This window comes from Achromobacter sp. Marseille-Q4954 (genome assembly GCF_943737025.1).
Taxonomy (GTDB): Bacteria; Pseudomonadota; Gammaproteobacteria; order Burkholderiales; family Burkholderiaceae_B; genus Achromobacter; species Achromobacter bronchisepticus_A.
Map to the genome: position 1 here is coordinate 3,045,805 of NZ_CALSFQ010000001.1, position 459,560 is coordinate 3,505,364.

The following is a 459,560-nucleotide window of genomic DNA, read 5'->3' on the forward strand; positions in this document are numbered from 1 at the left end:
AGGATCAGCGGCTCGATCCAGCGGCGGCCGGGCAGGTCCGTGCGTATCATCAGGAAGGCCAGCATGCCGCCCAGCGGGATGGCGATGACGGCCAGGCCGAAGGCCAGGATGAAGCCGCTTTTCAGGGCCTTGTAGAAATCGGGATCCGCAAAGATGAAGCGGAACGCGTCCAGGCTGAAGACCTTGGACGGCGAGAAAAAGGGCGCGGACAGAAAGCTCTGGATGATGATGAACGACAGCGGCACATAAATGGCCAAAGCCGTGATCAGCACCACCACGCCGCGGGGCAGGGACTGCCATTTCGAGCGCAATGACTGCATGGGGAATCCTGTGTTCTTGAATGGCGCGGAGGTCGCGCGGCCGGGTCGGGGGCGACCGCCCCGGCGGCGGTCAGGAGGACGGCGGCGCGCCGCCGTCCTCTGCGCGCGAGGCGGCCCGGAACCGTGGCTCCGGGCTGCGCGGCATTACTTGCCTGCCGCGGCGCGCCAGTCCTTGATGAACTGCAGGCGCTTGTTCTGCTCCAGGTAGTCCAGCAGCGTTTCGTTGACCGGGATCGGCTTGAGCGAGGCGCCCAGCTTCTTGGTCATGCCGTCGACGTCGTTGTCGCCTTCGATGTCGTCGCGCACGGAGGCCAGGTCGGCCTGGTTCGCCAGGATGGTCTGGCCCTTCTGCGACAGCAGGTAGTCCATCCACAGCTTGGCGGCATTGCGGTTCTTGGCCTTCTTGCTGATGAAGGCCACGCGCGACAGAACCAGCGCGTAGTCGGTCGGGTAGGCCACGCCCAGCGACGGGTCGCTCTTGGCGCGCGTTTCGGCGTAGGAACCCAGGATGTTGTAGCCGATCAGGTTTTCGCCGGAGGACACGCGTTCCATCATGGTGCCGGTGGACGATTGCACGATCAGGCCGCCTGCGGCGATGCCCTTGAGCGTCTCGAAGTACTTGGGGTCGTTGACCTTGTCCTGCACCGCCAGCATGAAGCCCACGGCCGACTTCTCGATGTCGTAGGTGGTGACCTTGTTCTTGAACTTGTCCGGCTGGCTGGCGATCAGCTTGGCCAGGGCGCCGTGCGTGGTGGGCACCTCGGCGGCGGGGATCAGGCGCTTGTTGTAGATGAACACGGCCGGTTCATAGGTGGTGCCGTATGCCGAATCCTTCCACACCGCCCAGGCCGGCAGCTTGCCGACTTCCGGCGACTTGTATTGCAGGGCGTAGTCGCTGGCCAGCTTCAGGGCCGAGTCCATCGACGAGCTCCAGACGACGTCGCCGCTGGTGCCGCCAGCCGCCTGCTCGCTGATGTAGCGGTTGTAGAGCTCGGTGCTGTTCATGTCGTTGTATTCGACCTTGATGCCCGGGTACAGCGCTTCGAAGCCCTTGATGACGGGGCCGGCGGCCTTGGTGTCGGTGGTCGAATAGATGACGACCTTGCCTTCCTTCTTGGCGCCGTCCAGGATCTTCTGGTAGTCGGCCGGATAGCCGGCCGGCACTTGCTGCGCAAAGGCGCTGCCGGCGGCAAGGGCGAATGCAGCGGCGCAGGCGGCCGCCAGTTGGGACTTGGCAAGCATGGGTGTGTCTCCGATGAGTCTTGTGGTTGGAGCGGGATCCGTGTCCAGCTTGCGGGCATCTTAGGAGCCGGCGTCTGTCGTCGTCCTGTCATGGCGGCGGGACGCGACTAGGGGAAATCCCTGGGCGGGGTGGGCGCGGCGCGCCCAAAAACGTTACGGCCGCGCGGGCGTGTCCGTCACCAGCCGGATCCAGTTCTGCACGAAGCGCGAATGGCGGCGCTGGTCCAGGCCGACCAGCAGGGCCGGGCTCAGCACCACTGGCTGCACGATGCCCTGGGAGCGCGCCAGCACCGCTTCGGAGGTCCAGCGCCCGGGGGTGTCCTCCATGATGGAACCCAGCGCGGCATGGCTGGACGCCACCTGCTGGCCGGCCGGAGACAGCAGCCAGTCCACCAGCGCGCGACCCAGTTCCGGGCTGGGCGCGGTGCGCGCGATCAGCACCGAGCGCGCCAGCACCAGCACGTAGTCCTGCGGAAAGACCACGCCGATGGGCGCGCCCGCCGCCTGTCGCGACAGCGCGTAGGAGCCGAGGATGTTGTAGCCGATGTCGATCTGGTCGCTCTCGATGGCGTCCAGGATCTCGGCGCTGGTGGCCGACAGGCGCACGCCAGCCTGGCCCATGGCGTTGGCCAGCCCCCAGAAGTTCGACGACACCAGCTCGTCCTGTTCGGCCAGCAGATAGCCCACGCTGCTGGTCGCGATGTCATAGGTGCCGATGCGGCCGCGCAGCTTCGCGGCGTCGCGTTCCAGCAGGCGCAGCAGGTCCTGGCGCGAGCGCGGCACGGTGGCTTCGGTATAGCGCTTGGGGTTGTAGACGATGACGGCCGGCTCGAAGGTGAAACCGTAGACCTCGTGGCGCCAGATGGCCCAGGAGGGCAGCTTGGCGGCATAGGGCGAGGAATAGCTCATCGCATAGCCGTCGTTGGCCAGCCGGATCTGCAGGTCCGAGGCCGAACTCATCAGCACGTCCACATCCTTCAACTGCCCGGCGATGGCGGCTTCGTAGAGTTCGCGGCTGCCCATCTCGCGGTACACCACGGTGACGTCCGGCCGTTGCGACTGGAAGCCCTGGATCAGCGGCGCGACCACCGGCGTATCCGTGGGGCCGGCGATGGTCAGGACGCGGGACGTGGGCTGCGGCGCGGGGTAGCGGGTGACGATTGCCGCGATGTCGGCGGCGCGTACCTCGGCGGGGGCCGAGGCCAGCAGCAGGCCCGCCATGCACAACGCGCCCAGGCAGGCGGCTGCCGCGCGTCCCGGCGCGGAACGCGCCAGCGGCAGGATCACGCGCGCCGTCAGGCCGCCGCCCGGACGGTCTTGCAGCCAGAGCGAACCGCCGTGGGCGGCAGCCACCGAGCGCACGATGGACAGCCCCAGCCCCGACCCAGGCTGTGTTTCGCCGGCGCGGCCGCGGGTGAAACGCTGCTGCACGGCGTCTTTTTCGTCGTCGGCCACGCCCGGCCCGCGGTCCGACACGGTGAGCGCAACGCGAAAGCCCGCCACGGGCGTGGCCTGGATGTCCACGGGGCCGTCGGGCGCATAGCGCAGGGCGTTGTCCACCAGGTTGCGCAGCATCTCGCGCAAGGCGACGCGGTCGCCGGCGATGCGGGCGCGGCGGACCTCGGGCGCGATCTCGATGCGCAGTCGTTGCGTTTCCAGCGGACCGATGCGGCGGCGCGTTTCGTTGACGGTCTCGGCCACGCCCACCAGCGTGCGCGATCCCTTGCCCAGGCGGTGCGTGATGGTGGCGTCCATCAGCAGCTGGTTGATCAACTGGCTGGCATGGGTGGCGTTCAGATGGATGCGTTCGAGGCGCGCGTGCAGCCTTTGCTGATCGGTTTCCTCCAGGGCGACTTCGGCTTGAGCGCGCAGCGAGGCCAGCGGCGTACGGACCTGGTGGGCAGCGTCCGCCACCAGGGTGTTGAGCGTACCCATGACGCCGGACAGGCGCTGCATGAAGGCGTTCAGCGCTTCGACCAGCCGCCGCACTTCGCGCGGCACGGGCGTCACCAGCGGCGCCAGGTCGTCGGGCGCGCGGCTGCGCAACTCGCGCTCCACCACCGCCAGCGGCGCGAAGGCCCGCTGCACGCCGAACCACAGCAGGCCCAGCGCCACCAGGGACACCACCACCAGCGGCAGCGCGGTACGTCCCAGGATCTCGTCGGCCAGCGCTTCGCGCGACCCCAGCGTCTCGGCCACGCGCACCGTGACCCAGCCGGCATGTTGGCTGGCGGACACCAGCCGGCCCACGGTGGCGACGCGGACAGGTTCGTCGTGATAGCGCAGATAGGCGAACACCGGCGTGGCCGACTGCGCCAGCGGCATGCCGGGCGCCAGGTCGTCGTAGCCGGTGATCAGGCGGCCGTTCGAGGTGCGGGCTTCGTAGAACACCCGCTCGCCGCCGGACAGCATGGCCAGCGAGGACACCGGCGGTTCGACGGTGACGTTGTTGTCTTCGATCTGCACCGAGCCGGCAATGGTCAGCGCCGAGGCCGCCAGCAGCCGGTCGAAAGCCTGTTCCGCCGCGCGCTGCGCGTAGCCGCGCAGGAAGAACACCAGCCCGATCAGCGCGCAGGCCAGCAGCAGCACCCCCAGCGCCAAGACGCGGCGGCGGATGGAAAAGTTCTCAGGGTTCTTCATGGCTGCGGGCCTGATAGCCGACGCCGCGCACGGTGACGATATCGATCGAGGCGCCCGTCAGCTTCTTGCGCAGCCGCGATATCAGCAGCTCCAGCGCATTGAGGGTGCCGTCGTCCAGGTCGAAGAGCTGGTTCATCAGGCGTTCCTTGGCGACGGTCTGGCCCAGCTTGCCTAGCAGGATCTCCAGCAGCCGGAATTCACGCCGCCCCAGCTCCAGCGGCGCGCCGGCCACGCTGACATTGCGGTTGGCAAGGTCCAGGCTGAGATTGCCGTAGACGGTGACGCTGCTGGTCTGGCCAGCGGGACGGCGCATCAGTGCGCGCAGCCGGGCTTCGAGTTCGCGCAGATCGAAGGGCTTGACCAGATAGTCGTCGGCGCCCAGGTCCAGCATGTCGATCTTGTCTTCGATTTCGGCGCGCGCGGTCATGACCAGCACGGGGGCTTCCAGCCCGGCGGCGCGCAGTTCGCGGATGACGGTGAAACCATCTTTGCCGGGCAGATTGATGTCCAGCACCAGGGCATCCCAGGTCTCGTCCAGGCCCCAACGCAGCGCCGCCACGCCGTCGCGCACCCATTGCACGCTATGGCCGGCAAAACGCAGCTTGCTTTCCACGGCATCGCCGAGATCGAGATTGTCCTCGACCAGCAAAATGCGCATGTGTTGCCTCCGTGTCTTTTGTTGCTTTCGGGGGGAGTTTATAGGGCTGTGGAGGTTCTGTGGGTCTTGATGCGGGCGCGGGCTTGGTTCTTAAGACGCCTGTCGCGTCGGCGGCCTGCGCCCCGCAGGCCGCCGACGCGACAGGCTCTGCCGGATGAATCTTCACGGGCGCTGGGACGGCCGGCGTGCTTGGCGTTCTGGCCACGGGCGGTGGGAAGTTGGCGTGTCTTGCGGGGCCCGCCCCAGGCCGGCCGCGCGGGCGGCCTTTTGGGGCTTACGCGGTGTCTTGCGTGGCGTGATGACGCTGCGCGCTGTTGGGGAGTGCAACTGGTGGTTGGTGAATTTTGGTACGTAGGGCGCCGAAGCAGGTCGGTAGGCCAACAATCGTCATTTCAACCCCAGTGCCGGATGGGTGGCGCGCGTGACGGTCAGCATGCGCAAGCAGTTCGTCACCGCGCGCCACCCATCACCGCCCATCCCCCATGAGCTGGCGACCATTAGTCAACGGCTCACCGCATTCGCGCAAGCGAACACAATTGAAATTCAAGGAATCACGTATGCCATTCTCGGCCGCCCGCGCGGCCGAGAATGGCGGGCAATACAAGAGTCGTCCCAGACCACGGCTCTAGCAGCGCACCAAACCAAGATTCAAGTAGCCCGTCGGTGCGGGCGCCTGAGTGGCGGGCAACCTCGATGCGCCCGAGGGAATCTGAAGGGAAGGCCGCAGGCCTGGACGAAGATGACGAAGGGGAAGTCCGGAGCGAAGGCTCCGGACCGCAATCGTGGGCGCCCGCCACTCAGGCGTCCGCGCCGACGGGCGGCCTACGAAGCAGAGCGGCCCACGAAGCACAGGACCGGCACCCCGAAACCCTGCCAACGAGAAACCTCGGGCGCACTCAAAACCAGAAAGCTACAAAGCCCGCCTACTTCCCAGCGCTATCCGCCCACCCCTTCGACAACTCCACCGCCTGCCGCCACCGCTTCATCCGCGCCGCCCGTACAGACTCCGGCCAGGTCGGTTCGAACGTCCGCTCCGCCTGCCACTTCGACGCGAATTCATCCAGCCCCGACCAGAACCCGACCGCCAGCCCTGCCAACCCCGCAGCCCCCAGCGCCGTCGATTCCGACACGCGCGGACGGACCACCGGGACGCCCAGCAAATCTGCCTGCATCTGCATCAGCAGGTCGTTGCGGGCGGCGCCGCCGTCCACGCGCAGCTCGGTCAGCGCGATGCCGCTGTCGCCGTTCATGCAGGTCAGCAGTTCGGCGCTTTGCAGCGCGATGGATTCCAGCGTGGCGCGGGCGATGTGGGCGCGGGTGGTGCCGCGGGTCAGGCCCACCAGCGTGCCGCGCGCATAGGGATCCCAGTGCGGCGCGCCCAGGCCGGCGAAGGCCGGGACCATGAAGACGTCGTCGGTGTCGGCCACGCTGGCGGCCAGGGATTCGATTTCTTCCGAACGCTGGATGATGCCCAGGCCATCGCGCAGCCATTGCACCGCGGCGCCGGCCACGAACACGCCGCCTTCCAGCATGTAGGTCGGACGCCAGCCGCTGTTGCCGGCTTGCGGCAGGCCCCAGCCTACCGTGGACAGCAGATTGTTGTGGGATTGCACCGGTTTTTCGCCTACGTTCATCAGCATGAAGCAGCCGGTGCCGTAGGTGTTCTTGGCCATGCCAGGTGTAAAGCAGGCCTGGCCGAAGGTGGCCGCCTGCTGGTCGCCGGCGTTGCCGGCGATCGGGATGGAGCCGCCCAGCCACTCTGGCAGGGCGTCTCCCACCACCGCGCTGCTGGGCGCAATGTTGGGCAGCACGCTGCGCGGGATCTTCAGCAGCGCCAGGATCTCGTCGTTCCAGTCCTGCGTGTGCAGGTCGAACAGCATGGTGCGCGAGGCGTTGCTCGGGTCGGTGCTGTGCACCGCGCCGCCGGTCAGTTGCCAGATCAGCCAGGTGTCCACCGTGCCGAAGGCCAGTTCGCCGCGGTCGGCCATCTGGCGCGCGCCCGGCACGTGGTCCAGCAGCCAGGCGAGCTTGGTGCCGGAGAAATAGGCGTCCAGCACCAGGCCGGTGCGCGATTGCAGGAAAGCGGCGTGGCCGTCCTGGCGCAGCTGGTCGCATAGCGGCGCCGTGCGGCGGTCCTGCCAGACGATGGCGCGCGCCAGCGGGCGGCCGGTGGCGCGTTCCCAGATCAGGGTGGTTTCGCGCTGATTGGTGATGCCGATGGCGGCGATGTCGGCGGCGGTCGCGGCGGCATTGCGCAGGGCTTCGCGCGCCACGTCCAGCTGGCTGTGCCAGATCTCGCTGGCGTCGTGCTCGACCCAGCCCGGCCGCGGGTAGTGCTGGCGGAATTCGCGCTGGCCGACGCCGCGCACCACGCCCTCACGGTCGAACACGATTGCGCGGGAGCTGGTCGTGCCCTGGTCCAGGGCTAGGACAAATTCATTCGTCGTCACTTTGTTTAGCGCCGTTCAGGTGTGCCCCGGCCAGAGGGTCGAGGCGTCTAAAGGAGAAGGTCGAAGCCATGCACAGCAAGCCGACGACGATGAAGCCCGCGACGACATCGCGGATCGCCAGCGTTTCCGCGCCGCGCAAGGACATGCTGATGTTCAGCGTCACCGCGGCCACGCCCACGCCCAGGCTGATGCCCAGTTGCTGCGCCATCGCGGCGAAACTGCTGGCGCGGCTCATCTTGGACGGGGGGATGTCGGCATAGGTTAGCGTATTTACCCCGGTGAACTGTAGCGAACGGAAAAAGCCTCCGACCAGCAGGACCGCGATCATCAGCCACACCGGCGTGGCGGGCGTGAAGGCGCCGCAGACCACGATGAACGCACCCGCCAGCACGGCGTTCACGGTCAGGACCCGGCGAAAGCCGAAGTGCTTCACGATCGGGGTGGCCACGAACTTCATCAGCAGTGCGCCCGCGGCGCTGGCGAAAGTGATCAGGCCGGCCGCGAACGGCGTCAGGCCAAAGCCCACCTGCAGCAGCATGGCCAGCAGGAAGGGGGTGGCGCCCACGGCGAAGCGGCACAGATTGCCGCCCAGCGTGGAGATGGCGAAGGTGGGGATCCGCATCAGCGAGAGGTCGATGATGGGGTGCTCGGTGCGCTTGGCGTGCCAGCCGTAGAGCAGGCCGCAGACCGTGCCCACCGCGATCAGCCCCAGCAGCATGGACAGCGGCATGACGTCGCGGCCGATGGCCTCGAAACCGCTGACCAGAGCCGCCAGGCAGATTGAGCTGAGCAGGAAGCCCGGCCAGTCCAGGCGCGGGGCGGCTTCCTCGCGGATCTCCGCGACGTAGCGCAGCACCAGGAAAATTCCCAGGACGCCGATAGGGATATTGATCAGGAAGATCCAGTGCCAGGACATATAGGTGACCATGAAGCCGCCCAGCGGCGGTCCGATCACGGGGCCCAGCAGGGCCGGAATGGAAAGGAAGGACATGGCCTTCAGCAAGTCCTGCTTGGGCACGGTGCGCAGCAGGATGATGCGTCCCACTGGCACCATCATTGCGCCCGCCATCCCCTGGACGATGCGGGCCAGGACCAGTTGCGGCAGATCCTGGGACAGCGCACAGGCCACCGAGCTGAGCGTGAACAGGCCGATCGCCGCCACGAACACCCGCCGCGCGCCGTAGCGGTCGGCCGCCCAGCCGCTGACGGGCACGAATACCGCCACCGACAGCAGGTAGGAGGTGATGGCCACGTTCAGCCGCACCGGGGTCGACCCCAGGGCGTGGGCCATGGCTGGCAGGGCGGTGGCCACCACGGTGGCGTCCAGCATCTGCATGAACAGCGCACAGCCTACGATGAAGGGAATCATGCGCGCCGCGCGCGCGGCTTGCTCATTGGAAAGAGGAGCGGGACGGGCTGCTGCTGCGGTTTCTGCGGACATGGCGGGCGGGGGCGATGGGTGCCGCGAGATTGTAACGCCGGGGGGTGGGCCGCCGTGAAGTAAACTCCCTACATCCGAAACCCATTGAAATTGGTGCCATGGCGACCAACTACGAATCCGAGATCACCCTTTTCCTGAAGGACTACAAGAAATCGCATCCTGGCACCGAAGAGCGCCAGCGCGAGGGCCGCGCCCGCCTTTGGGACAAACCGCAGGACTCGGAGCTGCTGGAAGGCTTCCGCGCGGCCCGTGTGCCGCAAAAGCCGTACGTCTACCAGGCCGACTGAGCCCATTGCGGCAATCATGGCCCAAAACGCTTCCGTCCCGGGCGACGCCCTGGCCGCGCTAGTGGAACCGCCCGTCGACAGCACCCCTGACACGATCGACAGCGTGGCGTTCGCGCGCCTGTATGGCGAGCCGCTGTTCCAGATGCCCACGGACCTGTACATCCCGCCGGATGCGCTGGAAGTGTTCCTGGAAGCGTTTGAAGGGCCGCTGGACCTGCTGCTCTACCTGATCCGCAAACAGAACTTCAACGTGCTGGACATCCCCATGGCGGATGTCACGCGGCAGTATCTGTCGTATGTGGAGCAGATCCGCATCCACAATCTGGAGCTGGCCGCCGAGTACCTGCTGATGGCGGCGATGCTCATCGAGATCAAGTCGCGCATGCTGCTGCCGGTCAAGAAGACCGACACCGGCGAAGAGCCGGAAGATCCGCGCGCCGAACTCGTGCGCCGCCTGCTCGAATACGAGCAGATGAAGCTGGCCGCCCAGAAGCTGGACGCGATGCCGCAGCTGGGCCGCGACTTCGTCAGCAGCCAGGCGGTGGCCGACCTGAGCGTGGAGCGCATGCTGCCCGAGGTCAGCGTGGACGACCTGCGCGCGGCCTGGGCCGACATCATGAAGCGGGCCAAGCTTAACCAGCACCATCACATCACGCGCGAACAGCTGTCCGTGCGCGATCACATGACGCACATCCTGCGGCGCCTGAACGACGTGCGTTTCATGGAATTCGGCGACCTGTTCATGGAACGCGTGCGCGAAGGCGCGCCCGCGGCGGTGGTCGTCGTGCATTTCATCGCCATGCTGGAACTGGCGCGCGAGTCCTTGCTGGAAATTACGCAGGCCGAGCCCTATGCTCCCATCTATGTGCGCCTGGCCTACACCAGCGTGGCGGCGGTCGCGGCCTGATCCTGACCGGGCTGCCCCCAACCCCGGAGAAACTCCTTGAAAGTCGTACACACCATCCAGGAATTGCGCGATCACCTGCGCGGCCAGAATCGCGTGTCGTTCGTGCCCACCATGGGCAATCTGCACGAAGGCCACCTGTCCCTGATGAAGCTGGCGCGCCAGCATGGCGACCCGGTGGTGGCCAGCATCTTCGTGAACCGCCTGCAGTTCGGCCCCAACGAAGACTTCGACCAATATCCCCGCACGCTCGCCGCCGACATCGAGAAGCTCGAGCGCGAGCGCGACGTGTACGTGCTGTTCGCGCCGAACGAGCGCGAGATGTATCCCGAGCCGCAGAACTTCCGCGTCCAGCCTCCCGACGATCTGGGCGACATCCTGGAAGGCGAATTCCGCCCGGGCTTCTTCGAAGGCGTCAGCACCGTGGTGCTGAAGCTGTTTTCCTGCGTGCAGCCGCGGGTGGCGGTGTTTGGCAAGAAGGATTACCAGCAGCTGATGGTGGTGCGCAATATGTGCCGCCAGTTCCAGCTGCCCGTCGAAGTGCTGGCCCACGAGACCGTGCGCGCCGACGACGGCCTGGCCTTGTCCTCCCGCAACCGTTACCTCAGCGACGCCGATCGCGCCGAGGCGCCTGCGTTGTATGCCGCGCTGCGGCACGCCAACGAGCGCCTGGCCCAGGGCGAACGCGATGCCGCCGCGCTGGAGCGCGAAGCCGTCGAGACCCTGACCCGGCGCGGCTGGCAGGTTGACTACGTGGCCCTGCGCCGCCAGCGCGATCTCAAGCGTCCCGACGCTGCCGACCTGCAGGCCGGCGAACCGTTGGTGGCGCTGGCGGCGGCCAAGCTGGGCACGACCCGCCTGATCGACAATCTGGAGCTGGCCTACACGGCCTGACGCGGCAAGGCCCCAGGGGTGGCGTTCATGTCCACCCCTGAAAGAATTACCAGCTTACGTCGTGACGGGCGGCGGATCAGACTCGGCGCAATCCTACATTGCAAGCGAGCCGCCCCATGCAAGCTCCCCGTCCCGACCTGGAAGCCGTTCTTTCCTCTCTCACGCCGCGCGAACGGCAAATCGTCACCTACGTGGCCGCCGGCCGTCCCAACAAGGTCATCGCCATAGACCTGGGCATTTCGTTGCGCACCGTAGAAGCCCATCGTTCCCGCATTTTCACCAAGCTGCAAGTCCGCAATGCCATGCAGCTGGCCTGCCGGCTTTGCGAACACGGACGTTCCGGCGCCTCGCCCGTGCCTGGCGCGGCCGGACCGGACCGCGCGCATGCACTGATTCCGATGCCTCGGAAGCTCATCGACAGTCCAGGCTACACGCTGCATGAGCCGCCAGGGCCGGAGTATCACCGATGTCTGGCAAGTCCCGCGTCACTGCGTGCCGATTCCGGCGTAGATCCGGATCCCGATGCCGGGTAGCCCAAAAGCACCAGGCCCGGCGAACGAGATGTCCGTCGGGCCTGGGGGTAGAGGCTGCGTGGCGGCGTATTCAGCCGCCGCTGGTCTTCAAGGGCACTTGGGCGCTGCCGCCTTGGCCAGTTCGTCGATCGGGTCCAGATCCGGCTGGCGGGTCAGGTTGTAGTTCAGGTTGGGCGTCTGGCCATCGATGGAACGCACGCGCAGCACGTTGTTGGCTGCAACCACGAATTCCGCGCGGCCGTTGCCCTGGCTGTCCATCAGGATGACGCGCGGCGGGCGTTCTTCGGTGGCGTCCCAGCAGCCTTGCTCGGTGACCGGCGGGCCTTTCTTGGGATCGTTTTCCAGGTAGGCCACGCGGCCGCGCCAACGGCCATTGGGCGCCAGCGTCAGCGTCACGCGCTGCGCGGTGCACTGCATGGCGGGCGAGAAGCAAGGCAGGGTGCCCATGTAGGTTTGCGGTTGCGGCACCAGGCTATGCACGGCTGCGCTGGGCGCGGCCGGGTTGGCGGCGACGGGAGCGCTCGCGGCCGATGCCGTCGTTGCCGTGTGTTCGGTTTCCGCCGGAACGGCCTGGCCGTCTTCCGTGGTCTGGCCGCCTGCAGCCTGTGCGGCTTGATTCTGATTCTTGCGGGGAGCGTCCGGCTTGAGGGCGATCTGCACTTGCGACGGGGCGCGGATGATGCTGCGGTATCCCGCGCCCGACCCCTGGTACTGGGCGTCGGTCACGGTGCTTTCGGCGGGCGGGTCGTAATAGCCTTCGGTTTTCTGTTGGGCACAGCCGGCTGCGCCCAGCACGGTGCCTGCGAGCAGCAACCCCATGACGCTGAGTTTGCGGGAGCGGGTACCGATTTCTACGCGCGCGGTCATGGCAGCTTATCCGTGTGGTGAGTCTGTCTCCGATTTTACGCACTTATGCGAAGATTCGATACGTTCCCCTTAGCCGCACTTGGGCATCCTCAACACTTTATGCACTATTTACGACACGGCCGCCGCCAGCTTGCCCCGCGCACTGTCGCCAGCTCCTGGCGCGGCGCCGCTGCGGCCCGGTGCCGCGCGGTCGGATGACGGCGATGCGGCATGTCTTTGATCTGCCTTTGGGCGCCTTCATTGGCCTGGCGGCGCTGGCGGGTTTGTTCGTGGGCAACTGGCTGACGGTGCTGACCCACCGGCTGCCGCGCATGATGGAGCAGGAATGGCAGGCGCACTGCCAGGAAGCCTCGGGCAAGCCGCCGGCGGCGGGCCGCTATGGCTTGTGGTCGCCGGCCTCGCACTGTCCCGCCTGCGACACCGCCGTGACCGGCTGGCGGCGGCTGCCGCTCCTGGGTTGGCTGCTGCTGCGGGGCCGCTGCGGCGCTTGCGGCGCGGCCATAGGCTGGCGCTACCCGGCCATCGAACTGCTGACCTGCGCGCTGTTCGCCGCATGTGCCTGGCGTTTCGGCGCCACGCCGCTGGCGCTGTCCGCCATGGGCTTGTCGGCCATGCTGGTGGCGCTGGCCTGGATCGATTTCGAGTCCACGCTGTTGCCCGACGCATTGACCCAGCCGCTGCTCTGGGCCGGGCTGCTGGTCAATCTGTTCGACGCTTATGCCAGCCTGCAGATGGCGGTGGTGGGGGCGGTGGCGGGCTACGTCTTTCTGTGGGTTATCTTTCATGTGTTTCGCCTGCTGACGGGGCGCGAGGGCATGGGCTATGGTGACTTCAAGCTGCTCGCCGCGCTGGGCGCATGGTTCGGCGTGGAAGCCCTGCCGACGCTGCTGCTGAGCGCATCGTTGCTGGGCGTGCTGATCGGCGGCGCGCTGACCTTGAGCGGCCGCGCCAGCCGCGGGCAGCCGTTGCCCTTTGGTCCCTATCTGGCGCTGGCGGGCGTCGTGACGCTGTTGCTGGGCGGCGAGCAGGGCTTGGGGCAGTTTTTGCAATAGGGCGGTTCATGTCCTCCATGGGATGGGCGGTATGTTGAAGATAGGTCTGACGGGCGGCATCGGGTCGGGCAAGACCCGGGTGGCGGACATGCTCGCAGAGTGGGGCGCCACGCTGGTCGATACCGACGAGATCGCGCGCGAGCTGACCGCCGCGGGCGGTGCAGCCATGCCTGCCATAGAACGCGAATTCGGCCCGCGCGCATTGACGCCGGACGGGGCGCTGGACCGCGCGTGGATGCGGGACCAGGCGTTCTCGGATCCGCAGGTGCGCTTGCGGCTGGAGGCCGTGCTGCATCCCGCCATCGGGCAGGAGACCGAGCGTCAGGCTGCGGCTGCGACCGGCGCCTATCTGGTTTTCGTGGTGCCGCTGCTGGTGGAGTCGTTGCCGCGTTGGCGCGCGCGCCTGGACCGCATCTGCGTGGTGGACTGCGACCCGGAAACGCAGGTGGCGCGGGTGCGGCAGCGCAGCGGGCTGACGGAGCCAGCCATACGGCGTATCATGGCGGCACAGGCTGCGCGGGCAAGCCGTCTGGAAGTCGCCGACGACGTCATCGTCAATGACGCAGGCACTACGCCGGAACAACTGCGCGCGCAGGCGAAGACCCTGCATGACCGCTGGCTGGCGCTGGCGAGCACGACGGACCGGCAAGCTCCCCGCTAGGCCGGCACCCCTGAATAACATTGGCCCCGCCGGCCAAACACAGATGGGCCTGTAAAGAAGCGTGATCGTTTACGAATACCCCTTCAATGAGCGCATCCGCGCTTATCTGCGGCTGGAATACCTGTTCGACAGGTTGTTCTTCTTTGCCCGCGAGGGGGACTCGCGCCTGCACCAGGTTGCCGTCACCTCCCTGTTCGACCTGCTCGATGCCTGCGAGCGCACCGATGTGAAAGGCGCGGTCCTGCAAGACCTGGAACGCCAGCGCATGGCGCTGGTCGGGTTGCGCGATCATCCGGGCGTGGCGCAGGATGCGCTCGAAGCCATGCTGCGCGAAATGGAAAAGGTGACCACGGCGCTGGCCGCGCCCGGCAAGACCGGGCAGTCCCTGCGCGAAAACGAATGGCTGACCAGCCTGCGCGGGCGCCTTTCCGTGCCGGGCAGCGCCACCCAGGTCGACATGCCGTCGTACTTCGCCTGGCAGAACAAATCCGAAGCTGCCCGCTGCGCCGACCTGCAGGCCTGGGTGGCACCCTTCATTCCTTTGTATGACGGCCTGACCCTGGCCCTGCGCCTGCTGCGCGAATCCGGCCGCAAGTCGGACATCGTGGGCGAGCAGGGCGCCTACCAGCAGATGCTGGGCGGCAAGCAGTTCCAGCTGCTGCGGGTCTGGCTAGACCCCGCCCAGGGCGTATTCCCCGAGATCAGCGCCAATAAGTACATGATCTGGATACGTTTTTCCACCCAGGACGGCGAATTCAAGCCCCAGCAGGTCGCCCGCGACGTGCCCTTCCAGATGACACTGTGCAGTTCGTAGGACGGGTGAAGCGCGAGCGTTCTTAAGCTAGAACGCGGATGCCGAACGCGCGCAACCCATCCTGCGGTGCCGTATCTATTCCCGATTTGTCGGCAGGGCAGCCCCGGGGCCGCGGCCACCGTTTTCCCACGGTTCCGCCATGGCGACCCGGCCCATCGCCATGATTTCCACGACCCGTCCCCCTGTTTCGCCAGGCTTTGGTCCCCGCCTGCCTCCGTGCCAGATTCCTGTTGCGGCCAGTTTCAACTAGGGGTGGCGAGACTGGAAACCGGGACGGTCTAGTAGACAATACGGCTTTCTCCGCCTGTGCCGGAACTGTTCCATGCCTGATAGCCGTCCCGTATCTCCGCCCACCCGTTGGACCCGCCGCCGCCTGCTTGGGCTGGCGCTGGTATTGCTCGTTGTGGCGGGCATAGCCTGGCTGGCGCTGCGGCCCGCGGCCAAGCCAGGCGCCGCAGGCGGCCCGGGGGGGCGGCCCGGCGGCCGGCCGCCAGCGGGCGCCATGATGACCCCCGCGGTGCCGGTGCGCATCGCCACCGCCGCCAAGCAGGACATCGACATCTACCTGAAGTCGCTGGGCACGGTCACCGCCTACAACACCGTCACCGTGCGCAGCCGGGTCAGCGGCGAGCTGGTGGAAGTGGCTTTCCAGGAAGGCCAGCAAGTGAAGGCCGGCGATCTGCTGGCGCAGGTGGACCCGCGGGCCTTCCAGGTGGCGCTGGACCAGGCGCGCGGCACGCAGATGCAGAACCAGGCCCAGCTGGAGAACGCGCGGCGAGACCTGCAACGCTACCAGGCGCTGTTCAAGCAGGACTCGATTGCCAAGCAGCAGGTCGACACGCAGGCCGCGCTGGTGCGCCAGTACGAAGGCACGGTCAAGAGCGACCAGGCCAATGTGGACAACGCCCGCCTGCAGCTGGATTACGCGCGCATCACCGCGCCGATCAGTGGCCGCCTGGGTTTGCGCCAGGTGGACCGCGGCAATCTGGTGTCCAGTTCTGATGCCAACGGCCTGGTGGTGATTACCCAGACCCAGCCGATTTCCGTGGTGTTCACGCTGCCCGAGACCCAGTTGCCCGAAGTGCGCGCCGAGATCGCGGCGGGCAAGACGCTGGCCGTCGACGCCTATGACCGCGCCGACACCCGGCGCATCGCCACCGGCCAGCTGGAAACGCTGGACAACCAGATCGACGTGACTACCGGCACGCTGAAGATGAAGGCGCGCTTCGAGAATGCCGACGACGCGCTCTTCCCCAACCAGTTCGTCAACGTGCGCCTGCACGTGCTGACGCGCAAGGACGTGACCGCGATCCCCACCGCGGCCATCCAGCAGGGCTCGGCCGGCGCCTTCGTGTTCCTGGTGCAGGCGGACGATACCGTGCAGGTGCGCCAGCTGAAGCTGGGCGCGGTCAACAACGGCATGGTGGCCGTCAACGAAGGCCTGCAGCCCGGCGACCGGGTGGTGGTCGAAGGCACCGACCGCCTGCGCGCGGGCGCCAAGGTGGAAGTGGTCGGCGGCGCCGAGACCGTCCCGGGCTCCCCCAACAAGAACCTGGGCGCCGGCGCCCCGGCCGGCACCACGCCGCCGTCGAAGTAAGCCAGGAATTGCCGTGAGTCCGTCGCGCCTGTTCATTCTGCGTCCGGTGGCCACCACGCTGTCGATGGTGGCCATCCTGATCGCCGGTTTCATCGCCTACCGGCTGCTGCCCGTTTCGGCCCTGCCGGAAGTGGACTATCCGACGATCCAGGTGGTGACGCTGTACCCCGGCGCCAGCCCCGACGTGATGACCTCGCTGGTCACCTCGCCATTGGAACGGCAGTTCGGACAGATGCCGGGCCTGAACCAGATGTCGTCCACCAGCTCGGGCGGCGCCTCGGTCATCACCCTGCAGTTCAACCTGACCCTGCCGCTGGACGTGGCCGAGCAGCAGGTGCAGGCGGCGATCAACGCCGCCTCGAACCTGCTGCCCAGCGACCTGCCGGTGCCGCCGACCTATAACAAGGTGAATCCGGCGGACGCCGCAGTGCTGACGCTGGCGATCACTTCCCCCACCATGCCCCTGCCGCAAGTGCGCGATCTGGTGGATACGCGGGTGGCGCAGAAGCTGTCGCAGATCCCGGGCGTGGGCCTGGTCAGCGTGGCGGGCGGCCAGCGGCCGGCGGTGCGGGTGCAGGTCAATCCGCAGGCGCTGGCGGCCAACGGCCTGTCGATGTCGGACTTGCGCACGGCCATCGTCGGCGCCAACGTCAATCAGCCCAAGGGCAATCTGGACGGGCCGCAGCGCTCCACCACCATCAACGCCAACGATCAGCTCAAGACGCCCACCGACTACAACGACCTGATCATCGCGTACAAGAACAATGCGCCGCTGCGCTTGTCCGACGTGGCGCGCGCCGTCGAAGGCGCCGAGGACACGCGCCAGGCGGCCTGGGCCGGCGACAAGCCCGCCATCCTGCTCAATATCCAGCGCCAGCCGGGCGCCAACGTGATCGACGTGGTCAACCGGATCCAGGCGCTGCTGCCCCAGCTGCGCGCCGCCTTGCCGGCGACCCTGGACGTGAGCGTGGTGTCCGACCGCACCCAGACCATCCGCGACTCGGTGGCCGACGTGCAGTTCGAGATGATGCTGGCCGTGGCCCTGGTGGTCATGGTGACCTTCGTGTTCCTGCGCAGCCTGACCGCCACGCTGATCCCCAGCGTGGTCGTGCCGCTGTCGCTGGTGGGCACCTTCGGCATCATGTACCTGGCCGGTTTCTCCATCAACAACCTGACCCTGATGGCGCTGACCATCGCCACCGGCTTCGTGGTGGACGACGCCATCGTCATGATCGAGAACATCGCCCGCCACATCGAGGAAGGCGAAACGCCGCTGCAGGCTGCGCTCAAGGGCGCCTCGCAGATCGGCTTCACGCTGATCTCGCTGACCTTCTCGCTGATCGCGGTGCTGATTCCGCTGTTGTTCATGACCGAAGTGGTGGGGCGGCTGTTCCGCGAGTTCGCCATCACGCTGGCCGTGTCCATCCTGATATCGCTGGTGGTGTCGCTGACCCTGACGCCCATGATGTGCGCGCGCCTGTTGCGCGCCGAGTCGGAGCAGAAGCACGGCCGCTTCCATCAGGTCACCGGCGCCTTCATCGACCGCGTCATTGCCGGCTACGACCGCTGGTTGCAGGTCGTGCTGCGGCATCAGCCGCTGACGCTGCTGGTGGCGCTGGCGACCTTCGCGCTGACGGTGCTGCTGTATCTGGTGATTCCCAAGGGCTTCTTCCCGCAGCAGGACACCGGCCTGATCCAGGCCATCACGCAGGCGCCGCAGTCGATTTCCTTCCCGGCCATGGCCGAGCGCCAGCGCACGGCCGCGCGCCTGGTGCTGGAAGATCCCGACGTGCAGGCCGTATCGTCCTTCATCGGCGTGGACGGCAGCAACGCCACGCTCAGCGCCGGGCGCATGCAGATCGCGCTCAAGCCGCAAGCCGAGCGCAACGGCGACCTGCGCACGGTGATGGGGCGCCTGGAGCAGGCCCTGGCCAAGCAGGATGGCCTGACCGTCTACATGCAGCCGGTGCAGGACCTGACCATCGAGGACCGCGTAAGCCGCACGCAGTACCAGATGACGCTGTCCAATCCCGACCTGAAGGTGCTGAGCGAATGGACGCCCAAGCTGGTGAACCGCCTGCGCCAGGTGCCCGGGCTGAAGGATGTGACCGACGACCTGCAGGACGACGGCCTGCAGACCTGGGTCGAGATCGACCGCGACGCCGCGTCGCGGCTGGGCATCACGGCGGCGGTGATCGATGAGGCGCTCTACAACGCCTTCGGCCAGCGGCTGATTTCCACCATCTTCACGCAATCCAACCAGTACCGCGTGGTGCTGGAGGTCGAGCCGCAATTCCAGGTGACGCCTGCCTCGCTGGGCCAGATCCACGTACCTACCTCGACCGGCGCGCAGGTGCCGCTGTCGTCGGTGGCGCACATCAGCGAAGGCAAGACGATACTGGCCGTCAACAGGCTGGACCAGTTCCCCATGGTGACCGTGTCCTTCAACCTGGCGCCGGGGGCTTCCTTGTCCGGCGCGGTGGAGGACATCATCGCGGCCGAGGCCGACATCGGTTTGCCCACGGGCGTCGAGACGCGCTTCCAGGGCGCGGCGCTGGCGTTCCAGAATTCGCTGTCCAGCACCTTGTGGCTGATCCTGGCCGCCATCGTGACGATGTACATCGTGCTGGGCGTGCTGTACGAAAGCTATATCCACCCCATCACCATCCTGTCGACGCTGCCTTCGGCCGGCGTGGGGGCGCTGCTGGCCTTGCTGATCAGCGGCACCGAGCTGGACATGATCGGCATCATCGGCATCATTCTCTTGATCGGCATCGTCAAGAAGAACGCCATCATGATGATCGACTTCGCGCTGGACGCGGAGCGCAAGCGCGGCCTGAGCCCGCGCGCGGCCATACATGAGGCGGCGCTGCTGCGCTTCCGGCCCATCTTGATGACCACGCTGGCCGCCCTGTTCGGGGCGCTGCCGCTGATGCTGTCCACCGGCACGGGCGCCGAGCTGCGCCAGCCGCTGGGCCTGGTGATGGTGGGCGGGCTGCTGCTGTCGCAGGTGTTGACGCTGTTCACCACGCCGGTCATCTACCTGATGTTCGACCGCATGTCGCGCCGCTGGCGCGGCGTGGATCAGGCGCAGGCGGGGGACGCGTCATGATCCTGTCGGCACCCTTCATCGCCCGGCCGGTAGCGACCACGCTGCTGAGCCTGGCGGTCGTGCTGGCAGGCTTGCTGTCGTTCTTCCTTTTGCCCGTGGCGCCGTTGCCGCAAGTGGACATTCCCACCATTTCGGTGTCGGCCAGCCTGCCGGGCGCCAGTCCGGAAACCATGGCGTCCAGCGTGGCCACGCCGCTGGAGCGTTCGCTGGGCAGCATCGCCGGCGTGACCGAGATGACGTCCAGCAGCTCGCAGGGCTCGACCCGCATCACGCTGCAGTTCGATCTGTCGCGCGACATCAACGGCGCCGCCCGCGACGTGCAGGCCGCCATCAACGCGGCGCGCTCGCTCTTGCCGACCAGCCTGCGCAGCAATCCCACGTACCACAAGGCCAATCCCTCCGCGGCGCCCATCATGACCCTGGCGCTGACGTCCGACACGCTCAGCCAGGGCCAGCTTTACGACATCGCCTCGACCATCGTGGCGCAGAAACTGTCGCAGGTGGACGGCGTGGGCGAGGTGACGGTGGGCGGCAGTTCGCTGCCGGCGGTGCGCGTTACCGTGCTGCCGGGTGCGCTGGCCAACCGCGGCGTGTCGCTGGACCAGCTGCGCGCCACGCTGGCCAATGCCAACGCCAACCGCCCCAAGGGCGTATTGCAGAACGATCGCTATCACTGGCAGATCATGGTCAGCGACCAGCTCAGCCGCGCCGAGCAATACCGACCGCTGATCGTCGCCTGGAAGGACGGCGCGCCGGTGCGCGTCTCCGACGTGGCCCGCGTGGAAGACTCGGTCGAAGATCTGTACCAGACCGGTTTCTTCAACGAGCGCAAGGCCATCCTGATGATCGTGCGGCGCCAGGCGGACGCCAACATCATCGAAACCGTGGATGCGGTGCGCGCCCAGCTGCCCATCCTGCAGGCGTTGATGCCGGCGGACGTCAACATGACGGTGGCGCAGGATCGCACGCCCAGCATCCGGGCCTCGCTGCACGAGGCCGAGCTGACGCTGATCATTGCCGTGGGCCTGGTGGTGCTGGTGGTGTTGCTGTTCCTGCGGCGCTGGCGCGCGGCCATCATTCCCAGCGTGGCGGTGCCGGTGTCGCTGATCGGCACCTTTTGCATCATGTACCTCTGCGGCTTCACGCTGAATACCATTTCGCTGATGGCGCTGATCGTGGCGACCGGCTTCGTGGTGGACGACGCGATCGTGGTGCTGGAGAACATCATGCGCCATGTGGAGCGGGGCATGTCGCCCATGCGCGCGGCGCTGCGCGGTTCGCGCGAAGTGGGCTTCACGGTGCTGTCGATGAGCCTGTCGCTGGTGGCGGTGTTCATCCCCATCCTGCTGATGGGCGGCGTGGTCGGCAGGCTGTTCCGCGAGTTCGCGGTGACGCTGTCGGCCGCCATCATGGTGTCGCTGGTGGTGTCGCTGACCTTGACGCCGATGATGTGCGCGCGCCTGTTGCGACAGGAAGCTCCCGACGAGAAGCCGCCGGGCCGGCTGGCGCGCTGGTCGGAGCGCGGCTTTGAGTCCATGCTGGACGGCTACCGCCGCAGCCTGCGCTGGGCGCTGACGCACAGCCGCCTGATGATGCTGATCCTGGCGGTTGCCGTGGGCCTGAACGTCTATCTGTACACCGCGGTGCCCAAGGGCTTCTTCCCGCAGCAGGACACGGGCCAACTGCTGGGCTTTTTCCGGGTCGACCAGGGCACCTCGTTCCAGGCCACGCTGCCCAAGCTGGAGGCGCTGCGCAAGGTGGTGCTGGCCGATCCGGCGGTGCAGAGCATGACGGGTTACGCGGGCGGACGCGGCGGCAGCAACAGCAGCTTCATGCAGATCCAGTTAAAGCCCCTGGAAGAGCGCAAGGTCTCGGCGGACGTGGTCATCAACCGGCTGCGCGGCAAGCTGCAGAACATGCCGGGCGCGCGCATGTTCCTGGTGTCGCAGCAGGACATCCGCATCGGCGGGCGCGCCAGCCAGGGTTCGTACGACTACACGCTGATGTCGGGCGATCTGCAATTGCTGCGCACCTGGATGCCCAAGGTGCAGCAGGCCATGGCGCAGGTTCCCGAGATCACCGACGTGGACACCGACGTCGAGGACAAGGGCCGCCAGATCAACCTGGTGATTGACCGCGAGGCCGCGACCCGCCTGGGCGTAAGCATGTCCACCATTTCCACGGTGCTGAACAACTCCTTCAGCCAGCGCCAGGTGTCGGTGATGTACGGACCGTTGAACCAGTACCACGTGGTGCTGGGCGTGGACCCGAAGTTCGCGCAGGACATCGAATCGCTCAGGCAGGTAGAGGTCATCACCGCGGCCGGCGCGCGCGTGCCGCTGTCGGCTTTCACCCGCCTGGAAAACGCCAACGCGCCGCTCAGCGTGCAGCACCAGGGGCTGTTCGTGGCCGACACCATCTCGTTCAGCCTGGCGCCCGGCGTGTCATTGGGCCAGGCGACCAGCGCCATCGACGCGGCGGTGGCGCGCATCGGGCTGCCGTCAGACCAGATCCAGGCTGGCTTCCAGGGCACCGCCGCAGCCTTGCAGCAGACCTTGGCGCAGCAGCCCTGGCTGATCCTCGCGGCGCTGGTCACCATGTATATCGTGCTGGGCATCCTGTACGAGAGCTTCGTGCATCCGCTGACCATCCTGTCGACCTTGCCGTCCGCCGGTCTGGGCGCCCTGCTGGCGCTGCTGCTGGTGCGCTATGACTTCACGCTGATCGCGCTGATCGGGGTGTTCCTGCTGATCGGCATCGTCAAGAAGAACGCCATCATGATGGTGGACTTTGCCCTGGAAGCCGAGCGCACTCAGGGGATGAGCCCGCGCGATGCGATTTTCCAGGCGTGCCTGACGCGCTTTCGCCCCATCATGATGACGACCATGGCCGCCATTTTCGGCGCGCTGCCCCTGGTGCTGGCCACCGGCGCCGGGGTCGAGATGCGCCAGCCGCTGGGCATTACCATCGTCGGCGGCCTGGTCCTGAGCCAGATCCTCACGCTGTACACCACGCCCGTGGTCTATCTTTACCTGGACCGCTTCCGTCTCTGGGCCGCGCGCAAGCGCGCTTCCAGGAACGGGTCCTCCGCTCCCATAGAACCCACATGATGCGCAACGCCAAGTCTGTTCCGAACCTGTTCCTTCCCCGCAGCATCGCCGTGGCCGCGCTGTGCGCGCTGCTGGGCGCTTGCGCGGTCGGCCCCGATTACCAGCGCCCGGCGCTGGACGTGGGCACGGCCTACAAGGAAGGCCAGGACCAGGTCGACGGCTGGAAGCCCGCCCGGCCGCAGGACCAGGCCGAGCGCGGCGCATGGTGGCAGGTCTATGACGACGCGACCTTGAACGGCCTGGTGGAACGCCTGAACGCGTCCAACCAGACCGTGGCCCAGGCCGAGGCCAACTACCGGCAGGCGCTGGGCCTGGTGCGCGGCGCGCGCGCCGGCTTCTTCCCCACGGTAGGCGCGGGCGCGGGCATGACGCGCTCGGGCAGCGGCGGCGGGCAGAACGGCTCGACGTCGTCGTCCGGCAGCAACGTCTCGAACCAGTACTCGCTGACCGGCAACGTCAGTTGGGAAGTGGATCTGTGGGGACGGGTGCGGCGCAGCGTGGAATCCTCGGAAGCCAGCGCCGCGGCCAGCCTGGCCGACCTGGGCGCCACGCGCCTGAGCGCGCAGGCCGCGCTGGTGCAGGCCTATCTGCAATTGCGGGTGCTGGACGAACAGAAGCGCCTGCTGGACGCTACGGTGGCGGCTTATGAGAAATCCCTGCAACTGACGCAGAACCGCTACGCCGTGGGCGTGGCGGGGCAGGCCGACGTGGCCGTGGCGCGCACGCAGGTGGAAAGCACGCGCGCGCAGTCGATCGACCTCGATTGGCAGCGTGGCCAGCTCGAACATGCCATCGCCGTGCTGATGGGCCAGGCGCCGTCGCAATTCAGCCTGCCGCCCACGGTGTTCGCGCTGCAACTGCCGCAGATCCCCGTGGGCCTGCCGTCCGAACTGCTGGAACGCCGGCCCGACGTGGCCGCGGCCGAGCGCCGCGCAGCCGCCGCCAATGCGCAGATCGGCGTGGCGCAGGCCGCGTGGTTCCCCAGCCTGACGCTGTCGGCCGATGGCGGTTTCCGCAACGGCCAGTTCGCGGAACTGCTGACGGCGCCGGCGCGGTTCTGGTCGCTGGGACCGGCGCTGGCGCTGACGATATTCGATGGCGGCGCGCGCGAGGCGCAGGTGGAGCAGGCGCGTGCGTCCTATGACGCGCAAGCGGCCGCCTACCGCCAGACGGCGTTGACCGGACTGCGCGAGGTCGAGGACTATCTGATCCAGCTGCGCGTCATGGAGAACGAGCAGGTGGTGCAGCGCCGTGCGCTCGAAGCGGCGCGCGAATCGCTGCGCCTGACCCAGAACCAATATAAGGCGGGTCTGGTCGATTACCTGAGCGTGGCGGTGGTGGACGCCACCGCGCTCAACAGCGAACGCAATGCGCTGAGCCTGCTGGGCAACCGCTTCGCGGCCAGCGTCAATCTGATCGTGGCCCTGGGCGGTGGTTGGGAAGGGCTGCCTGCCGCGGGAGCGCAAGCGCGCGCGGACAATCAGGCGACGCCTGCGGCAGCGGCTCCCGCGCAGCCCTGAGGTCGGGCCGCGCGGATGCGTGATGGAGCGCCGGCGCGGTCAACGCCAGCGTTTCACGCGCGCGGCAGGAAGGCGATGAGCAGCCAGGCCGCCGCGGCGGGCACCGCGAACACCAGCAGCAAGATGGGCAGTTCCTCGCGCACCGTATAGCCGGCGCGCGTGACGCCGACCCACATGTTGACGATAGCCATCAGCAGCCATGCGGGCAGGAACAGTTTGGCCGCGGCGATCGAGCCGGCGGCGTCGCCGCCCCATTGCTTGCCGAACAGCGCGAACACGGCCAGCAGCAGCAGGCCTCCGACGATGGTCAACAGTACGTGCATGGCGTCCCTCCTATTTGGTGGTGTAGCCGCCGTTGATCAGCACCGTCTGGCCGGTGATCCACCAGCCGTCCGACACCAGGAAGCGGATGAAGGGGACGACGTCCTCGATGTCGGTAAGCCCGGTTTTCGAGAATGGCGACAAGGCGGCTGCGGTCTTGTGGTACGCCACCGCGTCGGCGCCTTCCGCCGGATAGAAGAACGGCGTGTCCATGGGGCCGGGGCCTACCGCCGTCACCGAAATGCCGCGCGCGCCGAACTCCTTGGAGGCGGCGCGGGTGTAGTGCTCCACCGGCGCCTTGGTGCCGGCGTAAGCCGCGTAGAAAGGCGTGAATGCGCCCAGCAGCGATGTGACCAGCGTGCAGATCTTGCCGTTGTCATTGACGTGGCGGCCGGCTTCCTTCAGGAAGAAGAAGGCGGACTTCGAGTTCACCGCGGCCATCTCGTCGTATTCCGCTTCCGTGATTTCGGTGAAGGGCTTCTTCAGCACTTTGCCGACGGTATTGATCGCAATGTCCGGCCGTCCCACCGCGGCCACCGCGTCGGCGAACAACTTTTCCATCGCGCCGGCCGAGCTCAGGTCGGCCTGCAAGGCAATGGCCTGCGCGCCCGCCGCCTTGACTGCGGCGACCGTCGCGTCCGCATCGGCCTTGGTGGCCGCGCTGTTGTAATGCACCGCCACCGCGCGCGCGCCTTGCTGCGCCAGATCGCGCGCGATCAGTCCGCCCAGGTTTTTCGCGCCGCCCGCGATGATGACGGTTTTGCCTTTGATTCCGTGGTCTGCCATGGTCCTCTCCGCTATCGGGCCGCCGGATGCGAGCCCTAGTGCAGACGATGATATATTCCACAAAATCCGCATAAAACTACTATTTCTGGCATCTCTATCCAGAAATTACGAACAGTGAGGCCCGCCCTCGCAGGAGCCAACCGCCCCATGGACCGCATAGACCTGTTCCGGGTTTACGCCCGTGTCGTCGAGTGCGCGAATTTCTCTCGTGCGGCGGATACGCTGGGCCTGCCGCGCTCCACGGTGTCCGCCGCCGTGCAGGAATTGGAGGGCCGGCTGGGCGCGCGGCTGCTGAACCGCACCACGCGGCAAGTGGCGCCCACGCAGGAGGGCGCGGCTTTCTATGAGCGCTGCCTGCGCCTGGTGGCCGACATGGAAGAGGCCGAAAACCTGTTTCGCCACAGTTCGGTGGGCCCCAGCGGCATGCTGCGCGTGGACGTGCCCGGACGCGTGGGCCGCCTGATCGTGGCGCCGGCGTTGCCGTCTTTCCTGGAAGCCTATCCGCAGATCGACGTCACGCTGGGCGTGACGGATCGTGCCGTAAACCTGATCGAAGAGGGGGTGGACTGCGTGCTGCGGGTCGGCGTGCTGCCGGACTCGGGCCTGGTGGCCAGGCCCATAGGCATGCTGCGCCTGATCAATGTCGCCAGCCCCGCCTATTTGTCGCGCCATGGCGTGCCGCGCACGCCGGACGATCTTGCGGCGGGGCATGCTTGCGTGAACTACGCCTCGCCGTCGACCGGCCGGCTGGCGCCCTGGGAATGGCTGGACGGCGGTGCGTCCCGGACCGCGCCGTTGCGCGGGCGGGTCACGGTCAACAGTGCCGAAGCCTATATCGCCAGCTGCGTCGCGGGACTGGGGCTGATCCAGATCCCCGCCTACGACGTGCAGCCGCAGATTGCCGCGGGGGAATTGGTCGAAGTCATGCCGGAGCATCGGCCCGCGCCCATGCCGATGACCTTGCTGTATCCGCAGCGGCGTCAGCCGTCGCGGCGGGTGCAGGTGTTCGCGGATTGGTTGGAGGCGCTGCTGCGGCCAGCCTGCAGCCTGGGCTGAGGGCATGAAAAAGGCCGGCCATGACGGGCCGGCCTTGCTGGCGCGAGAACTGCGGCGCGGGGTTTACAACTGGATCGCCGACAGGTCCGGACGCCGCAGGTGCCAGTCGGTGGCCGCCTGGAAGGCCATGCCGATGCGGCCCAGCGCGTCTTCGCCGTTGGGCTTGCCCAGCAGCTGCACGCCGATGGGCATGCCGTCAGCGGAAAAGCCCGCGGGCAGGGCCAGGCCGGAGGCGTTGACGTAGTTGCCGGGGCGGGTGAAGGCGGCCAGCGGCGTCGCGGCCTCGTCCACGTCTTCCAGCGGGCAGGCGGCAAACGGCAGGCAGGGCGCGAGGACCGCGTCGTAGTCGCGCATCCAGTCCTGCCAGGCCGCGCAGGCGCGCGCATGGGCCTGCAGCGCCAGCACGTAGTCGGCGGCGCTGGTCTGCTTGCCGCCCAGCACGCGGGCGCGCACATAGCGGCCCAGCGGCAGGCTGTCGTCCTCGATGTAATCGCGGTGCTGGGCATAGGCTTCAGCGGCGATGATCAGGCCGTTGCGCAACATCATGTCGTGGAAATCGAAGGGGAAGGGGGCTTCCACGCATTCCGCGCCCAGGTCGGCCAGCGCGCGCCGCGTGTCGTCCAGCGCAGCTTGCACCGCCGCGTCGATGGCGATGGGGTACTGCGCCTGCGGCATGACGGCGATGCGGGTGCCGGCCAGCGGCTTCGCGCCCGCGCGTGGATCGCGGTAGCGGTAGACGGGTATGCCCCGCGTCACGGGGTCGCGCGGGTCCGGACCGGACATGGCTGCGGTCAGCAGCAGCGAGTCGCGGGTGTCGCGGGTGAGCGGGCCGATGGAATCCAGCGTGTGCGACAACGCCACCGCGCCGTACAGGCTGATGAGGCCACGCGTGGTTTTCAGGCCGGTGATGCCGTTCAATGCAGCGGGAATCCGCACCGAGCCGCCGGTGTCCGAGCCCAGCGCGGCCGGCGCCAGGCCCGCAGCCACGGCCACGCCGGAACCGCTGGAGGAGCCGCCGGGAATGCGTGCGCGCGTCAGATCCCAGGGATTGCGCGGCGTGCCCATGACGGGGTTGGTGCCCCAGCCGCCAAAGGCGAACTCCACCATGTGGGTCTTGCCCAGCACCACCATGCCGGCGTCGATCAGGCGGGTCACGGCCGTGGCGGTGGTTGCGCTGCGGCGCTCGCGCCAGGCTTGCGAGCCGGCCGTGGTGATCTGGCCTTCGATGTCGCACAGATCCTTGACGGCCACGGGCAAGCCGTCCAGCGGACCGAGCAGGCCGTAGCCCGCGCGGCGGCGCGCGTCGGCGGCTTCGGCCAGGCGCAGCGCGCCCGCGTGGTCGACGCTGACGTAGGCGCCCAGCGCCGGATTGGCGCGGTCGATGCGGTCCAGGTAGTGCCGCGCCAGTTCTACCGAGCTGTAGCGGCCGTCGGCCAGGCCCTGCGCAAGTTCGCCGAGCGTGGCAAATGCAATGTCAGACATGTTTTCCTCGGGTGATGTCAGCGCGGCGCGCGGGTTGCCGCGCGCCGCCTTCCTGCCTGCGCGATCAGCGCTTGTTCCAGTCGGGGGCCGGGTATACCGGCTTTTGCGTGGCCACGTCGGCGGGCCAGACCGGGACCATGCCCTTGCCCGGCAGCAGCTGCACCACGGGGAAGGGCATCAAGAGCTGCTTGCCCGTTTCGTCGATGGCGTAGGGACCGGCCATGACGGTGAGCTTGCCGGACAGGTCCAGCGAGGCCTTCTTCAGCGCGGCGGCGTCGGTGCTGCCGGCTTGCTTGACGATCTCCTCGGTCAACGCGCCCGCGCCATAGGCCAGCGCGGTCTGGAAATCGGGCGGGAACTCGGCCTTGGGGAAGCGCTGGTCATAGGCGGCGGCGAACTGCTCGCGCGTCATGCCGGCGTTGACCTTCCAGTTGATCGCGGGGTGGTAGTTGGTGTGGCTGTAGATGTAGTTGGAATCCGCGCCGATGGCCTGGAATTGCGGGGTCGACGCATACACCATGAAGACATACGGGAAGTTGATGTCCAGCTGCTTCATCTGGCGCGTCATGCTGATCAGGTCGCCCTCGTACGAGGTCGGCACCAGCGCTTCGGCGCCGGCCGCGCGGGCCTTCTGCAGAATGGTGCTGAAGTCCTTCTGACCCTTGGGGTACTTCTCGAACAGCACGACCTGCATGCCATTCTTGGCGGCCTGTTCCTTGCCGCCTTCGGCCAGGCCCGCCGGGAACGGCTCGTCCGAATACAGTATGGCGACCTTCTTCACGCCCTGGTTGGCGGCCAGCTCCATGTTGGCGCGCAGCATCGCCGACACCGGCATCTGCGTGCCGGACACCATGTTCTTGAAGCCCTGCTTGTACAGGTCGTCGCTGGCGGCGGACCAGACCATCAGGTACTTGCCCAGGCGCTCGGTCACCGTGGCGGCCGCGGCGGTCAGCGTGGAGCCGAAGGGCGCGAACACCAGATCCACTTTTTCATCGACAATCAGGCGTTCGTAAACGCGGGTCACCATCTGCTTGTCGCTGCGGTCGTCCAGCTTGACCAGCTCGACGGGGTATTTCTTGCCTTTGACTTCGATGCCGCCGCGGCGGTTGACGTCGTCGACCCACAGTTCGACGCCGCGCACGCCCGATTGCGAGGCGAGCGCGAAACTGCCGGTCGACGATACCGTCATGCCGACGCGGATCTTGTCCGAGGTCTGGGCGGCGCCCAGGGCAGGGGTCAGGGCGGCGACGGCAAGGGCCAGCGCCGGTAAGCGGGACAGCCAGGGTCTAGCGTGCATGGGAGGTCTCCTATCGTTTTTGGTATGCGGCCCCGCGTTCCGTGGCGGACCATCGGACACAGGCCATATGTTGGGCAATGTTTGCTCAACATGCGAGATAGCGTATAACAAATAGGCATGGAGCGCACGCCTTGAATAAATTGAATTACCGACAGACCGAAATGCTGTGGGCCATCGTCATGGCCGGGTCCATCAGCGGCGCCGCCCGGCTGCTGAACATTTCCCAGCCGGCCGTCAGCCGGATGCTGGCGCATACGGAAAAAGCCATGGGTGTCACGCTCTTCGAGCGGGTCCGCGGCAAGCTCAGGCCGACCTCGCAAGTGCAGAGCCTGTTTGAGGAAATCGAGAAAACACAGCGCATGATGCAGCGCGTCAACGACCTGGCCGACGCGCTGGCGGAGCACGGCACCGGGGTGTTGCGGCTGGCGTCCATTCCCAGCCTGGCCCAGTTCCTGGTGCCGCGCGCCGTGGCGCGCTTCCAGCAGCGCCATCCCGAGCTGCTGTTGCGGCTGAACACGACGGCGCTGCCCACGCTGATCACCGACGTATTGCAGGGCGAGGCCGAGCTGGGGTTGGTGGTGATGCAGGCGGATCATCCCTTCCTGATGTCCCAGCCCCTGCACGTGGGAAAGATGGTGGCCGCCATACCCAAGGCGCATCCGCTGGCGGCTCGTGCCGAGGTAAGCCTGGCCGATCTGTCGCCGCATCCGCATATCGTGGTGGGCACGCGCATGCCCTTTGGCATGCTGGTGCTGGGCGCCTTCGAGCAGGCGGGCCTGCCGTGCCGCATGTGTGCCGACGTGCCCTGGAGTCAGCTGGCCTGCGCCCTGGTCAACGCCGGGGTGGGCATTGCCATCGTGGATGAATTCACCGTCATGCAAAACACCATGCCGGACGTGGTCATCGTGCCGCTGGCCGAGCGCATTCCCCTGAATATCTCGGCCGTCTATGCCAGCAATCGCGAGCCCTCGGTCATCGCGCTGGAGTTCATCAACGAGCTGCGCGAGGTGCTTGCCGAGGCCTTTCCGGTCGAAAATAAGGGTTAGTCCTTAACTTGCAGTTATGGTTTGAACTGTTCATAATCGCCTCCAAATAAAGCGGCCGTCCAACCCGGAAACGGCCCGGAGGAAGACATATGAGCAGCAGTCCCGTCCTGGCGGCGGGCGCCGCCTCGCATCGCGCGCAGGATCAGCGCGCAGTGCGGTTGCGCACCCGCATCGCCATCATCGTCTTTGCCGGCCTGGCCGCGGGCCTGGCTTTGATTCCGATGGCCACGTCGAACATCTCGTTCGCGTTCTACCTGATGTTGTGGATCACCATGGCCAGCGCCATGAACATCTGCGTCGGCTTCACCGGCTATCTGCCGTTCGGCTATGTGGTGTTCTATGGCGTGGGCTCGTACGCCACCGGCATCTGCTACAAGATCCTGGGCTGGCCCATCCTGCCGTCGCTGCTGGCGGCGGGCGGCGTGGGCGTGGCGATCGCGCTGCTGCTGGCGCCCACGCTGAGGTTGCGCGGGGTGTACTTCGGCATCGTGAGCCTGGCGCTGGCCACCATCGTCAAGCTGGTGATCTCCAACCTGCCGCAGTCCTTCACCGGCGGCAGCATGGGCATCATCCTGTCCAACGCCAACAATCCCACGCATAGCTATTACGCCATGCTGGCGGTGATGGGCGCGACCCTGGCCACCGTCACCTGGCTGTCGGTGTCCAGCCTGGGCCGCGCGCTCAAGGCCATCCGCGACGATGACGGCGCGGCCGCCTGCGTCGGCATCCACGTGCCCAACACCCGCCTCAAGGCCTGGCTGCTGGCCGCGCTGTTCCCGGCGCTGGCTGGCGGCATCGAGGCCTGGTACACGAACGTGGTGGATCCGGAGTACGCCTTCCACGTGCTGATCACCGCCAAGAGCATCATCTACGCGATGGCGGGCGGCTTCGGCACCATCCTCGGGCCGGTCGTCGGCACGCTGGCGCTCCTGGGCATCGACCACATGATCTGGCAGAAATTCCCGGTGGTTAACCTGCTGCTGCTGGGCCTGATCATCGTGCTGCTGATGCTGTTCCTGCCGCGCGGCATCGTCGGCAGCCTGATCAAACGCAAGCCGCAACTGCGCCGCTACATCGCCTGAGGAACCGCCATGACCGGACTGATTATCCAAGGGCTGATCAACGGCCTGATCCTGGGCGCCATCTATGGCCTGATCGGCGTGGGGCTGAACGTGATCTTCGGCGTGCTGCGCGTGGTCAACTTCGCGCACGGCGAGTTCCTGGTGCTGGGCGCGTACTTCGCCTTCTATCTGATGGAGTACGCCGGCATCAACCCGCTGGTGGCGCTGCCGCTGGCCTTCGCCGCATTCTTCCTGGCGGGCTATCTGCTCTATTTCGTACTGATTCCGCGGCTGTCCAAGGCGGACGATCCCGAGATCAGTTCGCTGCTGCTGATGTTCGGCGTGTCCATCATGCTGGGCGCCATCATGCTGCTGGTGTTCGACGCCGACGCGCGCTCGCTGCCCTATGAGATCGAACCCGTGTTCCTGAAGTTCGGACCGGTGCTGATCCCGACCGTGCGCCTCTTGGCGCTGGTGATTGCGCTGGCCATCATCGGCGCGCTGACGGTGTTCCTGTACCGCAGCCAACTGGGCAAGGCGCTGCGCGCCATCATCATGAACCGCGACGCGGTGCGCATCGTGGGGATCAACGCCGAACGCCTGTCGGCCGTGGCCTTCGGGCTGGGCATCGGCCTGGCCGCCGCCAGCGGCGTGCTGGTGGCGATGGTGTTCCCGGCGTTCTCGCCGTTCATGGGCAACGACTACACGCTGATCGGCTTCATCGTCATCGTCCTGGGCGGCCTGGGCCACCCGGTGGGCGCGCTGGTCGGCGCGCTGCTGTTCGGCGTCACGGAGCAGGTGTCGGTGGTGTTCTTCAATCCCTCCATCGCCACCATCTGCGGCTTCACGCTCATGGTCGCCACCATCTTCATCCGGCCCAGCGGACTCTTCGGCCGCCAGGCGTTGCGCTAACAGGAGCCGGACACATGTTGAAAGTCAGCAATCTCAAGAAGCGCTTCGGCGGGCTGGTGGCCTTGCAGGGCGTGGACCTGGACGTGCCGCGCGGCTCGATCCTGGGCGTCATCGGCATGAACGGGTCGGGCAAGACCACCATGCTCAACTGCATCAACGGCATCTACACGCCGGACGAGGGCCGCATCGAGCTCGACGGCCAGAACATCGCCGGCAAGCAGATCCACGAGGTCGCCCGGCTGGGCGTGGGCCGCACCTTCCAGGTGCCGCGCATCTTCCGCCAGCTGACCCTGCTGGACAATCTGGAAGTGGCGCAGCAGCAGACCGGCCGCAGCGCCGACGAGCGCTACGCCCAATCCGAGTACTGGCTGCACAAGGTGGAGCTGCATCGTCTGCGCCACAACTACGCCGAGGAGCTGTCCGGCGGGCAGCAGAAACTGGTGGAGCTGGCGCGCATCATGGTGGCACGGCCCAAGGTGGTGCTGCTGGACGAGCCCTTCGCGGGCGTCAACCCGGCGCTGGCGCAGCTGCTGATCTCGGTCATCCGCGAACTGCCGGGCGAGCACGACTGCTCGGTGGTGCTGGTGTCGCACGACCTGACCTCGATCTACCAGCTGTCTCATCACATCATCGTCATGAACGAAGGCGCCATCCTGAGCCAGGGCAACGCCGAGCAAGTGCGCGCCGACCCCCGTGTGGTCGAAGCCTATCTGGGAGCCTGACATGAGCACGTCGATACTCGCGCTGGAAGACGTGACCGTGGCCTACCACGGCGACATCACCATCCTGAACCACGTCAACATCCAGGCGCGCGCAGGCAAGGTGACGGGCGTCATCGGCCCCAACGGCGCCGGCAAGTCCACGGTGCTGAAGACCATGTTCGGTTTCCTGCCGCCGCGCACCGGCCGCATTACGCTGCGCGGCGCGGACATCAGCGCGCAACCCTCGCACGAGCGCGCCAGCAACGGCGTGGCTTTCGTGCCGCAGCACCGCAGCCTGTTCGGCGAACTGTCGGTGCACGACAACCTGCTGCTGGGCTGCTGGCCGTTCCGCAAGGACAAGGCGCGGGTGCGCCAGCGCATCGATTCCGTCTACGACCGCTTCCCGATCCTGGCGCAGAAGCGCGACGACCCCGTCTCCAGCATGAGCGGCGGACAGCAGCGCTTCGTGGAGTTCGGACGGGCCTTGTTGATCGAGCCGTCCGTCATCCTGCTGGACGAGCCCACCGCCATGCTGGCGCCCAAGATCTCCAAGGAGATCTACACGCTGATCCGCGGCTTTGCCGACGAGGGCATGACGGTGGTGCTGGTGGACCAGAACGTGCGCCGCTGCGCCGAGGTGTCCGACTACATGTACATCCTGGAGCTGGGCCGCAACAAGGCCGAGGGCGGGCGCGAAGCCTTCGATGACGGCGGCGGGCTGCGCGAGATGGTTGCGTCGTGGATGGATTACAAGATCGATTGACTTTGGGTCAAAGCGGCCGTCCCAGCCGCTTTTCGACCTGCCGCCTTTCCCATTGGGGACCGAACAGCCGGTACGGCGCGTAGACCCGGATGGCGCGCGCCGCCAGGGCCAGTCCCAGGCCCAGCATCACCCAGTATGACCACATGCGCTGGGGCGAGGTCAGCAGATTGATCGCGTACAGTGCCGCCGCGATCAGCGCGTAGCGCAGGCAGGCCACATAGAAGCCGCGCAAGGCGCGCACGTGGGCGAAGGCTTCCCGTTCCGCCTCCTCGGCGGCTGTCATTGTCGTATCCATTGCTGTTTCCTCCGTATTCAGGGTGGAAAAATCGACTTCGAAAACCGAGGCAATGGACTTGAGCGTCTCCACGCTCGCGGGTTGGCCCGCTTCGATGCGCTGGATGGTCCGCGCGCTCAGGCCGCTGGCCTGGGCCAGCTGCTGCTGGGACCATCCGCGCTTGAGGCGTAGCTTTTGAATCAGCATGGTTCGATTCCCATTGGTTCGGAATCACCAAGGTAGCCGATAGGGCGGCGCAGCGATACGACAGGGGCACGACACGGGCACGACAGCGGGGCGACGGGGCCCAGTTTCAGTGTTTCAGCGTCCAATCGTCCAGCTGCAATCCGGGCACGCGGGAAAATTCACGCGTGTTGTTGGTAACAAGTACCAGGCCGCGCGAGCGGGTGTGGCCGGCGATCATGGCGTCGTAGGGGCCGATAGGGGTTCCGGCGCGCGCCAGTTCCGCGCGAAGCTGACCCGAATCTGCTGCCGCGTCATGGTCATAGTCGAGCACTTCCAGGCGCTGCAGGAAACCGTCGACAACGGCGTGATTGCGCGAGGGGGCGGCGGACTTTTCCGCGCCATAGGCGAGCTCCATGGCGGTGATCGCGCTGATACATCGCTGGCCCTGCCGCCGGTTGAACGCCTGCTGCACTGCGTCTGGCTTGTTCTTGATGGCAAAGATGCAGGTGTTCGTGTCCAGCACGAACTTCAGCGGCATGAGCGGCCTCCTGCCCTGGCCACGGGTTGATCGCGGTCGTTGAGAAAGTCGGCCGTGACGGACTCGCCTGCGAACCAGGCGTCCCAGGACCTGTCGGCGGGCACCGGCGTTGGCCGTTGGTTGATGGCGACGACGTACCCCAGTGCCGGACTGCCTGGCCGGGCGGCGGTTTTGCGTCGGTCTGCTGGGCGGCTATGGGGTGTTTTATAGATGGATTCTGATTTCATGGCGCTCTCCTCGACTGATGTATGACGCCCGTTTTTTATAGCGCGCCACGTGTCTCCCGCCTATGACGGCTTACCGCAAATCGCTGCCAGCCTTGTTCGGCTTGGGCCGGCTTCCGTGCAGTTGCGAGCGGCGGTCAGGCTGCACAGATCCGGCGCGTGGCGCCGCCGCCACGCCCGCCAGGCTTTGCATTTTTTGACGGTCCGGCACCACCAGCCTTGCGCTAATCTGGCTGCGCCATCATCCCCAGGCGAGGCCCACGCCATGACCTTTCTTGCAAGCGCCAACCTGCTGCGCCGCCGCGACGGACACGAAGCCCGCGTCACCTACGTCGAGCTGTTCTTCGACCTGGTGTACGTATTCGCGGTCACCCAGATATCCCACAGCCTGCTGCATGATCTGACCTTGATGGGCGCGCTCCACTCCCTGGTGCTGTGGTTCGCCGTCTGGCTGGGCTGGCAATACACCTGCTGGGTCACCAACTGGTTCGATCCCGACGCCGTGCCCATGCGCGTCATGTTGTTCGCCGTGATGCTGGCGGGCCTGGTCTTTGGCGCCGCCCTGCCGGGCGCGTTCGGCGCCACCGGGCTGGTGTTCGCCGTCAGCTACGCGCTGATCCAGGTGGGGCGCACGCTGTTCATCGTGCTGCACCTGGGGCCTGCGCATCCGCTGGCGCCCAACTTCCGCCGCATGTTGGCCTGGCTGTGCGTGTCGGCGGTCCTGTGGATCGCCGGCGGACTCTCGCAGGACGGTGCGCGGCTGGCGCTGTGGGCGCTGGCGGTGGCCTGCGAGTATCTGTCGCCCATGATCGGCTTCCGCTTTCCCGGCCTGGGGCGTTCCGCGACCAGCGAATGGACGATCGAGGGCGGCCACCTGGCCGAGCGCTGCCAACTGTTCGTCATCGTGGCGCTGGGCGAAACCCTGCTCATCACCGGCGCCACGCTGGCTGGCCTGGAGCGCTGGGACGCACCCGCGCTGATCGCGTTGCTGGCGGCCTTCCTGGGCACGGCCGCCATGTGGTGGGTGTACTTCGACACCAGCAGCCGCGATGGCAGCGAAGCCATCGTGCATAGCGACGATCCGGGCCGCATCGGCGCCTGGTTCCATTATGTGCACGTCATCCTGATCGCCGGCGTGATCGTGTCCGCCGTGGCCAACGAGCTGGTCATATTGCATCCGGACGGGCGTATCGCCATGCCGGCGGCTGCCGCGCTGGTCGGCGGGCCGGCGCTATACCTGGCAGGCAACGGCATCTACAAGACAGTGGTCTACGGCCGTTTTCCGCTGTCGCACGTCGTGGGGCTGGTGCTGCTGGCGGTGCTGGCGCCCGTGGCTTTCGTGACCGACAACCTCATGGTGGGCGGTTTGACCACGTTGATCATGATTCTGGTGGCGGCGTGGGAAAGCGTGTCGCGGCGCAGGGCGCACGCTGGCGTTCCGCAAGGAGTCGCGGAGTAGCGTCAATCCTGTGAGGGCCGGAGGCTGCCCCAGCGGGAGCCGCTGGATGCTCCCGCGCCGCCGGCAGGTGGCGGCTTTCAGCAAAGCCGCCGCGGCTCAGATCAGGCCGCGTATCCCTGCAATGCCGTGCGCGCCATGGCGCAGCGCTTGCGATACGGTCTGGGTGGACTGGCCTCCCAGCGCGAACACCGGGATGCCGGCGTCGCGGTTGCCTGCCACGAAGCCTTCCCACCCGAGCGTCGGCGCGCCGGGATGGCTGGGCGTGTCCAGCACGGGGCCCAGCACCGCGAAATCGGCGCCAAGTTCGCGCGCATGGACGACCTGGGCGTTGTCGTGCGCGGATACGCCGACCAGCGCGCCCGCGGGGAGTTCGGGACGCGCCGTGAGCTTGGCCGCATCGGCCGCGCGCAGGTGCACGCCGTCGGCCTCGCGCCACCAGGCGGCGGGATGGACGCTGTTGACCAGCACCCGGGCGCCCGCGGCGCGGCAGCGCTTCTGCACCTGTTGCAGCACTTCATGCAACGACGGGGAGGCCGCGCCGTCCGGCCATTGCGGTTCGCGCAACTGCACCAGCTTGACGCCGCGCGCCAGCGCCGCTTCCAGCCGGCCCAGGAAGGCGGCCACGCCGGCCCGCGAACCCACGGAGCTGATACCGTAGGACGTGGGCAACTGCAGCCAGCGCAGCGGGGGCAGGGTGGCGGGCAACAGATCGCCCACCGACGCGGCCTGCGCGGGGTTGACCCATTCCAGGCGCTGGTTTTCCAGGCTGCGCGGTTCGCCTTCCCAGCCGGTGACGTGGCAGAACGCCAGGCGCACCGTGGTGTGGGGGTAGGCGTGCACGTAGGTGACCCAGGGGCGCGACTGCGTGACGCGGATGCCGATTTCTTCCTGCAGTTCGCGCGCCAGGGCTTCCAGCACGGTTTCGCCGGGTTCGAGCTTGCCGCCGGGCAGCTCCCACCAGCCCGCCCAGGGTTTGCCTTCGGGGCGCTGTCCCAGCAGCAGCATGCCGTCCGGACGCAGGATCAGGCCGGCGGCGACGTCGACGATCTTTTCAGACATGACGGGCCGCCCAGTCGCGCGCGAACTGGTACGCCACGCGGCCCGAACGCGAGCCGCGCTCGATGGTCCATTGCAGCGCCTCGGTGCGCGAGGGTTCGATCTGCGCTTCCGGGCAACCCAGTTCGCGCAGCCAGTGGTAGACGATGTCCAGGTAGTCGTCCTGCTTGAAGGGATAGAACGACAGCCACAGGCCGAAGCGCTCGGACAGCGAGATCTTTTCCTCGACGGTTTCGCCCGGGTGGATCTCGCCGTCGGGCTGATGCTTGGCCGCCAGGTTCTCGCTCATGTATTCCGGCATCAGGTGGCGCCGGTTGGACGTTGCATAGATCAGCACGTTGTCGCCCGAGGCCGAGACCGAGCCGTCCAGCACCGACTTCAGCGCCTTGTAGCCGGCCTCGCCTTCCTCGAACGACAGGTCGTCGCAGAACACAATAAAGCGTTCGGGACGGGAGGCGACCAGTTCGACGATGTCGGCCAGGTCGCCGAGGTCGGACTTGTCGACTTCGATCAGGCGCAGTCCGCGCTCGCCATAGGCGGCCAGCATGGCCTTGACCAGCGAGCTCTTGCCGGTGCCGCGGGCGCCGGTCATGAGCACGTTGTTGGCCGGTTTCTTTTCCAGGAACTGCAGCGTGTTGCGGTCGATGATGCCCTTCTGGCGCTCGATGTGCTGCAAGTCCGCCATGTCGATGCGCGCGACATGGCGTACGGCGTCCAGCCAGCCGCGCGCGCCGCGCTTGCGCCAGCGGTAGGCATGGGCGGTCCAGTCGATTTCGGGCGTTGCGGGCGGAAGCCAGGCTTCCAGCTGCGCCAGCACGCGCTCGGCGCGCTGGATAAGGGTGGAGAACTCGGTTGCGGTCACGTCTGAAGTCCCGGAAGTTTCGGATCAGGAGCGGTAGTCGGCGTTGATCGACACGTATTCGTGCGAGAAGTCGCAGGTGTAGACGGTGTCGCTGACCTGGCCGCGGCCCAGCGCGATGCGCACCTGGATCTCGGCCTGCTTCATCACGCGCTGGCCGTCGGCTTCCTGGTAGGCGGGGTTGCGGCCGCCGTCCTTGGCCACCAGCACGTCGTCCAGCCACAGGCGGATGTTGGACACGTCCAGGTCGTCGATGCCGGCGTAGCCCACCGCGGCCAGGATGCGGCCCAGGTTGGGGTCCGAGGCGAAGAAAGCGGTCTTGACCAGCGGCGAGTGGGCCACGGCGTACGCCACCTTCAGCGCTTCCTCGGTGGTGCCGGCCTCTTCGACGCGGATGGTCATGAACTTGGTGGCGCCTTCGGCGTCGCGCACGATCTTGGTGGCCAGTTCCAGCGCGGCGGCCGTCAGGGCTGCGCGCACGGCGGCGTAGGCCGGATCGGATTCGGCATTCACTTCGACGCCCGACTTGCCGGTGGCGGCGATGATGAAGGAGTCGTTGGTGGAGGTGTCGCCGTCGACCGTGATGCGGTTGAACGAGGCGTCGGCGATTTCGCCGGCCAGCTTGGACAGCAGCGGCTGGGCGATGCCGGCGTCAGTGGCCAGGAAGCTCAGCATGGTGGCCATGTTGGGCCGGATCATGCCGGCGCCCTTGCTGATGCCGGTGAAGGTGACGGTCTTGCCGTCGATCTGCACCTTGGCCGAAGAAATCTTCGGCAGGGTGTCGGTCGTCATGATGCCGTGGGCGGCGCTGAACCAGTGGTCGGCGCCCAGGTCGGCGATGGCGGCGGGCAGGCCGGCCACCAGGCGGTTCAGCGGCAGCGGCTCCAGGATGACGCCGGTGGAGAAGGGCAGGACTTCGGCCGCGGGCACGCCCAGCAGCTTGCCCAGCGCGGCGCAGGTGTCCTTGGCCTTCTGCAGGCCTTCTTCGCCGGTGCCGGCATTGGCGTTGCCCGTGTTGATGACCAGCGCGCTGATCGGGCCGCCGGCGGCCAGGTGGGCCTGGCAAACCTGCACCGGCGCGGCGCAGAAGCGGTTGCGCGTGAACACGCCGGCCACGCTGGTGCCCTGTGCGAAACGGAACACGGTCAGGTCGCGTCGGTTGGCTTTGCGGATGCCGGCCTCGGTAACGCCGATTTCAACGCCGGCAACAGGAAAAATTTCGGACTCGGAGGGGATCTGCAGATTAACGGCCATGACTTCGTCTCATGTATGAGCAGGACGGAATCGCCGCCAGGCGAGGCGGCGCGCGGGGGAAAGCTTCGTATTATCCCACCGGAATGGGACAGCGTCCGGTCAGGGGCCGATCCGCATGGCCGCGACGTCCAGCACGCCGGCCTCGCGGTTGCCCAGCACGCTGCGCACGGCGCCGTCCGGGGCCTGCAGCACCGACTTGCCCGCTGGCACGTCCTCGCCGCCCGCGCGGCGCGCCGAACGCCCGCGCGAGGGCGAGAACAGCATATCGCCGGGCTGGGCGCCCGGCAGGCGGGCGTTGGCGGCCAGCACCCGGGTGCCGGGCTGGTAGGTCATGTCGCCCAGTACGGTTTCGCGGGCCAGCAGGCCTTCGAAATCCAGCATGCGGCGCTGGCTGTCCAGCTGCATGTCCACCTTGAGCATGGGCATGCGGTCCACCTCCAGCGCCTCGCTGCCTTCGGTGCGCAGCAGCCAGCGCGGCGCACCGGCGGCGCTGCCGCCATTGACGACCTTGAGCCAGGCGCCGGGCGGCACGGGTTGCTGGTTCAGGGTATTGCCGATGGCCAGATGGCAGCTGGCAAAGCGAGGACGGCCGTCGTGCAGCACGAATTCAAGGCGGTGCCCATGCGCGCACAGCCAGCCGTCCTGCGCCTGGTCGCGGGCGATCTCCACCGACAGGGTCTCGGCCTGCTTGCTGCTGGCCGGGTAGCGGAACATGCGCGTGGCCGCGACCCCCTGGATGGAGGCGGGGTGGGTTTCGGGGAAGACGGCGAGATCGAACGATGCCAGATCGCCCGGCTTGGCCAGGCTGAGCACGGTTCCGGCCGGCATCTCCACGCCCGCCAGCTGGGTGGACTGGGCCAGCACGGTCTTGCGGTCGGCGTCGGCCTGGGCGCTTTGCCGGGCCGAGAACCACAGGCTGAACTGCTGATAGGGAAAGATGGTGCCGACGATGGCAAGCAAGGCCATCAGGACGGCGACGCCGCGCCGGTGGCCGCCAAGCCATTCCCGGGCGCTGGGGGTGGTGGCCAGCACGGCCAGCCAGGTCAACAGCGTAGCCAGGCAGGCCAGCGAAGCTGCCATCAGCACGTAGAAATTACCGCCAGGGAGAGAAACCGGAATCATGGCGGCAATTATGCGCCAATCCGCAGGCGGACATGGGCGCCTGCGGGCGTTCAGTTCTTGGCGGATTCGGAGCGGGTTGCCACCACTTGCAGCTTGAGTTCGCCCAGGGCCTGGAACAGCGCGTTGCGGGTGCTTTCGGGCAGGTCGCCGAACATGGACTTGACCCAGGATTCATGGGCGCGGGCCATGCGGGCGAAGCTCTTCTTGCCCAGCGGCGTGAGTTTGATGAGCGAGCTGCGGCGGTCGGATTCGACCTTGGTGCGCACCACCAGGCCTTCTTTTTCGAGCTGGTCGGTGATGCCGGTGATATTGCCGTTGGTGACCATCATGTGGCGCGACAGCTCGCCCATCTTCATGCCCTTGGGCGCGCGCTGCAATTGCGCCATCAGGTCAAAGCGCGGCAAGGTCGTGTCGAATTCATTGCGCAGGCGGCTGCGGATCTCGCTCTCGACGAGATTGGCGCAGGTCAGCATGCGCAGCCACAGGCGCAGCGCATGGTGATCGTCGGGCGCGGCGCGGGATTCCAGGTCGGGAGTATCGGTCATGGCTATGGAAATTACCGGGAATGAGGGGCGGGCGCCAGATGCTGTCGATCGAGGATCGTCAGGCGGGCCGCGGCGTGGCCGGCGGCGCGCTTCTTGAGTATCGGCGGGATGTCGGGTACTGTCGCGCGAACGTCGCGCCGGGTAGCCGGCACGGCGTGTTCATAGTTTGGGTGGAGGGTAACCATGGCGGTAGCTTATTAGTAAAAACCCTTTGGTAAAAACCCTAGACTTGTTTTGCCGAATACTTTAAACCTAAACTATGAAGCACGCCAGCCTTGGCTGTGCTGCACGAAGTTTTTCGAATCGCGATTTCAAAAAAGAACACCCTCTGCGCGGGCTCGCGCACGGAGCACACCACCATGCGTTTGATCACTTCCCTTCTGGCCGCCGCCGCCCTGGTGCCGGCACTGGCCGGCGCCGACACCATCAAGGTCGGCATCGCCAACGACATCTCCGGCCCGTTCTCCGCCTTGGGCGCCGAAGCCCGCGACGGTTTCAACCTGGCCATCAAGCAACTGGGCAGCAAGCTGGGCGGACAGCCCGCCGAATTCGTGCAGACCGACATGGGCGGCAACCCCGACCAGGCCCGCCAACTGGTGACGCGCTACATCCAGCGCGACAAGGTCGATTTCTTCACCGGCCCCATCGGCTCGAACGTGGCGCTGGCCGTGGGCCCCGCGCTGTTCGCGGCCAAGGTGCCGTACCTGTCGAACAACCCCGGCCCCAGCCAGTTCGCCGGCGCGCAATGCAATGCGTACTGGTTCGGCACGTCCTACCAGAACGACGCCTTCCACGAAGCGGCCGGCAAGGTCGCGGCGGATCGCGGCTTCAAGAAGATGTTCATCATGGCCCCGGACTATCCGGCCGGCAAGGATGCGCTCAACGGCTTCAAGCGCGGCTACAAGACCGCCCCGGGCGACGAGGTCTACACCAAGCTCGGCCAGATCGACTACGCCGCCGAATTGGCGCAGATCCGCGCCGCCAAACCGGACGCCGTCTATATCTTCCTGCCGGGCGGCATGGGCATCAACTTCGTCAAGCAGTTTGTCTCGACCGGCCTGTCGCAAAGCGTCAAGCTGATCGGCCCGGGCTTCTCGGCCGACGAGGACGTGATCCAGGCCGTGGGCGAACCCATGCTGGGCATGTACAACACGGCGCAGTGGGCGCATGACCTGGACGTGCCGCAGAACAAGGCCTTCGTCGACGCCTTCCGCAAGGAATACAACGGCCGCTACCCCTCGGTGTACGCCGCCCAGGCCTACGACGTGATCATGGCCATGGACGCCGCCGTCAAGCAGGCCGGCGGCAAGGCCTCCGACCGCGAAGCCATCGTGCGCGCGCTGGAAAAGGCCGACTACCCCTCGGTGCGCGGCAGCTTCACCTACGGCAAGAACCACTATCCCATCCAGTCCTACTATCTGCGCGTCGTCGACAAGGACGGCAGCGGCCGCATCACCAACAAGCTGGTGGGCAAGGTGTTCGACAAGTACCAGGACGTCTACGTCGGCGAGTGCAAGTTGTAGAGGGAAAGACCCACCCCCGAAGCGCTGCGCGCTTCCCCCTCAAGGGGGCATGCCTGCGGACCGGCGGAGCCGGATCCGCGGCATCTGGATCGGGTGGCACCGCAGCATGCGTCGTGCTTGGTGCGCGGACGCGATGCGCAATCAGATGGCTTTAATGATTAGGCCGCGAACCAGGCCATTGGCAATTCGCGGCAGGGGGAAGTGTTCATGACGTTTACGCTGATCGTCGAGCAATTGCTGAACGGTCTGCAGTTTGGGTTGATGTTGTTTCTGATCGCGGCCGGGCTGACCCTGGTGTTCGGCATCATGGACATCATGAATCTGGCTCACGGCTCGCTCTATATGGCCGGCGCCTATGTCGCCGCCGAAACCATGCAGCGCACAGGTTCATTCACCGCCGCCGTCCTGGTGGCGGCCGTCGCCACCGGCATCGTCGGCGTGGTGCTGGAACTTACGCTGATCCGCCGCCTGGCGCTGCGCGACCACCTGGCCCAGGTGTTGGGCACCTACGCCGTCATCCTCATCGCCAATGACCTGGTCAAGATGATCTGGGGGCCTGCCCCGGTCATGCTGAACATGCCGGCCGCGCTGTCCGGCCCGGTCCGGCTGCTGCCCGACCTGCTCTATCCCGCCTACCGCCTGATGATCATCGTGTTCGGCGTGGCCGCCGCCGCGGGCCTGTACTGGTTCGTGACGCGCACCCGCGCGGGCGTGCTGGTGCGGGCGGGGGCGTCCAACCGCCAGATGGCCACCCTGATGGGCGTGCGCGTGCCGCTGCTGTTCCTGGGCGTGTTCGTGTTGGGCGCGATGCTGGCCGCCGTGGCCGGCGCCTTGCTCGGCCCCATCACTTCGGTGCAGGTGGGCATGGGCGAGGAAATCCTGATCCTGGTGCTGGTGTGCATCGTGATCGGCGGCATCGGATCGATTCGCGGCGCCTTTGTCGGCGCGCTGCTGGTGGGCATGGTGGACACGGCGGGGCGGGCCTTCCTGCCCATGCTGCTGCGCCAGGTCTTTTCTCCGGCCGTGGCTTCCAGCGTCGGGCCGACGCTGGCCGCCATCGCCATTTACGTATTGATGGCGGCAGTGCTGGTGTTCCGGCCCTCCGGCTTGTTTCCGGCGCGGGGTTGAGCATGAAATCCATGATCTGGACCGTGGTCCTGCTGGCCGCGCTGGCGGTGTTCCCGCTGGTCGCGCCGGCGCTGGGCCTGGACTTCTATATTTCCTTCGTACGGCGCGTGCTGATCTATGCGCTGGCCGCGACCAGCCTGAATCTGATCCTGGGTTACGGCGGCATGGTGGCGCTGGGGCATGCCGCCTTCTTCGGCGCGGGCGCCTACGCGGTCGGCATCCTGGCCATGTCGGGCGTGACGTCCGCCCTGATCGTCTGGCCGGTGGCCATGCTGTTGGCGGCGGTGCTGGCCTGCATCACGGGGGCGATTTCGCTGCGCACCCGCGGCGTGTACTTCATCATGATCACGCTGGCCTTCGCGCAGATGCTGTTCTACATCTTCATCTCGCTGCGCCAGTACGGCGGCGAGGACGGGCTGAACCTGCCGGGCTATTCCAGCCTGCCGGGCCTGGACCTGGCCAATGACGTCAGCTTCTATTACCTGGTGCTGGCGCTGTTCGCGCTGATCATGTGGGTGTTCGGCCGCGTGGTGACCTCGCGCTTCGGCACCGCCCTGCAAGGCATACGCGAGAACGAATCGCGCATGGAATCCATGGGCTATCCGGTCTATCGCATCAAGCTGATGGCCTTCACGCTGAGCGGCGCGGTGGCGGGCCTGGCCGGCGCGCTGCTGGCCAACCACAACCTCTTCATCTCGCCCAGCCTGATGCACTGGACCCAGTCGGCCAACCTGCTGATCATGGTGCTGGTGGGCGGCATCGGCCTGCGCTATGGCGGCGTGGCCGGCGCCGTGGTCATGCTGACCCTGGAGGAAGTGCTGCGCCTGTGGACCGAATATTGGCATCTGCCCCTGGGCGTGCTGCTGTTGTGCGTGGTGTTCGGCGCGCCGCGCGGCCTGGTCGGGCTGTTCGGCCCCCTGTTCAGCGGCAGCGCCGCTGCCACCCAATCCGGCAAGGCGGGATCATGAACGCAGCTGTAACGCCAGCCCTGCAGGCCACGGGACTGGTGCGCCGCTTTGGCGCGCTGGTCGCCACCGACAATGTGTCGCTGTCCCTGAACCCGGGCGAGATCCACGCCTTGATCGGCCCCAATGGCGCGGGCAAGTCCACGCTGATCCATCTGCTGTCCGGCACGTTGACGGCGGACTCGGGCAAGCTGACGGTGGGCGGACGCGACGTCACCAGCATGAACGCCCACCAGCGCGTCGCGGCCGGGCTATCGCGGTCGTACCAGATCACCAACATCTTCAAACAATCCTCGGTGCTCGACAACCTGGTGCTGGCGGTGCAGGCGCACGCCGGCAGCAGCTTCCGCTTCTGGAAGCCGCGCGCCGCCGAATCGGCCCTGTACGAGCAGGCGCGCGAGCTGGCGCGGGAATGCGCCATCGACGCCAGCCTGCTGGAACGCCCGGCCGGCACCTTGCCGCACGGCGAACAGCGCAAGGTCGAATTCGCGCTGGCCCTGGCCGCACGGCCGGCCGTGCTGCTGCTGGACGAACCCATGGCGGGCATGGGGCCGGATGAAACCGTGCGCCTGACCGAACTGATCGAATCCATGCGCGGCCGCGCCGCCATGCTGCTGGTCGAACACGACATGCAGGCGGTGTTCCGCCTGGCCGACCGCCTGTCGGTGCTGGTCTACGGCCGCGTCATCGCGACCGGCACCCCTGACGAAATCCGCGCCAACCCGGAAGTGCGGCAAGCCTACCTGGGCGACGAGGAGACCGCGTGATGCTGACCATCGAATCCGCCAAGAGCGGCTATGGCGCCAGCCAGGTGCTGTTTGGCGTGGACCTGCAGATCGGCGCGGGCCAGGTCGTGACCTTGCTGGGCCGCAATGGCATGGGCAAGACCACGCTGCTGCGCACCTTGTTCGGCCAGTTGCCCCTGCGCGGCGGCAAGATCCAGTTCGCGGGCCAGGACATCAGCGGCTGGAGTCCGGACCGCATCGCGCGGGTCGGCATGGCCATCGTGCCGGAAGGGCGGCAGTGCTTCCCGAACCTGACGGTGCGCGAGCACCTGACGGCCTTCGTCGCTGCGCGCAATCCGGACATCGGCGAACCCTGGACGCCGGAGCGCGTCTTCGAACTCTTCCCCCGTCTGCACGAACGCGCCCGCAACATGGGCAACCAGCTCTCGGGCGGCGAACAGCAGATGCTGGCCATTGGCCGGGCGCTGGTCACCAATCCGCGGTTGCTGATCCTGGATGAGGCCACCGAAGGCCTGGCGCCCAAGATCCGCGAGGAAATCTGGAATTGCCTGGCGCGCCTGCGCCAGGCCGGCCAGACCATCCTGGTCATCGACAAATACGTCGAACGGCTGCTGAGCCTGGCCGACCGCCATGTGATCCTGGAACGCGGCAAGGTGGTGTGGACCGGAGACTCGCAGGCGCTGGACGCCGATCGCGGCCTTTGGGAACGCTATCTGGGCGTGTAGCAAGAAAGCTGCAATGTAAACAGGCAAATGCCGGCAGTCGTGACATAAAAAGCAATAAATCGACATTTACATTGCAACAGTGCAACTTAGGACGCCCGAGCGTCTTACAAGCGTTTGCTCCTGTTTCAATTGGAACCACTGTTCTCTACACTTGTCGCGCCGGACGTGCCTCGCGGGTACGCCAGCAACAGGCTCATGGCTGGACTAGCGGGGCAAGCGCGCGGCGAAACATCGTTACACAACGAAAGCCTACCCATGCGTCCCCTTCACGCACGTTACGTCTTATCAGGCAGTAAGGAAGACTTTGCATGGCGAAATGGGGTTTGCGCAGAAAATCGTTGATGGCGCTGTTGCTGGCGTGCCTGGTCGCCCTGGCGCCGGCGGCCCTGATCGGCTGGCAGGTGCTGGACGGGGTCAGGGAGCACTTCGGACGGGCTTTCTCCGACAACTTCACGCAATTGAACCGCCAGCGCATCCTGGCGCCGGTGTCCCGCGAACTGGCCCTGTCGCTGCGGCTGGCGGATAGCGAGGTCACGCGCCGCTGGCTGCGGCACGAAAGCGATCCGGCCGCGCGCGAGCTGTTCTTCCGCGAAGCCGACGGCTACCGCCGCGATCTGCTGGGACGCGCCTACTTCATCGCCAGCGCCGCCTCGGGCAATTATTACTTCAACGACGACCAGCCCCTGTCCGAGACACCGCGCTACACGCTGAGCAAAGGCGCTGCCGACGACGCCTGGTTCTACCTGACGCTGGCGTCGCCCGCCAAATACAACATCAACGTCAACCCGGACCTGAAGCTCAAGACCACCAAGGTCTGGATCAACGTCCAGGTGCGCGACGGCGACCGGGTCATCGGCCTGACCGGTTCCGGTCTGGACGTAGGCGGGTTCCTGCGTGATTTCGTCAACAGCGGCCAGCCCGGGGTCACGCCCATCATCGTCGACGAGGAAGGCGCGATCCAGGCGCACATGGATGCCTCGCTCATCGCCTACAACTCTGGCGCGGGCGGTGTTGCCCGCGGCACGGTATTCAACCTGCTGGACGGCGGCGAAGGCCGCGCCGAGCTGGCCGCGGCCATGAAGGCGGCGCGGACCGACCCGCAGTCGGTGCAATCCGCCTGGGTCAAGATGGACGGCATCCGCCAGCTGGTTTCGGTGGCCTACATGCCGGAACTGCACTGGCACGTGCTGACGGTGGTGGACCTGGGTGCGGCCCGGGTGCTGGACACGGATTGGCTCTGGCCCGCGGCGATCGGTCTGGTGGTGCTGTTCGCGGCCATGCTGCTGTGCTTCGGCTACGCCATCGAACGCCTGATGCTGCGCCCCTTGCGCCGCCTGCAGCAGTCGGCGCGGGCCATCGCCGACGGCAGCTACGACGTGCGCCTGCCTCCGGGCGGCCAGGACGAAATCGGCGATCTCAGCCGCGCCTTCGGCGTGATGGCGGACAAGGTGCGCCAGCACACCGCCGAACTCGAAACCAAGGTGCGCGAGCGCACCTCCGAACTCGAGGACGCCAATCGCGCCATGGCCGCCGCGCACAAGAAGATCGACGATTCCATCGATTACGCCAGCCTGATCCAGCGCGCCATCCTGCCGGACCGCCAGCTGACCCAGTCCCTGGGCGCGCACCATTTCGTGCTGTGGAAACCGCGCGACGTGGTGGGCGGCGACTTCTACGTATTCCGCTCCGACGGCGCCAACTGCCTGCTGGGCATCATGGACTGCGCCGGCCACGGCGTGCCCGGCGCGCTGATGACCATGCTGGCCCGCGCGGCCATCGACCTGGCAATCGCCGAGGCCGGCCCGGCCGACCCGGCGGCCATCCTGACCCGCACCGACAGCGCCATCCGCGCCATGCTTGCGGACGCGCAATTGCCCCGTGCGCTGGCCACGAATACCGATGCGGCCCTGGTTTATATTGACCGCCAGGCCGGTCGGCTGCGCTATGCGGGCGCCAAGATCAGCCTGTACACGAGCAACGGCGAGGAACTGCGCGAGGTGCCCGGCGGCAAGCGGGCGCTGGGAGACAAGCGCACCGAGATCTACGAAAACATCGAACTGCGGATGGAACCCGGCTGGACCTACTACCTGGTCACGGACGGGTTCCTGGACCAGGCGGGAGGCGAGCACGGCTTTGGCTTCGGCAATACGCGGTTTGCGGAAATGCTCAAGACGCACGCGCGCCGGCCGTTAACCGAACAGGCGGCCGCCTTTACCCAGGCGCTGGCAGAGTACCAAGGCGGTCGGCCGCAGCGTGATGACATCACCTTGCTGTCGTTCCGTTTCGAATAAACGTTATCAGGGCGGTTACCCCCATGAATGCCTCCGATCTTTACGCATTGGGCGAACGGTTCAACCAGAATCGCACTTTGTTGTGCTTCAACGGACCGACTTCCCGCAGCCTGATCGAGGAAATCGGCAATGCGCTCAAGAACTATCTGAACGCGGAGCACGCGCGGCCGGCCGAGGCCATGGACGTTTTCTCCGTCTACATCGAGATGATCCAGAACATCCGCCAGTACGCCGCGCTGCATGACGACCTGGACGCCTCGGCCACCGTGGTGATCGGTCGCCGCGATGAAAGCCGCTACGTGGTGTCCGCAGGCAATCTGGTCAAGGCGGAGGACGGCGAGGCGCTGGTCGCCCGTATCCAGGAATTGGCCGCGCTGGACAAGGCGGCGCTGAAGGCCGAGTACAAGGCGCAGCTGCACAAGCCGCGCGCCCAGGGCGTCGCCTCGGGCGCCGGTCTGGGGTTGATCGATATCGCCCGCCGCGCCGGGGCGCCGCTGGAAGCCAGCCTGACGCCCGCCACGGCGCCCGGACAGGCTTTCTTCAGCCTGAGCGTCGTGATCTGAAGGCGTGCCCGGCCAAGAATATATTTGGAGCAACTAATGAACGATTTGAACATTCCCGGGACCCAGTCCACGCCCGCCATCACCGCCGACACCGCAGCGGGCGTGCTGGCGATGCGCGGCGACTCCTATCCCGAGAATTCCTTCGAGCTGTTCGGTCCCGTCATCGAATGGGTCGAAGCCTATCTGCTGAGCAGCGCCGTACCCCTGAAGCTGGAACTGGAACTGCTTTACCTGAACACCAGCAGCATCAAGTCCGTCATGGACATCTTCGATCTGCTGGAGGCTGCCCACAACAAGGGCCGCGAGGTCAGCGTCACCTGGTTCTACGACATGCGCAATGAGCGCGTCGGCGAACTGGCCGAGGAATTCAAGGAAGACTGCACGTTTCCCTTTTCGGTTGTCGGCCGCCAATGAAATCCGACGCCGCCCAGCTGGACAAGCGCATCGCCGAATTGCTGGCGGACCCGGCCTATCAGGGCCATCCGTTGCATGAAGCGCTGGACGCGCTCTGGCGGCATACGGCCGAGCAGATGGCGCGCATCGAGCGCGTGACCCAACTGTCGGACGCCTACCAGAGCATGGCGCACGAGCGCGAGCTGGGCCTGTGCGACCGTTTCGACCGGCAATTGCGCCGCCTGACCCGCATCGCGCGCATCTCGGACCATTACCAGAACATGATGCGGGACCTGAACTCCGCATTGCAGGAAACCTCCAATCGCGATCCCCTGACCGGCCTTTTGAATCGGCGCGCCTTGATGGAAATGATCAAGCAGGAGGTCCTGCGCGTGTCCCGTGGCGGTTCGACTTTCGTCGTGGCGATGTTGGACGTGGATCACTTCAAGTCGGTCAACGACCGCTATGGCCATGAAACAGGCGACCGCGCGCTGGTGGAACTGGCCGGTGCGCTGGGCAACAACTTGCGTGAATACGATCTGTGCGGCCGCTGGGGCGGCGAGGAATTCCTGGTGCTGCTGCCCAGCACCCAGCCCGAGGACGCCCAGCGCGTCATGGACCGGCTGGTAGGCGCGGTGCGCGCCCTGGCGATCACGGTGGGGGATGGCGTGTTGAGATTGACGGTCAGCATAGGCATGGCATACCACCAGTTGGGAGAAACCTTCTCTGAAACGCTTAGCCGCGCGGACCAGGCCCTGTACCTGGCCAAGCAGGACGGACGCGACCGCGTCGAACTCGGGTTTCCGAAGCGCAGATGAAACCGGATCAGCTGTTATCCGGCATGGAGCCCCATATGCTTGATTCTTATCCAGGCGTTACCGACGAGCGCCCGCAAGGCGCCGCATGGCATCCGGGCACATACCTGGCGTCCATGGATAGGGCGCTGTTGCTGTTCGATTTCAACCCGGCCGGCTCCTTGTTGAACGCCAACGCGAATTTTCTCGCCTTGGTGGGCTACGCCCGCGAAGAGGCCCTGGCGCTGCGCCATGACATGCTGTGCGACAGCATGGACGAAGGCAAGGGCATCGTCGGCGGCGAGCAGGTCTGGGCCAGGCTGCTGGGCGGCAAGCACTTCACCGGCACCTGCCGCTACCGCAAGAAGGATGGCGGCTTTGTCTGGATCGAAGCCACCTACATGCCCATCGCCGGTGAAGCCGGCGAGGTCGTCCGCATATCCGTCATCTCCCGCAAGTCCATCGCGGACGCCGATCGCCAGGAAGAGATCCGCCTCCTGTTGCTGGGCATCAACGAAACCGGCAACGCCGTCGCGGTGTCGGGCAAGGACGGCCGCATCCTCTACGTGAACGACGGCTTCCAGCGCATGCTGGGCTTTGCCCGCGGCGACGCCGTGAACCAGGAGCTGGGCGAACTGCTGGCCGGCGGCCGGCCGGACGGCGGCACGCGCGAAGAGCTGGGCCGCCGCATCGCCTGCCGCGAGGGCTACCACAAGGACGTGCTGGTCTACGACCGCGCCGGCCGCCCGCTGTGGGTGTCGGTGATGGCCAACTCCGTGTTCGACGAACGCGGCGCGCTGGTCAATATCGTGGACGTGCTGACGGATATCACGCCCACCAAGGTGCACGAAGTCCTGCAGCGCCGCGTGCTGCAAGCCATGGTCAACGAGGCCTCGGTGGTCGAGGTCATGAACATGGTGTGCCGCGAGGTCGAACGCCTGGCGCCCGAAGTCGCGGCCAGCGTCCTGCGGGTGGATGACGCCGGGCTGCTGCGGCCGCTGGCCGCGCCCAGCCTGCCGCAAGCCTATACCGACGCCTTGGACGGCGTGGCCATCGGGCCGCAGGCGGGCGCTTGCGGCACCTCCGCCTTCCTGGGCCGGCCGGTGATCGTGCCGGACATCTCCACCGATCCGCTGTGGGACGATTATCGCCACCTGCCGCTGCCGGACGACGTGAAGGCCTGCTGGTCGTCGCCGATCAAGTCCAGCGACGGTCGGGTCATAGGCACCTTCGGTTTTTATTTCCGCGAGCGGCGTCTGCCCGATGATTTCCACCACCGGCTGGTGGACGTGTGCGTGTACCTGTGCGCGCTGGCGCTGGAGCGCGAGGAGGCTCGCGCCCGGATCCGCCAGTTGGCGTTCTACGACGAACTGACCGGTCTGCCGAATCGCAACCTGCTGCTGGCGCAGGCCGAGCAGGCCATCGCGCGCGCCGAACCCGAGCGCAAGCGTGTCGCCGTCCTGTTCCTGGACCTGGATCGCTTCAAGCAGGTCAACGACACGCTGGGCCATCCCATAGGCGACGCGTTGCTGCGCGACGTGGCGCAACGCTTGCGCCGCCTGGCGCGCGCGACCGACATCGTGGGCCGCCTGTCAGGCGATGAGTTCGTGATGCTGATGCCGGACTTCGAACACGGTCGCCTGACGACCGCGGCGGAGCATGTGCTGGTCGCCCTGGCTCAGCCATTCTCGGTGGGCGGCATCACGCTGAATCCTTCGGTCAGCATCGGCATCAGCGTGTTCCCGGAGAACGGGCGCGACATGGATACGCTGCTGCGCCATGCCGACATGGCGATGTACCAGGCCAAGACGGCGGGGCGCAACCGCATCTCTTTCTTCAGCGCCGAGATGAACCGGCAGGCGCAGGAGCGCCTGGCGCTGGAGGCGGCCTTGCGCGACGCGCTGGAGGCGAAGGCCTTGCGGTTGCATTATCAGCCGCAGGTGGGGCTGAAGAACGGCCAGCTATACGGCGTCGAGGCGCTGGCGCGCTGGCGTCATCCGACGCTGGGCGATATCTCGCCAGCGCGCTTTGTGCCGCTGGCCGAGGAATGCGGGTTGATCGGCGACCTGGGCGACTGGGCGGTGCACGAGGCTTGTTCGCAGCTGGCGGTCTGGCGGGCGAAGGGCCTGCGGGTGCCGTCGGTGTCGGTGAACCTGTCGGCGACGAATTTCCACAATCTGAATCTGCCGCGGTTGATCGAGGCGACGCTGGCCGAGTTTGGGCTGGCGGCGGCGGATCTGATGCTGGAGATCACAGAAGGCGTGGTGCTGGACGCGACGGCGGGTACGTTGCGGACGATTGCGGAGCTGCATCGCCTGGGCGTGCGGCTGTCGATGGACGATTTCGGGACTGGCTATTCCAGCCTGGGGCATTTGCGGCGACTGATCGTGGATGAACTGAAGCTGGATCGCAGTTTCGTGCAGGGGCTGGAGAGCGATGACGCGGCTAGGGCGTTGACCAGCGCGGTGATTCGTATCGGCGAGAGCCTGAGCCTGCCTGTGGTGGCTGAAGGCGTTGAGAATGAAGAGCAGCGGCGGTTCTTGATCGAACAGGGGTGTGCGGCGGGGCAGGGGTTTTTGTTTTCGCCGCCGTTGCCGGCTGCTGATCTTGAGGAGTGGTTGCGGGGGCGGCCGTAGGTTTTTTGGCTGCTGCTGCTGCTGCTGCTGCTGCTTCTGTGGCTTCCGTTGGTTCTTAAGACGCCAGCCGCGTCGGGGGCCGGCGGGGCGCGGGGCAACGATTGCGGTCCGGAGCGTTCGCTCCGGACTACCCCATCCTCATCCTCGTCACCGCCTGCGGCGGTTCCTTCGGATTCCGTCGGGCTTATCGACGCCCCGCGCCCCGCCGGCCCCCGACGCGACTGGCTCGGTCGGTTGAAATTTTACGGGCGCTGGGGCGGGTGGTTTGCTTGGCGTTCTTGGCGCCGGTGGCGGTTGGCGGAAGGTCTTGCGGGGCCCGCCCCAGATCGGCCGCGCGGGCGGCCGATCTGGGGCTTACGCTTGGTCTTGCGGTTGCGGTTGCGGTTGCGGTTGCGGTTGCGGTTGCGGTTGTGGCTGCGGCTGCGGCTGCGGTTGCGACTGCCGTGCGGGGGCTGCGAGCCTGGTGCCACGGGCCGTTATTGGTTGCCCGTGGCTTGCTTGCCTTCTACTTTGATGCCACCGTTTCCGGCGGCACCGGGTTCTCCCAGCCGCCGCCGATGGCGCGGATCAGGCCTACTGCGGAACGCGCTTGTTCCCCACTCAGTTGCACCGCGACGCGTTGCTGCAGCAGGACGCTGCGGTCGGCTTCGATGACGTCCAGGTAGCTGATGGAGCCTTCGCGGTACTGCGTGTGCGAGAGCTTGGCGGCGCGGGCGGCGGCGTCGACGGCGGCGTCTTGCGCCTTGGTCTGGTCGGCCAGGATGCGCAGGTTGGCCAGGTTGTCTTCCACTTCGCGGAACGCGTTCAGGATGGTCTGGCGGTAGACGGCCACGTCTTCCTCGTAGACGGCGCGGGCGCGGTCCAGGCCGGCCTGGCGGCGGCCGCCGTCGAAGATCGGCATGGACAGCGCGGCGCCGACCAGGGGGCCCAGCAGGAAGGTGCGGCTGGACCACTGGAACAGGTTGCCCAGGTCCGAGGATTCGTAGCCGAAGGCGCCGGTGATGTCCAGGCGCGGGAAGAAGGCGGACTTGGCCGCGCCGACGCGGGCGTTGGCGGCGGCCATGGCGCGTTCGGCTGCGGCGATGTCGGGGCGACGTTCCAGCAGGCTCGAGGGCAGGCCGGCGGGGATCGACAGCGCGACCTTCTGGATGGGCTGCTCGGGCATGGCGAAGTCCGACGGGGCGCGGCCCAGCAGTACGGCCAGGGCGTGTTCGGAGGCGGCGCGGCGGCGGTCGATGCCCAGGGCTTCGGATTGCGCGCTGGCCAGTTCGGCCTTGGCGCGGGCCAGGTCGAGTTCGCTGATGTCGCCGGCGTCGTAGCGGCGCTGGATCAGTTGCAGGGTGTCGGTGCGCAGCTTGACCGTCTGGCGGTAGAGCTGCGATTCGGCGTCCTGTTCGCGCACCAGGAAGTAGGTGGTGGCGACGTCGGCCTGCAGGGCCAGCAGCACGGAACGGTACAGGGCTTCGCTTTGCTGGGCATCGGCGCTGGCGGCGTCGTAGGTGGAGGCGACGCGGCCGAACAGGTCCGCTTCGTAGGACACGGCGCCTTGGGCGCGCCAGGTGGTCACGGGGCTGGTCGGGGTGCCGTCGGGCAAGCCCTGCGACACGGCCGAGGGGCGCTGGCGGTTGGGGCCGAAGGCGGCGTCCAGGTTGGGGAAGAAGCCGGCGCGGGCTTCGCGTTGCAGCGCGCGCGACTGGGTCAGGCGGGCGGCGGCGGCCTGCAGGTTCTGGTTGGCCTTCTGGGCTTCTTCCTGCAGCTGGTTCAGGCCTTCGTCGTCGAATACCTTCCACCAGGCGCCGCGCAGCGCGTCTTCGGACGGCTCGGCGGTTTTCCAGGTGCCGGCCTCGGAAGCGGGCAGGGCGGCTTCCTTGAAGGCCGCGGGCACCGCGGCCGAGGGGCGTTCGTAGGTGGGGCCCACCGCGCAGCCGGCCAGCACGAGCAGGACGGCAAGCAGGGCGGAACCGCGGGTCAGTCTTTTGATCATGATGACTATTCTCTTGTGGGCGCCTCCCGCCTGCGGGGCGGAAGGCGCTGTCTAGCTACTCTGGTGGTCCGGCTCAGGCGTGATGTTGCGGGGCCGGCGGCGCGTTCGGGTCCAGGTGCGGTACGCACACGGGAGCCTCGTGCGGTGCGGCGGAGTGCAGGGTCTTGCCGCCCAGCGTGCGCAGCAGCACGTAGAACACGGGGGTCAGGAACAGGCCGAACAGGGTCACGCCCAGCATGCCGAAGAACACGGCGATGCCCATGGCCTGGCGCATTTCAGAACCCGCGCCCGAAGACAGCACCAGCGGCACCACGCCCATGATGAACGCGATGGACGTCATCAGGATGGGGCGCAGACGCAGGCGGCTGGCCTCGATGGCGGCGTCCAGGGGACTGCGGCCGTTCATTTCCAGTTCGCGGGCGAATTCCACGATCAGGATCGCGTTCTTCGCCGACAGGCCCACCAGCACCATCAGGCCGATCTGCGTGAAGATGTTGTTGTCGTTGCCGGTCAGGTAGACGCCCGTCAGCGCGGCCAGGATGCTCATAGGCACGATGAGGATCACGGCCAGCGGCAGGGTCAGGCTTTCGTACAGCGCCGCCAGCACCAGGAACACCAGCAGCACGCTGATCGGGAACACCCACAGGCCGGCGTTGCCCGCCAGGATCTGCTGGTAGGTCAGGTCGGTCCATTCCATCTTCATGCCGCGCGGCAGGGTTTCGGCGGCGACGCGTTCGGCCGCGGCCTGGGCCTGGTCGGACGAGTAGCCGGGCGCCGGACCGCCGTTGATGTCGGCGGCGGTGTAGCCGTTGTAGCGCACCACCATTTCCGGGCCGAAGGTCTGGTTGACGGTGACGAGCGAGGACAGCGGCACCATTTCACCGGCGACGTTGCGGGTCTTCAGTTGCAGGATGTCGTCGGCGTGCGCGCGGAATTGCGCGTCGGCTTGCGCCCGCACCTGGAAGACGCGGCCGAAACGGTTGAAGTCGTTGACGTACATCGAGCCCAGGTAGATCTGCATGGTGTCGAAGACTTCCGTCACCGGCACGCCCAGCTGCTTGGCCTTGACGCGGTCCAGGTCCACGTCCAGCTGCGGCACGTTGATCTCGTAGCTGGAGAAGGCGGGGCCCAGTTCCGGCGTCTGGCGGGCCTTTTCCAGGAACGCTTGCTTGGCCTTGTCCAGCTCGGCGTAGCCTGCCGCGCTGCGGTCTTCGATCTGGAACTTGAAACCGCCCAGCGTGCCCAGGCCCATCACGGGCGGGGGCGGGAACACGGCGATGAACGAGTCCTGGATGGCCGCAAACTTCTGGTTGAGTGAGCCCGCGATGGCGTCGCCCGACAGCGCGGCGTTCTTGCGCTCTTCGAAGGGCTTGAGCATGACGAACACGATGCCGGCGCTGGAGCTGTTGGTGAAGCCGTTGATGGACAGGCCGGGGAACGCGATGGTGCTCTGCACGCCGGGTTCCTTCAGGGCGATGTCGCTCATGCGGCGGATCACCGAGTCGGTGCGGTCCAGCGAGGCGCCGTTGGGCAGCTGCGTGAAGGCGATCAGGTACTGCTTGTCCTGCGCGGGCACGAAGCCGCCGGGCACCAGGTAGGAGACGCCGACGGTGGCGGCCACCAGCACGGCGTACACGCCCATGGCGCCGGCCTTGCGGCGGATCACGCGGGTCACGCCCGTGCCATAGGACTCGGACGCGCGGCCGAACATGTTGTTGAACCAGTTGAAGAAGCGGCCGAAGACGCGGTTCATGCCACGGGTCAGCCAGTCGGGCTTGTCGTGGTGGCTCTTGAGCAGGATGGCCGACAGCGCGGGCGACAGGGTCAGCGAGTTGAAGGCCGAGATCACCGTCGAGATGGCGATGGTCATGGCGAACTGCTTGTAGAACTGGCCGGTCAGGCCCGTCATGAAGGCCAGCGGCACGAACACCGCGCACAGCGTCAGCGCAATGGCGATGATGGGGCCGCTGACTTCACGCATGGCGCGGTAGGTCGCGTCGCGCGGACTCAAACCCGCGGCGATGTTGCGCTCCACGTTTTCCACCACCACGATGGCGTCGTCCACCACGATGCCGATGGCCAGCACCATGCCGAACAGCGACAGCGCGTTGATGGAGTAGCCGAACATCAGCAGCAGGGCGAAGGTACCCACGATGGAAACGGGCACCGCCAGCAGCGGGATGATGGAGGCGCGCCAGGTCTGCAGGAACAGGATCACCACCAGCACCACCAGGGCGATCGCTTCCAGCAGCGTGGTCACCACGGCCTTGATGCTGGCGCGCACGAATTGAGTGGGGTCGTATTCGATGCGGTATTCCACGCCCGGCGGGAAGTCCTGCGACAGCTCGGCCATGGCGGCGCGCACCTGGCTGGACACGTCCAGCGCGTTGGCGCCCGGCGACTGCATGATGCCCATGCCCACCGCCTGCTTGTTGTCCAGCAGCGAACGCAAGCCGTATTCCTGCGCGTCCAGTTCTACGCGGGCCACGTCCGACAGCTGCGTCACGGCGCCGTCGGGCGAGGTCTTCAGGATGATGTCGCGGAATTCCTCTTCGGTCTGCAGGCGGCCGCGGGCATTCACGTTCAGCTGCAGCGGCACGTCGCCCAGCGTGGGGGAGGCGCCGATGACGCCGGCGGCGACCTGCACGTTCTGTTCGCGGATGGCAGCGACCACTTCGCTGGCGGTCATGCCGCGCTGGGCGACTTTCTGCGGGTCCAGCCAGACGCGCATGGAATAGTTGCCCGAGCCCCACACCGTCACTTCGCCCACGCCGGTGATGCGGGCGAGGCGGTCCTTGACGTTCAGGATCGCGTAGTTGCGCAGGTAGGTGATGTCATAGCGGTCATTGGGCGAAATCAGGTGCACCACCAGCGTCAGCGTGGGCGAGCTCTTGGCCGTGGTCACGCCCAGGCGCTGCACGTCCGGCGGCAGGCGCGGCAGCGCTTGCGACACCCGGTTCTGCACCAGTTGCTGAGCCTTGTCCGGGTCCACGCCGAGCTTGAAGTTGACCGTCAGGGTCAGGTTGCCGTCGCTGTTGGCCTGCGACTGCATGTACAGCATGTCCTCGACGCCGTTGATGGATTCCTCCAGCGGCGAAGCCACGGTTTCGGCGATGACCTTGGGGTTGGCGCCCGGATACTGCGCACGCACGACCACGGACGGCGGCACCACTTCCGGATACTCGGAGATGGGCAGCTGGAACATGGCCAGCAGGCCCGCCAGCAGCACCAGGACCGATAGCACGCCGGCGAAGATCGGCCGGTCGATGAAGAATTTCGAGATATTCATGGACGTTCTCGTTAGACGCGCCGGCTCAGTTCAGATTGGCCGAGGCGGTCTTGACCGGGTTGCGTTGGGCCGCAACCATGGGGACGACGGTGGGGGTCACGGCATCGCCGGGACGGATGCGCTGCAGGCCGTTGACAACGATGCGTTCGCCGGCGGCCAGGCCCGAATCGACCACGCGCAGGCCTTCCTGGTTGGCGCCCAGCTTGACCTGGCGATAGACGGCATGGTTCTTGTCGTCCAGCACCAGCACGTAGCGCTTGTCCTGGTCGGTGCCGATGGCCTTTTCGTCGATCAGCACGGCCTGGCGCGGTTCGCTGCCGCCCAGGCGGACACGGGCGTACAGGCCGGGCAGCAGCTGGCCGTCGGCGTTGTCGAACTCGGCGCGCACGCGGATCGTGCCGGAGGTGGTGTCCAGGCGGTTGTCCACGGACTGCACGACGCCGGTGCGCGAATAGCCTTCCTCGTTGGCCAGGCCCAGCTCCACCGGCACGGCGCCGGCGCGGCCGCCGCGCGCGGGGTTCACATAGCGCAGGAAGGTTTGTTCGTCCACGTCGAACGATGCGTACATCTTGGACACCGACACCAGCCGGGTCAGCGGCACCGACGCGGCGCCGGCCGCCACCACGTTGCCTACCGTGACCTCGGCGCGCGACACGCGGCCGTCCACGGGGGCTTCGATGCGGGTGTAGCCGAGGTTCAGCTTGGCATAGTCCAGCGCGGCCTGGGCGCCTTGCAGGTTGGCGGCGGCTTCGCGGGCGGCGTTCTGCTTTTCCTCGAAATCGCGGCGGGCGATGGCGTTGTCCGTCAGCAGGCGCTGGCCGCGGGCCAGTTCGCTGGCGGTGTACGAGGCGCGGGCCTTCGCGGCGGTCAGGGCGGCTGCGGCGCGGTCCACCTCGGCCGCGTAGGGGCGCGGGTCGATGGTGAAGAGCACGTCGCCCTTCTTGACGATGCTGCCGTCCTGGAAGTGCACGGCGGTCAGGGTGCCCGACACCAGGGGGCGGATGTCGACGCGGTCGATGGCTTCCAGGCGGCCGGAGTAGCGCTGCCAGTCCACGATGGTCTTGTTCAGCACCTCGGCCACTTCGACCGGGGGCGCCGAGGGGGCGGTCTGCGCCTGTGCGGCATTGGCGCCAGCGGGAGCGCGGAACAGGGCATAACCGCCGCCGGCGGCGATGATGGCGGCAAAGACGGCGAGCACAGCAATACGATTGCGCGAAACCATGGTGTTTCCTTGAGAGATGATGGGGCGAAAGCGCGCTTGCCTGGATGAGCCTGGGGGCGGGAGGCGGCTGCGGCGGCCTGGGGCAGGCCTGTCTTCAGGATCTGGCGGAAATGCTGCGGTGCAGCATGAAATGCTGCTGCGCATCCCAGGCAAAGGCGCCTGATCGGGGCGGGTCTTTGCTTTGCCGGAATCTGAGGATAGGCATGCCCTTTGATGGCGCCTGGCGGCAAGGGCACTTCAAGATGGTTTGCATTCTGAGCGGTTTAGGGGGTCGGATAAACCCTGATGTTTCGGCAACACTAGTCGTAAGGATCGACTAATCAGCATCGAAATCGGGTTATGCTCCGTCCACACCGACTATTTCCCCAAAGGACACCGTCGCCATGGACCGTTTTCAGGCTATGCAGGTGTTTGTGCGCGTCGTGGACGCCAATAGCTTCACCCGGGCGGCCGACAGCCTCTCGCTTCCGCGCACCACCGTCACCACCATCATCCAGAACCTCGAACGCCTGTTGGGCGTGCGCCTGCTCAACCGCACCACGCGCCGTATCGGCCTCACGCCTGACGGCGCCGGCTATTACCAGCACTGCGTGCGCATCCTGGCCGACGTCGAGGAAACCGAGGCCTGCTTCCAGGAAGCGGCCCTGCGCCTGAAGGGCAGGCTGCGCATCGATGCGCCCACCTGCATCGGGCGGCTGATCCTGATCCCTTCATTGTGTGATTTCCACGACAAATACCCCGACGTGGAGCTGGTGCTGGGCTTGGGCGACCGCCCGGTCGACATGGTGCAGGAGGCCGTGGATTGCGTGATCCGCGCCGGCGACCTCGAGGATTCCAGCCTGGTCGCGCGCCGCATCGGCACCCTGCAGAGCGTGACCTGCGCTTCGCCCACCTATGTGGCGCGCCATGGCCTGCCGCAGAGCATCGACGAACTGCGCGACCACCACGCCGTGCACTATTTCTCCAGCCGCACCGGACGCAATTGCGCCTGGGACTTCCGCGTCGACGGCAAGCACCAGGAAGTCGAAATGAAGGGCGTGGTGTCGGTGAACGAGTCCGGCGCCTACCTGGATTGCGGACTGAAGGGCTTCGGCCTGATCCAGACCCCGCGTTACATGGCGCTGCCGCATCTGCAATCGGGCGAGCTCATCGAAGTGCTGCCGCAATGGAAGCCCAGCGCCACCGCGATTTCGGTGCTGTATCCGCAAAGCCGCCAGCTGTCGCCCAAGGTGCGCGCCTTCACCGACTGGGCCGCCGAATTGTTCGCCAGCTGCCCGCTGCTGAGCGGCCGCGACGAGACCGACCCCGCCGCCGCCAGCTGCGGCGTGTACGCGCGCCAGACCGGCCAGGCGACCATCCAGACGTCCGCAGCCCCCAGGCCGGCGCTCGAGGAGTACCTGCCGCCGCGCCGCCGTACTGCGCGCGAAGAGGCCGCGGAATACGCTTTGTAAGCGTATGGGGTGGGGGGCGGATCCGCCCTCCGCCTGGAGAATCACGGGAAACCCCGTAGTAAATACAGACCTTGCGTCCCTCGAATTCCACGAAACGTCTGTATAGTCCGACAGTCAAAGCCTACAACGTCCTTACTGTCGATCCGCTCCATGCAGCCTGTACTACCCGCTTATCTGATCGCCCGTTGGCTTTTGTTGCTCGTGCTGTTGGCGGGGGTGTACTTCCTCAGCGGTTTCCTGGTCCCCGCGCTTGCCGCACTCATCATCGGCCTGGCCAGCTGGCCCTTGTACCAGCGCCTGCTCACCCGTTGCGGCGGTCGCAGCGCGCTGGCCGCCTCGCTGGCGCTGCTGGTGGTGATCGTCGTGCTGATCGTGCCGATGTCGTTCGCGCTGTCCTACGCCATCAAGGAAGCCAGCACTTTCTTCGCCTGGGCCATCGCCGCCAACCGCCATGGCGTGGCCGTGCCCAACTGGATCACCTCCATGCCCGTGGTGGGCGAGCGCCTGGGCCAGTACTGGGAATCCTATATTGGCCAGCCGCATGCGTTGGGCGCCCTGGTCGAGGCCGTCAGCGGCGAGCATCTGGGCAATATCTACCGCATGGTCCTGGCGGCCACGGGCAACGTGTTCCAGTTGCTGCTGACCGTGCTGTTCATGCTGATCACGCTGTTCTTCGTCTACAAGGACGGCATCCGCATGGTGGCCCAGCTGGACGTGCTGGGTGAACGCATCCTGCCGGCGCGCTGGCAGCGCTTTTCGCGCGTGGTGCCGGCCACCATCAATTCCACCGTCACCGGCATGGGCCTGATCGCCCTGGGCGAAGGCGTGGTGCTGGGCATCGCCTACTGGGTCGCGGGCGTGCCGTCGCCCGTGCTGCTGGGCGTGGTCACCGGCTTCATGGCGCTGATACCGGGCGGCGCGCCGCTGTCGTTCACCCTGGTGTCGCTGTACCTGGTGGGCTCGGGCCATCTGGTGGCGGGCATCGCGCTGATGGTCTGGGGCAGCGTGGAACTCTTCATCGTCGACAAGACCCTGCGCCCGCGCCTGGTGGGCGGACCGGTCAAGCTGCCTTTCCTGCCGACCTTCTTCGGGCTGGTGGGGGGCGTAAAGACGATGGGCATCGTCGGGCTGTTCGTCGGCCCCGTGCTGATGGCCCTGCTGGTGGCGGTGTGGCGCGAATGGGTGCACCATGAGGTACAGGAACGCGATGCCGCCCGCATCAATCCTCCCGCCCAACCCCCTGCTGCTTGAATGCCATGTTGTTGCCTGATGATCAGATAGCCGTCCTGCGCGAGCAGGGCTTCGTGGTGGCGCGCCAGTTCGCCAGCCCGGAACAGGTAGCGGCGCTGCGCGCCCTCGCCGAACGCCATTTGCGCGACCACGTCGCGCCCATCGAATACGAAGCCGACCTGCGCTATCCCGGCGCGCCCGAGTCGCGCGCCGCCGAGGGCGGGCTGACCGTGCGCCGCCTGCTCGGCGCCTACGGCCGCGATCCCTTGTTCGCGCAATGGGCCACCGATGCGCGCATCGGCCAGTGGCTGGGGCGCTACTTCGGCGAAACGCCGGTGCTGTCCACCGTGCACCACAACTGCGTGATGACCAAGCATCCCGCCTATGGCAGCCTGACGGGCTGGCACCAGGACATCCGCTACTGGTCGTTTTCCGACACGGACCTGGTGTCCACCTGGCTGGCGCTGGGCCCGGAAACCCGCGCCAACGGCGGCCTGTCCTTCATCCCGGGTTCGCACGCCGCCGCCTTCACGCCGGAACAGTTCGACCAGCAGAAGTTCTTCCGCGACGACGCGCCCCAGAATGCCGAATGGATCGCCCGCGCGGTGTGTCCGGAACTGCAGGCGGGCGACGTGGTGTTCTTCCATTGCCGCACCCTGCACGCCGCCCAGGGCAACGCCAGCGATCGCGTGAAGCTGTCGCTGGTGCACACCTACCATCCGCAGTCCTGTCACCCGCTGCCGGGCACGCGCTCGGCCAGCCAGCCTGGCGTGCCGCTGCTTACCAAGGCAGCCTGACGTAATTGGGCAGCGCCGCGTTCAGCGGCGCTGCCCTGCCTATCCTGGGCCGCAGCCGCGGCGCCATCTTCCCACCCGCCGTTGCGCCGGGTGCGGCCACTCATGAATTGATCCTTACCTAGGTCCGGACTCGCGCCTGGACGGTCAATGACCCTTTTTTCTTCCGCGTCTTGCTTCAGGCGGGACTGATCGCGGACGCCTTTCCCGGGGCTGGCGGGGCCGCATTTACAGAATGGGCCTAGTCCTATGCCTTGCGCGGATAGGAGCGGACTAGCCCGATGGGCGGCCAAAGCGGCGAAATCTACGATGCAGTTGTTGAGTACGCGAACTGAAAAAGGCCAGTCCCCAACGGCCCGGCATCCGGAGTGTACGCAGCAAGGAACTGCCCGAAACGGCGATTTCTCCTCACCTCAAAACCCCAACTCAAAAGACTCATCATGAAAAAGACCCTCCTGACCGCCGCCCTGGCCATTGCCGGCCTCGCCACCTTCGCCAGCGCCCACGCCGCTGACGGCACCATCGAATTCACCGGCAACATCACCGCCAACACCTGCTCCATCAACGGCGGCAACGGCGGCGAAAACTTCACCGTGGCGCTGCCCACCGTGTCGTCCAAGACGCTGGAAGTCGCGGGTTCCACCGCCGGCCGCACGCCGTTCAAGATCGCGCTGAGCGGTTGCACCTCGGATCAGCCGGTTTCGGTGCACTTCGAAGGCGGCCCCACCGTTTCGCAGGAAACGGGTCGCCTCATGGTTGACGCCGGCGGCGCCAGCCAGGTCGAACTGGGCCTGCTGAACAACTCGTTCGGCGAAATCAAGGCCGGCGCGGCCACCGGCCAGCAGAACTCGCAGGTTGTGAACCTGGCCAACGGCAAGGCTGACCTGGACTACTTCGTCGAATACCACTCGCTGGGCAACGCCACCGCTGGCGCAGCCAACTCGCGCGTGCAGTACTCGATCTCCTACCAGTAATGCGCCGGCTCGGCGGCCGCTTCCCGGGGCCGCCGAGACAGGTGTTTCCCTGCAAGCCGTCTCACCCCGCTCCCCGAGACGGCTTGGAAGGAAACCGACCATACACGCAGCATCCACCACCAAGGGCTACATCATGAAAAATCTACGCCGCACCCTGATGGCCACCGCAGCGCTCGCAGCGGGCTGTTTCGCACTCCAGGCGCAAGCCAGCGTCGTGATCGCCAGCACGCGCGTGATCTATCCCGCGCAAGAGCGCGAGGTCACCATCAAGCTGAGCAACGACGGCCGCACGCCCGCGCTGATCCAGTCCTGGCTGGATGACGGCAACATCACTGATTCTCCGGAAAAGCTGAAGGTTCCCTTCATGCTGACGCCCGCCATTTTTCGCGTGGACCCGGGCAAGGGACAGACGCTGCGCCTGATCCATACCAAGGAAGCGATGGCGCAGGACAAGGAAAGCCTGTACTGGCTCAACGTGCTGGAAGTCCCGCCCAAGGCCCAGGCCGGCGAGGACGCCAACCGCCTGCAGATCGCGTTCCGCACGCGCATCAAGGTGATGTACCGCCCGCAAGGCCTGCCGGGCCTGGCGGAAGAGGCGCCGGCGCAGTTGCGTTGGGAGGTCGCTCCCGCCGCGGCGGGCAAGGGCTACGCGCTGAAGGCCAGCAATCCCACGCCCTACGTCGTGAATCTGGGCAAGGTGAGCCTGCAGTCGGGCGGCCAGTCCTTCGACGCCGGCGCGGGCTACGTCAAGCCGGGCGAGTCCGCGCTCTTCCCCATCGCGGGGATGACGTCCGCGCCCGCCGCCGGCGCGCAGGTCAAGTTCAACAGCATCAATGACTGGGGCGCCAATGTCGAAGGTTCGCAGCCTTTGACGTCGGGGGCCGCGTCCGCCGCGCGCTAAGCCGGCGCGCCGCGCAAGCGCGCGGCGCCACCTTCCAGAAAACCTCTTTGTGACGGATGCCGGCAACGGCATCCCGGGGAGGGTTTTGCCCAGCGTTTTCACCGATACCACTCTTTCAACGCCCCCATCATGAAGCAAATCCTCTCAAAGCTCCTGCATACGCGAGACTGCGCCAGCCTGCGCTTGACGCCCCTGTGCGCGGCACTGCTGGTGGCCCTGGCCGCGCATGACCAGGAGGCGCGCGCCGCCGAGACCGCCGCACCCGGGAAGATGGTGGCCTCGGTGGAGTTCGAGGACGCCTTCCTGATGGGTGGTGCGGGCCAGCGTACCGATCTGTCGCGCTTTGCCAAGGGAAATGCGGCGGCGCCCGGCAACTATTCGGTGGACCTGTTCATCAACCAGGGCTATGTCGGCCGCGTGGAAGTGCCGTTCGCGCCGGTCGCCGGCGAGGCGGCGGCGCAGCCCGTGTTTGACCGCCAGCTGCTGCAACGCATCGGCGTCGACCTGGGCAAGCTGTCCGCCGAGGCCACCGACAAGCTGGCGCAAGGCGACAGCCTGCGTCTGGACGACATCGCCGCCGACGCGGGCAGTGATTTCGACTTCGGCGACCAACGCCTGGACCTGAGCATTCCCCAGGCCTCCATGAGCCGTCACGCCCGCGGCTATGTCAGTCCGGAACTGTGGGACTCGGGCGTGAATGCGGCCATGCTGGATTACGACTTCAATCTGTACAACTACCGCAACAACGCCTTTGGCGGCACGCAGCGGCAGGGCTATCTGGGCCTGCGCGCGGGCGCCAACCTGGGCGACTGGCGCCTGCGCCACAATGGCTCCTACTCTTTCGATTCCCAGGGCCGCCGCCAATATCAGAACCTCTCGACCTACGCGCAGCGCGAGATCGTGGCGCTGTCGTCCCAGCTGACCCTGGGCGAAGCCTACACCAGCGGCGAACTGTTCGACTCCACGCCCTTCAAGGGCGTGCGCCTGGCCAGCGACGACCGCATGCTGCCCGACTCGATGCGCGGCTACGCGCCGGTGGTGCGGGGCGTGGCCAATAGCAACGCGCGCGTCACCATCCGCCAGAACTCGGCCATCATCTACGAAACCACGGTGGCGCCTGGCGCCTTCGAAATTACCGACCTGTACGCCACCGGCTACGGCGGCGACCTGGACGTGTCGGTCCAGGAAGCCGATGGCAGCGTGCGCAAATTCTCCGTGCCCTACGCGGCCGTGCCGATGTCGCTGCGTCCCGGCGTGAGCCGCTACAGCGTGGTGGGCGGCGCCGTGCGCAACAAGCAGTTGTCGAAAAGCCCGCATTTCATGCAGGCCACCTACCAGCGAGGCCTGTCCAACCTGGTGACGGGCTATGCCGGCGCCACCGTGGCGCAGAACTACACCTCGGCACTGCTGGGCAGCACCCTCAATACGTCCTTCGGCGCCGTGGGCCTGGACGCGACCCAGTCGCGCCTGTCGAGGAATGGCGCCACGCATACCGGCACCAGCATGCGCGTCAGCTATGCCAAGAACCTGCCCGCCACGGGCACCAACGTCTCCATCGCGGCGTACCGCTATTCCACCGGCGGCTTCTACGGCCTGAACGAAGCCATGAATTCGCTATACGGCTACGGCCAGTACCGTTATTCCGGCAGCATGGTGCGCGAGCGCAACCGCGCCTCGCTCGTCATCAGCCAGCAACTGGGTGGAGAGCGCGGCAGCATCAACCTTACCGGCTCGGCCGTGGACCATTGGAACCGCGACGGCCGCGACGTGAACTACAGCATTGCCTATGCCAACACCTACAAGAGCATAGGCTACAACCTGACGGTTCAACGTCAGCGCGACAGCCGCCAGCAGATGGGCACCGCGGTCTATGCGACCCTCAGCATTCCGCTGGGAAAGACCAATCCTCTCAGCTTGTCGACCAATGCCGGACGCGATTCCGATGGCCGCGTGCGGATGCAAAGCACGCTGTCCGGCTCTACCGGCGAGGACAATCAGCTGTCCTACAGCCTTAGCGCCGACCATGCTTCCGGCGGCTCGGCCAGCAGCATGAATGGCGGCAGCGCCAGCCTGCTCTATCGCGCGCCGGTGGCGGAGTTCACGGGCAGTGCGGGCGTTGGCACGGGCTACTCGCAAAGCTCGGTGGGCATGCGCGGCGCGGTCGTCGTGCATCCGGGCGGCCTCACGTTGTCGCAGCCGCTATCGGAAACCTTCGGCATCGTCGAAGCGCCTGATGCGGAAGGCGCGCGCCTGCTCAACGCCTCCGGTATGCGAGTCAACAGCCGAGGCTACGCGGTGGTGCCGCACCTGACGCCGTATCGCATGAATGAGGTGGAGATCGATCCCAAGGGCCTGTCCACCGACGTGGAGCTGCAAGTTACCAGCCAGCAGGTGGCGCCGCGCGCGGGCGCGGTCGCGATGCTGCGGTACGCCACGGTCTCTGGCCGGTCAGCCATGCTGGTGGCCTTGCGGGCCGATGGCGAGCCGCTGCCGTTCGGCGCCAGTGTGCAGGACGAGCATGGCGTGGAAGTAGGCCTGGTCGGGCAGGCCAGCCGCGTCATGGCTCGCGGCTTGCAGGACAAGGGCCAGTTGACGGTCAAGTGGGGCGAGCAGTCCGGCAACACTTGCCGCATGGATTACGAATTGCCGGCTATGGAAAAAGGCTCGAGACCCGACAGCTATCGGCAGATCCAGACCCAATGCAATTAGCCATTCCTCTCTAATCGTCACCGACCGGAATCACAAGATGAATATTCTGCAAAAACTATTGTTGCTAAGCGCCACCCTGCTATCACTGACGTCTTGGTCAAATACCGCCGTTGCGGTCACCTGCAATAATCCCCATTGGCTGTCCGTTACTTTTCCGTCGGACATTAAGCTCAATATTACTGTGGCCGATGGGGACGTCCTGTGGTCAAAAAATCTAGCAGGCCGTTGAAAAACTCGGCTTCAACTGCCCCAACCCGTCCGGTTTGGCGCTTTTTCAAGCGCTTTGGCCTAACGGAGTCCACACAAGGCCTGACTTCAGGCCTTTTTGACAGGTTTCAGCACCACGTTCACGCCTTTCGGCGTTTTTTGGGCGTAACTCGCCCTATACATGCGATCCTCGCCACCAACCCGACAGGCTACCCAGTCGGATCAGGTTGTAGACCGAGAAACCCAGCAATAACTGAGCACTCAGCTTGGCGCGACCGATCAGCTTGGTCTTGCGCAGGCCGCCAACCGTCTTCAGCCAGCCAAAACCTTCTTCGATCCGCTTGCGGATCTTCTGGCTGGCGGCATACCCCGGATGCCGCGTGGTGCGCCCATCGATGGCGCTGCCCTTGCGCTTCTGCGCCACATGCGGTGTCACTTTCAGCTCGCGCGCCCTCTGCACGAAACGCTTCTGGTCGTAATTCTTGTCTGCACCTACCGTGCTGCCCGGCTTGGCCGTGCGCTCCAGCATCTCCAGCGCCGCCTCTACCTCGGCACGTCCATTGAACTCGGTGCATTCCACATCCACGATCAGACCGTTGCGGTGCTCCATCATCGTGTGGGCCATGTGCGCCAGACGACTGGCATCGCCATTGCTCTTGCGCGCCAGCCGGGCCTCGGGATCGCTGGTCGATTGGTGGGTCGCGTTGCTGCGCTTCTCGCCCTTGAAGTCGGCATCGGGGTTGCGCGTGCCATCCTCCGGTGGGTCGCCGCCATCCTTCTTGATAAAGGACTTGTGCGAGGCCCAGGCGTCGATCAGCGTGCCATCGACGCTGAAATGCTCGTTGCTGGCGTACTCGGACCATGCGGCCAGCGACTTGATGCGCTGGAAGAACAGCCGCGCTACATCCTGGTTGAACAAGCGGTCACGGTTCTGGCTGAAGGTCGAGTGATCCCACATGCGCTCGTCCATCGACAAGCCGACGAACCAGCGAAACAGCAGGTTGAAATCAATCTGCTCGACCAACTGCCGCTCGGAGCGAATGGTGTAAATCACCTGCAGCAACGAGGCGCGCAGCAGCCGCTCCGGCGCAATCGAGGCCCGTCCCAGGGTGGAGTACAGCCCGTCGAAGTCCCGATCCATCGAAGCCAGAACGGTATCGACCAGGCCTCGCAGGGGACGCAGCGGGTGATCGTTCGGGATGCGCTGCTCCAGCGTCGTATAACTGAACAGCTCGTTTTGTTTGAGGTCGAGTCCACGCATCGGCTTGGGCTGGCTTCGGCAGAAGAGGATGGCCGCCATTTTGCCAGAGCCACGCGGGCTCTGGCTTTTTTCAACGGCCTGCTAGATGTTCGCAATGTCCCTGTTTCATGCCAAGGCAAAATACGTGGCACGATGCGTCTCGTTGGTATTGGCAGTGAGGTCCTGCCCGGTGTCTATCCTACGGGAGTTGGAGGAGTAGGCTACCGCATCACAACACAGGTTTCTAATCACGCGTGCCTTTCGGGTGTATGGCCGTTGACCTGCGAGGGCGACTTCGAGCCGTTCCCTGCTGCACAAACCGCCACTATTGAACTGGTCAAGACGGGAACAATTCGCGCAGGAACGCTCAACAACTTTAATATCGGCAAATGGATACTAAACAACGAGACGATTAAGCCCATCGCAATGTTCACCGTGTACGCTTCCACCACCCTAAAACCCCAAGAGCCGCCGACCTGTTCATTCGCGTCTACGGGGCCGATTCAGGCGTCATTGGGAAACGTTTCAGCACAGAGTTTCAAGGGCGTGGGCTCTACGTCGCCCGAGCGGCCATTCAGCATTGATCTGACTTGCAAGCCGGGAGACGGGAAGTCGTCAATCGATGCGTACGTCACGCTGACGGACGCCACGAACACTGGCAACTACTCCAATGTGCTGACGTTGTCGCCGGATTCTCAGGCCACGGGCGTCGGGATCGAAGTCTTGAGCGGCACGACCGTGCTGGGGTATGGCCCGGATTCGAAAGCCGCCGGCAACATCAACCAGTGGCTGGCCGGCACCGTGTCTGCGGGCTCTACCTCGTATTCCATTCCGCTGAAGGCGCGCTACGTGCAGACCGGGCCCGTCGTGACGGTCGGATCCGCCAACGCCCGCGCCACCTTCACGATGAGCTATCAGTAGCGGCCTGGCCTGCTTGCGCGCGGCGGCCCAGCCGCCACAGCAGCGCCGCCGCGGCCAGGATCGCCGCGACATTGAATTGCATTGCGCTGGCGAACGCTTGCGCATGGCGTTCGGCGGCGCTTGCGCCGGCGTAGGCTTCCAACGTTGCGCTGAACAGCATGCCCGCCGCCGACACGCCCAGCGCCGCGCCCACCTGCTGCAAGGTCGACACCACGCCCGCCGCCATGCCGGCCTGGCGGTCCTCGACGAAGCCCAGTGCCAGGTTCACCAGCGGCGTATTGACTGCGCCCTGGGCCGCGCCCAGCCATACCAGCGCGGGTAGCAGCGACCACGGCGCGAGGCTGGCGCCGGCCGCGCCCACTTGCAGCATCAAGGCCGCGGTGGCGCCGCCGTACAGCAGCGCAGCCAGCGCGATGGCGCGCGTGCCGAAGCGCGCCACCAGCCGCGGCGCGGCCATCGACCCGGCGATGAAGCCCACGCTGGCTGGCGCGAAGATCAGGCCGGCCGTCAGCGCGTCCAGCCCGAAGCCCGTTTGCATCAGCAGCGCGTAGCAAAGGAACATGGCGCTGGCGGTGGAGAACACCAGCAGCACCAGCAGGCAGCCCGCCGCGAAGCGCGGCTGCGTCAGCAATGCCATGTCGACCAGGGGCGCGCCGCCGCGGGCCGCGATGCGGCGCTGCATGCGCGCGAACAATGCCAGCGCGACGACCGCAGCCGCGCCGCAAGCCACGGTCCACGCAGGCCAGTGCCGCGAGGGGCCTTCGATCAGCGCCAGCAACAGCAAGGTCAGCCCGGTTCCCGCCAGCGCCGCGCCGGGCCAGTCCATGCGCGCGCCCGAAGGCTCGCGCGATTCCGGGATATGGCGGGCCAGGCGCCACGCCAGCAGGCCCAGGGGCAGGTTGAGCAGGAAGATGCTGCGCCATGCCAGGCCGAACAGGTCGGCGTGCACGATCCCGCCGCCCAGCACTTGCCCCGCGATGGCCGCCAGCCCCAACGTCATGCCCAGCAGGCCAAACGCCCGCTGCCGTTCGCGGCCCTGGTAGCTGACGCGGATCAGCGCATAGACCTGCGGAAACAGCATGGCCGCCGCAGCGCCTTGCAGCACGCGCGCGGCGATCAATGTGTCCGCGGTGGGCGCGACGCCGCATAGCGCCGAGGCCAACGCGAATGCCGCCATGCCCAGCATGAACAGGCGCCGCCGGCCGTGGCGGTCGCCCAGCCGGCTGCCCGCGATCAGCAGCACGCCATAGGCCAGTTCGTAGGCGGCGATGATGAAGCTGATCTGCGCGAAGCTGGCGGACAGAGTGGACTGCATGCTGGGGATGGCGACGTTGACCACGAACAGGTCGAAGATCGTGATGAAGCCGCCCGACAGCAGCACGGCCAGGCCCAGGCGGCCCAGGATGGGCTGTTGCCGCGCGGCGTGCAAACCAGGGCAGGGGAGTGTGGAGGAAGACATGGAAAGCGCCATCGGAATCTGAATGGACGCTATTCTGGAGAGGCTTTTAGCCTTATACAATTTAGCTGCTTATGCTATTACTGGGTGCAATAGACTCATGACCGCAACCGTAGCCCCGAAACGCCTGGAGCGCACCCGCGCCGATCTGTCCGAGTTCCTGCGGCTGCGCCGCGAACGGCTCAGTCCCGCCGAACTGGGGCTGCCCGCGGGCGGCCGCCGGCGCACGCCGGGCTTGCGCCGCGAGGAAGTCGCCGCGTTGGCCGGCGTGGGCCTGGCCTGGTACACCTGGTTCGAACAGGGCCGCAACATCAGCGTGTCGGCGGGCTTCCTGGAAAACCTGGCGCGCGTGCTGAAGCTGGACGCGGCCGAACGCCGCCACCTCTACCTGCTGGCGCATCAGCGCCCGCCGTCGGAACCGGGCCGCACCTGGTGCACGGTGCCCGCGCAGGTACGCCGCCTGATGGATGACCTGCCCGCGCGCCCCGCCTACGTGCTCAATCTGCGTTGGGATGTGGTGGTGTGGAACGCGGCCGCGGACCGCGTGTTCAATTTTTCCGCGCAGGCGCCGGGGCGCAGGAATCTGCTGTGGATGTTGTTCGCGGATCCGGCGATGCGCGAACTGTTCGTGGACTGGCCGGCGCAAGCGCCCGCCATGCTGTCCACGTTCCGGCGGGATTTCGCCAGCGCCGGCCAGGCGCCGGACGTCGGGGAGCTGGTGGACGAACTGGAGCGCGTGTCGCCCGACTTCAAGACCTGGTGGCGCGAACACGATGTGCACGGCTCCTGCATGGGGCTGCGCAGCCTGAGCCTGCCGGCCCTGGGCGCGCTGGCGTTCGAGCATTCCACCTTGTCGGTGGACGAAAGCCGGCACTTGCGGCTGGTGGTCTACGCGCCCGCGCCGGATGAACCGAAGGCGGCGGATTTCGAACGCTGGCTGCGAGCCGCGGCGACGCGGCGTGCCAAGGCCGCGCGTGGCACCAGCGAATAGGCGCGCCGTGGGTCTACGGCGCGGCCGCGCGCGGCTCCTATAGTCGGGTCTTCGCCGCATTCCTGCGTCCTGGCGGACGCATACTCCGCCCATGTCCACCGCCACGCTTTCCCGCCGTCATGCCTTGCTGCTGTTGGGCGTGGTGGTGCTGGCCTGGGGCTTTACCTGGATCGTCAACAAACTGCTGTTGCAGCACATGACGCCCATCTGGGCGGCGGCCGCGCGCAGCATCGCTGGCACGGCCGCATTGCTGGCGCTGGGACTCGCGCTGCGCCGCGTGGCGCGGCCGGTCAAGGCCGACCTTCCCGTAATCTTCAGCGTTGGGCTGCTGCATATGGGCGCCTTTGCCGCGCTGGTCAGCCTGGGCATGCTGTACGTGCCGGCGGGCCGCTCGGCCGTGCTGGCCTACACCACGCCGCTGTGGGTGATCCCTGGAGCCTGGCTCTTTCTGGGTGAATCCGTGGGCCGCGCGCGGCAAGCCGGATTGGCGCTGGGCCTCTTGGGCCTGGCCGTCATCTTCAATCCGCTGACCTTCGACTGGACCAATCGCGATGCCTTGCTGGGCAATGGCCTGATCCTGCTGGCGGCGCTGTGCTGGGCGGCCAACATCGTCTACGTGCGCGCGCACCGCTGGGTCACGCCGCCGTTCGAACTCGCGCTATGGCAAGCCCTGTTGGCTTCGGTTGTGCTGTCGGCCGTGGCCTATGCCGCCGAAGGCCCGCCGCAAGTGGCGTGGAACGCGGACCTGGCGTGGCTGCTGGGCTATGCCGGCGTGTTCGGGATCGCGGTGGCGCATTGGGCTGCCGTGAATGTAAATCGTGCATTGCCCGCAGGCGTGACTGCCATCGGACTGTTGGGCGTGCCCGTGTTCGGTCTGCTATGCGCGGCCGTGTTCCTGGATGAGCCGGTCAGCGCCTCGCTGCTGGCGGGCATGGCGCTCATTGTGGGAGGGATCGCGGCTGGGGTGATCGAACGTCGCGCTTGACGGCTGGACTATCGCAGGTATATCGTAAGATATATGTCTTAAGATATAACTCGTACGATAGACACCGGAGGTAAACCATGCGTGATGCCCAATTCCTTACCGCATTCGTGCGCCGAGCCCGCCAGAAGCCGCAGGGCCGCCACGGTCATTCCCATTCCCATCATCCTCATGCGCACCACCGCCATCACGGCGAGGGCCATGGCCACCATCAGCGCCATGCCGGCGCGGGCGGCGACTGGTTCTCCGGTCCGGCCGACGAGCGCGGCGAAGGCGGCGGCTTCGGCGGCGGTTTCGGCGATGACGGCCGCGGCTGGACCCGCAGCCGCAAAGTCAGCGCCGACGACCTGCAGCTGATGCTGCTGGGCCTGTTGGAAAAGAACCCCAGCCACGGCTACGAGCTGATCAAGGCGCTGGGCGCGCTCAGCAACGGCTTCTACACGCCCAGCCCCGGCATGGTGTATCCCGCGCTGACCTATCTGGAAGAGCTGGGTTACGCCACCGTCGAGCAAGAGGGCGCGAAGAAGCGCTATCACCTGGCGGAGCCGGGCCGCGCGCATCTGGACGGCAACCGCGAACGCCTGGCGCTGATGTTCAACAAGCTCAAGCACGTGGCGCGCAAGATGGACTGGATGCGCCAGGCCTGGAGCGGCCAGCCGCGCAACGTCGGCCCCGAAGGCGAAGACACCGCCACCGGCTGGCTGCCCGAATTCGTGGCCGCGCGCCAGGCGCTCAAGCGCGCGCTGCTGGACCGCACCGACGCCTCGCCCGCGGAGCAGCGGCGCATCGCGGCCATCCTGGCCCGCGCCACTGAGGACATCAATGGCCAGGCCTGTTCCTGAAGACCTTATTCCTGGAGTATCCATGACCCGCAACGACCTGAATGTCGAACGCGTCCGCCACAACCTGAAGATGCGCACGCTGACCGTGGCCAGCGTCGAACGCGTCGCCGGCCTGATGGCCCGCGTCACCTTCACCGGCGACGAGCTGCAGGACTTCGTGTCCGCCTCGTTCGACGACCACGTGAAGCTGTTCTTTCCCGCCGATCCGTCCTTGCCGCCGGCGCTGCCGGCCGTGACTCCGGACGGCATCAAGTTCCCCGAAGGCGCGCCCAAGCCCGCCGCCCGTGACTACACGCCGCGCTTTTTCGACGCGGCGCGCAAGGAACTCGTCATCGATTTCGTGCTGCACGGCGACGGCCCCGCGTCCACCTGGGCTGAACAGGCCGAACCCGGCCAGCAACTGGGCATAGGCGGGCCGCGCGGCTCCTTCGTCGTGCCGACGGGCTTCGACTGGCATGTGCTGATCGGCGATGAAACCGCCTTGCCCGCCATCGCCCGCCGCCTGGAAGAGCTGCCGGCCAGCGCGCAGGCGCTGGTGCTGATCGAAGTGCCGGATGCCTCCAATGAAATCCCGCTGGCCACCGCGGCGCAGGCTTCGGTGCGCTGGCTGCATCGCAACGGCACCGCGCCGGGCTACAGCACCCTGTTGCTGGAAGCCGCGCGCGAGCTGACGCTGCCGCCGGGTGAGGGCTATGCCTGGGTGGCCGCGGAATCGGCCGCGGCCAAGGCGGTGCGGGAAATCATGGTGGCGCAGCACGGCGTCGACAAGAGCCGCATCCGCGCCGCCAGCTACTGGAAACGCGGCGCCGTGGCCGTGCACGAATCGCACGAAGGCTGAATCGATGCGTAGGCTGGCAAGGGGATAAAGACCTTCAGCCGCCAGCCAACGCCAGCAGATTGCGCACGCGCCCGCCCGCGCCTTGCTCGCGCACCGCCAGGCCCAGCACCGCGCGCGGCCAGTCCAGCGCGAAGGGGCGATACACCACGCCGTCGGGACGCAGATGGCGCAGCGATTCCGGCACGATGGCCACGCCCATGCCCGCCGCCACCAGGTTCACCGCTGACGACAGTTGCGGCGCGCGCTGGCCGATCTGCGGATTCAGCCCATGCTGGCGGCAGGCCGCCATGATGTCGGCGCTGAGTCCATAGCCGGATTTGCGCGAATACAGGATGAAGCGTTCCTGCTCCAGATCGGCGGGCGCCAGCCGCTTGCGCCGCGCCAATGCATGGCCCAGCGGCAGCGCCACCACCAGCGGTTCCTGCGCCAGTTGCGTGAACGCCAGGCCGCCGTCCAGCGCGAAGGGCGGCCGCACGAAGGCCGCGTCGATCGCGCCGCTGCGCAGCTGCGCCACCAGCGTTTCGCTATCGCCCTGCGACAGCGTCATTTCCACGTCCGGATAGCGCTGCCGGTACTGCCGTATCAGTTCCGTCACCACGCCGCTGAAGGACGCGGACTCCGTGAATCCCAATGTCAGTTCGCCGACTTCGCCGCGCGCGGCCCGCTGCGCCGTACGCACGGCGGCCTCGGCGCGTTGCAGGATATCCTGCGCGCAGACCAGGAAGGCGCGTCCGGCATCGTTCAGCGCGACGCCGCGGCCGGTGCGATCGAACAGCGGCGTGCCGACTTCCTGCTCCAGCTGGCGGATCTGCTGCGACAGCGGCGGCTGCGCCATGCCCAGCTGTTCCGCGGCGCGAGTGAAGTGCTGGGCCTCGGCGGTGGCGACGAAGTAACGCAGATGGCGCAGTTCCATATCTGTACTCTTAAAGTATTGATTATCAATTTTCCATATATTGGACATTCTATTGCGACGCGCCGATCATGCATACATCGACGACACCCGCAAAGGAATCCGTATGCATGCCCCCATCAAACCCAGCACCCTGTTGCGCCAGCACCTGGCCCGCGACATCGTCGTGGCGCCCGGCGCTTATGACGGCATGTCCGCGCGTCTGGTGGCCGCTGCGGGTTTTTCCGCTGTCTACGCCAGCGGCGGCGCCATCGCCCGCGCGGCCGGCTATCCGGACATCGGCCTGCTCAGCTTTACCGAGGTCATGGACCGCGTGGAAAAGATCGTGGACGCCAGCGGCCTGCCGGTGGTGGCTGATGCCGATACCGGCTTCGGCGGCTCGGCCAACGTGGAGCGCACGGTGCGCATCATGGAACGCGCCGGTGTGGCGGCCTTCCATATCGAAGACCAGTCCTTTCCCAAGCGCTGCGGCCACCTGGACGACAAGAGCCTGGTTCCCGCCGAGGAAATGTGCCGCAAGGTGCACATCGCGCGGCAGACCCTGAGCGACCCCGATGCGCTGGTGATCGCCCGCACCGACGCCATCGCCGTCGAAGGCTTCGAGGCCGCGCTGTCGCGCGCCGAACGCTACCTGAAGGCGGGCGCGGACATGATCTTCGTGGAAGCGCCCGAGACGCTGGAGCAGATCCGCGCCATCGCCGAACGCCTGCCGGGTCTTAAGCTCATCAACATGTTCTACGGCGGCAAGACGCCGCTCACGCCGCTGGCCGACCTGGCGGCCATGGGCTACCGCCTGGCGATCATTCCGTCGGACCTGCAGCGCGCCGCCATCCACGCCATGCAGGCCACGCTGGCGGCGATCAAGCAGACGGGCGACAGCAGCGCGCTGGCCGATCAGCTCACCAGCTTCAAGGAGCGGGAAGAGATCGTGCAGACGCGCCGCTACCTGGCGCTGGACGCGCAGTAGGCGCGCGGCGCTAGCGGGTGCAGCGGCTGGGCAGGCTCAGCGGCCACAGCCGCTGGTTGTGCGAACCATACAGCGTGCGCATGCCGCATACCATTTCCACCCGCGCCACCTGCTTGCCGGAGGCGTCGATGATCATCGACTCTTCCACCGTGGACACCACCGCGCGGCCGTTGCTGAACGGCGCGACCGCCCGGTAATCCGCGGCGATCGCCAGCTTGCCCTGCGCGTCCACGTAACCGTAGCCGCTATCGATGCCGACCGGCGCCAGGCCCTCGCGCAGCGGGCCCAGCGCGTCGAACGCGGGACCGGCCAGGGCGCCCTTGCCGTCCAGCGCGCGCATGCCGCGGTTGGACACGCGTGTTACCGCGCGGCCTTCGGAATAGGCTGACGCAAGGCCCTCGACGGAGAGCCGCTTCTTGCCGTCCAGGCCGGTGTAGTCGGTCATCTCCCGGTTGCCCGCGTAGTAATGCCGCAGCAGCATGTCGGAGCCCTGCGGCCAGCGCCATTCGCCGGCGGGCAGCGCGGTCACGGTCTTGCCCTGGTCGTCGATCAGGCGCGGACCGTCTTCGCCCGTCAGCAGGGCGCGGGCGGGCTCGCCGCGGAAGGTGCCGGCAGTGGCGGACAGCGGTGCGATCTGCCATTGGCCCTGACTGTCCAGATAGCCCTGGCGCGGCTGGCGGCGCAGCACCGTCCAGTCGCCCATGCGCACGTAGTCCGCGTCCTCCATGTCGACCGCTTCCGAGCCGTCAGGCGCAATGGTCCAGCGGTGCTTGTCGTCGCTGGCCGCAATGGCGCCGTCGCTGTCCACGCCGACCGACAGCTTGGGGCGGAAGGCGGTCAGCGCGCGGCCTTCGGCGTTGAAGACGGCGGCGGGACGTTCGTACTCTTCCTGCTGCGGGCCGGCCTGGCGCAGCTTCCAGATCTTGGCGGCGATGCGTTCGGCGCTGTGATGGCTGGGCGGCACGATCCACTTGCCTTGCAGGTCGATGACCCCGACGCGGTCCTGGCCCAGCGAGGCGACCGCCTGGCCGTCCAGGAAAAGGCCGATGTCCTGGAACGCGGGCGCGGCGATTTCCTTGCCGGCGACGAAGTCGTACAGGCCCCAGGGCGAGCCCTCGGCCGCCGTCTTGAGGAAGCGGACCACGCCGGGGGCGACGATCTGCGCTTCGAAGAAATCGCGGGGCAGGTCGTAGGTCTTGCCGTTGCGGTCCAGCATGCGGCTCACGCCATCGGCGTAGGCCGGCGCATAGCCATGGCGGAACGGCCCGATGTGCTGCTGCGCGGGCAGATCCATGGGCTTGCCCATGGCATCGAGCAGCAGCAGGCCCGCGGCGGTCTGGGCGGCGTAGCGCAACTGCTCCGCCTTGAGTCCTGCGGCTTCCGCATCCGCCTGCGTGTCGTAATCCTCGTCGGATCCGTCCAGCGGGATGATGCTGCGCCAGGCCGGGTCGGAGGCAATGCCGCCGTCGGCCAGCAGCAGGCCGGCGCCGTCCTCGGTGCATTGGCAGTGGTCCTGGGCCAGCAGGCCCAGCGCGCTGCCGGGTATGTCCAGCGGCAGCTTCTTGAGCGAGCGGCTCTTGGCGGCTTCCACGGTTTCGGGCTTGAGCAGCAGGCGGCCTTCATCGTTCAGCACGTTGAGCAGTTCGCCTTCCTGCTTGAACAGCCACAGCTTGCCCTGGCTGACCACCATCCTGCCGGTGTCCTTGAGCCAGGCGGGAGCCGTTTCGCCGTGCAGCCAGTTGCCCGTCGGCGTCAACAGGCCGACCGGTACGCGTTCCTCGTTCGAGAACAGCACGTAGCCGTTCTGGTCCTCGGCCACGAACAGGCCCGCGCCCAGCGTCAGCGGCTCCGCGCGCCCCGGAACCAGCGCCACCTGCTTGCCGCCCGAGGGGTAGACGATGGCATCGCCGTGGCGCTGTGATTCCTGCGCCTCGGCGGACTTGAGCGTGACGACGGGCTTGCCGCCGCTGTCCAGCACCACATAGGAACCGCGGCCGAGCTCGGCGCTCCAGAATGCCTTGGTCACGGGCGTCAGGCTGCGATAGCCCTGGTCGGCGCCCACGGGCTTGCCGTCGCGGTCCAGCAGCAGCGCATCGCCGCCGCCATAGGCGACGGCCATCGAGCCGTCTTCGCCCGGCACCGAGATGTCCTGATAGTTGGGCTCGAGCACCCACTTCCAGTCCCGGTCCACCAGGCCGTACCGGCCTTCCTTGTTGATGGCGATGTACAGGCCGTTGCCATAGGACTTGAAGATGCTGACATCGGCGTCGCTGTAGCGGCGTTCGCCGGTGCTGGAGCGGTATTCCGGCTTGTACTCCACCGTCGCCAGCGCCGGCACGCCCGCGCCCACGTGCAAGGACTGCACCCCTTCGTCCATCGGTTCGCCCACCGGCTGGCCCTTGCGGTCGATCAAGAGATAGCGGCCGTCCAGCACGGCCACGGTCAGGCCGATCTCGGCATAGTCCTGCACGGCGTCGTAGCGCGGCGGCACCGCCATCCGGCCTTTGGTGTCGATGAAGCCCCACTTGCCTTTCCATTTCACCGCGGCCAGGCCGTGACGGAAATCGCCCACCGCCTCGAAGATGGGCGAAATCGCCAGCCGGCCGTTCTGGTCCAGGAAGCCCCAGGCATGGCGGCGCAGCGAATGATCGCGCGGCACGCGGTCGATGTTCACCAGCGCGGACGGCAGCAGCACTGCGGCGCGCTGGTCCGCCAGCGTGCGGATGCAGCCGTTGGCGTAGGGGCTGATATCGTCGTCGGCCGCGACGCTATACGGCTTCTCATCGATGCAGTACGAGTATTGCGCATGCGCCGACAGGGACGCGCCCAGCGCGGCCAGGGCGCAGGCAAGGCGGGTGGTGCGTATCGCGCGTGACTTCATGGTTGTTTCGCTTTGGCGTTGTCGGGGGCGAGTTCGAACTTGTCGGCCACGGGGCAATCCATTTTCTGCTGCGGCCAGGTAATCCTGCCCTGGTCGTCCAGGATGGTTACCGTGTCGCATACCTCGGTGAACGTGGCGATGGGCACGCCCTTGGTGTCGATGTACTGCGTGTTCCGGCCCTGATGGTTGCTGCGGACCAGCGCGCGTTCCTCGCTGAAGTTGCCGGCCCAGGTAAAGACGGGCGGAATCGCATAGCGTCCCGTCAGGTCGATATAGCCATATAGCGTGCCGGAATACTGCAGGCGGCGCGCCACCGCCAGGCCGTTGTTCAGCGGGCCCAGCGTGTCGAAGTGCGGTCCCACGATGCGCTTGCCGCTGGCATCGATGAAGCCATGCCTGCCATTGCCCGAGCGGCTGCGATAGGGCGCCACGCCTTCGTTGGCGCTGCGGTCTTCCACGCTGTAGGTGCCGTCGATGCGCGTGATCTCGCGGCCTTGCAGGTCCGTCATGATGCTGACGGAATTTTCCGAGTCGTGGAACACGATGCGCTGCATGGTTGCCAGCGGCGAGCCGTCGCCCAGCTTGCCCAGCACGGTCTTGCCGTCCTGGTCGATCACGCGGTAGCTGGAGCCGGTGTAGGCGCGCGCCAGTCCCTCGGGCTGCGCGAAGAAGGGATTGAACTCGCCATAGATGGCCGGGACCTTCATGTTGCCGCGCGCGTCGATGGCGCCCTCGCGGTCGTCATGTTCGATGTAGAGCCAGTGCTGGTACAGCTCCGTGCGCTTGGCCCGGCCGTCGGAGACGCGCGTGGCGCCGCCCTGTGCGTCGAACACCATGGTTCCTCCGCTCGCCAGCGCGCCCAGGTAGCGTCCGTCCTTCAGGCGCTCCGGCTTGCCGGTCACGGGCTCGCTGGACTTGCCGGTACGCAGGTTCACCAAGCGGTAGGTGGCATCGAAAGAGCTGCGGGCGCGCTGTCCGGAAACGTTGTCCTCGACCAGCATGAGGCCGTTGCCCAGATACTCGAGCTTGTACGAGCTCTCCTGCGTGGCGGGCACGACCCATTTTCCTTCGCGGTTCATGACGCCCCAGCGATCCTGCTGCTGGACCTTGGCCCAGTCGTCTTCGAACTTCTCCATGCTTTCGTACACGGGCTTGACGGCGGGCGCGCCCTTGGCGACGTTCCAGATGCCCCAGCGGTTCTCGCGGTTTTCGTCCGGCGCGCGGTACTGGATCAGTTCGCCGTCGAAGTACCTGGCGCCGTCCAGCACCTCGGCCGGGACCGCGACGGCCTTGCCGCGGGCGTCGATCAGCTGGTCGCCGTCGCTGCGGCTGCGTCCCGAGGCCGCCTGCGCGTAGCCGCCGCGGAACGGATGGATGACGCTGTAGCGGGGCGGCACCGACCAGTTGCCGTCGGCATCGATAGCGCCATATTTGCCGTTGGCGGCGCGCACGGGCAAGGGCATGGACACGTCGTAGCTGGACATGTCCTCCCAGTCCGGGTTGGTCACGATCTTGCCCTTGGCCGTCAGGATGCCGAGAGGCTGCGTATAGTCCAGCGGCCGCAACAGGGCCAGCGGCAGGCTGTCCGCGCTGGCCCGGCCGTGGGCGGACTCGCGGGCGGAAAAAGGCCTGATGTCGTAATCCTGCAGGCGAGCGAGGGTGTCTGCGTCCAGCAGCGGCTTGCCTTCGCGCGTATAGATCTGCAGCAGGCCGCCGCCGGTGTCGGGAGCGGCATCCGCGCTCGTCGCTTGCATGGTGGCTGCGGAGGCGTCCACTGCAGCGGCTGCTACGTCCATTGCGGCAGGCGTGGCGACGTCGACGGCCACGGTCTCGGCTTCCGAGGCGGCGGCTGCTGCGGCGACCGCTTCCTGCGCGGCAACTGCGGCGTCGGCCGAGGCCTCCACCGCCTCGCCGGGGCCATCATCAGCGACCGCGGCGGCGCCGGCTGCTGCGGCATCGGCTGCCGCGGCAGCATCGACCGCCATATCCACGGCGCGCGGAGGCAGGGATGCCGTCACCCAGGCCTGCCCGTTGCTCAGCTGCACGCGGCCATTGCGCGCGTCTATCTTGCGGAAGTTGCCGGCGGGGTCGATCAGCAGCACGGCGTCGTCATCGATCATGACGCGCCAGCCCTCGCGTTCATCCAGGCCGATGTAATTGCCCTTGAATGCATGCTGGACGCCGAGCTTGCCGTTCAACAGCAGCGCTTTGCCCGCGCCTTTCTGCTTGACCAGCCACAGCCCCGGCCCCGCCAGCTGCACGTGCTCGTAGCGCTGCTTGTGGATGGTCTTGCCGCGCGGATCGACGAACGTCCAGCCCGCGTCGCGGCTCACCGCCAGCACGTCGCCGTCGCGCAGCGCGGGTTCGCGGGCGCGCAACACGTCCGGTGCGATCGCCCAGCGGGCCTGCTCGTCCAGCAGGCCCCACCAGCCGCTGTAGCGCGAATCGCGCAACTGGGCAGGCAGGTAGCCGCCGCTGGGCGCAGCCAGCGCCATGACGCCGGCGGGCAGCGCCGTCGCCTTGCCGGTTGCAGTGTTGAACAGGCGTGGCGGCATGGGCATCTCCATCGATGCCAGCTTCTGCCCCCGTTGGAAGCCCCAGGAACGCGTGCCCAGCTCGAAGGTCTTGACGATGTTGCCCTTGCGGTCGATCAGCACGTCGTGCCCGTCTTCCTCGGCCAGCGCAGTGCCCTCGGCGTTAAAGCCCGTCGCCTCGGAAAAACGCGGCTTGATCGCCCATTGCCCTTGCGTATCGATATAGCCCCATAGCCCATCCTGGTTCACGGCGGCCAGGCCGTTCTGAAAGGACTTGGCCTCGCGGAAGGACGGCGCGATGGCCATGCGGCCTCGCTTGTCGAGATAGCCCCAGCGTCCGGCGTCGTCATCGGCCGACCCGGTCAGCACCGCGGCCAGGCCTTCATGGAAGGCCTGCTGGCATTCCAGGTTGGCGCCGTTGTATTCGTTGTAGCCAGGGGCGCACTGGTCGATCCAATTGGACCTGGCTTGCGCCGCGCCGGGGACGGCGGGCAGGGCGGCCAGCGCCACGGCCAGCGCCAGCGGTTTGAGGGCGAGCGGGGTCTTCATCGTGCAGCGGCGCGGGCTGCAACCGCGCAAGCGTAAAGGCCGGGCTGGGCGTGCCACATGGTCGTATGCCTGCCAAGAATGATGGGAAAGGCAGCACTGTAACCAGCGTCAGCCTGCAATTGCACGGCAAATGTAACTGTAGAAAACAAACCGTTAACAACACCGCTGCCGCTGCCCGGAAAGCGCGGGTTTCAGGACTGCGATGGCATTCCCGCCATGCATGCAGCGGACAAAAAATAATCGGTTGATGCGTGCGCCCGGCGGCCCTGTAATGGACGCCGGTGCCTGCTTGCACGCAGGCGACGTTCCACTGCCGAGGTCCGCCATGCCCGTCCTGCGCAAGTCTTCACTGGATGCTTCTCAGCTGTTGCTGCTGGTCCTGGCTGGCGGCGTCATCATGGGCCTGGCGCTGGGCGTGCGCCACGTGCAGGGCCTGTTCCTGCTGCCCGTCACGATGGACCGGGGCTGGAGCCGCGAGACCTTCGCCATGGCGCTGGCGGTGCAGAACCTGACCTGGGGCGTGGCCCAGCCCTTTACCGGCATGATTGCCGACCGCTACGGTTCGGCCAAGGTGATCGCGGGCGGGCTGGTGTTCTATGCGCTGGGGCTGGTGGGCATGGCGCATGCCGCTACGCCCGCAGGGTTTCTGTGGACTGCAGGAGTATGCATAGGCATCGCGCTGTCCGGCACCGCGTTCGCCGCGATCTATGGCGCGCTCAGCCGGCTGGTGGCGCCCGAACGCCGCAGCTGGGCGCTGGGCGTGGCGGGCGCCGTGGGCGGCCTGGGCCAGTTCACCATGGTGCCGGCCGCGCAATGGCTGATCAGCGGCTGGGGCTGGGTCGCGGCCTTGCTGTCGTTCGCGCTGGCGCTGGCCGTGCTGCTGCCCTTGGCTTGGCCGTTGCGGGAGTCTCCCGGCCGGGAGCAGGGCGCGTCCGCGGGCGAGGCGGGGCTGTCCATGTCCGCAGCCATACGCGAAGCCTTTGCCCAACCTGGCTTCTGGTTGCTGAACCTGGGTTTCCTGGCCTGCGGCTTCCAGCTGGCCTTCATCGGCACGCACCTGCCCGCCTACTTGATGGACAAGGGCCTGCGCGCGTCCGACGCGGTGGCGGCGCTGGCCATCATCGCGCTGACCAACGTCATGGGCACTTATGTCTGCGGCGTCCTGGGCGGACGCCACCGCCGCAAGTATCTGCTGGCCGGCATCTACCTGCTGCGCACGGCCGCCATCGCACTGTTCGTGCTGCTGCCGCTGTCGTCATGGACCGTATACGTGTTTGCGGCGGTCATGGGCTTTGTCTGGCTGGGCACGGTGCCGCTGACCAATGGCCTGATCTCGCAGGTGTTTGGCGTGCGCTACATCACGACCCTGTTCGGCTTCGTGTTCTTCGGCCACCAGCTCGGCTCCTTCCTGGGCGTGTGGCTGGGCGGCGTGGTGTTCGAGGCCACCGGGTCCTATGACCTGATCTGGCTGGGTGCGATGGCGCTGGGCGTGTTGTCGGCGGCGCTGCACTGGCCGATAGACGACCGCGAGATTTCCCGCGTGCGCGCCGCAGGCGCGGCCGGATAGCGGGCAGCCTACGACGGGCGGCCTACAGCGGCCGGTGCTGCGTGCCCGCGCCCATGGTGATGTGCAGCATGCGACAGGGACCGGCCACCTTGAGCGTGTGCCAGATTCCCTTGGGGATCACATAGGCGTCGCCCGCCTGCATCCGCACGGCTTGCTCGCCCGTCGGCCATTCCAGCCGCAATTCCGCGGCGCCTTCGATCAGGCGCACGACCTCGTCGGCCTGCGGGTGCATTTCCCATTGCGGCCAGTCTCTCTCGAAGGCGTACTCGGACACCAGCCAGCCGAGGCCGAACCGTTCCAGTTCCTTTTCGGGTTGCGACCAGAAGGCGTTTCCGCCTTCGACGGCGGAGCAAGTGCCCGAGGCGTCCAGCAGGAGATAGTGCGACGACAGATTGGTAGTCATGTTGCGCTTCCTGGGGTGAGGGAGGTCGGGCCAGTGTAAAGCGATATCATGTGCATCTTCATCGGCTATAACAGGAGAGGGCGATGCGCCAGGGATTCGACGGGGTCAGGCCCGCGTCCGAGTCTTCCATCGAGATCGGCTTCTTCTATGAAGGCCGGCATTGCGTCGAACGCATCCGCGTCAAGCCCACCGCTGCCAACCTCAAGCGCGCCGCCGACCGGCGGGCCGCCATACTCGAGGCCATCGCGCGCGGCGAATTCGACTACGACGCCGAGTTTCCCAAGCGCGGCGGCGCGACCAAGCCATCACAGGGTTCCGCATGACGAGCGAAAAACAGCTGGACATCAACGATCTGACACCGGACGCCTTCAAGGCCTACGGCTGGATGTTGGGCAAGCCCATGCCGGACGGCAACGGCGTACCCCTGTTCTCCAACCAGGACACCGACTTCTGGCAGGAGCACCAGTTCAATACCGGCGCCGGCGGCGACGCCGAGCTGCTGTGGGTCAACTACCGCAGCCAGTCCTTTGAAATCTCCAGCCTGGAAAAGCATCTGCTGACGCAGCAGGCCATCGTGCCGCTGACGGGCGAGATCATCCAGGTTGTGGCGCGCAGCGCGGCTGACGGCAGTCCGGACCTGGCCACGCTGGCGGCATTCCGCGTGCCACAGGGGCAGGGCGTCTGCATGCGTCCGGGCTGCTGGCACGCCACGCGCGTCACGGACGAGGAAGTCACCTGCCTGATGCTGACCCGCCGGTCCACCACCGTGGACCTGATCCAGCACCTGACCACGGATGCTTCCGCCAGCGAAAGCGCCATCGTGGCGATTCCGGTCCAACGGCTCGAAGCCCAGGCTCAGGCCGCCTAAACGCTGATCTTCGCCGCGAGTCGCGGCGTATTCCCGCTTACCGGCAGGCAGGCGGGATGGCAGACTGCCGCCTCCGGTCATAGCAACCCAAGAATTCCCCCATGAGTGAAGTGTCGATCGAGGCGCTGAGACGAAATCTCGCAGCCAAGATAAAGCAGGCCACCCAAACCCCCAGTCCGCCGCCCACCCGCTGGCAGCGCCTGCGCCAGCGCTTCCTGACGCGCGATCCCAAGGCCCGCGGCCTGCGCGTCCTGACCGCGGTCACGCTGCTGTATCTCTACATCGAATTCAGCTTCAGCGCCTGGCTGCTGGACGTGATGTCCGAAAACGCCAGCAACCGCGTGGACACGGCCGAGGCATGGGGACGCCTGATTTCCGGCTTTGCAGTGGCCCTGCTGTTCTGGCCCGTCATCTTCGCGCGCACCCGCCGATGGCGGGTCACAGTGCCGTTGTTGATCGTCGTGTCGCTGGCCATCATCACCGCGGTGTATCAGGGGGAGCGCAAGCTGATCGACGCCCTGGTGGACAGTTCCACCGCCGAAAGCCGTGCCGCCGCCGTCACCGGCGCCTTGCTGCGCCAAGGGCTGGCGACCGGCACCGTCAGCGCCAGCATGCTCGATGGGCTTTGGGCCGACGAGAACGCGCAGTCGGTGGCCGGCAAGGCTTTCGTGGGCGTAGTGTCCTACATGGCCGCGCAATCCGACGCGGCGCGCCGGCAGACCATGGCGATCGCGCCCGAGGTGGTGCGCGCCGTGATCGAACAGAACGTGGGCGGGCGGGACGCGGAGTACCAGCGTTTCGTCGATAGCCAGGAAGATATCCGCGGCCGCCACAAATACTTCTACGAACGCGGCATCCAGAACCACCAGAAAGAACTGGCGCAAATTCCGGCGCGCGCCGAGCGCGATTGGGAACGCTACCTGGACCGGCTGGACGCCAAGAACCGCAAGTGGGGTCGCGCCCGCCTGCGCGACCGCAGCGGCGAGCTGGTGCCCGGCTTCGTGGCGCCGCGCGTGCGGGACGAAGTGCGCAAGATGGGACTGGACGTGCCAGACTCCTGGCGCACCGGCGATAAGGCCTACTTCGTGCGCCTGGCGCAGCAGAAGTACCGCAAGCAGATGAACGAGGCGCTGCAACGCGAGCTGGAAGGCATGCCGCCCAACCTGGGGCTGGAGGCGTTTGCCGCGCATCCGGTCGTGCAGAAGAAATGGCGCGCGGGGTTGGGCTATCCGGACAAGGTGGCGCGCCTGACGCTGGCCGTGATCTCGGCGGATGAATTCAACAAGCGCTACTACCAGCCGGTGCTGGCCGGTCGCACCATGGACCGCCTGCAGGACTACCGCAGCCAGGCCCGCGACTACGGCGCCGGAGGCAAGCGCGAGGCCGAAGGCAGGAAGGCCTATGAAGCCATGATCGCACCCGTGTTCGCCCTGACGCTGTCGCTGCTGGGCGCGCTGGTCCACATCGGCAAGACCGGCCTGCTGCTCGCGCAGCTTGCGAGCGGCTGGCGCTTCAGGAGTCCGCTGCTCAAGGCGGGGGCGCTGCTGGCCGCGGTGCTGCTGGTCTGCCTGCTGGCGCGCGTGGCCATCAGCACGCCGCTGACCTCGCATCCCACCTATCAGGCTTGGACGCAGGCCGGCGGCGGGCAACCCGTGCTGACGGCGGTGCTGGACACCATGATCAAGATGCAGTCCTTGGCCTACCCTGTGTTCGACGTGGCCAGACAGGGGCTGGAGTTCGTGGCGGGCAAGGCGTCCCGCTAGGCAGGGCGGGCCGTGCCCGTCGTCAGTCCGCCTCGCTGTATTCGTAGCCCAGGCGGGCGAACAGCGGCCACTTGTTGCGGTAGTTGGCTGTCCAGCACATGCCGTAGTAGGCCTCGAATGGTTCGTCCACCGTGCGGACCTGGATCCGCACGGCGGCCTCGGCGTCCGCGGGGCTGAAAGCCTGGCCCGGTTTCGGATACAGATCGCCCTCCCATATCGGCCTGCCGCAATGGGCGCAAAAGTTGGTCCATTGCCCCTGGTTGTCGGGGTTTTGGCGGTAGCCGGGAGACAGCGCCTGCATGGTCTGCGTCACGGTGGGCGACAGTAGCCAGGTCTGGGAAATCAGCGCGGGGTCGGCAATATCCAGCCATTGCGGCGGGCTGAACAGCCATGTGCTGAATGCAGCGGGGCTCAGCCCGGGGCTGTCGGCATCGGCTTCATCCAGCTCGATGTCGGCTTCGGTGCATTGGTGGCCGGGCGGCACGGCCAGGGCGTGCACCGGCGTTTCTTCGCCGCATCGCGTGCACGTATGCGCCGCCTGCAGCACGAAGTAAGAGGACGCGCGTATGTTCATCTGCGGGTATTCCGCGGCCGTATCTAGCGTATGCATGGGCTGGTGCTGTTCCTGTTCGGGCTCGCCGTTTCTTCTACATCGCCGGGAAATATGCCAGAATTCCCCGGAATTTACGCTTTGAATGCGATGCCGGCCGCATGGGCGTCGCCAACCTCACGCAGTGTTGTGTTGGAGCACCGGATGCGCGATAGCCAGAGTAGCACTGGATTTTCCACCAAGGGCCGCAGCGTCGGTCCGGCGCTGATGTTGGCGCGCCTGGCCGTTGCGGCCGCGCTGGCGGGCGGACTGGCGGGATGCGTATTCAACTCCCACGATGCGAGCGGCTCGCAATCGGTCGGCATCGACGGCGTCACGGCGCAGCAGGCGCGCGGCATCGCCCGCGAGGCCTATCTCTACGGCACGCCCATGGTTGCAAGCTACCAGACCATGCATGCTTTCAGCATCGACAAGAACAACCCTCAGTACAAAGGTCCGTTCAATACCGTCAACAACGTCGCGCGGGTTTTCACGCCTGAAGATACCGCCTTCGTCACGCCCAACGCCGATACACCGTATACCTTCGCGGTCCTGGACCTGCGGACCGAGCCCGTGGTCATCACCGTGCCCGCCATGGAGCCGCGCCGCTACTTCGTGCTGCAGCTGATGGACCTGTACACCTACAACTTCGCCTACATCGGCAGCCGCAGCACGGGCAATGGCGGCGGCCGGTTCCTGGTTGCCGGCCCGCGCTGGAAGGGCAAGGCGCCGGCCGGCATAACCAAGGTGATCAGGTCGGAGACCGACCTGGTCAATCTGGTCGGGCGCACGCAACTCTTTAACGCGGGCGACCTGCCCAACGTCAAGCGCATCCAGTCGCGCTACAAGATCCAGACGCTGTCCGCCTACCGCAAGCAGCGCGCGCCCGAGCCGGCGCCGGCGGTGGACTGGATAGCGCCCGAGCCTTCGGCGCAGATGCGCAGTTCGCTGGAGTTCTACAACCAGCTTGCCTTCCTGCTGCAGTTCGCGCCGGCCCATCCTTCGGAACAATCGTTGCGCGAACGTTTTTCCAGCATCGGCCTGGAACCCGGTCAGGAGTTCGACTTCAGCAGCATGAATCCCGCATTGCGCCGCGCCTTGCGGGAAGGCATGCACGACGGCCAGAACGACATCGACAAGAACCGCGAGGCCCTGAACGGCAAGACCGACCGGTTGTTCGGCGACCGCAACACACTGAAGAACGATTACCTCGCGCGCGCCACCGGCACGCAGGTCGGCATCGGCGGCAACAGCCGCGAGGAAGCGCTCTATCCCGTGCTGGAGAACGACAGCACAGGCCAGCCGCTGGACGGCCGCAACCAATACACCTTGCGCTTCGCCCCGCGCAGCCTGCCGCCCGTCAATGCATTCTGGTCCATGACCATGTATCGCCTGCCCGAACAGTTGTTGGCGTCCAATCCGCTCAAGCGTTACCTGATCAATTCGTCCATGCTGCCGTCGCTCAAGCGCGACCGCGATGGCGGCATCACGATCTACATCCAGCCGGAGTCGCCAGGCAAGGGCAAGGAGTCCAACTGGCTGCCCGCGCCGGCCGGGCCCTTCATGGTCACGTTGCGGTACTACTGGCCCAAGCCCGCGCTGCTGGAAGGCAAATGGACTTCGCCGCAGATTGAACGGGTCCGGCAGGCGCCGCAGGCCAGGCCCGCGCTGTCCCCGCTCCAGGTTCGACACTAGCGGCGGTCTGGGCTACAAGAAGGCCTCGCGCAGGCCGGCCATCGACGCCCGGCCGGGCGCAGTCGGGCAACCGACCACCCAGGGAGGCTCGCGCCGCATGAAGCGCAATTTCAATATTCACGACCTGCGCATTTTCTACGCGGTGGTCATGACCGGATCGACCCGGCAGGCTGCGCAGTCCATGCACCTGACGCAGCCGGCGGTCAGTCACGCGATATCCCGCCTGGAAGGCGCGACCGGCGTGCAGCTGTTCGACCGGTCCCACAAGACCTTGCGCCCCACCGAGGCCGGCCAGTACCTCTACAGCGAGGCCAAGTTCGTGCTGGATGAACTGGTCCGCATCGACGAGGCCCTGCACAGCATTGAACAATTCGGCGGGCGCGGCCTGCGCATCGCGTCTTCGCCCGCGCTGGCGCTGGGTTACGCGCCCGACGCGGTGCGGCGCTACCTGGACGCCAACGGCACCCGGCCTTTTTCCATAGATATCGAATCATCCGTGCAGGCCATCAGCGCGGTCGAAACCATGCGCGCGGACTTCGGCCTGGGCGCGGTGGAACGCGACAGCGCCCGCCTGGCCTTCACGCCGTTCCTGCGAGCCGACGTCATGGCCATCGCGCATCGCGATCATCCCTTGGCGGCGCGCGACACCATCGCGGCGGCGGATATTCCGCCAGACACCTACGTGAAACCCTTGTGGTCCGACTATGTAGTGGCCCAGGGCGACATCGCGGATACGCTGTTGCTGAGCTCCGGCATGCGGGCGCACATGTCTCTGCTGCCGGGCACGGTGCGGGCGGTCCGGGGCATCAGCCTGGTCAATGCGCTGTCCGCCTGGGACATCGTGATGGCGTATCCCGATCTGGTGGCCCGGCCTCTGGCGTCGCGGCAGTGGTTCGATTTCTACCTCATCACCCGCAAGGAAGAGCGCGGCCAGGACCTGGCCGCGCGGCTGCTGGACGCCCTGCGCGCCACGGCGCAGGACCGCCGCCAGGGCGTCTATGCCCATACGGTCCAGTTGCTGGAGTAGGCCACGGCCTTACTCGGCCGGCGGCTGCCAGGGCAGCGATTGCAGGTCGCCGTCTATGCTGATCGCCTGCCCGCTGATCATCGTCCCGAAGGGGCTGGCCAGGAACAAGGCCATGTTGGCGATGTCGGCGGCCCGCACGAACTGCCGCAGGCTGACGCCAGCCAACTCCAGCCGGGTCTCTTCTTCCACGGTCAGGCCCATGTTCCTGGCGCGCGCCTCGATCACGCGGTCGATCCGTGGCCCGGCCACCAAACCCGGCAGCAACGCGTTGACGCGGATGCCATAGCCGCCGAGCTCGACCGCGAGCGAGCGCGTCAAGCCCACCACGCCCCACTTGGTCGCGGCGTAGGGCGTGCGCATGGGGATGCCCATGCGGCCAGCCACCGAACTGATGTTGATGATGCTGCCGCCGCCCGACGCGCGCAGCGCCGGCAGCGCATGGCGCACCGTGTGGAACTGCGATGCCAGATTGATGTCCAGCGTTGCATCCAGCTCCTGTGGCTGGATGTCCGCGATGCCCGCCGTGGGGCCGGCGATGCCCGCGTTGTTGACCAGCACGTCCAGGCCGCCCAGCTGCGCCAGCGCTTCCTGCATGTAGCGATCGATCTCTTCGCGCCGGCTCACGTCGGCGCGCGAGCAAGGGTGAGGGCTGGCCGCCAGCGCCTGCTCATCCACATCGCAGATGTGTACGCTGGCGCCGCGGTCCGCGAATGCGCCGGCGATTGCCGCGCCGATGCCAGCGGCGCCCGCGGTCACGATGACGCGCTTGCCCGATAGGTCCACGGGCAACGCGGAGATGTCCCCGGGAACAGCGTTCTTCACAGTCATGCCAGATCCTTGTCGTTACGCCTCAGGGCTTCATCAAACGGCAGGTCGATTCCGCCGGCGAGGTATAGACCTGGTCGCCCGGCACCCGGGCCACCAGCTTGTAGTAATCCCAGGGCGCCTTCGACTCCGCCGGGCTCTTTACCTGCATCAGGAACATGTCGTGCACCATCAGGCCATCGGCGCGGATCTTGCCGTCCTTCACGAAGAAGTCGTTGACCGGATTCGCCTTCAGCCATTTCATGATGGTGTCGCCATCGGTGCTTTTGGTGGCTTCCACCGCCTTCAGATAGGTGGTGGCGGCGGAATAGTCGCCGGCCTGCAGCATCGACGGCTTTTTCTTCATGGTGGTTTCGAAGCGCGCGGCCCACTTGCGCGAGGCATCATCCTGGTCCCAGTACCAGGCCGTGGTCAGGTACATGTTCTGCGCGGCTTGCAGCCCCAGCGCGTGCACGTCCGTGATCAATACCAGCAGGCCCGCGATCTTCATCTTCGGCGTCAGGCCGAATTCATTGGCGGCCTTGACGGCGTTGCTGGTGTCGCTGGCCGAGTTCGCCAGCCCCAGTACCGATGCGCCGGATGCTTGCGCCTGCAGGATGAAGGAAGAGAAATCCGCCGCGTTCAGCGGATGCCGGACCCGCCCCTTGACGTTGCCGCCGTCGGCCTGCACCACCGCTGATGCATCGCGCTCCAGCGCGTGTCCGAAGGCATGGTCCACCGTCAGGAAGTACCAGTCCTTGTTGCCTTCCTTCATCATCGCCCGGGCCGTGCCGCGCGCCAGCGAAACCGTGTCGTACACATAGTGCACGGTGTAGGGCGTGCATTGCGAATTCGTCAGCTCGGAGGCGCCCGCGCTCACCACGAAGAACGGCGTCTTCTTTTCTTCGGCCACTTTCGCCATCGCCAGCGCCGCCGCCGAATTGGCGCCCGCAATCAGCATGTTCACGCCTTTCTGGTCCAGCCATTCACGCGCCCGGGACGAGGCGATGTCGGCCCGGTTCTGGTGATCTGCCACCAGCACCTCGACCTTCTTCCCGGCAACCACGCCGCCCAGGTCCGCCACCGCCATCTTGATCGCCTCGGCGCCGCCCGGGCCGTCGGCGTCCGCCGACAGGCCGGACATGTCGGTGATGAAGCCGATGCGGATCACGCCGTCGTCGGCTTGCGCCATGCCGGCAGTCCCCAACAGCGCCGCGAGCGCGGCTGCGCACAATGTCTTTTTCATGTCTGGTCTCCCCACTGAATGGATCTGGTTCAGAACGCGACGTTGTCGCGGCCCTTCAATTGCAGCGTTTCGCGCGCCTCGTCGGGCGTGGCAATCTGTAGTGAAAGGTCTTCCAGGATGCGGCGGATCCGCCGCACCTGGTCCGCGTTCGAGCGCGCCAGTTCTCCCGGCCCGTCCCACAGCGAATCCTCCAGGCCCACGCGCACGTTGCCGCCCAGGGTCGCTGCCATCGTCGCCAGCGGCGTCTGCTTGCGGCCGGCGGCCAGCACCGACCAGATGTAGTCGTCGCCGAACAGCCGGTCCGCGGTGCGCTTCATCATCATCACGTCTTCGGGATGCGTGCCGATGCCGCCGCGTATGCCGAACACGGACTGGATCAGGAATGGAGGCTTGAGCAGCTTGCGGTCGACGAAGTGCGCGGCGGTATACAGGTGCCCGATGTCGTAGCACTCGATCTCGAAGCGCGTGCCGTTGTCGCCGCACGAGGTCAGGATGCGCTCGATGTCCTTGAAGGTGTTCTTGAAGATCAGGTCATTGCTGCCTTCGAGATAGGGACGTTCCCAGGCGTGCTTGAACTCCTTGAAGCGCTCCAGCAGTTCGTACATGCCGAAGTTCATCGACCCCATGTTCAGCGAGGCGACCTCGGGCTTGAATTGCAGCGCCGGCGCCATGCGGTCGGCCAGCGGCAACACGGGCGAGCCGCCCGTGGTGATGTTGATCACCACGTCCGAAGCGTTCTTGATGCGGGGCAGGAACTGCGCATACAGCGCGGGATCCTGGGTCGGCTGCCCGGTATCGGGCTGGCGCGCGTGCAGATGCACGATGGCGGCGCCAGCCTGGGCGGCATCCAGCGCGGATTGCGCGATCTCGTCGGGCGTGACGGGCAGATGGGGCGACATCGACGGCGTGTGGACCGATCCGGTAATGGCGCAGGTGATGATGACCTTGTTCCTGGACTTTTTCATGGGCCTCGGGCTGCGCGCTTGCGCATGCGTTCTTGATGGTTTTCATGGCCCCGGCTGTCTCCTCCGGGTGTGGGCCATTCTGTCCCACGCTCGCCGCCCATGTCACCTGAACAGAAATAATCAATTGATAGGATTTCCGGTGCTGCGGTGCAGCGACGCCCGACGCGAACGCTGCGCGTGAGCCCTGACAGGACTACAATTTACCTATGCCGGAACGCCCGTTCCGACAGCTATCCGATCACGCAGAAGTCGCCTCCCATGCTTGATATCCAGACCCTCCGCCCGCTGCGGGCCATGCAGCCCGGGTGCGGCCAGATCCGCCTGATGCAGGTGCCGGCATGAGCTACGTCCTGGCGGTGGATCTGGGTGGCACGCGCTTTCGCGCCGCGTTGGTGGACGATCGCGGCGGCATCGCGCATTCGTGTTTCATCGAAAGTCCGGCGCGTGCCAGTCCTGCCGCCCATCCGGGCTGGGACGAGATCGACGCCGATGACTGGTGGCGCGGGCTGCAAGCCCTGGCCGATGCGCTGGCGGCGCAGGCGGACGCCGCTTTCAATGCGGTGGAGGCCATTGCGATCTGCGGCGTCACGCGCACGCAGGTCTTCATCGATGCGCATGGCGCCGCCATCCGGCCGGCGATCACCTGGCGCGATACGCGCGCGGCGGCGGATGTGGAAGCATGGCTCGCGTCTGTGCCGTCGTCGCATCCCGAACATGGACAGATCAACGCCTTCCATCCGTGGGCGCGCGTGGCCTGGCTGTTGCACGCCGAACCCGAACACGCGGCGCGAGTGCGGCTGGTGCTGGAACCCAAGGATTACCTGAATTTCCGCCTGACCGGACGCGCCGTGAGCGACACCGTGTCGATGGCGCGGCTGGCGGCAGCGGCGACGGCCGGGCCCGACTGCGCCGACCTGTTGACGGCGACGGGAGCCGATCCGGCCTGGGTGCCGCGCCTGCTCGACCCGCTGGAGGTCGTCGGCGTCGTGCAGGCGGGCCTGCCGGGCGCGTTGGCGCGTCTGTCGGGACGTCCTGTCGTGGCTTGCGCCAACGACACCTGGGCGGCCGTGGCTGGCCTGGGCGCATTGCGCCCGGGTTACGCCTACAACATCTCCGGCACCACCGAAGTTTTTGGCGCCGTGGGCGCGGAGCCGGTGCAGGCCCAAGGCCTGATGACGGTGGACTGGGGCGGCGGGCATCACCAGATTGGCGGACCAGGCCAGAATGGCGCGGATACGGTGGCGTGGCTCTTGCCGCTGCTGGGCCGCCTGGGCGACGAAGGCATGGCCGGGGTGGGCGAGGCCATGGACGCCTTGCTCGACGCGCCGCGCGATCCGCAGCCGGCGCTGTTTCTTCCCTATCTGCAAGGCGAACGGGTGCCGTATTGGGATCCGCACCTGCGCGGCGCCTTCCTGGGCTTGAACCGCCGCCACGGCCCCGGCGACTTGGCCTGGGCGGTGCTGGAAGGGGTGGCCTTCCTCAACCGCATCGTGCTGGAGCGCGCCGAAAGCGCGCTGGGCAGTCCCGTGGAAGAAATCCGCTTTGGCGGCGGCGCGGCGTCCAATGCCCAATGGTGCCAGGTCAAGGCCGACATCTGCGAACGTCCGCTGGTGGTAGGCCAGGCCGAGCAGCCCGGCGTGCTGGGCGCGGCGGTCGCCGCCTGGACCGGTCTGGGCCGCTACGGCAGCTTCGCGTCCGCCCAGGACGCGCTGGTGCGCGTGGCGCAACGCTACGAGCCCCAGGCCGAGCGGGCGCATGCCTATCGCCGCATGTACCGCCAGTTCCGCGCCGCGGAAGCCGCGCTGGCGCCCGTGTCGCGCGCGCTGGCCGGCATCGACATGGGCTGATGGCCCAGGTATAAACTACCTCGCCATCAGCGGGGCGCAGCGACGCGCCCACATAACAAGCAAAACGCAGCAAGGGTTGAGTCGATGCGCGGCATCCTGGAAAAGTACGGCACGGCAATCGCGGGATTGGTCCTGGTGGTTTTCTTCGCATTGGCGGCCCCGAATTTCGCGGCACCCAATAATCTCTTGAACATCGCCAAGGAAACCAGCTTCCTGGCCATCATCGCCATCGGCTTTACGCTGGCGCTGGTCACGGCCGAACTGGACCTGTCCGTGGCCGACGTCGCCAGCCTCGCGGCGGTCGTCACGGGCGCCCTGGTTCATACCGGTCAGCCGGTGCTTCTGGCGATAGGCGCGGGCCTGGGCGTAGGCCTTTTGTGCGGCCTCGTGAACGGCATCGCCGTCACGCGGCTGCGCGTGCCCTCACTGATCGCGACGCTGGGCATGGCGGCCATGGCGCGCGGCTTCGCCTTCATGTTGACCGATGGCGTGTCCTATGTCGGCCGCTGGCCCGCCGTCTTCACGGACCTCGCGCGCGGCAAGCCCTTCGGCGTTCCCGCCCTGGTGCTGTGGATGCTGGGCGCCGTGCTGCTTGCCTACTTTTTGGTGAAATGGACCCGCACCGGCGCCCGCATGACCGCCACCGGCGAGGCCGGCGAATCCGCGCGGCTGGCGGGCATCAACATCCGCGCCATGAAGAGCATAGGCCTGGCGCTGTCCGGCCTGTGCGCGGGGCTGGCGGCCGTGCTGCTCACATCCAGCCTGTCTTCGGCCGCGCCCAACATGGCCGGCGACTACTTCCTGTACGCCATCGCCGCGGTGCTGCTGGGCATGACCATGTTCAACCCCGGCCACGCCAACATACCTGGCACGCTGGTGGCCGCGCTGATCCTCAAGGTGCTGGGCAACGGCCTGGTCCTCATGGGCGCGCCGTATTACGTGCAGGACATCGTTCTGGGCTTCATCATCATCGCGTCCGTCGCGGTGTCATCGGCCGTGCTGAAGAAAGCGGCCTTCAAATTCTGATCGGAAGGGGAAGAGAACCATGCGTAAATCCTTGATGCGCAATCTGCTGTTGGCCGCGTTTTCGGTGCAGGCCCTGGCCATGGGCGCGGCCGCGCACGCCTTCGATGTGGGTATCGTCGCGTTCCAGATGTCTTCGGAAACCCACGCGCGCGTCGCCAACGCCGCTGCCGAAGCCGCCCGCTCCAAGGGCTGGACCGTGACCCAGCTGAATGCCGAAGGGTCGCTGCCCAAGCTGGCCGAACAGCTCGACACCCTGGTCAACAAAAAGGTCGACGCCATCGTCATCGCCATGGGAAAGCCCGTTGAAACCGATGCGCAGCTGCAGGCCGCCAAAGAGAAGGGCATACCCGTCGTCGGCGTGATGTCCGGCGCCAGCCCCCACATGCTGTTCGACGTCGAGGTCAACGAATACGCCACTGGCGCCCAGTCCGTGCTCTACATGCTGGGCAAGATGGGCTACCAGGGCAATATCCTGTCCGCCCGCTTCGACGGCAACTCCGGCACCCGCATCCGCGGCAAGATGCTGGACGCCGTCCTGACCGAGAACACCGCGGTCAAGGACCTGGCCAAGTTCAGCATGGCCCGCACCCAGAGCTGGCGCGACGATGTGCGCAACGGCATGCAGGCGCTGCTGCTGCGCCATCAGGGCCAGTTCAAGGGCATCTGGGCCTCGTTCGACGGCCAGGCCTATGTTATCGACGATCTGCTGCAGGCCCAGGGCATGAAGAAGGGCGACATCACGCTGGTGTCCGTCGACGGCAGCCCGGAAACCTATCGCCGCATCGCCGATCCCAACAGCCTCGTCACCGCCACCATGATGATTCCCTTCGAGCAGATGGGCACCAAGGCCATCTACGCCATCGACCGCATCGTCGTGAAGAAGGAACCCAGGGAAACCATCGCCGCCGGCCCCTACCTGTTCATGGACTCCGTCCTGGTCGACGCCAGCAACGTCCAGAAATTCCTGCAACCCGCCAAGTAAGAGCCAGCAGCCATGACCGCCGCGTTGTCGCTACGCCAGATCAAGAAGTCGTATGGCGCCGTCGAAGCCCTGAAGGGCGTGGACCTGGACGTGCCCCAGGGCAAAGTCATGGCCATCTGCGGCGACAACGGCGCGGGCAAGTCCACGCTGATCCGCATCATCTCCGGCGCGCAGGAACCCAGCGGCGGCGCGATGAGCTTGAACGGCCAGCAGGTCATGTTCGGCTCGCCCCACGACGCCCTGGTGCAAGGCATCGCCACCATCTACCAGGACCTGGCGCTGGCGCCGCGGCTGTCGATCTGGGAAAACATCTTCATGGGCGCCGAACTGGTGCGGCGCGTGGGTCCGTTCAGCGTCCTGGACAAGCGCCGCATGGCGCAGGATGCGCGCGGCTACCTGCAGCGCCTGTCCGTGCCCATCGACGACATGGACCGGCCCGTGGAACGCATGTCCGGCGGCCAGCGCCAGGCCGTCGCCATCGCCCGCGCCCTGCGCTGGGACGCCCGCGTCGTCATCATGGACGAACCCACCGCCGCGCTGGGCGTCAAGGAGACCGCGCTGGTGCTGAACCTGGTGCGCAAGCTGCGCGAGGAAGGGCGCACCGTGATCCTCATCAGCCACAACATGGCCGACGTGGTGGCGTTGGCGGACAGGGTTGCGATCCTGAAGAGCGGGACCAAGGTCATCGAGCGCGACGTGGCCGGGCTGGACGCGGATGCGCTGGCGCACATGGTGATGACGGGCAAGGAATAGATTCCTGGCGCGCTCTTTCGAGCAGACAAAAAAAGGCCGCCGCCAGATTCTTCTGGCGGCGGCCTTCTCGCGTGCAGCAGCGGGACTTAGTCCTTGCGGCTGGTCACTTCAACCAGGTGGTAGCCGAACTGGGTCTTCACGGGACCCTGGACCACGCCGACCGGGGCGCTGAACACCACGGTGTCGAATTCCTTGACCATCTGGCCCGGACCGAACGTACCCAGGTTGCCGCCATCGCGCGAGGACGGGCAGCTGGAGTTTTCCTTGGCCAGCTGAGCGAAGTCGCCGCCGTTCTCGATGGCGGTCTTCAGTTCGTTGGCCTTGGCTTCGGTGGAGACGAGGATGTGGCGGGCGGAGGCTTGTGCCATTTGGGGCTCCTTGCGGACTTGAATTGGGGAGGGGGAGAGTAACGCATTCAGCGGACGGGCGCTGGATAGGCTAGGGTAACTCGCGGATGATGAACCGCTGACGACTGTTGTGTATCCCTTCAATACAAGACGCCCGGCCGCCTGAGCGCAGGGAACTTTGTCACATATCGATCGGCCACTTTGGCCTATGAATATGCTTATACGGCAGCTTGCTCTGATCCAACGTCGCCGACCCCGGCGCATCCGCAAACACCACAGCCCGCGCCACCTTGGCGAACGACGCCTGGAAGTGCTGCGCCGACTTCACCACGATCAGCGCCTTCTCCTCCAGCCGGCAGCCCAGCTGCGTGAAAACATCGATATCCATGGCTTGCGCCCGTACCGTGATCAGCACGATCTCGATGCCATCTGCCTCGACCAGGGCGGAATTCCCTACGACTGCCGGCGATCCGGACAATCCCGTCATGACCATGTCCGGCACCAGCGCCTTGACCGTGCACATCAGGTCCAGCGGGTCCCCGGACAGGGGGCTGATCTTGCCCCCGATGCGCAAGGGCAAGCGCGCGCCTACGCCGGCGCTGAAAGCGATGCGGACGGCGATGGGGTCCCACATGGGGCCGATAGCCACATTGCGCACACCTCTTTCCAGCAGACGCCGCAGCAGGAGTGTGGAGTCACCCGCGCCGCCGCCGCCGGGATTGTCGGCCGCATCGGCGATGACGACCGGCGTTGCGCCGTATGCCAAAGCCTGGTCGATGGCTTCGTCCGGTTTGGGGTAGACGGGCGTCAATGCTTCGCGCATGCCTATCAGCTCGTCAGCCAGGCGCCGCGCCAGTTGCTGGGCGGCTCGGGCATTGCCATCGGCATAGACCAGCAGCTTGGTCCCCATGTCTGGCACATCGCCCCAGGCGAAGCTGTGCACCAAGGAAATGGAGAGTATGCCGTCGCGGCCTTCCAGCGCGCTGATGCGGTCGATGTAGCTGCGCGCCGGTTCCTGTGGCGTGCGGATGGTGACGACCATATCGCAGTCGACCACGGCGGCCACAGGAGCAATGCGCCGATCGACGAGCGCCGCGCAGAAGTCCACCAATTCCAACGCGCGTTCGCGGATGTCGGTGTGGGGATATTCCTTGTAGGCGACCAGCATGTCGGCGTTGGCGACCATGGCGTCCGACAGGTGGCAGTGCGGATCCAGCTCCGCGCCCACCACGACCTCGGGGCCGACGATTTCGCGTATGCGCGCCAGCAGATCGCCTTCGCAGTCTTCGTAGCCGTCGGCCACCATGGCGCCGTGCAGGCCCAGCACCACCATGTCGACGGGCAGCGCTTGCCGCAGGTCGCGCAGCAGTTCATCGCGCAGCGTTTCGTAAGCGTGGCGGGTGGTGATGCCGCCGGGCTGGGCGCCGGCGGCCATGCCTTCGATCACGGTCCAGCCGTGTTGCGCGCCGCGCTGGCGCGCTGCCCACAGGGGTCCGCTGAAGATGGTCATCTCGGCGGGATGGGTGCCGGCGGGGTAGTAGCCCCGGTCGGCGAAGTCATCCAGCGAGGTGGGCAGCGGAGCGAACGTATTGGTTTCCGTGGACAGCGAACCGGTGAAAACGCGCATGGTACGAGTGCTTAGTCCGCGGTGGCGCCGGAGGCCTTGACCACGTCGGCGTACTTGGCGATTTCGGAAGCGACGTGCTGGCGCAGTTCTTCGGTCGTACCGCCGCCGGGCGTGGCGACCATGCCGGCGAGCTTTTCCTGGATTTCCTTCTCTGCCAGGATCGCGTTGACTTCCTTGTTCAGCTTTTCCACGATGCCCGCGGGCGTGCCGGTGGGCGCGAACAGCGCGTACCAGGACGTCATCTCGTAGCCCTTGACGGTGGCGTCGATGGTGGGGATCTCGGGCGCGAAGGGCTGCACGGTAGCGCTGGTGACGCCCAGTGCGCGCAGCTTGCCGCCCTGGATGAGCTGCATGACGGAAGGCGCGGTGTCGAACATCACCTGGATGCGGCCGGCCATCAGGTCGGTGAGGGCAGGCGCGCTGCCCTTGTACTGCACGTGCTCCATCTGCACGCCGGTCATCATCTTGAACAGTTCCGCCGACAGGCGCGTGGACGAGCCCGCGCCGGACGAGGCGAAGAAGATGTTCTTGGGGTTGGCCTTGGCGTAGTCGATGAACTCCTGCACCGTCTTGGCCGGCACGGTGTTGTTCACCACCATGATGTTGGGGAAGCGCGTCAGCAGCGCCACCGGCGCGAAGTCCTTCTGGAAGTCGAAGGACAGTTCCTTGTACAGAGACACGTTGATGGTGCTGGCGTTCGAGCCCAGCAGGATGGTGTAGCCGTCGTTGGGCGAGCGCGCCACGGTGGCGGCGGCGATGTTGCTGGCGGCGCCGGGACGGTTTTCGACCACGAAGGTCTGGCCCAGCTTGTCCGACAGGCGGCCGGCGATCAGCCGCGCGACGGCGTCGGACGAGCCGCCCGGCGCGTAGCCGACCACGAGCTTGACGGGCTTGCTCGGGTAGGCGGCCTCCGGGGAAGCGACCGCGGCTTGCTGACTGAATACGCTCAGGGTTGCGGCAGCGAGGATCGAAGCGAAGAGTTTCATGCTTTAAGGCTCGAAATGGGCGTTACCTCGCATTGCCGCCGCTGCTGGCTTCCAGCTTGCGGCTCGCAACCGAGCGGATTTGAAAGTACGCGCATTATTCGCAATCGCCGCCCTGTAAATCAATGTAAGCTGAGGGGAAGTTTGTTGCTAAAAAGGCAACGATTTGAAGAAATCATAGAAATGGGGACAAGTATGGACGGAGGTTTGAGCGCGCGGCGCCTGCAGTACTTCTTCGAGGCGGTCACCACCGGATCGGTGCGCGGGGCGGCGGAACGCCTGGGCGTGGAGCCTTCCATCGTCAGTCGCCAGATCCAGCTGCTGGAGACGGAATTGGGCGTGGCGCTGCTGGAGCGCAAGGGCCGCGGTATCGTGCCCACCGACATGGCCGCGATTGTGATGGATCACTGCCGCGACCGGCAGGCCAGCGAGCAGGCCTTGCGCGCCCGGCTGGACGAGGTCAACGGGTTGCAACGCGGCGACATCCAGATCGTTACCAGCGAGGGCTTCGTCGATATCCTGATGAGCGGCGTGGTGGATGCGTTCTGCCGGCAGCATCCTGGCGTGCGGGTTTCGTTGAAAGTGGCCGGCGCTTCCGACGCGGTGCGCGCTGTGGTGCACGACGACGCGCATATAGGCGTGGTGTTCGGCGCGCCGGCGGACCCCGGCATACGCGTGGTGCACACGCGCAACCATCCGCTGTGCGTGATCGCGTGGCCGGATCATCCGCTGGCCCGGCAGCGCAAGCGGCCGACGCTGAAGGACGTGGCGCGCTATCCGATCGCGCTGATGGGGCCGGGCTTCGGTTTGCGCCAGCTGATCGAGATGGCTGAGCTGTCCGAGAACATCGTGCTGTCGCCCAACTTCATCGCCAACTCGGTGGTGACGCTCAAGCGCTATGTGGAAAGCCGTCTGGGGCTGACCTTCACGTCGGCGAACTCGGTGGTGAAAGAGGTCGCGCGAGGCGAGCTGGTGGCGCTGCGCACCACCAATCCCATCTTCGAAGCGGCGCAGACGCGCTTGATCGTGCGGGCCAATCGGCCGCTGACCAGCGCCGCAAGAGGCATGCTGGAAAAAATCCAGGCATCGCCGCTGTTCCACGGCGCGAAGCCGTAGCGGGCGATGCCTGGCGCCGTCCTGCCGTGCCTTTAGCGCACGGGCCAGCCGTACATCAGGCCGCCGTCGCGGTAAGACGCGTTCAGGCCGCGCGGCAGCTTCAGCGGGCTGCTGGGGCCCAGGTTCTTCTCAAAGCTCTCGCCGTAGTTGCCGATGTTCTTGATGATGTTGTAGGCCCACTTGTCGTCCACGCCCAGGTTCTTGCCCATGCCCGGCGTCACGCCCAAAAGGCGCTGCACGTTGGGATTGGTGCTCTTGAGCATTTCGTCGACGTTCTTGGACGTGATGCCGTATTCCTCGGCTTCCAGCATGGCGAACAGGGTCCAGCGCACGACGTTGAACCATTGCTCGTCGCCCTGGCGGACCATCGGACCCAGCGGCTCCTTGGAGAAGTTCTCCGGCAGGATGTCGTACTTTTCCGGGTTTTCGAGGTTGCTGCGCGCCGCGGCCAGCTGCGACTTGTCGCCGGTGAAGGCGTCGCAACGGCCCACCGCGAAGGCGCGGATGATCTCGTCCAGGCGCTCGACGACCACGGGCTTGAAGACGATGTTCTGCGAGCGGAACCAGTCGGCCAGGTTGAGTTCGGTGGTGGTGCCGGGCTGCACGCAGACCGTGGCGCCGTCCAGCTCCTTGGCGCTCTTCACGTTCAGGGACTTGTTCACCATGATGCCCTGGCTGTCGTAGTAGTTCACGCCCACACCGATCAGGCCCAGCGTGGTGTCGCGGGTCAACGAGAGCGTGGTATTGCGGGGCAGCACGTCGACTTCACCGGATTGCAGGGCGGTGAAGCGCTGCAGCGCGCTGACGGCCATGATCTTGGCCTTGGAAGCGTCGCCGAACATGGTGATGGCCAGCGCGCGGCACAGGTCCACGTCCAGGCCGATCCAGCCGCCCTTGCTGTCGTTCACCGAGAAGCCGGCGACGCCGGTGGACACGCCGCATTGGACGAAACCCTTGTTCTTGACCGCCTCGAAAGTCGCGCCGGCGTGGGCGGTCAAGGACGAAATGAGTAAGGCGGTGCCTGCCGCGGCCAGTTTGAGTGCTTTCATGGGTGTCTCCGCGCCATCCGGCGCATTTGTAGCGATCAGCCGAAGGCTGAGGTGCGGCGAATGGTAGCCAGCGGCATAAGGGGGGAGAATCAGGGAATTCCCGTTAAATCCGTCCGGCGGAATTTTCTACAGGCCTGTCCATGAACAAGAACGAAGAACCCTCCGAGCGCGGCTCCGCCGCATGGCGCGGGTACAGCTGGGCCAAGGCGCGCCTATTGGGCGTGTGGCGCGAACTGATCCGGGTCAACGCCAGCGACCGGCCCTGGGAAATGCCCCTGGCCGCGGCCCTGTCCTCAGGGCTGCCCTTGTTGGTGGGCGCCTATTTCGGACGCATGGATTACGGCCTGATGTCCAGCCTGGGCGGCATGGTGTTCCTGAGCCTGCCCAATTCTTCGCTGCAGCACCGCATGATGATGCTGCTGGCGGCGTCCTTCGGCATGGTGGCCTGCTATGCCGTGGGCGCGCTGACGCAGTTCTGGCCCGCGGTCATGCTGGTGGCGCTGACCTTCATTGCCATGGTGGTGAACATGGTCTGCCGCTGCTACCGGCTGGGCCCGCCGGGCAGCCTGTTCTACATCATGGCGACCGCGATCGCGGCCTACACGCCGGGGCGCGTGGAAGAAATTCCCACACGCGTCGGCATGGTGGCCCTGGGTAGCCTGGTCGCGTGCCTGGTGGCGTTTGTGTATTCCCTGCACATGACGCGGGTCGCGCCGCCGCCGCCCGAAACCGCGCTGCCCAGGCCCACGTTCGATTTCGTGGTCTACGACTCCGTGATCATCGGCCTTTTCGTGGGCGTGTCGCTGCTGGTGGCCGAGCTGCTGCAATTGCCGCGCCCGTACTGGGTGCCCGTCAGCTGCCTGGCCATTATCCAGGGCGCGACCTTGATGGCCGCCTGGAACCGTCAGCTGCATCGCATCCTGGGTACCGCCGTGGGCTTGTGCGTGGCATGGGCCTTGTTGAGCCTGCCGCTGAACGTGTGGACGCTGAGCCTGGTGATGATGGCGCTGTCGTTCGGCATCGAAACGCTGGTGGTGCGCCACTACGCCAGCGCCGTGGTGTTGATCACGCCCCTGACGATCTTCCTGGCCGAGGCGCCGCACCTGGGCCAGGGCTATCCCGCGGCCGTCATCGAGGCGCGCTTCCTGGATACGGTGGTCGGCGCATTCATCGGCGCCGTGGGCGCGGTGCTGCTGCACAACCAGCGCATCCGGCCGCGCCTGTCGCGCTGGATGCGGGCGGTGCTGCCCAAGCGGGTGAATTGAAGCGGGCTTTCAGGGGGGCTGCTTCTTGACCAGCACCACCAACGCGATGCCGAGCAGGATCAGTACCGACGCCGTTACCAGGATGCCGGTCACAGGCTCATCCAGGAACAGGGTGCCGCCAAATGCCGTCAACACCGGCACGCTGAGCTGCACGGTGGCGGCGTGAGTCACTTTCAGGCCTTTGAGCGCCGCGTACCAGAAGACATAGCCCAGGCCTGAGGTCACCGCACCGGAAGCCACGGCATATGCCACGCCCGCGGCATCGTAGCTCACGCGTGAGCTCAGCCCATGCAGCAGGAATAGCAGCAACGCGACAGGCGCGGCGCGGATGAAGTTGCCCGCCGTCGCCGACGCCGCGTCCTTGGCGCCGCGGCCCAGCAACGAATAGGCGCCCCACGCGATGCCGGCCACTATCATCAGCAAGGCGTGGAACAACGGCGGCGCGCTGACGCTGGGCAGCATCAGGATCACCAGACCGGCCACCGCCAGTCCTATGCCCAGCCCCTGCGTGGCGCTCAGCCTCTCGCCGATGAAGAATCCATACAGGATCATGCTGATCTGGATCGACGCGAACAGCAGCAAGGCGCCCGTGCCAGCCGAGATCTGGGTGTACGCATAGGCGAAGGCCACGGCATAGGCCAGCAGCGCCGACGCACCACGCCAATTGCCTTCCAGCTGTTTCGCCGGTTTGCGAAGGCGCAACACCAGCCACAGCACCAATGCGCCGGAAGCGATGCGGATGGCCACGAAGGTGGCGGGATCGATGGCGGTGTGCTTGAGCGCAAGGCGGCACAGCAGCGAGTTGCCGGCGAAGGCGAGCATGGAGAGCAGGGTAAGCGCGTACAGGCGGGGTGTCATGGCGCGTTGTTTCCCTAGGGCAGCGCTTCGCGAATCCAGATGGAACGACAACCAGATCGTAGCGCGGAGTTTCCACTGCCGGGGGGAGGGGGATGCGCGTGCGGTTCGTCTCAGCGGGTACGTACTTTGGCCGAAGCCTTTGGACTGAAGGCGAGGGCTGCATGCTTCCAAAGCGCGTCCACCGCCGCGGATTTCCGGCTGGCCGCGGAGCGCACCAGGCCGAACTCCCTGCGCGCCGCCGGCGTCAGCGGCAAGGCCCGGAGCTGGCGCATGTCCGAGGGCAGGGTGGACTCGGGAACCACCGCGGCCCCCATGCCCTCGCGCACCAACGCGCAGGCGCTGGCCCAATCGCGGACCGTAACGCGGATGTCGTTGAGCTCCAGCCCGGCCTTGCGCGCAAGGCTCAGGCCATTCACGGCACAGCCGCCGGTCGCCAGAATGAACGGCTCATCGGCCAAGTCGGCCAGCGCAATACCCCGCGACGACGCGCGGCGGCTGAATGGGTGTGCGCCGGGCAGCAGCGCCATCCAGCGGTCGCGGCCCAGGATCAGGGCTTGCCTTGGTGCTGTGGGGTTCATCACCACGCCCAGATCGATGGCGCCGCGCGACAGCCAATCCTCGACCTCTTCATCCGTACCTTCCAAGGCCACCACCTCGATGCCGGGGTGGCGCTGCCGGAAGCTATGCAGCAGGGAGGGCAGCAGCGTCGAGATGACCGAGGGAAAGCTGCCCAGGCGGATGCGGCCCTGGCTCAGTCCCTGGCTGTCGTCGGCAAGCGCGCGGATGGACTCCAGGTGAGACAGCATCGCGCGGGCGTGATCGATGACCTGTTCGCCCAGGGCGGTTACCGCCACTTCCTTGCGCGAACGGGTGAAAACCTGGAGCCCCAGCGACGCTTCCAGTTGCGCAATGGCCTGGCTGGCGCCCGACTGGGTAATGCCCACGCGCTCGGCGGCGCGCGAGATGTTGGCCGTGTCGGCCGTCGCGACGAGCAGGCGCCAATGCCCCAGGTTCAACATATTAAGTAGCTGAGCTAATGATAAGAGAATGGAGCATTAATTTTACCTGTGTGTAGCGGCGCGAGAGACTGCTCCCCTGTTGTTCCCTGGAGATGTCATGAAGCTCTACTACGCCCCGCATACCTGCTCGCTGTCGCCGCATATCGTCTTGCGCGAACTGGAGCTGCCATTCGAACTGGTCAAGGTAAACAACCAGACCAAGCAGACCGCGGACGGCCGCGATTTCCGCACCATCAATCCCAAAGGCTATGTCGCCGCGCTGGAACTGGACCAGGGCGACGTGCTGACGGAAGGACCGGCCATCGTTCAGTACCTTGCCGACCTGCGGCCCGCCATGCAGCTAGCGCCGCTCAACGGCACGCGCGAGCGTACACGCCTGCAGGAATGGCTCAATTTCGTGAGCAGCGAGATCCACGCGGGCTCGGCGCCCTTGTTCCAGACTGCCTTGCCCGAAGCCGCCAAGGCGCATTTCCGCGAACGGCTCTTCAAGCGCTTCGACTACCTGGACGGCATCCTGGCCGAAAGCACCTACTTGATGGGCGAGCAGTTCAGCGTGGCCGATGCCTATCTGTTTACCGTGCTGGGGTGGTGCAGGTTCTTCGCGATCGACCTGGGTCGCTGGCCATCCCTGGCGGCATACGCCGCGCGCATCGGAGAGCGCCCCGCGGTGCAGGCCGCGCTGCGCGCGGAGGCGCAGGGCTGAACGTCATACGGTCACGGCAACGGATGCCTCACGCTTGCTGGCGCGTGGCCGCCAGCACGATTTCGCGCACGCACACGCCTTCCGGCTGTGCATAGGCGTAGTGGATGGCGTTGGCCACGTCCTCGGCGGCCAGCACCTTGCCGCCCATCTCGGCCTTCCAGGCTTCGTAGCCCGTCTTGATGTCCGCGTCGGTGGTATGGCCCAGCAGCTCGGTTTCCACGGCGCCCGGCGCGATGGTGGTCACGCGCACGTTGTGCGCCGACAGTTCCTCGCGCAGGTTTTCCGAGAGGCCGTGCACGGCGAACTTGGTGCCCACGTAAGCCACGTGATTGGGGAAGGTCTTGCGCCCGGCGACTGAACTGATGTTGATGATGCTGCCGCGCTTGCGCTGCACCATGCCCGCCGCGATCGCATGCACGCCGTTCAGCACGCCTTTGACGTTCACGTCCAGCATCCGGTCCCATTGATCCGGGTCCTGGCGCGTAATGTCGCCCAACAGCATGACGCCCGCATTGTTGATGAGCGCATCGGCCGGACCGAAGCGCGCCTCGCCTTCCTGCACAGCGGCGGCCAGCGCGGCGCGGTCGGTCACGTCCACGGATAGCGCCAGGGTGTCGGGCAGGTTCAGCGCCTGCATTTTTTCCAGCCGGCGCGCCAGCAGCAGCAGCGGGTGGCCGTGGGCCGAGAACAGGCGGGCGGTGGCCAGGCCTATGCCGGAACTGGCGCCCGTGATGATGACGAGGGGCTTTTTCAAGGTAGACATGGCGGACTCCTGATATCGGTTTTATGTATGCTTGAGTGTCGGGAATCATTCTATTCCCAGGGGTTTTCCCTGAGAAATGGTTTATTCCTTTGGAAGAAATCGGAAAAACTTATGGATAGCCGTCAGCTCAAGGCCTTTGTCGCCGTCTTCGAAGAGCGCAACATCACGGCCGCTGCCCGCCGTTTGCACCTGAGCCAGCCCGCGCTGTCCGGCACGATCAAGAGCCTGGAGGACTTGCTGGGCACGCAATTGTTCGCGCGCCAGGCGCGCGGCGTGGCCGTGACGGAGGACGCCCGCATCTTGTATCCGCAGGCGCGCCGCATCCTGTCGCAAACGGACTCGATGACGCATCAGTTCCGCCAGGGTTCGTCTGCGTCGCGCATCGAAATCGGCGTGGAGGCGGACATTGCGGGACAGGACATTGCCGCCTTCATGCGCGCGGCGCGGGAGGCCGTGCCGACGCTTTTCGTGAGCCTGCTTGAGGGGTGTCAGGGCGATGCCCGGCTGGCGACCGAGGACGAGCGCTGCGAGGACGAGCTGTTCCTGCCGCTATCCGTCGATCCTTACGTGCTGGCCAGACCGGCAGGCAGCGGCGCCGAAGCCGCATTGCCCTGGATCGTGTGCCCGGATCATCCGACGCATCAGCGTCTGCTTCCCTACTATGGCGCCGGGGCAAACACGCCGGCCGCCCACGCAGGATCGCTGCGCCTGGCATTGGCATTGACGGCGGCTGGCGCAGGCATATGCGTGGCGCCGGAGTCCCTTGCTCGCAGTCAGGCCGGCGTGAAGACCAGGCCGCTGGAAGGGCTGGAGATGTCGCGGCGCATCGGGCTTTGCTATGCGGTGCAAGCGCTGGACAAATCCGCCGTGGCAACCCTGGTGGAGCGGTTTCGGGATCATGCGTTTCAGACCACGCACGCAACATAAAAAAGGCCGGCCAACGCAACCGAGCGTCGCGGAAAGCAGGGCGCAAGACTGCAACTTCACTCGTTAAGTTGTAGTCTTGCGCCTTTTCGCCAATAAACGTGGCCGCGCAGCGGCCGATAAGAGAGGAGATAACTATGACGATGCTATCCGGCGCCAAGCTGGGCAGGGCGGTATTGGGGATGACGCTGGCTGCCGTGGCGTTTGCCGCATCGGTTTCCAATGCGCACGCGGACGACTACCCTTCACAGCCGATCAAGCTGATCGTGCCCTTTGCCGCCGGAGGCGGCAATGACGGGATCGCGCGTCTTCTGGGGCAGCTGCTGTCCGATGGCCTGAAGCAGCCCGTGGTGGTGGAGAACCGCCCAGGCGCGGGCGGCAAGCTGGGCGTGGAGCAGGGCCTGAAGGCAGCGCCCGATGGCTACACCCTGACCTTGATTTCCAATAGCTATTCCGTCAACCCCAGCCTGTACAAGCTGCCGTTCGATCCGGTGGAAGACATGACGCCGATCGGCATGATCGCGCGTGCCCCCTTCTTCGTGTCGGTCAATCCCGGCGTGCCGGCGGACAGCCTGGGCGATCTGGTGGCCCTGGCCAAGAAGAAGCCGGGCGGATTGACCTATGCCTCGTCCGGCACGGGCGGCATATCGCATCTGGCGATGGAGGCCTTCTTGAAGACGGCCGGTATCACCATGGTCCACATCCCCTACAAGGGGTCCGCGCCGGCTCTGACGGACACGGTATCAGGCCAGGTCAACGTAATGCTGACCACGGCGGGTTCGACGCTGCCTTACCGCGAGGACAAGCGCCTGAAGGTGCTGGCCGTGACCTTGCCGCAGCGCGTGTCCTCGGCGCCCGACATCCCGACGGTGCGCGAGGCGGGCGTGCCGTATGACGTGACGGTGTGGTACGGCATCATCGCGCCCAAGGGCGTGCCGCCGCAGGTGCAGGCCAAGCTCAACGCCGCGATCAATGCCGCGGTTGTCATGCCCGAGATGGCTGATCGTCTGAAGGCTACCGGGGAAGAAGCCGCGCCGGGTAGCCCGCAGGATTTTCGCGATCAGATCGTGAAGGAGATTTCCTTGTGGGGCGATGTGGTGCGCGAGGCGGGCGTGACCGTGAATTGACCGTCTCGCGGGAAACTAGGCACAGAGACGCAATCGTTCGTCAGCAAGTGCGAGAGAGGTCAGAGGCGCCTAGACGTCGTTGAATTGAGGATGTGGTGCTCTGCATTGAAGGTGCCATACATCAAGTTCATGCGAGATTTGGACGACCTCTCGATACCGAGAGCAACTGGCACGTCTTTGCATCCTCAAACCGAGCGAAAATGGGCAGGCGCGCTCTGGACTGGTCGTGGGCCACCTGGGCGGAATATTGAGGCCCAGAGTGCGCAGGTTGCGGACCTAAGAACGAAATGCAAGAGGAATTGTTATGACCAAAAAGACCACCAAAGAGAATCCTTTCCTTCTCACCATTGAACGCATTGTCACGCTTCATCCCAAAATGAGCGAAACGGAAAAGCAGGCGCTTGCCGAATGGGAAAGGACCAACCTCGGGGATGGCGTTACAGGTACAACAGACTGGCCCGGATGGCGCGAAGTAATAGCGCGACTGTCGCACTGAACGACGCGCGCATTCGGGCTCCCGGCTGAACGATGCCAAGCACAATCTCTCTTAATTTCTAGCATGATCAAAAATGCCGCAGAACTACTTGAATCCTTCGTTTTAGCCGAGAGAACGAAGGTTAAGTTGATCGACATGCCGCACATGCCCACGCTCGGGAGCGCTTACGAGGCGATAGCTAATGCGGGCATCGAAAAAGAATTTGTCCTGCCGCCCGAACTGGATCTACGTGTAGTCTCTGGTTTCATTGATGGAATCCCTAATCAGATAGACGGCATGCTCGTTTGTGGTGACGGTCAGCAGTACGGATTGACTGACCAATACATCTATCCTATCGAGCAGGTTCTATGTGTCCTGGAAGTGAAGAAGACCCTTGGGAAAGCCGACTTGACGGACGGAATTGCTCATTTAGCGGCAGTCCAAAGGCTCTTCCTTAAAAAGTTCATCGCTCGGCTTGACGCTGATGAAGACTTCGACTTCGCCGCCGCGAGGTCTTCTTATGAGAAAGTGACCGGTCGAGCGGCGCCACGCTCCGCTAAGGAGCTAGATGCACTCCCCCATTCCGATCGGCTGTTCTTCGTGACACTCTCGCGCCAACTCTTTGCCCCAGTGACCGTGCTGCTCGGCTTTGACGGGTACGCCACTGAGCGCGGCCTAAGAGAAGCAATTTTGGACGTGGTTGAATCGCACGCCGGAAGGGGTAGCAACGCTACGCCAGAACTTTTGCCTTCCTTGATCACGGCAGGTCAGTTCAGCGTCGTGAAATGTACTGGACGTCCATATCTCGTTTTTCGGTCGAATGGGGAGTGGGTGCTGCTGGCGTCAGCAACCCGCAATGTCGCCAGGACCTTGCTTGAATTCCTGTGGACAAAGATCTCGCATTTTTGCGACGTCCGCATGCCTTTCGGGGCCGACCTCGACCAGGAGAACCTCCGAGAGTTGCTCGTCGCACGGGGCACTATCAAGGATGATTTGCCCGCGTTTGAAGTGAGGGGACAGTCATACTCAACCAAGCAACTGAAACGTCCTGCTATCACGGCTTGGGCACCTTCGAAGCTCAGCGCCGCCGCGGTCACCGTGGCAGAGATGCTCGGCGCGCATGGCGGCGAACTCGAGCTAGATGACTCCTTTGCTCAATACATCGGCAAGAAGCACTCCTCCGGACTTGACGGGCCTGTCGCAGAACTCATCGGGACCAGTGGCTTTAGCAAACGGGGCAGTGTCCTTCAGCTAGTGTCTGGCCATGCTCTGATTGCATCGTTCCCCGACGGAACTGGCTACGTTGACTTCACAGGTGAGCGTTTGAGGATTTGGTGTGAAGAGCACGGTCTCGATCCCTACTACATGACCATTCTCTAGTCGTCGAACGGACTGCCTTCCCCAAGAAACTGCGTAAAGGTGTTGTGGCCGCGGATGGGAATTTTTGTTTGCGGATAAAAGGTGTCAGACTACGATTTCACTACCTTACCTTGTAGCCGGGAACCATTTTTTTGGAGTAGCGCGGCAAGGACACTAGGTGTCGATTTTTTCCGGTATCTGGCTTCTGTCGGACTGGATAGTCAAAGCCCCAAGAAATAACCGGCAGATGTTTACGATTGAAGCTGCGCACATAACTCCAATATTCAGCAGAAGAGCCATCGGCGAGTCCTGAATTCCATCTTGGAACCTGCTTTTCCTGTCTATCGCGGGCAAACCCTTCAATAGCGAGCAGACAATATCGTGAGCACGTCATTCAGCGAGTCCACCGATTCAGTTGAATTCGTCGCCGTCGCGTGCCTGTCCAAGTGGTACCCATGCATGCCAAATTTCCGAGGCCCGAGCATATCGGCTTCAATGGTGTCGCCGATCATGAGTATCTCTTCGGGCTGGCACGCAATACCATCGCAGAGGTATTGGTAGATCTCAGGCTGTGGCTTCACGGCGCCGGCTTCGTATGACCAGGCGCAAAAGTCCGGTTGGATGGGTAGCAAGTCCAATACCGGAGGTCCGTATGGCGCAGCGAGGTTGGAGCAAAGCGCTATTTTGATTTCTTGGTCTTTCAAGGCGGCCAGAGTCGGGGCTGCATCAGCGAATAGCGTGATGGATTGGATTTCCTCATGTAGTTCGGCTTCCAGAGAGCGCAAGTTCTCTTCGCTGACCATACCGCCGAACAAGCGAGCTGTCTGTCTCAGGTCCATCGCATTGCTCATCGCCCGGATGCCGTCGTCGCTCTGGCGCCGGCGGCCCGCCTCATGCAGCAGGCGGACCAGCTTGCGGAACGGGCGGGTGGGCCGTTCTATGCGGACCAATGTTCCAAAAACGTCGAATGCTACGGCCTTGATTGCCATCGAACCTCCAGCTTGTCAGAGTAGGCTTGCACCGCGCGGTCGGGGGACGGAACCAACCTTGTTGCGAGGAAATTCTATCGGCCGCAATTTGGTCCAAGTCCCGATATTGTCCGCTAGCTTGGGGTGTATACGTTGCACGCATTCGAGAGCGCCCGTTGCGCGCGGAGCGTCGAAATGAATATGTGCGAAGCGCCGCGTGCGGCAATCTGCCATGAAAAAAGCCGTTGACGGTAAACGTCAACGGCTTTTTGAATTCTGGTGCCCGGGGCCGGAATCGAACCGGCACGCCTTGCGGCGGGGGATTTTGAGTCCCCTGCGTCTACCAATTTCACCACCCGGGCTAGGAGGTCGCGGACACGTCCAGATGACGGTCGCGGGAGAAGCGAAGACGGCGATTATATGCGGTCTGGGAAAAATTGTCAGGCGGCCCTGAAACCAACCCTCTGACAGGGGCCGGTCCCCGCGCGTAGGCACGGGCAGGGACCGGCTTCCCAGGAACCCGCAGCCTTACTTCTTCTCAGGCAGGAACCAGTTCATCACCAGCGCGCAGATGCCGCCAGTAGCCACGCCCGACTCCAGCACGCTCTTCACGGCATGGGGCAGGTGCGACAGGATTTCCGGCACTTGCGACACGCCCAGGCCCAGCGCCAGGGACACGGCGATGATCAGCAGGGCGCGGCGGTCCAGGTGGATGCCGGCCAGGATGTTGATGCCGGACGCGGCGACCGCGCCGAACATGACCATGGCGGCGCCGCCCAGGACGGGCTCGGGCACGGCCTGCAGGATGCCGGCCACGGCCGGGAACAGGCCCAGCAGGATCAGCATGCCGGCGATCCACACGCCGACGTGGCGGCTGGCGATGCCGGTCAGCTGGATCACGCCGTTGTTCTGCGCGAAGACCGAGCTGGGGAAGGTGTTGAAGACGCCGGCCAGGAGCGAATTCGCGCCGTTGACCAGGACGCCGCCCTTGATGCGTTGCATCCACAGCGGACCTTCGACGGGCTGCTTGGAGACCTTGCTGGTGGCGGTGACGTCGCCGATGGCTTCCAGGGACGTGACCAGGTAGATGATCAGCATGGGCACGAACAGCGCCCACGAGAAGCCCAGGCCGAAGTGCAGCGGCGTGGGGATCTGGAACAGGGCGGCTTCGCGGGCGCCGGTGAAGTCCAGGCGGCCCATGTAGGCGGCGGCGATGTAGCCGACGGCCAGCGCCAGCACCAGGGCGGTGCTGCGCACCCACACGACTGGCACGCGGTTCAGCAGGATGATGGTGCCCAGGACCAGGCCCGACAGGGTCAGGTTCTCGGCGCTGGCGAAGGTGCCGTTGCCCATGGCGCTATAGCCGCCGCCCATGCTGATGAGGCCGACCTTGATCAGGGTCAGGCCGATGAGCAGCACGACGATGCCGGTGACCAGCGGGGTGATCAGGCGCTTGACGAAGGGCAGGATGCGGCTGATGCCCATTTCGACGAAGGAGCCCGCGATGACGACGCCGAAGATCGCGGCCATGACGGCTTCGACCGGGGTGCCTTGCTTGACCATGACCGAGCCGCCCGCGATCAGCGGGCCGACGAAGTTGAAGCTGGTGCCCTGCACGATCAGCAGGCCGGCGCCCAGGGGGCCGAAACGCTTGCACTGGACGTAGGTGGCAATGCCGGAGATGACCAGCGACATGGACACGATCAGGGTGGTGTCGCGGGAGCTCACGCCCAGGGCCTGGCAGATCAGCAGGCCGGGGGTGACGATGGGAACCAGGATGGCCAGCAGGTGCTGCAGGGCGGCGACGAAGGCCACGGGAGGCGCGGGGCGGTCGTCGGGGCCGTAGACCAGGTCAGGGCTGGGGTCGGCGTCGGATGAGCCGTGGGGGCGGGTTGGGTCAGGGAGGCGGGTTGCATGGCGGATGGGCCGGCCAGGGATGGGTAGGGGGGAAAGTGCGGGATTTTAGCGGGGAAGGCCTCGCGCCGTCCGGGGACGGACCGGGAGCGGGCGCAGATGCGCCGCAGACCCGGGCCGGGATTGCGGCCGCTGGTTAGAATCCCTGGTCGCCAATCAACGGCAGGTCAGCCCCGCCACTCCATGCAAAAACGCGCCAAATGGGCCGTGATCTCGCTGGTCCTGATCATCGCCGCGCTGCCGATGTTCCTGTTGTTCTGGTTGATGGACGGCGACGACTTCGCGGCCGTCGACCGTGGACAGTCCTACGGCAACAGCATCTATAAGAACTATCAGGGCGGCGTTTACGCCGCCGTCCCCAGCAACGGCTACTACCGCATGGACGACGCCGATCCAGCCAGTTTCACGGCCTTCGATACCGGGGCTTTCGACGGCAGGCAGGCGGCCAGGGACCAGCGCCACGTGTATTGCGGCAACCAGGTCTTGCCGGACATGAAGCCCGCGTCCGCGCGCTACCTGGGCAACAGCTATTTCAGCGATGGCGCGGTCACGGTTTTCTGTTCGATGCACAGCGTGCGCAACGAAAAGCTGGGCATGCTGGACGAGTTCTGGCAGAAGATCCAGTACCAGGCGGACGCCGGCCCCAAGCCGCAGACCTACCTGTATCCGTTCGTCGTCCTGCCGGCCAGCGCCCGGCCCTACCGGCCGCTGCTGGACCGCGAGCTGGCCACCGACGATGTGCGCGTGTACTACCGGGGCCGCGAAATGCCGCAGGCGGCGCCGGCCTCGTTGCGCCGCTTGCCCGCGGGCAGGGATGGCGATGTCCGTTCCAGCGACGATTTTTTCGCCGACGGCCGCCGCGTCTATTTCCACGAGCAGTTGCTGCCGCTGTCGGATGATCCCGCGCTGTATACCTTCATGGTGGGCGACCTGTACCGCCAGCCCTATCTACAAGATCCGCGCGACGGCATGGTGTACGTGGGCGCGCAGCCCTTCGACGCGGCGCATGCGCCGTATCGCCTGCTGAACGAGCACGGCCGGCATGTGTACCAGGCGCTGTTCCGCAGCAAGAACGGCATCTTTTTCTACAACACGCAGACGCGGCAGGTGGAACGGGCGGGGGACGACCCCTTCGCTTCGGGATCCTTCACCGAGCTGTCGCCATACGTGTACACGGACGGCAAACAGACGTTGTTCCTGCAGGCGCAGGAAGTTTGGGCTCGCAACTCGCGGGGCGGGGGCGGCGGGCTGGTGTCCCGTTCCACGCTGGTCAATCAGCTGACGGATGCGCCGGCTGGGGAATGGATCAAGCGCGGCGTGGTTTATCACAACTTCGGCACGGTCTGGCAGAAGGGCGAGAAACTCTATTACCTCGACGAGCTCGGACCCTCGCAGCTGATTTTCCATTCGATCTATCAGATCATGGACCGCGACGCGGCGGATTTCCTGCTGCGCTCGCAAGAAACTCGGCAGATCACGGCTGCCGACATCCGCAAGCTGGTCCGGGCCGGCAAGCTGGCGGTGCCGCAGTATGAAACCGTGCTGGAAGCCAAGACACGTTATCGGAAGGTGTTCTCCATTTTCTGAGGCGCCGCCGCCACTCCCCAAAATGGGAGGTTGGGGCCGGCCGGGGTTTTCCTGCCCGCCCTTGAAAATTAGCCATTGGCCCCCACATCAGTAGGGTTTCCCGGCGGCCGCGCGGGCCAGAAGTCCCGGCAGCCAATAACCGTCCCTAATTTTTTACCTAGCCACGTAGAACTATGAGCCAAACCGCCACGCCTTCCACGTCCGAAACCCTGGGGTTCCAGGCAGAGGTGAAGCAGCTGCTGCACCTGATGATCCATTCGCTGTACAGCAACAAGGAAATCTTCCTGCGCGAGCTGGTGTCGAACGCATCGGACGCCTGCGACAAGCTGCGCTTCGAGGCCATCGACCGGCCCGAGCTGCTGGAAGGCAATGGCGAACTGGCCATCACGGTCAGCTACGACAAGGCTGCCCGCACCATCACCATCTCCGACAACGGCATCGGCCTGTCGCGCGAAGAAGCGGTGGCCAACCTGGGTACGATCGCGCGCTCCGGCACGCGGGAATTCTTCTCGCAGCTGACCGGCGACAAGCAGAAGGACGCGCAGCTGATCGGCCAGTTCGGCGTGGGCTTCTATTCCTCGTTCATCGTGGCCGACAAGGTCACGGTGGTCAGCCGCCGCGCCGGCGCCACGGACGCGATCCAGTGGGAATCCGACGGCCAGGGCGAATTCACCATCGCCGCGGCCGAGAAGGCCACGCGCGGCACGGACGTCACGCTGCACCTGCGCGCCGACGAAGACGAATTGCTCAACGGCTGGAAGCTGCGCGAAATCCTGCGCCGCTACTCGGACCACATCTCCCTGCCCATCCGCATGGCCAAGGAAGAGTGGGACCAGGAAAAGGGCGAGCAGATCAAGACCGAAGAACTGGAAACGGTGAACCAGGCCAATGCGCTGTGGGCCCGCAGCAAGTCGGACGTGACTGAAGACCAGTACCGCGAGTTCTACAAGACGGTGTCGCACGACTACGACGACCCGCTGGCCTGGACCCACAACCGCGTCGAAGGCCGCAGCGAATACACGCAGCTGCTGTACGTGCCCAAGCACGCGCCCATGGACCTGTGGGACCGCGACGGCCGCCGCGGCGTGAAGCTGTACGTCAAGCGCGTCTTCATCATGGACGACGCCGATCAGCTGCTGCCTTCGTACCTGCGCTTTGTGCGCGGCGTGATCGATTCGGCCGACCTGCCGCTGAACGTGTCGCGTGAGATCCTGCAGGAAAGCCGCGACGTGCGCGCCATCCGCGAGGGTTCGGCCAAGCGCATCCTGTCGCTGCTGGAAGACATGGCGGAGAACAAGCCGGAAGACTACGCCACGTTCTGGTCCGAGTTCGGCCAGGTGCTGAAGGAAGGCGCGGGCGAAGACCACGCCAACCTGGAGCGCATCGCCAAGCTGATGCGCTTTGCCTCGACCCACACGGGCGACCAGGCCCAGACCGTGTCGTTCGCCGACTACGTGTCGCGCATGAAGGAAGGCCAGGACAAGATCTACTACGTCACGGCGGATACCTTCGCCGCGGCCAGCAACAGCCCGCATCTGGAAATCTTCCGCAAGAAGGGCATCGAAGTCCTGCTGCTGTCGGATCGCGTGGACGAATGGATGTTGTCCTATCTGCGTGAATTCGACGGCAAGTCGCTGGTGTCGGTGGCCAAGGGCGGCCTGGACCTGGCCGAGCTGGCCGACGAGGAAGAAAAGAAGCACCAGGCCGAAGTGGCCGAGGACTTCAAGCCGCTGGTCGAGCGCCTGCAGAAGACGCTGGAAGACCAGGTCAAGGAAGTGCGCGTGACGCTACGCCTGGTGGACTCGCCGGCTTGCGTGGTGGTGGGCCAGAACGAACTCAGCCCGCATCTGCTGCGCATGCTCAAGGCCGCCGGCCAGGAAGCGCCCAACGTCAAGCCGGTGCTGGAAATCAACCCCGAGCACCCGCTGCTGGCCCGCATCCGCGCCGCCGAAGACGGCGAGTTCGACCAGTGGGCGCGTTTGCTGCTGGATCAGGCGCTGCTGGCCGAAGGCGCGCAGATCGCCGACCCGGCCGCGTTCGTGAAGCGCTTGAATGCGTTGCTGCTGAAGTAAGCAGCGCATCCGTTTGAAGAAGGAAAGGCGCCTCTGGCGCCTTTTTTTCGTTTGGGAGACGTTTCACAAGCAGTGGTTAAAAAATTACCGATCGGTAATTTTGTACAAAAAACCAGCTTAGGTTGAAAAATTATTCCCGTTCGGTAATTTTTGGCGGTAGAAAAATGTGCTGCGGCAGATTTTTCCCGCTCGGTAATTTTTTTCCTACGCCAATCAAATTTTTATCCTAAAATTACCGATCGGTAATTTTGGAGGCGCCCATGCCCTCGCAAGATATTCCTGCCGAGCTCGCAGGCGGGGCCGGCGTAACGATCCGCACATCGACCGAACTGGGTGAATTGGTGAAGGCCGTGCGGCGCTCGCAGGGCTTGCTGCAAGCGGACTTGGCTGGCCTGTCTGGCACCGGCAACCGCTATGTGGTGGATCTGGAGCGCGGCAAGCCCACGCTGCAATTGCAGAAGGTGCTGGACATGCTGGATCTGCTGGGCCTGGAAGTGCAGGTAGCGCCCAAGCGCCCGAGGCTGCCATGACAGTCGCAGACGCGCTGGACATCTATCACGCGGACCGCAAGGTCGGCCGCTTGTTCGACGAGCGGCCGTTGCGCTTCGTGTACGAAGATGCCTGGCTGAATTGGTCTGGCGCGCATGCCATTTCGCCGTCGGTGCCTCTGCGCAGCGGCGATCATGCGGGCGATGCCGTGCATGCTTTTTTTGAAAACCTGTTGCCCGAAGGGCATGTACGCAAGTTTCTGCAGGTCAGCCGCCATGCCACCACGGTCTTCGGTCTGCTGCGCAGCGTGGGCGGGGATACCGCCAGCGGGTTGACGATACTGCCGCAAGGGGAGCGGCCCGCGCCGGCGCGCCACCGGGTTGCTACATGGCAGGACGTGACAAAGCGCCTGCAGGACGTGGCCGTGCCCGCGCTGGCGGCGGAGAACGCCGAGGGCGCCCGCATTTCCCTGGCCGGAGCGCAGGACAAGCTTCTATTGACGGTGATGCCCGATGGTTCGCCAGCAATACCCGAGGGGGCTGCACCGTCCACGCATATTCTGAAGCCGGATATTCGCGGCCTCGATGGCGTATGGTCATCGGCCCTGAACGAAACGCTGGTCATGCAGTTGGCCGCCAGAATGGGCCTGGGCGTGGCGGAAGTCCGCTATCAGCCCGATACGCGCGCATGCCTGATTACCCGGTATGACCGCAAGCCTGACGGCAAGGGTGGTTTGCTGCGGCTGCATCAGTTGGATCTCTGCCAGCTGGCTGGCAAACCGTCCGACGTGAAGTATGAGTCCGATGGCGGTCCGTCGCTGCAGCAATGTCGGGAGCTGTTGGGAAGCATGGGCATCGGCGCGGCGGATTTGAAGCGATTCCTGCAATGGATATTCTTCAACTTGTGCGTCGGCAACAACGATAGCCATGCCAAGAACCTGTCCGTGCTGCAGACGCAGGATGGCCGATACCGGCTGGCGCCCTTTTATGACCTGATGTGCACGGGCATGTACTCCGGGTTGGCTCGCAATTTCGCGTTTGCGATCGGCGGTGAAGTGAAGCCGGGCAGCATCGGCGCGGAACATATCGCGACCATGGCTAGGGAGTTGGGTTTTGCCCTGCGCTACGTCAGGGCAGCAGGGGAGTCGCTGGTGGATGCGCTTCCCGTTGCCTTGGATGAGGTGCAGGCAGGACTGCTGGCGCAGGCGCCGGGGGGCGCGGAGCGCACGTTGATCGAGCGCTTGGGGCGTTGGATCAAGACCAACACCCGCAAGCATGCCAAGCGGTGGGGGATGGGCGCGTAGCCGTCCGCGGCCGCATCGGCTAGACCGTCTGCGCGGCCCCCTCGCCGCGTATCACTACAGCATCCAGCGCCACCACCCCCTTACCCTCAGGTAAAGCCAGTAAGGGATTGATCTCCACCGAACTGAAGTCCGCGCGCCGCGCGTGGGCGAAGCGGGATAGCGCCGCCAGCGCGTCGGCCAGCGCGTCGACGTCGCAAGGAGGCGCGCCACGCGCGCCTTGCAGCAGCGCGTAGCCCTTGATCTCGCGGATCATCGCCAGGGCTTCGTCGCGCCCGAAGGGGGCCAGGCGGAAGCTCACATCCTTGAGCACTTCGACGAAGACGCCGCCCAACCCGAACATGACGACCGGGCCGAACACCGGGTCGCAATGCACGCCGGCTATGCATTCCACGCCCTTGGGTGCCATGGGCGCGACGAGCACGCCGTCGATGCGGGCGTCGGGCCGGTGCTGGCGCACGGCGGCCATGATGTCGGCATAGGCCTGCCGCACGGCGGCTTCACCGCGGATGTTGAGCTTCACGCCGCCTACGTCGCTCTTGTGCGTGATGTCGGGCGATGCCACCTTGAGCACGACGGGAGCGGCGTCGCCGTTCGTAGCAGCCAGCTCGGCGACGGCGCGCACTGCCGCGTCCACGTCGGCGGCCAGCATGCAGGGCGAGGCCGGCAAGCCGGCCTGGCGCAGCAGCGCCATGGCCTGGACTTCGTTGTAGGCGTCCAGCAATGGCGGTGTGTGCGCCGCGGGCATCGTGGGAGCATCGTCAGCAACGTCGCTACCCGTATGAGCAGCCAGCCCGGCCACCGCGCCTATCGTGCGGATGGCGGCGCTGGGATCAGTGAACACCAGGCAGCCCAGCTGTTCCAGCTCGCGGCGGCGTGCGGGCGGAAACAGTGCGCTGATGGCCAGCGGCACGTCCGGATGGCGGGCCTGCATCTGCCTTGCGAAAGCCTCGAAGGTAGGCCACAAGGCTTCGGAGGATCCAGCAGCGGCCAGGAAGACGGCCAGCGCGTCGTAGCGTCCATCGGCCAGCATGTCGTCGGCGGTGGCCAGCAGCAGGCCGGGTTCGGACACGGCCTGGCCGGTGACGTCGACGGGATTGCGGCCGCTGGCGAAGGGCACGCGCTCCAGCAGGCGGGCTTGAGCTTCGGCGGCGGGCTCGGGCAGCGCCAGGCCGGTGTCCTCGGCTTCGTCGGCCATCAGCGCGCCTACGCCGCCGGAGATGGTGAAGATCCCCAGCCGGCGGCCCTGCGGCGGCCGTTTCCAGGTGTCCAGCGCATAGCCCAGGTTGAAGAATTCCTCGATGGTGCGCGCGCGCTGGGCGCCATATTGGCGGAACAGCGCGTCGTACACGGCGTCGTCGCCGGCCAGCGCTGCCGTATGCGAGGCGGCGGCTTGCGCGCCAGCCTGGGTGCGGCCGATCTTGGTGACGACCACGGGTTTGCCCGCCGCGCGCGCCGCGGCCAGGGCGCGGCGCAGCTTGGCGCCGTCGCGGCAGCCTTCCATGTAGGCCATGATGACGCGGGTATCGGCGTCGCAAGCCAGCCATTCGATGCAATCGGCCACGTCGATGTCGGCCTCGTTGCCGGTGCTGATCCAGTGCGACAGGCCCAGGCCGCGCTCGCGCGCCATGCTGTAGGCATAAGCGCCGAATGCGCCGCTCTGCGACACCATGCCGATGCCGCCTGCGGCGACGATGCCGTTGGCGGGGGCGGGCGAGAACGTCGCGTAGACATTGCGCCGCACGTTCATGAAGCCCAGGCAATTCGGTCCCAGCAGGCGGATGCCGCGCTCGCGCGCGATGGCGCAGAGCCGTTCCTGTTGCGCGGTCCCTTGCGCGCCGGTCTCGGAAAAACCCGAGGTGAACACCACGGCGGCGCCTACCTGGCCGGGCCGGGCGCGTTCCAGCGCCTGCGCGGCATGGGCGGCAGGCACGGCCAGGATGGCCAGGTCCACGTCCGCGTCCAGCGCGTCCAGGCCGGGCAGGGCCGGCAGGCCGGCGATGGCGTCCGCGCGCGGGTTGATGGGAATGATGCGGCCGCCGTAGCCGTGCTGGAGCAGCAACCTGACCGGCATCGCGCCGATCTTGCCGGGCGTGGCCGAGGCGCCGACGATGGCGATGCCTTGCGGATTGAAGAGGCGGGACAGGGAGGAGTCAGTCATGATGTGGCGATGAAGAATCAGGAGTAGCGCACGACGCTGCGGCCCGTGCTGCCGCGTTCGAGCATGGCGGCCAGGGCTAGCGGCAGCTCGCGGGGTTCGATGACGCGCGCGATCAGGTCCAGATGCGCGGGGCGATATTCGGCGGCGAGCTTGTTCCATACCTGGCGCCGCAGCGGCATGGGGCTGTTGGCGTTGATGCCCAGCAGCTTGACGCCGCGCAGGATGAAAGGGATGACAGTGGTGGGCAGTTCCGCGCCGCCGGCGTTGCCGAAGGCGGCGGCCACGCCGTCGGGCTTCAGGCTGGCCAACGCGTGGGCCAGTAGCGGGCCGCCCACGGAGTCGACCACGCCCGCCCAGCGCGCGCTCATGAGCGGCTTGGTGCCGGCCGACAGGTCGGGCGGAGCGATCACCTCCTGCGCGCCCAACGAGCGCAGATAGTCCGCCGCAGCCGGCTTGCCGGACATGGCGCAGACGCGATAACCGCGCTGGCTCAGGATGTCGATGGCGACGCCGGCAACGCCGCCGGTGGCGCCGGTGACCAGCACCTCGCCTTGTTCCGGCGTCAGTCCGCAATGTTCCATCCAGTGCAGCGAAAGCGCGGCCGTGTAACCCGCCGCGCCCAGCACGGCGGCGTCGCGCAACCCGATGCCTGGGGGCAGCGGCAGCACCCAGTCATGGCGCACCCGCGCATACTCGGCGTAGCCGCCGTCGCAGTCCACGCCGATGCCGAAGCCGTGCACCACGACCTCCTGGCCGGGCGCGAGCGCCGGGTGGGCGGAATGCACCACGGTGCCCGAGAGATCGATGCCGCCGATACGCGGATACTCGCGGATGATGCCGCCGCGTCCGGCCTGGGCCAGCGCGTCCTTGTAGTTCAGGCCCGCATAGGCCACCTTGATGAGCGTGTCGCCCGCGGACAGCTGGTCCGCGGACAAGGTTTCGTAGCGGCCTTGCGGGGGCTGGCCCGCTGCGCCCGCATGTAGGCGGTAGGCCTGGAATTCGAGGTTTTCCATGTTCGTCTCCTTGAGGGCTCAGGCCAGCAGCCGGCGCGCCAGCGTGGCGCGGTGCAGTTCGTTGGCGCCGTCGTAGATGCGGAAGGGGCGCATCTCCTGCCAGACCATGGACACGGGCGTGTCGTCCGACAGGCCCGATGCGCCCATCATCTGCACGGCGCGGTCGGCCACGCGGTTCACCGCCTCGGACACGAAGACCTTGGCCATGGCGCTGTGCTGCTTCACCGACAGGCCCTCGTCCATGCGGGTTGCGCAATCCAGCGTCATGAGGCGGCTGGCGTGCAGGTCGATGTGGGAGTCCGCGACCATGGCCTGGATCTGCTGCAGATCGGCCAGGCGTGAGCCGAAGGATTCGCGCTGCATCACATAGGCCTGCGCCGTCTCCAGCGCGCGACGGGCGCGGCCGATATAGCGCATGCAATGGGACAGCCGGGCAGGCTCCAGCCGCAGCTGCGCATACTCCAGGCCGCGGCCGGGCTCGCCCAGTACGGCTTCATCGGCGACCTCGCAGTCCCGCAGCAGGATCTCGGCGTGGCCGCCGATCTGGTAGCCCGTCACCATGCCGATGTCGCGCACCACCTGGTAGCCCGGCGTGTCTGCCGGCACCAGGAACAGTGTGGCGCCGGTATCGGTGCGCGCCAGCACCAGCGCGAAATCCGCGCCCACGCCGCCGCTGATGAATTGCTTGTGGCCGTTCAGCACCCAACGCGCGCCGCGCCGTTCGGCGCGGGTGCGCAGCATGGACGGATCGGAACCGGCGCCGGGCGCGGGCTCGGTCATGGCGAAGCAGGCTCGCTGTTCGCCGCGCATCAGCGGCGCGAGGAAGCGTTCCTGCTGGGCGGAGTTGCCCAGGCGCAGCAGCGTCAGCATGTTGGGCTGGTCGGGCGCGGCGCAGTTCAGCGCCGCGGGTCCAAGGAAGCCGCGCCCCGCTTCTTCCAGCACATGGGCCAGGGCGCGCCAGCCGAGTCCCAGCCCGCCCCATTCCCGCGGCAACTGCGGCGCATACAGGCCGGCCTCGCGAGCCTGTATGCGCAGTTGGGCGACGCAGCGATCCAGCGCGGCCACGTCGCGGGCAATGGCGGGGGACTCGGCGGGTATCGCCACCTCGTCGACGAAGCGGCGCACGCGCGCGCATACGTCTTGCAGGGCGTCGCCGCCGTTGCGTTCTTGCTTGGACTGCATGGTTTATTCCTCGATCTTGACGCCGGCCTGCTTGACCACGGCGCGCCATCTGTCGGTTTCGTCGGCGATGTGCCGGCCGAACGCTTCGGCCGTGCCGCCGGTGGCTTGCATGCCCAGCCCGTTGAAGTAGCTGCGCACTTCCGGATCGGCCAGCACGGCGTTGATCTGCCGGTTCAGCAGGGCGATCACGTCCTTGGGCGTACCGGCGGGCGCCATCACGCCCCACCAGGACGAGGCCGACAACGGCACGCCCAGTTCAGCTAGCGTGGGCACGTCGGGCAGCTCGGGATTGCGCGTTTGCGAGGCGATGGCGACCGCGCGCAGACGCCCGGCCTTGACCTGCGCATACACCGGCGGCAGGTTGTCGAAGCTCATCTGGACCTGGCCGCCGACCAGCGCGGTGGCGGCTTCGCTGCTGCCCTTGTAGGGGATGTGCCGCAGCGCGATGCCGGTCTGGTGGGCGAACTGCTCGCCCGCCAGATGGGGGATGCTGCCCGTTCCCGCGGTGGCGAATGTCAGGCCCTGCTGCTGCGCGGCGGCGCGCTTCAAGTCTTCCAGGCTGCGTATGGGGCTGGCGGCGGGCAGCAGCAGGTAGACCGGCACGTCCGTCGCCCAGACCACGGGCGTCAGGTTCTTCTTCACGTCATAGGGCAGCTTGGCGTACAGCACGCTGTTGGTCGCCAGATTGGCGGTGCCCATCAGCAGGGTGTAGCCGTCGGGCGCGGCGCTGGCGACCAAGGCGGTGCCGATCTGCGTCGCGCCGCCGGGCTTGTTTTCCACCACCACGGGCTGGCCCAGCAAGGGGGCCAGCTTGCGGGCGATCATGCGCGCCGCGGTGTCGGTGCCGCCGCCGGCCGCGTAGGGCACGATCAGGCGTATCGGCTTGTCGGGATAGGCGGCGGCCTGTGCCGCCCCGGCCGCGCCCAGCAGGGCGACGGCGCACAGCGCGCGCAGCGTTCGGATCAGGATTTGCATGACGGTCTCCCGGCGGGCCTACTGGATGCGGGTGCCGGTGGACTGCACCAGCTTGCCCCACCAGGCGGTTTCGTCCGCGATCTGCTTGGCGAACTCGGCCGGCGTGCTGGCCAGCGGTTCCGCGCCCAGCTCCTGGAAGCGGGTGCGCAGCTGCGGGTCCTGCAGCGCCTTGACCACCGCTGCGTGCAGCCGTTCGATCACCGCCGGATCGGTGCCGGCAGGCGCCATCAACCCCTTCCAGGCCATCACCACAAAGCCCTTCTGCCCAGCTTCATCGAAGGTGGGGATGTCGGGCGCCGCGGTGGCGCGCTGGTCGCTGGGCACCGCCAGCGCGCGCAGGCCGCCGGCTTTTACCTGCGGCAGCAGCGCCGGCATGTTGTCGATCATGAAATCGATGTGGCCGGCCACCAGGTCCGTGACGGCGGGGCCGGTGCCTTTGTAGGGCACGTGCTCGGCCTGGATGCCGGTCTGCTGCTTGAGCAGTTCGCCAGCCAGCTGCGCCGGCGAACCGTTGCCGGGAGAGCCAAAGGACAGCTTGCCGGGGTTGTTGCGCGCGTACTGCAGGAATTCCTGCAGCGTCTTCACCGGCATGGATTTGGTCACCACCATCAGATTGTGTTCGCGCTCCAGGCAGGTGATGGGCGCCAGGTCCTTGGCCGGATTGAACGGCATGTTGGCGTACAGGCTGGGATTGATGACGGTGGGTCCGGCCGCCGCCAACAGCAGCGTGTAGCCGTCGGGCGCGGCGCGGGCCACGAAGTCGCCGCCGATGTTGCCGCCGGCGCCGGGTTTGTTCTCGACGATGACGGGTTGGCCCAGGATGGGATGCAGCGCTTCGGCCAGCAGGCGGCCCAGGATGTCGGTCGAGCCGCCGGGGGCGAACGGCACGATCAGCCTCACGGGCTTGTCGGGATAGGCGGCCGCGGCTTGCGGCGGCAGCGCCGCGCAGGCGAAGGCGGCGGCCATGGCGCCGATCCACTTCGGCAGGTGCTTGTGCAGCATGATGGAAGTCTCCTTTGGTTGGCGGGCCGCCGGCTTCTTGCGGCTGCGGTCCCTGTATTGCCCTAGCGGCCGGGCGTGTAGCCCGCCTGGCTCAGCGTATGGCGGGCGATGTTCAATTGATGGATCTGGCTGGTGCCCTCGTACAGGCGGAACAGGCGCACGTCGCGGTAGAAGCGTTCTATGCCGTGATCGGCGATGTAGCCGTAGCCGCCATGCATCTGCACGCAACGGTCCGCCACGCGGCCGCACATCTCGGACGCGAAATACTTGCAGATCGAGGCGTTCAGCGTCACGTCGGCGCCGGCATCGCGCTCGCGGGCGGTTTGCAGTACCAGGGCGCGGGCGGCCTGGATCTCGGTCTGGCAGTCGGCCAGCATGGCCTGAATCAGCTGAAAGTCCATCAACGGCTTGCCGAACTGCTGGCGCTCGGCCACGAAGCGCAGCGTGTCGTCCAGCATGCGGATCGCCGGGCCGATGCACAGCGCGGCCAGATGGATGCGTTGTTTGTTCAGGACCTTCATCGCGGTCTTGAAGCCCACGCCTTCCTGGCCGCCGATGATGCAGTCGGCCGGCACGCGGCAGTCCTCGAAATGCACGGCGGACACGGGCGATCCGGCCTGGCCCATCTTGTCGTAGGGCTGGCCGGTGGACAGGCCCGGCGTGCCGCGCTCCACGATGAAGGCGGTGATGCCCCTGGCGCCAGGCGCATCGGGATCGGTGCGCGCCATGACGGTGAACAGGCCCGCCAGCGGCGCATTGGTGATGAAGCACTTCTCGCCGTTCAGCACGTAGTGGTCGCCGTCGCGCACGGCCGTGGTGCGCAGGGCCGTGGCGTCGGAACCCGCTTGCGGCTCGGTCAGGGCGAAGCAGCCGGTCAGTTCCCCGGAGGCCAGCCGCGGCAGGTAGCGGGCCTTCTGCGCGTCGGTGCCGTCGGCCACCAGCGCCTCGGAGCCGATGCCGGTATTGGTTCCGACCCGGGCGCGAAACGCCACCGAGCATTGCGACAGTTCCATGGCGGCCAGGATCAGCTCCTCGGTCGTCATGCCCGCGCCGCCGTATTGCTCGGGAATGGAGTACCCGAACAGCCCCTGCGCGGCCATGCTGGCGACCAGGTCCTGCGGCACCTCGTCCAGGCGGGCGACCTCGGCTTCGCGCGGCGCCAGTTGCTCTCGCACGTAGCGGCGCAGCGATGCTAGGAATTGCGGGAATCCGTCGGGGTCCCTGATCATGGCTAGTCTCCGTTTCATCATGGGCGCTGATGCGTGCCGCGCCGTGTTGAATCCAGGCTAGCAAAAGGCCAAGGGATTTGAGACAAGTGTTTCGATATCTTGAATGCATGGCGAGCCGTCGCTGCTCTATGATCGGCAGGGACAGACCGCGCATTCCGCGCCCAGGACCTCCACCATGACCACCCGCCCCGGCGAGCGCCATGCCGACCCCGCCTTCGCCACCACGCTGGCGCACGGCTTGTCGGTGCTGCAGGCGTTCCGGCATGGCGAACCCGCGCTCAGCAACCGCGAGCTGGCGGACCGCACCGGCCTGTCCAAGGCCACGATTTCACGCCTGACCACCACACTGATGCAGCGCGGCTTGCTGCGTTACGACGGGGGCTTGCGGCGGTACCGGCTTGGCACGGCGGTGCTGTCGCTGAGCTATCCGCTTCTGGCCAGCATCAAGGTTCGCCAGTTGGCGCGCCCGCTGATGAAGCGCCTGGCGGACGCGGCGGGCGGCTCGGCCTCGCTGGGCATGCATCACGGCCTGAACATGGTGTACGTGGAAACCTGCCGCGGACACGATGCCGTGTCGTTCCGGCCGGATATCGGCGCCTTGCTGCCGCTGCTGCCTTCGGCCATGGGACGGGCCTGGCTGGCGCAGGCGCCGGCGGACGAGGCGGAGCCCTTGCTGGCGGCGTTGCGGCGCCAGGATCCCGCCATCTGGCGGCGCCACGCGCCGGACTGGGATCAGGCTCAGCGCGACTACGCCGAACACGGCTATTGCGTGGGGCAGGGCGATTGGCATTCCGACGTGCATGCGGTGGCGGTACCCATGCGCACGCCCGTCGACGGCCAGGCGCTGGTGTTCAACTGCGGCGTACCCGTGACGCGGTTGCGGCCGGGCGACTTGCGCGGCCGCATCGCGCCGCGCCTGCTGACGCTGGTGGCGCGCGTGGAAAAAATGCTGGAGCGCCAGCATGACGCATGACCAGGACCGCGAATTCACCACCACGCTGGCGCGCGGCATCGACATCCTGGCGTGCTTTCGCGCCGACCGGCCGGTGCTGGCCAACAAGGACTTCGCGCAGCAGACCGGATTGTCCCGCAGTGCCGTGGCGCGCCTGACCCACACGCTGGTGGAGCTGGGTTTTCTGCAGAGTGTAGGCGAACCCGCGCGCTACCGGCTGGGTGCCTCGGTCCTGGCGCTGAGCTATCCCTTGCTGGCCAGCATGCAGATCAGGCAGTTGGCGCGGCCGCTGATGAAGCAGCTGGCCGACCACGCGCGCGGCGCCGTGTCGCTGGTGGTGCGCGACCGCCTGCAGATGGTGTACGTGGAAACCGCCCGCTCCAACGAGGCCTTGCAGACGCGGCCCGACATAGGCGCGTCGCTGCCGCTGCTGTCCAGCGCCGCCGGCAAGGCGTGGCTGGCGCGGGCGTCGGATGAGGAGAGGGCGGTCGTCCTGAACCAGCTCCGCGTGGCGGATCCCCGGCACTACGAGGTCCACTTTCCCAGCCTGGCGGCTGCGCGCCGCGATCTGGAGCGCAAAGGCTATTGCGGCAACAATCTGGAGTGGCGGCCGGACGCCTATGGCTTTGCCGCGCCGCTGGGCAGGCCCTATCAGTCGTTGCTGTACGTCTTCAATTGCGGCGTGCCGGCGCAGGACGGGCCTTACCGCGAGCGCGCAGCCGACATCGGCCCGCGGCTGGTCGCCCTGGCGCGCGAGACGGAAAGGCTGCTCGGGCTGGCCTGAGACGACTCGGCCCGTTTCCTGGATTCATGACTCCAAGTCAAAAGTGTTTCGCTGTTTCCTGCCTTTTTCCGCAAGGATGACGGCGGCATACTGGCCGCCTGCCTTCCGATCGGGTTTTCCCGCGCTCCGGCCCTTTGCGCCGGCCCGGTCCCTGGTCGGCGCAATCGAACCCAAGGAAACCACATGAATCCCCAGGACTCCCAGCCGGTGAAGGCCGGCCTGCCATTGCTGGCGCTCGCCGTCGGTGCCTTCGGCATCGGCGTGACCGAGTTTTCTCCCATGGGCCTGTTGCCCGTCATCGCCGAAGGGGTGGATGTGTCCATTCCCAGCGCCGGCATGCTGATCAGCGCCTACGCCATCGGCGTGATGGTGGGCGCGCCGTTGATGACGCTGGCCCTGTCGCGCTGGTCGCGCCGCAACGCCTTGCTGGTGCTGATGGCGATCTTCACGGTGGGCAACGTGCTGTCCGCGCTGTCGCCCAACTACACGACGCTGCTGCTGGCGCGCCTGGTCACCAGTCTGAACCATGGCGCGTTCTTCGGCCTGGGTTCGCTGGTGGCGGCCAGCGTGGTGCCGCGCCACAAGCAGGCCAGCGCCGTGGCCACCATGTTCCTGGGGCTGACCATCGCCAACGTTGGCGGGGTGCCAGCAGCCACCTGGCTGGGCCAGGTCATCGGCTGGCGCATGTCGTTTGCCGCGACCTCGGTGCTGGGCCTGATCGCGATGTTGTCGCTATGGTTCGCGTTGCCGGCGGGTGAGGCGGGTCGCCGTCCCGACATCCGCCGTGAACTCGCCGTGCTGAAGAGCCCGGTGGTGCTGGTGGCCTTGCTGACCACGGTGCTGGGTGCGGGCGCGATGTTCACGCTCTACACCTACGTGGCGCCGACCCTGGCGGAGTTGACGGGCGCTTCGCCCAACTTCGTCACGGCGATGCTGGTGCTGATCGGCGTCGGCTTCACCCTCGGCAACACGATGGGCGGGCGCTTTGCCGACCGTTCGCTGGACGGCAGCCTGATCGCCTTCCTGGTGCTGATCATCGCCGACCTGCTGGCATTCCCGTGGCTGGCCACGACGCAGACCGGCGCAGCCATTGCGCTGCTGATCTTCGGCTTCGGCACGTTCGCCGTGGTGCCGCCGCTGCAGATGCGGGTGATGCGCGCCGCCACCGATGCGCCGGGCCTGGCCTCGTCGGTGAACGTGGGCGCCTTCAACCTGGGCAACGCGCTGGGCGCGGCGGCGGGCGGGGGCGTGATCTCGGCGGGCATGGGCTATGCCGCGGTGCCTGTAGCCGGCGCCGTTATCGCCGCGGCCGGCCTGGGCCTGGTGCTGTGGCAGCGCGCAAGCAACGAGCGCCAGCGCAAGGTGGCGATGCAGGGCTGCTGAGCGCGCGACGCGCAGCAAGCAAAAAGGGCGCCTGTGGCATGCAGGCGCCCTTTTTCATGCCGGAGAACCGCAGCGTTTCAAGCCTCGATCCGCTCCACCTTCCCCACCAGCAGGATGTACGACAGCGCGCCCAGCAAGGCCAGTGACGACACGTACACAATGGCAGGCGCGAAGCTGTCCTTCGTCACCAGGAAGCCGATCACGATGGGCGTGCAGATCGACGACAGGTTGCCCACGAAGTTGAACACGCCGCCGGTCAGGCCCAAGAGGCGCACCGGCGCCAGCGTGGACACCAGCGACCAGGTGATCGATGCCAGGCCGTTGCCGAAGAAGGCCAGGGCCAGGAAGAAGATCACCCAGGGCGTGGAATCGGTGAAGTTGGCGCCGATCATGGACGTGGAGATCAGGAGGCCCAGGATGATGGGCAGCTTGCGCGCCAGGCCGACGGTGGCGCCGCGGCGGATCAGGAAGTCGGACAGCACGCCCGAGCACAGCACGCCGACGAAGGCCGCCAGGAACGGCACCGAGGCCAGGAAGCCGGACTTGATGAAGTCCATGCCGCGGTACTTGACCAGGTAGGTGGGGAACCAGGTCAGGAAGAACCACAGCGTCGACGTCAGGCAGAACTGGCCCAGGTACACGCCCCACAGCTTGCGCTTGCTCATGACCAGGCCCAGGTCGCTCCAGTTGAACGGCGCCTTCTTTTCCTTGACGCTGCGGTCCAGGTCAACCACGCCGCCGCCTTGCTGGATCAGCTCGATTTCCGCCGCGTTCGCGCCCTTGAACTGGCGCGGCTCGCGATAGATCATGAACCACAGCACGCCCCACACGATGCCCAGGAGGCCGGTGCTGACGAACACCATGTGCCAGCCATAGTGGTGCTGCAGCCAGGCCAGCACCGGCGTCAGGAACGCCAGGCCGACGAACTGGCCCGAGGTATAGAAGCCGATGGCGGTGGCGCGTTCGCGTTCCGGGAACCAGGTGGTGACGACGCGGTTATTGATTGGATAGGCGGGCGCTTCCAGCGCGCCCACGGCCAGGCGCAGCACGAACAGGATGACGAAGCTGCCGGCAAAGCCCATGAAGAACGTGGCTGCCGACCACAGGATCAGCGCGGCTGCGTACAGCAGGCGCGGCGATACCCGGTCCACCAGCCAGCCGCCGGGGATCTGCATGGCGGCGTAGGTCCAGCCGAAGGCCGACAGGATCAGGCCTTCATGCACGGTGTCCAGGCCGAACTCGTCCTTGAGCGCGGGTGCTGCGATCGACAGGTTGCTGCGGTCCAGGTAGTTGATGACGACGGTGATGAACAGCATCACCATGATGAGGTACCGGCTGCGCGTGGGGCGCTGGGCGCTCTGCAGGCCGGCGTGGGTGGCTGTGGACAAGGGATGTCTCCTCTTTCTCTTTATCGGCTGATTTTTATCGGCTTACCATTCGGCGAAGCTGCCGTCGGCGTGGCGCCAGACAGGGTTGCGCCAGCGGTGGCCCACGGCGGCGCGCTCCTTCACGTATTCCTCGTTGACCTCGATGCCCAGGCCGGGGCCTTGCGGAATCGCGACCATGCCGTCCTCGTAGGCGAAGACTTCGCGATTGCTGACATAGTCCAGCAGGTCGTTGGCGGCGTTGTAGTGGATGCCCAGGCTTTGTTCCTGGATGAAGGCGTTGTAGCAACCGGCGTCGATCTGCAGGCAGGTGGCCAGCGCGATCGGGCCCAGCGGGCAGTGCAGGGCCAGCGCCACGTCATAGGCTTCGGCCATGGCCGCGATCTTGCGGGTTTCGGTGATGCCGCCGGCGTGCGAGGGATCGGGCTGGATGATGTCCACATAGCCCTCGGACAGCACACGCTTGAAGTCCCAGCGCGAGAACAGGCGTTCGCCCAGCGCGATCGGGGTGGAGGTCAGCGGGGCCAGTTCCTTCAGCGCTTCGTAGTGTTCGCTCAGCACCGGCTCTTCTATGAACATGAGCTTGAACGGGTCCAGCTCCTTCATCAGCACCTTGGCCATGGGCTTGTGCACGCGGCCATGAAAGTCCACGCCTATGCCGACGTTGGGGCCGACCGCGTCGCGCACGGCGGCCACGTTCTCCAGGCATTTCTCGACCTTGTCGAAGGAATCGATGTACTGCAGCTCCTCGGTGCCGTTCATCTTCACGGCGGTGAAGCCGCGCTCCACGGCGCTCTTGGCGGCCGCCGCGGTGTCGGCCGGGCGGTCGCCGCCGATCCATGAGTACACGCGGATGCGGTCGCGCACGTTGCCGCCCAGCAGCTGCGACACGGGCACGCCCAGATCCTTGCCCTTGATGTCCCACAGGGCCTGATCGATTCCGGCCAGCGCGCTCATGTGGATGGCGCCGCCGCGGTAGAAGCCGCCGCGGTACAGCACGGTCCAGTGGTCTTCGATGTTGCGGGGGTCTTTGCCGATCAGGTAGTCGGACAGTTCCTCGACGGCGGCGGCGACCGAATGGGCGCGGCCTTCGACCACGGGCTCGCCCCAGCCGACGATGCCGGCGTCCGTTTCAATCTTCAGGAAGCACCACCGCGGCGGCACGATGTAGGTGGTGAGCTTGGTGATCTTCATGCTTGGGTCTCCTGGGCGGGATAGGCGCGTTGCCAGGCCGCGATGAATGCGCGCGCGTTCTGGCCGACTTGGGCGGCCGACAGGCCGGGTTTGTACAAGGCGGAGCCCAGGCCGAAGCCGCTGGCGCCCGCCTGGGCGTATATGGCGATGTTGTCGGGCGTGATGCCGCCCACGGGCGCCAGCGCAATCGGCGGACGCAGCACGGCGCGCCAGGCCTTCAGCACGGCGGGGCCGAGCTGCTCGGCCGGGAACATCTTCAGCACGTCGGCGCCTGCGGCCAGCGCGGCATAGGCTTCGGTGGGCGTGGCCACGCCGGGGCAGGAGGCCATGCCCAGCGCCTTGGCTGCGCGGATCACGGCGGCGTCGCCGTGCGGCATGACGATGAGTTCCCCGCCAGCCTGCTGGACGCGGGCGCAGTCCTCGGGGTCCAGCACGGTGCCCGCGCCGATCAGGCAGTCGGTGGGCAGCGCCGCGCGCATCGCGCGGATGCTGTCCAGCGGGTCGGGCGAATTCAGCGGCACTTCGATCAGGCGAAAGCCGGCGGCGTAGAGCTCCAGCCCTATGGCTTCGGCCTCGGCGGGCTTGATGCCGCGCAGGATGGCGATCAGGCCGCAGTGGGCCATGGCGGTTTGCAGACCGGGATGGTTCATGTTCGATTCCTATTCCGTGGAGGGCGAGGCGACCAGCCCGGCGCAGACGGCCAGGTGCCACAAGCCGCGCTCGGTGGCGTTCTGCGCCTGTTCGGGCGTGCCCAGGCCGTAGTGCTGCATGGCCTGGATGTAGCGCCGGCACAGCGCGGCGTCGCCGCAAAGCACGATGCGGGGCAGTTCGCCCTGCTGCTGCAGCATGCCGGCCAGCGCCGCGATTTCATGGCCGATGAGCAGGCCCGACAGATAGTCGGCCTGCGATTCGGGCGCCAGTTCGCCGGTCAGGCCGAGCGCGCGCGTGCTGAAGATGGTGGACAGCACGCCCGCGCGCCCGGCAGGCGCCCCGGCGACCTTCAGGCCGCGTTCGAAGGCGGCCATGTCGGCGCTGGCGGCGTCGGCCATGGTCCGGCCCAGGATGGTGTGGCCGCGCAGCGCGGCGTAGACCTCGCCGGTCATGAAGGTGTCGAAGTGGGTGACGCGGCCGCGGCGGGCGCTGACCCACTTCGAATGGGTGCCGGGCAGGCCGATCAGGACGCTGTCGGCGCTGTGGGTCGCCTGGTCCGCCATCACGCCGACGACCTGGGTTTCTTCGCCGCGTATGACGTTGGGCAGGCCGTGGCGCTGGATCAGGCCGGGCACGATGTGCAGGGCGGGGCCGCCCTCGCGCTCGACCTTGGTCAGCAGCGTGCCGATGCGCTGCAGGTCGACCGGCACGTCCAGGTAGGCGGCTTCCTTCCAGCCCTGGGCGCTGCCGACCATGCCGCAGGCGATCACCGGCAGGGCCGGTTCGGCGCGCAACCAGTCGCCGCAGGCTTGTTCGAAAGCCAGTTCGAAGCCCGACAGGGCGGTGGTGGCGGCGCCGTCCTGCAGCGGCTGCGGCAGGCGCATGATGCCCCAGGGCAGATGGCGCGTATCCAGCGTGCGGCCGGCGGCATCCAGCCGGTAGGCGCGCAGCGAGGAGGTGCCCCAATCCAGCGCGATAAGCGCCGCGCGGGCGGGAGATCCGGTAGTCATCAGAAGCTGTCTCGTTTCCGGCCGCAAACCGGGCTGCGGACGCGCGGTGAGGCTGGCGCGGGGCAGGGTTCTGCGGACCTTGTTGTCTCATGCCTGCCGGGCGTAGGTGAGCGCGCGGCGGGCGATGGGAAAAATTCTAGATCAGCGCTTGAAAAATCTCAAAATATAGAATTAAATCCCATATATAGGGAATAAATGGCGGTGAAGCTTGTTTCACCTCCTCCGCGTTCTTTGCGGGAATCGCCCGCAATCCGCGTCTTATCCCCGCATCCCGCTGCGATCGCGGCGGTTATGCTTGCACTCGTCTCTTGTTGCCCGGCCCCGCTTTCATGACCTCCACGCAGACTCCCGACCGTACGCCCACCCTGGATCCCGATGCCGCCGCGCCCGCGGGCACGCAGACGCTGATGCGCGGCCTGGCGGTGGTGCAGGCCGTGTCCGGCGGCGCGCGCGACCTGAAGGAAATCTGCGCCCGCATCGGCGTGGCGCGCAGCACCACGCACCGGCTGGCCAGTTGCCTGGTGCAGGAACGCTATCTGCGGTCTTTGCCCGGCGTGGGCTATGTGCTGGGGCCGAAGCTGATCGAACTGGGCTTCCAGGCGCGCGAAGCCTTTCCGATGGCGACGCTGGCGCGTCCCTACCTGGACAGCCTGGCTGAGCAGACGGGCGACACCATCCACCTGGCCGTGCGCGACAACGACGAAGTCCTGTACCTGGAAAAGATCCCCGGCAAGAAGGGGCTGGAGATGCGCTCCCGCGTGGGGCACCGCATGCCGCTGGCCGCCACCGGCGTGGGCAAGGCCTTGCTGCTGGATACCGAAGAGCCGCAATGGAAAGCGCTGTACCGCGTCGGCGCGCCGGTGTCGTCGCGCGCGGGAGGCGGCAGCCCGACCTGGGAGGCCTTCCGCGACCGCATGCGCGACTATGCCGCCCACGGCTATGCGTTCGATCTGGAAGACAACGAGCCGTCGATCCGTTGCGTGGCGGCGCCCGTGCGCGACGCTTCCAGCGGCATCGTCGCGGCGATCAGCGTGTCCAGCACGGTGCCCTACATGTCGCTGGAGCGCATGCGCGACATGGTCGCCGTGGTGCAGGGCGCCGCGGCGGGGATTTCAGCGGAACTGGGGTGGAAGGTGGACCGCGGCTGAGGCCGCGGCCCTGCGTCTTATTCCAGCGGCAGCGTCAGCACGCCCTGCGGGGCCGGACGCATCATGACGCGACGGTACCAGGCCGACAGCGCCGGCGTGTCGGGCCGTTCGATCGGCAGGGCCAGCCAGCGGTGGGCCGAGCAGACCAGGGCGATATCGCCCATGGTCAGGTGGCGGCCAGCGATGAACTCGCGGCCCTGCAGGGCCTGGTCCAGGATCTGGGCGCGCGCATTTGAACGCTTGACCGAGTTTTCGATGGCGGCGCGGTCGCGCTTATCCTCGGGCGTGCGGATCAGGCCCAGGAACGCGGGACCCATGACGCCTTGCCATTCGGTGGCCTGCCAGTCCATCCAGCGGTCCGCATCCGCGCGCATGCAGACGTCTTCCGGCCACAGGCTGCCCGCGCCGTAGCGCGCGGCCAGATAGCGCACGATGGCGTTCGATTCCCACAGCACGAAGCCGCCGTCGTCGATGAGCGGCACGGTGCGGTTGGGATTCAGCTTGGCGAATTCGGGCGTGTCGACCACGCCGAACGGGCCGCCCGCCTGAATGAAGGAATGCGGCAGCGCCAGTTCGCGCACCGCCAGCATGACTTTCTGAACGTTGACGGAAGTCAGGCGTCCCCAGATCTTCAACATAACCATTCCTTGTAGTGTCAGACGGGCGGCAGCTGCCGCCGTGCAAAGCCGCTGTCGCGCGCAAAGCGCGTCCAGTTGAAAGCGGGCCCGGGGTCGGTCTTGCGCCCGGGGGCGATGTGCTCGTGTCCCCAGGCTGCCGCCAGGGGATAGCGCGCGCGCAGCACCGGCGTCAGCTTGCGCAGGGCCAGGTACTGGGGTTCGGCATAGGGCAAGGTGTCAGTGCCTTCCAGCTCGATGCCGATGGAAAAATCGTTGCAGCGTTCGCGGCCTGCAAAGCGCGACACGCCCGCATGCCAGGCGCGTTCGTCGGTGGACACGAACTGGACGATGCTGCCGTCGCGGCGGATGAAGAAATGCGCCGACACGCGCAGGCCGCGCAGCCGTTCCAGCCAGGGATGCGAACCGTAGTCCAGGGTGTTCAGGAACAGCCCCGCGACTTCAGGGCCGCCAAATTGGCCCGGCGGCAGGCTGATGTTGTGCAGCACCAGCAGCGACGCCTGCGCGCCGGCGGGGCGCGCGTCGCAGTTGGGGGAGGGCATGAGCGAAACACCCGGGGCTGGCGCCAGCCAGCCATGACGATCCAGAAGCAAGGCCATGGGAAGAGAGCATGCGTGTGGTTTCCAACACGCATTATGCCGTGCGGGGCGGCAAGCCTCTAATCAGGCGGATCAGTGCCGGGCCGGGCCCAGACGCGCGTGCTCCGCGCTGCACCAGGTCTGGCCGTTCTGCTGCAAGGCCTCGGAGCGGGGCAGATGGATGCCGCAGTGGGCGCAGCGCACCATGGACTCCAGCGGCTTGGGGCCGCGCGCATCGGTCTTGGGCTTCTTCGCGCCCTGCTGGCCGGCTTGCCGCGCGGCTGCCATGCGGCCGGCCAGGCGGGCCACGAACAGCACCAGGATGATCAGAACAATCCAGAACAGCAACTTGCCCACTTCAACCTCGATGCAGAATCATTTCCAGCACGAACCGGCTGCCGGTATAGGCCAGAATCAGGAACCCGAAACCCGTCAGCGTCCAGCGCAGGGCGACGCGGCCGCGCCAGCCCCAGATGTGGCGGCCGGCCAGCAGCACGCCGAAGGTCAGCCATGACAACAGCGTGAACACGGTCTTGTGGTCGAACGGCAGGATCTTGCCCGTCAGCTTCATGGACGCCACGGATCCCGTGCCCACGGCCAGCGTCAGCACGATGAAGCCGATCCAGATGATGCGGAACAGCAGCTGTTCCTGCACCAGCAGCGGCGGCTGGGAGTCCAGCACGCGGCCGATGATGCTGCGTTCGGCGGGGGCGTCCAGCGGACGGTGCAGGTGGCGGTCCAGCAGCGCCATCATCATGGCGTGCAGCGCGGCGATGGTGATCAGGCCGTAGGCCGCCAGGGCGATCAGCAGGTGGACGCGCAGCCAGGCGTCATTGGCGTGGGGCACGAACTGGCCCTGGGGGAAGATGGCGGCCAGGCCGCTGGCGATGGTGGCTGCCGGCAGCAGCAGCAATTGCAGGCCGTCTATGCGCACCAGCAGGCTTTCCAGCCAGAACACCACCATGCCCAGCCAGATGGCGGCGGACAGGGCCAGCGCCCACCCTATGAACAGGTGCTGGGTGCCCAGCATCGATTGTTGCAGCCCGATTCCATGGAGAACCAGGGCTCCCAGCAGGCACAGGCGGGCGATTTTTCCCGTCTGTTCCACGCCGCCGGCGCCGGCCAGGCGGATCCAGAGCGACCCCCCGAGCACCGCGTACGCCAAGGCAGCCGCCGTGTGAAATACAATGCCTAGTGACATAGAAACCGTTGTCTGGATGGGGCCTTGGGGCGCATGCCGCCCGAAAGCGCAGAATCCGCGCCTGCGGCCACCGTTCAATCAACTAGTTTAAGCGGAAACGCCTCTCATGCTCGATAACCTAACTCAACGCCTGTCGCGCGTCGTCAAGACGCTGCGCGGGGAAGCCCGCCTGACCGAGGCCAACACCCAGGAGATGCTGCGCGAAGTGCGCATGGCGCTGCTGGAAGCCGACGTGGCCCTGCCCGTCGTGCGCGAGTTCGTCGCGCGCGTGAAGGAAAAGGCGCTGGGCGAAGAAGTCGCCAGCAGCCTCAGCCCGGGCCAGGCCCTGGTGGGCGTGGTCCACAAGGAGCTGACCGCCCTGATGGGCGGCGACCTGGGCGCCGACTCCGGCGAACTGTCGCTGGCGGTGCAGCCGCCCGCCGTCATCCTGATGGCAGGCCTGCAGGGCGCCGGCAAGACCACCACCACCGGCAAGCTGGCGCGCTGGCTCAGCGAAGGCCAGCACACCCAGCACGGCCGCAAGACCGGCAAGAAGAAAGTGCTGGTGGTATCCGCCGACGTCTATCGCCCGGCCGCTATCGATCAGCTGAAGAGCGTGGCGGCCCAGGTTGGCGTGGACTTCCTGCCGTCCGACCCCAGCCAGAAGCCCGAGGACATCGCCCGCAACGCGGTGGACCATGCGCGCCGCCATCACTATGACGTGCTGATCCTGGACACGGCCGGCCGCCTGGGCATCGACGAGGCCATGATGCGCGAAATCCGCGCGCTGCATGACCTGGTCAAGCCGGTGGAAACGCTGTTCGTGGTCGACGCCATGCAGGGCCAGGACGCGGTCAACACCGCGCGCGCCTTCGCCGAAGCGCTGCCCCTGACCGGCGTGGTGCTGACCAAGCTGGACGGCGACGCCCGCGGCGGCGCGGCCCTGTCGGTGCGCCACGTCACCGGCAAGCCGCTGAAGTTCGTCGGCGTCTCGGAAAAGCTCGATGGCCTGGAGCCCTTCTACCCCGAGCGCATGGCGCAGCGCGTGCTCGGCATGGGCGACATCGTGTCGCTGGTCGAACAGGCTCAGAAGAACATCGACATCGCCGAAGCCCAGAAGCTGGCCGCGAAGATCAAGTCGGGCAACAAGTTCGACCTGAACGACTTCCGCGACCAGCTCGGCCAGGTGAAGAAGCTGGGCGACATGGGCTCGCTGCTGGAAAAGCTGCCGGCCCAGTTCCAGCAGGCCGCTGGCCAGCTGCAGGGTGGGCAGGCTGAAAAGCAGCTGCGCCGCACCGAAGGCATCCTGAATTCCATGACCGCGGCCGAACGCGCCAAGCCCGAACTCATCAAGGCCTCGCGCAAGCGCCGCATCGCGGCCGGTTCCGGCGTGCCGGTGCAGGAAGTCAACCGCCTGCTCGCGCAGTTCGACCAGATGCAGGGCATGATGAAGCAGATGAAGAAGGGCGGCATGGCCAAGATGATGCGCGCCATGGGCGGCATGAAGGGCTTGGGCCGCTTTGGAATGAAGTGAGGCCGCCCACGGCGCGCGCACTGCGTGCGCTTGCGGTGCCCCCACGCTTCGCTCACTGCGTGAGCTCTCTGCCTCCCGAGGGGGCTCTTTTTCCTTGGGGCGGCCCGGCGGAAAAAGGCCTTCTTGCGCCCGACTGGAATGCCCCTGTTGGGGCATTTTTTATTGGAGAGACGGGCAAAAAAATGGCCAGACGTTGCGTCTGGCCAAGTAATCGCGGCTAGCAGGGGGCGCCTGCCGCGATGCAAGCCGGAAAGCGCATGGGTGCCTTCCGGCCTGTCCGATTTATCGCAATGATCAGGACAGGGGCGGGATGCGCAGCACCTGGCCCGGATAGATCTTGTCGGGGCTGGTCAGCATGGGCTTGTTGGCTTCGAAGATCAGGTTGTTCTTCGCGCCCTGGCCCTTGCCGTATTGCGCCTCGGCAATCTTCCACAGGTTGTCGCCCTTCTGTACCGTGTACATCTTGGCTTCCGGGGTGGCCTGCTTCACCTTCAGTTGGTTGTCCACCTGGGCCACGCCCACGGTGTTGCCCAGCGCCAGAGTGATCTTCTCGGCCGCTTCCGTGCTGAGGGCCTCGCCCGCCACCGTGACCTTGTCGCCATCGACCGAGATCTGCAAGCCGTCGGCATTCAGGCCGTGCTTATCGAGCTCTTTCTTCAATTCGTCCGCCGTCGCGGCCTTGGCCTCGCTGGCGCCGAAGAGCTTTTCTCCAACGTCCTTGATGAAATTGAGCAGACCCATAGTGTTTCCTTTATCTATGTTGCGGTGAGAGAAACAAGTGCCATCAGGGCTTTTGGCCCATGAACATTTTGCGCACGACGCCGGCGATCAGGGTCAGCACGGCGCCACCGACGCCGCCGCCGACCACGCTGCTGGCGATCGCGGAAAGATCCAGTCCCGTATTGCCCGCTGCAACCGCGTTCGCTCCTGCGGTGATCATCGGAGCCAGCCAGGAACCCCCAGCCAGGCCGCCGATGGCGCCTGCGATGGTGTTGCCCAACGGGCCCAGATTGAACTGCTGGAGCATCTTTCCCAGGCCATTGCCCCCGGCAGCGCCGGCGACAAGCTGGATGATCAGGTTGATGATGACTGCGGTGTTCATGATGCCTCCTCTGCCCCGCGAGGGCGATGTGCAACGCTAGAACAACAGCAAGACAAGAGAGTACGAAACCAGCAGGAACGATTATGACTCGCACATTCCCCGCGCGACGAGGGGTTAACGTGTAACAGGTTGCTAGCCTGTTGGCAGACTACGCAAGAATGCTGGTCAGTTTGCAGGGAATGCGCCGCGATCGGTCTAAACCGCATCGGGCGCGCGGCTACATGCGACAAGGGCCGCTATCGCAGCGGCCCTTGTCTTGGCAGTTTTTCAACGCGGCGCAGGCGTCAGCCGCCGCCCACGGCCACCACGATTTCGACCTGGTCGCCGTCCGTCAGCGCGGTCTGCGCGTGCTGGCTCTTGGGCACGATTTCGCCGTTGCGTTCCACGGCCACGCGCTTGCCGGCATAGCCCAGGGCCTCCAGCAGTTCGTTCACGGTCGTGTCCAGGGGAAACTCCCGTGCGTCTCCGTTCAGGGTGATGTGCATGCAGGTCTCCTCAGTTATCGCGCATAGCCGTCGGTGGCGGCGATCAGCCGCGCCAACGTGCCGGGTTCGTCAAACGCATGGCCCGCGTCCGGGACCAGGTGGAATTCGGCTTCGGGCCAGGCGCGGTGCAGGTCCCAGGCGGTGCGCGCGGGCGTGCAGACGTCGTAGCGCCCCTGCACGATGGTGCCCGGAACGCCGCGCAGCTTGTGCGCGTCGCGGATCAACTGGCCTTCTTCCATGAAGCCGTGGTTCACGAAGTAGTGGTTCTCGATGCGTGCGAATGCCAGCGCGGCACGGTCGGCGGCATGGCTTTGCTGATGGCGCGGGCTGGGCAGCAGCGTGATGGTGCTGTCTTCCCACTTGCTCCAGGCCTTGGCCGCGCGCAACTGCTCGGCCGGGTCATCGCCCGTCAGGCGCTTGTGATACGCGGCCACCAGGTCGCCGCGCTCGTCTTCCGGAATCGGCGCCAGATATTCTTCCCAGCGGTCGGGGAATAGCCACGACGCGCCTTCCTGATAGAACCACTGGATTTCTGCCTTGCGCAGCCCGAAAATGCCCCGCAGCACCAGCTCGCTCACGTGCGATACATGCGTTTCCGCATAGGCCAGCGCCAGCGTCGAACCCCAGGACCCGCCGAACACCAGCCACTTTTCCGCGCCCATGACCTCGGTGCGCAGGCGCTCGATGTCGGATACCAGATGCCAGGTCGTGTTGTTGTCCAGACTGGCGTGGGGCCGCGAACGGCCGCAGCCGCGCTGATCGAACAGCAGCACGTTGTAGCGCTGCGGATCGAACAGCTGCCGATGCACGGGCGAGCAGCCGCTGCCGGGGCCGCCATGCAGGAACACGGCGGGCTTGCCCTGCGGATTGCCGCAGAGTTCCCAGTAGATCTGGTGGCCGTCGCCGGTGTCCAGCGTGCCTTGGCGGTAGGGTTCGATGGGCGGGTATAGCATCAGGCGACTCGCTTGAAGATCAGGTCCCAGACGCCGTGGCCCAGGCGCAGGCCGCGGTTCTCGAATTTGGTCAGGGGGCGGTAATCGGGGCGGGGGGCGTAGCCGTCCGCGGTGTTCGCAAGCTGCGGCTCGTTGCCCAGCACTTCCAGCATCTGCACCGCGTAGTCTTCCCAATCGGTGGCGCAATGGATGTAGCCGCCCGGCGCGATGCGGCTGGCCAAGAGCGAGATGAACGCGGGCTGGATCAGGCGGCGCTTGTGATGGCGCTTCTTGGGCCACGGATCCGGGAAGTAGATGTGCACGCCGGCCAGCGAATCGGGGGCGATCATGTCGCGCACCACTTCCACGGCGTCGTGCTGGATGATGCGCAGGTTCGGGATGCTGGAGTCTTCAATGCGGCGCAGCAGCGAGCCGACGCCGGCGTTGAACACTTCCACGCCCAGGAAGTTGTCGCCCGGGCGCGCCAGCGCGATCTTCTCGGTGGTTTCGCCCATGCCGAAACCGATCTCCAGCACCGTCGGCGCCTGCCGGCCGAAGGCGGCGGCGGGATCCAGGCGGCGCGGCGCATACGGGATGGACCATTGGCCCATCAGGCGCTCGAGCGCGGCCAGCTGGCCCTGCGTAATGTGGCCGCGGCGGTGCACGAAACTGCGGATATGGGTCGCGCCGGGGCTGTTGGGAGCGTGGGCGGTACTGGCCAGCGCAGCCTGCGTTTCCGGGGAAACGGCGGTAGCCGAGGGTTCGCCGCCAGGCGTCGCGGGGGTGCTTGCGGCAGCCGGGGCCGAGGCGGCTGCGGGGTTGTTTTCGGGGGTGTTCGTATTCATAGCCCGAATTGTAGTGGCAGGCCCGGCGCGCCGCTGTCGCCCAGATGCACTAAATTGGGGACATATTTACAACCTTGAGGCTGAGGGCCGCTGCGGCAGGGCGACGTCAGGCGGCGGCGATGAAAAAAGGCGCGCTATAATCGCCGCCTCTGCTTCGGCTTTGCGCCGAGGGCACGACACCCGAGCGGGTGTAGTTCAATGGTAGAACGGCGGCTTCCCAAGCCTCAAGCGTGGGTTCGATTCCCATCACCCGCTCCATCTGCGCCAGTCAATTTAAGGACTTCACCGAGTTCCGGTGGGCGTCATGTTGTCATTTTCGAGATTGTTGTTTTTTAAACCAATCCCGATTCTCCGCAAAAAACTGCGGGCAACTACTTCCGAAGTGGTACTGATGCTCAAAGCAATGAGTAGGTCCCAAATCGCATTGTTGTTGGAGGCGTCAGGATGAAATGAGCGACATTCACCGCGCATTTTAGTGTTGGCCATATGATTTCAGACCTTAATAGTTTGGCGAGAGAGAGAACATCATCTTCAGCCAACATCCGGACCTTCCGTCGAGGAAAGATATTGCCTTGTGCGACGAGGCGCTTGATTGTCGCAAGCGGGCCGTTGAGAGATGCCGCGGTGAGAGTATTATGAGCCGGTGCAGACCATCCCCAACATTGCCTATCTTGCGTCCGAGCTTTCGCCGTACCTAGCGGAAGCGCTACCGAATATTGCGACGGATCTTGCCTCGAAGAGTATTGAGGCTACTGCTACCGCCGCAGTACGAGGTTTGAGAACCATCGGCGCGTCTTTATCGCGGAAGTTTCGCCGAGCTCGAGTCTCGTCGAAAGCGTATGCGCTGTTTGAGAAAAACTGGCTGGAAGCGACGACACCATCGCAGCGCGAAAAAGCCATCCGCATCCTGCTGAATGAAGAGCCAAGGTTCGCGACGTCTTTGGATATGCTCCTGCTGCGTCGCGATTTCGTCATCGCGACGGCGTCCTACTGCAATCGGTTTCCAGCACTGGACCAAGATCGGATCCTCTCAGACGATTACGTACCGATGTCGATTCGACCGCTGACAAGTACGCCGTTTTCCGCGTCCTCTTTTGGGCCGTCTGACATCACGGCGGTAGGCAATCACATCATCGAGGGGGATGGAGGAGCGGGAAATCGACCTTCCTGCGTCATCTGGCCTGGACGGAAGCTCAAGCGCTGCTTCAGGACAGACACGAAGTTGCCTTTGATGACCTTCGGCTTCCTTGTTGGATTCGGGCGGCAGACCTTGCGGGTTCGGGAGACGTCGCGACTGCGCTACACCGCGCCACGACTTCAAGCCTCGGCGGGAGGCTGCGCCGGCCTTTACCTTTCGATTTTTTCGTTGCAAATACCGCTGATGGCCATCGCAACTGGCTCATATTTGTTGACGGTCTCGACGAACTTGAAAGCCGGGAACGTCGAGAAGTGTGGGACATTGTTCGCCTTCATGCCGAACAGGACAGCAGTTTCCAATTCATCGTCACATCGAGACCAGAAGCCATCGCTTCAATTTCGGCTAGTAGCCCATTTTCTCGCTGGAGAGTGGAGCCAGTAGATATAACTGGGCAGGCAATCTTTGCAGAAAAATATATCTCGGAATTGACCCTTCGCGACAAGTTCGTGGGGCTTCTTGCTCTACAAGAATACCGGTTTATCCGGGGTGTTCCATTGTTTCTCGCCATGTCCGCTCAGATCTTTGCAAGAAGCGGCGAACTGCACAAACGAAAAATCGATCTATACGAGCACTATGTGGCCAATGCGCTTGAGAAGGCTACCGAAGCCGACCCCAGTAAGATGGCCTTCTTAAGCGAGCTACTGTGCATTATTGCGGGGAATGAAACCACAATTGCGGATTTGGTTCGGCAGCGTCAGCACAACTCGCTTGTTCAAGCACTTACAGGCAGTTTGTCAGCCTTACGTGCGGAAGACGCTCTCGGCAGGTTGCTCGACCGTACTGCACTGGTCCGCAGCAGCGGCATCAAATGCACTTTTTCGCACGATTTGTTCCGTTCCTACTATCGCGCGTTGGATCTCGCCAGACGGTACACACCCGGTGTCGGCTTTCAAAGAGAGGTCGAGCCCTTTCGCGAGGGATGGGCCGTGATAGAGCAGCTTCTGTTGCTCTGGGACCGCGATGGTCTGAATGTGGAGCCTGTCTTGCGGTCCCTCCTGGAATATGGCGAGAAAGGTCTCCAATGTGCCGCCCAGGTCATGGCCGCAGTGCAACAGCCAGAACACAATAAGGTCGCAATCAGCGTTGCTAAGCGTTTTATAAGGGAGGCGAAAGATTCTGGGCCTACCATTCTGGCTCAACACATTCTCGCGATGCTCGCTGAAGCATGCGCCGCCGTGTGCTATCTACTGATCGAAGAACTTGATTCCACCGTTTGCACGTCCGACACCTTCATCGCGGAATGCCTGCTCGACGCGGGAGAACCTGACGAAGCCCTGGAGCATCTTCTCTGGTTAGCAGAGAGACATGATGGCTATTCGCCCGATAGAGTGACGGCGGCAGAACTTCTGCTCAAACACGACTATCGCGAGGAAGCACTTAGGGCGCTGCGAGATGTAGCGGAGAGCGGTGACGAGGATTGGACGAGGATCGACGCCGCATCCATTCTTTATGAACAGGAACGAACGCCGGAGAATCGGGTGCTTCTCGCAGATCTATGCGCGATCAACGACGGTATCGAGCCCGCCCAGCTATTTTCCAGCACACTAGCGCGACTGATGGTGATGGGAGAGGCTGAACTTGCGGTACCTTATCTACACGCGGCGGCTCAGTTGCCGGATGACTCCGTCCAACGTCGGTCCAATTTCCGTGAGGCCGTTGCGGCCGCCCAGTCGATAGCGACTCACCAGGATCGGCTGATGGGAAAGCAGGCTTTGGAGCGGATACTCGCGTCGTGCGAAAGTGTGAGCGAAAAAGCTGAGGTAGCCCGTGCGTTCGCCGATCTCGGTTTCGATCACGAGGCGCGATCTGTACTTCGTTCTAGCCTCGACAAAAATGAACTAGAAATCGACTGGCTCACTGTCGACCAGCTTGTTCGTCTCGACATGGCGGATGAAGCAAGTTCTGCTGTGGAAGCGGCAGTTGCACATCTGCTCGATGGGGATCCTCAGGTGTACAAGGCTGCCCATCTGCTCGAGCATGCACTGCCGATTCTCGATGGGAAGGCAATGTCCGCCTTTGTTCTCTCCCGAGCACGGTCGTTGAAGGAGCCGAGACTGGCTCGAAGCGTGGCACTACTCGGCGCGCCGGAGGATGCTCGTTTACTAGTTACGGGTTTCCTGAGGGATGAAAATATCGGTCTACGCATCAAGGCTGCGGGTGTGTTATGTGAACTAGGCGAGGCCAAGCTTGGCTGGAGCCTGCTGCGTACCATCGTTCGCGATAGCGATATCTTGGCTCGTGAGCGCGTAAAGGCAGCGGAAGAGTTGAAGAGCGTAGGCCTCTTGCGGCATGCCGCCTTTGCCTTTGCTCGTATCGCGCGAGACGATAGCGTTGACGTTCTCCATCGCACACGTGCAGCCATCGCGTTTGACGAGCTAGAACATATACGAAATCATCTCGTTTGGGATCCGCTCATGGCTATCCTGCAGGATAGCACGCGGCCTGTGGCTGAGCGTGTGGCTTCCGCTGAAACTCTGATCTGCATTGATGGCGAGGATGGCTATGACGACCTTGTCGATTCTGAGCTGCTTGCCATGCTGGACGACGGGGAACTCTCGGCGCGGGATGTCTTGCGCGTCGGAGCCTCGTTGGGCAATCAAGGTTGGGAGCTTGAGGAGATGCCGCGGGTACAGCAGGCGTTAAGATCCAGCGAGACAAGTACGTCGGAAAAAATAGAAGCACTTCGGGCTATTGGCAGATACGGCACAAATAAGGAGGTGATACAGCCTCTGATCCGGATCGCTGCGCATCCCGCTACGTCTGTGGAGTTCGCGCTCAAGGCAATCAAAGCCATTTGGCATCATGACGACAATGAGAAGGCGCAGGCGATACTCGGTCAAATTTCGCAGAACGCCGCGGTGCCTCCTGCATGGCGGCTGAAAGCTGCTAAAGAGCGGCGTGTAGGTCTTCGTTCGGACTCGTTGCTATTGCTGACGCAGGATGACTCGATCGATATCGGTACTCGCCTCAGTGCATTGGAGGCGTTGGCTGCAGATGCGCCTGTACAGCGGGAGGTTTTGCTTAGGGACATAGCAAATTCTACCGATCTTACTTTCTGGGATCGCCGCAAGATTGCGAAGGTTGCAAATCGACTGAAGTTGCCGGAGCTGAAGAAATCAGCGATCCAATCTATTAAGGATGACCAGCCTCTATCGATCTGGGAAATGGTTGAACTGGCCAAAATCTGCCGCGAGCTAGGCGACGCCACGGGTGCCGAACAGATTCTGAATGAGCTGCTCTCTCTGCCGCTAATTATCTTGATTAGCTGTGAAGATATGGAAGTGGTTCTCGAAGGAATCGAGCTCGCGGCAAATCTGGATCGAGATCTCGCTGCATGCAGGCTCAAACAGATATTGCTGTCGAAAGAGGTGGGATGGTGGTTAATCGTCGATTTCTTTAAGGCCTATGCCAAACTGGTTGGTCGGGAGCAGACTCAGATCGTTGCTGCGTCAATCGTTGAGCAATTGAATTCGGGTCTTCGTGATTCGGCTGGCGAGGAGTATTCGGGGTGGCCACGGCATGCGGAACAGCTTCTGAAGTGCGGCCTCTACAGCGACTATAGCTCGCTACTAGGCTTTGCGAAAAATGAAGGAAATAGTCTCAGTGAACGTGTAGCAGTCTGCGCTCTCGTTATAAATTACGCAGATGCAGATTCGCCCTCCCATAATGCGGGGCATGGAGTGTTAAGCCAACTACTTCGCGGTGAGTTGTCTACTACAGAGAAAATTGAGATTGCACAGGAGCTGCACCGTGCGCGCTATTCGGATGTGAATGGATGGCTGAATCAGTGTCTCTCGTGTCAGCCAGAACGTCCCGAGGATCGACGCACTCTTGCCGGTCTCCTTCACGATCTTGGCCGCGAGGACGAAGCGAAAACGCTTGTTGAGGGCCTGGATGCTTCCGAGTTGGTCAGTGGATTTTTATTTCAGACAGACAGGAATCTAGTGAAAAGTGTGCTCGAAGATGAGGTCAGGGACCAGTTAATATTCGATCAAGTATTTAGCAATGATGACCCGGTTGACCAAGTCTGGCGAGCAGCGGATTATGTGGAAGAGCATGGGGATCTTCGTGCGATCAAACTCATTCTAAATTCAGCTGAGGGGGGCAAAGATGATTCCCATCTTCAGTTGGATGCGATTGCTTGCTTAGATCGGCTCGGTTTTCGAAAAATCTCCCGGGTTTTGTTGGACGCTATGCCTAAAAATGGAATAGAACCTTATTGGTTTGGTGCGCAGCTACTTAGGTTTGGAAGAAAGTCAGAGGCGGCACCATTCTATGTTGAGTCGAGCCGCGCGAAGATAGAATATAACGAAAGCCTTGTTTGGAGCGGCTTGGCAGATTTGAGGCTCACGGCCGAACTGATGGAATCTCGAGCCAGGCAGCAGCCAATATAGGTGGGGGGCTGGATATCGATCTTTTCCCATTATCTTGCTTGTCGTTATTTTTTTGGGCGGCGGGCGGTGACGGAACGGCAGGCTCTGTCACACCCTTCCAGGCTGGACGAACTACAGATGGAAATCGCCCGCGGCTTCCGGCTGGTACAGCACTTTCCTGATCCCGATCCGGCGAGTCCGGTCTGAAATCCGCCAGTCGATGGCGTCCCCTTCCTGATAGCCCAGGATGGCGGCGCCGACGTCGGAACACACGGAGAACTTACCGGCGCTGCTGTCGGCGTCTTCCGGGTAGACCAGGGCAACTTCCATTTCTTCGTCGTCCAGCTGCAGCAAGGCCCTGGAGTTCATCGTGACGACATTCCGTGCCACCTGCTGCGGCGCGACGACGATGGCTCGTTCAAGCTCGTGCTCGAGTTCGACAACAGCCGGGCCTTGCTCGAGTTCGATCAGCTCCTTGAGCCGTGCCTTGTCGATCTCAGTGACGTAGATATCCGTGGAGTCGACAACGACGCCTTCGCGCAACAGCCGGAGATAGCGCCCCGCGGTCATGGAAAACGACTTCAGTGTCGGCGTTTCGGTCTCAAGCAGAAAGCCGCTGCGCAGAAAGGTCTTCAGCGAGCGTGCGTTGTCCGGGTGGATCTTGGCGATGAGCTTTTCGGCCCGCATGTCGAGGAAGGCCAGCTTCATGCCTTCGCGGATCGTGCTTGCCCCCAGGTTCCGGCCCCAGTTGTCGCAGTCTCCGATCACCAGGACGATTTCGCAGTCGGGGCCGGTCTTGACCAGGCGCACGAAGCCCACCGGGACGTCGCGCCTGTCATAGGCCATGAAGAAGCGGCCGCCCTGGTTGAACAGATGGGTCAGGATCGGCAGTTGCGTCCGATCGATGGCTTGCTCGATGAAGCGGGAGACATTGCGCGAATCGCTCAGATAGCAGGTGACGCGCTCGTCTTCCAACCAATCCATCAGCGTCAGCGCGTGCGTCCGGGTAATTTCCGGGCACAGCGAAATGAAAGGCTTGTTCATCTTCACCACACTCATTCGTAAAGGATGAAAGCCCTTCATGGCGATGGCCATGACGGTTCTTTCGGCAAACCCGGCATTTTAGGACGGAATGCGGATGGATGCTGGGCAGGCCGGGAACGGGCGTCGCTTGCAAGGCCGCAGGGGCGTGTCAGATCGCATGAACCCTGCGCCTGCGCATGATCCACCGCCAGTAATCCGCGAACAGTTTTGCCGACACGGCAAAAGCGATCAGCACGGCCGCGCCAGCAAGCATGGGCCATCGATGCGCCCAGGAATGTTCGAACACCAGGAGGACGAGCATGTGCCCCAGCGCGGCCATCAATGGTGCGCCGATCATCCATCCCGCGACGAACCAACGGTCGTGGCGGGTAAAGACCTTCGCGAAACTGAGGTGATAGGCCACGCGTGCGACGTAATAGGACAGCACCAGGGTCAGGAAAATGAGTGCGATGCCAGCAAGCGTCAAGTCCTCGGACACGCGGACCTTGTGCCAGCTTTGAAGCATCGGGTCACCGATCAGAATCCATTGGTCTACCGGCGGATCGTAGTGCGCGATCGGAATGATTCCGACACCGCGTGCAAGCCACGACAATCCGTGGAAGCAGTACCAGGCAAAGACGATCGAAGCTGCCGCGCCGAACAGCATACGCAGTTTGTGACTAGCCACTGCAGTAATTCCCATCGCGCTTGAAGTTCCCTGAGTATTCCATGAATACTCCTGGCGTTCTCGGCAGCCAGTCTCTAGGCCTCGCTTCCATACTGCTCCATCTTCCACCGCGCCCGCGGTCCCCGCTGCGTGTATTCGCGCCGGTAATCCGCCGGCGTTACGCCGAACTTGCGCTTGAAGGCGCGGCGAAAGGCTGCGACGTCCAGATAGCCGCAGTCATTGGCTATGTCCTCCACCGAACGCAGCGTCACTTCCAGCCACATCTGGCTCTTTCTCATCCGTATATCGGTGAGGAATTCATGCGGCGTGATCGCCAAATGCGTCCGGAAAAGGCGTGCCAAGGTTCTTTCACTGACCGCCGCATGTTGCGCGGCGTCGCCTATCGTCACGGCTTCCTGCGCATGCGCCAACAACCACTGCACGGCGCGATAGAGCGGGCTGTCCCGGGTGAGGCCGCTGACCTTCTCTATGGGCAGCGTCGACGCGATGATCTGCCGCGTGGGATCGAAGACGAGCTTGTCGCGCGATGCGCCGGCCAGTCCGGCGATGCCCGTGCGGTCCATCAGTTCAAGCACGCAGTCATAGGCCAATGAAGGCGTTCCGGCCAGCAGGATGCGCTCGCTGGCCCAGACAATCGGATCGTTGGCGATGGCCAGGTCCGGATGGGTCCGCGCGAAGCCGGACTGGTACGCCCATTGCACCGGCGTCTGCATCTTGTCCAGTACGCCTGCCGCCGCAACCAGCCAGACGCCGGTGCCGACCGCGCAGACGTAGCGTTTGTCCGCCACGGCGCTACGGATTTCGTGCAGCACGGCTTCGTTGCTTGCCACGCTGGCGCGCAGCTGCGGCACCGAGACCGTTTCCAGGGGCGGCACGAAGATGGCGCGCTCCATCGCCGAGTCCGGCGCGCCCGGCGGCATGAAGCATAGGTGTTCCGCTTCCGCCGATAGGTCCACTTCCGCGCAGCGCCACGTCACCACATGGCTGCTCGCTTGCCCGCTGCGGCTGCGGGCAATGCCGTTGGCGGTGCGGAACGTATCGATTGCGGCATGGATGGGGCCGTTCAATCTGCCGGCTGGCAGCAGCAGTTCCACATGCAGAGGGTAGTTGTCTGGAGCGGCACCCATGATGTCTGTTTGGAGCGCGGTCTTTCCGCGGAGGATCGAACAAAATCAACACGCAAATATTAGATCAACCGCGTCCTCCAAGGAGCTTATCCGTGCCCTATGCAACCGCGTCCGACGACACCCGCATCTACTACGAAACCTATGGCGAGGGCGCACCCGTCCTGTTCATCCATGGCGGCGGCGGCAACACCATCTGCTGGTATCAGCAGGTGCCATGTTTCGCCCGGGAGTACAAGGTCATCGTGATGGACTTGAGGGGTTTCAAGAACTCTCCCTGCGCGCCGGAACGTAACCATCCGCGGCATTACCCCGCAGACGTGCTGGCCATACTGGACCAGGAAGGCATAAGCAACGTGAACCTAGTGTGCCAGTCGCTGGGCGCATGGGCCGGCCTGCCGCTGGCCGTGCAGCACCCAGGGCGCGTCCAGGCGCTGTTCATCAGCGGTTCGCCGACGCCGGCCTATTCGCCCGAGACCTGGGAAATCCTGCGCAAGGCCGGCAAGACCTTTGACGACGGCCGCCACGACCTGCGCAGCAAGAGCATCGGCTGGAACCGCAAGAACGTCGAGGCCCGGCCCGAGATGCTGCACCTGTACGGCTGCATCAAGGCGCTCAACCCCAAGGGTTTCCTGGCGCTGACCATGCAGGCCGACGACGTCAAGATCCATCCCGCCGAGTTCGAGGGCTACCGCGTACCCACTTTGATGACCGGCGGCAGCCACGACGATTTCCTGACTCCGGAAAGCCACCATCTGGTCGCGAAGCTGTTGCCTGGCAGCAGCAAATACACCTTTGAAGACTCAGGCCACTCTCCTTATTTCGAAACGCCGCACGAATTCAATCGCGTGCTGCTCGAGTTCCTGGACGCACACAACTAGTTCCTGATCCTGCAAGAAGGAGACAACATGGCTGCCATCAAAAAAACACTGGGATTGGGGCTGGCTGGCGTCATGGCGCTGGCCAGCGTCGCCGCCATGGCGCAAACCGGTTATCCGAACCGGCCCATCCGCTGGATCGTTCCCTCGCCGGCCGGCGCGCCTATCGACGCCATCGGACGCAAGCTGGGCGAACTCATGTCCGCGCGGCTCGGCGCGTCCATCGTGATAGAAAACAAACCCGGCGCCGGTAGCACCATCGGCGCTACGGAAGTCGCGCGGGCCAAGCCCGACGGCTACACCTTGATGCTGAGCGTGGGCGACGCGCTCATTTCTTCGGTCGTGACCATGACGGTGCCTTATGACCCGCAGCGCGACTTCACGTTGATCAGCAAGATTGCCGCATCAGGTCCTGTGCTCATCGCGAACAAGTCCATGCCGGCCGGCGACCTGGCCGGGGCGGTCAAGGAGGCCCAGGCGGCGCAGGTCCCTCTGGCCTATGGGTCATATGGCCCGGGCTCATACCCGCAACTGATCATGGAAAGCCTGGCCAGGCAGTCTACGGTGAAGTTCATCGAAGTCCCCTACAAGGGCTCGCCGCCGGCGATGACCGATCTGCTGGGCGGACAACTGGCGTTTACCTTCACGTCCACCAGCATTGCGGCGCCCATGATCGCGGACGGCAAGGTCAAGGCCATCGCCGTCATCGGCGACAGGCGTTCGGCGCTGCTGCCTGAGGTCCAGACCTTCGCCGAAGCGGGATACGACGCCTTCATATTCAAGAACAAGGCCTGGGTCGGCCTGAGCGGCCCTGCCGGCATGCCTGCGGACGTTGTGCAGAAGCTAGCGGCGGCGGCCCAGCAGGTGGTGAGGGATCCAGAGTTCGGCAAGTATCTGGAGAACATCGGCTTCGACGCCGTGGGCAATACGCCAGAGGAGTTCCTGAAGGAGTATCGGGAGGAGTATTCGGTTGTGCCGGGGCTGATCAAGGAGTTGGGCGTGGCGGCGCATTGATCAGCGGGCTTATTTGATGGCGGGTGGATATCGGTGGACCCTGATATTCATTCGATATCAATTCTCAAATTCTTAATATTAGACAGCCCTGCGAAGCACGCCTAAAGTCATCCGCTGGACCATACGGCCAGGACCGCCGCCTAGAGCGGCCGGCCATCCACGCAAAGGAGACTTCCATGCAGCACCGCAGACAAATGCTGACGGCCATGTTGGCCGTGGCCTTGCTCGGCGCCGCCGGCCATCAGCCCGTCGCGCACGCCGAGACCTTCCCGTCCCGGCCGATCAAGTTCGTCGTGCCGTTCGGCCCGGGCAGCGGCACCGATACGTCGGCCCGCTATTTCGCCCGACAGCTGCAGGAGCTGACCGGACAGCCGGTGGTGGTGGAGAACAAGCCGGGCGCCAATGGCTTCATCGCGGTGAAGAACGTGCTGTCGGCGCCGGCGGATGGCTACACGGTGTTCATCGGCAGCAATTCGACGCTGGCGGTCAATGCGGCGTTGTTCAAGGCGCTGCCGTACGACCCGGTCAAGGATTTCGCGCCGCTGACCATGATGATGCGTTCGCCCGCCATGCTGGCCGTCAGTCCGCAGGCGCCGTACGGTACCCTGAAGGATCTGATCGCCTACGCCCAGGCTAATCCCGGCAAGGTGAACTTCGGCGCCGGTTCGGCTGGCTATCAGCTGATGGGCGAATTACTGAACGACAGCGCCGGCCTGAAGACGGTACATGTGCCGTTCAAGGGCGCCGGCGACGCCATCATGGCTGTGGCCGGGGGCACGGTGGACTACACGTTCGCCGAGGTGACAGCGGTGCAGGAACTGGCCAAGGACGGCCGCGTGAAGGTGGTGGCGGTGGCGTCGGACCAGCGTGTCGGGACTTCGCCCGACGTGCCGACCGCGATCGAGGCCGGCCTGCCAGGATTCGAAGCCTATACCTGGGTTGGCGCGATGGTCAGCGCCAAGACCCCGGCTGAACAGACCGGGCGCCTGGCCGAGCTGTTCACGCGCATATCCAAAATGCCCGAAACCCGTGCCTTCTATGAACGCCTGGGCGCCACGCCGATGACGGGCGGTCCCGCGCAGATGCGCGAATTCCAGCAGAAGGAAATCGCGCTGTGGCAGCGCATCGTCAAGAAGGCGAACGTTCCCCAACAATGAAGGAAGAGGCGAGCATGACGTCGCAAGCCCTGCAGAATGTGAAGGTGCTCGATCTGTCGCGCGTGCTGGCCGGCCCCTGGGCTGCCCAGACGCTGGGCGACCTGGGCGCGGAAGTGATCAAGGTGGAGCGGCCGGGTACGGGTGACGATACCCGCGCCTGGGGGCCGCCTTACGTGACCGATCCGGCGGGGCAGCCCACGGGCGAGTCCGCCTACTACATGTGCGCCAACCGCAACAAGCAGTCGGTCAGCATCGATTTCACCAAGCCCGAGGGGCAGGAACTGGTGCGGCAGCTGGCGCAGCAATGCGACGTGTTGATCGAGAACTTCAAGACCGGCGGGCTTGCGCAATACGGCCTGGACTATGCCTCGCTGAGCGAGCTGAATCCCAGGCTGGTGTACTGCTCGGTCACCGGCTTTGGCCAGGATGGCCCGTATGCGCACCGGGCCGGCTACGACTTCCTGATCCAGGGCATGGGCGGCCTGATGAGCATCACGGGCCACCCCGATGGCACGCCCGGAGGCGGTCCCATGAAAGTGGGCGTGGCGCTGACCGACATTCTGACGGGGCTGTATGCCAGCACCGCCATCCTGGCCGCGTTGCAGGCGCGCGCGCACACCGGGCGCGGCCAGCATATCGATCTGGCCTTGCTGGACGTGGGCGTTGCCTGTCTGGGCAATCAGGCGATGAACTATCTGTATGGCCAGCAAACGCCGCGCCGCATGGGCAACGCGCATCCGAATACGCTGCCGTATCAGGACTTTCCGACTGCGGACGGACACATGATCCTGGCTGTCGGCAACGATGGGCAATTCGCCCGGCTGTGCGCCGCCATAGAGCGGCCGCAATGGGCCGAGGACGAGCGCTTTGCGCGCAATGCGGCGCGGATCGCTCATCGCGACGAACTGATCGATGGCTTGCGCGCCATCACAGTCACCCGCAGCACGCGCGACTGGGTGGCGCTGCTGGAGCAGCACGGCGTGCCTTGCGGACCCATCAACACCGTCGCGGACGTGTTCGAGGATCCGCAGGTCCAGGCGCGCGGCCTGCGCATGAGCATGCAGCACCCGCAGGCGGGCGAAGTGCCGCTGGTCGCCAGCCCCATCCGCCTGTCGGATACGCCGGTCAGCTACCGCCACGCGCCGCCGCAGCTGGGCCAACATACCGACGCCGTCCTGGCCCGCCTGCTGGGCCTGAGCGCGGATACCCTGCACACGCATCGAATCAATGGAGTCCTGGGATGAGCAGTCTGAATTCACTGGCGTTGCCGCTGACGCGCATTCCTCCCGAAGACGAGGCCCTGCGCCCCGCCGTCCGCGCCTTCCTGCAGGAAGCGGTGCGCGACATGCCGGCGCATGTCCGGGCGCGTTCCTGGGGCGGCTACGACACCGCGTTCAGCCGCCGCGTGGGCGAACGCGGCTGGATCGGCCTGACCCTGCCGCGCGAGTATGGCGGCGGCGGACGCAGCGCATTCGCGCGTTATGTGTTGGTGGAAGAATTCCTTAATGCCGGCGCGCCGGTCGGGTCGCACTGGATTGCCGACCGGCAGAGCGCGCCGCTCATCCTCAAGTACGGCACGGAAGCGCAGAAGCGCTTCCACGTTCCCCGCATCTGCCGCGGCGAGTCGTTCTTCTGCATCGGCATGAGCGAACCCAACTCGGGCTCGGACCTGGCCAGCGTGCGCACGCGCGCGGTGCCAAACGACCGCGGCTGGTTGCTCAACGGCCAGAAGATCTGGACCACCAATGCCCATCACTGCCAATACATGATTGCGCTGGTGCGCACCTCGGGCGGACCGGAGGATCGCCACAAGGGCCTGTCGCAGGTGATCGTCGACCTGTCCCTGCCCGGCGTGACGGTGCGGCCGATCGAGGACCTGTCGGGCGACAGCCACTTCTGCGAAGTGTTCTTCGACAACGTGCAGCTGGACGCCGATGCGTTGGTGGGCGACGAAGGGCAGGGCTGGGAACAGGTCACCGCCGAACTGGCGTTCGAACGCAGCGGTCCGGAACGGCTGTATTCCAGCATCGTGCTGTTCGATCAATGGCTGGACTATGCGCGCCTGCCGGCCAATCGCACGCCCTCGGCCCAGCGGCTGGCCGGCAAGGTGCTGGGCCAACTGACGCCGCTGCGGGCCATGTCGGTATCGGTGCAGGAGAAGCTGACGCGCGGCGCCAGCCCCATCGTGGAGGCGGCGCTGGTCAAGGAGCTGGGCACCACGCTGGAACAGATGATCCCTGCCTGGATAGCGGAAGACCTGTATTCGCGCGAGGCCGAGGACATTCCGGTGGAATTGCTGATGACCTTGAAATACGTGACGGAGGCTTCGCCTTCGTTTTCCCTGCGGGGCGGCACTCGCGAGATTCTGCGCGGCATGATCGCGCGCGGTCTGGGCCTGCGTTGAAGGAGCATGACATGAGCGACAACGATCTGTACGCCGATGCCGCGCGCCAGGTGCTGGCGGACCATTGCACGCCGCAGGCGGTGCGCGATATCGAAGCGGGCGGCGACTCCGCCGGCAGGATCTGGCGACAGCTGGAGGAGACCGGCCTGGCCGATGCGCTGGTCGGCGAGGACGAGGGCGGCTCCGGGCTGAGCCTGGAGCAGGTATTCGGCGTGCTGGAGCAATGCGGCGCCCACGCGTTGCCCCTGCTGCTGGGCGAGACCATGATTGCGCGCGCCTTGCTACCTGCGGGGCAGCGGCCGGCGGGCAGCATCGCCCTGGCGCGCGGCGTGCAACAAGCGGATGGCGCCTGGCATTGCGCGCTGGTGCGCGGCGGCGCGGTGGCTGACAGCGTGCTGGTGCAGACGGGCCACGTCTGGCGCCTGCTGGACGCCGCGCAGGCGCACAGGGAGCCGCAGGCGCTGGCATTGGACGCCGCCATGCGCTGGACGCCGGCGCAGGTCGCGACGGCGCCGCAGGCGCCGATGGATGCGGCTATCGACGTGCGCACCGTGCAGGCCAGCGTGGTCGCGCCGCAGATGGCGGGCGCGCTGGGCAGCGTGCTGGAGCGCACCCTGCAGTACGCCAACGAGCGCCAGCAGTTCGGCCGGCCCATCGGCAAGTTCCAGGCCATCCAGCATCAGCTGGCCGTCATGAGCGAACACGTCTGCGCTGCCCGCATGGCGGCGCAGCTCGGCTGCCATGCCGACGGCGTGGCGCCGGACCGGCTGCGGGTGGCGGTCGCCAAGGCGCGCTGCAGCGAGGCGGCGCTGGTGGTGTCCGAGCTTGCGCACGCCGTACATGGCGCGATCGGCTTCACGGAAGAATACGACCTGCAACTCTACACGCGCCGCTTGCATGCCTGGCGTCAGACCGCGGGCAGCGAGGCCTACTGGCAGGACGTGGCGGGCGAGGCGCTGTTCGCGCACGCAGGGCCAACCCTGGACCTGGTGCGCACGATTACCGACGTCCCGGCGTAAGCCTGGCTTTCAGGAGACACTTGCATGGCTTTTCTGCAAATAGAGCGCGACGGCGGCATTGTCGTCGCCACCATGAATCAGCCGGAGACACGCAATGCGCTGACCGGCAACACCGCCATCGAAGAGATCGTGCAGTTGTGCGCGGACATCCGCCAGGACGCCGGCGTGAAGGTGCTGATCCTGACCGCCGCCGGGCCGATCTTCAGCTCGGGCGGCAACGTCAAGGACATGCGCCGCTTTTTCGACGATGCGCTGACTCCCGAGCGCATCTGCGAGGAGTACCGGCAGGGCATCCAGCGTATTCCGCTTGCGCTGCATGGCCTGGACGTGCCCGTCATCTGCGCGGTCAATGGCCCGGCCATCGGCGCCGGCCTGGACATCGCCTGCATGTGCGACATCCGCATCGCGGCCGACACGGCCACGTTTGCCGAGAGCTTCGTGCGCGTGGGCATCGTGCCCGGCGACGGCGGCGCCTGGCTGCTGCCGCGCGCGGTGGGCATGGCCCGCGCCAGCGAAATGGCTTACACGGGCGAGGCCATCAGCGCGCAGGATGCGCTGGCCTGGGGCCTGGTCAGCCGGGTGGTTCCAGCCGCCGATCTGCTGCCCGCCGCCAGGACGCTGGCCGCGAAGATCGCCGCCAATCCCGGCGGCGTCATGCGCATGACCAAGCGCCTGCTGCGCGAAGGCCAGCACAGCAGCCTGGCGTCCTTGCTGGAGCTGTCGGCCAGTTACCAGGCCCTGGCCCACAAGACCGCCGAACACCGCGAGGCGGTCACCGCATTCATCGAGAAGCGCGCGCCGAAGTTCTGAAGGGCGGCGCTGCCGATGCGTTGGCGCGTCGGCAGCGTCGGATCCGATCCTCGCTGCCTACTGCTTGTCCATATACGTCAGCGCGGAAGCCACCAGCGCGCGCACGCCCACGCGCAGCGCGCTCTCGTCGATGGCGAACTCCGGCGAATGGTTGGGCGCGCCGCTCTTGTCGCCGAACGGCGAGGCATTGATGAACCAGAAGACCGAGGGCACCTTGCCACTGACGCCATAGGCGCCGAAGTCCTCGCTGCCGGTGGACGGCGCCGGCATTTCAACCGTCTTGCCGGCGCCGGCCGCTGCCTGCCATGCTGGTATCAGGTTGCCGGTCAGGGATTTATCGTTGTCGACGACCTCGTAGCCGGTGTAGATGTTCACCTTGGAGCTCAGGCCGTAGGCCTGCGCAATATGCTCGGCGCGTGCGCGGATGGCCTCGTGGACGATGCGTTGGTTGTGCGACGATAGCGAGCGTACCGTGCCTGCCAGTTCGGCGCTTTCGGGCAGGATGTTTGCGCGCCGGCCACTTTGCAACATGCCGATGGACAGCACGGTCACGCCGTCAGACTGATCCACCTTGCTGCTGGTGATGCCCTGCAACGCCAATGTCAGTTCGGCCGCGGGTACGAGCGCGGGATTGGCGGTCCATGGGCGGCCGCCGTGTCCGCCTTTGCCGTGCAGCGAGATCTCGAAGCGGTCGCCGCTGGCCATGGTGGGGCCGGCGCGATAGGCGATGGTGCCGGAGGGCGCGCCGGCGCCGATGTGCTGGCCGAAGACCACGTCCACTTTGGGATTCTCCAGCACGCCCTGCGCGATCATGGCCCTGGCGCCGCTGGGTTCCTTGTCGGGTCCCCATTCTTCCGCGGGCTGGAACAGGAAGACGATCGTGCCGGGCAGTTCCTCCCGCATCGCCGACAAGGCCTTGGCCGCGCCCAGCAGCATGGCGACATGAGTGTCGTGGCCGCAGGCGTGGGAAACCGATACCTGCTCTCCGCGCCAGACGGCCTTGGCCTGCGAGCGGAACGGCAGGTCATTGCGTTCCTCGACGGGCAGGGCGTCCATGTCGGCGCGCAATGCCACTACAGGCCCCGGCTTGCCGCCCTTGAGCACAGCCTTGATGCCGGTACGCGCCACGCCGGTCTCGACGGTCATGCCCGGCATCGCGCGCAGGGCGTCGGCGATATATTTCGCCGTTTCCGTCTCCTGGTACGACAGCTCCGGATGCTGGTGTATGTGGCGTCTCCATGCGATCACTTCAGGTTCGGTCTGGTCCGCCCGTTGCAGGGCTTCCTGCAGCAGGCCGGCGCCGGAGGCGGCCACGGGCGTGGACGGAGCCAGGGTCAGACCCAGCATCAATCCGGAACTCGCGGCCATAAGCCGGTTGAGGAGGGGCATGCCTTGCTCCAATCAGTGGGTCGCCTCGGATCTGCGGGCCAGGGAGAAATTTTCAGCGCCGGGCGCAGGCCGCGATGGCGCCTGCGACGTAGTCGATGTTGCCGTCGGTCAGGCCGGCCACGCAGAGTCTGCCGGATTTCAGCAGATACACGGCATGTTCGCGCCGCAGCGATTCGACCTGCTGGGGGCTCAGCCGCATGTAGCTGAACAGTCCTTGCTGCCGCTCGATGTAGTCCCAGGTTTCGGGCGCGCCGGTCAGTTGCGTCAGCGCGCCGGACAGGCGGGTGCGCAGGCTGACGAGCCGTGTCCGCATCTGCTCCAGTTCTTCGGTCCAGACCTGCCGCAACGCGCGATCGCTCAGAACGGCGGCGACCAAGGCAGCGCCAAACGTAGGAGGCGTGGAATAGTTGCCGCGTATCAGCAACTTGAGCTGGCCCAGCGCGCGGTCCGCGGCGGCTTTGTCGCGACACACGATATTCAGGGCGCCGCAGCGTTCGCCGTACAGGGAAAAGTTCTTCGAGAAGGAGCTGGCGACCAGACATTCCACGCCAGCACGCGCCATTGCACGGATTGGTTCGGCGTCTGCGTCCAGGCCTAGTCCAAACCCCTGGTACGCCAGGTCGAAAAAGGGAATCAGGCCTTGGCGCGCAAACAGTTCGGTCAGTGCCTCCCACTGATCCGCGGACAGGTCCACGCCCGTTGGGTTGTGGCAGCTGGCGTGCAGCACGACGATGGACCCGGCCGGCAGTGCCTGCAACGCGTCATGCATCTGCGCGAAGCGCACGGTGGCAGTTTCGGCGTCGTAGTAAGGGTACTCATGCACCGTGAAGCCTGCCTGGCGAAAGATCTGGGCATGGTTCTCCCAGGTCGGATCGCTGACCCAGACCGTCGCGTCGGGGCGGATTTGGCGCAGCAAGTCCGCGCCCAGCTTCAAGGCGCCGGTGCCGCCGACGCTTTGGGCCGTCACCACGCGCTCAGGTTCAGGGCCATCGGCGCCCAGGACCAGTTCTCTGGCGGCGTTGCGGTACGGCGCCGATCCGGGAATGGGCAGGTACGGATGCGGCTTGTCCGCCTGCACGAGCATGTCGCGCGCCTGGCGCACGGCGCGCATCACGGGGATGGTGCCATCCTCGGCAAAGTAGGTGCCGATGCTGAGGCTCACCTTGTGCGGAGCCGGGTCGTTCTGGAAGGCTTCAACCAGCGCGAAGATCGTATCGCCGGCCGCAGCGGGCAGGGGGGAGAAAAGGGACTGCATGGAGCTGCCTCATGAGGAAGATGCGGCCGCGGCGGGCCAGGATGTCAGCGTGGCGCTTGGATCTGCACCGCCAGCGTACCGATGCCTTCGATCGTTGCGCTGATTTCGTCGCCGACATTGAGGAACGTGCCTTGCGGCGCGCCCACGCCGGCGGGCGTACCTGTCAGTACCAGATCGCCGGGCTCCAGCGTCATGATGCGGCTCAGGGTCACCAGCTGCTCGCGGATGTCGAAGACCATGCCGCTGGTGCGCGCGTCTTGCTTGCACTGGCCGTTGACGCTGAGCGTCAATCTCAGATCCATGGGGTCGCGGATGAACGCCGCAGGCACCAGCCTGGGGCCGAGGGGGCAACTGGTGTCATGCGCCTTGCCGGCTACCCAGTCCAGCTTGTAGAAGGTGTCGGGCGCCTTGTTGAGATCGCGCGCCGACATGTCCACGGCCACCGTATACGCCGCCACATGGTCGAGCGCGTCTTCCAGGCGCAGGTTCCTGGCGGTCTTGCCTATCACCAGCGCCAGTTCGATTTCCCAGTCCAGGCGTTCGCAACCGATGGGCATGTGTACCGTTGCGCCCTCGCCGACCACGGCCTGGCGCGGCGGCTTGAAGAAGAAGAACAGGCGCTGCGCGGATTTGTCCGCGGCATTCGGCACGTTCATTTCCGCCAGATGATCATGGTAGTTGGCCCCCGCGCACAGCACCTTGCCTGGATACTGCAGCGGCGCCAGATGGCGGACCGGACCGGCGACTTCGTGACCGGCGAGCGCCGCGCGGCGGGCGGCCGCCTGCTCCAGCAATGCCAACGAGCGCGGCCAGTCCTCGAAGAGTTCCCGGACGGACGCGTCCAGCGCCGGCAGGTCCAGGATCCTCGCGCAAGCGGCAAGGGGATAGTGGCTGCCATCGATCTCCAGGCAGGCGACAGGACGGGAGGCGACGTCGAGAGTGGTCAATGCAAACATGGGTATTGATCCGGTGAGATGGGAAAGAGAGGCGTCGCTCAGTCGATGACGAAGCCGGACTGGGCCACCGTGTCGCGCCACTGGTCGAACTGCTCCCGCGCGAGCGCATCGACGGCCTGCGGTGTGCCGCCGGCTGGCCGCATGCCCAGCTCGGCGACTCGCTTGGCCACGTCAGGCAGGGCCAGGATCTCGTTCACCGCCGTGTTCAGCTTGCGGACGGCCGGCTCAGGGGTGCCGGCCGGCGCATACAGTCCGGCCCAGCCCGAGGTCTCGAGTTCGCCCAGCCCGAGTTCGCGCATGGTCGGCGTTTGCGGCAGCGCCGGTTCGCGTTGCGCGCTGAAGGTCGCCAGAACGCGCAGTTTGCCAGCCTGCGCCAGGGGGACGACTTCGCCGGCGTCCATCACGATGGCATTGATGTGTCCGCCCAGCAGCGCGGTGACGGCATCCTTGCCGCCCTTGAACGCGATGTGCTCCAGCGGCGTATCCAGGCGCCTGGCCAGCGAAACGCCCAGGAAATGCTGCAGGCTGCCGGTGCCGGATGTGCCGTAGAACGTCTGGTCCGGATTCTGTTTGGCCCAGGTCCGGAATCCCTCGAACGAGGTGATGGGACTGTCGGCCGCGACGGCAAGCACGATGTCCCAGCTCACCAGCTGCGTCACCGGCTTGAGGTCGGTGAAAGGGTCGTAGCCGAGCTGACGGAACAGGTGCGGGTAGAGGAAGATGGCCACGCCTGGCGCCACCAGCAGGCTGTTGCCATCCGGCGCCGCGCCCTTGACCGCCTGAATGGCGATGCGCGTCTGCGCACCGGGGCGGTTCTCCACCACCACCGGCCGCTCCAGATGACTGGGAATCTTCTCGGCCACGATCCTGGCTATGGTGTCGAACGAGCCGCCGGCCGGCAGGCCGACGACCAGCTTTGCAGGCTGCTGCGCGTGGCCGCTGGCGGCCATGAACAGGCCGGCCAACGCCAGGTACTTGAGTCGGGTTATCACGGAGGCCCCGCCGGGAACGGCTGTCTTCATCTTGTCTCCACGGTCTTTTTATTTGAGTTGACCCTGGCGAGGATTGTAGGCGCGTGGTGAAAACCGTCTAATGAAGATTAGTCATCGGGTGAAAGCCAATAGGAATTATAAAAATAGGAATGGCGCCGCGGCGACCTGTCTGCCGTCCCGCTCGGCGATGGCCACCACGGCGGCCAACGGACCAGGGCTAGGGATAGACGGGCTGGTCGCGGCGGGTGCCAGCGCCCCAGTCCACATCAAGACTGGCGATTGGCGCAACCTTGCGCGTCGCATTGTCGATGCACACGAGCCCGGCCTTCCCCGTGGCGACCGCGCGCCCGCTCTGCTTTTCCGTCAGGTGAAATTCCAGATCGAAGCCGTACTGGTTGAAGTTGTCGGGGGCGATTTCGATGCGCAGGACTTCTCCGTGGTGACTTTCTGACTTGTATTGAAGGGCCAGGTCCGCCACGACGAAATGATGCCCCTCGATGTCTTGTTCCTGATAGCCCAACGAGTTGATGAACCTGACCCTGGCCTCCGAGACCAGAGTGATCAACTGGGCATGGTCGAGGTGTCCCCCGTAGTTGATGTGGCCGGCATAGATCTGGATCTCGGTGGCGAAGGGGTAGTGGCTTCTGGGTTCGAACAAGAGGCGTGGCACGTGAGGAAGACTAAAAGAGTGTGTGTTGAAGGATGAATTCCGCGCGCCGCTATTGGGGCTCGCAGGGACTGCCGTCAGTGGCGGGCGCGCGTCGCGCGATCAGGGCGGGCAGGTCTCGTTTAAGCACCTTGCCCATGGGGTTGCGTGGCAGTGATTCCAGGATGAACCAGTGCCTGGGTACTGCGTAGTCGGCCAGCCATTGGACGCAGTGCGCCTCAAGGCGCTCGCTATCCAGCGCCGCGCCGGGCCGGAAGACGATGCAGGCCGCCGCTTCTTCGCCCAGCTTGGGATGAGGGAAGGGGATCACCGCGACTTCCTGTATTTGCGGCAGGCGCTGCAGCGCGTTTTCGATGGCGGCGGACGAGACTTTCAGGCCGCCGCGATTGATCACGTCCTTGCTGCGGTCGACGAAGCGGAACAGCCCGTCCTCGTCCTGGACCACGATGTCGCCGGTGTGTAGCCAGCCGTTGCGAAAGGTGTTTGCGCTTTCCTGCGGGTTTTCGAAGTAGCCTTGGGCCATGCTGGGGCCGCGAAAGCATAGTTCGCCTGGCTCGCCCGGCGGGACTGCTTGACCGTTCTCGTCCACCGCGCGCAATTCGCAGTTGGGCATGGCGGCGCCGATCATTCCCGCCTTGGCGGGCAGCCAGTGAGGCGGCAGGCTCGCGCCCGCAGGTCCGCTTTCGGTCATGCCCCAGATCTGCATCTGGTCTACCCAGGGCCAGGCCTGGGCTATGCGTTCGATGGCGGCCACGGGCATGGGCGCGCCGCCATAAGCGATCCGCCGCAGGCGCCCCAGGGCGTACGTTCCGCGTTCGCATTCGTCCAGCATGTACTGGATCACGGCGGGCACGCCATGGTAGACGGTGGATTGCTCGGATTCCGCCAGGCGCAACCGGTCAGCGTTGCCGGGCAGATGCTCCAGGACGAAGCCGGCGCCGTGCACCCAGGAGGACATGCATCCAAGATTCAGGCAGGAACTGGTGAAGAATGGAAAGGCGCCCTGGTAGAGGTCGCCGGCGCCCAGCCCGACAGCCTGACCGACGGCGAATCCGGCGGCGATCATGCTCCGATGGCTGTGGATGACGGCCTTGGAGCGGGAGGTCGTGCCCGAAGTAAAGAGCAAGCATGCGGGCGAGTCCGGATCCGGGCCGACGGCCGCGGATAGACCGGCGTCCGTGCCGTGCAAAGGGTCTTGCCATGCGTTCGCGGCATTCGCGGGGGCGTCGATATGCACTTGCCTGGTGCGTGTCAGGCGTTGCAAACGGGCGGCCGACGCCGTGCCGCAGACCACCAGAGCGGGGGTCACCAAGTCCAGCGCGTGGACGAGATCGTCGTCGGCGGCGCGCGTGTTCATGGGCACGGCAACCGCGCCTATGGCGAAGCAGCCGAGCGCAGTCAGGATGGCTTCCCGTCCGGCGTCGTTCGCCAGGTAAATGGCGACCCGGTCGCCGGACTCGATGCCGATGGCGCGCAGCCACCCCCCCATCCGGCGTGAAAAAAGAGCTAGCTGCGCGTAGGTCAGACGATCGCGAAAACCCTGAATCGATTGCGCTGATAACGCGACCCGATGGGGCTGCTGTCTGGCCCGCAGTTCAAGCAGTTGTCTCAGGGTTTTGCCGGAGACTGCATCCCACGAGGGCGGGAGCGAATCATCATGCGGCGCTTCGGATTCCATGATTTTTGCCTCTGCTGCGATTGAGCGATGGGATCATGCCTGCGCGAGCAGGCGGGGCGCATCCTGGCAGTCTTCCGTGGTGGCCCGGGCTTTGAGGACGTGCTTGAGTACCTTGCCGGTGGCGGTACGCGGCAGGTCGTCCACCACGAACATGCGTTCCGGGAATTTCTGGCGAGCCAGCCTGGCGCTTTCCAGATAGGCCAGCAGGCCGGGAAAATCCAATTCGCGTCCGGGCCGCAGGACCACGTAGGCGCAGGGTGTTTCTCCCATCCTGGCATGGGGAAACGCGACCACCGCGGCCTCCTGGATGGCTGGATGCTGATGCAGGAGATCTTCGATCTCCTTGGGACTGATATTCTCGCCTCCGCGGATGATCAGATCCTTCATGCGGCCGGTGACGGTGATGTAGCCGTTCTCGTCGATGTAGCCGAGATCGCCAGTGTGGAAATAGCCGTCCGCGTCGAAGGCTGCTTCGGTATCGCTCGGATCGGTGTAGCCCAGCATCACTTCCGGTCCTCGGGCCGTGATTTCGCCGGCCAGGCCAGTCGCGAGCGGCACGCCGCTAGCCGGATCCACGATGCGGACTTCATGGTTGAAAATCAGGCCGTCGGTCTTGGCGCCCCACTCCGCAGGGTCGCCCTGGGCGATGCCGAGCGAAATGGTGGGCGCCTCGCTGCTTCCGTAAATGCGGAACGTCTTGCAGTTCGGCAATACGGCATAGGCCCGTTTGACTACCTCGGGCGGCACGGGGGCGCCGCCGCTGCCATAGAGCCGCAGGGAGGGCAGTTGGATGCCGCGCCGGTCGACTTCGGCCACCAGCTCGACCAGGAAGGGCGTCGCGCCTATGCTGAACGACGCCTGGTGCCGCTGGATTGCGTCCAGCGCGGCGCTCGCCTCCCAGCGCTCCATCAGCACCGTTTTTGTTCCTTGCAGAAAGGGCAGCTCCAGCGCATACAGATAGCCCGTGATATGGGTAACGGGAGACGGCATGAGCAGCACATCGTCCCTGGACAACCCCCAGAAGTCGGTGACGGCCTGGACTTCGGCGCGGAGGGTATTGTGGCTATGCAGAACGCCCTTGGGGTTCCCGGTGGTGCCAGAGGTGTACAGCAAGAGTTTGACGGCGTCGGGATCGGCGCGGGTGAATGGTTCCAGGGGAGCGGGGCGGTCTACCCAGGAAGCATACGAGGCGACCCCGTCCGCTTCGGCTCGAACCAGGACTACGTGTTCCAGGTGAGGCAGATTCGGGCGCAGCCGCTGGATCATTTCAAGGTAGTCGATGCTGCGGAAGCGATCGGGAATGAACAGGACCCTGGCCTTTGAATTGGCAAGGATGAAACTGAGTTCCGCGTCGCGGTAGATAGGGACGATAGGATTGCAGACGAACCTGCCGATGGCGCAGGCCAGATTGATGACCAGGGTTTCGCGCCAGTTCGGCAGTTGGAAGCTGACGACGCTGCCAGGCTGCAGGCCATGGTCGCGCAGCGTCGCCGCGAGGCGCAGCGCTTGATTCCATAGCTGCTGAAACGTCAGTCCGCCGGAATCGTCCGCCACGGCGGTCCGGTCCGGGTAGTCGCGTGCGCACTGGCCCGCGCTCTCGGCCAGGGGGATGTTCTGCCATCGTCCGTCGCCCGCATACCGAGCCGCCATGTCCGGGCCGAGTCGTGTCTGCCAGCCACTCCCGTCTGTGTGCATTTCTGTCTCCCGCATCGTTTTTCGCCGGCGCCCGTCTGCGTGGACGGGGCCGTGCCGTGGGTGTTCAGGTCAAGCCGCCACGCACCAGCTTCATATAGGTTTCGACCACCGACTCCGGCAGGGTCGCGCCCGCGTCGCCCGCCGCTTCCGCGTCCTTGACATAGCGCAGGTAGAGATAGCTGCGTGCCGCCATGAACATGTAGGCCAGGGTTTCCAGTTCCTGTTCCCGATAGTTGACGATCTCTCCGGCCTGGACTCCTCTGGAGAGGGCTTCGACGTAGTGCTGCGTGATCAGCTTGAAGTGCGCCAGGTACGCGACCGGCGCGGCGATTTCGGCCTCATTGAGGATACGGAAGAATCCTGGACGCTCCTGCAGAAACTTAAAAAACGCGCGGAATCCTCTTTCTTCCATGTCCAGCACGTTCGCCGCGCCCTTTACCTGGTTGCGGATGAAGATCAACATGTCCTGGCCGACATGGGGCAGGAGCTCGTCGAACAGCGCCTGGCGCGATTCGAAGTAAAGATAGAACGTGCCTTGCGCGATTCCCGCGGCTTCGGTAATGCGGTTGATGGAAGCATCGCCGTAGCCGTGTTTTCCAACAACCTGCGCCGCAGCGCTGAAGATAGCCGCCCTGGTTTCTTCGGCCCGTTCGTCGCGGGTTTGCTTTTTTCGGGGACGGCTCTTGGGGCCGGCGGAAAGCGGCGCGGAAGGCGCCGATGCCGATTTACTCGGGTTGCGTACAGTCATGGAGCATCATCAGTGTGTGAAAAGTTCAGACCGCCAGATAGCGGTCGGCAATTTCAGGGTGGGCGTCGAAGTGATTCCAATCGCCCTCGAATACGATTCTGCCAGTATCTATCACGAATACGTAGTCGGTACACCGTCGCGAGAACCACAGGTTCTGTTCCGCCAGCAGCAGCGCGGCGCCTTGCTGCTGGCGGGCCCGATTAACCTGCTCGGCCATTTGCTGGACCAGCAAGGGGGCGACGCCTTCCGTGGGCTCGTCCAGCAGCATGCACTTCGGTCGCGACATCAAGGCTCGCGCGACCGCCAGAATTTGCTGCTGTCCGCCGCTGAGTTGGTTTCCCATGCGCGTGCGCAGCTCGGCAAGCGCTGGAAAGAGTCCGTAGGCCTCCTGTAGCGGGAGAGTGCCTCGCGGACCGCTGGCATGCCGCGCCAGCAGCAGATTTTCTTCCACCGTCAGGTGGCTGAATATCCTGCGGTCTTCCGGTACCAGCGCCAGCCCGGAACGCGCGCGCGCATGCGTGCCGATCTGCCTGAGGTCGCCGCCCATGAATCGCAGCGTGCCATCGACGGTAGGGCCGCCGCCCACGATGCTCTTGAGCAAAGTCGTCTTGCCCGCGCCGTTGCGGCCCAGCAGGGCGACTCCCTGGCCGGCTGCGACCTCGATGCCGACGCCGTCGAGAACGAGGCTGTCCCCGTAGCGTGCGCGCAGGTTTTTCACTTCAAGCACTTTGCACCTCATGGCCCAGGTAGATTTCCCTGACTTCGGGGGAGGAACGCACGTCCTCGGGCGTTCCGCTGGCAATGATCTCGCCGTAGTTCAGCACGGTGATGCGGTCGGCCAGCGAAAAGACGACGTCCATGTCGTGCTCGGTCAGCAGGACCGAGATTCCGCGTTCCCGCACCACCGATTTAATGGTTTTCACCGTAGCCGCCCTGTCTGGCGGAGACATGCCGGCCATCGGCTCGTCGAGCATCAGTAGCTTGGGCCGCAGCGCAAGGCTCATCGCGAGTTCCAGGCGCTTCCGATCGCCGTAGGCCAGCACCCCAGAGACGTGATTGCGCTGTGAGGCCAGGCCCATTTTCTCCAGGGCGTCCAGGGCTTCGTCATAGACATCGGCGGCGGGCGCTATCCGCAAGCTGAAGCCGCCACCGGCACCCTGATGGCGGCGGCTCGCCTCGATGGCGACCACCATGTTGTCCAGTACGGTGTCTTCGCCGAAGACGCGGGCGACCTGGAAGGTCCGCCCCACGCCCAGGCGCACGCGTTGGTATCCGTCGATGCCTTCGACCCTCATGCCCTCAATCGAGATTTCGCCCGCATCTGGCAGAAGTTCGCCGCTCAAGGTCTTGAACAAGGTGGTCTTGCCCGCGCCATTGGGCCCGATGACGACGTGCGTTTCGCCCTGTTGCATGCGCAGTGTCACATCCTTCAGGACAGAAATGCTGCCGTAAGCCTTGTAGAGCCCGCGCGCGTCGAGTATGTGCGTAGTCACGATGTCTGTCCTTGAATCTTCGATTCGGAGCTGCCGTTGGCGGATGTCCCGCGCCGGCCAGCCGCGAGCAGCCGCTGCGCGCCGCCGATGACGCCGCCCGGGAACGCCAGCACCACGAGCAACAGCACCGCGCCTATCAGGATTTCGGAAAGACCGACGATGTTGCGGGTCATGTGTTCGAGCCCGATGAAGATCACCGCCCCGGCGACGGGCCCCCAGAAGTAGGCGACTCCGCCCACCAAGCAAAACAGAATGGGCAGGGCGGAATATCCCCAGTGCGCAATTTCCGGCGTGAGCAGCTGGGCCGCCGGCGCGTACAGGCCGCCGGCCAGGCCGGCGAAGGCGCCGCTGGCCACAAAGGCCGAGAATCGCATGGCGTGGACATTGATGCCAAGAAAGCGCACCCGCTCGGCATCCTGGCGGATGGCCGCCAGCAGCCTGCCGTAGCGGTTGTGCCAAAGAATGTACAGAATCAGCGCGAGGAAAGAGACGCAGACCAGTGTGACGTAGTAGAGATTGTTGCCTTGCGCGAGGTCGAGTCTGAACAGGCCAAAGTCCATCACCGGCCGCTTGATGCCTGTCATGCCATCCTCGCGGCCCAGGAGGTCGGATTTCGAGATCAGGATGTGCACCAGTTCCGCCAATGCGAGAGTCAGGATGGCGAAGTAGATGCCGCTCGCGCGGCGCAGGGCGACGACGGCGACGGCCGCGGCGACCAGCCCTCCCGCAATGCCCGCAGCCAGCCAGGCAAGGGGGAAGGGGACCTGGGAGTAGCTCTGCAGCAGCAGGCCGGTGGTGTAGGCGCCTGCCGCGAAGTACGCCGCATGGCCGAAACTGACCAGGCCGGTCAGGCCGAAAACGAGGTTGAAGCTCAAGGCGAAGGTTGCGTTGATCAACACCACCGACGCGAGAAACACCAATCCCTTGTCCGCCCACCACGGGACGCTGGCGAACAGCCCGATCACCACCCCCGCAACCGCGAGGTCGAACGAGCGCCGGCTTGTTGTGCTGGCAAGCTGCTTCATTACCGTAGCCCCTTCAAAAGTCCTTGCGGACGCCACATCAAGATGGAAATGAGGGCGACATAGAAGAAAAGCCCCGGTACTTCCGCGAAGACGCGGTCGCCTATCGCGGTGATGAGGCCTAGGAGGACGGCGGCCAGGAAGGCGCCGCGAATGTTCCCCATGCCGCCGACGATGATCACGCCGAAGGCCTGAATGATCAGGGCGCTGCCCATGTTGGGAGACAGGCTTTGGTTGACGGACAGCAGCGCGCCGGCGACTCCAGCCAGCGCGATTCCCACAACCACGGTGCCTGTCAGCACCAGGCGCACGTTCACGCCGAGCAACGAGGCCATCCAGGGATCGACCGCGACCGACTGGACTGTTTTTCCCAGTTCGGTGCGATGCACCAGATAGTCGAGAAGTAGGAAGGCGAGCACGCCGCAGCCGATCACGAAGAGGACGAAGTTGGGCGCCAGCATGCCGGCGATCTCGGTGGCGCCGCGCAATACCGGCGGAGGCGGCACGCTCAGAAAGTCGATGCCCCAGACTACCTTGACAACTCCCTGGCAGAGCAGCAGCAGCGCGTAGGTGGCGATCAACGAATAGGATTCGCCAACGCCTCTGAGCCGCTGGAAAACCAGCTTGTCCACGGCGGCGCCCAGCACGCCCAGCGCCACGGCGCACACGATGGTGGCGAGCATGAAAGCCCAGAAGGACGGCTCTCCAAGCCTGGCCAGCAGGCTGTAGGCCAGATAGGCCCCCAGCATGACGAAGCCGCCATGTGCGAAGTTCAGGACGTGCAGGATGCCAAAAACCAGCGTCAGGCCGGCGGCGGTCAGGAAGACCGTCATGCCCCACGACAGGCCGTTGAGCGTCATCAAACCGTATTGGTCCATGATTCCCGGTCCTTTCAGACTGTCCGCAAGCTCAAGGCCTTTCCGGGAGTGGCCGGATCCATCACCGCCTCGCCGGGGATGCGAATGACGTCGACGATTTCGAAGCCGTCCGTTGCCTTGGCCGATCCGCGCAGGCGATACATGACAACGGGCTTGATGGCCTGATGGTCTTCCTTGCGGAAGCGGCGCGGACCGGTGGCGGTTTCGAACGTGACCGATTCAAGCGCGTTCAGAACCGCGCCGGTATCGGCCGAGCCAGCCGCTTGTAGCGCGCGAGCGTAGGCCATCACCGCGGCATGCCCCTCGGAAATAAAGCCCAGCGTGAGGGGATCCTTGGCGCGGCGCACGGCTTCCGCCTGGAGTTCGCGGCTGACCGGGATGTCCTCGAACGCACCCGCGTACCAGTGCGTTCCCACCCACATGTCCGGCAGATCTTGCTTCATGGCCTTGGCTACGATCAGCTCGTTGGCCGAATCCACGATCAGCTTGGCCTTCTTGAAGAATCCGAACGGTTCGGCCTGTTTGTACAGCGTCACGGCATCGCCGCCATACACGGAGATCATGAAGCCTTCGGCTGGGACGGACATGGTGGCGGTAATGGCGTTGCGATAGTCCGCGGCACCGTACTGCGTCTTGATCGGCGGGGCGATCGCGGGTTGCTTCTGGGCAAGCGCTGGATAGAACTCGCGCAGGCCGTCTTCGAAACAGCCCCAGGTGGTGCGGCCGTACTCATGATCGGGAATGACGCCGCCCCAGCGATTGACGTCCGGATAGCGTTGCGCGGCCATTTTGGCGAGGGCGCGCTGACGCATGTAGGGATTGTCCGTGACACGGAAATAGTTTCGGACAAAGCTCTCCTTGGTGAGCTTTTCGGAGTGCGCGGCGCAGGTTATCAGCAGTGTTTTCTCCTGTTCCAGGACCGCGGCGATCGCTAGGGCGACCGCACTGGATACCACGCCGCACAGCATGTTCACGCCGGAACCCGCCAACTCGCGCGCGGCGACGGTCGCCTCGGCCGGTTTGGCCTTGTCGTCCCGGATGACCAGCTCCAGTTTCCTGCCGAGAACGCCGCCCGCCTGGTTGACCTGGTCAATGGCGATCTGCGCGCCCAGAAGCATGGGCTGCCCGAGTGGCGCCTGGGCGCCGGAGAGCGATGAAATGAAGCCCAGCTTGATAGACGAATTAGCTTGCGCGAATGCGGTGCGGCTCCACAGGCTGCCGGCGCCGGCTGCGCTTGCGCCGCCCAGGGCGCCCAGCATCTTGAGGACGTTTCTGCGATCCATGTTCATGTCTCCTTTGCTTTGTTCTGTATTGTTCTGCTTTGTTGTGCGGGGCTCGCCCCAGGGAACTTCAGATCAATCAGGCCTATGTCATGCGATGCCGATGTCGCCCGCGCCTCCAAACGCGGACCAGCCGCCATCCACCGGCAGGGTTGCCCCCGTGATGAAGGATGACCATTCCGAGGACAGGTACGCCGCGGCATGCGCGATCTCCCTGGGATGGCCGAGGCGGGCCAGCGGTGTCCGCCGTTCTATCTGTCCGGTGTTCACCTTGTTTTCGCGTATCAGGGTCTCGACCAAGGGCGTGCGGATATAGCCGGGAGCGATGCAGTTCACGCGGATGCCCAGGCTGCCCCACTCGCTGGCCAGCGATCTGGTAAGCATGATTACGCCAGCCTTGGACGCGCCATAGGCGTTGCGGCGGGGAAAGCCGCCCAGGCCGACGATGGACGAGATGTTGATCATCGATCCAGAGCGGCGTTGCGCCATGTGTGCGCCCACGGCCTTGCACATGAGGTAGGTGCCGGTCAGGTCTACATCCACGATCCGCTGCCAGGATTGCGTGCTTTGCTCCAGGGTCGGGGTGTAGGTGTCGGGTATGCCGGCGCAATTCACGAGCACGTCGATGGCTCCCATGGCGGTCACGGCTTCCGCCGTGGCGCGCAGGCAGTCTTGTTCCACGCAGACGTCCGCCTGGAGCCGGGTAACGGTGTCCCGTTCCACGGCGTCGAGCGGCTGGAGGTCGGCCGAACTCACTTGCGCGCCGAGTTCCAGGAACAGATCGACCACCGCCGCTCCGATGCCGCTGGAGCCGCCGGTTACCAACACATTCTTCCCGGTCAGGTCAATTGAGGGCATGTCAGGCATTGGCTCCGGACCACTTGTAGATGTTGTTGCGCTGGACCGCGGAGGAGCCGCCGATGATGGGCAGCAGCAGGGCGTCCCGGACGTAGCGCTCCGCGTCGAAATCCTTGACGTAGCCATAGGCGCCGAAGATGGTCTGGCATTCCAGCGCGACCGAGCGGGCGGTTTCCGTGGCAAAGAGCTTCGCCATGGATGTTTCGACCCCGCAGCGCTGGTGTTCGTTGGCCATCCAGGCTGCGTGGTAGAGCACGAGGCGCGCGGCGTGCAGTTGCGTCTTCATGTCGGCCAGCTTGTGCTGAATGGACTGGTAGTGGTTGATGGTCTTGCCGAATTGCTGGCGTTCGCCCGCGTAGGCCCATGCATCGTCGAGCGCGGCCCGGGCGACGCCGATGCCGATGGCGGCGACTTCGAGTTTTTCCACGTCCAGTCCCGAACCCACGATCATCTGCCAGCCGTTATTCCAGCCGGCCTCGCCGCCCATCACATTCTCGAATGGCACCTCCACGTCCTCGAAGATCACGTCCGTGGTCGCGGCTCCTTTCATGCCCAACCCTTCGATGGGCGTGATCGTCACGCCTTTGGTGTCGGGCGGGATCATGATCATGGACAGATTCTTGTAGCGCTCGCCCTCGTTGCCGGAGCGCACCAGCGCGTAGATGTAGTCCGATATCGCCGCGCCCGAGCAGAAGCGCTTGGCGCCGTTGATCCGCACGGAGTCCCCCACACGTTCGGCGCGGGTCTTGACGCTGGCCAGGTCGGCGCCGGCATCCGGTTCCGTCCAGCCGTAGGCAAAGACGAGGGTACCGTCCACGACCTTGGGCAGAAGTTCGGTCTTCTGCGCCTCGGTGGCGCATTCGACCAGATTCATGCCCGCATAGCAGGCGCTCATGATGTAGGGCACCGATACCGCCAGGCTGCGCCTGGACAGTTCTTCGATGACAACCATGGTGGCGAGGATGTCGCGGCCCGCGCCGCCATACGCTTCGGGTACGGTGAGTCCCATGACGCCGAGGCGCGCGAGTTTGTCGAAGACCTCGCGCGGGAAGTGGTTGCGCTTGTCCCAGTCGGCGGCGGCGCCGCGCGGCATTTCCTTCTCGACGAACCGCTCGAGCGTATCGCGCAACTGCCGGATGTGGTCGGGTTCCGTGAAGTTCATCAGTGGTTCTCTACTTTCCAGAGAAGACCGGGATGCGCTTCTCGCGGAAGGCGTTTACAGCTTCTTGATGGTCCTGGGTGGCACTGGAGAGCGCCTCGTAGGCCAAGGAGGCGTCCAAGATCGTGTGCGCCAGTTGCTTCAGTCCGATGTTTGCGGACATCTTGGTCCATCGGATGGCCTTGGTCGCTCCCGCCGCCAGCCTGTCGGCGAACTGTTCGACGCGTTGCTCCAGGTCCGCCGCGGGCACCACGTGATTGATCAGGCCGATACGCGCCGCTTCGGTCGCTGTCATCAGGTCGCCCGTCATCAGGTATTCCTTGGCGCGCGCATAGCCGATCAGCTGCGGCCAGATCACGGCGCCGCCGTCGCCGGCCACGTAGCCGACACTGACGTGCGGATCGCCGATCTTCGCGGCGTCCGAGGCGAAGATCACGTCGCAGAACAGCGCGAGCGTGGCTCCAAGTCCTGCCGCGTGCCCATTCACTTTCGCGATGACGGGCTTTTCGCAATCCAGCAACGAGAACACGATCTGCTTGCCTTCGCGGGCCGTCTTTTCGAATGCGCCGGGCTGGTCGATCATTTTCTGCAGCCAGGCCATATCGCCGCCAGAAGAAAAGGCCCGGCCCGCTCCCGTCAGGATCACGACGTCACATTCCGGGTCGGCGGAAACATCGACGAAGACCCGGGCCAGTTCTTCGTGCATGGCCTCGTCGACCGCATTGAGCTTCTCGGGCCGGTTCATCGTGATTTCCAGGACGCGCTTGCGGCGTTCGAACGTCAAGCTCTTGTACTCAGCAAAGTTCATCTAGACCTCGTTTGGAGTAGCAGGAGACGCCAGGTGTCTCTTGCTTGGGGGGGGCGCCTGGAATAGCCGGCGCACGCGCTGCGTTGCGGCTAGCCGTTAGGCGGTTGACTCATTCTGGCAAAAAATGAACGATGAGTCATTATTCATTTTTGTTTTTTTGATGAGTGTTTTCCCTAGGGGCGCGCCGGCGCGGGCCAGACGTCTCCTTGCCGCTGCGGTATGCCCGGCACGGCGCTTTTAGCGCCTGATTCGCTTGTTCCGTGATTTACGCGGCCGACCAGACCGCCACGCGATTCCGTCCCGAATTCTTCGCCCGGTACAAGGCCTCATCGGCCTTTGCCATGACCTTGTCGATGTCGGCATCATCCGATGGCCACAGCGCGATGCCGATGGACACCGTGACATTTCCCACCGCCTGCGGCATGGTGTGGTCCGCCGTCGCCGCCCGGATGCGTCCGGCCACCCTTTCCGCCGTGTCGCGCGAGGCGTTGGGCATCAGGATCAGGAACTCTTCGCCGCCGACGCGACACGGCGCGTCTTCTGCCCGCACACAGGTCTTGAGGATGGCGGCCAGCGCGATCAGCACCTGATCGCCGGCCGCGTGCCCGTAGGTGTCGTTCACGCGCTTGAAGTGGTCCAGGTCTAGCGCGAGCGCGGCGAAAGGCTGCCGGGTCTGGCGCAGCGTGGCGATCTGCAGCGCCAGGCCCCTGCGGTTGAAGAGGCCCGTCATCGGATCGGTGATGGTGTCCGTGTTCAGCTTATCGAGGCGCCGGGTCTGGGAGCTTTGGCTCATCGTCACGGCGTTCCGGAGGCGGGCCGCCTCGTAGTACCAGCCCTTGATCCGGTGCAGGTCGCCAGCCGACGCGCCGGGCTGATCCCGTTCGATGACCTGGGCCAGCTCCTCCAGCGGCCGCGAGATCCAGCGGCCCAGCAGGTAGATGGCCAGGAACATGATCAGCCCCACCGGCAAGGCGTAGAGCACGATCCTGCTGGTCAGGCTTTGCAGCGGGCGCAGCGTTTCGTCCAGCGGGCGTTGCGCCACGACACCCCAGCCGGCGTTCTTGAGCGCGGCGTAGCCGGCCAACAGGTGCGCGCCGCGGGTGTTGACCACGGGCATCGCACCGGTCTCGCCCCGCAGCACGGCTTCGACCACGGCATTGCTTCTTTCGCTGGTGCCGATGCGATCCTTGTCCTTGTGGTAGATGATGGTGCCGTCGCCATCGACGACATACAGGTAGGAGCCGTCGCGGTAGAAGTGCTCGCCCACGAGTTTGTCGAACTCGTTGCCCTGCCGAAGGTAGATGGCCGCGAGGATGGTGCCGGCATGGTTGCCCTTGGCATCACGGAAAGGTTCGGAGAACGCCAGTATCAGCCGGCCCTCCATGCCCACGTAGGGCGTGGATATGTGGCCCTTCAGATGTTGGGCGCCTGTGGTCAGTTGCTGGCGTACCAGCGTCCTGCCTTCGAAGCCCGCGTCGGCGGGAGCGGTGGCGAGGATGGTGCCGCTACTGTCTGCGATGGCGGCCGTCATGACGCCGTCGGTCTGCTGCACCAGGCGCGCGAGCTCGTCTTCCATGGCGGGTTTCGAACCCAGCAGGCCAGGCGCCCGCTCGGCGGACAGGAGCAATTGCCGCTGTATGGATTCGATGTAGATGTCGGTGACTTCCGCCAGCTTGATCGCGTAGGCCCGGTTGGCCTCGAGGGTGTTGGCGATCAGCTGCTCGCGCTGCACCAGGTAGGCCGCGTACAGCGTGTTGACGAAGGCGATGAGTCCGCTCGCGAGCGCCAGCACGGTGACAAGGCGGCGCAGCTTCAGTCTGGGCATCGCGGCAGTGGTCAATGCGGAGCTCCTTCAATCATTCACTCTGACCATTGAATCGGGGCCTTCCGCGCTTGGCCAAGCCTGGGCGCGTGTAGAACTTCAGTTTTGCGGCAAGCCTGCGGCAAGTCAAGAATCGCGTGAACGGGCGCCCGCGGATAGCGCTTCGATCAGGTGCTCGATGAAGGCGGCCGTCGCCTCGGGCAAGCGGGCGTGGCTGGCGGTCTGCACCTGCAGCGTGCGTTCGGCGAAGACGGCTTGCTGCAAGGACACGGCCACCAGCGCGCCGCTGCGCAGCGGCTCGGCGAGTGTGATCTCGCCAGCCAGCGTGACAGCATGGCCGGCCTCGACGATGGCGCGGATGACCGATGACGAGTTGCTCGAATAGGCGATGTCGAAAGGCGGCCCGTCGTTGCCTGCCGCCGAGCTGTCGAACAACAGGCGCACGGTGGTGCCGGAGTCGGTCAGCGCGATCGGGTAGCGTCGCAGGTCGTCCAGGGACACGCTGGCGCGTTTGGCAAGAGGATGGCCCGGGACCATGATGGCGCGAACGGGCGAGACGATTTCGTAGCGCACGGCGATGCCGTTGCCCGCGTTCAGGCTGAAGGCCAGGCCCACGTCGATGCTGTTGTCGCGCAGGCGTTGCGTCACGACGCCGGGCGAAGCGATGTGTACCTGGAACGCCACATCGGGATGCAGGGCGCGGTACGCGCCCAGGATGGGCGGCAGCACGTTGCGCGCCACGGCTTCGTTGGAGCCTATGCGGATGGTGGTCAGCTCCGCGTGACGCAGGCTGCGGATATCGCGCAGCACGTGCTCGGCATCCATGGCGACGCGGCGCGCATAGTCGGCCAGCATTTCGCCGGCGCGGGTCAGCTCCATGCCGTGAGGCCGGCGTTCGAACAGCGCCGCGCCGCAGTCATCCTCCAGTTTGGCGACTTGCCGGCTGATTGCCGAAGGCGCCACGTGGAGGGTGGCCGCGGCGTCCTTGATGCTGCCTGCGCGTACGACTTCCAGGAAATAGCGGTGCGCGGTGCTGAGCATATTGATTCTCAAAATGGCAATTGGCGTGCTAATTATTGATATTGATTGCCGCAAAGGCAATTCCTAGAATGGGCCGGTCAGGGCCGCCAGGACACATGGGCAACAGACCCGGCCGACGGCTCTTCAACCAAGGGGAATCGCATGGCTAGTGTTGTATGCAAATCGGGCCGCGCCGCCGCGCGCCCGCAGGGACTCGGCATCCTGAAGCGCGCCTTTGCCGCGCTGGCGTTATCGGCGGCTACCGGGGCGGGGGCGGCCGATTTTCCGCAGCGCTCGCTCCAGCTGATCCTGTCGTTTCCGCCGGGCGGCGCGACCGACGTGCTCGCTCGCGAACTCAGCCAGAAGCTGGGCGACTCGCTGGGCCAATCGGTGGTGGTGTTGAACCGCCCCGGCGCGGGCGGCTTGATCGGCATGCAGGCCGCTGCGCGTTCCGAAGCCGACGGCTACACGCTGTACATCTCGTCGGTGATGTCCAACTCCATTTACGAAGCGCTCAACGGCAAGCAGCAGGTGTCGCTGGACGGCGACTTCGATGCGGTGGGCGCGATAGCCAGCGCCCCGCACATCCTGGTCACGCCGGCGACGCTGGGCATCAAGGACTATGCCAGCCTGGTGGCCTATCTGAAGGCGGCGCCGGGCAAGTACAACTACGCGTCGATGGGCGCGGGTACCCTGTCCAACCTGGAGGGCGAGATCTTCAAGGAGCAGGCGGGCGTGGACGCGTTGCAGATCCCGTACAAGGGCAGCAGCCAGGCCTTGCCCGAAGTGATCTCGGGCGCGTCGGTCTTCATGTTCGATAGCGTGACCAGCTCGCTGCCGCATAAGCAGGGCGGCCGCATCGACGTGCTGGGCGTGGCCTCCGCCAAACGTCTGCCGGTCATGCCGGACGTGCCCACGCTCAAGGAACTGGGCGTACAGGGCCTGGAGGCAGAGAACCTGTTCGCGTTGATGGCGCCCAAGGGAACGCCCAAGGACCGCCTGGACATTGTGGCCCGCGCGCTGTCCAAGGCGCAGGGCGACGCAGGATTCCGCAAGGCCATCGAGGCGCAGGGCTTCCAGATCAGCGAGATTCCGGCCCAGACTCTGCCCAAGTTCATCCTGGACCAGCAGGCGTTCTGGCGCGACAAGGTCAAGTCCTTGAACATTACCGCAGGCAAGTAGCGGCCGCCCCGGCTTTCTTCCTGGCCGCCCGCGGGCGGCCGGTCCCAAACTTCCGACCCGACTCCCATGCCCATTCCGAACGATCCCTTCTGGCAGCTGCCCTACGCATCCCAACGCATGCCTTTGCTCGCGGACAACGTGGTCAGCACGTCGCAGCCGCTGGCAAGCGCTGCCGGCCTGCAGATGTACGCAAGGGGCGGCAACGCGATCGACGCGGCGCTGGCCACGGCCATCGCGCTGACCGTCGTGGAGCCGTGCATGAACGGGATCGGCGGCGACATGTTCGCCATCGTCTGGCATGGCGGGCGCCTGCATGGGCTGAATGCGTCGGGGCGCGCGCCGGCCGCCTGGGAGACGGCCAGGTTCGCGCATCTGGATGGCATGGACCCGATAGGCTGGGGCAGCGTGACGGTACCCGGTGTCGTGTCGGGTTGGCGCGCGATCTGGGAGAAATTCGGTTCGCTGCCGTTCGAGGATTTGTTCGAGCCCGCCATACGCTACGCGCGGGACGGCTACCTGGTTTCGCCCACGGTGCATCGCCAGTGGCAGAAGCAGGTGCCGCGCCTGAGCGGGCAGCCGGGCTTTGCCGAGTCCTTTGCGCCCGGGGGCCGCGCGCCCTTGCCCGGAGAGCGCTTCCGCAGCCCCGGCCAGGCCGCCACGCTGGAGAGCATCGCCCGCAGCAAGGGCGAGAGCTTCTACCGCGGCGAGCTGGCCGCGGCGATTGCCGCCCACGCGCGCAACACGGGCGGCTATATCACCGAGGCCGACATGGCCGGCCATACGGCCGACTGGGTGGAGCCGATAGGCATGCGCTACCGCGACCTGGAACTCTACGAGATCGGTCCCAACGGCCAGGGCATCGGCGCATTGATGGCCTTGGGCATGCTGGAACGTTTCGACCTGGCGGGCTGCGGGCGCGACAGCGGCCGTGCGTTGCACCTGCAGATCGAAGCCATGCGCCTGGCGTTCGCGGACCTGTACGAACACGTGGGCGATCCGGCCCATATGCAGGTGTCGAGTGCGCAGCTGCTGGATCCCGCCTATCTGGCGGAACGGGCGAAACTCATCGATCCGGACCGGGCGGGCGAACCCCGGGCCGGCAATCCGCATAGCGGTGGAACGGTGTATCTGACGGCGGCAGACCGGTACGGCACCATGGTGTCGTTCATTCAATCCAACTTCAAGGGATTCGGTTCCGGCGTGGTGGTGCCGGGAACGGGTATTGCCATGCAGAACCGGGGCTGGGGCTTTTCGACGAAGGCGGGGCATCCCAATGTGGTGGCGCCAGGCAAGCGGCCGTTCCACACCATTATTCCCGGCTTCCTGATGAAAGGCGGACAGCCTTTGATGAGCTTTGGCGTCATGGGCGGCTCCATGCAGGCGCAGGGCCATCTTCAAGTGACCAGCCGGCTGGCCGACTTCGGCCTGAATCCGCAGGCAGCCAGCGATGCGCCGCGTTGGCGCATCAAGGATGACAACGTGGGCGTGGCGGTGGAATGGAACTGCCCGCCTGAAGCTATCGAGCATCTGCGCGCATGCGGCCACAGGGTCGACGTGGCGCCGCGCTTCGATCTGGAGTTCGGCAGCGCGCAGATGGCCTATCGGCTGGAACAGGGAGGCTATCTGGCCGCGTCGGATCATCGCAAGGACGGCTACCCCATGGGCTATTGACGCCGTCTTCCTGGACGATGTTTGGTCGAGGAAAATCCCCGTTTCGTCGAAAACTGCGTGATGTCTCGGGGCCGGTTGATGACAATCGGCACATTTCCGGCCCGAACCGATGCTGCAGCGGTCTTATCCCGGGGCTGGCCCGTCGCGTCAGCGCTGCGCCACCGCGCGCCGCAGGCGCTGCGACGCGACCCGTCCCAGTACGACGGGGGCAACGCCGTTGTTGAACGCGACCTCGGTCTGCGCGCCGGGCAGTTGCGACAGATGGGAGACATGTTCCAGATTCATGATCACCGAGCGAGACAAGGCGCAGAAGGGCGGACTGGGCAGTTGGGCCGCCAGGCGCTTGAAGGTGATGTGCATCAGCTCGTTGGCGTGCGCGGCGCTGCAAAGCATCACGTAGTCGCCTTGCGCCTGCGCCATGGTCAGTTCATGGATCTTGATGAGCTTGGTGCCGTTGCGCGTCCGCAGCGTCAGGTGGCCGCCAGCGCGCGGGCGCAGCCGCGCCAACGCCTGTTCGAGCCGGCCCGGCCGCACAGGCTTGAGCAGGTAGTCGACGGCCTGGACGTCGAAGGCGCGGGCGGCGTAGTCGCTGTGCGCGGTGACGAAGACGACGGCGGGCGGAGCGTCCAGCTGGTCCAGCAGATCGAAGCCGGTGGCGGCAGTCAGCTCGATGTCCAGGAACAGGGCATCAGGACGATGCTCGCGGATCAGCGCTCGCGCCTGTTCCAGGCTGTCGGCTTCGCCCGCGACATGGACGTCGGCCGAGGCTTCCAGCAGCCGGCGCAGGTAGCGCCGCGCCGGGGCTTCATCGTCGATGACAAGCACACGCAGCATTTTCCTCCCTGGCGCCATGATGTGGCGGGTATAGTCGTCCGGTCTGGCACGCGGGTAAATATAAGGCCTATGCAGTTTCCAGAGAACCCTTTGCCCGTCCGGGGAGCGCATCCATGAAGTTCGCATCGATCGGCCAGGGCTTGAGCCCAGGGGAGTCCTCGCTTGGCTTCTGGCGGGCGCAGACGCTGGGTTGGCTCTTTCTTGCGATCGTGGGTTTCTTCATCCGGCTGGCGGTGTTCGGCAATGCCACCGCGGCCTTTTGGCTTACCGTGGCGCTGGAGCCGCTGGCCTTCGTCCTGACCAGCGGGGCGGCCGTGCTGCATGGCCGCCGTGCGGGAAAAGGCGACCCGCCCTTGCTGGTACTGGTCTGCGCGGTGTTGTTCTGCCTGACCGCCTCGGCCTTGCTGGCCTCGATCGCCTACGGCATCCATAGCCTGTTTCTGCCCGGCGCGATCCGAGTGTTGCCGGGCAACCAGTACCGGCTGGGCTTTCTCTACTACATGGGCATGCTCTCCATCTGGACGCTGATCTATTTCGGCGTGTCGGCCGAGCTGAACGCGCGCAGCGAGCGCCTGTCCAAGATGAAGGCCGAGACGCGCTCCTTGAGGTTGGAGCTCGAACATCTGCAGCTGCAGATCGAGCCGCACTTCCTGTTCAACTCGCTCAATACCATCGTGGCCGAGATCGCCGAACGTCCCGCCATCGCGGAGGAAATGACCCGCAGCCTGGCCGAGTACCTGCGCTATTCGCTGGACCGGCGCGGGCGCGGCCTGTCCATACTGGAGGAGGAGATCGAGGCCGCCGAAGCCTATGTGCGCATACAGGCGCTGCGCTTTGACCAGCGGCTTGAACTGCGCAGCCAGATCGATCCGGCCACGCTACGGATCAGTGTTCCGCGCATGACGCTGCAGGGCCTGGTGGAAAACGCGATCAAGCACGGCATGCGTTCGGAACACGCGCATTTTCCGATCTGCATACGCACGCGTCTGCAGGGCGATGAACTGCTCATTGAAGTGGACAACCCCGGCCGGCTGCACGCGCCCTTCGATCTGGCCAGCGGCGGAGGCGGGCTGGGAAACCTGTGCCGGCGGCTGACGCTGAGGTATCCGGACAGGCATCAGTTCGTGCTGGAGCAGCGCGGGGAAAGAACTGTCGCGCAGATCAGGCTGCGGGGCGAGCCGGTGCCGGCCTAGCGCGCAGGCTTCAGCGGTACGTCGCGAGCAGGATGCTGGTTTCGGTGGCCGCGATGCCTTTGATCAGGCGCACGCGCTCCAGCACCTTGGACAGATCGGCGGTGGAATCTGCGCGTATTTCTGCCAGCAGGTCCCAGCGGCCGTTGGTGTCGTGCAGCTGCTCTACGCTCGGCTCGCCCAGCAGGCTGGCCAGCACGGCGCGCGTCTGGTTGCCGTCGACGGTAATGCCCATCCAGGCGCGCAGGCCGCCTTGATCGGAGTCGGGACGCAGCTTGAGCGTGTAGCCGGCGATGACCCCGTCCTCCTCCAGCTTGCGCAGACGGTTGGAGACCGTGCCGCGCGACACGCCGGCCTTGCTGGCCAAAACGGAAAGCGGCGTGCGCGCGTCGCGCCGCAGGATGCCGATCAGTCGGGTATCGATTTCATCCATGACAGGTCCCGCTTTCAATGCTGCCGGAACAGCCGGCCGTAGCCGTCCATCCGGTCGTGGATCCCCGCCAGCCGCAGGCAATGCCACATGCTGGCCTGATTGCTGCCGATCACGGGCTTGCCCAGCCTGTCCTCCAGACGCTCGATGACGGCGGTGGAGCGCAGCGCGCCGCAGCTGATGAAGACGGCGTCGGCATCGGGGCGATCCACGGCGCAGGCGAATTCGTACAGATAGTCAGGCGAAACCCGGTTCATGGTCTCGTCATCGGGCAGGGCCAGCCCCTGTAGCGAGACGACTTCGTGGCCGATGCTTTCGAAGTAAGCGCGCTCCAGTTGGTTGACGGCATCGTCATAGGCGGTGGCAACCGCCAGGCGGCGCGCGCCGACTGCGGCCAGCGCCTGCGTGACGCCGTCCAGCAGCGTGGCCACGGCCGCGCCGGGGCGGGCCTGCGCGAGCAGCGCGCGCACTTTGTCGTTGCCGATCACGAAGCTGCCCGCGGTGCAGTTGTAGCAGACCACGTCGATATCGCGGCGTCCCGGCGCCAGGCCGTCCAGGGCCTCAAGCAGTCCGTCTTCCATGCCGGCCAGGCTTTGCACGGTGCAGGCCGTTGCCATGGGCACGCGGGCAAAGCTCAGGCCCACGCCCTCGGGCGCCATGGCGTGCATCTCGCCCTCGGTCAGGCCGGCGTTGGCCACGCACAGAAAGGCGAGACGCGCGCGGGGGTAGGGGCCGGCGTCGTAGCGCACGGGATTCATTCCGTCATCCCCGCGGCGTCGAAGCACTCGCGTATGACGGTGGCCGCCTTGACGAAGTTGGGGTGCCCGACCATGGCGTAGTTGCGCGGGCGCGGCAGATCGATGTCGACGGTCAGCGCCACGCGGCCCGGCCGCTTGCTCATCACCACCACGCGGTCGGACAGGAACACCGCTTCGGAGATGCTGTGGGTAATGAACATGACGGTCTTCTTGCTTTCCAGCCATACCCGCTGCAGCTCCAGGTTCATGGCTTCGCGCGTCATCGCGTCCAGGGCGCCGAAGGGCTCGTCCATCAGCAGGATGTCGGGGTCGTGGATGAGCGCGCGGCACAGCGCCACGCGTTGCTGCATGCCGCCGGACAACTGGTGCGGCAGGCATTTTTCAAAGCCCTCCAGTCCGCTCAGCTTGATCAGTTCGCGCAGCCGGGTCTCATGGCGCGCGGCCGGAAGTTTGCGCATCTCCAGCTGCAGCGAGATGTTCCCGACGACGTCGCGCCACGGCAGGAGCGCCGCACGCTGGAACACGATCCCCACGTTGGCGCCCGGCTCGGTCACGCGCTCGCCCAGCACGCGGATCTCGCCGGCAGTGGGCGGCGTCAGGCCGGCGACCGCTCGCATCAAGGTGCTCTTGCCGCAGCCGGACGGGCCGAGCACGGAGAGGAACTGGCCTTCGGGTATGACAAGGTCGATGCCGTCGACCGCGACATAGGAACCGAAGCGCTGGACCATGCCGCGGATGTCGATCGCGGTATCGGGCGCGCCCGCTGCGGGAGCGAGCGCCAGGGCTGCGTGCTGTGCCATGTCTATTCCCTGTTGTAGTCGTTGGTGTAGAGCGTGCTGGTCGGCACCGGGCTGGCGATCTGGTTCGATTGCACGAACTGATCGACCATGGCCTGCCAGTCCTTTTCCGCGGAGACGCCGAACGGCAGTCCCTTGGTGTTGGGCGTGCCTGCGGCCTGCAGTGAAAGCTGCAGCTGGCGCACCAGCTGATCGCGGTTGCGCGCCTGTTCCGGCCGTTGGCGTACCAGGGCGTCGACCGAGGCGGCCGGATCGGCCTGGGCGGCCTCGTAGGCCTTGCGCGTGGCGCGCAAGAAGCGCCGCGCGGTGTCGGGATTGGCCTCCAGCCATTTGGTATTGGCTGCCAGCCCGCCTTCCAGCGCGTTGACGCCAAAGTCGGCATAGAAGAAGTAATGCACCTTTGCGCCCTGCGCTTCCAGCGGAGGGATATGGAAGTAGGTCACGCCGGTGATGGCGTCCGCGCGGCGTTGCAGGAACAAGGCGGTCTTGGTGCCCACGGCGGGGGCGATGACATTGATCTTCTTCTGGTCCACGCCGTTCAGGGCGGCCAGCACCGGGAACATCTGCGCCGTCGACTCGGATGCGCTCATGCCCAGCACCTTGCCTTCCAGGTCCTTGGGCGCGCGCACCGGGGCGTCCGCGTGGCTGATGATGACCATGGGCGAGCGCTGGTGCACGGCGAAGATGGCCTTCAGCGGCATGCCCGCGGCGACGCCCTTGAGCATGGTGCCGTAGTCCATGAAGCCGATGGGATCGATGCCCTGCGCCACCAGCTTCGCGGTGTTGCTGGAGCCGCTGCCTTCGCCGATGCTCAGGTCTATGCCTTCGGCCTTGTAGAGGCCTTTTTCTATGCCGTAGTAGAGTGGTGCGTGCGTGCCGTAGATGCTGTAGTCCAGGCGCAGGCTCAGTTTTTCCTGGGCGCTGGCCGCGCCTGCGGCCAGCAGGCAAGCCAGGGTCCAGCCAAGTCGGGTGGTGAATTTCATGGTGGTGTCTCCGGAGGGCGGGGTCAGACAGAGGGCAGGGCGTCGCTGCGCACGCTGATGTGCCAGGGAATGAGGAAGCGTTCGGAAAACTCGACCAGGTAGTAGAAGACCAGGCCGATGAGCATGAGCGCGACCAGCACGGCGAACAGCAACGTGGTGTCGAGGTTGGCATTGGCGGACAGCAGCACGTAGCCCAGGCCGCTTTCGGCGCCCACCCATTCCCCCACCACCGCGCCGACCGTGGCGAAGGCTATGGCGACCTTCAGGCCGGAGAAGATCTGCGGCAGCGCATAGGGCAGCCGGATCCGTAGAAAGGTCCGCAGGGCGCCCGCCCGCATCGAGCGGGCCAGGTCGTTGAGGTCCGCGTCCACTGAACGCATGCCCGCCACCGTGCTGACCACGATGGGGAAGAAGGCCACCGAGAATGCGATCAGGATCTTGGGAAACAGACCCAGGCCGAACCAGATGATGATCAGCGGCGCGACCGCCACCTTCGGAAACGCCTGCGACACCACCAGCAGCGGCATGATGGCGCGCTCCAGCGGGCGCGACCACACCAGCAGGATGCCCAGCGGTATGCCGACCGCGATGCTCAGCAGAAAGCCGCCCAGGGTTTCGACGGACGTGACCCAGGAGTGATGGCCCAGGAATGCCCAGTCCGTCCACAGCCGTTCGAGCACGCTCAGCGGCGGCGGCAGCAGGTAGGCCGGCAGGCCGAATAGCGGTATCGCGAAATGCCACAGAAGCAGTACTCCCATGACCGCGGTGGTTGGATACATCCAGTTCTTCAACACGGCAATTCCCCTTGTATGTTGTTGGCGCGCCGGTCTTGTTGTCAGGCGTCGATTTCGATCAGCTCTCGCGGATAGCGGGTGAGCACCTCGCAGCCGTCCTCGGAGACGGCCACGCTTTCGCTGGCCATGAAGCCGCCTTCGGGCATGAATAGCGACGGCACCAGGTGAAAGGTCATGCCGGGCTCAAGCACCGTGGGATCGCCCGGACGCAGCGCCAGGAAGCGGCCTTCGGCCCAGTTGGGAGGAAAGCCGATGCCGATGCCGTAGGCGGTGCGGTGATCGAAGTACTGCCCCAGCCCGGCCCGTTCGAAGACCGCGCGGCAGGCCTGGTCCACCTGGGCGGAGGTGACGCCGGGTCGGATGGCGTCGATGGCGGCGTCCAGCGCGGCGATGACGGCGCCGGCGAGGAAGCGCTGCCGCTCGGTGGCGCGGCCCACCACGCAATTGCGCGAGATCATGGCGTGATAGCGGTTGATGTTGGCCGCGGCCTCCAGGAACACCAGGTCGCCCTGCTTGATCTCGCGGCGCTGCCAGGTGGTGAAGCAGACGCCGCTGGCGCGGCCCGCGGCCACCAGCGGCACACGGGTGTATTCGCTGCCGGCCTTGGTCGCGCCGTGCAGCATGGCGGCGGCGAGGTCGTTTTCGGTGGCGCCGACCGCGATCGCGCGCACCGCCGCGTCGATGCCGGCGACCGCCGCGTCCGCGGCCTGGCGCATGAAGCCCAGCTGCGCCGGGGTCTTGATCTTGCGCGCCTCTTCCATCGGACCTTGCCAGTCGGCCAGGCGTGCCCCCAGACGGGCTTGCAGCTGCTTGTAGGCGGCCACGCTGAGGTAGCCCGAGGCGGTTTCCAGGCCGACGCGGCCGCTGGGCAGGATGTCCTTCAGATAGCTTGCCAGCACCTCGACCGGATCGCTGATGTCATCGATGGCGACAAAGCGCGCGATGTTGCGGTTGCCGGTCGCCACGGCGTGGTTGACCTGGCGCGAGACCATGGCAATGCCGCCGTCGGCCGAGACCACCAGGCACTGGAAGGTGAAGTAGCCGATGGAGCGGTAGCCGGTCAGCCAGTAGATGTTCTCAGGGTCGAACAGGATGGCCGCCGACAGGCCCTGGGCCTGGATGTCCCGTGCCAGCAGCGAGAGGTTCGCGGCATAGGTTTCCGGGCCGAACGGCAATTCCATGGGTGCGTAGTTTTCCGACACGATGGGTCCTGGATGAAAGTCGAGCGTTCATCCTAGGAACAATCTACATAACTGCCTAATACCAATAATTGCCATATCTATAGCTAAATAGTTATAGTCTGCGCATGAACGTGCGAGAGATAGAGATCTTCAGGGCGGTGATGCGCGAAGGCTCGGTGTCGCGGGCGGCGCAGGTGCTGCTGATTTCACAGCCCGCGGCCAGCAAGTACATCGCCCAGCTGGAGCGCCGCGTGGGCGTGGCGCTGTTCGTGCGCAAGGGCGGGCGTCTGCTGCCCACGCCCGAAGGCCGGGCGCTTTACGGCCAGGTCGACCGGCTTTTTTCCGGTCTTTCGCAGCTGGATAGCTTCATCAAGGACCTGGGCAGCGAAAAGCAGGGCCACCTGACCGTCGCGTCCTTGCCCTTGCTGTCCTTGACCGTCATGCCGGACGTGCTCGCCAGTTTCATGGCGGACCGGCCGAATATCTCCGTGGCTTTGCAGACGCGCAGTTCGGCGCGCATCGTCGAATGGGTGGCGGCGCGCCAGGTGGATATGGGCGTGTGCTTCTACGGGGGGCAGCATCCGGGCGTCGTGGCCGAGCCGCTGGTGAGCCTGCAGCTATATTGCGCCATTCCTCCCGGCGACCCTCTGGAAAAGTTCGACACCATCCGCGTGGAACAACTGGCAGGACGCGATCTCATCATCTACGACAACCTGGACCACACCCGCTTCTGGCTGGAAGCGCTGCTGGAGCAGCAGAAGGTCTACGCGCGGCGGCGCGTGCAGGTGTTCTGGACCTCGGTGGCGATGGAGCTGGTGATGCGCGGCGTGGGCATCGCGCTGGTAGACCGGTTGACCGCCGCGCGCATTCCGGGCGGACTGGATCAACTGCGGCCGCTGGAGCCGGGCGCCTCGTTCGACCTCAGCCTGGTATGGCCCGAACATTGGCCGTCTTCGGTTATCGCGCTTTCATTCGCTGACGCGTTGCGCGAGCATCTGCGCGATCACGCGGTCTAGCGCGCCGCGCCCGCGGCCAGGAAAACTGGAGGCGCGGGCTGGAATCGAACCAACCTTTGCGGATTTGCAATCCTGCTGCATAGCCACTCTGCCACCGCGCCGTTTATTTTGTCCTAGGACAGATATAATTATGTTCGAGTACAGACTAAAGCGCAAGCGGCAACCCATAGACAGAGGACAGCAATGCAGTTCCAGTTTCCCATCGTCATCATCGACGAGGACTTCCGCTCGGAAAACACGTCCGGCCTGAGCATCCGGGTATTGGCCGAGGCCATCAAGGCCGAGGGCTTCGATGTGCTGGGAACGACCAGTTACGGCGATCTCAGCCTGTTCGCGCAGCAGCAGAGCCGCGCCAGCGCTTTCATCCTGTCCATCGACGACGAGGAACTCGCGCATGACGAGGGCACCGCGCCCGCGCTGCTGGCGTTGCGGGAGTTCATCAGCGAAGTGCGGCGGCGCAATGCCGACGTGCCGATCTACGTGTACGGCGAAACCAAGACCGCGCGGCACATTCCGAACGACATCCTGCGCGAACTGCAGGGCGTGATCCATATGTACGAGGACACGCCGGAATTCGTGGCGCGGCATTTGATCCGCGAGGCCCGGGCCTATCTGGAAGGCGTCAAGCCGCCGTTCCTGAAGGCGTTGCTGGACTACGCCGAGGACGGTTCCTATTCCTGGCACTGCCCGGGCCATTCGGGCGGCGTGGCGTTCCTGAAAAGCCCGGTAGGCCAGATGTTCCATCAGTTCTTCGGCGAGAACATGTTGCGCGCGGACGTCTGCAATGCGGTGGAGGAGCTGGGGCAGCTGCTGGACCACAATGGCGCCATCGGCGCGAGCGAGCGCAATGCCGCGCGCATCTTCAATGCGGACCACTGCTATTTCGTGACGAACGGGACCAGCACCAGCAACAAGATCGTGTGGCACCACATGGTGGCGCCGGGCGACGTGGTGCTGGTGGACCGCAACTGCCACAAGTCCATCCTGCACAGCATCGTCATGACGGGGGCGATTCCCGTCTTCCTGCGTCCCACGCGCAACCATTTCGGCATCATCGGTCCGATTCCGCGCAGCGAGTTCGACGTCCAGGCGATCCGCGAGAAGATCCGCGCCCATCCGCTGCTCAAGCACCTGGACGCCGATGAGGTCCGCCCGCGGGTGATGGCGCTGACGCAGTCGACCTACGACGGCATCATCTACCAGACCGAGGAGATCAAGGCGGCGCTGGATGGCTACGTGGACGCCTTGCACTTTGACGAAGCCTGGATGCCGCATGCGGTGTTCCATCCGTTCTATGGCGCCTACCACTGCATGGGCAAGCAGCGCGCGCGGCCCAGGGAATCACTGGTTTTCTCCACGCAATCCACGCACAAGCTGCTGGCCGGGATCAGCCAGGCCAGCCACGTGCTGGCGCAGGACTCCCTGACGCGGCAGCTGGACCGGCATCTTTTCAACGAAGCCTATCTGATGCATACCAGCACCAGTCCCCAGTACGCCATCATTGCCAGCTGCGACGTGGCGGCGGCCATGATGGAGCCGCCCGGCGGAACGGTGCTGGTGGAGGAGAGCATCGCCGAGGCCTTGGACTTCCGGCGTGCGATGCAGGAGGTCGGCACGCATTTCGCCGACGGCGACTGGTGGTTCAAGGTCTGGGGGCCGGAGACGCTGGCGCCGGAGGGCATAGGCTCGCCCGAGGACTGGATCATCCGCGGCGGCGATGGCGATTCGTCCTGGCACGGATTCGGCGCGCTGGCGGATGGTTTCAACATGCTGGATCCGATCAAGTCCACCATCGTGACGCCCGGGCTGGACCTGGATGGCAACTTCGCGGACAGCGGCATTCCGGCCTCCATCGTCACCAAGTTCCTGGCCGAGCATGGCGTGATCGTGGAGAAGACCGGGCTGTACAGCTTCTTCATCATGTTCACGATAGGGATCACCAAGGGCCGCTGGAGTTCGCTCCTGACGGCGTTGCAGCAATTCAAGGACGACTACGGGCGCAACCAGCCCATGTGGCGGATCCTGCCGGAGTTCTGCCGCAAGTATCCCCGCTACGAGAACATGGGCTTGCGCGATCTGTGCCAGCATGTTCATGCGACCTATGCCAGGCATGACATCGCCCGGCTGACCACGGACATGTACCTGACCGACGTCACTCCCGCGATGAAGCCCTGCGATGCCTATGCCTGCATCGCCCAGCGGCGCACCGAGAGGGTGGAGATCGACCATCTGGAAGGCCGCATCACCACCAGCCTGATCACACCCTATCCCCCGGGCATACCTTTGCTGGTCCCGGGCGAGGCATTCAACCGGACCATCGTCGATTACCTGAAGTTCTCGCGCGAGCTGAACCGGGAGTGTCCCGGGTTCGGCACGGACATCCATGGCTTCGTGGAGCTGCGCGACGCGGACGGAAACCTGCGCTATTACGTGGATTGCGTGCGGTAGGCACGCTTTATGCGGACCGGGAATCCATGTCAAACTTACGCGGGGAGTTGGCCCGGCCAGGAGTTGGCCCGGCCAGGAGTCGGCCCGGCCAGGAGTTGGCCCGGCCGGGAGTCGGCCCCATTGACTTGACGCGGCCCGGCCGCTGTCCGTGCCAGGAACGGAATTGTCTTAGGACGCTATGAAAATACAAGGAAAGACCGCCGCTGAGATCTTCGATTGCGTGCGCGGGCTGGCTCAATCGGGCCAGCTGCCGCCGGGCCAGGCATTGCCGCCGGTGCGCGATCTGGCGGTCGAACTGGATATCAACCGTAATACGGTTGCCGCGGCCTACAAGCGGTTGGTGACTGCGGGCATCGCGCTGACCCAAGGCCGCCTGGGCACCATCATTCGCGACCAGTCTGGCCCGGGCGAACAGGAGGGCGCGCTGTCGGACTCGCCGTTGGCCGACCTGGCCAGCGGCAATCCCAATCCGGCCTGGCTGCCGGACCTGAGCGCCGCCCTCGCCATCCGGCCCTATCAGCCGCGTCTCTATGGCGAACCCACAGTCAACGCGGGGCTGGAAAGCTATGCCCGCGCCTGGTTCGCGAGAGACTGCCCGGCGCCTTTCGAGATCAACCTGACCCACGGCGCGGTGGACGCCATTGAACGGCTGCTCAGCTCGCACTTGGTGGCTGGGGATAAGGTGGCGGTCGAGAATCCCTGCTTCCTGAGCAGCATCAACATGCTGCGCATCGCCGGCCTGCAGGCGCTGGGCGTGCAGGTCGACGCCGAAGGCATGCAGGCGGCAGCGCTGGAGGTGGCTCTGGCCAAGGGCGCGCAGGCCGTGATCCTGACGCCGCGGGCCCATAACCCCACGGGCTGCAGCCTGAGCGAAAAACGGGCGAAGGCGCTGGCGCGGGTACTGGCCAAGTATCCGCATGCCATGGTCATCGTGGACGATCATTACGCTCTGCTGTCGGGCAAGGAATACCACTCGGTGCTGCCTGCGGGAACGCAGCGGTGGGCGCTGGTGCGCTCATTCTCCAAGACGCTGGGTCCCGATGTGCGCTTGGCCATGGTGGCCAGCGACGCCGCGACGTCGCGCCAGTTGCGCCTGCGGCTGGCTTCCGGCACCAGCTGGGTCAGCCATCTGCTGCAGGACATGGTCGAGGTCACGCTGGGCCGGCCCGAGGTGGCCAAGCAGATGGCCCAGGCCCGCAAGGATTACGCGCAGCGGCGCAAGGCCCTGGAAAGCGCCTTGCTGGAGCAAGGCGTGCCGTGCGCCGCGGACGGCGACGGCTTGAACCTGTGGGTGCCGCTGGATACCGACGACCAGGCGGTTGCGCTGGCTCTGGCCCATCGCGGCTGGCTGGTGCGCCACGGCGATGCCTTCGGGGTCCAGGAGCCGGTCAGGGGCCTGCGCATCACCATCTCGGCGATCGAACCCGGCCAGTGCCGCAAGCTGGCGCGGGATATCCGGGAAAGCATGCTCTAGCCACGGCCGGGGTCAACGCCGGTCGGCCATGGCTTGTCCCAATCGGACGGCGCGCCCTGTCTTCCAGCCGGGATGGAAGCGCCAGGCGCTGCCCGGCATCAGCACCACCACGGTCGACCCCAACTGGAAATGTCCCATCTCGGCGCCTTGCGGCAAGCGCAAGGGAGCCAGGCTGCCGTAGTCCCATTGCTGGATGCGCCGGCCATGCGGCGCCACTTGGCCATGCCAGGCCGTGGCGATGCTGCCGACGATGGCGGCCCCCACCAGCACCATGGCGTAGACGCCATGGAGGGGATGCTCGAACCAGCAAACCAGCCGCTCATTGCGCGCCAGCAGGCCATCCATGCCCTGCACGATCTCCGGCCGGACGGAGTACAGCGTCCCTGGCACATGGCGCATGCCCAGCAGGCGTCCCTCGCAGGGCATGTGCACCCGGTGATAGTCGCGCGGACTCAGGTAGATCGTGGTGAACCAGCCGCCTCCCAACGCGCGCGCCAGGTCCGCATCGGCCAGCAGCGCAGCCGCGCTGTATCGGCGCTGCTTGGCCTGGATCAGCTGTCCCAGGCTGATGCGGCCGAACTGGCTGACGGTGCCGTCCGCGGGGCTGGTCCAGTCCGCATCGGCCAGCTTGCGCGCGCCCGGGCGCAGGGCGCGCGCGAAGAAGGCATTGAAGCTGGCATAGGCCTTCGGGTCGGCGTGCAGCGCTTCGTTCAGATCGATGCCGTACCACTTGGCGTAGCCGCGTATCAGCGGCTGGGCTACCCATGGCTGGCGGCATGAGGCCAGCCGGCCGGCGCAACGCGTCAGCCAGCGCTTGGGCGCGATGCGGTGGACAAACAGGGAAAGAGAGGTCGACATGAAACTCGCGGCTGTGCGTGATGGCGGCTATTGTCCTGAATCATAGTGTAGTATGGCATAGGACAAAATACACAGTAAGAATCCCGTCGATCGCTTACCGAGAGGCCGCTGCCGCAACAACATGGTTTCCCTACACAGCCCGCGCGTTGAAACCTTGTCGCCCTATGTGCCTGGAGAGCAGGCTCCGGGAAACGGATGGATCAAGCTCAACACCAACGAGAATCCCTATCCGCCGTCGCCCGCCGCGATAGCGGCCATCGCCGCGGCGGCTGCCGATGGCCTGGAGCGCTATCCGGACCCGCAGGCCGCGCATTTGCGCGCGGCCATCGCGCAATACCACGGAGTGCCGCTGGAGCAAGTCTTCGCCGGCAACGGTTCCGACGAAGTGCTGGCGCTGGCGTTCTGCGCGTTCTTCCAGCACGGTGTTCAGCCCTTGCTGATGGCGGACGTGACCTACGGCTTTTATGAGGTGTATTGCCGCCTGTTCGGCATACGCTGCGCGCAGATCGCGGTGGACGAGCGCTTGAGGCTGGACCTGGACGGATTCGCGGCGCTGGGCGCCGCGGATGCCGGCATAGCCGGCATTGTGATCGCCAACCCGAACGCGCCCACGGGAGAGTGCCTGCCGCTGGATCGCGTGCAGCGGCTGCTGGAGATCCAGCCTCGCCGGCTGGTGCTGGTGGACGAGGCCTATGTGGACTTCGGCGGGCAATCCGCCATTGCGTTGGTGGAGCAATATCCTAATCTGCTGGTGGTTCAGACGCTGTCGAAGTCCAGGGCGCTGGCCGGCCTGCGCGTGGGGTTCGCCATGGGACAGGCGCCGTTGATCGCCGCGCTGGAGCGGGTGAAGAACAGCTTCAATTCCTATCCGCTCGGGCGGCTGGCCCAGGCGGGCGCCGCAGCGGCGTTTCAGGACCGTGCCTATTTCGAGGAGACGCGGCAGGCCATCATCGGCACCCGTACCTTGCTCTGCGCGCATTTGCGGCTGATGGGCTTCGACGTCTTGCCGTCACAGGCGAACTTTCTGTTCGTCCGCCATCCGCGTTTCGACGCGCGGTCGCTCGCGGCCGGCCTGCGGGACGCGAAAATACTGGTGCGCCATTTTCCGCGGCCGCGCGTGGAGCAATACCTGCGCATTTCCGTGGGTACCGAGGAGCAGGCGGCCTGTCTGGTGCGCGCGCTGCGCACCCAGGTCCAGCCATAGCCGCACGGGCTGGGCCCGCGGCGCCTATTGCGGACGCGGCGCGGGGCAGCTTTCCGCGTTGCACTCGCCGCGGGCGGGATCATCTGATGCGGCCGCATGTTCCGCAGGAGCATCGTTCTCCGCCAGCAGCCTGCCGATGGCCGCGCCCAGGGCCAGGTCTTCGATGCTGCCAAAGTGCTGCAAGCGCACGCGTCCCTGGCGGTCCAACAGGACCAGGCTGGGCGTGCCGCGCAAGCCGTAGGCTTGCATGGTCATTGGGATGGCGCCCGCCGCCGCCGGCCGGTCGATGCCGATGGGAAAGCTCCAGCGGTACTCGTGATTGAAGGCCCGCAGCGCGGCCGGACCCATGACGTCGTGGTGTTCGAACACGGTATGCAGGCCGATGACCGCGACATCCTGGCCGCGGAACATCCGGTGCACGCGTTCGGCTTGGGGCAGCCCATGCGACAGGCACCCGGGGCATAGCATCTGGAACGCATGCAGCAGCACGACCTTGCCGCGCAGGGCGGCGAGTTCGATGGGACCATCCGCATTCAGCCATTCGTCCGCTTGCAAGGGCGGGGGCAGTGCGTCGGTGTGGGTGTCGGATCGTGGCATCAGAAGACTCCAGTGAGGCGGCCGGCGGAGCAATCACGCGCCGCCGGCCGCGGTTGCCTTGCTACGCGGCGCGGCGCAGTTTCACGGCCGGGAAATCCACCGGCACGGCAAACGCCACGTTGACGTAGTTGGTGAACAGGTTGAGTGCGACGTGCGCCAGAATCTCGACGATCTCCTGGTCGCTGTAGCCTGCCGCGCGCACGGCCTGCACGTCGCCGTCGCTTACTTGCCCGCGCGCTTCCACCAGCTTGAGCGCAAAGCGCAGCGCCGCGGCGGTCTTGGGATCGGCGGCGTCGCCGCCTTGCGCGGCCGCCATTTCTTCGGCGCTGGCGCCGGCCTTGCGGCCCAGGGCCGTATGGGCCGCAAGGCAGTATTCGCAAGCGTTGCGGTCGGCTACCGCCACCGCGATCTGTTCGCCCAGCTTGGCGGGAATGACGCCGCCGCCCAGCGCGCCGAAGGCGCCCCACATGCTCTGCAGCGCCGCCGGCGAATTGGCCACGGCCTTGAACATGTTCGGCGTTGCGCCAAAGGCGCCGTGGACCTGCGTGAGCAGCGCCTTGCGGTCCGCGCTGGCGCTGCTGGCATCGATAAGAGGGACTCGGGACATGTCGGTAACTCCTGGAAATGAAAAAAAGGCCGCCGGTTTCGGACGGGCTGGAGAAATCGTACGTAGAATGCCTGGACGCAAGGTGTTTTTTAATCCTGAAAAATTGTCATTTCGTCCAAGATATGAGCGATCCTCTTCCTCTCCAGGTTGACCGGCTGTCGGCGCTGCTGGACCGTTTCCGGGTGCGTGCCACGCTGTTCCACACCGGTGCGCTATGCGGCACCCAGGCCTTCGAAGCCGTGCCGGGGCGCGGCTTTCTGCACGTGCTGCGCCGGGGCGAGATGGAGGTACGGCATCGGCCGGGCGAGACCGCCACGCCACGCCTGCGGCTGGCCGAGCCGACCCTGCTGTTCTACCCGCGCGCCGTGCATCACGAGTTCGTGAACCCACCGCGAGACGGTTCCGATTTCACCTGCGCGGCGTTGGATTTCGACGGTGGCGAACGCAATCCCATCGTCCAGTCCTTGCCGTCCGTGGTGCGGATCCCGCTGGACGCGGTCGAAGGCTTGCGGCCCGCGCTGGACCTGCTGTTCGCCGAGGCGGATCACGTGCGCTGCGGCTCGCGCCTGTTGGCCGACCGCCTGTTCGAGGTGGTCCTGATCCAGCTGCTCCGGTGGATACTCGACCATCCGGAGGAAGTGGGCGTGACCAGCGGCCTGGTGATGGGCCTGTCGGATCCCCGTCTGGCCAGGGCGCTGGTAGCGTTGCACCGCTCGCCGTATGAAGACTGGTCCCTGGCCAGGATGGCGGCGATGGCGGGCATGTCGCGCAGCGCCTTTGCGGCAGCCTTCAAGGACGCTACCGGCGCCACGCCTGCGGCCTACCTGACCGACTGGCGCCTGAGCCTTGCGGCGTCCATGATGCGGTCTGGCCGCGCGGTCAAGCTGGTGGCGGCGGAACTGGGGTTTGCCAGCGCCTCGTCCCTGTCCAAGGCATTCCGGCAGCGGATGGGGGTTTCACCGCGCGAGTGGCTGGCCGCCAACGCGTAGCATCAGCCGGCTTCGCGCCGGCGTGATAATATTGACCTATGACAAAACTTCAGACGGCATAAGCGTAATGGAAAACGCCTGCCGTTGTTCCTCCGCGAGGTTCAGGCATGAGCGAGCAAGACCCTGGGCAAGACAAGGACACCCAGACACAGCATGACCAGCATGGCCGCTGGCCGCAGGCGCAGTCGGTCGAGGACTTTCGCCGCAATCTGGCCACGGTCAACGGACGTATCGCCGATGCCGCGCGCCGCGCCGGGCGCGATCCGGCCGCGGTGCGGCTGCTGCCCGTGAGCAAGACGGTGGAGGAAGCGCGCATCCGGCTGGCCTACGAGGCCGGCTGCCGCTATCTGGGGGAGAACAAGCTGCAGGAAGTGTCGAGGAAATGGGAAGCCATGGCCGACCTGACCGATCTGCGATGGTCTGTCATCGGCCACCTGCAGACCAACAAGGCCAAGCTCGTGGCCCGCTATGCGGCCGAGTTCCAGGCGCTCGACAGCCTGCGGGTCGCCGAAGCGCTGGACCGCCGGCTGCAAGCGGAAGGCCGTCAGCTGGACGTGTTCGTGCAGGTCAACACCTCGGGCGAAGCCAGCAAGTACGGGTTGCAGCCGGACGAGACCGCAGCCTTCCTGCGCGAACTGCCTGCATTCTCGGGGCTGCGGGTGCGCGGCCTGATGACCCTGGCGCTGTTCTCGGCCGAAGCCGCGCGCGTGCGCGAGTGCTTCGTGCTGTTGCGCACGCTGCGCGACCAATTGCGCCAGGACGCGCCGGCGGGCATCGGCCTGGATGATTTGTCCATGGGCATGTCGGGCGATTACGAGATCGCCATCGAGGAAGGGGCCACGGTGGTCCGCGTCGGTCAAGCCATCTTCGGCGCGCGCAACACGCCCGATTCCTACTACTGGCCGACCGACAACGGCGCGGAATCGCGCGCGTCCGGCTCCCTGGAGTAGCGCGCATGCCGGTGTACCGACTCATCATCAAGCGTGACGGCCGCCTGATTGGCCATTTCGAGTCCACTGCGGCGTCCGCGCTGGACGACAGCCGCGACATCGCGGCGCGCCTACCGGCCAAGGACGGCTATCAGCTCAGCTTGCAGGTTGCCGAAGGCGAACGGCGCCTGCTGGAAAGCACGCCGCAAGGCATACGGCTGCTGGCGTCGGAAAACCTGTTCGTCTCAACCCCCGAAGGCTTGCTGGGCGGGCTGGACCGCCATCCGAGCCCGCAATAGGAGTCCCTGGAATGAGCCTCAGCGCTTTGGCGATCCGCCACGTTTCCTTTGAAGACCTGGGCATATTGGCGCCGGTCCTGGCTGATCGCGGCTATAGCGTGCGATACCTGGAGGCCGGCGTCGACGCCATTGACGCCGCCACCCTGGCCAATGCTGACCTCGTCGTGATCCTGGGCGGCCCCATCGGCGTCTATGAAACCGGCCGCTATCCCTTCCTGGAGCAGGAGCTGCGCGCCATCGCGCAGCGTCTGCGCCAGGACAAACCGACCCTGGGCATCTGTCTGGGCGCGCAACTCATGGCGGCGGCGCTGGGCGCGGACGTGGTGTCCACCGGCCGCGCCGAGATCGGCTATGCGCCGTTGACGCTTACGCCGCAAGGACAGGATTCCGTGCTGAGCGCGGTCGAGTCCGTGCCTGTGCTGCATTGGCATGGGGACCAGTTCGCCATCCCCGAAGGCGCAGCGCGCCTGGCCGAAACGCCGGGTTTTCCGAACCAGGCGTTCGCGCTGGGACCCAGGATACTGGGCCTGCAGTTCCACCTGGAGGCGGATTCCTCGCAGATCGAGCGTTGGCTGATCGGCCATGCCTGCGAACTGAGCCTGCGCCAGATCGATCCCGCGGTCATCCGCGAGGACGCGCGGCGTTATGGTCCGCAGCTTGAACACGTCGCGCGCCAGGCGATGGAGCAATGGCTGGACCAGCTCTGAGTCCGTCCCATGCCCTGGCGCCTGCCGGCGGCCAGGGCGCTTCGCAACCGTAGCCTTGCATAGGCGCAAGGGCCGCGCCGCGCCCCGTTCCAACCCGCCGCGGCCCGCGGCTCTCGGCGTTTCTTCCGCTCGCCATCTCTCCCGCTGAATCTAAGGGTTAAACCCAGTAGCCGCTTTGGCATGCGATCAATAGGATCCCGTTTTATGCAAATGGGATCCCATTTGTGTTTGTCACTTTTCTTTCTTCAGGACGGACAGCACATGAGCAGCATCGACACCATCACAGGCAAGCAGATCATCAACGAGGGCGGCCGCGGCGGTCCGCTGACCGAGGACCATCAGGGCATGCGCGCCCGGCACGAGGACGACCTCGAGTGGACCAACCTGCGCTACGAAGGCCAGTTCGCGAAGATGATGTTCCATCCGACGGCGGAGGATCCGACCATTCCGAACGCCGGCATCGTGCGTTACGAAAAGGGATCGGGACACCCGCTGCACAACCATTACTTCGCGCAGATCTGGTACATCCTGGACGGCAAGTTCCTCATCGAAGGCAAGCTCCACGGCAAGGGTTCGATGATCTTCCATCCGGATCCCCATTTCGAAAGCAAGCTGGAAACCATCGAGGCCGGCACGATCCTGTACGTGCAGTACGTCGGCCCGCACACCCACCAGGGCGCGATCTACGAAGGCCGCTTCAACGTCAGCGAGCGCAAGAGCCTGGCGGAAGAGACCACCGCCGTGTAGTCGGGCGCAAAAAAAGAAAACAAGGGAGACCGGGATGAACGCCATCTCACAACAGCCGTCCTCGCGCTCGAAGAAGCATTACGTGACCGCGGGACTGTCCAGCATGATCGGGACCACCATCGAGTGGTATGACTTCTTTCTTTACGGCATTGCGGCTGCGCTGATTTTCAACAAGATCTACTTTCCCGCGATCGATCCCATCAGCGGGACGCTGGCGGCCTTTGGCACCTATGCGGTCGGTTTCATTGCGCGCCCGCTGGGCGGCATCGTCTTCGGGCATTTCGGCGACCGCGTCGGCCGCAAGTCGATGCTGATGATCAGCCTGATGCTGATGGGCGTGCCCACCATCCTGATCGGACTTACGCCCAGCTATGAGACGATCGGCTACTGGGGCGCGGTGGCCCTGGTCTTCTTCCGTTTCCTGCAAGGCCTGGCGGTGGGCGGCGAGTGGGGCGGAGCCGTGCTGATGGCGGTGGAGCACGCGCCCGAAGGCAAGAAGGGCCTGTTCGGCAGCCTGCCGCAGGTCGGGGTCGCGCCCGGCCTGATCCTCTCGTCGCTGGCGATGGGCGCGGTCTCCAGGTTGCCGGAGGCGGACATGTTGAGCTGGGGCTGGCGGCTGCCATTCCTTGCAAGCGTGTTCCTGCTGCTGGTCGGTTGGTACATCCGGGCCAAGGTCAGCGAATCGCCGGAATTCAAGCAGGCGCAGGCCCAGCCGAAACAGGACGCGCTGCCCTTGAAGACGGTGCTCAGAGAGCACAAGGTTCCCGTGTTGACCGCGCTGGTGGCCTGCATCTCCGAAAAGACCTGGTTCTATACGCTGGCGACGTTCTCATTGACCTATGCCGTGGGTACGCTGGGGCTGCCGCGTGAAACCATCTTGACGGGTGTCATTTGGGGAGCGGTCGGGGCCTTGTTCACCATCCCGCTGTTCGGGCTGCTGGGCGACATAATCAGCAAGCGGGCGATATTCATCGCCGGCGCGCTGGGAATCTCGCTGTTCAGCGCGACGTTCTTCTCGCTGCTGGATGAGAAGACGGCCTATCACACGAACATCGCGATGCTGGTGGCGTTCGGCTTGGTATACGCCGCGATGTATGCGCAGGAATCCAGCCTCTTTTCCAGCATGTTCCCGCCGGACGTCCGCTATACCGGCATCTCGCTGGCCGTGCAGATAGGCGGGGCGATAGGCGGCGGCACCGCGCCGTTGGTGGCGACGTACCTGCTGTCCCTGGGCGGAGGATCGCCGCGGTTCATCGTGCTGTATCTGGCGGGACTGGGATTGGTCGCGGCGGCGTGCGGCGTGTTGATGCGTCCCTATGGGAAGCCGCAAGGCTCGGGCGGCGCAAAGCTGGCTAGCGCCGCGACTCCATCCATTCGATGACGAGTTCGGTCGTCCGGGATATGTGCGTGGCCATCGCTTCGCGAGCGGCGGGGCCATTGCGCAGGGTCAGCGCCGCGATGATGTCCTCGTGCTGCTTGATGTTCTCTTCCATCAGGCGGGGCGGCATCTTCGAGGCGAACCCCAGCACGTTGGAAACGATGCTGCCCTGCAATTCGGCGACCAGCTCGTGCAGACGTTCGTTGTGGCTGGCCTGGGTGATCAGGCTGTGGAATTTGGCGTTGAACTTTAGCCAGTCGGAACCGCTTTCGCTGCGCACGCGCGAACGCAGGGCATCGGCGTAGTGCTTTTGGTGCTGCGCCAGCAGTTCCAGGTCATGGTCGTCGATCCAGTCCACCGCCAGTTGCGCGGCCAGCCCTTCGAGTTCGGCGCGGATCTGGAAGGCTTCGCGGATGGCGCGGATGGATGGCACGGTGACCACGGCGCGGCCGGTACTGGTCAGCGTGATGGCGCGCCGCGCTTCGAGAAACCGCAAGGCTTCGCGGATGGGGGTGCGGCTGGTTTCGAACTCGGTCGCCAGCTCGTATTGGCTCAAGGCATCGCCGGGCAGGTATTGCCCGTTCCTGATCCGCCGCAGAATTTCTTCCGAAATCTCGATCGAGGATCTAGACGTGTTCCTGGTCTCGCTCATGCTCGAATCCGTGTCGCTTCCTGTGCGGGTCGGCAGGCGCTCCACGGCTTGCGGGTGGCCAGGCTGATCCGTGTCCCTGGCGTCTGCGTTGCGCCCTTCCGCCGGCATGGTAGCACGTGGCTTTCGGCCGAATCGGGGGCGCAGCTACCGTGGCGGCTTGCGGCCTGCGGGACGCTTTTGCAGCCAGTCCACCACGAACTCGCCGGACTCATGGATATGCGTGCGCATGGCTGCGCGCGACGCTGCGGTGTCGCGCGCCGTCAGCGCCTCGACGATGGTGGCATGATGTTCGACGTTCTTCTTCATGCGGGTCTCGTACATGCCCAGCACGGTCATGTTGAGGATGTTCTTGGTGTAGTCCGTGTGCAGGTCCTTGATGATGCGCTCCAGCGACGGATTGCCGGCGGCGCGGAAGATCAGGGCATGGAACTCCTGGTTCTTGACCACCCAATGCCGCATGGGCGCGGCGGCCTGGCGCGGCGCGGCCGCGCCGCCGGCGTTGACCTCGGCATACAGCGCGGCGACCGCCTCGGCGCATTCGGCGTGCGCGCCCTGCAGTCTTTGCAGATCGGCGTCGGATATCCAGCGCGCCGCCAGCTCGGCCGCCATGCCCTCCAGTTCGCCACGCAGCCAGTAATTCGCGCCTATGTCCTTGAGGGTCGGCGCCACCACCGTGGCGCCGTAGCGCGGCTGCTGCACGATCAGGCCCTTGGTCTCCAGCTGCCGGAACGCTTCGCGCACCGGCGTGCGGCTGACGTCGTATTCTTCGGCCAGGGTCTCCTGCCGCAGCTTCTGCCCAGGCGCGTAGGCGCCATTGAAGATCTTCGCGGAGATCGACTCCACCAGATGCTGCACCAGTTCTTCCGCGGCGGGATATATGCGATCCATGGTCCGACTCCCCTGTTCTTGACGGCTGCGGCTATTCTCCGCGGGCTACTTCCCGGGCTCCGCGGAGAATACCAGCCGCCACTTCTGCTGTTCCTGGCGCATGCGCTCCAGAAAGACCTGCGATCCCGCAGGCATGGGCTGGCTGCCTTGCGCATGGAGCTGCGCCATGCCCTCGCTTTGCGCCACCGCCTGCATCGCCTGTTCCAGCTTGTCGAGGATGCTCTGCGGCGTGGCGGCGGGGGCTACCAGTCCGGATATCGAGCCTACATCGAAATCGCCGCCCAGGGCTTCGCGGGCCGCGGGCAAGTCAGCCAGGTTCGACACCCGTTGTGCCGAGGTCACGCCCAGCGCGCGCATCCTTCCGGACTGGATGAACGGCCCGACCACCACGGTCTCGACCGCCGTCACGTCCACCACCCCCGAAAGCAGGGCGGTGGCGGCTTCCGCGCCGCTCTTGTAGGGCACGTGCATGAGCGTGGCGCCGGTCTGCTGCTGCATCAGGGCGAATACCTGGTGTATCGAGGTGCCTTGTCCGGCGCTGGCGAAGGAGACGGCATCCGGCCGGCTGCGGGCCCGCGCCACCAGCGCCGGCAGGTCCTGGATCGGCGAGCTTTGGGGCACGACCAGGGCCAGCGGTGTATTGGCGATCATGGAGACGTAGGCGAAATCCTTGAGCGCGTCGTAGTTCAGCTGCTTGTGGATGAGCGGATTGACCGCGACCATGCCGTTGGTGATCACCATCAACGTGTAGCCGTCGGGCTTGGCCCGGGCCACGATGTCGGCGGCGATGTTGCCGCCGGCGCCGGGCTTGTTCTCCACGACTACCGGCTTGCCGAGCTCGGCCTGCAGCTGTTTGGCCACGGTGCGGGCGGTGAGGTCGGTGATGCCGCCGGCGCCGAACGGCACGACCAGCGTGATGGGGCGCTCGGGCCAGTCGACTACTGCCTGGGCCTGAGCCTGAGCGGCAAGCGAAAACGTCAACGACGCGAGGCTGGCGCGCAGAAATCGTGCGTGCATGAGGGTTGTCTCCTTGGAATGTTCTATTTCTTGGTGGGCGGGCCGGTCTTGACAGTCCTGCCGTGGGCGGCTGCCAGTCCTGGCTGCCGCCCGGGGAACCGCGTGTCAGTGCTCCAGATCCTGCGCGGTGATCGCGGGCGGCTCGCCCTTGATGTTCATGCGGCCTTCGTACACCGGCCGGCCGCCGGTCGTGGGACCCTGATACTGGACGAAGAACAAGGTGCCGCCCGTCTCGGTGCTGAGGGCCTCCTCGATGTGCGGGTCCGGATGGAATACCACGGTGCCGGGGCCGTACATCTTTCCGCCCATGTTGAATTCCCCTTCGATCACGTACCAGACCTGGGCGAAGTCATGCTTGTGCAGACGGAAGCCCGCGCCCGGTTCATAGCGCAGAAATCCCGCGTTGGGTTCGGTGGGGCGTTCTGCCCGCGTGTGGAAGAGGAACTTCGTCTTGTTCTTGAACCGGCCCATTTCCCATTCCATGTCCTCCGGCCTGCGGTACTCCGGCATGTGGTGGGTCTGCGCGTGGTCGAGAACGTCATTGCTGCTCATGGCTTGCTCCTTGGTGAGTGGCCGGGAAAGTCTATCGGCCTTGCGCGGGAATTACTGGATACAAGATTCGCTCGCGCGGCAGCGCGGGCGGGAGCTATCAGGCGCCCTGGAAATAGGTATTGGACCGGCCGGGGCGGCCTCCCTAGACTGCAAGCCGACATGGAGAACGAGCGATGCACTTGAAGGGAATCATCGGCTACCTGCTGACGCCTTGCGATGAACGCGGGCGGGTGGACCACGCGCTCTTGGAAGCGCACGTAGAGCGCCTGATCGGCGAGGGCGTGCATGCGCTGGCGCCGCTGGGCAGCGTCGGCTGCCTGCCTTACCTGGACGACGGCGAGCGCGAGGCCGTCATCGACACCGTCATCCAGGCGGCGCGCGGGCGGCTGCCCGTGCTCGCGGGCGTGTCCAGCCTGAGTACCGCCAGCACGGTGCGCCACGCGCGCTACGCCGAACGCGCGGGCGCCGCAGCCTTGCAGCTATTGCCCAGCACCTACTGGAAGCTGACCCAGGACGAAATCCACGCCTACTACCGCGAGGTCTGCGTATCGGTCTCCACACCGGTGATGGTCTACAACAATCCGTTCACCACGGGCATGGACCTGCCCGTGGAGTTCCTGGCCCGGCTGGCCGAGCTGCCCAACGTCACCATGATCAAGGAAAGCAGTCCGGATCCGACCAAGATCGCGCGGCTGCGCGCGGCCTGCCCGGACCGGACAGCGGTGTACATCGGCCTGAATTGCATGGCGCGGACCGGGTTCGCGGAGGGGGCGGCGGGCTGGTGCACGGCGTCGGCCAACGTCAGCGCGTCATTCGCCCTGAACCTGTATCGCTGCGCCATGGCCGGCGACGCGCGCGGCGCGGACGAATGGTTCGGCCGCCAGATCGATCTCTTGAACTTTCTCATGGACCACGGTCTGCCGCGGACGGTGGCCGCAGGCCTGCGCTTGCGCGGCCTGGACAGCGGCCATCTGCGCGCGCCGCTGGCGCCGCTGGCCCCGGACCTGGAACGACGGCTTCTTGAAATCCTCAAAAAAATGGAGATAACGCGATGAACAAGGGATTGCGCCGCTGCATGGCGGCTGTGTTGGGTGTAATGCTTCCGGCTGCGGCATGGGCGGGGCCATATCCCGACCAGCCCATACGCCTGATCGTGCCGTTCGGCGCGGGCGGCGTGACCGACACCACGGCGCGGGTCTTCGCCGAGGGGCTGACGCGCGAATTGGGCCAGCCGGTGGTGGTGGAGAACCGCGGCGGCGCGGGCGGTTCCATCGCCGCGGGCGCGGTGGCGAAGTCGCCCGCCGACGGCTACACGCTGCTGGTGATCACCAACGGCATGGTCGCGGTCAATCCGTTGATCTACAAGAAGCTGCCCTACGATCCGAACCAGGACTTCACCTACGTCGCCATGCTGGCCAATACGCCCACGGTGCTGGCCGTGGGCGCGGACAGCCCGTATGCGTCGCTGCCGGAAATCATCAAGGCCGCGTCGACCCAGGCCGACAAGATCGCGTTTTCGACGGCGGGTGAAGGTTCCGACAACTATCAAGTCCTGGAGCTGCTGCAACAGGCGACCGGAGTGAGGATGCTGCATGTGCCTTACAAGAGCGGATCGGAGTCCATGACGGCGGTGATGAGCCGCAACACGGATCTGACGGCCGTTTCCGCCGTTACCGCGGTGGGATTCGTCGAGGCCAAGCAGATTCGGCCCTACGCGGTGACTTCGTCGCGACGCCTGGCCAACCTGCCTGACATTCCTACGGTCAAGGAGGTGCTGGGCAAGGACGTGGAAGGCGGATCGCTGTCGGGCATTGCCGTTCCCAAAGGCACGCCGGCCGATGTGGTTGCGCGCCTGAACACGGCCATCGCCGCGGTGGCAAAAAGCCCGTCTGTGCAGGACAAGATCTACGCGCGCGGCAGCGAACCCGTGGATGGATCGCAGGCGGCGTTCGAGCAGCGGGTCGTGGCCGAACAGAAAAAGTGGGCGGGCATTCTTTCGCGACCGGCGCAGTAAGCCCCGGGGGGCCTCAGGCTGATTGCGCGCCCAGCACCTCGTGGGCCATGTCGATGAACCAGCGGACCGCCGGATTCATGGACTCGGCGGGTGCCGCCAGCGCCATGGCGTAGGTCAAGGGCGCGCCGGCCACGTCCATGAGGTCCACATAAGCCACGTTGTCGATGGCGATCCGGCGCAGCGCCGCCGGGACGATGGCGACGCCCAGGCCCGCGGCGATGAGCGGCAGGCTGATGAGGGCGTGGGACGATTCCTGCAGGACTCGGGGATGGAATCCCGCACGCTGGCAGGCCGCGACGATCTCTCCCGCGAATCCCGGGCTGTCGGAGTGCGCCAGGGTCACCAGCGTTTCGTCCGCCAGGTCCGAGAGCCTGGCGCTATTCATGCCCGCCATCCGATGGCCGGCAGGCACGGCCAGCGTCAGCCTCTCCCGCCGCAAGGCCGTGATTGCGATGCCCGGCACCCCGGACGCGGGCGGCACCAGGAATGCCGCGTCCAGCTCGCCGCGCTGCAGTCCCGCCAGGATGCCGACGGTGCTGCCGCTGGTCAGTCGCAGGCGTATGTGCGGAAAGCGCTGTGCGAATTCGGGCAGGATGCGCGGCAGCAGGTTCAACGCGGCGCTGGGCACCGCGCATACCCGCAGCGTACCCATGCGTCCTTCGGCCGCATCGCGTGCGGCCTGCAGTGCGGCGTCGGCGCCTTCCAGCAGGCGCTTCGCTTCGCGCAGAAAGGCGCCGCCAGCGACGGTGAGGCGCACGCCCAGGCGGTCCCGCTCGAAGAGGTCTGCGCCGATCTCGGTTTCGAGCCGCTTGATGGCGACGCTGAGCGGAGGCTGGGTCATGTGCAGCCGGGCGGCCGCCTTGCGATAGTTCAATTCCGTGGCCAGAACCACGAACTGCCTGAGCTGCCTGAAATCCATGCCAGTCTTCCCGTGTCTTTTTTAGGGCTGCCGCGCCGGCTTCAGCCTCGCGTGCGCTGGAAGTCCGTCATGAAATCGGCCAGCGCGGCCGCCGCCGGCAGGTCGACCGCGTTGTAGAGACTGGCTCGGACGCCGCCGGTGTGGGAGTGTCCCTTCAACCCCATCAGCCCGGCGCTCTCGGCCTGGCGCAGAAACAGGGGCTCCAGGGCGGAATCGGCCAGGAAAAACGGCACGTTGTTGATGGACCGGAATTCCGGCCGGACCTTGTTGAGGTAGAAGCCGCCGCTGGCGTCGATGGCGCGGTACAGCAGCCCGGCCTTGGCCTGGTTGGCCTGATGGATGCGTTCCATGCCGCCGGTCCGGCGGATCCAACGCAGCGTCAGCCCGGTCAGATACCAGGAGAAGGTGGCGGGCGTGTTGAGCATCGAGTCCGCCCGCGCGGCGTGCGCATAGTTCAACACATCGGGCGTAATGGGCAGCGCGCCGTCCAGCAAGGCTTCGTCCACCACCACGACCGTGACGCCCGCCGGCCCTATGTTTTTCTGTGCGGCGGCGTAGATGAGACCATGCCGGGACACGTCAATCGGCTTGGACAGCAGGCTGGAGCAGGCATCGCACACCAGCGGGACGGATGCGTCCGGCGCGGCCTGGAACTGCACGCCATGCGCCGTCTCGTTCTCGGTGTAGTGCAGATAGGCCGCGTCGGCGTCAAGCCGCCATTCGCCGGGCGCGGGGATGCGGTCGAAGTCCGATGCCTCGCTGCTGGCCGCGACGCGGACCTTGCCGTAGCGCCGCGCCGCCTCGATGGCCTTGCCGGACCAGAGTCCAGTGTGCAGATAGTCCGCCGACGCCTTGCCGCGCAGCAGGTTCATCGGCACCTGCGAGAACTGCAGCGAAGCGCCGCCTTGCAGGAACAGCACCTTGTAGCGGTCGGGGATTTGCAGGATGGCCCGCAGGTCCAATTCCGCCTGGCGCGCGATATCGATGAACACGCGCGAGCGGTGGCTGATTTCCATCACCGACATGCCGGTGCCCGCGAAATCGAAGAACTCTTCGTGCGCTTCCTGCAGCACTTCCAGCGGCAGCGCCGCCGGACCTGCGCTGAAGTTGTATGACCTTGCCATGTTTCCCGATCCTGCCGCGCCTGGCGCGGGCTCCTGCATGGTTGCGCCCGCGGTTGCCGTGGCGAAGGGGTGAGTCTACGGATAGAATGGCCGGCCCGGACAGGCCAGTTTTCTTCTTGTGAGCAGACCGCATGCCTAAGACCTTCGAGCTGGATACGCTGAAGATGCGCATGAACGATGCGGAGCTCCAGCGCCTGGAGCTGCATCAGAGGATCCAGCGGGCGCTGCGCGCCCTGATCCTGGACGGCGCGCTGGAGCCGGGCCTCAGGCTGCCCGCGACCCGCGGATTGGCCAAATCGCTGGGGGTGGCGCGCGATACGGTGGAGAACGCCTATGTGCAGTTGCATCGCGACGGTTACATCGTGCGGCGCGAGGGCTCGGGCAGCTACGTGTCGCAGACCGTGAGCACCGAACTGCGCGGCGCCGCGCGCAGGCGTGCGAAGTTGGATGGCAAGCTGGGCGCGCTACCGGCAGGGGCGGGGCTGAGCCGGCGCGGGCGCATGATCCTGGACAGCGGCGGGGTCGCGGACCAGCAGGTCATCAAGGCGTTCGCCACGGGGCTGCCGGAAACCCGCACCTTTCCCACCGACGTCTGGGAACGGTTGCAGCGCCAGGTCCTGAAGGACTACCGCAGCCATGTGCTGCTGCATGGCGACCCGCAGGGCGCCGAGCCCTTGCGCCGCGCCATCGCCGCCTACCTGAACCTGGAGCGCGGCGCCAAGGTCTTGCCCGAGCAGGTGCTGGTGTTGAGCAGCACCCGCCAGGCCCTGTTCCTGTGCGCGCAATTGCTGGCGGACGCCGGCAAGCCCATCCTGATGGAAAACCCCGGCTACTTTGGCGCCCGCAAGGCCTTCGAATCCGCGGAAACGCGCATCGTGCCCATTGACGTCGACGCGCAGGGCATACGCATGGACCTGCTGCGCGCGGACCGCAGCGGCGCCAACTGCGTGTACGTGACGCCGTCGCACCAATACCCCACCGGTGTAACGTTGTCGCTTGAGCGCAGGCTGGATCTGATCGGCTGGGCGGCGGAACACGGCAAGTGGATCATCGAGGACGACTACGACAGCGAATTCCACTACGACGGCCTGCCTACAGCCTGCGTGCAGGGGCTCGACATGCACCAGCGCACTCTTTACCTGGGCACGTTCAGCAAGACGCTGTATCCGGGCCTCAGGATGGGATACATGGCGCTGCCGCCCGGCCTGGTCGATGCCTTTGCCCGCGCGCGCAGCATCATGGACGGGCATACGCCGCAGATCCTGCAGCTGACGCTGGCGCGCTTCATGGACGACGGCCATTACAACTCGCACGTGCGAGCCATGCGAAAACTGTACGCGGGACGACGGCAGGTGTTGCTGGAGTCGCTGGGCAAGCAGCTCGGCGGAGTCGTGCAGGCCTACAGGCCTCCCGGAGGGTTGCAGATCCCATGCCTGCTCGAGCGCGGATGGTCCGAGGAACAGACCATCCGCCAGGCCGAGGCCGCAGGCCTGCGGCTGCCCGGACTGAGCCGGCTCTATGCGGGCGATCACAAGCAGCAGGGCTGGCTGCTGGGCTATGCCTCGCTGACGGCCTACGAGATCGAAGCCGCGGTGCTGCGGCTGTCGAATGCACTGAAGCGCTAGGGCGCTTCAGTACGGCAGCGGGAAGCGCCTGGCCAGCCCGGCCACGCCTTCGCGGATGGCGCTTTCCGTGCGGGCGTCGACGGCCCCGGCGCGCACGCCGCCCAGCAAGGCCAGGATCATGTCGCCGATTTCCTGGAATTCGGCGGGCCCCATACCGCGCGACGTGCAGGCGGCGCTGCCCACGCGTATGCCGGAGGTGACGGCAGGCTTGGCGGCATCGTTGGGGACGGCGTTCTTGTTCAAGGTGATGCCAACCTGTTCCAGCGCTTGCTCCGCGGTATTGCCGGCCAACCCCCAGGGCCGCAGATCGACCACGCCCAGATGGCAGTCCGTGCCGCCAGACACGATGGACAGGCCGCCTTCGGCCAGCCGGCGGCACAGAACGCGCGCATTCTCGACCACGGCGTGGGCGTAGGTGCGGAAGGCGGGCTGCAGCGCTTCACCCAGGGCCACGGCCTTGGCGGCGATGATGTGCATCAGCGGACCGCCCTGCAGGCCCGGGAATACGGCCGCATCGATCTTGCGGGCGAGCTCGCTGTCGTTGGTCAGGATCATGCCGCCGCGCGGACCGCGCAAGGTCTTGTGGGTGGTGGTGGTCGTGACGTGCGCATGCGGCACCGGCGAGGGATACGCGCCGGCCGCGGCCAGGCCGGCGAAATGGGCCATGTCCGCCATGAAGATCGCGCCCACCTCATCGGCAATGGCGCGAAAGCGCGCGAAGTCCAGCGTGCGCGAGTAGGCCGAGCCGCCGGCGATGATGAGCTTGGGTCTTTCCTGGCGCGCGATGCGCTCGACCTCGTCCATGTCCACCCGGTGCGTGGCGGGATCGACGCTGTAGCTCAGCGCCTGCAGCCAGCGTCCCGACATGTTGACCTTGGAGCCATGGGTCAGGTGTCCGCCCGCCTTCAGGTCCAGGCCCAGGATCTTGTCGCCGGGCGCCAGCAGCGCCAGGTAGACCGCCTGGTTGGCTTGGCTGCCGGAGTGGGGCTGTACGTTGGCGTAGCGGGCGCCGAACAGACGCGTGGCGCGCTCGATTGCGATTTCCTCGGCCACGTCGGCGTTGACGCAGCCGCCGTAATAGCGGCGGCCGGGGTAGCCTTCGGCGTACTTGTTCGTCAGCACGGAGCCCTGGACTTCCAGCACCGCGCGGCTGACGAAGTTCTCGGAGGCGATGAGTTCTATCGAGTGTCTCTGCCGGCGCCGTTCGGCGTCGATGGCGCCCCAGATGCCGGGATCGGCCTGCGCCAGGGGCTGGGCGTTGACACTAGGCAGCGCGAGGCTGTCGGGAAGATCGGTGTTCGTCACGGTGGTTCCTGTTTCGATTGGCAAGTGGCGACGGGAGGTCAAGAATTGGCGGCCAGCGCTCGCTGGCCCCCATGGATCAGCAGGTGCGCGGTCAGGCCGGCGACCAGGCCCCAGAACGCGCCGCCCACGCCCAGCAGCGTGACGTTGGCGGCAGTGGCCAGAAAGGTGATGAGCGCGGTTTCGCGGGTGCGGGCGTCGGCCATGGCGTTGGCCAGGCTGCCGCCGATCGCGCCCAGCAGGGCAAGGCCGGCCAGCGTGGTGATGAACGCCTTGGGCAGCACCATGAACAAGGTCGCCAGCGTGACGCCGAAGGTGCCCACCAGGATGTAGAACACGCCGCAGGCCAGGCCCGCGAGGTAACGCTTGGCCGGATCCGGATGCGCATCCCGGCCGGTGCAGATCGCGGCGGTGATCGCCGCGACGTTGAAGGCGTGCGCGCCGAAGGGCGCCATGATGAGCGAGCCCAGGCCCGTGACGGTGAGGATGGGATTCGCGCTGGTCTGGTAGCCGTCGTTGCGCAACACCAGCATGCCGGGCATGTATTGCCCTGTCAGCGTGATGATGAAAAGCGGCAAGGCGACGCCCAGCAGCGCCTGCAGCGAGAACCGCGGCATCTCGAATACCGGCGCGGCCAGACTGAGGTGGACCGCCGAGAAGTCGATGCGGCCTTGCGCGATGAGCAGCCCAAGGCCGATGACCAGGATGCCGACCACCGCGAAGCGCGAGGTGTAGCGCTTGAGCAGGGCGTAGGAGATGACCAGCACGATCACCAGCAGCGGATCGGCGCTGGCCCCGCCGAAGGCATTGACGCCGAATTGCAGCAGGATGCCGGCCAGCAGGCCGGCGGCGATGCCGCCCGGAATCATGCGAACCAGCTTCTCGAATGCGCCGGACAGGCCGAGCACGATGAAGCCCAGCGCCGACAGGATGTAGGCGCCGATGACCTCGCCGTAGGGCGTGAACGGCATCACGGTCGCCAGGAACGCCACGCCTGGCGTGGACCAGGCCGTGATGACGGGCGCCTTGTAGCGCCAGCTCAGCAGCGCGCCGGTGATGCCGACGCCGATGGAAACCGCCCACACCCAGGACGCGGTCTGGGCCGGCGTCAGCCTGGCCAGCTCCGCCGCCTGGAACACCAGCACGAAGGTGCCGCCGTAGTTCACCAGCACCGAGATCAGGGCTGCGACGGTGGGGGAAAAGAAATCGGCGGGTCTAAGGCCAGCCGGTGATGCGTTCATGGTTCACTCCGCGTTCGTGGTGGGGCCAGGCCGCGTGGCGGCCGGGCTTGAACGGGGAGTCTAGGGTGCTGGCGGTATGTCGATACCTGCCACATTCAGGAAAGTGAGCAGACCGCTTTCTGACGGGAAAAGCGCTGCGCGGAATGCGGGACAGGATCAGCGCCACGCTTGCCGCAGGGCTTGCGCGATCGCCGATGCCTGGCGCAGCCCGGCCTCGGCGGCGTCGGCGCGCCGCGCAGGGTCCAGCACGTTGTCGCCGATGGCCTGTACGCTGGCCGCGTCGGGCAGCACGGCGTGGACCAGGCTGCCGGCCTCGCACAGGGTCTGCAGTTCGCGCCGCAGATGGCCGCTGACAGGATTCCCTTCCCGATAACCCAGCGGCGCCAGCACCACGACCTGCTGGTAGCCGGCCGCCATATCGGCATTGGTCATGGAACGGATGCCGCCGTCCATATAGGTCGCGCCGCTGATGGGCACGGCTGGCCAGGCGCCCGGCACGGCGCAGCTGGCGGCGATGGCATCGATGAAATCGACCTGGTCGGCGGCGCTGAAACTGCGCCCTTCGCCGGTGGCCGTGTCGACCGCGACCACCAGCAATGGACGGGAGGGCCAGTCGCTTGCGCCCAGACGGGAGGCGATGATGGCGCGGCGTTCTGCCAGTGTGGGCGTGGCGGAGCGCCGCGCATAGGCGCCGATGCGCCGGCGCGCCTGCCCCAGGTCAGCGCCCACTTTGCCGTACAGCTCGCGGTTCTTGTCGTCAGCCGCCTGTTGCGAGTACGGACGGTATTGTTCGGCGCCTGTCCCGCACAGCTGCGTCGCCAGCAGCTGCATGGGCGGGACGCCCAGCGCCAGTTGCGCGCCGGCGACGGAACCGGCGGAGCAACCGATGAACAAGTCCGCGCAGCAGAGGTCGACGTCGTGGCGCGCCAGGCCCGCCAGAATGCCGATCTCCCAGGCCAGCCCTGTCACGCCGCCGCAGCCCAGCACCAGGCAACGCTTCTTCTGCGCTTGTGGCATTCAGGCAATCTCGACGCGGTCGGATGCGGACGGCTCGGCTTCATTCACGCGAGACGCCGGGCGGTAGTGGTAGTCGCCCATGTCCGTCTTGCGCAGCATGTGCCAGTAGTCGTCGTTGCGGAACGGGGTGGGCGCCACCACCTTGCCATGCGCGTTGCGATACCAGTTGCTCATGCCTTTGTGGGTCCAGATCATGCGGTCGTGGGCGGCCTGGACGCGGGCGTTATAGGCGTCGTGCCTGTCCCTGCGGACTTCGATCTCGAAGCGTCCGCCGGCCTTGTCCAGTCCTTGCTGCAATAGGCCCATGACATAGCGCACCTGGGTCTCCAGCAGGGCGACGACGCTGCCGCCATGGCCCAGGGCGGTGTTGGGACCGGCCAGGATGAACAGGTTGGGAAAGCCGGGCGCCGCGACTCCCATGAAGGCCTCGGCTCCCTTTTCGTCCCAGGCCTCGCGGATCGAGCGTCCGCCGCGGCCGTAGAGCTTGAACGAGGACAGCAGATTGATCGCGTCGAAACCGGTGGCGACCACCAGCACGTCCAGTTCGTGCGCCTGGCCGTTGTCGCTCACCACTGCGTTTTCCGTGACCCGCGCGATGCCGCCAGTGACCAACTCGACATGGTCCCGCGCCATGGTTCGGAACCAGCCGTTGTCCATCAGCATGCGTTTGCCGAAGGGCGGATAGTCGGGCAGAACGTCGGGCAGCAGATCCTGGCGTTCGCCGAGTTCCGCCTTGATGTAGCTGGTGAAGTGTTCGCGGTGCTTGTCGTTGATCTCATTGATGGCGCGCTCGGGGTGCGGCCATTGCGGATCGATTTGCAGCGTCGCGTGGACCCGGTCGTTGAAGATCCAGGCCAGGCGTTGGCGATACCACTCCTGGTAATACGGTACCTCGCGCAGCAGGAAGCGGACGTCCTCTGGCACGGGCTTCTGGAATTTCTCGAACGGCGCGGCCCATTGCTTGGAGCGCTGGAACACGGTCAGGGAGCGGACCTGGTCGGCGATGGCGGGCACGACCTGCATGGAACTGGCGCCGTTGCCGATGATGCCCACGTTCTTGCCGCGCAGGTCCAGGCCTTTCGGCCAGTTCGCCGTATGGAAGCAGGGGCCCTTGAAACTCTCCAGGCCGGGTATGGGGGGCAGCTTGGGTACGTTCAACAGACCGACCGCGCTGATGACGATGTCCGCCACATAGTCCTGGACCTGGCCGTCCTGCCCGACCGTGCGTACGTTCCAACACAGTGCGGCTTCGTCGTAGCGGGCGGACTCCACGCGCGTGTTGAAGCGGATGTTGGAGCGCACGCCATGCTGGTCGGCGACGCTTTCGAAATAGCCCTGGATCTCGCCTTGCAGGGCGAAGTAGCGCGACCAGTCGTGCTTGGCGAACGAGTACGAGTAGATGTGGTTGGGGGTGTCCACGCCCGCGCCGGGGTAGCGGTTCTCGTACCAGGTGCCGCCGACTTCGGCGTTCTTCTCGATCACGACATAAGGAATGCCCGCGCCTTGCAGGCGGATCGCGGCGCACAGGCCGGCCACGCCGGCGCCGATGACCAGGACCCGATAGCCTCGCGGCACCCGGAACGCATTGCGTTGCTCCAGCGCGAAGTCCGGATCCAGTCCCAGCCAAGCGGCGATCATGGGGCCGTACGAGTCGGGAACGGTTTCCCCGATGCTGGTGCGCAGCATCGCGACCAGCTGTTCGTGCGTGGGGGCTGGCAGTCTGGGCGGATGGCCGCTGCGGCTGCGCAGGATGGCCGAGTACGCGGCTTCACGGATTTCCTCCTGCACGGCTTGCGGCAGCCCGCCGGGGTCGTTGTCTTCGAGGCCACGGATGCGCGAACACTGGTAGCGTTCGGACAGCCACTGCGTGTCGCCCGTCAGGTGCACCAGCACCATGAGCAAGGTGGGGATGTTGGCGCTGGCCAGCGCGCGCTTGAGCGTGGCCTCCCACACGTCGTTGCCGAGCGGTTTTGCCGGGGCCGGAGTATCGCGATGCATGTAAGGGTCCTTCCTGGAATGGCGTGGGGGTTGGGGGTGTTGGCCTACTCGGCGGTTGCGCCGGACTTCTTGATCAACTCGGCCCATTTGGCGCTGTCGCTGACGATGAAGGCGCCGAAATCGCCCGGCTTGGTGAACAGGGCGTCCAGGCCCATTTTCTTGAACTGCTCTTGCACGTCGGGCGCCGCCTTCATCTTCTGCAGGGATGCTTGCAGCCTCGCGACGACCGCGGGCGGCGTGCCGGCCGGGGCCACGATCCCCAGCCAGGGCATGGCGTCGTAGCCGGGCAGGCCGGATTCCTCGACCGTGGGCAGGTCGGGCAGCACCGAGGACCGCGTCTTGGTGGTGACGGCGAGCGGCCGTACCTTGCCGCTGTCGAGAAAGGGCTGCGCGGCCGCGATGTCCACGAACAGCATGTCGACTTCACCGCCTGCCAAGGAGGTCAGCGCCGGAACGCTGCCCTTGTAGGGGATGTGGGTCATCTTCAGGCCGGTCAGCGCGGCAAACAGCTCGCCCTCCAGGTGGTTGGACGTGCCGTTGCCGGAAGAGGCGAAGGTCGCCGACTTGCCGTCTTTCTTGAGCGTGGCGATCAATTCCTTCACGCTGGACGCCTGCACCTGCTTGCCCGTCACCAGCACGTGAGGCACGCTGGCGATTAGCGAAACGGGCTGGAAATCCTTGACCGGGTCATAGTTCGCGGTGTTCTTGTACAGGCTGGGAGCGATGCCCAGGGACGATGCCGCCATCAGCAGCGTATAGCCGTCGGCCGGCGCCTTGGCCACATAGGCCGAGGCGATCATGGTGCCGGCGCCGGGCTTGTTGACCACTACCACCGGTTGGCCCAGATCTGCCTGCAGCTTGGCCGCGACCTGCCGGGTCATCACGTCGGTGACGCCGCCCGGCGTGAAGGGCACCACGATGTTGATGGGCTTGTTGGGATAGTCCTGGGCGTGGGCGGCTGCGCCCGTGCAGATCAGGGTTGCGGCCAGGCAATGCGATAGCCATTTCATGGATTGTCTCCTGTGGTTTTCTAGGTGGGGTGTTCAGATGGCGCCTGCGCTGAGGCTCCGGTGCCGGATCAATCCCCAGACCGTGTTGGCGTGGGGCATGTCCAGGTTCAGCTTTGCTGCGATCTCGATCATGGCGCCGACGATGGCGTCGATTTCCAACGGCTTGTTTTGCAGCGCGTCCTGCAACATCGAGGTCTGGGCGGCGCCCGCGCTGGCGGCTGCCTGCATGCGTTGCTCGACCGTCACCGGCAGCGCAAGCCCGAGCGCCTGGCCCAGCGCCAGGTACTCGCCCAGCATGGCGCGCGCCAGTTTGCCGAGATGGGGATCGCGAACCATGGCCTCCATGGTGGCGTGGGCCAGCACGCTCAAGGGGTTAAAGGTGGCATTGCCCATCGCCTTGACCCAGACCGCTTGGTGGATGTCGCCGCTGACCTCGCATTGCAGGCCTGAAGCTTGCAACAGTCCGGCGAGCCGGTCGGCCCGCGCAGACCTGGAGCCGTCCGGTTCGCCGAGTATGAGAGTGTTGCGTGCGTTCTGGGCCGTGATGCCAGGCGCGGTGGCGTTCGCTGCGATGTACACCACGGCGCCCAGCACCCGCTCCAATGGCAGCGCTTGCCTGAGGGCACCGCGGCCATCCACCGTTTGCAGTGGCATATTGCCCAGCGGGCTGTCCAGCGTGGGCAGATACCACCAGGGGATGCCGTTTACGGCCGGCACCACGACGCCTTGCGGCGCCAGCATCGGCGCCAGGTGCGCGGCGATATCGTCCAGCGCCTGTTGCTTGACCGCAAGAATCAGGTAGTCCGCGCCGCGCACCTGACGCGGATCGTCGGTGGCGCGCACCGGGTAGTGGCGCGTGGCGCCGTCAGCCGTCAAGCCGACGCCATGTTGCCGCAGGGCGGCCAGCGTTTGTCCGCGGGCGATCATGGTCACCTCGCAGCCAGCCTGGGCCAGGCGCGCGGCGAGCAGACAGCCGATCGCGCCCGCACCATATACCGCGACGCGGCATTGATGAGCATCTTCCATTTCTACTCTACGAAAAGTGGCCGCCAGGGGGCGGCGCGGTTGCCGCTATTCCTGGTATTCGGGCCGGATGCGTTGCAGCAGCCGGAGCAGGGGAGGCCAGTGCTTGTGGCGGGACGGACGGTCGAGGCGGTCGAACTGGCGGCCGACCTTCTCGGCAACTGCGGCGGAGGGTGTTACCAGCGGCAGGCCGCCGGCCAGCGCCGCGACCTGCGCCTGGCAGGCGCGCTCCAGATAGAACATGGCGTCGAAGGCGTCTGGCACGCTGGCGCCGCAGACCAGCAGGCCGTGATTGCGCAGGATCATCGCGCTGTGGGGGCCGAGATCGGCGATCAGGCGCTGCTGTTCGTCCATGTCGAGCGCGACGCCTTCGTAGTCGTGGTAGCCGATGCGGTTGTGAAAGCGCATGGCATGCTGCGAAATCATGAGCAGGCCGGCCTCTTGCGCGGATACCGCGATGCCGGCCGCGGTATGCGTATGCATGACGCAGGCCGCGTCGTGGCGGACGCGATGGATGGCGCTATGGATGACGAAGCCGGCGGGGTTGATGCCCAGGCCGGTCTGGTCCAGCAGGATGCCGCCGTCTATGTCCACCTTGACCAGGTTGGACGCGGTGATTTCGTTGAACATCAGCCCGTAGGCATTGATCAGGAAGTGCGGCTGGGCGCCGGGAACCCTCGCCGAGATATGCGTATAGATGTGGTCGGTCATACGCATTTCGATAGCCAGGTTATAGGCTGCGGCGAGGTCTACGCGCACTGCCCATTCCTCGGCCGAAACCTGGTCCTTGATCGATGCCTCTTGCACGGCAGCTCCTCCAGTTTTGCATTCTTCTTGGTCTGGCCGGCGCTTCTGCTGCGTGGCCTCTTTGAACCGGAGTATAGGTTTTCCGACAGCTGGCGACTAAGCAAACGTTTTGATGGAAAAGCATAAATCCCATCAATCATTCAGCCTTGCCGGCATGCATGAAAAACCTTGATGGATATGCATAAAAACGTTTAGCTAGTGCCGCGAAATGCCGCTACCTATACTGATTTTCCTACTCATGGGCGCAGCCGCAAGGAGCCGGCGCGCCGTTGAAAAATCAGAAAAGCCGGAGGCTGGATGGACGCAGCAGGAAACCGCGGGATCACGGATTTGCTCGATGAACAGGCGCTGTGCCACGGGCATAAGCTGGCGATCGTGCATGAGTACCAGAACGGCGACATCAGCCAGTTGAGCTTCATCCAGTTGCGCGAGGCGGCCCGCGCATTCGCCGCGGGCTTGCAGGCGCGCGGCGTGCAGCCGGGCGACCGCGTATTCGTTTTCATGGGCAACACCGCAGAGTACGTGCCGCTGTGGATGGGCCTGATGCTGGCGGGCGCCGTTATCGTGGCCGGCAACATCCATCTCACTGCGCCGGAAGTAGCCTATCAGCTTGAGCATTGTCAGCCCGCGCTGGCGCTGGTCGAGCCCGCGCACGAAGCGTTGATCCGCGAAGTCCGCGACGCGATGGATCAAGGCCCGGAAATCGTGCCAGTGGCGCGCGGCAGCCTGGGGCCGGAAGGTGTGAGCGGCGCGCTGGCGGCGACGTCCGCGGATTACCGCGAGCCCGAGCTATGCAGCGACGACCTTGCGCAGATCCTGTACACGTCGGGTACTTCGGCGCGGCCCAAGGGGGTGATGCTCACGCACGCCAACCTGCTCTGGTGTGGCCAGGCGGGCGCGGCCAACAGCGGCATAGGCCGCGCTGACCGCGTGTTCAACAACAAGCCGCTGTTCCACGCCAACTGCCAGGAAACCGTGCTGTCCTGCCTGACCGCGGGCGCCACCGCGGTGATCGGGGAACGCTATAGCGCCACGCGCTACCTGCGCCAGCTCATCGAACACCGCATCACGATATGCAGCCTGTCCGGCATGCTGTGCCGAACCTTGTTGAACCAGCCGCCCACGCCTTTCGATACGGCGCATCAGGTGCGGTACGCGGGCTATGCCATCAATATTTCGGAAGCCGAGATCGCGGCGTTCATCGAGCGTTTCCGTATCCCGTTGCGCAACGGCTACGGGCAGTCCGAGACCATGCTTTACATCACCTTGCAGCCGCATGCCTCGCCCTCGGCCTATCCGTCCATCGGGCGCGCCACGCCCGACCGCGAAGTGTTCGTGGTCGACGACGACAACCGGCCGGTGGCCGTGGGCGCAGTCGGCGAGATCGTGGTGCGCGGACGTCCTGGGCGCACGCTGACCCTGGGCTACTACCGCGACCCGGCGGCGACGCAGGCCGTGTTCGAGGGCGGCTGGCTGCACACGGGGGACCTCGGCTACCAGGATGCCAAGGGCAACTTCTTTTTCTTCGGCCGCAAGAAGGAAGTGATCAAGCGGGCTGGCGAGAACATCTCGGCGGCGGAGGTGGAAGAGGCCTTGATGGGGCATCCCGCCGTGCGCGACGTGGCCGTGGTGGGCATACCCGATCCGGTGCGCGACCAGTCGGTCAAGGCTTTCGTCGTGCTGCACGCCGGGCACCAGGCGGATGCGGATGCCATCAAGACCTATTGCGCCGGGCGGCTCGCATATTTCAAGGTACCCGAGCACGTGCAGTTCATGACTGAGTTGCCGCGCAACGCCAGCGGCAAAGTGCAGAAGCGCGCGCTGCTCGACGCCTGAGCGCGGCCGCGAGTCATCAGGCGTGGCCGGTAGCCGCCTTGCCCAGGCGGGCAAGGGCTTCGGCGACCTGATGGACGACGGACTGGCCCTGGTTGCGGTGGATGGCGATGGTGAACTCCAGCGTCAGCGGCGTCTGCGCCGGGTCCACCAGCACCAGAGTGCCGGCGCGAACTTGTTCGGCCACCATCATTTCCGGCAACTGCGCGATGCCGCCGCCGGCCTCGACGACTTCGATCAGGCTGTTCAGGCGATTGCAGCTGCAGATGTTGTCCAGGTTGGCGCCCATATCGCGCAGCTCGTCCTGCGCCGGTCCGAAGAAACCCGACGGGCGCGATACGCACCACAGCGGCTCGGTTTGCAGTAGCGATTGCATGGTGCGAGGCTGGCCTTCAGCGTTGCTCAGCAGCCGGGACGAGACCATCCACGACATGCGGGTCGTACCCAGCGACTCGCAGATGAACTGGTCGTCGCGCAGATGATTGGCCATGATCGCGATGTCCAGCGCGCCGGACGTCAGGTGCTCCTGCAGCTTGACCGCGAGGTCCAGCTCGATCTCGTAGGAAACGCGCGGCAGGGCGCGGCGCAGCTCGGGCACCACGCGTGAAAACCAGGTCATGGAAATCTCGCCCATGCCGATGCGCACCGTGCCGGCAGCGTTATTGACGGCCTCCGCGTCGGTGAAGGCGTCTTCCACTGCCAGCAGCAGCGGTTCCACGCGTTCGACGAAACGGCGCGCGGGCACCGTAAGTTCCAGCCGGCGGCCGCGCTTCTCGAAGAGAGGAAAGCCCAGCGACTGCTCCAGCTCCTTCATGCGCGCCGAGACGGCGGGTTGGGAAGTGTGCAGCCGTTCGGCTGCGGCGCGGAAACTGCCCAGCTTGGCGATCTGGCACAGGGTTTCGGCGTTGGTCAGATTCGGACGGGGCATGGGCGCATGGTGTGGTTTTTGGGCGGTATGTTAAGGCCAAAGGACGCGGACGGGCTGCCCGCGCCGCGGTTTCATTCGGATTTCTGGCTCTCTTCGCGCAGTATCTGGCCCAGGCGGCGCGCGGCTGGCCCCGCCGCATCGGGATCGGGGTAGACCAGGTACAGCGCGCCCCAGCGCTGCGCGCCATCCAGCAGCGGCAGCGGCTTCAATTCGCCCGAGGCCAACTGTTCGCGGATCCAGTCCTGCGGATACCACGCGAAGCCCATGCCCATGCACGCCGCGCGTATCGACGTGCTCTTGTGGCTGACGGTGATGCGCTGCTCGGCGACGTCCCAGACGCTGGGCCGCACGCGCTGGCGGCCGCTGTCGCGGATCACCAGATGGCGATGCGCCTTGAGGTCTTCGAGCGACAGCGGACGGTTCATCTGGTGCAGGGGATGCGATGGCGCGGCCGCCGCGATCGCGCAATAGCGCAGCAGCGCGTCGCCGACATGGCCGGCCTGAATGTGGTCGGCGCAGATGGCGAGGTCGGCCTCGCCCGAGAGCAACAGTTCATCCGTGCCGCCGACCACTGATTCGTGAAGTTCGATGCGTGTCTCGGGGAACTCGCCGGCAATCCTGTCCAGGCAGCGCAACAGCAGGTCCGTCGGGAACAGGCTTTCCACGGCCAGCGTCAGCATCTGCTCCCGTCCCTTGGCCAGATTGGCCGCCGCCCGTTCCAGGCGTTGGGCCTCGCCCACCAGCGACTTGCCGCGCCGGTAGAGGATCTTGCCGTCGTCCGTGAGCAAGGCCTTGCGTCCGTCCATGGCGAACACGGCCACGCCCAGCCGCTCCTCGATCTGGCGGATCGCGTAGCTGATGGTCGACTGCGATTTGCTGAGCGCGTCGGCGGCCTGGGCATAGCCGCCCGCGTCCACCACGGCGACCAGGGCCTGCCATTGCTCCAGCGAAATCCGAGGCGGCATATATATCTACCGTTTAGATAGGTTTTAACGAAATATTGAACTATTTTATCTGATGGGTAGATGATTCAATGGCTCATCGTCATCGCGACACAAAGGGCCGACATGAACATCCTGGTTATCGCCGCCAGCGCGCCTGCTGGCTCTTACTCCGCCACGCTTGCCGAGCGCTACCTGGCCGGCGTCCAGGCTGGCGGCCGGGCCCGCGTCGTCTGGGCGGACCTGGACGCGGAGTCCTTCGACCCGCGCATGACCGCGGCCGACCTGGCCTTCTATCGCGGCAACGGCAACTTGCCCGGCGACGTGCGGCGTGAGCAATTGCGGGTGGAGGCCGCCGACCTGATCGTGCTGGCGTTCCCGGTCTACTGGTGGAGCATGCCGGCGCTGGTCAAGGGCTGGATCGATCGCGTGTTCACCAAGGGATGGGCTTTCGGCGTCGGCGACGGGCAGCCCGGCCGGCTGGCCGGAAAGCGCGTGCGCCTGATCGCGACCGGCGGCGCCGGCGCGCAAGCCTATGACGGGCGCGGCTACCGCGCCGCGATTGCCACGCAGATCGAACACGGGGTCTTCCATTACAGCGGCGTGAGCGATGTGCGCACGCACCTGTTTCTTGATGTCGAGAGCGGTGACGACGAGGCGCGCGTGCGCGGCCTGTCGGATGCGCACGCGCTCGGCTTGTCGTACGCGGCGCCTGGCTCACGAGCCGCGCGCTGACCCTTTCTCTTCCTACTCTTTTCAATGAGGTCCGTCATGTCCATCGCCACCCGGGAAATCCACTTGAAGCATCGCCCCACGGGGCTGCCCACGCCAGCCGACTTCGCGCTGGTCGAAACAACGCTGCCCGCGCCCAAGCCGGGGCAGATCCTGGTCCGCAATCTGTGGATGTCGGTAGATCCGTACATGCGCGGCCGCATGGATGAACGCAAGAGCTACATCGATCCGTTCGCGCTGGATCAGGTGATGGACGGCGCGGCGGTTGGCGTGGTCGAGCAGAGCGCCGATCCGCGCTTCGCCACAGGCGACCGCGTGGTGCATTTCGCCGGGTGGCGCGAGCACGCGCTGATCGACGCGGCGCACGCCACCCCTGTCGCCGACGACGGCATTCCCTTGCAAACCTATCTGGGCGCGCTGGGCTTTCCGGGCTTGACGGCCTACGTGGGGCTGACGCGGATCGCCAAGGCGCAAGCAGGCGAGACCATTTTCGTGTCCGCAGCCAGCGGCGCGGTCGGCAGCGTGGTGGTCCAGATGGCCAAGCAGATGGGGTTGCGCGTGGTGGCGTCCGCGGGGTCGGAGGACAAGGCGCGCTGGCTGCGCGACGTGGCCGGGGCCGACGCGGTCATCGACTACCGCAACGCGCCTGACCTGACCGCGGCGCTGGCGCAGGCCGCGCCGCAGGGCATCGACATCTACTTCGACAACGTTGGCGGCGACCACCTGGACAGCGCGCTGGCGCTGGCTCGCGATCATGCGCGTTTCGTGTTGTGCGGCATGATCTCGGGCTACAACGAGGGCAAGCCGGCCGTCGGCGTGCGCAACCTGTTTTCGGCCATTGAAAAGCGCATCAAGCTGCAGGGCCTGATCGCATCCGATCACATCGACGTACTGCCGGAATTCATCCCCCGGATGAGCGCGTGGATCAAGGCCGGACAGGTGCAGCTGCGGGAAACGGTGGTGGATGGGCTGGAGCGTGCGCCCGAGGCTTTCATCGGGTTGTTCAAGGGCGCCAACACGGGAAAGATGCTGGTCAGGCTGACCAAGTCCTGAAGATCCAGCCGGCACATGCGGGCGGATGGCTCGGTGAAATCCGCCATTTCCCGCCGCCAGGCCCGCCGATAAACTGGCCGCTCGCCATCCTAACGAGACAGCCATGAGACATCTACTTCCCGCCCTGGGCGCCGCGCTTGCCTTTACGTTCGGCGCGCAGGCATCGGCCCAGCAAGCCCAGCCCGCGGCCTCCGTGCCGCGCGATCCGTTCTTCTGGCTGGGCGAGATCAACAAGGCCACCGCCGTCATCAACACGGACGAGGGGCTGCTGGACAAGTCCATGGCGCCGCGACTGGCGGCCGGCGTGGCCAAGGTGATCAACGACGGCAACCAGCCCGGCGCCAAGCGGCCGGCCAGCGTCATTACCTTCGAGCCGCTGCTGATCAAGGCGGCGGGCGAGGACGTGACGTTGCTGCACGCGGGACGCTCCAGCCAGGACATGCACGCGACCTACCGCAGCGCCATCCTGCGCGACAAGCTGCTGGACCTGGCGGCCCAGCTGAACGCCACCTCCACCACGCTGGTGGAACTGGCCGGAAAGCATGCCGCGACCATCGTGCCGAACTACACCAACGGCGTGGCCGCGCAGCCCAACAGCTATGGGCACTATCTGCTGGGGCAGGCCGCCGGCCTGGCGCGCGACGCCCAGCGCATCCGCGAGGCCTACGTGCGCATCGACCGTTCGCCGATGGGCACGACGGTGCTCAACGGCACCAGCTGGCCGTTGGACCGCAAGCGCATGGCGCAATACCTGGGCTTTGCCGCGCTGGTGGACAACGCATATGACGCCTCGCAGATCTCGTCCATGGACCAGCCGGTGGAAGTTGCCTCCATCGTCACCAGCATCGCGTTGCGCACGGGCAATTTCGTCGAGGACGTGATGACCCAGTACGCCCAGCCGCGTCCCTGGATCCTGCTGGAAGAGGGCGGCGGCAATACCTACGTGTCCAGCGCCATGCCGCAGAAGCGTAATCCGGGCTTGCTCAACGACACCCGCAGCGATGCGTCCACCGCCGTGACGCTGGCCATGGGGCCGGTGGTGCAGACGCACAACATCACGCCCGGCATGAGCGACCCGAAGGACGTGAAGCAGAATTCCGCCATGGTGGACGCCGGCATTTCGGCGCTCAAGCGCTGGGACCGGGTGCTGAAAGCGATGGTTCTCAGCCCCGAGCGGGCGCTGGAGGAGCTGAACAGCGACTGGACCGCTTCGCAGGAACTGGCCGACGTGCTGATGCGCAAGTACAAGCTGCCGTTCCGCGACGGCCACCACTTCGCGTCCGAGGTCGTCAGCTACGCCAAGACCAACAACATCAAGCCGCTGGACTTTCCGTACGAACAGGCGCGCCGCATCTATGCGGACGCCATGAAGGACTCGAAGTACGGCAACAAACTGCCGATGAGCGAGGCGGAGTTCCGCTCGACGCTGGACCCCGTGGCCATCGTCAAGAACCGCGCCACTTCGGGCGGTCCGCAACCGGCTGAAATGGACCGCATGCTGAAGGAAGCGCGCGCGCAGCTGGCCGAGCAGGACGCCTGGATCAAGGCGCGCCGCGCCTACATCAATGATGCGCTGGCGGAGCTGGACAAGAAATTCGGCGCGCTGGTGGCCAGCGCGCCGAAGCAGTAGAACCAGCACGAAGGGCGCTTCCCGGCGTCTGCCGGGAAGTCCCGCTCAGCCGCGGGCCGGGAAGGGCGCCGCGAAGCGGCGCAGCCGCAGCGCGTTGCTCAGGACGAACACGCTGGACAGGGCCATCGCGCCCGCCGCGAACACCGGCGACAGCAGGCTGCCATTGACCGGGTACAGCAGGCCCGCCGCTACCGGGATCAGCGCCACGTTGTAGGCGAAGGCCCAGAACAGGTTCTGCTTGATGTTGCGGATGGTGGCCTTGGACAGGGCGATGGCATTGGGCACGCCGCCCAGGTCGCCCGACATCAGCACCACGTCGGCGGCTTCGATGGCGATGTCCGTGCCGGTGCCGATGGCCAGGCCCACGTCCGCTTCGGCCAGGGCCGGCGCGTCGTTGATGCCGTCGCCCACATAGGCGATGGGGCCGTACTGCTGCTTCAGGCGCTGCACCGCCGCGACCTTGCCGTCGGGCAGCACTTCGGCGACGACTTCGTCGATGCCAAGCTGGCGGGCGATGGCTTCGCCGGTGCGGCGGTTGTCGCCGGTGATCATGGCGACCTTCAGGCCCAGGTCATGCAGGGCGCGAATGGCGGCGGCCGTGGTTTCCTTGATGGGGTCGGCCACGGCGATCATGGCGGCCAGCTTGCCGTTGACGGCAGCGTACAGTGGCGTCTTGCCTTCGTCGCCCAGGCGCGCGGCGTCCGAGCCGAAGGATTCGACGCTCAGGCCCAGTTCGCGCATGAAACGGTCGGCGCCGATCTCGACCAGGTCGCCGTCGACACGGGCGCTGACGCCAAAGCCGGTGATCGATTCGAATTGCGAGATCGTGCCCAGCGCGATGTTCTCGGCGCGCGCCGCGTCCACGATGGCTTGCGCGATCGGGTGTTCGGACTTGGCTTCGACGGTGGCGACCTTGCCCAGCACGGCGGCGCGTTCGAAGCCCGGCGCGACGATCAGGTCGGTCAGCTCGGGGCGGCCCTTGGTCAGCGTGCCGGTCTTGTCCACGGCCACGACCTGGGCGTCCTTCAGCGACTGCAGCGCTTCACCCTTGCGGAACAGCACGCCCATCTGCGCGGCGCGGCCCGTGCCCACCATGATGGAGGTCGGCGTTGCCAGGCCCATGGCGCAGGGGCAGGCGATGATCAGCACGGCCACGGCATTGACCAGCGCGAAGGTCAGGGCGGGGTCGGGGCCGAACGTCAGCCAGATGATGAAGGTCAGGACGGCGGCCGCCATGACGGCAGGCACGAACCACATCGTGATGCGGTCCACCAAGGCCTGGATCGGCAGCTTGGAGCCTTGCGCCTGTTCGACCATGCGGATGATTTGCGCCAGCAGCGTGTCGCCGCCGACCTTGGTGGCGCGGAACGTCAGCGCGCCATTCTGGTTGACGGTGCCGCCGACCACTTCGGAGCCGGGCTGCTTTTCGACCGGCACGGGTTCGCCGCTGATCATGGACTCGTCGATGTAGCTGTTGCCTTCCACGACCTCTCCGTCCACCGGGATGCGCTCGCCGGGGCGGACTTCGATCAGGTCGCCCGCCACCACTTCCTCGATGGCGAGTTCCAGCGTCGTGCCGTTACGCACGACGCGCGCGGTCTTGGCTTGCAGCCCGAGCAGGCGCTTGATGGCTTCGGACGTATTGCCCTTGGCGCGCGCCTCCATGTAGCGGCCCAGCAGGATCAGCGCCACGATGACCGCGGCGGCCTCGTAATAGACGTTGACGGTGCCGGCGGGCAGCAGTCCGGCGGCGAAGGTGGCGACCACCGAATAGGCATAGGCGGCGGAGGTGCCCACCGCGACCAGCGAGTTCATGTCGGGCGCGCCGCGCAGCAGCGCGGGGATGCCCTTCTTGAAGAAGCGCAGGCCGGGGCCGAACAGCACGATGCTGGCCAGCACGAATTGCAGGTACCAGCTGTTCTGCGTGCCGATGGTTTCGGCGATGACGTGGTGGAACGCCGGCACGATGTGCGCGCCCATTTCCAGGATGAACACGGGCAGCGCGAAGATCGTGGCCACGGTCAGGGCGCGCTTGAGCGACTTCAGTTCCGCGGCCTGGCGTTCGGCCACGGCGTCGGTGTCGCTGGCTTCGGCGGCCAGCGGCTTCGCTTCGTAGCCGGCCTTGGCCACGGCCTGGATCAGGGCGCTGGCGGGCACGCCGCCGGCTGCGGTGATGCTGGCGCGCTCGGTGGCGAGGTTGACGCTGGCGCTGCTGACGCCGGGCACCGCCTTCAGGGCTTTTTCGACGCGGCCCACGCACGAGGCGCAGGTCATGCCGGTGACGGACAGTTCGATCGTGGTTTCGGCGACGGCATAACCCGCCTTCTGCACCGCCTGCACGGCGGCGGCAACGTCCGGCGTGCCTGCAAACGTGATGTCGGCGCGTTCGGTCGCCAGGTTGACGCTGGCCTGGTTGACGCCCGGCACGGCCTTCAAGGCCTTTTCGACCCGGCCCACGCACGAGGCGCAGGTCATGCCTTCGATAGGCAGGCTGACCGCGACGCTGTCTGCTGGGATGGCACTCATATCCGCTCCTTGAAAACTTGGAATTTCCTGCTGATGGGTGTCACTATAAAGATTCCAATGATGTCAAGGTCAAGCGTTTGATCGGACGGGTTTTGACCTGGCTCAGCCCAGCCTGCCCAAGGCGGGGAAGGTCAGCAGCATCCAGATGGCGAAACGGGCCAATTGGCCGGTGGCGATGGCCCAGCCCATCACGATCAGGATCAGCCCGGTCAGGATCCGCAGGATCCGGCCGGCGCGCTTCAAACCCTGCATGCGGCGCAGGAACGGACTCATGAACCAGGCTGCGGCTAAAAAGGGGACGCCTAACCCCAGCGCATAGACGCCCAGCAGGGCCACGCCCTGGCCCACGCTGGCTGACGCCGCGCCCAGCGCCAGGATGCCGGCCAGGATCGGGCCGATGCAAGGGGTCCAGCCGAAGCCGAACGCCAGGCCCAGAACGGCGGCGCTGCCGGGGCTGCCCTTGCCCGCCGGATCGAACCGGTAGTAGCGTTGGGCCCAGGCGGGCAGGCGCAGCACGCCCAGCAGCATCAGGCCCGCCAGCGCAATGATGGCGCCTGCGGCCAGGTTCAGTTCGTAGCGGTAGGACAGCAGCAGGCGGCTCAGCGCCGTGACGCTGGCGCCGAAGATGACGAAGACGGCAGAGAAGCCGGCCACGAAGCAGGCCGCCAGCCCCAGCATGCGCCAGCGCAGCGTGCGGCCATCGTCCGCGGACGCGCCGGATCCGCCCGCGATGTAGGACAGGTAGCCTGGCACCAGCGGCAGCACGCAAGGCGACAGGAACGACGCGGTCCCTGCGATGAAGGCAGTGGCGAAACCGATGAGGGACAGGTCAAGCATGACGCGCCGCCGCGGTCATGGCGCCGCGCCTTCGCGCTGGCGCTCGCGGGCCAGCGCGATGCCCTCGTTGACCGTGCGCGCCATGTCGCTGCCGGCAGGCAGCCTGGCCAGCAGGCGCTGCCAGAAATCGATGGCTGCCGGGAAGTCGCGCTGGTCGAAGCGGCTTGCGCCCGCCAGCATCAGGGCCAACGGCTCCTCGGGATTGAGGTCCAGCGCGCGCCGCAACAGCTGGTCAGGCTGCCCGCCGAAGCCCCGATTGGCGCTGAGCACCAGGGATTCGGCGTATTCGGCCAGCGCTGCCGGGTTGCTGTCCACCACCGGCGCGGCCCGGGCAAAGGACTGGACCGCGTCGGCGTGCCTGCCGAAGTAGCGGTGGGACCGGGCCAGCATCAGCCATCCCTGATAGTCGTCGGGATTGGCGGCCAGCCGGGCCTCCAGTTTTGCCACCATGGCCTGGATGTCGGCGGCGGTGACTTGGGGCTGGGCGGCAGGCGCCGGGGGCGGCGCGATGGCGCCAGGATTGCCCAGGGCGACATAGACCAGTATGGCTGCCAGCGGCAGCGCGATGGCCAGGCTGGCGGGCAGCAGACGGCCGCGGCCGGGCGCGGGTGCATGCCCTTGCGCCTGGCTGGCTTCTTCCAGCGCCAGGCGCTGCAGTTCGGTGCGCGCTTCCACGAAGGCGTCTTGCGACAGGATGCCGTTTGCGCGGTCCCGTTCAAGTTCGTGCAGCTGGTCGCGCAGCACCGCCACGTTCGCCGCCCGGCGCTTGTCCGCGGCGCTGGCGGCGGGCGTGCGCCGCAACGCGGCGATCAACCATAGGGTCACGACGGCGGCCATCAAGGCGGCCGACAGATAGAAAAACTGCATCATGTTCCAGGTCCTTTTTCAGCGTCGATGCCGAGCAGGGCGTCGGCGGCTCGGCGCTCCGCAGGCGTCAAAGCGGGGCAGTGCTGGCGCAGCCTGCGCCGGCGCAAGGTCAGGGCCAGCGCGGCCAGCCCGGCGGCCAGCAGCGCGGCGGGGCCGAACCAGAGCAGCAGCGTGGAGGCTTTCAGGCGCGGCCGGTAGAGGATGAAGTCGCCGTACCTGGCCTCCATATAGGCCAGGATGTCGGCCTCGGACTTGCCGGCGTCCAGTTGCTGGCGGATCTGACGCCGCAGATCGACGGCGAGGTCGGCGCGCGAGGCGGCGATGGATTCGTTCTGGCAGACCAGGCAGCGCAGTTCCGAGGCGATCTCGTTGACGCGGCGGTCCTCGGGCGAGCCATGGGCGGCCGCGCCGTGGCCCAGCGCCAGCGAGAGCGCGAATACGCGCAGGAGTATCTTCATTGCAGCCCCCGGATCAGCGGAAGCAGGGTGTCGCGCAGGGATTCGCGCGTCACCGGGCCGATGTGCTTGTAGCGGATGGTCCCGGCCTGGTCGATGACGAAGGTCTCCGGCACACCGTAGACGCCATAGTCGATGCCGACCTTGCCGTCGGTGTCGGACACGGAGGCCTCGTAGGAATCGCCGTTGCGCGCCAGCCAGGCGATGGCTTCGTCCCGTATGTCCTTGTAGTTCAAGCCTATGACAGGCACGCCGTGCTGCGATGACAACTCCTGGATATAGGGGTGTTCCGTCAGGCAGGCATAGCACCACGATGCCCAGACGTTCAACACCCAGACCCGGCCTTTCATGCTCTCAGGCGTGAAGGTCTTGCGGGGTTCATGCAGTTCGGGCAGGGCGAAAGCGGGCGCGGGCTTGTCGATAAGTGGAGACGGCACTTCGGACGGGTTGAGGGTCAGGCCTATTCCCAGAAAGAACACCAGCACCACGAAGCCCGCCAGGGGCCAGATGTAGCGGCTCATGGCCGGGCCTCCGCCGGCGCCTGCGGTGCTGTGCGTTGCGGTTGCTTTTTTTCGCGGCGTTTCAGGCGGTAGCGCGGATCGCTGATCGCCAGCAGGCCGCCCAGGGCCATGAGGATGCAGCCGCCCCAGATCCAGTCCACGAAGGGCTTGTAGTACAGGCGCACGCTCCAGGCGCCTTGCTCCATGGGTTCGCCCAGGGCGACGTAGACGTGGCGCAGGCCGTTGGCGGCGATGGCCGCCTCCGTCATCGGCAGCGCCGAGGACGCATAGGTGCGTTTTTCGGGATGCAGGTCGCGCAGGCGCTTTTCACCGCGGTAGAGCGCGAAGGTACCCATATCGGATTCGTAGTTCGGGCCGCGCACGCGTGCCACGCCCATGAACTCGACGCGGTAGGAGGCCACCGGCGCGCTTTGCCCGGGTTGCAGCAGCAGATCCTGTTCGGTCTCGTAGCTGCCCACCAGCGCAACCCCGGCGACGAATACCGCCACGCCCAGATGAGCCAGATGCATGCCCAGCCAGCTGCGAGGCTGGCGCCACCAGCGGTCGCGGGTCGCGCGGATGCGCTTGGCCACGTCTGCGGCGATGGCGGCCGCCAACCACACGGCCAGTCCCAGCCCCAAGGCCGCGCCCGCGGACCAGCGGCCGAAGAGCAGGGGGGCGCCCGCGGCCGCCAGCACGGCCAGCAATGCGGGAATCGCAAGGCGCTTGAGCAGGCTGGCGGCATCGGCCGATTTCCAGTTGGCGATAGGCCCCACCGCCATGAGCAGCAGCGCGGGCACCATCAGCGGCACGAAGACCGCGTTGAAGTAGGGCGGTCCGACCGACAGCTTGCCCAGGCCCAGCGCGTCGATGATCAGCGGATACAGCGTACCCAGCAGCACGCTCGCGGCGGCAACCGCGAGCAGCACGTTGTTGACCAGCAAGAGCGACTCGCGCGATACGAACGCGAACTGGCCGCCGTGACCTATCCGGGGCGCGCACAAGGCATACAGGAACAGGGAGCTGCCGACCGTGACCGTGAACAGCGCCAGGATGAACACGCCGCGCGCCGGATCCGTGGCGAACGCGTGCACCGAGGTCAGCACGCCCGAGCGCACCAGGAACGCGCCCAGTAGCGCCAGCGAGAACGTGCCGATCGCCAGCAACACGGTCCAACTCTTGAAGCTGCCGCGCTTCTCGGTCACGGCCAGCGAGTGGATCAGCGCCGTGCCGGCCAGCCAGGGGATGAAGGAGGCGTTTTCCACCGGGTCCCAGAACCACCAGCCGCCCCAGCCCAGCTCGTAGTAGGCCCACCAGCTGCCGACCGCGATGCCCAGGGTCAGGAACAGCCAGGCCGCCGTGGTCCAAGGCCGCGACCAGCGGGCCCAGACCGCGTCCAGATTGCCCGACAGTAGCGCGGCGATGGCGAACGCAAACGCCACCGAGAAGCCCACATAGCCCATGTATAGCAGCGGCGGGTGGAAGATCAGGCCGATGTCCTGCAGCAGCGTGTTCAGGTCCAGCCCGTCGGCCGGGGCCGGGACCAGGCGCTCGAACGGATTCGACGTCAGCAACACGAACAGCAGGAAACCCGCGCTGATCAAGCCCAGCACGCCCAGCACGCGCGCGACCATGGCGTCCGGCAATTGCCGCGACAGCAGGCTGACCGCGCAGGCCCAGCCGGTCTGCATGAACAGCCACAGCAGCAGCGAGCCTTCATGCCCGCCCCAGGTCGCCGCGATGCGGTAGAACAAGGGCAATTGGGAATTCGAGTTGTACGCCACATAGGCCACCGAATAGTCCTTGGCCGCGAACGACCAGACCAGCGCCGCAAGGCTGAAGGACACCAGCAGGAATTGGATCCGTGCGGCGGGCCGGGCAATGGCGATCCAGTCCGCACGGTCCAGGGCCGCGCCCCGCAGCGCGAGCGCGCCTTGCGCCAGTGCCACGAACAGCGTCAGGATCAGGGCGAAATGAGCGAGTTCCGGAATCATCGGGAGCGGGCCTCCTGGGGGGCGGTCTTCGGTGCGGCCTGCGATACGGCCTGATCGATCGCGTGCTGCGCCTCGGGCGGCATGTAGTTCTCGTCATGCTTGGCCAGCACTTCGTCGGCGCGGAACAGGCCATCGCCGTCCAGCCGGCCCTGCGCCACGACGCCCTTTCCTTCGCTGAACAGGTCCGGCAGGATGCCTTCATAGGCCACGGGGACGGTGTGGGCCGTGTCGGTCACGACGAAACGGACGGTCAGCGCGCCCGGCGTGCGCTGCACGCTGCCGGCTTCGACCATGCCGCCCACGCGGAAGGCGCGTCCTGCCGGCGCTTCGTTGTTGCTGACCTGGGTGGGCGTGTAGAAGAACACCAGATTGCTCTGGAAGGCGTTGAGCACCAGGGCGCTGGCTACGCCCACCGAAGCCAGGCCACCCAGGGCCAGCCACAAGCGCCGCGTCCGCTTATTCATCGTTGTCCTCCCGCCGTTCAGCGGGGTGTGGCCCCGCCAGGATCGCGCGGCGGCGGCGCGCCAGCAGCAGCTGCTCGCTGCCCAGCAGGAACGCCGTCATCAACAGCGATCCCCACACGTAAACCGCGTAACCGCCCATGGCGAGGAACTCGCCCAGACTGGACCAGTGCATCATTCGCTACTCCATTGTTCGCGGATCCAGGCCGCGTGCCGCTCGCGTTCGTGCACGATGCAGCGCAGGCGCGCCAGCGCCGTTGCGATGCTGTACATCCACGCGGCCAGGGACATCAGCAGCATGCCGGCGAGCATGATGCCGGCCATGCTGGGCGCTGCGGTCAGCGAGACCGAAGCGCCCTGGTGCAGGGTGCTCCACCATTGCACCGAGAAATAGATGATGGGAATGTTGACCACGCCGGCCAGCACCAGCACCGATCCGGCGCGGTCGGCACGCTGCGGATCGTCGATGGCGGCCTTCAACGCGATGTAGCCCGCGTACAGGAACAGCAGGATCAATTCCGAGGTCAGACGCGCGTCCCAGACCCACCAGGCGCCCCACATGGGCTTGCCCCACAGTGCGCCGGTCCACAGCGAAAGAAACGTGAACAGCGCGCCGGTGGGCGCCAGCGCGGCGATCATCATGGCCGATAGTCTGCTGTTGAAAACCAGGTGGATCAGCGCCCAGAACGCCATCACCAGATAAACGAACATCGACATCCAGGAGACCGGGACGTGGACGAAGATGATGCGGTAGCCCTGGCCCTGCTGAAAATCGGCAGGCGCGGCGATAAAGCCGATATAGAGGCCGGCCGCGGCCAGCAGGACCGCGGCCGTGGCGAACCAGGGGATCGCTTTTCCGGCCAGGGGATAGAAGGCCTTGGGCGAGGCATAGTGAAACCAGCGGATCATGGGCTCCTCATTCAAGCGAGATGCGTATGGCGGCCGCCGCGCCCAGCGGCGCGAGGAACAGGGACAAGGCCAGCACGGCGCCCAGCAGCGACAGGTGCGCATTCGCGCCCAGGCCGCTTTGGGCCGCCTGTACCGCGCCCGCGCCGAATACCAGAATGGGAATGAAGAGGGGCAGCACCAGCAGGGCCAGCAGCGCGCCGCCGCCGCGCGCGGTCAGGGTGAGCGCCGCGCCTATGGCGCCGATCAGGCCAAGCGCGGGCGTGCCGATGGCCAGGCCCAGCGTCAGGATCAGAAGGGCGGCGGCATCCAGGCCGAATTGCAGGCCCAGCACGGGCGCAAGCAGGGTCAGCGGCAAACCGGACAGCAGCCAGTGGGCCGCGACCTTGCCCAGCACGATCACCGGCAAGGGCGCGGCGGACAGGATCAACTGCTCCAGCGAACCGTCGCGATGGTCTGCCTCGAACAGGCGGCCCAGCGACATCAGGCAGGACAGCAAGGCCATCACCCAGAGCACGCCCGGCGCAATGGCGCGCAGCATTTCCCGTTCGGGGCCGACAGCCAGGGGGAACAGGCTGGCGGCCACCAGGAAGAAGGCCAGCGGTGTCAGCGTGTCGCTGGCGCGCCGTTGGGCGATGCGCAGGTCGCGCAGCGCAATGGCTGCGAACGATTTCGTCATGGAACTCATGCGCTAGGGGCCAAGCCGGATCTGCTGGTGCGGATGGTCCAGCGCGATCTCCTGATGACTCGTCGCCACGATCGCGCCGCCATCGCGCAGATGGCGATCCATGGCGCGTGCCAGCCATGAGTGGGCGGCGGCGTCCAGGGCGGTCACGGGTTCGTCGAGAATCCAGAGGGGGCGGAAATCGGCAAGCAAGCGAGCGAGGGCTGCCCGCCGCCTCTGGCCAGCCGACAGGGCACGGATCGGAAGATGCTGCCTGCTTTCGAGGCCTGCGTCGCGCAGCGCGGACGCAATCGCCGCGGGACGGTCCGCGTCTCCGCTTGCGGCCTGCAGCGCCCGCAGATTCTGGATGGCGCTGAGTTCGCCACTGAGGCCGTCGGCATGGCCCAGATAGAAGAACTGGCTGCGATACCTGCTGCCGGATTGCGAGATGCCGAGTCCCTGCCACAGCACCTTGCCGCGGGCGGGCCGCGCCAAACCCGCCAGAATGCGCAGCAGGCTGGTCTTGCCGCTGCCGTTGCGTCCGTGGACGAACAGGCATTCGCCGGGCGCCACGCGCAGGGTCAGCTGCTTGAACAGCGGGCGCTCAGCGCGCATGCAACCCAGATCCATCGCTTCAAGCATTGCCGCCCCGCCGCTGTGTGGACAAAGGGGAAACTATAGGGAGGCGCGTCTGACCGCCAGATTGCTGGCGGTTTACATTCCTGTAATGTTCGAGCAGAAATGGCCGTGTTTCAGCACAGCTTGCGCGGATGCGGGCGTAGCAGTTGAAAAAGTTCTGACCGGCGCCGCGAATCGCGGCGCCGGCGATGCTTAGAACCAGATGCGCACGCCGGCCAGGATCGCGCGTTCGGAACGGCTTTCTCCGGCTTCGCTGGCGTAGCTTGCGGTCTTGCCGAACTTGCGTCCGAACGACACGCCGACATAAGGCGCGAACTCGCGCGTGACTTCGTAGCGCAGCCGCAAGGAGAACGAGGCGTCGGACAGTCCGGAACCCACGCCGCGCGCTTCGTCATTCTTGCCGTACAAGCTGGCTTCGATCTCGGGCGTGAGGATCAGGCGCTGGGTAAGCAGCAGATCGTATTCCGCCTTCAGCGCCAACGCGGTCCTGCCGGATCCGCCGACATAGCCGGTGATCTCGGTTTCGATGCCATAGGGCGCCACGCCCTGCACGCCGAACGCGGCCCAGTTGCGTTTCGGACCCGTGCCGAAATCGCGCCGCGCACCCAGCTGCAGATCCCAGAACGGAGAGATCGTGTGGCTCCAGAAGGCCTCGATCTTGGCGTCCGTGCTGCCGTTCAGCCGATCGCCTTCGCTCTTGATCCAGAGCTTGTTCAGGTCGCGGCCGATCCAGAATTGGCCGTCCCATTGCAGGCTGGTTTGTTCGTTGCGGTCGTAGGCGACGCCGAGCTTGTCGAACAGCAGGTGGCTGGTGACGACGTTGTCCATCATGTGCGGATGGATGCGATAGGCGGCGTAGCGCTGCTCCGTGCTGCCGTCGCTGGAGGGCAGCGAACCCACCGGCGGGCCTTTGGGCGGGGCTTCGTCCATGCCCGGCATGGCGCTGTGATCCATGCCGGGCATCGAGCTGTGGTCCATACCCGGCATCGTGCTGTGATCCATGCTCTGCTTCGCGGCTGGCGCCTGGCTTTGCATCGATCCATGATCCATGCCTTGCATCGAACCATGGTCCATGCCGCTCATGGTTCCCGCCGGCGTCTGCGCCAGGGCCAGTCCGGATACGGCGGATAGAAGGGCGGCGCCCGCGGCGAGCCCGGGCCAGCGCTTTCTGGAAGTCGTTGTTCTCATTATTCCCCCTATTCCACGACGACCGCGCGGAACATGCCGGCCTCCATGTGGAACAGCAAGTGGCAGTGATAGGCCCAGTTGCCGCGCGCGTCCGCGCTGACGCGGTAGCTGAGGCGCTGCGCCGGGTTCAGGCTGATCGTGTGCTTGCGCACCTGGAAGTTGCCGTCGGCGGATTCCAGGTCGCTCCACAAGCCATGCAGGTGGATGGGGTGCGTCATCATGGTGTCGTTGACCAGCACGAAGCGCACGCGTTCGCCGTACTTGAGCACGATGGGCTTGGCCTCGGTGAACTTCAGTCCGTTGAACGACCACATGTAGCGGTCCATGTTGCCGGTCAGGTGCAGCTCGATCTCGCGGGTCGGCGGGCGGTTGTCGGCGGGTTCGACCATGGAGTGCAGATCCGCATAGGTCAGCACGCGGCGGCCGTTGTTGCGCAGGCCCACGCCGGGATCGTCCAGCCGGGTCGAAACGATGTCGGGCACCATGGAGTTGGCGGGGCTGTATTCGGCCGGGTAGGGATGCTTGACCTCGACCATGCCGCCTTCGTTGCCGCCCGCGCCATGGTTCATGCCCGCCATTCCCGCCATGCCGGCGTGGTCCATGCCGGCCATGGAGCCATGATTCATGCCGCCCTGGGCGCCATGGTTCATCGCACCTTGAGCGCCGTGGTCCATGCCGCCCGCCTGCGAGCCGCCCATGTCCATGCCGGGCATGTCGTGCGCCATGCCCATGTCCATCATGGTCAGCACCTGCACCGGGTCCAGCGCCGGGATCTCGGCCTGCATGCCCTCGCGCGGCGCCAGCGTGCCGCGGGCATAGCCGGAGCGGTCCATGGCCTGCGAGAAGATCGTGTAGGCGCGCTCGTCCTGCGGTTCGACGATGACGTCGTAGGTCTCGGCCACGGCGATGCGGAACTCTTCTACCTCCACCGGACGCACGGCCAGGCCGTCGGCGGCCACCACCGTCATCTTCAAGCCGGGGATGCGCACGTCGAAGTAGGTCATGGCCGACCCGTTGATGAAGCGCAGGCGGATCCGTTCGCCCGGGCGGAACAGGCCGGTCCAGTTGCCGGCCGGCGACTTGCCGTTGGTGAGGAAGGTGTAGGTCGCGCCCGAGACGTCGGCCAGGTCGGTCTGGTTCATGCGCATCTTCTGCCACATGAGCCGCTCGTTCAGCGCGTTCTTCCAGCCGGATTTCCCGGCGTCGTCGATAAGACTGCCGACAGTGGGCTGGATATAGTTGTAGTAGTCGGGCATCACCTTGAGCTTGCGGAATACGCTCATGGGATCCTCGTCGGTCCAGTCGGACAGCAGCACCACATAGTCGCGGTCCGCGCGCACCGGGTCCGGGCGCTTGGGATCGATGACGATGGCGCCGTACAGTCCCGTCTGCTCCTGGAAGCCCGAATGGCTGTGATACCAGTACGTGCCGCTCTGGCCCACGTCGAACTGGTAGGTGAAGGTCTCGCCGGGCGCGATGCCGGGAAAGCTCAGGCCGGGCACGCCGTCCATGCCGGTGGGCAGGATGATGCCGTGCCAGTGGATCGAGGTGTCTTCGCGCAGGCGGTTGGTGACGCGCAGCGTGACGCGGTCGCCTTCGCGCCAACGCAGCGTGGGCGCGGGCAGCATGCCGTTGACCGTGGTCGCGATGCGGGGAGCGCCGGTGAAATTGGCGGGGCTCTCGCCGATCTCCAGGTTGAACTCGGTGCCCGACAGCACGCTTTGCCGGCCGGAACCGGACTGCGCCCACGAGGACTGACTCCACAGACCCATGCCGGCCAGCGCGCCGCCCGTTGCCAGGCCTTGCACAAACCGGCGGCGCGGATTCGAAACTGCTCTACTCATGCTCTATCTCCCCGGTAGCCGGACCGGCATCCCGGCTGTGGATTACTTGACGGAAACCGCGCCCTTCATGCCGGCGGGATAGTGTCCGGGCTCCAGGCAGGCGAAGGCGACGGTGCCCGCCTTGTCGAAGGTCCAGACGATGTCGCCGGCCTTGCCTGCTTCCAGCGACACGGAGTTCGGTTCCTCGTGGCGCATGCCCGGATCCTTGAGCATCATCTGGTAGTGGCTGTTCAGGTCCGCCGTGGTGCCCAGCACCATTTCGTGGCGGATCTTGCCGGAATTGCTGACCTTGAAACGGATGGTCTCGCCCGCCTTGACGTCGATCTTGTCCGGGGTGAAGCGCATCGCATCCGTCATGTCGACCACGATCGTGCGCGAGACCTTGGCGGGGTTGCCGGGCTTGCCGATGGGGGCTGCGGCGTCATGGCCGCCGCCGTGGCCCGCGCCGTGGCCGGGGGCAGCCATGGCGCCGAAGGAAAGCAAAAGGGCGCCCGCGGCGACGGCGCCCTGCGCGAGTTTCACCAGTTTCTTCATGCGTATCCTCTAGACTCGAATGGGGGGTAGGAGGCGCCACTTTAGTGACGCGCTCCACACCGCAACCTGTCGGGAGGATTACTTTCCTGTAATGTTCGGCGTCCGGGACAGCGTGAAGCCGACCTCGGTGCCCTGGCCGCCGCAACGGGCGAACGCGTTGCCGCCGTGCATGCGGGCAATGGCGCGGACGATGGCCAGGCCCAGGCCGTGCCCGTCGGTGCGCCGGCTGCGGGCATCGTCGCCGCGATAGAAGCGGTCGAATATGCGCGGCAGCGCCTGGGCCGCGATCGGCGCGCCGGGGTTCCGGACCCGGATTTCGATCTCGTCCTGCCGGGTGATGCAATAGAGGTCGATGCCGCGTCCATGGGGTGTGGCGCGGATGGCGTTGCTGAGCAGGTTCGCGATGGCGCGCCGCAACAGCCGCGGGTTAGCCATCAGCGTGGCGGCGCCGTGCGCGGTCAGGGACACGCCGGCTTCGTCCAGCGCAGCCTCGTAGTATTCGGCCACGCGGGCGACCTCGCGGCGCACGTCCACTTCCTGCAGGTCTCCCGCCGGTTCGCCGCCGTCGGCGCGGGCCAGGAACAGCATGTCGTTGACCAGCGCCTTCAGCCCTTCCAGCTCCTCCAGGTTGGACTCCAGCACCTCGCGCAGCTCCTGCTCGGAACGAGGGGACGAAAGCATGACCTCGGCGCCGCTGATCAGCGTGGCCAGGGGCGTGCGCAGTTCATGCGCCACGTCGGCGTTGAAGCCTTCCATCTGCTGGTAGGCCGTCTGCACCCGGCCCAGCATGCCGTTGAAGGTATGAGTGAACTCGCGCAGCTCGCGGTCTATGCCCTGTTCCGGCAGGCGCACGGCAAGATTGTCCGGCTGGATCCGGGCGGCCTGCTGAGACAGGCGGCGGATGGGCGACAGCGAGCGCCGCACCGCCCATGCCGACAGCACCAGCGTGGCTCCGACCCAGACGGCGCAGATGAGCACCAGCGCTGTGGCGAAGGCATAGAGGAACTGCGTGCCGGGGCGCAGGTTCACGGCCACGGTGAGCTCGGCGCCCGGCAGCAGCGAGCCTTCCAGCGGCACGCGCAGTCCGCGCATGTTCCAGCCGTCCTGCGTATGCAGCCTGATCTCGCGTCCGGACAGCGGCCGAGCGTCCACGGGCGGCGCCTCGCCGTAGAACACGCTGCCGTCGGCGAGCGTGATCCAGGTCTTGAGGTTGCCGTGGCCGACCATGATGTTGTCCAGGGCGCCGCGCAGGTCCTGCATCTGCGCCAGCGTGGCCTGCATGCCGATAAGGTGGTTGATGAGCTCCAGCTTGCCCGCCACCTCGGTGATTTCCTGGCGCTGCACCTCGCGCTTCAGGGCCCAGAACAAGGTGTAGCCGGCAATGCTGGACACCACCAGGGCGATGACGCCGAGCAGCAGCGTGAGCCGGATTTCCATGGACGCGATGCGCGGCAGCTTCATTTTTCGCGCAGCTCCAGTACGTAGCCCATGCCGCGCACGGTGTGCAGCAGCTTGGTTTCGAACGGGTCGTCTATCTTTGCCCGCAGGCGCCGCACGGCGACTTCGATGACGTTGGTGTCGCTATCGAAGTTCATGTCCCAGACCTGTTCGGCCAGCACGGTCCGGGACAGCACCTGGCCATGGCGGCGCAGCATCAGCGTCAGCAGTGTGAATTCCTTGGCGGTCAGATCCAGCCGCATGCCACCGCGTTGCGCCTTGCGCCGCGCCAGGTCCATCTCCAGGTCGGCCAGCTTGAGCAGCGTCGATTCCTGCCCGCGGCCGCGGCGCAGCAGGGCCTGGATCCGCGCCAGCAGCTCGGAAAAGGCGAAGGGCTTGACGAGGTAGTCGTCCGCGCCGCCCTCCAGGCCGCGTACGCGGTCCTCCACCTTGTCGCGGGCGGTCAGCATCAGGACCGGCGTTTCCTTGTGCTTGCGCAAGTCCGCCAGCACGCCGAAACCGTCGACGCCCGGCAGCATCACGTCCAGCACCACCACGTCGTAGTCGCCTTCGATGGCGGCGTGCCGTCCGTCGATGCCGTCGCGGGCGACGTCGACCACGTAGTTGTGCTCGGTCAATCCTTTGCGGACGTAGTCCGCGAGCTTTCTTTCATCTTCGATCAAGAGGATACGCATGGGGCGCCTCGCTTTCCTTGCACAAATGTAATGAGTCGGTCCGGCTTCTGTAATTGCCGACTGCGTAGAGTTCAGCGTGTCTGCCAAGTTCCCGCTTGGCGGCGCTGAAATGCAAGGAACGATCCGTGAGTGCTCGAAAATCTTTCTCGAAGAGCTTGGCAACGGCCAACGATGAAATTGCCGTTGCCGCGCATTATGCATCCTGCGCGCCAAAATGTGCATGGCGATATGCGCGGATGCCTGCCGGCGGGGCTGGTCCGTCCAGGATCTGAACAGGCGTTCCGCGATGAAGATCCTGTACACCAATTTCCATCGCGGCGACGGCGGCGGGCACACCACGTATGTGCTGTCGCTGGCCCGCGCGCTGCGCGGCGCGCACGATATCGTCGTGGCGGCGCCGCCAGGCAGCCGGTTGTTCAACGCGGCCTTGGCGATGCCAGGCGTGCGGGCCGAAGCGCTGGATTTCCGCGGCGGCCTGCTGGCCGCCCTGCCCAATGCGCGCCGCCTGCGGCGGCTGCTGGTGCAGGAGCGTTTCGACATCGCGCACGTCAACGGCTCCGCCGACCACCGCGTGTGCATGCTGGCGGGCTTGGGTCTGGGAGCGGACAGCCCTGCGGTGGTGTACACGCAGCACAACGACCGTACCGCCAGCAGCTTGGGCACGATGCTGCGCGCCCGGCTGGCGACGGACCGCGTCATCTGCGTGTGCGAGCACACGCGCCGCAAGCTGGCGGGCAGCGCATTCGGGCGCTGCGGCCTGCGCACCGTGCGCAACGGCGTGGACGTGGAGCGGTTCAGGCCGCCCTCGCCGCAAGCGGTGGATGAAGCCCGCCGCCGTTGGCTGCCGGCCGCGCATGTTGGCCGCCTGGTGGTCGGCAGCAATGCAGGCACCGCGGACTACAAGCGTTGGCCGGACATGGTCGAGGCCGTGTCCTTGCTGCCTGCCCAGTTGCGCGCGCGCATCGTCGTCATGATCGCTGGCGAGCCGCCCGGTGAACATCAGCGCCGGCGGGTGCGCGAACTGGGCATGGAGGATCAAGTGATCTTCACAGGCCTGCTGGATGACGTGCGGTCCTTCGTGGCCGCGCTGGACGTGGGCTTTGTGCTGTCCTCGGAGATGGAGACCATCTCGTTCGCGTGCCGGGAGATGATGGCCATGGGCGTGCCGGTCGTTGTCAGCAATGCCGGCGGGCTGGCCGAGAACGTGCATGCGGGGCTGGACGGCTGGGTGGTTCCGGCGCGCGCGCCCGAGGCCGTGGCAGGCGTGCTGCGCGAGATCCTGGCGCAACCGCAGCTATTGGGTCCCATGGGGCGCGCGGCGCGGGAGAAAGCCCTGCGGGACTTCGCCCTGTCGCGCTTCGTGGCGGACACGCACGCGGTCTACCTCGAGGCGCGGGCGCAGGCCCAGCGTCCGTTGCGGCTGGCGTGAATGGCAACGGACCCCGGCTCACGGCCTCAGACCATCGCTTTGCCGCTACGCCTGGCCGCGCGGATGTCCTGCCATAGCGTCACGCACAGCAGCGCCAGGATGAGGGCGGAAATGGCCGGCCACACCAGAAAATAGAACGTCAACCACATATCGGTCTCCTTGTTGCGGGATGGATGCTCAGCCTTGGGCTGGCTGGACTTGGGGGCGTTGCACGACAGGGGCGGACAGGGCGTCCTGCGCTTCCTGGAAGGAAGTCACGCGGCCGGCCAGCAGGCTGAAATCGAAGCGTTGCTGGTTGCGCAGGCTGAGGCCGGCGCAGACCGTGGCGCTGACGCCGTAGGCGGTCAGCGAGCCCATCAGGACGATGTATTCGCGCAAAGTGCCCACGAACAGGGGCAGCATGACCAGCATGCCCAGGGCGCCCACGGCGAGCGCCGCGGTGCGGCCGAAGAACCCGAAGGTCATGAGGCCCAGCACCACGCCGCCGCCGATGGCCGAGCAGATCTCGAAGAACACGGCGACCGCGCCGGTGATGGGCAGCAATTCAAAGCGCACGACGGTGAACAGGACCACGGCGCTGAGCACGGCGCTGACGAAGGCGCGGTTGTCGACGCGGTCCCAGTAGAAGCTGGCGATGACGGGGAACACGATGGCGCCCCACAGCGCGCCGACGAACACCAGCATGACCAGGATATCCAGGCGCAGGCTGGCGAAGATCACGCCCACCATCGTGGCGACGATCATGGTGATACGGCCCCACCACAGCATGCGGCGGGGATCGGGGCGGCCGCCAGCCAGGTTCTTGGCGTACACATCGGTCATGACGATGGCCGACAGCGCGGCCAGGTCGGAGTCGGCGGTCGAGGACAGCGAGCCCACCACCAGCAGGAAGAACAGCGCGATGCCGAAGGGCGGCAGATAGGTCGACGCCATCTGCGGGATGATGTTGTTCATGTCGCCGTTGGCGGGTTCCAGGCCGACGAAGAGCGCCAACAGACCCAGCATGCCCAATCCGATCACGACGGCGCCATATCCCGCCGTGGCCGTCAGGAAGGTGGGCTTGATCAAGTCTTCGCGTACCGCGAACAGGCGCTGCGCGATGGTCTGGTTGCCGATGGCGTAGGCCAGCACGGCCACGAAGTAGGGCGCGCCCTGTTCCAGGATGGCGCGGGTGGAATAGAAGTCCGCCTGGTCGGCGCTCAGCCGCCACATGTTGGCCGACAGCACGTCGGGTCCGCCCGCGTTGAAGAAGATGAGCGGGATGATGACGACCGCCGCGATGATCATGGCGGCCAGTTGCGCGAAGTCCGTCATCACCGAGGTGCGGAATCCCGACCACAGCGTGTAGGACAGCACGCCCAGGCCGGCGATGAGCACGCCCTGGATGAAGCTGAGCGGACTCAGGATCGAAACCAGCGCGCCGGCCGCGGTGAAGTTCACCATCAGGCTGATGCAGCTGCCGACGATGTTCGACACCGCCATGATCATCTGGCTGGAGGTGCCGTGGCGCGCGTGTATGACCTCGGCCAGCGTATGGGCCTTGGGCGCCAGCTTGCGGAAGCGCTTGCCGAAGGGATAGATGAAGAGAATCATCAGCGCGCCCCAGAAGCCATAATGCAGCGGGCCGGACAGGCCGTATTTGTAGCCCGAGGTGGCGCTGGCGTAGAACGACGCGGCCCAGATCCAGGTGGCGATCATGCTGGCGGTGGACAGGCCGAAGCCGACCGCATTGTTCGACACCATGTAGCCGTCTACGTTCTCGTTCTTCTGGCTGATCAGCAGCGACATGAGGAAGGTCACCCCATAGAACCCCACCAGCAACAGGATGGCTGTGGTGGCGGATAGCTGAAAGAATTCTGTTTCTTGCATCGTCTTCGTCCTTTCTCCTTGACAGCGTGTTCATGACGGACAGTCATGGCTGCATGAAGGCCGTTTCCGCGGGATGCGATGGGCGGCAAACCCCTGTGACGCAGCCGAAACACCAGGCGAGCGGCCGTAGGCGCGATCGCATGCCTGCCCGGCGCGGACGTGACTGGACACGCCCTCGGACGGACAGCAATAAGGCACACCGTATAGGTGTCTTGCTGCCGCATAGCGCAGAACGCTGGTTGCTTTTTTACGTTGCCCGATGCGGCGAGCGATGGTCCTGCCTGGTAAGCAGGAGTTTTGTTCCGCAGCCTTTACGGCTGGGTGTGGGTGTTTCGGCGTTACACGCCGGGCCGCTGTGCGCGGCCGTGTGATGGATGCTTCCAGCGATGTGCATCGTCTGGCTGCATGCGTAATGAACTACAACAGGCGCAAAGTATAGGGACATACCCCGCGCTAGTCCAGCATGCGTCCATCAGGTGTGCATGCGCGGGTATCGCGATTCGCATTGATGGGTATCGCAACACTTAATTGGCCGCGGCGCGAGCCCTCCGATAAGGTGTACGCAAGCCCGGGCCATGCGTACGGCATGGCCGCGCAAGACCGAGACGACACATGACTGACCGCGTATACCTCAACGCCGTGGGAGCAGACGGCAATCCCCTATTCATGCACGTGCGCGATGGCCGCATCCTGGCGCTGGGCGCCGAGCCGCCTGCCGCGGGCGCAGCGCAGGTGACCGACCTGCGCGGACACCTGGTGCTGCCGGGCTTTGTCGACGGCCATATCCACCTGGACAAGAGTTTCGTCGGCGACCGCTGGCGGCCGCACCGGCCCGCAACCAGCCTGCGCGAACGGCTGGCCATCGAGAAGCAGGAACTGGCCGCCGCACCGCCCATCGAAGGGCGCGCCGATGCCCTCATCGCGCAAGCCGCGGCATTCGGCACGATGGCGATGCGCTGCCATGTGGACGTGGACGCTACGACCGAACTGGCCAATCTGCATGCCGTCATGACGGCGCGCGAGAAATGGCGCGGCATCGTCGACATCGAACTGGTGGCCTTTCCACAGGCCGGCGTGATGTCCTGTCCAGGCACGCCGCAATGGCTGGAGGCGGCTGTGCGCGAAGGCGCCGAGGTGGTGGGCGGCATCGATCCGTCGACATTGGATGGCGATGCCGAAGGCCAGCTGGATTGCGTTTTCGGCATTGCCGAGCGGCTGGGCGCGAAGATCGATATCCACCTGCACGAGCCGGGCGTACAGGGCGTCGCGCAGATTGCCCGCATCGCCGCGCGGACGCGGGCGCTGGGCCTGGCGGGCCGGGTCGCCATCAGCCACGCCTATGCGCTGGGCGACGTCGACCAAGGGGCGCTGGAGGACGTGGCGGGCAAGCTGGCCGACGCCGGCGTGGCCATCATGACGAACGCGCCGGGCGACCGGGCTTTTCCGCCGGTATTGGCGCTGCGCGCGGCGGGCGTGCAGGTATTCACGGGCAACGACAACATCCAGGATTGCTGGTGGCCTTATGGCAATGGCGACATGCTGCAGCGCGCGATGCTGATCGGCTACCGCTCGGGCTTCTACACGGACGACGACCTGTTGACGGCCTTGAACATGGCGTCGCATGCGGGTGCGGCGGTGCTGGGCCTGGACGGCTACGGCCTGCGGGCGGGCAACGAGGCGAACTTCGTGGCGTTGCCCGCGCCAAACGGCGCGGCAGCGGTTGCTGCGGTGCCGGCGCAGCGCTTTCTGTTCCGCAAGGGCGAACCCGTGGGCGAGGCAGCGCAAGCATACGCCAGAGTCACGCCGGCGGCGTGACCTGCGCGGCGCGCTGCGTGCAAAAGTCCGTCAGCGCGCGGCGCAGCGCGTGGCCCGCGTCGCTGAGCCGTGAGCGCGCATACAGCGACAAGTGCAGGCCGCGCGGCGCCGGAAATCCTTCTTCTGGCGTGAGCAGCCGGTGTTCGGCGGTGGCACAGGCGGCAGGCAGCAGGCTGATCCCCAGTCCCGCCGCGACGGCAGCGCTCAGGCTGGGGAGGCTGGGGCTGGAGAAGCGCACGTGCCAGGGCTTGCCGCTGGTTTCCAGCATGGCGGTCATTTCCTGACGGTACAGCGCGCCGGACGGAAAGGCCACCAGCGGCACTGCGGTGTCGGGCGCGGGCGGCGTTGCGCCTCGGGCGGTGATCCAGCACAGGGGTTCGGGCCAGTGTGCATCGCAATCGGCGTCCACTTCCCATTGCTTGACCAGCAGCAGGTCCAACTCGCCATCGCGGTAGCGCCGCAGCAGCTGATGGCTGAGGCCGCCTTCTACTTCCACGCGCAGCCGCGGATAGGCCGCTTCCACGGCGGCCAGGGTAGGCATCAGCGTGGCGCCCATGAAATCCTCGGGCGCGCCCACGCGCACCACGGCGCTGGCCTGGGCAGCGGCCACGTTTTCGCGCGCTTCCTCAGCCAGCCGCAGGATGCTGCGGGCATAGCCCAGCAGTCGTTCGCCTTCCTCGGTGGGCAGGACGTGGCGCTGCGTGCGGTCCAGCAGGCGGCAGCCCAGGTTCTCTTCCAGCCGGATGACGTGCTGGCTGACGGTGGATTGCGTCAGGTGCAGGTGTTCGCTGGCGCGGGTGAAGTTGCCCGTGTCCACGACGGTAAGAAAGCTGCGCAGCAGAACCGGATCTAGCATTGGGATGTCCACTCGAATCTATCAAGCCAATTAATTTCATAATACTTGGGCCGGCCGCCATACTTGGAATCTCACGAGGCCGCGAGTCGATGCGGCGAGCCTCGGGCTGTTGATCTGGAGGAAATACCAATGTCTATCTTTCGCGCGGTCCGGCTTTGGCTGGCGGCATTCCTGTTGGGCATGGGGGGCGTGGCCGCGGCCGCGGGCCCGGACACCGCGCTGTTGACCGCCGCGGGCAATGGCGACGCGGCCCGCGTCAAGCAGCTGCTGGGGCAGGGCGCCGCCGTGGATACGCGCGATGCGGACGGCAATACGCCGCTGCTGCGCGCGACCCAAGGCAATCATGTCGAAGCGGCGCGCGTCCTGATCGAGGCCGGCGCCAACGTCAATGCGCAGAACGCGATCCGCGACAGCGCCTACCTGCTGGCTGGCGCCCGTGGCTATCGCGAGATCCTGGCGCTGACGCTGTCGCACGGCGCCGACCTGAAAAGCACCAATCGCTACGGCGGCACGGCGCTGATTCCTGCCTGCGAGCGCGGCCACGTCGAAGTGGTGGACATGCTGCTGCGCGCCGGCGTGGACGCGGATCATGTGAACAACCTGGGTTGGACCGGCCTGCTGGAAGCCGTGATCCTGGGCGATGGCGGCGCGCGCCATCAGGCCATCGTCAAGCGGCTGATCGAAGCCGGCGCCGACGTCAACCTGGCTGACGGCAAGGGCATTACGCCGCTGCGCCATGCGCGTGAACGCGGACAGACCGAGGTCGTGCGTCTGCTGGAAGCGGCGGGAGCGCAGGGCTGAGGCGCGGGCGCCGCGCAAAAAAACGGGGCTCTCAAGCCCCGTTTTTCATGCCGCCGACCGCCGGCCGGTTTAGAAGCCCTCGCGCGGCACGTGGACGCGGCCTTCCATCAGCACGCGGGCGCTGCGGCTCATGAGGGCCTTGGTGACCTTCCATTCGCCGTCGACCAGCTTTGCCTCGGCGCCGACGCGCAAGGTGCCGGACGGATGGCCGAAGCAGACGTTGTCGCGTTCGCCGCCGCCCGCCGCCAGGTTGACCAGCGTGCCAGGCACTGCCGCGGCAGTGGCGATGGCGACGGACGCGGTGCCCATCATGGCGTGGTGCAGCTTGCCCATGGATAGCGCGCGCACCAGCACGTCGATGTCGCCCGCGCCGATCTTCTTGCCGCTGGAGGACACGTATTCCTTGGGCGCCGCCACGAAGGCGACCTTGGGCGTGTGCTGGCGGCTGGCGGCCTCTTCCAGCGTCTTGATCAGGCCCATGCGCAGCGCGCCGTGGGCGCGGATGGTCTCGAAGCGCGCCAGCGCGGCGGCGTCGCCGTTGATGTCGTCCTGCAGTTCGGTGCCGCGGTAGCCCAGGGCCTCGGCGTCCAGGAAGATCGTGGGGATGCCGGAATTGATCATGGTGGCCTTGAAGGTGCCGATGCCAGGCACTTCCAGGTCGTCCACCAGCTTGCCGGTGGGGAACATGGAGCCGCCGTCGCCTTCCTCGGCCGGGTCCATGAATTCCAGGCGCAGCTCAGCCGCCGGGAAGGTCACGCCGTCCAGTTCGAAGTCGCCGGTTTCCTGCACCGCGCCGCCCGTCATGGGCACGTGCGCGATGATGGTCTTCTGGATGTTGGCCTGCCAGATGCGCACGACGGCCACGCCGTCCTGCGGCACGCGGGCGGGGTCGACCAGACCGTTGGTGATGGCGAACGGGCCGACGGCCGCGGACAGGTTGCCGCAGTTGCCGCTCCAGTCCACGAAGGGCTGGTCGATGGAGACCTGGCCGAACAGGTAGTCCACGTCGTGGTCCGGGCGCGTGCTCTTGCCGATGATGACGGTTTTGCTGGTGCTGGAAGTGGCCGCGCCCATGCCGTCGATCTGCTTGCCGTAGGGATCGGGGCTGCCGATCACGCGCATGAGCAGCGCGTCGCGCGCGGCGCCGGGCGTGCGCGCGGACTCGGGCAGGTCATCGAGCTTGAAGAACACGCCTTTGCTGGTGCCGCCGCGCATGTAGGTGGCGGCTATCTTGGTCTGGGGTGCATGGGTCATGGGGCAGTCCTGATGATGGGTGTTGGGGCGGGCGCCGCGGCGCCCGCCCGGCCGATGGCGGATCAGCCGGCCTTTTTGTCGGCGCCGGAAGCTTCCAGGAAGTCCTGGGCGAAGCGCTGCAGCACGCCGCCGGCTTCGTAGATCGAGACCTCTTCCGCGGTGTCCAGGCGGCAGGTCACGGGGACTTCGACGGTTTCGCCGTTGCGGCGGTGGATCACCAGCGTCAGGTCGGCGCGCGGCTTGCGCTCGCCGATGACGTCATAGCTTTCGGTGCCGTCCAGCCCCAGCGTCTTGCGGTTCACGCCCGCTTTGAATTCCAGGGGCAGCACGCCCATGCCGATCAGGTTGGTGCGGTGGATGCGCTCGAAGCCTTCGGCCACGATGGCTTCCACGCCGGCCAGGCGCACGCCCTTGGCGGCCCAGTCGCGCGACGAGCCCTGGCCGTAGTCGGCGCCCGCCACGATGATCAGCGGCTGCTTGCGGTCCATGTAGGTTTCGATGGCTTCCCACATGCGCATGACCTTGCCTTCGGGTTCCACGCGGGCCAGCGAGCCCTGCTTCACCGTGCCGTCCTCGTTCTTCACCATTTCGTTGTAGAGCTTGGGATTGGCGAAGGTGGCGCGCTGCGCGGTGAGGTGGTCGCCGCGATGGGTGGCGTAGGAGTTGAAGTCCTCTTCGGGCAGGCCCATCTTGTGCAGGTATTCGCCGGCGGCGCTGTCCATCAGGATGGCGTTGGACGGCGACAGGTGGTCGGTGGTGATGTTGTCGCCCAGCACGGCCAGCGGCAGCATGCCGCGCAGCGTGCGTTCGCCAGCCAGCGCGCCTTCCCAGTACGGCGGGCGGCGGATGTAGGTGCTCTGTGCGCGCCAGTCGTACAGCGGGCTGACGGCGGCCTTGCGGTCGTCCTGGATGCCGAACATGGGGGCGTAGACCTTGCGGAACTGCTCGGGCTTGACCGCCGACTTGACCACGGCGTCGATCTCTTCGTCGCTGGGCCAGATGTCCTTGAGGCGGATCTCGCGGCCGGCGGCGTCCGTGCCGAGCACGTCGCGCTCGATGTCAAAGCGGATGGTGCCGGCAATGGCATAGGCCACGACCAGCGGCGGCGAGGCCAGGAAGGCCTGCTTGGCATAGGGATGGATGCGGCCGTCGAAGTTGCGGTTGCCGGACAGCACGGCGGTGGCGTAGAGGTCGCGATCGATGATTTCCTGCTGGATGACGGGATCCAGCGCGCCCGACATGCCGTTGCAAGTGGTACAGGCGAAAGCGACGACGCCGAAGCCCAGCTGTTCCAGTTCCGGGGTCAGGCCGGCTTCGTCCAGGTACAGCGAGACGGCCTTGGATCCGGGCGCCAGCGAGCTCTTGACCCAGGGCTTGCGGGTCAGGCCGGCGCGGTTGGCGTTGCGCGCCAACAGGCCCGCGGCGATGACGTTGCGCGGATTGCTGGTGTTGGTGCAGCTGGTGATGGCGGCGATGATGACGGCGCCGTCGGGCATCTGGCCGGGATTGTTTTCCACCACGCCGGAGATGCCGCGCTCGGCCAGGTCGCTGACCGGCAGGCGGCGGTGCGGATTGGACGGGCCGGCCAGGGTGCGCACCACGCTGGACAGGTCGAAGCGCAGCACGCGCTCGTATTCGGCGTGCTTCAGGCTGTCGGACCACAGGCCCGTGGTCTTGGCGTAGTTCTCGACCAGGGCGATCTGTTCGTCCTCGCGGCCGGTGAGGCGCAGGTAGTCGATGGTCTGCTGGTCAATGGAGAACATCGCGGCCGTGGCGCCGTACTCGGGCGCCATGTTCGAGATGGTGGCGCGATCGCCCAGCGTGAGGCTGGCGGCGCCTGCGCCGTAGAACTCCAGGTAGGCGCCCACGACCTTCTCCTTGCGCAGGAATTCGGTCAGGGTCAGCACGATGTCGGTGGCGGTGATGCCGGGCTGGGCGCGGCCGGTCAGCTCCACGCCGATGATGTCGGGCAGGCGCATCCACGAGGCGCGGCCCAGCATGACGTTCTCGGCTTCCAGGCCGCCCACGCCGATGGCGATCACGCCCAGCGCGTCCACGTGCGGCGTGTGGCTGTCGGTGCCGACCAGCGTGTCGGGGAAGGCCACGCCGTCCTGCGTGTAGATGACGGGCGACATCCGCTCCAGGTTGATCTGGTGCATGATGCCGTTGCCCGGAGGCACGACTTCGATGTTGCGGAAGGCCTGCTTGGTCCAGTCGATGAAATGGAAGCGGTCCTCGTTGCGGCGGTCTTCCACGGCGCGGTTCTTGGCGAAGGCGTCGGGATCGTCGCCGCCGTACTCCACGGCCAGCGAGTGGTCGACGATCAGCTGCACCGGCACTACCGGATTGACCTTGGCGGGGTCGCCGCCCTTGTCGGCGATGGCGTCGCGCAGGCCGGCCAGGTCCACCAGCGCGGTCTGGCCGAGAATGTCATGACAGACCACGCGCGCCGGAAACCACGGGAAATCCAGGTCGCGGCGGCGCTCGATCAGCTGCTTGAGCGCGTCCGTCAGCATGGCCGGATCGCAGCGGCGCACCAGGTTTTCGGCCAGCACGCGCGAGGTGTAGGGCAGGCGGTCGTAGGCCCCGGGCGAAATCGCCTCGACGGCGGCGCGGGTGTCGAAGTAGTCCAGGCGGGTGCCGGGCAGGGGCTTGCGGTAGTTTTGGTTCATGCCTCGGTGCGCTGCAGGTTGCCCTGCGCGATCTGCTGTTCGATGTTGAGACGGGATGCGCGGATGTGGCGGCGCATCAGGATTTCAGCCAACTCGCCATCGCCGTCGGCGATGGCGTCCAGAATGCGGTGATGTTCGGCGTAAGCCTGCCGGGGGCGGTTGGGGGTGGTCGAATACTGGATGCGGTACATCCGCGCCAGCTGGTAGAGCTCGTCGCAGAGCATGCGGAACAGCATCTGGTTGCCGCTGCCCTTGACGATGCGGTAGTGGAAATCGTAGTCGCCTTCCTGCTGGTAGTAGCCCAGCCCGGCCTGGAAGGCTTCGTCGCGCTCGTGCGCTTCCAGCACGGCGCGCAGCTCGGCGATTTCCGAGGGCGGCATGCGTTCGGCGGCCAGGCGGCAGGCCATGCCTTCCAGCGATTCGCGGATTTCGTAGAGTTCGGACAGTTCCTGCTGCGACAGCGACACCACGCGGGCGCCGGCATGGGGCACGCGCACCAGCAGCTTCTGGCCTTCGAGCCGGTGCAGGGCTTCGCGCAGCGGGCCGCGGCTGACGCCGTGGATGCGGGCCAGCTCGGGCTCGGAAATCTTGCTGCCGGGGGCGATTTCACCCTTGACGATAGCGGACTGGATCTTGCGGAAGATGTGTTCCGCAAGCGTCTCGTTATCGCCGGGGACGGCGCCAGGCAGGGTCAGCACCTTGCTCATTGTGTTGACAATCTTTCCGCTACGGGAAGAAAAATTCGAAAAAAAGCGCCTCGTGGCGCAAGATTGTCAACAATTTACCCCGGGGGCAGGGCGGGCGCAAGCCTGGCCCGCCCCGATGGGGCGCAGGACGGACGCCTACCGCTTGTGGTGCACCTCCTGCAAACCATAGACCTGCACGGGCATGCCGACCTGCCGCGCCTTCAACTGAAGCGACAGGTACTGCGAGTAGTGCCGCGACTGGTGCAGGTTGCCGCCATGGAACCAGAGCGCCTCCTGCTGCGTGGGCTTCCACATGTTGCGCTGCTCGCCCTCCCAGGGGCCGGGGTCCTTGGTGGTGTCGGAGCCCAGGCCCCAGCACTTGCCAACCTTGTCGGCGACTTCGCGGTTGATCAGGTCGGCGGCCCAGCCGTTCATCGAGCCGTAGCCGGTGGCGTAGACCACCAGGTCTGCGGGTAGCGTGACGCCGGACTTCAGCACCACGGCGTCGCGCGTCAGGTGGCTGACGTCGGTGCGCGACTGCAGCTTGACGCTGCCGTCGATGATCAGGTCGCAAGCGCCGACGTCGATGTAGTAGCCGGAGCCGCGCCGCAGATACTTCATGAACAGGCCCGAACCGTCATCGCCCCAATCCAGCATGAAGCCGGCTTCTTCCAGCTTGGCGTAGAACCCGGCGTCGCGTTCGCGCATCTGGTCATAGAGCGGGATCTGGAACTGCGCCATGATCTTGTAGGGCAGCGAGGCGAACGTCAGGTCGGCCTTGCGCGTGGTCATGCCGTTGGCCAGCGCCTGCTCGGAATACAGGCCGCCCAGGCCGATGTCCATCAGCGTGTCGGAACGCACGATGTGGGTGGACGAGCGTTGCACCATGGTGACGTTGGCCCCGCCTTCCCATAGCGCCGCGCAGATGTCGTGCGCGGAGTTGTTAGCGCCGATGACGACCACGTTCTTGCCGCGGTAGGCGTCGGGGCCGGGGTGTTGCGAGGAGTGCTGCTGTTCGCCCTGGAATTCATCCTGGCCGGGGAAGCTGGGAACATTGGGCTTGCCGGACATGCCGGTGGCCAGCACCAGCTGCTTGGGCCGCAGCACCACGGGCTTGCCCTCGCGCAGTACCGTGACCTCCCATTCCTGTTTCTGCTCGTCGTAGCGCGCCGACTGGCAGACGGTGGAGGTCCAGTAGTTCAGTTCCATGATCTTTGTGTACATCTCCAGCCAGTCGCCGATCTTGTCCTTGGGCGCGAAAACGGGCCAGTTCTCGGGAAAGGGGATGTAGGGCAGGTGGTCGTACCAGACCGGGTCGTGCAGGCACAGGGACTTGTAGCGCTTCCGCCAGCTGTCGCCGGCGCGTGCGTTCTTTTCGATGATGATGGTCGGCACGTCCAGTTGGCGCAGGCGCGCGCCCAGCGCGATGCCGCCCTGGCCGCCGCCGATGATGAGCACGTAGGGCTGGGTCTGGTAGCCGAGTTCGGCGGCTTCCTGCTCGCGCTTTTCCAGCCAGGTCTGGCGAGTGCGGCTGCTGCCGTGCTCGGCGCCCTTGGGGCGGCGCAGGCCGCTGGGTTCCTCATGCCCCTTGAGTTCGGACATGGTGGTCAGCAGGGTCCAGATCTTGCCGTCCTGGACGCGGATGTGACCGTAGCCGCGGGCCCGGTTGGTCTCGATCTCGATCCAGCCTTGCAGCAGGCCGGCGTCTTCCGATACGGCTTCCTTGGGATCCAGGCTGAAGCGCACCGGCTCCACTTGCGGCAGCTGGTGTTGCAGCATGTCGCGGATCTGGCCATGGCCTTCGAGCGTGCGGATGTTCCAGGTGAACAGCACCAGGTCGCGCCAGTAGCAGTCGTCCTGGAACAGCGCCGCGACGCCATCGATGTCCTTGTTGCCCAGCGCCGTGTTCAGGCGCGCGAGCACGGCGTCCAGGGCGGCGCCGGCTTGATCGGTCTGCATGTCTAGTCTCCTTGCCCGTGGCGGGCGATCGTTGTCGTGGCGGACCGGGGCATGGTCCGCTGGCGGCCCCGGCCTGTGCCGGCCGGTGGGCGTCGATAACGATCAAGCAATCGGCATGCCAGCCCCGGCGCACAGGAGGACGGGGGCGGGATGCCGTGGCGTCGCGCCACACCTGTGGCGCCCGGGTGTGGCGCCCGCGTGTGGCACCCAGCTGTGGCGCCCGGCCGTGGGCCTCAGGAGCGCGAGGCCAGGCCGTGGCGCCGCATCTGGCGATGCACGGTGGAGCGATCCACGCCCAGGCGCCGCGCGGCTTCGGAGACGTTGCCGCCGCAACTGGCCAGCATGGCGCGCAAGGCCGCCTCCGCGGGACTGGCGGCGGCCGCCGCGGGCGCCAGCGCGTCGGGCAGGTCGGCGGGTTCGATCACGCCGTTTTCGCACAGCGCGGCGGCGACCGCGATGGCGTTGGCGAGTTCGCGGATGTTGCCGGGCCAGGCATGCGCCTTCAACGCCATCAGCGCGGCAGGCGCCAGCACGGGGGCGCCGGACTCGTCCTGGTGGCGCGCCAGCAGGCGGGAGATGAGCCATTCCAGGTCGGCGCGCTCGCGCAGCGGCGGCACCGTCAGGGTGGCGGCATTGATGCGGTAATAGAGGTCTTCGCGGAAGCGTCCCTCGCGCACCAGCGCGGCCAGGTCGCGGTGCGAGGCCGACACCAGGCACAGGCGCACGGCGCGCGGAGCGTTCGCGCCGATGGGCGTGACCTCGGATTCGGCCAGCACGCGCAACAGGCGGCTTTGCAGCGCCAGCGGCATGTCGCCGATCTCGTCCAGGAACAGCGTGCCGCCGTCGGATTCCTCGATCAGGCCCTTGCGGCCCTTGGCCGCCGCGCCGGTGTAGGCGCCGGGCAGGTAGCCGAACAGCTCGCTTTCGATCAGCGATTCGGGAATTGCCGCGCAATTCACGGCGACGAAGCGCCCGGCGCGCTGGCTGCCGTCGTGGATGGCGCGGGCCAGGTATTCCTTGCCGACTCCGGTTTCGCCTTGCAGCAGAAGGGGCAGCCCCTGCCGGGCCAATTTGGCTGCGCGCGTCAGCAGGGCCGCCATGCGGGTGTCGCCGCCATCCAGGCCGCGCAGCGCGGACGGCGCGCCGCGCACCGCAACCGAGGCGCCGCGCGCGTGCCGGTTGGGTTCGATGGCGTGCGCGAACAGCGCGTTGCCGTCGCGGGCCGCGATCAAGCGTTGCTGCGGCGCATGGGCGCGGGTGTAGCGCGGCAGGTCATCGAGCTGCACGTCGAAGAAACGGGTGACGGGCTGGCCGATCAGGCCGGCGGGATTGCGCCAGTCCAGGCCGGCGGCGCGCGCCAGCAGTTTGGCGCCGGTATGCGTCATGCCCAGGATGCGGCCGGAGCCGTCCAGCGAGATCGCGGCCTCCGGATCCACGTCCAGGAATTCCGGCGAACGCGCGAAGCGCAGCACCCATTCGTTGCTGGTGCGCGCCATCAGGTTGGCCATCTCGATGCGCCGCGTGGTGCTGGTGACCAGATGCAGCGCCAGGTTCTGGCTGGCTTTCAGGATGGGCGAACTCAGCAGCGAGATGTCCAGCACGGCCGCGAGTTCGCCGTCGGCGTTATAGATGGGCGCGGCGGTGCAGGACAGGGGGGTGTGGGTGTTGTCGAAGTGATCGGTCTGGTGGATGGTGAGGGCTTCGCCGCTTTCCAGGCAGGCGCCCACGGCGCAGGTGCCGGCGCGGCGCTCCGACCATTCCGACCCCAGATACAGTCCAGCCTTGCGCAGGCTGGCGGTCTGCTGCGCATCGCCCAGGAATTCCACGGTGACGCCCTGGCGGTCGGCCAGCAGCAGCACGTAGCTCTGGCCGGCAACCTGGCGGAAAAGATGGTCCAGGCCGGATCGTGCAATGGAAATCAGCGCTTCGGACTGCTGGCGGTGTTCGCGCAGCCGGCCATCCGGCACGATGTAGGCCTCGCAGGCCTGGGCGGGATCCAGCCGGTACTGGTCCAGGCAGCGCAGCCAGCTGCTGACCACGTGCGCGTCGCGCAGGGTGGGGCGGCCCTGGCCGACTTGTTCGATCTCGCGGATATGGGCGGAGTGCAGGGATTCCTGACTAGGCATGTCGTCTCCATGTTGCGCCCGATCTGCGCCGGATCAACGGGCAGCATGCACAGAGGACGACATGCCTGTAAATGCTGGTTATCCAGCATCGGGACGTATGGGGACGCTACAGGTCGACCTTGACCTTGCCGGCCTGCACCAGCCCCGCCACGTCGCGGATTTCCGCCAGCAGCGCCTGTTGCAGCTGCGCGGGCGTGCCGCCGGTGGGCTGGAAGCCCTGTTCGCCCAGCTTGGCGCGCACCGTCTCGGTCTGCAGCGCGCGGTTGATGCCCTGGTTCAGCGCCGCAATGGCGGCTTCCGGCGTGCCGGCCGCGCAATAGGTGCCGAACTGGATCTGCGCCGAGAAGCCGGGGTAGCCGCCTTCCGCCACCGTCGGGATGTCCGGGTACTTGGGCAGGCGTTCCGGGCTGGTCACGGCCAGCACGCGCAGGCGTCCGCCCTGCAGATACGGTTCCACCGCCGCCACGGTGGCGACCACCACCTGGATCTGTCCGCCCAGCAGGTCCGTCATCATCGGGCCCGTGCCGCGGTAGGGCACGTGCAGCATGTCGATGCCGCAGGCGGCCTGCAGCAATTCGGTGGCCAGATGCTGCGGCGTGGCGTTGCCGGGGGAACCGAAGGTCAGCCCCTTGGGCTCGCGCTTGGCCTGGGCGACGAGTTCGCCCAGGGTCTTGGCCGGCAGGTCGGCGTTGACCGCCACCATATACGGCGAACGGGCAATCGGGCAGACGGGCGCCAGTTGCTTGAGTACGTCCTCGGGCGGCTTGGCGTAGTAGCGCACCGAGGGCACCAGGCCGGCGAACAGCAGCACGCTGCCATCCTTGGCGCCGTTGGCGGTGTAGTCGGCGCCCAGCATGCCGCTGGCGCCGGGCTTGTTCTCAACCACCACCGGGCGGTCGAGCGCGCCTTCCAGCGTGGCGGCGATCACCCGGCCCAGCACGTCGGTGCCGCCGCCGGGCGGGAAGGGCACGATGACGCGCAAGGGGGCTTCGCGCGCGCTGGCGGCGCCGCCGAGCGCGGCGCCCAGCGGCGTGAGCGCCAGGGCTGCCATGTTCTTCAGGATGGTTCTGCGATTCATATTGTTTGTCTCCGTATCCACTCTACGCGGGCTAGGCCGCGCTTGGCGCGCCGGCAGCCGGCAGAAAAAACTCATGCAGCGCCGCCGCCACGATGGCGGGCTCTTCCACCGGCAGCATGTGCCGCTGGTCCGGCACCACCTGCGCCTGCGCATGGGGCAGCGCCTTGGCCAGTTCCCGCGTCATGCGCGGGGTCGAGCCGACGTCCAGCTCGCCCGTCAGCACGAGGGCGGGGCAGGCGATATCGGGTGCGGCCTGCGCCAGGATCGGGTCGCCCTGCGCGAACACGCGGTAGGCGGCCAGGAAGCTGGCGCGGTCGTTGTCCAGCAGGCGCTGGCCGATGCCGGCCACGCGCTCGGGACGCCGGGCCTGGAACGCGGGCGTGAACCAGCGCTGCAGCGAGACCTGGGCCGCGGCTGCGGGATCCTGCGTGGCCGCCGCTTCCAGCCGCGCCAGCACGGCACGCGTTTCGTCCGCGCTGCGGCGGAATACCGTGCTCAACAAGGCCAGGCGGGTGACGCGCCGCGGGCGGGCGGCGGCATAGGCGCCCGCGATCAGGCCGCCCATGGAATAGCCCAGCAGATTGGCGCTTTGCCAGCCGGCGCGGTCCAGTTCCGCGTCCAGCTGCGCGATGTAGTCCTGTACCCTCACCCCATCGGCGACAGCGGGGGCGCGGCCATGGCCCAGCATGTCGTAGCGCAGCACCTCGAAATGCGGTTCCAGCAGCGGCGCCAGATCGTCCCACAAGGTGTGGTCCAGGCCGACGCCATGCAGCAGCACCAGCGGCGCGCCGCGGCCCGAACGCCGAACATGCGCGCTCATTTGGCTTGCGCCTCGCGTTCCAGTTCCTGCAGGTCGGAGTAGCGGTTGCCGATCCGATGATGCGGACGGCCCGAGGTCGCCGCGCCCAGGGCGATCACGATTTCGTCCGGCGCGGGCGCGTCGTTGATGGTGGTCTGCACGGTCAGGTAGTGCGAGCGCAGGCCTTCGTCGAGCTTGTGCATCAGCGGCACGGTGATCACGCAGCCGGGGCCGCCGCGCATATTGGTGAAGCTCAGGTAGCTGGTGCCGCCGACCGCGCCGCGATAGGCATTGCCAAAGCGCAGCGTGTGGATCAGGGCCGAGGCGTGTTCGACTTCGCCGGCAGTGCCCACGACCGCCGCCTTGCCATAGGCTTCAACCTGGTCGGCCGAGCCGGCCTGGCGCAGGATTTCCGCGACCAGCAGCTCGCCCAGCGGCGGCGCGGCTTCCAGGATCTTGGGCCTCAGGTCTTCCTGGAACGGCAGGCCGGCCCAAGGATTGCGGATCACGGCCGCGGCGATGACCATCACCAGCGGGCGCTCGGCCTCGCGGCCGCCTTCGATCAGGGTTTTTTCCACATAGCTGACTACCTTGCGCACTTGCAAAGACATAACCGCTGCTCCAGTACCTGTAGGAATGAAAGACGCGGCCATTGTTGAAGGCGAAGCGGATTTTTGACAATCCAAATTAACTCAAGTTAATTTCGGAAAATCCGAATTTTCTACAGCCTTCAAGCCATGTCCGCGCCCTTGAAAATCCAGCATCTGCGCCAGTTCCTGTTGGCGGCCGACCATGGCAGTTTCCGCCTGGCGGCCGAAGGCACGTTCCGCTCGCAGGCAGCCGTGTCGGCGGCCATGCAGGATCTGGAGCAGCAGCTGGGCGCGCCGCTGTTCGAACCCGGCAAGCGCGCGCAGCTCACGCCCCTGGGCATTGCCGTGGCCCCGCTGTTCCGCGAACTGCTGTCCACCCACGACCGGGTGCTGGACGCGGCGCGTCAATTCGGCCTGGGCAGCCAGGGACCGGTGTCGCTGGCGGTGATGCCGTCGCTGGCCGACGAGTGGCTGCCGCGCCTGCTGGAGCGCTACGCGCGCAGCCACCCCGCGATCCGCATCCGCGCCGTCGACGAGTCCTCGCAGGACGTGCACCGCCTGGTGCTGAGCGGCGAGGTCCAGGTAGGGGTGGCGGGACAAGTACCGCGCACCACGGAAGTGGCGTTCGCGCCGGTGGCGCGCGACGCATTCGGCCTAGTGTGCCGCAAGAGCCATCCGTTGGCGCGGCGGCGCGGCCCCGTGCCCTGGTCGGCGTTGGCGGACGAACGCCTGATAGGCAATGCCACCTTCGACACGCTGAAGAACCGGCAACTGGGCAGCGCCATCGAGGACCCGTTCATGGTGGTGTCGAACCGCGCGTCGTTGCTGGCCAGCGTGTTCAGCGGCCTGGGCGTGACCGTGCTGCCGGTGCTGGCGCGGCCGGCGGCCGCGACCGGCCTGGCCTTCGTGCCGCTGGCCGAACCCACGGTCGAGCGCATCGTCGGCGTGCTGACCCGCAAGGAAGAAACGCTGCTGCCGTCCGTCGCGGCCATGCATGCGCTGGCCCTGCGTTCCTTGGCCCAGTTCACGCGCCGCAAGGGCGCGATCCTGGTATAGCGGCCAGGCGTGCCGCGGCGCTAGACGCCGCAGGCGTAGATCATGAACTGGCGGAAGGCCTCGGCGGGCTTGGCCAGCCGCGCTTGCTGATGCCACAGCAGCCCGGCCTCCATGGGCGGGACGGCGTCGGTAATGGGTACGGCCTCGATCTTGCGGCCTTCCAGCGACCACGGACGGTAGACCATGTCCGACAGCATCGTGACGCCGAAGCCATGCGCAACCAGCCCGCGCAGCGCCTCCATCGAACGAGTGCGGAACGCGATATCAGGCTGCAGGCCATGGGCGCGCCAATAGGCCAGCGCGGAGCGCTCGCCTTCGTCCATTTCCAGCAGGATGTAGGGATAGCCGGCAATATCGGCCAGCGACGGCGCCGACGCCTGCGCCAGCGGATGGCCGGACGCGGTCCATAGCTGCCGCCGCGAGCGCACCAGCACCTGGTTTCCGAAGCGCTCGCGCCGTTCCACGTTGGACAGCAGCGCCACGCCCAGTTCGACCTCGCCGCTGGTCACCGCGGCTTCGATCTCGGGCCGGTCCAGGTCGACCAGGTCCAGCTCCACGTCGGGATAGCGCCGCCGGAAGCGCGCCAGCAGATCTGGCAGGAAGTAGCCCAGCACCGTGTAGGACGCGGCGATCCTCACTGCGCCGCGCAGCGCATAGCGCTGGAAGCCGGGCTCGCGCAGGGCGTCGTCCAGCGAATCGAGCACTTCACGTGCGCGCTGGTGGAAGTTATGCCCTTCGGGCGTCAGGGTGACGCCATGGGGATGGCGGTCGAACAGGCGCACGCCCAGTTGCGCCTCCAGCGCCAGCACGGCATTGGTGACCGCGGATTGGGAGACATGCTCGTCGGCGGCGGCCATGGAAAACCGGCCGGTCCGGGCGGCGGCCGCGAAGTAGCGCAGCTGCCGCAAGGTGACGTCGTTAGCCATCTGTTTATCGAATATCTGATACCTGAATATATGAATATACGATAGCCAGCCTGGTTCCTACACTGCGGCAAAACACCAAGAACCGGAACGCAGGAGACAAGCGTGGACACCCCCCTTTCCGCAGGCGCGGCCGATACCCATGGCCTGACGCTGGACGACAAGTACACCCGCAGCCAAGGGCGCATCTATCTGAGCGGCACCCAGGCCCTGGTACGGCTGCCGCTGCTGCAAAAGCAGCGCGACCTGCAGGCCGGCCTGAACACCGGCGGCTACATCTCGGGCTACCGCGGCTCGCCGCTGGGCGGGCTGGACCAGGCGCTGTGGAAGGCCAAGCGCCACCTGCAGGCCAACGACGTGGTGTTCCAGCCGGGCGTGAACGAAGACCTGGCCGCCACGGCGGTATGGGGTTCGCAACAGCTGAACCTGTTTCCGGGCGCGGCGCGCGATGGCGTGTTCGGCATGTGGTACGGCAAGGGGCCTGGCGTGGACCGGTCGGTGGACGTGCTCAAGCACGCCAACTCCGCCGGCAGCTCGGCGCATGGCGGCGTGCTGATGCTGGCGGGCGACGATCATGCCGCCAAGTCCTCGTCGGTGGCGCACCAGTCCGAGCACGTGCTGATCGCCAGCGGCATACCGGTGTTGTATCCGTCCAATGTGCAGGAATACCTGGACTATGGCTTGCACGGCTGGGCCATGAGCCGCTACACCGGCCTGTGGGTGGCGATGAAGTGCGTGACCGACGTGGTCGAATCCAGCGCTTCGGTGGAAGTGGATCCGGACCGGGTGCAGATTGTGCTGCCCGAGGACGCCTTGCCCGAAGGCGGACTGAACATCCGCTGGCCTGACACGCCGCTGGCGCAGGAGGCGCGGCTGCTGGATCACAAGTGGTATGCGGCGCTGGCCTATGTGCGCGCCAACAAGCTGAACCGCGTGGTGCTGGATTCGCCGCAGGCGCACTTCGGCATCATGACGGCCGGCAAGGCGTATCTGGACGTGCGCCAGGCGCTCAATGACCTGGGCCTGGACGAGGCCGCCTGTCGCGAGGCCGGCATACGCGTGTTGAAGGTGGGCTGCATCTGGCCGCTGGACGCGCAGGATGCGCGCGAATTCGCCACTGGCCTGAAAGAGATCCTGGTGGTGGAGGAAAAGCGCCAGATCCTGGAGTACGCGCTGAAGGAAGAACTCTACAACTGGCGCGACGACGTGCGGCCGCGCGTCTACGGCAAGTTCGACGAGCGCGACAACGGCGGCGGCGAATGGTCCACGCCGCGCGGCGGCTGGCTGCTGCCCGCGCGCCACGAGCTGTCGCCGGCCCTGATCGCCCGCGCCATCGCCGCGCGCCTGGAGAAAGCCGACCTGTCGGACGCGCTGCGGGCGCGCATCGCGGCGCGGCTGGCGGTGATCGACGCCAAGGAGCGCGAGGCTGCCCGCCCCACGCTGGTGGAAGAGCGCAAGCCCTGGTTCTGTTCGGGCTGTCCGCATAATACCTCCACCCGCGTGCCCGAAGGCTCGCGCGCGGTCGCCGGCATCGGCTGCCATTACATGGCGATGTGGATGGACCGCAAGACCGACACCTTCAGCCAGATGGGCGGCGAAGGCGTTGCCTGGCTGGGCCAGAAGGACTTCACCACTGAGCGCCACATCTTCGCCAACCTGGGCGACGGCACCTATTTCCATTCGGGGCTGCTGGCCATACGCGCGGCAGTCGCCGCGCACGCCAGCATTACCTACAAGATCCTCTACAACGACGCCGTCGCGATGACGGGCGGGCAGCCGGTGGACGGCGTGCTCACGGTGCCGCAGATCGCCGCGCAGATGCAGGCCGAAGGCGTGGTCCAGACCGTGGTGGTGACCGACGAGCCGGAAAAGTACGCCGGCGCCGCCGCGCTGCCGCAGGGCGTGGCAGTGCACCACCGCAAGGCGCTGGACGACGTGCAGCGCGCCTTGCGCGACGTCGCAGGCACGACGGTGCTGATCTACGACCAGACCTGCGCCACCGAGAAGCGCCGCCGCCGCAAGCGCGGCGAGTATCCCGACCCGCAGCGCCGCGCCTTCATCAACGAGTCGGTCTGCGAAGGCTGCGGCGATTGTTCGGTGCAATCCAACTGCCTGTCGGTCGAGCCGCTGGACACGCCGCTGGGCACGAAGCGCCGCATCAACCAGTCGTCCTGCAACAAGGACTTCTCCTGCGTGGAGGGCTTTTGCCCCAGTTTTGTCACGGCGGAAGGCGCGACGCTGCGCAAGCCGGGCACGGGCAGGAATCTCCCCGCGTTGGCCGAACCGCCGCAGCCCGACCTGGCGGAAATCCGCCCGCCAGGGGCCTACCGCGTGGTGATCGCGGGCGTGGGCGGCACTGGCGTCGTGACCGTCGGCGCGCTGCTGGGAGCCGCCGCGCATCTTGAAGGCAAGGGCGTGACCGTGCTGGACATGGCCGGGCTGGCGCAGAAAGGCGGCGCCGTGCTCAGCCACGTGCAACTGGCCAATCGTCCCGCGGACCTGCATGCCACGCGCGTGGCGCTGGGCGAGGCGGATCTGGTCATCGGCTGCGATGCGCTGGTGGCGGCGTCGCCGGAAGTGCTGTCGCGCCTGCGGCCGGACCATGGCCGCGCCGTGGTGAACAGCAGCGCCGCGCCGACGGCGGCTTTCCTGTCGCAGCCGAGCTGGCGGTTTCCCGGCGCGCAGGCCGAAGCCGCGCTGGCGCGCAGCACGGGCGGCAATTGCGACTTCATCGAGGCCGGTCCGCTGGCCGAAGCTCTGCTCGGCGACACCATCTACGCCAACCCGCTGCTGCTGGGCTACGCCTGGCAGCAGGGCGGGCTGCCGCTGGCGCTGGACAGCCTGCGGCGCGCCATCGAACTGAACGGCGTCTCGGTCGAGAAGAACCTGGCCGCCTTCGAACTGGGCCGGCAAGCCGCGCATCATGGCGCCGCCGCGCTCAAGCCGGCGCCGCGAGCGCAGGTGATGGCCCTGCCGGAGTCCCTGGACGGCCAGATCCAGCGGCTGGCGCAACACGTGCGCGCCTACCAGGACGAGGCCTACGCCGCGCGCTTCTTGGAGGCGGTGGCGGCGGTGCGCGCGCGTGAGGCCACGTTGGCGGATCCGCAGCGTTTCGAAGTCACGCAGACGGTCGCGCGCAATCTCGCCAAGCTCATGACCTACAAGGACGAATACGAGGTGGCCCGTCTGTACGTGGACCCCGCCTTCAAGGCCCGGCTGCGCCAGCAGTTCGAAGGTGAGCCTGGCCGCGACTACCAGCTGCGCTATCACCTGGCTCCGCCCGCGCTGGCGCGCCGCGACGCGCGCGGACGCCTGCAGAAGCGCGCCTACGGTTCGTGGATGGGGCTGGCGTTTCGCGCGCTGGCGCCCATGAAGCGGCTGCGCGGCACCTGGCTGGACGTGTTCGGCAAGACCGCCGAACGCCGCATGGAGCGTCAACTGGCGGCCGACTATCTGGCGCTGGCCGGGGAGTTCTCGCGCACGCTGGACGCGGCCAATCGCGCCACGGCGCTGGAACTGGCCGCGCTGCCGGACACGATCCGCGGCTATGGCCATGTCAAAGAGAAAAACGTCGAAGGGGCGCGCGCGCGGGAAGCCGGGCTGTGGGAGCAGTACCGCGCACCGGCGCGGGAAACGCTGGCGGCCTGAGACCACTCCACCGGCTGGATGGCCATCCAGCCGCCCAGCCCGCCATTAGGGATTCCCGCCACTTTGGGCCGGCCGAAGCCATGCTTAAGCATTTCTCAATAGGCAGACTCGGGGGCTTGCGTCAGAGTTCTGCATCATGAAACGGCCGCCAGACGCCGTTGCCCGCCGCGCCACCGAGCGCAGCGGTCGCGATGCCCGCACACAGAAGATTGCCTGCCTTTTGCACACCAGCCGAGACCCCGGGGTACACCGGGCGCCGGCTGACCGGCCGTTGCCGTCCGGCAGCGGCTCCCTGTTGGTCCGAGGAGACAACAATGAGCAAGAGTTGGAAAACGCTGTTGGGCGCGGCCGCGGTCATGGCGGGAGGATGGGTCCACGCGGCCGATGCGCCGCCGGATATCAAATTGATGCAATTGTCCGTGGGCAAGATCGAGCTGGACAAGGGCTTCATGACCGCCATGGTGGACGTGGGCACCAAGATCAAGATTCCCGTGCCGGCCTACGTGATCCAGCACCCGCGCGGGCTGGTGCTGTTCGACACCGGCATGAACCAGGCCACGGCCGACGGCAACTGCGCCAATTACTGGGGGCAGGGCCTGTGCGGGGCGTTCAACTCCATCCAGGGGCGCGACGAGGTGGTGGACCGGCAGCTCAAGGCCGCGGGCTTTGATGTCAACGACGTGAAGTACGTGGTGTATTCGCACTTCCACCTGGACCACGCAGGTAACATCAAGATGTTCCCCAAGGCGCGCCACGTGGTGCAGAAGGCGGAGTTGCGGGCCGCCTGGTGGCCGGAGAAGTTCCAGCGCGCGGCCTATGTCATGAAGGACTTCGACACCACGCGAGACTACGACTTCATTCAGGTCGAAGGGGATTTCGACCTGTTCGGCGACGGCAGCATCGTGCTGCTGGACACCAAGGGTCATACCCAGGGCCACCAGTCCCTGCAGGTCAAGCTGAAGAACACGGGCACGGTGCTGCTGGCGGCGGACGCCATCTACACGGGCGAGAACGAAGCCGGCGTGATCCCGGGCATCACGTGGAACACGGCCGCATCCATGCTGGCCATCGACCGGCTCAAGCAGATCCGCGACGCGCGCCAGGGCCAGCTCTGGTACAGCCACGACGCGGAACAGCACGCGCAGAACGCCAAGACCAAGGTCTTCGACTGAGGGCGCGCCATGCAGCCGGTAGTCGCCTTGCACGAAGTCTGCAAGTCGTTCGGGCCGCGTCAGGTCCTGCATTCCCTGAGTCTCAGCGTGGGACCAGGCGAAATCGTGGGTCTGCTGGGTCCGAACGGCAGCGGCAAGACCACCACCTTGCGCCTGATGGCGGGCTTCTACGCGCCCGATAGCGGCCGCATCACGATCCGCGGCCGCCAGCCGGCCGCGGGGCGCGGCAACGCCGACATCGGTTATCTGCCGGAGCGCGCGCCGCTGTATGACGCACTGACAGTCTTGCAATACCTGGAGTTCGTCGCCGGCGTCAAGGTCGCGGGCGGCGCCGGAGCCCGGCGCCAGGCGATCGAGCGGGCCATCGACGGGTTCGATCTGCAGGGGCTGACGCGCTCCACCATAGGTCGGCTGTCCAAGGGGCAGCGCCAGCGCGTCGGCCTGGTGCAGGCCGTATTGAATGACCCGCCCGTGCTGCTGCTGGACGAGGCCACCAACGGACTGGACCCCGTGCAGATCGTCGAGGCGCGCGCCATGATCCGGCGCTGCGCGCAAGGCCGCGCCGTGGTGTTCAGCAGCCATTTAATGCAGGAAGTAGAGGCTTTGTGCACCCGCATTGCCATCCTGCGCCAGGGCCGGCTGGTGGAGGACGCGGCGCTGGGCGAGACCCCGGCCGCGCTGCAGCTGAGCCTGAAACTGCCCCTGGCGCGGCATGCCGCCTTGCGCGCGGCCTTGCTTGCCTGCCCCGGGGTCAAGGGCGCAGACGCCGAACCGGTGGACGCGGACCACAGCAAATGGCGCATAGGCTGGGACCGCCAGGAGGGCGGCGATGCGAGCTGCGACGCGGTGCTGCGCATTGTGCTCGCGCATGCGGAACTGCGCGCGGTGCTGTCCATGCACGACGCCGTCGAGGCCCGCCTGCTGGCCGCGCTGGCGCCCAACGACGCGCAACTGCGGAGGCGCGCATGAGGAGTTTCCTCGCCCTGTATCGCAAGGAACTGCGCACCGACTTCGGGTCGCCCGTGGCGCTGGCGGTGGTGGCGGTGTTCTGGGCGCTGTCGGGCTATCTGTTCAGCTTCAACCTGTTCTTCGTCAGCACGGGGCAGATGGTGACCGCCTTCCACAATATGACCATTCTGCTGATCCTGGTGATGCCGCTGGTCAGCATGCGGGCATTCGCCGAAGAAGCGCGGCAGGGCACGCTGGAACTGTTGCTGACTTTGCCGCTGCCGGACTTCATCTTGGTCGCGGCCAAGTATGCGGCCGGATTGACCGTGCTGGCGCTGATGCTGGCGGGCACCGCGTCCGCGGTGCTGCCCCTGGCCTGGTACGGGCAGCCGGACTACGGGCCCATCGTCGGCGGCTACATCGGCGTGTTCCTGTACGGCGCGCTGTTCCTGGCCATCGGCATCGCGATGTCCAGCGCCTGCACCAATCAGATCGTGGCGGCCAGCGCCACCTGGGGCATCCTGGTGCTGCTGTGGTTCATCGACTATCCCGCCGCGCTGGATGCCTTTCCCGCGCTATCGCCGTTCTTCCAGGCGTTGTCGCTGTCGGCGCAGCACGTCGACTTCATCCGCGGCGTGCTGCCAGGCCCCGCCACGCTGACATTGGCCAGCCTGACGCTGCTGGCCCTGATGGCGGCCACGGTCAATCTCAAGCGCTGGAGGCTGCGATGAACCGCGATGCCGCGCACCGCGCCGTAAAGCGCCTGGCGCTATGGCTGCCCGTGATGGCGGTTGCGGCGCTGCTGTTGGCGCTGAACCTTTGGGCCTCGCGCCATCTTGGCCGCCTGGACCTGACCGCCCAGCGCCTGTACAGCCTGGCTCCCGAGAGCATCGAAGTAGCGCGCCGTATCGGCCAGCCCGTCGAAGTCACCTGGTTCTACGACCTGCGCAACAAGAGCATGCTCGACGCGCTGGAGTTGTTGCGCCAGTACCAGCGCGCCAATCCGCTGATCCAGGTGCGCGGGGTGGATCCGGCGCTGCGTCCGGCAGAGGCGCGCGAGGCCGGCATCCAATTCGCCGGCAGCGCCGTGCTGGTCGCGGGCGAACGGCGCCTGACGATCAACGGCGGCACAGAGACCGATTTCACCAATGCGCTGATCCGCATCAGCCAACGCGGCGCGCAGACCGTCTGTTTCACGCAAGGCCATCGCGAAGCCGCGCTCGACAGTCTGACCTCGTTGGACGACCTGGAAGAACACGACGGCGACGAGAACCTGGTGGCCCGGGTCGAGGTGCACGAGCAGCATGGCATGGCGATGGCGCGCAACGCGCTGCGCACATTGGGCTTCGCCACGCGCGGCGTGAACGCGGGCAACCTGGCGCAGGCGCTGCCGCAATGCTCGGTGGTGGTCGCGGCCGGCCCGCGCACGCCGTTCGGCGCGGACGATGCGCAAGCGCTGCGGGAATGGACGGCCGGGGGCGGCAAGACCCTGTTGCTGCTGGAGCCGGACTCGGCCCACGGCCTGGACGCCTTGCTCGGCGACTTCGGCATCGCGCGCGCGCCGGGCGTGCTGGCGGATCCGGCCAGCCATTACCGCAACGATCCCGGCAGTCCGGCCGTCAGCGACTACACCCGGCACAAACTGACGCGCGGCCTGCCCTTGAGCTTCTTCCCTGGCGCCGCCGGCCTGGAACCCGCGGGCGACAGCCTGCCCCGCGGCGTGGTGGTGACGCCGCTGGCGCAGACTTCCGACCAGGCGCTGCTGCCCGGCCGGTCCGCCGCGCGCTACGCGCTGATGGCCTTGGCGACGCGCAACGCCCAGGGCGCGGACGGCGCCGCGCTGCCCATGCTGCTGGTGGCGGGAGATAGCGATTTCGCGACCAACCGCCATTTCGCCATCCTGGGCAACGGCGCGCTCTTCACCAATGCGGTATCGCTGTTGGCGGGCGAGGACGCCTTGCTGACGATACGGCCCCGGCATTACGAGAACCGCCGGGTCGAGCTGACCAACCGCCAGATGCGCGCGGTCTTCTGGACCAGCACGGTGGCCTTGCCCCTGCTGGCGCTGATGGCCGGACTGCTGATGTGGTGGAGGCGCCGGTGAACGCCGCGCGTGCCGGCTGGTCGCTGCTGCTGGCGGCGGGCATCGGCCTGTCGCTATGGCAATGGCGGGAGGCAACCGAGTCACCGCAGCGCCATGGCGGCCATACCCATCTGCACGACGACTCCGGTAAGCCCGCGCGACTTCATGCCTGGAGTCCGGCCGATGCCGCGCAGGTGGTCTTGGCCACACCCGGCGCCTCGCTGCGGCTGCGGCGCGGCGCGCAAGGCTGGGTGGCGGCCGCCGGCCAGACTGCCGACGGCTTCGATGCAGAGGAATTCTTGGCGTTGTTTTCGCAGGCCCGCAGCGATCGCGCGCTGGTCCCGCAACCGGACCAGCCCTACGGCCTGACGCCGCCGCAATTGCGCATCGAAGTCCTGGATGCGTCCGGCGCCAAGCTGGCGAGCCTGGACGTGGGCGAGCTTGCGCCAGATGGCTTAGGCCGTTATGTGCAAGTGCCGGGCGAGCCGGAGATACGGATCGTCCCCAACTACCAGACCCGCGCGCCGTTGGCCGCCATGGCGATTGCAGCCCCTTGAGTACGCGGCACTCTATCGTCCGCGAAGCCGGGCTTGCACAAAGATAAATAGTCGCTGAAAAGGCGCATACCTATACTTCAAAGCCATTAACAGGCGGGTTCCAAAGGCATCGGAAGAATGTTGCAGAACCTGTCGGAAAAGTGCCCTCCGGCCTGTCCGCGATGCATCGCGGAACGGATGCGGAACGGTTGATAACGAGACAGGGCGCGCCGCGCGCGCCAGGGCGACGGCCCGCACAGCCAGGCTTGCGATCCATGTTGCAGGACGACGGATCGGCGAGCGCGGCAGGTGCACAGCACTTAGGGAGAAAACGCTTGACCTTGGATCTACTGCCTCTCGCCTTGGTGGACGGCGTGGCGTATGCCAGTCTGCTGTTCCTGGTATCAATGGGGTTAACCCTGGTGTTCGGCGTGATGGGCATCCTGAACGTCGCCCACGGCGCCTTCTATGCGTTCGGGGGCTATGCGGCCGCCAGCTTCGTCATGTTCCTGGCGCCCAGGACGGACTCTCCCATCCTGCTGTTCGCGGCCTTGTTCGCGGCGGCCGTCGCGGTCGGGCTGGCGCTGGGCAGCATCATGGAGTTCCTGCTGATCCGACGCGCACAGAACTACGATCCCATCCTGAAGCTGCTGCTGACGTTCGGCGCATTCCTGATGCTGGAGGACATCCAGCGCATGCTGTGGGGCGCGCAGCCCTACAGCGCCAGCGAAGTGGTCAACCGGCTGGGCAACATCGAGATCGGCGACATTACCTACACCACCTATCAACTGGTGGTGGTGCCGGCGACCGCGCTGCTGGCCTATGTGTGCCTGGAATTCTTCCTGCGCCACACCAAGCTGGGCAAGCAGACCGTGGCGACCACGCACAACCGCGAGGTCGCGACCTCGCTGGGCATCAATGCCAAGAAAATCGGCTACGTCACCTTCGTGATCGCCACCATCCTGGGCGCGCTGGGCGGCGCCATGGCTGCGCCGACCACATCGCTGGTGCCGGGCGCCGGCACCGACATGACCGTGTTGTCGTTCGCGGTGGTAGCCACCGCCGGCCTGGGCCAGATCACCGGCGCGCTGATCGCGGCGCTGCTGATCGGCGTGATCCGCGCCATCGCCGTCTATGCCGCGCCGGAACTGGAGGTCGCGGTGCCGTACATCATCATGGTGCTGGTGCTCATCATCCGGCCGCATGGCCTGTTCACCGTGGCCCAAGCGAGGACGATCTGATGAGAGTTCCCGTTCTCAGCCTGCTGGCCGCGCTGCTCACGCTGTTCCTTGGCTACACGTACTCCTGGACCATCACGCCCATCGTCATCGGGCTGACCTACGCGATTGCGGCGCTGGGCGTATCGGTGATGGCCCGCGCCGGGCAGATTTCCTTCGGCCACGCGATGTACTCGTGCATCTCGGCCTATACGGTGGCCTTCCTGGCGAGCGCCGTGCCTGGCACGGACGCGCTGACGCTGATCCTGGCCGGCGTGCTGGCCAGCTTCCTCGCTGCGGTGGTCATCGGCCTGTTCGTGGTGCGCTACCGCGGCATCTTCTTCGGCATGCTTAACCTTGCCCTGAGCATGGTGCTGTTCGCGCTTCTGGGCAAGCTCTACACCCTGACGGGCGGCTCGGACGGCCTGCGCATCGTGCGCCCGGCGATGGCGGGCTTTGCCATGGAGCGGGAATCGTTCGAGCGCGCGCTGCTGGTGCTGACGCTGGTCCTGTCCTTGATCCTTGCGTGGTGGGTGCAGCGTTACTTCCGGTCCGGCAGCGGCCAGGCCCTGTCGGCGATCAAGACCAACGAAACGCGCCTGGAATATCTCGGCTTTTCCGCCTACTTCATCATGTGGAAGGGCTACCTGCTGTCGGCCGTGGTGGTCGGCTTCTCGGGCGCCATCCTGGCGCTGATGCAAGGACTGGTCACGCCCGAAATCGGGTCCTGGCTGCGCTCCGGCGAATTCGTCTTCATCACCATCCTGGGCGGCGCCGGCCATGCGGCGGGCGCATTCCTGGGCGCGGTGGGCTTCGAATCCGTGAAGCTGATCTCGGCGGCCTACTTCCCCGGGCTGTGGCAGTTCCTGCTGGGCCTGACCTTGATCCTGGTGATCTTCATGTTCCCCACCGGCTTCGTCGGCCAGATCATGAAACGCGCCGCGGCGCAGCGGCGCGAGCAGACCCGCGCGCAGGCCCCTGCCCGGATCCCGGTGAGGAACTGAAGATGAAACCCCTCATTCAAACCAAAGACCTGTACCTGGCCTTCGGCGGCGTGGTGGCTGCCGACAATATCAACTTCGAGCTGCACGAGGGCGAGCGCCTGGCAGTGATCGGACAGAACGGCGCGGGCAAGACCACCTTCATCAACATCTGCACGGGCTATCTGGCGCCGTCCCAGGGCAAGGTCTATTTCGACGGCCGCGACGTCACGGCGATGGCGCCGCGCAAGATCGTGCGGCTGGGGTTGGGCCGTTCATTCCAGTTGCCGCAGCTGTTCACCGAGCACACCGTGCGTCAGTGCGTGCAGATCGCGGCGGCGCGGCGCAACAAGGAGCTGAGCTGGTTCCGCTCGCTGGAAAGCACCATAGACGAAAAGGAAGTCGACGCCACCCTGGACCTGGTAGGCCTGCTGCCCGAGGCCGACGAGATCTCCATCGGGCTGCCCGAAGGCAAGCGCAAGCTGCTGGACGTGGCCATGGCGCTGGCGCTGCGGCCCAAGCTGCTGATCATGGACGAGCCCACCAGCGGCGTCGCGTCCGAGGATAAGTTCGGCCTGATGGAAACCGTCATGCATGCGCTGGATGAGCGGCGCGTCACCAGCTGGTTCGTCGAACACGACGTGGACATCGTGTCGCGCTATGCCACGCGGGTGGCGGCCTGGATCTCGGGCAAGGTGGCCGCGGACGGCACGCCCGATGAAGTCTTGAACAACGCGCAGATCAAAAGCGAAGTGCTGGGGGCCTGAGAACATGCTGAACCTATCGGGCGTCAACGTAGATCTGGCCGGCAACCGTATCCTGCGGGACGTCAGCGCCAGTTTCGAACCTTCCAAGACCATCGGCATCGTTGGCCGCAACGGCGCGGGCAAGACCACGCTGTTGCGCACCATCATGGGCCTGACGCGGATCAAGTCCGGCAAGATCGCCTTCGACGGCACCGACCTGACCGCGCTGCCCGGCCACCGGCGCGCGGCGCTGAAGGTGGGCTATGCACCCGAGGACCGGGTGATCTTCCCCACCATGACGGTGGAGCAGAACCTGCACCTGCCCTGCGAAGTGCAAGGCCAGTCCAAGGCCGAGATCGAGGCGCGCGTCGCCACGGTGCTGAAGGTCGTGCCGCAGCTGGAACCCATGCTGCAGCGCTCCGGCTCCGCGTTGTCCGGAGGCCAGGGCAAGATGGTGGCGCTGGCGCGCGCCGTCATGGTGGGTACGCGCCTCTTGATGCTGGATGAGCCCTTCCAGGGCCTCGCACCCAAGCTTGCGCGCGATTACACCGAAGCGCTGGCGCGGCTGAAAGAGCTGCAGCCCGACTTGTGCGTGGTGATCACCGAGTCCAACGTCAAGTTGCTCGGCGACATCCCCGACCAGATATGGACGATCGAGCGCGGCTCGATCACGCTGAACTGATTCCACGGAGACATTCCATGACGCAGATGATCATCAATGGCCGCCAGGTCGATGCCGCCGACGGCCGCAGCATCGAGGTGGTTTCGCCGGTAGACGGCAAGGTATTCACCACCATTCCGCGCGGCCAGCAGGCCGATGTGGACGCGGCGGTGCGGGCGGCGCGCGCAGCGCTGGACGGCGAGTGGGGCGGGCTGAGCGCGCTGGAGCGCGGTCGGCTGTTGCTGCGCCTGGGCGAGAGCGTGTTGGCGCATCACGAGGAACTGGCGCAGCTGGAATCGCGCGACACCGGCAAGCCCATGTCCACCGCGCGCGCCGACATCACGGTGCTGGCGCGCTACTTCGAGTTCTACGGCGGCGCGGCCGACAAGGTGCATGGCCAGACCATCCCCTTTCAAAAAGACTATTCGGTCCAGCTGATCCGCGAGCCGCTGGGCGTCACCGCCCATATCATTCCCTGGAACTATCCGGCGCAGATGTTCGGTCGCAGCGTGGCGCCCGCGCTCGCCATGGGCAACGCCAGCGTGGTCAAACCGGCCGAGGATGCCTGCCTGTCCATCGTCCGCGTGGCCGAACTGGCGCTGGAAGTCGGCTTTCCGGCCGGCGCGCTGAACATCGTGACGGGCCTGGGCGAAGAGGCTGGCGCCAGCCTGTCGCGCCATCCCGACATCAATTTCATCACCTTCACCGGTTCCAACGAGGTCGGCGTGCTGATCCAGCAGGCTGCCGCCGTCAACGCCGTCAAGTGCGTGCTGGAACTGGGCGGCAAGTCGGCGCACATCGTGTTCGACGATGCGCGCTACAAGCTGGCCATTCCGGCCATCGTCAAGGGCATCGTCCACAACACCGGCCAGACCTGCACCGCCGGCAGCCGCCTGCTGGTGCAGAAAGGGATCTATGCCGATTTCATGAAGGCGCTGGCCGAGGAATTCTCCAAGGTGCGCGCGGGCACGCCGGACATGGACCTGACCTGCGGCCCGGTGGTCAACAAGGCGCAGTACGACCGGGTCAACCGCTACATCGCCAAGGGCCTGGCGGACGGGTTGAAGGTGGTGGCGGAAGGCGCCATCGCCGACGGCGTGCCGGAGGGCGGCTACTTCGTCAAGCCGACCCTGTTCAGTTCGGCCAATCACGATAGCGATCTGCTGACCCAGGAGATCTTCGGGCCGGTGCTGGTGGCGTTGCCCTTCGACACTGAGGCCGATGCCATACGCCTGGCCAACGCCACGGAATACGGTCTCTTGGGCGCGGTCTGGACCGAGAACGGGGGACGCCAGCAGCGCGTGGCGCGCGGCATCAAGTGCGGCCAGGTCTACATCAACGGTTTTGGCGCGGGCGGCGGCGTGGAACTGCCGTTCGGCGGCGTGAAGAAAAGCGGACACGGGCGCGAGAAAGGCTTCATCGCGCTGGAAGAAATGAGCACGACCAAGACGCTCATCCAATACTACGGCGAATGATCGCCACACCATCCGGAGACAAACAATGAGTCAGTTGCAAGGCAAGGTCGCCATCGTTACGGGCGGCGGCAGCGGTTTCGGCGAGGGTATCGTCAAGCTGTACGCCAAGGAGGGCGCCCGCGTCGTCATCGCCGACATCAACAAGGAGGCCGCCGACCGCGTGGCAGCCGAAGTTGGCGCCGCCGCATTGGCGGTGAAGGCCGACGTGTCCAGCCGCGCCGACATCGACAACACCGTGCGCACCTGCCTGGAAAAATTCGGTTCGGTCGATATCGTGGTCAACAATGCCGCCATCACCCACAAGAACCAGCCGATGCTGGACGTGGACGAGGCCATGTTCGACCGCATGTTCGACATCAACGTGAAGTCCATTTACCACATGGCGCAGGCCGTGGTGCCCGTCATGCGCAAGCAGAAGCGCGGCGTGATCCTGAACGTGGGCTCGACCGCCGGCATCCGGCCGCGTCCGGGCCTCAGCTGGTACAACGCGTCCAAAGGCGCGGTCAACGTGCTGTCGAAGTCCATGGCGGTGGAGTTGGGACCCGACGGCATCCGCGTCAACGCCATCTGCCCGGTAATGGGCATCACCGGCATGTTCGAGCTGTTCATGGGCCTGCCCGACACGCCCGAGAACCGTGCCAAGTTCGTATCGACCATTCCGCTGGGCCGCTTCTGCCAGCCTTCGGACGTGGCCGCGGCAGCGCTGTTCCTGGCCAGCGACGCCGCCGAGTTCATTACCGGCGTCGAGTTCCCGGTGGACGGCGGCCGCACGGTCTGACGTGCCGCGCCCGGCGCGTCCGGGCGCTTCTCCATACTTTCTGTGGGTGACTGGCGTATGAAAATCAGAGCGGCGCTGTTGAGGGAAGTGGGGGTCGAAGGCCCCTATGCCCAGACCCGGCCATTGAGCATTGCCGAGATCGAACTGGACCCGCCCGGCACGGGCGAGGTGCTGGTGCGCATCAAGGCGGCCGGACTATGCCATTCCGACCTATCCGTCATAAACGGCGACCGGCCGCGCGGCGTACCCATCGTGCTGGGCCATGAGTCGTCCGGCGAGGTCGTGGAAACCGGCGCCGGCGTGACCGACCTGAAGCCGGGCGATCATGTGGCCATGGTGTTCGTACCCAGCTGCGGTTGCTGCAATCCCTGCATGGAAGGCCGGCCGGCCTTGTGCGAACCGGGCGCCGCGGCCAACACCAAGGGCACCTTGCTGGGCGGCGATCGCCGCCTGCACATCGGCGACGAATACTTCAATCACCACACCGGCGTGTCCTGCTTCGCGGAGTATGCGGTGGTGTCGCGCCGTTCCTGCGTCAAAGTCAACGTCGAGCTCAGCCATCGCGAGGCCGCGCTGTTCGGCTGCGCGGTGCTGACAGGCGCGGGCGCGGTGCTGAATCGCGCCCGCATCAAGGCAGGCGATACCGCTGCCATCGTCGGCCTGGGCGGCGTGGGGCTGAGCGCCTTGCTGGCCGCCGTGGCGGCCGGCGCGCGCCGCGTCGTGGCGGTCGACCTCAGTGACGAAAAGCTCGCCCTGGCCAGGGAACTGGGCGCGACGCATGTCGTCAACCCCAGGCAGCTGAAGTCCGATGACGATCTCTATGACCTGGCCGGCGGCCGGGTGGACTACGGCTTCGACATGGCCGGCGCGGTGCCCGCGTTCGAGACCGCCTACAAGCTGACCCGCCGCGGCGGCGCCACCGTAACCTCGGGCCTGCCCAATCCCAAGTTCAGTTTTCCGCTGTCCCTGTCGCAGATGGTGGGCGAGGAGCGCGAGATCCGGGGCAGCTACCTGGGCTCCGGCGTGCCTGCCATCGACATCAGCCGCTACATCGACCTGTACAAGGCGGGCCGGCTGCCGGTCGACCGCATGATGGGCAAATCCTTTTCGCTGGACCAGATCAACGAGGGGTTCGATCACCTCGCAACCGGCGGCAGCCTGCGCGACGCCATCGTTTTCTAAGGGCATAGACCCGATACCAACACTGGAGACAAGACCATGAAGACTTCTAGATTGGCGGCGCTGCTGGGCGCCACCCTGCTGTCGGGCGCCGCGGCGCTGGCAGGCGCGGCGGACAAGCCCAAGGAACTGAACATTGGCATCTCGACCTATCTGTCGGGGTCGGCGTCCGTGTTCGGCGTGCCCGCCCGCGATGCGGCCGAGATCCTGATCCAGGACATCAACGCCAACGGCGGGATCGATGGCGTGAAGCTGGTGCCCAGCTACATCGATGAAGGCGGCGGCGGCGAGAAACTGCTGTCCGAGTACCGCCGTCTGGCCGAAGGCGGCACGCGCGTCATGCTGTCGGCCATCTCCAGCGGCCACTGCAACATCGTCGCGCCCGTGGCGGAAGACCTGAAGGTGCTGAACGTGCTGTGGGACTGCGGCACCGAGAAAGCACTGGAAGGCAAGAAATACAAGTACGTGGTGCGCACCCAGGCCAATGCCACCACCGAGATGGTCGCCCAGGTGCTGTACCTGATGAAGGTCAAGCCCGACTTCAAGACCATCGCCATCGTCAACCAGGATTACGCCTGGGGCCGCGATTCGCGCGATATCTTCCTGGCCGCGCTGAAGAAGTTCAAGCCCGACGTCAAGGTCGTGGCCGAGATGTTCCCGAAGTTCGGCGCGGCCGACTTCTCCACCGAGATCAGCCGCCTGCAGGCCTTGCGTCCGGACGTCATCGTGTCCACGTCGTGGGGCGGCGACCTGGACAACTTCGTGCGCCAGGCCTCGCAGCGCAATCTCTTCAAGAACTCGACCTTCGTGCTGTCGCTGGCCGAAAGCTCTCTGGAGCGCCTGGGCAACGCCCTGCCCGAAGGCGTGTACGTCGGCGCTCGCGGCGACCACTATTTCCTGCATCCGGAAACCAAGGACGATCCGCAGCACCAGGCTTTCGTGAAGAAGTTCCACGATAAGACCGGCGCCTATCCCATCTATTCGGTCTATCACATGGTGCAAGCGATCCAGGGCCTGAAGGCGGGCTACGAGAAGGCGATCAAGGACAACGGCGGCGCCTGGCCCAGCCCCGAGCAGGTGGCTGCGGCGATGCACGACGTGACCTTCAAGGGCTACGGCCGCGACGTGAAGATGCAGCGTGCCGACGGCCAGGGCCTGGAAGCGCAGTTGTTCGGCGTGACCAAGAAGAGCGACAAGTACCCATTCAAGGTGCTGGCCGACATCACCATCGTTCCGGCCGAGCTGGTGACGCCGGGCGTGTCGGACACGTCCATGGAATGGATCGACAAGAGCTTGACGCCCGATGTGCTGAAGAGCGATCAGATCAAGGTGTATTCGAACTGAGCAAGCAGGTGTGAGCTGGCATGGCCCCGGCGGAAATCCGCCGGGGTTTTTTTTGCGGTGACTCCTGCGCGGCAATTCGTTGGACGGGCTGACGGCCGAAATTGTCGACTTGTTGGATGCCGCGCGCCTAGCGGCGGCGCGCAGCGTCAATGCGCTGATGACGGCCAGCTATTGGGAGATTGGTCGCCGGCTTATCGAAGCCGAGCAGAAAGGTAAGCGGCGGGCTGGCATTTGACCTCTCCGAACTGTCCCAGGTCCTTACTTTGCCGTGGCCGGCCCATGTTCGGTTGCTGTCTGTCAAGGATGACCATGCCCGCCGGTTCTACGAGGCGGAGGCGCTGCGCGGTGGCTGGAGCGTGCGACAGCTCGACCGACAGATCGGCTCCGCGGCTACCGAGGACTTGCGAGGATGTGTGGCGCGAGCGGCTTTTGCCGTCTGCACTGTCCGCGCGTCAAGCCATCTGTTCGAGCAGCACGCAGTTGCGGCCGGTCAGCTTGGCCTTGTACAGCAACTCGTCCGCGCGGCGCGACAGGTTCTCCAGCGCCGCCGTATCGCCGCCGCGGGCATGGGAGACGCCGAAACTGGCGGTCATGCTGAAGGAGGGACCGCCGTCGGCGCGGATCCGCGTTTGCGCGATGCTCAGACGCATGCGTTCCGCAATGTCCCGGACGCGGTCCGGATTGCGGCTGCGGCACAGCACCGCGAATTCTTCGCCGCCCACGCGCGCGACCACGTCGGATTCGCGGAAGGTCGTGCGGCACAGGTGGGCCACGGTCTTGAGCGCTTCGTCGCCAGTGGCATGGCCGTGCGTGTCATTGATGGACTTGAAGTGGTCGATGTCGAACAGGATGAAGCCCAGGCCGTCCTGCGCGTCGTTGCGGATGTCGTCCAGCGAAGCTTCCAGGCGCTTCTCGAAGGCGCGGCGGTTCAGCAGGCCCGTCAGGAAATCCGTTTCGGCCATGATGGCGAGGTCTTGAATCAGGCGGTCGCGTTCGAGCTCCAGCTTGCGCACGGCGGCGGCGTTGTCGTTGAGCACGTTCAAGGCCTTGAACATGCCGTTCACTTCGCCGCGGTATTGGTCCGCCGGAATGGCCGGCACGTCGCCGCCTTTTGCGATCGCGCCGATGATGTTCGTGGCGCGCACGAAAGGCCGGATGACGCGCTTGCGGAACATGGACAAGCCGATGATCAACGCGGCGGTGAGCATCGCGGCGGCCGCCAGGGTGGTCAGCAGCACGCGGATCGCGGCCTGGCGGTTTTCGCCGATGCGCCGCTCCACTTCATTGAGCATCAGGTCGCGGAACCGGAGGATGGACTTCATGCGCGGCACATAGTTCGCGCCCAGTTCGTACATCGATACCAGGGATTCTTCGGGCACCCGTTCGGCCATGGCGCGCACGCTGTCGAGGTAGTTCATGCCGTCGCCGAAGTACTGCTGCTGCAGTTCGCGGTAGGCGAGGGAGGAGGCGTATCGCGGCATGCTGGCGATGTTGGCGTCGATCAGCGCGCGTAGTTGGTCGATGCGGCCGATCACGCGTTCTATCCGCAGCTGGTCGCTGGCGGTCAGGGTGCGGCGCTTGCTGAGGGCGGGCGCGAACGTGGAGCCGAGCAGGCCGGCCTGTTCGCGCAGTTCGCCGGCCAGCAGCGCCAGCGACAGCAGGTCGAAGTCTTCGCCCTGGTTTCGGGCGATCAGGCCGATGCCGTCGGACATCGCGGCGCGCAGTTCGGGAACCACCGCGACCATGTCGCCGACCACTGTCGACAGGTTGTGGCCGGAGGTGTGGGCGCGGGGCGCGGCGATGGCTGCGTCGGCGCTGGCGCGGGCGTTCAACAGGGACTCGCGGATGCGCTGGATGTTGGTGAATTCGCGGGCGCCGTTGGGATTGAGGGGCGCGCGGTAGAGCGCAAGCAGGTCGGCGATCTGCGCATTGGTGTGCTGGCGGGCTTGGTCCAGCGCGTGCAGGATGTTTTCAGGGACCGGCAGGTCGGAACCCAGCGCCGAGTTCATGGGGCCGCGTTCGGCGGATACGGCCTCCATCGTCATCAGGGTCGTGCGGACCACGACGAAGCCTCTCAGGGCGTCGTCGGTGGCGGCCAGCGACCGCCAGTTCTGCTGCACCACGATCACGGTCAGCATGGAAACCGGCAGCGCTACGCCTGCAGCCAGTGTCAGGAAATACCTTTCAAGGGATTTGAGAGCAAAGACATTGCGGAACATGCGTAAACATCGGCTCGGAACAATGACTGGTGGCCGGAGGTTACTTGAAATGCGCTACGCATAAGCATTGTTTCCCCTCCACATTCCGACAGGTGGAAGTTTGTATCGCATTAAATCGCATAGTCTCATTTCCGAGCGCATTGCATCACTCTATTGCGAGTCCTCACATTGCGTTCGCCGCCCGCGCGCGGCGGGCGGGTCACGGCCGCGCCACGGGCAGCTTTTCCAGCGCGTCCTTGAAGTCGGGGTACTCCTTCAGGAAATCCAGGCTGCGCCCGAACCGCTTGAGCAGCTGTTCGTCCACCGTCAGATTGAGCACGGTTGCGCCGTCCCACAGCCTGGGCCGCTTTTTCACATGGATCAGCACCTTCTCCGTGAACTCGCGGTAGGAATCGTGCGGCTCGCATTGGTCGTAGTCCGTGGCGACGCGTTGCGCCAGTCCGGCCTCCAGGCCGGCCTGGCGCGCCTTCTCCTGCAGCCACGAAGCCGGCAGCGTCTGCAGGCTGCCGTCGCGGTAGCCGCCGCCGACGTCCGAATGGGCGCCGATGAACCAGCGCTGCTCGACCGGATGGTCGGGCGGGCGCGGCTCGGAGTTGGCCAGACGGGTCCACAGGGTCGGCGCATACGGTTCGCGGAATTCGTTGGTGGCGATGGCGTGATAGGCGTGATGGACGTGGTTGCTGAGTTCGGTGTCGTGGAAGTTGTAGAACCTGGAGAAGCCCGGAAAAGGAATGCCGCCCACCGGTATGCCCAGGCTGCCGACCGTGTCCCAGACGCCGACGAAATGCACGTCGGTCTCGCGCGAAAAATTCAGGCGGAAGGTCGCGGCTTCCAGCGAGGAGGGGATGCAGTCGTCGCGGTAGAGCGCGTAGGCTTGTTCCACGTTGCTGTCGGAAGGATCGTTCAGCAGGCCGCATTTGCGCACCATGCCAGCCAGGCTGCGGGCGGAGTAGGCGCCGCGGCTGAAGCCGAGCAGGAAGATGCGGTCGCGCGGTTCGTAGCGTTGGCAAAGCCAACGGTAGCCCGCGCGGATGTTGGCCGACAGCCCCGCGCCAAAGGCGCCGCCGGCGAACTTGTCGATGGCCGCCCACAGGCCCTGGCCCTGCGTGCCCACGCCTTCGATGTAGAACGTCTCCTGCGTGGAGGTCTCGGGCGCCGCCTTGTAGAGTTCGTAGACGTTGGTGCGGTCATTGGGTTCGTTCCAGGTCCCGTCGAAGAATACGGCTAGATTCTTCACCATGATCGTTCTCCACAGATTGAGTCTTGCAATGAATCTGCTTGCTGGCATGGCCCGCGTCGTGCGCGACGGTAAGCTAGCACGGCGTTCAGACGCCGCCGGGTGCGTGGTTTCCCTGCTGAACGGACATACACCGCTTTTTTGACTAGCTAATTGGTAGCAATCCATCGCCCCGGCCAGGTTCGCAGGGCGGCGCGGGTGCAGCAGGAAAGTTTCACTACATCAAAAGTTGCAATCCTCATGACAAGCGTGGCTAGGCCCGCATGCGTTGGCGGCCTCGGCGCGCATGGAGTATGTTGCGGGCAGGGCGGCCGCGGGCCGCGCATTACCTGAGTAGATGTACATGGGACGTTTAGCCATATTGGGCGCCTTGCACGAAGAGATCGCCGACCTGCTGGCGGCGATGGACCCGGGCGCCGCCATCCATCGCATTGCCATGCGCGACTTCCACGTCGGCACCTTGTGGGGCACGCCTTGCGTGATTGCGTTGAGCCGGATCGGCAAGGTGGCCGCGGCTGCGACCGCCTCCATCGTGATCCAGGAGTTCCAGGCATCGCGGGTGATCTTCACCGGGCTGGCCGGCGGCTTGCATGAGGATGTGGCGGTGGGCGACGTGGTCGTGGCCAGCGGGCTGATGCAGCACGACATGGACGCGCGGCCGCTGTTCGGGCGGCATGAGATCCCCTTGTTGGGGCGCGAACGCTTCGATGCGGATCCGGTTCTGAGCGGGCGATTGCTGGAAAGCGCAGGGCAGTTCGTGCGCGGCCATGCCGGCTTGCCGGCGGAGCAGGGCGCACGGCCGCCGCGGGTGCATCATGGACTCATCGCCACCGGCGACGTCTTCGTCAACAGCAATGACTATGCGCACCAGCTACGCCAGCGCCTGCCCGATGCGCTCTGCCTGGAAATGGAAGGCGGGGCGATGGCGCAGGTCTGCTACGAATTTGGCGTGCCCTTCGCGGTGCTACGGGTGATTTCGGATCAGGCCGATCACGCCGCGAAGGCCGACTTCACTGACTTCCTGGTGAACCTGGCGCGGGTCTACACCGCCGGCATCCTGGCGCCCCTGCTGAAGTCGGGCGCGCTGCGGGAAGCCTAAAGCTGGCGCTTGTCAGCGGCCGGTGTCGGGGTAGTTGGGGCCGGCGTCGTGGAAGCCGCCCTCGCTGTACGGATTGACCGCGCCGGGATGGGGCGGGCCGCCATTGCCTTGCGCGCAACCGGCCAGGACCAGGGCCGTGGCCATGAGAGTAAGCAAGCGGGTCAGGGCGGATTTCATGATGGTCTCCTGCGCGTACCGCTGTTGCGGGGCGCTGCTGGTCTGTCTTGGTTATTTTACGCCTCGGCGCCAGTGGCGGACCTGGTCTTGCGTTTGGTCTGCGGCGCCGCGCAGCGCTGCTGATAGGCCTGCACCTCGCGGGAGCTCGCCGCCTGGAAGTAGGGGTGCGGATGGCGGGCTTCGCGCAGCGCGTCGTGCATGCGCCCGCCCCACACGCATTGCGCCTCGGCCTGGTTCCAGAGCCGGGTGGCCAAGCCTTGCTGGCCGTGGCGCCACAGCGCCAGGCCGTAGTCGGCCACGATTTCCTCGTCGCGCGGAATCTCGCGGTAGGACTGCTTCAGCAGGTCCAGCCCGCCGTCGATGTCGCCCTTCAGGGCCAGGATCCAGCCCAGGGTTCCCAAGTTGTAGGGGAGCGGGCCGGCGGTGGCTATCGATTGGCGCGCTTGGGTTTCGGCTTGCGCCAGGTGATCGGGAAAATCCGCCAGGTAATAGGCGATGCTGTTGGCCCAGTCGGGTTCGTCGCGCAGCGGCGTCTCGGCCTGGCGGCGCTGCAATTCCAGCGCGTCCTCCAGCGCCAGGGCGGGCATGCCCAGCAGGCGTTCCAGCTTGAACCGTGCGCGCAGCACATCGCGATCCACGGGCGCGGATCCTGAGCGGGCGCGTTCCAGCCATAGGCGCGCCAGGTCGGCGCGGCCGGCCATCAGCAGCAGGTTGGCCATGTCCAGCTGTTGCTGCGGCTCTGCGCCGCAGGCGGTGGCATCCACCAGCTGCAATGCGCCCTCGGCATCGTCCTGGCTGAACTTGCGGTTGATGGCGTCCAGCTCGTCGAAGCACTGGCGGTTTTCCGCCGCGCTCGCTTCGGTGGATATCGACAGCGTGGCAGCGGGCTGGTCGTGGGTGAAATAGGCGGTATTGCCCTGGGCGGTGGTGTACCCAAGGTCCACCCATTGCTCGCCCCAGCGCACATGCATGGTCGTGACGTAAGGCCAACCTCCCAGCGGCTCCTTATCCCCGCCGCGCTGCAGCTGGAACACACTGCCCCAGGCGCCGCTGCCTATGCGCCGGATCAGGGTGAAGTCATCGGCGGAATGCGCCTCGCGGGTCCAGATCCAGGCGCTGCGGCCCAGCGCGTCGGTGACGCCGTGCACGATGCCGTCGTGGTCGGGCGTACCCTCGATGGACTGGTCTTTATCTGTCAGGAACAGGCGGTATGGCGTATTGGGAGCAATGGCGCCGCCGCGGCTGTTGTCCAGCCTCAGGATCAGGTAGCGGCCATGTTCTCCCTTGCCATACTGCGGCATGCCCTGGGGCGGGGCCGCGGGCGTGCTGCGGGTGGCGGGTTTCCGGGAGGACGAGCCGGCGCAGGCATAGGCCGGCAGAGCCACCTGGGCAAGCGCGAGCGCGCCGGACAACAGCAACGGGTACAGCCTGGATTGCGGAAGCGTCATGGGTGCTGCTTGAGGTCTGAGCGAGAGAGCCTGAGAGACAGGCGGCATTCTCTCAGAGAACGCGTTGTGCCGCTGGTTCGCGCGCAAACACGGCGGCAGCGAAGGATCGGATGCAGCGGACGCGGTCCTGTGGCATTCTTGCGCCCGCACCCCGCCGCCGCATGCGGCGCATTCCCGTTCCATGATGCCGAGAGTCTTCCTGCGGTTCTGTGATTTCCTGCTGCTGTCCGCCGCGGCGGCGCTGTTCGGCGCTTGCCTGACTTCGGTGCTGAAGACCGATGCCTACGGCTGGATGATTCCGGACGCGCCGTACCTGTACGGGCCATTCGAGTTCTATGTCGATGCCGCCGTGGCGGGGCTGGCGGGCCTGCTGACGCTGGCGCTGGCCGAGCGCGTGGCGCGGGTGCGCCGCTCGGCCGCATGGCGGACCGCGGCGACGCTGGCCGCCGCGTTGGTCGCGCTGTATCTGGCGCCGCCCGAGCCTCAGGTGTTCGGCAACACCTGGGCGCCGGGCGAGGCCACGATGGAACTGTTCGTGGCGCAGTGGCGCATGGTGCTGCCGATTGCGTTCGCCGTGCTGGGGTTGCGCCTGGGATTGCGGCGCGTGCTTGCGCGGTCCGCGGCCTAGCCCTGCTCCAGCCGGTAGAACTGCTGGCTTGCGATCAGCGTCGCGCCGCAGGATGTCTTCATGCCTTCCAGCGCGGTGCGGCGGTCCGAACTGACGGCGGCCGCGCCTTCGACGATGGTATGCGTGCCGCTGCACTTGGGGCAGGTGACGCGATCGCCCAGCCGGGCCATGGGCTGGCCGAAGATCATGACTGTTTCGTCGCCCGTGACGACCACTCCGCCATGCGAGGTGCGGTCGCCCTTGCGTATCACCGATAGCTGCGCCATGGCTGCCTGTTGCCCTGTCAGTTTGGTTATGTGTGCTTACAGATAGGTGCCGTCCGGGGCCTGCCGCGGCGTGCCGGTGACGAAGGTGCCGTCGGGCGCCATGCGGACCGGGCCGTCGCCGCCCAGGTAGCGGCCGTCAGGCGCGCGCTGCGGCTTGCCGGCAACGTAAGTGCCGTCCGGCGCGCGCGTGATGGGCCCGCCGTCGCCGACGCAGGTGCCGTCGGGGCAGCGGCGCGGCTTGCCATTGATGAAGCGGCCGTCGGGCATCATGTGGAATGACTTGTTCATCGCGCATCCTTGTCCTGGGGAACCCGCATGATATCCAGGGTCCGTGATGCGTTTTGTAATAGGACGTGTCATCTTCAAACGCAACGTCGTTACAGATATGGGAGGATCGGTCCTCTTATCGCCGCCCGCCGCTGGCCCGGCGGCCGCGATCCTGCCATCCGACCAGATATATATGAGCGATATCGACACATTGCTGCAGCCCATTGCGGGCGAGGCGCCCTGCGGCGTCGACATGGTGTTTTCCGCCGAATTCGACGCCATCCGCGAAGCGCGCCGCCACGATGATCCGAACCTGGACCAGGGCGACTGGGTCATCGACATCAAGGAGGCCGACTGGCCGGAAGTCATCCGCATCTGCACCACCGTGCTGCAAGAACAGAGCAAGGATGTGCGCGTGGCGGCCTGGCTGGCCGAAGCCTGGGCCAAGACGCGCGGCTTCGTTGGACTGCGCGACGGCTATCTGTTGGTGGACGGCCTGTGCCGCCATTACTGGGACGGCCTGCATCCCGTGCCGGACGAAGGCGACGTGCAGCAGCGCGTGGGCAATCTGGCCTGGCTGCTGGCACGCTCGCAACAGCTGATCCGCGAGCTGCCGCTGACGCAGTCCGAGGGCGGGCGCTATGGCGCGGCCCTGTGGGACAGCGCCTCGCAATTGGCCAACGCGGTCAAGCGCGCGCCGCAGAACGCGGCCGATATCACGCGCGGCAAGCTTACGCTGGACCAGTTCGACGCCGCGCGCCGCGACACGCCGCCAGCCTTCTACTCCGAGCTGGAAGGCAATCTGCAAAGCTGCTTCGCGGCGTTGGATACGCTGGAACAGACGTTGGCGCAGCGCCTGGGCGACGAGGGCCCTGCCTTCTCGCCGGTGCGCGACGCGTTGCGCGACGTCACCGAGCTGACCCGTCGCTTCGCTCGCGACGCCGGGCTGCTGGTGCGCGCGGATGCCGCGGCGCCGGCCGCTGCCCCCGCTGCACCCGCAGCCACCCGGATGGAGCCGACCTTGTCCGCCGACGCCCCTGATTCCGCCGCGCCCGCAGCCGCGCGCGGCCCGCTGCAAACGCGCGAGCAGGCGCTGGCTCAGCTGCGCGAAGTGGCGGAGTTCTTCCGCCGAACCGAGCCTCACAGCCCCGTGGCCTATCTGGCCGACAAGGCCGCCAGCTGGGGCGAGATGTCGCTGCACCTGTGGCTGCGCACCGTTCTCAAGAACGGCGATGCGCTGTCCGGCCTGGAAGAGCTGCTGGGGGTGCCCAAGCCGCCGGACCACAACGGCTGAACGAAAAGTCCCCTTGGCGAGCCGGCCCTTGCGGGCCGCCCTGACGCCTAGCGGCTGGCGCGGAACTCGATGCGGCGGTTCTTGGCGCGGCCTTCGGCGGTGGCGTTGGTGGCGACCGGCTGGTCCGGCCCCGCGCCCAGCGTCTCGAAGCGCGCTGGCGGCAGGCCCTTGTCCACCAGATAGGTCCTGACCGCATCGGCGCGCGCCTGGCTCAGCGCCAGGTTGGTGCTGCGGCTGCCGGAACTGTCGGTGTGGCCGATGATCTGCACCTTGTCGCTGTGCAGCTTGGGCACCACGTCCGCCACCTTGTCCAGCAGTTCACGGCCGCGCGGCGTGAGCGTGGCGCTGCCGGTCTCGAATTCCACCACGCGGTTGGTCAGGACCTGGTCCAGCAGCCCCTGTTCGTCCTTGCTGGCGGATACGCGCAGGCCGTTGACGATCTTGTAGGTGGGATTGAGCGAGGTCGCGAAGGCGCTGGCGATTTGCTGGCGCGAGGCTTCGTTCTGCACTTCGCCGCGCAGCCGGATCTGGGTGCCGTCGATTTCCAGCTGGCCGCGGTTGATCTGCTTCAAGGGCTGGCCGATCAGTTTGCCGACGTGTTCCGACCAGTTCGGCGGCGCGACCACGCCGCCCACGTCGATCTGGTCGATCACGTTGCCCACGCCGTACACCTGCTGCAGCCGCGCCAGCACGTCGGCCTTGGCGGCTTCGTCCGGCACGGCGCCGCTGGCCACGACCTGGCCGGGCTGGGGGATGACGTTGGCGGGCACTACCGTCGCCGCGTCCTGGGCCGCGGCCGTGCAGGCATACAGCGCCGCCATGAGCATTAAGGAAAGGCGCATGGTCAGGCTCCGGTAAAGACTTCAAGAAAGGTATCCAGCGCCAGGCGCAGGGACAGGCGCGGCTGGTCCAGGTAGCTGGACAGCTTGGCCAGGCCATGGCTGGCGGACACGTGGTTGCGGACCCAGGGCGCGTCCTCCAGCACGATGTGCTGTTCGGCATACGCCTGCGGCGTGGACAGCAGGCTGGCCAGCGTCTGGGGCGAGGCGCCGCGGAAATCCACGGCCAGCCGGTGCTTGCCGGCAATGCGGCCGATGAAGAGGGTGATCTCGAAGTCCGCGCGCGACAGGAAGGGCGAGATCAGTGTCATCCAGTAGGCGGCCACCAGGTTGATGTAGAGCGGATCGTCCGGCAGCGGCAGCGACAGTCCCTTGTCCAGCTGCGAAGAGCCGCTGGACATCACCGGCTCCAGCAGGATGCCCAGCGCCAGGATGATGTCGTGCACGCGCGCGGCGTGGCCGTTGCCGCGCAGCATCGCCTCCAGCCGTTCCACGGTTTGCAGGTCGACGAAGGCATCGAAGCCGTCGTCGGCGGCCGTGCGGATTTCGCCTTCCAGTTCGTTGAGCGTCTGCAGCGCCGAGGCGGGATCGCCGTCCTGCATCAGCAGGGCGGCGGCGCCGCTCATGCGGTTCCACATGCGGCTGAAGGCGATGGGGCTGCGGGCAATGAAGGCCAGCGGCTTCTGCACTTCCACCGAGGTGGCCGAGAGGAAGGGGTAGCGGCGGCCCGACAGGTCCTGGCTGGGCTGCAGATGCCCCGCGATGGCCAGCTTGCCGCGCGACCCCAGGATGGCGAACGGCATGGGCTCGGCCTCGTCGTACAGCGCCTTCCAGTGCGGCTCCTGCGCCAGCATCTCCATGGTGCTGGCGACCCAGGCATCCAGCGTGGCCATCAACTGCGGATGCGAGGTGTTCTTCACGAAGTCGCCGCGGCTGGGAATCTTGCCGAAGTAGGCCGTGCGGAACAAGGGGGACTGCGGGTTGCTCATTGCGGCGCTCCGGGTTGCGTCTGGGCGGAGGATTCGGAAGAGGCGCCGATCACGGACGAGGGCAGGCGCAGGTTGCGCAGGCCCTGGCTGCCGCCGGGCTCGCTGCCGCCGGCGCCGGGCGCCTGGGCGTTGCTGATGATGCGCAGCTTCACCGGCACCGTCACGTTGGATTTGCCCCAGCTCATATTGAAGCTGCCGTCGGCGTTGGCGGTGCGCTGGGCCGTGGAGATCAGGCGTTCCAGGCCGAAGCGGCCCGGTTCGTTGACGATCTCGACCACGCTGCCGTCGAAGGTGGTGGCGGTGATGCGTGCGCCGGGGGCGCCCTGGGCGTTGGGCCACACGAAATTGACCCACTGCGGCGGGGTATTGCGGTAGCGCAGCTGCTGGCCGTCGATCTCGATGGTGTACTCGGTCACGCCGGCCGCGGGCTTGGGCTGGATCTGGAACAGCGTCTGCGGCTGGCTGGCCGCGCCGCTGCCGGCCGCGCCACCCGAGAGCGGCGCCACCCACTGCGCGAAGTTGGCCGTAAAGGTGGGTTGCAGGCTTACGCCCATGTCGCCCCAGGTGCGCGCCGTGAGGATGTCGCCGCGACGCACGGTCAGCGGGCCCAGCGTGTCGTTGACGTACTTGGCGATGCTGCCCTGGGGGCCGAATACCTGGCCGATCTCATCGCTGCTGGCTTCGACGCTGGCGCGGCTGGCGAAGGGGTACTTCTCCGCCAGGGTCTGGTTGAACGGGCGGTAGACCTGCGCGTTCCAGACCTTGTTCAGCTCGGATTCCGCCGGCTGCATGGTCACGGCGTAGGCCTGGATCAGCGGGCGCACCAGCAGCGGGCGCAGGGTCTCGCGCTGCGTCGCCGACATGCCCGCCAGCATCTGCTCGTCCACCAGCTTCAGCGCGTCGGCCAGTTCCGAGTCCTTGCCTTCCAGCGTCTGGCGCATCAGCGTCAGCGCGCCGGGGCCGGGGTCGCCCTGGTTGTTCAGCAGGTTGAAGCGGGTGCGTATCTTCGACAGCGCGCCCATGTAGTTGCCCAGCAGCGACTGGTTGTCGCGCGTGACCACCAGGCGCGCCACATCGGAGAATTCGCGTCCCACCGGCCCCATCGGAATCGCTTCGCCGTTGGCGGCGGTGGCGGGCGCGGCGGATGGCGGCGTCTGGCGCAGGATGACGCGCTTGAACCAGCCGACCACGCCGCTCTGGGCCTGCTGCAGCCCGGCGTTGATCAGCGAGGGATTGTCCCAGGAGGTCTGCTCATAGGTGGTGTTGATGAGCTTGGCGATGGGCGAGGTCTGCGGATCGCCCAGGCGGTTCATCGCGCCCACCGATTGCTCGAAGCTGGTGAAGGGCTTGATCGTCACGCCGCGCAGGAACTTCTGCCACTCCTCGGCGTACTCGGTCTTGTACATCGTCGCCAGGCTTTTCTGGATCTGCTCCGGGCTGCCTTCCAGCGTCAGGTCGTCGCGCGCGTTCACGCCCAGCACCCAGTCGCTGGTCTGCACTTCCTTCTTGGCGGCCTCGCCGATGGCGGGCTGGATGTACTGCTCCCAGGCTTCGCGCGTGAACGTGCCCGGAATGGCATAGCTGCCCGCGACCACGCCCGCGTCGTTCTCGCCGACGATGCGCGCCACCGTCATGGCCTGGAAGCGCGTCGCGGCGCGGGCCTTGAGCGTGGCATAGGCGCGTTCGCGCGCCGGCATGCCCTGCATCACGGCGCGCAGGCTGCCGCGGGTCTTTTCGACCAGCGCCAGATTGGTGTCGATCTGCGGCCAGCCTTCGTCCTGCGCGCGGCCGACATAGAACGAGATCAGCCGCTCGGCGCTGCGGATCAACTGGTCGCGCGGCATGGCGCCGCGGTTGGTTTCCAGCCAGCCGCGCCAGAAGCGCGTGATCTGGTCGGACAGGTGCGTGGGGTCCACGTGCTGATGGTTGGCCATCATCAGGTAGGTCTTGAGCGCGTTGTAGGCGTCGTCGGCGTTGGTGGGCGAGGCGTCCTGGAACAGGGTGTCGCCATTGGCCGCGTGCGCGGCGCGGGCTTGCTGCGGCGCCGGTTGCGGCGCGCTGCCGCTGGCTGCGGCGGCGGAGGTGTCGACCTTGGCCAGGAAGTCTTCCAGGCTGGCCTTCACCGGCGTCAGCATGAACTGGCGCGCGCCGTTGTAGTACTCGGCCAGCAGCCGCTCCTTCAGCACGTCGCCCTGGTACAGGCCCAACCCCAGCGACCACGGGCGGCTGGAGGAATAACGGTCCAGCTGCTCGATGCGGTCCTGCAGGATCTCCATCGCTTCCAGCCTGCTTTGCAGGTCGGTGCGCTCGCTTTGCAGGCGCACCACCTTGTCCAGGTCGGCCTGCACGTTCTGCGCCAGTTGGCGGTTGCCCAGATAGGACCAGCTCCAGCCGCCCAGCACCAGTCCCAGCGCCAGCACCAGGCCGAAGAAGGCCAGGTAGCGCATGCGCGTCTTGGCGGGGCTGGCGTGCTGGCGCACCAGTTTCTTGTCCGCGAAGATCACGCTGGAGAACAGGTCGCGCAGGAAGAAGCCGTTATTGGAGGTGACGCTGCGCGACTGCGCGCGCGCGGCCGGACGCAGCTCGAAGCGTTCGGCCAGCCGTTCGGTGGAAGTGCTTTGCGTCACGCCCTCCTGCAGCGCGCTGGTGAAGTAGAAGCCGCGGAACACCGGCTTGTACTGGAACGGATTGGTCTCGAACAGCGTGGACAGGAACGTGCGCAGCGCCGGCTTGATGCCGGCGAATTCCAGCGGGAAGGTCAGCAGGCCGGGCGGCAAGTCGCGGCTGTTGCGCAACGAGATCTGCGCCGTGCCCATTTCCTTCAGGCCTTCATACAGTTCGTCGAAGCGGCTGTCGAACAGCGCCAGCACGTCGCGGTTTTCCTCGGCGCCGTAGGGCAGGGTCGCGCCCCAGACGCGGTCGCGCTCGCTCTGGTCGCTGTCGGAGAAGAACTCGCTGAAGCCCGAGATCAGGTCGGCCTTGGTGAAGATGATGTAGACCGGCGCGAACACTTCCAGGCGGTCGGTCAGCTCCTGCACGCGCTGGCGCAGGTTCTTGGCCAGGTTGATCGCGAATTCCGGGCCCGCGCCCGTCAGCTCATCGATGCTGGCGGCCACGATGATGCCGTTGATGGGCGCCTTGGGACGATGCCGCTTGAGCAGGTCCAGGAAACCCATCCATTCGTTGCGGTCCTCTTCATGCACCGAGTAGCGTCCGGCGGTGTCCAGCAGGATGCCTTCGGTGGTGAAGAACCAGTCGCAGTTGCGCGTGCCGCCTACGCCGCGCACCGCCGCGCCGTTCTTATCCGCAAAGGGGAACTGCAGGCCGGAATTGATCACGGCGCTGCTCTTGCCGGCCGCGGGGTTGCCGATGACGATGTACCAGGGCAGCTCGTACAGGGCCTCGTTGCCCGAGGTCTGGCCGATCTTCGAGGTCTTGATGGTGCGCACCGCCTGGGTGAGCCGCGTGCGCAGCGCTTCCACGTCGTTGCGGTTGGCGGCGGCGCCGGTCTGCACCTGCTGCTCCAGCATGTCGCCCAGGTTCCTGTTGGCGCTGCGTGCGCGCCGCCGGCGCCACAGATAGGCGCACAGCCACAGCAGCACGCATACGCCCAGCGCGATGCCCGCCCAGACCAGGCCGATCTCCACCGTGTCGGCGAACAGGAACAGGAATACCACCAGGGCCACCAGTCCGAGCGCCATGAAGGTGCGCGGATTGGCCAGCGCGCGCGAGGACCAATGTCGGCCTTCGCTGATGGCGCGGGAGGCGCCGGATAGGAGATCGGAGGGGCTGCGCATGGTTTGAGCTATGTTCTTGTGGGTCAGGCGGGAAGGGTTTCGGAAGGCGACACCAGCGCCAGCGTCCGCAGCGCCGGGTCCTGGGTCATGAGGGCGAGCACGGGCGCGCCGGCCTGGGCGCAGGCGACGCCCGCGACGGCCACGGTCAGCAGATGCGCGGCCGCGCCGGTGTGGCCGCAGCCGGAACCTACCGCAAGGCAGTCCAGGTTCGGGTCCAGCGCCGGGAACAGCGCGGTAGCCAGGCCAGCGCTTTCCAGCGGGCGGCTGCCGCGATGGTCGGCGTCGCTGATCAGCGCGGCCACGCCATCGGCGGGCTGGCCTTGTTCGGCCAGGAACTGCGTGGCCAACTCGGTCACTCGGGGCTCATGCAACGCGCCGCGCGCGTCGGCGTCGATCGCGCGCCGTGTTTGTGCAGACAGGATCAGGGTCAGCGCGGAATCGGCGCGTGCGGACTCGCCGCCAGGCGCATGGGCGGCCAGGTCCAGCAACAGGCCCGCCGCGGCTTCGCCTGGCACCTGGCCTTGAGGATTGGCGTTCGACATGAGGCGGCCGGCGGCGTCCCATTGCTCGACGCGCGCGGCATCGATGTAAGAGTCGGCGACGGCGACCAGGCGCAGCGTGGCGCTGCGCGCGGTCAGGGGTTCCTGCGCCAGTTGACGCAGCAGGCCGTCGCAGGCGAGCGCGTTTGGCGCGGCGTGCAGGCGCTGCGCGATGCGGCTGGCTGGCCACGCCGCGGCCGCGCGCGCCTGGTCGGCTGCGTGGTCGCGCACGGCGTCAGGCCATTCGGCTGGCAGCAGCAGTTCCAGCTGCAGCAGCGGCCAGGCTTCGTCGCGTTGCGGTTCGCCTTGCTTCAGTACGATGGCCCGTGCCTCCAGCGACAGCGCTTCCACCACCTCTGCCAGCAGGGAGCTTGCGCGTACGCGTTCTTCTTCGAGCGCGGCGGCCGGAGCATGCGCCTCGCGCGCTGCGGCGCGCAGCGCATCGGTATCGAGCTGCGGCGCCCGCGCGCTGAAGATCGGAAAGCCTTGCGTGTTCTTGAAGGAGGGATCCAGATCCGGGCGCTGCTGCGCGGCCAGCGCCGCGTGGATCGCGGCGGGCTCGCTGCCGACTGCGGCGCTGGCCGCGCTGCCCAGCACGCGCAGGCGCGCGGCCTGGGGTGCGGCCTCGGCGGTCTCAACGGCGTCGTCTTGCGCGGGTTGCGCCGGCGCGGCGCGCGCTTCGCGGCGCGCACGCACGATGCGCGCGCCGCTCCAGGCGGCGGCGATCAGCGCCAGCGGCAGCGCGAACAGATAGAGGCCGATGTCCACGCCCGTGGGCAGCGTGCGCGACTCCTGCCACCAGATGATGACGGCGAGCCAGACCACGCCGAAGACGAGGGCCAGCAGCAGCCCGGTTTTGAGTATGCGGGTCATCGATGCGATCCGACGTTTGCGGAGTTGATCATTGCGCGGCTCCGCCATTGCGCCGCATGACGCCGGGACGGCGCAGCTCGGTGTGGCCGAAGTCCATCATCTTCCAGCGGCCGCCCCAGGTCAGACCGACGCGCTCGGCGGTTTCGCCGAACAGTTCGTAGCCGCGCATCGCCCAGGGATCCTTCTCCGATACGACCACCTTGCCGTCGCGCAGGAAGGCGCTGTCCGCAGCCAGGCCAAACTGGTGATAGCTCTGGTAGGCGCCGGCATTGGTCACGTGCGAGCCCATCTTGGCAAGCTCAGCCTGGCGGTCCGGGCTGCGATAGCCTTCGATCAGCACCATCTCATAGCCGTGTTCTTCGCGCATCACGCGGTACGCGGCCAGCAGGCGCTGGCGGTAATCGGCGTCCAGCAGGTTCCAGTCGCGGCTGGCGCCGCCCAGGTTGGGACGCACCAATTCCACTTCGCGCGTGGTGAAGGCTTCGGGCGGCAGCGGAGGCGGCGGGACCAGTCTTTCGCCGGTCAACAAAGCCTGGATGCGTGGGTCCGGACCCGCTGTCCGATCCTCGTAAACAAATGTGTGATTGTGTCGCATGACGAAAGCGAAAAGTGACGGAAGCAACACAACCAGCAGGCCCGCGGCGATGTGCCAGCGGTACGCCGAAAACGCGCCGCCGGCCTTTCCAAAGCCCGTGCGCAGCGCCTGCGCGGAGTCGCCGACCGCCCCTCCGGCGTGCCCCGCGCCGCGCGCCATGCCCTGGCGTATCCCCTGCACAAGCGCGCGCGCTCCCCGTGCCGTGGCCTCCCGCAAGGACGGGAATACAAGCAACGCGGAAACGCCGATGGCGAGCAGAAAGTAGAGAGGCAGCAGGAGAAGCAAGGAGGTCCCTCAGTTACGAAGGCGTAATCTTTTGTTCTATTCGGGATTCAGGCAAGCGCTTGGACGTTGCAAAACGCGTCTGTGGCTTAGAACTCGTAACAAGAAACGGTGATGCGAAAGAAGTCATCAGGTATTCTCGAACCCCTTGGTTACAGGGGTTTAGACGACCTCTGCAGACACGGGACTTCGCATGGCAGAAGACGAAAAAAGATCGCGATCACCGACCTCTGTTCCCAGCTTGCTCGCAGGACGCGCACCGTCACCGGATGAACGCGCGGCATCGCGCATCCTCGCCGCGCTCGAGGGCCGAGTGCCGGACGCCGAGGTCAAACACCTGGCGCCCAAGCGCCGTTCCCGCTTGCCGCTGGCCTTGCTGCTGCTGTTGCTGACGGGCGCCGCGGGGGCGGTGTTCTATAGCGTGTTCGATACGCCGCCGCTGCCCGTGGTTGCTGAATCGACTCCCCGGGCCGCGCCGCCAGCGCAGCCCGTCGCCGCGCCAGCCGCTCCGACAGCGGGTGCGCGCGTGGCCGCTGCCGATCCCGATACGCCGCCTTCTTCCGCTGCCATCATCGAAGACCACCCCCTGGCGCAATTGGGACTTCCCAATGCCGATGAGGACCGCGCGCCCGAGAACCCCTTGTCTGCGCTGGCCGTCACCGCTACGCCGCCGCAGCCTCGCGCTGCGTTGCAGGCGCAGGCCGCCGCGCCCAAGGCAGCCGGGCCCACAGTACCTCGCGCGAACACCTCGCAAGCCTCGCCCAAAGCGCCGCCCCAGGGCGCGCCGCAGCGCGCCAAGACGCCGCGCAACGATTCCGACGCCGCATTGCTGGCCGCGCTGATGTCCTATGGCCTGCCGCCGGCGTCGCCGCCCGGCACCAAGGTCTACAAGAACGACGGCGTCTTCGTCCGCGAACTGCCGGGCTCGCCCCTGGCGGCGCGCCTGGAGCAATGCCGCAAGCTGGGCTTCCTGGAAAGCGAGCAATGCCGCTTGCGGGTGTGCTCGGGCTATTGGGGTACCGCGCCCGAATGCCCCAACCCGCAAGCCCAGGTCGAACCCTGAGTCTTCAGAGAAGGTTTTTTTCCGCAATGGATCCGACTGCTACGCCCGGCCTGTTCAGTTCCGACGCCCGCCTCTACAGCCTGGAAGGCGAGGGCGCGCTCGCCTCGCTGCAGGTCGAGGGATGGATCGCGCGCGAAGCCTTGTCGGGTATCGCGCAGACGCGCGTGGTCGCGCTGTCCGACAGCGCCGGCCTGGACCTGCGCGACATGATCGGACGCCCCGTGACCTTGTGGACCACGCGCGCCGACGGCAGCCGCGCGGGCCGCAGCGGCCTGGTCCGCGAAGCCGAGCTGCTGTCGGGCGACGCGGGCTTGGCGCGCTACCGCCTGACGGTCGCGCCCTGGCTGTGGCTGGCCACGCAGCAGCGCAACAGCCGTGTATTCGAAGCGCGTTCGGTGCTGGACATCGTCGGCCATGTGCTGGGCGGCTACGAAGGCTATGTGCATCGCGTGGCTCCCGACGCAGCCGACGCGCAGGCTGGCGCGGCGCCGCGCCCCTACACCACGCAATACCGCGAGACCGACTATGACTTCATCAGCCGCCTGCTGGCCGAAGCGGGCCTGGGCTGGACAGTGGTCGAAGACCCGGAGGTCCCTGCGCGGCACGTTGCGCTGATCTTCGCCGACAGCCGCGGCCTGGCCGAAGATGCCGAGTCCGCAGGCGGCGGCGTGCGCTTTCACCGCGCCGGCGCGACCGAGTCGCGTGACACCGTGCAGGCCATGTCGCGCCAGTGGCGGCGCGGTCCGGACCGCGTTACCGTCTTGGGCTGGCATGGCGGCGGCAAACGCGCGGTGGCGGCCGAGGCGCTGGCGCGTCCGTCCGACGGCACTGACGACACCGGCCTGGAATGGTACGAAGTGGCGGGCCACGGCAGCTTTGCCGATGAGGCCGAGGCACGGCGCCAGGCTACGCTGGCGATGGAAGCGGTGCAGGCCGGCGCGGAGACCTTTGTCGGCCAGGGCGGCGTGCGCACTTTCCGTTCCGGCACGCGCTTCACACTGCAGAACATGTCTCCACTGGGACCCGCAGGCGAAGAGGGCTTCGAGCCCGCCTTCGCGCTGGACCGGGTCGAGCATGTAGGCATCAACAATCTGCCGCCTGAAACCCGCGCCTCTCTGTCGCAGCGCTTGGGCGGACTGGACGCGCATCTGGCCTTGGATACCGAGGCTCCCGATGCGCCAGGCGCGGCGCGTCCGAATACCGATCCGTCGCGGCCCGGCGCCGCCGTGTTGGCGAAAGCGCGCGAGGTCGGCTACGCCAACCGCTTCCAGGCAGTGCGTTGCGACCGTCCGTGGCGGCCGGCGCTGCCGCAGACGCGCGGTGCGCGCCTGAGCGGCGCGCCTTCGGTCCATGGCGTGCACACGGCCATCGTCACGGGTGCCGATGGCGCGGTGCAGGCGCAGGGCGAGGACGAGATCCTGCGCAACAAGCGCGGCGACGTGCGCATCCGGTTCCATTGGCAGGCAGACGATGCCGAGGGCGTGGCCAAGAGCCGCTGGGCCCGCGTAGCGCAGCGCCAGTCGGGCGCAGGCATGGGCATGAGCTTCGTGCCGCGCATTGGCCAGGAGGTGCTGGTGCGCTTCCTGGACGACGACGTGGACCAGCCCATCGTCGTGGGCGCGCTGTACAACGGTCGCGGCGAGGGCGGTACGCCCGCCACGCCGGGCGGACGTGACGGCGGCAAAGCCGACACCCAGGTCTACGCCGCCGCGCGCGATGCCGCGCCCAGCGCCCAGGCCAACCTGGCGGCAGGCAACGCGCCCGCCTGGCATGGCGCCGCGGGCGGCGACGAGAATCACCGCAACGCCGCCGCGCTGAGCGGCTTCAAGAGCAAGGAGTTCGGCGGCTCGGGCTACAACCAGATCGTGTTCGACGACAGCGACGGACAACTGCGCTTGCAGATCAAGAGTAGCCAGGACGCCAGCGAACTGAACCTGGGTCACCTGATCCATCAGGCCGGCAACTACCGCGGCGGACTGCGCGGCCTGGGCGCCGAGCTGCGCACCGACGCCTACGGCGCCGTGCGCGGCGGCGCGGGCGTGCTGCTCAGCACCTACGCCGGCACCGGCGCCAGCGCCGGCCCCGCAGGCGAGGCCGCGGGCTTGCAGGCGCTGGCCAGCCAGGCCGACCAGATGGCGCGTTCGCTGGATGGCGTGGTCGGCGCGCACCAGGGTCTGCGTCTGGCGAGCGCGCTGGGCTCCAAGGGAGCAGAGGCGAGCGTGCTGGACGACGGCAAGGCGCCCTTGGCCGCCATGCATCGCGCCGTGTCCGGCACCGTAGCAGGTGAAAGCCTGGACGGCGCGCGCAGCGATGCTTCGGCCAAGCACACCCAAGCGGCCGAGGGCAAGGTGCCGCACCTGACCGATCCCGTCGTGTTCATGGCCGCGCGCGCGGGGCTGGCGCAGGTCGCCGGGCAACACATGCAATACACCGCCGGCGAGACCGTGCACTGGTCGGCCGGCAAGGACCAGAACCTGGCCGTGATGGGCGCGCTGCGCGTGCACACCGGGCAGGGTCTGGGCATCGTCGCCGGCTTGCAGCAGGGCGGCGCGGACTCCGGCCTGGACCTGATCTCCGCCACTGGCGACGTGCACGTCCAGGCCCAGCACGACATCCTGCGCGTGCAGGCGCAGAAGGACATCACCATCGGCAGCGCGCAGACCAATGTGGAGTATGCCGCGCCCAAACGCATCCGCATCGCCACCGCGGCCGGCGCCAGCATCGTGCTGGAAGGCGGCAACATCACGGTCACCGCGCCTGGGCGGATCGATGTGAAGACGGGGAACAAGCAGTTTGCCGGACCGGACCAGATGCCCTATCAGTTTCCCTCCATGCCGGGGCAGGTTTGCGTCGAATGCCTGAAGAACGCCATGAAGCAGGCATTGCCAGCGGTGTTTCGCACATGAGCAATCAGGTTCGTCCGCGGGTCCTGCATTCCGATCTCGACGGCCTGCACGCCAGGGTCCAGGCCAGCGCTCGCGTCCAGGTATCGGACCTCAATCTTTTTGCCCTGGTCGAGCCCGGCATGCTGGATGGCTGCCGGGATCCCGCGCCCGCCGAATTGTTGCGGCATTTCAGGGAGCCTGGCGATGCCTCGCTCTACGCGCGGCGGCACGAGGCCGTGGCGGCGTCGATCGGCCCGATGCTGGCGCAGCCCGATCTCCCGCAGGCGGAGTGGCTGTGGCGGGTTGGACAGGCGCATCATGCCGTATCGTGGATATGGACCGAACGGCCTCTGGAAGAGATGGCCCGGCATCTGGCGGTTTGGCTGGATGCGCGGACCGACGATGGCCTGGACTTCCTGCTGCGCTACTACGATCCCCGCCATGCGGAGCCCATGCTGACGCTGATGGGAGTAGACGTGCTGCGCGGCATGTTGGACCCGGGCGAAAGCTGGTCCTGGGTTGACCCGTGGAATCGGGTCTGCTCCCTGACGCCGACGTCGGACGGGCCAGTAGAGAAGCCAGGCGCTCCACCCTGGATCCTGACGCAGCCGCAGACGGAAGCCCTGATGCGCTTGTGCGAACCCGGCCCTCTGCTCGACGCGCTGATGCAGCGGGTGCCGGCCATGCTGGCCCCCTGGACGCGCCCCACACCGTACGCCTTGGCTTGCCATCTTTCGCGGGTGGCGGCGGCGCATGGGCTGACGACCTTCGAGCGCCAGTTCTGCTACGCGCTGGATGCGCTGGATCTGCATCCGATGGCGCACCGCAGCTCGGTGGTCCAGGCGCGTTTACGGAATGGGGAAGCACTGGACAGTGCGTTGGAGCGCCTTGCCTCCGAGGAGCGCGCCGCCGTCAGGGCGGAGTTGGCGATGCAGAATGGCGCGACGGAGTTTGAAGCTCCGGCAGGCTATGCCATTGAGCCGCTGCCAACAGAGTTTGCACATAGGAGAGTTGCATGAAGTCCAAACGTCTGTGGCCCTGGACGGTGCTGATATTGGCCCTGGTTGCTGTTGGCGCCATCGTGGGGCCGCCCGTCTATCGCTGGGCCTATGTCGCACTCCTGCCGCCGCTGCTGATTTGCGAAGCCCGCAATGACACGGATACCGATATCGGCTATCGCCTGGAAGACTCGTCCGGCGCGTTCCCGGGAGATCGGGTCGCGAGAGCATCGGGAGCTCCGGGCGGCCCGCTCTCGGGCGCGTGCATTTATGGTCCGGACAGCCGTAGCAAACCTGTGCAGGTTGTGTGGGGGGCCATCAACGGCAGCGAGAAGCAGTATCCGCATAGCGCTGAACTGAAGGTGCCACGTCCGGGAAATGCCGCGGTGTTGTTGCTGCGCTTTACCGCGCCGGACCGGGTACAGGCCCGCTTTGCGACGGAGAAAGAAATGCCAGAGCCCATGGATGCGCCGGAATCGGTGTGGAATAGCGGCGACTGGGTCAGTCAATGATCAACAAGGGATAGAGGGATGTCGGGGATGTCTGAGCGGGAGCAGGGAAAGGCGGGGCGTTCGAAACTCGGGCGGTGGGTCGCGCTGGGCGTGCTGGCGGTGATCGCCGTGGCGGCTGGGGCCTATGTCTACGTAGAGCGAAGCCAGGCGCAAAATGTTCAGCGCAGTGCGTTGGAAGGGGCGCTTACCGTCTACGCGTACAACTTCACGCCGTACGACGTTGCATATTCCATGAGGCCCGGGATTCGAAGGAGTGTTCATGCAAATTCAGCTCGAGGAAACGACGTTCAAGCATTCGGCTACAGGCCGGCAGCGCCTGACGAGCCGATGAGCATATCGTGGCGCTATGAGTCCGGGCCGCAGGCAGCCGAGGAGGGAAATTTTCCGTTTCAGGTGACGTTTCCCCAGCCTCAGCGTCCTGCTGGTGAGGTGGTAGTGGAGTTGCGTATTTATCCCGAGGGAAAAGCAGCGGTGCGCTATGTCAAGTCGCCGCTTGTATCGGATTTCAGCAACGTAGCCTCAGAGCTTCAGGGAAGTGATTGGGTGACGAATCGATGACGACTTCAGATACCTGGACAGAGATATCCCTTGAAGAAGAGCGTGCAGCCACGCGGGCGCTAGCGTGCGAGCCTGTAAACGGCGTCAAGTGTCATGGCAAGCTGCATGTCTCACTGTTCTTTGATGGCATCGGTTTGAACGTTGACGACGCTTCGTTGCCACCGTCAAACATCGGAAAGCTCTTCAAAGGGGCCGCAAATGTCCCTTTGGGAGCGATTTTGCGCAAGGCATATTATGTGCCGGGTCTGGGTACGGACATGAATCTGAGCGCATACGAGTTTGCGAAGAGACAAGCGGGATCAATCGCAGGCGATATGCTCAAGAGCGTGACCATCGACCCGGCTAAGGGGCTTCCAAAGGATGCTGCCAAGGACATCGGCATCGACATCCTGAGGGGGAAACGGGTAAGCGATGCGGTCGGAGACGCGTTAAAAGGTCTGCCTGGAAAGGCGCGGAAGGAAGTGGCCGACGCATTGCGCAATCCCGGGAAGACTGGTGTCAAGGTAGTCAAGGACGCCGCGGGGAACATTGCGCGAGCCATTCTGGATCAGGTCGATCCGGTACGCGACTCCAGATTTATGTTCGAGGCAATCAACACTGGTGTGGAACCACGTATTAGTGATGCGGTTACCTACTTCAAGCAGGAGATTTCCAGACAGACGATCAGGATAGAGGAGATTCAGATATCGGTATTCGGTTGCGATTGGGGGGCGGCGCTGGCACGAGCATTTCTTAACGAACTGTGCAAGGAGTGTGACGGCGATGCCAATAGTGACAAGCTGGAGTGGCAGCTTGCCGATAAGCGAAAGGTCCCGCTCAAAATGGTGTTCGCGGGCTTTTACGACGCGGTGGGATATCGTGACAACTCCTTTGTCGGATTTGTTGCTTCGAAGATTAACTTTGGCTTCTTGCGCAACACTGCTGCCAACGACCAAGAGCTACCGCGCGTGCTGGCCAAGGCTGCACACTTCATCTCCGCGCATGAACTGAGGTGGCGTGTGCATACGCTGGGCGGCGCGACATTGCTTCCCTTGATGGATACGCCGATGTCGCCTCCCGCTCGCCAGGAACGCGTGTACCCCGGTTTGGGAGCAGATGTGTCCGGATGCTATCCACCCGGGTTTCAGCAGCGGGATCCAGGAATAGGCCGCGTTACGCTGCAGGAAATGTGGAGGATCGCTCGGCTTGCTGGCGTGCCATTCGACGGGCTGGAACAGACGAAGGTCAATGCCAGGGCCCTCGGCGCCGATTTCGATATCGCCGCGACCGCAAGAGCGCGTAATGACCTGCGCAGCTATCAGCAACAGTTGGTGCATCCATCCCAACAACTGCTTGAGATGCGCCATGCGCAGGACGCGATCAATGGCATGGAAGGCGACAAGACGCTTGCGCGGCAACTCTATCTTCATCGGATGGTGTACGTGGTCTGGTTGCGAACGCTGCTCAATGATGCCAGAACTGGCTCCGCTCCAGGGTACTTGTATATCACCGCGATGCAAGCCGCGATCGATTTTGCGCGTCTTGAAATAATGCACAAGCACCCTGGATGGGAAACGTTCTACGGACGGGCCCGAATTGCGCCGCCGGACGACTATCAGCGTGCCTGCATGGAGGTATCGTCGTTGGCGGATGAGGAGCGTCCTCGTCTAGGGCCGGCGATGAGACGAATTTTCTCGGGTTACATGCACGATCCAGTGGACCCGCCCGATGACGATTGGGCGATTCAACGCCTGCCCAACAATGCACGGCTTTTCCGCTCCCGCTACATCGACGACGGCAACGATACGCGGCAGCCCACGTTTACGGAAAAGCTGAAGAAGGCGGCCGACGCAACCTTCTCCAACATGGCAACACCGAATCCGCTGCTATTGGGATTGCCGTTCTAGTCATTGGCGCTAATGCGGGTTTTGGTGAAGCAAACGGGACATCAGGAATGTCTGAACGAAGCGGCATGAAGGCGAGGCGTTCGAAGTTCGGGCGGTGGGTCGCACTGGGCGTCGTGGCCGCGATAGCCGTGGCCGCAGGGGCTTATGTCTACATAGAGCGAAGCCAGCTAAAAGATATTCAACGAAGTGCGTTGGAAGGATCGGTGGCCGTTTACTCGTACAACTTTACGCAGTACGACGTGGCGTATTCGTTGATGCCCGGCCGTCGCTGGTTTGCAGAAGCGAATTCCGCCAGAGGGGACCATATGCAGTTATTCGGCTACAAGCCTGCCGCGCCCGATGCTCCGATGCAGATATCGTGGCGCTATGACTCCGGTCCTCAGGAAACGGCAGAAGAAGACTACCCCTTTGTAGTGACGCTGCCGCAGCCTCGGCGGCCAGCGGGCGCGGTGGTGCTGGAATTGCGTATCTATCCTGATGGCAAGGCTGCTGCGCGCTATGTCACGCGCCCGCTGGTATCGGAATTCAGTAATGTGGATCCCGCTCTTCCGGGGAATGATTGGGTGACAGGCCAATGACGAGTCGCGACAGCAGGAAGGAAATAGGCCATGCGGATTTTTGCAGGCTGTGTGTGTGATCGGGTGGAACCGCCTGATGATGGTTGGGCGATTCAACGCCTGCCCAACAATGCGCAGCTTTTCCGCTCCCGCTACATCGATGACGGCAACGATACGCGACAGCCCACGTTTACGGAAACGCCTAAGAAGGCGGCCAAAGCAACCTCATTGATCAACGAGAGATAGAGGAATGCGGGGAATCTCTGATCGGGGCGTAGTGAAGACGGGGCGTTCGAAACTCGGCCGATGGGTTGCATTGGGCGTCGCGGCGGTGATAGCCATGGTCGCCGGGGCTTACGTCTACGAGGGGCGGAGTGACATGCAGAATTTTCAGCGCAGCGCGTTGGAAGGGGCTGTGACTGTCTATGCCTATAACTTCACGCCCTATGACATTGCGTACTCGACGACGCCTGGACGCCGATGGTTCTCCGATGCCAATGACGCTTCGGGGAAAAATGCATACGGGTTTGGCTACAAGCCGACCTCGCCCGAGGCGCCTCTGGACGTGTCCTGGCGATATAACTCTGGTCCGCAGGCAACCGAGGATGGAAACTATCCCTTTCACGCGACGTTCCTGCAACCAAAACGTCCCGCAGGTGAAGTGGTTCTGGAGTTGCGTTTCTATCCGGACGGAAAAGTCGCGGCGCGTTATGCCACGACGCCACTTGGACTTGCGTCTGGCAACGTAGATCCTGAACTCCCTGGGAACGATTGGGTGTCGAATCGATGATCACGTCAGAAGTCAGGATAGAGATAAACCTTGATGTAGCGGGTCATCGGAAAGTTCGATCCGTAGGAGACGGTTTTGCGTGAATTCGTCATGTGGTCCACCGACATGTTCCTGTACGCCACAAAAGCCTTGGGTTTTGCGCTGCCCCTACTCTATCTCCTCGGGATCGCAGTCCATGTGCGCCCAAACCGTTTCGGAGCATTGGGATCCGCGGCGTCGCGCAAGTGGTTTGCCGTGGCCATGGTAGCCGTCTGGGCGTTTGCGGCCGTGGCTGCTCTGCTCGCCTACTACGTCGCCCGGAACTATGACCGCGGGTATGGGTATTTCCTGTTCTTTCTTCCCTACTATCTGGGACCGGCGCTGATTTTGTCCGTGATCGGCCTGTGGGTCCGTTACCGGTTGTGCAAGGGGGTAAAGGGCAATGCCTGATGTGCCGCTAAAATCCCCCGATGCTTCCGCCTCAAGTCCTCGTCGCCCTCATCGTCCTGATGCTCGCCGTCGTCATCCCGCTGTTTGCGGTGACGATCCAGCTGAGCCGTTTCATCCATTGGTCCTTCTGGGCCGACAAGACCACGCGCGGCGATCGGCCGCATTTCACGGGGCCGGTGCTGGCGCTGATCTTCAGCACCCTGGCCGCCAGCGATTTCGTGGGCTATGAACCTTTTCTGACGATCTCGGCGATGAATCCGGTGCCGATCGAGGCCAGGGCTTACTTCACCGTTGCGATGCTGGCGCTGGCCGTCTGGTGCTGGGCCTATGGGCGGTCGATCCGGGACCGGGTGCTGCGCATGATCGGGGCCCGCGCCTCTTAGCGGCCGCCAGGGTGGACGCATGATGTCGATCTACGGTCTTCTTGCGTTGGGCGCCCTGACATTGGCCATCTGCCTGCCGTTCGCCGCGACGGCGGTACAGCTGATCCGTCTGCTGTGGTTCATCACGGGCGACAAGGAGACGCGCGGCGCGCGTCCGCGCTTTACGGGGCTGGTCCTGGCGATGTTTTTCAGTTCGCTTGCGGCTACCGAACTGCTGTCCGTGGAACCCTTCCTGACCTTGTCCCACCTTAATCCAGTGCCGCAGGAGCACCGGGTTGAATTCATGATCGCGATGCTGGCGCTGGCCCTTGCGGGCTGGATATGGGGCGGCGCGATCTGGAAGCGCCGGCTTGGCGGCTGAGGCGGCCGCTGCAAGCAGGGCGCTTACTTGGCCGCCTGCACTTCGATCTTCACCGTATTCGAGCGCACGCCGTTCGATTCGATATACACCTCGTAGACCGCCGGATCCTTGGGCAGCTGCACCTGCGCTGCAAGGTCGGTGCTGAACTGCGTGCCGACGCTGATGCCCGGGCTGATGGGAATGCCCTTGGGCGGACGCGAGCCGGGGATCTCGTCCACTTCCATGCCGGGGCGCTTGCGCGGCTTGTATTCGTAGGCCACGCCTTCATAGACCGCCTTGGTCTGCGTATTGACGGCGACGAAGCGCGGCAGCTTCTGGTTCTGCGATACGGGGATGATGCCTTGCGCGCAGACCGGAATGACCAGCGCGCCGGAAGCCTGCGGGCGCACGCGCGCCGGCGCGGCGATGTTGAGCTGGTCGTCGCTGCCATGGTTGGGCGGAATGCAGGCGTGGTCGCGCACCGTGCCGATGGGGGCGGTGGCGAACGAAGGCGGGTCGATCCAGTCGGTGTTCATCGTGGTCTTCTGGGGATGAGGGGTGGGGCGCGCGGCGCTGGCGGCGCCAGGCGCGGCCATGGCGAGCGCGGCCGCGAGCAGCAGGGCCAGCGTCGGCGCCAGGCGGCGCCGCGCGTCAGAACGAGGGCCAGCCATTGGACATGTCCGTCTTGCGTACGGCCTGGGCGCAGCTGGCGCAGAAGCGGATGCTGACGCAATCGCCGCCGAACATGACGCAGGAACCCACGTGGCTGGGATCGGCCTGGCTGACGGGCAGGCCGAAGTGGCAGTGGTTGCCGAACTGGGAATAGAAATACGGCCCCTTGTCGAGTTTGGACGAGTCCATGTCGGCTTCGTCCGGATGGGCCCGTACCCACTCGGGGCCGCTGGGCGTCATGCCGATCAGGTGGCCGATCTCGTGCACCAGCGTCTGCTGCAGATAATCCAGCGTGTTGGGCTCCCAGGGGCTCATCGCCGCCACGCCGAGCAGGTTGGTGCCAGGGAACGCCACGCCGCCTGCGGAGCTTTCCAGCAGTCGGACCTTCAGGATGATCTTGCCCGAGGTCGGCACGGGCACCAGGCCCGCCATGCGGATGTTCAGGCTGTCGCAGGCCTTGGGATTCGCTGGGTCGTAAGGCACCGGGGTCATGCGATCCTTGGGGATGGGGACCTGCCTGATGCCGGCCGCAGGGTCGGTGTACTCGAACAGGCATTCGACGTACCAGTCCACGCCAGGTTCGATGTGATACCACAGGAAGCTGAGCGTGCCGTCGGCGTTGACGAACTGCACCTGCTTGTCGGCCGCGCCGGGGCCGGCCGAGGCTTGCACGTAAATGGGCTGGACGGGCAGCATCGTGGCCAGCCGGTCGATGTGGCAGACGACGAGCGTATAGGGCTCGTGGTCCGGGCCCTGCGACCCGGGGTAGACGGACGCGGCCAGCCGGCGCAGGCGTTCATAGCCGTCGTCCGTGAACACGTCCATGTTGGCGTCGCCGCGCGTGCTGACCGGCGGCAATTGCAGCACGTCCACACCATGCCGCGCGTATTCCGTCGCGGTCGGCTGGAAGCCGTGGCGGCGCGCCAGCGTCTCGGGGCCGGGCAGCATGATCTCCTGGAGATACAGCCGCCTTGCGGTCTCGACTTGCTCCGTGGAGATGATCTGGTTCTTGTCGTTCACCACCTCGAACATATAGGTGTTCAGGCCCGCGGCCGGCAGGGTGATGTTGTCGACCACCTTGGTGCCGTCGGCGTCGGTCACGTAGCTGTAGGAGCGCTGGTTGGGCTCACGGTACAGCGGTTGGCGGCTTTGCTCGCGCGCGGAGTACACCGCATTGCCCGGACGCGGGCTGACCTTGACGCTGAAGCGATGCTGGCCGGCCTTGTTGAAGCGCACGCGGATCCTGGGCTTGTTGGTCTGGCGGTCCAGGCTGTCCAGCGCCTGGCCATCGTTCCAGACCTCGTCCTCTTCCTTCAGGTTGACGTACTGGAGCTTGGCGCCGCTTCTGGCCCGGTAGGCGGACGGCGTGGGCGCGCCGGCATCTGGCGTCCCGGCCGCCGCGGAGCCGCCCGCGTCCTGGCCGCCGGGCGCGCCCGCGGGCCTCGCCACAGGGCCGGGTAGGCCGACGCCGGCCATTTCCATGACCCGCTTGGCCATCGCGGGATAGGGCGAGTTGGCCACCGCGGGAATATTCATGATCGCCTCCGCCACCTTGGGCAGCGTGACGTTGGATATCGTGGGCGATTGCAGGATGGCGCCGACCACGGAAGGAATCGCGGAGTTGGTCAGGCCCGGCGTGCTGAGTATCGCGCCCGCCACTGCCGGCAGATTGCCCTGGTTGACGTCCGGCATGGTCAGCAGCGAGTTCACCGCCGAGCTCAGCGCGGCGGGGCGGCCGCCCATGGCGCCCATCGCCTGGGTCATGACCGGGCCGATGGCGGACCCCACGCCGCCGCTGCCGTCGGCGGTCAGGCTGGATGCCTGCGAGGCCACGTCTGACGCTTGCGTAGCCATGCCGCCGGCCTTGGACACGGCGCCCGCCGCGTCAGTCAGCGCCTGGGGCATGGATACCGCGCCGGCCAGCGCGTCGCCAGCGCCCTGTGCCATGTTCATGGTGGAGAGGCCGCCATCCATCAGCGACGGTGTTGCCATGCTGGCCAAGGATTGCGTGGCGCCGGTCGCCAGTGAAGGCGTGGCGCCGCCAGTCAGCGACGGAGCGACATTCTGCATGGCCGTCTTCGCCATGCCGCCGGCCTTGGTCATGGCGCCCGACATCAGCTCCGAGCCCGCCTTGCCCGCTGCCTGCATGGTCTTGCCGGCCATCGCGCCCAATTCCTGGACGGGCTTGAGCGCTTCGCCGGCCATGCTCTTGGCCTGGTCCAGCATGCCGGACGCGCCATCGGCCGCCGCGGACAGACTCTTGGATACGGCAGTCGCGCCGCTGGCAAGCGCCGCGCCCGCGCTGCCCAGCAGGGAGCCTTGCGATCCAGCGGCCGCGGCTGCCGTGGGGGTTGCAGTCGCGGGAGCCGCGGCCACGGCGCCCGTCGCGCCGGCCGCATTCAGCGCCTGGCCGGAGCCGGCTTGCGCGTGCAGCTTGGCCTTGGGCCGGTGCACCAGTTCGGCAGTGACCAGCATGGGATCGCCCACTTGCGAGGACGGCAGCGCCGGCAGCGCGGCCGCGTCGCTGGCAGGCCCGATCAGGTTGTGGGATGCGCCCTTGACCGAGAACATCCCCGGCCCCTTGAACACGATGTCGCCGCCATTCATGACGATGCTGGCGCCAGCGGCCTGCAGGGTGATGCTCTGGTTTGCCAGGATCTCGATGCTGTCGGTGGTGGAGGTGACGGTGATGTCCTGGCCGGCCAGCATCTCCAGCATGTCGGTATGCGCGTGGATCGACACCGGCGATTCGGCCGCGACGGCGCGGATGCCGCCGTCCTGCACGAACAGGCTGGTGGAGCGGCCGGAGGCCGTGGCAAAGGTCTGGCGCGCGGCCACGTGGCCGTCGGCTTGCGCCGTGACGTGCAGGTTTTCGCTGGCGTGCAGGATGGCCGAGGCGGGCGTGGCGAAGTTCAGTGAGGACGGCGCGTCGATCAGCATGCGGGCGCCGTCGATGCGCTCCACTGCGTCCGTGCCGGTGCGCTCGCCGCCGCTGGCCTTGATCGCCTGCTGGCCGCCTACGCTGCCCGGATAGCGGCCGTCACCCTTGGGGTCGATGGCGCGGGTCAGCGCATCGTACTGGCTGGTGGCCGCGAGCGCGCGCGCCTGGCGCTGCGTGCCGGCGGTATCCAGGCGCTGCGCCGCATTCTGCGCGCCGCGCAGCAGCGCCAGCGCTTCCTGCGCGTCGGCCTGGGTAGAGCGTGCATCCTCGCGTGCGTTGGCGGACAGCAGCATGCCTTGCCCGGAGCGCACCACGGTCCAGGCGTCCGAACGCAGTTCGAAGCCGGTGCCGCGCCATGCGCCGCGATTGGATTCATCCGCGCCCTGTTCGACCAGATAGCCCAGGCCCAGCTGCGTGGCGCCGATGGAGCTCGACAGGCGCGTGCGCATCTGCCGGGGCGTGTCGTCGAACAGCCATTGGCTGTGGCCCTCGCCGTCCAGGCCCTTGCTGTGCCAGCCGCTGAGCCTGCCGGGATGATTGGCGTCGGCGTCCTCTCCGGCGGACCAGGGCGGCAGGTCGGCGTCGTTGTACAGCTGCGCCGAGGCCACGGGCTGGTCGATGTCGCCGTCCAGGAACTCGACCAGGACCTCGGTGCCTTTGCGCGGCAGATGGTGCGCGCCCCAGTTGGGGCCGGCCTGCGCGCCTGCGACGCGCAGCCAGGTGCCGGAACTGTCGTCGCCCGGGGCATTGCCGGTGTCGTCGCCATGGCTGCGGTGCGCCAGGCCGCCCGGCAGCGGACGCGCACCGCGCTGCCAGGGGAATTGCACCTTGACGCGTAGATCGCGGCCCGAGGAAATGGGCGCGTCCTGCGCGGCCACCACCATGGCCGCCAGGCCTTCGGGCGCAGTGGGCTTGGCGCGCCAGCCGGGCGCAAGCGGCGCGGCCGCGGGCAGGGCGCCGAAGGTATTGCGGTATGAGCCGTGTTCCAGATCGGAATCGCCCAACGCCTGGGCAGCCTGGCTGCCCAGGTTGTTGGCGGCTTCGTGTTCGACGTGCAGCAGCGTGTAGCGGTTGCCGCCCATCTCGTCGACGGCCTGGCCAGGGCCCGCGGCGTAGCGGCTGTGCTGCGTCAGCGTGAAGTCATGGCCGGGCATCATCTGGCGGGCCGTGCCGCCGCCGTCAAAGCGCACCATGCGGGCTTCGTGCGCCTGCAGGCTGCGCGCAGCCGCCAGTTCCGCGCTGTCGCCGTCGGCATGGCGGCCGTGGCCGTCGTAGTCGTAGTCTTCAAGGCGGGGCACCGCGCCGGCTGCGACGTCGGACTGCGCATGCGCCGCGTGTGCGAGCAGCTTGCGATCGTCCCAGGCCAGGCGCGTCACGGCGTTGGGCCGTACCGCGCGGGACGCGCCGAAGCGCGTGATGCTGTCCTCGGTTTCGGTGGCGTCGCTGCGGTGAAAGCGCAGCGCGGCATCGGGGCAGGCCGGCCGCGCCGCGCGCGTGTCGAACACGACCAGCCGGTGCCGCGCGCCGCCCGAGGCCTCGTCTTGTTGTTCGCCCTGCTGGTGGTCGAAGCGGAAGCTCAAGCCGGCTTCGGCCAGCAGGCGTAGCACGAAGGCCAGGTCGGTTTCGCGGTACTGCGTGCGCAGCGCGCGCGGAGCGGGCGGTTCGGCGATGTCGAACGAGTAGGCCGCCTGCGGATAGTCGGCGAAGATATCGCTCAGGATGTCGGTGACCGACTTGTCCTGGAACAGAAAGCTGTCGCGGCGCAGGCCCAGGGCCGCCAGCCAGGGCGCGGCGTGCAGCCGGTAGCGCGCCAGGCCGCCGTCCGCGCCCAGCGCGTCCACGCCTTCCACCACCGCATGCCATTGGCGCCTGTTGCCGTCGGCCAGCAGCAGGCTGACGCTGATCTCGCGGCCCAGCAGGGCTTGCACATCCAGTTCGGCCGAGGACGCCAGGCAGTCCAGCGTCAGGGCAAACAGTTCGGAGACGCCTTCGCGCAGATTCATGCGTTCTACCGCGAGCGCCGCATCCAGGGGCGTGCGCACCTGCAGCATGCGGGCGTTCTGGGAGAGGGCGGCTACATCCAGGCTGCTGAACCCGGCGGGCGCTTGGGAACGGTCGGTCATGGTGCTGAGGGGCGGCCTGAGGCCGTCAGGGTAGCGAGATGGTCAGGTGCGCGGCGCGCGGGCCGATCTTGACGATGTCATGGTACGGAGCCATGGCGGTCTGCATGTCGCGGTTAAGGAAGTGGCTCATGCCCAGATAGGCCAGCAGCCCCAGCAGCGCGAACAACGCGCCGATGCTCCACAGCGGCACGTCGCGCTTGAGCGTGTGGGCGATCTTGTCGGGCAGGGGCCAGTGCGGCGCGAAGCCCGCGCGCTTGCCGCGCAGCAGCGTGATTTCATCGCCCAGCCGCGCCGTGAGATAGCCCAGCTTTTCCTGGCCCTCGATCATGTACTTGCCCTGGAAACCCAGCAGCAGGCACATATAGAACACTTCCAGCGATTGCAGGCGCGGCGCGCCCTGCGCGCGCAGGTCTTCCAGGCGCGCAAAGAAGTTCTCGCCGGCGAGCTGCTCGCCGAACAGGGTCAGTTGCAGCGGCTGCAGCATCCAGGCATCGCGGATGGAAAAGCCGGAGTTCAGCACGGTCTCGTCCACCGCGGCGCAGAACGCGTATTTGGTGGCGTAGACGTCCTCGGCCGGGATGTCCATTTTCTTCGCGCTGCGCTCGAAGTCCGCCAGGAACTGCTGCACGCGCGCCGAGAACGAGGCGGCGTCGACGGGCTCTTGGCCGCTTTTCAGCAGGAACAGCATCAGGAAGCCGTCGTACAGCAGGTCCAGCAGGGACTTCGCGGGGCGCGAGCCATAGAAATCTGCGGCTCGGGGAGGGAGCGAGGCTCCGGGCATCAGGGTGGGCGCGGCGGCGTTCATGGGCAGGCTCTAGCGGGTGACGGCGATGAGGTCCAGTTTCAGGTCGGGTATGCCCGAGGGGGCATAGATGGCGATGCTGCGCGCCTGCAGCATGCGGTCGTACAGCGAACCGCGGGTCTGCAGGGTGAAGTAGCAGGCGCCCGGCTTGACGGGCACGGCGGGCGGAACCTGCGGCGTGTAGACGAGCTGCACGCCAGGCATGGCAGAGAGCACCAGCTTTTCCACGTCGTCGGGCGCGCCGACCTTGAAGCGCAGCGGCACGGTCTCGGCCAGTTCGCTGGCTGGCGTGGCGGCGGACACCGACAGGTAGAGCGCGGTGGTTTCGTCGAGCTTGCCGGAATCCAGCCGGCCGACGTGGAACGAGGGGCGCAGCTCTTCCAGCACGATGGAGAAGTACCGGGTGGAGATGACGGTGTCGAGCAGGTCGCGCAGGATCTCGTCCAACTGCGCGAAGGCCGCGCCCGGCGCATCGTGCTGATAGGCCGGCAGGTCCGCCAGCGTATGCACCTTGGAGAAGGTCATGAGCGCGCCGGCCAGCCGCAGCATTTCCTGGAACAGGCGCTCGGGATGCAGCTGCGGGTTGTGGAACAGGTGCGAGAGCGCCGAATAGGCTTCGTTGCAGGTGTGCAGCAGCCAGAACGAGGCCACGTCGCCCGAACGGAACTCGATGATGTTCTTGTTCGGTTCGCGATGGAATCCATAGAGCGCGTTGACCTTGGCCTGCAGGGCGTCCAGCAGCCGGCGCAGCTGCTCGAACAGCGCGCTGCACGCCTGCACCGTGACGCTGGGGGCAACGAAACTGGTGTCCAGTTCGTAGCCGGCGCTGGCGGTGCGGCGCACGCGCGCTACAGGAATGGTCAGCAGCGCGTCGCGCGGCTCGTGCTCCGACAGCAGGCGCACGTTCTTGCGCAGGAAGGCAAGCTCGGCCGTGCTGGCGTTGGTATAGAGATCGGGCGCGGGGCTGTCCTGGTGCGCATAGCGCGCATCGAAACCCTGTTCCTGGCGCGTGTCGCGATAGTTGCCGCCGATGTCCTTCATCGGATGCAGCGCCAGGTAGAACACCGCCGTGCTGGCGCCGTCCAGTCCGTCCAGCGCGACCGCGGGCGGCAGGTCGTCGTTATGGGGGGCGCTGTAGATCTCGCCGTCGGGGAAGATCGCGGATAGCTCGGTGGCGCGCAGCATGCCGTTGGCAAGCGCCGCGGCGTCGAAGCGCGCCGCGCGCAGGCCCCATGCGTAGGGATGCAGCGCGCGGCTCATTTCCGCGAGGCGGGCCTCGTGGTAGGCGTCTTGGCGTTGAAAATGCTGGGGCCGCAGAAACAGCCCCTCTCCCCACAGTATCTTCGCTGAATGGCTCACGTTTGCTGGCTCTTGCTTCTTATATGGATAGGGCGTGCATGACTGCGGCGAGACGTGGTCGGCGAGACGCGGTCGGCTAGACGCAGTTGGCTCGCGTTCAGTTCGGGCATTGCACCGAGCCGAGGCGGGCCGGGTCGAAGCCGGGCACGCCCGGCGGCAACACTATTTGTCCGGTGACCACGGTCATCGCGCAGGCATGGGCGCCCATGACGATGCCGCTGTCCTCGGCGGTCTTTACTTCGAAAACGTATTTCCAGCGCTGCGGCGCGGGCGCGTAGAACAAGCCCGCGACAGCGATGTAGGCAGCGGTTTTCGGCACTTTTTCCAGGTGCTCGTAGCGCTGTCCCGGCGTCAGTGTGACTTCGCGTGCAGCGATGATGCTGTCACCCAACGCCGCCTTTTCGGCGTCAGTATCAACCAATTGCGTGAGCGGTGCGCGCTGAAATGCCTCGGCATTCTTCAAATAGTATATTTTCGTAACCACAGCCATGGGCTGGCCGCTACTCGCATTCAAATTTTCTCCTGCGTGTATCGCCAGTTTCACATCCACAGGCGCATTCGGGTCCTTCTTCAGGCCCGTCATATCCATCACGCCGCCAGTCATTCCAGCCACCGCTCCAATCGCTGAAACCGCTGCGCAACCGCTGATTACGGGGCTTGCCGCGATGATGGCCGCCGCTGCCATGCACCGAGAAAAATAGAGATGTTTTGACATGGCTCTTTATACCGGAAGCCTGCGACAACATACAGATCACGGCACGATGAGCGAAGTTTGGCGTGGAGTTACATGAAGTAATGCACTGTAGTGCTGCGCTAACAAAAGGTTGTTGAAATACGCGGCCTTGGTTACACCCTCCTACATACCAAAAATATGCACATATCCCGGGTTCTCCTCATCGGCGCAATGATGGCCTTCCTCGCGGGCTGCGCCACGTCCCCCAAGCCGCAGACCGACGCCGAATACAAGCAGTCGATGACGCACGCCACGCAGACCTTGGCTGCCAAGGGCAACGACCAGGCGGTCGCCGAGTTCCAGGAAATCGCTTTGCTCAATCCCGCGCGCGGTGAACCGTGGTCTTACATCGCGAAGATCCGCTTCGACGAGCAGAAGTATGGCGAGGCCATCGTCGCGGCCGACGAAGCGCTGAACCGCGACCCCGAAGACTTCACCGCCAAGACCGTGCGCGCGGTGGGCGGCCTGCGCGTGGCCATGCAGTCGCTGGCCGACCTGCGCGCCAATGCGCTGCTCGCCGGCAACGCCCGTACCGATGCGGTGGCGCTGGCCGCCGCCATGCGTGAAACCCTGGGCCAGGACGTGCTGTTCCCCGAGGGCTACAAGCCGCCGCGCCCGCGCCAGCCGCGGCGCAACGACGCGCAGGGGGCGGCCGCGCAGCAGGCCAAGCCCGCCGCCAACACGGCAGCGACGCAGGCTGCGACGCCCGCAACGCCCGCCGCAAACCCCGCGGCGAACGCTGCGACGGCTCCTGCCGCCACGCCGGCCACGGCCCCCGCGGCTTCCGGCGCCGCGCCGGCCGGCCGCGCGCCGGATCCGTTCGGCAACCTCCTCAAACCCTGATCGGGCCCACGGCCTCTTCACAATGCACTTCGCTTGGAGCCCCCATGGCTAAGAAAGAAAGCGTTCAGAAAAGACTCCAGAAAGTACGTCCGCCGCGCGTGCAGCTGACCTATGACGTCGAGAAGGGCGACGCGATCGAGCAGAAGGAACTGCCGTTTGTCGTGGGCGTGGTCGGCGACTTCAGCGCGCAGTCCGAAGCCGAGCTGCCGCGCCTGAAGGACCGCAAGTTCGTCAACATCGACGTCGACAACTTCGACGACGTGATGCGCGGCCTGGAGCCGCGCGCAGCCTACCGCGTGAAGAACCGCCTGACCGACGAAGGCGGCACCTTCGGCGTGGATCTCAAGTTCCGCTCGGTTGAAGACTTCCGTCCCGAAGCCGTGGTGCAGCAGATCGAGCCGCTCAAGGAACTCCTGGACATCCGCACCAAGCTGGCCGACCTGCGCAACAAGCTGGCAGGCAACGACAAGCTGGAAGACCTGTTGGGCGAAGTGCTCAGCAGCACGGAAAAACTGCAGCAACTGACCAGCGAAGCCGGCAAGAACGGCAAGGGAGGCAGCAATGAGTAATTCCGCCGCCGCGCAGAACGTATCCGCGCCCGCCGCCGAGGCCGACTCGGGCCTGCTGGACCAGATCGTCGAACAGAGCCGCGTGGCCAAGTCCACGGCGGAACACGACCGCGCCAAGGACCTCATCGGCGAGCTGGCCCGCGAAGTCATGAAGGGCACCGTCGTGGTCTCGGACAACCTGTCCGCGATGCTAGACGCCCGCGTGGCCGAGCTGGACCGCCTGATCTCGGCCCAGCTGAGCGAAGTGATGCATGGCGCCGAGTTCCAGAAGCTGGAAAGCACCTGGCGCGGCCTGCATTACCTGTGCCAGGAGAGCAACACCGGCCCGATGCTGAAGATCAAGGTGCTCAATGTCACCAAGCGCGATCTGGTGCGCGACTTCCAGACCGCCATCGACTTCGACCAGAGCCTGATGTTCAAGAAGGTCTACGAAGAAGAGTTCGGCACGTTTGGCGGTTCGCCGTTCGGCGCGCTGCTGGGCAACTTCGAGATCACGCGCCAACCCGAGGACATGTACTTCATCGAGCAGATGTCGCACGTGGCCGCGGCCTCGCACGCGCCTTTCATCGCGTCGGCCTCGCCCGAATTGCTGGGCCTGGACAGCTTTGCCGACCTGGGCCGCCCGCGCGACCTGGCCAAGGTGTTCGACACCGTGGAATACACCAAGTGGCGCAGCTTCCGCGATTCGGAAGATTCGCGTTACGTGGGCCTGACCATGCCGCGCTTCCTGGGCCGCCTGCCCTATGACCCGAAGGAAGGCACCTCGGTGGAAGGCTTCAACTTCGTCGAGGAAGTGGACGGCACCGACCATGCCAAGTACCTGTGGTGCAACGCTGCCTGGGCCTTTGGCGCGCGCCTGACTGCGGCCTTTGCCGACTTCGGCTGGTGCGCGGCGATCCGCGGTGTGGAAGGCGGCGGCCTGGTCGAAAACCTGCCGACCCACACCTTCAAGACCGACGACGGCGAAATCGCCCTGAAGTGCCCGACGGAAATCGCCATCACCGACCGGCGCGAAAAGGAACTGAGCGACCTCGGCCTGATCCCGCTGGTGCATTGCAAGAACTCGGACTACGCCGCGTTCTTCGGCGCGCAATCGGTGCAAAAGGCCAAGAAGTACAACACCGACAGCGCCAACGCCAACGCGGTGCTGTCGGCGCAGCTGCAGTACATCTTTTCGGTATCGCGCGTGGCGCACTACCTGAAAGCCATGATGCGAGACAAGATCGGCAGCTTTGCCTCCGCGCAATCTGTCGAGAGCTTCCTGAACCGCTGGGTCTCGCAGTACGTGCTGCTGGACGACAACGCGAGCCAGGAGCAGAAGGCGCAGTTCCCCTTGAGGGAAGCATCGGTGCAGGTTGCCGAGGTGCCGGGACGTCCCGGCGTGTTCCGGGCCGTGGCGTTTTTGCGGCCTCATTTTCAGCTCGATGAGCTTTCGATTTCGTTGCGCCTGGTTGCGGAACTCCCGGCCCAAGCCCAGAAATCGTGACCACCGTCGGATTCGACGATTTTTAACCAGAGAGGCTATTAATGAAGGACATCTACGTCAAATTCGGCAACCCCGCGCTCAAGGGCGAGTCGCAGGACAAGGACCATCCGGACTGGATCGAAGTCGGATCGTGGCGCCATGAAATCATCCAGCCGCGTTCGGCTACCGCCTCCACCTCCGGTGGCCACACCGCCGAACGCACCGAGCATGGCGAGATGGTCTTCACCAAGGACCTGGACGTGGTCAGCCCGCTGCTGTACCAGCACGCATCCGGCGGCACGACGTTCGACGAAGTGACCATCGATTTCCTGCGCGCCGACGGCGAAGGCAACCGCGTCAAGTACCTGGAAATCAAGCTCAAGTACGTGATCATCTCGCGCGTGGCGCCGGAAGTCGTCAGCGAAGGCCTGCCGCACGAGTCGTTCTCGCTGAAGTACGCCGCCGTGCAGTGGAAGTACACGCAGCAGAAGGTGGGCGGCAACCAGGGCGGGAATGCCCAGGGCGCGTGGAGCCTCACCAAGAACGACAAGACGTACTCGGTCTGAACCTGACCGCATGAACGGCAAAGGCTCCCGGCTGGTCCGGCGCCTTTGCTCAATGAGGCCGCGATGAAGGGATTCGAACCCAGCCTGTTCGACAAGTTGTTCGACGGCGACGGGCAGACACCGCATGCGTTGCGACGCCTGTCGGTGGAAGAAATCAAGGAAACGGTCGCGCGCGACATCGAGGCCCTGCTCAACACGCGCATGGTCTTCACCGAAGACTCGCTCAAGCGTTTTCCGAACTGCCAGCGGTCCATCCTGACCTACGGTTTGTCGGATTTTTCCGGCCTGAGCCTGGCCAGTCACTACGACCGCGAGTTTATCTGCCGGTCGCTGGAGCAGGCGATCGCCCGCCATGAGCCGCGCCTGACGCACGTGCGGGTGTTGCTGCAGGTGGACAGCCGCGCGACCTCGGTGCTGTATTTCGCGATTACCGCGATGCTGGACGTGGGGCCTGCGCATGAGCCGGTCACGTTCGACGCGACGCTGCAGCCGTCCACCTTGCAGTACTCGGTAAGCAAGGGCCGGGCCAAGGCCGCGGCGGCCGCCTGATAACAAACCATGCACGCGGGCGCCGGCGGCACGCCGCCGGCGAAGAAGGGAAAGATGGAAGAACTGCTGCCTTACTACGAACGCGAACTGGGCTTTCTGCGCGGTTCGTCGCGCGATTTTGCGCAGCGCTATCCCAAGATCGCCGCGCGGCTCGGGCTGTCTGGCGAAACCTGCGAGGATCCGCATGTCGAGCGGATGATCGAATCGTTCGCGCTGCTGGGCGCGCGCATCAACAAGAAACTGGACGACGACTATCCGGAATTCACGGAAGCGTTGTTCGAGGTCATGTACCCGCACTACCTGCGCCCGTTCCCGTCGTGCTCGGTGGCGCAGTTCGACATGGGCGGCATGGCCTCGCAGCTGACCGCGCCGGTGCGCATGGCGCGCGGCACGGAACTGAAATCGCATCCCGTGCGCGGCGTGGCCTGCCGTTTCCGTACGGCGTACGACGTGACTTTGGCGCCGGTGAGCATCCGCCAGGCCGTATTTGCGGCCACGGCCAACGCGCCATCCGCGGCCAGCCTGCCTGCGGGCGTGACGGGCCGGCTGTCGCTGACATTGGCCTGCCTGGCTGAAACCCAGAATTTTTCCACCCTGGCGGTGGACCGCTTGCGCGTCTACCTGCACGGCGAGCCCTCGTTCGTGGCTGCGCTGCGGGATTGCCTGTTCCTGCGCACCGCGGCGGCCTACCTGGAAACGCAGCCGGGCCGCTGGAATCGCATGCAGGACGTGCCGCTGGCAGAGGTGGGGCTGTCCGAGGACGAAGCCCTGATCGACTTCCCGGCCAGCTCGCACCCTGCCTACCGGCTGTTGGCCGAGTACTTCGCGTTCTCCGAGAAATTCAATTTCGTGGACATCGATCTCGCGGCGCTCAGGCGCGCGGCGGGTCCGGTGCGTGAAATCACCTTGCATCTGGCCTTGAAGGGCGTGCGCGCGGATTCGAACACGGCGCGTCTGCTGGAATCGGCCTCCGCAGACAATTTCCGGTTGGGCTGCACCCCCGTGGTCAACCTGTTCGCGCAGCGCGCCGATCCCATCCGCGTCACCCATGCGCAAGCGTCCTATCCGGTGGTGGCCGACGCGCGCCGCGCCTATGGCTACGAGATCTATTCGATCGACCGCGTGCGCCAGGTGCGGCAGAACGCGCAGGGCGATTCGGTGGTGGAGTTCCGGCCGTTCTATTCGCTGCACCATGGCGAGACGCCGGAAGGGGCTGGTCACTACTGGACGGCGCGCCGCAATGCGATGGTGGCCGAGCGCAGTCCGGGCTACGAGATGGAACTGTCCATCGTCGACATCGATTTCGATCCCTCGCTGCCGCAGACCGAGACCTTGAGCCTGGAACTGACCTGCACCAATCGCGATCTGCCTTCGCATCTGGCGGTGGGGCAGCCGGGCGGAGACTTGTTCCTGGAGGGCGGCTCGATCGCGCGCGAGATCCGCATGCTGCGCCGGCCGACGCACACCCATCGCTTCCAGCAGGGGCGGGCGGCGCATTGGCGCCTTATTTCGCATCTGGCGCTGAACCATCTGTCGCTGGTCCACAGCGGCCTGCCGGCGTTGAAAGAGACGCTGCGGCTGTATGACCTGTCGCATTCCGCGGTGGCGGCGCGCCAGATAGAAGGGCTGGTCGGCCTGGACTACAAGCCTGCCACGCACTGGATGCCCGGCGAACCATTCGCAACCTTCGTGCGCGGCATCGAGATCCGGCTGACCATCAACGAAGACAACTTCGTCGGCACCAGCCTGCATGCCTTCGTGGCGGTGATCAACCGCTTCTTTGGCCTATACGTGCATGCCAACAGCTTCGTGCAGCTGGTCGTGCTGTCGCGCCGCGGCGCGGAAGAAATCCTACGGTGCGCTCCATGCAACGGCGACGCGATCCTAGCGTAATCGAATCGCTGCTGGCCGAGCCGCAGCGCTTCAAGTTCTTCCAGGCCGTGCGGGTGCTGGAATCGTGGTTCGCGCGGCAGGAAGGCAGCCGCGCGCGCAATGCGGTGCCTGCGCACCTGCGCTTCCTGAACTCGTCTTCGCTGGGCTTTCCCGCCAGCGAGATCGCCGCGCTGACGGCCTATGACAAACAGGGCCAGGCGCTGGAAGACACCGAAGCGCGGCTGGCGGCGCTGGCCGCGGGCAACCTGGGACGGGTGGAGATCGAGCCGGCCTTCTTCGGCCTGTTGGGCGCGCAGGGCGCCATGCCGCTGCACTACACCGAGATCCTGAGCACGCGCGAGAGCTCGCGGCGCGACCGTGGCGCCCGCGCCTTCTTCGACATCTTCTCAAACCGGGCGGCGGCGCTGTTCTACGCGGCCTGGAAGAAGTACCGCATGCCCGTGCGGCACGAGACCGAACAAGACCATCACTATCTGCCGCTGCTGCTGGCGCTGGGCGGCATCGGCCATCCGGCGCTGCGCGACCGCCTGCAGTCAGGGCAGGGCCGGGTGTTCGACGAATCGCTGGCGCACTATGCCGCGGCCGCGCGCCAGCGGCCGGTATCGGCGGCCTACCTGCAGCGCGTGCTGGCGGATTACTTCCAGGTGCCGCTGCGGGTGGAGCAGTTCGTCGGGCGTTGGTATCACGTGCCGCCGCAGAACCGCACGCAGCTGGGCATGCCCGGCGCGGTGCTGGGCGTGTCGGCCATGGCCGGCGACCGCATCTGGCAGCGCGACATGCGCATCCGGCTGTGGATCGGCCCCTTGTCCAAGGACGCTTTCACCGATTTCCTGCCCGGCGGCGCGCGCGCCCAGGCGCTGGAGAAACTCCTGACCATGTTCGGCGGCATGAGCTTCGAGTACGAAGTGCGGCTGGTGATGGCCAAGGAAGACGTGGGCGGCAGCGTGCTGGGCGAAGGCGGCGGCGCGCGCCTGGGCTGGAACTCCTTTCTTTGCACCGAGCCGGTGGCGTCGGACCGCGATGACGCCAGCTACGAATTGCACACCATCCATTGAGACTAGACGACCTGGAATATGGCCACACCCTTGAAGACCCTGATTGGAAAGCTCAACCAGACCTGCCGCCAGGCGGCCGAGCGTGCCGCCAGCCTGTGCATGGCCCAGGGGCACTATGAGGTGGACCTGGAGCACCTGTTCCTGGCGCTGCTGGAAAAGCCCGCCAGCGATTTCAGCATCGTGGCGCGGCGCAGCGGTATCGAGGCTTCGGTGCTGGAAGCGGACCTGAATGCCGAGATCCGCGGCTTCAAGAATGGCAACACGCGCACGCCGGTGTTCTCGCCGCATCTGCCGCGGTTGTTCGAACATGCCTGGCTGATCGCTTCGCTGGACACGCAGACCACGCGCATCCGCTCCGGCCATCTGCTGCTGGCCTTGCTGACCGAGCCCGACCTGGCCCAGTTGGCGCGCCGCGGGTCGCGTTTGTTCGAATCGTTCAGGCTGGATGAGCTGAAGCATGATTTCACCGCGTTGACGGCCGGCTCGGAAGAGGCGGGCCAGTCGGTGGCGTTGGGCGACAGTCCGGCGGGCGACGCAGGGCAGGATGGCGCGGCTCCCGCTGCCGGCCTCTCCAAGACGCCGGCGCTGGACCAATACACCGCCAACCTGACCGAGCGCGCGCGCGAAGGCAAGATCGATCCGGTGATCGGCCGCGATGCCGAGATCCGCCAGATGATCGACATCCTGACGCGCCGCCGCCAGAACAATCCCATCCTGACCGGCGAGGCTGGCGTGGGCAAGACCGCAGTGGTCGAGGGGCTGGCGCTGCGCATCGTGGCGGGCGACGTGCCGCCGGCGCTGGCGGGCGTGGCGTTGCGCACGCTGGATATGGGCCTCTTGCAGGCCGGCGCCAGCGTCAAGGGCGAATTCGAGAACCGCCTGAAGAACGTGATCGACGAGGTCAAGCAGAGCTCCACGCCCATCATCCTGTTCATCGACGAAGCCCACACCATGATAGGCGCGGGCGGGCAGGCGGGGCAGAACGATGCCGCCAACCTGCTCAAGCCGGCATTGGCCCGCGGCGAGCTGCGCACCATCGCCGCCACTACCTGGAGCGAGTACAAGAAGTACTTCGAGAAGGACGCCGCGCTGGCGCGCCGCTTCCAGGTCGTGAAGGTGGAAGAACCCAGCGAGGAGCTGGCCGCGAGCATGCTGCGCGGCATGGCGCCGCTGATGGAACAGCATTTTGGCGTGCGCGTGCTGGACGAGGCCATCGTGGCCGCGGCGCGCTTGTCGCACCGCTACATCAGCGGCCGCCAACTGCCGGACAAGGCCGTCAGCGTGCTGGACACGGCCTGCGCGCGCGTGGCCCTGGGCCGCAGCGCTACGCCGGCGCTGATCGACGACGCGCGTCATCGCCTCGCGCGCCTTGAGACCGAGCGCGCCGCCTTGCGCCGCGAAGCCGCGGCGGGCGCGGCGCAATCCGCGCGCCTGCGCGAGCTGGATCAGGAAATGGACGCCACGCGTGCCGCATTGACGGAAGCGGAATCGCGGCAGGCTCAGGAAAGCGAGCTGGTCAGGCAGATCCACGCGCTGCGCGAGGAATTGGAGGCGGCGGGCGTGGAAGCCGCGCCGGAGCCCGCCGGCAAGCGCCGCTCGGGCAAGGCGGCCGAGCCAGCCGCCACGCCGGGACAGGCGCAATTGGCCGAACTGCAACAGCAACTACGCGCCTTGCAGGGCGAAGCGCCGCTGGTGCCGGCCTTCGTGGATGCGCAGGTCATCGCCGAGATCGTGTCGGCCTGGACCGGCATCCCGCTGGGCCGCATGGTCAATGACGAAATCCGTACGGTGCTGGAACTGCAGCCCTTGCTGGCCGAACGCGTCATCGGCCAGGACCATGCCTTGCACGCCATTGCGCAACGCGTGCGCACCGCGCGCGCCGGCCTGGAAGATCCCAACAAGCCCAAGGGCGTGTTCCTCTTCATTGGTCCGTCGGGCGTGGGCAAGACCGAAACCGCGCTGGCCGTGGCCGACGTGCTGTATGGCGGCGAACGCAAGCTGGTCACCATCAACATGAGCGAGTACCAGGAGGCCCACAGCGTATCGGGCCTGAAGGGCTCGCCGCCGGGCTACGTGGGCTACGGCGAGGGTGGCGTGCTGACCGAGGCGGTGCGCCGCCAGCCCTACAGCGTGGTGCTCCTGGACGAGATCGAAAAAGCCCATCCCGACGTGCTGGAGCTGTTCTTCCAGGTGTTCGACAAGGGCGTGATGGACGACGCGGAAGGCCGCGAGATCGATTTCCGCAACACGCTCATCATCCTGACCTCCAACGTCGGATCGTCGGCCATCATGCAGGCCTGCCTGAACAAGAGCGCCGAGGAACGGCCCGACCCCGAGGCCTTGCAGGAACTGTTGGCGCCGCAGCTGTACAAGGCCTTCAAGCCCGCCTTCCTGGGCCGCATGAAGACCATCGCCTACTACCCGGTGGATGACGACGCGCTGGCCCGCATCATCGCACTGAAGCTCGGCCGCATCGCGCAGCGCGTCCAGGCCAACCACCGCGCCGTGTTCGAATGGGACGAGGCGCTGGTGGAGGCCGTGCTGGCGCGCTGCACCGAGGTGGATACCGGCGCGCGCAACGTCGACCACATCCTGAACGGCACGCTGTTGCCGCAGATCGCTGAACAGGTGCTGGGCCGCATGGCGCAGGGCGAGGCCATCGCCCGCATCCGCGTGACCGCCGGCAAGAACGGCGATTTCCGTTATCGCCTTGCCTGACGCCGGAGCCCGACATGCCCATGGATAATGCCGGCCTTTCCCGAATGTCGATCGCGTCGGTAGACCAGGCCAACCGTTTGCTGGACCTGCGCACGCCGCTGGGCGCGAACCGGCTCGTCGCGGAAACGCTGTCCGCCACGGAAACCCTGTCGGAGGGCGCGTTCCGGCTGGAACTGACGGCGCTGTCGGACGATGCCGGCATCCCCTTGTCTGAACTGCTGGGCAAGCCGGCGACGCTGCGTCTGCAGACCGCGCTGGGCCGCGAACAGCCCCGTGTCTGGAATGGCTACATCATGGCGGCCGAGTTCCAGGGCGCCAACGGCGGCCTGGCGCGCTATGGGCTGACGCTGGAGCCCTGGCTCGCCTTTCTGCGCGCGCGCCGCGACAGCTTCGCCTATCAGGACAAGACGGTCATTGAGATCGTCGACAGCGTCTTCGGCGACTACAAGGACCAGGGGGGGCTGGCGCCGCAATGGCGTTGGGTCGTGAAGGACCGCGCCGCCTACCCCAAGCGCAGCCTCACCGTGCAGTATCGCGAAACCGATCATGCCTTCGTCGAGCGCCTGCTGGCTGAAGAGGGCCTGTTCTACTGGGTTGAGCACGAGGCCGGCGAAGGCGACGGCAGCCATACGTTGATCATTGCCGACCACAACGGCGCCTTCCAGCCCGGCCCGCAGGCCAGCGTGCGCTTTGCGCGCGCCGACGTCACGGAGACCGAGGACAGCATCCAGCAATGGAACCGGCGCGCGCGCTGGCAGACCAATGCGGTGCGCATGGCCAGCTGGGACTACCGCAGCGCCCAGGCCAGGCCGGTGGCGGCGCAGGTCGATAGCGGCGCCGCGAAGGGCGCAATGGATCTGGTCGTCAACGACTATCCCGGGCAGTACGCCTACGAGGATAGCGCGCAGGGCGAGCGCCTGGCGCACATCGCGCTGGCCGCGCTGCGCGCGGGTCAGGATAGCTGCGAAGGCGCGGGCACCGTGCGCACGCTGGCGCCGGGCCAGCGCTTCGAGCTGACCGGGCACTACCAGCAGGGCGGGGCCGCCTATGTGGCGATCGCCGTGCGGCACGAGGCCCGCAACAACTTCGACGAGGACCTGGGCCGCGCCGTGCGCGAAGCGCTGGGCGAGACCGGTCCGCAGGCAGCCGACGCCGACTTCTACCGCAATACCTTTACCTGCATCGGCATCGACACGGAATTCCGCAAGGCCACGCGCGACGGGCACGGCGAGCGCCTGCATCCGCGGCCCACCGTGTACGGCGCGCAGACCGCGCTGGTGGTGGGCGCCGAGGCGCCGGTGCATACCGACCGCGACCACCGCGTCAAGGTCCAGTTCCATTGGCAGCGCGGCAAGGCCTCCAGCAGCCGCCTGGAACATCCTTCGGGTGACGAGAACGCGCCCGCCAAGGACGAACTTGGCACGTGGGTGCGGGTGGCGGAGTCCGTGGCGGGCGGCGACTGGGGCGGGAATTTCGTGCCGCGCGTCGGCCAGGAAGTGCTGGTCGAGTTCCTGCACGGCGACATCGACCGCCCCGTGGTGGTGGGCGCGCTCTACAACGGCGCAGGCGCCGAGGACGCCGCGCACAACCAGGTGCAGGGCGGCGCCGCCAACGCCACCGGCAACGCGCCCGCCTGGTTCGCGGGCGGCGCCGACGGCCATGCGCACAATGTGGTGATGTCCGGCTTCAAGACGCAGGCGCTGGCCAGCAGCGGCCAGGGCACCGGCGGCTACAACCAGCTGGTGCATGACGACACGCCCGGACAGTCGCGCCTGACGGCGTCGACCACGCAGGCCGAAAGCCGCCTGAACCTGGGCCATATCAAGCAGCAGCGCGACAACGAAAGACTGCAGGACCTGGGTCACGGTGCGGAACTGTCGACTCGCGAGGCCGTGGCGGTGCGCGGCGGTTCCGGGCTATTGATCAGCGCCGACCTGCGCGGGAACGCCGAGGGCGCGCTGCTGGACAGCTCGGAAGCGGCCAAGCAGATTGAGCTGGCGGCGCGTTCAGCGGAGGAACTGGCGCAGGCGGCAACGCGCCAGAAGGCCGTGTTGGAAGGCGATCCGCAAACGCTGCCGGCGCAGGACGCCCTGAAGCACGTCCTGGAGGTGATCGACGCCAAGCAGGACGCGCCCGAGGGCAAGCCAGTTGCCGCCTACAGCGAACCGCAGCTCCAGGTGAGCGCGCCCAGCGGCATCGGCCAATACACGCCCGCCGACGCATTCCTGGCGGCCGGCGCGACGCTGTCGCAGGTGGCGCCGGACGTCAACTGGATCAGCAGCGCCAACCTGGCGGTAGGGGTAGTCGGCGGCGCGGTGTTGTTCACGCTGGGCCGCAAGGCGTCTGGCGACAGCCCGGTGCAAGGCCAGGGACTGCTGCTGCATGCGGCGGGCGGCAAGCTGCGCTTGCATAGCCAGGACGCCAAGATGACGCTGTCCGCTGAAAAGGCGGTGACCTTTGCCTCGGCGCAAGCTGCCGTGAAGGTGCAGGCCGCCAAACGCGTCTTGGCGACCGCGGGCGGCGCCTATTTGCGGGTGGAAGGCGGCGGGATCCAGCTGCACGCGCCGGGGAAGGTTGAGTTGAAGGCGGGTGTGCATAACTGGGCGGGGCCGCAAAGCGCGCCCTTGCAGCTGGGGCTGCCGGAGGGCGACTTCGAAGGATGCCAGCTGAGAATGCAGAGCGCGGCGGCTTCGGGCGCGGCGGCGGTTGAACTGTAGCGGCCAGGGGCGGACAGATATGGGGCCATTCACATCGGACATTCAACTGGGAGAGGCGCTGCAACGGCTGGCGGCGTCCCATGGGGAGTCGCGCTGCTGCTTGCTGCTTGATCCGCTGTTGCGGCCGCCTGAGGAAGATTCCGAATGGCTGGGCCTGGCCGATGAACTCGATGCGCGGACCACTTCGGTCCGGCTTGCGCATCGGAATGTCGATTCCAAGGCTTGGCCGCGGCTCGTATCGCTGGATCTGGCGCGCGCCTGCGACGCCGATATCAGCCGGGTGGCGGCAGGCATGGCGATCCGGGATTGGACGCCGGAATCCTTGCGGCTAGGCCTGGGGCGCCGCATCGGCGGCTGGATGTTTGGCGCAACGGATGCTGCGGCCTTGGCGCACCACCTGGGCCGGGCCATGCTGCAATCGCGGCCGGACGGAGGCCGCTCCCTGTTGCGCTTGCAGGATCCCGCTGTCCTGGATCTGGTATGGAACCTGGCGACTCCAGGGCAGCGCCAGGCATTGCTGGGGCCGATGCACCTGTGGGTGACGGTCGACCGGTGGGCGCGCCTGGCGAGCTATGGCAATGGCGCTGAGCCGGTGCCCGGCCTTCGGGATATCGGTCCGCTTCAGTTCGACTCAGACCAATGGAGCCGCATTGAGACCGCTGCCGCCATCAACCGCGCGTGGCGCGTGGTGGCTGGACAGGCTGCGGCCATTTCAGACGAAACATTGGCGCAGGCGGCGGCATGCGTGCGGCGCGGGGCGGCCAGGGGATTGCTGGATCCGCGCGACTGGGAGGCCATGGCCATCCGCGCGCTTACGGCGCACCCTGCATTCGATCAGCATCCCAGGCTGGCCGCGCTACTGGATGCCCGCGAGCCGGATGTCGGCTTTGCCAGGCTCGTCATGGATTTGACCGAGGCGGACTGGACGGCGATCGCCCGCGATTGCCGGCAGTCGCGCCCGGCGCATCACCAAGTTAGGGAAGAAGAATGAGTACGGCTTGCAATGTGTGCAAGGCAGGCGGCCTGCCGATACTGCCGACGCGTTACGCCGTGGTGCCCGCGGGGTTTCCGGCGCATGCGCTGGACGGCGTAAGCGGCGAACGCGTGAAGGACGTGCCGCTGGATAGCGAACAGTACAAGTACGTGACCCGCACGCTGCGCATGGGCTTTCTCTACCTGTTCTACGAGAAAGGCCCGCAGGGCGCCAACTACTGGGAAGTCTATTCCGTGACGGCCGACGGCATGCTCTGGCGTTGCGACGACGCGGACAGCGCCCGGTTGCAGCCCGCGATGAAATGCGCGAACCAGGGGCACAATGGGCTGCGCATGCATTACATCGTCATAGAGAAGCCGGAACAGTGCGGCAAGGTGTGGCTGGCCTATAGCGAACATAAATGGAGCCCGCAGACCCGCGCTCGCTATGAAAAGCAGGAGCACCGCGCATCGCGGATGCAGGCGATCGAGCCCGCCGTCTGGGCGCAGGGCCGCTGCGAGGCCAAGAATCACCAATCCATACTGGCCGTCGAGTCGAACTTCAAGAAGATCCTGGAATACGGCGACCACCAGTTCAGCGGATTGACGGGCGAGCCGCCCTGGCTTCCGTACACCGGCCTCGATCGCCAGCGCAAGTTGAGCAATGTCGACGGGTCTTTCGACGAAACAACGCTGAAAGAGCAATTCACGAAGACGCCCTGGTATCCGCGCAACCGGCCGCTCGGCGGCCTTGTGGATAAGACGCTTGAGCTTTTGCTGGCGCAGATGCTGGATAAATGCGGCGATCCCACGATGGGCGTCAGCTATTGGCCGATGAGCTTGGCGCTGTGGGACGCCATCGGCATCGCCGACGAGCTCAACGGATACTGCAATGACGCGCTGGGTGCGATGGCGCGGTATGGCGAGGAACGTGCGCTGCAGATTACCGCGGCCAGCAACATCGAAGGCGCCAAGGCGGCGCTGGAGAACAAGGCCGACGACGCCGCAAGGCGCACGGCCGAGGCCGTGCAACTGGGGCAGCGGGGCGGCAACCGGCACTACGAGGTGATGCGCCGCAACCAGGTCATCAATCAGCACGTGCCGGACATGAAGGGCAAGCAGGCATTCGCCGGGCTGGAGAACGAGCGGTCCAATGGCGTGATAACGGACGCCGAGTACCACAGCCGCCGTCGCGTGCTGCTGGACCAGTACGTCCCGGCGGCCAATAGAGCGCAGGCAGAGGCGGATTTCAACGCCTATGACGCGGAGATCGTGCAGGCGGACGAGACGCGCGCCCGGAATCTGGAAAATTATCGCAAGGACCAGGTCGCGCATGCCTGGGATCGCTACACCGACAATGTCGATTGGGACAAGCTGAATCGCTTCAAGAGCAACTACGAGAAGTTCCAGGAGATGGCGACTACGCTGGCAAATACCAGGACAGTGGAACTCATCAAATGGCTGGAATGGGGTCTTCTGTTCGATACGCTGGAGGACTATAGCGAGGAAGTCGAGGATGACGGCCACGAGTTCATTGAAGTGGTCGGCGACCTGATCGAAGGCATCGGATCCAGCGCGGCGGGAGCCCAGTATCTCAAAACCTTGGTGGAAGAACGGCGTGACGCAGGGGACAGGAAGTCCCTGTTCTGGCGCGCAATCGCCGCAAACCAGAAGCAGCTCAAGCCTGCGGTGACGAGCGCCCTCGATGAAGCCGTGAAGGGCAAGGAAACGCCATTGCCTACGGGTCTCGGTGTCGTCGAACGAGTGCTCAGCAACCTGAAAACCTTCTCGGGGTATTACAAGAGGGCGGTGTCCCTGGTTGGTGAAAGCAAGGTGGAAAAGCTGGGGCCATTGCCGCGCGCTTTGAAAAATGCCGGCATCGACAAGCTGATGATGACGGTGGGCGATACGGCTTTCCGCTGGTTGCAGCTGAACCGCGTAAGCGATTTCGTCGGTGAGAAGATCGTCCAGAATCTCTTTTTGTTGTCCACGGGCATCAGCGACGCCGACGCCTTGGCGCTGGTGAGAGAACAGGCCCGGTCCGAAGGCGTGGCGCGTCAGGTCGCGCTACAGCGATTGCGGACTGCGCGCACTTTCCTGGAAGCCAACGAGGCCATCGCCAAGGAACCCAGCCACAAAGTGCTGCGGGACATGTGGGGCAAGATGCGGCCGGCTACTGGGCGCAACGGGGCTACCACCATGCGCATTACGGTGGTGGTGGGATTGATTGAAATTTGGAACTTCAAGAAGCTCATTTCGGCGACCGACAAGACGGCTACGACCTATGCAAAGCTGGTCGCGTCTACGGCCACCTTGAGCGCCGCCGTGATTGATATTGCTATCGTGCCGTATCAATTGGCGGGGAAAAAAGCATACGGATTCCAGAAATGGAAATTGGTCGGGGGGATGTTGGGAGCCGGCGCGAGTTTTATCGGTGCATCCATAGATTTCAACGAAGCCATGGAGCGCAGGGAAAAGAAGCAGTACACGCTGATGGTGCTGGTCGGCATCAAGTCGGCCATAGGCTTTGTCGCAGGCGGGGCCGCGGTGATCACGGCAATATCGACTTCTGCCTCGTTGCTGAAGATCGTGGGACGGCGCGCAGGTATGAATGTGATGGTGGTGGCTGTGGATGTGGTTGCGTCGCGGATGGCGATAGCTTCATTCGCTCGTGTGCTTGGTATCCTGGTGGGCTGGGAGATCGCGATAGTGTTGGTGGGTATTCAGCTGCTGGTCTGGTACTTCACGCCGAATGCACTGGAAGAGTGGTGTGAAACCAGCGCGTTTGGCCGTCGTACTTTCGGCAAACCTCAGGACGAACCGAAGAAGCAGGAGGAAGGCTTCGTCGCTGCTCTTGCTGATGTGACGTGATTTGATGTGAGGAATGGAATGACCAATGAGCTCAATGGAAATGTCCGAAAGATCTCTGGAAAGATCACGGAGCTGAAGAAGTCCCGTCGTAATCGGGACTTTGTCCTGAGCCAGATTGGCGGTGACGTCGGAGCGTCCGCGGTATCCGCCGCGCTGGCAGGCATGGGAGGGGCGGGTATCGCGATTGCCTCGATCGATAGTTCGGAGAGCGCCGACTTCGTGGAGTTTTCACTGAACGGCGAACCCGTTCAGGGTTGGTTCTGGCGCTTCCCCTTTCAAGAAGGGGACGACGTGGAGCTGGTCGCCGAACGTGGCGAGGGCGCCTGGAGCGCCTATGGCGTCAGGCGCGAATCGGATTCCTTGGTGGCGGTGTATCCCCACTGCTTTGAAGGGCGCAGATCCCACTATCTGTCCACGTTCCGGTTCTGGGGCATCATCGTCGCGGTGATTTTTGGATTCATGATGTGCCTGGATGCGGTGTTTGCCTTGTTCAAAGGCAAGTTCAGCATCGCGGGGCAGCTTGAGGCCTATGGCATTTATGCCATGTACCTGTTGCCGGCCTTGCTCGTCGTGTTCGGCTTCCTGGCCTGGCGGGCGGGGCGCAAGACGGAAGGCTTCGCGCATGTCGCGGAAATGATCTTCAAGGGATTCGGTTGGAGCAATCCCACTGGGATCAATCTGCGTGCAATATCGAAAGCGAAACGTCGGCAGGGTGATGGCAAGGACTATGGCCTGCGCTATTTCAGATACTGACGAGGGAAATGCCCTGAAGAAATTGCGCAGGCCTATCCACGGGCTGATACCGCTCGCGCCGCAACCGAGCCGGCGAGTTCTGGAGCGTTGAATGGATTACACGGGGTTGATGCGCAAATTCCCCAACGACCGGCCGCTTGGGGACTTCGACCGCGAACACCGCTTGCAGCAGAAGAAACGGCTGGACGTACCGCTGGCGGCCGAGGGCTGCGTGGTGAAGATGAATTCCAATGCTTTGGTCTTGGTGGACCGCTGGTACGCCTACCGGGGCATGCTGGCGCTGATGGGGCTTGTCGGCGTGGCCTTCGGCGTGGGCATGATCCGGGAGTTGGCTTGGGCCCTGGTGGACGGGCTGCCCAATGAGAACGGGCTTTGGACGGCGGTTTTCATCAGCATGGCGATGGGCGCTGCGTTGGCGGCGGCGGGCGCATGGGTCGCGGGCAAGGAGATGTTCCGGTGGACCTACTATCCCATCGCCTTGGACCGCAAGCACAAGCTGGTACACGTGTTCCGGCTGGACGGAACGGTGCTGACGGCGAAGTGGAACAAGCTCTACTTCACGCTTGGAGGAGGGGTCGACGGGTTTCAGCACCGGACCTGGGATGTCCGCGGCCTGATCCTGGATCCGGACGGCGTGACGGTCAGGGAGACATTCGCGTTCAGCTCGGTCACGTACCGGGCCGAAGATGCCTATTCCCATTGGGAGTTTCTGCGCCGCTACATGGAGGACGGGCCGCAAGTCGTGCAGGACGCGGTCTTGCATTGCGTGCCGGCCGACGGCAAGCCGGAGACCTTCGCCCTATCCAGGCAGCGCGCCTTTGCCGAGGATGCGCAAGGTCCAGGCTTCCTCTCCCTGCTGATGATGCCGTTCAATCTTCTCCACGCCATCATGCGCTGGGCGGTGATGCACACCAGCAAGGTTCCGGCGTTTCCGCCGGAAATCGAGGCCACGCTGCAGCCAGAGCCGGAGGACGAGTATGCGCGTGATGCCTCGATGAATCCCGCGGACTCGCGCTAGGGGATTTCATCGAGCGGCGCGGCCGCCCGGATTTGCGCTAGGATTACCCCGACCTTTCCGCCCCTCCCCCTGGAGCCCCCCGCATGACCGACCTCAGCGCCTTTCCCATCACCAAGAAGTGGCCCGCCCGGCACCCCGACCGCATCCAGTTGTATTCGCTGCCCACGCCCAACGGCGTGAAGGTGTCGATCCTGCTGGAGGAAACCGGGCTGCCCTACGAGGTCCACCGGGTCAGCTTCGACGCCAAAGACCAGTTTTCGCCCGAATTCCTGTCGCTCAGCCCGAACAACAAGATCCCGGCCATCCTCGATCCCAACGGCCCCGAAGGTAAGCCGCTGGGCCTGTTCGAGTCCGGCGCCATCCTGATCTACCTGGCCAGCAAGGCGGGCAAGTTCCTGCCGGCGGACACGGCGGGGCGCTACGAGACGCTGCAATGGGTCATGTTCCAGATGGGCGGCATCGGCCCGATGTTCGGCCAGCTGGGCTTCTTCCACAAGTTTGCGGGCAAGGACTACGAAGACAAGCGTCCGCGCGACCGCTACGCGGAGGAGTCCAAGCGCCTCTTGAACGTGCTGGACCAGCGCCTGGAAGGCCGCGACTGGGTGATGGGCGACGAGTACACCATCGCCGACATCGCTATCCTGCCCTGGGTGCGCAACCTGGTGGGTTTCTACGGCGCGGGCGAGCTGGTGGAGTTCTCGCGCTTCAAGAATGTCGCCCGGGTGCTGGAAGCCTTCGTGGCCCGTCCGGCGGTGGCCCGGGGCCTGACGATACCGGCGTAGGCGATGCAGGCCGCGCGGCCGCCGTCAGGGCGGCTGCGGGCCTCGGCAAGCCCGCAGCCGGCGGGCTTGCGGCAAATCAAACAAGCCCGCAAGTTATATGCTTTTCGGTCATTAACTTATTACTGAAAGGCGTAAGCTTCCTCCATAAGCTGGACAGGCCGTACGAACACCCCGACGTGCATGCTGCCCAGCGTGCAACGGAGGGCAGTAATGAAGAGGATCGGGATCAAGGTCGCGGTGGGTCTGCTGGCGGCTGCGGGCCTGGCCATCGGCGGCGCGCAGCTGCTGACGGCAAATCGCAAGGCCGACGTGGCGGCGTCCGTCGACATCAACGACAGGCGGCTGGCCGAAGCCGGCGCCTACATTGCGCGCACGGGCGATTGCGTGGCCTGTCACAGCGTGCCCAATGGCAAGCCCTTCGCGGGCGGCCTGGCGATGCAGACGCCGGTGGGCACCATCTATTCGTCGAACATCACGCCCGACAAGCAGACGGGCATCGGCGGCTATAGCTACGCGGATTTCAAGAACGCGGTGCAGCACGGCATCCGCAAGGACGGCACGCCCCTGTATCCGGCCATGCCGTATCCCTCGTACGCCATCATGCCGGACGCGGACGTCCAGGCGCTCTACGCCTACTTCATGTCGCAGGTCGAACCGGTCAACCAATCCAGCGCGGATTCCACGATTCCGTGGCCGCTGAACATGCGTTGGCCCATGGCCTGGTGGCAACTGCTGTTCGCGGGCAAGCGCGAGTTCGCGGCCCCGGCCGGCGCCGATGAAAGGCTGGTGCGCGGCGCCTATCTGGTCGAAGGCCCCGGCCATTGCGGCGCCTGCCACACGCCGCGCGGCCTGGCCTACCAGGAGCAGGCGCTGTCCCTGGCGGACGGCGACGCCTTCCTGTCGGGCGCCGTGATCGACGGCTGGCGCGCCAAGAGCCTGCGCGGCGAGGCCCAGGGCCTGCAATCCTGGAGCGCGCAGGACATCGAGCTGTTCCTGAAGACCGGCCGCACCGACAAGGTGGCGGCATTCGGCGCGATGGCCGACGTGGTCGAGCACAGCACCCGCCATTTCACTGATGGCGACCTCGCCAGCATCGCGGCCTACCTGAAGCAATTGCCCGCGGCCGGCGGCAAGCTCGCCGCCTTCCCGCCCAAGGCCGACGGCACCACCGCGTCCCTGCGCGACGGCCGCTACGACTCGCGCGGCGCGGTCATCTACATGGAGCAATGCGTCGTGTGCCATCGCGCCGACGGGCAGGGCATGCCGCGCATCTTCCCGGCGCTGGCCGGCAATTCGGCGGTGTTCGCGCAGAACCCGCAATCCATCATCCAGATCACGCTGGAGGGCGGCAGAATGCCGTCCAACGACATGGACGCCATGACGTTCGCGATGCCGGGCTTCAAGCATCTGAGCGACCGCGATATCACGGACGTGATCAATTTCATCCGCACCGGTTGGACCAACCAGGCGCCCGCGATCGGCGAGAAGGATGTCGCGCATATCCGCGAATTCCTGGCCAGCAAGAAGCCGAACATCGGCGGAGGCAAGCATGAGTAAGCACATCAGGATCGCCGCCCTGTTGGCGGCAGCGGTCGCCGTGGGCGGCTGGACGGTCGCCACGGCCGAACCCGAAGTCGCCGCGCAAGGTGCGCGCAGCACCTTCCCGGTGCTGGACAAGGATGGCAAGCGGCTGCCGGATTACACCATTCCACCGGACACCCAGATCGCCGCGCAGCCCAACGCCGAGCAGATCAACTACGGCAAGCGCCTGCTGACCGAGACGCGTCGGCTGTTGCCGCAGAACACGGGCGCCAGCCTGAACTGCAACAGCTGCCATGTGCAGGGCGGCAAGAAGCCCCTGGGCGCGCCTTACATCAACACGGTCAATTCGTTCCCGCAGTTCAATCCGCGCGCCAACCGGGTGGTGACGCTGGAGGACCGCATCAACGGCTGCTTCATGCGTTCGATGAACGGCAAGCCGCTGGAAAAGGACTCGGCCGAGATGAAGGCCATGATCGCCTACATGAAGTGGCTGGCCCAGGATGTGCCGCACGGCGCAAAGGTGCAGATCGAGAACGCCTGGCCGATAGATACCAAGCTGGTGCCCGACCCGGTGCGCGGCAAGAGCCTGTACGCGGCCCAATGCGCGTCCTGCCACGGCGCCAACGGCGAAGGCAAGCGCGACCGTTCCGGCGACATTGCGTTCCCGCCCCTGTGGGGCGAAGAGTCCTTCAACATCGGCGCGGGCCTGGCGCGCACCTACAAGGCGGCTGCCTTCATCCGCAACAGCATGCCGATGGGCGTGAATACGCATGGCAGCTGGGGCGAGGGCGGCGTGCTGTCCGACCAGGATGCGGTGGACGTGGCCGAGTACTTCACGCACATGCCGCGCCCCGACTTCGCCGGCAAGGACAAGGACTGGCCGCAGGGCAAGAAGCCGAAGGACGCGCGCTACTGAAGCGTTGCGGCCCAGCCTCTACAATCGGCCCTGTCATCCCTTACGGAAAGCCGGGGCCGCCCATGGAACTGCGCCAACTGCGTTACTTCGTCCGCGTCGTGGAGGCGGGCAGCATCGGCCGCGCCGCCCAGTCCATCGGCATGGTGACGTCGGCGCTCAGCCAGCAGATCAGCCGGCTGGAGGGCGAGCTGTCGACGCGGCTGCTGCGGCGCAGCGCCAGCGGCGTGGAGCCCACCGATGCGGGCCTGGCGTTCTTCCGCCAGGCGCAACTGGCGCTGCGCCACGCCGACGATGCCGTGCACGCGGCGCAGCAGGCCAGGCTGGCGGGCCACGTCAGCGTGGGCCTGCCTTCCACCACCGCCGCCATCCTCGGCGCGCCCTTCGTGCAGGCCATGAACGAGCGCTATCCCGACATCCGCCTGCATCTGGTCGAGGCGCTGTCGGGCCATCTGAGCGACATGCTCAATGGCCGCATGCTGGACCTGGCCATCGTGTTCCAGGCCGAATCCGCGCGCCGCTTGCGCGTGACGCCCTTGCTGGACGAGCCGCTGTTCCTGCTGGCGCGGCCGGACATGGCGGGTTTGCCTGCGGGCGAGAGCACGCGGATCGAGGCCATCGCGCATTTGCCGCTGGTGCTGCCCAGCGGACGCCACGGGCTGCGGGCGCTGGTCAACAACGCGTATCAGCAGTCGGGCCGCACGCCGCTGGTGGCGGTGGAAGTGGACGGTCTGCCGGTGCTGATGGACGTGGTGCAGCTGGGGCACGTGGCCACCATCCAGCCCAGTTCCGCCATGGCGCGGATCGCGCCGGGCCAACTGCACATGGCGCGCATCGACGACGCGCACCTGTACCGCCCCAATCTTTTGGCCAGCCTGTCCGAGGACGAGCTGTCGCCCGCGGCGCTGGCCGCGCGCCTGGTGCTGGCCGATGTGTCGCGCAGGCTGGCGCGCGAGGGCAAATGGCCGGTGGTGGCCCTTCACGATTCATGAAGACCTGTTGACGGCTGGCTGATATCGGCGGGCGCTCGCGCTCGCTACAGTTCGTTCCTTGGAAGAGGAACGATGGCATGGTCGACGTCTTGGTGGTGGGAGGGGGTAACGCGGCGCTGTGCGCGGCCCTGATGGCGCGCGAGGCCGGCGCCAGCGTGCTGCTGCTGGAAGCGGCGCCGCGCGAATGGCGCGGCGGCAATTCGCAGCACACGCGCAATCTGCGCTGCATGCACGATGCGCCGCAGGACGTGCTGGTCGAGGCCTATCCCGAGGAAGAATACTGGCAGGACCTGCTCAAGGTGACGGGCGGGCTGACCAACGAGCATCTGGCGCGGCTGGTCATCCGCGAGTCCTCCACCTGTCGCGACTGGATGCGCCGCCATGGCGTGAACTTCCAGCCGCCGCTGTCGGGCGCGCTGCACGTGGCGCGCACCAACGCGTTCTTCATGGGCGGCGGCAAGGCCCTGGTCAACGCCTACTACCGCAGCGCCGAGGCGCTGGGCGTACGGATCCGCTACGACGCGCCGGTCGACTCGCTGGAGCTGGATGGCGGGCGTTTCGTGGCGGCGCGCATCGGCGATGAGCGCATCGAGGCGCGCGCCTGTGTGCTGGCGGCCGGCGGCTTCGAGTCCAACCGCGAGTGGCTGCGCGAGGCCTGGGGCCAGAACGAGCGCGGCGAATGGCCGGCCGACAATTTCCTGATCCGCGGCACGCGCTACAACATGGGTGTGCTGCTGAAGTTCATGCTGGACGCCGGCGCGGACAGCATCGGCGATCCGTCGCAGTCGCATTGCGTGGCCATCGACGCGCGCGCGCCGCTGTACGACGGCGGCATCTGCACGCGCATCGATTGCGTGTCCCTGGGCGTGGTGGTCAACCGCGAGGCGCGGCGCTTCTACGACGAGGGCGAGGACTTCTGGCCCAAGCGCTATGCCATTTGGGGCCGCCTGACGGCCATGCAGCCGGGCCAGATCGCCTATTCCATCATCGACGCCAAGGCCGTGGGCCGCTTCATGCCGCCGGTGTTTCCCGGTGTGCAGGCCGACACCTTGCCCGAACTGGCCGTGAAGCTGGGCCTGGATCCGGTGGTCTTCGAGCAAACCCTGAGCGACTACAACGCGGCCTGCCGTGTCGGCAAGTTCGACCATACGGCGCTGGACGACTGCCATACCGAGGGCCTGGCGCCGGCCAAGACGCACTGGGCGAGGCCCATCGACACGGCGCCGTTCTATGGCTATGCCTTGCGGCCCGGCATCACCTTTACCTACCTGGGCCTGAAGGTGGACGACACCGCCGCGGTCCGGTTCAACGACGTGCCTAGCGACAACCTGTTCGTCGCGGGCGAAATGATGGCCGGCAACGTGCTGGGCAAAGGCTATACGGCCGGGGTGGGCATGTCCATCGGCACGGCCTTCGGCCGCATCGCCGGCACCCGGGCCGCGGCAGCCGCGCGCGCCCGGCACAACGCGGAAGCACGACATGAAGCAGCTTGAAGCCCTGGCCCGCGAGGCCCAGTCCTTTTCCACGCAGCACGGCGAGGCAGCATCCGTCATGGCAGAGCAGCCCGTGCGCTGGCATGCCAAACAGGCCGAACTCCAGACGGATCTGCTGACGGGCGATGAAACCGAAGTCGCCCGCGTCATGCAGATCTGCAACGCCTGCCGCTATTGCGAAGGATTCTGCGCGGTGTTTCCCGCCATGACCCGCCGCCTGGAATTCGGCAAGGCCGACCTGAACTACCTGGCCAACCTGTGCCACAACTGCGGCGCCTGTCTGCACGCCTGCCAGTACGCGCCGCCGCACGAGTTCGCGGTGAACGCGCCGCAGGCCATGGCCCGCGTCCGGATGCAGACGTACACCGATTACGCCTGGCCCGCGGCGCTGGGCGCCCTGTATAAGCGCAATGGCCTGACCGTGTCGCTGGCTGCCGCTGCGGGCCTGGCGCTGTTTCTGACGCTGGCCGTGCTGATGGCGGGCGGCCTGTTCCATGAGCCCATGGCCGGCAACTTCTACGCGGTGTTCCCGCACAACACGCTGGCGCTGATGTTTGGCGTGGTGTTCGGCTTCGCGATGCTGGCGCTGGGCGTGGGCGTGACGCGCTTCTGGCGCAATGTCAGCCCGGGAGCGGCCACAGGCGCTGCGGTGGCGGAGGCTGCGCATGACGCGCTGCGGCTGCGCTATCTGGATGGCGGACATGGCAAGGGCTGCAACAACGCGGACGACGCCTTCACCTTGTGGCGCCGGCGCTTCCATCACTTCACCTTCTACGGCTTCATGCTGTGTTTTGCCGCCACCAGTGTGGCCACGCTGTACCACTATGCGTTGGGCCTGCAGGCGCCGTATCCGTTCTGGAGCGCGCCGGTGCTGCTGGGCACGGCGGGTGGCATCGGCCTGCTGATCGGACCGGCGGGCTTGCTGTGGCTGAACCTCAAGCGCCATCCGCAGCAGGGCGACGCGGCGCAAAAGCCCATGGACCGCGGCTTCATCGCGCTGCTGTTCCTGACCAGCGCAACGGGCCTGGCCTTGCTGGCCGGCCGCGACGGCGGCGCGATGGCGCTGCTGCTGGCCATCCACCTGGGCGTGGTGATGGCGCTGTTCCTGACGCTGCCTTACGGCAAGTTCGCTCACGGCATCTACCGTTCGGCCGCGCTGCTGAAATGGGCCATCGAGAAACGCCAGCCCAACAAGCTGCAGCTGGGCTCGGATTGAAGCACCGCGCAGCCGCGCGGCCATGACGGCGCCCGTCGACGGCGCCGCGACCGACAACATCCAGGAGACTTCAATGTTCCGCACTTCCTTGCTGGCGCGCGCCGCGCTGGCCGCCTGTCTGCTGCCGGCCTTGCCGGCGGCGCACGCCCAGTCTTTCCCCTCGAAGCCGATCACGTTGGTGGTGCCGCATTCCGCGGGCGGCACTTCGGACATCCTGGCACGCACCGTTGCGGCCGAGGCCGCCAAGACCTTGGGCCAGACTATCGTCATCGACAACAAGGGCGGCGCCAACGGCACCATCGCCGCCAAGCAGGTGGCCACGTCCGCGCCGGACGGCTACACGCTGCTTTTGGCCACCGCCAGCACGCACGGCATCAATCCGTCCTTGTATTCGCGGATTTCCTATGACGCGGTGAAGGACTTCACGCCCGTGACGCTGCTGGCCACGGTGCCCAACGTACTGGTGGTGGGCAAGCAGGTGCAAGCCGCCAATGTGCAGGAGCTGGTGTCCTACATCCGGTCGCAGGGCGACAAGATCAACATGGGCTCGGCCGGCGCGGGCACCCCCGGCCATCTGGCCGGCGAGATGTTCAAGAGCGCCGCCAAGCTCCAGTTCACGCACATCCCCTACAAGGGCGGCAGCCCCGCCATCACAGACCTGATCGGCGGGCAGATCGACTTCATGTTCACCACCATTCCCGGCGTGCTGCCGCACGTGAAGGCCGGCACGCTGCGCGCGCTGGCGGTCACCTCGCCGCAGCGTTCGCCCGCCATGCCGGATATTCCCACCATGGCGGAATCGGGCCTGCCCGGCTTTCAGGCCGTGTCCTGGCACGGCATCGTTGCGCCGGCCGGCACGCCGGACGCGGTGGTCGCCACGCTGAACCAGGCGCTGAGCGGTGCGCTGGCCGCTCCGGCCGTCAAGCAACGCCTGATGGAAGAGGGCGCGCAGGCCTCCAGCCTGAACACGGCGGCGTTCGGCGCCTTCATCCAGAGCGAGATCGCGGCCTGGGCCAAGGCGGTCAAGGATTCGGGCGCCACGGCCAACTAGAACTTGTAGCGCAGCTGCGCCAACACGTTGCGCGGCGCGCCGTAGTAGACGGAGTTGTAGTTGCCGATGCCGGAGTAGTAGGTCTTGTCCAGCACGTTGTTCAGGTTCACCGTCACGCGCAGGTCCTTGTTGAAGTCATAGGCCGCCATCAAGCCGAAAACGCCGTAGCTGTCCTGCGTGAAGCGGCGGTTGGCGCCATTGACGGTCTGCGAGAAATAGGTGCTTCCCTGCCAGAGCATGTTGCCGCCCACCGTCAGGCGGTGCCAGTCTCCCGGCAGGCGATAAGTGGTGGCAAGCTTGAACAACTGCTCGGGCTGGGTTGTGCTGACGCGTTCGCCTGCACGGTCGCGCGACCGGCTATAGGTGTAGCCGGCATGCAGTTGCCAGCCGGGCAGCAACTCGCCGGATACCTCCAGTTCGATGCCCCGGGTAGTTACGCCGGGTACGGCGATATAGGCGGTGCCGCCAGTGGGCGTCATGGCGCCGCTGGGATCCAGTTCGGCGACGTTGTCCTGCTTGAGCTGGAACAACGCGACGCTGGCGTTCAGGCGGCCGTCCAGGTATTCGCCCTTGGCTCCCACTTCCACGCTCTTGCCCGTCATGGGATCCAGCTGGCGATTGGATGCGTCGAAGTTGAAGGCCTGCGGCTTGAACACGTCGGTGTAGCTGGCATAGACGGTGTGGTAAGCGTCCACATCGAATGTGACGCCGGCATACGGAATGAACTTGTTCTTCACATCGGTGCCATAGTTGCCGCGAAAGCCGCTGCTGAAGACGGAATTCTGTTCCCAGCGGTAGTCGGTCAGCCGTCCGCCCAGGATCAGCGCGAATCGGTCGGTGGGGTGTAGGACGGTGGCGCCGTAGAGGATCTTTTGCGATACCTCGATATCGTGGTCGAGCAGACGTTTGTAGACCGTGGGCTTGAAGCTGTTGTTGTTCCAGTTGAAGGCGTCTTTGATGATCGTGTCGCTCAGGCCGTCGTCGCGTCGCGACGTTGAGTGCGTGCGCGCGGCGTTGTAGCCGAACACCAGGTCATGGCGGCGGCCCAGCAGCGAGTACGTGCCGGAGGCCTGCACGTCCACGCTGTTCTCGCGCGAATCCGTATCGAACAGGCTGGCCTGGCCCAGGCTGTGGCTGATGCTGTGCGTCTTCGCGTCGATGAATGAACTGCCCATCCCGGCGATAAGCTCGCTGGAGGAATAATTCCGATGCCCCGCGGCCAGCTTCAGTTGCCAGTCGTTGTCGAAGGTATGCGTGACGTCGGCGAAGTAGCGGGTGGTCTCGTGATTGCGCCAAGTCCACTTGTCGGCGGGATTGGTCGAACGCGAGAAGCTCGCCTGCCGGCCGTCCGAGTAGAACGCGGGCAGGTGGATGTTGGATGAGGCGTCGTTCTTGTTTTTTTGATATTCGATACCCAGCGTTGCCGTGGTGCGCGGCGTGATGTCGGCTTCGACTATGCCGTAGAGCACGTCCTCGCGGGTTTTCGTGTACTCGATGAAGCTGGCGCTGTCGTTCACCGCGGCGATCATCCGGCCGCGGATCCTGCCGTTCTCGGCCAGCGAGCCGCCCAGGTCCAGTTCGCCCCGGTACTGATCCCAGGACCCGGCGCCGGCGGTGACGCTGCCCTGGAATTCGCGGGTGGGCCGCTTGCGGATCAGGTTGATGACGCCCGAAGGATAGCCGGCGCCATTGACCAGGCCCGTGGCGCCCTTGAGGATCTCGACGCGGTCGTAGATGACCGAGCTGCTGATGCTGTAGTTGTCCCGCACGTTACCGCCGTCGCTGGACAGGCTGGGCAGGCCGTCGAACTGGAAATTCTGCAGCTGGAAGCCGCGGGAATAGAAAGCGTAGCCTTCGGAGTTGCTGCGGCTGACGACGACGCCTGGCGCTTGCTCCAGCGCGCCGGCAACGGTGACAATGCCCTGGTCTTCCATCTGTTGGCGCGTGATGACCGTGACGGACTGCGGCGTTTCGCGCAATGACAAGCGCATGCGCGTGGCGGAGTTGGATTCGGGTACGGTATAGGAACCCGTGCCTTCGCTGGGCGGGATGAGGCTGCTGGCCGTGACCATGACCGGTTCCAGGGAGGCCACGGCGCCAGCTGGAGGCTGCAGACGCACGCTCAGCACCCCCGCAGGGGTGACGACGAGTTCCAGGCCCGTGCCCGCCAAGGCCTGCCGGGCCGCGGCTTCGGCGCTCAGCGAGCCGCGCACCGGCGCGGCTTGCTTGCCTGCGACAAGTTCGGCGTTCGCCGAGATGGTGCGGCCGCTATGCAGCGAAATCCGGCTCAGCGTGTCCGCCAGGGGCGCGGCTGGCAGGTCGTAGGACTGTGCGGCCTGATGCGCGGGGGCGGCGTCCTGCGCAATGGCGGACTGCGGCAGCGCGCAAGCGCTGAGGGCGACGGCGACTAGCGCTGCGCTGCGGCTCAAGGGGAAATTCATGATTCAAGATGTCCGGCAAAAGGAGATTTCGGTTGCGTCACAGGTAATGACGGATACCGGACCTCAATCCCCTCATCGCCGCGCGGGCCACGCGATTGTTTTTGTTATGCGGCGTCCACCAGCGTCAGCCATGGACCGTAGCGACGGACCTGTATCGGCAGGGTTTCGCTCAGGGCCAGCAGGGTCTGGCGCGGGGCGTCCAGCGGGAATACGCCGAATACGCGCAGCTCGGCGGCTTGCGGCGACAGGCGGATCACGCCGGGCTGATAGGCGCGCAACTGCTCTATCACTTCTGCCAGGCGGGCGTCGCGCACACTGAGGATGCCGCTGCGCCAGCTGGCCTGCGCGGCGCCGTCCCGTTGCCACGCGCGATTGTGGTCGAAGGCCGCCGTGCCGGCTTGCGGCAGCGTCAGGGCGGCGCCATGGTCGGGCTGCAGCGTAAGCATGTTCTCAAGGGCGCTGGCGACGGCGTAGGAATCGAACTGGTTCACAGCCAGATGCGATTGGCCGCCGGTCACGGCGCCGTACCGGGTTTGGACCACGAAGGGCCGTATGTCGGAGCGGGCCTCGGCATAGAGTCCGCCCTGGCGCAGCACGACGGTGCGTCGCAAGTCGTCATAGCGGACATCGACGGCCGAACGCGCGTTCAGCGTCAGCGTGGAACCGTCTTCCAGCGCGTAGGTCTGCCGTTCGCCGGTGCGGGTGGAATAGGTGGCGGACAGTCCGGCAAGCGGAATGTAGCGGTCGGCCATCAAGGCGCCGGCAGACACGCCGGAGAACACCATCGCCAGCTTCAGCACGCGGCGTCTGTCCAACCCGCTGCTTTGCAGCAGGGCGGCCCGCGCGGCGCGGGCGGGGCCGGGCGCCGCTTCTGCCGCTCCTCGCAACTGGGCCAGGGGCTGGCGCATGATGCCGTCCACCTCGGCCCAGGCGCGCGCGTTTTCCGGATGGCTGGCGAGCCAGCGCTCGAAGCGCTGGCGGTCGTGGTCCGTGGCCTTGCCGGATGTCAGCAGCACGATCCAGTCAACGGCGCGTTCCATCAGCGCGTCGCGGGCGGCGCGGGGCGCGGAGACACCGCTCATGCCAGATCGGCTGCGCGGCGCGAGGCGATGCAGTGCAGAAAGGCGCGCTTTACATGACGCTCCACCGTCGCCAGCGACAGGCCCAAGGCCTGGGCAATGGCTGGGTGCGTCATTCCGTCCAGCCGGTTCAGCAGGAAGGCATGCTTGACCGGCACGGGAAGGCCGTCCAGCAGGCGATCGATCTCCATGACCGCCTGCTTCAGCATCAGCAGCGTCTCGGGGGATGCCATGACCGGCTCCGGCTCCTGCGACAGCGCCTGCAGGTAGCGGGCTTCGACATCGCGCGTGCGCCATAGGTCGATGGTGAGCCGGCGGGCCAGGGTCAGCAGGTAGGCGCGCGGTTCGGAAGGGACGACGGCGTTGGGTGAGACGAGGACGCGGAAGAATGTGTCTTGCGTGAGGTCGGCGGCGTCTGCGCGGTTGTTGACGCGCCGGTTCAACCAGCCTAGCAGCCAATCATGATGTTCCGCGTAAAGCCGGTGGACGTTCTGGTACGCGAGGGAGTCCATGGATGGCGAGGCGGTAAATGGATGTTAATAAGAATAACACTCATTTATAACGTGAATCGCCGCCCAGGACAACGGGACTAGCCCGCCAGCAGCTTGCCCAGCGTCGCCATGCCTTGCTCCATCTCCGGATTCCAGGGATGCCCGGCGTTCAGACGCAGAAAATTGCCGAAGCCGCCGGATGCCGAGAACAGCGGGCCCGGCGCGATGCTGATGCCGTGTCCCAGCGCGGCGCGATGGACCTTGAGCGTGTCGATGTGCGCGGGCAGCTCCACCCACACAAAGTAGCCGCCCAGCGGCCGCGTGGCGCGCGTGCCCTTGGGGAAGTAGCGGGCGATGGCTTGCAGCAGTTCTCCTTGCTGCTGGGCCAGCGCCTGGCGGAATTGCCGCAGGTGGCGGTCGAAGCCGCCTTTTTCCAGATAGGCGGCGATGGCCGCCTGGGTCGGCGCGGCGGTCGCCAGGCTGGTGGTGAGCTTGTTGCGCATGATGCGGCGCGTGTAGCGGCCGGCGGCCACCCAGCCCACCCGGTAGCCCGGCGCCAGGGTCTTGGAGAACGAAGAGCAGTGCATGACGATGCCGTCGCGGTCGTAGGCCTTGGCCGGCCGCGGGCGTTGTTCGCCGAAATACAGCTCGCCGTAGACATCGTCTTCGATCAGCGCCACGTCGTGGCTGGCCAGCAGCCGCACCAGCGCTTCCTTTTTGTCGTCGGGCATGAGGCTGCCCAGCGGGTTCTGGAACGTGGTCATGAGCCAGCAGGCTTTGGGGCGGTGGCGCAGGATGGCCTGCTCCAGCGCCTGCAGGTCTATGCCTTCGCGCGGATGCGTGGCCACTTCGATGGCGTGCAGGTGATTGCGTTCCAGCGATTGCAGCGCGGCGTAGAAGGTGGGAGATTCCACGATGACCGCGTCGCCGGGCTCGGTGACTGCCGCCAGGCTGAGGTTCAGCGCGTCCAGCGCGCCGTTGGTGATGATGATGTCGTCCACCGGCACCGACATGCCATCGGCCAGGTAGCGCAGGGCGATGGCGCGGCGCAGGGCGGCATCGCCCGGACTGAGGTCGTCGATCGAGCCCCAGGGATCCAGGCGCTGCACCGTGGCTGCCATGAACTTCGCCAGGCGTCCGTAGGGCAGCAGCGAGGGGTTGGGAAAGGCCGAGCCGAAGGGCAGCATGTCGCGGCGCAGGGTGGCGTTAAGCACCTGCAGCACGTTGTCGCTGACGTCCACTGGATGGCGTCCTGCGCTGGCGCTGGACAGGCCGTCCAGCTCCGGCAGCGTGGCGTGCGGCGCGCGCAGCACGTAGTAGCCGGAGCGGTCGCGCGCGCGGATCAGGCCGCGCGCTTCCAGCAGGTAATAGGCCTTGAACACCGTCGACGGGCTGACCCCGCGGCTGGCGCTGGTCTGCCGTACCGAGGGCAGGCGGTCGCCCGCCTGCAGCAGGCCCGATCGGATCGAGGCGGTGATTTCTTCTGTCAGCCGTTCATAGCGCTTCATGGGGCGGGTCCGTTTGCGTGGGTCGTTTCAGGTCGACATGCCGATGGATCTCATCACCAGGCGCAGCGCGTAGGCCGCCACGCCCAGGGCCGCGACACTGCATGCCCAGATCATCGCCAGCCAGAGCAGCCGGCTGCGCCACGTGGGCAGGGAGGGTTGGGAGCCGTTCATCAGTGGAACTCCTCGCCGAGACGCACCTTGCCCCGGAACACGTAGTACGACCAGGCGGTGTACATGAGAATAATCGGAATGATCGCCAGCGCTCCCACCAGCGCGAAGCCCAGGCTTTGTGGCGGCGCGGACGCGGTCCAGATGGATACGTCAGGCGGGATGATGGCGGGCCAGATGCTGATGCCCAGGCCGCTGTAGCCCAGGAACAGCAGCGCCAGCGACAGCACGAAGGGGCCGGCATTGGGCATGCCCTTGACGCGGCGGATGAGATCGAAGCCGGCCACGGCGACCAGCAGCGGCACCGGCAGGAACCAGAACATATTGGGCAGGCTGAACCAGCGCTGCGCGATCTGCGGTTGCGCCAAGGGCGTCCAGACGCTGAGCGCCGCGATCACGGCCAGCAGCAGCAGCGTGAGCGGACGGGCGATGTCGCACATGTGGCGGTGCAGGCGGCCCTCGGTCTTCATGATGAGCCAGGTGCAGCCCAGCAGCGCGTAGGCCACGACCAGTCCCGCGCCGGTGAAGAGCGAGAAGGGGCTGATCCAGTCCCAGGGGCCGCCCTGGTAAGCGCGGTCCACCACCGGGATGCCTTCGATGTAGGCGCCCAGCGTCACGCCCTGGAAGAACGTGGCGCACACGGAGCCGAGCACGAAGGCGCGGTCCCACAGCGGGCGGTGATGCTCGTCCGCCTTGAAGCGGAATTCGAATGCCACGCCGCGGAAGATCAGGCCCAGCAGCATGAACACCAGCGGCAGGTGCAGCGCGCTCAGGATCACCGAATAGGCCAGCGGGAACGCCGCCATCAGGCCCGCGCCGCCCAGCACCAGCCAGGTTTCGTTGCCGTCCCACACGGGCGCCACGGTGTTGACCATGACGTCGCGTTCCTCGCGGTCGGAGATCAGCGGAAAGAGGATGCCGATGCCCAGATCGAAGCCATCCATGATCACGTACATCATCACGCCGAACAGGATGATGACGGCCCATACCAGTGCAAGGTCGATGCCCATGGCCTCAGACTCCCGAATGCTTGCGTTGCGCGGGCTCGATGCCCGCCAGGGTGGAGGCGGCCGACAGCGGCCGCGACGGTTGGCGCGGTTCGCCCGGGCCGCCCGACAGCGGCGCGTGGCCGGGGGCGGGGCTGGGGCCCATGCGGATCAGGCGCAGCATGTACGAGACGCCGGCGCCGAACACCAGCAGGTACACCACCACGAACAGCGCCAGCGTCAGCGTCAGTTCGCCCAGGCCGTGCGGGGTGGCGGCGTCGGCGGTGCGCATGACGCCATACACCACCCAGGGCTGGCGGCCGATTTCCGTCACGTACCAGCCGGCCAGGATGGCGATCAGCCCGGACGGTCCCATCCACAACGCGAAGCGGTGCAGCCAGCGCGATTCGTACAGCCGGCCGCGCCAGCGCGACCAGGCCGCCCAGAGGGCCAGCGCGATCATCAGCATGCCCAGGCCCGCCATTACGCGGAACGACCAGAACACGGCCGTGGCGTTGGGCCGGTCTTCGGGCGGATAGGACTTCAGGCCGGGGAACTGGCCGTCCCAGCTGTGCGTGAGGATCAGGCTGCCCAGGCGCGGGATATTGACCGCGTAGCGCGTTTCCTCGCGCTCCATGTCGGGGATGCCGAACAGCGTCAGCGGCACGCCCGCGCCGGGCTCGTTTTCCCAATGGCCTTCGATGGCCGCGATCTTGGCGGGCTGGTGCTTGAGCGTGTTCAGGCCGTGGAAGTCGCCCACCACGGCTTGCAGCGGGGCCACCAGCAGCAGCATGCCCATCGCCATCGCGAACATCTTCTTCACGGCGGGGCTGCGATCGCCGCGCAGCATGTGCCAGGCGCCGGAGGCGCCCACCATCAGCGCGGTCGCCAGGAAGGCGGCGATGCCCATGTGCGCCAGGCGGTAGGGGAAGGACGGATTGAAGATCACGGCCAGCCAGTCCGTGGGCACCACGCGGCCGTCCAGGATTTCGTAGCCGGCGGGTGTCTGCATCCAGCTGTTGGACGCCAGGATCCAGGTGGCCGACACCAGCGTGCCCAGCGCGACCATCACGGTCGAGAAAAAGTGCAGGCCCGGCCCCACGCGCGACCAGCCGAACAGCATCACGCCCAGGAAGCCGGCTTCCAGGAAGAAGGCGGTCAGCACTTCGTAGGCCAGCAGGGGCCCGGTGACGCTGCCGGCGAAATCGGAGAAGAAGCTCCAGTTGGTGCCGAACTGATACGCCATCACCAGGCCGGACACCACGCCCATGCCGAAGTTGACGGCGAAGATCTTGGTCCAGAAATGGTAGAGGTCGCGGTAGACGGTATTGCGCGTGCGCAGCCACAGGCCTTCCAGCACGGCGAGGTAGCTGGCCAGGCCGATGGTGATGGCGGGGAAGATGATGTGAAACGAGATGGTGAAGCCGAACTGTATTCGGGCAAGCAATAGCGCGTCGCTATCCATGGCGGTATTCCTGACTTCTTCGCCAGCGCGCCTCAACCGCCACAAGACGGCGTGCGCTGACGGGTGTTTGACCTACACCGTGAAGTTAGAGCCGCAGCCTGAATCAGTACAGATTCAGAGAGTGAAGAAAAAAGCGGATCAGTTTGGGTGGCTTGCAGGAAAAAAACCCGCTTTTCATAGGGAAAATAACTGTGCTGCAAGTCATGCGAAGACCGTGAAGTTACAAAAAAAGCAGCACAGAAAAGGCGGGTGCGTCCCCTGATACGCTCGTTCCGAGTACGCAGCCCGCCAGGCCGGCGCCTAGGACGCGCAGGCGCGCGCCGCTTCGTCGATCAGGCCGGCCACTTCGCCGGCGCGCGACGCGAGCGAGGCATGGCTGGCGTCCAGCGTGATGGTCTTGCGAGTGTTCAGGCGCGCGGCCATGCGCGTCTGGTTTTCGGGGGCGATCATCCGGTCCTGGCTGGATATTTGGTACCAGGACGGCTTGCTGCGCCATGCGGGGACGGACACCGTTTCGCCGAAGGCGCTGGCCAGGGGCGCCTTTTGCGTGACGGCCATGACCAGGCCCTCGTCGGCGGACAGGTCCTGGCAGAAGCTCTCATGGAACTTGTCGGCGCGCAGCCAGAGATAGCCGTCGCTGTCGGGCGCCAGGTTGGGCGCGGCCGCGGGCAGCATTTCCTGCGTGATGCCGCCGGGGCTTTCTCCCGCGTCCGGGGCGAAGGCGGCGATGTACACCAGGCCGGCCACGTTGGGCTGGTTGCCGGCTTCGGTGATGACCGCGCCGCCGTACGAATGGCCCACCAGCAGCACGCGGCCTTTCTGCTGCGCAATCATCTTGCGCGTGCGTTCGGCGTCGCCGGCCAGGGAGGCCAGCGGCATGTCGACGGCGTGCAGGTCTTGATAGCCCTTGCGCGCCAGTTCCAGGATGACGCGGCTCCAGTGGGCGGCGCCGCCCCAGAAACCGTGCACAAGAATGATGCTGGGTTTGCTGCTCATGATGCGGCTCCTTCCTCGGAATGGAGCAACGATCATGCGCCGGCCCAGCCGCCGCCGCCACTTTTTTTTGCAGCGTTTCCGGCGCGGTTACAGCGGACGCGGGGCGGGCGCGATGGCGGCCGGGCGCTGGGCGCGCTGGCTCAGCCACACGCTGGCGACCACGATCATCATGCCGGCGATCTGCGCGGCGCTCAGTTGCTGCCCCAGGATGCCCCAGCCCAGCAGCACGGCGGTAATGGGGCTGAGAAAACCCAGCGACGACACCACGGCGGGTTCCAGCCGCGCCACGCCCCGGAACCAAAGCACATAGGTCAGCGCCGCGCCGATCAAGCCCAGGTAGGCGATGCCGGCCACGTTCAGCGCGGTGAGCGGCGGCAGGGCGGGTTCGGCGGCGAACGCCAGCGGCGCCAGCAGGATGCCGCCCGCCGTCAGTTGCCAGGACGTGAAGGTGAGCGCGGACACCGGCGGCTGCCAGCGGCGGCTGAGCACCGTGCCCAACGCCATCGAGGCGGCGCTGATCAGCCCGGCCGCAATGCCCACCGGGTCCAGCGCGGCCTTGGGCGTCAGCACCAGCAGCGCCACCCCGCCCAGGCCGCCCAGCGCCGCCAGCACCGACAGGCCGCGCACGGGCGTGCCCAGCAGGCTGCGCGCCAGCAGGATCACCACCAGCGGCTGGATCGCGCCCAGCGTGGCGGCCACGCCGCCAGGCAGGCGGTAGGCCGCCACGAACAGCAGGGCCCAGAAGACGGAGAAGTTCAGCGCGCCCAGGATGAAGGCGCGCAGCCACCAGATGCCTTGCGGCAGCTGGCGCACGATCATCAGCAGCAGGAAGCCGGCCGGCAGCGCGCGCAGCATGGCGACCGTCAGCGGGTAGTCCTGCGGCAGCATCAGGGTGGTGACGACATAGGTGCTGCCCCAGATGGCGGGCGCCAGGGCAGTCAGCAGCAGATCGGAACCGCGGTTCATGGTCATGCTCCGGCAAGGGTTCAGGCAAGTTCGAGCACGTCGCGGACGGGGCGGCGCGGCTTCTGCGGCCAATTGCCTTCCTGCGCGTAGCCCATGGCGACCAGCATGACCGGCACCTCCTCCTGGCGCAAGCCGAAGGCCCGGGCCACGCCGGCGGCGTCAAAGCCGGTCATCGGGCTGGCGGCCAGGCCTTGGGCCTGTCCCGCCAGCATCAGGGTGGAGGCGCCGAAGGTGGCGCTGCGCACGGCCTCGTCGCGCCGGGTCTGCGGCGAGTCGGCGTAGAGGCGGCTGGCCGCGGCTTCCCAGGACGGCACCATGGCCGCCGGCATGAAGCCCGCGTCCACCGACGGTTGCAGGCGGTCCGCCATCCAGGCGGCCTGGGGCAGCACGCCCAGCACGATGAACGTCACCGCCGATTCGCTCACCTTGGGCTGGTTCCACGCCAGTTCGCGCAGCCGGCGCTTGCCCTCCTGGCTGCGCACGGCGATGAAGCGCCAGTTCTGCAGATTGAAGGCGGTGGGGGCGCGCGTGGCCCAGGCAATCAGGGTATGGATGTTGTCGTCGTCCACGCCGCGGGCGGGGTCGAAGAAGTTGGCGGAAATGCGTTGCGCGATTGCGTCGGTCAGGGCGTGGTTCATGGCTGCCATCCTTGGGATTTGCTGAGATTGCCGGCTCGCCACATGCGCGCCGTCTCCATGTCCACAGGCTAATTGAATCCTTGTTTGGCGATAATATCCGATTCAATGGCAATATCATTCACCAACAGTGAATAATCTATGGATCATCTGACCGCGCTCAGGGTCTTCCGGCAAGTGGTGGAGCGGGGCGGCTTCGCCGCGGCGTCGCGGCAGATGGGCCTGTCGCCCGCCGCCGTCAGCAAGAACATCGCCGAACTGGAAGCCCACCTGGCGGCGCGCCTGCTCAACCGCACCACCCGCCGCATGAGCCTGACCGAAGCCGGTGCGCGCTACTACGAACAGGTGGCGCGCATCCTGGACGACCTGAGCGAAGCCGAGCAATCGCTGGGACCCTTGCAGCAGGCGCCGTCGGGCACCTTGCGGGTCAGCGCGCCCATGTCGCTGAGCCTGGTCCGGCTGTCGGCCGCCATGCCGCGCTTCCTGCAGCGTTATCCGCAGGTATCGCTGGACCTCAACCTGGAGGACCGGCGCATCGACATCGTCAAGGAAGGCTACGACCTGGCGATCCGCGGCACCGACCGGCTGGAGGATTCCAGCCTGGTGGCGCGCAAGCTGATGACGCTGGACCACGTGCTTTGCGGCGCGCCGGCCTACTTCCAGCGCCATGGCGTGCCGGCCTCGCCGCTGGCGCTGCGCAACATGGAGCGAGTGCAGTTCACGTTGTCTGGCCACGCGGACGAATGGACCTTCAAGCGCGCGGGGGAGACCGAACGCGTGCCGGTGCGGGGGCGCTACAGGGTGAGCTCCAGCCTGGCGGTGCGCGATGCCTTGCGCGCCGGCTTCGGCGTCAGCCTGGTGCCGCGCGTGTACGTGCAGCAGGACCTGGACAGCGGCGCGCTGCAGGCCGTGCTGCAGGACTGGAAACCCGACGAGACCTGCGTGTACGCGGTGTATCCGTCGCGCCGCCACATGGTGGCCAAGGTTCGCGCCTTCGTCGATTTCCTGCTGGAAGAGCTGGGCGCGCCGCGGGAATGAGCCGCGGCGGCCCCTTGCCGCATCAATACATGTGCTGGCCGCCGTTCATGGCGACATTGCTACCGGTCATGAACGCCGCGGCGTCGCTGCAGATGAAGGCTACCAGCGCGCCGATCTCTTCCGGGCGGCCGAGCCGGCCCAGCGGGATCTGCGGCAGGATCTTCTCCTTCAACACCTCTTCGGGCACGGCCTCCACCATGCGCGTCGCCAGGTAGCCGGGCGACACGGTGTTCACGGTCACGCCTTTCCTGGCCAGCTCCAGCGCCAGGGATTTGGTGAAGCCGTGGATGCCGGCCTTGGAGGCCGCGTAGTTGGTCTGGCCGAACGCGCCCTTGCTGCCGTTGACCGACGAGATGTTGACGATGCGGCCCCAGCCCCGGTCCGCCATGGCGCCGCATAGCGGCTGCGTCATGTTGAACATGGAATCCAGGTTGCCGCGCAGCACGTCCGTCCAGTTTTCGTAGCTCATCTTGCGCAGGCTGGCATCGCGGGTGAGGCCGGCGTTGTTGATCAGGATGTCGATCTGGCGGCCGTCTTCCTCAAGGCGCCGCGCCAGCGCCTGGCACGAGTCGTAGTCGGCCACGTCCACCTTGTACATGGCGTAGCGGCGACCCTGGGCCGCCTCCGCGTCCACCCACGCCCGCGCGGCGTCTTCGCTGGAGTGGTAGGTGATGATGACTTGGTGGCCGGCATCGTGCAGGGCGCGCGCGATGGCCTGTCCAAGGCAGCCGGCCCCGCCGGTGACGAGCGCAGTGCGTTCAGCCGTCATGATGGGACCCCGGTTGGCTGGCGTCGCGCATGGCCGAGCACGCCGAGGCCATCTGGTTCGACAGCGTCTTCCAGATCTGCGCCATGGGCGTGTCTTCGATACCCATGGCGCCGCCGGTGGCCTGTTTCAGCCAGCCGCGCATCGCTTCGCTCATGCCGGCGGCCAGGGTGGCTTGTTCTTCGAGCAGCGCGTGGGTGATGGCCTGGCTGGCCTCAAGCTGGCTTTGCCATTGCTTGCGCGTCATCTCGCCCAGCGCGGGGGCGATTTCTTGCCAGTTGCCGGATTGTTGCAGAGGCGCCAGCGCGGCCATGTATTGTTCCGCGTTGCCGCCGGCCAGGCGGCGGCCCAGTTCAACCCAGCGCTGCTGGCTTTCCTGCGCAAGCTGCGCCATGCGCTGGCAGTAGGCGGCATTGGCGCTGGCGAGGCCCTGAGGCGTGGAGGCAGTGGTTTTCTTCATCATCCGTCCTTCTAAGAGAGTGGTAAGGGGTAACGAACACACAGGCCTCAAGCCATCTGGCTGAGGGTCTTGCGAAAGCGCGCCAGCGAGAACGCGAACAGGACCGAGCCTATCAGCGCCAGCGCCAGGAAGGGTTGCCACACGACGCTCAAGCCTGCGCCGCGGTAGAGAATGGCCTGGCCGAGTTCCACGAAGTGCGTGGTGGGGGCGGCCAGCATGATGTCCTGCACGAACTGCGGCATGCTTTCGCGCGGCGTGGTGCCGCCCGACAGCATTTGCAGGGGCAGCAGCACTAGTACCAGCAACATGCCGAACTGCGGCATGCTGCGCGCAAGCGTGGCCATGAATATGCCCATGGAGGTGGTCGCGAACAGGTGCAGCGCCGCCCCGACCAGGAACAGCGCCACCGATCCCTCGATCGGTACTTGCAGCAAGCCGCGTACCACGAAAGTCAACGATAGCCCAGCAGACGCCAACACCACCAGCCCCATTGACCAGACCTTGGCGACCATGATCTCGGTCGGCGTCACCGGCATGACCAGCAGGTGCTCGATGGTGCCGTGCTCGCGTTCGCGGATCAGCGCGGCGCCGGTCAGGATGATGGACAGCATGGTGACGTTGTTGATGATCTCCATCAGCGCGCCGAACCAGGCCTGGGTCAGATTGGGGTTGAAGCGCATGCGCACCGCCAGCTCCACTGGCAGTTCGGTGGGCGCGCGGTAGCGTTTGACGAACTCGTTGATCTCGTCGCTGATGATCTGCTGGATGTAGCTGCTACCCGTGAACGCCTGGCTCATGCGGGTCGCGTCCACGTTGAGCTGGATTTCGGCGGGCCGCCCGGCCAGCACGTCGCGCTGGAAATTAGGCGGAATGTTGACCGAGAAGGTGTAGCGCCCCGCGTCCATGCCGGCATCGGCCTCGGCCGAAGTCGTCACCTCCGGCGGCGTGAAGTGCGGCGGATAAAAGGCCGACGTGATGCGCGCGGACAGGGGCGATACGTCCTCGTCGACCACGGCGATGGGGGCGTTGTGCAGGGTTTCCGGCACGGCCGTGGCGGCGGTGTAGATCATCAGCGTGAACGACACGAGGATCAGGATCAGCATCATCGGATCGCGCGCCAGGCTCCACAGCTCCTTCACGCCCAGGCGGTAGATATTGGCCAGGTGCCGCATCTCAGGTCTCCTGTTTCTTCAGCAGCAGCGCCGAGGCGCCCAGGATGACGGGAATGGCGATCAGCAGCGGCCAGAACGAGCCTTGCAGGTTGGAGAAGTCCAGGGCCTTGCTGAAGACGCCGCGGCTGATGGTCAGCATGTGCGTGGCGGGGTAGACCTGGCCGATCAGGCGGCCGGCGCCTTCCAGCGACGACACCGGGTTGAGCAGGCCGGCGAACTGCACCGCGGGCACCAGCGTGCCTATCATGGTGAAGAACAGCGCCGCGATCTGGCTGCGCGTGAAGGTGGAGGCCAAAAGGCCGATGGCGGTGGCCACCACGTTGTAGATCAGCGCGGCGGCAAGCAGGGTCAGGAAGCTGCCGGTGATGGGTACGCCGAACAGCGTCACGGCCAGCAACGTCATCAGCAGGAAATTCAGCATGGCCAGCGCCACGTAGGGCGCCTGCTTTCCCAGCAGGAATTCCAGCCGCGTCACGGGCGTGACGTACAGGTTGATGATGGAACCCAGCTCCTTTTCGCGCACCACCGCCAGCGCCGTCAGCATCGCCGGCATCATCAAGAGCAGCAGCGGAATTACGGCGGGCACCATGGCGGGCAGGCTGCGCACGTCCGGGTTGTAGCGAAAGCGCGTCTCTATGCCGACGGGCAGGGTCGCGTCCGCGCCCAGGCGTTCGCGCGCCTGCTGCATCAGCCAGCCCTGGTGCATGCCCAGCACATAGCCGCGAATGGTCTCGGCGCGCTGCGGCATGGCGCCGTCGATCCAGACGCCGATCTGCGCGCCGTTGCCGCGCTCCGCGTCGCGCGCGAAGCCTTGCGGAATCTCGATGGCCAGCGACAGTTCGCCGCTGCGCATGCGCGCATCCATCTCCTCGTAGCTCGAAATGGGCGCATGCTCGATGAAGTAGCGCGAACCCGCCAGGTTCAGGCTGTAGTTGTGGCTCAGGCCTGTCTGGTCGCGGTCCATCACCGCATAGCGCAGGTCCTCCACGTCCAGGCTGATGCCAAAGCCCATCACGAACATCAGCAGCAGCGACCCGGCCAGGGCCAGCGTGGCGCGCACCGGATCGCGGCGCAGTTCCAGCGATTCACGCCACATGTAACTCAGCATGCGCTGCAGGCTGAAGCCGCGGTGCTCCGGTGCTTCGGCCGGGCTGGACGCCAAGGCGGGAGCGGCCTGCGCGTCAGCGTCTTCCGGCTTGGTGCCGGCGCCCGCGTCGATCAGGTAGGCGATGAAAGCCTCTTCCAGCGTTTGCGCGCCGCGCATGCGCGTGATCTCGTCCGGAGATGCACTGACCAGCACCTTGCCCGCATGCATCAGCGACATGCGGTCGCAGCGCTGCGCCTCGTTCATGAAATGGGTGGAAATGAAGATGGTGACCTGGTCCTGCCGCGCCAGCGCGATCAGCAGCCGCCAGAAGTTGTCGCGCGCGACGGGGTCCACGCCCGAGGTCGGTTCGTCCAGGATCAGCAGTTCGGGCTTGTGCACCATGGCCACGGCCAGCGACAGGCGCTGGCGCACGCCCATGGGCAGGTTCTCGGGCAAGGTGTCCAGCACTTCGCCCAGGTCGAAGCGCTGCACCATCTCGTCCACGCGCGCGGGAATCTCGGCCTCCGGTACGTGGAACAGGCGCGCGTGCAGCACCAGGTTCTGCATCACGGTCAGTTCGCCGTACAGCGAAAACGCCTGCGACATGTAGCCCACGCGGCGGCGGGTATCGATGTTGCGCGGATCGACCTCGGCGCCGAACAGCCAGGCCTGTCCTTCGCTTGCCGGCAGCAGGCCGGTCAGCATTTTCATGGTGGTGGACTTGCCGCAGCCGTTCGATCCCAGGAAGCCGAAGATCTCGCCCTTGCGGATGCGGAAGTTGACGTGGTCCACCGCGACGAAGTCGCCGAAGCGCATGGTCAGGTCGCGCGCCTCGATGGCGATCTCGGCGTCCTCGTCGATGGCCAGCGGCACGATCTCCACCGGCTTGTGGCCGCGGCGCTTTTCTTCCGGCAGCAAGGCGATGAAGGCGGCTTCCAGCGAGTCCGCGCCGGTGCGCTGCTGCAGTTCGGCGGGCGTGCCGGTGGCCAGCACGCGGCCTTCGTCCATGGCGATCAGCCAGTCGAAGCGCTGCGCCTCGTCCATGTAGGCCGTGGCCACGATCACGCTCATGCCGCTGCGTTCGCGCCGGATCTCGTTGATCAGGTCCCAGAACTGCGCGCGCGCCAGCGGATCCACGCCGGTGGTCGGCTCGTCCAGGATCAGCAGGTCGGGGTCGTGGATCAGGGCGCAGCACAGCCCCAGCTTCTGCTTCATGCCGCCGGACAGCTTGCCGGCCGGGCGCGACAGGAAGGCCGACATGCCGGTGCTGCGCGTCAGGCTGTCGATGCGCCGACGGCGCTCGGCTTCGTCATGGCCGAACAGGCGGCCGAAGAACTGCAGGTTCTCTTCGACCGACAGGGTGGGATAGAGATTCTTGCCCAGGCCCTGCGGCATGTAGGCGATGCGCGGGCATACGTCGTCGCGGTGGCGGCGGCTGGCCATGTCGCCGTCCAGCACGTCCACCTTGCCTTCCTGCACCGCGCGCGAACCCGCGATCAAGGCCAGCAGGCTGGATTTGCCGACGCCGTCCGGGCCGATCAGCCCGACCATGCGGCCCGCGGGAATGTCCAGGGTGATGCCGTCCAGCGCCACCGTCTTGCCGTAGCGCAGGCTGACGCCGGACAGCGTCACCACGGGCGCGGTGTCCGGGGAGGCCATCAAGGCACCTTGACTTCAAGGTTGGCGGGCCATTGCGCGTCGGCATCGAGCTTCAGCCAGGCCACGCCCGGCAGGCCGGTCTTGACCTGCTTCAGGTGCCGCCGCAGCAGCTCGGGGCTGATCTGGGCCTTGACGCGGAACATCAGCTTCTGCCGTTCGCTGGCCGTTTCCACCGTCTTGGGCGTGAACTGCGCGGTGCTGGCCACGAAGGACACCTTGGCGGGGATGACGTATTGCGGCGCGGCGTCGAGGATGATGCGCACGTCCTGGCCCAGCGCCACGCGGCCGGCCGCCTGCTCGGGCAGGAAGAAGGTCATGTAGACATCGGTCAGGTCCACCATGTTCAGCACCTTGCCGCCCGCGCCCAGCACTTCGCCGGGCTGCGCCACGCGGTACTGCACGCGGCCGTCGCGCGGCGCGCGCAGCTCGCTGTCGGCAATGTCGGCCTCGATGCGGGCGATGGTGGCCAGTGCGGCGGTGACGGCGGATCGGGCGCCGACCTCGGCGGCGCGCGCGGCATCGATGGCGGCCTGCGCTGCCTTCACCTGCGCGCGCGCGGCGTGCACCGAGGCCTGCGCGCTGCGCACGCGGGCGCGGTCATCGTCCAGCTCCTGGATGGACGAGGCGCCTTCCTTGGATAGCGTCTCGGAACGGGCCAGGCGGCGGCGCGCGGCATCCAGCTCGCTTTCACGCTGCACCACCACGGCCTCGGCGGCCAGCTTGTCGCTTTCGCGTTGGGCGACCTGCGCGCTGGCGCTGGCGGCGCCGTTGACGGCCTGCTGGTGCTGGGCGCGCGCTTCCTCGCGCTGCGCTTGCAGGGTATCGATCTGCATGCGCGCCAGCGGCTGGCCGGCGGAGACGAAGTCGCCTTCGACCGCCAGCACTTCCTGCACCCGGCCGGCCAGCTTGGCGGCCACGTCGATTTCGGTGGCCTCGATGCGGCCGTTGCCGCTGATGAATCCTTCGCCCGGGCCGCGGTCGGACAGCAGCCGCCAGCCGTAGTAGCCGCCGGCGGCGACCGCCAGGGCGATCAGGACAGGGACCAGTTTTCGGGTAGGCAGGCGCATCGGGGATCCTTGGTTATTGGTTTATCGGGGGCTGGCGGCTGGGGCGGGAGTCGAGGCGGTCTGCGCCGCGGGCGCCGCTTGCGTGCCGCCGCCCAGCGCCGCGTACAGGCGGACGCGGCTGGACAGCAGGGCGCGGCGCGTCTGCGCGAGCTTCTGCTGGGCGGCCAGCAGATCGCGCTGCGCGTCCAGCACCTCCAGGTAAGGCGAGGCGCCATGGTCGTAGCGCAGTTGCGCAAGGCGGGCGCGTTCGCTCTGCGCCGCCACGGTGGCGCGCAGCACGTCCACCTGTTCGGCCAGCCAGTAGCGCGCGGACAGCGCGTCGGACACGTCCTTGAAGGCGGTCTGTATGGTCTGTTCGTAGGCGGCCACGGCCTGGTCTCGGCGCGCTTCGGTCAGGTCCAGGTTGGCCGAACGGCGGCCGGCATCGAAGATCGGCAGGCTGATGCTGGGCGCGAAGTTCCAGGCGCGGCTGCCGCCCGAGAACAGGCCGTCCAGCTCGCTGCTGGCAGTGCCGAACGCGCCGGTCAGGGTAATGGTCGGCAGGAAGGCGGCGCGGGCCGCGCCGATATTGGCGTTGGCGGCCTGGAGCTGATGCTCGGCGGCGACGATGTCGGGGCGGTTGACCAGCAGGTCCGAGGGCAGGCCCGCCGGCAGCTCGCGCATGACTGCGTCGTCATCCAGATGCGTGGGCAGCTTGGGCAGGTTCAACGGCGCGCCCACCAGCAGCTCCAGCGCGCTGGCCTGGGCGGCGCGGGTCTGTTCCAGGTCCGCGCCCAGCGCCTTGGCCTGCTGCCATAGCGTTTCGACCTGGGTCAGGTCCAGCTTGGAGATCGCGCCTTCCTCGAAGCGGCGGCGGAAGATGCGCAGCGACTCTTCGCGCGAGGCGATGGTCTCGCGGGTCAGCGCCAGGCGTTCGTCCAGTTCGCGCAGGGACAGGTAGCTGTCCGCCACTTCGGCGATCAGGCTCAGCGTCGCGGCCCGCGCGGCCGCATCGGAGGCCAGGTAGTTCTGCAAGGCGGCATCCTTCAGGCTGCGTACGCGGCCCCAGAAGTCCAGTTCCCAGCTGGCCATGCCCAGACCCACCTGGTATTGGCTGGAGACCAGCGGCTGTCCCGTGAGGTTCAGGTCGCCCGGCACGCGGGCGCGGGAGCCGTCCGCTTGCACGCCTATGGTGGGGAACTGGTCGGCGCGCTGGATGCCGTACAGCGCGCGCGCTTCTTCCACGCGCAGCAGGGCGCGGCGCAAGTCGCGGTTGTTGTCCAGAGCGGTGGATATCAGCGTCTGCAGCGCCGGATCGGGGAAGTAGGTCCGCCAGCCGATTTCGGCGGCTGCCGCGGCGTGGGCCGCTGTCGCTTCAGGCCCGGGGGTTGAATACGCGGCGGGCACGGGCAGGGCGGGGCGCTCGTAGTCGGGCGCCATGGACACGCAGCCGCTGGCCAGCAGCGTCAGCAGGGCTGCGGGAACGAGGCGCGTGGCGATCGTGGCCGGAAACGGGCGGAGTGTCATGCGGGGTCTCTCCAGCGCAGGGGCCGGGCGCGTCCCAGGGCAGGCTTGTGGTCGCCGCCTTCGGGGCGGACCCGATACCGGGTTCGTGCTTGCAGATATTGTGCAGTGCGGCGGCTGCGCATTCCTTGATCAGAATCAAAGTAGCGACTGACTGGTCGGTTTTTAATGAATTGCACATGTACAGGGAGCAGAGGGATGGTCATGCAGCGCCGTCGTCTTCCTCCGGCGGTGCGGGTCGGGCAGATCCTCGACGCCGCGCTGCAGGAGTTCTCGCAGGCGGGCTATGCCGGCGCCAGGATGGATGACATCGCGCTGCGCGCTGGCCTGTCCAAGGGCGGGCTCTATGCGCATTTCGAGAGCAAGGAAGCGGTCTTCGAAGCCCTGCTGGCGCGCCACCTGAGCCCCTCGCGGCTCGACATCGACGCGGTGGTGGATGGCGCGCAGTCGCCGCGCCATCTGGCCGAACGCATCGTCAACCATCTCTACGTCAGCCTCGGAAATCCGGCCATGATCAGCACCATGCGGCTGCTGTTGGCCGAAAGCGGGCGCGTGCCCCATCTGGCCGCGCGCTGGCGGCAGGAGACCGCGCAGGCGCATCAAACCGACATCGCGCGCCTGCTGGAGCGCGCACGCGACCGCGGTCTGTGCGCCGATTGCGTGGCGCTCAAGCATCCCTGGCTGCTGCTGTCGCCCATTGTTCATACGCTGGTCATGTCCGCGCTGATGGGCCCCGACGAGCGCATCGACCTGCCCGAACGGCGGCAGGCGCATGTGGCGCTGATCTGCGAACTTCTGCGCCAGGGACCCGCCTGACGGAGCGATACCGAGTTCCTTGACGCTGCGCCCGGCTTGGTGTCCTATCCAGAGTGGTCGCGCGGCGGCCATGCACGACCTACGCGGCGAGGTGACATGGCGACATCGGGAGTGACCGGCGACACACCGTCCTGGCGTTATCTGCCAGTGGCCCTGGCTTTGGTGCTACCCATCCTGGCCTGTGTCGGCTGGACCTGGCTGCAGGCGCACAACGCGCAGCGGCTCGAAGGCGAGACCGCCGCGCGCATCGTGCGCGCCCAGGCCGAGAGCATCCTCATCCAATCCCAGGACATGTTGGGGCGGGTGGCGGAACAGGCTGGCAAGCCTTGCGACGAGGTGCTGCCCATGCTGCAACGCTGGGGCGCCCTGAATCCGTATTTCCGTTCCCTGGTCCTGGTGCGCGACCAGCGCGTCTACTGCTCATCGGCGGTAGGCGCCGTGGACGCGTCGCTCGACGATTTCAGCAAATGGATAATCAACGTCGTGTCGGATCACTGGCAGATCTCGGTGGCTGGCACCCCCTTGGCGCCGGAGCGTCCGGCCATCCTGATAGGCAAGTCCGGCGCCGACGGCCATGGCGGCATCGTGGTGGTGGATGGCCGTTACGTGCAGGACCTGGTGAATGCCGTGGCCACCATGGACGACCTGCAGCTGGAATTGGTCGTCGGCAGGAACGGCGCGCCGATACGCAGCGATTCCTGGGGTGGCGCGGCGGCGCGCGCGGTGCCGCTGCGCGACGGGGACGACGCCACCGCGACGGGCCTCAGGGTCAACGTCCTGGCGCCGCCCGAAACCCTGGTGCGCGCGTGGTCGCGGTCCATGACGACGTATCTGCCGGTGGCGCTGCTGCTCGGGCTGGGCCTGGCCGTGGCCACGCACCGGCTGCAGGTCAGCAGGCGTTCGGTCAGGGAACGGCTGCGCCGCGCCATGGCGGCCGGCGAGTTCCTGGTGCACTACCAGCCCGTGTATGGGCAGGCCACGGGCCGCTGCGAGGGTGTGGAGGCGTTGATGCGCTGGCAGCGGCCGGGTATCGGGCCGGTACGTCCGGATGTCTTCATCGCCGAGGCCGAAGCCGAGGGCATGATCATTCCGCTGACCCAGCACCTGCTCACGCTGATCGAGCGCGACATGCGGACCTGGCCCACGCCGCCGGATTTCCACATCGGCGTGAACATCGCGGCCGAGCACTTGTCCAGCGCGGAACTGCTGTCCGACGTGCAGTCCTTTGCGGCCCAGGTCGCGGCGCGGCATCCGCTGGTGGTGCTGGAGATCACCGAACGCAGCTTGATCACGGACAACGGGCAGGCACGACGCAACATCGATGCCTTGCGCGCCCAGGGCCTGCGCGTGGCGATCGACGATTTCGGCACCGGCCACTGTTCGCTGTCGTACCTGCAGAAATTTCCGGTGGACTACCTGAAAGTCGACCAGGGCTTCGTGCAGGCCATCGGACCCGCGGGCGAAGAAGCGCCCGTGCTGGACGCCATCATCACGCTGGCGCATCGTCTGGGGCTGTCGGTCGTGGCGGAAGGCGTGGAAACGCCCTATCAATTCGACTACCTGAAGGCGCGCGGCGTGGCGTTCATCCAGGGCTATCTGTTCGCGCGGCCGATGCCGTCGGCCGAATTCGTGCGCTGGTACGCCGGGCATGAACAGCCCGGCGACGCATAGTCCTCAGGCAGCCTTGCCGTTGGGGGCGGCCTTGGCGAAGAACAGGTCGGTGATGCTCTGGCTGTCCATGGGCTCGCCATTGATGGCGCGGGCCAGCAGCTCGGCGCCCAGCAGTTGCACGGAGAACACCAGGTCGGGGTTCACCCGGCGGATCTTTTCCAGGTGCTTGCTGGTGTTGACCAGCGCGACCGTCTTGGCGCCGTTTTCACCGCAAGCTTCCTTTGCTGCCAGCACGATGAAGGCGTTCTCGGCGTCGTCGTCGCGCAGCGCCAGCACGTAGCGCGCGCGCGTCACGCCCGCGTTGTGCAGCACGTCCACGCTGGACGGGTCGCCTTCGATCAGGTCCGTGGCCGCCGGATATTCCTGCGGCACGCCGGGAGGCACGATGACGGTGACTTCGTCGCCGCGGCGGCGCAGGCCGTCGTAGACGCTCATGGCCAGGGGCGTCGCGCCCGCGATGATGATGTGGTTTTTGCGCATGGCGGTGGAGAACCTGCCTTTGACCAGCCGTTTCAGATTGCCGCCGATCACCGGCCCGGCGATCGCGCTGATGGAGGTGGCGAAGATGGTGATGCCCAGGATGATAATCGACGCGGTGAACAGCCGCGCGGTTCCGGTGTGCGGGGTGATGTCGCCATAACCGACCGTGGACATGGATACGATGGAGAAGTAGAGCGCGGTGGTGGCGTCCGTGATGGGCGGATTGAATTCGTTGCCCAGATAGAGCGTGCCGAAGACCGCGTAGATCAGCAGCGACAGCATGCTGACCAGGGCGAACAGCGAACCGGCGGTCACGCTGGCGCGGTCGAAGCGGCGCCAGTAGGCGATCAACGCGATGACGAGGACCAGCGTATAGATGCCCAGGCCGGCGCGGCCGCTGTCTCCCATGATGGCGAAGGTGCCCACGCCGATCAGCAGCACCAGCGAGAACGCCCAGGCGATGCGCGCCTTGAGGATCAGCCCCAGTGCAATGACCTGCAGCCCCACGCCCAACACCAGGCGCGGTATCTCCAGCAGGCCCACCACGCGCATGACCTCATGCCAGTTGTCGATGGCGAGCCAGAATCCGTACTCGCGCGCCCGCACCTCGCGCAGCACCGGATGCATGAAGGCATAGCCGTCCAGCGCCACCAGGATGGCCAGGCACCAGTTGGGCGGAAACAGCGCCAGCAGTTTGCGCAGGCGGTGCTTGAGAGGAACGGGCAGTGTGGGCATGGCGTTGGCGGGAACGGGTCCCAAGTCCTTTGCCGGCATTGTAGGGGGCGTGCCGCGCTATATCAGATATGTATGGAAGGCTATCAACAAAGAATTACTGGAAACCTGTCCGAGGTCCTAAACTTCGTGCATCAAGCGGCTATCCATGAGGAACGCCGCTGATAAGGGCGGGACGCCCGCTGTTTTAGCAAGCGGACGAATCGCCAGGCGTTGATCACGTTGCAGCCTGTGCAGGGACTAGAGACCCGGCCCAGGTTCACGGTCTGACCGTACGTGAGTATGAGGCACGAATGTTGGAATCGCGTGATCCAGGTAGTAGGCATCAGTGCCGGCTGATGACTCCAGGCTCACGTGTTGTTTTAGCGCGGCGTCTTAGCCTTTCGAGGCAGCGCCGCGTTTTTTTCGTCCAGGCCCGTTGCGGGCCGGACCTCAGATGGACGCGTTCGCGTCCGCCGTTTCGCGGCGCCAGTCGCCCTGGGCCTCCAGGCGGCTTTCTTCCCCGGTTATCCGAAAATCCAGGTCCAGCGCGATGTCCGCTGCGAACATGTAGCCCCAGCCGTGCACGGCGCGGATCGGCAGCGTCATCTGGTTGGCTGTCGCCTTGCGCCGCAAGCGGCTGATCATGACGTCCACGAAACGGCGCCGCGAGATGCCGCTGTCGGTGTCGTCCGCGCCGTCCGCGTAGAAGGCATCGCGGCTGACCTTGCGGTCGGGCGCGTTCACCAGCCGCGACAGGAAGTCGCGCTCGCCGGTGGTCAGCCCCAGCGTGCGGCCCGCGGGGCTGATCAGGGTCCAGCCCTTGTTCGCAAGGCGCCAGGTGTCGTGCGCGGATTCATCCGGCGTGTGTCCGTCGGATGCGGAGTCCGCGCCGTCCAGGCCGACCGCGCGGCGCACCAGCGCCTGCAGCGCCGCCGCCAGCTCCAGCCCGGATACGTCCGGCGGCAGGCAGGCATCCGCGCCGCAGAGCAACGTGCGGATGCGGCTTTCGGCATCGGCGAATGCGGCGATGGCGACAATGCCCAGGCCGCGGTCCACGGCGCGCAGCCGGACTGCGGCATTGTGGATGTCGGGCAGCGGCGCCTTCAGCACTACCAGCGGGCAGGGGCGGCGCGAGTATCTGTCGTAGACGTCGGCCAGGTCGTGGCAGCGGCGCACGTTGAAACCCAGGTGCGAGAGGGCTTCGATGAGTCCCGCATGCCGCGCGTCGTCGTGACCCAGAAATATGACATCCAGCGTGTTGTTCATTGATGCTTCCAATGAGGAGACCGGCCTGGGCGGCTGTGCCTGATGCCTAGGCGTGGCGCTGCGTGTCATGCCTGTCTCCCTGTGCTGCGCGCCGAGGCGCGAGAGCGCCGGGCGGTGTTGTTCGGATGGGCGCGAGGCCGGGGGGATTGCCCCTGGTTTCGTGCTTATGCCGATGGCCGCCCATGCTTCGATGCTGCTTGGAAGTCACGCCCGTGTTTCATTTAAACACGGGCGTGTTTTTTTGTGAAGATACGTTTCTGTAGTTTCTGACAGTAACAGAAAGCGTGAGGGCTGCGCTATGGAAACGCTTGAAATACTGTTTGTTTTGTGACGTGCGTGTTAACGCATTATGTATCGCCGATACATTATTTTCGATTTTCAACGCGTGAAACGCCATAAACTCGCCAGGCTTTTGCCCCTGCAGTGCGCTTGCAGGCCGAGGGGCGCCACCGCGCCGTGATACTGGTTGGCCTATGCAAGCCAATGATAGATATGGTCTTTTTGATGGCGCCTCGGCCTTCTGCCAGGCGCTTGGAACCGGCTTGATGCGTGCGCAGGCGGCCGCAAGGCGCGATTTACGGATTAGCCCCGCAATTGGGGCGCAATCCGTTTATTTGGCGCCAGTATTGAGATGTTTTAATCAAAAAATAAATTCTTATTAATGTCTCAGGTTGATCGATTGGACACGTTTAGCCATCGTCTGCGCAACGCAAGAATGCTTCAGGGATGGACTCAAAAGGACTTGGCGGTCGCAAGCAACCTGTCGCAAAGCGCTATCGGCAACTACGAGAGCGGGCAGCGCCGGCGGCCGTCCAGCGACGCCCTCATCAAGCTGACCCGTGCGCTATGCGTCAATCCCATGTGGCTCAGCACCGGCGAAGGGCCGATGCTGAACCCGGAGCCGGGCGCCATCCAGGCGGGCGCGGAGCGTGTGGCGCTCCCTGCCGCCTGGCCGTTCGAATCCATCTCCTATGCCACCTATGCGCGCCTGAGTTCCCAGGAAAAGCGGCAGATCGAACAAGTGCTGGCCGCCTACATCAAGGCACGCGGCGAATAGACCCGAGGGGCTGCGCGGGGGCGCCAGCGGGGCGCCGCCTGGCGTCGGACGCAGGCGCTGGATCGCGGTCGTCGGTGCGCAGGCGGCTGCGCAGGCGTTCGATGGGGTCCGCAATCACGCTGTTGAGCAGGGCCGAGAATGCGATGGTGCTCGTGATCACCAGGGCCATGAACAGCAGCGGCTGATCCAGATGCGCTTCTTCAAGCAGCCACTTGAAGAACATGATCACCAGCGAATGGCAGATGTAGATCGGGTAGCTCAACTCGCCTATCGCCTTGTCGAGCCTGTGGCGCGACTGGAACAGGAAGGCCAGCGGCAGCAACGCCGCGAACAGCAGCACGGCCAGACCGTCGCGCACATTGTGGTTCATGGCGATCGAGAAATGCAGCACACAGTAGGCCGCCAGCACGGCCGTGCCGATTTCCGGCAGGCGCTTGATCCGCTGCGTCCAGGCCTTGTAGCGCGGCAACAGCACCTGATGCGACAGCGAACCGAGCAGGAACAGAGCGAGTTCCGTCGGGAAGAACCGATACGTCCAGGGATCGCTCAAGCCTATGCCCGTGGCGATCAGCACGCCGCGCAACGCCAGCGATGCGGCCAGCAATGCCAGCAGCCGGCGCGGCGAATGCAGGATGAAGGGAGCGACCAGATAGAAGCTCATCTCCACGCCCAGCGTCCATGCCTGCGGCACCAGCAGTCCTTCGTAAAGCGGAACTTCGCTGTGCGCGAAGCTGCCGGTGAACTTCAGCGCTGAATGTTCGATGCCGAAGAACATCAGCCAGTCCTGGCCCATGATGAAAATGTTGGAGAGCACCAGGAACAGCTCGGCGCTGAAGGGCAGCGCGTCGTAGATGCGGAAGAATGCGCCGCCGCTCATCACGTGCGCAGCCAGCGTCAGCGCCGCAACGGCAAGATAGATCGGGAACAGCCGCAGGAAGCGGTTTGCATAGAACTTGCCCACCGCGCCTTGATAGTGGTCGGTGGCGGTGAGTACATAGGAAATCAGGAAGCCTGAAATGACGTAGAACAGCTGTACCGCGAGACGGCCGCCCACCAGATGATCGGTGGCGCCTGCGCCCAGATGGTCCAGCACCACCGACAATGCCAACAAGGTTCTCAAAAAGCCCATCGCCGTGTCTCCCCGGATTGATCTTATTCTTGGCCCCCGTGAGGAGCCGGACACCTGCGCCTGCGGTCGTTGCGATCGGCTTCCGCGCTTGCATGCCGGCCTGGCACGGATGGCGATCTGTACTGATTCTGCGCGTCGATGTGCGCCGCCGCCATGGGGCGTTCGATGCAGCAAGGCCATGCAATTGGAGCGTGGTCCCGCAACGCCGTGCTGCTTTTGGATACCGCTTATGGGCTGAGAACACGCATGCGGGACCACAAGGCCGGTTACAGTCGAGGGATGTGTAATTGATGGAGTCCCGTACATGTCCAAGCTCTTGTCCACGCGCTGCCGCCTGATTGCCCCGGCTCTGCTGGCCGCAGCCCTGGCGGGTTGCGCCGGATCGACTGGCGGCGCGCGCCCGCAAGGCGCGGCTGCGGCCAACGCCGCCAGCAGCGCGGATTCGCTGGCCCAGACCAGTTGGGAACTGGTGCGTTGGACCCAGGCGGGCGGCGCGCTGCGCGACATTCCCCATGGCGACAACGGCGAACCCGTGCGCCTGACGTTCCTGGCGCAAGGCAAGCAGTACCGCGTCAATGGCTTTTCCGGCTGCAATCGCTACATGGGCACCTACAAGCTCGAAGGCGGCAAGCTCTACATCGACGCCCCAGCCGCCACGCGCATGGCCTGCCCCGCGCCGGAACGCGCCCGTCTCGAGGCGGACTATCTGCGCGGCCTGGCGTCCATCGACACGTTCACGCTGGACAACGGCGGCGCGCCGCGGCACCTGACCTTCAATCTGCGCGGCGGCGACGTGCTGGAGTTCGCGCGGCGCCAGGATCCGCCCACCCCCTGACGCGGCCGGCGGGGCGCGCATCAAAGAGTGTTAAGCCGTGAATAACGGTGCCGGGGCAAGCCTACAATGGCGTGGTCCGGCCCGCCTCCTTGCGCGGGCGCTGCATTCCTCGCTTTTCCCCGGGAGATTCTCATGCCCTTTTCCGCGTCTTTGCGCTGGCTGGCGCCTTGCCTGTTGTCCATCGGCCTGGCCGCCTGCTCCGCGCCGCCTCAGCGCGCCGCGGATGGCCAGGATCCGCGCTTCCAGCCCGCTTCCGCATCCGACATGCTGGCGCAGACCAGTTGGGACCTGGCGCGCTGGACCTTGCCGGGCGGCGGCTTGCGGCAGATTCCGCATCCGTCCTCCAATTCGCGTCCGCTTACGGCGAGCTTCATCCATGACCAGGGCTCGCCGCGTATCTCCGGTTTCTCCGGCTGCAACCAGTACAACGGTTCCTACACCGTCGCCAACGGCTTGCTGATCGTGCAGGGACGTCCGGTGTCGACCAGGATGGCCTGCGCGCCGCAGAACATGAAGCTGGAGCAGGATTTCCTGGCCGCGCTCACCAGCATCACCGCCTCGTCGGTGGACAACGCCAACAATCCGCAGCGCATGACCTGGGTGCTCAGCTCGGGCGACCGGCTGGACTTCGGGCGTCGCACCGACCCCATCGCGGGCGGCCAGCAGGGGCCGACCAAGCTGGTCTACGTGAACTCGGAGCGCGTGCCTTGCACCGCCGGCGCGGGCCGCGCCATGTGCTACCAGGTGCGCGACAGCGCCGGGCAGCCCTGGCAGCTCTGGTACGGCGAAATCACGGGCTTCAACTTCCAGCCTGGCGTGCGTTACCGCCTGCGCGTGGTCGAGGTCCGCAACCCGAATCCGCCGGCCGATGCGTCGACGGTGCAATGGGTGCTGGACGCGGTAGTCGAGCAGGAAATCGTCAATCGTTGAGCGGGATCAAGCGGGGCGGCGGGTGGTAAAAACCGCCCAGCGTTTACTATTACGCCTTTCGTCGCCCGCTTTTTTTCCGCTTTTCCATGACTTCCGTCGTCAATATCGCCGCTTACAAATTCGTTTCGCTGGATGCCCTGCCCGAGTTGCGCGCCCGCCTTCTGGACGAGGCCGGCCAGGCCGCGCTCAAGGGCACCATCCTGTTGGCCGAAGAGGGCATCAATCTGTTCCTGGCGGGGTCGGCGGATGGCATAGACGCGTTTCTGCGCACGCTGCGCGCCGATCCGCGCTTCGCCGACCTGGAAGTCAAGTTCAGCCATAGCGCGGCAGTGCCGTTCCGCAAGCTGCTGGTGAAGATCAAGCGCGAGATCATCCGCATGGATCATCCGGCGATCCGCCCGGAAGCGGGCCGCGCGCCCGGCGTCGATGCGAAGACGCTGGCGCGTTGGCTGGAGGCCGGCGTGGACGACGCCGGACGGCCCGTGGTCATGCTGGATACGCGCAACGCTTTCGAGGTCGACGAGGGCACCTTCACGAACGCCATCGACTGGCGCATCGAACGCTTCACCCAGTTTCCCGCTGCGGTACAGGCGCACCGCGCCGAGCTGGAAGGCAAGACCGTGGTCAGCTTCTGCACCGGCGGCATCCGCTGCGAAAAGGCCGCGATCTACATGAACGAGGCCGGCATCGAACACGTCTACCAGCTCGACGGCGGCATCCTCAAGTACTTCGAGGAAACCGGCGGTCCCGGCTATGACGGCAAATGCTTCGTCTTCGATGAGCGCATTTCGCTGGATCCGGCGCTGGCGCCCAGCAAGGCATGATGTACCGCGCTCAATGACAAAAAGCCCGCCGATTTGAACTGGCGGGCTTTTTGCATTCAGCGGGGCGCGGGATCAGCGCACGCGCATGCCGGGCTTGGCGCCGGGGAACGGTTCCAGCACGTAGATGCCGGCGTCCACGGACTCATCCGCATGGCTGGCGGCCAGCACCATGCCTTCGGATACGCCGAACTTCATCTTGCGCGGGGCCAGATTGGCCACCAGGACGGTCAGCTTGCCGATCAGGTCTTCCGGCTTGTAGGCGGACTTGATGCCCGAGAACACGTTGCGGTGGCGGCCTTCGCCCGCGTCCAGCGTCAGGCGCAGCAGCTTGGTCGAGCCTTCCACGTGTTCGCAATTGACGATCTGCGCGATGCGCAGGTCGACGCGCGCGAAGTCGTCGATGGAGATGGTCTCGGCGATGGGCTCGCCGCCAGGCACCACCACGGGGGCGGCGGGCGGCTCGAACAGGTCTTCCAGCATCTGCGGTTCGACGCGCTGCATCAGGTGCTTGAAGGGCGCCACGCGCTGCGGCAGCACGGCGGCATCGGCCCAGGTGAAGGGCGCCTGCGCGCCGAACAATTCCAGGGCCACGCGTTCGGCCAGTTCGGGCAAGACCGGGGCCAGCATCACGGACAGCGCCTTGAAGCCCGCCAGCGAGCGCGAGCAGATGTCCTGCAGGGCGGCCTTCTGCGCGTCATCGGCGGTGGCGATGCCCTTGGCCAGCACCCAGGGCTGGGCGGTGTCGAACGCCTGGTTGATGCGATCGGCGTAGGCCATGATTTCGCGGATGGCGCGGTTGTATTCGCGCGCCTCGAACGCGGCGCGGATGGACTCCGCCTGTTCGGCGTACTCCGCGGCCAGCGCCGAGGTGTCGCCCGAATAGCCGAGGACTCCATCGAAATGCTTGGTGATGAAGCTGGCGGCGCGGCTGGCGATGTTGACGTACTTGCCGATCAGGTCGCTGTTGACGCGGGCGATGAAGTCCTCGGGGTTGAAGTCCATGTCTTCGACCCGGGCGTTCAGCTTGGCGGCGATGTAGTAGCGCATCCATTCGGCGTTCATGCCGAGTTCCAGGTAGCGCAGCGGCGAAATGCCGGTGCCGCGGCTTTTGGACATCTTTTCGCCGCTGACAGTGATGAAGCCGTGCACGTTCACGGCGTCAGGCGTCTTGCGCCCGGCGAACTTCAGCATCGCGGGCCAGAACAGCGCGTGGAAATACACGATGTCCTTGCCGATGAAGTGGACCTGTTCGGTGGGGCCGGCAGGATCGAGCAGCGCGTCGAAGTCCATGCCCTTGACCGCGCAATACGACTTCAGCGAGGCCAGGTAGCCCACGGGCGCATCCAGCCAGACGTAGAAGTACTTGCCCGGCGCATCCGGGATCTCGATGCCGAAGTAGGGCGCGTCGCGGGAAATGTCCCAGTCGCCCAGCTTGGCCTCGCCATCGTCCGAGCCCAGCCATTCGCGCGTCTTGGCCAGCATCTCAGGCTGCAGGTGCTTGCCGCCGGCGGCGTTGGAGCCGGTGGTCCATTGCTGCAGGAATTCCACGCAGCGCGGATCGGACAGCTTGAAGAAGAAGTGGTCCGAGGACTTCAGCACCGGCGTGGCGCCGGTCAGGGCCGAGTACGGGTTGATCAGCTCGGTGGGCGCGTAGACCGCGCCGCAGACCTCGCAGGAATCACCGTACTGGTCCTTGGCGTGGCACTTGGGGCATTCGCCCTTGATGTAGCGGTCGGCCAGGAACATGCCCTTGACCGGATCGTAGAACTGCTCGATGGAGCGGGTTTCGATCAGGTCCTGGGCCTTGAGCGCGCGGTAGATGTCCTGCGACAGCGCGACGTTCTCGGCCGAATCGGTCGAGTGCCAGTGGTCGAAGCGGATGTGGAAGCCGTTCAGGTACTGCGGGCGCTCGGCGGCGTAGCGCGCCACCAGGGCCTGCGGTGTGATGCCTTCCTTTTCCGCCTTCAGCATGATCGGCGCGCCGTGCGCGTCGTCCGCACCCACGAAGTGCACCGTGTGGCCCGCCATTCGCATCGAACGAACCCAGATATCGGCCTGGATGTACTCCATGATGTGGCCGATGTGGAAAGATCCGTTGGCGTAGGGCAGCGCTGTGGTGACAAAAAGGGTGCGAGACATGGTTGTCTTTGGAGGTTGAGGGAAAAAAGGGGTAGGCCGGCCATTTTAGGGCAACCGCGCAGACTTGCCGGACAGCGGCCCATCAATGGCTCAACCCGCCCTTCGCGGCAGGCGAATCAGGCGGGTTGCGAAAGAATGCGGGAATGGGCGCCGATACAGGGGAGCCGGCCGTCCGGCAATTCCGCCGTGCGGACGCACAAACCCATGGCCCGCTTGCGCCGCGCGCGGCGCAGGCATGCGGGAAAGCCGCCGTCAGCGGATTTCGCGGGCTTCGACGTCGATCACGTCGCCGCGCGGCTGCGTGGCGAAGGGGGCGGTGGCGGACTGGAACGGTCCCGGGCGGGCGCCTTGGCGCTGGCTCCAATAGGCGCGCACGCCGAAAGGTTTGCCGCGCACCTTGGCGACCACGTACAGGATCGCCACGGCGATCGCCGTGGAAAGCATGAACACCAGCGCCATCGCCATGCCGATCAAGGCCAGGGCGGCGAATAGGACGGCACGAAAGAAGCGGATAAGTGTGTTGGTCATGAAGATCGGATGCAAAACGCAGGGAAAGGTTCCCGGGTATCCGCTATCCTTTAGGGGATGGCGGGCCGCAGAAGCCGCGCTGCCTACGGAACCATAGTGACATGAGTATAACGATAGAACAAATTCGCGCCGCGCTGCGCGCCGCGCAGGACCCGAATACCGGTATGGATTTGGGTGTTTCTGTAAAAGATCGTGACATCAAGCTGGAAGGCGGACGGGTTTCGCTGGCGCTGGAGCTGGGGTATCCCGCCGACGCCGCGCGCGCCCAGGTCCGCGACATCGCCGTGGCGGCGCTGGCCGCGGCCGGCGTGGCCGATGCCCAGGTCGAGGTGAGCTGGAAGGTCGCCGCCCATGCGGTGCAGAAAGGCCTGAAGCCCTTGCCCAATGTGCGCAACATTATTGCAGTGGCATCTGGCAAGGGCGGCGTGGGCAAGAGCACCACGGCCGTGAACCTGGCCCTGGCCCTGGCGGCGGAAGGCGCCAAGGTGGGCGTGCTGGACGCCGACATCTACGGCCCCAGCGTGCCGACCATGCTGGGTATCTCGGGCCGTCCCGAAAGCCTGGACAACAAGAGCATGGAGCCGCTCACGGGCCACGGCCTGCAGGCCAACTCCATCGGCTTCCTGATCGACGCCGACTCGCCCGCCATCTGGCGCGGCCCGATGGTGACGCAGGCGCTGGAGCAACTGCTGCGCCAGACCAATTGGCGCGACCTCGATTACCTGATCGTCGACATGCCTCCCGGCACGGGCGACGTGGCGCTGACCCTGGCGCAGAAGGTGCCGGTAGTGGGCGCCGTCATTGTCACCACGCCGCAGGACGTGGCGCTGCTGGACGCGCGCAAGGGCTTGCGCATGTTCCAGAAGGTTGAGGTGCCGATCCTGGGCGTGGTCGAGAACATGGCCATCCACATCTGCTCGCAATGCGGCCATGCCGAGCATATCTTCGGCGAGGGCGGCGGCCAGCGCATGGCCGAGCAATACCAAACGCCCTGGCTGGGCAGCCTGCCGCTGACCCTGGCGATCCGCGAACAGACCGATGCTGGCTCGCCGACCGTGGTGTCGGATCCGGACAGCGAAGCCGCGGCGCTGTACCGCGGCATTGCCCGCAAGCTGGCGGCTGGCGTGGCGGCGCTTCCCCGCGACATGGCTGGGAAATTCCCGTCCATCGTCGTGCAGCAACCGACCTGACGCATGCGGTGGGCAGCCCGCGCCTTCTTGGCAGGACTTGTGGTGATGACGGGCGAGGCATTGGCCAAGCGCCCGGAAATCATTGTGGACCCCGGCGGCGTGCCGCCGGCCGCCCTGCAGGCGATTACCGAAGCCGTCGATGCGATCGCGCGGCTGGCGGAGGACCAGGACGGCGGTGAAATCAACCGCCTGCGCCGGCGCGCGCGCGACGCGACGCTGGCGGCCCTGGCCACCCAGGGCTATTTCTCGCCCACCGTGAAGCTCGAGGCCGGCACCGATATCGGCGGAGAAACCTGGGACATCAGCATCGTCTCGGGCAAGCGCACCACCGTCGCATCCGTGGACCTGAATTTCACCGGCCGCATTACCCGGCCCGAGTTCGCTGCCCGGGTGCAGAAGCTGCGCGACGACTGGCAGTTGAAGACGGGCCAGCCCTTCATCAACAGCGACTGGAACAAAGCCAAGTCGAGCCTGCTGGACGCGGTGTCATCGCGCGACTTCATGCTGGCGCGCATGACCGCGTCGCAGGCGGAAATCGAGGCCGATACGGCGTCGGCCGCCCTGCGCGTCACGATAGACAGCGGTCCCCAGGTCCGCATGGGCGAACTCACCACCGAAGGCCTGAAGCGGGTGCCCGAGAAGCTGGTGGAGCGCTATGTGCGCTACTCGCCGGGCGCTGCCTATGACCAGGACAAGCTGGACACCTGGCAGCAGGACCTGCAATCGACCGCGTTCTTCCGCGGCGCGTTCGTATCGCTGGAGCAGCCGGGCCAGGCGCAGCCGACGCCTGGACCCAACGCCGACCGCGCACGCGCGCCGGGCTCGACCGATCTGGCCGCCTCCACGCCGGCAGGAGATCCTTCCGTGTCCGGCGGCATGCCGCCGCCAGCGCCCGCCTACGACTCGAACGGCGAAGTGACCTTGCCGGTGCAGGTGCGGGTGGTGGAAGCGCCGCCCAAGCGGTTCACCGGCTCGATAGGCGTGGACGACGAGGCCGGCCTGCGCGTGGAATCGCTGTACCGGCAGAACGTGGTCTTTGGCCAGCCGCTCACCATGGAGACGGGCTTCAGCGTGGACCGGTTGCAGCAGCGCGTCTACGCGGACTTCCTGTTGCCGCCGAATCAGCGCGGCTACAAGGATTCGTTCGGTGTGCTGTACGACCACTCCGACATCCAGGGGCTGGATGTGACGCGCTACGCGTTGGGCGCGACGCGCCTGCAGGAGCGCAAGGGCGCGGGCAACAGCCGGGTCGAATACGAAACCCGCTGGGGCCTGCTGCTGGCGGAGGATCACGTGAAGATCGACGGCGGCGACCAATACAAGCTGCCGACCCTGACCGCCACGGCCGAATGGCTGCGCCGCGATGTGGACAACAAGTACGACCCGCGTGAAGGCAATCTGATCGCGGTGGGCGGCGGCGTGGGCGTGACGCTGGACTCCGGCGAACCCTATACCCGCGCCCGGCTGCGGGCCCAGAAATGGTGGCCCATCGGCAAGCTGGACGTGCTGACCGTGCGTGGCGAAGTCGGCCGGGTGTGGTCCAACAGCAAGGTGCGGGTGCCGGACGATTTCGGTTTCCGCACCGGCGGCGCGCGTTCGATCCGCGGCTACAAGTACCAGAGCATAGGCGTGCAGCAGGATGACGCCGTGGTGGGCGCGCCCACGCTGCTGGTCGGCAGCATCGAGTACGACCACTATTTCAATGAGCGCTGGGGCATGGGCGTGTTCGTGGACGCGGGCGACGCCGCGGAATCGTTCGGCGACATGTCGATGGCGGTGGGCTACGGCGTAGGCGCCCGCGTGCGCACGCCGGCCGGGCCCTTGTTCCTGGATGTGGCCTACGGCCAGCGCGACCGCGACCTGCGTCTGCACTTTTCCTTGGGGATCGCGTTTTGAAGGGCCTGCGCAAATTCCTGCGCCATGTGCTGGTGTGGTGGTTGCCTGGCCTGGCCATGCTGGCTGTGCTGGCCGGCGGATTCCTGTTTTGGCTGGTCGGCTCGCAGAACGGCACGCGGCTGCTCCTGACCACGGCCGCCCAGCAACTGAACGGCCAGGCGCTGGACGTGAGCGGTTCGCTGCTGCGTGGCGTGTCGGTGGGCAAGCTGGACCTGGACGCGGGCGGCACCCGCGTCGACATCACGGACCTGCATCTCGACGTGAACTGGCGCGCCCTGGGCGACCGCCTGCTGCACGTGCGCGATGTCTCGGCGGGTTCGGTGTACATCGGCCTGGCCGCGTCGTCCGAGACGACGCCGGCGGAGGACAACGGCGAGCCGTTCTCGTTGCCCGAACTGCCGGTGGACATCGCCGTGGACCGGCTGGCGCTGGGCGACTTCCAGCTGGAACAGGACGGCGCGCCCTTGCCCGTGACCCTGGGCAATCTGGACGCCACCTTTGCCGCGGGCAAGCAGGGCGCGCAGCTACGCATCGCCAGCCTGAGGGTGGGACACGAGGCTGCGCAAGCGGACATCTCCGGGCAGGCCGAGCTGCAAGGCATGGCCGATCCGTGGCCGTTCGCCGCTCGCCTGGACGTGACCGCGCGCGGGACCGGCCCCGATTCTCCGCTGTGCGAAGCCGACAAGCTGAGCGGCGTGTATGAGCGTCAGGCGGGCGCTGCCAGGAAGCCGGAACCCAAGCCAGCCGCCAAGACCGACCCCAAAGCCGAATCGAAGGACGAATCCAAAGCCGGGGCCAAGGCGGATCCCAAGGCCGCGCCTTCCGAGCCGCCCCGGCCCGCCTGCCAGGTGGTGCTGCGCGCCGATGCCGCCGGTTCCCTGGATGGTATCCAGGCCAAGGTGGACGGCGAGGGCTCCGGCCTGCTGCTGGACTTGACCGCCGACCTGGCTCCGCGCACGGCGCTGGTGCTGCGCAGCGCCCGGGCGCAGGCGCAATTGCCAGACAAATCGACCCTGACCGCGCAGCTCGACCTGCAATCCGATACCACGCAAGGCTCGGGCCGCGACCGCATCGCGGGCACGATAAGCGCCCAGCGCCTGGACCTGTCGCCCTGGCTGGGCAAGGATATTCCGCCTGCGGTGCTGACCGTGCGCGGCGACGTGCAAGCCGACATCGAGAACCTGAGCCAGCTGCGTCATGCCGCGGTCGATCTGCGCTTCGAAGAGGGCACGCGCTGGAACAAGCAGCCCCTGACCGGCGCGCTCAAGGCCCAGGTGGATATCGCGGCGGCGACCGATAGCGGGGGACCCGCCGCCGCGCCGAACGCCGCCGCTGCGCCCGAGGCCGATCCTCTGGCCGGGCTGCGCATCCACGGCCTGGACGTGGACCTGAAGCTGGGCCGCAACCGAGTTCAGGCCAAGGGAGAGCTGGACGCCAAGGACGGCGCGCTGTCGCTGGACGCCCAGGCGCCCCAGCTCGACGCGTTCTGGCCGGGCATTCCCGGCGGCGCGGAATTGAAGGGCAAGCTGACGGGCACGCCGGCTGCGCATCGCGGCGAGCTTGCGGCCGGCTACACGCCGCCCAAGCCGCGCGCGGGCGTACTGGGCGAGGCGCCCGCCAAGGCCAACATCGTTTTTACCGGCGCCTGGGGCAAGGGGCCTGCGGGCACGCCGGATGCCGCTCTGCCGGGATGGCGCGGCACGTTTTCGCGGCTGACGGCCGAGACCGCCGGCTTCGCAGTGGCCGTGGACCGGCCGGTCACGCTGGCTTTCGTGCCGTCCGCCGTGGAACCGCAATGGCAGTGGCAGGTGGGGCAGACGGCGCTGAGCCTGACCCTGCCCGGCAAGGAACGCGTGGTCCTGGCGCACCAGGGGTCGCGGGGCGGCGGCAAGCGTTGGGAAACGGCCGGGCAGGCCGACAACCTGGTGATCACGGCCGCCATGGCGCGCCAGGTGATAGGCGCCGTCGATCCCGAGGCTGCGGCCAAGCTGGGCAAGCGGCCCGGCCGCGTGAACGCGATGGTGCCCGAGGGCCAGCGCCGCATCGCGCTGGACGTGTTGTGGGACCTGAAGTTCGACGGCCGGCTGGGCGGCCGCGCGCGCATCGCGCGCCGCGAGGGCGACCTGCTGATACCGGGCGATCCTCCCATTCCGCTTGGCCTGAAGGCGCTGGTGCTGGACCTGACCGCCACGCCGACCTCCGCCAATGCCAGCCGCCTGGACGCCAAGGTCAACCTGGCCACCGATAAGATGGGCCTTATCAACGGCACCGGCACCGCCGTGCTGGTGGTGGACGCCAAGGGCGGCATGGCGCTGGACCCGCGCCAGCCGCTGCGCGCCAAGCTGGACGCCGATATCGCCGACCTGGCCTGGGTCGGCCTGTTCGTGGGCGACTCGATGGAAGTCGGCGGCACGGTCAAGGCCAATCTGGAAGCCCAGGGCACCCTGGCGGGCAAATGGTCGGCCAGCGGCAACATCCGCGGCGACAAGCTGCGCGTGGTGCGCATCGACGACGGCGTGCGGCTGATCGACGGCACTTTGTCCGCGCGCCTGGAGGGCGACCGGGTGGTGCTGGAAAGCCTGCGCTTCCCGGCTTCGCTGCGGGTGATGCCGGCCGAATGGCGCACCAAGGAGTGGATCACCACCAATCCCGAGGCCAAGGGCGGCTACGCCGAGGCCAAGGGACAATGGAATTTCATCGACGGCGGCGGCGATATCCGGCTGACCCTGTACCGCTTCCCGGCGCTGCAGCGCTCGGACCGCTACGCCATGGTTTCCGGGGTCATCGACGTGAAGGCTGCCATGCCGCGCATCGACATCGTGGGCGACCTGAAGGCGGACGCGGGCTGGTTCAGCCTGGAAATCCTGCAGGGCGTGCCGTCGCTGGACGACGACGTCAAGGTGCGCCGCCCGGGCGACGACCCTGGCACGGTCTCCACGCCGCTGCAGACCAGCATGAACCTGAAGTTCGACATGGGGCCGCGCTTCTACATCACCGGCATGGGGCTGGACGCCGGCCTGCTGGGCTCCATCCAGATCATGCTGAACGATGGGCGCCTGACCGGCGTGGGCGCGCTGCGCACCCGCGGCGGCGGCATCGAGGCCTACGGCCAGAAGCTGCGCCTGAGCCGCGGCACGCTGACCTTCCAGGGCCGTCTGGACAACCCCTTGCTGGATATCGAGGCGCTGCGCACAGGCGAACAGGTCGAGGCGGGCGTCAAGGTGGTCGGCACGGCGCAGCGGCCGCGCATCGATCTGGTGTCGTACCCGGACGTCAGCGACGTGGAAAAGCTGTCCTGGCTGCTGCTGGGCCGAGGTCCTGACGAAAGCGGCGGCGACGCGGCGCTGCTGATGTCGGTGGGTACCGCGCTGCTGGGCGGCGGGCAGCCGTTCTACAAGCAGTTCGGGTTGGACGACGTCAGCATCAAGACGGGCAACATCGGCAGCTCCGGCAGCATCCTGCCGGACCGCACGGTGGCCGGCGACGTCAACCGGGACAGCGACAGCCAGCTGGCCACGCAATTCCTGGTGGCCAGCAAGACCTTCGCCAACGGCATCACGCTGAGCGTGGAGCAGGCGCTTTCCGGCACCGACACCGTGGGCCGGGCCAGCTACCGGCTGGCGCGCGGCCTGTCGGTGGACCTGAAGGGCGGGGCGGTCAACGGCATCGCGCTGGTCTACCGGACCTTCTGGGGGAACTGAGGCGGAATCGGGCGGGACGCACGGTCCCGCCCGGCCCCTCGCCGGTGGCGCATCCGCACTCGGGATAAAATGGCGTCCACTCCATTCCCTAGCACCATTCCCACCATGAGCATCAAAAGCGACCGCTGGATCCGCCGCCAGGCCGAAGCCGGCATGATCGAACCCTTCGAAGCAGGGCAGGTCCGCACGGCCAATGGCGGGCGCATCGTCAGCTACGGCACCAGCAGCTACGGCTACGACGTGCGCTGCGCGGACGAATTCAAGATCTTCACCAACATCAATTCCACCATCGTCGACCCCAAGAATTTCGACGAAGGCTCGTTCGTGGATTTCAAGGGCGACGTCTGCATCATTCCGCCCAACTCCTTCGCGCTGGCCCGCACGGTCGAGTATTTCCGCATCCCGCGCAGCGTCCTGACTGTCTGCCTGGGCAAGAGCACCTATGCGCGTTGCGGCATCATCGTCAACGTCACGCCGCTGGAACCCGAATGGGAAGGGCACGTGACGCTGGAATTCTCGAATACCACGCCGCTGCCGGCCAAGATCTACGCCGGCGAAGGCTGCGCGCAGATGCTGTTCCTGGAAAGCGACGAAGTCTGCGAGACCTCTTACCGCGACCGCGGCGGCAAGTACCAGGGTCAGCGCGGCGTGACCCTGCCGCGCACCTGAGGCCTCAGCCTGCGCGCCCGGACACCGGGCGCAGGTAGTCGATATCCCACTCGCTTTCGCCCGTCTGCACGAACCCGTGCCGGCGGTAGAAGCGGTTCGAGTCGCTGCCGCGCAGCGCGCCCAGGCTTACCGCCAGCCCCAGGCGGTCGGCCTCCAGCAGGATCTTGCGCATGACCTGTCCGCCCAGCCCCGAACCCTGGGCGGCGGGGCGGATGTACAGATGATCCAGGCGCAAGCCGTCGCCCTCCGGGCGCAGCGCGTAAAACCCGATACGTTGGCCGTCCTGCTCGATGGACCAGGTATGTTCCGGCCGGAACGTGCTGCGCAGCCGCGAGCGCGCGCGCGCCGGGTCGAAGCGCCCCAGGCGCTCCAGGCTTTCACGCATGGCTTCGATGCGCAGCGCCAGCAGGTCTTCGAAATCGGCTTCCGAGACCGGCGAGTATTGCAGCGGCGGCGTGGCGAACTCGTCATAGCCCCGGCCCAGGAACTGCAGGATGCAGATGCCGTGTCCGTAGGGGTCGCTCAGGTGGGCGATGCGGCCCCAGGCATGCGAGACGGCTGGATCTTCCAGGCGCGCGCCGGCGGCCACCGCCTGTGCGACCGCGCGGTCCGCGTCCTCCACCACCACGTCCAGATGCACTGGCGTCCAGTGCCGCGCATAGTCGCGCGGCTGGCGCATGGCGCCGGCGGCTGGCGTGCCCGCAGCCTTTTCCAGCAGATAGATGGGCGCCTCGGCCCCCAGCATCTCGGCCGCTTTCGGTCCCAGCCGGCGTCGCAGTGTCAGGCCGAAAGCGCGGTGATAGAAGTCGATGGCGTGTTCGAGATCGGGCACGTCGATGTTGACCAGGATGCGCATTGGGGATCCGTCTGCTGAGTGAAGGCGAAAAACATATCATGGCCGCGGCGCCCGGTGTTACTTGCAAATCCGCTAAAGAACATCGCCGCCGCGTCCGTAAATGACAGTACATGTGTTTGCCGATTTGGCGACGTCATCTCCGCAAGCGTAAAAAAGCCCCGACCCGTGCGTTACCCCCATATCCCCTGGCTGCCTTTGTTGTTCTATCCTGCGCTGCCGGTGGCCGCTGCGGTGGGGCTGCTGCTGTGGCGCGAATGGCCGCCGGCCTTGACGCAGATCGTGCCGTTCGTGCCTTGGGTGATGGCGTTGATCGGCGTGGCCGTGTGCCTGATGTACCAGCGCGCGCAGACCATGGTGCTGATGCTCAGCGTGCTGGCCGCCACGGCGGCTTGGCCGGCGCTGGCCACGGAAGCACCCTGGGCCGTCGGACCGGCGCTGGCGTGGTGGTCGCTGGCCTACACCATCAACGCCCTGTGGTCCGAACGCTCCAGCATGCTGCTGGACCTGGCCGCTCGCATCGGCCTGATCGCCGCTGGCGCGGCCGCGATCGCGCTGGCCGGCAAGGACGGCGTGTCCGATCTGTTCGGCATGCTGTCCGTGCAAGGCAGGTTGGCGCACCTGAGCGTGCCGATCGAAGGGTTGATTGCGCTGCTGGCCACGGGCCTGACGCTGACCCTGCTGCTATTGCGCTATGGGCGTCCGCAACAGGCGGGGCAGTGGCTGGGCTTCGTGTGCATGGCGTGGGCCTTGCCGCGCGGGGCGGAACATCCCGTCGAACTGGCGCTGATGTCCACCGCCGCGCTGACGGCCCTGTGCATCTCGCTGGCCCATGAAGGTTTCCACATGGCGTTCCGCGACGAGCTCACCGGCTTGCCGGGCCGGCGCGCGCTGAACGAACGGCTGCAGCGCATGGGCCGCGTCTATACGCTGGCGATGGCCGACGTCGACAACTTCAAGGCTTTCAACGACACCCACGGCCATGACGTGGGCGACCAGGTTCTGCGCATGGTGGCGGCCCAGTTGCGGCGCGTGCCGGGCGGCGGCCGGGCCTACCGCTACGGCGGCGAGGAATTCACGCTGGTGTTCCCGGGCAAGACCGCGGCGGAAAGCATGCCGCACCTGGAAAGCGTCAGGCGCTCCATCGAGGCCTACCAGATGCGGCTGCGCGACAAGCCGGTGCGCCCCAAGGCCGACCAGATCGGCCTGCGCCGCCGTGGCGGGCGCGATGTGCGCAATGCGCGGCCGCTGCGGGTGACGGTCAGCATAGGCGTAGCCGAACGCAGCGACGCCCTGCGCGCGCCCGAAGCGGTGATCAAGGCGGCGGATCAGGCGCTCTACAAGGCCAAGGACGAAGGCCGCAATCTGGTGCGGGCCTACGGCACGCGGCGCCGGGCTGGCGCGGGCTGAGGCGGCGCCGCTACTTGCCGGCCAGCGGCAGCGCCATCAGCGCTTCGTCGTAGAGTTCACCGTTCACGCACAGCGCTTCTCGCTCGCGTCCGTATTCGGCAAAGCCCAGGCTCAGGTACAGCGCGGTGGCGGCCTGATTGTTGGCGGTCACGCTCAGCTGCACCTGGCGGATGCCGCGCATGCCTGCTGCATGGGCGATCGCCGCCTGCATCAGTTGCCGCGCCAGGCCCTGGCCGCGCTGCGCCGGCGCCACGTACATGCTCCAGATGTGCGCCTTGTGGCGCATCTTCAGTTTGCGCTGGCGGCCCACGCCGACCATGCCGGCGAGGGTCTCGCCGCAGAACACGCCAAACATTGCGCTGTCGTCCGAAGGCTGGATCCAGCCGCGGATATCCTCCAATGTCAGCGTGTGTTCCTCTTCGTAACTCGATCCGAACGATTCAGGGGTTTCCACCAGGGCGTCCAGGCGCAATTGACGCAGCGGCGCGGCGTCGGCGGGAACAAGGCGTCGGACGGAGATCGGGGACATGGTCGGCAAGTGTTGGGAATAGGGAACGTTCGGCGGTGGATTGGGCAGTATAGGGGGACACGCTGCCTATAATGGTCCTAACGCCGCTTGCGGTTTTCACAAAGGAGCCAATGATGTTCGGTTTCCTCAAGACAAACCAGGACGCCAAGCGCGACGAAGTCCAGGAAGAGTTCGTGGCGCGCGTGGCGGGTGCTGCGCAGGACTTCGTCCAGGCAGCCGGCTCGGCCGGCGCCGTGCTGGATTACACGCCGTCCAGCGTCCATGCGCTGGACGAGGCGCTGGAGGCCGCCCATCTCGGGACCTTGCCTCTTACTCCCATGCAGACCGTCGGCGCCGCCGCCTACCTCTACGAGGTGGGACGCCGCGCGTATGGCGGTCTCTATGAAGTGTGCGACGACGAGGACCCGGTGGTGCTGGTCTGCGGCGAACCCGAAGCCGAGGTCTGCTTCGGCGCCATCGCCAAGGTCGAAAGGCGCATCCGCTACGGCTCCGCCGAGGCCATCCCGCCCTATTTCGAACAGTTCCTGATGGCCTTGCAGGCGGGCGAAGCCCGCACCATCCGCTAGCGTCCCGGCGCTTCGGGCGCCCGGTTTGCTCCCCGGCGCGGCCCGGCTCTCTGTGCTGAAAACGTCCGCTTTTGGCGCGATGACAACGGCCGTCCGGGCCATTCCGGGATTTCCCTTAGGACTGTAAGAAAAACAGCCCTACAATTCGGCCATTCCCGCCGCCCTGGCGGGTGCTCGCGCCGTCTGTCATCAGGCGGATTTTTACTAGAAGTACACTCGCGCCGCGTTACGCGTCCGAACCCGCCTTGCCCCCAGGAGCGCCTGCATGAAATTCCGCTTCCCCATTTTCATCATCGACGAAGACTACCGTTCCGAGAACGCGTCCGGTCTGGGTATCCGCGCCTTGTCCGCGGCGATCGAGGCCGAGGGCGTCGAGGTGATCGGGGTGACCAGTTACGGCGACCTGAGTTCGTTCGCCCAGCAGCAGAGCCGCGCCAGCGCCTTCATTCTGTCGATCGACGACGAAGAGTTCGACGTGGATTCGCCCGAGGACGTGGCCAGCGCCATCAAGAACCTGCGCGCCTTCATCGGCGAGCTGCGTTTCCGCAACGCCGACATCCCCATCTACCTGTACGGCGAGACGCGCACTTCCGAGCACATTCCCAACGACATCCTGCGCGAACTGCACGGCTTCATCCACATGTTCGAGGACACCCCCGAATTCGTGGCGCGCCACATCATCCGCGAAGCCCGCAGCTACGTCGACAGCCTGCCGCCGCCGTTTTTCCGCGAACTGGTCAAGTACGCGCAGGACGGCTCGTACTCCTGGCACTGCCCCGGCCACTCCGGCGGCGTGGCGTTCCTGAAGAGCCCGGTGGGCCAGATGTTCCACCAGTTCTTCGGCGAGAACATGCTGCGCGCCGACGTCTGCAACGCCGTGGACGAACTGGGTCAGCTGCTGGACCACACCGGCCCCGTGGCCGAATCCGAACTGAACGCCGCGCGCATCTTCCACGCCGACCACTGCTTCTTCGTGACCAACGGCACCTCCACCTCCAACAAGGTGGTGTGGCATGCCAACGTGGCCGCGGGCGACGTGGTGGTGGTGGACCGCAACTGCCACAAGTCGATCCTGCACGCCATTACGATGACGGGCGCGATCCCGGTGTTCCTGCGTCCCACGCGCAACCACCTGGGCATCATCGGCCCGATCCCGCTGGAAGAGTTCCACCCGGACAATATCCGCAAGAAGATCGAGGCCAACCCCTTCGCGCGCGAAGCGGTGAACAAGAATCCGCGCATCCTGACGCTGACGCAGAGCACCTACGACGGCGTCATCTACAACGTCGAAATGATCAAGAAGCAGTTGGGCAGCTATGTCGACACGCTGCACTTCGACGAAGCCTGGCTGCCGCACGCCTCGTTCCATGAGTACTACCAGGACATGCACGCCATCGGCCAGGACCGCCCGCGCAGCCAGGACGCGATGGTGTTCGCCACCCACTCCACGCACAAGCTGCTGGCCGGCATCTCGCAGGCCTCGCAGATCATCGTGCAGGAGTCCGAGACCCGCAAGCTGGACCGCAACGTGTTCAACGAAGCCTATCTGATGCACACGTCCACCTCGCCCCAGTACGCGATCATCGCGTCCTGCGACGTGGCCGCCGCCATGATGGAACCGCCGGGAGGCACCGCGCTGGTCGAGGAGAGCATCCGCGAAGCCCTGGACTTCCGCCGCGCCATGCGCAAGGTGGAGTCCGAGTTCGGCAAGAACGACTGGTGGTTCAAGGTCTGGGGCCCGAATCGCCTGGTTTCCGAAGGCATCGGCAACCGCGACGAATGGATCCTGGAGTCCAACGACCATTGGCATGGCTTCGGCGAAATGGCCGAAGGCTTCAACATGCTGGATCCGATCAAGGCCACGATCATCACCCCGGGCCTGGACATGTCGGGCAGCTTCGGCGAAACCGGCATTCCCGCCGCGCTGGTCTCCAAGTACCTGACCGAGCATGGCGTGGTGGTCGAGAAGACCGGCCTGTATTCGTTCTTCATCCTGTTCACCATCGGCATCACCAAGGGCCGCTGGAACACGCTGCTGACCGCCTTGCAGCAATTCAAGGACGATTACGACCGTAATCAGCCGCTGTGGCGCATCCTGCCGGAATTCTGCCGCGACCATCGCCGCTACGAGCGCATGGGCCTGCGCGACCTGTGCCAGGAGATCCACGAAGCCTACCGCGCCCGCGACGTGGCTCGCCTGACCACCGAGATGTACCTGAGCGACATGGTGCCGGCCCTCAAGCCGTCGGACGCCTTCGCCCGCATGGCGCACCGCGAGGTCGAGCGCGTCGACATCGACAAGCTCGAAGGCCGCGTCACTGGCGTGCTGCTGACGCCGTATCCTCCGGGCATCCCCCTGCTGATCCCGGGCGAACGCTTCAACCGCACCATCGTCCAGTACCTGCAGTTCGCGCGCGAGTTCAACCAGCGCTTCCCGGGCTTCGAAACCTACATCCACGGCCTGGCCGACGAAGTGGGTCCGGACGGCGAAAAGCGCTACTACGTCGACTGCCTGATCGAAGACTGATGTCCGATGTAGCAGTACTCGGCGCCGGCGCCGCGGGCATGATGTGTGCCGCGGTCGCCGGCCAGCGCGGCTTGCGCGTGGTGCTCGTCGACCACGCCGAGCGCCTGGCGGAGAAGATCCGCATTTCCGGCGGCGGCCGCTGCAACTTCACCAATATCGGCGCCGGCCCCGCCAACTTTCTCTCCGACAACCCGCACTTCTGCCGTTCGGCCTTGGCGGGTTACACGCCGCAGGATTTCCTGGCGCTGATGAAGCGCCACCACATCGCCTGGCACGAGAAGCATCGCGGCCAGCTGTTCTGCGACGATTCCAGCGAATCCATCATCGAAATGCTGCGCGCCGAGTGCGACGCGGGCAGGGTGCAGTGGCGCATGGGATGCTCGGTGGCCGAGATCGGCCATGGCGAGCAGGGCTACGAGCTGCGCACCAGCCAAGGCCCGATCCGCGCCGCGAAACTGGTGATCGCCACCGGCGGCATGGCCATTCCCCAACTGGGCGCCACCGATTTCGGCCTGAAGATCGCGCGGCAGTTCGGCCTGAAGGTCGTGGAACCGCGGCCCGCCCTGGTGCCGCTGACCTTCGATGCCGAGCAATGGCGGTCCCTGTCCGAATTGTCCGGCGTGGCGCTGGAGGTCAATCTGCACACGGGGCAGGGCAAGGCGCGCGGCGAGTTCCTCGAAGACCTGCTGTTCACCCATCGTGGCCTGTCCGGCCCCGCCATTCTGCAGATATCCAGCTACTGGAAGCCTGGCGAACCCATCGTGATCGATCTGGCGCCTGGCCGCGATCTGGCGGAAGAACTGTTGGCGTCGAAGTCGGGCAACCGGCAGCAGCTGCATACCGTGCTGGCGGGCCTCTGGCCCAAGCGCCTGGCCGACCGCTGGCTGCACCTGGCGGAGCAGGGCGGCAAGCCGGGCCTGGCGGCGCTGCGCCTGGCCGACGCGCCGGACAAGACCCTGCGCGCGCTGGCGCAGGACATCCATCAGTGGAGCCTGGTGCCCAGCGGCACCGCTGGCTACAAGAAGGCCGAAGTCATGCGCGGCGGCGTGGACACGCGCGGCCTGGACCAGAAGTCCATGCAGGCCAAGACCGTCGCCGGTCTTTATTTCATCGGCGAAGCCGTGGACGTCACGGGCTGGCTGGGCGGCTACAACTTCCAGTGGGCCTGGGCCTCGGGCGTGGCCTGCGGCAAGGCGCTCTAGCTTCCCCAGGCGGGACAGGGCGCCGATAGGCCGGCGCTATGGCAGGTATTGGAAACCTGCCATTGTTATATTAAATAAAAATACTTATCATTTATGTTTTCGATATAGATCCAAGCCCTGAATCGGGGGCGGATCTCACGGAGACATGCATGGCCTATACCCTCCCGCCCCTGCCGTATGCCTACGACGCCCTGGAACCCCACATCGACGCGATGACGATGGAGATCCACTACAGCAAGCACCATCAGACCTACGTCAACAGCCTGAACGCCGCGCTGGAGGGCGCGGGCATCGTCACCAACGAGCCTGTCGAGTCCCTGGTGGCGCGGCTGGAGCAGTTGCCCGAAGCCATACGCGGCGCCGTGCGCAATCATGGCGGCGGCCACGCGAACCACAGCCTGTTCTGGTCGGTCATGTCGCCCGAGGGCGGGGGCGAGCCGGATGGCGCGTTGGCGTCGGCCATTGACTCCGAACTGGGCGGGCAGGCCGCCTTCCGCGATGCGTTCACCAAGGCCGCGCTGACCCGCTTTGGCAGCGGTTGGGCCTGGCTCTCGGTCACACCGGCCGGCAAGCTGGTGGTGGAAAGCAGCGCCAACCAGGACAGCCCCCTGATGCACGGCAACTCGCCCATCCTGGGGCTGGACGTGTGGGAGCACGCCTACTACCTGAAGTACCAGAACCGCAGGCCCGAGTACATCGGCGCCTTTTACAATGTCGTGAACTGGCCTGAAGTGGCGCGCCGCTACGCGGCGGCCCAGCGCTGAGCGCATCTCTCGCAAGGAGGGCAGCGGCACATGAATACCTTCAGCCGTCATCGCGTGCGGCCGGCGGCCACCAGCATCAGCGTGTGGACCCTGGCCGTATTGGTGGCCTGCCTGGGCCTGCACCAGCTGTGGGTCTATCTGGACGTGCGTGCGCCGCACGTGGGCGATGCCCTTCTGGGCGGGCTGGTCGCAGCTGGCGCTACCGCCCTGGGCACCTTGCCCATCCTGTTCGCCCGGACCATCCCCCAGAAAATGCAGGACAGCATGTTCGGCTTCGGCGCCGGCGTGATGCTGGCCGCCAGCGCCTTTTCGCTGGTGGCGCCGGGCATCGCGGCGGGCCGCGACCTGGGTTATGGCCCCTGGGGCGCCGGCTTGACGGTGGGCGCTGCCGTGTTGCTGGGCGCGGCGGTGCTGCTGCTCATGGACCGTACCCTGCCGCACGAGCATTTCATCAAGGGCCGGGAAGGCATCGAGGCGCACCGCCTGCGCCGTACCTGGCTGTTCGTTTTCGCCATCACCCTGCATAACTTGCCGGAGGGCCTGGCCATTGGCGTGGGCTATGCGGGCAACGACGCCATGCGCGGCACCGCGCTGGCCACCGGCATTGCTATCCAGGACATTCCCGAAGGGCTGGTGGTGGCGGTGGCGCTGCTGGCGGCGGGCTACCAGCGCGCGTTTGCCGTGGCGCTGGGCATGCTGTCCGGCCTGGTCGAGCCGCTGGGCGCGGTCCTGGGCGCCGCCGTGGTGGGCTGGTCCGAGCCGCTTCTGCCCTGGGGCCTGGGTTTTGCCGCGGGCGCCATGCTGTTCGTGATCAGCCACGAGATCATCCCGGAATCTCACCGCAAGGGGCATGAGGTCTACGCGACCTGCGGGCTGATGCTGGGTTTCGTGCTGATGATGTTGTTGGACACGGCGCTGGGCTGAGGCTGCCGCAGGCATTCCCTGGCTGCGGCTTTCGTTGTATGCTTGCGCCGCTGTCACGCATGTTGCGGGAGAGAGCGGCCTGTACGTCCGGCCGCCGCCGAAGGCGCAATTCGCCCGGAATCGCTCAGGTAACCCATACCGCCCATGCTTGCCCTGTCCCGGTTTTTTTTACCGCGCGGACGCGGCAAAACAGTACTCTGGAGAGACCTGGCGCCGCCCCTGAACTAGGGACATAGCGAGCAGCCCAGGCGCCGAAGGTGCAAACCCGCCATGCGGGGCAACTCTCAGGCAAAAGGACAGAGGGGCGGAAGATTCAGCCGTTGTACAAGCGCACCCCGCTTGGCACCACTGGCATTCCGTAACCCTGGCAACACTGCCGCCCCGGAGTTTCCGCGCATGTCCGCAACCCTCAAACGCACCCCGCTGGCTGAAGAACACATCGCCTCTGGCGCCCGCATGGTCGACTTCGGCGGCTGGGACATGCCGCTGGCCTACGGTTCGCAACTGGAAGAGCACCACGCGGTGCGGCAGGACGCCGGCATGTTCGACGTGTCGCACATGCTGAACGTCGACGTGGCCGGTCCGGACGCGTTCGCCTTCCTGCAGCGTCTGGTCGCCAACGACGTGTCCAAGCTGACCGTGCCCGGCAAGGCGCTGTACAGCTGCATGCTGAACCCGCAAGGCGGCGTGATCGACGACCTGATCATCTATTTCTTCGCCGCCGACGAATGGCGCGTCGTGGTCAATGCCGGCACGGCCGACAAGGACGTCGCCTGGATGCAGCGCGTCAAGCAGGCCGGCCAGTTCGACGTCGCCATCAACCCGCGCCGCGACCTGGCCATGGTGGCCGTGCAAGGCCCGAACGCCCGCGCCAAGGTCTGGGCCGCGCGCCCGGCCTGGCAGGCCGCCAGCGAGCCGCTGACGCCCTTCGTGGCCGCCCGCGTGGGTGACGACACCTTGGTGGCCCGTACCGGCTACACCGGCGAGGACGGTTTTGAAATCGTGCTGCCCGCCGCCGACGTGGTGCAGCTGTGGCGCGACCTGGTCGCCCAGGGCGTGCGTCCCTGCGGCCTGGGCGCGCGCGACACGCTGCGCCTGGAAGCCGGCATGAATCTCTACGGCCAGGACATGGACGAGCTGACCCAGCCCGACCAGGCCGGCCTGACCTGGACCGTGTCCCTGAAGAACGCCGAGCGCCGCTTCATCGGCCGCGACGCGCTGGAACAGTTCGCCACGCCCGCCACCTTCATCGGCCTGAAGCTGCAAGAGCGCGGCGTGATGCGCGCGCATATGGCCGTGCGCACCAAGGAAGGCACGGGCGAGCTCACCAGCGGCACCATGTCGCCGACGCTGGGCGTGTCGATCGGCTTTGCCCGCCTGCCGCAAGGCGTCAAGCCGGGCGACACGGTCGAGGTCGACATCCGCGGCAAATGGGTGCCCGCCCTGGCTTGCAAATTGCCGTTCGTGCGTAACGGCAAAGCGGTCGAACACTCGTAAACTCGAAGCTTCGCGCGAGCCGCCGGCCCCTGGGGCGACGGCCGCCCGCGCGAGGCGCGCAACACCATTCATCTACCCGCATTCCCTCAGGAGTTCCCATGAGTCTGCCCACCGATCGCAAGTACACCGAGTCCCATGAATGGGTCAAAGCCGAAGGCGACGTGTTCGTCGTCGGCATCACCGATACCGCCCAGGATCAATTGGGCGACCTGGTCTTCGTTGGCGACGTGAAGGTCGGCGCCAAGCTGAACGCCGGTGAAACCGCTGGCGTGGTCGAATCGGTCAAGGCCGCTTCGGACATCTACGCTCCCGTGGCCGGCGAAATCGTCGCGTTCAACGAAGAGCTGGAAAACAATCCCAACCTGATCAATGAATCGGCCTTCACCGCCTGGATCTTCAAGATCAAGCCGGTCAACGCCGCCGACGCCGACAAGCTGCTCGACGCCGCCGGCTACGAAGCCGTCGCCAACGGCTAAGCCGCCTGGCCGGAACGGGCGCGCAGGCGCCAGCCACGCGCCCGTTCCGCAAGATGCAATACCGTCCGTCCTCCGACGACACCCGCTATCCCGAGACCTCTCCATGTCGCGCGCCCTAGACACCCACACCGACTTCATTCCCCGCCACATCGGCCCTTCCGACGCCGACCAGGCCGCCATGCTTGCCGTCATCGGCAGCGCCAGCCTGGACGCCCTGATCGAAGAAGTCGTGCCGCCCAAGATCCGCAGCCAGGCCCCGCTGGCGCTGCCCGCCTCGCGCAGCGAAACCGACGTGCTGGCCGAACTGAAGCAGATCGCCGGCCGCAACAAGGTCTACCGCAGCTACATCGGCCAGGGGTATTACGGCACGCAGACGCCCAACGTGGTGTTGCGCAACATTCTTGAGAATCCCGCCTGGTACACGGCCTACACGCCTTACCAGCCCGAGATCTCGCAGGGTCGCCTCGAAGCCCTCCTGAACTACCAGACCATGGTCGCCGACCTGACCGGGCTGGACATCTCCAACGCCTCGCTGCTGGACGAAAGCACCGCCGCCGCCGAAGCGATGACGCTGGCACGCCGCAGCGCCAAGTCGAAGAGCCCGGTGTTCTTCATTTCGCGCCACGTGCATCCCCAGACCATCGAAGTCGTGCGCACGCGCGCCGAAGGCCTGGACATTGAAATCACCATCGGCGACGAGGCCGAAGGCCTGCCCGAGTGCTTCGGCGTGCTGCTGCAATACCCGCACAGCACCGGCTCCGTCGCCGACTACCGCAAGCTGGCTGAAGCCGCGCATGCGCAAGGCGCCATCGTGGCCGTCGCCACCGACCTGCTGGCGCTGGCCTTGCTGGCCGCGCCCGGCGAATGGGGCGCGGATATCGCCATCGGTTCGGCCCAGCGTTTCGGCGTGCCGTTCGGCTTCGGCGGCCCGCATGCCGGCTTCATGGCCTGCAAGGACGCCTTCAAGCGCAACATGGCTGGCCGCCTGGTCGGCGTGTCCAAGGACGCGCAGGGCAACCCGGCCATGCGCCTGGCGCTGCAGACGCGCGAACAGCACATCCGCCGCGAAAAAGCCACCTCCAACATCTGCACCGCACAAGTGCTGCTGGCCGTGATGGCCGGCATGTACGCCGTGTGGCACGGTCCGGCCGGCATCCGCCGCATCGCCGAGCGCGTGCAGCGCAGCACCGCCATCCTGCGCGCCGAGCTGGTCAAGCTGGGCGTGAAGGTCGTCAACGACACCTTCTTCGATACGCTGCTGCTGGAAACCGGCGCGGCGACGCCGGCCATCCTGACCGCCGCCGATTGCGCGCACATCAACCTGCGCCGCGTCGACGGCGCCCGCCTGGCGGTGTCGCTGGACGAGACCGTGACCGTCGCCGACCTGCAAGCGCTGGTCAATGTCTTCGCCGCCGGCCTGGAACGTGACGACGTCGAGCTCGACATCGACGCCCTGGACGCGGCCGCCGCCAGCGGCATTCCCGCCGGCGTGGCGCGCGAAAGCGCGATCCTGACGCACCCGGTGTTCTCCAGCGTGCAGTCGGAAACCGACATGCTGCGCTACCTGCGCAAGCTGGCCGACAAGGATCTGGCGCTGGACCGCACCATGATCCCGCTGGGCTCGTGCACCATGAAGCTCAACGCGACCGCCGAGATGATCCCCATCACCTGGCCCGAGTTCGCGCTGATCCACCCGTTCGCGCCGGCTTCGCAAAGCCAGGGCTACAACGAACTGATCGACCGCCTGTCGGCCGCGCTGTGCGAGATCACCGGCTACGACAACATCAGCCTGCAGCCCAACTCGGGCGCGCAGGGCGAGTACGCGGGCCTTCTGGCGATCCGCGGCTACCATCAGGCCAACGGCCAGCATCAGCGCAACATCTGCCTGATCCCGTCGTCGGCGCACGGCACCAACCCGGCCTCGGCGCAACTGGCCGGCATGGACGTGGTGGTGGTGGCGTCGGACGCCAACGGCAACGTCGATCTGGTTGATCTGCGCGCCAAGATCGAACAGGTCGGCGACAAGCTGGCCGCTTTGATGATCACGTATCCGTCGACCCATGGCGTGTTCGAGGAAGCCGTCACCGAGATCTGCGATCTGGTGCACCAGGCCGGCGGCCAGGTCTACCTGGACGGCGCCAACATGAACGCGATGGTGGGCGTGGCCCAGCCGGGCAAGTTCGGTTCGGACGTGTCCCACCTGAACCTGCACAAGACCTTCTGCATTCCGCACGGCGGCGGCGGCCCCGGCGTGGGTCCCGTGGCGGTGCGCGCGCACCTGGCGCCGTACCTGCCGGGCGTGGTGAACGAGCAGGGCAAGCTGCCCGGCGACGCCAAGGTCGGCCCGGTGTCGGCCGCGCCGTTCGGCTCGGCCGGCATCCTGCCGATTCCGTTCGTGTACATCTCGCTGATGGGCGCCGACGGCCTGCGCCGCGCCACTGAAGTCGCCATCCTCAATGCCAACTACATCGCGACCCGCCTGCGCGACCACTATCCGGTCCTGTATGCGGGCCGCAATGGCCGCGTGGCGCACGAGTGCATCCTCGATGTGCGTCCGCTCAAGGAAACCAGCGGCATCAGCGCCGAAGACATCGCCAAGCGCCTGATGGACTACGGCTTCCATGCGCCCACCATGAGCTTCCCGGTTGCCGGCACGCTGATGGTCGAGCCGACCGAATCGGAAGGCGTTGCCGAACTGGACCGCTTCATCGACGCGATGATCTCGATCCGGGAAGAAATCGCCCAGGTCGAGCGCGGCGAGCGCGATGCCGAGGACAACGTCCTGAAGAACGCGCCGCACACCGCGCAGATGCTGCTGGCCGAGGAATGGCTGCACGACTACCCGCGCCAGCAGGCCGCTTACCCGGTGGCTTCGCTGCGCGACGCCAAGTACTGGCCGCCGGTTGCCCGCGTGGACAACGCCTACGGCGACCGCAACCTGGTCTGCGCCTGCTTGCCGATCGAAGCCTACGCCTGAGAGTGGGGCGCGAGGCCCGGCGAGAGCCGGGCCCCTAGGCAAAAAAAATCCCCCATCCGAAAGATGGGGGATTTTTTTGTCTTGCGTCAGTCGAGGCTTACTTCGCCGGCGCGGCCTTGCTGGCCACCGAGAAGTCTTCCGCGATGCTGAAGAACGTGTTGAGCATGATCTGCAGGTTTTCCTTGCCGATGCCGCCTTCCGAGTTCATGTCCATCTGCAGCACGGCCCGGTTCTTGTCGTCCAGGTAGGCGCGGGTCCAGCGGTATTCCTGGTTCCAGGCGTTGATGGCCTTGAGCGAGACCGGCTTCTTGCTGCTGTAGGTCGCGGTCACGACGAGGTCATGGCACTTCTCGGTGAAGTCGTTGCACAGGAAGTCGACGCGCAGCTCGCTGGCGCCGGTGTCGCGGGGATCCAGGATCAGGACCGGACCTTCGTCGCCGTCCTGCTTGCGCGGGTTGTAGACCATGTCGTCCAGCATGGTCGTCACGGTGTCCACGTCGAAGTCCTGCATGTAGCCGGCCACGGACGCGGTGTCGGAGGGCGCGGCAAGTTCCGCGCCTTCGGCCGGTTCGCCTTCCTCTTCCATGCCGTCCATGTCGTCGTCCATGCCGGTCGCGCCCAGCAGGCCCGAGAACAGTTCGTCGGCGGGGATCTTCTGGCCGTTCAGGTCGCCCATGCCATCGGCGTAGTGGAACTTGCCGATGATGTTGTCGCCGTCGTTCTTGCCGACGTTGAGCATTTCAGCCATGCCGGACATCGAGCGCATCTGGTCGTCGGCTTCCTCGGCGGCCTTTTCGGCGGTCAAGCCTTGCTTCTTGACGGCGTACTGCACGATCAGGTCGCGCACCATGGGCTTGGAGATGACCAGGGTGGCATCGATCTGCTTGATGGCCTTGACCATGATCTCCTGGGGCGTCAGGTCTTTGACGTTGGGCGGATTGGTCAGGTCCAGGGCGAAGGTCAGCTTGCTTTCGCCCTTGTCGGTCTTCCAGCTGATCGGGTCGATGCTGAACGTGGGGTTGCCGTTGAGCAGCTTGCCGGCGTTTTCCAGCACGGCGTCGAACTGCTCGTCCTTCAGGCCTTCGTCGCTGGCACCCAGCATGTACTGGCGCACGATCTGGTTGTAGGTGTCCGACAGCTGCTTGATGGCGGCGCCGTCCAGCTTGGCGAGCTTGATCACGGCCTGGCCGTTGCCCAAGGCCACGTCATTCAGAGTGATGTTGCCGGTCTGGTAGGTGGCTTCGACGTTGACGTTCTTGTCGTCTTCGGCCAGCTTGACGCCATAGCCCAGGTTGTCCAGCGAGACCTTGACGTCGTCGCCAGGGCGGGTGACGTCGATGCGCTTGAGCTTGACGCTGGAGTCGCCAATGGACAGGCCGAACTTGCCCATGCGGCTGTTGACGTCCATCGTCAGGCCGGACACCAGCATCTTGATGGGATCGTCCGATTTTTCGCCATCCACCGACAGCGTTTCCATCAGGGCGTGCGCCGTGACGGCCTGCAGCGCGCGGTCGAAGGTGCCGTTGATCGCCATGCCGCTGAAATTGACGGCGTTGCCTTCGTGCGTGATCTGCACGGGGGCGATATTGGCGGTGGAGGTGGCGAAGCCGCCGAAACTGATGATCGTGTCGGCGCTCAGGGGCGCGACGCCCTTGGTCAGCTCGAACAGCTCCTTGATGTTTTCGGTCTTGGCGAGCTCGGCGTGCGTGAACGCCAGCTTGGGCGCGATGGCGCCGCGCGCCAGCGCGCTCTTGGGGAAGGGGCCGTGTTCGATGGAGGCGTCGAACTCGATCATGCCCTTGGGCAGGTCTTCGGCGACCTTGTCGCCCTTGACCAGCGACACGCCATAACGCGCCTGCGTCGAGAACAGGCCGCGCTCGTACTTGAGCTGATCGATGCGCAGACCGAACAGAGGCGTGATCTTGGCCAGCTTTTCGTTGGCTTCCGCCAGGTGGCGCTGCGAGCTTTCCTCGATGCGCTTGCCGGTGTACCACGTGGCCCCGACCCAGCTTCCCGCTCCCACTATGACCACGCCCAGGGTGATCGCTACGCTCTTTTTCATCGTTCTGCTTGTATCGTTGATTATCGAGTCATATCCGGTGAACCGCGGCTGCTTATGGCCGCCGGACGTTGACGCCCGCCATCGGAATACACGTATTCATCGGCCTGTAAGGCCCGCGGCGAGTATACCGAGGCCGATGGTCATCTGAGGGCGCTCACCGTTACAGAAGATTTCAAAATGAAAGCCGGCGCAGTTGCGCCGGCTTTCCGGGGTGGGCGCGGCGGCCGGGTCTACATCGGATCGAGGGGATAGATGGGCCGGCGCACGTGCTTGAAATCAAGCTGGCCGTAGTCCGAGGTGGTCACCCCCACGCCGGTGCATTCGATGACCTGCGTCGCCATGTCGGAAAAGCCCGCGCGCCAGTGCACGCGGCTCTTGAGCACGACATAGCGCTTTTGCAGCGGATCGATGCCGGCCGACAGCAGGCAATTGATGTCGAACGGCTCCTGGTGACGGGAAACCACCACGATTTCCACGCGGCCCGTGTCGATCACGACCGTCAGGCCGGTGTCGTTGCGCACGCCGCGGTACATGGGGCCGCGGTTCAGGTAGACGCCGTCGAACACCAGCTTGACGCGGCCGGTGACCTCCAGCGGCTCGCTGGGTTCCTTGATGGCGGGCATGGCCAGCTTGCCGCCGAGCTGGATCGTGATGGTCTGGCCCACGCCTGCGGCAGCCGCCTCGAGTGCGGCCTGCGGGTCGCAAATGGCGTAGAAGACCACGTTCTCCAGTTCCTGGCGCAGCACTTCCGCCAGCACGGCGGTGGTGTCCATGGTGCCGCCTGAACCGGTATTGTCGTAGTGGTCCAGCAGCACGACCGGGCCTTGTTCGATGGCCTTGGCGCGGGCAATGGTGGGCGCCAGCGGCTCCGGGTGGAACACCCAGTCGGCGCGGCCGTTCCAGGCTTGGTCCAGCAGCTCGTCGCGGTGCCGCTGCGCCTCGGCCAGGTTGCCGTCGGTACAGACCACCGCGCTCAGGCCGGCTTCGCGAATGTCGGCGTGCGGGAATCCCACGAAGACGGAAGCGGCCAGGACGCCGCCGGCTTCCATTGCCTTGCAGCGTTCCTGTAGCGGCTGGTTGGGCGCCGCGTGGGTGCCCTGGCACATGATGTGCGGCAGCATGGGTTTGTTGGCCCAGGACATGACCGGCTTGATCTCGCCCTTGAGGGTGCGCGCGATCACGTTCGCGGCGCGCAGGCCGGCCGCGCGGATGTCCACGTGCGGATAGGTATGGAAGCCCGTGATGACCGTGGCATGCTTGACGATGTCGTCGTAGATGTTGGCGTGCATGTCCAGCGTCACCGCCACGGGCGTGTGCGGATCGATCTCGCGCAGGCGGCGCAGCAGGTCGCCCTCGGCGTCCTCCACGCCTTCGGCGACCATGGCGCCGTGCAGGTCGAGCAGGATGGCGTCATAGCCGCCGCGCTGGACCTCGTCCAGGACCAGCTTGCACAGCCGTTCGTGGGTTTCGGCGCTGGCGGGGCCGCTGGGCCAGGACTCGGCCGCCACGGGCACGACCATCTCGGCGCCTTCGCGCCGCGCCACTTCGATATAGCCGCCCAGGCCGCTGTCGGTGTTCTCGTAGGCCTTGATGGCGCGTTCGCCGGCCAGGATCTCGGGATTGCCGCGGAAGAAGCGTTCAAGCGGGGTAGGCACGGGCGAAAACGTATTCGTCTCGTGCTTGATCATTGCCAAAAGCCAACGCATGGGAATTCCTGTGGGTTTGCTGTTGAGGATCGGTCAGGCCGCGCGCGGCGGCTGGGGCCAGGGGTGTTGTTCAGGCCGCATGGCTTCCCAGGCGCGCGCCATGCGCAGCACGCCCAGGTCGTCAAAGCGCGCGCCCGCGATCTGCAGGCCGATGGGCAGGCCGGTCTTGGTATAGCCGCAATTGACGGACGCCGCGGGCTGCTCGCTCATGTTGTAGGGCAGCGTGAATCCGATGTGGTGCATGGTGGTCGCGACCTCGTTGGTGGGCGACGGCCATTCGGCGTTGTAGGCGACCACCGGGGCCACGGGCGAAAGCACGTAGTCGTAGGGCGCGCAAGCCGCTACCGTCTTGGCGCGCACGTTCATGGTTTCGTAATAGCTGCGGAACACGGCCTCGCCGGACTGGCCGCCGCCGCTTTCCGCCCAGGTGCGGATGAAGGGCAGGATCTTGTCGCGGCGCGCCTGCGGCAAGGCCGACAGGTCGACGGCCGAGCGCGTGCGCCAGAAGCGGTCCACGCCTTCCAGCATGTCCGGCGTCATCCAGGGCTGCATCGGCGTGACGATGGCGCCGCCGGCTTCGAAGGCGCGGGCTGCGGCCTCGACCGCGGCGCGGATTTCAGGATCCAGCGGCAGGCCGCAGCCCGCGTCCATCAGCAGGCCGATGCGCAGGCCGCGCAGGTCGAGTTCCAGGTCCAGCCAGTCGAAGTCCTGGTAAGGCAGGCTCATGTGGTCGCGCGCGTCGGGCTGCGACAGCACGCCCATCATGAGCGCCGAGTCGGCGACGGTACGCGTCATGGGGCCGGCGCAGCGGCCCATGAACGGCGGGTCGATGGGGATGCGGCCCAGGCTGGGCTTGAGCGTGGCGATGCCGCACCAGGCCGCCGGCAGGCGCACGGAGCCGCCGATGTCGGTGCCGATATGCAGCGGGCCGTAACCGGCGGCCGCCGCGGCGCCCGCGCCGGCGCTGGAGCCGCCCGGGTTCTTCGTCAGATCCCAGGGGTTGCGGGTCAGTTCATGGAAGCTGGACAGGCCCGAGGACAGCATGCCGAAGTCGGGCATGGTGGTCTTGCCCAGCAGCACGGCGCCGGCCTCGCGCATGCGGGCGGCTGGCGGCGCATCGGCGGCGGCAGGCTTCAATTCCGTCGCTGCCGTGCCCAGCGGCACCGGCACGCCGCGCGTGGCGATGTTTTCCTTGACGGTGGCGGGCACGCCGTCCAGCGTGTGTCCGCCGGTCGACAGCGGTTCGCCCTTCATCCAGCGGGCTTCGGAGGCGCGGGCCTGCGCCAGCGCGCCATCCGCATCCAGCGCGTAGGTGGCCTTCAGCTGCGGTTCCCAGCGCGCGATGTGGTCCAGCACGGAGCGGGTGACCTCGACGGGCGAGAGCGTCTTGTCGCGGTAGGCCTGGAGCAGCTCCACGGCGGACAGTTCATGCGGTTGCGGCATTGCGGTTCCAGTGTGTGTACAGGCTGCGCGCGTTTCAGGGCGCGGCGGCATGGCCCAGGCCGGCCGCGACCGGCCGGAAGTTGCGGAAGTCCCAGTCGCGTCCGGGGGCGGCGTCGATCAGGGCGCGTGTGTATTCGTGGCGCGGTTCGGTCAGCACGGTTTCGGCGGAGCCGGTCTCGACGACCTTGCCCCGCTGCATCACCATGATGGTGTCGCAGATCTGCGCGGCCACGCGCAAGTCGTGGGTGATGAACAGCACGCCCACGCCGGTGCGCTGGCGCACCTGTTCCAGCAATTCCAGCACCTGCGCCTGCACCGATACGTCCAGGGCGGACACGGCTTCGTCGGCCACCAGAATCTCGGGGTCCATGACCAGGGCGCGCGCGATGCAGATGCGCTGGCGCTGGCCGCCGGAGAACTGGTGGGGATAGCGGTTCATCGCGTCGGGGCTCAGGCCCACGACGCTCAGCGTTTCGCCGGCGCGTTTCAGTGCTTGTTCGCGGGCCACGCCGAAATTCAGCAGGCCCTCGATGATGGATTCGCCGACGGTGCGGCGCGGATTCAGCGAACGGTACGGATCCTGGAACACGATCTGGATGCGGCGGCGCACCGGGCGCAGCGCCGAGCCGGACAAGGTGCTGAGGTCTTCGCCTCCCATCATCATGTGGCCCGCGGTGGGTTCGATCAGGCGCACGATGCAGCGCGCCACGGTGGATTTTCCCGAGCCGGACTCGCCCACGATGCCCAGGATCTCGCCCTTGCGCAGCGTCAGGTTGACGTCGGCGGCCGCGATCACGTTGCGCGCAGCCTGGCGCGAAAACAGCGAACTCTTGGTGCCGTAGGTGCGGCCCAGGCCCTTGACGTGCAGCACCGGCATGCCGGCCGGTGCCTCGCGGCGCGAGGGCACCAGGCTGGGTACCGACGACACCAGCCGGCGGGTATAGGACTGCTTGGGCTCGGCCAGGATCTCGTTGCGCGTGCCGCTTTCGATCAGGTCGCCGCGGTTCATCACCACGATGCGGTCGGAGATCTCGGCCACCACGCCGAAGTCGTGGGTGATGAACAGTACGGCGGTCTGGTGCTTGACCTGCAGTTCCTTGATGAGCGCCAGGATCTGCTTCTGCGTGGTGACGTCCAGCGCCGTGGTCGGCTCGTCCGCGATCAGCAGCTTGGGCTCCAGGATCAGCGCCATGGCGATGACGATGCGCTGGCGCTGGCCGCCCGACAGCTGGTGCGGATAGGCCTCGAAGATGCGCTCGACGTCGGGCAGGTGCACCGACCGGAACATGTCCAGCACTTTGGCGCGGCGGTCCGCGGCCGACATCTGCTTGCGGTGCAGGCGCAGCACCTCGTCGACTTGCTTGCCCACGGTGTGCACGGGGTTCAGGGCGGTCATGGGCTCCTGGAACACCATGGCCATGCGCGTGGCGCGCATCTCGCGCAAGCGGCGCTGCGTGGCGGTGACCACGTCTTCGCCTTCCACGCGGATCGAACCCGCGCTGACGCCCAGCACGCCGGGAGGCAGCAGGCCCATGACGGCCAGCGAGGTGACGGATTTGCCGGAGCCGGATTCGCCGACGACGCACACGGTTTCGCCGGCATGCACGTCCAGGCTCAGGTTGCGCACGACGCGGTTGCCGGCGCCGGCGACTTCCACCGAGAGGTTGCGGATGGCCAGGATGGCGGTGGAGGTATCGCCTGCGGGAGGAGTGGGGGAATAGGTCATCGGCATCAGATCCTGCGCACCATTTTCGGGTCCAGCGCGTCGCGCAAGGCGTCGCCCAGGATGTTCACGCTGAGCACGGTCAGCGACAGGAACAGGCCGGGGAACAGGATCAGGCCGGGCAGCATGCGGAAGTACATGCGTCCTTCGGACATGATGTTGCCCCAGGAGGCGATCTCGGGCGGGATGCCCGCGCCCAGGAAGCTCAGGATGGCTTCGGTGAGCATGGCGGAGGCGAACACATAGGTACCCTGCACCGTCAGCGGCGCGATCGTGCTGGGCACCATGTGGCGCCACAGCAGCAGCGGCAGCGGCGTGCCCAGGGCCAGCGCGGCTTCGACATAGGGTTCGCCGCGCACGGTCAGGATCTGGCCGCGCACCAGCCGCACCACCCGCGGAATTTCCGGGATGGTGATGGCGACCAGCACGGTGGTGATGCTGGCGCCCGTGACCGACACCAGGGCGATCGCCAGCAGGATGCCGGGGATGGCCATGATGGCGTCCATGGTGCGCATGATCAGCCCGTCCAGCGAACGGAACCAGCCGGCGATCACGCCGATGACCAGGCCGATGGCGACGCTGACCAGCGCCGCGCCCAGGCCCGCGATCAGCGAGATGCGCGCGCCGTAGGCCACGCGCGACCAGACGTCGCGGCCAAAGGCGTCGGTGCCCAGCAGGTAGTCGGAGAAGGGCGGCTTCAGGCGCGCGCCGGGGTTGATGGAAGTGGGGTCGACCGTACCCAGCAGCGGCGCGAACAGCGCGATGGCGACGACCGCCACCAGCACGATCAGCGCCAGCATCACGGGCCAGCTCTTGAGTCCCTGGCGGATCTGGCGCCAGGCGGTAGCCTGGGGCGTGCCGCCTCCGGGGAGATCGGCGGCCGCTTGCGCGGCGGCATCGGTTGGCGTTTGCATGGCGTTAATACCTGATTCGCGGGTCGAACACCGTGTAGGCGCAATCGACAACCAGATTGATGAACACGTAGACGAACGCGAAGAAGAGCGTCAGGCCCTGGATGACGGGGTAGTCGCGCGCGAGCACGGCTTCCACCACCAGCCGGCCCAGGCCGGGGATGTTGAACACCGATTCCGTCACGACCACGCCGCTGATCAGCAGCGCGATGCCCAGGCCCACCACCGTGGCGATGGGCACGGCGGCGTTGCGCAGGGCGTGGCCCAGCAGCACGCCGGTTTCGCCCAGGCCCTTGGAGCGCGCCGTGCGGATGAAATCCTCGCCCATGACCTCGATGACGCTGGTGCGCGTGATGCGCGCGATCAGCGCCACGTAGACCGTGGACAGCGCCAGCGACGGCAGGATGAGGCGGTGCAGGTAAGGCCAGAAACCCTTGGCCAGCGGCGCGTAGCCCTGCACGTTGAACCAGCCCAGCTTGATGGCGAAGAGCCAGATCAGCACGTAGCCCGTGACGAAGACCGGCACGGAGAATCCCAGCACCGAGAAGCCCATCACGGCGCGGTCCAGCAGCTTGCCTTGGCGCCATGCGGCCAGCACGCCCAGCGGAATGGCGACGAGCAGGGTGAACACCAAGGTCAGCACCGCCAGGCTGAGCGACGGTTCCAGGCGCTGGCCGATCAGCTTGGTGACCGGCACGCCGGACATGAGCGAGGTGCCCAGGTCGCCTTGCAGGAGCTTGCCGCCCCATATGAAGAACTGTTTGATGACCGGCTGGTCCAGGCCCATCGTCTGGCGTATCTGGACGATGCGCTCGGGCGTGGCGCCGTCGCCCGCCATGATGATGGCCGGATCTCCCGGGCTGAAACGCAATATCGCGAAGACCACCACCGCGACCATCACCAGAACGGGGATGGTCGCGAGGAGCCGGCGTGAGACAAATGCCAGCATGTATTTCCCCCTGAACTACTTGCCCATCAAGGGGCTTTCTTGACGTTCCAGAACGCGAACACCGGCGCGTGCACCAGGCCCGAGAGCTTGGTCGAGTAGACGGTGGGCACGGACATCTGGCCCAGCGGCACGTACAGGCCTTCATCGATGCCGATGCGCTGCACTTCCTCGGCGATCTTCTTCTGTTCCGCGGGGTCGGAGGTCAGCGCCATCTTCGTGCGCAACTCTTCGATCTGCGGGAAGTCGGGCCAGCCGAACCAGGCGTTGTCGCCGTTGGCCGCGGCCGGGGCGGAACGGACCGGGTCCATCACGTCCGTGGCGTACCAGTTGGTGTTGTGGATGTTCCAGCCGCCTTCCGCGGGCGCAGCCTTCGAGGCGCGGCGCGTCGCGACGCTCTGCCAGTCCATCGCGGCCAGGTTGACGTTGAAGCCAGCCTTGCGCAGCGCCTGCGCCATCACCACCGGCTGGGCCGACAGCGTGCCGACGTCGGTCGCGTGCATGACCAGGATGGGCGTGTTGTCGTAGCCCGCTTCCTTCAGCAGCGCCTTGGCCTTCTCGATGTTGGACGGCACCACCATGTCCTTGCCGATGTCGCTTTCCAGCGGCGTGCCGCAACCCCACAGCGAGGCGCAGGTCTTCCAGTATTTCGGATTGCCGACCAGCGCCTTCATGACGTCTTCCTGGCCGATGGCGTACATCGCGGCCTGGCGCACCTTCTTGTTGTTGAAGGGCGGGTACTTGAAGTTGAAGCGGTACATCGTGAAGTAGCCGACCGGGCTGAGCGACTCTTCCTTCAGATCCTTGTTGCCTTCGATCATCGGCAGCAGGTCATAGGGGAACTGCTCGACGAAGTCGATCTCGCCGCCCAGCAGCGCGTTGGCGGTGGTCAGCGCATCCGGCATGACGTCCCATTCGACCTTGTCGACGTTGACGACCTTGCCGCCGGCCAGGCCGCTGGCGGGCTCCTTGCGCGGCACGTAGTCGGCGTTCTTGGCGTAGACGGTCTTCACGCCCGGCTTGAATTCGATGACCTTGAACGGACCCGAGCCGGTCATGTCGGTGATGGGCTGGCCGATGGCCTGTTCGGCGATGCGCTTGGGCATCATGAACGGCGCGGTGCCGGTGGGCTTGGACAGGGCGCGCAGCGCCAGGTCCGTGGGTTCCTTCATGACGATGCGGAAGTTCTTGTCGTCGATGACTTCGATCTTGTCGGTGAACTTCAGCAGCGTGCGGCCCATGCCGTCGCCGGCGGCCCAGCGCTTGATCGAAGCGACGCAGTCCTCGGACGTCACCGGCTTGCCGTCATGCCATTTCTGGCCGTCGCGCAAGGTCATGGTGTAGGTCTTGCCGTCGGGGGAGACTTCCCACTTTTCCAGCATCTGCGGCTGGATCTTGTTGTCGGCGTCGGTAGCCAGCAGGGTGTCGTAAATCATGTAGCCGTGCCACGTCGTGATGTACGCGGTGGTGGCGTGCGGGTCGGTCAGGCGCAGAGGCGAGTGCATCACCGACTTGATGACGGTCTCGGCGTAGGCGCCGTGAGCCATCATCATGGTGGCGCCGGCCAGCGCGGCCGCTCGGACGTACTTCAGCATGAATGTTCCCCTTGATGCGTAGTGAGCGGCGCCATCGCGCCGCTGCGTCGTTGGTCCGCCGCGCGGTGGCGGCGTGCGAGCTTCAGGCGGTAGCGGACCCGCCGGAAAAGACAGGTCCGCAAGGCGCCATTCTGATGCCGGGACGCAACCGTGTCCATGGTTGTTTTGCCGCATCCATCAGCATGGAACCCGGGGCCGCGCACACCAGGATCTTTTCCGCGATGCCAGTGAAATCCGCGCGGAAGTGGGCGGAGCTCTTGACCACCAGGATCGCTGCGCGCTGCGGTTCCACGCCGGCGAAGCGGAACATCTCCTGGTCGGCCATCTGCACCTTGTTGGAGGCGACGATGATGCGTACGCCGCCGATCCGCAGACAGGCGCTGGGGCCCAGGTCCATATGGAAGCCGCGATAGAAGGCGCCGTGCGTATCGAAGCGTCCATCCGAAGTTTTCTCGACGATGAACTCGGTGTCCAGCGGCTCATCGTCGGGAATACCCGAGTGTCCACCCAATGCAATGCGTACCTTGTTTCCAGCGCCCGCGCGGTGGGCGGCCAGCGCGGCCGCGGGGTCGACGATGAGGCCGATGGCGGTGTCGCGCGCATCGTGCCGGATCAGGGCGCGCAACACGCCAGTGGTGTCCGAGCTGCCGCCCGCGCCCGGGTTGTCCTGCGCGTCGGCGATGACCACGGGCTTGTGCGCGTCGCGCGCCAGCCGCATGGCTTCCTGCACGGCTTCGTCGGGCGTGTAGAGTTTGCCGCCGAAGTCGCGTTCCGCGTTGAGCACGGCGCGCGCCATTTCGTCGGCAGCGGCGTCGGCTTCGGCTTGGGTCGCGCCGTAAGCCCACACCGTGGGGGCGCACTCGGGGAAGTCGGCTGCGGGAAAACCCGTGGCGAACGACAGGCTGAGCGCGCCGCGCGTTTCGATGTCGCCCACCATCTGGTACAGGCTGCGCGAGGGTTCGATATCGGTGGACTGCCAGCACAGTGAAATCAGGTAGGGCAGCGCACGCAGGGCCACGCAAGGCCGCGGCGCGCCCGCCAGCCGCCTGGCCAGCAATTCGGCTGCGCGCTGCCCGGTTTCGGCCATGTCGATGTGAGGATAGGTGCGGTAGCAGACCAGCGCGTCGGCGTGGCGCACCATGGCGCGGGTAACGTTGGCGTGCAAGTCCAGGCTGGCGACGACGGGGACGTCCGGACCCACCAGCTCGCGCACGCGCTTGAGCAGTTCGCCTTCGCCATCGTCCAGGTGCTCCGTGACCATGGCGCCGTGCAGATCCAGGTAGACGCCATCCAGCGGCAGCGCCTGCGACAGGCCTTGCAGGATCATCGCGCTGATGCGTTCGAACGCATCCTTGGTGACCGGTCCCGAAGGACTGGCCGCGGCCCAGGTGGTGGGCAGCAAGGTGTGCCGTCCCATGGCTTCAATAAAGCCCGCCACAGGTATGTTGGCGCCCGCCACCGCCTGGAACATCGCTGGCCCGCTGACCAGCTTGGGCCAGCCGCCGCCTTTCTCGGCAAAATCTTCCCACGCCGCGCGCGAAGGCGCGAACGTATTGGTTTCATGCTGAAAGCCGCCTATCCCGATGCGCATCAGGATTCCCCTTGTCGTTTTTGATATGAGGAAGACGCGGCTACGCCGCGCCCATTTCAGTTCCCGCTGCAAACGGGCACAACGCAACTAACTGGCAAGACCGTCCCAAGCGGGGTCGCGCGGATCCGGCTCCGCCGGTCCGCAGCGACGCCCCCTTGAGGGGGAAGCGCGCAGCGCTTCGGGGGTGGGCTCACTTCGCCACAGGCATCGTGAATTCCGCACCCTTGGCGATGCTGTCGGGCCAGCGCTGCATCACGCTCTTGTAGCGGGAATAGAAGCGGATGCCTTCTTCGCCGTAGGCGTGATGGTCGCCGAACAGCGAGCGCTTCCAGCCGCCGAACGAATGCCAGGCCATGGGCACCGGAATCGGCACGTTGATGCCGACCATGCCGACCTTGATCTGGCGCGCGAAGGCGCGCGCCACGCCGCCGTCGGACGTGAAGCAGGCCACGCCATTGCCGAATTCATGGGCGTTGATCAGTTCGACCGCCGAGGCGAAGTCCGGCACGCGCACCACGCACAGCACCGGGCCGAAGATTTCTTCGCGGTAGATGTTCATCGCGGGCTTGACGTGGTCGAACAGCGTGCCGCCGAGGAAGAAGCCCTTTTCGTTGCCCGGCACCTTCAGGCCGCGGCCGTCGACCACCAGCGTCGCGCCGGCGGCGATGCCGTCCTCGATGTAGCCCACGACCTTGCCGCGATGCTGCGAGGTGACGAGCGGGCCCATTTCGGCATCGCCCTGCATGCCGTCCTTGACCACCAGCGCCTTGACGCGCGGCGTCAGGCGTTCGACGACCTTGTCGGCCACGTCGCCCACCGCCACGGCGACCGAGATGGCCATGCAGCGTTCACCGGCCGAGCCGTAGGCCGCGCCCATCAGCGCGTCGGTAACCTGGTCCAGGTCGGCGTCGGGCATGACCACCATGTGGTTCTTGGCGCCGCCCAGCGCCTGCACGCGCTTGCCGCGGCGGGTGCCTTCGGCATAGATGTATTCGGCAATCGGCGTCGAACCGACGAAGGACAGGGCTTCGACGTCGGGATGCGCGATCAGCGCGTCCACCGCCTGCTTGTCGCCGTGCACGACGTTGAACACGCCTTCAGGCAGGCCGGCTTCGGCCAGCAGTTCGGCCAGGCGCACGGACGCCGAGGGATCGCGCTCGGAAGGCTTGAGCACGAAGGTGTTGCCGCAAGCGATGGCCACCGGGAACATCCAGCACGGCACCATCATGGGGAAGTTGAACGGCGTGATGCCGGCCACCACGCCCAGGGCCTGGCGCATGCTCCAGTTGTCGATGCCGCCGCCGATCTGGTCGGAGTACTGGCCTTTCATCAGCTGCGGAATGCCGCAGGCGAATTCGACGATTTCGATGCCGCGCGTGACCTCGCCCTTGGCGTCGGAGAAGACCTTGCCATGTTCGCGCGTGATCAGTTCGGCCAGTTCGTCCTGGTGCTTGTCCAGCAGCGCCTTGAAATTGAACAGGATGCGCGCGCGCTTGAGCGCGGGCGTTTCGGACCAGGCCGGAAACGCGGCCTTGGCAGCGGCCACGGCCAGCGCGACTTCGTCGTTCGACGCCAGCGGAATGGAAGCGGTGACTTCGCCGGTGGCGGGGTTGAAGCCGTCGGCGTAGCGGTTGCTGCGGCCGTCGTAGTGCTGGCCATTGATGAAATGCGGGATCTTCTTCATGGGAACGCTCGAATCTGGGGCTTTGAAAAATGCCACAGGGCGGCCGTCGGCCGCCCAGGCGAAAAACCGCCCCTCGCGGGGCGGCGGACGATCAGGCGACTTCCTTCAGGATGCGGCCGATCTGTTCGAAGATCTGGCCGATCTGCGCCTCTTCGATGATGAGCGGGGGCGAGATCGCGATGATGTCGCCGGTGTAGCGCACCATCAGGCCGTTGTCGAAGCACTTCTGGAAGACTTCGGCGGCGCGCGCGCCGGGAGCGCCGGCGCGCGGCGCCAGCTCGATGCCGCAGACCAGACCCAGATTGCGCACGTCGATGACGTGCGGCGCGCCCTTCAGGCTGTGGGCGGCGTCCTGGAAGGCGCCGGACAGCTTGCGGGCGCGGCCGAACAGGTCTTCGCGGCGGTAGATGTCCAGCGTGGCCAGGATGGCGGCGGCGGCCAGCGGGTGCGCCGAATAGGTGTAGCCGTGGAAGAACTCGATGCCGCCGGCCGGGCCGTTGACGATGGCGTCATGCACTTCGCGCTTGACCGCGACCGCGCCGGCCGGCACGGCGGCATTGCTCACGCCCTTGGCCATGGCGATGATGTCCGGCGTGACGCCGAAGAACTCGGATGCCGTGGCGGCGCCCAGGCGGCCGTAGGCGGTGATGACTTCGTCGAATATCAGCAGGATGCCGTGCTTGGCGGTGATTTCGCGCAGCTTTTCCAGATAGCCCTTGGGCGGGATCAGCACGCCGGTCGAACCTGCCATCGGTTCGACGATGACCGCGGCGATGGTGGACGGGTCGTGCAGCGCGACGATGCGCTCCAGTTCGTCGGCCAGGTGAGCGCCCCAGGCCGGCTGGCCCTTGGAATAGGCGTTCTGCTCGATGTTGTGGGTGTGCGGCAGATGGTCCACGGCGGGCAGCAGCGCGCCGGAGAAGGTCTTGCGGTTGGTCGAGATGCCGCCCACCGAGATGCCGCCGAAGCCCACGCCGTGGTAGCCGCGCTCGCGGCCGATCAGGCGGGTGCGCTGGCCTTCGCCGCGGGCGCGGTGATAGGCCAGGGCGATCTTCAGGCAGGTGTCGACGGATTCGGATCCCGAGTTCGTGAAGAAGACCCGGTCCAGGCCCTGCGGCATCAGGCTGGCGACGGCGGTCGCGGCTTCGAAGGCCAGCGGGTGGCCCAGCTGGAAGCCCGGCGCGTAGTCCATCACGCCTGCCTGTTTGGCGATCGCGGCGACGATTTCCTCGCGGCCGTGGCCGGCGTTGACGCACCACAGGCCGGCCGTGCCGTCCAGGATCTGGCGGCCGTCGGTCGAGGTGTAGTACATGCCCTTGGCGGTCGCCAGCATGCGCGGGTGCGCCTTGAACTGTTTGTTGGCAGTGAAGGGCATCCAGAGGTGGGACAGGTCGGGTAGTTTGTCGGGGACGTTCATGGCGGCTCCAGGGGACGGACAAGCGCTGGACTTGGGCGACGGTTGTGCAGCCAGCGGGATTGAAACGATTCTGGTGCGTCCGGATGGGAATGAAAATATACGATCCGCGCAAATGCGGCTAACTGTATAGTTATGAACGACACAACTGTACAGTTATCTCCGTGATCGATTTCCAGCCCAACCGCGCCCGTGGCCGCGGACAGGCGCCGACCCTGGTCGAGCAGCTGGTCGCCGCCATCCTGCGCGCCATCGAAGAACAGACGCTGCGTCCGGGTATGTCCCTACCTTCGGTGCGCGAGTTTGCGCGCCTCTACGAGGTCAGCACCTTCACGGTGGCCAGCGCCTACAGCAGGCTGGTATCGCTGGGCTGGCTGGCGGCGCGGCCGGGCGCGGGCTATCGGGTCGCGACGCCGGACGCGCCGGCGCGCCCCGTCCAGCCGCCGTCCTGGGAGCCGCCGCGCCTGAACGCCGGCTGGCTGCTGTCGGACATCTTCGCGGACCATTCCATCCCGATCAAATCGGGCTGCGGCTGGCTGCCAGGCGAATGGCTGAACGAGGAGGGGCTGCACATGGCCCTGCGTCACATGGGGCGGGTGCCGGCCATGCGTATCGCGAACTACGGGCATCCTTATGGCTATGCGCCACTGCGCGAGACCATCGCGGCCAGCCTGAGCGCGCAGGGCATGGAGGTCGAGGCCTCGCAGGTCGTGCTGACCCAGGGCGTGACGCATGGGCTGGACATGGTGATACGCACCTTGCTGCGGCCAGGCGACACGGTGGTGGTGGAGCAGCCCGCCTATGCCAATCTGCTGCAGATGCTGCGTTTGGCCGGCTTGCGCGCGGTGTCCGTGCCGCGCACGCCGGACGGGCTGGACTGCGAGGCGCTGGAAGCGGTGGTGGCTCGCCACCGGCCCAGGGCGCTGGTCGTCAACACCGCATTGCAGAACCCGTCGGGCGCCAGCATCAGCATGGCCAATGCCTTCCGCATCCTGCAGGCGGCCGAGCGGCACGGCTTGTGGGTGGTGGAAGACGATATCTCGCGCGAGCTCGCGCCCGGCGTAACGCCCATGCTGGCCGCCCTGGACGGGGCGCGGCGCGTGGTCTACCTGGGCGGCTACTCCAAGGTCATCAGTCCGTCGGTGCGGGTGGGTTATGTGGTGGCGCACCGCGATCTGGCGCGCGACATCGCGCGCACCAAGATGGCGGTGGGCCTGACCTCGCCGGAGATCATGGAGCGCATCGTGCACCAGGTCATCCGCGAGGGCCGCTACCGCGCCCACATCGCCCGCACCCGCGAACGGCTGGCGGAGGCTCATGCGGGCGTGGGCGAGCTGATGGCGCAGCATGGTTTCGAGATCTATGGGAGGCCGCAAGGCGGCCTGTTCCTGTGGGCCAAGGTGGCCGGACAGTGGCGCGAACGCGGCGCCAACGGACTCGCGGAATTGGCGCTGAAAGACGGCATCTGGCTGGCGCCCGGGTCTTACTTCGAGGCGGACGAGGCCGATACGCCCTGGGTGCGCTTCAACGTGGCCTACTCGGAAGCGCCGGCCCTTTGGCGTTTCATGCGCAACGCCGGGGCGGCCGCCTGAGTCACTGCCGCTCGTAAGTCACGAAATCGTATTCGTAGCCGTTTTCGGCCGGCTGCGCTTCGCGCGCCGTTTCCTTCCATTGAAAGGCGGGCAGCAAGGGGAAGAAGGCGTCGCCTTCGACCTCGGCGCGGACTTCGGTGGCCAGCACGCGTTGCGCCAGCGGCAGGGCTTGCGCGTAGATTTGCGCGCCGCCGATCACATAGGCCGCGTCGATGTCGCCGCAGGCCTGGATCGCCGCTTCCAGCGACGGCGCCACGATGGCGCCCGCGGCGCTGAAATCGGGATTGCGGCTGATCACGATGTTGCTGCGGCCGGGCAGCGGCCGGCCCAGCGAGTCCCAGGTCTTGCGGCCCATGATGATGGGGTGGCCCAGGGTGCTGCGCTTGAAATGCGCCAGATCGCCCGGCAGTTTCCAGGGCAGGGCGTTGTCGCGCCCGATGGCGCGATTGGTGGAATAGGCGACGATGAGGGTAAGGCTGGCGGGCATGCGGGGTCGGGACGGTTGGGGTTCGGCCGGTTGGCTACGGCAAGCGTAGCAAATTTGCGCGGCGGCTTGCGCCGCGCCGGCCGCTCAGTCGACCGCGTGTTCCAGGAATTCGGTGGCGGGCATGGGTTTGCCCAGCAGGAAGCCCTGTAGCGAATCGCAGCCCAGGCCGGTCAGGAACTTCTGCTGCGCCGGCGTTTCCACGCCCTCAGCCACGATGCGCAGGTTGAGCTGCTGCGCCAGCGCGACAATGGCCGACACGATGGCCGCGTCTTCGTTGTCGTTTTCCAGCTGGTTGACGAAGCCGCGGTCGATCTTCAGCTCGGTGGCCGGCAGCCGCTTCAGATAGAGCAGGCTGGAATAGCCGGTGCCGAAGTCGTCGATCGAAATCGTCACGCCCAGGTTCGACAGGCGCTTGAGCACCGCCAGGCTGGCCTCGGCGTCGCGCATGGCGGTGGATTCGGTCACTTCCAAGGTCAGGCAGGCCGGCGGCACGCCATGGCGTTCCAAGGCCGAGCGCACCGTTTCCACCAGGCTGGCGTGGGCGAACTGCAACGCTGAAATATTGACGGCGATGGTCCAGTGGCCCTGGCCCGCGTTGATCCATTCACGCATCTGGCGGCAGGCCTCGTTGATCACCCATTCGCCGATGGACAGGATCAGGCCGGTCTTTTCCGCCGTGGGGATGAACTGGTCCGGGCCAACCAGGCCGCGGGTCGGATGGTTCCAGCGCAGCAGCGCCTCGGCGCCGATGATCGGGCCGGCGGGCGCTTCGTACTTGGGCTGGTAGTGTAGGACGAGCTGGTTGCGTTCCTGCGCCAGGCGCAGGTCGTGCAGCAGTTCGATCTGCTCGTGCGCGTCCGCGTTCATGGACGGTTCGAAGAAACTGTAGCCAGTGCCGCCCAGGCGCTTGGCGTGGTACATCGCCGCGTCGGCGTTGGTCAGCAGGGCGTGGGTGTCCTGGCCGTCGTTGGGATAGATGGCGATGCCCACGCTCGAGGTCACCATCACCTCATGCCCGTAGACCGTGACGGGGCGGGCGATGGCGTCGATGAGACGGTCGGCCACATTGGCCGCGTCGGTGGGTTCGACCACTTCGCTCAGTACGATGAACTCGTCACCGCCCAGGCGCGCCACCGTGTCCTGTGTGCGCAAGGTCTGGCGGATGCGCTGCGCCAGGTCGATCAGCAGGGCGTCGCCGGTGTGGTGTCCGTACGCGTCGTTGACCGCCTTGAAGCCGTCCAGGTCGAAGAACAGCACCGCGAAATAGCCCTTGCGCCGGCTGGCGCTTTCGATCGCCTGCTCCAGCCGGTCTTCCAGCAGGATGCGGTTGGGCAACTTGGTCAGCGTGTCGTGCAGCGCCAGTTGCACCAGTTCTTCATTGGCCTCGGCCAGCGATGAAGCCAGGGCCGAGGTGCGCGCCTCCAGCCGGTTGTCCAGCACCGCGACCAGCAGGGCGATGGCCAGCACGCTCAGGGTCACGGCGGTCACGGCGATGGCCAGCCAGCCGGCCGAAATGCCGCTGTTGGCCGCCATGCAGATACTGCCCGCGGGGAAGCCGGCGGCGGCCATGCCGGTGTAGTGCATGCCGACGATGGCGATGCCCATGATCGCTGCCGCCAGCGGCCGCGACCAGACCACGCGGGGGCCGCCGTGGCGCAGCCGGTAGGTGATCCATAGCGCCGCGCCGGAGGCGGCCACGGCAATCACGATGGACAGTGCGAACCATTTGGCGTCATAGACAATGCCGGGCTCCATGAGCATGGCGGCCATGCCGAGGTAATGCATCGCCGCGATGCCGGCGCCCATGAGCAGGGCGCCGATCACCAGCCGCCGCCGCGGCAGCTCGTCCTTGCTCACGGTCCACAGGGCGAAGGCGGAGCAGCCGATGGCGATGACCAGCGACAGGACGGTCAGCGGCAGGTCGTAACCCATGGGAATGGGCAGGCTGAAGGCCAGCATGCCCACGAAATGCATGGACCAGATGCCCACGCCCATCGCGAACGCGCCGCCCGCCAGCCAGTAGCGCGCGCTGGGCAACCCGTTCGAGGCTCTGACGCGGTTGGCCATGCCCAACGCCGTGTAGGACGCCAGGATGGCGACTCCTAGAGATACGAGGACGAGCGAAGGGTTATAAGTTCCGACGAGCATTGGTAGGGTCCTGTCCTTGGCGCATGCTGCCGCCGCGCGGGCTTCATATCAATTCAATTGGTAGTCTATGGTTGCAAGTCGGTCGCAAGACAGAATTCGGCGGTCGACGCTGGTGATACACGTGCTCTCTTTTTGGGAAGGGGAGTGCGGCTGAGCAACGCCTGCGGACGGCGCTGCCGGGCGAACGGCCCGGTTTCGCTGCGAGCGACAGGCACGGCGCGGCAGGTGCCGGTCGGAAGCAATGGCGCGCGGGCATTTCTGGACGCGCGCCCATGGCTAAGGGATGGGTTATACCGAAAACGCGCTTCCAGAAGCTCACCAATCTTCACCTGCGGCCCAGGGCACGCAGGCAGCCACTGTCTACACGGCCATGGCGGCGGTGAGGGGGGCGTGATGGGTGTAGCCCGACAACGAAAAGTCGCCTGGTTCCACCTTCTCCAGCCATTCGGGCTCGTAGCGTCCGGTGACCGCAAAATCGGGAATGCGGTCCGACAGCACCAGCGTGGGCGCTTCGTAGGGCTCGCGCGTGAGTTGCTCACGCAGCATCGGCAGGTGGTTTTCGTAGATGTGCGCGTCGCCGATGAAATAGGTGAACCAGCGCGGCGTGTAGCCGGTCAGTCGGCCAACCAGATGCAGCAGGGCCGCGCCTTCCGTGAGGTTGAATGGCGTACCCAAACCGACGTCGTTGGAACGGATGTACAGGCACAGCGATATTTCGCGGGTGGTCGCGTTCGGCAGGAATTGATAGAGCAGGTGGCAGGGGGGCAGCGCCATTTCCTCGATCTGCGCCCAGTTCCAGCCGTGGAACAGGATGCGGCGGTCGCCCGGCCGTTCGTGGATGGTGTCCAGGCATTGCCGCAGCTGGTCCACCGCCTTGTAGAGCAGCACCTTGGGCGCGCCGCCTTCCTCCAGATCGGCGACCTTGGCGTAGCCGCGCGACAGGGCGTCGGCGATCTGCGCCGAGCGGCTGGCGTCCAGCATCTTGTAGGCCGGCCACTGGCGCCATTGCACGCCGTAGACCGGGCCCAGGTCGTCGGGACCTTCGCGGTACGGGTTGGCCAGCCACTGGCTGTTCTCGTTGGCATTCTGGTCCCAGACCTTGCAGCCCAGCTCGCGGAATTCCGCCGCGCTGCGCGAGGCGCGCAAGAAACCCACCATTTCGCCGATGGCGGACTTGAAGGCCAGCTTCTTGGTGGTGACAGCGGGGAAGCCCTTCTGCAGGTCGAAGCGCAGCGACGCGCCCGGCATGCTCAGGGTGCGTATGCCCGTGCGGTTCTCCTGCCACGCGCCGGTGTCCAGGATGGATTGAACGAGGTCCAGGTATTGTTTCATGGCGGTCCTTGCGCACGCTCGCCCGGCGGGTGACGCAGACAGCCGCCGCGAACGGATCGCGGCGGCTCTTATAAGTTACGGATAGACGAATTACACCACGCGGGCGCGGTTCAGGCCGCGGCGGGCGTTTCCTGCGTGTCGACGATCTCGACCGAGAAGGTCAGCGCCGCGGTTTTCTCCAGCATGGCCGAGGCCGAGCAGTATTTTTCGTGCGACAGCTGCACTGCGCGTTCGACCGCGGCGCGCGGCAGGTTGCGGCCGGTGACGGTGAAGGCGAAATGGATGCGGGTGAAGACCTTGGGGTCGGCATCGGCGCGGTCGGCCTGGAGCTTGACGCTGCAGCCGCTGACGGCGTGGCGTCCGCGCTTGAGGATCAGCACCACGTCGTAGGCGGTGCAGCCGCCGGTACCGGCCAGCAGCATTTCCATGGGACGGGGGGCCAGATTGTGCCCGCCGCCGTCCACGGCGCCGTCCATGACGGCCACGTGGCCGCTGCCGGTGCTGGCGGTGAAGAGCATGCCGTTCGGGCCGCCCCAGTCGATCGTGCATTCCATATTGTCGTGTCCTTGAGCTTGAGCGCTGTCAATGGCTGATGATACCTGTTGCGTACAATTCCGGGCATGAGAGCCCCGCCCCGCATCAGGGGTGTGCGTGCCAGCCTTGCCGAGGAGTTGTCCCATGTCCACCGCTCTGTCCCGCCCCAGCCCCGTTTCCTTCCTGCGCCGCATCAGCCCCGTGGATGCGCTGCTGGCCGAGGCCGACCGCGCGTTGCGGGTGCTGTCCGGCAGCGCCACTGCCGGCCGCCCGTATCCGGCCACTGCCGACGAGGCGCCGCAAGCCCTGTCGGCCCAGGAAAAGCGCCACGCGGCCGGCCTGATGCGGGTGAATCATGTGGGCGAGGTCTGCGCCCAGGCGCTGTACCGGGGCCAGGCTTCGGTATGCCGAGAGCCCGCGCCCCGAGCCCTGCTGCTGAACGCGGCCTCCGAGGAAGTGGACCACCTGGCCTGGTGCAATCAGCGGCTGACGGAACTGGGCAGCCGCCCCAGCCTGCTGAATCCGGTCTGGTACGCGGGTTCGTTTGCGCTTGGCGTGCTGGCCAGCTACGCCGGCGTGCCGCGCAACCTGGGTTTCATGGCGGAAACCGAAAAGCAGGTCGAAGCGCATCTGGAAGAACATCTGCGCACCTTGCCGGTGCAGGACGAGCGCTCGCGCCAGATCGTGCACAAGATGAAAGAGGACGAGGCGCAGCATCGCGCCAGCGCGGAAGCGGCGGGCGGTGTTCCTTTGCCGGCGCCGGTAAAGGCCGCGATGCGGGCCATGTCGAAGGTCATGACGACCACCGCTTACTGGGTCTGATACGCCTGAAACGTGAAATGTTGCAATGCGCAAAAATAGCTGCAAGTTGGTGCCGGGCGCACCATCTCGGTGCAAAATCCAGAGCGGGATAACCCGATAGAGGCTAGGGTAAGCCCCGGGCGGGTTTACCCATTTGGCAAAAACCCTGTTTTTGGAATAGCCATTGATTGGCGCGGGTTTCCAGAGGGGAGTCCAGGACTTTGCGGCAAATTTGCAACGCGAAAAATCTCTTGCGCGACAGGCTAAAAAAATTCTTGCATCGCACAAAAAACCTCGGTACTATTCATACATCGGATGTTGAAACGCAGTCGGCGCGGTGCAAAACCCCGAAAGCGTAGCGAGCGGAAGGCCAGCTCCCAACATGCCACGGTTGTCTCCTCCACCCTCCTCCTTTGGTGGATTTAGCCCGAGATCTCACGATCTCGGGCTTTTTTTTCGATGTTTTTGATGTGTCCCCATTTAGCTGTGACGGAGTATCGCCTGTAGCCCTGCCTGGCACTTCCGTCAGAGGGCGGCCTTCGCGTTTTCCCTTGGATATTTCGCGTGCGTCAGGGCGGAAAGTTCTACAATCGTTCCATGAAACCCCTATTTCCGCGCCTGCGCGGTTTCGCCTTGGCGATCCTGCCAAATGACAGTTTCTGCCTGGGACTGGCGACATGGCGCAATGCGTTACGTTCTGTGCCGGTGAATTGCACTTCCTTATTCCTCCCATATATGGGCGTTACACCTGCCACCGATAATGGCGGGCCTGTCTCGATAGACCAACCAGAGGTGACTCGGTGACCTGGCTGTACATTTGCGTGGTCGCATTCATGGTGGGGGGACTCATCGTGGCGTCGGAGCGCTGGCATGGCGCCTTCACCGGCGACAGCGACCTCAACAAGCCCCAAGCCAACCATTCCCGCGCCACGCCTCGCGTCGGCGGGCTGGCCGTGCTCGCGGGTACGCTGGCGGGCCTGCTGGTCCTCGGACCCAGCAACATGACGCTGACCTGGCTTTGGCCCGCGCTGTTCGTTGCGGCGCTGCCCGTGTTCGTGGCAGGCCTGCTCGAAGACATCACCAAGGACATCGGCGCCAGCAAGCGCCTGCTGGCTGCCTTCCTGTCGGCCGCGATCGCCTGGTGGCTGCTGGGCGGCGTCAGCCGCGTGGGGATGGCGCCGGTGGATTACGTGCTGTCCTTCTGGCCGGTGTCGCTGCTGTTCACCATGTTCGCGGTGGGCGGCTGTACGCACGCGCTGAATATCGTTGACGGCATGAACGGCCTGGCCGGCATGGTGGCCACGCTGATGGCCGTCTCGATCAGCCTGGTGGCGCTGCAAGTGGGCGACGTGCCGATTTTCCTGGTGGCGGCGGCGCTGGCCTCGGCCACGCTGGGCTTCCTGGTCTGGAACTTCCCGTTCGGGCGCGTGTTCCTGGGCGATGGCGGCGCGTACTTCCTGGGCTTCATGCTGGCCGAGCTGGCCGTGCTGCTGGTGGTGCGCAATCCTTCGGTGTCGCCGTTCTACGCGCTGGCCGTATTGTTCTATCCCGTCTTCGAAACCGGTTTTTCGATCTGGCGCCGGCGCTTCAAGCGCGGCGTGCCCGTGGACCAGCCGGATGCGCTGCACTTGCACCAACTGGTGTTCCGCCGTCTGGTGCGGGTCACGTTCAGCCGCGGCCGGCGGCATGCGGTGCCCGCGCTGTGCAATGCGCTGGCCTCGCCTTACATGTGGGTGCTGGCCCTGATCGGCCTGGTGCCCGCGACCATCTGGTGGGACAACGCCTGGGCGCTTTGCGCCAGCCTGGTGGTGTTCGCCGCCGTCTATATCTGGCTGTATTCGCGGCTCGTGTCCTGGCGCCGGCCAGGCTGGCTGCTGCTGCCATCCGTTTTGCGGACTTCCGATTAGTTTTGGGCGCCCCGGCGGCTGCCGCCGGGGGCTCGGTAATCTTTTCTTAATTACCCGACCATATTTGAAATGCCGTAATCGTTCTACGGTGAAGGGAGAGTTATGTTGCGAATTCAGGATGTGAAACTCGCTGTTGTCGGCCTGGGCTATGTCGGCCTGCCCCTGGCGGTGGAGTTCGGCAAGAAGCGTTCGGTCATCGGGTTCGATATCAATACGCGTCGCATCGACGCGCTCAAGGCGGGCCACGACCATACGCTGGAAGTCAGCGATGAAGAGCTGAAGGAAGCAACCCAGCTGAGCTACACGGCGGACCGCGCCGTGCTGGGCCAGGCCAACGTGTTCATCGTGACCGTGCCGACCCCCATCGACGAATACAAGCAGCCGGACCTGACCCCGCTGGTCAAGGCCAGCGAGACCATCGGCGCCGTGCTCAAGCGCGGCGACATCGTCATCTACGAATCCACCGTTTATCCTGGCGCCACGGAAGAAGACTGCGTGCCGGTGCTGGAGCGCGTGTCGGGCCTGAAGTTCAACGTGGACTTCTACGCCGGCTACAGCCCCGAGCGTATCAATCCGGGCGACAAGGACCACCGCGTCAGCACCATCAAGAAGGTCACCTCCGGCTCGACGCCCGAAGTGGCCGAGCTGGTCGACCAGCTGTACAAGCAGATCATCACCGCCGGCACGCACAAGGCGTCCAGCATCCGCGTGGCCGAGGCTGCCAAGGTCATCGAGAACACGCAGCGTGACGTGAACATCGCGCTGATCAACGAGCTGGCCCTGATCTTCAACAAGATGGGCATCGACACCGAAGCCGTGTTGCAGGCAGCCGGCACCAAATGGAACTTCCTGCCGTTCCGTCCGGGCCTGGTCGGCGGCCACTGCATCGGCGTGGATCCGTACTACCTGACCCACAAGGCGCAATCCATCGGCTACCACCCCGAGATCATCCTGGCGGGCCGCCGCCTGAACGACTCGATGGGCAGCTACGTGGTGTCGCAACTGGTCAAGGCCATGACCAAGCGCCGTATCCACGTGCAGGGCGCCCGTGTGCTGGTGATGGGCCTGGCCTTCAAGGAAAACTGCCCCGACCTGCGCAACACGCGCATCGTGGACATCGTCAAGGAACTGGGCGACTACAACGTCGACGTCGACGTGTACGACCCGTGGGTCGATCCCGAAGAAGCCATGCACGAATACGGCCTGACCCCGGTGGCCAAGCCCGACGAAGGCAAGTACGACGCCGTGATCCTGGGCGTGGCGCACAATCAGTTCAAGGCGATGGGCGCGGAAGGCATCCGCAAGCTCGGCAAGGCGCAGCACATCCTGTATGACCTGAAGTACGTGCTTTCGCCTTCCGAATCCGATCTGCGCCTGTAAGGACTGCCCATGACCACACGCTTTGAGACCATCAAGAAGGAACTGTCTGCCGCGCCGCGCAAATGGCTGGTGACCGGCTGCGCCGGTTTCATCGGGTCGAACCTGCTGGAGACCCTGCTGAAGCTGGGCCAGACCGTGACCGGCCTGGACAACTTCGCCACCGGCCATCAGCACAACCTGGACGAGGTGCGCGACTCGGTCACGCCCGAGCAGTGGGCGCGCTTTACCTTTATCGAAGGCGACATCCGTGACCTGGAAGCCTGCCGCCGCGCGGCGCAGGGCGTCGATTTCGTGCTGCACCAGGCCGCGCTGGGTTCGGTGCCGCGCTCTTTGAAGGATCCGATCACCACCAATGAGGTGAACATCGGCGGTTTCCTGAACATGCTGGTGGCGGCGCGCGATGCCGAAGTCAAATCCTTCGTCTACGCAGCCTCGAGCTCGACCTATGGCGACCACCCGGCCTTGCCCAAGGTCGAGGAGAACATTGGCAATCCCCTGTCGCCGTATGCGGTCACCAAGTACGTCAATGAACTCTACGCGGACGTCTTCGCGCGCTCCTACGGCTTCGAGTCGGTCGGCCTGCGCTACTTCAACGTGTTCGGCAAGCGGCAGGACCCCAACGGCGCCTATGCGGCCGTGATCCCCAAGTGGACGGCCGCGATGATCCAGGGCGAAGACGTCACCATCAACGGCGACGGCGAGACCAGCCGCGATTTCTGCTTCGTGGACAACGCGGTGCAGGCCAACATTCTCGCGGCCATGGCCGCGCCGGAAGGCCGCAACCAGGTCTACAACGTGGCGGTCAGCGGCCGCAGCACCTTGAACCAACTGTTCGGCTTCCTGGTGCAAGCCCTGGGCAATCAAGACGTGGCTTATGGCAAGAAGCCGGTCTACGCCGACTTCCGCGCCGGCGACGTGCGCCATTCGCAGGCGGACGTCAGCAAGGCGGGCCGGTTGCTGGGCTACGAGCCGACGCACACCGTGCTGCAAGGCCTGGAAGTGGCCATGCCCTGGTACACGCAATTCCTGCGTTGATTTGAAAGCACTCGTCAGAAAACTCGGCAGCATCCACCCGGACCATCAGCGCATCTTCAAGGGCGCCTTCCGGGTGGCGGTGTTTCTGCTGCTGGGCAAGGCCGCCGGCGCCATCAAGGAGATGGCGGTGGCGTACCGCTACGGCGTCAGCGACGCCGTGGACGCCTACCAGTTCACGATGACCATGGCTACCTGGCTGCCGGTCACCATCGTGGGCGTGCTGTCGGTGGTCCTGATCCCGGTGCTGGTGCGGCTGCGCCGCGCCGATGCCGCCGAAAGAAATCTGTTCATCCGCGAACTGCAGGGCTGGGTGGCGGCCGCAGGCATCGCGCTGGCGCTGCTGACCTGGTTCGCCTGGCCGCAGGTGGTCGGCGTGCTGGGCCAGGGCTTGTCGGCCCGTGTGAGCGACATGACGGGCCAGCTGCTTGCCGCGTTCGCGCCGGTGTCGGCGCTGCTGCTCGTCGCCGGCATCAGCGCTGCGCGGCTGCGGGCGCAGGAAAGACACGTCAATACCCTGCTGGACAGCGTACCGGCCGTGGCGACGCTGGCCTGGGTGATGCTGGCCGCCAGCGCCGACGGCGTCGGGCCGCTGCTGTGGGGCACGCTGGTCGGCTACGCGATCCAGACGGTCTGGCTGGCGTGGCTGGCGGCGCGCGCCGATGGCGGTTTCTGGGGCGCGCCCCGGCTGACGCTGCAATCGCCGCATTGGCCCGAACTGCTGGGGGCCGCGGGCGTGATGCTGATCGGCCAGGTGGCCATGAGTTTCGTCGGTCCGCTGGACCAGTACGCCGCCGCCAACCTGGGCGCGAACGCCAACGCCACGCTGGGCTACGCCAGCCGGCTGTTGTCGCTGGTGCTGGGGATCGGCGCCGTGTCAGTGGGGCGGGCGGCCTTGCCGGTGCTGGCCGATGTGCAAGCGCGGGGCGATACCGCTCGTGCGCGCGGCATGGCTCTCAAATGGTCGGTGCTGATGGTGGCCGCAGGCGCTGTTGCCGTCGCCGTGGGCTGGGTGCTGGCGCCGTGGGGCGTGTCCGTGCTTTTCCAGCGCGGCGCCTTCACCGCCGAGAATACCCAGGCCGTGGCGCATGTGTTCCGCTGGGGGCTGCTGCAGTTGCCGTTCTATTTTGGCGTGCTGATCCTGGTGCAACTGCTGGCCAGCCAGAACCGCTATCGTGTGATGGCAGCCATCGCCGTCGCCAATTTCGCCCTGAAGGCGGTGTTGAACACCGTGCTGGCGCCCAGGATGGGCGCGGCCGGCATCATGCTGGCGACCAGCCTCATGTATCTGTTGTCCTTTGCCTGCTACCTGGCGGTGGCGATGCGCAAAGTTGAACCCAAAGAGGCCGATTGAATGCCCGTGACCGATACTGGCCCGGCGCCGCGCGTCCTGTTGTTCATCCACTCCCTGCATGGCGGCGGCGCGGAACGCGTGGCTGCGGACCTGAGCGCGCACTGGGCGGACATGGGCCGGGAAGTCATGGTGGTGACGCAGGCCAGCGCAGAGGGCGACGTCTACACGCTGCACCCCAAGGTGCGTCGCGAGGTCCTGCATACGGCGGGCGAGGGCGGTGGTCTGCGCGGCATCTGGAGCAATGTGCAACGGGTGCGCGCCTTGCGCCGCGTGATCAAGTCGTTCCGCCCGGACATCGTGCTGGGCATGATGACGACGGCGTCGGTGCTGTCGGTGTTGGCTTGCGCGGGCCTGTCCTGCCGGGTGATCGCCACCGAACATACGCATCCGCCTTCGCAGACGCTGTCGGGCTTCTGGCAGCGCCTGCGTCGGCTGACGTATCCGCGAGCGGCCAGCGTGGTCGCGCTGACACGCGGCACCGCCGACTGGCTGGCGCAGCACGTGCCGGGCAGCAAGCTGGCCGTCATTCCCAACCCGGTACACTTTCCCCTGCCGCGAGCCGAACCGGTTCTGACCCCGGTGTCGGGCGACGGCCGCAAGCGCCTGCTGGCGGTGGGCCGTCTGCACGCCGACAAGGGTTTCGACCTGCTGATCCAGGCCTACGCGCAATTGGCGGCGTCGCATCCCGGTTGGGATCTGGTTATCCTGGGCGAGGGCGACGAGCGGCCCGCCCTGGAGGCGCAAGTGCGCGAGGCTGGTCTGGCGTCGCGGATTTTCATGCCGGGGCGAGCAGGCAACGTCGGCGACTGGTATGAAAGCGCCGATCTGTACGTGCTGACCTCGCGCTTCGAAGGGCTGTCCAATACCCTGCTCGAATCCATGGCGAGCGGGCTGGCCGCCGTATCGTTCGACTGCGACACGGGGCCGCGCGAGATCATCCGCGAAGGCGTGGACGGCGTGCTGGTGCGCCCCAATGGCGACGTGCCCGCGCTGTGCAAGGCGCTGGACGCCGTCATGCGCAATGACGCGGACCGCGCGCGCATGGCGCAGGCGGCGATCGACGTGCGCGACCGTTTTTCGGCCGCGCGCGTGCTGCAGAAATGGCAGGAACTTTTTGACGGCGTGCGCGGAACCGGCCGTTGAGGCCGCGCGTCGCGCTGTTGCTACAGTGACAACGAGAACTTCATCATGTGCGGAATAGTCGGGATTTGGGGCCCTGTCGGGAACAAGGAACGTGTGTTGGCGGAAAGCTGCCGCCGCATCCGCCACCGCGGGCCGGACAGCAATGGTTTCTGGGAAGACCCCGAGGCCGAACTGGCGCTGGCGCATGTGCGCCTGGCGATCCTGGATCTGACCGAGGCCGGCCATCAGCCCATGACGTCGGCCTGCGGCCGCTATGTCATGGTGTTCAACGGCGAAATCTACAACCACCTGGACATCCGCAAGCAGCTCGAGCAATCGGCGCTGGCGCCGTCCTGGCGCGGCCATTCCGATACGGAAACGCTGCTGGCGGGCTTTACCGCCCTGGGCATCGAAGCCACCTTGCAGGCCGCCGTGGGCATGTTCGCCATCGCGCTGTGGGACCGCGCGTCGCGCAAGCTGATGCTGGCGCGCGACCGCATGGGCGAGAAGCCGCTGTACTACGGCTACTCAGGCGCCGAACTGGTGTTCGCGTCGGAACTCAAGGGCCTGATGCCGATTCCCGGCTTCGGCCGCGAGCTCAACCGCAACGCCCTGGCGTCGTTCATGCGGCACAACTACATTCCGGCGCCGCAGTCGATTTACCAGGGCATTGCCAAGCTGCCGCCGGGTACCTGGGTCGAATTCACGGCCGACGATACCCGCAGCCGTCGCATGCCCGAGCCGCGCGTGTACTGGTCGGCCCGCGAGGCCGCCGACACCTCGGCGCAATCGCTGCTGTCGTTCGAATCCGATGCGCAGGCGACCGACGCGCTGGAAGGCGTGCTGTCCAAGGCGGTTGGCGGCCAGATGCTGTCAGACGTGAGCCTGGGCGCCTTCCTGTCCGGCGGCATCGACTCGTCCACCATCGTGGCCTTGATGCAGGCGCAGAGCTCGCAGCCCGTGCGGACCTTCGCTATCGGCTTTCACGAGAAGGGCTACGACGAGGCGCAGCATGCCAAGGCGGTGGCCACGCATCTGGGCACCGACCATACCGAACTGTACGTGACGGCGGAGGATGCGCTGGCCGTGGTGCCCACGCTGGCCGACATGTACGACGAGCCGTTCGCGGATTCGTCGCAGATTCCGACCTCGCTGGTCACGCGCATGGCGCGCCAGCACGTTACCGTGGCGCTGTCCGGCGATGGCGGCGATGAGCTTTTCGGCGGCTATTCGCGTTATTTCCGCGTGAACAACTGGTGGCAGCAATGCGAGCGCGTCCCGGCGCTGCTGCGCAAGCCCGCCGGCGCGCTGTTGAGCGCGTCCACCCATCTCCCCGGGCGCGGCGCCTGGCGCGGCAAGGTCGGCAAGCTGGGCGAACTGCTGCGCACCGATACGCGCGGCGAGTTCTACCGCCATTTCGTATCGTATTGGGCCGATCCTTCCAGCGTGGTGAAGGGCGGCGTGGAACCGGTGTCCGAGTTCGCCCGGGCGATGCAGGGTTCCACGTTCGAAGCCATGATGAAGCTGGACACGGTGACTTACCTGCCGGACGACATCCTGGTCAAGGTGGATCGCGCCGCCATGGCCGTCAGCCTGGAAACGCGCGTGCCGCTGATCGATCACCGCGTATATGAGTTCGCCTGGAGCCTGCCGCACCAATACAAGGTGCGCGGCAACACGGGCAAGTGGCTGCTGCGCCAGGTGCTGCACCGCCATGTGCCGCAGGCGTTGGTGGACCGCCCCAAGCGCGGTTTCGCCGTGCCGCTGGCCGCATGGCTGCGCGGCCCGCTGCGCGAATGGGCCGATGCGCTGCTGGACCCGGCGCGCCTGCGCCAGGAAGGCTGGTTCGAGCCCGAACCCATTCTGCGCAAATGGCGCGAGCATACGTCGGGCCATCGCAATTGGGACAGCCATCTGTGGGGCGTGTTGATGATGCAGGCCTGGCTTGACCGCTACCGCGGTGGCAAGGAGCAGGGAGGATCGGTTGGGAGTCTTTGACGCATGAAAATCTTGATGCTGGTCAGTTCCATGCACGCGGGTGGCGCCGAACGGGTCGCCGCCACGCTGGTCAACGCATGGGCCGAGCGCGGGGATTCCGTCATCCTGACGCCCACCTACTCGTCCAAGGGCAACTGCTTCTATCCGCTGTCGGACAAGGTCGAACTGGCCTGGCTGGCGGATCTGGCAGGCACGCGCGCATCGGGGGCTAAGGCCGCATTCAAGCGTCTGCTAGCGCTGCGCAAACACATCCGCGATTCGAAGCCGGACGTGGTGGTGTCCTTCCTGACCAACGTCAACGTGGCCGCCATACTGGCTTCCCTGGGATTGAAGGTGCCGCTGATTGTTTGCGAGCGTACCAATCCGGTGGCCGAAACCACGACGGGAACCGTGTGGCGCAAGCTGCGTCGCATCCTGTATCCCCGCGCCGACATGGTGACGGTGCAGGCGGAGGATACCGCTGGCCCGTTCGCCCGGCAGGTGCCCGGCATCAAACGCCTGGCCGTGATTCCCAATCCGCTGCCGGCGCCCTTGCTGGATGCGCCGCTGGTGCCGCAGCGTGAAGACGGCGGTCCCCGCGAATTGCTGGCGATGGGACGCCTGGTCACCGACAAGCAGTTTGACCTGCTGATCGACGTGTTCGCGCAATTGGCGCCCGACTTCCCGGACTGGAATCTGCGCATCTGGGGCGAAGGCCCCGAGCGCGGCGCGCTGGAGCAGCAGGTCGCGCGCCTGGGCCTGCAGTCGCGCATCAGCTTGCCTGGCCGCACCGAGGCGCCTTGGGATGAACTTGCGCGGGGCCAGGCCTTCGTGCTGAGTTCGCTGGTGGAAGGCTTCCCCAATGTGCTGCTGGAAGCCATGTCGCTGGGCCTGCCCTGCGTGGCGTTCGATTGTCCCAGCGGGCCGCGCGAGATGACGCGCAACGGCGAGGACGCTCTGCTGGTGCCCGCCGGCAATCGAGATGACCTGCGCGAGGCCCTGCGCCGTCTGCTGGGAGATGCCTCCCTGCGCCAGCAACTGGGCTTGCGCGGCGCCGCCGCGGTGCGCCAGCGCTATGCGCTGGCCAGCGTCCTGGCGGAATGGGATGAATTGTTCGATGCCGTGCGGGAGGGACGATGAGCGCCCGGCCGCTGCGTGTCCTGCACATCATCACCGGCCTGGGGCAGGGTGGGGCGGAATCCGTGCTGTTCCGCCTGGCGACCTATCCCGGGGCGGATGTGGAACATGTCATCGTGTCGCTGACCGACGAGGGCATCTATGGCCAGCGCCTGCGCGCGGCAGGCGTCGCGGTGCATGCGCTGGGCATGAAACGCGGGCGGGTCAGCCTGGGCGGTTTCATGGCGCTGCGTTCGCTGATCGCCGCGACGCGTCCCGACGCGGTGCAGACCTGGATGTACCACGCCGATCTGATCGGCGGCCTGGCGGCGCGCCTGGCAGGCGTGCGGGCCATCGCCTGGGGCATACGCAATTCGGGCGAACACCTGGAGCGCAGCAGCCGTTCGGCCCGCTTGGTGCTGCGGGCGTGCGCGCTGCTGTCCGGCCGCATACCCAAGGCCATCGTATGCGCCGCCCAGAAGTCGGCGCAGCGCCATGCCGACAAAGGCTATGACCGCGAACGCATGGTGGTGATCGCCAACGGCTATGACTTGTCGCGCTATGCGCCGAATGACGAGGCCCGGCAGCGGGTGCGCGCGCAATGGGGCTTGCCGCAGGACGTGCCGGCCATCGGTTGCGTGGCCCGCTGGGATCCGCTCAAGGACCACGCCAACCTGCTGCGCGCCATCGCCGCGTTGGTACGCGATGGACGCGACGCGGGACTGCGCTGCGTGCTGATAGGTCGTGGCATGGACACCGCAAACACCGAGCTGGCGGCCTTGATCGACAGGCTGGGCCTGCGCGACCGGTTGGTGTTGGCGGGTTCCAGCGACGACGTGCCCGCCGCAATGAACGGGCTGGACCTGCATGTCCTGTCCAGCTGCGCGGAAGGCTTTCCCAACGTGGTAGCCGAGGCCATGGCCTGCGGCGTCTACTGCGTCGTGACGGACGTGGGCGACGCGGCCTTTATCGTTGGCGATGCCGGCGTGGTGGTGCCGCCGGAGCAGTCCGAGGCGCTGGCCCGCGGCATTGAAACAGCCCTGTGCGAAGTGGCCTCGCGCGGCCGTACGCGTGCAGGCGAGGCGGGCCGCGCCCGCGTGCTGGAAAATTTCGACCTGGCGCGCATGGTGCAAAGCTATATCGCGGTGTGGCGCCGCATCTCAGGAGTCAAAGCATGAGCGCAGGGCGCCGCCTGCTGTTTGTCGTCAACAATCCGGCCTTCTTCATGTCGCACCGCGTGCCGGTGGCGCTGGCCGCGCAACAGGCGGGCTACGAGGTGCATGTCGCCACGATGGACGGTCCGGCCGTGGCGGACATCGAGGCGCTGGGCATGACGCATCACGCCATACCCATGACGCGCAGCGGCAAGCATCCCTTGCAGGAGTTGGGTACGCTGCTGGCCCTGATACGGCTGTTCCGCCGCCTGCGGCCGCAGATCGTGCATCTGGTCACGATCAAGCCCGTGCTCTATGGCGGCATCGCTGCCCGCTTGACGCGCGTGCCGGGCATGGTCGCGGCGATTTCCGGACTGGGCTTTGTGTTCCTGTCCAATTCCCTGAAGATGAAGCTGGTGCGCGCCGTGGTCGCGCGCCTGTACCGGCTGGCGCTGGGCCATCCCAATAGCCGCGTGATCTTCCAGAACGCCAGCGACCGCGATTTGCTCAAGTCGCTGGGTGCGGTGCGCGACGCCCAGGTCGTCATGATCCGGGGCGCGGGCGTGGACCTGAATGCGTATCGGGCCCAGCCCGAACCGCCGGCGCCGCCGGTCGTGGTCACTATGGTGGCCCGATTGCTGCGCGACAAGGGCGTGCAGGAATTCGTGCAGGCGGCCAGGCTGCTGCGCGAGCGTGGTTTGCCTGTCACGATGCAGCTGGTCGGCGGCGTGGACGCCGGCAATCCGGCCTCGGCGACGCAGGACGATGTGGATGCCTGGCAGCGGGAAGGCTGCGTGCGCGCATTGGGCGAACGCTCCGACGTGGCCGCGCTGTACGCCGCCTCGCATATCGCCGTGCTGCCTTCCTATCGTGAAGGTCTGCCCAAGTCGCTGATCGAGGCGGCAGCCTGCGCGCGCGCGGTCGTGACTACCGATGTGCCTGGTTGCCGCGATGCGATCGAACCTGGCGAGACGGGACTGCTGGTGCCGGTGCGCGACGCGCAGGCGTTGGCGGACGCCATCGCGCGTCTGGCCGAGGATCCGGTCTTGCGGCAGTCCATGGGCGCCGCAGGCAGGGCGCTGGCCGAGCGCGAGTTCAACATCGAGCGCGTGGCGCGCAGCCACGTGGAAATCTACGACGCGCTCAGCGCCTGATACGGCAGCGCCGGCGCCGGGGGGCGCCGGCTCGCGCTCAGGGACGGCGCGTGATCGCGTCGATCCAGTAGCGGGTGGAAGGATCCTGCTGGCTGGCTTGCTGCGAATTCAACTCATGCATGATGCCCTTGGCCAGGGCCTTGCCGAATTCAACGCCCCATTGGTCGAAGGGATTGATGCCCCAGACCACGCCCTGCGTGAACACCTTGTGTTCGTACAGAGCCAGCAGCGCGCCCAGGGTATAGGCTTCCAGGTGCGGCAGCACGATGAGCGAGGACGGCCGGCCGCCCGGATGGACGCGATGCTGCGCCAGTAGCCGCGCGCGGTCGGGGTCGCTTTCAATGGCCGAGGTTTCGGCCAGCGCTTCCTCGAAGGACTTGCCGCGCAGCAGCGCGGAACGCTGCGCCAGGCAGTTGGCGATCAACAGCTCGTGGTGCCGCGCGTAGGCGTGGTCGGGTTTTTCGCACAGGATGAAGTCGACGGGGGCGCCCCGGGTGTCCTGGTGCAGCCACTGGAAGAAGGTGTGCTGGCAATCGGTGCCCGACATGCCCCAAACGGCCGGGCCGGTGGGCACGCCGGCCGGGCTGCCATCGACGGTGGCGACCTTGCCCAGCGATTCCATTTCCAGCTGCTGAGCCCAAGGCACGATGTGATAGAGCCGTGAATCGTAGGGCGCAATCACCAGGGAATCGTAGCCCAGCACGCTGCGGTTGACGACGCCGGCAAGCGCCAGCTGGACGGGCGCGTTTTCCTTGATGGGCGCGGTGCGGAAATGCTCGTCCATGGCGGCGGCGCCCGCCAGTAGCTGGTCAAAGCAGTCGGTGCCCAGCGCCAGCGCGACCGGCAGGCTGATCGCGGACCAAAGCGAATAGCGTCCGCCCACCCAATCCCAGATCTGGAAGATGTGATCGGGCAGGATGCCCAGGTTCAAGGCCGCCTCGACGTTGGCGGTGACCGCCACGACCTGCTTGATCGGATCCGCCACGCCGGCATCGCGCAGCCAGTTCATGGCGACCTCGGCATTGGCCAGCGGTTCAGTGGTGGTGAACGACTTGGAGGCGACGATCACCAGAGTATCGTGAGGATCGAGGCGGCTCATCGCGTCCGCGACCGAATGTGAATCCACGTTGGAGGCGAAACGCACTTCGCGCCGCGCGCCGCCGTGGCGCAGGGCGCGCGTGACCAGCCGTGGGCCCCAGTCGCTGCCGCCTATGCCCAGATGCAGCACGCTGCCATAGCGTCCGGCTGCGTCGGCCTGGCGCACGAACTCGCGCATGCGCTCGCGTTCGCCGAGCACGGCCTTGGCCACCCTGGCAGGCGGTTGGGGCGCGCGCAGCGCGGTGTGCCAGGCGGCGCGTTGCTCGGTCCAGTTGGCATTGCCGCCGTCGAACAGGCAGGCCCGGGCAGCGTCGAAGCCTTGCTGTTCAAGCAGGGCGGCCTCGGCTTTCTGCAGGTCCGGCGAATACACCTGCGCGCTCAAGTCCAGGCGCAGGCCGGGGGCATTGAGGACGCGCAATTGCTCGCCGCGGCGCGGCGCGGCGCGCGTGGCCGCGATGAACTGTTGCCAGGCTGGGCTGTTCGATAAAGACATAGGCAAAACTAGAAAGGTAGATCGGCCTGCGGCGCGAGCTTGCTCAGTTCGCGCCGGAAGTCGGCTTGTATGCGTTCCAGCGCCGCTTGCGTCTGCGCTTCGAAACGCAGCACGACCACAGGCGTGGTGTTCGAGGGGCGTGCCAGGCCGAAGCCGTCAGGATATTCCGCGCGCACGCCATCGATCGTGATCACGCGATTCGCGCCGGGGAACTGTCCTTGCTCCTGCAAGGCCTGGACCAGGGTGAAAGGCTGGCCCTCTTCCATTTCCAGCTTCAGTTCGGGAGTAGAAACGTCTTGCGGCAGGGCTTCCAGCACGGCGCAGGGATCGGCGTCGCGCGACACGATCTCCAGCAGGCGCGCACCTGTGTAGAGTCCGTCATCGAATCCGTACCAGCGTTCCTTGAAGAAGATGTGGCCGCTCATTTCGCCGGCCAGCGGGGCCCCGGTCTCGGCCAGCTTCGCCTTCACCAGCGAATGGCCGGTCTTCCACATCAGCGGCGCGCCGCCAGCGGCTTCGACCGACAGGCCCACGTGGCGGCTGCACTTCACGTCATAGATGATGGTGGCGCCCGGATTGCGGTCCAGCACGTCGCGGGCGAACAGCACCAGTTGGCGGTCCGGCCAGACGATCTGGCCCGATTTCGTCACCACGCCCAAGCGGTCGCCGTCGCCGTCAAAAGCCAGGCCCAGTTCGCAGTCGGTCTCGGCCACGCACTTGATCAGGTCCTGCAGGTTTTTGGGTTCGGCGGGGTCGGGATGGTGGTTGGGGAAGGTGCCATCCACCTCGCAGAACAGTTCGGTGACTTCGCAGCCCAGGGCGCGGAACAGCGCCGGGGCGACCGCGCCGGCCACGCCGTTTCCGCAATCGATGGCGATTTTCATGGGCCGCGCCAGCTTGATGCCGGACGCGACGCGCGCGATGTAGGACGCCACCAGGTCCAGCTGACGGCGCACGCCGGGCCGCGTCGCCGGGGCGCTGGCGGGGGCGTTCATGGTGGCGGCCAGCGCCTGCACGTCCTCGCCGTAGAGCGCGCGGCCTCCCATCATCATCTTGAAGCCGTTGTACTTGGGCGGGTTGTGGCTGCCGGTGATGGCGACGCCCGATCCCGTCTGCATGACGTTGGCGGCGAAATAGACCAGGGGCGTGGGCACCATGCCGATATCCAGCGTGTCCACGCCGCCTTCCAGCATGCCTTCCTGCAGCGCCACCGACAGCATCTCGCTGCTCAGGCGGCCATCGCGGCCGACGACCAGGGTCTGTACGCCTTGTTCGCGCGCGCGGGCGGCCAACGCCGCGCCCAGGGCGCGGGCGAAGCGGGCGTCAATCAGGTCGGGCACGGTGCCGCGGATGTCGTAGGCCTTGAAGACCGAGCCGGGAAATTGCGTATTGTTGCCCACGGCGGTTCCTTGGATGTTGGGTTGCAGCTCGGGTTCTGGCGCGGATTCAGGTAAACCCGCGTATCAAAACGCGCCTGGCTAGGGATTAAACCGGAATTATCCCCCATTGGCGCTCCCCCTTCATCCGGCAGACGGCGTAGGGCTTTTTCCGTCCTTGCACCTCGGCGGGACGTCTGCCCTGATCTGGTGCCTGCGCGGACGTCAACGCCTGGTTACGGTGCGGCGCCCGGCCGCGCTCCAGGGCTTGCAGGGGAGGCTGGGCGTGGCATAAAACTTGCTCGTCGTCCGAAGGTGATACGCTTGCTATGCAAGCAGAAAGACCGGGAGGGGCCATGGGCGCCAAAGTTTCTACTGTCATGTCGTCATCCAGGGGCGCCTCAAACCGGCGGGGTCCGCCCACGGATCACGCCGGACCAGCCGCAGGCCGCGAGCGCCGGCTCGACATCCACGTGTTCGTTTCCGAGGCGGGCGGCCTGGCCACGGGCCGGGCCTGGGAACGTTGCGTATGGCGCGACGCCCGGGTCCTGATCGCCGAATCCCCGGCGCCCCATCTGCCGGCTTCGATGGAAAGCGCGCTGCGCACCGTCGCCGCCGACGTGGCGCGGGACCGCGGCTGGCAGGGCATGGGTACCGTTGCTTTCGCGCTGGACGATCGCAGCGGCGTGTTCCGCGTGATCGACGCCCAGGCGCAGGCCCATTCGGGCACGGCCGTAGCCGATTGCGAACCCGTCGCCGCCCATGCGCTGGAAGTGCGCATCGACGGCTGCGTGGACCGTCGCCTGCCATGCACGCGCTTGCTGGTGTGCGGCGCGACCCGGGGCGAGGTGCTGCGCCGCGCCTACCGCGCCCTATCGGAAATGCCCGGCCCCGCAGGCGTCGACCGCGCTTTTCTCATGAACCGCATTGCCTCTCGGGCCTATTGCTCGGGGCTGACGGGTGCGAGGCTGGATCAGGCGGTCGGCTGATCTGTCCTGGCGGCGGGCTGCGCGGGTCCGCCTGGTGGCGACCCGGGGGCGTTTCAACCCCTACAATAGTCGGCACATCCCTGGCCTGGATGCATCCAGGCTCTACTTGGCCGCGCATATGACCTTGCTGAGCGATCTACAGTCCCTTCTGGGCGCTTCCCACGTGCTGACGGGCACGGACGCCGACACCTACGTGCTGGACTGGCGCCGCCGCTATCGAGGCGTCGCGCTGGCGGTGATCCGTCCCGGGTCGACCGAGGAAGTGGCGGCGGCCGTAAAGCTGTGCGCCAGGCATGGCGTGCCGGTGGTGCCGCAAGGCGGCAATACAGGCTTGTGCGGAGGCGCCACGCCTGACCTGTCCGGCAGCGCGGTGATCCTGTCCACCACTCGCCTGACGGCGGTGCGCGCGCTGGATACCGACAACGACACGATCACCGTGGAGGCGGGCTGCGTCTTGCAAGCGGTGCAGGAGGCTGCCGCCACAGCCGGCCGGCTGTTTCCGCTGAGCCTGGCCGCCGAAGGCAGTTGCACCATAGGTGGCAACCTGGCGACCAATGCGGGCGGCACGCAGGTGCTGCGCTACGGCAACACGCGCGAACTGACATTGGGCCTGGAGGTCGTGACCGCCGAAGGCGAGATCTGGCACGGCCTGCGTGGCTTGCGCAAGGACAACACCGGCTACGACTTGCGCGACCTGTACATCGGCAGCGAAGGCACGCTGGGCATCATCACCGCCGCCACGCTCAAACTGTTTCCAAGGCCGGTGGCTTCGTGCACGGCATTGCTGACGCTGGACGGTATCGACCAAGCGGTCGAGCTGCTGTCGCGTGCCCGCGCGGGTTTTGGCGCGGCGCTGACTGGCTTTGAGCTGATGAGCGGGGCATGCCTGCAGGCGGTCGTGCGGCTCTTCCCGCAACAACGCTTGCCGTTCGAGGGAGATTCCGCCGCGTCCCCGTGGTTCGCCCTGCTGGAACTGTCCGACAGTGAAAGCGAGGAGCACGCGCGTGAACGATTCGAAACCGTGTTGGGCGAGGCCATGGAAAGCGGGCTGGTGAACGATGCCGCCATCGCCGCGAACGTGACGCAAAGCAAGGCGCTGTGGCACCTGCGCGAGAGCATCCCGCTGGCCGAGGCGGAGCTGGGCAAGTCGGTCAAGCATGACGTGTCCATCCCGATCTCCGCCATCGCCGGCTTCGTGCACAAGACCAACGCCTTGCTGCAGGCGCGTTTTCCGGGTGTGCGCCACGTGATCTTCGGCCACCTGGGCGACGGCAATCTGCATTACAACGTGGCCCATGCGCCGGGGCAGACCGAGGCCGAGCTGCTGGCGTTGCAAAGCGATATCTACGGCGTGGTGCACGACAGCGTGCATGCGCACCATGGCTCGATCAGCGCGGAGCATGGCGTCGGCCAGCTCAAGATCGACGAGCTGCCGCGCTACAAGAGCGCTGTCGAACTGGACCTGATGCGCAGAGTAAAGCGAGCGCTGGACCCGCAAGGGCTGATGAATCCGGGCAAGGTATTGCGGGCCTAGGGCGCCGCGCACGAAAGGGAATCGCAACCATGGCAACCAGTCCCGCGGCGGGCGCGAATTGCAGGGTATTGATCGTCGAGGATGATCCGGTGATCTCCGGCAACCTGTACACCTTCCTGGAAGCGCGCGGCTTCCTGCCCGATGCCGCCTATTCGGGGCCGGCCGCGCTGGAGCGGCTGAGGGAGCAGCGCTTCGATGCCCTGATCCTGGACATCGGCCTGCCGGGCATGGACGGCAACGCCGTGTTGCATACGCTGCGCAACGACATGCGCGCCGACGTTCCGGTGCTGATGCTGACGGCGCGTGACAGCCTGGAAGACAAGCTGGTCGGGTTCTCGCATGGCGCTGATGATTATCTGACCAAACCTTTTGCGCTGCTTGAGGTCGAGGCGCGCCTGATTGCGCTGATCCAGCGCTCCAAGGGGGCGACGGTGGATTCGGTGCGGGCTTTCGGCCCGCTGTCCTACGACACCCGCAACCGCGCGGTGTCGGTCAACGGCACTCCCGTGCATCTCACGCGCAAGGCCGGCCTCATCATCGAAGCGCTGTTGCGCGATCCTGGCAGGGTGGTCTCGCGCGAGGAGCTGGAGTCCATGTTGTGGGGCAACGAACCGCCTTCCTCGGACGCGCTGCGCAGCCAGGTGCACCTGTTGCGCCGCGCCTTGGCCGATGCTGGCTTCGATGGCATCGAAACCATACATGGGACCGGCTGGCGCCTGACGCTGGAAGCTGGAGCGGCCAGATGAGCGGCATTTCCGCGGCGTCGGTCGGGGGTACGCTAACCCAGCGGGTGGTGTGGGCGCTGACCGGAACCGTGGCGTTGTTCGTGACGGCGCTGGCCCTGCTGGCTTACCTCACTTTCGACCAGATGGAAGACGACCTGGTCAACGACATTCTGAATACCGAAATGGACCGGCTGGTGCAGCATGCGCAGGTCAGCGACGGTTTTCTGCCCCGTGAAGGCGTGCGCGAACTGGGCGGCTCCATGCGCGCCTGGGTCAGCGTGGACGGCAAGCGGCCCACTGGCATGCCCCAGGAAATCGATGCCCTGGACAGCGGCCTGCATCTGGTCGAACCGGGCGCCTACACCTGGCATGTGATGGTGGCCGAAACGGCGCGAGGCAAGGTGTACCTGCTTTACGACGCCACCGAGAACGAAGGGCGGGTTCACGACTTCGGCCTGATCGTGCTGGGCGTGGGCGCCATTTGCGTGGTGGGCGCCTATGCGCTGTCGCGGCGCGTGGCCGCCATCGCGGTCGGGCCGCTGCTGGACCTGACCGACCGGCTGGCCACTTGGGCGCCTGGGGCGCCCGACATGGCGGTGACGCGCGACGATGAGGCGGGGCGGCTGATAGAGGCCTTCAACCGGGTGCAGAACCAGGTGGACAGGTCGATTGCGCGCGAGCGCGAATTCGCGGGCAATCTCAGCCACGAGGTGCGCACGCCCTTGGCCGCGATCCGCTCGGATAGCGAGTTGATGCTGCTGACCCAGGTACTGACCCCGGACCAACGCCAGCGCCTGACCCGCGTGGTGGACAACGTGGACGATGTGATCGTGTCGCTGGAGAGCGCACGCTCCATGGCGCGGGATGAGCTGCGCCCGGCGGAGTCCGTCGACCTCAGCGAATGTATGGACAACGCCTGGCGCGGCTACGAAGCCCAGGCAGGGTTGGCCGGGCTTGGTTTCGAAAACAGGATCGCCGCCGGTCAGGTTCGCATGCTGGATCGCTATGCCTTGCTGACCGTGTTGCGCAACCTGATCCGCAACGCGGTGGAGCACGCCGCGCCGGCGACGCTGACCGCGAGCGTGACCGCCGACGGCGCGCTGGAGCTGCGCGACGATGGCAAGGGCATTGCCGCCGACGACTTGCCTTTCCTGTTCCGCCGCTATTACAGCGGCCGCATGCGGGATTCGGGCGCGGGCAGCCCCGACGAAACGGCGCGCGGGCTGGGGCTGGCGATCGCCAAGCGCGTCTGCGACATGCAGGGCTGGTCGCTGACGGTCGATTCTTCGCGGCAAGGCGAGCAGCGCGGCACCTGTTTCACGCTGCGTTTCGAGGCCGATGAGGGACACGCGATGGCGGCGGCAGGCGGCGCGCAAGGTCAAATTTGACGAAAGTTTGACTGTCGGCGGCCTAAGCTGCCCGTTTGCCTGACGGACCTCCTGTCGCCACCATGCCGCCCCTATCGCCGCCCGCGTTGCGCAAGCCGACGCCGGCCTCGTATCTGTTGAGCCATGTCTTTGCGATCACGCTTGCGCTGGCCTGCCTGGCATGGTGGGCCAATGTCTCGGGCTTGGATATGCGAATCGCTCGCGCGCTGTTCGATCCGGCGCTGGACGATTTTCCGCTGCGCCTGAACCGTTGGCTGGATCTGATCGGGCATCGCATGGTGCTGGCCCTGCCTATCGGGATAGGACTGGCCGCGGTGGGCGTGGCGGCGGCAAGCTATCGCATTCCGGCCTGGCGGCCATGGCGCGGACCGGCGCTGGCGCTGGCGGCAACCTGCCTGACGGGGCAGGTGCTGGTGAATCAACTGAAGCACTACACGACGCTGCCCCGTCCTTATGATCTGGACTCCCTGGGCGGCTATACCCCTTACCCGTCGTTCTGGTGGACCTGGGTGCGGGCTGCGGGGGGCGGCGCTTTACCCAGCGGTCATGCTGGCGCGGGCTATTCGATGTTGACCCTGTATTTCGTGGGCTGGGCGCTGGGGCGTCCGGCGTGGCGCTGGTGGGGGCTGGCAGCGGGTATCGCGGGGGGAGTGGGTTTTTCCACGGTGCGTATCCTGCAAGGCGCCCATTTTCTCAGCCAGACGCTTTGGTCCGCTACCTTGATGTGGTTCCTGGCGGCCCTGTTTTTCTATCCCCTCATCGTGGCCCGTCACGCCGCCGCGGGCTTGAACCGTTAGTCGCGGGATGCCCGGGTCGGTTGGTACGGGCGAAACATCGGCGCGCTGCGCGTCGCTGGCGCCATTCTGGCGCGCGGGCCTGATACCCGGCCCAAAGTACAATGGGCAGCGACGCTCGGTCCCGGGCCGCGCTCAACTGCTTTCGGATCCTTGCCAATGAATGTTCCCGCCGATACTCCCGTCACGCCGCGGCGTCGTCCCCGGAACCTGGCTCAGGGGCTGGTCGAGAGCATCACGGAGCGTATCCGTGGCGGGGACATCAGGCCCGGCGACAAGTTGCCGACGGAATCCGAGATCATGCGCCAGTTCGGCGTCAGCCGTACGGTGGTGCGCGAGGCCCTGTCCCGGCTGCAGGCATCGGGCCTGGTCGAGACGCATCATGGCGTGGGGACGTATGCGCTGGGGCCTAGCGGCGGCGGGGATTTCCGCGTGGATCCCGCCGACATCGCCACGGTGCGCGACGTGCTGGTGTTGCTGGAGCTGCGTATCTGCCTGGAAAGCGAGGCTGCCGGCCTGGCCGCGGCCAGGCGCAGCCCGGAGCAGCTGCATGAGATGAGGCGCGCACTGGAAGCCTTCAAGAGCGCACTGGAGAACGACGGCGACACCGTCACGCCGGATTTCCAATTCCATCTGCTGGTCGCGCAAGCCACGGACAACCGTTACTTCGCGGACCTGATGTCGCATCTGGGTTCGGCCATCATTCCGCGCACCCGGATCAATTCGGCAAAGTTTGCGCACGAGGATCGTGCTGCCTATCTGGCGCGGGTGAACCTCGAGCACGAAGACATCTACGGCGCGATCCAGCGCCAGGACGCGGAAGCCGCGCGCGCAGCCATGCGCACGCATCTGAGCAACAGCCGCGAACGGCTGCGGCGCGCGCAGTAAGCGCGGCCGAAGGCTCGTCCCAAACCGCGTTAACCTTTGCGCGTTTTCATACTTCGAACCACGAGGCGGCATGGCTCTGCTCGGCATATACAGCGGCATTCTTTCATCTGAACAGGCGTTGCGACGCCAGGGGAGGGTGTACGCATGCGCCGTCTGACTCTGCGGTTCATCATTGCGGTCCTGGCGCTGCTGACGCTGTCGCGGCTGGCGCTGGCCTTCTGGATGTGGGATCGGGTGGAGGCGGCAGGCGGGCTGGGGCCGTTGCTGCTGGGCGGCCTGCGCATCGACGTCTGCCTGATGTCCATGGTGATCGCGCTGCCGGCGGTGTTTTCGCCCTGGTTCGGCCATCGGCCGCTGGCCGCCCGCATCACCGCCTGGTGGTTCCGTGTCTGGTGGATGCTGTATGTGTTGCTGGAGGTCTCCACGCCGCAGTTCATCGCGGAATACGACACGCGGCCCAACCGGCTCTATTTCATCTATCTGCTCAATCCGAAGGAAGTCGGTTCGATGCTGTGGCAGGGCTACAAGGGCGTGCTGCTGGCGGCCTTTGTCGTGTTGGCGCTGGCGGCCTGGCTGTCGGTCCGCCTGTTTCCCACCCGCGCCCGCGATCCGTTCATGTCGTGGTGGAAGCGGCCGCTGGCGTCGTTCGTGATCCTGGCGCTGGTGTTCCTGGGCGCGCGCGGCACGCTGGAGCATCGTCCGATCAATCCGGCCAAGGTCGCCTACAGTTCCGACGCCATGGTCAATGCGCTGGCGCTGAATTCGCTGTATAGCGTGTTCGACGCCGCCTACCGCATGCGCGATGAGCGTTCGTCGGCAGCGATGTATCCCAAGATGGCGGTGGACGAAATGAATGCCATCGTGCGCGAGAAGGCCGGGCTGACGGGCGCGCCGCTGGACGCGCGGTATCCCAGCTTGCATGAGCAGAAGGCGATGGCGCGCCGGGATAAGCCGTTGAACCTGGTGATCATCCTGCAGGAAAGCCTGGGCGCGCAGTATGTGGGCAGCCTGGGCGGCCGTGATCTCACGCCCAACATCGACCGGCTGGGCAAGGAGGGCTGGATGTTCCACCGCGCCTACGCGACGGGCACGCGCTCGGTGCGGGGCATCGAGGCGGTCACGGCGGGCTTCCTGCCCAGCGTGGCTGACGCGGTGGTGAAGCTGCCGCGTTCGCAGACGGGTTTCTTCACGCTGGCGCAGGTGCTGGGCAAGCATGGCTACCATTCGCGCTTCGTGTACGGGGGCGAGTCGCACTTCGACAATATGCGGGCCTTTTTCCTGGGTAACGGCTTTAACGAAATCGTGGACCGTCCCAAGTTCGTGAATCCAGTGTTCGAAGGGTCGTGGGGCGCCTCGGACGAGGACATGTTCAACCAGGTGGACCGGCTGCTGCGGGCGGATGGCGACAAGCCGGTGTTCACGCTGGCGTTCTCGGTGTCGAATCATTCGCCGTGGGAGTATCCGGAAGGGCGCATCAAGCCGGTGGGAGATCCGGCCACGGTGGATAACACGGTGCGTTACGCGGACTGGGCGCTGGGGCAGTTCTTCGACAAGGCGCGCAAGGCGCCGTACTGGGACAACACGGTCTTCCTGGTGATCGCGGATCACGATTCGCGCGTCTATGGCTCCATTCCGGTGCCGGTGCGGCATTTCCAGATTCCCGCGCTGATTCTGGGGGCGGGGATTGCGCCTCGGCAGGATGAACGGTTGGTCAGCCAGATCGACATGGCGCCCACCATGTTGTCCTTGATGGGGCTGGACAACGTGAATCCCATGCTGGGCGTGGATCTGACGCAGCGGGATCCGAATCGGGCGATGATGCAGTACGCGGATAATTTCGGCTATCTGCAGGGGGATCAGTTGCTGGTGCTGGAGCCTTCGAAGGCGCCGCGGCAGTTCAGGTATGAGGCGGCGCCTGTGGGGCGGGATGAGGTTTATGCGCCGGTGGAGCCTTTGGATCCTCGGCTCTCGGAAGAGGCCTTGGCGCATGCGTTGTGGGCTAGTTGGGCGTATCGGGAAGAGCGGTATCGGTTGCCTTGATGGTGGCGCTTTATGCGGGATGATGCTGGTTCTTAAGACGCTTGGGGCGTCGGGGGCCTGGGGTGCGCGGGGCAACGATTGCGGTCCGGAGCCTTCGCTCCGGACTTCCCCTGCGTCATCCTCATACGCCTTCGGCTCCCTACGGATTCCCTTGGGCTTATCGACGCCCCGCGCGCCCCAAGCCCCCAACGCCCCAAGCTTCGGTGTTTGAAACTTCACGGTCGCAGGGACGGGTGGTGTGCTTGGCATGCTTGCCGCGGGCGGCGGGGCGGTGGAAGATCTTGCGGTGCCCGCTCGATTGGGCCGCCCGGGCGGCCCAATCGAGCATACGCGGCGTCTTGCGCTGTGTTGTTTTGGGTGGTGGGGCTGCGCGCCGATCGCTGACCGCTGCTTGATTCTGCGCAAGTCGGATTTTTTGTGAAGGGGGGAAACTGGCGCATGACTTTTCCTGAATCGTCTTCCGGGGCAGGCCGTGCTGCGGCTGCCCAATCAAACAAATCTAGTATTCGCGTGCCGCCGCGCCGCCGCGTGCTGCCGTTGCCGCGCGGGCGCTTCGCCTGGGTGACGGGCGTCATCAGTACCGTCTGGCTGGCGCTCAACACGGTGTTCTGGTGCCTGCTTCTGTTTCCGCTGGCCTTGTTGAAGCTGCTGCTGCCGTTCGCGGCGGTCAGGCGGGGGATCGATCCCGTGCTCAACGGCATTGCCACGGCCTGGGTGTCCTGCAACGCCGGATGGCTGGCACGGATCCAGGATGTGTCCTGGGATGTGCAGGGCAATGACGGGCTGCGCTACGCGGACTGGTATCTGGTGAACTGCAATCATCAGTCCTGGGTGGATATCTTCGTGTTGCAGCAGTCGCTGAACCGGCGTATTCCGTTGCTGAAGTTCTTCCTGAAGCAGCAGCTGATCTATGTGCCGGTGATCGGGCTGGCGTGGTGGGCGCTGGATTTTCCGTTCATGAAGCGCCACGGCAAGGCGGCGTTGCGCCGCAATCCGGATCTGGGGCGGCAGGATCAGGAGACCGCGCGGCGGGCCTGCGCGAAGTTTTCACTGGTGCCGACCAGCGTGATGGTGTTCGCCGAAGGGACGCGTTTCAGTCCTGCCAAGCGCGATGCGCAGGGATCGCCGTACCGGCATCTGCTCAAGCCCAAGGCGGGCGGGCTGGCGGTGGCGTTGAATGCGATGGGCAAGCGTTTCCGCTCGATGATAGACGTGACGATTGCCTATCCGGAGGGCGCGCCCAGCTTTTGGGACCTGGCCTGCGGCCGTGCGGGGCGGGTGCTGGTGCGCATGCGGCAGTTGCCGGTGCCGCCGGAGTTCTGCGAAGGCAACTACTCCGGCGACAAGGCGTTCCGCACGACCTTCCACCACTGGCTGGGCCAGCAGTGGCAGGCCAAGGACGATGAGATCGAGGCGTTGACGGCGCCTGCCAGGGCAGGCGCCGGCGCGGATTAGGCGCGGGCGGGCAGCACCGTGCCGGAGCAGGCGCCGAAGCCGATGCGCGGATAGCCCGCCTTCACGCATTCGGCGCGGATGATGACCTGGTCGCCATCCTGCAGGAAGGTGCGCTTTTCGCCCCAGGGCAGGTCGATCGGGTTCTTGCCGCCGTTGCTCAGTTCCAGCAGCGAGCCGGCTTCCGAGGGTTGCGGGCCGGACAGGGTGCCGGTGCCCAGCATGTCGCCCGGTTGCAGGTTGCAGCCGTTGACGGTGTGATGCGTGATCAGCTGCGCCACGTTCCAGTAGGCATCGCGGAAGTTGCTGCGCGACAGGAAGGCGGGCGGCTGCTTGTCGGCGCGCGATTTCTCGGTGGTCAGCAACACTTCCATCTGCACGTCGAAGGCGCCCTTGGCGCGGTTGGCGTCGGATGCCAGGTAGGGCAGGGGCTGCGGTTCGGACGGGCCGCGCATCCACTGCGTGCGGAACGGCTCCAGCGCTTCCATGGTGACGACCCAGGGCGAGATCGTGGAGGCGAAGTTCTTGGCCAGGAAGGGGCCCAGGGGCTGGTATTCCCAGGCCTGGATGTCGCGCGCCGACCAGTCGTTCAGGATGCACAGGCCGAACACGTGCGATTCGGCGTCGGCCAGGGGGATGCGGTCGCCCTGGGCGTTGCCCGTACCGACGAAGATGCCCAGTTCCAGTTCGTAGTCCAGGCGGGCGCAGGGGCCGAATTGCGGCGCCTCGCCCTCATTGGCGGGACGAGTCTGGCCGACGGGGCGGGGGAATTTCTGGTCCACGCCGATGCTGGAGGCGCGGCCGTGATAGCCGATGGGCACCCACTTGTAGTTCGGCAGCAAGGGGTTGTCGGGGCGGAATTGCTTGCCCACGGCGGTGGCGTGGTGCACCGAAATGTAGAAGTCGGTGTAGTCGCCGATGCGGGCGGGCGTGGTGTATTCGGCGTCGGCTTGCGCAACCAGCAGCGGCTCGACCGTGGCGCGCAGGGCAGCGCCTTCGCGCAGCGCGCGCGACAGCGCCAGGCGCAGGGCGCTCCAGTGGGCCTGGCCCAGGGCCATCAGGGCGTTCAGGCTGTCCGTGGCGCACGCTGCCAGCGCCTCGGCTGCCAGGCCTTCGAAGGGCTGTTTGGCGGCCAGCGCGGCCAGGTCCAGGATCTGGTCGCCGATGGCCACGCCGGGGCGGAACGGTTCCGTCGTGCCCTTGCGGCGGAAGGTGGCATAGGGCAGGTTCTGCACCGGGAAATCCGACTCGCCGGTGTTGGCGCTGGCGATCCAGCTCTTCAGGGACGGGTCGTGGGTTTCGTTGATGGTGGTCATGGCTGCGTGTCTCTTTCAGTGTGGTTATGCGGTGGCCGGGCGCCAGGCGCCGGAAATTACAAATGCCAAACGGCGATGAGCTTGCGCTCATCGCCGCGGGCGTGGAAAGCAGGAGGTCTGCGCGTCACGCCTTGCTGGGGTCGAAATGCTTGGCGATGCCCTGCCAGCACCGGTAGTAGTCGCCCTGCAATTCTACCGAGGCCAGCGCCTGTTCCGTGGGGCGGATGACGCGCCGCGTCTCGAACATGAACGCCATCGTGTCACGGATGTAGTGGGCCTTGCTGGTGTCGGCGTGGGAGGCCTTTTCGAAGGTCTCGGCGTCGGGGCCGTGGCCGCTCATGCAGTTGTGCAGGCTGGCGCCGCCCGGTGCGAAGCCGTCGGCCTTGGCGTCGTAGACGCCCTGGATCAGGCCCATGAATTCGCTGGCGATGTTGCGGTGGAACCAGGGCGGACGGAAGGTGTTTTCCATGGCCAGGATGCGCGGCGGGAAGATCGCGAAATCCATGTTGGCCGTTCCCGGGGTGTCCGACGGCGCGGTCAGCACGGTGAAGATCGAGGGGTCCGGATGGTCGTAGCTGATGGAGCCGACGGTGTTGAAGTTGCGCAGGTCGTACTTGTACGGCGCGTGCGTGCCGTGCCAGGCCACCACGTTCAACGGCGAATGGTCGATGGATGCGCGCCAGAAGCCGCCCGTGAACTTGGCGATGAGTTCGAAGTCGCCTTCGAGGTCTTCGTACCAGGCCACCGGGGTCTTGAAGTCGCGGGCATTGGCCAGGCAGTTCGAGCCGATGGGGCCCAGCTCCGGCAGACGCATGGCCGCGCCGAAGTTCTCCAGCATGTAGCCGCGGGCGCTGCCGTCCAGCAGTTCGACGCGGAAGCGCACGCCGCGCGGGATGACCGCGATTTCCAGGGGTTCCAGGTCGATCAGGCCCAGTTCAGTGGCCAGGCGCAGGCGGCCTTCCTGCGGCACCAGCAGCAGTTCGCCGTCGGCGTTGTAGAAGTAGCGTCCTTGCATCGAGCGGTTGGCCGCGTACAGGTGGATGCCTACGCCGCTCAGTTCGTCGGGGCCGCCGTTGCCGCCCCAGGTCTTCACGCCTTCCAGGAAGTCGGTGGGGGCGGCGGGAATCGGCAGCGGGCTCCAGCGCAGCTGGTTGGGCGTGACGGGTCCCTGGCCGAAGGTACTTTGCCAGCCGGCGGCGCCGTCAAAGGCCTCGAACGGCTTGTGTTGGGCGCCGGGGCGGATGCGGTAGAGCCAGGAGCGGCGGTTTTCGCTGCGCGGCGCGGTGAAGGCGGTGCCGGACAACTGCTCGGCGTACAGGCCATAGGGGCATTGCTGCGGCGAGTTGCGGCCCAGCGGTAGCGCGCCGGGCAGGGCTTCGGTGGCGCAACTGTTGCCGAAGCCGGTCTGGTATTGCAGTTCCATGGATTCCTCCTGAGCGGCGGCGCGGTGCTTGGCCGCGCGGCCTGGTGCGGGTGGCTCGTCCGGAAGGGGTCCGGAGCCCATATGGCATTGTCGGAAAAAATCCCCGCTACGGCTATGGGAATGTAAAAATAGAGACTATAAATTTTGTGAATAGTAGGGGGGTGTATGGCCGAGCTGCGCGATGTCGATCTGAACCTGCTGCTGTTGTTCCAGCATCTGCTGGAGGACCGCAATCTTTCGGCCGTGGCGCGGCGCATGGACCTGTCGCAACCGGCTGTCAGCAACGCGCTGCGCCGCTTGCGCGAAGCATTCGGCGACGATCTTTTCGTGCGCACGGCGCAGGGCATGCTGCCCACGCCGCGCGCGCAACGCTTGGCGGGGCCGGTCAGCGAGGCGTTGACCATGTTGTCGCAGGCTCTGAAGGACCAGGACGTCTTCGATGCCGCCACCAGTACGCGCCGCTTCCGGGTGGCGATGACGGACGTGGGCGAGATTCACTTCATGCCACGCCTGATGGAAGTCTGCGTGCAGGTGGCGCCGCTGGTGCGCATCGATTCGGTACGCGTGCAGGGACCGGATCTGCCGCGGGAAATGGAGGCCGGGCGGGTGGATCTGGCGATCGGCGCCTTCGATGAAATGGGGGCGGGTACGCTGCAGCGCATGTTGTTCCGCCAGGGCTATGCGACCTTGTTCCGGCAGGCGCATCCGACGGCGCACGCCGGCATGAGCCTCAAGGCCTTCCGGGCCGAACGCCACCTCATCGTGTCGCGCGCGGCGCCTTATGGACAGGTCAATCAGTCCATGGAACGCGCCGGCGTCGAACTGGCTGAGCACTTCAGCGTGCCGCATTTTTCGGCCGTGCCCTATATCGTCAGCGCGACCGACCTGCTCGCGACCGTGCCCGAAAAACTTGCCGCCAGCGCCGCGCCGCCGTTCGGCCTGCGCTACATCACGCCGCCGATAAGAGTGCCGGCGCTGCAGACCAATATGTACTGGCAGCGCCGGGTGGACCGGGATGGCGGCAACCAGTGGCTGCGCGCGTTGATCGTCAATACGTTCGCGGTCGGGGCGTGAACGGAACTACGGCGCCACCGACGCCCGCGCCTGGCGCAGCGCCTCGCGCAGCACTTCCATGTCGCCCAGGTGGTTGGCCAGCAGCAGGATCAGCGCCGCATTGAGCTCCTGGCTCTGCTCGTTGGTGAGGTCGCGGTGGGTCTCGATCAGCGCTTCGTAGAAGTCGTCCGGCGAGACCAGGTTGGTTTCGGTAATCAGCATGATGGAGTCATCTCGAAGTTCAGGCGCGGCCCGTGGCGCGGCTGACGGCCGCGGTGACGGCGCCGGCGGCGAAAGCGCGCCAGCGGGCGGTGATGTGCTGGTCGGGGCGGATCAGGTAAGCCGTGCCGGCTTGCGCGTCATAGCGCTTGCCCAGGCAGCCTTCGCGGTCCGTGACGCAAGCCAGTTCCTTGGGCAGCGCGGACAGGTCGCATTGCGGGCTGGCGACCAGCACGGCCTTCACCGGCACGGGCGCCATGCGCAGGGCCTGCAGGGCGATCAGCGTCTCGCGGTCGGGCAGGGAGTCGCCACAGAAGAGCGCCAGCACGAATTCGCCGTCCAGCTGCGCCAGCCACCAATCGTGCGCGTTCACGGGGGCGTCCAGAGCGACCGCGCCCGGCACCATGCGGCCGCTGAAGGCGTCGGTGTCCGGCGTGTTCAGCGGTGAACCGGCGTAGGTCGCGGGCAGCGACAGGCGGCCGCTGTTGACCAGCGAGCGCGCGAACGGATGGGTCTTGGCCAGGTTCAGCACCGCGTTGCGGAAGTTGCGGCTGATGTCGCTCTTGGGCGTGATGAAGTCGGTGGCGCGCGAGGAGTTCAGGATGTTCTCGTCGGCGGCGTATTCGCGCTCGACGGCGTAGCTGTCGATCAGCGTCTCGGGCGCCTGGCCGGCCAGCACCAGCTTCAGTTTCCAGGCCAGGTTCTCCGCGTCCTGCACGCCGCTGTTGGCGCCGCGGGCGCCGAACGGCGATACGCGGTGCGCGGAGTCGCCGGCGAAGACGACACGGCCGTGGCGGAACTTGTCCATGCGTTCGCACGCGAAGGTATAGACGCTGACCCATTCCAGCTCGAAGCGCGCGTCGGGGCCCAGTAGTGCGCGGATGCGCGGCAGCACGTTTTCAGGCTTGACGGCCTCGACCGGGTCGGCGTTCCAGCCCAGCTGGAAGTCGATGCGCCAGACATTGTCGGGCTGGCGATGCAGCAGCACGGACTGGTTGGGATGGAAGGGCGGGTCGAACCAGAACCAGCGCTCGGTCGGGAAGTCCGCCTGCATCTTGACGTCGGCGATGAGGAAGCGGTCGCGGAAGATGCGGCCATGGCTTTCCTGGCCGATCAGCTTGCGCACCGGCGAACGCGCGCCGTCGCAGGCGATCAACCAGTCGGCATGCAAGGCATACGCGCCGTCCGGGGTCTCCACGTTCAGGACCACGCCGTCATCGCGCTGTTCCAGGCCGACAACTTTGTTCTTCCAGCGCAGATCGATATTGGGTTCCTGGCGCGCCTGCTCGTACAGATAGCCTTCGGCGTAGTACTGCTGCAGGTTGATGAACGCCGGGCGGCGGTGGCCGGGTTCGGGCAGCAGGTCGAAGCGCCAGACTTCCTGCTCGCGGAAAAAGACCTTGCCCACGTTCCAGGACACGCCCTTGTCGATCATGCGCTGACCCACGCCCAGGCGGTCCCAGATCTCCAGCGTGCGCTTGGAGAAGCAGATGGCGCGGGAGCCGGTCGACAGGCGGAAGTCGTCGTCCAGCACCACCACGCGCACGCCCTGGCGCGCCAGGTCCAGCGCCGTGGTCAGGCCGACCGGGCCGGCTCCCACCACCACCACCTGATGGCGCGCCAGCTCGCTGGCGGCCTGGTCGGCGTGCTTTTCATAGGCGAATTCCATCGCCTGAAAGTCGATGTCTCCCACGGTTGTCTCCTGTGTGGGTCATATTGTTTTTATGTCGCGAAGCCGCGCGCCGCCTTGCGGCGCGCGATTACGGTTGCTGCTTGGATGGGCCGTTGGCGGCCCGGCGGGGATCAGCCTTCCAGCTGCGCCCACATTTCCAGGTCGCGCTTGTCGGTCCAGATGCGCGGGTGGGTGTAGCCGGTGGCCTCGTCATAGGCGCGCGACACGTCGAACGGCATGCAGTGGTCGAAGATCACCCAGTCGCTGTAGCGCGGCTTCATGAAGTCGTAGACCTCGCGGTAGATGGTCTTCAGGTCCTTGCCTTCGGCCACGCCGCGGTTCACCGCGCCGTACAGGTCGGTCAGGAAGGCGCGCGTGCCGGCCAGGCCCTGACGCACTTCAGTGGCGTTCTTCAAGGCGGGGCCGCGTCCCGGCACCATCTTCTCGGCTTCGAAGCTCGACAGCGCGTCCAGCGTGCTGGGCCAGTCGCGGAAGTAGGCGTCGCCGCAGTAGGGGGTGGACTGGTATTCGACCAGGTCGCCGGCGAACAGGATCTTCTGCTCGGGCAGCCAGGCGATGGTGTCGCCCTTGGTGTGGCCGCGACCCACTTGCAGCAGCTTGACTTCCAGGTTGCCCAGGTTGACGGTCATTTCGCCCTTGAACGTCATCGTCGGCCAGACCAGGCCAGGCGGAATCGATTCGGCGTTACGGAACAGGCGGGGGAAACGGCCGATCTCGCTGGCCTTGTCCTGTTCGCCGCGTTCGGCGATCAGGTCGTAGGTGTCGCGGCTGGCCAGGATTTCCTGGGCGTTGTAGGCCGACGCGCCGAACACGCGCACGGCGTGATAGTGCGACAGCAGGATGTACTTGATGGGCTTGTCCGTGACTTCGCGGATGCGGCGGATCACGTCTTGCGCCATGACCGGGGTGGCCTGGGTGTCGACCACCATGACGGCCTCGTCGCCGATGATCACGCCCGTGTTGGGGTCGCCTTCGGCCGTGTAGGCATAGGCGTTGTCGGACAGTTTTTCGAACGAGACGACCTTGTCGTCCAGGTCGGCGTGCGAGGCGAATTGCTTGCTCATGGAGGCTCCTTCCACTTTTATAGGAATAGGGTGTGTGGAAGGAATATAGCCCGGCGTTAGTTTTCGTGCAATACGTTTGCTATAAACAAATGGCCTTGTTTTTACAGGGATTTCCCGCGGATTTCAGCGGTGTCGGTGGTCAATTCCTTTGGCATTTCGGGCAATAGTAGGTGGCACGCTGCCCTTGGACGATGCGCCGTATCGGGGTGGCGCAGACCCGGCAGGGCTGGCCCTCGCGTTCGTAGACGGCGGCGTGGATCTCGAAGTAGGCGCCCGGCTCGCCGGTGGCCCCGACATAGTCGCGCAGCGTGCTGCCGCCCGAGGTCAGGGCATCGGCCAGGGTGGCGCGCACCATCTCGGCCAGGCGTTCGCAGCGGGCCGGCGACAGCTTGTTGGCCGGCGTCTTGGGATTGATGCGGGCGCGGAACAGGCTTTCCGACGCATAGATATTGCCCACGCCCACCACCGCCATGCCGGCAAGCAGCACCTGCTTGATGGCGGCGCCGTGGTTCTTGAAGTGGCGGTGCAGCCAGGCGCCGTCGAAGCGCGGGTCGAAGGGTTCGATGCCCAGCTTGGCCAGCAGGGGATGGGCCTCTATGGGGCCGTCGGATTCGGGGTGCCACAGCACCGCGCCGAAGCGCCGCGGGTCGTGCAGGCGCAGTACCGCTTGCTCGAAGACCCATTCGACATGGTCGTGCTTGCGCAGGAATTCGCCAGGCGCGACGCTGCGCAGCGACCCCGACATGCCCAGATGCACGATCTGGGTGCCGTGTTCGAACCGCAGCAGCAGGTACTTGCCGCGGCGCGCGCATTCCAGCACGGCGCGGCCGGCGACCTGCGCAGGCAGATCCTGCGGGATCGGCCAGCGCATGCGGGATTCATGGATGACCAGCCGCGTCAGCGTCCGGCCGGTGATGACGGCGTCGATTCCCCGACGCGTGGTTTCGACTTCAGGCAGTTCCGGCATGAGCCAGTGTAAGATCATTAATTGCGTGTACGAAGATTGTGCCATCAACCGGACGGGCCGCGTGAAGTCGTCTTTCAAACCTATAAATATCGGGATCGCCGCGCTAGCGCTTGCGCTGGCAGCAATATTGACCCCGCCGGCCCAGGCCGCCGACAGCCGGACGCGCGATGCGACCGGGCCCAGGATGGCGCCCCAGAGCCGCCACCCTGAAACCGAAGTCATCCGGCTGCGCCCCGGGCAGTTGCCCTATGTCTCGCTGACCGCGGACATCTTTTATCGCGTGCTCGCGTCCGAGATCGCCGCGCAGCGCGGTATGTACGGTTCCGCGGCGACCACCATGCTGGGCCTGGCGCGGGATACCGGTGATCCACGCCTGGCCCGCCGCGCCCTGGAATTCCAGTTGGCCGGCGGCAACCTGCCGGGCGCGTTGGACGCGGCCCGGGTCTGGGCGCGCCTGTCTCCCAATGACGTCGAGGCCAGTTCCACCGAGCTGGCGCTGGCCGCGGCCAACGGCCAGACCAAGGGTCTGTCGCAGGCCTTGCGCAACCGCATCGATTCCTCGCGCGACAAGCCGGCCGCCATCGGCCAGGCGCTGGCCGTGCTGAGCCGGTTGAACGACCGCCGCCTGGCCTTGCGCATCCTGGATGAATCGTTGAGCGACAACGTGCGCAAGCTGCCGGCCGCGCACTTGGCGTTGGCGGATGTGGCTTCCGCCTCTGGCGACTACACCCGCGCCGCGCAGGAGTCCCGAGCGGCCCTGGCGGCGGATCCCAAGTCGGAGCCCGCGGCTCTGCGCGTGCTGGAGTACGGCTACAAGGTGGACCCGCAGCGCGCGCAGACCGAGGCGCGCGCCTACATCGCCCGCAACCCCAACTCCCGCAAGGTGCGCCTGATGCTGGCTGGCCAGTTGGCCGACAGCGGCGACTACAACGGCGCGTTGTCTGAATTGCAGGCCATGTCGCGCCGTTCCCCGGAAGATTTCGACCTCCTGTTCATGCAGGCGCAACTGGCCTACAAGGCCGGGCAACTGCCGCAGGCCAAGAACCTGCTGCAGCAGTACCTGGACGTGCAGCAGCAGCGCCAGCGCGCTACCGTGCCGGGCGCGACCGACGCCGGCGCCGCCGCGGCCGATGCCCATGTGCTGCTGGCCCGCATCGCCGAAGACCAGGGGCAATACGACGACGCCATTGCCGAATTGGGCCGCATCGACGATCCGACGCTGCGCTACTCGGTGCGCATGCGCCAGGCTGCCTTGCGCGCCAAGAGCGGCCGCGTGGACGACGCGCTCGCCATGATCGACGCCGCCGGTCCCCAGGACGAGGAAGAGCGCACGCTGGGCGTGCTGACCAAGGCCCAGATCCTGCGCGACGCCGACCGCGTGCAGCAGGCGGTGTCGGTGTTGGAAGCGGCCGATCAGGCGCTCCCCGACACGGTCGAGATCAAATACGAACTGGCCATGCTGTACGAGCGCCAGAATCGCCTGGCCGATCTGGAACGCATGCTGCGGCAGGTCATCGCGCTGGACCCGGATCATGCGCATGCCTATAACGCGCTGGGCTACACCCTGGCCGACCACAACCAGCGCCTGCCCGAGGCCCTGGATCTGATCACGCAAGCGCTGGAGCTTGCGCCCAACGATCCGTTCATCCTCGACAGCATGGGCTGGGTCAAGTACCGCATGGGCGATTCGGCGGCCGCCGCCGACTACCTGCGGCGCGCCTACAGCGTGCGTCCGGAAGCCGACATTGCCGCCCACTTGGCTGAAGTCCTCTGGACCCAGGGCAAGCGCGACCAGGCCGTCGAATTGCTGCGCGCCGCAGTGTCCAAGGATCCCAAGAACAAGACCGTTCAGGACGTCGCCAAGCGCCTGGGGATCAGCCTGTGACCGCAGTGTTTCAACGTGCGCTCGGCGCCGCCGCGCCGCTGCGCTGGTTCTTGATGGCGATGCTGGCGGCGACGCTGGCCGCCTGCACCACGCCCAAGCCGATTGAAGGCGCCAGCGCCGATGCGTTCTCGCGCATCGGCCGCTTCGCCATCACCGTCAACGAGGAAAGCGGCAAGCAGAACGCCGTGCAGGGCGGCTTCTCGTGGTCGGACGATGGCCGCCACTATGTGCTGGACTTGACCAATCCCCTGGGCTCGACCGAGGCGCGGGTGGAAGGACGGCCCGGCGCGGCCAGTCTGACCAAGGCCGACGGCACCCGTCTGGTTGCCGACAACCCCGATGCCCTGGCTGCGGAAGCGCTGGGCAGCAGCATGCCCGTGTCCGGGCTGCGCGACTGGTTGCGCGGTAAGCTGGCCGCCACGCCCGAAGCGACCGAAGTGTCGCGCGATGAACTGGGCCGCCCGGCGGCTTTCGAGCAGGGCGGCTGGCGCGCGCGGCTCTCGCGCTACGACACGCTAGGTCCCCAATTGCTGGTGCTGGAACGCCTGGAGCCGGGCCGGCGCATCATGCTGCGCCTGGTCGTCAATCAGCCTTGAATAGCGGGCCGTCGTGGCCCGGAATCAGCGGTCGCCCGGTAAAATCGGGCGACCGCTTTTTTGTTCGTTCAGCCGTGACTCTCTACGACGTACCCGCTCCCGCCAAGCTCAATCTGTTCCTGCACGTCGTAGGCCGGCGCGCCGACGGTTATCACCTGCTGCAGACCGCCTTCCGCTTTATCGACCTGTGCGACACCTTGCATTTCGATGTGCGCGCCGATGGCGTCATCAGCCGCGCCCAGGAACTGCCGGGCGTGCCGGAAGAACTGGACCTGACCCTGCGCGCCGCGCATGCGCTCAAGCGGGCCACGGGCACGAAGCAGGGCGTGCAGATCGGACTGGAAAAACGCATACCGCAAGGTGGAGGGTTGGGCGGAGGCTCGAGCGATGCCGCCTCGGTGCTGATTGCGCTGAACAGGTTGTGGGGCACCGGGCTGTCGCGGCGCGAACTCATGGCGCTTGCGCTGCCGCTGGGCGCCGATGTACCCGTATTCGTCTTCGGCCAGTCCGCATTTGCCCAGGGCGTCGGCGAAGACCTGACGGCGGTGACGCTGCCGGATTGCGCGTATCTGGTGGCGCAGCCGGACGCCAGCGTGCCCACGCCACAAATATTTTCCGCACCCGATTTGACAAGGGATTCTTCTTCCATCACAATAGCGGTCTTTCTTGCTTCGCCTAATTCCCGCTTCGGCAGGAATGATTTGGAGCCGGTGGTCTACCGTCTTTACCCAGAAGTGCTTGGGGCATCGCGGTGGCTTGCTGAACAGGGAGTCCTTCGTGGAAACCCAGTTCGCATGTCGGGATCTGGTGCGTGTTTATTCGCCGAATTTTCCGAACTCTCCGAAGCCGTTTTGGCAGAAGCAGAAATATCCGCTATAATGCGCGGCGCTGATAAAACATTCAGCCAAACGCATCCACGGTTTCGGTTAGTGCAGGCATGTACTGGGTTAGCTGAACATCCGTTGCGGAATTGGATTGCAAGATAGTTGGGGAGTCGCCAAGCTGGTTAAGGCACCGGATTTTGATTCCGGCATGCGAAGGTTCGAATCCTTCCTCCCCAGCCAACCGAATACATAAAAAAGCTGTTGAACACGCCTGTAAGACACTGGCCCGGGTTCAGCAGCTTTTTTATTTTCCGGGTCCGCTGGTGCATCACCTCGCATCACCTCGTTAGTGTCTTAAAACGACCATCGCATCATCCATCATGGCAAACGATAGCTTCATGATTTTCACGGGCACCGCCAACACTCGGCTGGCCGTGGACGTAGTCAACCACCTCGATATGTCCCTGGGCAAGATGACCGTCGGTCGCTTCTCGGACGGCGAAGTGATGGTCGAGATCAACGAGAATGTGCGCGGCAAGGACGTGTTCGTCCTGCAGCCCACCTGTGCTCCCACCAACGACAACCTGATGGAAATCATGGTGATGGTCGATGCCCTGCGCCGCGCTTCCGCTGGCCGCATCACCGCCGCCATTCCGTATTTCGGCTATGCCCGCCAGGACCGCCGCCCGCGCTCGGCGCGCGTGGCCATCTCGGCGAAGGTCGTGGCCAACATGCTGCAAGTGGCTGGCGTCGACCGCGTCCTGACGATGGACCTGCACGCTGACCAGATCCAGGGTTTCTTCGATATCCCCGTGGACAACATCTACGCGGGTCCGATCCTGCTGGGCGACATCTGGCGCCGCAATTTCTCGAACCTGGTCGTCGTGTCCCCGGACATCGGCGGCGTGGTGCGGGCCCGCGCGCTGGCCAAGCAGCTGGAAGCCGATCTGGCCATCATCGACAAGCGCCGTCCGCGCGCCAACGTGTCGGAAGTGATGAACATCATCGGTGAAGTCGACGGCCGCACCTGCATCATCATGGACGACATGGTCGACACCGCCGGCACGCTGTGCAAGGCGGCGCAGGCCCTGAAGGACCGCGGCGCCGGCGCCGTTTACGCCTATTGCACGCACCCCGTGCTGTCGGGCGGCGCCATCGACCGCATCGAAGCGTCGGAACTGGACGAACTGGTCGTCACCGACACCATTCCGCTCTCCGAGCAAGGCCAGGCCAGCGGCAAGATCCGCCAACTGTCGTGCGCCGCGCTGCTGGGCGAGACCATCCTGCGTATCTCGAACGCGGAATCGGTCAGCTCGCTGTTCGTCGATTAAGACGCGGCGTCCCCTCGGACGGGTAGTCCGGATACAGAGTTTTGCGCCTTGCTGGTCGCGGCAAGGGGCAACCAACACGGCGCGCATTTCGCGTGCCGTGCATTAATCGGCGAAGCCTCTTCGCCATTTATTGTTTTTGGAGTTTTCCATGAAATTCAATGCCACTGCGCGTAGCGTCCAGGGTTCGAGTGCGAGCCGCCGCCTGCGCCGCGCGGGCCGCGTTCCCGCCATCGTTTATGGCGGTACGGCTGCCCCCCTGAACATCGAACTCGACCACAACGAGATCTACCACGCCCTGCGCAAGGAAGAATTCCACGCGTCGATCCTGCAAATGGCGCTGGAAGGCGCAGCCAAGGAAGAGCAAGTCCTGCTGCGTTCGGTTCAATGGCACGCCTACAAGCCGCAAGTCCTGCACGTGGACTTCCAGCGCGTGGACGCCAACCAGGCCCTGCACACCAAGGTCCCGTTCCACTTCATCAACGCTGAAGTCTCGCCGGCCGTGAAGCTGGGCGGCGCCATCATCAGCCACGTCCTGACCGAACTGGAAATCACCTGCCTGCCGGCAGCGCTGCCCCAGTTCATCGAAGTGGACCTGAAGGATCTGCTGCCTGGCGCTTCGGTCCACCTGGCCGACATCAAGCTGCCCAAGGGCGTGACGTACGTGCCCCACGGCGGTGACGCCAACCCGCTGCTGGCCGCCACGGCCGTGGTCAAGGGCGGCGCTGCCGCCGACGAAGGCGCTGCCGAAGCTCCGGCCGCCTAAGTTCCGCCGGAAAGCCCGCGGGCTTTCCCCGGCTGGTACCCGAAACCCTGCGTGTGCATTTGCATGCGCAGGGTTTTTTGGTTTAAACACCCCCATCATGTCTACTCCTATACGCCTCATCGTCGGCCTGGGTAATCCCGGCCCCGACTACGAAACGACCCGGCATAACGCCGGCTTCTGGCTGGCCGACCATCTGGCGGACGACTTGCGCGCTTCTTTTGCGCTGGAGAAGTCCTTTTTCGGCATGGTGGCCAAGTCCCGCCTGGGCGCCGACAACGTGCTGCTGTTAAAGCCCAATACCTACATGAATCGTTCCGGCCAGGCGGTCGGCGCGTTGGCCCGCTTCTATAAGCTTGTGCCTGAGCAGGTGCTGGTGCTGCACGACGAACTGGACTTGATGCCGGGGCAGGTGAAATTGAAACAGGGCGGCGGCCACGCTGGCCACAATGGCTTGAAGGACATCCAGGCGGCCTTGGGCAGCCCCAACTTCTGGCGCCTGCGCATCGGCATCGGCCATCCCCGCACGCTGGGCCTGGCCCAGCAGGTGGCGGACTTCGTGCTGCATCCCCCGCGCCGCGAGGAACAGAAAGAGATCGAAGCGGTCATCGACCGGTGCCGCGCCGTGGTGCCAGCCATGCTGGCTGGCGATTTCCCGCTGGCGACACGCCAACTCCATAGCGGCAACGAGGCCTGATGACGGACCAGCGGCAATCGGCTTCAGTGTCTGGCGGAAAGCTGCGCTTTCGCAGCGAAGTCGCGGATTTCTGGCGCTTCATCCGCCATCCGCATCCGGCTTCGCGCCTGCCGGGGCGTGCTGCCGCGAGCGGCCTCGTGGCCGACTGGTGGCCGGGCATGGGGCCGGGTCGACTGCTGGCCTGGGCCGCGCTGCTGTGGGCCGTGAACCTGTTTGCATTGGGGCCTGTAGCCGTGGCTGCGGCCGGGCTGGGCGGCGTCACGCACCGGCTCGATCCCGCCAACATCCCCTGGCTGACCGCGGTGATCTGGGCGCCGTTGGTCGAAGAAATGTTGTTCCGTTATGGTCTGCGCCGCCCCAAGCAGACACTGTGGCTGATTCCGGCGATGGTGCCCGTGGTGCTATGGGGCCCCAAGGTCTGGACCGCTCTGCTGCTGGCCGCATTTGTCATCCTGGCATGCTGGGGCGCGCGTCAGCGCGCCGAACCGCTGCAAGGCTGGGATACGACCTGGCGGCGCTACTACTTGAAGCACTACGGCCTGGTGTTCCACCTGGTCGCGCTGACCTTCGCGGCGGTGCACCTGACCAACTTCGTCTACAGCAAGACGCCTTACTGGCTGTTGCCCCTGCTGGTGCTGCCACAGTGGCTCACGGGCCTCGTGCTGGGCTGGATGCGCGTGCGCCGCGGCATCGGCGCAGCCATATTGCTGCATTCCGCTTTCAATGCCGGCCCCATTTTGATGATCTGGATCATCATGCGCTGGGTTCCCGCCGCCGCAGCCTAACCGGGGCCGCAACGGCGGCCCGGCCGGCGGGGCTTGAGCGCCCAGCCGGGGTAAACTAGAACGTTAACGATCAATACCGTACTTACACAGGATTCCCATGGCTCTGCAATGCGGCATCGTCGGCCTGCCCAACGTAGGCAAATCGACCCTCTTCAACGCTCTGACCCGCGCCGGCATCGCCGCCGAAAACTATCCGTTCTGCACCATCGAACCCAACGTCGGTGTGGTCGAAGTGCCGGATCAGCGTCTGCAGAAGCTGGCTGAAATCGTCAAACCCGAACGCATCCTGTCCGCCACCGTCGAATTCGTCGACATCGCTGGCCTGGTGGCCGGCGCGAGCAAGGGCGAGGGCCTGGGCAACCAGTTCCTCTCGCACATCCGCGAAACCGACGCCATCGTCAACGTGGTGCGCTGCTTCGAAGATCCCAACGTGATCCACGTGGCCGGCAAGGTCGATCCCATCGCCGACATCGAAGTCATCGAAACCGAACTGGCCCTGGCCGACCTGCAGACCGCCGAAAAGGCGCTGCAACGCCACCAGAAGACGGCGCGTTCGGGCGACAAGGAATCGCAGCGCATCGTGGCCGTGCTGGAAAAGTGCGTGGCCCAGCTGAACGAAGCCAAGCCGATCCGCGCGCTGGACCTGTCCACCGAGGAAAAGGCCGACATCGCCCAGCTCTGCTTCATCACCGCCAAGCGCGCGATGTACGTGGGCAACGTGGCCGACGACGGCTTCACCAACAATCCGCTGCTCGACCGCCTGACCGAATTCGCCGCCGCGCGCAATGCGCCGGTGGTCGCCATCTGCGCCGCCATCGAATCCGAAATCGTCGACCTCGACGACGCCGACCGCCAGGCCTTCCTGTCGGATATGGGCATGGAAGAGCCCGGCCTGAACCGCCTGATCCGCGCCGCCTTCAAGCTGCTGGGCCTGCAGACCTACTTCACCGCCGGCGTGAAGGAAGTGCGCGCCTGGACCGTGCCGATCGGCGCCACCGCGCCCCAGGCCGCCGGCGTCATCCACACCGACTTCGAACGCGGCTTCATCCGTGCCCAGACCATTTCCTACGACGACTACATCACTTACAAGGGTGAGCAGGGCGCCAAGGAAGCGGGCAAGATGCGCGCGGAAGGCAAGGAATACATCGTGCAGGATGGGGACGTAATGAACTTCTTGTTCAACGTCTGACCCAAGCAAGCCATTTCTCAGGATTTCACATCATTACTTTGAAGCCCTGATACAGCGACATAGCCCCGGAAAATCCGGGGTTTTTCGTTTCTATAGATTGCATTTCGTTGCCCGGCCTTACCCGCGCAAAGTGACTACGCTGGTGTATATGCGGGTTGGACGAGGCAGCGAAAGGTGTATATGATCACCCCATCGTTCCTCTTCGCCGATCCCGTGACACCGTGCTTACAGATGCCCACTGCCGTGCTGCCAAACCGAAGGAGCAGCTTTACCGCCTGAATGACCTTCGGGGCCTCTACCTCGAAGTGAAGCCCAATGGGGTGAGGGCTTGGCGTTACCGCTTCAAGCTAGCGGGCAAGGGGTCATGGTTCGCACTCGGCGACTACCCCGCCGTCAGCCTTGCCGAAGCCCGTGACAGGTGCGAGGAGGCGCGGAAGCTGGTCAAGCAGGGCATCAATCCCGTTCAGAACCGGCAGCTTGAGCGCCTTAAGCGCGAACAGGATTCCGCCAACACCTTCGAGGCTGTCGCCAAGGAATGGCTGGCCCTGCGGGACTGGGAGGACATCACCAAGAAACGCCGTCTGGACATGCTGGAGCGGGTGGTCTTCCCCAGCATTGGCAAACTCCCGGTGCGCGACATCACCCCTGCGCACGTTCTCGACATCCTTACCAAGACCGTGAAACGCGGTGCGCCGACTGTCGCAGCCGAAGCCAAGCGCACCATGTCCAGTGTCTTTGAACTCGCAGTTGCCACCCTGCGAGCAGACAACGACCCTGTCTGGCCCGTTCGCAAGGCGTTGCCCGCCAACAAAACACAGCACAAGACGGCCCTTACCAGCGTGCAGGTCGGCAAGCTGCTTAATGACTTCGACAACCACCGCTGCGGCTATCAGGTCAATTTCTGCATACAGTTGATGTGGTGGACACTGGCGCGCCCGAGCGAGGCGGCAGAAGCGGAATGGGCTGAGTTTGATCTGGATGCTGCGCTTTGGACGATCCCTGCCCGGCGCATGAAAGCCCGCCGCGAGCATGTTGTGCCGCTGCCGTCGCAGGCAGTGGAAATGCTGCGCCGCCTGCACGCCATCAGCGGCGACCGGACGCACCTCTTCCCCGGCAGGGATGACCGCAACAGGCCGATGTCGGTGCATTCGATCCGGCAGGCGCTCAAGGTGCTGGGCTGGAGCGGCACCTACAGTCCGCACGGCACCAGAACCACCGGCAGCACCCGGCTGAATGAGATGGGCTGCCGCCCCGATGCCATTGAAGCGCAGCTTGCCCATGCGGAACCCAACTCGGTACGCCGCACCTATAACCATGCCACCTACCTCGAAGAGCGGCGGGGAATGATGCAGGCATGGGCGGACAAGCTCGAACTCTGGAAGCAGGAGGCGCTCAATGGCAAAGGCTGACGAGCGGCGTCGGTTCCGCTTCGCACTGGTGAAAAGCATCCTGCGCTGTGAGTCGGTCAGGAGGCTGCCCCATGACCACAAAAAGCTGCTTTTCCGGTGGCTGGCAAATGGCTGGAGCATCACCGATACCCCGCCTGATACATCGCGTATCCGGGCGCTTGAAAAGGCTGCGTCCGATGCGCGTCGGCTGCGTGCTGCGCTTGGCCGTCTCGATGCGAAGGACGCCGCCAGCCTGGACTTCAACTACAGCCAGACCATCCCGCTCTCAACCCGTCTGTACGCCCTGGAGGAACTGGCCAATGATGCCGATGCGCTGGCACGCGTCATCAAGGGCGAACAGGCGGACATCGTGCGGCTGCGGAAACGGCGGACGGCGAAAAGCATTGCCAACACGCTTTCCATGTTCGGAATCCCGTTCAGCACGCGCAATGACTGGGATGTGGATGAGCGCAATGTGACGACTGCCATGCGCTGCGTGATGTTCGCCATGCTGGAAGCCGATGCGAAGAAGCTGCATTGGGGTACAGCCGCCGCCATCGTCAAGCTGGGCTTTCAGATGCTGACCGATCCTGACGAAGAGAAGGTGGTGTTTTCAGAGGGGAAAATACAAGTTACGGCGGGGGATGCTGAGGACTTCCGGCTTTTCCTGCGTGAAATGCCTGAGGTTAACGGCATCAAGCTGGTGGAGTAGCAGAAAGGCTTCTCTCAAGCCTCTCGCCAGGGCTATCATCTACAAAATCAGCATACAGAGAAGCGCAATTTCGATGCATATACGTGTGCAGACTTACCGCGATAAGAGCGGAAACACACGACTGGGAAAATCAATTTCCTTGCTACGCTACGCCTATGACCGTGTGAAAAAACGTTCAGGGCAAGTTGTGCTGGGAACGGTTGATTACTGGGCAAAGGCGTTGCCTTCGGAACTGGAAAGCATCCTGACCGATGCCGAGCGTGAAGAGTTCACGGAATGGATGACCGAGAGAGACCGGCAGCTTGGTGAGTACAAGCAAAAAAATCACCTGCTGCACGCTGCAGAGCACATGGGATGGGCGGCGAAAGCACTGGCTGCTGGAGTGGAACCAGTCCGACCCGAGCGGATTTGGGATGCGCTGGATGTGCTGGCGAAGGCTCTGGAGAAGGCAGGACACCCAAGACCAAGCCGAGCACGAGGGCGTCCGTCGAAGAGCGAAACGCCGACACCGGATGATCTTGTCGCCAACCCCTACGATGATCCGATGCTGGCTGGCGAGCAGGAAGAGATGTATGAGCGGATGGCGGCGCTGCCAAAATTCAATGGCTAGAACTCGTACTTCTCCTTTCTTTGGATAAAGGCGTCACGTCCGCCTTCCAAGATGCTGGCCACCTGATCTCGAATTACAGGAACGTCAATCGAGCCTTGTGCTTCCAGCCCGAGACACCCTTGGTTCTCAGCGGCCGTGAACACGCCAATCCACTCGGCATCACCGAACACCGGGATGTTCGCGTTGTGTGTCGCGAACAAGAACTGCCGACTGGTCTTTGCCTCCCTCAACTCGGCGACGATCCGATCTGCGATGAAGGCGTTGTCAAGGTTGTCCTCCGGCTGATCCATCAGAAGGGGATCAACGTTCTCAAGCAGCAGCATGTGCAGGATTGCCGTGCACTGCTGGCCCGTAGAGAGCTTGTTGAGCGGACGGAAAACCGGATCGGCTTGGCCGTGAGCGACATTCAAAAAGATGTCCACGCGATGCTCCAGCTCCAAAGCCTCCAACTCCATGAGCTGAGACGACTGGAGCTTGGTGAGTGCGTCGGCCACCATCTGCGTGACGCCCCAATCGAGTTGCACGTCGGCAGACCCTTTCTGAATCGACTGGGCCAGCGACAGCGGGCTGATCGTCTCAGCATCCTCAATGAACGCAAGCCGCTTTTCACCAACACCGTCCAGCTTGCAACCAAGCAGGAACGTCACCAATGGCGTGCGGTCAGCCTCCGGCACGATTTCCACCTTGAGCTTGCCTTCAAGCCGCCTGTTCAGCTTCTTCGCGGCCTTCTGCAACGCTTGTATGCGCTGCCCACGTAAATCGGACAACTCGCCCAATAAGTTGCGTCGCTCCTGACGCAAGGTATCGCGCTGGGACTCATAGGTGGTCAACCGCGATTTCATCGGCTTGATACGCTCGATCTCCCCCATCAACTTCTGATAGGCAACGCCGACCTCCTGCCCGCTTTTTCCAGCAGTGGCGGGCAGCGTCCGCAGCGCCTTCTCCAACTCGGCCTCA

General features: G+C 66.2%; 394 protein-coding genes, 4 tRNA genes, 2 pseudogenes and 2 riboswitches (2 of these 402 only partly in view). Of the genes and pseudogenes, 203 read left to right on the forward strand and 197 right to left on the reverse strand.

All coding sequences use genetic code 11. The annotated features are described in order from the left end of the window. The 6 genes from NGK62_RS14345 to NGK62_RS14370 form a co-directional block, all read right to left on the reverse strand. Positions 1–320, reverse strand: the beginning of a protein-coding gene (locus NGK62_RS14345; protein ID WP_118935096.1) for an ABC transporter permease. The gene continues 1,453 nt to the left of window position 1, outside the view; the window shows 320 of its 1,773 coding nt (coding positions 1–320); its start codon is at positions 318–320; its stop codon lies beyond the left edge, outside the window. Positions 321–464: 144 nt separating this feature from the next. Continuing rightward, positions 465–1,562: an ABC transporter substrate-binding protein gene (locus tag NGK62_RS14350; protein ID WP_059374019.1), complete on the reverse strand. Its 1,098-nt coding sequence runs from the start codon at positions 1,560–1,562 to the stop codon at positions 465–467. 153 nt (positions 1,563–1,715) lie between these two features. Continuing rightward, positions 1,716–4,202 (reverse strand): sensor histidine kinase, encoded by a 2,487-nt coding sequence (locus NGK62_RS14355; RefSeq protein ID WP_059374018.1) that lies wholly within the window; start codon positions 4,200–4,202, stop codon positions 1,716–1,718. After that, positions 4,189–4,860, reverse strand: coding sequence for a response regulator transcription factor (locus tag NGK62_RS14360; protein ID WP_059374017.1), 672 nt, complete (start codon positions 4,858–4,860; stop codon positions 4,189–4,191). The genes NGK62_RS14355 and NGK62_RS14360 overlap by 14 nt, the downstream gene beginning before the upstream one ends. Before the next feature lie 923 nt (positions 4,861–5,783). Beyond that, positions 5,784–7,310, reverse strand: coding sequence for a glycerol kinase GlpK (gene glpK, locus NGK62_RS14365; protein WP_059374016.1), 1,527 nt, complete (start codon positions 7,308–7,310; stop codon positions 5,784–5,786). After that, positions 7,297–8,751, reverse strand: a complete 1,455-nt coding sequence (locus NGK62_RS14370; RefSeq protein ID WP_118935159.1) for a DHA2 family efflux MFS transporter permease subunit — start codon at positions 8,749–8,751, stop codon at positions 7,297–7,299. The genes glpK and NGK62_RS14370 overlap by 14 nt, the downstream gene beginning before the upstream one ends. A gap of 98 nt (positions 8,752–8,849) precedes the next feature. Here NGK62_RS14370 and NGK62_RS14375 point away from each other — a divergent pair, with 98 nt between their 5' ends. The 4 genes from NGK62_RS14375 to NGK62_RS32355 all read left to right on the forward strand — a co-directional run bounded on the left by NGK62_RS14375 (position 8,850) and on the right by NGK62_RS32355 (position 11,369). Continuing rightward, a complete protein-coding gene (locus NGK62_RS14375) occupies positions 8,850–9,038 on the forward strand; it encodes a DUF3460 family protein (RefSeq protein ID WP_042796240.1) in 189 nt (62 codons plus the stop codon). 16 nt (positions 9,039–9,054) lie between these two features. After that, positions 9,055–9,945: a segregation and condensation protein A gene (locus NGK62_RS14380; protein WP_059374014.1), complete on the forward strand. Its 891-nt coding sequence runs from the start codon at positions 9,055–9,057 to the stop codon at positions 9,943–9,945. 36 nt (positions 9,946–9,981) lie between these two features. Beyond that, the gene (gene panC / locus NGK62_RS14385; protein WP_118935156.1) at positions 9,982–10,836 is read left to right on the forward strand and encodes a pantoate--beta-alanine ligase; all 855 of its coding nucleotides are present in this window, start codon (positions 9,982–9,984) and stop codon (positions 10,834–10,836) included. Positions 10,837–10,952: 116 nt separating this feature from the next. After that, positions 10,953–11,369 carry a response regulator transcription factor gene (locus NGK62_RS32355; RefSeq protein WP_286012417.1) on the forward strand — a complete coding sequence of 139 codons (417 nt, stop codon included), beginning with the start codon at positions 10,953–10,955 and terminating at the stop codon, positions 11,367–11,369. A gap of 87 nt (positions 11,370–11,456) precedes the next feature. On the opposite strand, the gene NGK62_RS14395 is transcribed toward NGK62_RS32355, so the two are convergent. After that, complete coding sequence (locus NGK62_RS14395) at positions 11,457–12,236, reverse strand: copper resistance protein NlpE N-terminal domain-containing protein (RefSeq protein WP_059374011.1); 780 nt, start codon at positions 12,234–12,236, stop codon at positions 11,457–11,459. Between the two features lie 203 nt (positions 12,237–12,439). Between NGK62_RS14395 and NGK62_RS14400 the strand changes: the two genes are divergently transcribed. The 7 genes from NGK62_RS14400 (at position 12,440) to NGK62_RS14430 (ending at position 24,102) form a co-directional block, all read left to right on the forward strand. Continuing rightward, a complete protein-coding gene (locus NGK62_RS14400) occupies positions 12,440–13,288 on the forward strand; it encodes a prepilin peptidase (RefSeq protein WP_059374035.1) in 849 nt (282 codons plus the stop codon). Between the two features lie 31 nt (positions 13,289–13,319). After that, positions 13,320–13,949 carry a dephospho-CoA kinase gene (coaE, locus tag NGK62_RS14405; RefSeq protein ID WP_118935150.1) on the forward strand — a complete coding sequence of 210 codons (630 nt, stop codon included), beginning with the start codon at positions 13,320–13,322 and terminating at the stop codon, positions 13,947–13,949. Positions 13,950–14,010: 61 nt separating this feature from the next. After that, positions 14,011–14,763 (forward strand): cell division protein ZapD, encoded by a 753-nt coding sequence (gene zapD, locus NGK62_RS14410; protein ID WP_059374009.1) that lies wholly within the window; start codon positions 14,011–14,013, stop codon positions 14,761–14,763. A gap of 322 nt (positions 14,764–15,085) precedes the next feature. Further along, on the forward strand, positions 15,086–16,360 hold the full coding sequence (locus NGK62_RS14415; protein WP_251878802.1) for an MdtA/MuxA family multidrug efflux RND transporter periplasmic adaptor subunit: 1,275 nt from the start codon (positions 15,086–15,088) through the stop codon (positions 16,358–16,360). A gap of 13 nt (positions 16,361–16,373) precedes the next feature. Next, positions 16,374–19,472 carry an MdtB/MuxB family multidrug efflux RND transporter permease subunit gene (locus NGK62_RS14420; RefSeq protein ID WP_059374007.1) on the forward strand — a complete coding sequence of 1,033 codons (3,099 nt, stop codon included), beginning with the start codon at positions 16,374–16,376 and terminating at the stop codon, positions 19,470–19,472. Further along, entirely contained in the window at positions 19,469–22,582 is a 3,114-nt protein-coding gene (locus NGK62_RS14425; RefSeq protein WP_059374006.1) for a multidrug efflux RND transporter permease subunit, read from the forward strand. The genes NGK62_RS14420 and NGK62_RS14425 overlap by 4 nt, the downstream gene beginning before the upstream one ends. Further along, a complete protein-coding gene (locus tag NGK62_RS14430) occupies positions 22,579–24,102 on the forward strand; it encodes an efflux transporter outer membrane subunit (RefSeq protein WP_251878805.1) in 1,524 nt (507 codons plus the stop codon). The genes NGK62_RS14425 and NGK62_RS14430 overlap by 4 nt, the downstream gene beginning before the upstream one ends. Before the next feature lie 53 nt (positions 24,103–24,155). Here the strand turns inward: NGK62_RS14430 and NGK62_RS14435 are convergent, their stop codons facing one another. Next, entirely contained in the window at positions 24,156–24,425 is a 270-nt protein-coding gene (locus NGK62_RS14435; RefSeq protein ID WP_251878807.1) for a hypothetical protein, read from the reverse strand. A gap of 10 nt (positions 24,426–24,435) precedes the next feature. Beyond that, positions 24,436–25,209, reverse strand: coding sequence for an SDR family oxidoreductase (locus tag NGK62_RS14440; RefSeq protein ID WP_059374003.1), 774 nt, complete (start codon positions 25,207–25,209; stop codon positions 24,436–24,438). A gap of 147 nt (positions 25,210–25,356) precedes the next feature. On the opposite strand from NGK62_RS14440, the gene NGK62_RS14445 reads away from it, so the two are divergent. Beyond that, the gene (locus tag NGK62_RS14445) at positions 25,357–26,265 is read left to right on the forward strand and encodes a LysR family transcriptional regulator (RefSeq protein WP_251878809.1); all 909 of its coding nucleotides are present in this window, start codon (positions 25,357–25,359) and stop codon (positions 26,263–26,265) included. Positions 26,266–26,328: 63 nt separating this feature from the next. Here the strand turns inward: NGK62_RS14445 and NGK62_RS14450 are convergent, their stop codons facing one another. Both NGK62_RS14450 and NGK62_RS14455 read right to left on the reverse strand, forming a co-directional pair. Continuing rightward, positions 26,329–27,747, reverse strand: a complete 1,419-nt coding sequence (locus NGK62_RS14450; protein ID WP_251878811.1) for an amidase — start codon at positions 27,745–27,747, stop codon at positions 26,329–26,331. A 64-nt stretch (positions 27,748–27,811) separates the two neighbouring features. Further along, on the reverse strand, positions 27,812–29,044 hold the full coding sequence (locus NGK62_RS14455; RefSeq protein WP_088138198.1) for an amino acid ABC transporter substrate-binding protein: 1,233 nt from the start codon (positions 29,042–29,044) through the stop codon (positions 27,812–27,814). A gap of 161 nt (positions 29,045–29,205) precedes the next feature. Between NGK62_RS14455 and NGK62_RS14460 the strand changes: the two genes are divergently transcribed. The 5 genes from NGK62_RS14460 (at position 29,206) to NGK62_RS14480 (ending at position 33,527) form a co-directional block, all read left to right on the forward strand. Further along, positions 29,206–30,090, forward strand: coding sequence for a LysR family transcriptional regulator (locus tag NGK62_RS14460; protein ID WP_353506923.1), 885 nt, complete (start codon positions 29,206–29,208; stop codon positions 30,088–30,090). Positions 30,091–30,179: 89 nt separating this feature from the next. After that, the gene (locus NGK62_RS14465; RefSeq protein WP_059373998.1) at positions 30,180–31,172 is read left to right on the forward strand and encodes a branched-chain amino acid ABC transporter permease; all 993 of its coding nucleotides are present in this window, start codon (positions 30,180–30,182) and stop codon (positions 31,170–31,172) included. A gap of 9 nt (positions 31,173–31,181) precedes the next feature. After that, positions 31,182–32,063, forward strand: coding sequence for a branched-chain amino acid ABC transporter permease (locus tag NGK62_RS14470; protein WP_059373997.1), 882 nt, complete (start codon positions 31,182–31,184; stop codon positions 32,061–32,063). Between the two features lie 14 nt (positions 32,064–32,077). Beyond that, positions 32,078–32,785: an ABC transporter ATP-binding protein gene (locus tag NGK62_RS14475; RefSeq protein WP_054459256.1), complete on the forward strand. Its 708-nt coding sequence runs from the start codon at positions 32,078–32,080 to the stop codon at positions 32,783–32,785. A 1-nt stretch (position 32,786) separates the two neighbouring features. Continuing rightward, positions 32,787–33,527: a branched-chain amino acid ABC transporter ATP-binding protein gene (locus tag NGK62_RS14480; protein WP_054459254.1), complete on the forward strand. Its 741-nt coding sequence runs from the start codon at positions 32,787–32,789 to the stop codon at positions 33,525–33,527. Between the two features lie 7 nt (positions 33,528–33,534). Here the strand turns inward: NGK62_RS14480 and NGK62_RS14485 are convergent, their stop codons facing one another. Then, positions 33,535–34,008, reverse strand: coding sequence for a helix-turn-helix domain-containing protein (locus NGK62_RS14485; protein WP_118931444.1), 474 nt, complete (start codon positions 34,006–34,008; stop codon positions 33,535–33,537). 106 nt (positions 34,009–34,114) lie between these two features. Continuing rightward, positions 34,115–34,525, reverse strand: coding sequence for a type II toxin-antitoxin system tRNA(fMet)-specific endonuclease VapC (vapC, locus tag NGK62_RS14490; protein WP_251878815.1), 411 nt, complete (start codon positions 34,523–34,525; stop codon positions 34,115–34,117). A gap of 489 nt (positions 34,526–35,014) precedes the next feature. On the opposite strand from vapC, the gene NGK62_RS14495 reads away from it, so the two are divergent. Beyond that, the gene (locus NGK62_RS14495; protein ID WP_251878817.1) at positions 35,015–36,208 is read left to right on the forward strand and encodes a low temperature requirement protein A; all 1,194 of its coding nucleotides are present in this window, start codon (positions 35,015–35,017) and stop codon (positions 36,206–36,208) included. Between the two features lie 96 nt (positions 36,209–36,304). On the opposite strand, the gene NGK62_RS14500 is transcribed toward NGK62_RS14495, so the two are convergent. The 5 genes from NGK62_RS14500 to NGK62_RS14520 form a co-directional block, all read right to left on the reverse strand. Next, entirely contained in the window at positions 36,305–37,267 is a 963-nt protein-coding gene (locus NGK62_RS14500; protein WP_251878819.1) for a Nudix family hydrolase, read from the reverse strand. Next, positions 37,260–38,126 (reverse strand): ATP-binding protein, encoded by an 867-nt coding sequence (locus tag NGK62_RS14505; protein WP_059373992.1) that lies wholly within the window; start codon positions 38,124–38,126, stop codon positions 37,260–37,262. Before NGK62_RS14505 ends, NGK62_RS14500 begins: the two co-directional genes overlap by 8 nt. 24 nt (positions 38,127–38,150) lie before the next feature. Beyond that, on the reverse strand, positions 38,151–39,377 hold the full coding sequence (gene argJ / locus NGK62_RS14510; protein ID WP_251878821.1) for a bifunctional glutamate N-acetyltransferase/amino-acid acetyltransferase ArgJ: 1,227 nt from the start codon (positions 39,375–39,377) through the stop codon (positions 38,151–38,153). A gap of 99 nt (positions 39,378–39,476) precedes the next feature. After that, a complete protein-coding gene (locus tag NGK62_RS14515) occupies positions 39,477–40,499 on the reverse strand; it encodes a hypothetical protein (RefSeq protein WP_251878823.1) in 1,023 nt (340 codons plus the stop codon). A 50-nt stretch (positions 40,500–40,549) separates the two neighbouring features. Next, positions 40,550–41,044 carry a MarR family winged helix-turn-helix transcriptional regulator gene (locus NGK62_RS14520; RefSeq protein WP_059373990.1) on the reverse strand — a complete coding sequence of 165 codons (495 nt, stop codon included), beginning with the start codon at positions 41,042–41,044 and terminating at the stop codon, positions 40,550–40,552. A 359-nt stretch (positions 41,045–41,403) separates the two neighbouring features. On the opposite strand from NGK62_RS14520, the gene NGK62_RS14525 reads away from it, so the two are divergent. From NGK62_RS14525 to NGK62_RS14570, 10 genes are all read left to right on the forward strand, one after another. Further along, entirely contained in the window at positions 41,404–42,567 is a 1,164-nt protein-coding gene (locus tag NGK62_RS14525) for an ABC transporter substrate-binding protein (RefSeq protein ID WP_118931449.1), read from the forward strand. 207 nt (positions 42,568–42,774) lie between these two features. Beyond that, a complete protein-coding gene (locus NGK62_RS14530; RefSeq protein WP_013391329.1) occupies positions 42,775–43,695 on the forward strand; it encodes a branched-chain amino acid ABC transporter permease in 921 nt (306 codons plus the stop codon). Positions 43,696–43,697: 2 nt separating this feature from the next. Continuing rightward, positions 43,698–44,663 carry a branched-chain amino acid ABC transporter permease gene (locus NGK62_RS14535; protein WP_251878825.1) on the forward strand — a complete coding sequence of 322 codons (966 nt, stop codon included), beginning with the start codon at positions 43,698–43,700 and terminating at the stop codon, positions 44,661–44,663. Further along, entirely contained in the window at positions 44,660–45,427 is a 768-nt protein-coding gene (locus NGK62_RS14540; protein WP_054459230.1) for an ABC transporter ATP-binding protein, read from the forward strand. Before NGK62_RS14535 ends, NGK62_RS14540 begins: the two co-directional genes overlap by 4 nt. Further along, complete coding sequence (locus tag NGK62_RS14545; RefSeq protein WP_059373986.1) at positions 45,427–46,131, forward strand: ABC transporter ATP-binding protein; 705 nt, start codon at positions 45,427–45,429, stop codon at positions 46,129–46,131. Before NGK62_RS14540 ends, NGK62_RS14545 begins: the two co-directional genes overlap by 1 nt. 308 nt (positions 46,132–46,439) lie before the next feature. Continuing rightward, on the forward strand, positions 46,440–48,422 hold the full coding sequence (gene siaA, locus NGK62_RS14550) for a biofilm regulation protein phosphatase SiaA (protein ID WP_205736582.1): 1,983 nt from the start codon (positions 46,440–46,442) through the stop codon (positions 48,420–48,422). Positions 48,423–48,445: 23 nt separating this feature from the next. Next, positions 48,446–48,985, forward strand: coding sequence for a biofilm regulation protein kinase SiaB (siaB, locus tag NGK62_RS14555; RefSeq protein ID WP_059373984.1), 540 nt, complete (start codon positions 48,446–48,448; stop codon positions 48,983–48,985). Between the two features lie 36 nt (positions 48,986–49,021). Continuing rightward, positions 49,022–49,399 carry a biofilm regulation phosphoprotein SiaC gene (gene siaC / locus NGK62_RS14560; RefSeq protein ID WP_059373983.1) on the forward strand — a complete coding sequence of 126 codons (378 nt, stop codon included), beginning with the start codon at positions 49,022–49,024 and terminating at the stop codon, positions 49,397–49,399. After that, positions 49,396–50,196 carry a biofilm regulation diguanylate cyclase SiaD gene (gene siaD, locus NGK62_RS14565; protein ID WP_059373982.1) on the forward strand — a complete coding sequence of 267 codons (801 nt, stop codon included), beginning with the start codon at positions 49,396–49,398 and terminating at the stop codon, positions 50,194–50,196. Before siaC ends, siaD begins: the two co-directional genes overlap by 4 nt. Positions 50,197–50,231: 35 nt before the next feature. Further along, on the forward strand, positions 50,232–52,808 hold the full coding sequence (locus NGK62_RS14570) for a sensor domain-containing protein (RefSeq protein ID WP_251878827.1): 2,577 nt from the start codon (positions 50,232–50,234) through the stop codon (positions 52,806–52,808). A 505-nt stretch (positions 52,809–53,313) separates the two neighbouring features. Here NGK62_RS14570 and NGK62_RS14575 read toward each other — a convergent pair. The 3 genes from NGK62_RS14575 to NGK62_RS14585 all read right to left on the reverse strand — a co-directional run bounded on the left by NGK62_RS14575 (position 53,314) and on the right by NGK62_RS14585 (position 59,303). After that, positions 53,314–54,792, reverse strand: a complete 1,479-nt coding sequence (locus NGK62_RS14575) for an efflux transporter outer membrane subunit (RefSeq protein WP_251878829.1) — start codon at positions 54,790–54,792, stop codon at positions 53,314–53,316. A 73-nt stretch (positions 54,793–54,865) separates the two neighbouring features. Further along, complete coding sequence (locus NGK62_RS14580) at positions 54,866–58,081, reverse strand: efflux RND transporter permease subunit (protein ID WP_251878831.1); 3,216 nt, start codon at positions 58,079–58,081, stop codon at positions 54,866–54,868. Positions 58,082–58,106: 25 nt separating this feature from the next. Further along, positions 58,107–59,303, reverse strand: coding sequence for an efflux RND transporter periplasmic adaptor subunit (locus tag NGK62_RS14585; protein WP_251878833.1), 1,197 nt, complete (start codon positions 59,301–59,303; stop codon positions 58,107–58,109). A 383-nt stretch (positions 59,304–59,686) separates the two neighbouring features. Between NGK62_RS14585 and NGK62_RS14590 the strand changes: the two genes are divergently transcribed. The 7 genes from NGK62_RS14590 (at position 59,687) to NGK62_RS14620 (ending at position 67,591) form a co-directional block, all read left to right on the forward strand. Continuing rightward, a complete protein-coding gene (locus NGK62_RS14590) occupies positions 59,687–60,754 on the forward strand; it encodes a LysR family transcriptional regulator (protein WP_059373977.1) in 1,068 nt (355 codons plus the stop codon). A gap of 150 nt (positions 60,755–60,904) precedes the next feature. Further along, positions 60,905–62,005, forward strand: coding sequence for an AI-2E family transporter (locus tag NGK62_RS14595; protein WP_118931453.1), 1,101 nt, complete (start codon positions 60,905–60,907; stop codon positions 62,003–62,005). 5 nt (positions 62,006–62,010) lie between these two features. Then, positions 62,011–62,781: a phytanoyl-CoA dioxygenase family protein gene (locus NGK62_RS14600; RefSeq protein ID WP_502802965.1), complete on the forward strand. Its 771-nt coding sequence runs from the start codon at positions 62,011–62,013 to the stop codon at positions 62,779–62,781. Between the two features lie 437 nt (positions 62,782–63,218). Then, a complete protein-coding gene (locus NGK62_RS14605) occupies positions 63,219–63,752 on the forward strand; it encodes a fimbrial protein (protein WP_118931454.1) in 534 nt (177 codons plus the stop codon). A gap of 133 nt (positions 63,753–63,885) precedes the next feature. Further along, positions 63,886–64,653 carry a fimbrial biogenesis chaperone gene (locus NGK62_RS14610; RefSeq protein WP_251878837.1) on the forward strand — a complete coding sequence of 256 codons (768 nt, stop codon included), beginning with the start codon at positions 63,886–63,888 and terminating at the stop codon, positions 64,651–64,653. Positions 64,654–64,782: 129 nt separating this feature from the next. Further along, on the forward strand, positions 64,783–67,362 hold the full coding sequence (locus NGK62_RS14615; RefSeq protein ID WP_251878839.1) for a fimbria/pilus outer membrane usher protein: 2,580 nt from the start codon (positions 64,783–64,785) through the stop codon (positions 67,360–67,362). 37 nt (positions 67,363–67,399) lie between these two features. Continuing rightward, complete coding sequence (locus NGK62_RS14620; RefSeq protein ID WP_251878841.1) at positions 67,400–67,591, forward strand: hypothetical protein; 192 nt, start codon at positions 67,400–67,402, stop codon at positions 67,589–67,591. Between the two features lie 153 nt (positions 67,592–67,744). Here NGK62_RS14620 and NGK62_RS14625 read toward each other — a convergent pair whose 3' ends face one another. Then, positions 67,745–68,830, reverse strand: a complete 1,086-nt coding sequence (locus NGK62_RS14625) for an IS5-like element ISPst12 family transposase (RefSeq protein WP_011913346.1) — start codon at positions 68,828–68,830, stop codon at positions 67,745–67,747. Here NGK62_RS14625 and NGK62_RS14630 point away from each other — a divergent pair. Beyond that, the gene (locus NGK62_RS14630; RefSeq protein ID WP_251878843.1) at positions 68,807–69,730 is read left to right on the forward strand and encodes a fimbrial protein; all 924 of its coding nucleotides are present in this window, start codon (positions 68,807–68,809) and stop codon (positions 69,728–69,730) included. The two genes, NGK62_RS14625 and NGK62_RS14630, sit on opposite strands and share 24 nt — an antisense overlap. Here NGK62_RS14630 and NGK62_RS14635 read toward each other — a convergent pair. Then, the gene (locus tag NGK62_RS14635) at positions 69,711–71,189 is read right to left on the reverse strand and encodes an MFS transporter (RefSeq protein ID WP_251878845.1); all 1,479 of its coding nucleotides are present in this window, start codon (positions 71,187–71,189) and stop codon (positions 69,711–69,713) included. The two genes, NGK62_RS14630 and NGK62_RS14635, sit on opposite strands and share 20 nt — an antisense overlap. A gap of 97 nt (positions 71,190–71,286) precedes the next feature. Here NGK62_RS14635 and NGK62_RS14640 point away from each other — a divergent pair, with 97 nt between their 5' ends. From NGK62_RS14640 to NGK62_RS14655, 4 genes are all read left to right on the forward strand, one after another. Further along, entirely contained in the window at positions 71,287–72,177 is an 891-nt protein-coding gene (locus NGK62_RS14640; protein ID WP_118931458.1) for a helix-turn-helix transcriptional regulator, read from the forward strand. A gap of 91 nt (positions 72,178–72,268) precedes the next feature. Continuing rightward, entirely contained in the window at positions 72,269–73,162 is an 894-nt protein-coding gene (locus NGK62_RS14645) for a DMT family transporter (protein WP_251878847.1), read from the forward strand. Between the two features lie 77 nt (positions 73,163–73,239). Continuing rightward, positions 73,240–74,001, forward strand: coding sequence for a PadR family transcriptional regulator (locus tag NGK62_RS14650; RefSeq protein ID WP_223283274.1), 762 nt, complete (start codon positions 73,240–73,242; stop codon positions 73,999–74,001). Positions 74,002–74,023: 22 nt separating this feature from the next. Next, on the forward strand, positions 74,024–74,839 hold the full coding sequence (locus NGK62_RS14655; protein WP_118931460.1) for a siderophore-interacting protein: 816 nt from the start codon (positions 74,024–74,026) through the stop codon (positions 74,837–74,839). A 34-nt stretch (positions 74,840–74,873) separates the two neighbouring features. Here the strand turns inward: NGK62_RS14655 and NGK62_RS14660 are convergent, their stop codons facing one another. Further along, positions 74,874–75,752 carry a LysR family transcriptional regulator gene (locus tag NGK62_RS14660; protein WP_251878849.1) on the reverse strand — a complete coding sequence of 293 codons (879 nt, stop codon included), beginning with the start codon at positions 75,750–75,752 and terminating at the stop codon, positions 74,874–74,876. Between the two features lie 103 nt (positions 75,753–75,855). On the opposite strand from NGK62_RS14660, the gene NGK62_RS14665 reads away from it, so the two are divergent. Then, a complete protein-coding gene (locus NGK62_RS14665) occupies positions 75,856–76,716 on the forward strand; it encodes an isocitrate lyase/PEP mutase family protein (protein ID WP_251878851.1) in 861 nt (286 codons plus the stop codon). A gap of 10 nt (positions 76,717–76,726) precedes the next feature. On the opposite strand, the gene NGK62_RS14670 is transcribed toward NGK62_RS14665, so the two are convergent. Continuing rightward, on the reverse strand, positions 76,727–79,597 hold the full coding sequence (locus NGK62_RS14670; protein WP_251878852.1) for a WG repeat-containing protein: 2,871 nt from the start codon (positions 79,595–79,597) through the stop codon (positions 76,727–76,729). Beyond that, positions 79,594–82,680, reverse strand: coding sequence for a WG repeat-containing protein (locus NGK62_RS14675; protein ID WP_251878854.1), 3,087 nt, complete (start codon positions 82,678–82,680; stop codon positions 79,594–79,596). The genes NGK62_RS14670 and NGK62_RS14675 overlap by 4 nt, the downstream gene beginning before the upstream one ends. Before the next feature lie 325 nt (positions 82,681–83,005). On the opposite strand from NGK62_RS14675, the gene NGK62_RS14680 reads away from it, so the two are divergent. Then, on the forward strand, positions 83,006–84,247 hold the full coding sequence (locus NGK62_RS14680) for an MFS transporter (protein ID WP_059373963.1): 1,242 nt from the start codon (positions 83,006–83,008) through the stop codon (positions 84,245–84,247). Positions 84,248–84,269: 22 nt separating this feature from the next. On the opposite strand, the gene NGK62_RS14685 is transcribed toward NGK62_RS14680, so the two are convergent. Next, complete coding sequence (locus NGK62_RS14685) at positions 84,270–84,650, reverse strand: cupin domain-containing protein (RefSeq protein ID WP_059373962.1); 381 nt, start codon at positions 84,648–84,650, stop codon at positions 84,270–84,272. Between the two features lie 83 nt (positions 84,651–84,733). On the opposite strand from NGK62_RS14685, the gene NGK62_RS14690 reads away from it, so the two are divergent. The 3 genes from NGK62_RS14690 (at position 84,734) to NGK62_RS14700 (ending at position 87,281) form a co-directional block, all read left to right on the forward strand. After that, the gene (locus NGK62_RS14690; protein WP_059373961.1) at positions 84,734–84,973 is read left to right on the forward strand and encodes an Arm DNA-binding domain-containing protein; all 240 of its coding nucleotides are present in this window, start codon (positions 84,734–84,736) and stop codon (positions 84,971–84,973) included. Then, complete coding sequence (locus NGK62_RS14695) at positions 84,970–85,518, forward strand: ureidoglycolate lyase (RefSeq protein ID WP_059373960.1); 549 nt, start codon at positions 84,970–84,972, stop codon at positions 85,516–85,518. Before NGK62_RS14690 ends, NGK62_RS14695 begins: the two co-directional genes overlap by 4 nt. Positions 85,519–85,619: 101 nt before the next feature. Beyond that, positions 85,620–87,281, forward strand: a complete 1,662-nt coding sequence (locus NGK62_RS14700; protein WP_251878857.1) for a hypothetical protein — start codon at positions 85,620–85,622, stop codon at positions 87,279–87,281. Positions 87,282–87,303: 22 nt separating this feature from the next. Here NGK62_RS14700 and NGK62_RS14705 read toward each other — a convergent pair whose 3' ends face one another. Next, positions 87,304–87,891 carry a hypothetical protein gene (locus NGK62_RS14705; protein WP_251878859.1) on the reverse strand — a complete coding sequence of 196 codons (588 nt, stop codon included), beginning with the start codon at positions 87,889–87,891 and terminating at the stop codon, positions 87,304–87,306. 144 nt (positions 87,892–88,035) lie between these two features. Here NGK62_RS14705 and NGK62_RS14710 point away from each other — a divergent pair, with 144 nt between their 5' ends. Beyond that, on the forward strand, positions 88,036–89,565 hold the full coding sequence (locus NGK62_RS14710; RefSeq protein WP_251878861.1) for a DUF1254 domain-containing protein: 1,530 nt from the start codon (positions 88,036–88,038) through the stop codon (positions 89,563–89,565). Positions 89,566–89,662: 97 nt separating this feature from the next. After that, a complete protein-coding gene (locus tag NGK62_RS14715; protein ID WP_118931467.1) occupies positions 89,663–90,592 on the forward strand; it encodes a LysR family transcriptional regulator in 930 nt (309 codons plus the stop codon). Positions 90,593–90,601: 9 nt separating this feature from the next. Here NGK62_RS14715 and NGK62_RS14720 read toward each other — a convergent pair whose 3' ends face one another. The 3 genes from NGK62_RS14720 to kce are packed head-to-tail and all read right to left on the reverse strand — an operon-like array spanning position 90,602 to position 93,607. Continuing rightward, positions 90,602–91,420 carry an SDR family oxidoreductase gene (locus NGK62_RS14720; RefSeq protein WP_251878863.1) on the reverse strand — a complete coding sequence of 273 codons (819 nt, stop codon included), beginning with the start codon at positions 91,418–91,420 and terminating at the stop codon, positions 90,602–90,604. Positions 91,421–91,442: 22 nt separating this feature from the next. After that, entirely contained in the window at positions 91,443–92,642 is a 1,200-nt protein-coding gene (locus NGK62_RS14725) for an ABC transporter substrate-binding protein (RefSeq protein WP_251878865.1), read from the reverse strand. Between the two features lie 29 nt (positions 92,643–92,671). Continuing rightward, positions 92,672–93,607 carry a 3,5-dioxohexanoate:acetyl-CoA acetone transferase gene (gene kce / locus NGK62_RS14730; RefSeq protein ID WP_059373954.1) on the reverse strand — a complete coding sequence of 312 codons (936 nt, stop codon included), beginning with the start codon at positions 93,605–93,607 and terminating at the stop codon, positions 92,672–92,674. A gap of 338 nt (positions 93,608–93,945) precedes the next feature. On the opposite strand from kce, the gene NGK62_RS14735 reads away from it, so the two are divergent. The 4 genes from NGK62_RS14735 (at position 93,946) to NGK62_RS14750 (ending at position 98,215) form a co-directional block, all read left to right on the forward strand. Next, positions 93,946–95,454 carry a xylulokinase gene (locus NGK62_RS14735; protein ID WP_251878867.1) on the forward strand — a complete coding sequence of 503 codons (1,509 nt, stop codon included), beginning with the start codon at positions 93,946–93,948 and terminating at the stop codon, positions 95,452–95,454. An 84-nt stretch (positions 95,455–95,538) separates the two neighbouring features. Beyond that, on the forward strand, positions 95,539–96,480 hold the full coding sequence (locus NGK62_RS14740; RefSeq protein WP_059373952.1) for an ABC transporter permease: 942 nt from the start codon (positions 95,539–95,541) through the stop codon (positions 96,478–96,480). A 19-nt stretch (positions 96,481–96,499) separates the two neighbouring features. Then, positions 96,500–97,462, forward strand: coding sequence for a sugar ABC transporter substrate-binding protein (locus NGK62_RS14745; protein WP_118931473.1), 963 nt, complete (start codon positions 96,500–96,502; stop codon positions 97,460–97,462). 12 nt (positions 97,463–97,474) lie between these two features. After that, positions 97,475–98,215 (forward strand): ATP-binding cassette domain-containing protein, encoded by a 741-nt coding sequence (locus NGK62_RS14750; protein ID WP_059373950.1) that lies wholly within the window; start codon positions 97,475–97,477, stop codon positions 98,213–98,215. 86 nt (positions 98,216–98,301) lie between these two features. Here NGK62_RS14750 and NGK62_RS14755 read toward each other — a convergent pair whose 3' ends face one another. The 3 genes from NGK62_RS14755 to NGK62_RS14765 all read right to left on the reverse strand — a co-directional run bounded on the left by NGK62_RS14755 (position 98,302) and on the right by NGK62_RS14765 (position 101,175). Continuing rightward, positions 98,302–98,583 carry a peptidylprolyl isomerase gene (locus tag NGK62_RS14755; RefSeq protein WP_059373949.1) on the reverse strand — a complete coding sequence of 94 codons (282 nt, stop codon included), beginning with the start codon at positions 98,581–98,583 and terminating at the stop codon, positions 98,302–98,304. 160 nt (positions 98,584–98,743) lie between these two features. Next, a complete protein-coding gene (locus NGK62_RS14760) occupies positions 98,744–100,189 on the reverse strand; it encodes a M81 family metallopeptidase (protein ID WP_251878869.1) in 1,446 nt (481 codons plus the stop codon). Positions 100,190–100,200: 11 nt separating this feature from the next. Continuing rightward, complete coding sequence (locus tag NGK62_RS14765; protein WP_059373947.1) at positions 100,201–101,175, reverse strand: Bug family tripartite tricarboxylate transporter substrate binding protein; 975 nt, start codon at positions 101,173–101,175, stop codon at positions 100,201–100,203. 192 nt (positions 101,176–101,367) lie between these two features. Here NGK62_RS14765 and NGK62_RS14770 point away from each other — a divergent pair, with 192 nt between their 5' ends. Continuing rightward, positions 101,368–102,288 (forward strand): LysR family transcriptional regulator, encoded by a 921-nt coding sequence (locus NGK62_RS14770; protein ID WP_059373946.1) that lies wholly within the window; start codon positions 101,368–101,370, stop codon positions 102,286–102,288. A gap of 32 nt (positions 102,289–102,320) precedes the next feature. Here NGK62_RS14770 and NGK62_RS14775 read toward each other — a convergent pair whose 3' ends face one another. Continuing rightward, positions 102,321–103,337, reverse strand: a complete 1,017-nt coding sequence (locus NGK62_RS14775) for an amino acid ABC transporter substrate-binding protein (protein ID WP_059373945.1) — start codon at positions 103,335–103,337, stop codon at positions 102,321–102,323. 140 nt (positions 103,338–103,477) lie between these two features. On the opposite strand from NGK62_RS14775, the gene NGK62_RS14780 reads away from it, so the two are divergent. After that, positions 103,478–104,602, forward strand: a complete 1,125-nt coding sequence (locus tag NGK62_RS14780) for an FUSC family protein (RefSeq protein ID WP_118931477.1) — start codon at positions 103,478–103,480, stop codon at positions 104,600–104,602. Positions 104,603–104,611: 9 nt separating this feature from the next. Here the strand turns inward: NGK62_RS14780 and NGK62_RS14785 are convergent, their stop codons facing one another. Together NGK62_RS14785 and NGK62_RS14790 are read right to left on the reverse strand one after the other, a co-directional pair. Then, positions 104,612–105,460 (reverse strand): DMT family transporter, encoded by an 849-nt coding sequence (locus NGK62_RS14785; RefSeq protein ID WP_251878871.1) that lies wholly within the window; start codon positions 105,458–105,460, stop codon positions 104,612–104,614. A gap of 110 nt (positions 105,461–105,570) precedes the next feature. Continuing rightward, positions 105,571–106,479, reverse strand: coding sequence for a LysR family transcriptional regulator (locus NGK62_RS14790; protein WP_251878873.1), 909 nt, complete (start codon positions 106,477–106,479; stop codon positions 105,571–105,573). 97 nt (positions 106,480–106,576) lie between these two features. On the opposite strand from NGK62_RS14790, the gene gstA reads away from it, so the two are divergent. After that, positions 106,577–107,182 carry a glutathione transferase GstA gene (gene gstA / locus NGK62_RS14795; RefSeq protein WP_251878875.1) on the forward strand — a complete coding sequence of 202 codons (606 nt, stop codon included), beginning with the start codon at positions 106,577–106,579 and terminating at the stop codon, positions 107,180–107,182. Positions 107,183–107,210: 28 nt separating this feature from the next. Here gstA and NGK62_RS14800 read toward each other — a convergent pair whose 3' ends face one another. Continuing rightward, entirely contained in the window at positions 107,211–107,945 is a 735-nt protein-coding gene (locus tag NGK62_RS14800) for an SDR family oxidoreductase (RefSeq protein WP_251878877.1), read from the reverse strand. A 111-nt stretch (positions 107,946–108,056) separates the two neighbouring features. Between NGK62_RS14800 and NGK62_RS14805 the strand changes: the two genes are divergently transcribed. From NGK62_RS14805 to NGK62_RS14820, 4 genes are all read left to right on the forward strand, one after another. Further along, positions 108,057–108,872: a LysR family transcriptional regulator gene (locus NGK62_RS14805; RefSeq protein WP_251878879.1), complete on the forward strand. Its 816-nt coding sequence runs from the start codon at positions 108,057–108,059 to the stop codon at positions 108,870–108,872. A gap of 134 nt (positions 108,873–109,006) precedes the next feature. Next, complete coding sequence (locus NGK62_RS14810; RefSeq protein WP_118931483.1) at positions 109,007–109,996, forward strand: tripartite tricarboxylate transporter substrate binding protein; 990 nt, start codon at positions 109,007–109,009, stop codon at positions 109,994–109,996. Between the two features lie 304 nt (positions 109,997–110,300). Next, positions 110,301–110,492 carry a hypothetical protein gene (locus NGK62_RS14815; protein ID WP_251878881.1) on the forward strand — a complete coding sequence of 64 codons (192 nt, stop codon included), beginning with the start codon at positions 110,301–110,303 and terminating at the stop codon, positions 110,490–110,492. 63 nt (positions 110,493–110,555) lie between these two features. Beyond that, positions 110,556–111,851 (forward strand): DUF6602 domain-containing protein, encoded by a 1,296-nt coding sequence (locus NGK62_RS14820; RefSeq protein ID WP_251878883.1) that lies wholly within the window; start codon positions 110,556–110,558, stop codon positions 111,849–111,851. Between the two features lie 338 nt (positions 111,852–112,189). On the opposite strand, the gene NGK62_RS14825 is transcribed toward NGK62_RS14820, so the two are convergent. The 3 genes and pseudogenes from NGK62_RS14825 to NGK62_RS14835 all read right to left on the reverse strand — a co-directional run bounded on the left by NGK62_RS14825 (position 112,190) and on the right by NGK62_RS14835 (position 114,714). After that, a complete protein-coding gene (locus NGK62_RS14825) occupies positions 112,190–112,819 on the reverse strand; it encodes an HAD family hydrolase (protein WP_251878885.1) in 630 nt (209 codons plus the stop codon). A 256-nt stretch (positions 112,820–113,075) separates the two neighbouring features. Further along, positions 113,076–113,160, reverse strand: a tRNA-Leu gene (locus tag NGK62_RS14830). A gap of 166 nt (positions 113,161–113,326) precedes the next feature. Next, positions 113,327–114,714: pseudogene (locus NGK62_RS14835) on the reverse strand (uracil-xanthine permease family protein). Positions 114,715–114,895: 181 nt separating this feature from the next. Between NGK62_RS14835 and NGK62_RS14840 the strand changes: the two are divergent. The 4 genes from NGK62_RS14840 (at position 114,896) to NGK62_RS14855 (ending at position 120,163) form a co-directional block, all read left to right on the forward strand. Continuing rightward, a complete protein-coding gene (locus NGK62_RS14840; protein ID WP_251878887.1) occupies positions 114,896–116,299 on the forward strand; it encodes a DKNYY domain-containing protein in 1,404 nt (467 codons plus the stop codon). A gap of 173 nt (positions 116,300–116,472) precedes the next feature. Next, positions 116,473–118,371, forward strand: coding sequence for a molecular chaperone HtpG (gene htpG, locus NGK62_RS14845; protein ID WP_059373931.1), 1,899 nt, complete (start codon positions 116,473–116,475; stop codon positions 118,369–118,371). A 260-nt stretch (positions 118,372–118,631) separates the two neighbouring features. After that, entirely contained in the window at positions 118,632–118,901 is a 270-nt protein-coding gene (locus tag NGK62_RS14850; protein WP_119450477.1) for a helix-turn-helix domain-containing protein, read from the forward strand. Further along, the gene (locus NGK62_RS14855) at positions 118,898–120,163 is read left to right on the forward strand and encodes a type II toxin-antitoxin system HipA family toxin (RefSeq protein ID WP_251878889.1); all 1,266 of its coding nucleotides are present in this window, start codon (positions 118,898–118,900) and stop codon (positions 120,161–120,163) included. Before NGK62_RS14850 ends, NGK62_RS14855 begins: the two co-directional genes overlap by 4 nt. Before the next feature lie 19 nt (positions 120,164–120,182). Here NGK62_RS14855 and NGK62_RS14860 read toward each other — a convergent pair whose 3' ends face one another. From NGK62_RS14860 to NGK62_RS14885, 6 genes are all read right to left on the reverse strand, one after another. After that, positions 120,183–122,321 carry an acetate--CoA ligase family protein gene (locus tag NGK62_RS14860; RefSeq protein WP_251878891.1) on the reverse strand — a complete coding sequence of 713 codons (2,139 nt, stop codon included), beginning with the start codon at positions 122,319–122,321 and terminating at the stop codon, positions 120,183–120,185. Positions 122,322–122,338: 17 nt separating this feature from the next. Continuing rightward, the gene (locus NGK62_RS14865) at positions 122,339–123,334 is read right to left on the reverse strand and encodes an acrylyl-CoA reductase family protein (RefSeq protein WP_251878893.1); all 996 of its coding nucleotides are present in this window, start codon (positions 123,332–123,334) and stop codon (positions 122,339–122,341) included. Positions 123,335–123,352: 18 nt separating this feature from the next. Further along, entirely contained in the window at positions 123,353–124,516 is a 1,164-nt protein-coding gene (locus NGK62_RS14870) for an acyl-CoA dehydrogenase family protein (protein ID WP_251878896.1), read from the reverse strand. A gap of 3 nt (positions 124,517–124,519) precedes the next feature. Beyond that, a complete protein-coding gene (locus tag NGK62_RS14875; RefSeq protein WP_251878898.1) occupies positions 124,520–125,491 on the reverse strand; it encodes a tripartite tricarboxylate transporter substrate binding protein in 972 nt (323 codons plus the stop codon). A gap of 18 nt (positions 125,492–125,509) precedes the next feature. Next, on the reverse strand, positions 125,510–126,493 hold the full coding sequence (locus tag NGK62_RS14880) for a Bug family tripartite tricarboxylate transporter substrate binding protein (protein WP_118931493.1): 984 nt from the start codon (positions 126,491–126,493) through the stop codon (positions 125,510–125,512). Between the two features lie 62 nt (positions 126,494–126,555). After that, positions 126,556–127,722, reverse strand: coding sequence for an acyl-CoA dehydrogenase family protein (locus NGK62_RS14885; RefSeq protein WP_251878900.1), 1,167 nt, complete (start codon positions 127,720–127,722; stop codon positions 126,556–126,558). 175 nt (positions 127,723–127,897) lie between these two features. On the opposite strand from NGK62_RS14885, the gene NGK62_RS14890 reads away from it, so the two are divergent. The 3 genes from NGK62_RS14890 (at position 127,898) to NGK62_RS14900 (ending at position 130,841) form a co-directional block, all read left to right on the forward strand. Further along, positions 127,898–128,695, forward strand: coding sequence for an IclR family transcriptional regulator (locus NGK62_RS14890; protein ID WP_118931585.1), 798 nt, complete (start codon positions 127,898–127,900; stop codon positions 128,693–128,695). Beyond that, on the forward strand, positions 128,685–129,458 hold the full coding sequence (locus NGK62_RS14895) for an IclR family transcriptional regulator (protein ID WP_059373923.1): 774 nt from the start codon (positions 128,685–128,687) through the stop codon (positions 129,456–129,458). Before NGK62_RS14890 ends, NGK62_RS14895 begins: the two co-directional genes overlap by 11 nt. Positions 129,459–129,641: 183 nt before the next feature. Further along, positions 129,642–130,841 carry an MFS transporter gene (locus NGK62_RS14900; RefSeq protein ID WP_251878902.1) on the forward strand — a complete coding sequence of 400 codons (1,200 nt, stop codon included), beginning with the start codon at positions 129,642–129,644 and terminating at the stop codon, positions 130,839–130,841. 77 nt (positions 130,842–130,918) lie between these two features. Here NGK62_RS14900 and NGK62_RS14905 read toward each other — a convergent pair whose 3' ends face one another. From NGK62_RS14905 to NGK62_RS14920, 4 genes are read right to left on the reverse strand one after another with little or no spacing between them, the layout of a single operon-like run. Then, entirely contained in the window at positions 130,919–132,229 is a 1,311-nt protein-coding gene (locus NGK62_RS14905) for an MFS transporter (RefSeq protein WP_251878904.1), read from the reverse strand. A gap of 42 nt (positions 132,230–132,271) precedes the next feature. Further along, the gene (gene dgoD, locus NGK62_RS14910) at positions 132,272–133,420 is read right to left on the reverse strand and encodes a galactonate dehydratase (protein WP_059373920.1); all 1,149 of its coding nucleotides are present in this window, start codon (positions 133,418–133,420) and stop codon (positions 132,272–132,274) included. Continuing rightward, entirely contained in the window at positions 133,417–134,070 is a 654-nt protein-coding gene (locus NGK62_RS14915; protein ID WP_251878906.1) for a 2-dehydro-3-deoxy-6-phosphogalactonate aldolase, read from the reverse strand. The genes dgoD and NGK62_RS14915 overlap by 4 nt, the downstream gene beginning before the upstream one ends. Before the next feature lie 9 nt (positions 134,071–134,079). After that, entirely contained in the window at positions 134,080–135,081 is a 1,002-nt protein-coding gene (locus NGK62_RS14920) for a 2-dehydro-3-deoxygalactonokinase (RefSeq protein WP_251878908.1), read from the reverse strand. Positions 135,082–135,410: 329 nt separating this feature from the next. On the opposite strand from NGK62_RS14920, the gene NGK62_RS14925 reads away from it, so the two are divergent. Further along, the gene (locus NGK62_RS14925; RefSeq protein WP_059374026.1) at positions 135,411–136,229 is read left to right on the forward strand and encodes an IclR family transcriptional regulator; all 819 of its coding nucleotides are present in this window, start codon (positions 135,411–135,413) and stop codon (positions 136,227–136,229) included. 17 nt (positions 136,230–136,246) lie between these two features. Here the strand turns inward: NGK62_RS14925 and NGK62_RS14930 are convergent, their stop codons facing one another. From NGK62_RS14930 to NGK62_RS14945, 4 genes are all read right to left on the reverse strand, one after another. Continuing rightward, complete coding sequence (locus NGK62_RS14930; protein WP_059373917.1) at positions 136,247–136,867, reverse strand: glutathione S-transferase family protein; 621 nt, start codon at positions 136,865–136,867, stop codon at positions 136,247–136,249. Positions 136,868–136,884: 17 nt separating this feature from the next. Continuing rightward, entirely contained in the window at positions 136,885–137,463 is a 579-nt protein-coding gene (gene ampD / locus NGK62_RS14935; RefSeq protein WP_251878910.1) for a 1,6-anhydro-N-acetylmuramyl-L-alanine amidase AmpD, read from the reverse strand. Positions 137,464–137,535: 72 nt separating this feature from the next. After that, positions 137,536–137,799, reverse strand: a complete 264-nt coding sequence (locus NGK62_RS14940) for a PP0621 family protein (protein WP_059373915.1) — start codon at positions 137,797–137,799, stop codon at positions 137,536–137,538. A gap of 1 nt (position 137,800) precedes the next feature. Further along, positions 137,801–138,643, reverse strand: coding sequence for a cytochrome C assembly family protein (locus NGK62_RS14945; protein ID WP_059373914.1), 843 nt, complete (start codon positions 138,641–138,643; stop codon positions 137,801–137,803). 106 nt (positions 138,644–138,749) lie between these two features. Here NGK62_RS14945 and ffh point away from each other — a divergent pair, with 106 nt between their 5' ends. Continuing rightward, positions 138,750–140,156, forward strand: coding sequence for a signal recognition particle protein (ffh, locus tag NGK62_RS14950; RefSeq protein WP_054459340.1), 1,407 nt, complete (start codon positions 138,750–138,752; stop codon positions 140,154–140,156). Positions 140,157–140,450: 294 nt separating this feature from the next. On the opposite strand, the gene lysM is transcribed toward ffh, so the two are convergent. The 5 genes from lysM to trmB form a co-directional block, all read right to left on the reverse strand. Continuing rightward, positions 140,451–140,897, reverse strand: coding sequence for a peptidoglycan-binding protein LysM (gene lysM / locus NGK62_RS14955; RefSeq protein WP_054459342.1), 447 nt, complete (start codon positions 140,895–140,897; stop codon positions 140,451–140,453). A 43-nt stretch (positions 140,898–140,940) separates the two neighbouring features. Further along, entirely contained in the window at positions 140,941–141,258 is a 318-nt protein-coding gene (locus NGK62_RS14960; RefSeq protein ID WP_118931500.1) for a hypothetical protein, read from the reverse strand. A gap of 284 nt (positions 141,259–141,542) precedes the next feature. Continuing rightward, positions 141,543–141,743 (reverse strand): sulfur carrier protein ThiS, encoded by a 201-nt coding sequence (gene thiS, locus NGK62_RS14965; RefSeq protein WP_057285417.1) that lies wholly within the window; start codon positions 141,741–141,743, stop codon positions 141,543–141,545. A gap of 14 nt (positions 141,744–141,757) precedes the next feature. Further along, a complete protein-coding gene (gene pip, locus NGK62_RS14970) occupies positions 141,758–142,696 on the reverse strand; it encodes a prolyl aminopeptidase (RefSeq protein WP_118931501.1) in 939 nt (312 codons plus the stop codon). Next, the gene (trmB, locus tag NGK62_RS14975; protein WP_165867763.1) at positions 142,696–143,520 is read right to left on the reverse strand and encodes a tRNA (guanosine(46)-N7)-methyltransferase TrmB; all 825 of its coding nucleotides are present in this window, start codon (positions 143,518–143,520) and stop codon (positions 142,696–142,698) included. The genes pip and trmB overlap by 1 nt, the downstream gene beginning before the upstream one ends. 184 nt (positions 143,521–143,704) lie before the next feature. Between trmB and NGK62_RS14980 the strand changes: the two genes are divergently transcribed. The 3 genes from NGK62_RS14980 (at position 143,705) to NGK62_RS14990 (ending at position 149,112) form a co-directional block, all read left to right on the forward strand. Then, positions 143,705–143,778: transfer RNA gene (locus NGK62_RS14980), tRNA-Gly, on the forward strand. A gap of 385 nt (positions 143,779–144,163) precedes the next feature. After that, positions 144,164–145,099 carry a hypothetical protein gene (locus NGK62_RS14985; protein WP_251878912.1) on the forward strand — a complete coding sequence of 312 codons (936 nt, stop codon included), beginning with the start codon at positions 144,164–144,166 and terminating at the stop codon, positions 145,097–145,099. Beyond that, a complete protein-coding gene (locus tag NGK62_RS14990; protein WP_251878914.1) occupies positions 145,087–149,112 on the forward strand; it encodes an NACHT domain-containing protein in 4,026 nt (1,341 codons plus the stop codon). Before NGK62_RS14985 ends, NGK62_RS14990 begins: the two co-directional genes overlap by 13 nt. A gap of 111 nt (positions 149,113–149,223) precedes the next feature. Here the strand turns inward: NGK62_RS14990 and NGK62_RS14995 are convergent, their stop codons facing one another. The 3 genes from NGK62_RS14995 to NGK62_RS15005 all read right to left on the reverse strand — a co-directional run bounded on the left by NGK62_RS14995 (position 149,224) and on the right by NGK62_RS15005 (position 151,929). After that, positions 149,224–150,186, reverse strand: coding sequence for a bifunctional GNAT family N-acetyltransferase/nucleoside diphosphate kinase regulator (locus tag NGK62_RS14995; protein WP_251878916.1), 963 nt, complete (start codon positions 150,184–150,186; stop codon positions 149,224–149,226). A 97-nt stretch (positions 150,187–150,283) separates the two neighbouring features. Further along, the gene (locus NGK62_RS15000) at positions 150,284–150,781 is read right to left on the reverse strand and encodes a hypothetical protein (RefSeq protein ID WP_251878917.1); all 498 of its coding nucleotides are present in this window, start codon (positions 150,779–150,781) and stop codon (positions 150,284–150,286) included. A gap of 95 nt (positions 150,782–150,876) precedes the next feature. Then, positions 150,877–151,929 (reverse strand): GlxA family transcriptional regulator, encoded by a 1,053-nt coding sequence (locus NGK62_RS15005; protein WP_251878919.1) that lies wholly within the window; start codon positions 151,927–151,929, stop codon positions 150,877–150,879. 92 nt (positions 151,930–152,021) lie between these two features. Here NGK62_RS15005 and NGK62_RS15010 point away from each other — a divergent pair, with 92 nt between their 5' ends. The 7 genes from NGK62_RS15010 to NGK62_RS15040 all read left to right on the forward strand — a co-directional run bounded on the left by NGK62_RS15010 (position 152,022) and on the right by NGK62_RS15040 (position 159,208). Then, positions 152,022–152,807 (forward strand): alpha/beta fold hydrolase, encoded by a 786-nt coding sequence (locus tag NGK62_RS15010; protein ID WP_251878921.1) that lies wholly within the window; start codon positions 152,022–152,024, stop codon positions 152,805–152,807. A gap of 27 nt (positions 152,808–152,834) precedes the next feature. Beyond that, on the forward strand, positions 152,835–153,818 hold the full coding sequence (locus NGK62_RS15015) for a Bug family tripartite tricarboxylate transporter substrate binding protein (protein WP_251878923.1): 984 nt from the start codon (positions 152,835–152,837) through the stop codon (positions 153,816–153,818). Between the two features lie 176 nt (positions 153,819–153,994). Beyond that, positions 153,995–154,975: a Bug family tripartite tricarboxylate transporter substrate binding protein gene (locus NGK62_RS15020; protein ID WP_251878925.1), complete on the forward strand. Its 981-nt coding sequence runs from the start codon at positions 153,995–153,997 to the stop codon at positions 154,973–154,975. After that, complete coding sequence (locus tag NGK62_RS15025) at positions 154,972–156,219, forward strand: CaiB/BaiF CoA transferase family protein (protein ID WP_251878927.1); 1,248 nt, start codon at positions 154,972–154,974, stop codon at positions 156,217–156,219. The genes NGK62_RS15020 and NGK62_RS15025 overlap by 4 nt, the downstream gene beginning before the upstream one ends. Then, positions 156,216–157,379, forward strand: coding sequence for an acyl-CoA dehydrogenase family protein (locus tag NGK62_RS15030; RefSeq protein WP_251878929.1), 1,164 nt, complete (start codon positions 156,216–156,218; stop codon positions 157,377–157,379). Before NGK62_RS15025 ends, NGK62_RS15030 begins: the two co-directional genes overlap by 4 nt. Positions 157,380–157,390: 11 nt before the next feature. Then, the gene (locus NGK62_RS15035) at positions 157,391–158,398 is read left to right on the forward strand and encodes an acyl-CoA dehydrogenase family protein (protein WP_251878932.1); all 1,008 of its coding nucleotides are present in this window, start codon (positions 157,391–157,393) and stop codon (positions 158,396–158,398) included. 24 nt (positions 158,399–158,422) lie between these two features. Continuing rightward, positions 158,423–159,208: a crotonase/enoyl-CoA hydratase family protein gene (locus NGK62_RS15040; protein WP_251878934.1), complete on the forward strand. Its 786-nt coding sequence runs from the start codon at positions 158,423–158,425 to the stop codon at positions 159,206–159,208. A gap of 57 nt (positions 159,209–159,265) precedes the next feature. On the opposite strand, the gene NGK62_RS15045 is transcribed toward NGK62_RS15040, so the two are convergent. The 18 genes from NGK62_RS15045 to NGK62_RS15130 all read right to left on the reverse strand — a co-directional run bounded on the left by NGK62_RS15045 (position 159,266) and on the right by NGK62_RS15130 (position 178,949). Continuing rightward, entirely contained in the window at positions 159,266–160,597 is a 1,332-nt protein-coding gene (locus NGK62_RS15045) for a M20 metallopeptidase family protein (RefSeq protein WP_251878936.1), read from the reverse strand. A 52-nt stretch (positions 160,598–160,649) separates the two neighbouring features. Next, entirely contained in the window at positions 160,650–161,852 is a 1,203-nt protein-coding gene (locus NGK62_RS15050) for an amino acid aminotransferase (protein ID WP_251878938.1), read from the reverse strand. Positions 161,853–161,896: 44 nt separating this feature from the next. Further along, positions 161,897–162,808, reverse strand: coding sequence for a fumarylacetoacetate hydrolase family protein (locus NGK62_RS15055; protein ID WP_118931513.1), 912 nt, complete (start codon positions 162,806–162,808; stop codon positions 161,897–161,899). 38 nt (positions 162,809–162,846) lie between these two features. Next, a complete protein-coding gene (locus NGK62_RS15060; protein WP_251878940.1) occupies positions 162,847–163,830 on the reverse strand; it encodes a Bug family tripartite tricarboxylate transporter substrate binding protein in 984 nt (327 codons plus the stop codon). 187 nt (positions 163,831–164,017) lie between these two features. Continuing rightward, positions 164,018–164,458: an acyl-CoA thioesterase gene (locus NGK62_RS15065; RefSeq protein WP_223283277.1), complete on the reverse strand. Its 441-nt coding sequence runs from the start codon at positions 164,456–164,458 to the stop codon at positions 164,018–164,020. Between the two features lie 61 nt (positions 164,459–164,519). Further along, positions 164,520–166,145 (reverse strand): class I adenylate-forming enzyme family protein, encoded by a 1,626-nt coding sequence (locus tag NGK62_RS15070; RefSeq protein WP_118931516.1) that lies wholly within the window; start codon positions 166,143–166,145, stop codon positions 164,520–164,522. A 33-nt stretch (positions 166,146–166,178) separates the two neighbouring features. Beyond that, on the reverse strand, positions 166,179–167,840 hold the full coding sequence (locus NGK62_RS15075) for an AMP-binding protein (protein WP_251878942.1): 1,662 nt from the start codon (positions 167,838–167,840) through the stop codon (positions 166,179–166,181). Between the two features lie 64 nt (positions 167,841–167,904). After that, complete coding sequence (locus NGK62_RS15080) at positions 167,905–168,588, reverse strand: TetR/AcrR family transcriptional regulator (RefSeq protein ID WP_118931518.1); 684 nt, start codon at positions 168,586–168,588, stop codon at positions 167,905–167,907. 25 nt (positions 168,589–168,613) lie between these two features. Beyond that, positions 168,614–169,315 carry an ABC transporter ATP-binding protein gene (locus NGK62_RS15085; protein WP_059373883.1) on the reverse strand — a complete coding sequence of 234 codons (702 nt, stop codon included), beginning with the start codon at positions 169,313–169,315 and terminating at the stop codon, positions 168,614–168,616. Continuing rightward, a complete protein-coding gene (locus NGK62_RS15090; protein WP_251878945.1) occupies positions 169,308–170,081 on the reverse strand; it encodes an ABC transporter ATP-binding protein in 774 nt (257 codons plus the stop codon). Before NGK62_RS15090 ends, NGK62_RS15085 begins: the two co-directional genes overlap by 8 nt. Next, on the reverse strand, positions 170,078–171,106 hold the full coding sequence (locus NGK62_RS15095; RefSeq protein WP_118931519.1) for a branched-chain amino acid ABC transporter permease: 1,029 nt from the start codon (positions 171,104–171,106) through the stop codon (positions 170,078–170,080). Before NGK62_RS15095 ends, NGK62_RS15090 begins: the two co-directional genes overlap by 4 nt. Continuing rightward, positions 171,106–171,981, reverse strand: coding sequence for a branched-chain amino acid ABC transporter permease (locus NGK62_RS15100; RefSeq protein WP_118931520.1), 876 nt, complete (start codon positions 171,979–171,981; stop codon positions 171,106–171,108). Before NGK62_RS15100 ends, NGK62_RS15095 begins: the two co-directional genes overlap by 1 nt. 14 nt (positions 171,982–171,995) lie before the next feature. After that, positions 171,996–173,270, reverse strand: coding sequence for an ABC transporter substrate-binding protein (locus tag NGK62_RS15105; protein WP_353506918.1), 1,275 nt, complete (start codon positions 173,268–173,270; stop codon positions 171,996–171,998). An 81-nt stretch (positions 173,271–173,351) separates the two neighbouring features. After that, positions 173,352–174,119, reverse strand: coding sequence for an SDR family NAD(P)-dependent oxidoreductase (locus NGK62_RS15110; protein WP_251878950.1), 768 nt, complete (start codon positions 174,117–174,119; stop codon positions 173,352–173,354). A gap of 1 nt (position 174,120) precedes the next feature. Continuing rightward, the gene (locus NGK62_RS15115) at positions 174,121–175,281 is read right to left on the reverse strand and encodes an acyl-CoA dehydrogenase family protein (protein ID WP_059373877.1); all 1,161 of its coding nucleotides are present in this window, start codon (positions 175,279–175,281) and stop codon (positions 174,121–174,123) included. 10 nt (positions 175,282–175,291) lie between these two features. After that, a complete protein-coding gene (locus NGK62_RS15120; RefSeq protein ID WP_059373876.1) occupies positions 175,292–176,086 on the reverse strand; it encodes an enoyl-CoA hydratase/isomerase family protein in 795 nt (264 codons plus the stop codon). 265 nt (positions 176,087–176,351) lie between these two features. Next, positions 176,352–177,926, reverse strand: coding sequence for a GGDEF domain-containing protein (locus NGK62_RS15125; RefSeq protein WP_251878954.1), 1,575 nt, complete (start codon positions 177,924–177,926; stop codon positions 176,352–176,354). A gap of 108 nt (positions 177,927–178,034) precedes the next feature. After that, the gene (locus NGK62_RS15130) at positions 178,035–178,949 is read right to left on the reverse strand and encodes a LysR family transcriptional regulator (protein ID WP_059373874.1); all 915 of its coding nucleotides are present in this window, start codon (positions 178,947–178,949) and stop codon (positions 178,035–178,037) included. A gap of 141 nt (positions 178,950–179,090) precedes the next feature. On the opposite strand from NGK62_RS15130, the gene NGK62_RS15135 reads away from it, so the two are divergent. Both NGK62_RS15135 and NGK62_RS15140 read left to right on the forward strand, forming a co-directional pair. Then, on the forward strand, positions 179,091–180,110 hold the full coding sequence (locus NGK62_RS15135; RefSeq protein WP_251878956.1) for a Bug family tripartite tricarboxylate transporter substrate binding protein: 1,020 nt from the start codon (positions 179,091–179,093) through the stop codon (positions 180,108–180,110). A gap of 66 nt (positions 180,111–180,176) precedes the next feature. Next, on the forward strand, positions 180,177–181,781 hold the full coding sequence (locus NGK62_RS15140) for a gamma-glutamyltransferase family protein (RefSeq protein WP_251878958.1): 1,605 nt from the start codon (positions 180,177–180,179) through the stop codon (positions 181,779–181,781). Positions 181,782–181,928: 147 nt separating this feature from the next. Here the strand turns inward: NGK62_RS15140 and NGK62_RS15145 are convergent, their stop codons facing one another. Beyond that, positions 181,929–182,615 (reverse strand): LytR/AlgR family response regulator transcription factor, encoded by a 687-nt coding sequence (locus tag NGK62_RS15145; RefSeq protein WP_251878960.1) that lies wholly within the window; start codon positions 182,613–182,615, stop codon positions 181,929–181,931. Between the two features lie 113 nt (positions 182,616–182,728). Between NGK62_RS15145 and NGK62_RS15150 the strand changes: the two genes are divergently transcribed. Next, entirely contained in the window at positions 182,729–183,808 is a 1,080-nt protein-coding gene (locus tag NGK62_RS15150) for a sensor histidine kinase (protein ID WP_059373871.1), read from the forward strand. 10 nt (positions 183,809–183,818) lie between these two features. Here NGK62_RS15150 and NGK62_RS15155 read toward each other — a convergent pair whose 3' ends face one another. Genes NGK62_RS15155 through NGK62_RS15180 form a run of 6 tightly spaced genes read right to left on the reverse strand, consistent with a single transcriptional unit; the run spans position 183,819 to position 188,769 of the window. Beyond that, positions 183,819–184,238, reverse strand: a complete 420-nt coding sequence (locus tag NGK62_RS15155) for an Lrp/AsnC family transcriptional regulator (RefSeq protein ID WP_251878962.1) — start codon at positions 184,236–184,238, stop codon at positions 183,819–183,821. Between the two features lie 14 nt (positions 184,239–184,252). Beyond that, positions 184,253–184,993 (reverse strand): maleate cis-trans isomerase family protein, encoded by a 741-nt coding sequence (locus tag NGK62_RS15160; RefSeq protein ID WP_251878964.1) that lies wholly within the window; start codon positions 184,991–184,993, stop codon positions 184,253–184,255. Further along, positions 184,990–185,793: an ABC transporter ATP-binding protein gene (locus NGK62_RS15165; RefSeq protein WP_251878966.1), complete on the reverse strand. Its 804-nt coding sequence runs from the start codon at positions 185,791–185,793 to the stop codon at positions 184,990–184,992. The genes NGK62_RS15160 and NGK62_RS15165 overlap by 4 nt, the downstream gene beginning before the upstream one ends. Before the next feature lie 2 nt (positions 185,794–185,795). Then, positions 185,796–186,773, reverse strand: a complete 978-nt coding sequence (locus tag NGK62_RS15170; RefSeq protein WP_059373867.1) for an ABC transporter substrate-binding protein — start codon at positions 186,771–186,773, stop codon at positions 185,796–185,798. A 23-nt stretch (positions 186,774–186,796) separates the two neighbouring features. After that, positions 186,797–187,552 (reverse strand): ABC transporter permease, encoded by a 756-nt coding sequence (locus tag NGK62_RS15175; RefSeq protein WP_059373866.1) that lies wholly within the window; start codon positions 187,550–187,552, stop codon positions 186,797–186,799. A gap of 56 nt (positions 187,553–187,608) precedes the next feature. Next, positions 187,609–188,769 (reverse strand): M24 family metallopeptidase, encoded by a 1,161-nt coding sequence (locus NGK62_RS15180; RefSeq protein ID WP_251878968.1) that lies wholly within the window; start codon positions 188,767–188,769, stop codon positions 187,609–187,611. Positions 188,770–188,873: 104 nt separating this feature from the next. Between NGK62_RS15180 and NGK62_RS15185 the strand changes: the two genes are divergently transcribed. Next, positions 188,874–189,764 carry a LysR family transcriptional regulator gene (locus NGK62_RS15185; RefSeq protein WP_118931531.1) on the forward strand — a complete coding sequence of 297 codons (891 nt, stop codon included), beginning with the start codon at positions 188,874–188,876 and terminating at the stop codon, positions 189,762–189,764. 26 nt (positions 189,765–189,790) lie between these two features. Here NGK62_RS15185 and NGK62_RS15190 read toward each other — a convergent pair. Further along, positions 189,791–189,865: transfer RNA gene (locus NGK62_RS15190), tRNA-Cys, on the reverse strand. 82 nt (positions 189,866–189,947) lie between these two features. Between NGK62_RS15190 and NGK62_RS15195 the strand changes: the two genes are divergently transcribed. Beyond that, on the forward strand, positions 189,948–192,212 hold the full coding sequence (locus NGK62_RS15195) for an Orn/Lys/Arg family decarboxylase (protein WP_251878970.1): 2,265 nt from the start codon (positions 189,948–189,950) through the stop codon (positions 192,210–192,212). A 178-nt stretch (positions 192,213–192,390) separates the two neighbouring features. Further along, entirely contained in the window at positions 192,391–193,686 is a 1,296-nt protein-coding gene (gene ptsJ, locus NGK62_RS15200; RefSeq protein ID WP_251878972.1) for a MocR-like B6 salvage transcription factor PtsJ, read from the forward strand. Positions 193,687–193,698: 12 nt separating this feature from the next. Here ptsJ and asd read toward each other — a convergent pair whose 3' ends face one another. Further along, positions 193,699–194,544, reverse strand: coding sequence for an archaetidylserine decarboxylase (gene asd, locus NGK62_RS15205; protein ID WP_059373861.1), 846 nt, complete (start codon positions 194,542–194,544; stop codon positions 193,699–193,701). 121 nt (positions 194,545–194,665) lie between these two features. On the opposite strand from asd, the gene hisC reads away from it, so the two are divergent. Further along, positions 194,666–195,748 carry a histidinol-phosphate transaminase gene (gene hisC, locus NGK62_RS15210; RefSeq protein ID WP_118931535.1) on the forward strand — a complete coding sequence of 361 codons (1,083 nt, stop codon included), beginning with the start codon at positions 194,666–194,668 and terminating at the stop codon, positions 195,746–195,748. Between the two features lie 24 nt (positions 195,749–195,772). Here hisC and NGK62_RS15215 read toward each other — a convergent pair whose 3' ends face one another. Then, positions 195,773–196,345: a redoxin domain-containing protein gene (locus tag NGK62_RS15215; protein WP_251878974.1), complete on the reverse strand. Its 573-nt coding sequence runs from the start codon at positions 196,343–196,345 to the stop codon at positions 195,773–195,775. 61 nt (positions 196,346–196,406) lie between these two features. After that, the gene (locus tag NGK62_RS15220; RefSeq protein ID WP_251878976.1) at positions 196,407–196,952 is read right to left on the reverse strand and encodes a carboxymuconolactone decarboxylase family protein; all 546 of its coding nucleotides are present in this window, start codon (positions 196,950–196,952) and stop codon (positions 196,407–196,409) included. A 122-nt stretch (positions 196,953–197,074) separates the two neighbouring features. Between NGK62_RS15220 and NGK62_RS15225 the strand changes: the two genes are divergently transcribed. The 6 genes from NGK62_RS15225 (at position 197,075) to NGK62_RS15250 (ending at position 202,004) form a co-directional block, all read left to right on the forward strand. Then, positions 197,075–197,941, forward strand: coding sequence for an AraC family transcriptional regulator (locus NGK62_RS15225; RefSeq protein ID WP_059373857.1), 867 nt, complete (start codon positions 197,075–197,077; stop codon positions 197,939–197,941). A gap of 107 nt (positions 197,942–198,048) precedes the next feature. Beyond that, a complete protein-coding gene (locus NGK62_RS15230; protein WP_251878978.1) occupies positions 198,049–198,891 on the forward strand; it encodes a YggS family pyridoxal phosphate-dependent enzyme in 843 nt (280 codons plus the stop codon). 5 nt (positions 198,892–198,896) lie between these two features. Continuing rightward, on the forward strand, positions 198,897–199,169 hold the full coding sequence (locus tag NGK62_RS15235; protein WP_054452121.1) for a hypothetical protein: 273 nt from the start codon (positions 198,897–198,899) through the stop codon (positions 199,167–199,169). Between the two features lie 11 nt (positions 199,170–199,180). Further along, positions 199,181–199,876 (forward strand): glutamine amidotransferase, encoded by a 696-nt coding sequence (locus NGK62_RS15240; protein ID WP_251878980.1) that lies wholly within the window; start codon positions 199,181–199,183, stop codon positions 199,874–199,876. Positions 199,877–200,137: 261 nt separating this feature from the next. Further along, the gene (locus tag NGK62_RS15245; RefSeq protein ID WP_251878982.1) at positions 200,138–200,623 is read left to right on the forward strand and encodes a cupin domain-containing protein; all 486 of its coding nucleotides are present in this window, start codon (positions 200,138–200,140) and stop codon (positions 200,621–200,623) included. Between the two features lie 34 nt (positions 200,624–200,657). Next, positions 200,658–202,004 carry an MFS transporter gene (locus NGK62_RS15250; protein ID WP_251878984.1) on the forward strand — a complete coding sequence of 449 codons (1,347 nt, stop codon included), beginning with the start codon at positions 200,658–200,660 and terminating at the stop codon, positions 202,002–202,004. Here the strand turns inward: NGK62_RS15250 and NGK62_RS15255 are convergent. The 4 genes from NGK62_RS15255 to NGK62_RS15270 form a co-directional block, all read right to left on the reverse strand. Continuing rightward, positions 201,976–202,653 carry a GntR family transcriptional regulator gene (locus tag NGK62_RS15255; RefSeq protein ID WP_059373853.1) on the reverse strand — a complete coding sequence of 226 codons (678 nt, stop codon included), beginning with the start codon at positions 202,651–202,653 and terminating at the stop codon, positions 201,976–201,978. The genes NGK62_RS15250 and NGK62_RS15255 overlap by 29 nt on opposite strands. Before the next feature lie 144 nt (positions 202,654–202,797). Next, on the reverse strand, positions 202,798–203,541 hold the full coding sequence (locus NGK62_RS15260; protein ID WP_251878986.1) for a GntR family transcriptional regulator: 744 nt from the start codon (positions 203,539–203,541) through the stop codon (positions 202,798–202,800). 45 nt (positions 203,542–203,586) lie between these two features. Then, the gene (locus tag NGK62_RS15265; protein ID WP_251878988.1) at positions 203,587–204,558 is read right to left on the reverse strand and encodes a tripartite tricarboxylate transporter substrate binding protein; all 972 of its coding nucleotides are present in this window, start codon (positions 204,556–204,558) and stop codon (positions 203,587–203,589) included. A 105-nt stretch (positions 204,559–204,663) separates the two neighbouring features. Continuing rightward, positions 204,664–205,110: a cupin domain-containing protein gene (locus NGK62_RS15270; protein ID WP_059373850.1), complete on the reverse strand. Its 447-nt coding sequence runs from the start codon at positions 205,108–205,110 to the stop codon at positions 204,664–204,666. Positions 205,111–205,283: 173 nt separating this feature from the next. Between NGK62_RS15270 and NGK62_RS15275 the strand changes: the two genes are divergently transcribed. Then, positions 205,284–206,165, forward strand: coding sequence for a dihydrodipicolinate synthase family protein (locus NGK62_RS15275; RefSeq protein ID WP_059373849.1), 882 nt, complete (start codon positions 205,284–205,286; stop codon positions 206,163–206,165). After that, positions 206,162–207,124, forward strand: a complete 963-nt coding sequence (locus NGK62_RS15280; protein ID WP_251878990.1) for a Bug family tripartite tricarboxylate transporter substrate binding protein — start codon at positions 206,162–206,164, stop codon at positions 207,122–207,124. Before NGK62_RS15275 ends, NGK62_RS15280 begins: the two co-directional genes overlap by 4 nt. 13 nt (positions 207,125–207,137) lie before the next feature. On the opposite strand, the gene NGK62_RS15285 is transcribed toward NGK62_RS15280, so the two are convergent. Both NGK62_RS15285 and serC read right to left on the reverse strand, forming a co-directional pair. Further along, on the reverse strand, positions 207,138–208,043 hold the full coding sequence (locus tag NGK62_RS15285; RefSeq protein ID WP_118931543.1) for a LysR family transcriptional regulator: 906 nt from the start codon (positions 208,041–208,043) through the stop codon (positions 207,138–207,140). A gap of 41 nt (positions 208,044–208,084) precedes the next feature. Continuing rightward, the gene (gene serC / locus NGK62_RS15290; RefSeq protein ID WP_251878992.1) at positions 208,085–209,167 is read right to left on the reverse strand and encodes a 3-phosphoserine/phosphohydroxythreonine transaminase; all 1,083 of its coding nucleotides are present in this window, start codon (positions 209,165–209,167) and stop codon (positions 208,085–208,087) included. 131 nt (positions 209,168–209,298) lie between these two features. On the opposite strand from serC, the gene pdxR reads away from it, so the two are divergent. Continuing rightward, on the forward strand, positions 209,299–210,792 hold the full coding sequence (gene pdxR, locus NGK62_RS15295) for a MocR-like pyridoxine biosynthesis transcription factor PdxR (RefSeq protein WP_251878993.1): 1,494 nt from the start codon (positions 209,299–209,301) through the stop codon (positions 210,790–210,792). Between the two features lie 6 nt (positions 210,793–210,798). Here pdxR and NGK62_RS15300 read toward each other — a convergent pair whose 3' ends face one another. The 7 genes from NGK62_RS15300 to NGK62_RS15330 form a co-directional block, all read right to left on the reverse strand. Further along, positions 210,799–212,097, reverse strand: a complete 1,299-nt coding sequence (locus tag NGK62_RS15300) for a serine hydroxymethyltransferase (RefSeq protein ID WP_165867765.1) — start codon at positions 212,095–212,097, stop codon at positions 210,799–210,801. Between the two features lie 38 nt (positions 212,098–212,135). Continuing rightward, positions 212,136–213,335: a benzoate/H(+) symporter BenE family transporter gene (locus NGK62_RS15305; protein ID WP_059371200.1), complete on the reverse strand. Its 1,200-nt coding sequence runs from the start codon at positions 213,333–213,335 to the stop codon at positions 212,136–212,138. Positions 213,336–213,491: 156 nt separating this feature from the next. Next, the gene (locus NGK62_RS15310) at positions 213,492–214,352 is read right to left on the reverse strand and encodes a patatin-like phospholipase family protein (RefSeq protein ID WP_251878995.1); all 861 of its coding nucleotides are present in this window, start codon (positions 214,350–214,352) and stop codon (positions 213,492–213,494) included. Beyond that, positions 214,353–216,350, reverse strand: a complete 1,998-nt coding sequence (locus NGK62_RS15315; RefSeq protein WP_251878997.1) for a flavin-containing monooxygenase — start codon at positions 216,348–216,350, stop codon at positions 214,353–214,355. Positions 216,351–216,394: 44 nt separating this feature from the next. Beyond that, entirely contained in the window at positions 216,395–217,360 is a 966-nt protein-coding gene (locus NGK62_RS15320) for a Bug family tripartite tricarboxylate transporter substrate binding protein (RefSeq protein ID WP_118931549.1), read from the reverse strand. A gap of 33 nt (positions 217,361–217,393) precedes the next feature. Continuing rightward, positions 217,394–218,386 (reverse strand): ketopantoate reductase family protein, encoded by a 993-nt coding sequence (locus NGK62_RS15325; protein WP_251879000.1) that lies wholly within the window; start codon positions 218,384–218,386, stop codon positions 217,394–217,396. Between the two features lie 45 nt (positions 218,387–218,431). Next, entirely contained in the window at positions 218,432–219,190 is a 759-nt protein-coding gene (locus NGK62_RS15330; protein WP_251879002.1) for a class II aldolase/adducin family protein, read from the reverse strand. Between the two features lie 297 nt (positions 219,191–219,487). On the opposite strand from NGK62_RS15330, the gene NGK62_RS15335 reads away from it, so the two are divergent. Then, a complete protein-coding gene (locus NGK62_RS15335; protein ID WP_118931551.1) occupies positions 219,488–221,026 on the forward strand; it encodes an AMP-binding protein in 1,539 nt (512 codons plus the stop codon). Between the two features lie 16 nt (positions 221,027–221,042). On the opposite strand, the gene NGK62_RS15340 is transcribed toward NGK62_RS15335, so the two are convergent. Further along, positions 221,043–221,951 carry a LysR family transcriptional regulator gene (locus tag NGK62_RS15340; RefSeq protein ID WP_059371207.1) on the reverse strand — a complete coding sequence of 303 codons (909 nt, stop codon included), beginning with the start codon at positions 221,949–221,951 and terminating at the stop codon, positions 221,043–221,045. Between the two features lie 71 nt (positions 221,952–222,022). Beyond that, a complete protein-coding gene (locus NGK62_RS15345; RefSeq protein WP_251879003.1) occupies positions 222,023–222,916 on the reverse strand; it encodes a LysR family transcriptional regulator in 894 nt (297 codons plus the stop codon). 102 nt (positions 222,917–223,018) lie between these two features. Here NGK62_RS15345 and NGK62_RS15350 point away from each other — a divergent pair, with 102 nt between their 5' ends. From NGK62_RS15350 to NGK62_RS15360, 3 genes are all read left to right on the forward strand, one after another. Continuing rightward, entirely contained in the window at positions 223,019–223,627 is a 609-nt protein-coding gene (locus NGK62_RS15350; RefSeq protein WP_251879006.1) for an NAD(P)H-dependent oxidoreductase, read from the forward strand. Between the two features lie 36 nt (positions 223,628–223,663). Next, entirely contained in the window at positions 223,664–224,677 is a 1,014-nt protein-coding gene (locus NGK62_RS15355; protein WP_251879008.1) for an NADP-dependent oxidoreductase, read from the forward strand. A 103-nt stretch (positions 224,678–224,780) separates the two neighbouring features. Beyond that, the gene (locus NGK62_RS15360) at positions 224,781–226,307 is read left to right on the forward strand and encodes an argininosuccinate lyase (protein ID WP_251879010.1); all 1,527 of its coding nucleotides are present in this window, start codon (positions 224,781–224,783) and stop codon (positions 226,305–226,307) included. Between the two features lie 45 nt (positions 226,308–226,352). On the opposite strand, the gene NGK62_RS15365 is transcribed toward NGK62_RS15360, so the two are convergent. The 16 genes from NGK62_RS15365 to NGK62_RS15440 all read right to left on the reverse strand — a co-directional run bounded on the left by NGK62_RS15365 (position 226,353) and on the right by NGK62_RS15440 (position 241,854). After that, complete coding sequence (locus tag NGK62_RS15365) at positions 226,353–228,833, reverse strand: heavy metal translocating P-type ATPase (RefSeq protein WP_251879013.1); 2,481 nt, start codon at positions 228,831–228,833, stop codon at positions 226,353–226,355. A 102-nt stretch (positions 228,834–228,935) separates the two neighbouring features. Then, a complete protein-coding gene (locus tag NGK62_RS15370) occupies positions 228,936–229,670 on the reverse strand; it encodes a cytochrome c biogenesis CcdA family protein (RefSeq protein WP_251879015.1) in 735 nt (244 codons plus the stop codon). A gap of 15 nt (positions 229,671–229,685) precedes the next feature. Next, positions 229,686–230,540: a c-type cytochrome biogenesis protein CcmI gene (ccmI, locus tag NGK62_RS15375; protein WP_251879017.1), complete on the reverse strand. Its 855-nt coding sequence runs from the start codon at positions 230,538–230,540 to the stop codon at positions 229,686–229,688. Continuing rightward, entirely contained in the window at positions 230,537–230,995 is a 459-nt protein-coding gene (locus NGK62_RS15380) for a cytochrome c-type biogenesis protein (protein ID WP_251879019.1), read from the reverse strand. Before NGK62_RS15380 ends, ccmI begins: the two co-directional genes overlap by 4 nt. After that, positions 230,992–231,513, reverse strand: a complete 522-nt coding sequence (locus tag NGK62_RS15385; RefSeq protein WP_251879021.1) for a DsbE family thiol:disulfide interchange protein — start codon at positions 231,511–231,513, stop codon at positions 230,992–230,994. Before NGK62_RS15385 ends, NGK62_RS15380 begins: the two co-directional genes overlap by 4 nt. After that, entirely contained in the window at positions 231,510–233,486 is a 1,977-nt protein-coding gene (locus tag NGK62_RS15390) for a heme lyase CcmF/NrfE family subunit (RefSeq protein ID WP_251879023.1), read from the reverse strand. The genes NGK62_RS15385 and NGK62_RS15390 overlap by 4 nt, the downstream gene beginning before the upstream one ends. Continuing rightward, on the reverse strand, positions 233,483–233,950 hold the full coding sequence (ccmE, locus tag NGK62_RS15395; RefSeq protein ID WP_251879025.1) for a cytochrome c maturation protein CcmE: 468 nt from the start codon (positions 233,948–233,950) through the stop codon (positions 233,483–233,485). Before ccmE ends, NGK62_RS15390 begins: the two co-directional genes overlap by 4 nt. Next, positions 233,943–234,125, reverse strand: coding sequence for a heme exporter protein CcmD (ccmD, locus tag NGK62_RS15400; protein ID WP_316253428.1), 183 nt, complete (start codon positions 234,123–234,125; stop codon positions 233,943–233,945). Before ccmD ends, ccmE begins: the two co-directional genes overlap by 8 nt. Continuing rightward, complete coding sequence (gene ccmC / locus NGK62_RS15405; RefSeq protein WP_251879027.1) at positions 234,122–234,856, reverse strand: heme ABC transporter permease CcmC; 735 nt, start codon at positions 234,854–234,856, stop codon at positions 234,122–234,124. The genes ccmD and ccmC overlap by 4 nt, the downstream gene beginning before the upstream one ends. Positions 234,857–234,863: 7 nt before the next feature. Next, a complete protein-coding gene (gene ccmB / locus NGK62_RS15410) occupies positions 234,864–235,532 on the reverse strand; it encodes a heme exporter protein CcmB (protein ID WP_251879029.1) in 669 nt (222 codons plus the stop codon). A 12-nt stretch (positions 235,533–235,544) separates the two neighbouring features. Further along, positions 235,545–236,159 (reverse strand): cytochrome c biogenesis heme-transporting ATPase CcmA, encoded by a 615-nt coding sequence (gene ccmA, locus NGK62_RS15415; RefSeq protein WP_118931564.1) that lies wholly within the window; start codon positions 236,157–236,159, stop codon positions 235,545–235,547. A gap of 189 nt (positions 236,160–236,348) precedes the next feature. Beyond that, positions 236,349–237,344 (reverse strand): copper resistance protein B, encoded by a 996-nt coding sequence (locus NGK62_RS15420; protein WP_502802966.1) that lies wholly within the window; start codon positions 237,342–237,344, stop codon positions 236,349–236,351. 8 nt (positions 237,345–237,352) lie between these two features. Then, a complete protein-coding gene (locus NGK62_RS15425) occupies positions 237,353–239,188 on the reverse strand; it encodes a copper resistance system multicopper oxidase (protein WP_251879031.1) in 1,836 nt (611 codons plus the stop codon). Positions 239,189–239,230: 42 nt separating this feature from the next. After that, complete coding sequence (locus tag NGK62_RS15430; protein WP_251879033.1) at positions 239,231–239,722, reverse strand: cupredoxin domain-containing protein; 492 nt, start codon at positions 239,720–239,722, stop codon at positions 239,231–239,233. Between the two features lie 78 nt (positions 239,723–239,800). Continuing rightward, positions 239,801–241,183, reverse strand: a complete 1,383-nt coding sequence (locus NGK62_RS15435) for a heavy metal sensor histidine kinase (protein WP_251879035.1) — start codon at positions 241,181–241,183, stop codon at positions 239,801–239,803. Beyond that, a complete protein-coding gene (locus NGK62_RS15440; RefSeq protein ID WP_251879037.1) occupies positions 241,180–241,854 on the reverse strand; it encodes a heavy metal response regulator transcription factor in 675 nt (224 codons plus the stop codon). The genes NGK62_RS15435 and NGK62_RS15440 overlap by 4 nt, the downstream gene beginning before the upstream one ends. A gap of 286 nt (positions 241,855–242,140) precedes the next feature. On the opposite strand from NGK62_RS15440, the gene NGK62_RS15445 reads away from it, so the two are divergent. Further along, positions 242,141–243,283 (forward strand): glycosyltransferase, encoded by a 1,143-nt coding sequence (locus NGK62_RS15445; RefSeq protein WP_251879039.1) that lies wholly within the window; start codon positions 242,141–242,143, stop codon positions 243,281–243,283. Between the two features lie 26 nt (positions 243,284–243,309). On the opposite strand, the gene NGK62_RS15450 is transcribed toward NGK62_RS15445, so the two are convergent. Together NGK62_RS15450 and NGK62_RS15455 are read right to left on the reverse strand one after the other, a co-directional pair. Beyond that, complete coding sequence (locus tag NGK62_RS15450; RefSeq protein WP_217278763.1) at positions 243,310–243,432, reverse strand: putative transporter small subunit; 123 nt, start codon at positions 243,430–243,432, stop codon at positions 243,310–243,312. Positions 243,433–243,460: 28 nt separating this feature from the next. After that, positions 243,461–245,152, reverse strand: coding sequence for a sodium:solute symporter family protein (locus NGK62_RS15455; RefSeq protein ID WP_251879041.1), 1,692 nt, complete (start codon positions 245,150–245,152; stop codon positions 243,461–243,463). A gap of 612 nt (positions 245,153–245,764) precedes the next feature. Here NGK62_RS15455 and NGK62_RS15460 point away from each other — a divergent pair. Beyond that, positions 245,765–246,967, forward strand: coding sequence for an amidohydrolase family protein (locus tag NGK62_RS15460; RefSeq protein WP_251879043.1), 1,203 nt, complete (start codon positions 245,765–245,767; stop codon positions 246,965–246,967). On the opposite strand, the gene NGK62_RS15465 is transcribed toward NGK62_RS15460, so the two are convergent. Next, positions 246,951–247,823 (reverse strand): LysR family transcriptional regulator, encoded by an 873-nt coding sequence (locus NGK62_RS15465; protein WP_251879045.1) that lies wholly within the window; start codon positions 247,821–247,823, stop codon positions 246,951–246,953. The genes NGK62_RS15460 and NGK62_RS15465 overlap by 17 nt on opposite strands. A gap of 129 nt (positions 247,824–247,952) precedes the next feature. Here NGK62_RS15465 and NGK62_RS15470 point away from each other — a divergent pair, with 129 nt between their 5' ends. Continuing rightward, positions 247,953–248,624, forward strand: a complete 672-nt coding sequence (locus tag NGK62_RS15470; protein ID WP_251879047.1) for an ankyrin repeat domain-containing protein — start codon at positions 247,953–247,955, stop codon at positions 248,622–248,624. A gap of 69 nt (positions 248,625–248,693) precedes the next feature. Here NGK62_RS15470 and prpF read toward each other — a convergent pair whose 3' ends face one another. From prpF to NGK62_RS15510, 8 genes are all read right to left on the reverse strand, one after another. Next, entirely contained in the window at positions 248,694–249,878 is a 1,185-nt protein-coding gene (prpF, locus tag NGK62_RS15475) for a 2-methylaconitate cis-trans isomerase PrpF (RefSeq protein ID WP_251879049.1), read from the reverse strand. 62 nt (positions 249,879–249,940) lie between these two features. Beyond that, positions 249,941–252,550: a Fe/S-dependent 2-methylisocitrate dehydratase AcnD gene (acnD, locus tag NGK62_RS15480; RefSeq protein ID WP_118931574.1), complete on the reverse strand. Its 2,610-nt coding sequence runs from the start codon at positions 252,548–252,550 to the stop codon at positions 249,941–249,943. Then, the gene (locus NGK62_RS15485; RefSeq protein ID WP_059371233.1) at positions 252,547–253,257 is read right to left on the reverse strand and encodes a GntR family transcriptional regulator; all 711 of its coding nucleotides are present in this window, start codon (positions 253,255–253,257) and stop codon (positions 252,547–252,549) included. The genes acnD and NGK62_RS15485 overlap by 4 nt, the downstream gene beginning before the upstream one ends. Before the next feature lie 135 nt (positions 253,258–253,392). Then, positions 253,393–255,195 carry an NAD(P)/FAD-dependent oxidoreductase gene (locus NGK62_RS15490; RefSeq protein WP_059371234.1) on the reverse strand — a complete coding sequence of 601 codons (1,803 nt, stop codon included), beginning with the start codon at positions 255,193–255,195 and terminating at the stop codon, positions 253,393–253,395. Between the two features lie 233 nt (positions 255,196–255,428). Further along, positions 255,429–257,321 (reverse strand): sigma-54-dependent Fis family transcriptional regulator, encoded by a 1,893-nt coding sequence (locus tag NGK62_RS15495; protein ID WP_251879051.1) that lies wholly within the window; start codon positions 257,319–257,321, stop codon positions 255,429–255,431. Between the two features lie 106 nt (positions 257,322–257,427). Continuing rightward, entirely contained in the window at positions 257,428–258,399 is a 972-nt protein-coding gene (locus NGK62_RS15500; RefSeq protein WP_054452078.1) for a Bug family tripartite tricarboxylate transporter substrate binding protein, read from the reverse strand. Positions 258,400–258,430: 31 nt separating this feature from the next. Then, on the reverse strand, positions 258,431–259,219 hold the full coding sequence (locus NGK62_RS15505) for an alpha/beta fold hydrolase (protein WP_251879053.1): 789 nt from the start codon (positions 259,217–259,219) through the stop codon (positions 258,431–258,433). Continuing rightward, the gene (locus NGK62_RS15510) at positions 259,216–259,809 is read right to left on the reverse strand and encodes an amino acid synthesis family protein (RefSeq protein WP_088142851.1); all 594 of its coding nucleotides are present in this window, start codon (positions 259,807–259,809) and stop codon (positions 259,216–259,218) included. Before NGK62_RS15510 ends, NGK62_RS15505 begins: the two co-directional genes overlap by 4 nt. Before the next feature lie 126 nt (positions 259,810–259,935). On the opposite strand from NGK62_RS15510, the gene NGK62_RS15515 reads away from it, so the two are divergent. Beyond that, entirely contained in the window at positions 259,936–260,844 is a 909-nt protein-coding gene (locus NGK62_RS15515; protein WP_251879056.1) for a LysR family transcriptional regulator, read from the forward strand. A gap of 20 nt (positions 260,845–260,864) precedes the next feature. Here NGK62_RS15515 and NGK62_RS15520 read toward each other — a convergent pair whose 3' ends face one another. Further along, the gene (locus tag NGK62_RS15520) at positions 260,865–261,770 is read right to left on the reverse strand and encodes a LysR substrate-binding domain-containing protein (RefSeq protein WP_251879058.1); all 906 of its coding nucleotides are present in this window, start codon (positions 261,768–261,770) and stop codon (positions 260,865–260,867) included. A 102-nt stretch (positions 261,771–261,872) separates the two neighbouring features. Between NGK62_RS15520 and NGK62_RS15525 the strand changes: the two genes are divergently transcribed. From NGK62_RS15525 to NGK62_RS15595, 15 genes and pseudogenes are all read left to right on the forward strand, one after another. Further along, the gene (locus NGK62_RS15525; protein ID WP_251879060.1) at positions 261,873–265,415 is read left to right on the forward strand and encodes an indolepyruvate ferredoxin oxidoreductase family protein; all 3,543 of its coding nucleotides are present in this window, start codon (positions 261,873–261,875) and stop codon (positions 265,413–265,415) included. Between the two features lie 314 nt (positions 265,416–265,729). After that, the gene (locus NGK62_RS15530) at positions 265,730–266,587 is read left to right on the forward strand and encodes an N-acyl homoserine lactonase family protein (RefSeq protein ID WP_251879062.1); all 858 of its coding nucleotides are present in this window, start codon (positions 265,730–265,732) and stop codon (positions 266,585–266,587) included. A gap of 9 nt (positions 266,588–266,596) precedes the next feature. Further along, a complete protein-coding gene (locus tag NGK62_RS15535; RefSeq protein WP_251879064.1) occupies positions 266,597–267,556 on the forward strand; it encodes an ABC transporter ATP-binding protein in 960 nt (319 codons plus the stop codon). After that, complete coding sequence (locus NGK62_RS15540; RefSeq protein WP_251879066.1) at positions 267,553–268,266, forward strand: ABC transporter permease; 714 nt, start codon at positions 267,553–267,555, stop codon at positions 268,264–268,266. The genes NGK62_RS15535 and NGK62_RS15540 overlap by 4 nt, the downstream gene beginning before the upstream one ends. Beyond that, complete coding sequence (locus NGK62_RS15545; protein WP_251879068.1) at positions 268,263–269,639, forward strand: GldG family protein; 1,377 nt, start codon at positions 268,263–268,265, stop codon at positions 269,637–269,639. Before NGK62_RS15540 ends, NGK62_RS15545 begins: the two co-directional genes overlap by 4 nt. Further along, entirely contained in the window at positions 269,636–270,175 is a 540-nt protein-coding gene (locus tag NGK62_RS15550; protein ID WP_251879070.1) for a DUF4340 domain-containing protein, read from the forward strand. Before NGK62_RS15545 ends, NGK62_RS15550 begins: the two co-directional genes overlap by 4 nt. 314 nt (positions 270,176–270,489) lie before the next feature. Further along, a complete protein-coding gene (locus NGK62_RS15555; RefSeq protein ID WP_251879072.1) occupies positions 270,490–271,395 on the forward strand; it encodes a branched-chain amino acid ABC transporter permease in 906 nt (301 codons plus the stop codon). Further along, positions 271,395–272,375, forward strand: a complete 981-nt coding sequence (locus NGK62_RS15560; RefSeq protein WP_251879074.1) for a branched-chain amino acid ABC transporter permease — start codon at positions 271,395–271,397, stop codon at positions 272,373–272,375. Before NGK62_RS15555 ends, NGK62_RS15560 begins: the two co-directional genes overlap by 1 nt. 2 nt (positions 272,376–272,377) lie before the next feature. Beyond that, positions 272,378–273,118, forward strand: a complete 741-nt coding sequence (locus NGK62_RS15565) for an ABC transporter ATP-binding protein (RefSeq protein ID WP_251879076.1) — start codon at positions 272,378–272,380, stop codon at positions 273,116–273,118. A 4-nt stretch (positions 273,119–273,122) separates the two neighbouring features. Further along, a complete protein-coding gene (locus tag NGK62_RS15570; protein ID WP_251879078.1) occupies positions 273,123–273,779 on the forward strand; it encodes an ABC transporter ATP-binding protein in 657 nt (218 codons plus the stop codon). 17 nt (positions 273,780–273,796) lie between these two features. Beyond that, entirely contained in the window at positions 273,797–275,233 is a 1,437-nt protein-coding gene (locus tag NGK62_RS15575) for an aldehyde dehydrogenase family protein (protein ID WP_251879080.1), read from the forward strand. A 25-nt stretch (positions 275,234–275,258) separates the two neighbouring features. Beyond that, positions 275,259–276,011 (forward strand): glucose 1-dehydrogenase, encoded by a 753-nt coding sequence (locus NGK62_RS15580; RefSeq protein WP_251879082.1) that lies wholly within the window; start codon positions 275,259–275,261, stop codon positions 276,009–276,011. A gap of 57 nt (positions 276,012–276,068) precedes the next feature. Beyond that, a complete protein-coding gene (locus tag NGK62_RS15585; protein WP_251879084.1) occupies positions 276,069–277,193 on the forward strand; it encodes a zinc-dependent alcohol dehydrogenase family protein in 1,125 nt (374 codons plus the stop codon). 36 nt (positions 277,194–277,229) lie between these two features. After that, entirely contained in the window at positions 277,230–278,534 is a 1,305-nt protein-coding gene (locus tag NGK62_RS15590; RefSeq protein WP_251879087.1) for an ABC transporter substrate-binding protein, read from the forward strand. Between the two features lie 64 nt (positions 278,535–278,598). Continuing rightward, positions 278,599–278,920: pseudogene (locus tag NGK62_RS15595) on the forward strand (DUF1016 N-terminal domain-containing protein); the annotation flags it as partial. 66 nt (positions 278,921–278,986) lie between these two features. Here NGK62_RS15595 and NGK62_RS15600 read toward each other — a convergent pair. Together NGK62_RS15600 and NGK62_RS15605 are read right to left on the reverse strand one after the other, a co-directional pair. Further along, positions 278,987–280,672 carry a GGDEF domain-containing protein gene (locus NGK62_RS15600; RefSeq protein ID WP_251879089.1) on the reverse strand — a complete coding sequence of 562 codons (1,686 nt, stop codon included), beginning with the start codon at positions 280,670–280,672 and terminating at the stop codon, positions 278,987–278,989. 280 nt (positions 280,673–280,952) lie between these two features. Beyond that, positions 280,953–281,993, reverse strand: a complete 1,041-nt coding sequence (locus NGK62_RS15605; protein ID WP_059371243.1) for a T6SS phospholipase effector Tle1-like catalytic domain-containing protein — start codon at positions 281,991–281,993, stop codon at positions 280,953–280,955. Positions 281,994–282,333: 340 nt separating this feature from the next. Between NGK62_RS15605 and NGK62_RS15610 the strand changes: the two genes are divergently transcribed. Next, on the forward strand, positions 282,334–283,089 hold the full coding sequence (locus NGK62_RS15610; protein WP_059371476.1) for a 5'-methylthioadenosine/adenosylhomocysteine nucleosidase: 756 nt from the start codon (positions 282,334–282,336) through the stop codon (positions 283,087–283,089). A gap of 12 nt (positions 283,090–283,101) precedes the next feature. Here NGK62_RS15610 and NGK62_RS15615 read toward each other — a convergent pair whose 3' ends face one another. Both NGK62_RS15615 and NGK62_RS15620 read right to left on the reverse strand, forming a co-directional pair. After that, positions 283,102–283,266 (reverse strand): hypothetical protein, encoded by a 165-nt coding sequence (locus NGK62_RS15615; protein WP_165867768.1) that lies wholly within the window; start codon positions 283,264–283,266, stop codon positions 283,102–283,104. A gap of 56 nt (positions 283,267–283,322) precedes the next feature. Continuing rightward, positions 283,323–284,714 carry a hypothetical protein gene (locus tag NGK62_RS15620; protein WP_251879091.1) on the reverse strand — a complete coding sequence of 464 codons (1,392 nt, stop codon included), beginning with the start codon at positions 284,712–284,714 and terminating at the stop codon, positions 283,323–283,325. A 181-nt stretch (positions 284,715–284,895) separates the two neighbouring features. Between NGK62_RS15620 and NGK62_RS15625 the strand changes: the two genes are divergently transcribed. Beyond that, positions 284,896–285,342 carry a hypothetical protein gene (locus NGK62_RS15625; RefSeq protein ID WP_353506919.1) on the forward strand — a complete coding sequence of 149 codons (447 nt, stop codon included), beginning with the start codon at positions 284,896–284,898 and terminating at the stop codon, positions 285,340–285,342. On the opposite strand, the gene NGK62_RS15630 is transcribed toward NGK62_RS15625, so the two are convergent. Further along, positions 285,339–285,608: a PAAR domain-containing protein gene (locus NGK62_RS15630; RefSeq protein ID WP_042795237.1), complete on the reverse strand. Its 270-nt coding sequence runs from the start codon at positions 285,606–285,608 to the stop codon at positions 285,339–285,341. The genes NGK62_RS15625 and NGK62_RS15630 overlap by 4 nt on opposite strands. A gap of 36 nt (positions 285,609–285,644) precedes the next feature. Further along, positions 285,645–285,896, reverse strand: coding sequence for a hypothetical protein (locus NGK62_RS15635; protein WP_251879093.1), 252 nt, complete (start codon positions 285,894–285,896; stop codon positions 285,645–285,647). A gap of 172 nt (positions 285,897–286,068) precedes the next feature. Between NGK62_RS15635 and tssA the strand changes: the two genes are divergently transcribed. Further along, on the forward strand, positions 286,069–287,169 hold the full coding sequence (tssA, locus tag NGK62_RS15640; protein ID WP_251879094.1) for a type VI secretion system protein TssA: 1,101 nt from the start codon (positions 286,069–286,071) through the stop codon (positions 287,167–287,169). A gap of 47 nt (positions 287,170–287,216) precedes the next feature. Here the strand turns inward: tssA and NGK62_RS15645 are convergent, their stop codons facing one another. The 5 genes from NGK62_RS15645 to NGK62_RS15665 form a co-directional block, all read right to left on the reverse strand. Further along, a complete protein-coding gene (locus tag NGK62_RS15645) occupies positions 287,217–288,011 on the reverse strand; it encodes an OmpA family protein (protein WP_251879096.1) in 795 nt (264 codons plus the stop codon). A 2-nt stretch (positions 288,012–288,013) separates the two neighbouring features. Next, positions 288,014–288,997: a type VI secretion system-associated protein TagF gene (gene tagF / locus NGK62_RS15650; protein ID WP_059371248.1), complete on the reverse strand. Its 984-nt coding sequence runs from the start codon at positions 288,995–288,997 to the stop codon at positions 288,014–288,016. Beyond that, the gene (gene tssM, locus NGK62_RS15655; protein WP_118935190.1) at positions 288,994–292,698 is read right to left on the reverse strand and encodes a type VI secretion system membrane subunit TssM; all 3,705 of its coding nucleotides are present in this window, start codon (positions 292,696–292,698) and stop codon (positions 288,994–288,996) included. The genes tagF and tssM overlap by 4 nt, the downstream gene beginning before the upstream one ends. A 119-nt stretch (positions 292,699–292,817) precedes the next feature. Next, entirely contained in the window at positions 292,818–294,206 is a 1,389-nt protein-coding gene (locus NGK62_RS15660) for a hypothetical protein (protein ID WP_251879098.1), read from the reverse strand. Positions 294,207–294,234: 28 nt separating this feature from the next. Further along, positions 294,235–295,086, reverse strand: coding sequence for a M15 family metallopeptidase (locus NGK62_RS15665; protein ID WP_251879100.1), 852 nt, complete (start codon positions 295,084–295,086; stop codon positions 294,235–294,237). Between the two features lie 310 nt (positions 295,087–295,396). On the opposite strand from NGK62_RS15665, the gene NGK62_RS15670 reads away from it, so the two are divergent. The 12 genes from NGK62_RS15670 (at position 295,397) to NGK62_RS15725 (ending at position 305,505) form a co-directional block, all read left to right on the forward strand. Beyond that, positions 295,397–296,146, forward strand: coding sequence for a hypothetical protein (locus tag NGK62_RS15670; RefSeq protein WP_251879102.1), 750 nt, complete (start codon positions 295,397–295,399; stop codon positions 296,144–296,146). Between the two features lie 26 nt (positions 296,147–296,172). Further along, positions 296,173–299,052 (forward strand): type VI secretion system Vgr family protein, encoded by a 2,880-nt coding sequence (locus tag NGK62_RS15675; RefSeq protein ID WP_251879104.1) that lies wholly within the window; start codon positions 296,173–296,175, stop codon positions 299,050–299,052. Next, on the forward strand, positions 299,001–300,050 hold the full coding sequence (locus tag NGK62_RS15680; protein WP_251879106.1) for a DUF4123 domain-containing protein: 1,050 nt from the start codon (positions 299,001–299,003) through the stop codon (positions 300,048–300,050). Before NGK62_RS15675 ends, NGK62_RS15680 begins: the two co-directional genes overlap by 52 nt. Continuing rightward, on the forward strand, positions 300,047–300,541 hold the full coding sequence (locus NGK62_RS15685; RefSeq protein ID WP_118935038.1) for a hypothetical protein: 495 nt from the start codon (positions 300,047–300,049) through the stop codon (positions 300,539–300,541). The genes NGK62_RS15680 and NGK62_RS15685 overlap by 4 nt, the downstream gene beginning before the upstream one ends. A gap of 27 nt (positions 300,542–300,568) precedes the next feature. Next, positions 300,569–301,099, forward strand: a complete 531-nt coding sequence (locus tag NGK62_RS15690) for a hypothetical protein (protein WP_124260417.1) — start codon at positions 300,569–300,571, stop codon at positions 301,097–301,099. Further along, positions 301,081–302,985, forward strand: a complete 1,905-nt coding sequence (locus NGK62_RS15695; RefSeq protein ID WP_124260418.1) for a hypothetical protein — start codon at positions 301,081–301,083, stop codon at positions 302,983–302,985. Before NGK62_RS15690 ends, NGK62_RS15695 begins: the two co-directional genes overlap by 19 nt. A 47-nt stretch (positions 302,986–303,032) precedes the next feature. Continuing rightward, on the forward strand, positions 303,033–303,563 hold the full coding sequence (locus NGK62_RS15700; RefSeq protein WP_251879108.1) for a hypothetical protein: 531 nt from the start codon (positions 303,033–303,035) through the stop codon (positions 303,561–303,563). Between the two features lie 30 nt (positions 303,564–303,593). Continuing rightward, on the forward strand, positions 303,594–303,788 hold the full coding sequence (locus NGK62_RS15705) for a hypothetical protein (RefSeq protein ID WP_124260420.1): 195 nt from the start codon (positions 303,594–303,596) through the stop codon (positions 303,786–303,788). 133 nt (positions 303,789–303,921) lie between these two features. Next, the gene (locus NGK62_RS15710) at positions 303,922–304,332 is read left to right on the forward strand and encodes a hypothetical protein (RefSeq protein ID WP_251879110.1); all 411 of its coding nucleotides are present in this window, start codon (positions 303,922–303,924) and stop codon (positions 304,330–304,332) included. A 75-nt stretch (positions 304,333–304,407) separates the two neighbouring features. Then, the gene (locus tag NGK62_RS15715) at positions 304,408–304,761 is read left to right on the forward strand and encodes a hypothetical protein (RefSeq protein ID WP_251879112.1); all 354 of its coding nucleotides are present in this window, start codon (positions 304,408–304,410) and stop codon (positions 304,759–304,761) included. A 20-nt stretch (positions 304,762–304,781) separates the two neighbouring features. Further along, entirely contained in the window at positions 304,782–305,144 is a 363-nt protein-coding gene (locus tag NGK62_RS15720) for a hypothetical protein (RefSeq protein ID WP_059371259.1), read from the forward strand. A 19-nt stretch (positions 305,145–305,163) separates the two neighbouring features. Then, entirely contained in the window at positions 305,164–305,505 is a 342-nt protein-coding gene (locus NGK62_RS15725) for a hypothetical protein (protein ID WP_251879115.1), read from the forward strand. Between the two features lie 23 nt (positions 305,506–305,528). Here the strand turns inward: NGK62_RS15725 and NGK62_RS15730 are convergent, their stop codons facing one another. From NGK62_RS15730 to tssJ, 5 genes are all read right to left on the reverse strand, one after another. Next, positions 305,529–306,155, reverse strand: coding sequence for a hypothetical protein (locus tag NGK62_RS15730; protein ID WP_251879117.1), 627 nt, complete (start codon positions 306,153–306,155; stop codon positions 305,529–305,531). Next, on the reverse strand, positions 306,136–311,220 hold the full coding sequence (tssI, locus tag NGK62_RS15735) for a type VI secretion system tip protein TssI/VgrG (protein WP_251879119.1): 5,085 nt from the start codon (positions 311,218–311,220) through the stop codon (positions 306,136–306,138). The genes NGK62_RS15730 and tssI overlap by 20 nt, the downstream gene beginning before the upstream one ends. Before the next feature lie 25 nt (positions 311,221–311,245). Further along, positions 311,246–312,001 carry a type IVB secretion system protein IcmH/DotU gene (gene icmH, locus NGK62_RS15740; RefSeq protein ID WP_223283522.1) on the reverse strand — a complete coding sequence of 252 codons (756 nt, stop codon included), beginning with the start codon at positions 311,999–312,001 and terminating at the stop codon, positions 311,246–311,248. A gap of 33 nt (positions 312,002–312,034) precedes the next feature. Next, positions 312,035–313,381, reverse strand: coding sequence for a type VI secretion system baseplate subunit TssK (gene tssK, locus NGK62_RS15745; protein ID WP_059371262.1), 1,347 nt, complete (start codon positions 313,379–313,381; stop codon positions 312,035–312,037). 97 nt (positions 313,382–313,478) lie between these two features. Beyond that, entirely contained in the window at positions 313,479–314,096 is a 618-nt protein-coding gene (gene tssJ / locus NGK62_RS15750; protein ID WP_223283521.1) for a type VI secretion system lipoprotein TssJ, read from the reverse strand. 189 nt (positions 314,097–314,285) lie between these two features. Between tssJ and NGK62_RS15755 the strand changes: the two genes are divergently transcribed. The 20 genes from NGK62_RS15755 (at position 314,286) to NGK62_RS15850 (ending at position 340,092) form a co-directional block, all read left to right on the forward strand. Further along, positions 314,286–314,957, forward strand: coding sequence for a hypothetical protein (locus tag NGK62_RS15755; RefSeq protein WP_059371263.1), 672 nt, complete (start codon positions 314,286–314,288; stop codon positions 314,955–314,957). A 44-nt stretch (positions 314,958–315,001) separates the two neighbouring features. Continuing rightward, complete coding sequence (gene tssB, locus NGK62_RS15760) at positions 315,002–315,526, forward strand: type VI secretion system contractile sheath small subunit (protein WP_013396290.1); 525 nt, start codon at positions 315,002–315,004, stop codon at positions 315,524–315,526. After that, positions 315,519–317,012 (forward strand): type VI secretion system contractile sheath large subunit, encoded by a 1,494-nt coding sequence (gene tssC, locus NGK62_RS15765; RefSeq protein ID WP_059371264.1) that lies wholly within the window; start codon positions 315,519–315,521, stop codon positions 317,010–317,012. Before tssB ends, tssC begins: the two co-directional genes overlap by 8 nt. A 41-nt stretch (positions 317,013–317,053) precedes the next feature. Beyond that, complete coding sequence (locus NGK62_RS15770; protein WP_006395404.1) at positions 317,054–317,557, forward strand: Hcp family type VI secretion system effector; 504 nt, start codon at positions 317,054–317,056, stop codon at positions 317,555–317,557. A 63-nt stretch (positions 317,558–317,620) separates the two neighbouring features. Next, the gene (gene tssE, locus NGK62_RS15775; RefSeq protein WP_054452040.1) at positions 317,621–318,106 is read left to right on the forward strand and encodes a type VI secretion system baseplate subunit TssE; all 486 of its coding nucleotides are present in this window, start codon (positions 317,621–317,623) and stop codon (positions 318,104–318,106) included. A gap of 54 nt (positions 318,107–318,160) precedes the next feature. Beyond that, positions 318,161–319,999, forward strand: coding sequence for a type VI secretion system baseplate subunit TssF (tssF, locus tag NGK62_RS15780; RefSeq protein ID WP_059371481.1), 1,839 nt, complete (start codon positions 318,161–318,163; stop codon positions 319,997–319,999). Further along, positions 319,963–321,054, forward strand: a complete 1,092-nt coding sequence (tssG, locus tag NGK62_RS15785; RefSeq protein ID WP_165867759.1) for a type VI secretion system baseplate subunit TssG — start codon at positions 319,963–319,965, stop codon at positions 321,052–321,054. The genes tssF and tssG overlap by 37 nt, the downstream gene beginning before the upstream one ends. 18 nt (positions 321,055–321,072) lie before the next feature. Then, positions 321,073–323,772 carry a type VI secretion system ATPase TssH gene (gene tssH, locus NGK62_RS15790; RefSeq protein ID WP_251879121.1) on the forward strand — a complete coding sequence of 900 codons (2,700 nt, stop codon included), beginning with the start codon at positions 321,073–321,075 and terminating at the stop codon, positions 323,770–323,772. A 14-nt stretch (positions 323,773–323,786) separates the two neighbouring features. Further along, positions 323,787–326,489: a type VI secretion system Vgr family protein gene (locus tag NGK62_RS15795; RefSeq protein ID WP_251879123.1), complete on the forward strand. Its 2,703-nt coding sequence runs from the start codon at positions 323,787–323,789 to the stop codon at positions 326,487–326,489. Positions 326,490–326,508: 19 nt separating this feature from the next. Next, positions 326,509–327,480 (forward strand): DUF4123 domain-containing protein, encoded by a 972-nt coding sequence (locus tag NGK62_RS15800; RefSeq protein WP_251879125.1) that lies wholly within the window; start codon positions 326,509–326,511, stop codon positions 327,478–327,480. Further along, a complete protein-coding gene (locus tag NGK62_RS15805; protein WP_251879127.1) occupies positions 327,477–330,332 on the forward strand; it encodes a T6SS effector BTH_I2691 family protein in 2,856 nt (951 codons plus the stop codon). The genes NGK62_RS15800 and NGK62_RS15805 overlap by 4 nt, the downstream gene beginning before the upstream one ends. 18 nt (positions 330,333–330,350) lie before the next feature. Then, positions 330,351–331,085 carry a putative type VI secretion system effector gene (locus NGK62_RS15810; protein ID WP_251879129.1) on the forward strand — a complete coding sequence of 245 codons (735 nt, stop codon included), beginning with the start codon at positions 330,351–330,353 and terminating at the stop codon, positions 331,083–331,085. A 91-nt stretch (positions 331,086–331,176) separates the two neighbouring features. Further along, on the forward strand, positions 331,177–332,103 hold the full coding sequence (locus NGK62_RS15815; protein ID WP_251879131.1) for a DUF6708 domain-containing protein: 927 nt from the start codon (positions 331,177–331,179) through the stop codon (positions 332,101–332,103). Positions 332,104–332,186: 83 nt separating this feature from the next. Then, positions 332,187–332,885, forward strand: coding sequence for a glutathione S-transferase N-terminal domain-containing protein (locus tag NGK62_RS15820; protein WP_059371271.1), 699 nt, complete (start codon positions 332,187–332,189; stop codon positions 332,883–332,885). A gap of 210 nt (positions 332,886–333,095) precedes the next feature. Further along, the gene (locus tag NGK62_RS15825; protein ID WP_251879134.1) at positions 333,096–334,442 is read left to right on the forward strand and encodes a c-type cytochrome; all 1,347 of its coding nucleotides are present in this window, start codon (positions 333,096–333,098) and stop codon (positions 334,440–334,442) included. Beyond that, on the forward strand, positions 334,435–335,343 hold the full coding sequence (locus NGK62_RS15830) for a c-type cytochrome (RefSeq protein WP_251879136.1): 909 nt from the start codon (positions 334,435–334,437) through the stop codon (positions 335,341–335,343). The genes NGK62_RS15825 and NGK62_RS15830 overlap by 8 nt, the downstream gene beginning before the upstream one ends. A gap of 62 nt (positions 335,344–335,405) precedes the next feature. Further along, a complete protein-coding gene (locus NGK62_RS15835) occupies positions 335,406–336,332 on the forward strand; it encodes a LysR family transcriptional regulator (protein ID WP_059371274.1) in 927 nt (308 codons plus the stop codon). 77 nt (positions 336,333–336,409) lie between these two features. Beyond that, the gene (tcuA, locus tag NGK62_RS15840) at positions 336,410–337,825 is read left to right on the forward strand and encodes an FAD-dependent tricarballylate dehydrogenase TcuA (protein WP_118931406.1); all 1,416 of its coding nucleotides are present in this window, start codon (positions 336,410–336,412) and stop codon (positions 337,823–337,825) included. Then, positions 337,812–339,041, forward strand: a complete 1,230-nt coding sequence (gene tcuB / locus NGK62_RS15845; RefSeq protein WP_251879138.1) for a tricarballylate utilization 4Fe-4S protein TcuB — start codon at positions 337,812–337,814, stop codon at positions 339,039–339,041. Before tcuA ends, tcuB begins: the two co-directional genes overlap by 14 nt. 73 nt (positions 339,042–339,114) lie before the next feature. Further along, complete coding sequence (locus NGK62_RS15850) at positions 339,115–340,092, forward strand: Bug family tripartite tricarboxylate transporter substrate binding protein (RefSeq protein WP_118931439.1); 978 nt, start codon at positions 339,115–339,117, stop codon at positions 340,090–340,092. Here the strand turns inward: NGK62_RS15850 and NGK62_RS15855 are convergent. The 10 genes from NGK62_RS15855 to NGK62_RS15900 all read right to left on the reverse strand — a co-directional run bounded on the left by NGK62_RS15855 (position 340,089) and on the right by NGK62_RS15900 (position 350,830). Then, complete coding sequence (locus tag NGK62_RS15855) at positions 340,089–342,533, reverse strand: TonB-dependent siderophore receptor (RefSeq protein ID WP_251879141.1); 2,445 nt, start codon at positions 342,531–342,533, stop codon at positions 340,089–340,091. The genes NGK62_RS15850 and NGK62_RS15855 overlap by 4 nt on opposite strands. Before the next feature lie 104 nt (positions 342,534–342,637). After that, positions 342,638–343,615: a DUF4880 domain-containing protein gene (locus tag NGK62_RS15860; protein ID WP_251879143.1), complete on the reverse strand. Its 978-nt coding sequence runs from the start codon at positions 343,613–343,615 to the stop codon at positions 342,638–342,640. After that, positions 343,612–344,124, reverse strand: coding sequence for a sigma-70 family RNA polymerase sigma factor (locus tag NGK62_RS15865; RefSeq protein WP_059371279.1), 513 nt, complete (start codon positions 344,122–344,124; stop codon positions 343,612–343,614). Before NGK62_RS15865 ends, NGK62_RS15860 begins: the two co-directional genes overlap by 4 nt. 77 nt (positions 344,125–344,201) lie before the next feature. Continuing rightward, on the reverse strand, positions 344,202–345,611 hold the full coding sequence (locus NGK62_RS15870) for an aminotransferase-like domain-containing protein (protein ID WP_251879145.1): 1,410 nt from the start codon (positions 345,609–345,611) through the stop codon (positions 344,202–344,204). 27 nt (positions 345,612–345,638) lie between these two features. After that, on the reverse strand, positions 345,639–345,782 hold the full coding sequence (locus NGK62_RS15875) for a DUF2474 domain-containing protein (RefSeq protein ID WP_118931402.1): 144 nt from the start codon (positions 345,780–345,782) through the stop codon (positions 345,639–345,641). Beyond that, a complete protein-coding gene (gene cydB / locus NGK62_RS15880) occupies positions 345,782–346,789 on the reverse strand; it encodes a cytochrome d ubiquinol oxidase subunit II (protein ID WP_251879148.1) in 1,008 nt (335 codons plus the stop codon). Before cydB ends, NGK62_RS15875 begins: the two co-directional genes overlap by 1 nt. A gap of 4 nt (positions 346,790–346,793) precedes the next feature. Continuing rightward, positions 346,794–348,230, reverse strand: a complete 1,437-nt coding sequence (locus NGK62_RS15885; RefSeq protein ID WP_054452023.1) for a cytochrome ubiquinol oxidase subunit I — start codon at positions 348,228–348,230, stop codon at positions 346,794–346,796. Between the two features lie 300 nt (positions 348,231–348,530). After that, a complete protein-coding gene (locus tag NGK62_RS15890) occupies positions 348,531–349,226 on the reverse strand; it encodes an alpha/beta hydrolase (protein WP_251879150.1) in 696 nt (231 codons plus the stop codon). 87 nt (positions 349,227–349,313) lie between these two features. Beyond that, positions 349,314–350,192 carry an EamA family transporter gene (locus NGK62_RS15895; RefSeq protein ID WP_502802967.1) on the reverse strand — a complete coding sequence of 293 codons (879 nt, stop codon included), beginning with the start codon at positions 350,190–350,192 and terminating at the stop codon, positions 349,314–349,316. A gap of 20 nt (positions 350,193–350,212) precedes the next feature. After that, the gene (locus NGK62_RS15900; protein ID WP_187523952.1) at positions 350,213–350,830 is read right to left on the reverse strand and encodes a nitroreductase family protein; all 618 of its coding nucleotides are present in this window, start codon (positions 350,828–350,830) and stop codon (positions 350,213–350,215) included. A 138-nt stretch (positions 350,831–350,968) separates the two neighbouring features. On the opposite strand from NGK62_RS15900, the gene NGK62_RS15905 reads away from it, so the two are divergent. After that, complete coding sequence (locus NGK62_RS15905) at positions 350,969–351,865, forward strand: LysR family transcriptional regulator (protein ID WP_251879154.1); 897 nt, start codon at positions 350,969–350,971, stop codon at positions 351,863–351,865. Between the two features lie 22 nt (positions 351,866–351,887). Here the strand turns inward: NGK62_RS15905 and phbB are convergent, their stop codons facing one another. Genes phbB through NGK62_RS15935 form a run of 6 tightly spaced genes read right to left on the reverse strand, consistent with a single transcriptional unit; the run spans position 351,888 to position 359,582 of the window. Continuing rightward, the gene (gene phbB / locus NGK62_RS15910; protein ID WP_118931399.1) at positions 351,888–352,634 is read right to left on the reverse strand and encodes an acetoacetyl-CoA reductase; all 747 of its coding nucleotides are present in this window, start codon (positions 352,632–352,634) and stop codon (positions 351,888–351,890) included. Then, on the reverse strand, positions 352,624–353,091 hold the full coding sequence (locus NGK62_RS15915; protein ID WP_306635455.1) for a hypothetical protein: 468 nt from the start codon (positions 353,089–353,091) through the stop codon (positions 352,624–352,626). Before NGK62_RS15915 ends, phbB begins: the two co-directional genes overlap by 11 nt. A gap of 47 nt (positions 353,092–353,138) precedes the next feature. Then, positions 353,139–354,263: an ABC transporter permease gene (locus NGK62_RS15920; protein ID WP_059371289.1), complete on the reverse strand. Its 1,125-nt coding sequence runs from the start codon at positions 354,261–354,263 to the stop codon at positions 353,139–353,141. Position 354,264: 1 nt separating this feature from the next. Further along, positions 354,265–357,009, reverse strand: a complete 2,745-nt coding sequence (rbbA, locus tag NGK62_RS15925) for a ribosome-associated ATPase/putative transporter RbbA (protein ID WP_059371290.1) — start codon at positions 357,007–357,009, stop codon at positions 354,265–354,267. Further along, positions 357,009–358,076: an HlyD family secretion protein gene (locus NGK62_RS15930; protein WP_059371291.1), complete on the reverse strand. Its 1,068-nt coding sequence runs from the start codon at positions 358,074–358,076 to the stop codon at positions 357,009–357,011. The genes rbbA and NGK62_RS15930 overlap by 1 nt, the downstream gene beginning before the upstream one ends. A gap of 21 nt (positions 358,077–358,097) precedes the next feature. Beyond that, the gene (locus tag NGK62_RS15935; protein ID WP_059371292.1) at positions 358,098–359,582 is read right to left on the reverse strand and encodes an efflux transporter outer membrane subunit; all 1,485 of its coding nucleotides are present in this window, start codon (positions 359,580–359,582) and stop codon (positions 358,098–358,100) included. 195 nt (positions 359,583–359,777) lie between these two features. Between NGK62_RS15935 and NGK62_RS15940 the strand changes: the two genes are divergently transcribed. Further along, positions 359,778–360,395, forward strand: coding sequence for a TetR/AcrR family transcriptional regulator (locus NGK62_RS15940; protein ID WP_059371293.1), 618 nt, complete (start codon positions 359,778–359,780; stop codon positions 360,393–360,395). A gap of 96 nt (positions 360,396–360,491) precedes the next feature. Beyond that, positions 360,492–362,066: an EAL domain-containing protein gene (locus NGK62_RS15945; protein ID WP_118931397.1), complete on the forward strand. Its 1,575-nt coding sequence runs from the start codon at positions 360,492–360,494 to the stop codon at positions 362,064–362,066. A gap of 3 nt (positions 362,067–362,069) precedes the next feature. Here NGK62_RS15945 and kch read toward each other — a convergent pair whose 3' ends face one another. Both kch and NGK62_RS15955 read right to left on the reverse strand, forming a co-directional pair. Continuing rightward, positions 362,070–363,281, reverse strand: coding sequence for a voltage-gated potassium channel protein (gene kch / locus NGK62_RS15950; protein WP_054452010.1), 1,212 nt, complete (start codon positions 363,279–363,281; stop codon positions 362,070–362,072). Between the two features lie 429 nt (positions 363,282–363,710). Beyond that, a complete protein-coding gene (locus NGK62_RS15955; RefSeq protein ID WP_251879156.1) occupies positions 363,711–364,526 on the reverse strand; it encodes a response regulator transcription factor in 816 nt (271 codons plus the stop codon). Positions 364,527–365,187: 661 nt separating this feature from the next. Between NGK62_RS15955 and NGK62_RS15960 the strand changes: the two genes are divergently transcribed. Further along, positions 365,188–365,583 carry a helix-turn-helix domain-containing protein gene (locus NGK62_RS15960; protein ID WP_118931395.1) on the forward strand — a complete coding sequence of 132 codons (396 nt, stop codon included), beginning with the start codon at positions 365,188–365,190 and terminating at the stop codon, positions 365,581–365,583. Here the strand turns inward: NGK62_RS15960 and NGK62_RS15965 are convergent. Next, a complete protein-coding gene (locus NGK62_RS15965) occupies positions 365,564–366,712 on the reverse strand; it encodes an acyltransferase family protein (protein ID WP_059371297.1) in 1,149 nt (382 codons plus the stop codon). The genes NGK62_RS15960 and NGK62_RS15965 overlap by 20 nt on opposite strands. A 304-nt stretch (positions 366,713–367,016) precedes the next feature. Between NGK62_RS15965 and NGK62_RS15970 the strand changes: the two genes are divergently transcribed. The 3 genes from NGK62_RS15970 (at position 367,017) to NGK62_RS15980 (ending at position 369,301) form a co-directional block, all read left to right on the forward strand. Next, positions 367,017–367,547: an META domain-containing protein gene (locus tag NGK62_RS15970; protein ID WP_054452006.1), complete on the forward strand. Its 531-nt coding sequence runs from the start codon at positions 367,017–367,019 to the stop codon at positions 367,545–367,547. 132 nt (positions 367,548–367,679) lie between these two features. Next, complete coding sequence (locus NGK62_RS15975) at positions 367,680–368,477, forward strand: META and DUF4377 domain-containing protein (protein ID WP_118931394.1); 798 nt, start codon at positions 367,680–367,682, stop codon at positions 368,475–368,477. An 86-nt stretch (positions 368,478–368,563) separates the two neighbouring features. After that, on the forward strand, positions 368,564–369,301 hold the full coding sequence (locus tag NGK62_RS15980; RefSeq protein WP_059371300.1) for a sulfurtransferase: 738 nt from the start codon (positions 368,564–368,566) through the stop codon (positions 369,299–369,301). A gap of 72 nt (positions 369,302–369,373) precedes the next feature. Here NGK62_RS15980 and metG read toward each other — a convergent pair whose 3' ends face one another. Both metG and NGK62_RS15990 read right to left on the reverse strand, forming a co-directional pair. Next, complete coding sequence (gene metG / locus NGK62_RS15985; RefSeq protein WP_059371301.1) at positions 369,374–371,440, reverse strand: methionine--tRNA ligase; 2,067 nt, start codon at positions 371,438–371,440, stop codon at positions 369,374–369,376. 252 nt (positions 371,441–371,692) lie between these two features. Further along, positions 371,693–371,968: a hypothetical protein gene (locus NGK62_RS15990; protein ID WP_006226181.1), complete on the reverse strand. Its 276-nt coding sequence runs from the start codon at positions 371,966–371,968 to the stop codon at positions 371,693–371,695. Between the two features lie 101 nt (positions 371,969–372,069). Here NGK62_RS15990 and apbC point away from each other — a divergent pair, with 101 nt between their 5' ends. The 4 genes from apbC (at position 372,070) to dcd (ending at position 379,424) form a co-directional block, all read left to right on the forward strand. After that, entirely contained in the window at positions 372,070–373,158 is a 1,089-nt protein-coding gene (apbC, locus tag NGK62_RS15995; RefSeq protein WP_251879158.1) for an iron-sulfur cluster carrier protein ApbC, read from the forward strand. Positions 373,159–373,161: 3 nt separating this feature from the next. Beyond that, positions 373,162–375,054, forward strand: coding sequence for an autotransporter assembly complex protein TamA (locus tag NGK62_RS16000; RefSeq protein ID WP_118931393.1), 1,893 nt, complete (start codon positions 373,162–373,164; stop codon positions 375,052–375,054). Between the two features lie 56 nt (positions 375,055–375,110). Then, positions 375,111–378,755, forward strand: a complete 3,645-nt coding sequence (locus tag NGK62_RS16005; protein WP_251879602.1) for a translocation/assembly module TamB domain-containing protein — start codon at positions 375,111–375,113, stop codon at positions 378,753–378,755. A 105-nt stretch (positions 378,756–378,860) separates the two neighbouring features. Further along, positions 378,861–379,424: a dCTP deaminase gene (dcd, locus tag NGK62_RS16010; protein WP_041654363.1), complete on the forward strand. Its 564-nt coding sequence runs from the start codon at positions 378,861–378,863 to the stop codon at positions 379,422–379,424. A 4-nt stretch (positions 379,425–379,428) separates the two neighbouring features. Here the strand turns inward: dcd and NGK62_RS16015 are convergent, their stop codons facing one another. Further along, positions 379,429–380,280, reverse strand: coding sequence for a GNAT family N-acetyltransferase (locus tag NGK62_RS16015; RefSeq protein ID WP_118931391.1), 852 nt, complete (start codon positions 380,278–380,280; stop codon positions 379,429–379,431). Between the two features lie 165 nt (positions 380,281–380,445). On the opposite strand from NGK62_RS16015, the gene NGK62_RS16020 reads away from it, so the two are divergent. Beyond that, positions 380,446–381,687 carry a GGDEF domain-containing protein gene (locus NGK62_RS16020; RefSeq protein ID WP_059371305.1) on the forward strand — a complete coding sequence of 414 codons (1,242 nt, stop codon included), beginning with the start codon at positions 380,446–380,448 and terminating at the stop codon, positions 381,685–381,687. A gap of 10 nt (positions 381,688–381,697) precedes the next feature. Here NGK62_RS16020 and NGK62_RS16025 read toward each other — a convergent pair whose 3' ends face one another. Continuing rightward, complete coding sequence (locus NGK62_RS16025) at positions 381,698–382,216, reverse strand: GNAT family N-acetyltransferase (RefSeq protein ID WP_059371306.1); 519 nt, start codon at positions 382,214–382,216, stop codon at positions 381,698–381,700. A gap of 113 nt (positions 382,217–382,329) precedes the next feature. Between NGK62_RS16025 and NGK62_RS16030 the strand changes: the two genes are divergently transcribed. From NGK62_RS16030 to gcvP, 8 genes are all read left to right on the forward strand, one after another. Then, positions 382,330–382,782: a hypothetical protein gene (locus tag NGK62_RS16030; RefSeq protein WP_059371486.1), complete on the forward strand. Its 453-nt coding sequence runs from the start codon at positions 382,330–382,332 to the stop codon at positions 382,780–382,782. 265 nt (positions 382,783–383,047) lie between these two features. Continuing rightward, complete coding sequence (locus NGK62_RS16035; protein WP_054451997.1) at positions 383,048–385,309, forward strand: arginine/lysine/ornithine decarboxylase; 2,262 nt, start codon at positions 383,048–383,050, stop codon at positions 385,307–385,309. Then, the gene (locus NGK62_RS16040) at positions 385,309–386,511 is read left to right on the forward strand and encodes a BaiN/RdsA family NAD(P)/FAD-dependent oxidoreductase (RefSeq protein ID WP_251879160.1); all 1,203 of its coding nucleotides are present in this window, start codon (positions 385,309–385,311) and stop codon (positions 386,509–386,511) included. Before NGK62_RS16035 ends, NGK62_RS16040 begins: the two co-directional genes overlap by 1 nt. Before the next feature lie 149 nt (positions 386,512–386,660). Next, on the forward strand, positions 386,661–387,275 hold the full coding sequence (locus tag NGK62_RS16045; RefSeq protein WP_118931390.1) for a superoxide dismutase: 615 nt from the start codon (positions 386,661–386,663) through the stop codon (positions 387,273–387,275). Between the two features lie 30 nt (positions 387,276–387,305). Next, positions 387,306–388,199: a ZIP family metal transporter gene (locus tag NGK62_RS16050; protein WP_059371309.1), complete on the forward strand. Its 894-nt coding sequence runs from the start codon at positions 387,306–387,308 to the stop codon at positions 388,197–388,199. Positions 388,200–388,254: 55 nt separating this feature from the next. Next, positions 388,255–388,350: riboswitch (glycine riboswitch) on the forward strand. A 36-nt stretch (positions 388,351–388,386) separates the two neighbouring features. Further along, positions 388,387–388,509: riboswitch (glycine riboswitch) on the forward strand. Between the two features lie 86 nt (positions 388,510–388,595). After that, on the forward strand, positions 388,596–389,696 hold the full coding sequence (gene gcvT, locus NGK62_RS16055) for a glycine cleavage system aminomethyltransferase GcvT (RefSeq protein ID WP_118931389.1): 1,101 nt from the start codon (positions 388,596–388,598) through the stop codon (positions 389,694–389,696). 98 nt (positions 389,697–389,794) lie between these two features. Next, positions 389,795–390,172, forward strand: a complete 378-nt coding sequence (gene gcvH / locus NGK62_RS16060; protein ID WP_042795177.1) for a glycine cleavage system protein GcvH — start codon at positions 389,795–389,797, stop codon at positions 390,170–390,172. Positions 390,173–390,275: 103 nt separating this feature from the next. Next, positions 390,276–393,149, forward strand: coding sequence for an aminomethyl-transferring glycine dehydrogenase (gcvP, locus tag NGK62_RS16065; RefSeq protein WP_251879162.1), 2,874 nt, complete (start codon positions 390,276–390,278; stop codon positions 393,147–393,149). Positions 393,150–393,246: 97 nt separating this feature from the next. Here the strand turns inward: gcvP and NGK62_RS16070 are convergent, their stop codons facing one another. The 10 genes from NGK62_RS16070 to aptA form a co-directional block, all read right to left on the reverse strand. Beyond that, on the reverse strand, positions 393,247–395,211 hold the full coding sequence (locus NGK62_RS16070; protein ID WP_118931387.1) for a DUF945 family protein: 1,965 nt from the start codon (positions 395,209–395,211) through the stop codon (positions 393,247–393,249). 230 nt (positions 395,212–395,441) lie between these two features. Further along, entirely contained in the window at positions 395,442–396,917 is a 1,476-nt protein-coding gene (locus NGK62_RS16075; RefSeq protein WP_059371313.1) for a M81 family metallopeptidase, read from the reverse strand. A 33-nt stretch (positions 396,918–396,950) separates the two neighbouring features. Then, the gene (locus NGK62_RS16080) at positions 396,951–398,360 is read right to left on the reverse strand and encodes an amidase (protein ID WP_251879164.1); all 1,410 of its coding nucleotides are present in this window, start codon (positions 398,358–398,360) and stop codon (positions 396,951–396,953) included. A gap of 34 nt (positions 398,361–398,394) precedes the next feature. Continuing rightward, on the reverse strand, positions 398,395–400,086 hold the full coding sequence (locus tag NGK62_RS16085) for an ABC transporter ATP-binding protein (protein ID WP_251879166.1): 1,692 nt from the start codon (positions 400,084–400,086) through the stop codon (positions 398,395–398,397). A gap of 5 nt (positions 400,087–400,091) precedes the next feature. Continuing rightward, entirely contained in the window at positions 400,092–400,997 is a 906-nt protein-coding gene (locus tag NGK62_RS16090) for an ABC transporter permease (protein ID WP_059371316.1), read from the reverse strand. Between the two features lie 4 nt (positions 400,998–401,001). Continuing rightward, a complete protein-coding gene (locus tag NGK62_RS16095; RefSeq protein WP_059371317.1) occupies positions 401,002–401,943 on the reverse strand; it encodes an ABC transporter permease in 942 nt (313 codons plus the stop codon). Between the two features lie 26 nt (positions 401,944–401,969). Beyond that, positions 401,970–403,535, reverse strand: a complete 1,566-nt coding sequence (locus NGK62_RS16100; RefSeq protein WP_054451985.1) for an ABC transporter substrate-binding protein — start codon at positions 403,533–403,535, stop codon at positions 401,970–401,972. 82 nt (positions 403,536–403,617) lie between these two features. Next, positions 403,618–405,126, reverse strand: coding sequence for a M81 family metallopeptidase (locus NGK62_RS16105; protein ID WP_251879168.1), 1,509 nt, complete (start codon positions 405,124–405,126; stop codon positions 403,618–403,620). A gap of 190 nt (positions 405,127–405,316) precedes the next feature. Further along, positions 405,317–406,810 carry a CoA-acylating methylmalonate-semialdehyde dehydrogenase gene (locus NGK62_RS16110; protein WP_059371319.1) on the reverse strand — a complete coding sequence of 498 codons (1,494 nt, stop codon included), beginning with the start codon at positions 406,808–406,810 and terminating at the stop codon, positions 405,317–405,319. A gap of 91 nt (positions 406,811–406,901) precedes the next feature. After that, entirely contained in the window at positions 406,902–408,227 is a 1,326-nt protein-coding gene (aptA, locus tag NGK62_RS16115) for an omega-aminotransferase AptA (RefSeq protein WP_165867756.1), read from the reverse strand. Positions 408,228–408,388: 161 nt separating this feature from the next. Here aptA and NGK62_RS16120 point away from each other — a divergent pair, with 161 nt between their 5' ends. Next, positions 408,389–409,816, forward strand: coding sequence for an aminotransferase-like domain-containing protein (locus tag NGK62_RS16120; RefSeq protein WP_118931382.1), 1,428 nt, complete (start codon positions 408,389–408,391; stop codon positions 409,814–409,816). A gap of 1 nt (position 409,817) precedes the next feature. On the opposite strand, the gene NGK62_RS16125 is transcribed toward NGK62_RS16120, so the two are convergent. From NGK62_RS16125 to NGK62_RS16140, 4 genes are all read right to left on the reverse strand, one after another. Then, positions 409,818–410,303 carry a dihydrofolate reductase gene (locus NGK62_RS16125; RefSeq protein ID WP_059371322.1) on the reverse strand — a complete coding sequence of 162 codons (486 nt, stop codon included), beginning with the start codon at positions 410,301–410,303 and terminating at the stop codon, positions 409,818–409,820. 84 nt (positions 410,304–410,387) lie between these two features. Continuing rightward, the gene (locus tag NGK62_RS16130; protein ID WP_118931381.1) at positions 410,388–412,451 is read right to left on the reverse strand and encodes a putative bifunctional diguanylate cyclase/phosphodiesterase; all 2,064 of its coding nucleotides are present in this window, start codon (positions 412,449–412,451) and stop codon (positions 410,388–410,390) included. Positions 412,452–412,811: 360 nt separating this feature from the next. Further along, a complete protein-coding gene (locus tag NGK62_RS16135; protein WP_059371324.1) occupies positions 412,812–413,783 on the reverse strand; it encodes a thymidylate synthase in 972 nt (323 codons plus the stop codon). Between the two features lie 110 nt (positions 413,784–413,893). Beyond that, on the reverse strand, positions 413,894–414,337 hold the full coding sequence (locus NGK62_RS16140) for an OsmC family protein (RefSeq protein WP_088142589.1): 444 nt from the start codon (positions 414,335–414,337) through the stop codon (positions 413,894–413,896). 124 nt (positions 414,338–414,461) lie between these two features. On the opposite strand from NGK62_RS16140, the gene coq7 reads away from it, so the two are divergent. The 10 genes from coq7 to NGK62_RS16190 all read left to right on the forward strand — a co-directional run bounded on the left by coq7 (position 414,462) and on the right by NGK62_RS16190 (position 427,314). Continuing rightward, the gene (gene coq7, locus NGK62_RS16145; RefSeq protein ID WP_118931380.1) at positions 414,462–415,139 is read left to right on the forward strand and encodes a 2-polyprenyl-3-methyl-6-methoxy-1,4-benzoquinone monooxygenase; all 678 of its coding nucleotides are present in this window, start codon (positions 414,462–414,464) and stop codon (positions 415,137–415,139) included. Between the two features lie 779 nt (positions 415,140–415,918). After that, positions 415,919–417,025: an MraY family glycosyltransferase gene (locus NGK62_RS16150; protein WP_013396215.1), complete on the forward strand. Its 1,107-nt coding sequence runs from the start codon at positions 415,919–415,921 to the stop codon at positions 417,023–417,025. 102 nt (positions 417,026–417,127) lie between these two features. Further along, entirely contained in the window at positions 417,128–418,405 is a 1,278-nt protein-coding gene (gene tviB / locus NGK62_RS16155) for a Vi polysaccharide biosynthesis UDP-N-acetylglucosamine C-6 dehydrogenase TviB (protein ID WP_251879169.1), read from the forward strand. 9 nt (positions 418,406–418,414) lie between these two features. Then, positions 418,415–419,440 carry an SDR family oxidoreductase gene (locus NGK62_RS16160; protein WP_059371328.1) on the forward strand — a complete coding sequence of 342 codons (1,026 nt, stop codon included), beginning with the start codon at positions 418,415–418,417 and terminating at the stop codon, positions 419,438–419,440. A 1-nt stretch (position 419,441) separates the two neighbouring features. Continuing rightward, positions 419,442–420,791 carry a murein biosynthesis integral membrane protein MurJ gene (gene murJ / locus NGK62_RS16165; RefSeq protein WP_251879171.1) on the forward strand — a complete coding sequence of 450 codons (1,350 nt, stop codon included), beginning with the start codon at positions 419,442–419,444 and terminating at the stop codon, positions 420,789–420,791. Further along, the gene (locus NGK62_RS16170; protein WP_251879173.1) at positions 420,792–421,934 is read left to right on the forward strand and encodes a glycosyltransferase family 4 protein; all 1,143 of its coding nucleotides are present in this window, start codon (positions 420,792–420,794) and stop codon (positions 421,932–421,934) included. 45 nt (positions 421,935–421,979) lie between these two features. Next, the gene (gene asnB / locus NGK62_RS16175; protein WP_054451972.1) at positions 421,980–423,911 is read left to right on the forward strand and encodes an asparagine synthase (glutamine-hydrolyzing); all 1,932 of its coding nucleotides are present in this window, start codon (positions 421,980–421,982) and stop codon (positions 423,909–423,911) included. Positions 423,912–423,914: 3 nt separating this feature from the next. Further along, on the forward strand, positions 423,915–425,030 hold the full coding sequence (locus tag NGK62_RS16180; RefSeq protein WP_251879175.1) for a glycosyltransferase family 4 protein: 1,116 nt from the start codon (positions 423,915–423,917) through the stop codon (positions 425,028–425,030). Further along, on the forward strand, positions 425,027–426,184 hold the full coding sequence (locus tag NGK62_RS16185; protein WP_251879177.1) for a glycosyltransferase family 4 protein: 1,158 nt from the start codon (positions 425,027–425,029) through the stop codon (positions 426,182–426,184). The genes NGK62_RS16180 and NGK62_RS16185 overlap by 4 nt, the downstream gene beginning before the upstream one ends. Continuing rightward, positions 426,181–427,314, forward strand: coding sequence for a glycosyltransferase family 4 protein (locus NGK62_RS16190; protein WP_251879179.1), 1,134 nt, complete (start codon positions 426,181–426,183; stop codon positions 427,312–427,314). The genes NGK62_RS16185 and NGK62_RS16190 overlap by 4 nt, the downstream gene beginning before the upstream one ends. Before the next feature lie 37 nt (positions 427,315–427,351). Here NGK62_RS16190 and pgi read toward each other — a convergent pair whose 3' ends face one another. Together pgi and NGK62_RS16200 are read right to left on the reverse strand one after the other, a co-directional pair. Beyond that, positions 427,352–428,905, reverse strand: a complete 1,554-nt coding sequence (gene pgi, locus NGK62_RS16195) for a glucose-6-phosphate isomerase (RefSeq protein ID WP_502802968.1) — start codon at positions 428,903–428,905, stop codon at positions 427,352–427,354. An 8-nt stretch (positions 428,906–428,913) separates the two neighbouring features. Further along, positions 428,914–430,305, reverse strand: a complete 1,392-nt coding sequence (locus NGK62_RS16200; RefSeq protein WP_118931373.1) for a phosphomannomutase/phosphoglucomutase — start codon at positions 430,303–430,305, stop codon at positions 428,914–428,916. A 332-nt stretch (positions 430,306–430,637) separates the two neighbouring features. On the opposite strand from NGK62_RS16200, the gene NGK62_RS16205 reads away from it, so the two are divergent. From NGK62_RS16205 to yihG, 8 genes are all read left to right on the forward strand, one after another. Continuing rightward, positions 430,638–431,270: a BPTD_3102 family carboxylase-like protein gene (locus NGK62_RS16205; RefSeq protein ID WP_118931372.1), complete on the forward strand. Its 633-nt coding sequence runs from the start codon at positions 430,638–430,640 to the stop codon at positions 431,268–431,270. Positions 431,271–431,388: 118 nt separating this feature from the next. Then, a complete protein-coding gene (locus NGK62_RS16210; protein WP_118931371.1) occupies positions 431,389–432,804 on the forward strand; it encodes an FAD-binding oxidoreductase in 1,416 nt (471 codons plus the stop codon). Positions 432,805–432,833: 29 nt separating this feature from the next. After that, entirely contained in the window at positions 432,834–433,550 is a 717-nt protein-coding gene (locus NGK62_RS16215; RefSeq protein WP_059371339.1) for a response regulator transcription factor, read from the forward strand. Further along, positions 433,547–434,917 (forward strand): sensor histidine kinase, encoded by a 1,371-nt coding sequence (locus NGK62_RS16220; RefSeq protein WP_118931370.1) that lies wholly within the window; start codon positions 433,547–433,549, stop codon positions 434,915–434,917. The genes NGK62_RS16215 and NGK62_RS16220 overlap by 4 nt, the downstream gene beginning before the upstream one ends. Before the next feature lie 62 nt (positions 434,918–434,979). After that, positions 434,980–435,714: a phosphatase PAP2 family protein gene (locus NGK62_RS16225; protein WP_251879183.1), complete on the forward strand. Its 735-nt coding sequence runs from the start codon at positions 434,980–434,982 to the stop codon at positions 435,712–435,714. Positions 435,715–435,870: 156 nt separating this feature from the next. Next, positions 435,871–436,599: a FadR/GntR family transcriptional regulator gene (locus tag NGK62_RS16230; protein ID WP_251879185.1), complete on the forward strand. Its 729-nt coding sequence runs from the start codon at positions 435,871–435,873 to the stop codon at positions 436,597–436,599. Positions 436,600–436,743: 144 nt separating this feature from the next. Beyond that, a complete protein-coding gene (locus NGK62_RS16235) occupies positions 436,744–438,639 on the forward strand; it encodes an LTA synthase family protein (protein WP_251879187.1) in 1,896 nt (631 codons plus the stop codon). A 537-nt stretch (positions 438,640–439,176) separates the two neighbouring features. Beyond that, on the forward strand, positions 439,177–440,094 hold the full coding sequence (gene yihG, locus NGK62_RS16240) for a 1-acylglycerol-3-phosphate O-acyltransferase, YihG family (protein WP_059371487.1): 918 nt from the start codon (positions 439,177–439,179) through the stop codon (positions 440,092–440,094). On the opposite strand, the gene fahA is transcribed toward yihG, so the two are convergent. Together fahA and hmgA are read right to left on the reverse strand one after the other, a co-directional pair. Continuing rightward, entirely contained in the window at positions 440,091–441,407 is a 1,317-nt protein-coding gene (fahA, locus tag NGK62_RS16245; protein WP_251879189.1) for a fumarylacetoacetase, read from the reverse strand. The two genes, yihG and fahA, sit on opposite strands and share 4 nt — an antisense overlap. Before the next feature lie 124 nt (positions 441,408–441,531). Further along, on the reverse strand, positions 441,532–442,830 hold the full coding sequence (hmgA, locus tag NGK62_RS16250; RefSeq protein WP_088142609.1) for a homogentisate 1,2-dioxygenase: 1,299 nt from the start codon (positions 442,828–442,830) through the stop codon (positions 441,532–441,534). 165 nt (positions 442,831–442,995) lie between these two features. Between hmgA and NGK62_RS16255 the strand changes: the two genes are divergently transcribed. Next, complete coding sequence (locus NGK62_RS16255; protein WP_118931366.1) at positions 442,996–443,904, forward strand: LysR family transcriptional regulator; 909 nt, start codon at positions 442,996–442,998, stop codon at positions 443,902–443,904. Positions 443,905–443,910: 6 nt separating this feature from the next. Here the strand turns inward: NGK62_RS16255 and NGK62_RS16260 are convergent, their stop codons facing one another. The 4 genes from NGK62_RS16260 to mutM all read right to left on the reverse strand — a co-directional run bounded on the left by NGK62_RS16260 (position 443,911) and on the right by mutM (position 447,826). After that, positions 443,911–444,105 (reverse strand): DUF2783 domain-containing protein, encoded by a 195-nt coding sequence (locus tag NGK62_RS16260; protein WP_054451956.1) that lies wholly within the window; start codon positions 444,103–444,105, stop codon positions 443,911–443,913. Between the two features lie 19 nt (positions 444,106–444,124). Next, positions 444,125–445,795, reverse strand: coding sequence for an FAD-dependent oxidoreductase (locus tag NGK62_RS16265; protein WP_251879191.1), 1,671 nt, complete (start codon positions 445,793–445,795; stop codon positions 444,125–444,127). 110 nt (positions 445,796–445,905) lie between these two features. After that, positions 445,906–446,859 carry an MBL fold metallo-hydrolase gene (locus NGK62_RS16270; protein WP_059371348.1) on the reverse strand — a complete coding sequence of 318 codons (954 nt, stop codon included), beginning with the start codon at positions 446,857–446,859 and terminating at the stop codon, positions 445,906–445,908. 139 nt (positions 446,860–446,998) lie between these two features. Further along, a complete protein-coding gene (mutM, locus tag NGK62_RS16275) occupies positions 446,999–447,826 on the reverse strand; it encodes a bifunctional DNA-formamidopyrimidine glycosylase/DNA-(apurinic or apyrimidinic site) lyase (RefSeq protein ID WP_059371349.1) in 828 nt (275 codons plus the stop codon). Here mutM and NGK62_RS16280 point away from each other — a divergent pair. From NGK62_RS16280 to NGK62_RS16335, 12 genes are all read left to right on the forward strand, one after another. After that, complete coding sequence (locus tag NGK62_RS16280; protein ID WP_059371350.1) at positions 447,825–449,711, forward strand: tetratricopeptide repeat protein; 1,887 nt, start codon at positions 447,825–447,827, stop codon at positions 449,709–449,711. The two genes, mutM and NGK62_RS16280, sit on opposite strands and share 2 nt — an antisense overlap. 53 nt (positions 449,712–449,764) lie before the next feature. Further along, positions 449,765–450,307, forward strand: a complete 543-nt coding sequence (gene lolB, locus NGK62_RS16285; protein WP_059371488.1) for a lipoprotein insertase outer membrane protein LolB — start codon at positions 449,765–449,767, stop codon at positions 450,305–450,307. 74 nt (positions 450,308–450,381) lie between these two features. Continuing rightward, positions 450,382–451,293 (forward strand): 4-(cytidine 5'-diphospho)-2-C-methyl-D-erythritol kinase, encoded by a 912-nt coding sequence (ispE, locus tag NGK62_RS16290; RefSeq protein WP_251879193.1) that lies wholly within the window; start codon positions 450,382–450,384, stop codon positions 451,291–451,293. A 1-nt stretch (position 451,294) separates the two neighbouring features. Next, positions 451,295–451,371, forward strand: a tRNA-Gln gene (locus NGK62_RS16295). Between the two features lie 140 nt (positions 451,372–451,511). Next, positions 451,512–452,462: a ribose-phosphate pyrophosphokinase gene (locus tag NGK62_RS16300; protein ID WP_006227587.1), complete on the forward strand. Its 951-nt coding sequence runs from the start codon at positions 451,512–451,514 to the stop codon at positions 452,460–452,462. 148 nt (positions 452,463–452,610) lie between these two features. Continuing rightward, on the forward strand, positions 452,611–453,225 hold the full coding sequence (locus NGK62_RS16305) for a 50S ribosomal protein L25/general stress protein Ctc (RefSeq protein ID WP_042797362.1): 615 nt from the start codon (positions 452,611–452,613) through the stop codon (positions 453,223–453,225). Between the two features lie 97 nt (positions 453,226–453,322). Then, positions 453,323–453,919: an aminoacyl-tRNA hydrolase gene (pth, locus tag NGK62_RS16310; RefSeq protein WP_054451950.1), complete on the forward strand. Its 597-nt coding sequence runs from the start codon at positions 453,323–453,325 to the stop codon at positions 453,917–453,919. Further along, entirely contained in the window at positions 453,919–454,704 is a 786-nt protein-coding gene (locus NGK62_RS16315) for a CPBP family glutamic-type intramembrane protease (RefSeq protein WP_118931362.1), read from the forward strand. The genes pth and NGK62_RS16315 overlap by 1 nt, the downstream gene beginning before the upstream one ends. Positions 454,705–454,801: 97 nt before the next feature. After that, positions 454,802–455,893: a redox-regulated ATPase YchF gene (gene ychF / locus NGK62_RS16320; protein ID WP_054451948.1), complete on the forward strand. Its 1,092-nt coding sequence runs from the start codon at positions 454,802–454,804 to the stop codon at positions 455,891–455,893. A gap of 221 nt (positions 455,894–456,114) precedes the next feature. After that, positions 456,115–457,302 carry a tyrosine-type recombinase/integrase gene (locus NGK62_RS16325; RefSeq protein WP_033943671.1) on the forward strand — a complete coding sequence of 396 codons (1,188 nt, stop codon included), beginning with the start codon at positions 456,115–456,117 and terminating at the stop codon, positions 457,300–457,302. After that, positions 457,289–457,993 (forward strand): hypothetical protein, encoded by a 705-nt coding sequence (locus tag NGK62_RS16330; RefSeq protein WP_251879195.1) that lies wholly within the window; start codon positions 457,289–457,291, stop codon positions 457,991–457,993. Before NGK62_RS16325 ends, NGK62_RS16330 begins: the two co-directional genes overlap by 14 nt. Before the next feature lie 73 nt (positions 457,994–458,066). Continuing rightward, positions 458,067–458,603 (forward strand): hypothetical protein, encoded by a 537-nt coding sequence (locus NGK62_RS16335; RefSeq protein WP_033943675.1) that lies wholly within the window; start codon positions 458,067–458,069, stop codon positions 458,601–458,603. On the opposite strand, the gene NGK62_RS16340 is transcribed toward NGK62_RS16335, so the two are convergent. Next, on the reverse strand, positions 458,600–459,560 hold the 3' end of the coding sequence (locus NGK62_RS16340) for a TrlF family AAA-like ATPase (RefSeq protein WP_033943677.1). It continues 1,694 nt past the right edge of the window; 961 of the gene's 2,655 nt are visible here — the last part of the coding sequence; the start codon falls outside the window, past its right edge — the gene reads right to left on this strand; the stop codon is at positions 458,600–458,602. The two genes, NGK62_RS16335 and NGK62_RS16340, sit on opposite strands and share 4 nt — an antisense overlap.

Coding starts and splice junctions, on each gene's coding strand:
- NGK62_RS14895 (WP_059373923.1), top strand. CDS start 128,685: ATGACGCATGACCAGGACCGCGAATTCACCACCACGCTGGCGCGCGGC.
- NGK62_RS14470 (WP_059373997.1), top strand. CDS start 31,182: ATGACCGGACTGATTATCCAAGGGCTGATCAACGGCCTGATCCTGGGC.
- NGK62_RS14635 (WP_251878845.1), bottom strand. CDS start 71,189: ATGTCTTCCTCCACACTCCCCTGCCCTGGTTTGCACGCCGCGCGGCAA.
- pth (WP_054451950.1), top strand. CDS start 453,323: ATGTCTACTCCTATACGCCTCATCGTCGGCCTGGGTAATCCCGGCCCC.
- NGK62_RS14900 (WP_251878902.1), top strand. CDS start 129,642: ATGAATCCCCAGGACTCCCAGCCGGTGAAGGCCGGCCTGCCATTGCTG.
- NGK62_RS15465 (WP_251879045.1), bottom strand. CDS start 247,823: ATGCTAGATCCGGTTCTGCTGCGCAGCTTTCTTACCGTCGTGGACACG.
- NGK62_RS14400 (WP_059374035.1), top strand. CDS start 12,440: ATGCGGCATGTCTTTGATCTGCCTTTGGGCGCCTTCATTGGCCTGGCG.
- NGK62_RS15075 (WP_251878942.1), bottom strand. CDS start 167,840: ATGCACACAGACGGGAGTGGCTGGCAGACACGACTCGGCCCGGACATG.
- NGK62_RS14755 (WP_059373949.1), bottom strand. CDS start 98,583: ATGGCACAAGCCTCCGCCCGCCACATCCTCGTCTCCACCGAAGCCAAG.
- NGK62_RS15850 (WP_118931439.1), top strand. CDS start 339,115: ATGTTCCGCACTTCCTTGCTGGCGCGCGCCGCGCTGGCCGCCTGTCTG.
- NGK62_RS14605 (WP_118931454.1), top strand. CDS start 63,219: ATGAAAAAGACCCTCCTGACCGCCGCCCTGGCCATTGCCGGCCTCGCC.
- NGK62_RS16210 (WP_118931371.1), top strand. CDS start 431,389: ATGACCTTGCTGAGCGATCTACAGTCCCTTCTGGGCGCTTCCCACGTG.
- NGK62_RS16025 (WP_059371306.1), bottom strand. CDS start 382,216: ATGTCCCCGATCTCCGTCCGACGCCTTGTTCCCGCCGACGCCGCGCCG.
- NGK62_RS16260 (WP_054451956.1), bottom strand. CDS start 444,105: ATGCTGATTACCGAAACCAACCTGGTCTCGCCGGACGACTTCTACGAA.
- NGK62_RS15945 (WP_118931397.1), top strand. CDS start 360,492: ATGGCGACATCGGGAGTGACCGGCGACACACCGTCCTGGCGTTATCTG.
- NGK62_RS15915 (WP_306635455.1), bottom strand. CDS start 353,091: ATGAAGAAAACCACTGCCTCCACGCCTCAGGGCCTCGCCAGCGCCAAT.
- NGK62_RS15970 (WP_054452006.1), top strand. CDS start 367,017: ATGTCCAAGCTCTTGTCCACGCGCTGCCGCCTGATTGCCCCGGCTCTG.
- NGK62_RS15150 (WP_059373871.1), top strand. CDS start 182,729: ATGAAGTTCGCATCGATCGGCCAGGGCTTGAGCCCAGGGGAGTCCTCG.
- NGK62_RS16330 (WP_251879195.1), top strand. CDS start 457,289: ATGGCAAAGGCTGACGAGCGGCGTCGGTTCCGCTTCGCACTGGTGAAA.
- NGK62_RS15535 (WP_251879064.1), top strand. CDS start 266,597: ATGCAGCCGGTAGTCGCCTTGCACGAAGTCTGCAAGTCGTTCGGGCCG.
- NGK62_RS14600 (WP_502802965.1), top strand. CDS start 62,011: ATGTTGTTGCCTGATGATCAGATAGCCGTCCTGCGCGAGCAGGGCTTC.
- NGK62_RS16005 (WP_251879602.1), top strand. CDS start 375,111: ATGCTGGCTGTGCTGGCCGGCGGATTCCTGTTTTGGCTGGTCGGCTCG.
- NGK62_RS16100 (WP_054451985.1), bottom strand. CDS start 403,535: ATGCTGAAGTACGTCCGAGCGGCCGCGCTGGCCGGCGCCACCATGATG.
- NGK62_RS16130 (WP_118931381.1), bottom strand. CDS start 412,451: ATGCTCGTCGGAACTTATAACCCTTCGCTCGTCCTCGTATCTCTAGGA.
- NGK62_RS14350 (WP_059374019.1), bottom strand. CDS start 1,562: ATGCTTGCCAAGTCCCAACTGGCGGCCGCCTGCGCCGCTGCATTCGCC.
- NGK62_RS14695 (WP_059373960.1), top strand. CDS start 84,970: ATGACGAGCGAAAAACAGCTGGACATCAACGATCTGACACCGGACGCC.
- NGK62_RS16080 (WP_251879164.1), bottom strand. CDS start 398,360: ATGCCGCAACCGCATGAACTGTCCGCCGTGGAGCTGCTCCAGGCCTAC.
- NGK62_RS14520 (WP_059373990.1), bottom strand. CDS start 41,044: ATGACCGATACTCCCGACCTGGAATCCCGCGCCGCGCCCGACGATCAC.
- ampD (WP_251878910.1), bottom strand. CDS start 137,463: ATGGCCTTGCTTCTGGATCGTCATGGCTGGCTGGCGCCAGCCCCGGGT.
- siaA (WP_205736582.1), top strand. CDS start 46,440: ATGGCGAAATGGGGTTTGCGCAGAAAATCGTTGATGGCGCTGTTGCTG.
- NGK62_RS14585 (WP_251878833.1), bottom strand. CDS start 59,303: ATGGTTTCGCGCAATCGTATTGCTGTGCTCGCCGTCTTTGCCGCCATC.
- NGK62_RS15720 (WP_059371259.1), top strand. CDS start 304,782: ATGCTTCCGCCTCAAGTCCTCGTCGCCCTCATCGTCCTGATGCTCGCC.
- kce (WP_059373954.1), bottom strand. CDS start 93,607: ATGAAAAAGTCCAGGAACAAGGTCATCATCACCTGCGCCATTACCGGA.
- NGK62_RS16230 (WP_251879185.1), top strand. CDS start 435,871: ATGAATGTTCCCGCCGATACTCCCGTCACGCCGCGGCGTCGTCCCCGG.
- NGK62_RS14355 (WP_059374018.1), bottom strand. CDS start 4,202: ATGAAGAACCCTGAGAACTTTTCCATCCGCCGCCGCGTCTTGGCGCTG.
- NGK62_RS14770 (WP_059373946.1), top strand. CDS start 101,368: ATGGACGGAGGTTTGAGCGCGCGGCGCCTGCAGTACTTCTTCGAGGCG.
- kch (WP_054452010.1), bottom strand. CDS start 363,281: ATGCCCACACTGCCCGTTCCTCTCAAGCACCGCCTGCGCAAACTGCTG.
- tssI (WP_251879119.1), bottom strand. CDS start 311,220: ATGACCGACCGTTCCCAAGCGCCCGCCGGGTTCAGCAGCCTGGATGTA.
- asd (WP_059373861.1), bottom strand. CDS start 194,544: ATGTCGACCTCTCTTTCCCTGTTTGTCCACCGCATCGCGCCCAAGCGC.
- NGK62_RS15955 (WP_251879156.1), bottom strand. CDS start 364,526: ATGAACAACACGCTGGATGTCATATTTCTGGGTCACGACGACGCGCGG.
- NGK62_RS15285 (WP_118931543.1), bottom strand. CDS start 208,043: ATGGATTTCAGGCAGCTCAGGCAGTTCGTGGTTCTGGCCACGGAATTG.
- NGK62_RS15325 (WP_251879000.1), bottom strand. CDS start 218,386: ATGGAAGATGCTCATCAATGCCGCGTCGCGGTATATGGTGCGGGCGCG.
- NGK62_RS14500 (WP_251878819.1), bottom strand. CDS start 37,267: ATGTCTGAAAAGATCGTCGACGTCGCCGCCGGCCTGATCCTGCGTCCG.
- NGK62_RS15940 (WP_059371293.1), top strand. CDS start 359,778: ATGGTCATGCAGCGCCGTCGTCTTCCTCCGGCGGTGCGGGTCGGGCAG.
- NGK62_RS14815 (WP_251878881.1), top strand. CDS start 110,301: ATGACCAAAAAGACCACCAAAGAGAATCCTTTCCTTCTCACCATTGAA.
- pip (WP_118931501.1), bottom strand. CDS start 142,696: ATGCTATACCCGCCCATCGAACCCTACCGCCAAGGCACGCTGGACACC.
- NGK62_RS15230 (WP_251878978.1), top strand. CDS start 198,049: ATGAGCGAGCAAGACCCTGGGCAAGACAAGGACACCCAGACACAGCAT.
- NGK62_RS15605 (WP_059371243.1), bottom strand. CDS start 281,993: ATGGTGAAGAATCTAGCCGTATTCTTCGACGGGACCTGGAACGAACCC.
- NGK62_RS15305 (WP_059371200.1), bottom strand. CDS start 213,335: ATGAACGCATCACCGGCTGGCCTTAGACCCGCCGATTTCTTTTCCCCC.
- NGK62_RS15600 (WP_251879089.1), bottom strand. CDS start 280,672: ATGCTGACCGTGATCGTGGTGCAGCAGAACTGGCGGTCGCTGGCCGCC.
- NGK62_RS15905 (WP_251879154.1), top strand. CDS start 350,969: ATGGATCATCTGACCGCGCTCAGGGTCTTCCGGCAAGTGGTGGAGCGG.
- NGK62_RS15835 (WP_059371274.1), top strand. CDS start 335,406: ATGGAACTGCGCCAACTGCGTTACTTCGTCCGCGTCGTGGAGGCGGGC.
- NGK62_RS15440 (WP_251879037.1), bottom strand. CDS start 241,854: ATGCGTATCCTCTTGATCGAAGATGAAAGAAAGCTCGCGGACTACGTC.
- NGK62_RS14435 (WP_251878807.1), bottom strand. CDS start 24,425: ATGCACGTACTGTTGACCATCGTCGGAGGCCTGCTGCTGCTGGCCGTG.
- NGK62_RS15045 (WP_251878936.1), bottom strand. CDS start 160,597: ATGCCCCTCCTCAACCGGCTTATGGCCGCGAGTTCCGGATTGATGCTG.
- tcuA (WP_118931406.1), top strand. CDS start 336,410: ATGGTCGACGTCTTGGTGGTGGGAGGGGGTAACGCGGCGCTGTGCGCG.
- NGK62_RS15610 (WP_059371476.1), top strand. CDS start 282,334: ATGGGACGTTTAGCCATATTGGGCGCCTTGCACGAAGAGATCGCCGAC.
- NGK62_RS15540 (WP_251879066.1), top strand. CDS start 267,553: ATGAGGAGTTTCCTCGCCCTGTATCGCAAGGAACTGCGCACCGACTTC.
- NGK62_RS15420 (WP_502802966.1), bottom strand. CDS start 237,344: ATGAGAACAACGACTTCCAGAAAGCGCTGGCCCGGGCTCGCCGCGGGC.
- NGK62_RS15350 (WP_251879006.1), top strand. CDS start 223,019: ATGAACATCCTGGTTATCGCCGCCAGCGCGCCTGCTGGCTCTTACTCC.
- lysM (WP_054459342.1), bottom strand. CDS start 140,897: ATGGGTCTGCTCAATTTCATCAAGGACGTTGGAGAAAAGCTCTTCGGC.
- NGK62_RS14495 (WP_251878817.1), top strand. CDS start 35,015: ATGACCTTTCTTGCAAGCGCCAACCTGCTGCGCCGCCGCGACGGACAC.
- NGK62_RS14825 (WP_251878885.1), bottom strand. CDS start 112,819: ATGGCAATCAAGGCCGTAGCATTCGACGTTTTTGGAACATTGGTCCGC.
- NGK62_RS15800 (WP_251879125.1), top strand. CDS start 326,509: ATGGGGCCATTCACATCGGACATTCAACTGGGAGAGGCGCTGCAACGG.
- trmB (WP_165867763.1), bottom strand. CDS start 143,520: ATGAATACGAACACCCCCGAAAACAACCCCGCAGCCGCCTCGGCCCCG.
- NGK62_RS15890 (WP_251879150.1), bottom strand. CDS start 349,226: ATGAGCAGCAAACCCAGCATCATTCTTGTGCACGGTTTCTGGGGCGGC.
- NGK62_RS15380 (WP_251879019.1), bottom strand. CDS start 230,995: ATGAAGATACTCCTGCGCGTATTCGCGCTCTCGCTGGCGCTGGGCCAC.
- NGK62_RS15960 (WP_118931395.1), top strand. CDS start 365,188: ATGTCTCAGGTTGATCGATTGGACACGTTTAGCCATCGTCTGCGCAAC.
- NGK62_RS15675 (WP_251879104.1), top strand. CDS start 296,173: ATGGATCCGACTGCTACGCCCGGCCTGTTCAGTTCCGACGCCCGCCTC.
- dgoD (WP_059373920.1), bottom strand. CDS start 133,420: ATGAAGATCACCAAGCTCACCACCTACATCGTGCCGCCGCGGTGGTGC.
- NGK62_RS14650 (WP_223283274.1), top strand. CDS start 73,240: ATGCGTGATGCCCAATTCCTTACCGCATTCGTGCGCCGAGCCCGCCAG.
- NGK62_RS16220 (WP_118931370.1), top strand. CDS start 433,547: ATGAGCGGCATTTCCGCGGCGTCGGTCGGGGGTACGCTAACCCAGCGG.
- NGK62_RS16000 (WP_118931393.1), top strand. CDS start 373,162: ATGCGGTGGGCAGCCCGCGCCTTCTTGGCAGGACTTGTGGTGATGACG.
- tssJ (WP_223283521.1), bottom strand. CDS start 314,096: ATGTCAAAACATCTCTATTTTTCTCGGTGCATGGCAGCGGCGGCCATC.
- NGK62_RS15805 (WP_251879127.1), top strand. CDS start 327,477: ATGAGTACGGCTTGCAATGTGTGCAAGGCAGGCGGCCTGCCGATACTG.
- NGK62_RS16335 (WP_033943675.1), top strand. CDS start 458,067: ATGCATATACGTGTGCAGACTTACCGCGATAAGAGCGGAAACACACGA.
- NGK62_RS16185 (WP_251879177.1), top strand. CDS start 425,027: ATGAGCGCCCGGCCGCTGCGTGTCCTGCACATCATCACCGGCCTGGGG.
- NGK62_RS16225 (WP_251879183.1), top strand. CDS start 434,980: ATGCCGCCCCTATCGCCGCCCGCGTTGCGCAAGCCGACGCCGGCCTCG.
- NGK62_RS15900 (WP_187523952.1), bottom strand. CDS start 350,830: ATGAACCACGCCCTGACCGACGCAATCGCGCAACGCATTTCCGCCAAC.
- NGK62_RS14645 (WP_251878847.1), top strand. CDS start 72,269: ATGTCCACCGCCACGCTTTCCCGCCGTCATGCCTTGCTGCTGTTGGGC.
- coq7 (WP_118931380.1), top strand. CDS start 414,462: ATGTCCACCGCTCTGTCCCGCCCCAGCCCCGTTTCCTTCCTGCGCCGC.
- NGK62_RS15990 (WP_006226181.1), bottom strand. CDS start 371,968: ATGACCAACACACTTATCCGCTTCTTTCGTGCCGTCCTATTCGCCGCC.
- NGK62_RS15360 (WP_251879010.1), top strand. CDS start 224,781: ATGAGACATCTACTTCCCGCCCTGGGCGCCGCGCTTGCCTTTACGTTC.
- NGK62_RS16030 (WP_059371486.1), top strand. CDS start 382,330: ATGTTCGGTTTCCTCAAGACAAACCAGGACGCCAAGCGCGACGAAGTC.
- NGK62_RS14515 (WP_251878823.1), bottom strand. CDS start 40,499: ATGATTCCGGTTTCTCTCCCTGGCGGTAATTTCTACGTGCTGATGGCA.
- coaE (WP_118935150.1), top strand. CDS start 13,320: ATGTTGAAGATAGGTCTGACGGGCGGCATCGGGTCGGGCAAGACCCGG.
- NGK62_RS16300 (WP_006227587.1), top strand. CDS start 451,512: ATGGCAAACGATAGCTTCATGATTTTCACGGGCACCGCCAACACTCGG.
- hisC (WP_118931535.1), top strand. CDS start 194,666: ATGGTTTCCCTACACAGCCCGCGCGTTGAAACCTTGTCGCCCTATGTG.
- NGK62_RS15220 (WP_251878976.1), bottom strand. CDS start 196,952: ATGTCCCGAGTCCCTCTTATCGATGCCAGCAGCGCCAGCGCGGACCGC.
- gstA (WP_251878875.1), top strand. CDS start 106,577: ATGAAGCTCTACTACGCCCCGCATACCTGCTCGCTGTCGCCGCATATC.
- NGK62_RS14620 (WP_251878841.1), top strand. CDS start 67,400: ATGAATATTCTGCAAAAACTATTGTTGCTAAGCGCCACCCTGCTATCA.
- NGK62_RS15170 (WP_059373867.1), bottom strand. CDS start 186,773: ATGAAATTCACCACCCGACTTGGCTGGACCCTGGCTTGCCTGCTGGCC.
- NGK62_RS14680 (WP_059373963.1), top strand. CDS start 83,006: ATGCCCGTCCTGCGCAAGTCTTCACTGGATGCTTCTCAGCTGTTGCTG.
- NGK62_RS14545 (WP_059373986.1), top strand. CDS start 45,427: ATGCTGACCATCGAATCCGCCAAGAGCGGCTATGGCGCCAGCCAGGTG.
- phbB (WP_118931399.1), bottom strand. CDS start 352,634: ATGACGGCTGAACGCACTGCGCTCGTCACCGGCGGGGCCGGCTGCCTT.
- NGK62_RS15070 (WP_118931516.1), bottom strand. CDS start 166,145: ATGGAATCCGAAGCGCCGCATGATGATTCGCTCCCGCCCTCGTGGGAT.
- NGK62_RS14570 (WP_251878827.1), top strand. CDS start 50,232: ATGCTTGATTCTTATCCAGGCGTTACCGACGAGCGCCCGCAAGGCGCC.
- ccmD (WP_316253428.1), bottom strand. CDS start 234,125: ATGATGCACTGGTCCAGTCTGGGCGAGTTCCTCGCCATGGGCGGTTAC.
- tssH (WP_251879121.1), top strand. CDS start 321,073: ATGGCCACACCCTTGAAGACCCTGATTGGAAAGCTCAACCAGACCTGC.
- NGK62_RS15445 (WP_251879039.1), top strand. CDS start 242,141: ATGAAGATCCTGTACACCAATTTCCATCGCGGCGACGGCGGCGGGCAC.
- NGK62_RS16135 (WP_059371324.1), bottom strand. CDS start 413,783: ATGAAACAATACCTGGACCTCGTTCAATCCATCCTGGACACCGGCGCG.
- NGK62_RS15185 (WP_118931531.1), top strand. CDS start 188,874: ATGAACGTGCGAGAGATAGAGATCTTCAGGGCGGTGATGCGCGAAGGC.
- tssB (WP_013396290.1), top strand. CDS start 315,002: ATGGCTAAGAAAGAAAGCGTTCAGAAAAGACTCCAGAAAGTACGTCCG.
- NGK62_RS15160 (WP_251878964.1), bottom strand. CDS start 184,993: ATGAATCCCGTGCGCTACGACGCCGGCCCCTACCCCCGCGCGCGTCTC.
- dcd (WP_041654363.1), top strand. CDS start 378,861: ATGAGCATCAAAAGCGACCGCTGGATCCGCCGCCAGGCCGAAGCCGGC.
- NGK62_RS14380 (WP_059374014.1), top strand. CDS start 9,055: ATGGCCCAAAACGCTTCCGTCCCGGGCGACGCCCTGGCCGCGCTAGTG.
- NGK62_RS14750 (WP_059373950.1), top strand. CDS start 97,475: ATGACCGCCGCGTTGTCGCTACGCCAGATCAAGAAGTCGTATGGCGCC.
- NGK62_RS15500 (WP_054452078.1), bottom strand. CDS start 258,399: ATGAATCGCAGAACCATCCTGAAGAACATGGCAGCCCTGGCGCTCACG.
- NGK62_RS15025 (WP_251878927.1), top strand. CDS start 154,972: ATGAAGGAAGAGGCGAGCATGACGTCGCAAGCCCTGCAGAATGTGAAG.
- NGK62_RS15965 (WP_059371297.1), bottom strand. CDS start 366,712: ATGGGCTTTTTGAGAACCTTGTTGGCATTGTCGGTGGTGCTGGACCAT.
- NGK62_RS15280 (WP_251878990.1), top strand. CDS start 206,162: ATGAACAAGGGATTGCGCCGCTGCATGGCGGCTGTGTTGGGTGTAATG.
- NGK62_RS15050 (WP_251878938.1), bottom strand. CDS start 161,852: ATGCAGTCCCTTTTCTCCCCCCTGCCCGCTGCGGCCGGCGATACGATC.
- NGK62_RS14455 (WP_088138198.1), bottom strand. CDS start 29,044: ATGCACGCTAGACCCTGGCTGTCCCGCTTACCGGCGCTGGCCCTTGCC.
- tagF (WP_059371248.1), bottom strand. CDS start 288,997: ATGAGCAACCCGCAGTCCCCCTTGTTCCGCACGGCCTACTTCGGCAAG.
- NGK62_RS15700 (WP_251879108.1), top strand. CDS start 303,033: ATGTCTGAACGAAGCGGCATGAAGGCGAGGCGTTCGAAGTTCGGGCGG.
- NGK62_RS16090 (WP_059371316.1), bottom strand. CDS start 400,997: ATGCAAACGCCAACCGATGCCGCCGCGCAAGCGGCCGCCGATCTCCCC.
- NGK62_RS14430 (WP_251878805.1), top strand. CDS start 22,579: ATGATGCGCAACGCCAAGTCTGTTCCGAACCTGTTCCTTCCCCGCAGC.
- NGK62_RS15005 (WP_251878919.1), bottom strand. CDS start 151,929: ATGGGTGCCGCTCCAGACAACTACCCTCTGCATGTGGAACTGCTGCTG.
- NGK62_RS15630 (WP_042795237.1), bottom strand. CDS start 285,608: ATGGCGCAGCTATCGGTGATACGCAAGGGCGACCGCACCTCGCATGGC.
- NGK62_RS16170 (WP_251879173.1), top strand. CDS start 420,792: ATGCCCGTGACCGATACTGGCCCGGCGCCGCGCGTCCTGTTGTTCATC.
- NGK62_RS15270 (WP_059373850.1), bottom strand. CDS start 205,110: ATGAGCAGCAATGACGTTCTCGACCACGCGCAGACCCACCACATGCCG.
- NGK62_RS14655 (WP_118931460.1), top strand. CDS start 74,024: ATGACCCGCAACGACCTGAATGTCGAACGCGTCCGCCACAACCTGAAG.
- gcvP (WP_251879162.1), top strand. CDS start 390,276: ATGTCGCGCGCCCTAGACACCCACACCGACTTCATTCCCCGCCACATC.
- NGK62_RS16050 (WP_059371309.1), top strand. CDS start 387,306: ATGAATACCTTCAGCCGTCATCGCGTGCGGCCGGCGGCCACCAGCATC.
- NGK62_RS15435 (WP_251879035.1), bottom strand. CDS start 241,183: ATGAAGCTGCCGCGCATCGCGTCCATGGAAATCCGGCTCACGCTGCTG.
- NGK62_RS15000 (WP_251878917.1), bottom strand. CDS start 150,781: ATGCTGTTCGGCGCGGCAGCTTCGATCGTCTTTGCCTGGTACTGCTTC.
- NGK62_RS14820 (WP_251878883.1), top strand. CDS start 110,556: ATGATCAAAAATGCCGCAGAACTACTTGAATCCTTCGTTTTAGCCGAG.
- NGK62_RS14810 (WP_118931483.1), top strand. CDS start 109,007: ATGACGATGCTATCCGGCGCCAAGCTGGGCAGGGCGGTATTGGGGATG.
- NGK62_RS14640 (WP_118931458.1), top strand. CDS start 71,287: ATGACCGCAACCGTAGCCCCGAAACGCCTGGAGCGCACCCGCGCCGAT.
- cydB (WP_251879148.1), bottom strand. CDS start 346,789: ATGGGCATCGACCTTGCACTGGTATGGGCCGTCATCATCCTGTTCGGC.
- NGK62_RS15110 (WP_251878950.1), bottom strand. CDS start 174,119: ATGCCCTCAATTGACCTGACCGGGAAGAATGTGTTGGTAACCGGCGGC.
- NGK62_RS14575 (WP_251878829.1), bottom strand. CDS start 54,792: ATGATCAAAAGACTGACCCGCGGTTCCGCCCTGCTTGCCGTCCTGCTC.
- NGK62_RS14720 (WP_251878863.1), bottom strand. CDS start 91,420: ATGACTGTGAAGAACGCTGTTCCCGGGGACATCTCCGCGTTGCCCGTG.
- NGK62_RS15510 (WP_088142851.1), bottom strand. CDS start 259,809: ATGTCTTTGCAAGTGCGCAAGGTAGTCAGCTATGTGGAAAAAACCCTG.
- NGK62_RS14735 (WP_251878867.1), top strand. CDS start 93,946: ATGAGCTACGTCCTGGCGGTGGATCTGGGTGGCACGCGCTTTCGCGCC.
- NGK62_RS15035 (WP_251878932.1), top strand. CDS start 157,391: ATGAGCGACAACGATCTGTACGCCGATGCCGCGCGCCAGGTGCTGGCG.
- NGK62_RS14865 (WP_251878893.1), bottom strand. CDS start 123,334: ATGGAAAACCTCGAATTCCAGGCCTACCGCCTACATGCGGGCGCAGCG.
- NGK62_RS15335 (WP_118931551.1), top strand. CDS start 219,488: ATGGACGCAGCAGGAAACCGCGGGATCACGGATTTGCTCGATGAACAG.
- NGK62_RS15875 (WP_118931402.1), bottom strand. CDS start 345,782: ATGAACGGCTCCCAACCCTCCCTGCCCACGTGGCGCAGCCGGCTGCTC.
- NGK62_RS14960 (WP_118931500.1), bottom strand. CDS start 141,258: ATGAACACCGCAGTCATCATCAACCTGATCATCCAGCTTGTCGCCGGC.
- siaC (WP_059373983.1), top strand. CDS start 49,022: ATGAACGATTTGAACATTCCCGGGACCCAGTCCACGCCCGCCATCACC.
- NGK62_RS15795 (WP_251879123.1), top strand. CDS start 323,787: ATGCCCATGGATAATGCCGGCCTTTCCCGAATGTCGATCGCGTCGGTA.
- NGK62_RS15935 (WP_059371292.1), bottom strand. CDS start 359,582: ATGACACTCCGCCCGTTTCCGGCCACGATCGCCACGCGCCTCGTTCCC.
- NGK62_RS16110 (WP_059371319.1), bottom strand. CDS start 406,810: ATGAAGAAGATCCCGCATTTCATCAATGGCCAGCACTACGACGGCCGC.
- siaD (WP_059373982.1), top strand. CDS start 49,396: ATGAAATCCGACGCCGCCCAGCTGGACAAGCGCATCGCCGAATTGCTG.
- ychF (WP_054451948.1), top strand. CDS start 454,802: ATGGCTCTGCAATGCGGCATCGTCGGCCTGCCCAACGTAGGCAAATCG.
- NGK62_RS14685 (WP_059373962.1), bottom strand. CDS start 84,650: ATGACTACCAATCTGTCGTCGCACTATCTCCTGCTGGACGCCTCGGGC.
- NGK62_RS15860 (WP_251879143.1), bottom strand. CDS start 343,615: ATGAGCGGTGTCTCCGCGCCCCGCGCCGCCCGCGACGCGCTGATGGAA.
- tssE (WP_054452040.1), top strand. CDS start 317,621: ATGAAGGGATTCGAACCCAGCCTGTTCGACAAGTTGTTCGACGGCGAC.
- NGK62_RS14850 (WP_119450477.1), top strand. CDS start 118,632: ATGCCCTCGCAAGATATTCCTGCCGAGCTCGCAGGCGGGGCCGGCGTA.
- NGK62_RS15390 (WP_251879023.1), bottom strand. CDS start 233,486: ATGATTCCGGAACTCGCTCATTTCGCCCTGATCCTGACGCTGTTCGTG.
- NGK62_RS16015 (WP_118931391.1), bottom strand. CDS start 380,280: ATGCGCATCCTGGTCAACATCGACGTGCCCGATCTCGAACACGCCATC.
- NGK62_RS15980 (WP_059371300.1), top strand. CDS start 368,564: ATGACTTCCGTCGTCAATATCGCCGCTTACAAATTCGTTTCGCTGGAT.
- NGK62_RS14780 (WP_118931477.1), top strand. CDS start 103,478: ATGAACAAGAACGAAGAACCCTCCGAGCGCGGCTCCGCCGCATGGCGC.
- NGK62_RS14615 (WP_251878839.1), top strand. CDS start 64,783: ATGAAGCAAATCCTCTCAAAGCTCCTGCATACGCGAGACTGCGCCAGC.
- NGK62_RS15430 (WP_251879033.1), bottom strand. CDS start 239,722: ATGAAGAAACTGGTGAAACTCGCGCAGGGCGCCGTCGCCGCGGGCGCC.
- NGK62_RS32355 (WP_286012417.1), top strand. CDS start 10,953: ATGCAAGCTCCCCGTCCCGACCTGGAAGCCGTTCTTTCCTCTCTCACG.
- NGK62_RS15275 (WP_059373849.1), top strand. CDS start 205,284: ATGCACTTGAAGGGAATCATCGGCTACCTGCTGACGCCTTGCGATGAA.
- acnD (WP_118931574.1), bottom strand. CDS start 252,550: ATGAACCAAAACTACCGCAAGCCCCTGCCCGGCACCCGCCTGGACTAC.
- NGK62_RS16190 (WP_251879179.1), top strand. CDS start 426,181: ATGAGCGCAGGGCGCCGCCTGCTGTTTGTCGTCAACAATCCGGCCTTC.
- NGK62_RS16070 (WP_118931387.1), bottom strand. CDS start 395,211: ATGAAAAAGAGCGTAGCGATCACCCTGGGCGTGGTCATAGTGGGAGCG.
- NGK62_RS15365 (WP_251879013.1), bottom strand. CDS start 228,833: ATGAGTGCCATCCCAGCAGACAGCGTCGCGGTCAGCCTGCCTATCGAA.
- NGK62_RS15165 (WP_251878966.1), bottom strand. CDS start 185,793: ATGGCACAGCACGCAGCCCTGGCGCTCGCTCCCGCAGCGGGCGCGCCC.
- NGK62_RS15265 (WP_251878988.1), bottom strand. CDS start 204,558: ATGCACGCACGATTTCTGCGCGCCAGCCTCGCGTCGTTGACGTTTTCG.
- NGK62_RS15495 (WP_251879051.1), bottom strand. CDS start 257,321: ATGCCTAGTCAGGAATCCCTGCACTCCGCCCATATCCGCGAGATCGAA.
- NGK62_RS16305 (WP_042797362.1), top strand. CDS start 452,611: ATGAAATTCAATGCCACTGCGCGTAGCGTCCAGGGTTCGAGTGCGAGC.
- prpF (WP_251879049.1), bottom strand. CDS start 249,878: ATGACCCATGCACCCCAGACCAAGATAGCCGCCACCTACATGCGCGGC.
- NGK62_RS14415 (WP_251878802.1), top strand. CDS start 15,086: ATGCCTGATAGCCGTCCCGTATCTCCGCCCACCCGTTGGACCCGCCGC.
- NGK62_RS14530 (WP_013391329.1), top strand. CDS start 42,775: ATGACGTTTACGCTGATCGTCGAGCAATTGCTGAACGGTCTGCAGTTT.
- NGK62_RS15195 (WP_251878970.1), top strand. CDS start 189,948: ATGCAGTTCCAGTTTCCCATCGTCATCATCGACGAGGACTTCCGCTCG.
- NGK62_RS14885 (WP_251878900.1), bottom strand. CDS start 127,722: ATGATCAGGGACCCCGACGGATTCCCGCAATTCCTAGCATCGCTGCGC.
- NGK62_RS16075 (WP_059371313.1), bottom strand. CDS start 396,917: ATGCGTTGGCTTTTGGCAATGATCAAGCACGAGACGAATACGTTTTCG.
- NGK62_RS15105 (WP_353506918.1), bottom strand. CDS start 173,270: ATGAACATGGATCGCAGAAACGTCCTCAAGATGCTGGGCGCCCTGGGC.
- ffh (WP_054459340.1), top strand. CDS start 138,750: ATGCTCGATAACCTAACTCAACGCCTGTCGCGCGTCGTCAAGACGCTG.
- NGK62_RS15855 (WP_251879141.1), bottom strand. CDS start 342,533: ATGAATTTCCCCTTGAGCCGCAGCGCAGCGCTAGTCGCCGTCGCCCTC.
- NGK62_RS15455 (WP_251879041.1), bottom strand. CDS start 245,152: ATGCAAGAAACAGAATTCTTTCAGCTATCCGCCACCACAGCCATCCTG.
- NGK62_RS15235 (WP_054452121.1), top strand. CDS start 198,897: ATGCCGGTGTACCGACTCATCATCAAGCGTGACGGCCGCCTGATTGGC.
- NGK62_RS16280 (WP_059371350.1), top strand. CDS start 447,825: ATGAGCCAGTGTAAGATCATTAATTGCGTGTACGAAGATTGTGCCATC.
- NGK62_RS15870 (WP_251879145.1), bottom strand. CDS start 345,611: ATGAAGCGCTATGAACGGCTGACAGAAGAAATCACCGCCTCGATCCGA.
- NGK62_RS14855 (WP_251878889.1), top strand. CDS start 118,898: ATGACAGTCGCAGACGCGCTGGACATCTATCACGCGGACCGCAAGGTC.
- NGK62_RS15575 (WP_251879080.1), top strand. CDS start 273,797: ATGACGCAGATGATCATCAATGGCCGCCAGGTCGATGCCGCCGACGGC.
- NGK62_RS15810 (WP_251879129.1), top strand. CDS start 330,351: ATGACCAATGAGCTCAATGGAAATGTCCGAAAGATCTCTGGAAAGATC.
- tviB (WP_251879169.1), top strand. CDS start 417,128: ATGTTGCGAATTCAGGATGTGAAACTCGCTGTTGTCGGCCTGGGCTAT.
- NGK62_RS14450 (WP_251878811.1), bottom strand. CDS start 27,747: ATGTCTGACATTGCATTTGCCACGCTCGGCGAACTTGCGCAGGGCCTG.
- NGK62_RS15895 (WP_502802967.1), bottom strand. CDS start 350,192: ATGAACCGCGGTTCCGATCTGCTGCTGACTGCCCTGGCGCCCGCCATC.
- NGK62_RS14665 (WP_251878851.1), top strand. CDS start 75,856: ATGCATGCCCCCATCAAACCCAGCACCCTGTTGCGCCAGCACCTGGCC.
- NGK62_RS15565 (WP_251879076.1), top strand. CDS start 272,378: ATGAAACCCCTCATTCAAACCAAAGACCTGTACCTGGCCTTCGGCGGC.
- NGK62_RS15545 (WP_251879068.1), top strand. CDS start 268,263: ATGAACCGCGATGCCGCGCACCGCGCCGTAAAGCGCCTGGCGCTATGG.
- NGK62_RS14765 (WP_059373947.1), bottom strand. CDS start 101,175: ATGAAACTCTTCGCTTCGATCCTCGCTGCCGCAACCCTGAGCGTATTC.
- NGK62_RS14660 (WP_251878849.1), bottom strand. CDS start 75,752: ATGGAACTGCGCCATCTGCGTTACTTCGTCGCCACCGCCGAGGCCCAG.
- NGK62_RS15975 (WP_118931394.1), top strand. CDS start 367,680: ATGCCCTTTTCCGCGTCTTTGCGCTGGCTGGCGCCTTGCCTGTTGTCC.
- NGK62_RS14375 (WP_042796240.1), top strand. CDS start 8,850: ATGGCGACCAACTACGAATCCGAGATCACCCTTTTCCTGAAGGACTAC.
- NGK62_RS15885 (WP_054452023.1), bottom strand. CDS start 348,230: ATGGATAGCGACGCGCTATTGCTTGCCCGAATACAGTTCGGCTTCACC.
- NGK62_RS14745 (WP_118931473.1), top strand. CDS start 96,500: ATGCGTAAATCCTTGATGCGCAATCTGCTGTTGGCCGCGTTTTCGGTG.
- gcvH (WP_042795177.1), top strand. CDS start 389,795: ATGAGTCTGCCCACCGATCGCAAGTACACCGAGTCCCATGAATGGGTC.
- NGK62_RS15040 (WP_251878934.1), top strand. CDS start 158,423: ATGGCTTTTCTGCAAATAGAGCGCGACGGCGGCATTGTCGTCGCCACC.
- pdxR (WP_251878993.1), top strand. CDS start 209,299: ATGCCTAAGACCTTCGAGCTGGATACGCTGAAGATGCGCATGAACGAT.
- NGK62_RS15570 (WP_251879078.1), top strand. CDS start 273,123: ATGCTGAACCTATCGGGCGTCAACGTAGATCTGGCCGGCAACCGTATC.
- NGK62_RS14610 (WP_251878837.1), top strand. CDS start 63,886: ATGAAAAATCTACGCCGCACCCTGATGGCCACCGCAGCGCTCGCAGCG.
- NGK62_RS15135 (WP_251878956.1), top strand. CDS start 179,091: ATGGCTAGTGTTGTATGCAAATCGGGCCGCGCCGCCGCGCGCCCGCAG.
- NGK62_RS15120 (WP_059373876.1), bottom strand. CDS start 176,086: ATGAACTTTGCTGAGTACAAGAGCTTGACGTTCGAACGCCGCAAGCGC.
- NGK62_RS16255 (WP_118931366.1), top strand. CDS start 442,996: ATGGCCGAGCTGCGCGATGTCGATCTGAACCTGCTGCTGTTGTTCCAG.
- hmgA (WP_088142609.1), bottom strand. CDS start 442,830: ATGGAACTGCAATACCAGACCGGCTTCGGCAACAGTTGCGCCACCGAA.
- lolB (WP_059371488.1), top strand. CDS start 449,765: ATGGCGATGCTGGCGGCGACGCTGGCCGCCTGCACCACGCCCAAGCCG.
- NGK62_RS16105 (WP_251879168.1), bottom strand. CDS start 405,126: ATGCGCATCGGGATAGGCGGCTTTCAGCATGAAACCAATACGTTCGCG.
- NGK62_RS15590 (WP_251879087.1), top strand. CDS start 277,230: ATGAAGACTTCTAGATTGGCGGCGCTGCTGGGCGCCACCCTGCTGTCG.
- NGK62_RS15680 (WP_251879106.1), top strand. CDS start 299,001: ATGCCTGAAGAACGCCATGAAGCAGGCATTGCCAGCGGTGTTTCGCAC.
- NGK62_RS16160 (WP_059371328.1), top strand. CDS start 418,415: ATGACCACACGCTTTGAGACCATCAAGAAGGAACTGTCTGCCGCGCCG.
- tcuB (WP_251879138.1), top strand. CDS start 337,812: ATGAAGCAGCTTGAAGCCCTGGCCCGCGAGGCCCAGTCCTTTTCCACG.
- NGK62_RS15115 (WP_059373877.1), bottom strand. CDS start 175,281: ATGAACTTCACGGAACCCGACCACATCCGGCAGTTGCGCGATACGCTC.
- NGK62_RS14775 (WP_059373945.1), bottom strand. CDS start 103,337: ATGAAAGCACTCAAACTGGCCGCGGCAGGCACCGCCTTACTCATTTCG.
- NGK62_RS14805 (WP_251878879.1), top strand. CDS start 108,057: ATGGATAGCCGTCAGCTCAAGGCCTTTGTCGCCGTCTTCGAAGAGCGC.
- NGK62_RS15820 (WP_059371271.1), top strand. CDS start 332,187: ATGACCGACCTCAGCGCCTTTCCCATCACCAAGAAGTGGCCCGCCCGG.
- NGK62_RS14675 (WP_251878854.1), bottom strand. CDS start 82,680: ATGAAGACCCCGCTCGCCCTCAAACCGCTGGCGCTGGCCGTGGCGCTG.
- NGK62_RS15060 (WP_251878940.1), bottom strand. CDS start 163,830: ATGAAGACAGCCGTTCCCGGCGGGGCCTCCGTGATAACCCGACTCAAG.
- NGK62_RS16180 (WP_251879175.1), top strand. CDS start 423,915: ATGAAAATCTTGATGCTGGTCAGTTCCATGCACGCGGGTGGCGCCGAA.
- tssA (WP_251879094.1), top strand. CDS start 286,069: ATGAGCGATATCGACACATTGCTGCAGCCCATTGCGGGCGAGGCGCCC.
- NGK62_RS14880 (WP_118931493.1), bottom strand. CDS start 126,493: ATGCTGCACAAGCACCTGCCGAAGTGGATCGGCGCCATGGCCGCCGCC.
- NGK62_RS16040 (WP_251879160.1), top strand. CDS start 385,309: ATGTCCGATGTAGCAGTACTCGGCGCCGGCGCCGCGGGCATGATGTGT.
- NGK62_RS14705 (WP_251878859.1), bottom strand. CDS start 87,891: ATGCATACGCTAGATACGGCCGCGGAATACCCGCAGATGAACATACGC.
- NGK62_RS15250 (WP_251878984.1), top strand. CDS start 200,658: ATGAACGCCATCTCACAACAGCCGTCCTCGCGCTCGAAGAAGCATTAC.
- vapC (WP_251878815.1), bottom strand. CDS start 34,525: ATGCCGCTGAAGTTCGTGCTGGACACGAACACCTGCATCTTTGCCATC.
- NGK62_RS14440 (WP_059374003.1), bottom strand. CDS start 25,209: ATGGCAGACCACGGAATCAAAGGCAAAACCGTCATCATCGCGGGCGGC.
- NGK62_RS16215 (WP_059371339.1), top strand. CDS start 432,834: ATGGCAACCAGTCCCGCGGCGGGCGCGAATTGCAGGGTATTGATCGTC.
- serC (WP_251878992.1), bottom strand. CDS start 209,167: ATGGCAAGGTCATACAACTTCAGCGCAGGTCCGGCGGCGCTGCCGCTG.
- NGK62_RS15260 (WP_251878986.1), bottom strand. CDS start 203,541: ATGGATCGCATATATCCCGCCGCGGAAGAACTGGTGCAGCATCTGGTG.
- NGK62_RS14930 (WP_059373917.1), bottom strand. CDS start 136,867: ATGTTGAAGATCTGGGGACGCCTGACTTCCGTCAACGTTCAGAAAGTC.
- NGK62_RS14475 (WP_054459256.1), top strand. CDS start 32,078: ATGTTGAAAGTCAGCAATCTCAAGAAGCGCTTCGGCGGGCTGGTGGCC.
- NGK62_RS14485 (WP_118931444.1), bottom strand. CDS start 34,008: ATGCTGATTCAAAAGCTACGCCTCAAGCGCGGATGGTCCCAGCAGCAG.
- NGK62_RS15450 (WP_217278763.1), bottom strand. CDS start 243,432: ATGTGGTTGACGTTCTATTTTCTGGTGTGGCCGGCCATTTCCGCCCTC.
- siaB (WP_059373984.1), top strand. CDS start 48,446: ATGAATGCCTCCGATCTTTACGCATTGGGCGAACGGTTCAACCAGAAT.
- NGK62_RS15080 (WP_118931518.1), bottom strand. CDS start 168,588: ATGACTGTACGCAACCCGAGTAAATCGGCATCGGCGCCTTCCGCGCCG.
- NGK62_RS15095 (WP_118931519.1), bottom strand. CDS start 171,106: ATGAAGCAGCTTGCCAGCACAACAAGCCGGCGCTCGTTCGACCTCGCG.
- NGK62_RS15145 (WP_251878960.1), bottom strand. CDS start 182,615: ATGCTGCGTGTGCTTGTCATCGACGATGAAGCCCCGGCGCGGCGCTAC.
- NGK62_RS15505 (WP_251879053.1), bottom strand. CDS start 259,219: ATGAGCGCGCATGTTCGGCGTTCGGGCCGCGGCGCGCCGCTGGTGCTG.
- NGK62_RS14525 (WP_118931449.1), top strand. CDS start 41,404: ATGCGTTTGATCACTTCCCTTCTGGCCGCCGCCGCCCTGGTGCCGGCA.
- tssM (WP_118935190.1), bottom strand. CDS start 292,698: ATGGCGCTCGGACTGGTGGCCCTGGTGGTATTCCTGTTCCTGTTCGCC.
- NGK62_RS15310 (WP_251878995.1), bottom strand. CDS start 214,352: ATGCCACAAGCGCAGAAGAAGCGTTGCCTGGTGCTGGGCTGCGGCGGC.
- NGK62_RS15755 (WP_059371263.1), top strand. CDS start 314,286: ATGATGGCCTTCCTCGCGGGCTGCGCCACGTCCCCCAAGCCGCAGACC.
- NGK62_RS15140 (WP_251878958.1), top strand. CDS start 180,177: ATGCCCATTCCGAACGATCCCTTCTGGCAGCTGCCCTACGCATCCCAA.
- NGK62_RS14370 (WP_118935159.1), bottom strand. CDS start 8,751: ATGTCCGCAGAAACCGCAGCAGCAGCCCGTCCCGCTCCTCTTTCCAAT.
- NGK62_RS15175 (WP_059373866.1), bottom strand. CDS start 187,552: ATGTATCCAACCACCGCGGTCATGGGAGTACTGCTTCTGTGGCATTTC.
- NGK62_RS15560 (WP_251879074.1), top strand. CDS start 271,395: ATGAGAGTTCCCGTTCTCAGCCTGCTGGCCGCGCTGCTCACGCTGTTC.
- NGK62_RS15730 (WP_251879117.1), bottom strand. CDS start 306,155: ATGGCTGGCCCTCGTTCTGACGCGCGGCGCCGCCTGGCGCCGACGCTG.
- NGK62_RS15255 (WP_059373853.1), bottom strand. CDS start 202,653: ATGAGCGAGACCAGGAACACGTCTAGATCCTCGATCGAGATTTCGGAA.
- NGK62_RS15515 (WP_251879056.1), top strand. CDS start 259,936: ATGTCCGCGCCCTTGAAAATCCAGCATCTGCGCCAGTTCCTGTTGGCG.
- NGK62_RS15520 (WP_251879058.1), bottom strand. CDS start 261,770: ATGGCTAACGACGTCACCTTGCGGCAGCTGCGCTACTTCGCGGCCGCC.
- icmH (WP_223283522.1), bottom strand. CDS start 312,001: ATGCCCGGAGCCTCGCTCCCTCCCCGAGCCGCAGATTTCTATGGCTCG.
- NGK62_RS15585 (WP_251879084.1), top strand. CDS start 276,069: ATGAAAATCAGAGCGGCGCTGTTGAGGGAAGTGGGGGTCGAAGGCCCC.
- NGK62_RS15485 (WP_059371233.1), bottom strand. CDS start 253,257: ATGAGCAAGGTGCTGACCCTGCCTGGCGCCGTCCCCGGCGATAACGAG.
- NGK62_RS15320 (WP_118931549.1), bottom strand. CDS start 217,360: ATGAAATGGCTATCGCATTGCCTGGCCGCAACCCTGATCTGCACGGGC.
- NGK62_RS15015 (WP_251878923.1), top strand. CDS start 152,835: ATGGCTGCCATCAAAAAAACACTGGGATTGGGGCTGGCTGGCGTCATG.
- gcvT (WP_118931389.1), top strand. CDS start 388,596: ATGTCCGCAACCCTCAAACGCACCCCGCTGGCTGAAGAACACATCGCC.
- NGK62_RS14360 (WP_059374017.1), bottom strand. CDS start 4,860: ATGCGCATTTTGCTGGTCGAGGACAATCTCGATCTCGGCGATGCCGTG.
- ccmB (WP_251879029.1), bottom strand. CDS start 235,532: ATGACGAAATCGTTCGCAGCCATTGCGCTGCGCGACCTGCGCATCGCC.
- NGK62_RS14625 (WP_011913346.1), bottom strand. CDS start 68,830: ATGCGTGGACTCGACCTCAAACAAAACGAGCTGTTCAGTTATACGACG.
- NGK62_RS15020 (WP_251878925.1), top strand. CDS start 153,995: ATGCAGCACCGCAGACAAATGCTGACGGCCATGTTGGCCGTGGCCTTG.
- NGK62_RS15625 (WP_353506919.1), top strand. CDS start 284,896: ATGATGCCGAGAGTCTTCCTGCGGTTCTGTGATTTCCTGCTGCTGTCC.
- NGK62_RS15490 (WP_059371234.1), bottom strand. CDS start 255,195: ATGCAGACCGATCAAGCCGGCGCCGCCCTGGACGCCGTGCTCGCGCGC.
- NGK62_RS15705 (WP_124260420.1), top strand. CDS start 303,594: ATGCGGATTTTTGCAGGCTGTGTGTGTGATCGGGTGGAACCGCCTGAT.
- NGK62_RS14875 (WP_251878898.1), bottom strand. CDS start 125,491: ATGCAAATCCTGATCCGAACGCTGCGCGCGCTGTGCGCCGTCGCCCTG.
- NGK62_RS15240 (WP_251878980.1), top strand. CDS start 199,181: ATGAGCCTCAGCGCTTTGGCGATCCGCCACGTTTCCTTTGAAGACCTG.
- NGK62_RS14460 (WP_353506923.1), top strand. CDS start 29,206: ATGCTGTGGGCCATCGTCATGGCCGGGTCCATCAGCGGCGCCGCCCGG.
- NGK62_RS16270 (WP_059371348.1), bottom strand. CDS start 446,859: ATGAGCAAGCAATTCGCCTCGCACGCCGACCTGGACGACAAGGTCGTC.
- NGK62_RS15580 (WP_251879082.1), top strand. CDS start 275,259: ATGAGTCAGTTGCAAGGCAAGGTCGCCATCGTTACGGGCGGCGGCAGC.
- ccmI (WP_251879017.1), bottom strand. CDS start 230,540: ATGATGCAGTTTTTCTATCTGTCGGCCGCCTTGATGGCCGCCGTCGTG.
- NGK62_RS16140 (WP_088142589.1), bottom strand. CDS start 414,337: ATGGAATGCACGATCGACTGGGGCGGCCCGAACGGCATGCTCTTCACC.
- NGK62_RS15725 (WP_251879115.1), top strand. CDS start 305,164: ATGATGTCGATCTACGGTCTTCTTGCGTTGGGCGCCCTGACATTGGCC.
- NGK62_RS14710 (WP_251878861.1), top strand. CDS start 88,036: ATGCGCGATAGCCAGAGTAGCACTGGATTTTCCACCAAGGGCCGCAGC.
- argJ (WP_251878821.1), bottom strand. CDS start 39,377: ATGGCCGTTAATCTGCAGATCCCCTCCGAGTCCGAAATTTTTCCTGTT.
- ptsJ (WP_251878972.1), top strand. CDS start 192,391: ATGAAAATACAAGGAAAGACCGCCGCTGAGATCTTCGATTGCGTGCGC.
- NGK62_RS16045 (WP_118931390.1), top strand. CDS start 386,661: ATGGCCTATACCCTCCCGCCCCTGCCGTATGCCTACGACGCCCTGGAA.
- NGK62_RS16205 (WP_118931372.1), top strand. CDS start 430,638: ATGGGCGCCAAAGTTTCTACTGTCATGTCGTCATCCAGGGGCGCCTCA.
- NGK62_RS14590 (WP_059373977.1), top strand. CDS start 59,687: ATGGACCGTTTTCAGGCTATGCAGGTGTTTGTGCGCGTCGTGGACGCC.
- NGK62_RS14920 (WP_251878908.1), bottom strand. CDS start 135,081: ATGACTACCGGATCTCCCGCCCGCGCGGCGCTTATCGCGCTGGATTGG.
- NGK62_RS15215 (WP_251878974.1), bottom strand. CDS start 196,345: ATGCCACGATCCGACACCCACACCGACGCACTGCCCCCGCCCTTGCAA.
- NGK62_RS14445 (WP_251878809.1), top strand. CDS start 25,357: ATGGACCGCATAGACCTGTTCCGGGTTTACGCCCGTGTCGTCGAGTGC.
- NGK62_RS15030 (WP_251878929.1), top strand. CDS start 156,216: ATGAGCAGTCTGAATTCACTGGCGTTGCCGCTGACGCGCATTCCTCCC.
- NGK62_RS15710 (WP_251879110.1), top strand. CDS start 303,922: ATGCAGAATTTTCAGCGCAGCGCGTTGGAAGGGGCTGTGACTGTCTAT.
- NGK62_RS15660 (WP_251879098.1), bottom strand. CDS start 294,206: ATGACCCGCATACTCAAAACCGGGCTGCTGCTGGCCCTCGTCTTCGGC.
- NGK62_RS15055 (WP_118931513.1), bottom strand. CDS start 162,808: ATGTTTGCATTGACCACTCTCGACGTCGCCTCCCGTCCTGTCGCCTGC.
- NGK62_RS15385 (WP_251879021.1), bottom strand. CDS start 231,513: ATGAGCCGCTACATCTGGCCCCTGGCGGGCTTCGTGGTGCTGGTGTTC.
- NGK62_RS15460 (WP_251879043.1), top strand. CDS start 245,765: ATGACTGACCGCGTATACCTCAACGCCGTGGGAGCAGACGGCAATCCC.
- NGK62_RS15865 (WP_059371279.1), bottom strand. CDS start 344,124: ATGGACTCCCTCGCGTACCAGAACGTCCACCGGCTTTACGCGGAACAT.
- NGK62_RS14480 (WP_054459254.1), top strand. CDS start 32,787: ATGAGCACGTCGATACTCGCGCTGGAAGACGTGACCGTGGCCTACCAC.
- NGK62_RS15530 (WP_251879062.1), top strand. CDS start 265,730: ATGAGCAAGAGTTGGAAAACGCTGTTGGGCGCGGCCGCGGTCATGGCG.
- NGK62_RS15930 (WP_059371291.1), bottom strand. CDS start 358,076: ATGCGCCTGCCTACCCGAAAACTGGTCCCTGTCCTGATCGCCCTGGCG.
- NGK62_RS15645 (WP_251879096.1), bottom strand. CDS start 288,011: ATGCGCCTTTCCTTAATGCTCATGGCGGCGCTGTATGCCTGCACGGCC.
- NGK62_RS15100 (WP_118931520.1), bottom strand. CDS start 171,981: ATGGACCAATACGGTTTGATGACGCTCAACGGCCTGTCGTGGGGCATG.
- NGK62_RS14425 (WP_059374006.1), top strand. CDS start 19,469: ATGATCCTGTCGGCACCCTTCATCGCCCGGCCGGTAGCGACCACGCTG.
- thiS (WP_057285417.1), bottom strand. CDS start 141,743: ATGCACATCACCCTGAACGGAGACGCACGGGAGTTTCCCCTGGACACG.
- NGK62_RS14670 (WP_251878852.1), bottom strand. CDS start 79,597: ATGAAGTCACGCGCGATACGCACCACCCGCCTTGCCTGCGCCCTGGCC.
- NGK62_RS14870 (WP_251878896.1), bottom strand. CDS start 124,516: ATGCAGTCCAAGCAAGAACGCAACGGCGGCGACGCCCTGCAAGACGTA.
- ccmE (WP_251879025.1), bottom strand. CDS start 233,950: ATGAATAAGCGGACGCGGCGCTTGTGGCTGGCCCTGGGTGGCCTGGCT.
- NGK62_RS15345 (WP_251879003.1), bottom strand. CDS start 222,916: ATGCCGCCTCGGATTTCGCTGGAGCAATGGCAGGCCCTGGTCGCCGTG.
- NGK62_RS15245 (WP_251878982.1), top strand. CDS start 200,138: ATGAGCAGCATCGACACCATCACAGGCAAGCAGATCATCAACGAGGGC.
- mutM (WP_059371349.1), bottom strand. CDS start 447,826: ATGCCGGAACTGCCTGAAGTCGAAACCACGCGTCGGGGAATCGACGCC.
- NGK62_RS14840 (WP_251878887.1), top strand. CDS start 114,896: ATGCAAAAACGCGCCAAATGGGCCGTGATCTCGCTGGTCCTGATCATC.
- aptA (WP_165867756.1), bottom strand. CDS start 408,227: ATGAACGTCCCCGACAAACTACCCGACCTGTCCCACCTCTGGATGCCC.
- NGK62_RS15225 (WP_059373857.1), top strand. CDS start 197,075: ATGAGCGATCCTCTTCCTCTCCAGGTTGACCGGCTGTCGGCGCTGCTG.
- NGK62_RS14740 (WP_059373952.1), top strand. CDS start 95,539: ATGCGCGGCATCCTGGAAAAGTACGGCACGGCAATCGCGGGATTGGTC.
- NGK62_RS16035 (WP_054451997.1), top strand. CDS start 383,048: ATGAAATTCCGCTTCCCCATTTTCATCATCGACGAAGACTACCGTTCC.
- NGK62_RS15635 (WP_251879093.1), bottom strand. CDS start 285,896: ATGAACAAGTCATTCCACATGATGCCCGACGGCCGCTTCATCAATGGC.
- NGK62_RS14535 (WP_251878825.1), top strand. CDS start 43,698: ATGAAATCCATGATCTGGACCGTGGTCCTGCTGGCCGCGCTGGCGGTG.
- fahA (WP_251879189.1), bottom strand. CDS start 441,407: ATGACCACCATCAACGAAACCCACGACCCGTCCCTGAAGAGCTGGATC.
- NGK62_RS14540 (WP_054459230.1), top strand. CDS start 44,660: ATGAACGCAGCTGTAACGCCAGCCCTGCAGGCCACGGGACTGGTGCGC.
- ccmC (WP_251879027.1), bottom strand. CDS start 234,856: ATGATCCGCTGGTTTCACTATGCCTCGCCCAAGGCCTTCTATCCCCTG.
- NGK62_RS15355 (WP_251879008.1), top strand. CDS start 223,664: ATGTCCATCGCCACCCGGGAAATCCACTTGAAGCATCGCCCCACGGGG.
- NGK62_RS14800 (WP_251878877.1), bottom strand. CDS start 107,945: ATGTCTACCTTGAAAAAGCCCCTCGTCATCATCACGGGCGCCAGTTCC.
- NGK62_RS14700 (WP_251878857.1), top strand. CDS start 85,620: ATGAGTGAAGTGTCGATCGAGGCGCTGAGACGAAATCTCGCAGCCAAG.
- NGK62_RS14690 (WP_059373961.1), top strand. CDS start 84,734: ATGCGCCAGGGATTCGACGGGGTCAGGCCCGCGTCCGAGTCTTCCATC.
- NGK62_RS16125 (WP_059371322.1), bottom strand. CDS start 410,303: ATGCCCGCCAGCCTTACCCTCATCGTCGCCTATTCCACCAATCGCGCC.
- pgi (WP_502802968.1), bottom strand. CDS start 428,905: ATGTCTTTATCGAACAGCCCAGCCTGGCAACAGTTCATCGCGGCCACG.
- NGK62_RS15155 (WP_251878962.1), bottom strand. CDS start 184,238: ATGGATGAAATCGATACCCGACTGATCGGCATCCTGCGGCGCGACGCG.
- NGK62_RS15340 (WP_059371207.1), bottom strand. CDS start 221,951: ATGCCCCGTCCGAATCTGACCAACGCCGAAACCCTGTGCCAGATCGCC.
- NGK62_RS14915 (WP_251878906.1), bottom strand. CDS start 134,070: ATGAACCATCCCGGTCTGCAAACCGCCATGGCCCACTGCGGCCTGATC.
- NGK62_RS14760 (WP_251878869.1), bottom strand. CDS start 100,189: ATGCGCGTTTTCACCGGTTCGCTGTCCACGGAAACCAATACGTTCGCT.
- metG (WP_059371301.1), bottom strand. CDS start 371,440: ATGTCTCGCACCCTTTTTGTCACCACAGCGCTGCCCTACGCCAACGGA.
- NGK62_RS14785 (WP_251878871.1), bottom strand. CDS start 105,460: ATGACACCCCGCCTGTACGCGCTTACCCTGCTCTCCATGCTCGCCTTC.
- NGK62_RS14725 (WP_251878865.1), bottom strand. CDS start 92,642: ATGAAAAAGACATTGTGCGCAGCCGCGCTCGCGGCGCTGTTGGGGACT.
- NGK62_RS14890 (WP_118931585.1), top strand. CDS start 127,898: ATGACCACCCGCCCCGGCGAGCGCCATGCCGACCCCGCCTTCGCCACC.
- NGK62_RS15815 (WP_251879131.1), top strand. CDS start 331,177: ATGGATTACACGGGGTTGATGCGCAAATTCCCCAACGACCGGCCGCTT.
- NGK62_RS15830 (WP_251879136.1), top strand. CDS start 334,435: ATGAGTAAGCACATCAGGATCGCCGCCCTGTTGGCGGCAGCGGTCGCC.
- NGK62_RS15130 (WP_059373874.1), bottom strand. CDS start 178,949: ATGCTCAGCACCGCGCACCGCTATTTCCTGGAAGTCGTACGCGCAGGC.
- apbC (WP_251879158.1), top strand. CDS start 372,070: ATGAGTATAACGATAGAACAAATTCGCGCCGCGCTGCGCGCCGCGCAG.
- NGK62_RS14790 (WP_251878873.1), bottom strand. CDS start 106,479: ATGTTGAACCTGGGGCATTGGCGCCTGCTCGTCGCGACGGCCGACACG.
- NGK62_RS14580 (WP_251878831.1), bottom strand. CDS start 58,081: ATGAATATCTCGAAATTCTTCATCGACCGGCCGATCTTCGCCGGCGTG.
- NGK62_RS15920 (WP_059371289.1), bottom strand. CDS start 354,263: ATGCGGCACCTGGCCAATATCTACCGCCTGGGCGTGAAGGAGCTGTGG.
- asnB (WP_054451972.1), top strand. CDS start 421,980: ATGTGCGGAATAGTCGGGATTTGGGGCCCTGTCGGGAACAAGGAACGT.
- NGK62_RS15370 (WP_251879015.1), bottom strand. CDS start 229,670: ATGCTTGACCTGTCCCTCATCGGTTTCGCCACTGCCTTCATCGCAGGG.
- NGK62_RS15315 (WP_251878997.1), bottom strand. CDS start 216,350: ATGCATCGCGATACTCCGGCCCCGGCAAAACCGCTCGGCAACGACGTG.
- NGK62_RS15470 (WP_251879047.1), top strand. CDS start 247,953: ATGTCTATCTTTCGCGCGGTCCGGCTTTGGCTGGCGGCATTCCTGTTG.
- NGK62_RS14945 (WP_059373914.1), bottom strand. CDS start 138,643: ATGTCACTAGGCATTGTATTTCACACGGCGGCTGCCTTGGCGTACGCG.
- NGK62_RS16235 (WP_251879187.1), top strand. CDS start 436,744: ATGCGCCGTCTGACTCTGCGGTTCATCATTGCGGTCCTGGCGCTGCTG.
- ccmA (WP_118931564.1), bottom strand. CDS start 236,159: ATGCTTGAAGCGATGGATCTGGGTTGCATGCGCGCTGAGCGCCCGCTG.
- NGK62_RS16085 (WP_251879166.1), bottom strand. CDS start 400,086: ATGACCTATTCCCCCACTCCTCCCGCAGGCGATACCTCCACCGCCATC.
- NGK62_RS14395 (WP_059374011.1), bottom strand. CDS start 12,236: ATGACCGCGCGCGTAGAAATCGGTACCCGCTCCCGCAAACTCAGCGTC.
- NGK62_RS15620 (WP_251879091.1), bottom strand. CDS start 284,714: ATGACGCTTCCGCAATCCAGGCTGTACCCGTTGCTGTTGTCCGGCGCG.
- NGK62_RS15685 (WP_118935038.1), top strand. CDS start 300,047: ATGAAGTCCAAACGTCTGTGGCCCTGGACGGTGCTGATATTGGCCCTG.
- NGK62_RS15615 (WP_165867768.1), bottom strand. CDS start 283,266: ATGAAATCCGCCCTGACCCGCTTGCTTACTCTCATGGCCACGGCCCTG.
- tssC (WP_059371264.1), top strand. CDS start 315,519: ATGAGTAATTCCGCCGCCGCGCAGAACGTATCCGCGCCCGCCGCCGAG.
- NGK62_RS14860 (WP_251878891.1), bottom strand. CDS start 122,321: ATGACTGACTCCTCCCTGTCCCGCCTCTTCAATCCGCAAGGCATCGCC.
- NGK62_RS14465 (WP_059373998.1), top strand. CDS start 30,180: ATGAGCAGCAGTCCCGTCCTGGCGGCGGGCGCCGCCTCGCATCGCGCG.
- NGK62_RS15690 (WP_124260417.1), top strand. CDS start 300,569: ATGTCTGAGCGGGAGCAGGGAAAGGCGGGGCGTTCGAAACTCGGGCGG.
- NGK62_RS14715 (WP_118931467.1), top strand. CDS start 89,663: ATGAAGCGCAATTTCAATATTCACGACCTGCGCATTTTCTACGCGGTG.
- NGK62_RS16315 (WP_118931362.1), top strand. CDS start 453,919: ATGACGGACCAGCGGCAATCGGCTTCAGTGTCTGGCGGAAAGCTGCGC.
- NGK62_RS15770 (WP_006395404.1), top strand. CDS start 317,054: ATGAAGGACATCTACGTCAAATTCGGCAACCCCGCGCTCAAGGGCGAG.
- tssF (WP_059371481.1), top strand. CDS start 318,161: ATGGAAGAACTGCTGCCTTACTACGAACGCGAACTGGGCTTTCTGCGC.
- NGK62_RS15425 (WP_251879031.1), bottom strand. CDS start 239,188: ATGAGTAGAGCAGTTTCGAATCCGCGCCGCCGGTTTGTGCAAGGCCTG.
- NGK62_RS14995 (WP_251878916.1), bottom strand. CDS start 150,186: ATGGCCATCGCCATGAAGGGCTTTCATCCTTTACGAATGAGTGTGGTG.
- htpG (WP_059373931.1), top strand. CDS start 116,473: ATGAGCCAAACCGCCACGCCTTCCACGTCCGAAACCCTGGGGTTCCAG.
- NGK62_RS16095 (WP_059371317.1), bottom strand. CDS start 401,943: ATGCTGGCATTTGTCTCACGCCGGCTCCTCGCGACCATCCCCGTTCTG.
- NGK62_RS14595 (WP_118931453.1), top strand. CDS start 60,905: ATGCAGCCTGTACTACCCGCTTATCTGATCGCCCGTTGGCTTTTGTTG.
- NGK62_RS15825 (WP_251879134.1), top strand. CDS start 333,096: ATGAAGAGGATCGGGATCAAGGTCGCGGTGGGTCTGCTGGCGGCTGCG.
- rbbA (WP_059371290.1), bottom strand. CDS start 357,009: ATGGCCTCCCCGGACACCGCGCCCGTGGTGACGCTGTCCGGCGTCAGC.
- NGK62_RS14925 (WP_059374026.1), top strand. CDS start 135,411: ATGACCTCCACGCAGACTCCCGACCGTACGCCCACCCTGGATCCCGAT.